This window comes from Spiroplasma endosymbiont of Dilophus febrilis (assembly GCF_964030685.1).
Lineage (GTDB): Bacteria > Bacillota_I > Bacilli_A > Mycoplasmatales > Nriv7 > Nriv7.
This window is the reverse complement of record NZ_OZ034912.1, coordinates 288357-749729: the sequence shown is the minus strand read 5'-3', so window position 1 is coordinate 749729 and position 461373 is coordinate 288357. Positions and strand designations below refer to the sequence as shown.

The window sequence follows — 461373 nt, the reverse complement described above, 5'->3', positions numbered from 1 at the left end:
TTACTGGAAATTGAAGTTGCGAGAAATCGGTTAGAAGCAATAAATTTACTTGATGTTTATCGTAATAATACTAATATTGGTGTTACTTATTACTATGAATTATTTGCTCCGATGGCACCACAAGACTTTTTTAATCATCAGCAATTTAATCAATTGCTAATTAATAATCTTTCTCTTAATGATTATGAACGAACAAAGTTTTTATTTATGCAATATCAAGAAGATCTGTCAAGTTATAAAAAAATTACGAAATGCTTTAATGAAATATTTTCTTTATCAATAGTAAAAGCAGATGCTTCTAGTGCTGATTTTATTTTCCAAACCAATCATTTGCCAGAAACTAATAACCAATCATTAGAAGTTGCTAATGAAGATATGAAAAATCCTTTACAAAAAAAAATTTATGAGATGCAAACAATATCACCATATAAATATTTAACATTATTACAAAATTTTCCTTTACAAGCGAAAGATTTACAGTTATTGGCTAAGTTATTAGTTACTTATACTTTGTCACCAGAAGTTACTAATTGCTTAATTGAATATGTGTGATATAAAAATAATAAACTTTTGGTTATGGGTTATTTAGAAAAAATTGCGAGCACATTACAACAAAAGCAGATTACTACTGTTGAACAAGCAATGATATATTTAAGAACTGCTTATGTTCAAAGTTTTAATAAGGGAAAAGTAAAATTTAATAAAATTGTAAAAAAATCAAAATTTGATTATGAAATTAAATGAAATACAGGTATTATTCCAAAATGGTTACAAGAAGACCCCCTTTATCAAACATAATTATGGAAGGAAGTGATTGTTATGGATATTTATCATCGGATTCAAAAAACTAAGATTATTGCTTTGCAAAAATTTATTGCTGAACATCAATTATTAAAAAAAGATTTATTACGAAATAGTGATATTTTAGAAAAATATTTAAATAATTTTGTTGAATGTTTGGATGGTTTGAATTGAAATGAATGTCAACAATTAATTCCTGGATATCGGTTAGAATTAGTTTATGAAAATCAACGGATTTATTTAGAAATGCAAGATTGTTTACATCGTCAATATTTACGAGCTAATGATAAAATTCGTAATAATTATTTAATTTGTCATTTTCCTTTATCAATGATTAATTTATCATTAGAAAGTGATTTTCATTTACCAGAAAATGATTTTATTCGCATAAAATTAAAAGAATATTTTATTAATTTCCTTAAAAAAGAGCAAACAACAGGATTATATATTTATGGTGCTCCTGGTATTGGTAAAACTTATATTTCTATTTTATTAGCTAATAGTTTAGTTCGGAATGATTATAAAGTATGTTTTGTTTTTGTTCCCCAATTAATGAGTCAATTAAAACAAGCGATTTCAAAAGCAACTAATTCATTAGCTAGTGATATTTATAAGCTCCAAACTTGTGATGTGTTATTTTTAGATGATTTAGCTGGTGAACCCGTATCGGAGTGAACTCGTGATGAGATTTTATTTAGTATTTTAAATTATCGGATGCAACATAATTTATCAACATTTTTTACTTCTAATTATGATATGGGTAACTTACAAGAATATTATAGTCGTAATGCTAAATATAAAAATATTGATATTGTGAAATCAATTCGGTTAGTAGAAAGAATTAGATACTTGGCAAAACCAGTATTATTAGGGGGCGATGTGCTTCGGAAATATGCCCAATAAATTGGCAATGATTTGCAATGTCTTTGGTAATTTCTAGATAGTGTTTTAGAAGAAAATTACTAATTTAATTGTAAAATAAAGGAGTTATTTGTATAATTATTGCAGTGCATATAGGAGGAAAACAGAATGACAAAGAAAAGAATTGCAATTAATGGGTTTGGACGCATTGGTCGTTTAACTTTAAGAATATTAATGAATTATGAAAATATTGAGGTTGTAGCAATTAATGATTTAGGTGATGTTAAGATGTTAGGTCATTTATTAAAATATGATTCAGCACAAAAGCGATTTGATAAGGAAGTTACTACTAAGGAATCAAGTTTAGTTATTGATGGTCATGAAATTAAAATTGTATCTGAAAAGGATCCTAAAAATTTACCGTGAAAAGAGTTAAATATTGATGCTGTTGTTGAATCAACAGGGTTATTTGTTACTAAGGAAAGTGCAGCAGCTCATATAGCTGCGGGAGCTAAAAAAGTTATCATTTCAGCACCTGCGGGAGCTGATTTAAAAACCGTTGTGTTTAATGTTAATCATCATGAAATTATTGCTAGTGATACTATTATCTCCGCGGCATCTTGTACAACTAATTGTTTAGCACCAATGGCACAAGTATTAGATGAAAAATTTGGTATTAAAACTGGGGTGATGACAACAATTCATGCTTATACTAATGATCAAAATATTTTGGATGGGTCACATCGTAAAGGTGATTTTAGAAGAGCAAGAGCAGCGGCAGTTAATATTATTCCAAATACTACGGGAGCTGCTAAAGCGATTGGGTTAGTATTACCAAATTTAAAAGGAAAATTAGATGGTGCAGCTCAAAGAGTACCAGTAGTTACTGGTTCAATTACTGAGTTAACTGTCCTTTTAAATAAAAAGGTAACAGTTGCTGATATTAATGAAGCAATGAAAAATGCTGCTAATGAATCTTTTGGTTATACTGAAGATCCGATTGTTTCTAGTGATGTTATTGGTATTAGTTATGGTTCATTATTTGATGCTACGCAAACTAAAGTAATGACTTTAGGAGACGATCAATTAATCCAAGTTTTTGCTTGATATGATAATGAAATGTCATATGTTAATCAACTATGCCGAACAGTTAATCATATTGCAAACTTAATGGAATAAATAATGGCTAAGGTGGATACCTTAGTTTTTATTATTGGAAAGGAAAATTAAATTCATATGAAAAAAACATTGGCAGATATTAATTTTAAAGATAAAAAAGTATTAGTCCGAGTAGATTTTAATGTGCCATTAGTTGATGGTGTTATTAGTGATGATAATCGTATTATTAGTGCCATCCCAACAATTCAATATTTATTAGACCACGATGCTAAAGTTATTTTATTATCACATTTGGGAAGAATAAAACGGTCAGAAGATTTAAAAAAATATTCATTAAAACCAGTAGCAAAGCGGTTAGCAGAGTTATTAGGTATTGAAGTAAACTTTGTTGATGAAATTAGTGGGGTAACATTGCAAACAGCAATTAATAGTTTAGAAAATAAACAAGTTTTATTAATGGAAAATACGCGTTTTGCTGATTTAGAAAATAAAAGGGAATCTAATAATGATGCTAGTTTAGGTAAATATTGAGCAAGTTTAGGTGATGTTTTTGTTAATGATGCTTTTGGCACAGCCCATCGTGAGCATGCTTCTAATGTTGGTATCGCAACTAATATTAATGAATCTATTAATGAATCGTGTATTGGCTTGTTAGTGGAAAAAGAGTTAGCAATGTTAAATAAAGCGATTATTAATCCTGAGCGACCTGTTGTTGTGATTTTAGGAGGGGCAAAAGTATCTGATAAGATTGGTGTTATTGATCATCTTTTAAAGGTAGCTGATAAAATAATTATTGGTGGAGCAATGAGTTATACTTTTTTAAAAGCGCAACAATTTAATATTGGCAAGTCTTTAATTGAAGAAGATAAAATACAATTAGCTAAACAGTATTTACAAAAAGCAAATGGTAAAATTATTTTACCGATTGATCATTTGATGAGTAAAGAGTTTGTTGATCAGTCTGGAATTAATAGTACTGATGCTAATATTGCTGATGATTATATGGGAATGGATATTGGTGAAAAAACAATAACATTATTTAATAACTATATTAAAGAAGCTAAAACTATTATTTGAAATGGTCCAGTTGGCGTTTTTGAGATGAAAAATTTTAGTAAAGGAACGCTAGCAATTTGTGAAACAATTGCTCATTTAAATAATGTTTTTAGTATTGTTGGTGGTGGTGATTCAGCAGCAGCAGCCATTCAGTTAGGTTTTAAAGATAAGTTTAGTTATATTTCAACTGGTGGTGGTGCTAGTTTGGAATTATTAGAAGGTAAACCGTTACCCGCTATTGAAGTTATTCAAGATAAATAGTTAATGTTATTAATGATGTATCGTTTAAATAAACGATACATTTTATGGGCGCATAAAGTTTTGTTAGGTGGGTAAAGATTTGAATAATTTTGAAAGAAAAGCAACTAAAAATTTATTACCTTTTTACTTGAAAAATAATTAATAAAACAAAATATTTAATATTAACAAACATATTCTTAATAAAAGGTTATAAAAACTAAGTAAAATGCTTATAAAAACAACATTAAAATAATTTTTTACAACAAAAATCATACATAAGAAATATATACTTAATTTGCATATTGAAATAATTTATAGTAAATGACTATTTTTTCTTTTTTAAAAAATACCTAAGAAAACTAAACGCGACCCATTTTATTGTTAAAATATAAAAATTGTAATATATGTTATAATTATTTGTGAAAAATATAAAATTAGAAAAGATAAATGGTGTTATGATGAAAATTAAGTTAGTTGCTTTAGATTTAGATAAAACATTATTGAAAAATCATTTTGAGTTACATCCAGAAAATATTGTTGCTGTGAAGCAAGCTCAAGAACTTGGTGTTAAAGTAATTATTGCTACAGGACGATCACCGCAATCTAGTTATAAATTTGCTCGTGAATTAGGTTTATATGAAACTAGTGAACATATGGTATGTTTTAATGGCGCCTATGTTATTAATTTAAGAACTGGTGAGTTATTAGTTGATAAAGAAATAGCGTCAAGTACTATTAAACAAGTTATTAATTTAGCTAAAAATTATAAAGTTGCTTTTTGAGGTTATAGTGTTGATGGTAATATTGGTTATATTTTAAAGAAAACTTTTAAAATTTGGTTAATTCAAAAGTTAAATCGTCGTAAAATTGTTAAAGTTAATGAAAATTCTGATGTTAGAATGTATAAAATTTTATTATTAGGTAAGAGTAAAAGAATTAATAGTTTAGCATTAGAATTAGAAAAGTTACAAATTGCTGAAATTGCGGTTTCTGACAAGGGAAAATCTCGGATGATTGAGGTTAATGAATTAAATATTAGTAAAGCAAGTGGTATTAAGCATTTAGCTAAGATGTGAAATATTAATCGTGAAGAAGTTATGGCCATTGGTGATGGGATGAACGACTATAAAATGATTGAATGAGCTGGTTATGGAATTGCAATGAAAGATAGTGAAAAACCATTATTAGCAATTGCTAATGATATTACTGATACTTATAATAATGGTGGCGTTAGTAAAGCAATTCATAAATATATATTAGATGTTAACTAAGATGTTATAAAAACTCTTAGTTTTTTTAATAAAATAGTTGTACACTTTTTTTATTTTGCTAAACTTAATTTAAGTATTAAGAGTAATGAAAAATAAACTATATTTTGAGGTGAGTAAAATGAGTGGTTGTTTTGCGAAAATTTTTTTAGCATTTCTCCTATGTTCAACAGGTATTGTTACTAGTATTAATAGTTTGGCACTAACTGATATTAATGAAGAAATTGTGTTAAATCCAAATACAGTAATTCTTGCATTTAAGGAGCGCTTTGATAAAAAAATTAAGCAATTAGATTTTTTACTAGCAGAGAAACTTACTGTGCCCGTAATGTCAATTGTTTATGAAGAAACAATTAAAGTAAGAGAATTAAAGCTAACTTGATTTGATAATTCTTTATTTGCTAAAGAAAATATTAATTATATGTTAGATAAGCGGGCGCATAAAGTTTTGTTAGGTGGGTAAAGATTTGAATAATTTTGAAAGAAAAGCAACTAAAAATTTATTACCTTTTTACTTGAAAAATAATTAATAAAACAAAATATTTAATATTAACAAACATATTCTTAATAAAAGGTTATAAAAACTAAGTAAAATGCTTATAAAAACAACATTAAAATAATTTTTTACAACAAAAATCATACATAAGAAATATATACTTAATTTGCATATTGAAATAATTTATAGTAAATGACTATTTTTTCTTTTTTAAAAAATACCTAAGAAAACTAAACGCGACCAGATAAGCTTGCTTATTGACATCAAAAATTAACTACTAGTACAATAAATGGTGATGAACAGTTAAAAACATATTTAAAACATCAAGTAAGGGTCAAAGCATTAAATTTAGAAATTGTTAAAGCGATTAATGATATTAATAATAAAGATTATTCAATTAATAATTTAAGAGAGAAATTACATCAATATGATTTAATTATGCGGGAATTACAAGAAAGTGATGTTCAATCTTGAACTGAAAAGTTTGTATTTTCAATATCATTATATGAACAGTATATGGAATTTAATAAATTAGTTTATGCCGATTTAAAAAGTAATATTCATAGTTATCTTGGAATATTTGTTGATGAAATGAATAACCAATTACAAAAATTAATCATTAATATGGAAAGTAATAATGAACAAGACTTTAAGATGATAGTTTTTTTTAAACAAAGATTACAACAATTTCAAGAAGATATTTTATATTTAAAACGGGATGATTTTATTAGTGAATTTCCGATTAAATTTATGGAAATTAATAATAATTTGCATCAAGCAATGCTTTTGTTAGCAACCCAAGAAAAGCAAATGATAGCTTCTTTTATTAGTCATTTTAAAGAGTGAAAAGCAACGATTATTAAGCAAAAGGAAAAAATAACCGAAAGTGGTGTTTGAGAAAAGCTTGAAAAGTTAAATCAAATGTTTAATGCTTCATATACTAATCTTAAACAAGTAGAAAAAGCATCACAGGATTTTAATTTTAGTGTTGTTCATAAATTGGTGAAAGAAATTCAAGATGTTATTAATACTATTGAATACAAAGGAATTAATGCTATTGTGATTGAGAATAAAAAAAATCCTAATATTATAACTCATTATATGTCGGATGATCAATATGCTGCTAAACGAGGGTCGCGTTTAGTTTTCTTAGGTATTTTTTAAAAAAGAAAAAATAGTCATTTACTATAAATTATTTCAATATGCAAATTAAGTATATATTTCTTATGTATGATTTTTGTTGTAAAAAATTATTTTAATGTTGTTTTTATAAGCATTTTACTTAGTTTTTATAACCTTTTATTAAGAATATGTTTGTTAATATTAAATATTTTGTTTTATTAATTATTTTTCAAGTAAAAAGGTAATAAATTTTTAGTTGCTTTTCTTTCAAAATTATTCAAATCTTTACCCACCTAACAAAACTTTATGCGCCTCAAAAAGATAAGATAACTGAACTTGGAGTTTGAGAAAAAATTGTTAAATTAAATAAAATGTTTCAAGACTCATATGAACATCTTAAAACAGTAGAAAAAGATTGTGGTAATTTTAATGTTAATTTTAAAAATGTTAATAATTTAGTACAAAGTGTCCGCGATGTTATTAAAACGATTGAGTATAAAGGTGTGAATGCGATTAATGTTGCTGATTCTAATAATTCTCATATGATAACGCATTATATGGCTGATGATATGTATGCAGCAATGCGGAGTAAACAAGTTATAAAAACTGTTGTGATTGATATTGTTGTTGGTGTGCCAATATCGGTTTATACCGGAACGAAAGTTGGGGCTAAGGTTGCTAAATTGCTTATTAAAAATGGCAAAGTAGTTAGGTGGTTAGCAACAGGCGTTTCATCAACTTTAGTTGGTGGTATTGCTGGTGCAGTGGTATCAATATTAGTAGATATTGTTTTTGGTGATCTTTTGGATGCATTAATAAATACCGACTGAATTTCTCACGGAGCGGGAATTAGTTATACAATTAATAAAAATTTTGAGTGATTAGGAATATATAAAGCAATCGCAATGAAAAATACTTTAAAGGCACAAACAATGAAATATTTAGATAAGTTTTAAGTGTTAAAAATATTTAAATTAACCTTGTTATTTTAATATTAATATTTCATAATAATTTTATTAAGTTTAAAACTTATCACAGTTTGAGAATGAGTTCTGTTGAAAAATGATTAATAACGCCATTGGCGTTATTTTTAAATTAATTTAAAAGGAGAAGCTAAATGTTGCCACAAGAGTTTCAAGAGCAATTATTAACAATAAAGAAAGAATTTGAGAATTATTTCAAGTATTCAATTGATGAATTAACAAGACTAAAAGTAAAAATTCTTGAATTACAACAAGGTTTAGATATTAGTGATGAAAAAGAACAATTAAATAATTATATGCATCGCATAGATTATCGGATGAAAGCATTAACAATTAATTATCAGGCAGAAGTGCAAAAAGAAATTTTTAATCGTTTAGAACAATTAATTAATCGTGGTGATATTTTAGCAATTGAACAATTTTTGCAAAATACGCCAATAGATTTAAATATTAATGCTTCAATGTTTATTAATAAGAAAATTGAAAATTGATTTCAAAAAATTGATTTTCATAAAACATTGGCAGTATTAGAAATACTAATTAATTATGGTTTTAATGTTAATGTTTGAAATAACGATGGTGAAACGCCACTTCATATTGCTGTAAGAAAAGAATGATTAGCATTAATCCAATTGTTGTTGGATAATGGTGCTAATGTTAATGCTGGTACTGTCTATGTTGATGATAGTGATTTAGAAAGTGAAACTGATGATGCTAATCTTAATGTTGGTGATATTAATATTGATGACAGTTATTTAGAAGATGAGCATAATACAGCCCTGCATTATGCAGTCAAAAGCAAAAATATTGCTGTTATTGAGTAGCAGTGCGGATGCTAATCTGCAAAATAGTGGCGGTACAACACCATTTTCTTATGCAATTGAGGAACAAGAAATTGCAATCATTAAATTATTACTTGCTAGTGGTGCTAATGTAAATTTACAGCGTGAGTTAGGTAATCCGCCCCTTCATTATGCAGTAAGCAAAGAAAATCTTGAAATTATGCAACTGCTCTTTGATAGTGGTGCGGATGTTGATATTAAAAATAGTCTTGGTGAGTCGCCTATTTATTGAGCCTTAGGAAGTAAAAATATTGCTGTTATTCAGTTGTTGCTTGCTAGTGGTGCGGATGTTAATATGAAAAGTAGGATGTTTGGTTCGCCGATTTTTGAAGCAATAAAAAGGGGAAATATTGCTGTAATTAAATTGTTACTTGATAATGGTGCCGATGTTAATAATATTCTTAAACATTCTGAATTTAATGCTTTTTTTGTAGCCGTTCGCGAAAGTAGTTTAGAAATTGTACAATTGTTAATTGATAATGGTGCTAATGTGAATGCAACTGATAGTGGTGGTTTTACAGCAATGATGTTAGCAGTTAGAGTATCGCATTTAGAAATGGTACGATTGTTGATTAAAAATGGTGCGGATGTTAATATTAAAAATCCTTATAATGAGAATTGCCTTTTTCCAGTTGTGGCATCAAAAAATGTTGAAATGGTGCGATTATTAATTGATAGTGGTGCGGATGTTAATATTAAAAATGATTGTGGCAAGACGCTGATCCAATTAGCAAATGAATGTAAAATTAAATATGAGGATACTTATGGTGCTCGTATCGGATGGAAATTATCAGGCGAATGTGAGGAAGACCGTATTCATCGCGAAATTGTTGCTTTATTAACAACTAATGCTTCGTTATTAGCAGAAGATGTACTGAGTAATTCACAATTTAAACGCAGAAAAATCGAGTAGGAAATAATTTTATTAAGTTAAAAACTTATCACAGTTTAGGAATGGGTTCTGTTGAAAAATGATTAATAACGCCGATGGCGTTATTTTTAAATTAATTGAAAAAGGAAAGATAAATGTTACCAGAATTATTAGAAAAAAAATTATTAAAAAATATAATAGAAGTTAAGAGTTATTGCAACTATTCTGTTGCTGAATTAAAAACTTTAAAAGGAGAACTTATTAATTTACAAGAAGAATTAGATTTTTATCGTGCAAAAGAAACTGTTGTTTTTATACAAAAGACTTTAATATCGGATTTATCAAAAGAAATTCGTTTAGAAATCGATAAGAATGGGGCGCGGATGCAAGAATTAACAAACCAAAAAGAGAAATTGACAAATTATATTGACCGGATAGATTATCGGATGAAAGCATTAACAATTAATTATTGCGAAGAACAGCAAAAGCAAATTTTTAATGATTTAGAACAATTAATTAATGGTGGCGATATTTCAGCAATTAAACAATTTTTAGAAAATACCCCAATGGATTTGAATATTAACTCGCCAATGTTTATTTTTAAAAAAGTCGGTGAAAATCGTTTTCAAAAAATTGATTTTCATAAATCATTGGAAGTATTAGAAATATTAATTAATTATGGGTTTAATAGTAATTTTTTAAATGAGTACGGTTATGCTTCACTGCATATTGCGGTAAAAAGCGGATGTGTTAAAAGAATCCAATTGTTGTTGGATAATGGTGCTAATATTAATTCCCTAAATAGTATCGGTAATGCCCCACTTTATTGTGCAGTAGAAGATAAGGTTATTGGAGCTATTGAATTGTTACTGAAATGGGGTGCTGATGTTAATATTAAAACGCGTTTTAATGAGAGTTGTCTTTTTGTAGCAGTATTGTCAAAAAATGTGGCATTAGCACGATTTTTGTTGGATAATGGTGCGGATATTAATATTTTAAATACTCAGAATGAGACGCCACTTTTTTATGCCGTAAAAATTGAAAACATTGAACTTGTTAAATTGTTGGTGGATAATGGTGCGGATATTAATATTCAAAATCGCGCTCGTAGAACGCCACTTTTTTATGCAGAAAAAAATAAAACCATTAAAGTCATTGAATTGTTGTTGGAACGGGGTGCTAAGTAGAATAGCAGTTTGGGAATGGTCTGCAATAAAAAAAGATTAATAACGCAAAGTTTAATACTTAAACGGCGTTATTTTTAAATTAATTTAAAAAGGAGAAGGTAAATGTTACCAGAATTATTAGAAGAACAATCATTAATAGTAAGAAAAAAAATTGGTAATTATGCTAATTATTCTCTTGTTGAATTAACAAATTTAAAATTAAAACTTATTGAATTACAATCTGAATTAGGTATTTATTGTCAAAAAGCAGTTTTGCTTTTTTCAGAATATTACTTAAAATCTGGTTTATTACAAAATATGAGTTCAAAAATCGAGTATTCTATTAAGAATAGTATTCAAGAATTAACAAATCAAAAAGAGCAGTTATATAATTACATTGATGAGATTGAATATGGAATTAAAATATTATCAATTGAGTTACCAGAATTATTAGAAGAGCAATTTTTAATAATAAGAGAAGAATTACGAAATCATGCTAATTATTCTCTTGATGAATTAACAAATTTACGAGTAGGACTTGTTGAATTACAAAACCAATTAGCGATTTGTTGTCAAAAAGAATCATTTTGTTTTAATTTATTATTCAATATTGATAGCCAAATGGATAATATTGTGATTAGTATTCAACAAATAAAAGCATCTAAAAATCAATTAGATAATGATATTAATCAGATTGCCGAGCAAAAGCTTATATTTAGTAGTGCCGAGTTAGAAAATGTCCTTAATGAAATACAATTATTGGTAGTACGAAAACAAGAAGTTGTTATTGCTTTAACTAATATTCCTGAAATCATTAACCAGATTGATTATCGGATTAAAGGATTAGATATTAGTCCACAAGAATTAGAAGAAAAAATATTAATATTAAGAAAAGAATTAGGTAATTATGTTAATTATTCTGTTGCTGAGTTAACAAATTTACGAGTAAGATTAGTTTCGTTACAAAAGGAATTAAAAGTCAATCTTGAAAATGCAGTTGCGATTTTAACAAAATATTGCTTAGAATTTAGTGTCATTGATAATATTAGTGAAAAGGTAAATAACATTAAGATTAGTATTGAACAAATGGAAAAACAAAAAGAGCAATTGGCGAATTATATTGATCGGATTGATTATCGCATTAGAGCATTAGCAACTAATTATAATGCAAAAGAACTAAAGGAAATTTTTAATTATTTAGAACAACTAATTAATAGTGGTCAGATTTTAGCAATTAGTGAGTTTTTAGAAAATAAGCCAATAGATTTAAATATTAATGCTTCAATATTTATTAATGAAGAAATTAAAAATTGTTTTCAAAAAATCAATTTTTATAAATCATTGCGAGTATTAGAAATATTAATTAATTATGGTTTTAATATTAATGCTCAAAACGAGTATGGGGAGTCGCCACTTTTTTGAGCTGTAAAAAATCAATCAATGGCGATTATTGAATTGTTGCTGGATTGAGGTGCTAGTATTAATATTAAAAATAAGTATAATAATACACCACTTTTTTATGCAGTATGAGATGAAAATATTGCTGTTATGGAATTGTTGCTGGATTGAGGTGCTGATATTGATATTTGCAATAATGATGGCAATTACCCGCTTCATTATACAGTATGAGGAAAAAGATATTAGAGTTATGCAATTGTTGTTGGATTGGGGTGCGAATATTGATATTCAAAATAGATACGGTGAGACCCCACTTTTTTGTGCGGTAAGAAGTGAAAATATTCAGTGAGTCAAATTGTTGCTGGATCGGGGTGCTGTTGCTAATATTAAAACTAACGATGATGAGACCCCACTTTTTGAAGCAGTAAGAAATAGAAATATTCCTATTATTAAATTGTTGCTTGCTAGTGGTGCTAATGTTAACATTAAAACTAATCTTGGTTATTCGCCCCTTTCTTATGCAAAAACACAGCAATATATTGAAATTATTAATTTGTTAACTAAATAATAGTTAAAAAGGATGGATGTAATGACAAAAATAAAATATTGTTGTTAACTTGTTATTTTTATTTTATTAAGTTGAAAAAACTTATCGCAGTTTGGGAATGGGTTCTGTTTAAAAAAGTCTAATAACGCCGATGGTGTTATTTTTAAATTAATTTAAAAGGAGAAAGTAAATGTTACCACAAGGATTACAAAAACAATTATTAACAATAGAAAAAGAATTTAGTAATTATGTCAACTATTCGGTTGTTGAATTAACAAGTCTAAAAATGAAATTTGTTGAATTACAAAAAGTGTTAGATATCGCTGATGAAAAAGAACAATTAGATAATTATATGCGTCGCATTGATTATCGGATTAGAGCATTAGCAACTAATTATAATGCACAACAATTAGATGAAATTCTTAATCGTTTAGAACAATTAATTGCTAGTGAAGATATTATTGCAATTGGAGAATTTTTAGAAAATACGCCAATAGATTTAAATATTAATGCCCCAATATTTATTAATAATGAAGCGATTGAAAATCGTTTTCGAGAAATTGAATTTAATAAATCATTGCCGGTATTGAAAATATTAATTAATTATAGGTTAAATAGTAATTTTTGAAATAACTATGGTAATACGCTACTTCATATTGAAGTACTAAGAAAAAATATTGAAGCAATTCAATTATTGCTTAATAATGGTACTAATATTAATATGAAAAATCATAAAGGCGAGTCGCCACTTTTTTGAGCTGTAAAAAATCAATCAATGGCGATTATTGAATTGTTGTTGGATCGGGATGCGGATGTAAATATTCAAAATGATGATGGTGAGTCGCCAATTTTTGGGGCAATAGAGCTTATGAATATTCCAATCACTGAGTTGTTGCTTGCTAGGGGGGCTAATATTAATATCCAAAGTAATGAGGGTTATACACCATTTTTTTATGGAATAAATCAAGCAAAAAACATTGAGGTTATGAAATTTTTAATTGCTAGGGGTGCTGATGTTAATATTAAAGGTAATGATGGTAAGACACCACTTTATTATGCATTATGAAATCGTGACATTGAATTCATTAAATTCTTGCTGGATAATGGTGCTAATATTGGAATTGATTCATTGCAACTAAAGCAGTTTGCTGATTATTAGGAAATAAGAAAATTGCGATTTGTAGAAATATTTACAGTGATTTTAATCATTTAAAATAAATAAAAATAAACTAAGAATTATCTAAAAATTCTTAGTTTTTCTTTGTTAATTTAATTGACATCACGATAAAATCGTATATAATCGTTTTGTAATTAAACTTAATGTTTACTAATACTAAACAAAGAATGGTGGTGTTTTATGGATATTGGTAAGAAAATTAAAGCATTACGGTTAAAACAAGATTTAACAATTGATGAATTAGCACAACGATGTGAATTAACTAAGGGGTTTATTAGTCAATTGGAACGAGATTTAACATCACCAAGTATTGAAACATTACAAGACATTATTTCGGTATTGAATTGTTCTTTAAGTGATTTTTTTAAAGATGATGAAAAAAATAAAAGTTATGTATTTTCTAGTGATGCGATGTCAATTTTAGAAGAAACGGATTATCATATTAAGTGACTTATTGCTACGAGTCAAGCTCATAATATGGAACCAATTTTAATAACATTAAAAGCAGGAAAAAGTTCACCAAAAGTTAATCCTTTTATTGGGGAAGTGTTTGGATTAGTTTTGACTGGTCGGGTTGTTGTCATTGTTGGTAATAAACAGATTACTGCCAATGCGGGCGATGCTTTTCATTTAGAAGTTAATGAAGAACATTATTTAAAAAATAATATGTTAAATGGTGACAGTAAAGTTCTTTGAATTACAACACCACCAAGGTTTTAAAAAGATATTTACTATTTAGGAGTGATGAAAAAATGATTGATACAGTAATTAAACCTAATATTTTAGAATTACGAAATATTACGAAAGATTTTTCTGGTGAAGTGGTTTTAAAGGGAATTAGTTTAAATATTAAAGCTGGTGAATTTATTACTTTATTGGGACCGAGTGGTTGTGGAAAAACTACTACTTTAAGAATTATTGGTGGTTTTAATGACCCTAATAGTGGTGAAATTCTTTTTGAAAGTCAGAATATGCTTCGGGTGCCAATTCATAAACGCAAAATTAATACAATTTTTCAAAATTATGCGTTGTTTCCGCATTTAAATGTTTATGAAAATGTTGCGTATGGTTTAAAAATTAAAAAATTAAAAATTGATGTTATTAAAAAGGCAGTTTTAGAAGCATTGGAATTAGTTAATTTAGTTGGTTTTCAAGATAAGGATATTGATGAATTATCTGGTGGTCAAAAGCAACGCGTAGCAATTGCAAGAGCATTAGTTAATAAACCTAAAGTTTTATTATTAGATGAACCATTAGCAGCTTTAGATTTAAAATTAAGACAACAAATGCAGTTAGAATTAAAACGATTACAAAATGATTTAGATATTACTTTTATTTTAGTAACGCATGATCAAGAAGAAGCATTTACAATGTCTGATCGGATTGTTGTGATGAATGAAGGACAAATTCAACAAGTAGGAAGTCCAGAAAATATTTATAATGAACCAGAAAATAAATGAACAGCTAAATTTGTTGGGGCATCAAATATTATTGAGAATGCAGTATTTGTTCACGATAATTTAGTTCATTTTGATGGTCGTGATTTTCGTTGTTTAGATAAAGGATATGGTACTAATGAAACTAATATTGATATTGTAATTCGTCCGGAAGATATTGATATTGTTGGTGAAAAGAGTGGATATTTTCGTGGTACCGTTAAGAGTGTAACTTTTAAAGGTGTTTATTGAGAAATTGTTATTGCAACGCGAAAACGAAATTTTTTGGTGCATTCAACAGATACAGTTATTGTTGGTAAAAAAGTTGGTGTTAGGTGGTCAGTAGAAGACATTCATGTAATGTGAAAAGAGGTTGAATAAGGTGAAAAAAGATAAAGATAAAAATAACTTTTTTAGTCGGATAACATATAATGTCAAAATTCGGTTTCAATGACTACGAGAAAATTTTAAAAAGAATTTACAAAATATTAAGGAAAATCGTTTTATTAAAAAAAGTAATAATAGTTGAGTGCCATTAATGATTCCTTATGTTATTTTAATGATATTATTGATTGTTGCACCACTTTTTATTCTCTTACTATATTCGCTAATTAGTCCTACTAATGATGTTTTAATTTTTGATTTTACAATAAATAATTTTAAAAGTTTTTTTTATGAGCAATCATTTTTAGCATCATTAGGTCGTTCATTATTATATGCGACTGTGGCGACATTTTTTGCCATTCTTATTGGTTATCCCGTAGCATATTTAATGGCTTTTTCAAAGTCAAAATTAGTATCAAAAAATATTTGAATATTAGTAACATTACCAATTTGAATTAATATGTTAGTAAAAACTATTGGTTTAAAAACAATGTTTGATTTAATTGAAAGAATAACTAATGTGCATTTACTAGGAACACCAATAGCAATCGTTATTGGAATGATTTATATGTTTATTCCTTTTGTTATTATTCCTATATTTAATAGTTTGGATAAAATGGATCGTAGTTGAATTGAAGCGAGCAAAGATTTAGGTGCTAGTCCTTATCAAACATTTTGAAGAATTACTTTTCGTTATTCAATGCCAGGAATTATTACCGGAATTATTTTTATGTTATTACAAGCGGCAACAAGTTTAATTGTTGTTAAGTATATGGGACAAGAAAAAATTACTTTAATATCTTCTATTATTGAAGCATATTTTTTTCAAGGTGCTAATTTTGGTTTAGCAGCTGCAATTTCAGTATTTTTAGGATTTATAATTTTATTATTAGTTATTGTGTTGCGCTTATTAGGAAAAAGAATTTATGGTAATGTAGGACGAAATAATGATTAAAAAAATCTTTAAAAGTTCTTATTTACTTTTAGTATTATTATTTATTTATGTGCCCATTAGTATTTTAATTTTTTATTCTTTTAATGATGAGCGAAGTTTAACACATTTTAATGGTAATTTTTCGTTAACTTGATATGAAAAGTTTTTTCAAGATCGGTTGTTTCTTGAATCAATTATTTCTAGTTTGTTAGTAGCGGTTATTGCAACAATTGTTTCAGTTATTATTGGAACTTTAGCTGCCATTGGTATTAGTAAAGCTAAAAAAGTAACGCAATCGTTAACATTAAATATTTCTAATATTCCTTTAATTAATGCTGATGTTGTTACTGCGGTATCGTTAATGATGTTATTTATGGCTTTAGGTTTTAACTTTGGTCTTTTTAGTTTAATTTTAGGACATATTTCTTTTAATATTCCTTATGTAATTATTACGGTTTTACCACGATTAAGAAGAGTTCACCCATCAATTATTGAAGCATCATTGGATTTAGGCGCTAGTCCGAGATATACTTTAAGAAAAGTTATTTTACCTTTAATTTGACCCGCTATTGTTGCTGCTAGTGTTATTTCTTTTGCGATGTCGTTTGATGATTTTATTATTTCTTATTTCACAGGTGGCAATGTAACTAATGTTGCTACATATATTTATACTTTAAAACGACTAACGCCGGTTGTTAATGCTTTTGGCACAATATTAATTTCAATTGTGGCGATTTTAGTTTTAAGTTGAAATTGTTATACCATTATTAGTACGCAGATTAAGTCACGAAATCATAAAATTTTAACAGAAAAATATCGGGCTAAAATTATTATTAATAGTGAAAGAAAACTATTGCAGTTATATTTGCAGTTAAATAATCTTAATCTTGTAAAAAATCTTAATATTTTAAAATTAAAACGAAAAATTTTTCATTTAGAAATTAAAGTAGATAAAGAAAAGTTATGAATTAAATCAAAAAAAGCACAAATTATTCGTCGCGATAAACGACAAGAACGAATTAGTGAGAAAAGAAGAGAGAAATATTATTGATTAGTTCGTTGACCTTGGCGAGCAATTATTATTGTGGCATTAAGTTTTACCTCATTAGGAGCTTTAACATTTGTTTATGTGCAAAATAATCTTTATGATTTTAAATTAGGAATTTGAGGAGAATATATTAATAGTTCGGTTGTGGAAAGATTTGAAACGGCACATAACATTAAGATGAAAGTAGAAACTTATGATAAGAATGAAGTTTTATATAATAAGATGTTTACTACTGATTATGATGTTATTGTTCCTTCTGATTATATGGCTTCAAGACTTATTGCTGAAAATAAGGTTGAAAAATTGGATTGAAGTCGCTTAATGCCAATTGGTAATGATCAAGTTTCTAGTGGGAATAGTTGTTCAGATTTAGATGGTACCAAGCCAGTAGATAGTTTATGAGCTTATCTTGATTGTGGTATTAAAAAAGTAATTTCTGCTGCTGGTTATAAAACAGAAAAGGGATTATTAAGTGATTATGCTGTTCCTTATTTTTGAGGTGATTTAACAATATTATTGAACTTTGAAAAACCAGAAACTAAAAATTGATTAATTGAAAAAGGTGTTGAAATTTTAACTACTAATGATGAAAAAAAAGAGGAATATTTAAATCCGACAACAGTATCATGAGAATTAATATGACAAGCTGCCCGAGAAGGTAAAAATGTTTTTGCATTAAGTGATTTTCGTAGTTTATATGGTTTAGCATTTCAAAGAATTAATCAAACAGTTAATCCTGAAAGAAAAGAAGATGTTGAATTTGCAACAAAATTATTAAAAGAATTAATTGTTGATTACAAGAATAATGTTACTTTACAAAGTGATGAAATTGTTAATAGTCTTTCAGCACCATATGATCCGGAGTCTAGTCGTTTATTTGATATTGCCGTAATGTATAATGGTGATGCTGTTGCTTCGTTTTATGATAAAAATCAAAATATTCGTGATCGTAATTTTAAAAGTGTGCGACCACGAAAAGCAATTCCAAAGATTGATTCGACAACAGGAATATCTAATCTAGATGTTTTAACACCGCAAGGAACAAATGTTTGAGCTGATGTGGCGATGATTACTAAACATAGTTCTAATAAGGATTTAGCATATAAGTTTTTACAATTTGTTTTACAAGATAAAGTACAAACAGAGTTATCATTAGAATTTGGTTATAATACGCCTTTGTTTAAAGATACACAAGATATTGTTAATGATGAGTATAAATCTGTTGCTAGTATTTATTTACCAGTTGCTAATTTTATTAATGGTCACTGAGTTACTGATATTCAAACTGCTGATGCTGGTTTTCAAAATAAATTTATTAAGGAAATTACTGATTCCTATACACGGGTAATAAGTGCTGGTTTAGGTGGTTATTAGATTATCAGGAATGACAATTAACAAATTTGTCATTCCTTTATTTATTTTTTTAAAATAGCTTATTAATTAAATTTCAAAGTAAAAAAATTGCAGATTAAAGATTTATCCTCGCTTGCTTGGTTTTTTTATGATGTTCCTAGTACAAGAGTTTTATTTAGTTGTTGTTGCTATGATTTTCTTAAACTAAGCAAGGTTAACGATAATTTTAATCTAATTTAAAAAAAGACTGAAATAAAATTCAGTCTTTTTTTAGTTTTAAAATATTTGGTTGATAATTATCAATTAAGTGAGTTTATTGAAACACTATAATTAACTGTTACTGTGCCAGTATAAATAGCTGAATTAAGTGAACTAATTTTTGCATTGTTATTAGTAATATTTTCAATTTTAATTTTATTAATATCTAATTGTGGATTTAATTGTTTTACTTTTTCTTTGATTTGTTGTTCTGTTGGTAAAGTAAATCCATCAGTTAATATTGAACCTAAATTAGTATTAGTAATTTTTGTTTTTATATCAAAAGATTTATCAACTGTAAAGTTAATAGTTTTTATACCACTAAAACCAATTATACTAATATTTGCACTGTTATTAGTAATATTGTCAATTTTCATTTTATTAATATCTAATTGCGGATTTAATTGTTTTACTTTTTCTTTGATTTGTTGTTCTGTTGGATCTTTTAATTCCTCAGTTATAAATTCATTTAGATTAGCATTGACAATAATGGATGATAATTTAAAAGAATTGTTATTTGTTTCAATTCATTTGGAGTTGATTTTTTTCTTGATATATTGATATTGAAATAATAATAAAAATCCTTATTAAAATTAGTAAAATTAAACTAATAATTTATCATTTTTTAATGTCAGAATTATATTGTATTCTTTTTTTTTAAAAATTCTACCTAGAATTTAATTTGGTCGCGTTTAGTTTTCTTAGGTATTTTTTAAAAAAGAAAAAATAGTCATTTACTATAAATTATTTCAATATGCAAATTAAGTATATATTTCTTATGTATGATTTTTGTTGTAAAAAATTATTTTAATGTTGTTTTTATAAGCATTTTACTTAGTTTTTATAACCTTTTATTAAGAATATGTTTGTTAATATTAAATATTTTGTTTTATTAATTATTTTTCAAGTAAAAAGGTAATAAATTTTTAGTTGCTTTTCTTTCAAAATTATTCAAATCTTTACCCACCTAACAAAACTTTATGCGCCCTTTAATTTATAAATTTTTCGCATTCAAAACAAAATATTATTGCCAAAAGAATATACCCTAAATAATTTATAAAAACCAAAGGTACTAAACATCTGTGGTTTCTACAGTTTTTAATAAAATATTATTGTAGTTTTATAATTAATGTGTAATAATATTTATTGTATATATGGCACTGTGGCCAAACTGGTTTAAGGCATTGGACTGCAACTCCTTGATTATCGGTTCGAATCCGATCAGTGCCTCCATAAGATATTAAGTAAAATCACAGTTAAGTGATTTTTTTAATTAACCAATAGGTAATAAAAAATAATTTGTGATATTACTAATTAAAGTTATGAAATATGAAATTTTTGTTGTCAACAGAGCGGTAATAATATATAATAACTTTGTTATTTAATGACACCATAGGCGCCCATAGCTCAATTGGACAGAGTGCTTGACTACGGATCAAGAGGTTGCGGGTTCAACTCCTGTTGGGCGCACCATTTTATTTTAATACGGGAAGTAGCTTAGCTTGGTAGAGCGCTCGGTTTGGGACCGAGAGGTCGTAGGTTCGAATCCTATCTTCCCGACCATATTTGGCGAGATAGCTCAGTTGGTTAGAGTGTTCGGTTCATACCCGAAAGGTCGAGAGTTCAAGTCTCTCTCTCGCTACCAAGTTATGTTTTCAGTTTGAAAACGACTTTATTTAAAAAATAAAGTCGTTTTTTAGTGTTTCTTTTCTTTTGGTTCTAAACTTTCCATATATTCAACAAAGTTTTGTACTTCTTCATAAATTTCTTCATAAGCGTGCTCTTCCGAATAATGTTCGTTAATATATTCTAGTAAGTGTTCAAGAGTATATTGAAGTTCTTCATTATCAATTTCTAATTCTCAAAAGGCAATTAAATTGTTAGGAAGATAAATGCTGTCATATTTGATAATGATTCTTTGTAATACTTCTCTAATAACATCAAAGCATCGTTGTAAGGGATTATCTTTTAAAAAGTATTTATAATATACAGGATATAATAAGTAATCAAAGAGATAATATTTATTTAAGGGAATGTTAAAGTGACTATTGGCAAGATGATTATTTTTCATTGACATTTGGTAGTATAACCATTTAACTAGTCGTAAAGTTTGCAAATAATAAGTATTAGTGATTTTATTTTTTTCTTGAATGTTTATTATTTCAATTTGTGGGAAACGAGTATAAAAATCACGACTTCTTAGACGATAAAAAATACCTTCTAAATATGTCTTTTTACTACGAAGTGAATAATTATCAAAATGAAAATAACGAAAGGTTGGAATTAACCTGAGATGAAAGCCGGGAAAAATTTGTTTAAATAAAATAAATCCTAAATCAAAGTAGAAATCATTTTTGTCTATTAAATCTCATTTTTGAGTAATGAAGTGTTTAATTGCTTTACTAAAAAGAAAGTATTTAGCATCCTTTCAGCGTGGAAAATCTTGTTTAAATTGACTTATTTGGCGTTTTGTAAAGCGATAACCACTAGATGGCATTTCTCAATGGTATCATTCATAACACATTAATAGGACATTAGAAGTCGTTATTGTTTTGTGAGTAATATAAAATGTAATTTCATTTTTAACATCAATTGTTGTATTTCAAGAGCATTCTTCATCTAATAAAATTTCAATACAATCTTTTTCATTATTAAACTGAAAATTTTTAAAAATTTCTTTTAGTTGTTGGTGAATTTCAAGAATTGCATTCATTTTTTGAGATGGATTACCATATATTTTAAGTTGTTCGTTAGTCATAATTTGCCACCTCTCGTTTACTATCGTTAATCTTATTATCTATTAATAGTAATAAAAATAAAAGTAAAAGTTTTAGTTATTTTTCTAATTGTTAATCAGATATTTTGCAAATAGTAAAGCAGATAAATATTTTTTATTGTATAATTATTCTAAATTCAAAATGGTTTTTTAGGAAAGGATATATTTATATGAACAAAGATAAAGATGATGAAAAAAATAATTCTTCTAAAAAATTTAAAGGTGGTTTTTTTAAAGTAGTTGCTTTTTACTATAAAAGATATTTATGACAATGTTGTATCATAATGCTTTTTACAGCCTTAGGGTCGATTTGTGTCATTATCACCCCAAAAATAACGCAAAAATTAGTTAGTCCTGATGTTTTACAAGGACCTTATGGCATGTTAATTAGTTATGTAATTATTATCATTAGTCTTTATCTTGCTTCCGGAATTTTTAATTTCTTTCAAAGTTTTTTAGGAGGCATTGTTGCTAAAAAGATTGAAATTGATATTCGAAATAAAGTGTTAAATAATTTAGTTGATTTAGATATGCAATTTTATACGAATAAAAAGACTGGTGAAATTTTAACTAAAGTTATTGCTGATACTGCTACTATTGGTGACCAAGCACAACAAATACCAATTAGTTTTCTTTCAGCAATTTTTACTTTTGTTGGAGCAATTGTAATTCTTTTAACTATTAGCATTAAATTAACTATTGTTGCTTTAATCGCAGCATTAACAATTTTAGTTACATTATTAGTAATGTTTGGTATTTTTAAAAAAATAACTTATAAAGTTCGCAAAGTTTTGACAAATATTAATGGTGATGTTACTGATCGCATTAGTGTTATTCGTTTAATTAAATCATCAGGAACAGAAACTTATGAAAAAGAGCGTTTTGTGGATATTCATAAAATTTATTATAAAACTTCACTTAAACAAGTAACATTATCATCAGTAATTGTTTCTTTTATGATAATGGGAATTTCTAGTTTGAATATTATTATTTTATTAGCAGGGATAATAATGATGCATAATCAAACTTTGGTTGCAGATAATTCTGAAGCAATTCCAATTATTATTTCATTTGTTTTAGGAATTAATATTTTAATTTTTCCAATTATGACATTAGTTCGTACTTTTAATAATTTAGCTAATGCATCAACATCGTCAATTAGAATTAATGAATTATTAAATGAAAAGCCACAAATTAATCGTAATTTAGAGCAACCAATTATGAAGACTGTTACGGGAAATATTATTTTTGATAATGTTAGTTTCTATTATCCTAATAGTGATCAGCTTATTTTGAATAAATTTAATTATCATTTTGAACAAGGTAAGTCTTATGCTTTCGTTGGTGAAACGGGAGTAGGAAAATCAACAATTTCTAAATTATTATTAAGGTTTTATGATCCTTCTATGGGTACAATTTACATTAATGCTGATCAAGATTTAAAAAAAATTAATTTAACTTCTTATTCACAACATGTTGGTTATGTTGAACAAGAACCCCAAATTTTTTATGGTACTTTCTTTGAAAATATTAGTTATGGAGTTTTTAAAGTTACTAAAGAAGAAGTTATTGTTGCTTGTAAAAAAGCAGAGTTGCATGATTTTATTATTGGTTTAAAAAATGGTTATGATACTATTTTAGGTGAACGGGGATTTATTTTATCTGGTGGTCAAAAACAAAGATTAGTAATTGCAAGAATGTTTTTAAAAAATCCTGAAGTTTTAATTTTAGATGAAGCAACAAGTTCTTTAGATAATATTGTGGAAAAAGAAATTCAAGAAAATCTTAATCAATTAATGAAAGGAAGAACAACCTTTATTATTGCGCATCGTTTATCAACGATTAAAGATGTTGATGAAATTCTTGTTTTAGAAAAAGATAAAGGTGTTGTTCAAAGTGGTAATTTTGAAACATTAAAAAATCAAGAAGGTCGCTTTAAAGCATTATATACTGCAGGATTAATGGCTTAGTTTAAAAAACTAAAAGTTGATTTATAAATTATAGATAATGAATCTAAAAATCGGATAAAATGGTGGTTATAAAGTGAAATTAATTGATGTTGATAAAATTGCTCACATTATTAAGCAAGTTGTATCAATAACACCAAGTGTTGTTGCGTTTGCTTATAGTCGTGAAAATAAAGAAAATGAAGATGCCATTGCTTTAGAAAAAGACATTACCCCAGCAATTGATGTTAAAAAAATTGAACCAAATCATTATGGGGTTAAAATTCATATTATTAGTTCAATTCATACTAATATTTTTGAAGTTTTACAAGAAGTTCAACATCGCGTTAAATATGAATTGGAAAAGCAAATGGAATTTGATAGTAATTTTAAAATTGATATTTGCATTGATGATTTAATTAGTGAATAATATTTATTAAGAGGTAGGTGAAATAAAATGAAAATTGATGCAAAATTATTTAAAATCATGCTTATTAGTGCTGCTAATAATTTATATAATTATCATTTAGAAATTGATAAATTAAATGTTTTTCCTGTTCCAGATGGTGATACGGGAACAAATATGAATTTAACAATGGAAAATGCTACTAAAGAAATTAAAAAATATGAAACTTCTAGTATTACTGAAATAGCAAATGTGTTTAGTCGTGGTTTGATTATGGGCGCTAGGGGAAATTCAGGAGTTATTTTGTCCCAAATTTTTCGTGGTTTTAGTAAAGGATTAGTTCATGAAGAATTTATCAGTACTAGCGATTTACTAAAAGCATGAACTTATGCTAAACAAGTAGCTTATAAAGCAGTTATGAAACCTGTTGAAGGAACAATTTTAACTGTTATTAGACTTGCTATTGATGATACTAAACTTGAAACTAAGGAAACAATATTGCCATTAAAATTTATGGATAAGTTTTTGGAAAATGCTAACAATGCATTAGCACAAACCCCTAACTTATTACCAATTTTAAAAGAAGTTGGTGTTGTTGATTCAGGTGGTTTTGGATTAGTTAAAATTATTGAGGGAATGGTTTATTCATTAGAAAAAGGTAAAGAAATTAAAAAGAAAAAGAATTTAGTAGCTAGTGATAATAAAGAAGTTGTTATTAAATTAGATGATGAAAATTTTGGTTATTGTACAGAAACGATTGTTATTTTAAGTGAAATGAAACAAAAAAATTTTCCTTTAGAAAAAGTTCGCTTTTCGTTAGAAGAACAAGGTTGTAAATCAATCGTTGTTGTTCAAGATCAAGATATTTTTAAAGTTCATGTTCATTCGTTAATGCCAGGGCAAATATTAGTTTATTTACAACAATTTGGTGATTTTCAAAAAGTAAAAATTGAAAATATGGGGTTACAAGCAAAAAAGCATAGTACAGAAATTAAAGAACTTCGTAGTTTAAATAACTCTTGAGCAATTATTACTGTTGCTGCTGGTAAAGGTTTAGCAAAATATTTTATGAATGACTTGCAAGCATCGTATGTAGTTAATGGGGGACAAACAATGAACCCATCAACTGATGATTTTTTAAAAGCGATTGAATTAGTTGATGCTAAAGATGTTTATATTTTACCAAATAATTCCAATATTATTTCAACTGCACAACAAGCAGCGAAACTAGAAAAGAAATCTAATGTTTATGTTATCCCCACAACTTCAATTCCAGAAGGAATGCTTAGTATTCTTAGTTTTAATAAGGAAGAAAAAAGTGCTAAAAAAAATTTTAATAATATGAAAAATGCTATTAAAAAGATTGTGTCAGCAAGAATTACTAATGCTGTTAGAACAACAACTATTGATGGTGTTGCTGTGAAAGAAGGAAATTATCTTGGTATTTTAGATAAAAAAATTTATACTCAAGAAGCAGATTTAGTTTTAGTAGCAAAAAAATTACTAAGTAAAATGATTAGTAAATCATCATCACAATTGGTAACAATTTTTATTGGTGAAGATGCTAAACGCCAAGATTTACGACTAATTGAAAAGTATATTGATGAAAACTTTGATGTTGAATATGAAAAAATTGAAGGTGAACAACCAGTATATCCTTTCATATTTGGTGTTGAATAGATATAATTTAATTGTTAAAAAGAGGTGAAGTTTGTGAAAATTGCAGTAGATGTTATGGGCTCAGATTTAGGACATAAGCCACTAATAAGTGGTGTCATAAAATTTTTACAACAATATAATGACATTGATATTATTTTAGTTGGTAACGAACTGATAATTAAAGAATATTTAATTGGTTTTAAATTAAATGAAAAGTTATTATCGCGGATTAGTTTTAAAAATGCTAATGAAGAAATAATGATGACTGATAGCATTTTAGATATTAGAAGAAAAAACGATAATTCAATGAGTAAAGCAATTGAATGTGTTGCTAATAAAGAAGCTGATGCAGTATTAACAGCAGGGGCTACGGGTCCTTTTTTAGCAGCTAATCATTTTATTTTAAAAGAAATAACTGGTGTTACTCGTCCAGCTTTTATGGCAATTATGCCAACAAAAATAAAAAATAAGCAAGTTGTGCTTATTGATGCGGGCGCTAATGTTGAAAATGATAGTAATGATTTAGAAATATTTGCTATGATGGCAAATATTTATGTTCAAAAAATTTGAGAATTATCGCAACCAAAAGTAGCATTATTAAATATTGGTACAGAAGAGAAAAAAGGTAAGGAATATCATCAAGAAACTTATATAAAATTAAGTAACAATTCACAATTAAATTTTGTTGGTAATATTGAACCTAATAATTTTATGAATGGTGATATTGATATTGTTGTAACTGATGGTTTTACTGGTAATATTTCCTTGAAAGCGGTTGAAGGGACGGCACGGAATTTATTGCAAGTTTTACGAAATCAGTTTACTAAGAATATCTTCCGTAAGTTAGCATCATTATGTTTGAAAAAAGCATTTAATGAAGTTAAAGAAATTTTTGACTATCGAAATACGGGCGGAGCAATTTTAATTGGTGTTAATGGCATTGTTTTTAAAGCGCATGGTAGTAGTGATGTTAAAGCATTTTTTAGTACTTTAAAATTAGTTCGGAAAGCGCTTTTAGAAGATGTATTATCACTAATTAAAAATAATGTTGTTAAAGAAGAAGGAAAATAAGGATTTATGTTTATTGAAGAAATTAAAATTTTGTTAAAAGCATTTAATTTAGAACCACGAAATATTAATTTATATGAACAAGCTTTGACTCATAGTTCATATGCTAATGAAAAGCAATTAAATTATAATTATCAACGATTAGAATTTTTAGGTGATGCGGTGTTGCAAATGTATACAACATTATATTTATATCGAATAAATGATGATTTAAATGAAGGCGAGTTAACAATTTGGCGAAGTCAAATTGTTAGAGAAGAAACCTTAGCACAAGTGTGTAGATTTTATAAGATGAATGAATATATTCGCTTAGGTAAAGGCGAAATTCAAACGGGTGGTCGTGAAAAAGATAGCATTTTAGGTGATGTTTTTGAAGCGATTGTCGGTGCTATTTATTTAGATTTAGGCCAACAAGCGGTTAATACATTTTTAATGCAAACATTATTTAATAAAATTAAAGATAAAAGTATTTATTTAGTTAAAGATTATAAAACTTTATTACAAGAATATTTACAAACTGAACGCCAAGATCCTATTGAATATAAAGTTATTTTTGAACATAAAGATAAAAATAGTTATCAATATGTTGCTATTGTAAAAAGTGGTGACATTATTTTTGGTAAGGGAAGTGGTAGTTCACATAGTAAAGCTGAGCAAGCAGCTGCAAAAGATGCTTATTTAAAATTAGTTAAGGTTGTTAAATAAAAGGATAGCAATTAATGAGGTAATTAGATGTTAAAGTTATTTAAAAGTATTATTTATAGTTTTTTTCAAAACTTTTTTCAAGTAATTAGTTTACTAATTGTTATTTTAATAATGTTAGTTATCCTTTTAGGGATATTTTCATCAAATGATTATGTTAAAAATCAATATGCTAAAATTTATAATAATGCTGCAATTTATGATAATACAATTAGTTCATCTAAAGATTTAGTTTTTAGAAATGATTCTAAACTTTGAAAAAATAAAAATTATTTTACTTCTGAAAATAAACTTGATATAGAAATTTTTAAAAAAGCAACTCTATCAATAAGTCATCTTACTGAATTTGATAAAGAAGAAATTTTAACAATGAATCACGATGTTCAGCAATATTTAAATGCTAATATTTCAACAATTTATAAGGTAACATATTGTGATGAACCTAATAAGATTAAAATTGGTTGTGATAGTTCTAAAATTTCAAATAAAGGATATTGATTTGTTAATAGTCAAATAATTAATAATGATGGATTACGAACACCTTATGTTTCTGAACTTTTTGAAAAATATCAACAATATGATTACTTTCATTTAATTACTACTAATGAGGCAGAAAATTTATTAACTATTAATCAAGAGTTAGAACAATTGCACAAAGATAATTTACAAGATAACTTTCCTCGTAATATTACTAGTGATACAATGCGTGAGCATATTGATTTATATTGATTTATTGCTTCATCAATTAGTTTTAATCGTTTAGAATATGTTGAGTCATTAGACATTACTGAGTTTTTAACATCAGGAAATGCCTATCGTGTTAAGAGTTATGATGCTACTAGTTATTTTAATAAACCTTATATAATTAAAGAAAATGGTAAATTTAATTTAAATGATGGTAGTAATTATGTCTTTGTGTTTAAAAGATTTGCTGATGTTAATAATCTATCGTTAGGTAGCAAATTTCGGATTATGGGACAAGAAGTTATTATTGCTGGCTATGCTACTGATGTTAATGATGCGTATTTTTTAATGCAAAGTGGAGAAATGCCTAGTTTATCAAGTTCAACTGTTGTATGAGTTAATAAGCAAACTTATAATAAATTAAAGGGTGATGTTGTTGATCATAAGTTAGGTGAAAATAAAAAAAGTATTTATGGGTTTAAGCATCAAAAAAATACTGATTTAAATTTTAATTTTCAAACTTTAAAACAAGAATATAATCGCTTTTCGTTGTATTGAAATCTTAAATTAAATAATAATGATTTTGCTGTTATTTGAAATCCTTATTTAATGACAAAAGAAGCTTTGAATGCAAGAATATTAATAATAAATAGTGTTGCAACAACTTTTTCATTGTTAATTTTTGGAATTAATTTGTTAATTATTTTTATTTTAATTCATAAATCAGTAATAAATAATCAGCAATCATTTGGAATGTTAAAATCATTAGGTTATTCAACAATAAAAATATCATTAGTAATGACAATTGCTCAAATGATACCAATTATTTTTGTTAGTATTGGTAGTATTTTTTTATCGTATTATATGCAGAGTTTTTTTAATCAAACTTATATTGATTTTTTTGTTTTTCCTGAATATGGTATTTCATTTAATGTTTTAATTATTATTTTAATTATTGCTTTTTTTACTTTTATTTTTGCTTTTTTCTTATTACGAAAAAATCCATTAACATTAATGTCTAAGTCAATTAATTATAGTTATAAAACTGTTGTTAAATCAAAAACTAGTAATAAAAGTAGTTTTTTTAATAAAATTGTCGATTTTAGTTTTAAAACTAAAATAACCTTTTTCTTTGCTAATAATATTTTCTCTAAATTGTCATTGACATTTGTTTCAACTTTAGCAGCATCAACATTATTATTCTTTTCATTATCAGCTTTTAAGATGAATGATTCAATTATGAATAAACAATGGGAAGGCGTTAATGTTAATTATTTATATAATTATCATACTAGTAATGATGATTTAAAATTAATGTATAAAGGCGAAGGTAGTAAAGTTGATTATCAAGCAATTAGTGAATTAAATCCTAATAATAATATTGTTGAAGATATTAAAAATAATTCTGCAAAAATTACAAATCAAGGGTATTATGATGTTAGTAATAAATGAATTAAAAGTTCAGAAGTTAAAATCATTATTGAACAACTTAATAATCCAAATAGTGATAATTTACTTGGATTAGATTTAGAAACTAAGAAATTATTAGTAAGTATTATTAATACTTATCCTTATTTAAGAGATTATTTTACAGGTACAAATTTAAAAAATGATATTATTATTTTATTTAATAATATTTTTTATTGTCCAGAACAAGATAAAATGATTAATATTTTTAATGAGCAAATTTATTCGTTTAATATGAATAAATATCAAAGAATTAAAAATAGTAATCAAAAAATTAGTAAAATTGATGAAATAGCAATAAAAACAAATATTAATCAGTTGAATGTTATTAATGAAACGCATCAAGAATTTATTAAACCATCGTTAAATAATAAGACATTACAGGAATTTTTTGATTTTGATATTGAAAATATTAAAATCAAATATGAACATTTTTTATCATCTTTACAAAATAATTTTGGGTATGATAAGATTACTATTTTACCACTTTTAGTAAATGCTAATGATGTTTGAGCTTCAAACTTAAAACAAGATGATTTTGTTTATTTGAGTGATGGTGACTTTAATTTTATTAATGATGATAATAAAAAACCATTATTTGGTTATATTTTTGATACTTTTGATAATTTAACAAAAGATACTGTTATTACTCGTGAAAAGGAGTTTTATGAATATACTAATTTAAATGCAACATATTTTAATACCAAGTTATCACAAAATACAGCGAATGATTTTCAATCTTATTTTTCAATTGTTAGTAATAAGAAAAATTATCAAATTAGTTTCAATAAAAATGAATTATTTAAGACTGATTATTGAAATGATGATTTAGGTTGGAGTAGTGCAATTGAAGGATTTACCAATATTCATCATAAAAAGCAGTTAACATTAAAATTTAGCACTTATTTAGAAAGTTTAATTATATGTTTTATCATTGGAGCTATTGTTATTGTTTTAATTATTGTTTTTGTAACTAGTAATATTACTATTAATGATAATTTGCGATTTGTTACAATTTTAAATGTTATTGGGTATCATTATAAATGATTAGCTAGTCGTTTTATATTAATTTTTATGCCAATTATGTTAATTACTTGAATAATATCCATTCCTTTAGCAAGACCAATTATTAAATTATTAACTGATATTATTTATAGTGAAACTAAAGTTTTATTTCCTGTATATATTGCAGATTGATACTATCCGTTGGTTTTATTAATATTAGTTATTTTGTTTACAGTATCTTTTAGTATTTGTTGACTATCATTAATATATCGTAATAAAATTAGAAGTATTACTAATACATAGTTAAAATATATTGTTATAATAAAATTTGTGAGGTAGATAAATATGGTGTTTTTAAAAAGATTAGAAGCGTATGGATTTAAATCATTTGCTAAGCCAACAAAAATAGTTTTTGAGCACGGTATTATTGGTGTTGTGGGACCTAATGGTTCTGGTAAGTCTAATATTAATGATGCTATTCGTTGAGTATTGGGCGAACAATCAATTAAATCATTACGGGGTGATAATATTCAAGATATTATTTTTCAAGGTAGTAGTGAATATCCACAGTTAAATATGGCGGAAGTTAAATTAATTTTTAATAATAAAAAACGCATTTTTCCTATTGACTTTGATGAAGTAGAAATAACTAGAAGAGTTTATCGTGATAATAATGAGAATGAATATTCAATTAATAAAAGTCGTAGCAGATTAAAGGATGTTCAAGAATTAGTATTAGGTACTGGTTTAAGTAAAGGTTCATTAGCTATTATTAATCAAGGTAATGTCGCTAATTTTTCACAAGTTAAACCAGAAGAAAGAAGATTATTGTTTGAAGAAGCAGCTAATGTATCTAAGTATAAAAAACGCAAATTAGAGTCAGTTCGGAAATTAGAAAAAACTGAAGAAAATTTAGTTCGCATTAATGACATCATTATTGAGATGGAAAGAAATATTAATTATTTGCGTCGTCAAGCTAAAAAAGCACAAGAATATGTTACTAAAAAAGAACAATTGACAACTATTGAAGTGGCTATTTTAGTAAAAGATATTACTAGTCAGTATGAAGGGCTTCGTGATTTACAATTAGAAATTAAAAGATATACTTCTCAAACTGAAGATTTAAGTGTTCAAATTACTAATTATGATAATAAAATTAATTTGTTGCAAGAAAATATTTTTACTATTGATAATAAAATGCAACAATTCGGACAACAATTAGATGAACATCTTAATCAATTAGAACTATTACAAAATGAAAAAATTTCACAACAAAATGAAAAGCAAGTTAATAGTAATAATCAAGTTCAAGATTTAGAACAAGATGCTAATAATATTAATCAAGAAATTTTACAACAAACTAAATTAATTACTGAACAGCAAAATATGATTGATGATTTTCAAAAACAAAGAATTTTATTAAATGAAGATTTAGAAGTTGCTGTTAAAAAGTATAATCTTTTAAATAAGGAAATTTATGAATTAAAAAGTAAACAAGATTATTTAGTTGATTTGCAAAGTAATAATACTTATTATTATCAGGGTGTTAAAACAATTTTAAATAATCGACTTCATTTAACAGGAATTATTGATACTATTGATCGATTAATTAATGTTCCTAGTATTTATCAATTAGCTATTCAAGAAGCCTTATCTAGCAGTATGCAACATATTGTTGTTGAAAAGGATAGTGATGCTATTCGTGCAATTCAATTTTTAAAAGCTAATGAAGGTGGAATTGCAACATTTTTACCTTTAAATAGTTTACGGATTCAAATGATTAATAATGAGGATTTATCATTATTAAAAACTCAAAAAGGTTTTATTGGCATTGCTTATGAATTATTAACTACTAATGTTAAGTTTGAACCAGTAATGCGTTTTTTATTAGGAAGAATAATTATTGTTGAGAGTTTAGCACAAGCAAATGAAATTGCTCATTTGACTTATCGGAAGTATCATATTATTACTTTACAAGGTGATGTTATTCGCCCTGGGGGCAGTATTAGTGGTGGTCACAAAAGAGTTAAGCCATTTTTATTTAATAATGAAGAGCAAGTTAATAGTTTAAAAACTAAAATTAGTGAATTAGAACAATTAGTTCAAACTTATTATCAAAAATGGCAAAGTATTAAAGAGAAACTAATAACATTAAATAATGAATTAGAACAAAAACAATTGCATTTAGGTAAGTTTCAACAAAGTAAACAAAGTAATGAACAAAAACAAAGAATAATTGAACAAGAATATCAACATTTAACAAAGAAAAAAATGCGAGTTAGTGATGATTTTAATCAACAACTTGATGAGCGACTAATATTGGAAAATAAAATTAGTAATTTAAAGTTAGAAAAATTAAAAATTACTGAGCAACAACAAACACAAAGAACTTTGCGAGAAACTTATAGTAATCAATTATATTCATTAACTTTAGAAATAAAAAAAATGCGTACTGAATATAAAAATCAAGAGAAACTATTACAAGAATATAATTATCAAAAGTTAGCAATTGATAATTGTTTACAACAAAATTTAGAAAGATTAGCGCAAGAATATCGTTTAACTTATGAATATGGTTATGAAAAGTATGGTCAAGACCCGATTGGTGATATTAAAGAAGTTCGTGAACAAATTATTTTATTACGCCAAGAATTACAAGATTTAGGGCCAGTAAATATTGATGCTATTTCTGAATATGAAACAATTAATGAACGATATCAATTTTTAAAAGAACAAGAACAAGAATTAAATAATGGTAAAAAACAATTACTTAATGCTATTAAAGATATGGATGAAATTATGATAACTCGTTTTGATACGACTATTAAAGATATTAATAAGGTTTTGCCAGAAACTTTTAAAGTTCTTTTTGCTGGTGGCACTGCTAGTTTAGTATATACTGATCCTAATAATATTTTAGAAACCGGAATTGATATTTTAGTAAATTTACCAGGAAAAACTATTACTAACTTGAATTTATTATCAGGTGGTGAGAAATCACTAGTAGCTTTAGCAGTGCTTTTTGCAATTTTAAAGGCACGACCTTTACCAATTGTTATTCTTGATGAAGTGGAAGCGCCATTAGATGTTGCCAATGTTGAAAGATTTGCTAAGTATTTAAAGTCTTTTGCTACGGAAACACAATTTATTGTTATTACGCATCGCCCAGGAACAATGGAAAACTGTGATACATTGTATGGCACAACAATGCAAAGTAAAGGTGTTACTAAAATGGTTGCTATTAGATTAGAACAAGCAAAAAATTTAGTTACTTCTGCTAATTAATTTATCGTGTATTATTAGTATGATAAGGGTAAAACATTAATGATTTAATCCAATGGAGGCTATTAAAATGTTAAGAACCAAATTTACTATTGAGATTGAACGCTTGAAAAATAATATTATTGAATTATTTAATTTAACAATGAAACAACATAAAGAAGTTATTAAAGCTTTAGAAGAAGAAAGTATTAGTAAATGTAAAATAATTGTTGCTAATGATAATAATATTAACAAATTTTATGCTGAAATTTTAGATAGTGCCATTTGAAGAATTGCTAAACAACAACCAGTTGCTAGCGATTTACGCCATATTATTGGTTATATGTCAATTGCCAAAGAATTAGAAAGAATTTCTGATTATGCTCGTAACATTGCTAATTTTTATTTAAAAGCTAAACCACCAGTTAAATATAGTAAATATATTGGTCAATTATCTAAAAAAGTTTTAAAAATTATGCAGTTTATTATTAAAGTTCTTGCTGATGAAACACAATGAGGTAAGAAAATTATTCAAACTATTGTTAGATTAGATGATATTGTTGATAGTGAATATAATGATATTAATACTTTGTTAATTGATTTAGTTTTAGATAATGTTACTGAAGATAAAATATGAATTTATACAGGAATTATGCAACAATTAAAATATTTAGAGCGAGCTGGTGATCATTTAGTTAATATTGCTGAAACCTTACTATTTATTTCTCAGGGAACTCATTATGAATCAGGAAGATAATATCAGGACAAGCTCTAGTAGTAAAACATTTAGAAAGCACTTATATTAAAATTTATGATAGTTAATGAATCAACAAAAGATTAATATTGTTATTTTTAAAATATCTAGTAGTTTTTATTAATACTTGCGATTGAAATGAAGTAGTTTGAAAATATTACTATTGGTCGCGTTTAGTTTTCTTAGGTATTTTTTAAAAAGGAAAAAATAGTCATTTACTATAAATTATTTCAATATGCAAATTAAGTATATATTTCTTATGTATGATTTTTGTTGTAAAAAATTATTTTAATGTTGTTTTTATAAGCATTTTACTTAGTTTTTATAACCTTTTATTAAGAATATGTTTGTTAATATTAAATATTTTGTTTTATTAATTATTTTTCAAGTAAAAAGGTAATAAATTTTTAGTTGCTTTTCTTTCAAAATTATTCAAATCTTTACCCACCTAACAAAACTTTAAGCGCCCTTACTATTTAATTAATGTCTTTTTTATTTATAGAAGGAGACATTTTATTTTTTTAAAATTAATATAAAATGTTTAGAAAATAATCTAGAATAGAAATTTATATCAGATTGTTAATGATAATATTAATTTATAAAATTAAAAAAAGAAAGGATTTAACTAATGTCATTTATAATTCAATGTCCACATTGTCATCAAGAAATTACCGAAAAGGATTTTGAAAAGAGTCATCAAGCAGTATCATATTTACAACAATTTTTTAATCGTAAGGAGCAAGAATATTGTGATAAGTTAAAAAATCAATTAGATGCTGATTTTCAAAAACAAAAAGCAATAGAAATTACTAGTGTAGTAAATGAAAAAGAAAATGAGTGAAATAAGCAACACGATAATGAATTGCATAAAATAAAAGAAGCCCATCAACAAATTTTAGATGGTTTAAACCAACAATTAAATGATGCTAAGAGCAATTTAAAATCCCAAGAAGAAACAAAAAAGGCTGATATTGAAGTTTCTATTTTGAAAGAAAAAAGCAATATTGAAAAACAAAAACAAAAAGAAATTGCTGATATTAAAGATAATTATCAAAAGATAATTGATGAGTTAAATTCTAAAATAAAAGATTTAGATATTAAAGAAAAAACTAATGCATCTCAACGAGAAAAATTGTTTACAGAAAAAGAACTTGAAATTACTAAAAATAAACAACAAGAAATTGATTTATTAAAGGATAAAATTAGTATTTTAGAAACCGAAAAGAAAACAAAGGAAGCAGATATTAAGGTTATTTTGGTTGAAAAAGAAAAAGAGTGAAGTAATTTACAACAAAATAAGTTGGATACTTTAAATAAAGACTATCAGAAAAATATTAATGATTTACAAGAGAAAAATCATCAATTAGATATGTTAGTTAAAACTAATGATGCTAAGGTCCAAGAATTAGTAGCAAAAAAAGAAACTGAAATTATTAATTCTAAACAAGAAGAAATTAATAAGTTAATTGATGAAACAACTGAATTAAAACTTAAATTAGAACAAGGACGAAATATTAGAACAGGAATTTTAGGAGCTAATTTAGAAAATGATTTTGCAGGTAAAATGCCATCGTTTTTTCCAAATGACCATTTTGAAAAAACAACTAAAACCATTAATGGTAAAAAACCTGATTTTAGGTTAGGAGTTTTGAATGATGAAGAGGATAATAAAGTAGTTGGTAATATCTTATTTGAGTTAAAAAATCAAGAAAAATTAGATAGTAAATGAGAGGAAAAATTAGCAATTGAATTAAAAGAATGAAATGCTAAGTTTGGCATTATTGTTTGAACTTATGCTAAAGCACCATTTAGTCGTTCTTCAAAATATCGTGATATTTTTATTATTAATACTGACCTTGAAGTTATTGCATTAATTGTTAATATTTTAAAAATTTTAATTAAAAAAGAATTTGCTTTATCATTACAATCTTCAACTAATAAAAATGATCAGGAATTTAAAGAACGCTTTAATAATTGATTACAAGATGAATTTAGTTCTTTAATTGGTAAAGCGATGCAAGAGTTTATTAAGTTTGAAAAGCATATTCAACAAATTCAAAACTCTAATGAGAAATTAAAAAGCGTTAAAGAGAATTTACAAGAAATATTAATTGCTAAAATTGAGGATTCTTTAAAAAAATTATTGTAATTTTAAAAGACTTCTTGTAGTTAAGACAACAACAAGAAGTTTTTATTGGGGCGCATAAAGTTTTGTTAGGTGGGTAAAGATTTGAATAATTTTGAAAGAAAAGCAACTAAAAATTTATTACCTTTTTACTTGAAAAATAATTAATAAAACAAAATATTTAATATTAACAAACATATTCTTAATAAAAGGTTATAAAAACTAAGTAAAATGCTTATAAAAACAACATTAAAATAATTTTTTACAACAAAAATCATACATAAGAAATATATACTTAATTTGCATATTGAAATAATTTATAGTAAATGACTATTTTTTCTTTTTTAAAAAATACCTAAGAAAACTAAACGCGACCTTTTTATTGAAAAATTTTTAATTTTTGTAAATAACTAGTAAAATTAGTAGTGAAAGTAAGTCTAAGGAGAGAAATGTATGGAATATAAAGCCCCCAGAGGTACTAATGATATTTTACCAATCCAAAGTAAACAACGATATCAATTACAACAAATTTTACGAGATATTGTTAAAAAATATAATTATGAAGAAATTAGTACGCCGATATTTGAACAGTATGAATTATTTCAAAGAACTGTTGGTGTTAATAGCGATATTGTTAGTAAAGAAATGTTTAACTTTCAAGATAAAAAAGGTCGTGAATTAGCACTTCGTCCTGAAAATACAGCGCCAATTGTTAGAGCAGTAATTGAAAATAAATTAGTTGATGTTTTAGGATTACCTTTAAAATTATTTTACTATGGACATATGTTTCGCTATGAGCGACCACAACGAGGGCGTCAAAGACAATTTACGCAATTTGGTGTGGAAGTTTTTGGTAAAAAAACTATTTATTTAGATGCTGAAATTATTTGTTTAGCAATGGATATTGTTAAATCGTTAAAGATTAATAATATTATTCTTAAAATAAATTTTTTAGGAGCAAAAGCAACCCAAAATAAATATCAACAAATTTTAAAAACATTTTTACAAGATATGAGCACAACATTATGTGAGGATTGTCAAAGAAGAATTACTAAAAATACCTTGCGAGTATTAGATTGTAAAATTGATCAAAATATTAAAAATTTACCAATAATTAGTGAAACTTATTCTGTTGAAGAAAAAGAATATTTTACAAGGTTAATAAAGTTATTGGATAATTTAAAAGTTAAATATGAGATTGATAGTAAATTAGTTCGCGGTTTAGACTATTATAATGATACTGTTTTTGAAATTATTAGTTTAGAGAAGGGTGTTGAAGGACAGAATACATTAATTGGTGGTGGTCGTTATGATAATTTAGTTGAGGAATTATCAAAAAATCAAAAATCAGTTCCAGCAATTGGTTTTGCAATCGGAATTGAAAGATTACTTAATGCTACTGAAAATCATTCAGACTTTATTAAAAAAATGCTTCCATTGGTTGATGTATACATTATTGCTTTAACCGCTACTGGTTATGAATTAGCAACTAATGTATTATTAACTTTAAGAAGTAATAATTTTATTAGTGATATGGATTATGAACAAAGGAATATTAAGGCTCAGTTTAATGTTGTTTCTAAATTAGATTGTCGTTTTGTTATTATTATTGGTGATAGCGAAGTTAAAGAGAGTAATTTAACTATTAAAAATCAGGAAACTAAGGTAGAAGAAAAGATTAGTATTAATGAATTAATTAATTATTTGAATGCAAATAAGGGAGATAAATAATGAGAAGTCATAATTGTGGTGAATTAAGAGAAGAAAATGTTAATTTAGAAGTTAACCTTTGTGGTTGAGTTCATACAATTCGTAAACTTAATAATTTAATATTTTTAGATTTACGCGATCGTTACGGAATGACGCAAATTATAATTAATAGTGAAAATCCTAACTATATTCTCGCTAAAAGTTTAAGCACTGATGATGTTATTAAAGTTGATGGTACGGTAGTGCTTCGTAAATCTAAAAATAATAATTTATCAACAGGAAATATTGAAATTATTTGTACTAATTTAGAGTTAATAAATAAATCACAAGTATCACCATTAGATAATGAAAGTTTAGAGGAAACGCGTTTAGAATATCGGTTTTTAGATTTACGAAGACAAGTAATGCAAGATAAAATAATTTTGCGTCATCAAGTTATGCAAATAATGCGTAATTTTTTAAATAATAATAATTTTTTAGAAATTGAAACGCCAATTTTAGCAAGCACAACTCCCGAAGGGGCAAGAGACTATTTAGTTCCGGCAAGAAATCAAAAAGGACATTTTTATGCGTTACCACAGTCACCGCAAATATTTAAGCAATTATTAATGGTTGGTGGTTATGATCGCTACTATCAAATTGCTCGTTGTTTTCGTGATGAAGATTTAAGAAGTGATCGCCAACCAGAATTTAGTCAATTAGATTTAGAAATGAGTTTTATTGAACAAAAGGATATTATTACTCTTTTAGAGCAAATGATGCAGGAAATAATGTTAAAAACTAAAAACATTAATCTAAAAATACCTTTTTTACAATTAGATTATGAAGTAGCAATTGATTTATATGGTAGTGATAAACCAGATTTACGATATGATTTAAAACTTATTGACCTTAGTTTAATGAATACTAGTAGTAAAAAGAAAACTACTAAAGCAATTGTTGTTTCTCAGTTATTAACTGATTTACAATTAGCAGACCTAAAAGTTATTGTTAGTCAATATCAGGCGGGACAGTTGGAATATATTACTTATGACAATAAAGTTATTGGGTCAGAGTTATTATCTAATAATGCTGAAGCTATCATTAATCATTTAGCAATTAGTAATCAAGCAACCGTTTTAATGATTACAAATGATTATGAATTGGCTTGCAATACAATGGGAGCCATAAGGCAGGCTATTGCTAAACAATTAAATCTTTTTACTAATGAAGATTATCAATTTTTATGAGTTGTAAATTGACCATTATTTGCTTATGATAATGAAAGTAAAAAATTTGTTGCTGCCCATCATCCTTTTACGCGCCCTAATATTAAAGATGAAATTGATTTTACTAGTAATCCAATGTTAGTCAAATCTCAGGCTTATGATTTAGTATTGAATGGTTATGAAGTTGGTGGTGGTTCAATGCGAATTCATAGTCTTGAAATGCAACAAAAAATGTTAGAGTTTTTACAAGTTTCTGTTGAAGAACAAAAAGAAAAATTTGGTTTTCTTTTGAATGCTTTATCCTATGGAGCACCAATTCATGGTGGTATTGCTTTGGGATTAGATCGTTTAATAATGTTATTAAGTAATAGTCATAGTATTCGTGATGTGATTGCTTTTCCTAAAAATACTAAGGGTAGTGATATGTTAACGCATGCTCCTAGTGTTGTTAAACAAGAACAATTGGACATTTTAGGGTTAAATGTGGTAAATAGTTAGTAAAATATAGGTATTTTATGGAAAATATATTAAAATAAGTATGGTGAAAAGTAACAAGGAGGAATAATATGTCACAAAACCAATTTCAAAATGAAAACGATAATTATAATCGTGAGCAGTCAATTAATACTATTAAGATGTTAGGTGTTGAAGCTGTCAATCAAGCTAATTCAGGGCATCCGGGAATTGTTTTAGGAGCAGCACCAATGAGTTATGCACTATTTAGTGAACATTTATATTGTAATCCGCAAGATCCCCAATGAATTAATCGTGATCGTTTTATTTTATCAGCTGGACATGGCTCAGCATTATTGTATGCGTTATTACATTTAAGTGGTTATGATATTAGTATTGATGAAGTTAAAAATTTTCGGCAATTAGATTCAATTACTCCTGGACATCCAGAAAGAAATTTAACACCTGGTGTTGAAGCAACAACGGGACCATTAGGACAAGGATTAGCAATGGGTGTTGGTTGTGATTTAGTAAGAACTTTTCTGGCACATAAATATAATAAACCTGATTTTAATATTTTTGACTATCATACTTATATTATTTGTAGTGATGGTGATTTACAAGAAGGCATAAGTCAAGAAGCTATTAGTTTAGCAGGTCATTTAAAATTAAGTAATTTAATTGTTTTATATGACTCTAATGATATTCAATTAGATGGTCCAGTAAGTTTATCACAAAGTGAAAATACAAAACAGCGTTTTTTAAGTGCTAATTGAAATTATATTTTAGTTACTGCGGGTAGTGACTTTAAAGCAATTAGTCAAGCAATAAGACAAGCTAAAGCGGAAACTGAAAAGCCAACTTTAATTGAAATTAAAACTATTATTGGTGTTGACGCTTCAAAAGCAGGAACTAGCAGTGTTCACGGTGCCCCTTTAGGTGATGATATTATTAAGCTAAAAGAAAATTTAAAGTGAGATTATGAACCATTTTTTGTTCCTGATGATGTGAAAAATGATTTTAAAGTTAGAGTTGCACAAAGAGGTCAACAACAACAACAAATTTGAAATCAAATGTGAACTGAATATGCTAATAAATATGTTACTGAATATAAGGAAATTAATGATACTTTATATCATAACTATAATTTTACTGCTAATGATTTTCAAGATATTTTAATTGAACAAGATATGGCAACAAGAGATTGTTCATCAATAGTATTAAAAACTATTAGTAAAAAATTGCCATTATTTATTGGTGGTAGTGCTGATTTATCATCATCAACAAAAGTTTTAGGAAGTGATGGATATTTTGCATCTAATAATTTACAAGGTCGTAATATTATGTTTGGCGTTCGTGAATTTGGAATGGGTGCTATTAGTAATGGGATGCTATTACAAAAAACTGTTCGCTCATTTGTTGCTACTTTTTTAATTTTTAGTGATTATATGAAACCTGCAATTCGTTTAGCTTCATTAATGGAAATTCCTAATATTTTTGTTTTTAGTCACGATTCAATTGCTGTTGGTGAAGATGGACCAACCCATCAACCGGTAGAACAAATTTCAATGTTAAGAGCATTACCTAACTTAAATGTTTTTCGTCCTTGTGATATGAAAGAAACGATTGCTAGTTATATTTGTGCATTGAATAGTAAAGATAAGCCAACAGCAATTTTAGTTTCGCGACAAAATTTACCGCAAATTATTTCTAGTGATGTTAATAAAGCATTAAAAGGCGGATATATTATTAGTCCTGAAAAATCACAATTAGAATTAATAATTATTGCTACTGGTAGTGAAGTGCAATTAGCATTAAAAGTTCAGCAACAATTACAAAAAGAAAATATTAATACTATTCGTGTTGTTTCTATGCCTTCAACAACTGTTTTTGATTGTCAAGATGTGACTTATAAGTTAGAAGTGCTTCCGCAGACTGTTAAAAAGATAAGTTTAGAAATGGCTTCAACTTGAGGATGACATAAATATGTTGATAATGGGATAACTTTTGGCATTGACAGATTTGGAATATCAGCACCAATGCAAGATATAATGAATGAATTAGGATTTACTGTTGATAATATTGTATTACAAGTTAAACAATTATTACAAAAAGATAATATAAAGGAGAAAAGATAAAATGCCTTGATGAGCAGGATTGTTAATTGGTCTTGTTGGCGGTTTAGTAATAGGAGGGTTATTAGCATTTTTAATATCTAAAAAGATGTTTGAAAAGCAATTAAGAGATAATCCACCAGTTAATGAAAAAATGATTCGAGCAATGTATATGCAAATGGGAAGAAAACCTTCCGAATCACAAATTAAAGCTGTGATGAATGCGATGCGTCGTAATCAAAAAAACCTTAGAACTAATAAAATAATTTTTTAAACTGCCATATAATGGCAGTTTTTATATGGCAAATTTAGTTTGCAATAAAATACTATAAAAATTATTTTTACTAATAATGATGTGATCAACAAATTCAATTTTTAAAACTTTAGCAATATAAATTAAAGAATTTGTGGTTTCTATATCATGTTTACTAGGCAAACTATCATTATTAGGGTGATTATGAGCACAAATAATTTTTTGGGCATGATTTTTTAAAACGAGGTAATATATATCTTTTGGATCAATCGAAATTTGATTAATTGTTCCTTGATACACAAGTTGTTTAAAAATAATCCGATTATTATTATTTAATAAAATTAAATAAAAATTTTCGGTATTTAAATTACTTACTTCAATATGAAGTAAGTAAAAAATATCATACGGATTATTAATTCTAATAATTTTATTGTTAGCAATGTTAATATTTATTCGTTGATATAACTCAAAACTTGCTAATAACTCAATAGCCTTAACTTTTCCAATTCCTTTAATAACGGTTAACTCATTTAAAGTTACTTTTAATAAGTTTTCAACACCATTAAAATGATTAATAATATACTGTGCTAATTGTAAAACATTTTGTTTTTTATTACCAGTTCGTAATAGTAATGCAAGAAGTTCGTTATTACTTAAATTTTTAATGCCATTTTTTCACGCTTTTTCTCGTGGTCGTTCATTAATGGGAATGTCTTTAAATTTCATAAAATGGTGGCAAAATCTTATTATATAAATTTTGAAGTTTTTCTAATTTTGTTTCTAAATTTTTAATATTTGTCGCATCACGATTATTTCATCCGACTTTAAAACCACCAGGGAGTCCAATATCGGCTTGTTGGGCATTAAAATGATTAATAATATACTGTGCTAATTGTAAAACATTTTGTTTTTTATTACCAGTTCGTAATAGTAATGCAAGAAGTTCGTTATTACTTAAATTTTTAATGCCATTTTTTCACGCTTTTTCTCGTGGTCGTTCATTAATGGGAATGTCTTTAAATTTCATAAAATGGTGGCAAAATCTTATTATATAAATTTTGAAGTTTTTCTAATTTTGTTTCTAAATTTTTAATATTTGTCGCATCACGATTATTTCATCCGACTTTAAAACCACCAGGGAGTCCAATATCGGCTTGTTGGGCATTAAAAAGATTTTTAATTACTGGAATAGCCAAACCAAGTAATGCTCCACCAATAAGAAATGAAGCAACGGCACCACCGGTTTTAGAAATCATTTCTTCTTCTGATAATTGTTTTAGTTTCATAATAACCTCCTTTCATAATTTATATTTGTTTGATAACAAATGGGCGCATAAAGTTTTGTTAGGTGGGTAAAGATTTGAATAATTTTGAAAGAAAAGCAACTAAAAATTTATTACCTTTTTACTTGAAAAATAATTAATAAAACAAAATATTTAATATTAACAAACATATTCTTAATAAAAGGTTATAAAAACTAAGTAAAATGCTTATAAAAACAACATTAAAATAATTTTTTACAACAAAAATCATACATAAGAAATATATACTTAATTTGCATATTGAAATAATTTATAGTAAATGACTATTTTTTCTTTTTTAAAAAATACCTAAGAAAACTAAACGCGACCGTAAATAATGATAACCAACAAATTGCAAAAGATTTACCAGTCTGAAACCCATCCGCAGAGCAAGTAGATTCAGTAGCAACGACAACTTGGTTGGAAACACAATGAGATGCGACAGGTGCTAAACCGAAAAATAAATTTAATGACACCCCAAAACTATTTCCACAAAAGGAATTATTATCTAATGAACCACAAGCAGGAACTAGTTTTGATCGGAGTATAATTTTTAACCTTGAAGCAGAAACTGCCAAAGTAGCAGAGCAAATGTTAGCACAACAAGCGAAGGAAAAACAAGCAAGAGAAAAAAGACAACAAGAAAAAGAAAAGCAAGCAAGAGAAAAAAACAGTAAAGAAGAAACAGAACAAAAACAGAAAACAGAAGAAGAAAAAAGACAAAAAACCGCTTTGTTTAGTTAAAAATAATAGATTTTGTTATTTAAAAGAGGAATTAAGAAGGGAACGAATAATATGACTAAGAAGAAAAAGGATCTTGTTGCAAAAAGACAAGAAAGTGAAAAGCCACAAGCGAAAGAAGAATATCGGGGATTACTTGATGATTCAGGTTCAGAATCAGATATTATTTGACAAAAACCAACGCATCGTATAAAGAAATTCCAAAAAAACCTAATGAGCAATTTTTAAGAATGCGGAAATTGTTTCAACAAAAAAAGCAGTTAAACTTAAATCCTAAACAAAAACAAACTTCAAAAAGAAACAAAAAAATAAAGTTAACTTCAAGTTGTTTGTTGCCAAAAAAATTAAATAATAAGACTTTAATCGCTGTATTGGGAATTTCACTTTCTTTAATTATTATTGTGATTTTAATTTTTTTTGCTTAAAAATCAATAAATATAATATTGTTCTGATATATAAACAAAAAGATTATCAAGCACAGTTACAAACAAATATTAGACAATTTCATCAATAGTTTTTGCAATATAATAACCATTAAGTAATGCAATGTTAAAATAACAAAAATTGCAATTAGAATAAAATTTTAGAAAATATATTGATTTCATAGTTAGCATTAGAAAAATAATTAAGTTTTAAAAATAAATTCTGAAAAAGGTAAAATAGAAACAAACCAATAAAATTACAGGATATCATTTTCCTTGTTCCTAATAATAGTGATAATAAGAAATTATTATTATCCATTATTATTAGGATTTTTAATTATTTTTTCTTAAAAATACTCCTAAATTATAAAAAGATGTAATTTATTGCTATTTGTTGTAAAATTAATAGGGAAAGTTAATAAATTTGAGAAGGTGAAATTGATGAAAGGACGAGTTGTTATTGGTATGAGTGGGGGAGTGGATTCTTCCATTGCGGCATATTTATTAAAACAACAAGGATATGATGTTATTGGATTATTTATGCGTAATTGAGATTCATTAGTAAATAATGATATTTTAGGAAATAAATCGATTAACGATGCTATTTGTCCAATGCAAGTTGATTATTTAGATGCTAAAAAAGTTGCTGAACAATTAAATATTGATTTATATCGTATTAATTTTGTTGAGGAATATTGACAATATGTGTTTACTTATTTTTTAGAAGAATATAAAAAAGGACGCACCCCTAATCCTGATATTTTATGTAATAAATATATTAAATTTTCTGCTTTTTTAAATTATGCATTGGAAAAGTTAAATGCTGATTATATTGCTATGGGACATTATGCTAAAGTTAAATATAATGATGAAACAAAAAAATATGAATTATTAAAAGCCAAGGATGAAACAAAAGATCAAACTTATTTTTTATCACAATTAAATCAAGAACAGTTAGCAAAAACTATTTTTCCTTTAGGCGATATTAAAAAAGTGGAAGTTAGGCAATTAGCTAAGAAATTAAATTTAGTAACAGCTAATAAAAAAGATTCAACAGGAATTTGTTTTATTGGTAAAAGGAATTTTAAACAATTTTTACAAAATTATATTCCTGCCCAAGTTGGTAATATTGTTGATATTAAAAGTAATAAAGTTATTGGGACGCATCAAGGGATTATGTATTATACGATTGGTCAAAGAAAGGGCATTGATTTATCAGGAATGAATAATCGTTATTTTGTTGTTGGTAAAGATTATCATCAAAAAATTCTTTTTGTTGCTAGTGGCAGTGATAAGGAATGATTATGAGCTAATGGTTGTTTAGTTACTGATGTTAACTGAATTAATAATTCTTTACCATTATTAAATTTACCGATTACAGCAAAGTTTCGTTATCAACAAATTTCTTATGATGTCAAATTATTATTATTAGATAATAATTGTGTTAATGTTGTTATTGCAAATAAGGTAAGAGCTCTTACTCCAGGGCAAGTTGCAGTATTTTATCAAGGTGATGTTTGTTTAGGTAGTGGAGTAATTGATCAAGTATTTAATGATGATAAATTATTAAATTATTTATAAGTTATGCATATTAGGAGGAATTAATGTTAAAAAAATTAAAAGATAAAATTTTATCTAAAAGCTCTTTAAAATATGAAAAAGGGTTGAATAAATCCCGAAAATCCTTTTTACAAAAATTACAGATTTTAGTTACTAAGCATCGTGTTATTGATGAAACATATTTTGAAGAATTAGAAAATACATTAATTTTAGCTGATGTTGGCGTTAAAATGGCATTGCAAATTGTTAATGAAATTAAAAATGAAGTTAGAATTAATAATATTAAGGATCCTGAAATAATTAATGAACTTATTATTGATAAGATGTTTGCTGTTTATGCTAGTAATTCGTTTATTACAACGACTTTAAATGTTTTGGATAATCAATTAAATGTTATTTTGGTTGTTGGTGTTAATGGTGCTGGTAAAACAACATCAATTGCTAAATTAGCTTATTTGCTATTACAACAAAATAAAAAAGTTTTATTAGTAGCAGGGGATACTTTTAGAGCTGGTGCTGTTGAACAATTATCGCAATGAGCAAAACGCTTGCAAGTGCCAATTGTGGTGCCTAGTAAAGAACAACAAGATCCTGCTAGTGTTATTTATACGGGTATTAAAAAAGGTCAAGAATTAGAAGTTGATGTTGTTCTTTGTGATAGTGCGGGCAGGTTACAAACTAAAACTAATTTAATGAATGAATTAAATAAAATATATAAAGTTATTCAAAAGGTAATCATTGATGCCCCCCATGAAACATTATTAGTAGTTGATGCCACAACGGGACAAAATGGCATTTCCCAAGCACAAAATTTTACCGAGGTAGCCCCAGTTACGGGAATTATTTTAACCAAGATGGATGGTTCTTCTAAGGGAGGAATTATTTTAGCGATTAAAGAAAGTTTAAATATTCCTGTAAAATATATTGGTCTTGGTGAAAAACTTGATGACTTGGAAGAATTTGATTTAGAACAATATATTCAAGGATTAACAACAAAAGAAGTTACTAGTAGATAGGATAAGGATGAAAATGTGAGATATTAGTAAGACTAATGAATTAAATTTATTATATGATTTATATAGTAAGTTATTAACATCGAAACAGCAAAAATACTTTTCGCTTTATTTAATGGAAAATTTTTCATTACAAGAGATTGCTAATGAATTAAATGTTTCGCGTAGTGCTGTTCACGATGCGATTAGTAAGATAATTAATATCCTAAATACTTATGAAGAAAAGATGCAGTTATTAGCAAAAGATATTCGTCGAAAAACATTATATGCATATTATGAAAATGAAACGGAAGCAAATGTGGAAATGTTAATTGCTGAGTTAAGAAAAATTGATTAGAAAGAAGGAAAAATATGAATATTTTAGTTATTGGTGATATTTATGGTCAAGTTGGTCGTAGTATTTTAGAAGAATATTTAGCATCATTAAGAAAAGATTATCAAATTGATTTTGTCATTGTTAATGGAGAAAATATTAGTCATGGAAAATCAATGATTAAAGAGCATTATAATTTTTTAAAGCGAATTAAGGTTGATGTGATTACGGGTGGTAATCATACATTTGATAAGCCGGATATGTTAGATTTAATCATTGATAATGATGCTATTTTACGACCATTAAATAGTAATCCTTACCATTCTGGTAAAGGTTCTTCAATATTTACTGTTAAAGATAAAAAAATTCGCGTTACCAATTTAATTGGTAATGCTTTTATGGGTTCATCACAAAATGCATATTTTGAAATGGATACGCTCTTAAAAGAAGATGGCAGTGATATTCACTTAGTTGATTGTCATGCTGAAGCAAGTGCTGAAAAAATTGCTTTAGCTTGAAATTATGATGGTAAGATTACAGCATTATGAGGAACGCATACGCATGTACAAACTAATGATGCGAGAATTTTGCCAAAAGGAACAGGATTTATTACTGATATTGGAATGACGGGAGCTTATTATTCAATTATTGGTGCTAATCCAACGGAAGTTATTTATCGTCAGAAAAATAATTTGCCAATTAAATTTAAACCAGCAATTGGTGAGGGGCAAATTAATGGTATTGTTTTATTTATTGATGATATTACTAATAAAGTTATAAAAATTGAAAATATTAATATTAATCCACACAAAGAATATCCTAAGGTTATTAAATAATTATGATTTTTATTAATTTTTTACGAAATTATTGAATGTGATTTTTACTAGCATTTATCGTTGTTTTTGTTTTATATTTTATTTTCCGTCGAATTTATAATTTATTAAGAATTAGTGTTAGCGAAGTTTTATCAATTCAAAAACCCGAAATTAGAAAGCATTCATTAATAATGAGTGATTGCTTTTCCTTGTCGGCTAATTATCAAGTTGATATTAATAAAAACAAATTAATTATTTTTGTTCATGACTTTTTCAATAGTAAAGCTGATTAAGGGTGTAGAAACCATATACATATGACAAGATTTTGTTTTCTACAAACTTTTAGGGGGTGTTTTCTTTTGGCAGTAATATTTTGTATTGAATGCGACAGCGAAAGCTATGTCATTGGTAATAAAAATACAGTTGGAATCTGTAATTCTTGCGATGAAAAGGGTTTTTAAATTTTGAAAGGAAAGATAAATTATAAAATATGTCGCTGGTGTTTACATCTATTTAGTGATAAACGATATTTGCATGTTGCTTGTGAGAAAAAATTTATTAATCATATTAAAAAAATTTTAAAAAATAAAAGTAAAAGGAATTTAGATAATAATGTTTAAAGTTAAATTAGTTAGTATAAAAAGAAAAATATTTAAAAATAAAGATGGCTCTATGATGTCAGGTTATTCTGCCGAATTTTTGCGTTATGAAAATGACTTATTTGAGCCTACCGGCGAACAAAAGGCTTTATGAATTGATGATAACAATCTAGAACAACAAGAAATTTATAAACTGTTAAAAGAAAACGTTAAATCATTTTTTAGTTGCGAATTAACTTTTGAAAAAACCCCCAAAATAGTTAACTTGCAAAAAATTGAATTATCAAAAAATCAAAAAAACTTGTCCAGTTAGTTGATAATCACTTCGGTCTGCGAAGCGGTGCGGAAGGCGTATGCCCCGCCCGCTAGCGGGTTAGTCGGCGAAGCCGACTATTACTTGATTAAATAACACAACTGGCGAAAATCTAAAACGGGAGCATAAAATATGAATTTACAACTTCAAAATCCGATTGATTTTTATATGAAAACTATTTATTACGGTCAATACATTCGTAATATTGTTATGCCTTTAGAACATATCAAAGCAAATAACCGCAATGTTAACGGTTTAAAAAATAAGGGTAATTGCGATACAAAACTGCTTAATAGTAATATTCGTGCAAAATCTAATGTTATTCGGAAGGCATATCATAATTTTTGAGATTGTAAAAAACTTACATTTTTAACTCTTACTTATGCTGATGTTAATGAATTTGACATTAGAAAATGTAAGCGTGATTTAAATAAATTTTTAAAAAAATTAAAATATTGATTTAAAGTTAAAAATAAAAATATTAAGTATTTGTATACCTATGAATATCAGAAACGAGGCGTTATTCATTTTCATATTTTAATCACCGAAAAAATACCCCATAAAATTATTTTACAATTTTGACCTTATGGAATTAATAAAAATATTAGAGTTCGTGAAAATACTAATGAAATGGTTGTAAAATATTGCTCCAAATATATAACTAAAAATGTCCTGAACGAAAAATCATTAAATCAATATGATTTAAATATCAAGGCTTATCAATTCTCTTATAGCTGTCAAAATCCCATTACTAGAAAACAAATATTTACCGATACTTTGAATAATATTGTTAATAGAACCGTAAATTCTGAATTTGTAAAGTACTTAAAATCAACAGTTAATAATTTTAAAACTAAAATGTGCGGAGCAATCTATGAATTTAAAAATATTAATTATATAGACTTTGAAAGTGCAAATTATGCTTCATTAGAAAGTTTAAGATTTAGAAATCAACTAAGAAAAATGAAACATTAAGAGTTAAAAAATGAAAGAAAAATTGCAATTTAAAATAAGAATTAAAAATTAAAAAATTAAGGAGAAAAGAAAGATGAGTATATTTGGATTAGTATTTTTTACGATTTTAACATTATTACTAGCATACTATATTGCGGTTAATATTTATCGGTTTTTTAAAGATAAAAAGAAATATGGTAGCGAAGCAAAGCAGTTGCCAAAAGATTTTACTTATGCACAACGAATATTTATTGCAAAGTTTAAGCGAAATTTATTAGAACAAGATGAAAAAGAAATTAAAAAGTAGGTTTAGAAAATGTTTAAAAAAATAATTATTGAGTTAATTGAACTAATTTATCCAACTGCCGATTTACCACCCCAAGTTGTATTTTTGTTTTCAATTTTAATAATTGTAATGCTCTTCTCGGCAATTATTTTTCTACTCTTTTGACCTTTTAAGCGGTAATTATTATGTTTTTAGTTGCTTGAAAAGATTTAGATTGAGAAATGATAAAATCATATTTTTGAGATTTATTTATTCAAATTAAAGTTATTCCGGCGTGAGTTTCTGGTAAAGAAATTGATTTAACCAAAGAACTACTTTGACTTTTAATAGCCAATATTGCCTTTTGAATGGTATTAGTATTCATTATCTTATTTATGGTTATTTTATTTTATAAGGTTAAATCATATTTTGTTTAGAAAGGGGGTGATTATATGATTGGAACTTTCTTGGCCGATGCACCAGCAAAAATTACTGGTGAACAAGCGGTTACTAACTTATGAAAAGCATTAATTACAGCGTTCGGTAATATTTGAACTGATATTATTGGTGGCAATATGCCAAATATCGTTAATTTTTTTGCTACATATTGAGTTTTCTTGCTTGGCGTGATTATTGGTTTATTTTTAATCGCTTTCAAAATGTTTGAAAAATTAATGCCCGGCAGATAGTAATAAAAATAAAGAAAGTGTGATTTAAGTGATGCTATTGTTTAAAAAAATAAATTTAAGACTATATGATTTTGTGGCTTTAAATCGCACTTTATTTATTATTGCGTGATTCTATGGTGCGATTTTGCATTATTATAATCCCCAAAGTTGACGAATGTTATTTGATATTATTTATTTATTAATTGCTTTGTATATTTTATATACTAAAATTTCTCATTTCTTTGCTCGTCGAAGTTTTATTAATTTCTTATTAAATTCACCTTTAAATTTAGTAATTGGTGCTTTAGGAACTGGAAAAACCGCTTTAATGGTTTTAGCTTCTTACTTATTAAGTGGTTGAAAAACGATTTCTACTTTTCCGATTACAGATAAACAAATGCTTTCATTAGGGCATATGTCACTTTTAGATTATAATTATCCAATTTTAGATGAAAAACATTTACTGTTATGAGATGAAACTAACTTATTTTTAGAAGGAACTGATTATAAAGAAAATGATAGAGTAACCCAAGGTTTACAAGAATATTGGTCGCGTTTAGTTTTCTTAGGTATTTTTTAAAAAAGAAAAAATAGTCATTTACTATAAATTATTTCAATATGCAAATTAAGTATATATTTCTTATGTATGATTTTTGTTGTAAAAAATTATTTTAATGTTGTTTTTATAAGCATTTTACTTAGTTTTTATAACCTTTTATTAAGAATATGTTTGTTAATATTAAATATTTTGTTTTATTAATTATTTTTCAAGTAAAAAGGTAATAAATTTTTAGTTGCTTTTCTTTCAAAATTATTCAAATCTTTACCCACCTAACAAAACTTTATGCGCCCAAGAATATTTTGCTTCGGCTCGACAATTTACCCATATCGTATTAGCAAGCGGGCAACGAGCTGAACATATATGAGTTAAAGTTCGCGATATTGCGAATTCAATAATTGTTGGTATTAGAAAAAAACCAGTTAGTATTTTCCGACCCTATTTACAAGTTATTTACGGCACTTTTAAATCGGTAAGCGAATACGAACAATGACGATTAACTCTGATTAATGCTAAAAATGATAAAAAAGGTCGCAAAATCAAGTACCGTAGCATTCCGGAATTAGACATTTATTTCTTTAAATTGAAAATTCCGATGTCAATTTTAAACCTTTATGATAATAAATATTTATCATTCTTGCGTGAATTAAGTAATCGTGCTTTGAATGATAATTATCAACATAAATTTTGAAATGATAATGTGATGGATATTGAAGCATTAGAATATTTAAAAATGGAAAAATTTAGTAAGATACTTACTAAGTTAAAAAATAATCTGAAGAAGAAAAACAAGTAAAGGAGTTTAAAAAATGGAAAACTTAGAAAAAATGGCTAGTTTAATTGGCGATATGTTTTATAAAGTTTTTGATTTAATTTGAACTTTAACCATTCCCGGAACAGATATTCGCATTATTATTTTTCCGCTAATTATGCTTGTGATAAATCTTGTAATTGGTGGCATTTTAGGTATTCATATCGAACGACAAAAAGTTGGTTATCGTAAAAAATATCAAAAATCAGTTGCTAATTGAGGAGCTAAGAAAAAATCATCTAGTGGTCCGATTAAGAAATTTAGTGGTAATAGTCCTAAAAACAGACCGTGATTTAATCAACATGGGCGGCGAATAAAAAGGTAGGTATTTAAAATGTTTAAATTAATAATATTATTTATTCTTGTTGCTGTTTTTTCTATTTTTGCTTTAAATGACTTTTTAGGTTTGTGAGCCTATGTGCGTGAGGGTTTAGAATATTTTAATAAAGTTTTATCAAATAATATTAAAATTTTAGATTTGTTTAAACCAATGATAAGGTTATTTTCCCAACATCCGATTTTCCAAATTTTAGGGACGATTTGTATTTTATCAACAATATATTTAATTTTAAGAAGTTAAACATAGAAGAAAGGACAAATAAATATGTATAAATTTATGTCGTGGTTAATTATCGCTTTTATTGGTTTAGTTCCTCCGGGTGCCTTCTTTGATGCAAAACAACCACCAAAACCTAATATAGAACAATCCTTTATGAAACGAGAAAAACGAGCTACAAACCTCAGTCAATGTGGTAATAGTTGTAAATTGGAATTTGCTAGTATTCAAAATAGTTATGTTTTTAAATGGCCATCTCTTGGTTATGTTTGAAACACCGATGATAAATTAGATGATTTGCCTCAAGATGTTTCTGCTCTTACAATTCCTGAAGGTGGTAGTATGTCTGGTTATGTTTTTAATTTTTATAAAAAAAATACGACTAAAATTGTTAATGTTAATAGTGAATATGATAAATATTATATTGATAAAATTGTTAATGTAAAAATTACAATTTTAAAAGCTTCAACTTTCGACAGATATGATAGGCGAGCTGGTTATATAATTACCTCATTTTCTGCCGAAATGCCATCTTTACCTGGAAAAGATAACGAGCAATCATTACCAACCGAAATAACTAAAAATGATGGCGAATATCAGTATAATCAGTTTCAAGATAAGTTAGACTATTTGATGATACAACGCCGAGATTTTGATAAATTTAATTATAGCTATTTATATTGAGTCCCAATTTTTAATTTCTTTGATGAGAATTTTAAATATATGAATGAAATATCAATTAAGTTAAATGGTTTTAAACAAAATAGTAAATTTAGTTTAAGTCGTAAAAATTCATATCCACCCGGTTTTATTGAAAAAGTTATTTTTAGAGAACTTTCCTTTTCTAGTTTTGGTGATGTTATTACTATAAAAACTGAGCATGGTAGCATTGTGGGTAATAATGAGTTTTTAGAAAATGGTAAATCAATTTTAAAATTTGGGTCAGTAACAAGTTTTGGAATAGATTTTATTAACACCTTTTTTGGACAAGTTAATTATTATGGTAACACCTTCCATTTTTTACGCTATGATGACAAATTAAAATCAGATTTTAAAGATTTTATGCTTCATTATCAAAAAGATTTAACTATTGATTTTATTAATGGCTTATTTGATAAAATTTATAAAGTTTTAGGTGGTTTTTTCGTACAATTCTTTTATGCAAGTTTTGATATGGATACTTCTACTTATGTAGAATTAGATTACAAAGGAACGCAACAAATTCCTAAAAATGTTTTACAAATGGGTTTTTTCTACCGCTCCTTAATTACTTTTTATCCCAAACAATATTTGATTAACTTTGGTTCAACAATCGAAAATAGTAAGAATATGATTTTTCGCTCTTATTTCTTTGTTAAAGATAAACAAACTGCCAATGGTTTTAATACTGGTAAAAGCTCTTATCAAATAGATTTTAATGTTTTAAAAGCATATGATAACCAATTATGGAATGCCACTAGTAATAAATTGCATTTTTACAATGACATTTCCACTATATAAAAAGAAAAATGAAAGTACTGAATATCATTATTCTTTATACGATTTTAACATTTTGAATTCAACAGCTTTTATTGGTGGCGGAATAAGTGGCAATATGGATGATTTAATTCCTACACCCACCTGTTCTTATTGGGGTTTATTTAGTGCCATATCTTGTGGTATTCAACACGCTTCTGTTAGTGTGTTGAATTGATTACTAGGTCTTTCTGGGATTAATCTTTTAATTCGCCCCCTTGCCGATATTGCTAAAACAACGATTAACTTTACCAAAACTGCCTTTCCAGTGTTTGAAGTCATTCCAGCATTTCAGATGTTATTTGAATTTGTAGTGCCTTTAGCAATTTTATTAATGATATTAAAAAAATTCTCTTAAATATTTCCAATATTTTTATATAAAATTATAATTCCTTTGAAAGGAGGATTTTTCTTTATGCGAAAATTTTTATCAGTTTTAAATTTAGTCTGTGTAATGTTTATTTTTGGATGTAGTAAAAATAGTAATATTTTAAATAAATATGATTTAAAGTTTGCTAGTATTCAAAATAGTTATGTTTTTAAATGGCCATCTCTTGGTTATATTTGAAACACCGATGATAAATTAGATGATTTGCCTCAAGATGTTTCTGCTCTTACAATTCCTGAAGGTGGTAGTATGTCTGGTTATGTTTTTAATTTTTATAAAAAAAATACGACTAAAATTGTTAATGTTAATAGTGAATATGATAAATATTATATTGATAAAATTGTTAATGTAAAAATTACAATTTTAAAAGCTTCAACTTTCGACAGATATGATAGGCGAGCTGGTTATATAATTACCTCATTTTCTGCCGAAATGCCTAATAAAAATTAGCAATTTAATAAATATTCTTGAAAATCGTATTTTTTAATACGATTTTCTTACTTTAAGGAGTTTAAAAAATGAAATATATTATTTCCCGGGCTGATTTAGCAGATTTAAAAGCAAAAGTCCAAAGTTGATTAAGTGCTAATTGCCGCAATCCTTATTACTATAAAACTAAAAAACGCATTACTGCCTATTTAAATTTATGTACTTATTTCTATATTGAAGAAACTACTTTAACAAAACTTATTAAAAAATATTTTAAGAATGCAACGAAAACTTTTTATCGTTGAGCAGAAAAAATTATGACCGCTTATTATTCTGACAATTTAGATTTATTATTGTTTAAAACTACAAAACCACAAAATCTTAATTATCAATATAGTTTAAATTCTCGTGAAAAAGTATGTGATTTATATTTTGATTACAAAAATCTTCAAGCTGGCGGAATGTGGTCTTTATTTAACAATTTAAAAATCGGTTTTCATGATATTAAAAATTCAGAAATTCCGAAAAATATCAAAACTTTTTATCGCTGAATTAAATCCGACCCTCGCTGAAAAGAATTAAAACAACAAATCAAAAAAATAAAACGCCATTTTAAGCGTTATGAGGTCTCAGAGATTGGTCTTTTACAAATGGATGCTAAAATTATTACCACATCAAATTTTCCGGTTGATAAAAAATATTATATTTATGATTTCATTGACGAAATGACACGCATAGTATTTGGTTATGTTTATGATAGTTTAGGAACTAACAATGCTATTAATGCTGTACAAAGAGCAATGAAAGATTTCGGAGAACTTGGTATAACTATTAAACGCCTTCGTACTGATAATGCTCCAGAATTTACTACTACTAATTGAAGTAATAAAAAATCATACAAAGTAAAAGAAAGGTCTTTTACAACCTTTCTTTCGAAGAACGGAATCGTTCACGAAACCACGCCGATTCGCTCACCACAATCAAATGGTAAAATTGAACGATTTCACCAACACTACACCAAATTATTTTATTCTAAGAATAAAAAGTTAAATCAAAATGAAATCCAACATTATTTAAATAAATATTATTACTTTTATAATTTTGAACGCCGTCACTCATCATTACAAAATAAATCACCTTTTCAAACATTACAAGGTTTTTAAAACCTATAATTTTTTTATTTTGTTTGTAAAAAATTAAACTTGTTTGTTCTTGTTACTTTTCTGATTAAAATAACTGTTCCTAACAATGATTTTTTCATTTATTTTTTAATTAAGCAAATTCATTAGCTAAATAACAAGATGCAGAAATTAAACCAGAAATATATGATACTATATTTCCGATAACAGGAACAATAGAACTACTTGACGAAATAAGACCCGTCGAAGAAGCACATAAAGATAATGTCGTTCCAGAAGACAACCTTTCAACTTCAATTTTTAAATTAGATAAATCATTTTCTAGTGTTATAATCCTATTATATAATTCTTTTATATAAAAATGATTTTGAATTATAACAATGTTTTGAAGTAATGAATGAAATTGAGTTCTAATTTGAAAATTTTTGTCATCTTTTCAAGTTCTTTTTTGTTCTGTACAAAAATGCGGGACGTCTTGTATTTTTTGTCTTTCAACTTCTTCGTTTCATTTATGATAATTATTTCCTCAGTTTTTTAACAAATCAGGAGTTCAACTTAAATGACGTTGATTAATAAAATTAACGACCACGGCACTTTCTGTTTTATAATTGCTTGAACTAGAAGCAACTATTTTAGCTGAGGTATTTGTTTTTTCAGTAACATATAAGTTATTAATATTCAAAGATTGGTTTAGTTTTTTAACTTCATTTAATATTGTAATGTTATCATCAGAATTAATAATTTTTAAATCTGTATTCAAAATATATTCATTAATATTTTTAGCACATGTATTTGGTGCTGCAGAGAACCCAACTCCTCCACCAACACCGGCACCTGTAAAAAAACCAACCGTGCCACCAACTAGTGCTCCAACTGCGGTACCCAAACCAGGGACAACACTACCTATTGCAGCTCCCGCAGCTGCTCCGGTGCCTGCGCCAATCGCGCCACCGCCGCCGACACCCGCCCCGACAGTTACTCCCATCGCACAACTATTATCATGTGTTTTATGTCTTTTACTTCTACTTAAAACTTTTGAATTACTTGTTTGTAAATTATTATTTTCTTTAATTTTTGCTGGTTTATTTCCAACAATGCCTGATATTCCGTTTCCTGCTATTGTTATTGTTCCTAAAATTCCTAGAAATTTTTTCATATTAATCAAATTCCTTTCATTAATTTTTACTAATTAATAAAATTTACAACACCTTTTCCTTTCTCCAAAAATTAATCTAAAGTCTCTTTGCCTTGGAATCTAATTATAAACCATTTTAAAAATTTTTTTGCATTATTTTAAATTTATCATCCCTTTTTTAAAAAACTTCTTGTACTTGTCATAAGTCTGTGGTATATTACAAAAGCTGATTAAGGGGCGCATAAAGTTTTGTTAGGTGGGTAAAGATTTGAATAATTTTGAAAGAAAAGCAACTAAAAATTTATTACCTTTTTACTTGAAAAATAATTAATAAAACAAAATATTTAATATTAACAAACATATTCTTAATAAAAGGTTATAAAAACTAAGTAAAATGCTTATAAAAACAACATTAAAATAATTTTTTACAACAAAAATCATACATAAGAAATATATACTTAATTTGCATATTGAAATAATTTATAGTAAATGACTATTTTTTCTTTTTTAAAAAATACCTAAGAAAACTAAACGCGACCTCATATTTAATTTTAGTAGACATTTTTATTTAATTATTTATAATTAATTTGTATTAAATAAGCTTTATAAATTTGAGAAAGGAAGTCTGATTGTTGAATAAATTTTATTATTAATTGCTAAAAATTCACGAAAAGGAAATTAATTAACATGAAAAAATTATTAGGAATCTTAGGAACAATAACAATAGCCGGAAGCGGGATGGTGGGACTTGTCGGCAATGCCCCCTCTCCAACAAAAAATGAAATTAATTCTTTACAAAAGAATAATTTAGAAAGTTTAAATAGAAACAAAAGAGATTATAGAATAAATAGAGTATCTGATAAAAATTTATCTGTTCCAAGAATTAGACAATTAGCTAATTATTGATGCGGGCCCGCCATTGCAGAATCAATTTTATCTTATTTTGGATTAAATACAAATCAGGTTCTTAGAAATGTTAATTTAAATCGTGCACCCGGGGGGCCTTTTACTAGCTTTCAACATTATTTGGCTAATTTAATGCAAACTAGAACACATAGAAATTTAAATCCTGATTTATGACAATCAAATCAAGAAAATGATGTATTAGGAACATCTGTTGATTCTTGAACAAGTGTTATGAATGATTTTATTCGTGCAGAAAATTTAAATTCTGGAAGACAATATTCTATAAATCAAATTAATTATGATGCTAGTATAAGGGGTATTGAAAATAGAATTAGAGGCAGTTTAGAAAATGGTACACCAGTAGCACTTGCTTATAGAGGAAATTTACCTCAAAATTATAATTTAAATAGTGAAATTGATAATCATTTTATTATAATTTATGGTGTTTATGGTGTTTTGGGAGCTAATATGCATGAAATAAATTCTAGCTCAGTTCTTACTTTTCGTTATATGGATCCTTGAACAGGAACAAATGGTACTGTTGATGCTTCACTTATAAGAACACTAATTTCTAATAGAGATAATTCTGGTAATCCATTAACAAGTTTTTTAATTTCTTATGATAATTCAAATGTATCAACACAAACTCAAATATCAAGACCAAATCAAACAGAATGAGATATGGAAATGGGGAATTGTAATATTGGCCCAGTATCGCAATTTGTTAGAGCAAACTTTTATTGTAATATAAAAACAAGAACAGAAAGAAGTTATTTAAATAATAATTTGTCTTGTCCAAGTGATTCAAATCCGTATTATGAATATCATGGTAAAGACAATACAAATAATGATTATTTTAAAGTAACAGGTAAATCTGGACATGATAGAGTTGAACTTAAAATGTCATTAAAAACCGCTGTTGCTTTTGAAAATTTTTTTCATCAAAATAATAAATTAAAAATTAAAAATTATTTAAAAAATTTAATAAACCATGTTGAACAAAAAAAATGAAACCTGAAGTGGCGGAAGTATTTTAGATACAGATAAAGAACTTATGAAAGATTTTATTTATGACGGATATCAATATTTTCATGAAAAATTATTAGAATTGGTTGATGCAGAAACTAAAAAATCAAAAAATAATTCAATTTTTATTAGAACGTGAAGAACTTATAATTGAAAAGATTTAAGTGAAGAATACCAAAATAGTGCTTTTTATATTAGTAAAAGTAGTAAAGAAGAGAATTAATTAAATAATTAAAAAATATTGAAATTACTACAAACAATCGAAATGATAAAAATATCAATAACAAGTGTAATAATTTTAAGTTTCTTGTGATAAAAACAGGAAAAGTATTCAAACCAGTAATTAAAATTACTGGTTTTTATTTTGACAAAATAAAAAGAAGAAAAAATTTAAAAGTTGCTTAGTTATTTAAGATTATTGTTATCATAGAAAAATGCATTTCTGTGGTGGTTGCTTGAGTAGTTATTAAAAAGTGTTTATTTTAATTGGTTTCTGATTTTGCATCAAATTCTAGTATTTTTCATCAGTTTCATCTTGCACCGGCAAAGGTATCTTTTTGGTATTCAAATTTTACTTTAATATTTTTTATTTTAATATTTTGTTTTTGTTCTTTTTCAACTTCTGTTCATTTTGTATTTATTTGTAATTCGTTAAGTTTTTTAATAATATTAATTTGATTTTGGTTTATATAACTTTGAATTCGCCCTTTATTGTTTCATAATTCTTCCACAGGATTTATCGGTTTTATTCCTGATTGCTTTTCTATGTCATTTAATAAAAATTGTAATTCTGTTTTTCACGTTGATGCAGGTTTATAAGGATTTTCATTTTTTCATATTACAAATTCTGCTTTTTCTAAGTTAATTTCAGAAACTTGATTACTTTTTTTACTGTCTAAGTCTAACGGTGTTGGTCTATTTGTTTTATTGGAGCAAGAAGTTACGGATAATATCGTTAATCCTGAAATAACTATTGTACTTAAAATTTTCATTATTTTAATTCCTTTATTATTTTATTTTTTCAATATATATATATATATATATTACAGGAAAACCCTTAATATCATTAGAAAAATGGCAAAACCGATTAAAAATTGAAAGTTATAATAAAAGGCTGGGACTGTTTTAAAAACTGGAAAAATGGCGGTCGAAAAGTTAACTGTTGCTTTTGCAATAATCGCTAACGGGCGTAAAATGGTAATGATTTGTGACGCTGTCAATATTCAGTTAATCATTTTAATACCAGCATTCTGAATGGCACAACCAATATCATTAAATGTGGGTATCCACCGTCCGGAATATTTGCAATTTGCTGGCGGAATTAGGTCATCTCATTCTGAATTGGTGGAACCATCAGGGATAAATGCTGTGGAATTAAGGACATTAAAATCATAAATTTTAAAATTATAGTTAGAGGTATTACTTTTGTGATAAAGAGGAAAGGTTAAGGTAAAAATATTAATACCGTAACGAATATCAATATCGGTGTTGAGATAGTTAATACTGTTAACAGTCTTGTTGGCTGGCAAGGCGATGAGTTTATTATCATAAGATTTAAGGACATTAAAATGAATTTGATAAATGCTATTTTTATTTTTAATAGCATTAAAATCTTCTTGGTGCGTTTTTTTATCAAAAGTAAAAAAATAACTTCTTAGTAATAATTCCGAGTTACCAGTAACATTGATTAAGTATTTTTTGGGATAAAAGGTAATTAATGAGCGATAAAAGAAACCAATTTGAATAAAGTAATCCTTCTTATAGTTGTCTATACCCTTAAAATCAACTTCGGTATGAGTTTTTTCGTCCATATCAAAAGTCGCATAAAATAAACTGGCAAAGAAGTTGCCAAGAATTTCATAGATTTCGTCAAAAACATTTTTGTAATCGTTATTATTAATACTAGAAATGTTGTTTTTAAAATAAAGGTAAATGTCATTTCGTAAGTCGGGGTCATAGCGTAGAAAACTAAATTTAACATTGAGGTAATTTAAAGTACCAAAAAGATACTTAATTAAGTAATAATCATTAGTCTTTTCGGTGTCATATTTTCAGATTTCATTTTCACCATGTAATAATTGTAAATAATTATTTCCTGCGATTAAAGTTTTATTAAATGCTTTAATTTTCAAAACATTTTCATTTATTTTATCTTCACTGCTAGAAGTTTTATGATAAAAATAGCTTTCGTTTTTAAAACCGTGGTTTTTAATGGTAAATTCTTTGTAATAGCCTTTTTCTAAGGTGTCAACAAAATTAAATATTGGTGTTCAATAAAGATAAGAATAATTAAATTTGTCAAAATCACCGCGATGAATCATTAAATAATCAATGCTATCAATAACATCGTTATAGTTATGGTTGCCATCAAATTTGGTGTTTGTTGTTGGTAATTCAATATCAGTCGAAGGTTTGGTTTCTGATTTTGCATCAAATTCTAGTATTTTTCATCAGTTTCATCTTGCACCGGCAAAGGTATCTTTTTGGTATTCAAATTTTACTTTAATATTTTTTATTTTAATATTTTGTTTTTGTTCTTTTTCAACTTCTGTTCATTTTGTATTTATTTGTAATTCGTTAAGTTTTTTAATAATATTAATTTGATTTTGGTTTATATAACTTTGAATTCGCCCTTTATTGTTTCATAATTCTTCCACAGGATTTATCGGTTTTATTCCTGATTGCTTTTCTATGTCATTTAATAAAAATTGTAATTCTGTTTTTCACGTTGATGCAGGTTTATAAGGATTTTCATTTTTTCATATTAGAAATTCTGCTTTTTCTAAGTTAATTTCAGAAACTTGACTGTTTTCTCTTTTGTTTCTAATTAGTGATTGTGTTGTTATTCCGTCATTGTTAATGTTTTGGGGAATGGTAAAAATGTTATTAAAACTAATAATTATCACCGTAAATATTTTCATAAACATTTTTATCACTCCTTTTTAAAATATTTTATTTTTTATTGTTCTTTTAATTTTTATTTTTTTAATAAGTCACTCAATACCACAATTTATAATTACAGCTATTGTAATGCATATATCTAAATATCCCAGTATCATAAGTGAAATCAATGCTTCAAATTTTTCATATAACAATTTCAAATCATTAATTTCCAATTTTAAAAATGCAATGAAAAAGATAGTAATCATAAAAATGTAAGGTAAAATTCTCCATCAATATTTTTTTAAAGAACTAATGATTTTGTTTCATTTCATTTTTCAAGGCTCTTTTTGTTTTAATTTTCTGAATAATCAAGCGAATTAATTTTTCAAATTTAATTGCAAAATATATTGCTCCACCCCATCAAAAAACAAATATTCCCGCTAGCATAATACCACTATTAAATTTGCCAAAGAAATCAACCATTTGTTTATTCATAAAATTATTAAATTCATTACTTGTTCCAGTTATTCATTTAGTATCGCTTGCTGTTAATGCACAAATTAATAAGCTTATAAAAATGAAAATGATACTTAATACTACTTTTAACCACTGCTTTTTAAAAGCATTTTTAATTCTTAATTTTAATGACATTTTTTCTTTTAAATTATCTTTTTTAAATAATTTTGCTAAAAATTTTTTCATTTTAATTCTCCTTTCATATTTTTATCGTCCTTTAATCACAATAAATAAAGCAATAAGTACACAAGTAACGCCAAGAATGGTAAAGATTGGATGTTGTGAAAATGTTCGTGCCATGGGTTTAAATAGTTCTAAAATTGTTAAATTACTAGTAATAAACTTTTGGAAATTGGCAAGACCTTCGCTAATGTAGTTTGTTAAAGTTTCAAAATGACTACCAGCTAATAATCCAAGAACAGTTATTAAGATAAAAATAATAATTAGTTTAAACATTGTTAGTTACCTTGTTTTGTTTTTATTGGTTTTATTTGTTTTTTGACTTTTCCTCATGCACTTAAACGGCCACTATTTTTAACCGCATATTGGCGTTGTTTTTCTAAATTAACTTGTTGACTACCAAATCCAAGAATAATTGCCATAAGAAATTCTACAGCCAGCGTTAAGAATAAAGGAAATATTAGTTGAATATTTGTTCCTGGTACTTCTAAACTTCAAATTAAGTCAAAAACTTTATAAAGCATTTGAGCGAGAAAGTCGGCCATTTTTGCGAGATTTTCCATTTTTTATTGTTCCTTTTCTTTCATTTTTCTTAAAAATTTGCTAAATTTATCCATTTTTAAGTATTCTAAGTCTTCTAAATCAATTGCGGTGTCAGTATAGTATTTGTCTTCATAATCAGGATTTACTTTTGCATTTAAGTAATCTCTTAAAAACGCTAGGTAAAAAGAATTGTAAGTGTTTAATATTGGTAGCGGAATTTTTAGTTTAAAAAAATAAATATCAAGTTCAGGAATATCACGATATTTAATGCGACGACCCTTTTTATTATTTTTAGCATCAATTAAGGTGTTTCGTCAGCGTTCATATTCTTCAATGCTCGTAAAGGTACCATAGATGACTTTTAAATAGGGGCGAAAAATATTAACGGGTTTTTTGCGAATTCCCACAATCACATTGTTGGCAATATCACGAACTTTAACTCAAATATGTTTATCTCTTTGACCACTAGCTAACACAATATGACCGAAATGGCGTGCCAGAGCGAAATATTCTTGAATACCGGTTTCTTCGTTTTTGGTATTATTTTTTTCTCAATCAGTTTCTTCTAAAAATAAATTGGTTTCATCTCATAAAAGTAAGGTTTTGTCTGGCAATACCGGATAATCAAAGTCTAATAACCCCATATGACCTAAACTTAATTTTTGAGTTTCTAGCAACGGAAAGGTTGAGGCGATGTGATATTTCTTCTTTTTTAGTAATTTTGATGCGTATACTAGAAAAGCAGTTTTTCCGGTTCCTAATGAACCAATCACAATATTTAATGGTGAGTTTTTTAAGAAATTAATAACTTTGTTAATTTGTGTTAAATTACCGATTTTAAAAAGAAAAATTAAAATACAACCTGCTAAAAATAAATAGCTCACAATGTTTTTAAAATAACCGTTGTAAATATATCAAATTGCTCCTCAATGTCATAAAATTAAAAATGAGGTGCGATTTAATTCAATAAAATGGTTATTTTTTTCTATTATTCATTTGCAAAATTTCATCTTGCACCTCACTTTATTTTTTTATTAGCGGACAGCTCCAAGTAGTTTTTCAAACATTTTAAAGCAAATAAAGAATATTGCCAAAATAAATGGAAAAATGAATATTCAATAGTCAGCAAAGAAGTTACCAACTTGTGGCATATTAACAGCAATAATTTCTCACATTTTAGTAAACGCTGTTATGATCGCATTTCATAATTTAGTCATTGCGTCACTAGCTGTTATTTTTTCTACTGTTACTGGTGTTTCTCCAACTAAGAAAGTTCCAATCATATAATCACCCCCTTTCTTTTAATATAACTTCTTGACATTACTTTCTTCTCTATCTAAATACTGATATGGTTTTTCAAAGTAACATGAGAATAAATCACACCATAATCGCTGTTAAAAATCAAAATGCAATGTTTGCTATTAAAAGTCAAAGTGGTGCTTCGATTAATTTAATTTCTTTACCTTCAGTAATATGAGCCGGGATAGTTGTAATTTGAATAAATAAATCTCAGAACGTTTGTTTAATTTGTTCTCAATTAAATTCTTTTAAATTTATTGTCATTTTTTATCTCCCAAAAATCATTTTTATTGGTAAATACATAATTGAGATTAATGCGAAAAGAAAAGTAATGATAATAATTAATCCGGCAATAAACACAACTTGCGCAGGCATTTTTTCTATCGGAACAAACAGTTTTAAGAACTCCATAATAATTTCTCAAAACATTATTTTTCATCCTCGTTATTTTCTTTTGAATTAGGAGCTTTAACTCATTCTTCAAAGCGAGCAATAAATACTTTTTCGTCTTTTGTAAAATTACCAGTATTATTTTTAATAGCATTTTTGTATTTAATTCGTATTTTTATTTTGGCATAAATTTTATAAGCAAAATATGCCAATAGCATTATGCTGATAATAATAAATATTAGTCCAATTGCAATATTCATTTTTAAACTCCTTTAAAATAGTTATAATTTGTATCTTTTTTGTTATTTTCTTTTTCGGCAATGAAGAAACTTAATAATTCTTGTCCTTTAATTAACTTGGTTTCTTGCTCTTGTTGATTAATTGAGATTACTTGGTATTCATTATTTTTGATTATTCCGATGCAAATGGAATTTTCATATTTTCCTTTATAAACAAATCGTTTTGGAAACCAAATACCGATTTGTTTATTAAATCACGGAATTTTTGGTGCTTTAATTAAAATTGCATTTTGTGTTTCTTTTAAGATATATTTCTTAGTATTTAAGAAAATATTTTCAATGTTTTTCATAATAAATTACCTTTCTTATGAATAAACTAAGTTATATTAACTAAGTTATTTAACTAAGTTTTTTAAACACTTATATATCGCAGATTTAAGTGTTTAACAAGTCTTGTTAGTAAACTTCGTTTACTAATTAACTTAGTTTGATTTCATTGGTGCAAAAAATATAAGGCATAATTAAAAATAATAAGTGTTAATTTAACCTTATATTTCTTGCAATAAATAAATGAGCTCATATTTATTTATTGATTTTGTGTAAAACTAACATAAGTGTGTGCTTTACACAAAATATAGTTGTTAGTCTATTGATAATTGTGGTGATTTTGTATTATAATGTTAAAGTAATTTGTAATGCGGGTTTGGCGGAATTGGCAGACGCACCAGACTTAGGATCTGGCGTTTTACGACGTGGGGGTTCAAGTCCCTTAACCCGCACCATTTACTATAAAATGTGCACTTAATAGTGCATTATTTTTTTAATTAATTAGTATTATTTTAATAAATAGATATTTAAAAAATGAAAAAGGTGGGTTTAATGAAAATAAAAATTATTTTTATTGATATTGATGGGACTTTGTTTAATGATAATCATTGTCTAACTGAATTTAATAAGGAAATGTGTATTACAGCTCAAAAGCAAGGTGTTATTGTTGTTATTAATACAGGAAGAATTACTACTAATGCTATTAGTATTGCTAAACAAATTAATGCTCATAAATTTAAAAGTTTTGTTGTTGCTAATAATGGTGTTCATATTTATTCATTTAAAGATAAAAAATTAATTTTTAATGGAAATATTAATTATGATGTTGCTAAAGCGGTTTATCGTTGAGTTGATAATAAAGGTTTTAAATGTCAATTGTATACTGAAGATGGTTCTTTTGTTAATCGCCTTGGAGAAAATTCTAGTTATTGAGCTGATGTTATGCAAGCAAAATATACAGTATTGAATGACATTGATGATTTAAATAGTGATATTGCTCGGATTGTTATTATTGCTAAAACTATTACTAGTCAAGTTGCTTCTCAGGAATTAATTAATGAATTTAATGAAAAATTTTCGCATTTAGATATTAAAGAATATCATCCAGGAATATATGAAATAACATTGCCAAAAATGAGTAAAGGTTATGGGGTTACATATATTTGTGATTTATTAGGAATTAGTACTAGTGAAGCAATGGCGTTTGGTGATTCATATAATGATCAATGATTAATGCAAGCAGTGGGTCATCCAGTGGCAATGGATAATTCAGTTGAGATTATTAAAGAATTATCTAATTATATTTGTCAAAGTAATAATGAAAATGGTGTTGGTAATATGATTCGTAAACACATTTTGAAGTAAAAATATTATTATTTTAATTATGTTAAAATAATAAAGAATGAAAGGAGAATTTAAAATGGTTATTAAAACAGATATAAGTAAGTTTGATGAAGCTATTAAAACTGGTAAAGTTATTATTGATTTTTATGCGGATTGATGTGGACCTTGTAAAATGTTAGCACCAATTTTTGAACAATTATCTGATGAAATGAAAGAAGTTTCTTTTGTTAAAGTTGATATTGATGAATCACAAGAATTGGCACAAAGATTTAATATCAGTTCAATTCCGACATTATTAATTTTTGATGATGGTCAATTAAAAAGAACTTTAAATGGTTATAAGTCCAAAGAAGAATTAAAAACGGCTTTAAGTTAAAATTAGTAATTTTTTTCTTGCCAAATTTAATTTTTTATATTATTCTTAAACTATAATTTCATAAGAAGGGAAGTTTAAAAATGAAAAAACCATCAATTAAAGACAAAGTAGCTGATTTTATCGTCGAAGAGTATAAAAAATATGGGATTACAAAAAGCAAAGCTAACGATATTTTTGATAGTATTATTAATATTTTAACCGAAGAAATTCAGAGTGCTGAGAGAACACCTATTTCAGGTTTTGGTATTTTTAAAACTAAAGAAAGAAAAGCTCGGGAAGGAAGAAATCCGCAAACAGGAGAAAAAATCGCTATTCCTGCGAGAACTGTTGTCAGTTTTAGTCCTTCAACAACTTTAAAAGAAAAAGTTAATACAAATAGTTAATAATTTTTTAATAATTATTAAAAAATTATTAAAAATATTTGAAAAATTACAGTAATTACTGTAATTTTTTTATTTAACTTTATCGTTTAGTAAATAATAAAAAATTAAAATATTTTACTATTTTTATTGTAATTATGCTAGAAAATAGTAATATTAGTTTATTAAGAATGTGCTTAGTTATTTATTTAATACAATAAGCAATTATACAAATTAATATTAATGTCATTAATAATCATTAAATAAATGATAAGTAATCCTTATTTTCACTATATTTATAAAAGGAGGAATAAATTAATGAATAAATTACTTAAAAAATTATGTACTTTAACATTGATCATATCACCAGTTTTACCTATTATTTGTTGTTCTAGTAGTAGTGAATCGTTAGATGAGCAAAATGATTATACATATAGTTTAGAAGAAATTAAGAATCATTTAGAAGCAGGTATTGATGCTAGTAATTTAAGCGTTCGCGATGCTTATGTTAAAGGCTTAGACTATCTTTCTAGTTATATTAAAAAACAACAATCATTAGCTAGGGTTAGTTTAGCAGATCGTTCCCAACGAGAAGAAAAGCTTGTTTTTACTGACGACAGTGTTATTGTTAAAATTGAAGTTATGTTGGGAACCCAAAATATTTTAATTAATGCTAAATTATTAAATGTAAGTTCAGAATTACAAATGCGATTAAATGAATTATTTAGTGATTTAGAAGGGCAAACGATTGATGGTTCAAGTTTAAATAGTTATCAAAAATATAAAGATGCATTAGAATTAATTAAGAAAAATTCTCATATCGCAAATGATAAATATAAGTTTATTATTAGTTTATCGCCAGATAGTGAAAATATTAAGATGTCAGATGCTAATAATGTAATTCCCATTACTTTTAAAATTGCTGAAGAAGAAGCAACAAAAATTGTTAATATTACTGTTTCTAATGTTGAATTATCAGCATTGGATGCAGCCCTTAAATATATTAAAATTTTAGATATTAATAAGGAACTTACTACTCAACATAAAAACGAACGAATAATAGGATATATTAATAAAAAATTAGAAAACTTGGCAAATGATGTAACGGTGACAGAAATTATTGATATTAATAAAAAAATCATTGTTGATAAAGAAGGTAATGCAAATGAAAAAGAAGAACCACTATCGGGTGTTAAAGATAATATTTTGACAATTATGTTAAAAGATGGTAATAATCAAACTCAAACTGGTAAGATTACACTACGAAATATTCAAACTTTTAATCCGAAAATGGGATGAGAACAAATAATAGATATTGTTGAAAAAAATGATATTGTCTTTACCTTAAAAGTAACGCATCTGGATAAGTTTGAAAGTAAAGAAGAAAAAAATCTTGCTGATTTTAAAAACTTAGTTAATAATGCGATGGAAAATCAAATAATGAAAGATAATTATGATTATGCAATTCATTGAGAATTAGTAGCGGTGACAACAAGTGTATTTAATACGGAAACTCCTACTAAGTCAGGAGAAATAAGAAAAATAAATGTTAGATGAAAACTAGAAGGTAGTCGTATAATAAGTAACGAAAAAGAGATTAAATATATCGTTATTCCTTAGAACCTAAAATAAATGCTATTTAAGCATTTATTTTTCTTGTAATCAATGTTAGTAATGGTAAAATATTGGTATATTAATGTCTTATTAAAATGAATATTAGCAATATAGAAAATAAATTTATTAAATTAGTAGTTTGCTATTAAATTAATTATTATTTTTTAATAAGGCGTAAATTAACATAGAAGGGATAATGGACTATGAATAAAAATTTGCTTTTGCAATTAAGTATTATTTCTCTATTGGGAAGTAATTTATTAGCACCGCTTAGCGATCAGTATATTAATAGTTTAAAAGAACAAAATAATGATCAAACTATTCCTGAGGGAGTATTATTTATTCCTGATATTGATGGGTCTTCATTACAAGAAAATGAATGAACTTATGTTCATGGTTTAAAACTTTTTAATAATTTTATCGGTTCAATTGAATCATCAGCTAAAGTTGTTTTACAAAATGAAAACTTGTTAAGTAAAAGTCTTACAAAGGGAACTAATATCTTTTTTGTTAAAATAATAGTTGGTAATGAAGTTCGTTTAGCTGTGGGGCGATTAATTAATGTTCGTCTTTCCATTGAAGAACGCATTAGTGAACTTATTAAACATTTAGAGAAAACTATTGATGGTAGCAAGTTATCTAAGGATATTAGTTATGAACAAGTAATTAATTTTGCTAATTTATTAGCAAATAAGCAAGATAATAAAATTAAAATTTCATTAAATAATTCTCAAGATGCAAAAAAAATGCTAAATTTGGGAACTAATTTTCTTAAAGTTGATGTAAAAATTAATAATGTTATTAAACAAAAAATATTATCTTTAAAAAATGTTAAAGACAATAATGATTTATTTTTTCAAGAAATTTTAACAGCGTTTGTTAAACCAAAGCTTGTTATTGATGGTAAAACATTATTTGTTAATGATACATATCGTGATGCTTTACAGTTAATTAAAAATCATATTGAAAAAGCATTGCCAATTGCAAAAATAAGTTTAGAAGATGTTAATCAAAGTTTTCAGCAAATAAAAGCAAATCGTGTTCAAGTTAGGGTAGTAATTCGGATTGCAAATATTTCACAGGTTGCAATATTTAGTATTAAAAATATTGTTGTTCGTAGTCAACATAGTGCTTGAGATAATTTTGTTGCAAATGCAAAAAATTATTCAAGTGATAATTACTTTCTTTCACAGTTATTTAAACAAGAAGAAAATCAAGATTTAATAAATGTTAATACAGTAAAAGAAGAATTGGATGGGTCACTAATTTATGGTGAAGGTTTAACTAGTGCCAATACAATTGCAGATGCTTTTAATCAATGAGTGGATGAGTTTGATGTCTTATATGATGAGGTAAAATTTTCATTAGATCCTAGTGTTGATGGTACAGAAAAATTACAAGAAGATGAAAATACTTTTGTTATTAAAATTTCATCTGGTAAAGAATCGGCAACTATTATTGGCGGTGTTACAGGTGTTGAATTATTAGATGAAGATCGGTTAAATAATTTTGAAAAACATTTAGAAAATCCGATTGATGGCAGTGCCTTAAATACGGGACAAACACATAGTGATGCCTTAGATTTTCTTATTGATAAATTATCAAACTTTGATAATTTTGTTGAAATAACATTAACTAATTTATCAGTTGATGGTAGTAAAAAATTAACTGTGAATTCTAAAATTAATATAACTATTAAGTCAAATGATGTTAAACGCAAGGTCGCGTTTAGTTTTCTTAGGTATTTTTTAAAAAAGAAAAAATAGTCATTTACTATAAATTATTTCAATATGCAAATTAAGTATATATTTCTTATGTATGATTTTTGTTGTAAAAAATTATTTTAATGTTGTTTTTATAAGCATTTTACTTAGTTTTTATAACCTTTTATTAAGAATATGTTTGTTAATATTAAATATTTTGTTTTATTAATTATTTTTCAAGTAAAAAGGTAATAAATTTTTAGTTGCTTTTCTTTCAAAATTATTCAAATCTTTACCCACCTAACAAAACTTTATGCGCCCTAACTACTGACAATACGGTTCACGATGCTTTTGATAAGTTAATTAAACCAGAAATTGAAAGAATTGTTAAACAAGCAACGATTACTTTAGTGGATAATGGTAAAGTTAAACTTAATAGTAATGAAAATCTTATTAAAGTTAAAGTTGAATTAGAAGGTAAAACAGAAGAAATTTCTTTTAAAGTAGTTGCTGTTAATTTATCTAATAAGGATCGTGTTGAAAATTTAGTTACTAAGATTAAAGATAAGAAATTTGATGGTTCTTCATTTGATACTAGCAAAACTAATAAAGATTTATTAGAATTTATTAAATTAGAAATTGCTTTACTTGATGATAAAATATCAGTTGTTCTTAAAGATCCAAATATTATTGCCAATAAAATAGTTAGTCCTGAAAATAGATTGGTTTTATTAGTAAAATTAGGAGAAGTAACTAGAGAAGTTGCTATTAAAGTAGATAATGTTAAATTGTCATCCGCTGATCGCTTAGAAAATATTTTTAATAAATTTAATAATAAAGAAATTGATGGGTCATCATTAACTAGTGATAATACATTTACTGAAACTTTACCCCTTATTAGTGATGAAATAAAAGCAGAAGATAAAGATATTATTATTAAATTAGTAGAAAATGGTTCTTTAGATATTAATGAGAATATTATTAAATATATTCTTCAAATTGGTAATGAAACAAAAGAAATTAGTTTTAAAATTATTAATGTTAAGTTATCAAATGAAGAAGTTATTAACAATTTAGAGCAATGACTTTTAGAAAAGGAATTTGATGGTATTGGATTAACAACATCAAATCATATTAGTGATGCATTGCCAAAAATTATTACTGAAATTCAGAAACAATATCCAGTTGCAACAATTTCATTGGATGATATTGAAGATGCTAAGGAAAAACTAACTGATGATTATAGTATTATTCGGATTAAAGTTAATGTTGGTGATTTAACAGTTGATATTCCAGTTAAAATTATTAATATTGAATTATCTGATGTTGATCGTTTAGAAAAAATAAAACTTATTATGGAAGATAAGAAAATTGATGGGTCATCATTAACTACTGATAATAAAGTTAAGGATACTTTAAGTTTAATTAAACAAGAAATTGAGAAATATGATCAAAATGTTACTATAACTATTAGTGATAATAATATTTTAGATAATAATTTAGTTATTGATGAAAATAAAATTGTTGTAACCATTAAGTCAGGTAAAAAAGTTCAAAAAATTATTGTAGCAGTTACTGGTGTTGTTATATCTGATGCTGATAAAGTAAAAGAATTTATTAGTAAGATAACTACTAATACGATTGATGGGTCATCATTGACTACTGCAGATACTGTTAAAAATGCTTTAGATTTAATTAAGGAAAAATATCCTGATAGTGGTGTAATATTTTTATTACCAGATAATATTAACCCTAATAGTAAGTTAAAAGAAACTAATGATATTCGTGTTGTTATTAAATCGGGTGATAAGAGCGCAGAAACTAATTTTATTGTTAAAAATGTTAAATTAACTGATAGTGATCGCTTAGATAAAATTATTAATGCGTTTGATAATAAAGAAATTGATGGTTCGAAATTGACAACTAATGATGCCATTGAAAAAATTGCTAATCAAATAAAAGATCAAATTAGTCAATTTGATAAAAATGCCCAAGTAGAATTTATAGGTGATCCGATTTCAAAATTAAAACCTGATGATAATTCTTTAACATTTAAGATAAAAATTAATAATGAAGAAAAAGAAGTGACAGTTAAAGTAACTGGCGTTATTAAATCTACGGAAGATAAAATTAATGAAATTATTAATGCTTTTAAAGATAAAAAAATTGATGGGTCATCGTTAACTACTGCTAATAAAGTTAATGATAGTTTAAGTTTAATATTAGCAAAAATTAGAGAAAACAATCCTAAAGCGATTGCTAAAATTACTAATATTAATGTTGCTACTAGTAAATTAAAAGAAAATGAGAACTCATTTAAGATTACTATTATTTTAGATGGTGTTGAAAAAGAGATTGAAGTAACAGTTGAAAAAGTAAAATTATCACCAGTTGATTTGATTGATAAAGCCATTGATAAATTTAAAGAAGAAAAAATTGATGGTTCTGGATTTACGACTGATCAAACTTATGAAGAAGCATTAAAAATTGTTCAGAAACAATTAGATAAGATTGCCCCGGGAACAACTGTTGAATTATTAGATAAAAATGAAAAAGATAAGAAATTAACTAAAGATGATAATGAAATTAAAGTGCTTATTAAAACTGATAATGATGCGAAACCAACAGTAATTACAATTACAAAAATTACTGTTAGTGATAAAGATATTATTAAAAAAATTAAAGAACAAATTGAAAAAGATAAAGATATGTTAATTATTGATGCAACTACTAATGAAACGATTGGTGATGTTATTAATAGATTAAAACAAATTGCTAATGAAACTGATAAGAATGTAAAAATTGTTACTGATATGGACTTAAATCAAAAATTAGATGCTAAAGATAATAAGATTTCCTTTAAAATTGTTTCTGGTAAGGAGTCAGAAGGAGTTATTATTGATTTGGGTGGTGTTAAAATATCTAATGAGGATATTTTAAAACAAGTTCAAGATAAATTAAAGCAAATGGATGGTTCATCATTAACTAGTGGTGATAGTAAGGAAAAAACTATTGTGTTAGTTAAGAAATTATTAAAAGATTTAATTAAAGAATATGGTATTGGGATTAAATTATTATATTCAAAAACTGATGCCAATAAAAAATTAACTGTTAATAAAGATACTGTTGATTACGAAGTTACTATTAATGGTGAAAAATATCAAGTTAGAGGACAATTAATTAATATTAAAGTTGACCCTAATATTAAGCGTTTAAATGATTTAGCAAAAGAAATTAATAATATGGAAGTAGATTTAGGACTGCTATGTATAAGACCTAAAGATGTATTAGTTAAACAAATAATTAGGCAATTAGAAGAAAGAGGATTTACTAACTTAAATGATGTTACGATTGAATCATTAGATGTTCCTAATGTCTTGAAAAAAACTTTAGATTTAGTAGGTGGGTTTTTAGGTACTAAAAAATACGCTAAGGTTCGTGTTAAAGTTACAATTGGCGGTTATGAAAAAATTGTTGTTGTAAAATATGCTGTTGTTGTTGTTGATCCTACCTTATGTATTCTTGGTTAAAGTGCAAAACGGCAAACTAGGAGTTGAAAAATATTAGCTAAGAATTTTAATAACAGTTACTTAATTTAATGGGTACCGTTATTATTTATGTTATAATAACTTTTGTAAGTAGAAAATTTAAAACGGTTTCCACAATAGTTTTTGATTTTCTACTTTCTTTTTATTTTTTTATAAGTTTAAGGGCGCATAAAGTTTTGTTAGGTGGGTAAAGATTTGAATAATTTTGAAAGAAAAGCAACTAAAAATTTATTACCTTTTTACTTGAAAAATAATTAATAAAACAAAATATTTAATATTAACAAACATATTCTTAATAAAAGGTTATAAAAACTAAGTAAAATGCTTATAAAAACAACATTAAAATAATTTTTTACAACAAAAATCATACATAAGAAATATATACTTAATTTGCATATTGAAATAATTTATAGTAAATGACTATTTTTTCTTTTTTAAAAAATACCTAAGAAAACTAAACGCGACCTAAGTTTAATATTTTTTTGCATTTTTATTTATTTATGTTATTATTTATAGGAACATAAATAAAAGAAAGTAGTGTTACACTCACCTGATAGCAACATATTATCGTTATGGGTAAACAGCTAATAATAATTTTAGATTTTAAATCTAAATATTTTAATGGTGAGTGTGTATTAGTACACACTTTTTCTATGTTGTTATAGGAGGTTTTCTATTTTATGAAACATAAGCCAAATACTGATTTTATTAACCAAAATATTCCTTTTCGTGAAGTTTTAGTTATTGATCAAGATGACAATCAATTAGGTGTGATGTCACGAAATGATGCTTTAAGGACTGCTAAAGAGCAAGGACTAGATTTGTTTGTTGTTGCACCTAATGCTAATCCGCCAGTGTCGAAAATTTTAGATTATGGCAGATATAAGTATGAAGAGCAAAAAAAAGATAAAGATAATAAAAAAAAGCAACGAATTATTAAAAACAAAGAAATGCGTTTAACACCTAATATTGGTGAGCATGATTTGCAATTCAAAGCTAAGAAGGTAATAGAATTTTTAAAAAATGGTGATCGGGTTAAAATATCTTTAAAGTTTCGAGGTAGGGAATCACATCGTAAAGAGTTTGGTTATGAAACATTAATGCGGTTTTATGATTTAGTAAAAGAGTATTGTGAAATTGAAAAAACACCAAAGTTAACTGGTCAGTTTTATGATATGTATTTAATTGCTAGAAAAGATAAAGATTTAATTAAAGAAAAGGAGCAAGAAAATGCCAAAAATGAAAACAAAAAAAGCATTACAGAAACGAATTAAAATTACTGGAACTGGTAAATGAAAGCGAAAGCATGCTTTTACTTCTCATTTAGCGCAAAATAAGTCAACTAAACAAAAACGACATTTAAGCAAAGAAGGAGCAGTACATAAAACTGATTACCGAAGATTAAAAAATTTACTACTTAGTTAGAAAGGAAATATAATAATGGCAAGAGTTAAAGGAGGCGTTACTACTAGAAAACGCCGTAAAAAGGTTTTAAAACAAGCTAAAGGTTATTTTGGTTCAAAACATACATTATTTAGAACTGCTAAAGAACAAGTAATGAAGTCTTTAGCATATGCTTATCGTGATCGTAAAAAGCGTAAATGCGAGTTTCGAAGTTTATGAATTACACGAATTAATGGTGCTGCTAGAGAATATGATATGTCTTATTCACAATTTATTAATGGTTTACATAAAGCAAATGTTGATATTAATCGAAAAATGTTATCGGAAATGGCAATTCATCAACCAGTTGAATTTAAAAAATTAGTTGATTTGTCTAAATCAGCATTAGAAAAAAAAGATTAATTTTATCTAGTAATAATTTATAAGTTATTACTAGGTTTTTTTATTTTTTTATTTGCAACTTGAAAAAATATAATTATAATAAATAAAACAATATAAGTTAGGGATGGGTGAAACATATTTTGGATTTACAATTATGAAAACAAATTATTAGTTTGCAAAAAAAGTTAGATGCAAGAATTTTAGAAGAAAAAAAATTATTAGTTGAAAAAACAATTGATAAACGATTTTTAGCTTTATTAGTAGAATTATCGGAATTTAGTAATGAATTACGATGCTTTAAATATTGATCAAATCGTATGACATATAAGTCAAAAGAATTAGTTTTAGATGAATTTATTGATTGTCTGCATTTTCTTATTAGTATTGGATTAAGTTTTAATATTGATTTAGAAGCATATTCTTATGAATTAAAGCAAGAACAAGATTTAACATTGTTAATATTAGAAACTTTTAATCATACGATTGCTTTTTGAAAAAATATTACTAATGATTATGCTAATATTTTAAATCATTTTTTTACAATTGCTAATATTTTGCAGTTTAGTTTTCAAGATATTTTTCAAGCCTATTTAAATAAAAATGAGATTAATCATCAACGAATAAGTAATAACTATTAAGGGAGAAGTAAAGATGTTTTTATCATTATATGATTTTTTTAATCCAGCAGGAAGTTCTGGTGAAGTTATTACTAAAATTGGTGTTACTTGACAATATTGATTGCCAGTTATTTTATCATTAATTGCTTTGGCTTGTTTGTTTATTTTTAAAACAGGATATGTTAAGTTAGCACAAAATAAATTATTTTTAAGAATTCTTGGTATTTTTCAAATTTTCTTATATTTTCTTTATTATTTTTTACATTTTTTATATTTATATTATTTTAAAGAATCAGGAAAAAATTTACGAGGTTGACCTTGAATTTTCCCATTTCATTTAAGTTCAATAACACAAATTATTAGTGGCATTTTATTAATTAAGGCTAATGATAAATTATTTAGTATTACTGCACCTTGAGTAGTAATTATGGTTTTTGCAAGTTTACTAATTCCAGCTGATAAATCGTATGGACCGCAACATTTTTCTTACTGGTTATATTATGTTTTACATGTTATTATCATTTTTACTTATTGATTTTTATATATGTATGGTATTGTGCAATATCATCGTGATTATTTATTATGAAGTTTTATTAGTTTAATTATATTTAGTTTAATGGCTTTAAGTTTTAATGCGTTTTCATTAGTTATTGCGAAAAATGAAAATGAAATAACTAATTTATTATTTATTGGTCGTGATGGTTATCCATTATGAGGTAGTGGTAATAATCTTGTTACTACTGCTAATATTTTTGATCGGACTGGTCGTTTGTGACCATTAGGTTATATTTTTATATTTACTTTTGGAATATTTTTTACATCTTTAGGTTATTTAATTTTAACGAAGGTGCAACCTTATTTTTCTAAAAAAGGAAATAAATTTGTTCCTTTAAAAAGAGTAAAACAACCGTGGGATTTTAAAGCTTTGGGAATAATGTTTTTAAACATTAAAACAATATTTAAAAAGTAGTATGAGGATGGTTATTAGATGCTTAAAAAGCAATTAGTTTATGAAAATGTAGCGTTGGATTATTATTTGCAACAAGGTAAAAGATTATCAGTAAGATATTATTCATCGGATATTATTGTCAATGCCCCCTTAGGAATGAAAGAACAATATATTGAGGATTTTCTTATTAGTAATTGAAAAAAATTACAGAAAATTATTAATAAATCCTCAAAGATTTTAATTAATTTGCATCAAAAACCATATTTTGTTTATTTCTTAGATAAGAAATATGAGGTGCAAATTAATTATTTTGCTAATAACAATAAAGTTATTTTTGTCGCAACAACTGTTGTTGTTAATTTAAAAGGCAATGATGAAAAGCAACTTGTGAAAAATTTTAATAAATTTCTTAGTAAGCAAGCTAAATTATATTTGAGTTCCCGAGTGGCATTACTTGCTAAAACAATGAATTTAAGCTATCAACAACTTAAGTTTAGAGTGATGCGTAGTAAATGAGGTGTTTGTCATTTTAACAAGCAAAAAATTGTTCTAAATTCCAAAATTATGCATTTTAATTTTGAGGTTATTGACTATGTTATTATTCACGAGTTAGTACATTTATGAGAACCTAATCATAGTCAAGCATTTTGAAAATTAGTGGTGCAATTTTGTCCTAATTTTAAAGTTTGTCAGCAGATTTTAAAACAAGTTTTTTTGTAAAATTGTTCTGATTGTAAAATTAACAAAAGTAATTTGATGTTAGTGCTTAAAACAATTTAAATTTTATTAATAAATATTGAATATATATTTTTTAAATATGATAAAATATTTTTGAAGTTAGCAACATCGGTATTTAATTTAAAATTAATAATTTATATATTACATAAGAAGTGAATCATTTTTGATATTTTTTGTTTTAAAAAGGAGGAATTAGTTATAAAAAATAATTAATAAAAATTCTCATAAAAGGTTTTGATATATATGAAAATTCGTTTGACATTATTAAGTAGTTTATTACTTAGTAGTCAGGGAGTAGCAGTTATTATTAATCAAGTTAAGCAACAAGAATTTTGTAATGAAACTAAAATGCCATCAAAAACAGCTGCCGATATTAAAAAAGAATTAACTTCTTTTTTTGCTAAAACTTATGACTGAGGTTTTAGTACTTATAATATTTATGGTGATATTTTAGTAAAACTTAAAAAAGAATTAAAAACTATTAGTGAAAATTTTACTGTTCAATTTGCGATTGCTAAAAATACTGATCGGATTGCTATTAAAACGCTTAATAATAGTGTTTTTAGTTTAAAACTAGTTATTAGTGATAATTCTTTTGGTAATAATGATATTTATCAATATGATTTAAAATTACAAAATATTGCTAATATGTCGTGAATTAAACCTGATCTTTTTAATTTTTTTCATCAGAAATTTGATTATGATTTAGATAACACTAATACTTATCAACTTGTTTTATTAAAAAATGAACAAGAATTAACGAAAATGCTTGCTAATAAATATAAAATGCAAATATCATTGCCAGAATTTACTGGTGAAAATAAATATTTAGAAGTCGGTGTCAATATTATTGATTTTCATTTTATTATTAGTGATATATCTTTTTATATGCCGATAACAATAGTTAATGTTAGAGATAATCGTTTAGCTAAGTTAGTTCAAATTGTTCAGTTTTTTAATGAACAATTTGATTTTAATATTTATCAGTTTACTGATGTTCAGACAGTATTTGCTTTAATTAAAGATAAAATTAAAAATGTTTATGAAAATATTGATATGGCATTAATTAATAATGAGCAAGAATTTAAAAGTGGTAGTGATATTTTAGAAATAAGAGTTAATTATTTTGGTCAAGTTTTAAATACTAAGGTGTTATTAAAAAATATTAAAAGTTATGAAGATGCAAAAAAAGAAGTTAATGCTTTTTTTTATAAAACTTATGATTGAGATTTTAATTCGAAAACTAATTATCAAACTGTTACTAAGACATTACAAGAAAAGATGAGTTTAGTATTTAGTAATGAATTAGCAAAACATATCGCTTTTGAGTTTGTGAATATTAAAGATAATTTGGAAATATTGGCTCATAATTTAAATGCCTCTGGTAATATTTTAATTGCTCTTAATGTTACGATTGGCAATTTTTATAAATTTTCGCAAATTCTTGATTTAGAAAATGTTGGTTGATTGGATCTTGAACTTAATAAAATTTCTGTTGATGTTAATATTGATATTAGCGGTAATCAAATTGCTGATACCCGAAATGGTGCCGATTATACTGAATATTTTAGTAAAAAATATGATATATTTGATGAAATTTATAAAAAACTTCATCAAAAATATGACAGCAATGAATCACTTTTTAATTATTTTATTAATATTCAATTGGTATCAGGAAATTATTCTGTTGAAAGTAAGCAATATAAAATTGGTAAATATTTACAATTGCAAGGTTCAATTAAAGATGATGTTATTTCTAAAATAAATAAAAATTTAAAATTAGGAAAAAGAGGTGAATTATATTTAGTAATAACTGATGAGTCAAAATCAACTTATCGTAATTGAGATTTTATTTTTCAATATTTTTATGCTCAATATGACTATATTGAACTAGCTAGTGGTAGTGATTGAATAAGCAAAGTTAATAATTGATATGGATTATCATTGGATTTTGCAAAATTAAATTTAAAATTTGATTTATATGAACCAGTTAGATAATTCTCATAGTTAATAAAGGAGTTTAAAAATATGAAAGGATTTTTATTAGCTATTGTTCAATTGTTAACAATTGTAAATTATAGTAATAATTTAATTTTTTTTGAAAATAATATTGTTGAACAATTTAATCGTGATGTTAATAATTTTAAGATTTCTAGTTTATTAGTAACAAAAACCGAAAAATTTAAAATGTTGCGAACCTTAGGTTGGGCGCATAAAGTTTTGTTAGGTGGGTAAAGATTTGAATAATTTTGAAAGAAAAGCAACTAAAAATTTATTACCTTTTTACTTGAAAAATAATTAATAAAACAAAATATTTAATATTAACAAACATATTCTTAATAAAAGGTTATAAAAACTAAGTAAAATGCTTATAAAAACAACATTAAAATAATTTTTTACAACAAAAATCATACATAAGAAATATATACTTAATTTGCATATTGAAATAATTTATAGTAAATGACTATTTTTTCTTTTTTAAAAAATACCTAAGAAAACTAAACGCGACCAATATGGTAATAGTAAATACTATGATTTTTCTTTTATGATTTTAAAAAATAATGAAAATTACTATGCTAATAATTGAAATTTGGAAGTCAAACGAACTATTGAAAAAGAAATTTTAAAAACCGTTTATGTTGAAAAAGATATTATGAATAATTGAGGAAAGATAGAACAATATTGATTTTCAGTTATTCTTCCTAAAATTTATAATTTGCTAGCAAAGATTAAATAATAAGCTTCTTTTTAAAGAAGAAACATTTTATTTTCGAAATTATTTCTTTACATTTGAAGGAATTACATATGAAAAAACAAATTCTTTTATTGGATTTAATTATCATTATAATTTGTTATTAAATAATTTATTGGAAATAAAAGTAAAATTAAGTGACTAACATCATAATTTTTAAAAAGGAGTATTTATGAAAATTATTTCCTATTTTTTGTTATTAATTTTTATTAATATAAATCCAATTTTTTTCTTAGAAAATAAAATCGTCCAGTGAGCAGAATTTGAAAACTCATTGATTTTAAAAAATATTATTACTCGACTTGAAAGTGAAAAAATTTTTCTTTTTAATTATGATCATAAATATTTTGCTACTACTAATGAATATTTATTGCAAAAAAATATGATTGAAAATAATTTAAAAAAACAAGTTATTGCTATTATTAATAAAATTCCTTTTTTTGAAATTGGTGATTCTTCTGGCACCCAATATTTTTTCTTTGATTAAAAATCATTTGCTATTGAATTTTCTTGAAAGGAAATTAGTCAAGATAATAAGTTATTACCAATCCGCTTATTTTATAAAAATACAAAGCAAATAACAACAATTGTTTTTAGTGAACAAATTAGTAATGAAACGATTATTGATGCTTTAATTAATAAAATTGACTTAGAAGAAAATGAACAATGAGCTTTTTATTTTCCTATTATCGTAAATAGTAATGTTTGACATCAAAAAATCATTAATAAAATTAAAGATATTAGTAAAGATGGTATTAATATTAATTTTTTAACTTACAGCATTAATTATTATGACTTAGCAATTAATATTTTAGATATTAGTAAAATTAAAAATAATCAACTTTCATTAGTTATTAATTATAAGCAAGCACAAAAATATATTAATATTAAAACTAAATATTTATTAACTGGTGGCGAAGTTATATCGTTAATTAAGAAAAAAATTTCTAATTTTAAAACGGAAATACAACTTTTTGATAATGTTTTTGATGATACTGTTAAGAAAGAACTTATTAATGAATTAATGCAATTTATTGGTTTAGAATTTACTAATAGTAAAGGTTTTAATGTTCATTTAGATTTAATTAATCATTTAGATATTATTTTTACATCAAGTTCATCACTTATAATGGCTACTGACTATGAAATTGGTGTCAAGTATCAAAATAGTTATTTGTCAAATATTAAAGTATCTTTTCAACCAAAGCTTAAAGAAGAATTTTTTTTAAAACAGATTAAAATTGAACAGTTTTTTTTAAAGCATATTGTTATTAGTTTAGAGGATATATATTTTGCTACTAACCCAAGAGCATTAAAAAATCTTAAAGATATTATTATTAAAAAAATTAATACTCTTAATCTTAATGAATTAGAACAGCAAATTGCTACTGAAATTATTAATAATTTTGAGGTTGTTAATTATTGATTAAAAGATAATTTTATAAAGCAAAGAAAAGTTGTTATAAAAATTAGGGTTAATAGTATTATGCGAACTATTAATGTTGAGACTAATATTACTTATTTAGATGACTATCATCATTTAAAACGATGCTGATATCAGTTTTTTGAAAATAATTTTCTAGCACAAGAAAATTTAAATAATATTAATAAAAAACATTATATTTATGCTTCAGCATTTAGAGAATTATATAATGGTGATTATTTAGTTAATCCGTTGTTGTTAGAAACAGCATTTTTAAATTTTGATAATTACTCATATGTTGAAATGGTTTGAAGAAATATTATTGAATTTCTTCAATATCAGATTTTATATAAAAATAATCTTATTTCAATAAACCAATTTCAATTTATAAAAGCTTATCCAAAGTATTTTTCTGCTAACAATTTTCCTAATGATTTTAATAATATAAAGCAATTTTTTGATTTTGATGTTAAAAATAGTAATGGTAATTTAGCAAAAAATAATTTTAATACTATTGTTGTTGAAGCAAAAATCAATTATGATTATGCAACCGAAAAGGAAGTAACAGATGCTAATAATTATTTTGTATTTCTAATACCAATTTTTTTTGATATTGAAATTAATGATTAATTTTTATAGTTGGGGTTTATATATGAATAACTATTTTTTGAAAATTTTGTTTATAATTTGTTTTTTATTCGTTAATAATGGCAATCCATTTTTATTTTATCAATATCAAGAAACTAATAATGAAATTTTTAAGACTGATGTCAATGAATGATAAAAAATGAAACCGATAATAATGAAAGATTATAATTTACAAGTTAATAATTTTAATACTATTAAAGAAGCTATTAAATTAGAAATGTTAGATATTATTCCTAGATTTGATAATAATGATACTTATGAACAATATTATCAATCAGGTTATACATATAAAAAACAAGAAAATTCTCAACAATTGGATGTATATTTATATCGGGGTACTGAACAGATTAGTTTACAATTTCAATATTTTGAAAATATTTCTAAAAAAGAAATAATTGATCAGATGATTATTAAATCAGAAGCAAATCATATTATTATTCCTGAGCATGCATTGCTAACAGAAACACGGAATTTTAAACAATATTTATATTCTTTTATTGGTCCAAAACTATTAGTTAATAATGCGTTAATTAATGTATCTGAATCAAGATTAATTTATGAGTCAATGAAACGCATTATTACTGGAAATCCTACGGATAATCATTATATTGTTTATTTTAATTATTTTAATGCCGAGGCTTTAATACCATTACATATTTATACTTATAAAGAAGATAAAGAACAAGATATGCTTCCAATTTCTGTAAAAGTTAAACAAAAAGAAACAACTTCTAAAGTTGAAGATTTTGTGAAATCTGCAATTGTGAGTGGTATTACCGCAGGGGGGAGTTGGGCGCATAAAGTTTTGTTAGGTGGGTAAAGATTTGAATAATTTTGAAAGAAAAGCAACTAAAAATTTATTACCTTTTTACTTGAAAAATAATTAATAAAACAAAATATTTAATATTAACAAACATATTCTTAATAAAAGGTTATAAAAACTAAGTAAAATGCTTATAAAAACAACATTAAAATAATTTTTTACAACAAAAATCATACATAAGAAATATATACTTAATTTGCATATTGAAATAATTTATAGTAAATGACTATTTTTTCTTTTTTAAAAAATACCTAAGAAAACTAAACGCGACCGGGGGAGTTTATTATTAATTAAAGAAAAAATTAAAGCATTAAGTTTAAGTGGTATTGCTAATGGATTAAGACAATTTTCTTCTTTTGCCAGCATCAATAGTTTAAATATGTATAATGATTTTAATTCAATTGACGATATTAGTTCTGTTAGTAGTATGGATTATGATATTTTTACTGAATTAACGACAATCCTACCTAGTAGGTCAAGTAGTGAACAAACTTTTTTTGAAACAACAATTAACAGTCCTGAAGCACCACTAAATTTTTTAAAGCAAACTGTTAATGAATGAGTACAATATGTAAAATTGAAACAACAATCAATGCCTTTTAAAAAACAGTTATATTTTAGTTCGGTTGTTAATAGTGAGTTATTAAATAAGTATTTTCAAAGTTTAACAATTAAGGAATTTAATCATAATTTATCTTATTTAAGATGAGGTCTTTTTGATCGCTATCGGATCGGTAAATTAATTGATATTAATAGTAATTTTCAAGTGAATATTCCTTTAAAAAATTATAAATTTTTACCACCAAGTTTAAATATGATTACTAAATTTAAAAGTGCTATTGCTAATGCATTTAAATCGTTAGTGTTGAGATTGGAATATATTGATACTATTAGTAATATATCGCAAGAACAAGGTAGTGAATTATTAAAAAGAATTTTATGACATTATTTGGATAGTGGAACAATCAAAATTGATAATGAGATTCATTATTTTAGTTCGGATTCCTTTTGAATTCAATCATATAATCTTACAAACAATAAATTATTAGTTTATTTAAATCATTTTCTATTTATGGAACCTTTAAAATTAGAATTTAGTTTATACAATTAGGAGGTTATTATTAATGCAAAAATCAATAAAATTATGGTTTGTTTTAATTATTATTATGAGTATGTTTCATAGTAATATTAGTATTTACCAAGTTAATTATCAGTCAAATGCTACACATATTTTGAAATATAATGATGAAAATGTTTGAGGACAGATTGAAAATTTTTTTAATAAAATTCATAATTTATATCTTATTGGTGAGCAGTTAGAAACAGAAATTGAAAATAATATTGCTCAAAAATTAAAAAATATTGCTACAAATATTGAAGTTATTAAAAATAATCATCCAAGAAAAATTCCTAATATATGTGACTCAACAAATAAGTGTCAATTAGTAATGAAAATTCAATTTCAGAATGTTACTAGAAATTTTATTTTAGTTTATAATTTTTTTGCAACGCAATTAGAAGTTATAAGAGAACAAATTATGATTTTTTTTAATAGTGAACATGATTTTAATTTAACTGAATTAAATAAAGGGATTGATGTTTTAGAAGTGTTAAAAAAGAAAATAATGCTAATTGATAGTTCTATTATTGTTGACTTATTGTATAGTAGTTATCAGTTGAAATTAAATACTTTTCGTGATTCATTTTGAATTTTAATTACTTATCAAAAAAAATCTTTTTCTAAGAAATTAAAATTAATTAATATTCAAACCGTTAATGATACGATAAAAAAAGTTTTTGCGTGAATTAATATTTTTTCTAATTTAGAATTTACAATTTCTCAAAAAAGAAATGATGTTGTTGCTATTTTAGAAACTAAAATGAAAGAGCATTATTATGGAATAAAAATCTGAATTTCTGATATGATGTTAGGTAATAAGAATTTATTAATTGGTATTAATCGTTTTAATGTGAATTTTTCATTAGGACAAAAAACATGAACGGAAAATATTGCTTTAAATAATGTTAAAGATGAGCCACGATTATGAAATATGTTTAACTCAATATTGAATAATAATAAATTGCTTCAATTAAATGAAAATAATACAATTGCTGATTTTATTAGGGCGGTTAATCTTGAAGCAAAAAAAATTCATTCTGAATTTGAATTAAAAGATGCAAATTTTGCGACAACAAAAACTAACCTTTTAAAAGATAATGCCCAAATAGAATTTCAAATGATTTTAGGAAATGAGATGCGTTTAAAAACAATTCGTTTAAATGTTAAAGAAGTTTGAAAGGTAGAAGGCAATATTAACCGCTATTTTGAACGCTCCCATTATCATAATTGAGATGATATTGATACTTATCAACATCTTTTAGAAATAGTTACTTCTGATATGAAAAGTATTTATTCGCAACTAGCAGTATCATATGAAGATAATAATATTAAATTGCAACAATTCGTTGCTTCTGGGCGTCATAATATTAATTTTGTTGTTAAACTTAATGAGAAATTATTAATAAAAACATTAACGATTTTGATTCCTAATAAGCAAATTAATAAAATATGAGAAAAAGTTGATACAGAGTTAGAAAAAATAAGTAAAATGCCACTATATGCTGGTAGTTTGATTACTGATTTTATTAATAAAGTAAATATTGAATTACAAACTAATCTGAGTAAGGATTTAAGCATTGTCGTTCATTATAAACCAAATGCAAAAATAATTTCTGATTTTTCGCCAATGGAATTAAAAGTTAATTTTGGTAATGCTGTAAAGGAAAAAATAATTAATTTCACGAATTTGATTAATGAAGCAAATTTTGCGGAATTAATGAATAATTTTTTTACGAATGCTTTAGATTTAAATTTAACAACAAAAAATTCATTAGCGGATGTTATTAGTATTTTGGGTAATAAATTACAAACTGATGTTAATTATATTAATCAAATCAAACTTTTAGCAAATGAGGAATATCATATTGTAAATCCTATTAGTAATGAAGAAATTGCGAAATTACAACCAGAAAATCGGTTATTAAATGAACAACAAGATATATTTACTGTTACTGATAAGTTAGTTAAATATAATGAGTCTTTATCATCAATTAAGATATTAAATTATGGATATTTAGTGAAATTAAAAAATATTATTAATTATGAGAAGATTGAAGAATTTGTGAATAATATTTCTCAATCGGATGCTTTATTATTTACTAGTGATGATACTAAAGCAATTGCTGTGAATAAGATTCAAAGTAATCTGCAAAGTAAAACTCATTCGCAAATGACATTAAAATTAACTAATGCTGGTGAAGCAACAACAAAACTTAAAGCTTTTACTAATAATGATTTAGAGTTTAGTCTTAATTTTGGTATTAATAAATTTATTTTTAAAGTTACAATTAATAAAGTTAATGTTGGTACTAATGATATTGATGAAGTTGAAGATTTTTTTAATCAAGAATATGATTTAGATGTTTCCCCGACTAGTAATATTAATGATATTTTGGCAAAAATTAATTATCAATTAGAACAAAAGATTGCTAACTTAAAGGTTATTAATATTAACAGTGATGATGGTAATCGGCGTTTTAAATATTTAAGAGATGAGTTAGAAGTTATACTAGTTAACAATCCGACAAAAATATTTAAGTTAAGATTAAAAAATATTAAATATAATATTGAAAATAAGCGAAGATTAATTGATGAATATTTTGAAGATAACCAAATATTTTTTAATCTTAAAAATCTTGATGATTTAACAGAAAAAATTAATAATGATTTAAAAAAAATTGATTCTAATATTGAAGTGGTAGTTAATTTTTCTAATGCTGCAAAAATCTTTCACTTTGTTATTTATCTTCAAGGAACGGTATTATTTTATAATATTGCTTGCTAGTTGACTAGATGCTTTAAAAAATGTCAAGAATTAGTTTAGATATTTTGTTTTTCTTTTTTAAACAAGATAGGATATAATTAAATGAAGGAGGTTCTTTATAATGAGAAATTCTAATTTTGCATTTCGCCGTTTTTTTATAATTTTTGCTAATGTTTTTGTGTTTATTGGCGCGTTCTTTGTGTTAACAATGATTACTTTTTATACAATTGCAGCATTAAGAAATGAGATTACGGAGTTAACAGCCTATGATAATGATTTTCGTACGGTAATTACTGATATTATAAATAAGGGTTATTTTCCAGTTATGGCATTAATTATTTATATTGGAGCAATGCAATTAATTTATAGTGCTTTAATTATTAAATGAGCAATATCACTTAATGATGAGCAATTTATTAAACATCGTTGATTAATTTTAGTTTATAGTTTCTTTAATATGACATTTTTTACTGGATTTATGTTGCTTTCATTAGATCAAAAAAGAATTGAGACGGGTATTAAAGCGAAAAGAAAAATGGCACTACATGAATCAAGTGTTTTTGCTTTATCAGGTGCGATGTTAATAATTTTTACTGCTGTTTTACTATTGACAAAAAATCTTAATAGTGAAATTGTTAATATAAAACAACCCTTTATTATTACTTTAAGTATTGCTGGGGTATTCTTATTATTTGGGGTGATGGGCTTATTGTCAATTAGTAAATTAAAAAATGTTAATTTACCAGATAGTAATTCTTTACAAAATGTGCCAGTAAAGTCATTTAATGATCAGTTTGCTAAGTTAATGATTGGTTTTAGTATTATTTTTATATTAGTTAAAATGCTTATTGTTCTTGTAATTAATACTATTGGTTATTTAAGTCAAATGTTTAGTCGTGAAAATCGTGGATTTTTTAGTAATATTGGAGCAACGATAAATTTAATTTTTATGTATACTATTGTTTATCAAGTATTTCAAGCATTACTTCAAAAAGATGATCAACCGCTAGTTATTGATTTATCAAATATTGATACTAAAAGACAACACCAACGGTTTTAAGTAATTTATTATTTAATAATTCTAAAAACTGCTTCTTATTTTTATTAAGAAGCAGTTTTTATTTGGGTGTGGGATATTATTATTAATTTTGAATTTTCTTTCATTTTTTTTGCGTTATAATAGCAACTAGATAGAAGGAAGGAGACTTTTAATGCTTTATCAAAAAACTAAGAAGATTGTTAAACCACGAACAAATATTATTTTAATAGTTCTTGCAGGGCTAACAACTAAAATTAATAGTTTAAAGCAAACATTACCAAAAGAAAATATGATTTATTTTCAACAGCATCGTGCCATTTTACCAACTTTACCACCATATAATATGGCTTCAATTTTAACAGGTGCGCCATTGGAGTTTCATGGGGTTACTAATTGAGAAAACAATCGTTTGGTTACGGCGGTTTTGAATACTAAGGATAATATGTATCCAACAATTTTTTATAGTATTAAAAAGCAAAAGCCTGATTATAAATTAAGTATAATTACTAATTTTCATATGATTGAAAATATGTTGGAAAAATTTTTGTTAGATGAGTTTATTGTTAAGGATACCATTAATTATGTTGATGTTAATATTAATGAATATCAGTTATTAACTATTTATGATGACGAAATGTATGATATTGGTATTAAACAAGGTTTCAATACTAATGAGTATGCTGCATTATTGCAAGAAAAAGTTATTGCTATTAATGAAATGATTTTGAAAAATCCCCAATCAACAGTTATTATTACTTCAACATCTGGTGGATATCATCAAGGAGTTGAGAATCAAGGCGGATTAGATTCGCGTGAATTAGTTATTCCTTTAAATATAATTGATAGTCATTTACAAGGGAAAACTCATAAAATTGTTAGACCAACTAGTAATGTTGATATTGCATCAATAATTGCTTATTTACTTGGTGTTGATTTAGTTCAAGCTTCAACGACTAATATTTATGAGGTTTTGCATAAGGTAGGAATAAAATATGTTGAATAATATTAAGTATATTGTTATTTTTGGGTCGGATGCTTATGGATCATATTTACTAGAAGATAATGCTGGAAGTACTTTTAAAATGTTAATGGAAAAAGGCGCATATTCGTTAAATAGTCGGAGTGTTGTTCCGATTATGTCTAGTGTTAACTGAACATCGTTATTATGTGGGACCGCACCTAATTTTCATGGGCGTACGCAATGAGATTCCGAAACGGGTGACGCAAAAAGTGTTTATGATTATGTGAATAATAAAAATGTCCCTAGTATTTTTACATTGTTTAAAAAGCAAACTAATTTGAAAACAGCAGCATTTTTTCGGTGATCGCAATTCCAATATATTTTAGATGTTAATTCATTAGATTATTGAAGTAATGTGATGGTTAAAGATGTTGATTCTTGAAAACCAACTAAGAAAACTATTTGAATTAGTAGTAATGATAACATTAAACCTAATCAGATGATTATTGATGATTATTGTCAATATTTAATTGCTAAAAAACCGGAATTATCTTTTGTTTATGTTAATGAACCAGATACTGTTGGACATAAGATTGGTCATCAAACAACAGAAATTAAAACAATGGCGTTGCAAGTTGATTTGTGGGTAAAACAAGTTTTAGAAACGATTAGTCATATTCCCGAAATGAAAGATAATACATTATTTGTTTTTATTGCTGATCATGGTGGCAAAGGTCAAGGTGATGATTGCCACGGTAATTTTAATGATTATGAGATTAAAGTACCAGTTTTCTTTTATGGTGCTGGTGTTAAAAATACAGGGCAGTTTTTAGAGCAAACTATTCAATATGATATTACAGCCACATTGGCTTGATTAATGGAGTTGGATAGTCCTGATTATTGACAAGGAAAGGTTATTTATTCACCATTTATTAATTATCAAGAATATTATGAGGATGTGATATCGGAATGTTAATTATTGAACAAAAAGACTTAAATTTATTTCGAATTATGCATAATGATAAATGATTATATAAGGTTTTTTCTTTGCCCAAAGCATTGCAAATTGCTAAAGAATATCAAAAGAAAATTAATAAATCGTTAACAATTAAAATAATTTTACAAAATCAATAATTAGAAAGTAACTGATTAAAAACTGATAGAAAATTTTGGTAATAGTACTCTTTATTAAGAGTACTATTTTATTTGCTTTTAATTAATTTATAAATTAAAAATAAGATATTACTTTAAATTTATAGTAAAATTAATAAGGATTAACAATTAATAGGAGGAAAATATGGCGTATCAAAAAGAATACCAAAAATGATTAAATAATAATGATTTAGAACCACAATTAAGAGAGCAGTTAATTGCAATGAATGAAAAAGAAATTATTGATGCTTTTAGTAATTCATTAAGTTTTGGTACAGCAGGAATTCGTGGGATTATGGGACCTGGAATTGCCAGAATGAATATTTATAATATTAGGAAGGCAACAATTGCTTTTATCCAATATTTACAAAAACATTATGAAATGGATGAATTACAAAAAGGAATTGTTATTGCTCATGATAATCGTCATTATTCATTAGAATTTAGTCAAGAAGTAGCTAATATTTTTACTAGTTATAGTATTCCTGTATACTTATTTACTAATAATGATTTACGACCAACACCATTATTATCATATAGTGTGAGAAAATTAAATGCTTTAGCTGGTGCTGTAATTACTGCTAGCCATAATCCGCCTGAATATAATGGTTTTAAAATTTATGATGAAAATGGTTGTCAATTTTTACCAGTTGTTACTGATGAAGTTGGTAATAATATGGAAAATATTGCTATTGAGGATGTCTTTAAGTTACTAAAACCAATTCAAAAACAATTAATAAAAACTGTTCCGATTATTGTTGAAGAAGAATATATTAAAGATGTTAAAGCATTACAATTTTATCCTAATGAACAAAAGGATATTAAGATAGTTTTTTCTAATCAGCACGGTACTAGTCGTGATTGAGTAATGAATGTTTTACAAAGTAGTAATTATCAAGTTATTCCTGTTAAAGAACAATGAGATTTTGATCCTAATTTTAGTAATACACCATCACCTAATCCCGAAGTTGCTGAATCTTTTACATTAGCTATTAAATATGCTAAGAAAAATAATGCTGACTTAATTATTATTAATGACCCTGATAGTGACAGAATTGGCATTGCAGTTTTACATCATAATGAGTATATTTTATTAAATGGTAATGAAACAGCACCAATTTTGTTAGAATACTTATTAAGTCATTATCAACAGCAAAAAATTATGCCATCTAATCCAGTAATGTATAATACTTTTGTTACTGGTCATTTAAGTGATTTGGTAGCAAAATCTTATGGTTGTGAAGTTATTAAAACATTAACTGGTTTTAAATGAATTGGTAATGAAATGGCAAAAGAAAAGACACGGAATATAAATTTTGTTTTTGGTTTTGAAGAAGCATATGGTTATGTTGTTAAAGATTTAACTCGTGATAAAGATGGTATTGCCGCAGCAATGGTTGTTGCTGAGGCTTGCAATTATTATCGCCAACAAAATAAGTCATTGGTAGATGTTTTAGAAGATATTTATCAAAAATATGGATATTTTTACTTTAATACGGTTAATGTTGTTTTAAAAGGTACTAGTGGGCAAAAAGCGATTAAGACGATTTTAGCAAAGTTAAGAAAAGATTCAATTGTTAGTTTAAATAATATTAAATTAGCAAAAAAAGAAGATTATTTGCAAGGTTTATATAATATGCCTTCCCAAGATTTATTAAAATTTTATTTTAATGATGGTTCGTGGTTGGCAATAAGAGCTAGTGGTACCGAACCAAAAATTAAATTTTATTTTGTTTGTGTTGATAAATCAGTGAAAGCAGCAAAAATAAAAATGGAATTAATGTTTTCCGATTTAGAAAAAAATTATTTACATTTAAAGAAAGGGAAATTAGATGATTAAAGATTTAAAAGCAAATAGTAATGTTCTTGATAAATTCTTAGTTGAAAAAGTTAATCAAGGAACAGCAAGTAATGGAGCAACATATTTAACAGTAACTTTAAAAGATAAAACAGGACTTATTGAAGCCCGCTTATGAAATTCACAACGCGAAGATGCAATTAGATTACAAGCAGGAGTAATTGTTGAAATTAATGGTTTAGTTTCAGAATATCAAAGAAGTTTACAAGTTAAAATTAATAATTATGAAATTATTCCTTTACAAGAAGCAGATCTTAATTTGTTTGTTAAAAGTGCTCCAGTTAGTGAAAGTTTAATGTGAGAACAAATTAATGAGTTTATTGGGGAGATTAAAAATAATGTTTGAAAACAAATTGTTGAAGAAATTTTAAAGACGCAACAAGATCGTTTTAAAATTTCTCCAGCAGCGGTTAGACATCATCATAATATTCATTCGGGATTAATGTGACATACACTAACTATGTTACAAACAGCAAAAGCGATTTGTGAAATTTATAATGATCGTAAAATTAATAAAAGTTTATTATATGCGGGAATTATTTTACATGATATGGGAAAAACTAAAGAATTACAAGGTGATTTAACAGTTGAATATAGTGTGCAAGGTAAATTAATAGGACATATTTCAATTATGGCTGGTGAAATTGCTACCATTGGCGAGAAATTACAATTAGATATGCAACAAGTAGTTTTATTACAACATATGATTTTAGCAAGTCATGGTAAAAATGAATATGGTTCGCCAGTTTTACCACAAATTATGGAAGCAGAAATTTTGCATCATATTGATAATTTAGATGCGAGAATTTATACGATTGATAGTGGTTTAGAACAAATTGAAAATGAAGCTTTTTCACAACGCATTGGCGGACTAGAAAATCGTAGTTTTTATCGTCACAATTATTTTAACAGTGAAAATTAAATAATTAATTATTAAAAAAGAATTCCTAACAAATCTAGGAATTCTTTTTTAATTAAATTTAAGTTTTTTTTCTAATGCTGTTAGTTTTTTACTGTCAACAACGATTTGACTTTTTGGTAATTGTAAACCACTGTGGGAAGAATATTTAGGGATAATATGTAAATGATAATGTTCAATAGTTTGTCCAGCAAGAATACCATTATTAGAAATAAAATTAAATGCTGAAGTATTAAGTTGCATTTCAATTTGCTGAGCGACTTTTTTAGCAGTAATATTAACAAAAGAAATGATGTCATCATTAGTATTAATAAAATTTGTACTATGAATTTTAGGGATAACTAGGGTGTGTCCTTTGTCAAGAGGCATAATGTCTAAAAAGGCAATTGTATGTTCATCTTCATAAATTATATGACTAGGAATTTCGTGCAAAATTATTTTGCAAAATAAACAAGATTGTTCATTCATTTAATAATCCTCCTTGTTTAAAAAAGAGAACAGTTAACTGTTCTCTTTTTTTGTAAATTAATCATCTTCTTCATCTTGGAAATAAGTAGATAAATCTTCTCATATCTTTTTATCGTAAATATTTTTCTTAGTTACAATGTATTTTGTATATAAATATTGACTAGCATTCTTTTTTAAATTATCATCTTTGGAAATTGTAAATAATAATTCATTAATTAATGATGTTTTTTGATTATTAGGAAGATTTTGCATTCCCGTATTATTGCGGGCGCTATTTTTTTTAGTTCCCGTTTTATTAGTATTATTTTTTCACTCAAATTCTATCCCATTATCAATTTGAATTTCTTTATCATCATCAATTTTATAACCTTTAAACAAATCAGTGACAAAAATTGGGAGAACATAAATTTTAGATACATAACGACGGTCTTCAGTATAAAATTTATTTATTTCAGAATCGTTAGGAGCTTTACTGCTAGCAAAGCCAACAATTTGTCTCTCTTTCACTTGTTCTTTATAAAAATCTTCCATTGTGTTATCACCATAAGGATTATTATCATTACTATAAGCAACAAAACCACGAAAACCGGCCATATTAAATATTGGATCAAAAATTGTTTTGATTTCATTATTATCAGGTTTAAATTTATTTTTGAAAGTATCATTATCAGGAATTAACACAACATCATCGTTAGGTAAATTTGCTTCATTTTCCTTTTTAACTTTTACTTCTCAAACCATTTTTATTTTACTATCTCAAACATTACCTGAATCAAATGTTTGTACATTTTTAGGAACAGTTCAACTTATTGGCAATGAATAATTACCATCTTTTTTTAATTCAAAAATCCGATCTTGTAATCAAGTCATTGTCATTAAATTATCAAGAATAGTAGGTTTAATTTGTGCATTATAGTAATCAGCAAATCGTTCACGAACTTTAACTTTATAATTTATGGTTTCATTGTTGGTGCTTGTGATTTCGGCTGTCATTAAATCATTAATGCTTGGTTGAATTGTATCAGTATAGGCCTCATCTTTTTCTTCATCTCAAGTTCCTAAAATATGCCATTCCGCTGATTGCTTAATGTCGCATCCTTGTTTAGTAACTGTTGCTTCTAAGAAACTATTATTTAATCTTGCTTTTAAGTATTCTTGATATAATTTATCACCTGCTATTTGGTTTCAAAGGTTATCAAATTGTTGCAAATAATTGGTAATTTCTGTCTCAGATAAGTTTTCAATTTTTTTGCCTCGCATTTTCGCATATATCGTAACAAATTCATTACGAGCAATAATCTCTTTAATAGCATTAAAACCATATTCACTAATCTTACCTTTAAATTTATCAAATAATGCTTTTCCAGTAATATTATTTTTATCGGTTATTTCTAATAATTTAATAAATTGTTCTTCTTGAGTTTTTTCAGATATATTACTATCAATGCGGTCTTTAGATTTACTACAAGCAATAACAGTTACAATAGGAGATGAAGATATTAAAATTGTACTCGTGAAACTGACTAATTTCTTTAGTATTTGCATCTTAATGTTTCTCCTTTTCTAATGCTAATCAGTAGTTACTAATTTCTGTTGATGAATAAAGGTTCCCTTTTGAAGAATGATTGTTTTTAGGTTTAATAGGAGTTGGGGGAGTAATCGCTTTAATAGTTCATAAGTTATCTTTATTATTCATAAAGTTATCATTAATAACTGTATTAACATCAATTAACGCTCCAATAGTTTGATTTTTATTAGGAATCTTATTAATGGCATCATTTTCATCATTTAGATTTTTACTTAAAATATTAATTTTAGTTCCTAAAAGTGATGAACGAGAAGTTTTAAATATTTTACCTAAAATAGCACTTCATTTATCTTGGTCAAATTCAATATATTCTTTATATCATTCATTATTTGGTTTATCATCATCTCGTTCTAATCACGCCATCATATCTCAAAATCAAAATCATCAGTTTTCATTATTGTCAATATTATTTTGGGAAAAATCAGTATAAGTTTTAATTTCATTCAAAGGATTAAAACCAGAACTTTCACTTTGAGGATTATCATCAACGCGTTTTTTAAATTCATCAAATAAATATTGTAAATAGGGAGTTTTAGCAAGACGCATATTTTCATCTGAAGTTATTGCCGGATATTTGCCGTCACTTTCTTGATTTTCGCCAATATCACCATCAGCATCATAACCTTTTCGTAACTTGTCATAACCATTAATTTTAATAAAACGCACTTCATTCGTATCAGCAATAAAAACAACTTTATCAGTACCAATTTTAATTTTTTTAAAAATAATATTTTTGTTGCTATCTTTTCGTTCGTCATTTAAATCCTTTAAAAGGGCATTAAAATCAGTTGGGATACTCCCGCCATCAGTACCATCGTATGCTAAATCATAAGTTGCTGCTTTAAATATTGGACTAAATTTATCATTAGAACTATCTAAAGTTAATAAATTAGGCAATTGACCAAAGGTTGTTTTGTTATCATCGCTATACAAACCAGCCAATTGTTCAAAAGATTTACTTTTAGCATCACTTAAAAAATCATTAATGTTTTTTAAATTCTTATTTTCATCAAAATCTTTTGCTTCAATGCCATCTTCTAAACCATTTTTGTCTTTACCATCATATTTAAAATTAATTTGAGAAACTAATAACGGTTTTAAATTAAAGTATCATTGTTCGGCAATAAATTTTTGCTCTTTACTTAATTTATTTGATTGTTGAGCATCAGGGTTCATCATTACCTTATTGCTCTCATCAAATTTAACAAGATTTTCTGGCTTGATAGCAAAAGTATTGAAAAGACTTTTAATTTTTTCTTTTAATTCATTATTATCATTAAGTTCATATGCTTTTCTTAATGCTCGGTTCCGAGTTTCGGTTTCGGTTTTACTACCATATCATAAATCAATGTTAAAATTATCACCATCGCTGTTGATTTTCTTTATTAAATCATTGGCAATTCTTTTAATTTGCTCCATACTATAGCGATCATAATCAATTTGAAAGTCATTAATAAATTTTTTTCGAAAAGTTTCATAAACATTATTGGGAGTAGAATTATCTAATAATAAATGATCTTTAAATCCTTCTGCACCGCCTCATTTTTTATATTCTTTAGCTTCTTCTTTGGTTTTATTATTTCCTCATTGTTTATGTAAAGTTCCTTCAATATAAGTATTTAAATTAGTCATCATATTATCGTAACTTTTTTTAAATATCGGATCATTTTTTTTGCTTTTAAGAACAGATAGTTGTAAGCGTTTAGTAAACTCAACAAATTGTTCTTTTTTAATTTCATTATTGTTAATGAAATTATTGAAAAGTTGATCAATTGTAATTCGATCTAATTTTCCTGAAAAATCATCTAATTCTTTAAATTTTAATGTTGGAAGGTCAAGAAGTACTTGCGAACCATCATCACCAATAAATTCTCATTTATTGGAGCAAGCTGCTGATGTCATTATTGGACTTATTGATAACACCAAAGCAAATGGTAAAACTATCTTTTTCTTCATTAATCTCAATCACTCCTTAAATATTAGTTTTCATAAAATATTTAATTTTACAATACATATTATACACTATATAGTAAAAATGTAATTTCTAAAATACGGGCACGGTCGCGTTTAGTTTTCTTAGGTATTTTTTAAAAAAGAAAAAATAGTCATTTACTATAAATTATTTCAATATGCAAATTAAGTATATATTTCTTATGTATGATTTTTGTTGTAAAAAATTATTTTAATGTTGTTTTTATAAGCATTTTACTTAGTTTTTATAACCTTTTATTAAGAATATGTTTGTTAATATTAAATATTTTGTTTTATTAATTATTTTTCAAGTAAAAAGGTAATAAATTTTTAGTTGCTTTTCTTTCAAAATTATTCAAATCTTTACCCACCTAACAAAACTTTATGCGCCCTACGAGCACTTTATGTTAAGGATAGCAATTATCGCCTAAATTAGGTAAAATATACTAGTAGTTAATTAAATAATAATTTCTTAAAGTTATTAAAAATTCTTATATCTAATATTTGTAGATAGACAATAATTAAATGAATTATTAAAATAGTTAAAGATAGAAAGGAAGAAATTAATTAATGACAGATATAAAAAATATTAAGAAAGATTTTCCCTTTTTTCAGAAAAATAAAAATATTGTTTATTTAGATAATAGTGCTACTAGTTTAAAACCACAATGTGTTATTGACAATATTATTAATTATTATTTAAAATATTCTACTAATCCTCATAATACTGATTTTTTACTAGCCTATGATTGTAATGAGAATATTCAAAAAATTCGTAAACTAGTTGCTGAATTTATTAATGGTAAGGATAGTGAGATTATCTTTATTCCTTCAACTACTTTTGGATTAAATCAATTGGCTTTAGGGTTAGAAACATTGATTTCTAAGGATGATGAGATTTTATTAACAATGGCTGAACATAGTTCTAATTTATTACCTTGGTATCGTTTAGCAAAAACTAAACAAGCAAAGATTAAATATATTGGTTTGGAAGATTTAACGATTACTATTACTAATATTAAAAAATTATTAACACCGAAAACTAAAATTGTTAGTTTTGCAAATATAAGTAATGTTTTAGGAATTGTTAATGATACTAAAGCGATTTGTCAAGCAATTAAACAATATAATCCTAACATTATTGTTATTATTGATGGTGCTCAATCAGTTGGTCATATTAAAACTGATGTTCAAGATTGAGATATTGATTTTTTAGTATTTTCTGGTCATAAGATGTTAGGACCAACGGGTATTGGTATTTTATGAGGAAAAAATATGATGTTATCTAAATTAGCACCAATGTTATTAGGCGGCGGTAATAATGGTATTATTAATGAGAATGGAACATATTCTTTACTACAAGGATATATGAGTTTTGAATCAGGAACGCAAAATATTGCTGGTATTTTTGGTTTACAAGAAGCGATTAAGTATTTACAAAATATTGGTTTAGAAACAATTCATAATCATATTACTAGTTTAAAAGATTATGCTGTTAATGAAATACGAAGGGAAAATTTAAATGTAACAATTTATAATCCTAATGCTAAAAGTGGCATTTTAGTTTTTAATGTTAATAATGTTGTTGCCCACGATGTATCAGTTAATTTAGCTAATAACCACAATATTTGTCTTCGCAGTGGTAGTCATTGTGCTAGTTTAATTGATCAAGTACTTGGTGTTAAAAGTTCATTACGAGCTAGTTTTTATATTTATAATACTAAAGAAGATGTTGATAAATTAATTATCGCATTAAAAACAGGAGGTAATTTTATTGATGATTTCTTATAATGAATGAAGAAAGATAATTATTAATCATTATCAAAATCCTCAGTATCAAGGTTTTATTAAACATAACCAAGCAATTGAGCGATTGCAACCTAATTTAAGTTGTGCTGATCAGTTAAATTTACAGTTAGTAGTTATCAATGATGTTATTGTCTCAGCTCGGTTTATGGGTTATGCTTGTGCAATTGCAACTTCTAGTGCTGACTTGATTTGTCAAACTATTACTAATAAATCAAAATATCAAGCAATAGCAATTTTAAATAATTATTCATTAATGATTAATATTAAAGATTATGATAGTGATATTTTAGAAGACTTAATTGTATTTGCTCATACTAAAAAGCAACCAAATCGTAAGCAGTGCTCATTATTAGCAAGTAGTGGATTTTTAATGATGTTATAATAAATTATAAGGAGGTGCTTAGATGTTTGATAAACATTTATTACGAAAATCAGCTTTAAAAGTAAGATTAGCAATGGTAAAAGATGATAAAGAACAATATGATCAAAAAATTATTAATTTTATTACTAATAATGACGATTTTCAAAAAGCAAAAATAATTGGTTTATTTTCACCTATTAGGGGAGAAGTTAATGTTAATCTTTTAATTAGTTTTTGTTTTAATAATGACAAGATTGTTGGGTTACCAAGAATGCAAGATGATAATTCTTTATTATTTTATCAAATTACTAGTTTTGATGATTTAGTAATTGATAATAATTACAATATTTTACAACCTAATTTGCAATGTAAAATGTTAATGACTTCGGAAATTAATATTTGTTTCTTACCGTTTTTAGCGTATGATAGTAGCGGCGCTAGGGTTGGTTATGGGAAAGGATATTATGACCGAACTTTAGTAGATTTTAAAAATCCAATTATTGGAATTGGTTATAGTTGACAAAAAACTATAGAAGAAATAACAGTTGATAAAAATGATATTTTAATGCATCAAGTAATAACGGAAATTGGAATTGAAAAATTTTAATTTTTAAAGATATTTATATTTTTTATAAAAAGTAAATTTTTTGCAAATAAAAATGAATATTTATTTTTCTCAATGTTATAATTAGGTATCATGTGAATATATGAAAATATTTACTGAAATCAAAGGAGAGATTTTATGTATAAAAAAGGTGACATTGTTGAAGCAAAGTGTACTGCTGTTTTACCATGAGGTGTATTTTATGTTATTGAAAACATCGTTGATAACGTTAATGAAGACAGTACTTCTTCACAGTCAAAGCCAGAGCGAGTAACTGGGATGTGTCATATTAGTCAGTTTTCTGATGGATATGTTAAAGATATTAATGAATTTGCAGAAGTTGAAAAAGTTTATCGCTTAGAAGTGTTAAATTTTGATGTTGATAAAAAGCAACTAAGTTTAAGTCATAAAGCACTTCATAAAGAAGAACAAAATCGTGGGTCCGTACATATTAAAGAATCAGGAGCAGGATTTGAAGATTTATCTAATAACTTATCGCAATGAATTGATAATAGTGAACAAATCAGTGAAAGTGACGAATAATAGATGATTAAAACAAATATTAGTTATACACACTTAACAGATCAAGAACTTAATAAATATCAAGATAAAATTCATTCAATTCATAAAACAATGATTACTGAAAGGAAAGGTCTTGGCAGTAATTTTTTAGGTTGAGTTGATTTGCCAAAAAATTATAATAAAACTGAATGAGAGGCGATGAAAGTCATTGCTAAACGATTAATTCCTGAAATTCAAGTTTTAATTGTTATTGGTATTGGTGGTTCTTATTTAGGCGCTAAAGCAGCTATTGATATGATTAAAGGATTATATTCCCAAGATTCATTAGAAATAATATTTGTTGGTAATACATTATCATCAACATATACTAATCAAGTTTTAGAATATGTTAAGGATAAAGAATTTGCTATTAATGTTATTTCTAAATCCGGAAGTACAACCGAACCAGCGATTGCTTTTCGTCTTTTTAGAGATTTATTAGAGAAACAAAAAGGTAAAGCAATTGCTAAAACAAGGATTATTGCTACGACTGATGCTAAAAATGGGATTTTAAAAAACTTAGCAAATCAAGAAGGTTATGAAACTTTAGTTATTCCTGATGATATTGGTGGTAGATTTTCAGTATTAACGCCTGTTGGTATTTTTGTAATGGCAATGGCCGGAATTGATATTGATAAGGTTATGCTGGGAGCTAATCAAGCATATACAGATTTAAGTAATGATACTTTAGAAAATCAAGCATATAAATATGCTGTTGTGCGAACAATATTACATCAAGAAAAGCAATATCCTGTAGAAATGTTAGTTAGTTATGAAAGTCAGATGTCTAGTTTGGCTGAATGATGAAAACAGTTATTTGGTGAATCAGAAGGAAAAGATAGTAAAGGAATTTTACCTGCTAGTGTTAATTTTTCTACTGATTTACATTCCTTAGGACAATTTATTCAAGAGGGAAGTAAAGTTTTATTTGAAACAGTTTTACAAGTTAAAAAGCCCTCTTTGGATGTTAAAATTGCTACTAATAGTGATGATGTAGATCAATTGAATTATTTAACTAATTATTCTTTACATCAAATTAATGCTTTAGCTTTAGAAGGAACAATTGATGCGCATAGTAATGAGGGGAAAGTTCCTAATATTATTTTAGAGTTAGAAACAATGGATGAAATAATGTTTGGTTACTTAGTGTACTTTTTCTTTAAAGCTTGTGCAATGAGTGCTTATTTACTAGAAGTTAATCCTTTTAATCAACCGGGTGTTGAAGTATATAAGAAAAAAATGTTTAAGTTATTAGGTAAGAGTTAATAATTAAAGGATTATTTAATTATTAACTAATTAATACTTTAAAATTATTATTATATTTAGGATTTTTAAAGATAAAATAATTGACAATGGGCGCATAAAGTTTTGTTAGGTGGGTAAAGATTTGAATAATTTTGAAAGAAAAGCAACTAAAAATTTATTACCTTTTTACTTGAAAAATAATTAATAAAACAAAATATTTAATATTAACAAACATATTCTTAATAAAAGGTTATAAAAACTAAGTAAAATGCTTATAAAAACAACATTAAAATAATTTTTTACAACAAAAATCATACATAAGAAATATATACTTAATTTGCATATTGAAATAATTTATAGTAAATGACTATTTTTTCTTTTTTAAAAAATACCTAAGAAAACTAAACGCGACCATTGACAATGAGAATGTTTTTTTATATTATTATAAAGTCCTAAATTAAATGGGTTGTTAGCTCAGCTGGGAGAGCACTCGCCTTACAAGCGAGCGGTCGGCGGTTCAATCCCGTCACAACCCACCATTTGCTGGCTTAGCTCAGCAGGTAGAGCAACCGCCTTGTAAGCGGTAGGTCGTAGGTTCAATTCCTATAGCCAGCACCATAAATTATTTGGAGGGATAGTGAAGTGGCTAAACACGGTTGGCTGTAAACCAACTCCTTAGGGTTCGGGGGTTCGAATCCCTCTCCCTCCACCATAATGTTGGGGTGTAGCCAAGTGGTAAGGCAAAGGACTTTGACTCCTTGATGCGGTGGTTCAAATCCACCCTCCCCAGCCAAATTTAATATGCTCCGTTAGCTCAGTCGGTAGAGCATCTGGCTTTTAACCAGAGGGTCGCAAGTTCGAGCCTTGCACGGGGTACCATTAGTGCCTAAGTGGTGGAACTGGTAGACACGCTGGGTTTAAGCTCCAGTAAACGGTTAAAGTTTGTGTCGGTTCGAGTCCGACCTTAGGTACCATAAAGAAAATTAAAGCAGAATATTCTGCTTTTTTTATTTTGTTTTTCTTGTAATTTGGGCGCATAAAGTTTTCTTAGGTAGGAAAATATTTGAATAAGTATTAAGGCAGTCAGTAATGATTGTCTTTTTATTTTATAAGGTGTTAAAAATTTGTTCTTTGAAAATTAAATACAAGTGAATTAATAATGTTGGTATGTATTAAAGCACGATAAATTGTGGGTGGTCGCCATAACTAAAAGAAGTTTACCAGTTAATAGATAACACCCTATTAGCTATAGCAATTTGTTTCGTTTTGCAATAAAAAAATGAATGGGTGGATTTCCTAAAAATATACACGCTATTAAATTAGTTCCAAGGGTAGGATGCGGATGTTAAAGTGTAGAAATTTCTAAATAGGGGTATGCTAAGTTTAAAATTATTAAAATATTTATCTAATTAAAAAAACAAAATTTAATAACAAAGCTTGTTAAACACTTAAATCTGCGATATATAAGTGTTTAAAAAACTAAGTTAGTTAACTTAGTTAATATAACTTAGTTTATCTATAAGAAAGGTAATTTATTATGAAAAACATTGAAAACATTTTCTTAAATACTAAAAAATATCTCTTAAAAGAAACGCAAAACGCAATGCTTATTAAAGCACCAAAAATACCGTGATTTAATGAACAAATCGGCATTTGGTTTCCAAAACGATTTGTTTATAAAGGAAAATACGAAAATTCAATTTGTATTGGAATAATAAAAGATAGTAAATATCAAGTAATCTCAATTAATCAAAAAGAAAAAGAAACCAAATTAATTAAGGGACAAGAATTATTAGGCTTCTTCATTGCCGAAAAAGAAAACAACAAAAAAGATATAAATTATAACTATTTTAAAGGAGATTAAAAATGAATATTGCGATTGGAATAATATTTATTATCATTTGCATAATGCTATTGGCATATTTTGCTTATAAAATTTATGCCAAAATAAAAATGCGAATTAAATATAAAAATGCCATTAAAAATAATACTGGTAATTTTACAAAAGACGAAAAAGTATTTATTGCCCGCTTTGAAGAATGAGTTAAAGCTCCTAATTCAAAAGAAAATAATGAGAATAAAAAATAATGTTTTGAAAAATTATTATGGAATTTTTAGAACTGTTTGTTCCGATAGAAAAAATGCCTGCACAAGTTGCTTTTATTGCCGGATTAATTATTATCATTACTTTTCTTTTCGCGTTAATTTCAATTATGTATTTACCAATAAAAATGATTTTTGGGAGATAAAAAATGACAGTAAATTTAAAAGAATTTAATTGAGAACAAATTAAACAAACTTTCTGAGATTTATTTATTCAAATTACAACTATTCCCGCTCATATTAGTGGTGGTAAAGAAATTGATTTAACCCAAGAAACACTTTGACTTTTAATAGCAAACATTGCTTTTTGATTATTAACAGCGATTATGGTGTGATTTATTCTAATGCTACTTTGGAAAACCATATCAGTATTTAGATAGAGACAAAAGTAATGTCGCGGAGTTACATTGTGATGCATTCACAAAGAAATTCAAAATTAATTAGGAAAAAATACAATCATGTTAAGGTTAACCGCGGTTTTAACAAATTTAAGAAAAACTTTAAATATAAATGTGAATGTTTTAAAAAGAAAGGGGGTGATTATATGATTGGAACTTTCTTGGCCGATACACCAGCAGTAACAAAAATAACAGCTAGTGACGCGATGACCAAATTGTGAAATGCGATTATAACAGCGTTTACTAAAATGTGAGAAATTATTGCTGTTAATATGCCACAAGTCGGTAACTTCTTTGCTGACTACTGAATCTTCATTTTTCCATTTATTTTGGCAATATTCTTTATTTGCTTTAAAATGTTTGAAAAACTACTTGGAGCAGTACGCTAATAAAAAAATAAAGTGAGGTGCAAGATGAAATTTTGCAAATGAATAATAGAAAAAAATAACCATTTTATTGAATTAAATCGCACCTCATTTTTAATTTTATGACATTGGGGAGCAATTTGATATATTTACAACGGTTATTTTAAAAACATTGTAAGCTATTTATTTTTAGCAGGTTGTATTTTAATTTTTCTTTTTAAAATAAGTAATTTAACACAAATTAACAAAGTTATTAATTTCTTAAAAAACTCACCATTAAATATTGTGATTGGTTCATTAGGAACTGGAAAAACCGCTTTTCTAGCGTACGCATCAAAATTACTAAAAAAGAAAAAATATCACATCGCCTCAACATTTCCATTACTAAAAACCCAAAAATTAAGTTTAGGACATATGGGATTATTAGACTTTGATTATCCGGTATTGCCAGACAAAACATTACTGCTATGAGATGAAACCAATTTATTTTTAGAAGGAACCGATTGAGAAAAAAATAATACCAAAAACGAAGAAACCGGTATTCAAGAATATTTCGCTCTGGCACGCCATTTTGGTCATATTGTGCTTGCTAGCGGTCAAAGAGATAAACATATTTGAGTTAAAGTTCGTGATATTGCCAATAATGTGATTGTGGGAATTCGTAAAAAACCAGTTAATATTTTTCGCCCCTACTTAAAAGTCATCTATGGTACCTTTACGAGCATTGAAGAATATGAACGCTGACGAAACACCTTAATTGATGCAAAAAATAGCAAAAAAGGTCGCCGTATTAAATATCGTGATATTCCTGAACTTGATATTTATTTTTTTAAATTAAAAATTCCTTTACCAATACTTAACACTTACAATTCTTTTTACCTAGCGTTTTTAAGAGATTACTTAAATTCAAAAGTAAATCCTGACTATGAAGACAAATACTATAATGACACAGCAATTGATTTAGAAGACTTAGAATACTTAAAAATGGATAAATTTAGCAAATTTTTAAGAAAAATGAAAGAAAAGGAATAATAAAAAATGGAAAATCTCGCAAAAATGGCCGACTTTCTCGCCCAAATGCTTTATAAAGTTTTTGATTTAATTTGAAGTCTTGAAGTGCCGGGAACAAATATTCAACTAATATTTCCTTTATTCTTAACACTGGCTGTAGAATTTCTTATGGCAATTATTCTTGGATTTGGTAGTCAACAAGTTAATTTAGAAAAACAACGCCAATATGCTGTTAAAAATAAGGGGCGTTTAAGTGTGTGAGGAAAAGCTAAAAAACAAATAAAACCAATAAAAACAAAACAAGGTAACTAAAAATGTTTAAACTAATTATTATTTTTATCTTAATAACTGTGCTTGGGTTATTAGCTGGTAGTCATTTTGAAACTTTAACGAACTATATTAGCGAAGGTCTTGCTAATTTCCAAAAATTTATTACCAGCAATTTAACAATTTTAGAACTGTTTAAACCAATGGCACGAACATTTTCGCAACACCCAATTTTTACTATTCTTGGCGTCACTTGTGTACTTGTTGCTTTATTTATTGTGATTAAAGGTAGGTAAAAAATGAAGAAATGAACTAAAAAACAAGAATTAAAAAAATAGAGAATGACAAATTAGAAAGACAAAGAAAGGAATTAATAGTTAATTATGTTAAATTCTAATTTATTAAATAAAATTAATGTTAATGATGAATGATATACACAGGAATATGCTGTTAAACCAATTTTAGAATTTTTAAAACCTAATAGTACTATTTTATGCCCTTTTGATAAAATTGATAGTAAATTTGTATGTGTTTTAGAAAGAAATGGGCATAAAGTTTGGAATAGTCATATTGATGATGGAATTGATTTCTTTAATTACATTAAAAGTGATGTGGATAGATATGATTATATTATTTCTAACCCTCCGTTTAGTAAAAGAAAGCAAGTAATAGAACATTTATTTAATTTGGGCAAACCGTTTGCGATGTTAATACCATTAGTAAGTATTGCATTAAAACCAATTAGAGAAAAAATAGATCAGTGTGAGTTATTAGTTTTTGATAAAAGAATAAAATTTATTACTTATAATGGTATAGTTTGCAAAAATCCACCAAGTGAAACTGCTTATATTTGTCATAATGTTTTGCCTAAGCAAATTGTTTGTAGAAAATTAAAGGAGTTTAAAAATGAAAGAAAAAATGCCATTAAAATTAAGAATTAAAAATTCTTTTAAAAAGCAGTGGTTAAAAATAGTGTTAAGTATCATTTTTATCTTTATAAGCTTATTAATTTGTGCATTAACAGTAAGCGATGCTAAATGAATAACTGGAACAAGTGACGAATTTAATAATTTTATGAGTGAAGAAATGGTTAAATTCTTTGGCAAGTTCAATAGTGGTATTATGCTCGCAGGAATATTTGTTTTTTGATGAGGCGGAGCAATATATTTTGCACTTAAATTTGAAAAATTAATTCGCTTGATTGTTCAGAAAATTAAAGCAAAAAGAGCCTTGAAAAATGAAATCAAACAAACTCATTAATTCTTTAAAAAAATATTGATGAATAATACTTAATTACATTATATTCATATCTTTAAATATAGTTTTATTATTACATACAGATATTGAAAATTTGCAACAATTTATTAAAAATTTTGGAGCAATTGGTAAGTTAATGATTATAGGTTATTCATTAGTATGAGTAACCATAACAGAAATAGCAAACTGCTTAATTCGTTTTATATTAAAAAAGATTAAAGCTAAAAGAATAATGAAAAATAAAATATTTTAAAAAGGAGCGATAAAAATGTTTATGAAAATATTTACCGTGTTAATTATTAGTTTCAATAACATTTTTACCATTCCACAAAACATTAATAATGACAAATCAACAGCACAATCACTAATTAGAAGTAAAAGGCAAAATAATGAATCATACGAATTAAACTTAAAAAAATCAAAATTAACACTTAAATCATCAAAAGATGATAACAGCAAGTGAAATCAAAAATGAGAAATAAAAGTTAATGTAGAAAATGAATTTATTCCCAAAAACTTGCCTCCACGAATGAAACTTAATGATTGAGAATTTTATGTTGACAAAAATGACAAGATCACACTGCCAATATTAAAATCATTAGAATATGATTTAAATTGAGAAAAAAACAGTGAACCAAGATATTGAGAAAATAAAGATTTTTTATCATATCAAAATAAAAAATTAAAAAACATAAAAATGAAAGTACAAGAATGAGATAAAAATGAAAGATATGCCAAATGAAAAATATTAGAATTTAACGCACAATCAGAAATTAAACCCTCGACTGATATTGATTTACCAGAAAAAACCACCAAATTTGATGGCAACTATAACTATAACGATGTTGTTGATAATCTTGATTACTTAATGATTCACCGTGGTGATTTTGATAAATTTAATTACTCGTATCTCTATTGAACGCCCGTATTTAATTTCATTGACACCCTAGAAAAAGGTTATTACAAAGAATTTACGATTAAAAATTATGGCTTTAAAAACGAGAGCTATTTTTATCATAAAACTTCTAGTGATAAAAATGTAGTAAATGAGAATGTTTTGAAAATTAAGGCATTTAACAAAACTCTAATTGCTGGAAATAAGTATTTACAATTGCTACACGGTGAAAATGAAATCTGAAAATATGGCACTACGAATTCTAACGATTATTACCTAATTAAATATCTTTTTGGTACCTTAAATTACCTCAATGTTAGATTTAGTTTTCTACGCTATGACCCCGATTTAAAAAATGATATTTACCTATATTTTAAAAACAACATTCCTAGTATTAACAATAGCGATTACAAAAATGTTTTTAACGAAATCTATGAAATTCTTGGCAATTTCTTTGCTAGTTTATTTTATGCGACTTTTGATATGGACGAAAAAACTCATACCGAAATTGATTTTAAGGGTGTAGAAAACTATAAGAAGGATTACTTTATTCAAATCGGTTTCTTTTATCGTTCATTAATTACCTTTTATCCCAAAAAATACTTAGTAAATATTATAGGAAACTCAGAATTATTACTAAGAAGTTATTTCTTTACTTTTGACAAAAAAATGCACCAAGATAATTACAATGCTATTAACAACACCAATAGCATTTATCAAATTGATTTTAATGTCCTTAAATCTTATGATAATAAACTCATTGCCTTGCCAACCAACAAAACCGCTAACAGTATTAATTATCTAAATACCGATATTGATATTCGCTATGGTATTAACATTTTTACCTTAACTTTTCCACTTTATCACAAAGGGAATATCTCTAACTACAATTTTAAAATTTATGACTTTAATGTATTAAATTCAACAGCCTTTATCCCTGATGGCTCAAATAACAGTGAATGAGACGATTTAATTCCACCAGCAAATTGCAAATATTCTGGACGATGAATACCAACCTTTAATGATATTGGTTGTGCCATTCAAAATGCTGGTATCAAAATGATAAACTGAATACTCACAGCTTCACAAATCATCACGATTTTGCGACCGTTAGCAATTATTGCAAAAGCAACAGTTAACTTTTCAACCGCCATTTTTCCAGTTTTTAAAACGGTACCAGCTTTTTACTATACCTTTCAATTTTTAATCGGTTTTGCCATTTTTCTAATGATATTAAGAATTTTTGTATAATTATATATATATTAGACTTGGTAGGGCGCATAAAGTTTTGTTAGGTGGGTAAAGATTTGAATAATTTTGAAAGAAAAGCAACTAAAAATTTATTACCTTTTTACTTGAAAAATAATTAATAAAACAAAATATTTAATATTAACAAACATATTCTTAATAAAAGGTTATAAAAACTAAGTAAAATGCTTATAAAAACAACATTAAAATAATTTTTTACAACAAAAATCATACATAAGAAATATATACTTAATTTGCATATTGAAATAATTTATAGTAAATGACTATTTTTTCTTTTTTAAAAAATACCTAAGAAAACTAAACGCGACCACTTGGTACATAGCCTTTAATTTTATCTACTATTTTGATAATATTATTTCCTAGGTGAAGCACAAATGTTAGATAAATACAAAGATAAAAATGAATTTTATAGTCTAATATACATAAAATGTTATAGTTATGTACCAAGTCTATTGAAAAAATAAAATGAAGGAGTTAAATTTATGAAAATTTTAAATATAATAGCTCTTTTGGGGCTGACAACATTGCCAATAGTCGGGTGTTCTAAAAAAGAAAATAAACCAATATTACAAATTAAGAATGAGTCATACGACTTAAACTTAAAAAAATCAAAATTAACACTTAAATCATCAAAAGATGACAACAGCAAGTGAAATCAAAAATGAGAAATAAAAGTTAATGTAGAAAATGAATTTATGCCCAAAAACTTGCCTCCGCGAATGAAACTTAATGATTGAGAATTTTATGTTGATAAAAATGACAAGATTACAATACCGATATTAAAATCATTAGAATATGATTTAAATTGAGAAAAAAACAGTGAACCAAGATATTGAGAAAATAAAAATTTTTTATCATATCAAAATAAAAAATTAAAAAACATAAAAATGAAAGTACAAGAATGAGATAAAAATGAAAGATATGCCAAATGAAAAATATTAGAATTTAAAACTGAATTTAATTAAAATAATTAAACTGTTAAAATCGCTACCCCAAAATGTAGCTTTATATGACGATACTGCTCTTAAACAATTTTTTCATTTTTTCTATTTTGACAAAATAAAAAAGCAGTATTTAAATTTAAATACTGCTTTAGTAAAAATATTTTTAATCTTAATTTAAATAATTAACAAATATATTAAAATTAAAATTTGAAGTTAGGTTATTCTACATAACACATATAAGAAATATTTTTCTCTTTTAATTAATAATGTTAAATTTTATTCTATTCCTAGTCAATCACCTTCAGTGTTGGTTATAATGACAAAACCATCATTTTCATTATCTAATATTTCAAAATAACCATTTATTTGTTCAAAATGAAGCAGTATTACTTTTACGAGAGTATTGAAATCTTCATTTGTGACACTTTCGCCTCAGCCAGAATGGTCATTTATAATAAATTTATTTTTAATAATTTTAGTAATGGTTGCTTGTGAATTTTTATTTTGTTTAATTTCATTTCATGTATTTTTGTTAATTTTAATTTTTAATTGATCATGGGCTAGAAATTTATATCATTTTTCAATGTTATCATAAACATTATGATGAATTGAAGTTGGCAACGCAATATCAGATGTTGCATGATGATGAAAAGTCAAATACATTCATGTTCCGGCAATTGCCAATCCTCCAATCACTAAGGATAGGCCTAGGGTTTCCGGAGCCAGAGCGGCAGCACAGTACCAGCTTCTCCGGCTATAACTCCGCCTTCAACCGCCGCTGTTTCGGCAACAGTAATTGTTTCTGCGGCGGCCAAGCTTTCTGTTGTGCTTGTTGATAAGAGCGGGGCCATTTCCATTGCTTCTGCATTTGTAACACCAGTAGCGGCGGCGGTGCCACTAACAGTTATTTTGGTTCCATAAGCTGTTAATGCACCCCCACTTAAAGCTGCTAATCCAGTATTTGTTAATTTTTCTTTAAAAGTTTTTTTATCGTTTTCCGGTAATGTTTGATAATAACGATTAATTTCATTTAATTTTTTTAATTTTTCTTCTTTTGAAAGAGCGTTGTATTGATTTATTGCCTCAGCAGTTGTTGTTTGTAAATTCTCAATATTTGTACTGATGGATTGATTTCCTGCCGAGGCATTTTGTTTTATTTCGTCTTTATTGTTTTTAATTAAGTTAATTTCTAAATTTTCATCATTTTTTAAACTATCATCTTCTGTTTTTTTATCTACAAAATGATATTCATCTTTTTGCAATGGGGTTGTTGCTGGTTCTGGTGCTTTGGCAATATTATTACCTTGATTAGCATCATCATCATTATTGTTGTTGGCCAAATTGGCGTGGTATTGACCATGATCATCAACTGCTAATTTAATTGCGTTCGCCTCTGGTTTTGGCGTGATTGGTAGTAAATTATCTGGTCTCTTGGTTATATCAACGACCGGGGCATTTCCCTGATTGTCATTAATAACAATAGGGTGATTTGTTTGATCTTCTTCTGGTGTTAAAGCAAAATTATAATGATTGTTAATACCCGAACCTTTTTCAAGCTCAACATAAGATATCGCGATGTTATTATTATTTGCATTTTGATGCACGGGTTGATAAGATCCGTCATTATTTACACTAATGTTAGAATTTAAAATATTACTCATTGCTATTATTTCTGGCACCCCACCCCACGATGAAGATTGTCGCATTCTTTCTAAGTAGTTAGAAGCAACTTCATTATTTTCTTGAATAAGATTTCTAAAAGTTGGTGCTTGGCTTCTATTAGAATTGTTTTGAATAGGATTATCTAAATTTTTTTCAATATAATCCTCAACACTATTACGAAAAACATTTGTGACTAAATTATTTACTATTACATCTTTATATCATAATTGATTTAAATTTCTATTATTTATTAAATCATATTGTTGTAGTAATTTTTGAAGATGTAATATATTTTTTAAATTTTCTTCACCAAATAATTGAATGAATCTTGCTCTAAATTCTTCATAATTATTTCGGACCGGCAATAAATAAGCTGTTGCCACAGACCAAAATAAACAACTATTATCTGCAGGAACATCATATAGATTATTTTGATGTGTTGGTGCATTTAAATTATTTTGTCCTATACCAGCATTATATTCATATTCTGTAATTGTTTTTTGTGTATAAATTGGCGTATATATTTTTTTATCAAGTGTAACATACAATAATTTTTTTAATTTATCCTCAGATTTTTTTAAATTGTTATTAATTTTTGTTTTTTGTTCATTAATTTTTATCTTTTTTAATTGTTCATTTAATGATTCTATTTTATTTTTTAAATTTTTAAAATTTTTAAAAAGATTCTCAATTTTTATATATTTGTTATATTTTGAATAAAGTAAAGGAGTTAAACCATTTTTATTTTGAAGATTAACATCCGCATCATTGGCAAGCAATAATTTAACGATTTCAATGTTCTCTTCATTTATTGCATAGTATAAAGGAGAAAAATCATTTTCATCTTGCATATTAACATTAGCTCCTTTATTAATTAATAATTGAACCATTTCTTTATTGTTGGTACTTATTGCATAGTATAAAGGAATTAAACCATTTACACCTTTATTAACATTAGCACCTTTTTTAATCAATAACTTTACCATTTCTTTTTTATTGTTTAGAATTGCATAATGTAAAATAGTTGCACCATCTGATGTTATTTTAATGTTAACATCAGCATTATTATTAATTAATAATTGAACCATTTCTTGATTATTTTCTTCTATTGCAAAATGTAAAGGAGTTAAACCGTTTTCATCTTGCATATTAACATTAGCACCTTTTTCAATTAATAATTGAACCATTTCTTTATTGTCTAAAATTATTGCGTAATATAGTGGGGTTAAACCATTCTTAGTTATATTTTTAATATTAGCTCCTTTATTAATTAATAATTGAACCATTTCTTTATTGTTGGTACTTATTGCATAGTATAAAGGAGTTGCATCGTTTTCATCTTGAAGATTAACATCAGCACCATTATCAATCAATAATTCTGCTATTTCTAAATTATTTATATTTTTTGAATTTAAACTTATTCAATGTAAACATCCTATATTTAGATAACTTTTATTATTAATTTTATTTTTAATGTTTTTTGATTTTAAAAGCACTTCCACCACTTCTTTTTTGTTTTTTATAATTGCATAATGTAAAGGTGAAATAAAATCATTATTACAATCTAAAACATTAGGATCAGCACCATTATCAATCAATAATTTTACTATTTGAATGTCACCTGTATCTATTGCATTCTCTATTGCAAAATGTAAAGGAGTTAAACCGTTTTCATCTTGAAAATTAACATCAGCACCATTATCAATCAATAATTTTACTATTTGAATGTCGCCTGTATCTATTGCATAATATAAAAGACTTAAGCTATTTTTATATTGAGGATTAATATCAGTAGTACCAGCATCAATATTAATCAGTAATTTAGTTAAATCAAGGTTGCGTTGTAAAATTGTTACATGTAAAAATTTAAAACAACCAAATTCTATTTCTTTTCAGTTTTTTAATGGAAATAATTTATCTAATCTTTTTTTTCAAGTAATAATATCTTTTTTTATACTAAGCAAAAAAATAATAGCTTGTTTATTATCTAAATCATATTTATTTATTTTTTGAATTAAATTAGTTTCTTGTGCAATTTTTAAAATTTGTTTTATTTTCTCTACATTATTATCTAATATTTTTGTTAGAAATTCGTTTACTTCATATTTTGAATCATTAATAAAATTAAAAATTTTTTTAAATTCATTTAATTCATTTCAAATTTCTATTCTAAATTTATTGAATTGTTCTGAATATTTTTTTCAATCACCCCTTAATTGTGATGTATAATCTTTTCAATTTATTTTTTGATTTTTAATAAATATTTTTTCTTGAATATTTATTAATATATTTTGACTCTCAGCTATGATTTTTTTTAATTCATTGGTATTTTTAATTTCTGCAAAAATTTCTAAAGTTTTTTCATCACATTGAAATCTCATAGCTTCACTTGTAATAAAAATCATTCTTACTAAATCATCTTTTATTGATTGATTTTGTTGTTTATTATGATAATTTGTTAAATTTGTAATTGCATTATTTAAAGTATCTTTTGAAATAATAATATCTTTTCCTTTATCGAGTTTTCCATTTTCTTTTATTACAACATTTAAACCGTCACTTGTATATGCTCCTGTATAATTTAAATTAATATTTTGACAATTATATTTTTTAATTACTGATTCATTTAAAGCTTTAATTTTTTTTTCTTCATCTTTTAAATTTTCACCTTGTAAATTATTAATTTTTTTATTTAAAGAATTTAATTCATTATTATAATTTAATTTTTTAATTTTTTTTTCTTTTTCTTTAAGTGGAATAAGTTCATTTTTTTGTTGTAAATATTCTTTTACTTTTTCTTCATTAAATAAAAGTTTGTTTTCTTTTAAATTATTTAATTTTTCCTTTAAATTATTAAGTTTTTTGATTTCTTCTTGATTATGTTGTTTTATTTTTTCTAAAAGTTCATCATCAAAATAAAAATATTGATTTTGATTATTAATAAATCCCAGTAAATAAAGATTATTTAAATTAATTACTAATTTTATCCTTTTATTATTACTATTTTTTAATGTTAATATTAGTATTTTTTCTTTGTTATTTTGTTGTTTTTTAATTCAATTAATCATTTTAGGATCTAATTCTTCTAATTTAGAAATAATTGTTTTATTATCAAGTTCTTTGCTTATAAGTCCGCCCATATTGATACTTCTTAATGGATCAATATATTTTTCATCAATCAGTTCTTGTAATATTTTTTTAATACCTTCGGAATAATTTTTATCCAGAGTAACTTCTTTTTCAATAATATCAATTTGATTATCTGAATTTGATGAAAATTGAGATTGTTGTTCATCTTGTATTTTTGGAGTATTTGAAATATCTTCGTTGTTTTGTCTTTTACTTCTTTGGAGATTTTCTAAATTATTTGTTTGTGAATAATTAAGCTCACTATTTAATAATTTAGTTTTTGTTCTTTGTTTTCGATTAGGAGCAGCTGCAATCACGGTCGGCAAGGCGTTGCCAGTTATTAAAATTGTTCCTAATAATCCTAAAAGTTTTTTCATTTATTAAATCCTTTACCTTTATGTCAATTTTTACTAAATTAATAAATTTTTATAGTAATCATCCCGTAAACCTTTTCTTAAATTTATAAAATTTAATTAATACAAATTAATTATAAATCATTAAAATAAGAATTTATATCATTTTTTCAGGATATTGAATACTAGCTCTAAAAAAATATTTATCATTAAAGCAGAAAAATAAGCTAACTAAACTTTATTAAAATTACTATCAAGAAAGGTAACTTATTATGTTAGAAATTAATAATAATGTAAAAACCTTAGAAAATAAGCATTGATTAAACTTATTTACAACGCATAAAAATATGTACACCAATAAATGCAAACAATTAACTAATGAATACGAAAAATTAGATGAATATTTATATAAATATCATTATCGGTTAAAACAAGGTTATAAAGTAGTTCATTTTGCATCAAGAACAATTATTACAATTTTTGGTGATGTTACTTTTAAACGACGCCGATATAAATATTGAAATCAAAAATCAGGTAAATTCGAATATGTATGTTTACTAGATAAAGAAATTGGTTTATTGCCCAAACAACGCATTTATTTTGATGTCCAATTTAAAGTTTTAAGTCTTTTGGGCGATGGTAAACGGTATCGCGATGTTTTAGATGCTCTAAATCATTGTTATATTTCAAAAAGTAGTATTTCAAATATTTTAAATAAATACAATATTGCCGAATATTTTCAATTAGCAGAAAAAGAAACTAAAACTAGAATTGATATCAAAAATAAGAATTTATATATTCAACTAGATGAAACATTTTTAGCGACATTAGATCAGAAAGTTAAACAAGACCAAAGAATTCGTTTAGTTACTTTTCATACCGGACATAAAGAAAAAAAATACAAAAATGCTCGTAGAGAGTTAGAAAATAAACGAGGTCATTTTCTAATGTTAAAAGTTGGTAAACAAATAAATACGATGGATTATCGTGATTTATTAATGGGCGCATAAAGTTTTGTTAGGTGGGTAAAGATTTGAATAATTTTGAAAGAAAAGCAACTAAAAATTTATTACCTTTTTACTTGAAAAATAATTAATAAAACAAAATATTTAATATTAACAAACATATTCTTAATAAAAGGTTATAAAAACTAAGTAAAATGCTTATAAAAACAACATTAAAATAATTTTTTACAACAAAAATCATACATAAGAAATATATACTTAATTTGCATATTGAAATAATTTATAGTAAATGACTATTTTTTCTTTTTTAAAAAATACCTAAGAAAACTAAACGCGACCAGTTATCATATATATAACAAGAAAATAATAACTTTATGTTATAATGGTTTTGATTTTATTTTTATAGAGGTGAATTAAATGCAATTTAAAAAAATATTGAGTATTAAAAGCAGTTTTATTTTAACAATATTACCTATAATATCTGTTACTGCGTGTAATAGCAATTATGATGAAATAATATTAAAAATTAAAAATAAAGAAACATTTATTGGTTATATTGGATCAGAAAATTGTCCAGGATGTCAAACATTATCAAAACAATGAGATCTTTGAATGCAAGAAAAAGATTGAGACAAAGATATTTTGGATTTAAAAGATGAAAATTTAAAAATTAATCGCTATGCTTTTGTTAGTGATTATGACTTTAAAGGTGCTAATGATAATACTTGAAATAAAACTTTTTTTGAAACTAAGTGAGTTAAGAATACTTTTGAATGATTAAAAAAATCACAAAAAAACTTATGAGCAACCAACGAAAACATTAAGAACGGCTTTGACCCAGATTATCTCCCTGGAAATGGTATTCCCACAATATTTTTTGTTAAAAATGGTGAATATCGCTGATTTATTAATAAATGAGGTGACGCTGTTGATGGTATTGATGATATGTTAACTAGCAACAGCGACTTTAAGCAAAAACCAGCATATAATCGTAGTACTTTAACACGACTAGTTCGTGACTTTATAATTAATGATTTTAAAGATTTTTATACATTAAATTAAACAAAAAGCTGGTAATTGAATTACCAGCTTTTTAATTTTGTAAATAATCTTTACCTTTCTGAATTTCATTTAAAGATAAATCTAAATAATCTAATTGCCGTAAAACCTCATAACTTACAGTACAAACAACATTAGCGACATTAAGACTGCGAGTATTAATATACTCATTGGTAAACGAAAACATTGATTCAAATGCTCTTGTAATATCGTTTTTGGAATAACCGACGATTCTTTACCAAATACTAAATACATTGGTGTTTCACTTTCTGTAAAATCAATGGCACTAGGTGGTTTTTGACCATATCTTGTAGAAAAAAATAAGTTAGCATGAGGATTTTTACTAAGAAAACTATTTCAATCTTCATCACTTTCATATTGTAAAAATTCAAAATAGTTAGCAGATGAGCCAATAATAAAACGATCATTTAAAAAGAACCCTAATGGTTCACATTAATAGCAACACAAGTTCGCATAATCGAACCAACATTACCAGCAATTTCTGGTTCATATAAAACAATGTTAATTTTAGTATTCATTATTATCTTCCTTATTTATTCAATTAACCATCTTTTGGATTGCTATAGCACGATGTGATATTTGATTTTTTTCTTGTGCTGTTATTTCACCTAGCGTTTTTTTATATTCTGGTAAATAAAATATAGCATCATAACCAAAACCATAATTACCTTGGCGTTCACTATGAATTAAACCATTTAACGAACCGACAAACACTTTTTCAATATTTTTAGTAACATCAACAAAAGCAAGAGCACAAACATACCGACAATCTCGGAATTTAATATTCATCATCTTTTCTAAAATAACATTAGATGCTTGCATAAAACCATCAGTAGTATCCATCCAACGCGCCGAATAAATTCCCGGGAAATTATCTAATGCTAATATTTCTAATCCAGAATCATCACCTAAGACTGGTTTTTGTAATAATTTGCTTAAAGTTCTTGCCTTAATTAAAGCATTTTCAATAAATGTCGCTCCTGTTTCTTCAATATCTTCAATTTCAAGTACCCAGAAACTGCTTAATGTCTAAAAGTGTCTTTAAATCGTATTTTTGCCCTAATATGTTTTGAAATTCTTCTAACTTATTAGCATTAGTAGTTGCTAAAAATAATTGTTTTATCATTAATACTCAATACCCTTCCGAGCCCAAATATTCTTTTCTGAATAATGTCTTGTTGGCGTTACCTCACTAATTAAATCAGCAATTGATTGTAATTTTTCTGGACAATATCTTCCTGAAAGGGCAACTTCAATATTCTTAGCTTTATTTTCTAATGCTAACACTAATTCATCTTCATAAATTAATTGATTTTGTAAACAACCTAAAATCTCATCAACAACAATTAAATCAATATTAGAATTTTTTAAACTTGCTACTAAAACTTCAAAACCTTTTCTTGTTTCAGCTTTTAACTCTTGTTTTTCTTCAACATTCATTTCTCAAAAAAATTTTTTTGATGAATGATAAAAATCAAGAATTGTTAAATTAGTATGCTTTTCAAAAAATATTAATTCACCTGTAGGACGATTTTTTAAAAAACGAAAATATACTACATTTCAATTATTTCCTAAGGCTCTAATTGTCATTCCATTTAAAATACTAGTTTTACCTTTACCTTCACCACAGTAAATATGAAGATATCCTTGTTCTTGATTCATTACTTAACCTCCAGATAATATAATATATTTATTCATTGTCATTATATAATAAAATTAATTACTTGGGAGGTATGATATGAAAATAAATTGAACTAAAGCAAAATTAACAAAATATGGTTTAACAAATATTAATTATTCTTATTTAGATTATATTATTCGTAAATCACAACCATTTTGTGATATTTTCTTAGACCATAAAACTGAACAACTAGTTTTACCATTAGTTAAAAATATTAATGTTCCGGTTATTGATTATTTTCAAAATGATAAATATTTCTTTTATATTACTAAACATATTAAAGATGCTTTAAATTTAACGCAAATTAAAATAACTCCTTCATTAGTTAAGAAAATTGCTCATCTTATTAAAGATTTACATCAAATAGAAATTCCTACAACTATTAAAACTTGAAACTGAAAATCACAATTAGAACTATTTAAAGGACTTGTAAATACTTCCCAACAAAATTTAACTAGTGATGAACAAAAAATAATTAATTTTTTTACTAACTATGAACCCCAAGAATTAAAACTTTGCCATAATGACTTAGTTCCTGGCAATATTTTAATTACTAAGCAACAAATTTATATTATTGACTATGAATATGCAATGAAAAACGACCCCTTATTTGATATTGCTTCTTTTATTAGCGAAACTATTTATCGTAATAACAATTTAATTAATCATTTTTTACACGAATTTAGTTTAACAATAACTGATGTTAAAACGATTTGATGATGAATTCAATATCAAAACCTAATTTGATGCTATTGAGCCAATTACCTATGAGAACAAACTTCATCATCAATCTATCAAGAAATATTAAATGATAAATACGAAGAGTTACAAAAAGGTTGAACAAATGACTTATTATTTATTTAGTTATTATTCTTTATAAAAATAATTTGTAATTGTCATCACAATAATTGTCATCACTAAAGTTCCTAAAATAGCTAATGAGATGGCAATAATAAAGCGTCAAAAAACTGATAATAATCATAAACTAGTTAAATATAACACAACAAATTCTAACATCACAATAATACTATAAATAAACTGTTCTTGTTGATGATAACCACATAAAAAACAAACTAATGTTGTAATAAAAGCATATAGTAGCATTCCCATTCCAATTAAAAACATATATCCAAAAGCAATACTATCTTTAAAATTCAATTTTAATAAATTTAATTGCGGATCTAAAAGTAATCAAATCATCAACCCAGGGATTAGTGCTTGCCACACAACAAAAAAAATACTTCTTAACTTATTATCACTTCGCATCTTTTCACTACTTAACATCACTATTTCCTCACTCTCATGAATTATACAACAAAAAACTAGACTTCTAAAAGTCTAGTTTTATTTATCTAATGGAGCGAGTGATGGGAATCGAACCCACACAATCAGCTTGGAAGGCTGAAGTTCTGCCATTAAACTACACTCGCATAATGTAAGTTCATTACAAAATATATCACATTTAAAAATAAGAAGCAATAAGTTTTACTAAAAATTTTGTAGAAACCATATACATATGACAAGATTTTGTTTTCTACAAACTTTTAGGGGGTGTTTTCTTTTGGCAGTAATATTTTGTATTGAATGCGACAACGAAAGTTATGTTGTTGGTAATAAAAATACAGTTGGAATCTGTAATTCTTGCGATGAAAAGGGTTTTTAAATTTTGAAAGGAACGATAGATTATAAAATATGTCGCTGGTGTTTACATCTATTTAGTGATAAACGATATTTGCATGTTGCTTGTGAGAAAAAATTTATTAATCATATTAAAAAAATTTTAAAAAATAAAAGTAAAAGGAATTTAAAAAATAATGTTTAAAGTTAAATTAGTTAGTATAAAAAGAAAAATATTTAAAAATAAAGATGGCTCTATGATGTCAGGTTATTCTGCCGAATTTTTGCGTTATGAAAATGACTTATTTGAGCCTACCGGCGAACAAAAGGCTTTATGAATTGATGATAACAATCTAGAACAACAAGAAATTTATAAACTGTTAAAAGAAAATGTTAAATCATTTTTTAGTTGCGAATTAACTTTTGAAAAAACCCCCAAAATAGTTAACTTGCAAAAAATTGAATTATCAAAAAATCAAAAAAACTTGTCCAGTTAATTGATAATCACTTCGGTCTGCGAAGCGGTGCGGAAGGCGTATGCCCCGCCCGCTAGCGGGTTAGTCGGCGAAGCCGACTATTACTTGATTAAATAACACAACTGAACGAAAACCTAAAATAGGAGCAAAAAATATGAATTTACAAGCTCAAAATCCAACTGATTTTTATATGAAAACCAATTTATTACGGTCAATATATTCGTAATGTTGTTATGCCCTTAGAACGCATTAAAGCAAATACTCGTAATGTTAGTGGCTTAAAAAATAAAGGAGAACGAAAAACCAAAATGTTAAATAGTAATGTGCGTGCTAAATGTAGTGCTGTTAGAAAGGCATATCATAATTTTTCAGTTAAAGAACTTACATTTTTAACTTTGACTTATAAGTTAAAGGAAACAGATGTTAAAAAATGTAAAAAAGAATTAAAAAAATTTTTTAGAAATATAAAATATTATTTTAAAAAAAAGAATAAAGAAATTAAATATTTTTATACATATGAATATCAACAAAGAGGTGCTATACATTTTCATATTTTACTTGATAAAAAAATACCAAATAAATTAGTTCTTAAACACTGACCTTATGGGTTAAATAAAAATTTGGTTGTTAAACAAGATACTAACGAAGCAGTTGTTAAATACTGCTCTAAATATATTACTAAAAATGTCTTGAATGAAAAATCATTAAATCAGTATGACTTAAATATCAAGGCTTATCAATTCTCTTACAACTGTCAAAATCCTATTACTAGAAAACAAGTATTTACCGATACTTTGAATAATATTGTTAATCGCACCATAAATTCTGAATTTGTAAAGTACCTAAAATCAGCAGTTAACAAGTTTAAAACTAAAATGTGTGGAGTAATTTATGAATTTAAAAATATTAATTATGTAGATTTTGAGAGTGCAAATTATGCTTCGTTAGAAAGCTTAAGATTTAGAAATCAACTAAGAAAAATGAAATATTAGGAGTTAATAAGTATGTCTCGTAGTTATATCGTTATGCATTCACAAAGAAATTCAAAATTAATTAGAAAAAAATACAGTCGGGTTAAAGTTAATCATGGTTTTAAAAATAATCACTACAAAACTTGGGAGTTTAAAAATGAAAATATGAGTTAATTTAAAAGATAAAAATTATCATCGAGAATTTATACATTCTATTAATAAAAAAACTGGATTAGAACAAAGATTTTGAGCTTGTAGAGATACTATTCACTTAATTAGAACTGATTTAAATGGTAAAAAGTGAGTCTGTGTTCGAGCTTGAATAAAGAAAAATAGTTATGATTGAGATATTCGTGCTTATGATTTGTGTACTAAAAAATTAGAAAATTAAGGAGAAAAGAAAAATGAGTATTTTTGGATTAGTTTTTTTTACGATTTTAACATTATTACTAGCATACTATATTGCGGTTAATATTTATCGGTTTTTTAAAGATAAAAAGAAATATGGTAGTGAAGCAAAACAGTTGCCAAAAGATTTTACTTATTCACAACGAATATTTATTGCAAAGTTTAAACGAAATTTATTAGAACAAGATGAAAAAGAAATTAAAAAGTAGGTTTAGAAAATGTTTAAAAAAATAATTATTGAGTTAATTGAATTAATTTATCCAACTGCCGATTTACCACCCCAAGTTGTATTTTTGTTTTCAATTTTAATAATTGTAATGCTCTTCTCAGCAATTATTTTTCTACTCTTTTGACCTTTTAAGCGGTAATTGTTATGTTTTTAGTTGCTTGAAAAGATTTAGATTGAGAAATGACAAAATTGTATTTTTGGGATTTATTTATTCAAATTAAAGTTATTCCGGCGTGAGTTTCTGGCGAGGAAATTGATTTAACTAAAGAACTACTTTGACTTTTAATAGCAAATATCGCCTTTTGAATGGTATTAGTATTCATTATCTTATTTATGGTTATTTTGTTTTATAAGGTTAAATCATATTTTGTTTAGAAAGGGGGTGATTGTATGATTAGAACTTTCTTAACAGAAGCGACTACGCCAGTAGCTGTTACTGGTGAACAAGCGGTTACTAATTTATGAAAAGCATTAATTAAAGCATTTGGTAATATTTGAACTGATATTATTGGTGGTAATATGCCAAATGTTGTTAATTTCTTTGCTACATATTGAGTTTTCTTGCTTGGCGTGATTATTGGTTTATTTTTAATCGCTTTCAAAATGTTTGAAAAATTAATGCCTGGCAGATAGATAGTAATAAAAATAAAGAAAGTGTGATTTAAGTGATGCTATTGTTTAAAAAAATAAATTTAAGATTATATGATTTTGTCGCTTTAAATCGCACTTTATTTATTATTGCGTGAGTTTATGGTGCGATTTTGTATTATTATAATCCTCAGAGTTGACGAATGTTATTTGATATTATTTATTTATTAATTGCTTTGTATGTTTTATATACTAAAATTTCTCATTTCTTTGCTCGTCGTAGTTTTATTAATTTCTTATTAAATTCACCTTTAAATTTAGTAATTGGTGCCTTAGGAACTGGAAAAACTGCTTTAATGGTTTTAGCTTCTTACTTATTGAGTGGTTGAAAAACGATTTCTACTTTTCCGATTACGGATAAACAAATGCTTTCATTAGGGCATATGTCTTTATTAGATTATAATTATCCGATATTAGAAGAAAAGCATTTACTGTTATGAGATGAAACCAACTTATTTTTAGAAGGAACTGACTATAAAGAAAATGATAGAGTAACTCAAGGTTTACAAGAATATTTTGCTTCAGCACGGCAATTTACCCATATTGTATTAGCAAGCGGACAACGAGCCGAACATATATGAGTTAAAGTTCGTGATATTGCGAATTCAATAATTGTTGGCATTAGAAAAAAACCAGTTAGTATCTTTCGTCCTTATTTACAAGTTATTTATGGCACTTTTAAATCGGTAAGCGAATACGAACAATGACGATTAACTCTGATTAATGCTAAAAATGATAAAAAAGGTCGCAAAATCAAGTATCGTAGCATTCCGGAATTAGATATTTATTTCTTTAAATTAAAAATTCCGATGTCAATTTTAAACCTTTATGATAATAAATATTTATCTTTCTTGCGTGAATTAAGTAATCGTGCTTTGAATGATAATTATCAACATAAATTTTGAAATGATAATGTAATGGATATTGAAGCGTTAGAATATTTAAAAATGGAAAAATTTAGTAAGATACTTACTAAGTTAAAAAATAATCTGAATAAGAAAAATAAGTAAAGGAGTTTAAAAGATGGAAAACTTAGAAAAAATGGCTAGTTTGATTGGCGATATGTTTTATAAAGTTTTTGATTTAATTTGAACTTTAACCATTCCTGGAACAGATATTCGCATTATTATTTTTCCGCTAATTATGCTTGTAATAAATCTTGTAATTGGTGGTATTTTAGGTATTCATATTGAACGACCAAAAGTTGGTTTTCGTAAAAAATATCAAAAATCAGTTGCTAATTGAGGAGCTAAGAAAAAATCATCTAGTGGTCCAATTAAGAAATTCAGTGGTAATAGTCCTAAAAATAGACCGTGAGTTAACTAACATGGACGGCGAATAAAAAGGTAGGTTTTTAAAATGTTTAAATTGATAATTTTATTTATTCTTGTTGCTGTTTTTTCTATTTTTGCTTTAAATGACTTTTTAGGTTTATGAGCCTATGTGCGTGAGGGTTTAGAATATTTTAATAAAGTTCTATCAAATAATATTAAAATTTTAGATTTGTTTAAACCAATGATAAGGTTATTTTCTCAACATCCGATTTTCCAAATTTTAGGAACGATTTGTATTTTATCAACAATATATTTAATTTTAAGGAGTTAAAAATGAAAAAATTAAAGAAAATATTAGGTATTAAATGATTTAAAAGCGTTTTAGGTTTTATACATTTTTTTATTATACTTCATAGTGTTGTTATTATAATTTGAATATTTTTAACGGTCCTTCAAATTAAAGGGGATAAATTTTTTAAAGATTTTATACCATTAAATTTTCAAAGTGTATTTTTTAATGTTTATATTTGATTATTAATTATTTATTTCTTAATAACTGGTATTAAGTTAATTATTAGGGGTTATTACTTTAATAAAATTTTTAGAAAGCATCAAATGCAAGTTGTTAATTGTGAATGTCCACAACATAATCAATATAAATTTTCTGATGCTTTTAAAGCGATAAAAAAGAGTTTTAAGGCGTGATGAGATGGATAAGATTATTTCTTGATTTATTATAATGTTTATTGGTTTAGTTCCTTTAGGTGCCTTCTTTGATACAAAACAACCACCAAAACCTAATATGGAACAATCCTTTATGAAACGAGAAAAACGAGCTACAAATCCCAGTCAATGTGGTAATAGCTGTGAGTTAAAGTTTTCCGAGATTTCAAATAGCTATTTAACGGTAATTAACGGGGGTCCAACTATGTTTATAAATATTGATGATGTTAAAAGTCAATTGCCTTCTAATGTTGTTCCTGATATACATGTGTGGACTGAGTTTGATTCTCACAGTTTTAGATATGATGGTTATTCAACTAGACAGGAGGTTCAAAACTTTTATAAATCTAATGCAAAAAAAGTTAGCGGTAATTTTGGTAACACTCCTTATGATAGATATATTATTGATAAACTTGTTGATGTTAAAATTACATTTTCTAATAAAAATTATCGTCAAGAATGAGGCGTAATATCTTTTTCTGCAACAGTATATACTCCTCCTCCTTTGCCTGAAAAAGATAATGAACAACAATTGCCTACAGAAATAACTAAACATGATGGTGAATATCAGTATAATCAGTTTCAAGATAAGTTAGACTATTTGATGATACAACGCCGAGATTTTGATAAATTTAATTATAGTTACTTATATTGAGTTCCAATTTTTAATTTCTTTGATGATAATTTTAAATATATGAGTGAAATTTCAATTAAATTAAATGGTTTTAAACAAAATAGTAAATTTAGTTTAAGTCGTAAAAATTCATATCCGTCTGGTTTCATTGAAAAAGTTATTTTTAGAGAACTTTCCTTTTCTAGTTTTGGTGATGTTATTACTATAAAAACTGAACATGGTAGGATTAGAGGTAATAATGAGTTTTTAGAAAATGGTAAATCGCTTTGAAAATCTGGTTCGCGAACAAGTTTTGGAGGAGATTTTATTAATACCTTTTTTGGACAAGTTAATTATTATGGTAATACCTTTCATTTTTTACGCTATGATGACAAATTAAAATTTGATTTTAAAGATTTTATGTTTCATTATCAAAAAGATTTAACTATTGATTTCATTAATGATTTATTTAATAAAATTTATAAAGTTTTAGGTGAGTTTTTTGTACAATTCTTTTATGCCAGTTTTGATATGGATGCCTATACTTATGTAGAATTAGATTACAAAGGGATGCAACAAATCCCTAAAAATGTTTTACAAATGGGATTTTTCTATCGTTCCTTAATTACTTTTTATCCCAAACAGTATTTAATTAACTTTGGTTCAACAATCGAAAATAGTAAGAATATGATTTTTCGTTCTTATTTCTTTGTTAAAGACAAACAAATTGCCAATAGTTTTAATACTGGTAAAAGTTCTTATCAAATAGATTTTAATGTTTTAAAAGCGTATGATAACCAATTATGAAACGCTACTAGTAATAAACTGCATTTTTATAACGCTAACGTCGATGTGATGTATGGGATTAATATTTTTACACTGACTTTTCCGCTATATAAAAAACAAAATGAAAGTACTGAATATCATTATTCTTTATACGATTTTAACATTTTGAATTCCACAGCTTTTATTGGCGGCGGCATAAGTGGTAATATGGATGACTTAATTCCTACACCCAACTGTTCTTATTGAGGTTTATTTAGTGCCATATCTTGTGGTATTCAGCACGCTTCTGTTAGTATGTTGAATTGATTACTTGGTCTTTCAGGGATTAATCTTTTAATTCGCCCCCTTGCGGATATTGCGAAAACAACGATTAATTTTACCAAAACCGCCTTTCCAGTGTTTGAAGTTATTCCAGCATTTCAGATGTTATTTGAATTTGTAGTGCCATTAGCAATCTTATTAATGATATTAAAAAAGTTCTCTTAAATATTGCCATTATTTTTTATAATAGACTTGGTACATAACTATATCATTTTATTCTTAATAAACTATAAAATTCATTTTCGTCTTTGTATTTATCTAACATTTATACTTCACCTAGGAAATAATATTATCAAAATAGTAGATAAAATTAAAGGTTATGTACCAAGTCTAATATAATTCCTTTGAAAGGAGGATTTTTCTTTATGCGAAAATTTTTATCAGCTTTAAATTTAATATGTGTAATGTTTATTTTTGGTTGTAGTAAAAATAGCAACGATTTTAAAAAATATGATTTCTCATTTTCCGAGATTTCAAATAGCTATTTAACGGTAATTAACGGGGGTCCAACTATGTTTATAAATATTGATGATGTTAAAAGTCAATTGCCTTCTAATGTTGTTCCTGATATACATGTGTGGACTGAGTTTGATTCTCACAGTTTTAGATATGATGGTTATTCAACTAGACAGGAGGTTCAAAACTTTTATAAATCTAATGCAAAAAAAGTTAGCGGTAATTTTGGTAACACTCCTTATGATAGATATATTATTGATAAACTTGTTGATGTTAAAATTACATTTTCTAATAAAAATTATCGTCAAGAATGAGGCGTAATATCTTTTTCTGCCGAAATGCCTCATTAATTTAGTAATTTAATAAATATTATTGAAAATCGTATTAAAAAAATACGATTTTCTCAATTTAAGGAGTTTTAAAAAATGAAATATATTATTTCTCAAGCTGATTTAGCGGATTTAAAAGCAAAAATCCAAAGTTGACTAAGTGCTAATTGCCGTAATCCTTATTACTATAAAACTAAAAAACGCATTACTAACTATTTAAATTTATGTACTTATTTCTATATTGAAGAAACCACTTTAACAAAACTTATTAAAAAATATTTTAAGAATGCAACGAAAACCTTTTATCGTTGGGCGGAAAAAATTATGACTGCTTATTATTCTGACAATTTAGATTTGTTATTGTTTAAAACTACAAAACCACAAAATCTTAATTATCAATATAGTTTAAATTCTCGTGAAAAAGTATGTGATTTATATTTTGATTACAAAAATCTTCAAGCCGGTGGAATGTGGTCTTTATTTAACAATTTAAAAATCGGTTTTCACGATATTAAAAATTCAGAAGTTCCTAAAAACATCAAAACTTTTTATCGTTGAATTAAATCTGACCCTCGCTGAAAAGAATTAAAACAACAAATTAAACAAACAAAACGCCATTTTAAGCGTTATGAAGTTTCCGAGATTGGTCTTTTACAAATGGATGCTAAAATTATTACCACATCAAATTTTCCGGTTGATAAAAAGTATTACATTTATGATTTCATTGACGAAATAACACGGATAGTATTTGGTTATGTTTATGATAGTTTAGGAACCAATAACGCAATTAATGCCGTACAAAGAGCAATGAAAGATTTTAGCGAGCTTGGCATAACCATTAAACGCCTTCGTACTGATAATGCTCCTGAATTTACTACTTCTAACTGAAGTAATAAAAAATCATACAAAGTAAAAGAAAGGCCTTTTACAACCTTTCTTTCAAGAAACGGAATTGTTCATGAAACCACACCAATCCGCTCGCCTCAGAGCAACGGAAAGATTGAACGATTCCACCAACATTATACCAAATTATTTTATGCTACGGATAAAAAATTAAATCAAAATGAACTCCAACATTATTTAAATAAATATTATTACTTTTATAACTTTGAACGTAGTCACTCATCATTACAAAATAAATCGCCATTTCAAACATTACAAAAATTTTTAACAAAGTAATTTTTGTAAGTCTGAATAATTATTTTCTATTTTGGCAAAACAAAAACCAGTAATTTTAACTAATTAAAATTACTGGTTTGAATATTTTTCTTCGTTTTACAGAGATTAAATTAATATTTTTTCACTTTAATTAAATCTAACTTGAGACATTCCCTCTCATAAACTATCTCATCAATTATCAGATGCTTTATCTAAAAAAGTAGAGACACCATAACTACCTCCGCCAATTATTAATCCAGCAATTGGTCCTCCGAAAATTGATCCTATCACACCAGTAACTCCCGAAATTATACCCTTAAAAATATCTCTTTCAATATGTGTTTCAGTTTTAATTTTAAAATTTTCATTATTTTTTAGAACTGGATTACTTTCTGGTTTTATTTCTTTACCTAATTTTATAGCTAATGCATCTATTTTATTACTTGTTCATTGTTTTCCTGCATTTCTTTTTTGTCGTGTGTCAACCTGAATTCATCATTGTTGATTTCTTTCATTTCTAATTTCGTTTGCTCACTGTGTTAACCCTTGTTGTCATTCTCAAACTGAATTATTATATGATTGTTGAGCTTGTAAAAAATGTTGTTGAGCTTGAGAAAATTGTCAATGATTTTGTGTTCTTTGAAATTCATTTGCTGCATTTTGATATGCTTGCTCGACATTTTTTCATTCGTTTTGAATATAAATTCATTGGGTCTCTCCTCATCGTTTGCTTCTTTTTAAAATTTTTTCTTCTGTTTTTATAGATGAGGGGCTGTTTGCAACTAATGTTAATGTTCCACTTCCTGCTGTTATTATTGTTCCTAAGATTCCTAGTATTTTTTTCATAGTTAATCAAATTCCTTTCGTGAATTTTTACTAATTAATAAAATTTATTCAACAATCAACAACCTTTCTCCAAATTTTAATCTGCAATTTCTTTACTTTGAAATTTCATTATAAATTATTTTTAAAAATTTTCTGCATTATTTTATAATTTATCATCCCTTTTTTAAAAAACTGCTTGTACTTGTCATAAGTCTGTGGTATATTACATTTTACTAAAAATTTTGTAGAAACCATATACATATGACAAGATTTTGTTTTCTACAAACTTTTAGGGGGTGTTTTCTTTTGGCAGTAATATTTTGTATTGAATGCGACAACGAAAGTTATGTTGTTGGTAATAAAAATACAGTTGGAATCTGTAATTCTTGCGATGAAAAGGGTTTTTAAATTTTGAAAGGAACGATAGATTATAAAATATGTCGCTGGTAGTTTACATCTATTTAGTGATAAACGATATTTGCATGTTGCTTGTGAGAAAAAATTTATTAATCATATTAAAAAAATTTTAAAAAATAAAAGTAAAAGGAATTTAAAAAATAATGTTTAAAGTTAAATTAGTTAGTATAAAAAGAAAAATATTTAAAAATAAAGATGGCTCTATGATGTCAGGTTATTCTGCCGAATTTTTGCGTTATGAAAATGACTTATTTGAGCCTACAGGCGAACAAAAGGCTTTATGAATTGATGATAACAATCTAGAACAACAAGAAATTTATAAACTGTTAAAAGAAAATGTTAAATCATTTTTTAGTTGCGAATTAACTTTTGAAAAAACCCCCAAAATAGTTAACTTGCAAAAAATTGAATTATCAAAAAATCAAAAAAACTTGTCCAGTTAATTGATAATCACTTCGGTCTGCGAAGCGGTGCGGAAGGCGTATGCCCCGCCCGCTAGCGGGTTAGTCGGCGAAGCCGACTATTACTTGATTAAATAACACAACTGGCGAAAATCTAAAACGGGAGCATAAAATATGAATTTACAACCTCAAAATCCGACTGATTTTTATATGAAAACCATTTATTATGGTCAATATATTCGCAATATTGTTATGCCTTTAGAACGCATCAAAGCAAATACTCGTAATGCTAGCGGTTTAAAAAATAATGGTAATTGTGGTACAAAACTGCTTAATAGCAATATTCGTGCAAAATCTAATGTTATTCGAAAAGCATATCATAATTTTTGAGACTGTAAAAAACTTACATTCTTAACTCTTACTTATGCTGATGTTAATGAATTTGATATTAGAAAATGTAAGCGTGATTTAAATAAATTTTTTAAAAAATTAAAATACTGATTTAAAGTTAAAAATAAAAATATTAAGTACTTGTATACCTATGAATATCAGAAACGAGGCGTTATTCATTTTCATATTTTAATTACCGAAAAAATACCACATAAAATTATTTTACAATTTTGACCTTATGGAATTAACAAAAATATTAGAGTTCGTGAAAACACTAATGAAATGGTTGTAAAATATTGCTCCAAATATATAACTAAAAATGTCCTGAATGAAAAGTCATTAAACCAGTATGACTTAAATATCAAGGCTTATCAATTCTCATATAACTGTCAAAATCCCATTACTAGAAAACAAGTATTTACCGATACTTTGAATAATATTGTTAATAGAACTGTAAATTCTGAATTTGTAAAATACTTAAAATCAACAGTTAATAAATTTAAAACCAAAATGTGCGGAGCAATCTATGAATTTAAAAATATTGATTATATTGACTTTGAAAGTGCAAATTATGCTTCATTAGAAAGTTTAATATTTAGAAATCAACTAAGAAAAATGAAACATTAGGAGTTTAAAAATGAAAAAAATTGCAATTTAAAATAAGAATTAAAAATTAAAAAATTAAGGAGAAAAGAAAGATGAGTATATTTGGCCTAGTGTTCTTTACGATTTTAACATTATTACTAGCATACTATATTGCGGTTAATATTTATCGTTTTTTTAAAGATAAAAAGAAATATGGTAGTGAAGCAAAGCAGTTGCCAAAAGATTTTACTTATGCACAACGAATATTTATTGCAAAGTTTAAGCGAAATTTATTAGAACAAGATGAAAAAGAAATTAAAAAGTAGGTTTAGAAAATGTTTAAAAAAATAATTATTGAGTTAATTGAATTAATTTATCCAACTACCGATTTACCACCCCAAGTTGTATTTTTGTTTTCAATTTTAATAATTGTGATGCTGTTCTCGGCCATTATTTTTCTACTCTTTTGACCTTTTAAGCGATAATTATTATGTTTTTAGTTGCTTGAAAAGATTTAGATTGAGAAATGACAAAATTGTATTTTTGAGATTTATTTATTCAAATTAAAGTTATTCCGGCGTGAGTTTCTGGCAAGGAAATTGATTTAACCCAAGAACTACTTTGACTTTTAATAGCGAACATTGCCTTTTGAATGGTATTAGTATTCATTATCTTATTTATGGTTATTTTATTTTATAAGGTTAAATCATATTTTGTTTAGAAAGGGGGTGATTATATGATTGGAACTTTCTTAGCAGAAGCGACCACGCCTGTGGCTGTCACTGGTGAACAAGCGGTTACTAACTTATGAAAAGCGTTAATTGGAGCGTTTGGTCACATTTGAACCGATATTATTGGTGGTAATATGCCTAATGTTGTTAATTTTTTTGCTACATATTGAGTTTTCTTGCTTGGAGTAATTATTGGTTTATTTTTAATTGCTTTCAAAATGTTTGAAAAATTAATGCCCGGCAGATAGTAATAAAAATAAAGAGAGTGTGATTTAAGTGATGCTATTGTTTAAAAAAATAAATTTAAGATTATATGATTTTGTCGCTTTAAATCGCACTTTATTTATTATTGCGTGATTCTACGGTGCGATTTTGTATTATTATAATCCTCAAAGTTGACGAATGTTATTTGATATTATTTATTTATTAATTGTTTTGTATGTTTTATATACTAAAATTTCTCATTTTTTTGCTCGCCGTAGTTTTATTAATTTCTTATTAAATTCACCTTTAAATTTAGTAATTGGTGCCTTAGGAACTGGGAAAACCGCTTTAATGGTTTTAGCTTCTTACTTATTAAGTGGTTGAAAAACGATTTCTACTTTTCCGATTACGGATAAACAAATGCTTTCATTAGGGCATATGTCTTTATTAGATTATAATTATCCGATATTAGAAGAAAAGCATTTGCTGTTATGAGATGAAACTAACTTATTTTTAGAAGGAACTGACTATAAAGAAAATGATAGAGTAACTCAAGGTTTACAAGAATATGGGTCGCGTTTAGTTATCTTAGGTATTGCTTTGAAGAAGTAAAACAATCAGCTAATTATATTATTTAATTACTAAACCAACCATACCTTTCTTATTATTGTCATTTTTAATTCATCATTATTTCATCATATTATTGAATTTTTACACAATAAAAATTATTAATTATTATTAAATTTTGACTAAATATATATTAATTTTATATTTTTACTTACTTAAATCTATTATATTTATTTGTTACAGCATTACCTTTATAATTAATTCAACTATCATCATTTTTATTATTATATTTATTTCATAATGAATTTTTATATATTTCTTTTCTGATTTCTATTTCTGAATTAATATTTTCATTAATGTAATGTAATACATTTAATTTGTTTAAATTTGCTATTCTTAAATGTAATAAGTTATTTAAATTCTTATGATTATATATTTTTGCTCCATATCCTAATTGTTGTTTTACTAAATGCGATACATCACTTTCAATGCTACAACCAATATTTCATTCTAAATTTTGATGATGAACGCCGTGCTTATTATTAATGAAATAATTACTCGCTTTTCTTAAATTTGTTTTAATATTTTTATTTAATTCATTTTTAGCAACATTACGAATGTTTTTAATTAGTTCTTGATGATTTCCATCCTTATATAATTTAATTCAACTATTTAGTGTTACTTTACGATTTTCAAAAATAATATTAAATGCCGTTTGTTTTAATTTTTTAATAGCATGATAACCATCTAAAATATATCTAACATTACCAAAACTATTGGCAATTTCTCTAATTCAAGCATCACCATCGCCACAAATAATTATTCTGTCATAATTAATATTCACATAATGTTTTTGTAATTCTCTAATTAATAAATCACGATAATCCATCGTATTTATTTGCTTACCAATTTTTAACATTAGAAAATGACCTCGTTTGTTTTCTAATTCTCTACGAGCATTTTTGTAATTTTTTTCTTTATGTCCGGTGTGAAAAGTAACTAAACGAATTCTTTGGTCTTGTTTAACTTTATGATCTAATGTCGCTAAAAATGTCTCATCTAGTTGAATATATAAATCCTTATTTTTGACATCAATTCTAGTTTTAGTTTCTTTTTCTGCAAGTTGAAAATATTCAGCAATATCATATTTATTTAAAATATTCGAAATACTAGCTTTTGAAATATAACAATGATTTAGAGCATCTAAAACATCGCGATACCTTTTACCATCACCCAGAAGATTTAAAACTTTAAATTGAACATCAAAATAAATGCGTTGTTTGGGCAATAAACCAATTTCTTTATCTAACAAACATACATATTCAAATTTACCTGATTTTTGATTTCAATATTTATATCGGCGTCGTTTAAAAGTAATATCACCAAAAATTGTAATAATTGTTCTTGATGAAAAATGAACTACTTTATAACCTTGTTTTAAGCGATAGTGATATTTATATAAATATTCATCTAATTTTTCGTATTCATTAGCCAGTTGGTGTACATATTTTTATGGGTTGTAAACAAACTAAACCAATGCTTGTTTTCTGAACTTTTTACATTATTATTAATTTTTAACATAATAAATTGCCTTTCTTGATAGTAATTTTAATAAAGTTTAGTTAGCTTATTTTTCTGCTTTAATGATAAATTTTTTTAGAACTAGTATTCAATATCCTGAAAAAATGAAAGAAATTCTTATTTAATTGTTTATAATTAATTTGTATTAATTAAACTTTACAAATTTGAGAAGGGCTGTTGATTGTTGAATAAATTTTATTAATTAGTAAACATTAACAAAAAGGAAGTTAATTAATATGAAAAAATTACTCGCTATCTTAACAACAATTACCAGCTTATCGAGCATAACACCAATAATCTTGGCTAATGCCTCAGCAGAAATACCAGAAAATAAAATAATAAATAAAGAAATTAATTCTTTCAAAACAAATAATCTAGAAAATTTAAGTAGAGTTAAAAGAGAAATTAAAAATAATTATTTTTTACAATTTATTTTAAAAGTTGATCAAAACTATAATATATATTATAGCCCTATAAATGTAAATAATAATATATATTTTATAGGTGCAAAATTTAAAGATGAAACAAAAAGAAGTTTTTATTCTAAATTTTATAAATATAACTTAATTAATCAAAATTTAGAGTCTATTGAAACTCTTTTTGAAAATGGTAACGGGAATGCTTTAGGTTGTGTTTATTTAAATAATAAAATATACATTAGAAATTCTGCATCAGGTTTAATTTGTGAATATAATCCTGAAACAAAAGAAAAAAAATATTTTCATCAACATATTGGCGATAAAACAGATTATCATGGAAAAAATGCAAATTCTATTATTGTAAATGATAAGATTTATTATATTGAAAATTGGTCAATTTATGTTTCTGATTTAGATGGAAAAAATAAAGTACAAATTTTAAAAAATAAACATTTTTCTTCTATTTTTAATATAAACAATAATATTTATCTTACTAATTCAGAAAAAATATATAAATATGAACCTTTTGAATTAATTGAATCTAATATTAATGATATGAAAGAACATGCAAAAAGAGGATTATATTTACAACACAAAAAACAAAACCCTAATTCTGAAATTAAAGATATTTTAAATATTAATTTAGAAAATTTAACGGTATCTAATGTTATAATAGATGAAGAACAAAAAAATAAATCATTTAATTCAGAAGAAAACCTTGAAAGTGCCTGTAAAGATTCTGCTTCAACATTTATAAATAAAAGCAATAGCGAGCAAACTCAATATACGATTTCTTGTTCTAAACAATTTACAGAAACAAATACATTTCAAAAAATGAATGGATTTTCTAAATCAAATTCAACATCAAATACTGAAAATTGAAGTTGAAATGTAAATACTAAAGTTACAGTAAAAGCTAGTGGAGAAGCTGGTATACCACTTGTTGCAAAAGGAAAAGTTGAAGTTGGTGTTGAAGTTGGCGCTGGATATACATGGGGAGGATCAAAGACTTATACTGTAGGAAATACTTCAAATTCTTCTGATACAGAAATTAAAACAACTACAAGTACTACAACAATAGCTGTTCCATCTCAACCAGTAAAGGTGCCACCACATAGTAAAATTTCAATTTTTAATAGTTCATGAAAAAATAACATACAACTTACTTTAAATGTTTTTCAAAAAGTTGATGGTAGGGTTAGCGTAGATTTTATTGATAAAAATAATAATAAAACCACAATTTCTATTTCAATTAAGGATGCTATGCTTAATTTATTAGAAAATAATATCTTACCTTCAAAAATAAAGATAAACGATGATGATAGCATAAATTTTTCTTATAATATTAAAAGTAAAAAAGAAATAATTATGCATCAGACTGAAATTGGAGAAGCTATTCCCTTAACTTTAGATGAACAAAATATAACTTTTAAAGATAATACAACAAGTATAATTGTAGAAAAAAATTAAGCATAAACACATTTTGAAAAAATATTAAGTTTTTTGGGAGTGATTAGTCATTACAATTGAAACAAACAAAACAAGTTTAAATTTCTTGTAAAAATAAAAAATATTCAAACCAGTAATTTTGGTTAATTACTGGTTTTTTATTTTGTTAAAATAGAAAAAATGAAAAAGTTGTTTAGTTGTTTAAGAATTGCGTCATATTAAAAAACTATTTCTTTTTAATTATGTTGAAAATTAAATTCTAATCAATTATAAAAACTTCGTGTTTTAATTATTTTACCTTTAATATTTGTTACTTTTAAGTCACCATTTTTTCCAAGATTATCAATTTTTAATGTGCTTGCTCCTTCTTCATCTAAATAAATATAACTATTTTTCATAGCTAATGTATTTTTAAAATCAATTGGTAATTTATTTAATCCGATTTCATTTTTATCAAATTCACTTAAAGCTATACTAAAATTTTGTCTAAAACCGTCTCACATTCAATTAATTTTTGCTTTTGATAAAGTAAATTCGTATGTTTCATTATCAACTTGTAATATTGTTTTGTTTTCCCTTTTAGAACACCCAACTATTGGTAATGTTGTTAGTCCTAAAAGAGCTATTATATTTAAAATTTTCATTATTTTAACTCCTTTATTACGGGCGCATAAAGTTTTGTTAGGTGGGTAAAGATTTGAATAATTTTGAAAGAAAAGCAACTAAAAATTTATTACCTTTTTACTTGAAAAATAATTAATAAAACAAAATATTTAATATTAACAAACATATTCTTAATAAAAGGTTATAAAAACTAAGTAAAATGCTTATAAAAACAACATTAAAATAATTTTTTACAACAAAAATCATACATAAGAAATATATACTTAATTTGCATATTGAAATAATTTATAGTAAATGACTATTTTTTCTTTTTTAAAAAATACCTAAGAAAACTAAACGCGACCACTATGGCATTTTTAGTTGCAAAAAAATTAAAAGTAGATATAATTTAAAATGATTGAATTAAACAATTGCCTAGTTAGCTCAGTTGGTAGAGCAACCGGCTGTTAACCGGTAGGTCGTAGGTTCAAGCCCTACACTAGGCGCCATTTTAGGGCCCGTTGGTGAAGCGGTTAACACACACGCCTTTCACGCGTGCATTCACGGGTTCAAATCCCGTACGGGTCACCATTAAGTGATATAAATAATCTAACTTTACAATAAAGTTGGATTTTTTTGTTTTTATGATAATTTATTGGTGGTGTTATTTTATAGTAATTATTATATAATGAAACTATTGTAAATATTTAAGGAGTAAATTATGAGCAATAGTTTTTTAAAAAGCAATTGATTGTTAAGAACGCAAGACGATATTAGTGAAGTTAATTGATGCTACTAAAGTTATATATGAAATGTGAAAAAGAAACTTTGAATCAAGTTATAGCTTTAAGAAATAATAACCATACTAATACTAATAAGTTTTAGAAAGGGAAGATGTTAAAATTAATTTTTAGTGTGATAAAGGATGGAAAATTCATTAACAAATAAAATTCCTGTAGAAGTTGAACGGGCTATTAATGAAAATATTAATGTTATTTTTAATGGATTAATGCTCTCTGTAACTGATGAAAAATATTTAAATCTTTGATATCGATATTGAGGTTTGTTATTAATAATTTTAAGTTTTATTGTGATGTTGCCGGTAATTTTTTTATCTTTTATTTTTCAATGAGCAATGGTCATTCCTGTTTTTCTAATTATTATTACTATTATTTGTATATTAACTGGGATAACAATTTTATTTTTAAGAAATAAGGCTTGAACTAAGTTAATTAGTGCTTTTAATAATTTAGAAACATTAAGTAGTTTTTATTCATATTATACAAATATTGCTTATCCAGAAGTAGTCATTAGTGAAGTTAAAGCAGGACTCACTAATTTGCCAGTTAAACATCAAAGTTTCTATAATGATTTTTTTTATAAAAATACTTTTGTGGGTAAATATAAAGATTTTCCTTTTCAATTTGGAACTATTATTTATGAACATTTAACTACTAGCAGTGATAACAAAGGAAATTCTCATTTAAGAAGAACATATTATCGCAAGTTGTATTTAATTGCGAAAACAAAAGCAACAAATTTAATAACTACTGTTAATCGTGAAGATTTAAAAATTATTCGTTCGTTAAGAAAAAATAAAGATTGTTTTGAATCAGCAGAATTTGGCTCATTATTTAAATTACAAGATGATGATCCAATTAATTTAAGAAAACTTTTTACACCAATAGTTATGGAAAAATTAACAACAGTGGCTCTTGATAATAATAAGAAAATTCCGCAAATATTAATTAATAATGATGAATTTTCGTTTATATGAGATTTAGGTCCAGTTGCTAGTCCAAATTCCGAATTATTATGTTCTTTTCATAAAGTTCATTCTTTAAATCAAATTAGAAATGTTATTTTGGATAATGTTTATTATGATATTGAAATGGTTATAAAGTATTTGTGCTGGTTAGAAGCATTTAATGTTAATAATGAAAAAGGTTAAATTTTAAAATATAGTTGTTAGTGTAATATACCACAGACTTATGACAAGCACAAGAAGTTTTTTAAAAAGGGGTGGATTTATTTTTTTATTTAAAATTTTTATAAATAACGAGGGCGCATAAAGTTTTGTTAGGTGGGTAAAGATTTGAATAATTTTGAAAGAAAAGCAACTAAAAATTTATTACCTTTTTACTTGAAAAATAATTAATAAAACAAAATATTTAATATTAACAAACATATTCTTAATAAAAGGTTATAAAAACTAAGTAAAATGCTTATAAAAACAACATTAAAATAATTTTTTACAACAAAAATCATACATAAGAAATATATACTTAATTTGCATATTGAAATAATTTATAGTAAATGACTATTTTTTCTTTTTTAAAAAATACCTAAGAAAACTAAACGCGACCCGCGACCTTTATTAATTAAAGAATTGCAAAAACATTATGTTAATATTAATTATGACAAAATAATTGTTTGTGGTGATGGTGCTACTTGAATTAGAGAAATTGCCAATAGTTTTGGTAATGTTAGATATATTTTAGATGGTTATCATGCTATTAAAAAATTAAAACAAACTGCATTTAATATTATTTTTGAAAATCGTAAAGTAACACTAAATAGTTGAATTAAATTATATAAGGATGGAAATCATCAAGAATTAATCAAAAACATTCGTAATGTTGCTAAAAATGAATTAAATAAAGATATTAAAATAAATTTAAGAAAGGCGAGTAATTATTTCAGTAATAATAAGCAAGGTATTCATAATCAAAATTTAGAATGAAATATTGGTTGTAGCATTGAAAGTGATGTGTCACATTTGGTAAAACAACAATTAGGATATGGGGCGAAAATATATAATCATAAAAATTTAAATAACTTATTACATTTAAGAATGGCAAATTTAAACAAATTAAATGTATTACATTACATTAATGAAAATATTAATTCAGAAATAGAAATCAGAAAAGAAATATATAAAACTTCATTATGAAATAAATATAATAACAAAAATGATGATAGTTGAATTAACTATAAAGGTAATGCTGTAACAAATAAATATAATAGATTTAAGTAAGTAAAAATATTAGTTAAAATTTAATAAAATTAATAATTTTTGTTGTGTAAAAATTCAATAATATGATAAAATGAAAAAGAATAAAAATGATAATAACAAGAAAGGCAGGGTTAGTTTAGTAATTAAATAATATAATTAGCTGATTGTTTTACTTCTTCAAAGCAATACCTAAGAAAACTAAAGGGCGCATAAAGTTTTGTTAGGTGGGTAAAGATTTGAATAATTTTGAAAGAAAAGCAACTAAAAATTTATTACCTTTTTACTTGAAAAATAATTAATAAAACAAAATATTTAATATTAACAAACATATTCTTAATAAAAGGTTATAAAAACTAAGTAAAATGCTTATAAAAACAACATTAAAATAATTTTTTACAACAAAAATCATACATAAGAAATATATACTTAATTTGCATATTGAAATAATTTATAGTAAATGACCATTTTTTCTTTTTTAAAAAATACCTAAGAAAACTAAACGCGACCTTGTAATTTTTAATCTTTTATTACATAATATAAATAATTGAAAATATTTATTTATTTTTTAATATGAGCTTCAAAGGAGATTAATAAATGAGTTCAAAAGAAAAACCATTACATAGTTTTGATGATAGTAATGCTGTCCTTATTAAAGATCATATTTCACATGAAGAGACATTTGTTGAAGTATTTGAATATGCTTTTCAAAAATTACGCGATCCGTGATATAAGACATTTCTATTTGGCATTATGGCAGGTTTTTTTGTAGCAATTGCTTATGTTATTGTTATTGTTGCTTTATCAGGATTTATTATTAAAGACAGTAATGGAAATTTAAAACCTAATGGGATGCCTTCTGGTATGATTGCTTTAATTACAGGACTAACTTTTACGCCAGCAATATTAATGGTTATTTTTATTGGTGGGACATTATTTACTTCTAATTCATTGACATTATTACCAATAGTTAAAAGAGAAGCAAAACTGCGTCGCATGCTTGTAAATTTATCTTTAGTATTAGTTGGTAATTGTTTAGGAGCATTAATTGTTGCGATATCTACTTATTTAATGGGACATATGAAAGTTGATTCTGAGTTTTATAATGCTTTTAAGTATATTTATGATAAGAAAATCGGTTCTAGTCCGAGTAATCTTAATTGGACAGTTTTTTTAAAAAATTTTGTTAGTGGCATTTATTGTAATATTTTAATTGCGGGGTTGTTCTGAATGAATATGTCTGTTAAAAATTCAGCAACTAAGGTATTATTATGCTTCTTTGTAATTTTAGCATTTGGAATTTCTGGTTTTCAACATATTGTTGCTAATGCTTATGTTTGAATGACTGGTTTATTTTTAAATAATGGTATGGTTGGTCAAGATTTTGGAACATTTTCAATAATGAATATGCTACCAACATTGTTAGGTAATTTTATTGGTGGTAGTGTGGTATTACCAATGGTTTATTTATTAGTATTTAAAAAACGAATTAATGCAGAAATCGCTGCTGGAAAATTTAAAGGAACTAAATTATAGTATTAAGTACAATGAAAATGAACCACGGATTACTCCGTGGTTCATTTTATTAGTATATGATACCATCACCTGCACATTGGAAATGAGTTTGTAAAAGTTTATTTTCGTGGATTTGTATTAAGTGATGATATTGCTCCTTTAATTCTTTTAGTTCTTCGGGGCTAATTAGTTTTTCACAAATAAGACAAGTCACTATGTAGTCCTTTCAATTTCAATATTATATTTAGTAATCTTTTAATTTCCTTTATTATAACATTGAATAAATTGAATGGTTAGCAATGCTAACTAATTATTACATTATAGCCAGCTTCTTGAATTTTTTTAAGAATTAGTTGGGTATATTCTTTGTCTAATGTGTCAATCGTGAAGTCTAATTGCATTTGTTGTGATTTTAAATTAAGTTGATTAGGAGAGCGATTAAATTTTATAAATAACAGCATTATTAACTTTTAATAATTAAATATTTTTTTATTTATGGTTTTAGTTATAACAATATTTGTAATTATGTAATATACCACAGACTTATGACAAGCACAAGAAGTTTTTTAAAAAGGGTCGCGTTTAGTTTTCTTAGGTATTTTTTAAAAAAGAAAAAATAGTCATTTACTATAAATTATTTCAATATGCAAATTAAGTATATATTTCTTATGTATGATTTTTGTTGTAAAAAATTATTTTAATGTTGTTTTTATAAGCATTTTACTTAGTTTTTATAACCTTTTATTAAGAATATGTTTGTTAATATTAAATATTTTGTTTTATTAATTATTTTTCAAGTAAAAAGGTAATAAATTTTTAGTTGCTTTTCTTTCAAAATTATTCAAATCTTTACCCACCTAACAAAACTTTATGCGCCCAAAATAAACACAATTGACCAACTTTTAATACTAGCAATAGTTTTGCACACTAATAATGGAATAATAAAAAATAATGACGATAATAACGCCATAATCGTTGAAAAAATAAATATTATGGAAATAATAATCATTCTAACTGTTATTGTGACTTCACTATTAAAATCTAAAAATCATTTCGCATAATTAATAGCATTTAAAAAAATAGTAACAATAAATAAAACCTGACTTAAAATTAATATTAATCGTGCCATTATTTCTAAAAATGAACCATAGTAAATTCTTGTGGCATTAATATCTTGCTTTAAAGTAATAATGCGATTATTACTTTGATCTAATCGTTTTTTACCTAATTCATAAATATCATTACTTTCATTTAAATCATTTCTATTTAACATTTTTAACCATTCTTTCATTATTTAATAACACAATATTTTTAGCAACAACACTAACAATAATTTCTCTAAGCAAAAAAACTAATTCCCATTAAAATAATTTCTTCATCATTAAACCCAATAATATTCACAGTATATTTGTAGGCATTAAAATTAATCTGCTTAATTTCAATAATGTTTAACTTCCTTTTTAAATTTAATAAATTAAGATAATGATTTTCCGATAATATTGGTAAACTAACATCATCAATAATATTAAATTTTTTATTAGTTACAAGATAATTATAAAGATAATTATAAATTCCTTTTTTTACTCTATCTTTTCAATTATCATTTAAAAATTCTCAATCTTGAATTTTCTCTAAAACAAGTTTTGGAAATGAAATAGCAAAAGCAATATATTCAGCAATAGTTTTGTTGCGCTTCTGTTTCAATCGATTCGTTGAACTAATTAATAATTTCTGACTAGCAACTTTATTAGTATAATGATTAGTTACAATAAAAGGCTGAATTGGCAATTGCTCATAGGATTCATATAACTTATCAAGTTTAATATTAGTACTAATAAAATAAATATAAATTACTAAATCAGAATAATAAATTTTATTTTCTTCAATAAGAACTTGTGATGCATCATATAACTTTTCTCTAAAAGTATCTCAATCATTAATACTAGCACACTCATTAAGACATTGTGTAGTAATTATTGGTTTAATCTTAATATCATTATCAAACTCAATTGGATTTGCAAAAATAAAATCTCTTAATGAATCATTTACTTCGCGATAAATTTCTTTTCCTAATACTTTATCAGTAAACAATACCCGTTCACTAGTTAAATAACCAGTAGTAGCATTAGTTATATTATTTTGAGAAATTTGCTCTCTAGACCCTTGAAATGAATAAAAGTCAAAATAATTTTTATAAAACACATTTGTATTAATAATTTTTAAATTAAACGATAGTGAAAAAATATTAGCATTAACAACTTCATAAATATCAGGCCGATTAATCTCATATCTTTCAATATCTTTAACTAACACTTTTTTATTTTCACATCATCTTGAATAAAACTATTATCAATTTCTTTACTATTTTCAGCAGTAAGATATTTATAACGATAATCAAATTTTTTATAAGTTTTATTATTTGTCTGTAAAAATTTATTATTTTGAACATAATTTTTAAAATATTCTAATACTAAATTCTCTAATTCAATAAGCCGTAAACTTTTAAACTTATCATAGTTTTTAACATTAATTTTAGCACCATCTAAAAGTAACCTATCATTAACAATCCCCGGTGCTGAATCATCATCAGGAATTGGTTTAACAGTTAACCCTTCACCATCATCAGGATTAAGAATTTTAGGACTAATATCGGGAATTTTTTTATTATTAGTATCTTCTAAACTAATAGCATTGGTAAAAACACTAACCATATCTAATGTTAATAAATATACACCTGGAATAATTATCGCAATAACTGTAAAAGTTAAAATTAATCCTAATCACAATTTATTTTTACTAGCAATAGTTACTTTTTTAGTAATCTTATTAATATTTTTTCAATGGTTAGAATTTTTTTAATCAATATCATTTTCTCCTTTCAAAAATTATTAATAGTTTTTAATTTTATTCAACATTTACTTTTTAATTTTATATTTTTTATCAATTTAATGCAAATAATAACAAAATAAAATTATCCATTTTTATTTATTTAATAAATAAGAAATTGGAAAGTAAAAACATTCTAAATAATTTTAATTATTTAAAATTACTAAATAATCTATTTAATTAATTAAAATATGCTCTTAATTTTATTATGACATAAAAAAATAATATTTTTTTAAAAATATTATTTTTCATTTTTATTATTATTATGTTGAAAAATTTCCTTTAAAATAGTTGCTGTTGAAGCAATAGTTGCTAATTCTGATGGTACCACAATTTTAACAGCATTACCATCAGCAACTTTTTCAAATGATTTAAAAGCTTCCAAAGCAATATATTCCTTTGCTGGTTGAGCATCATTAATTAACTTAATCGCTTCTGCTTTAGCATTGGCATCTAATTCTACAGCTCTTGCTTTACCTTCTGCTTTCATAATTTCTGATTGTTTAATTCCTTCAGCTTCTAAAATTTTTGATTGCCGAAAACCTTCTGCTTTTAAAATTGATTCGCGTTTTTCTCGTTCAGCTCGCATTTGCTTTTCCATTGCTTCAATAATACTATGTGGTGGAATAATATTTTTAACTTCAACACGAATAACTTTAACGCCCCATGCATCACTAGCTTCATCTAAAATAATTCTTAATTTATTATTAATTTTTTCTCGTGATGTTAAGGTTTCATCTAACTCTAATTCACCAATAACATTTCTTAAAGTCGTTGCCGATAAATTTTCAATCGCACGATAAGGGTCTTCAGCCCCATAAGCAAATAATTTAGCATCAGTTACTTGAAAGAAAATTACCGTATCAATTTTCATGATTACATTATCCTTAGTAATAGAATCTTGTGGTGGAAAATCCATAACTTGTTCTTTTAAATTAACATCGCGAACAACACGATCAATAAACGGAATTTTAAAATGTAAACCAGATGTTCATGTTTTAAAATATTTTCCTAACCTTTCAATAACATATTGATGAGATTGCGGAACAATGCGAATTGAAAGTCCTAATGTAACTAAGGTAATAATCATTATTAATGCTAAAACAATTATTACTGCGATACCAATGATATTCATTTATTTTTTCTCCGTTTCATTTGTAACTAATAATTTAACACCTTTAATAGCAATAACTTTAACATATTGTTCTACTTTTAAAGGTTCATTATCATTAGAAGTTATTGTCCATAATTTACCCTCTGCTTTTGCTTCACCATTAAGGCCTTCCTCATCAAATGTTTTAATAACCTTTATTGTCTGACCAATTAATAAATCAACATTAGTTTTTGTTATTTGAATTTTTTTCATTGTTTTACTAATTAATGGTTTTAAACTAAGCAAACAAATAACACTAATAACAGCAAAAACAAAAATTTGTCAATAAAATGGAATTTGAAAGGCAGCACTAAATAAACTTGCCATCGCACCAATAGAAAATCAAATTGATGTTAAGTCCAATGATACTAGTTCAAAAACCAAAAATAAAATTGCAATTATTAATCATCCCACCATAAAGATAATATTTATAATTTCCATATTTAGTTTCCTCCATTTGCTTTTCTATAATTTGAATTATATCATTATTTTTAAAAATCTATAATTATAAGGTACCTAATTATTACTAATAAATATTTTAACTATTAAATACCAGTATTTTAGTTATCAGGGCGCATAAAGTTTTGTTAGGTGGGTAAAGATTTGAATAATTTTGAAAGAAAAGCAACTAAAAATTTATTACCTTTTTACTTGAAAAATAATTAATAAAACAAAATATTTAATATTAACAAACATATTCTTAATAAAAGGTTATAAAAACTAAGTAAAATGCTTATAAAAACAACATTAAAATAATTTTTTACAACAAAAATCATACATAAGAAATATATACTTAATTTGCATATTGAAATAATTTATAGTAAATGACTATTTTTTCTTTTTTAAAAAATACCTAAGAAAACTAAACGCGACCCCTATATAAGAATTAGTTAATATCAATGGATTTTTTATGTTATAATTATAGTCCATATTTAAAGAAACTATCTTTTAGGAGGAATTAATAACTAGTGGAAATTGATGATTGGCTTGTTTTTAATATGAGTTGACAAATTACATTATCTTGGTTAGCACCAACAATATTTATTTTATTATTTTTAAGTGCTTTTTTTTCAGCAATGGAAACAGCATTAACCTCAATTAATATTATTAGGATTAAAAATTTAGCAAAAACTAATAAAAGACAGGCAAAAAAAGCTAAAAGAGTATATCTTTTAGTTAAAGATTATAGTATTACGATTACAACGCTGTTAATCGCTAATAATTTAGTTAACATTGCTTTAGCGACATTTGTTACTTTCTTTTTTGATAATCAATTGGGTTTACCAACATATTGATCATTAATAATATCAACAATGTTTTCTTTAGTGATTGTATTGCTATTTGGAGAAATTATTCCTAAAAATATTGCGCGATGAATTCCTGAAAGGTTAGCTATTAGTTGTTCATGAGTGATTGTTGTGGTGCGGTTAATTTTTTACCCATTAGCTTATATGTTTTCAAAAATTAAATTAAAATCAGAGCATCCTTCAACAACAGAAAGAGAGTTATTAGAGCTTGTAAAAACTATTGAAAATGAAGGTGTTTTGGAAAAACAAGAGCGTCATTTAATTACTTCAGCAATTATGTTTGATGAAAAAACTGTTAAAGTGGCAATGCAGCCAAGAGATAAAGTAATAACAATTAATTACAATAGTTCTATTAGTGATATTAAGACTTTATATCGGCAAAAGAGGTTTACTAGAGTACCTGTAATAAATTCTAATACTAAAGTTGTTAAGGGAATTCTTAATGTTAAAGATATTATTATTAATACTCTTGATGATGAATCATTAACGATACCAGCGCTTTTGCAAAAACCGTTATTTTTGTCTAAAAATACCAAATTAAGTGTTGCCTTAGAAAAAATGCAAAAGAGTAAGATGCATTTAGCAATTGTAACAAGTAGTAAAACTAAAAAAGATTTTATTGGTATTATTACAATGGAGGATTTAATTGAAGAATTAGTTGGCGAAATTTATGATGAGCATGATGCAACAGGAAAAATTTATGAAATTGGACATCATAAATTTCAAGTAGTAGGAACAATTAAGTTAAAAAAGTTATTTCAAACTTTAAATGAATCAGTACCGGTAACAAATGCTAAGTCATTAAATGAATGATATCGTGAAATTAGCGGTGAAGCAAAAATTACTAAGAAAAGTCCAGAATTTCAATATAATAACTATATTTTCCGAATTATTAAAGTAAGAAATTCTTATGCTTCGTTTGAAATTGAAGTATTAACAAATAATAAAACTGAAAATTGAGAATAGTTAATTGGTTGCGGGCGCATAAAGTTTTGTTAGGTGGGTAAAGATTTGAATAATTTTGAAAGAAAAGCAACTAAAAATTTATTACCTTTTTACTTGAAAAATAATTAATAAAACAAAATATTTAATATTAACAAACATATTCTTAATAAAAGGTTATAAAAACTAAGTAAAATGCTTATAAAAACAACATTAAAATAATTTTTTACAACAAAAATCATACATAAGAAATATATACTTAATTTGCATATTGAAATAATTTATAGTAAATGACTATTTTTTCTTTTTTAAAAAATACCTAAGAAAACTAAACGCGACCGTTTCTACAGATTTTCTTGGGGAAAATATTGATTTTTTAGTAAAATACTATATAATTAAAAAAATAAGGTCCAAGTGGTGGAATGGTAGACACAATGGTCTCAAAAACCATCGGTTAATCCGTATCGGTTCGAGTCCGATCTTGGGCACCATTAATTTTAGAAAGAATTTTTGTTATGAAAATAATTAATTCAATAGATAATTCATTAATTAAGGATTTAGTCAAGTTAAAAGAGAGCAAGTATCGTAAAGAAAAGGAACAGTTTCTTATTGAAGGGTTTCACTTAATTGAAGAGGCTAAGAAACAAAATAAGTTATTAATGATTTTAACAACACAAGATATTGCTAATAAAATAGAAGATTTTAGTAATATAATTGTTGTTAATGAGCAAATTATTAAAAAAATATCTACAACTGTTAACCCACAACCAATTATTGGTGTTTGTAGTTTTTTAGATAACTATGAAGTTGATAAAAATTTAGTTGTCATGTTAGATAAGATTCAAGATCCGACTAATTTAGGAAACATCATTCGTAGTTGTGTTGCCTTTAATGTTCAAACATTATATATTAGTAATGATAGTGTTGATATTTATAATGATAAAGTAATTCGGACTTCAATGGGGGCGATATTTCATTTAAATATTATTAAAACTAATTTGGAACTTATTATTGCTAGTGTAAAAGATAAAGGTTTTAAAGTTTATGGTACAGTATTTAAAGAAGCTAATAATCGTTTGCGAGATGTAAAATTTAATAGTCAAGTAGCATTATTATTTGGTAATGAGGGTAAAGGAATAAATCCTCATTTATGACCATTGATTGATGATAATTTTTATATTCCAACATCAAATGGAGTAGAATCTTTGAATGTTGCTAATGCTTTAACTATTAGTCTTTATGAAATAATGAATCAAAATTAATGTAACTTTTTTAGTTGCATTTTTTTATGTCTTAGAGAGGAACTTATTAAATAAAAATGGTTAAGAAGATAGCATATGGTTGTTATTGCTACCACGATATATAAATTAAATGTTTAATTAAAAAAATAAAAATTTTAAAATAATAAACTAATAATGAAATAATGTTTCAAAGAAAAAAGTTTTTTTCACTTTATAGCGTATTAAAATAAAGTTGGCTTTAAGATATTTAATTAGTTAGTAAGGAAAGAAGGAATGTTAAGGTGAAAAAAATATTAATTATTGGTTCGGGAATTGTTGGTCTTGAACTTGCAAAGGAATTATTAGCACAATCTAATAATAAAATAACAATTATTGAAAAAAATCAAGATGTTTGTTCCGAAACATCAATTTTAAATTCAAATATTATTCATATGGGTTTTGACGCAACACCAGGAACTTTAAAAGCAATTTTGGGAATGCAAGGTCATAATATTTGAAAAAAAAGATATTTGGCGGATAAAAAAGCTAATAATGAGATTATAAAATATGCTCCTTCACAAGTATTGGGTTTTAATGAAGATGATGTTAAAATATTAGATCGGCTTTTAAAGCAAGGAATTGTTAATGGTATTAATAGTAATTTGTTAACATTAAATGCAAATTCATCTAGTAATAAAAATGTTAGCAAATATTTATTAGGCGTTGATTCTTATATTTTAAATGTTAAGAAATATGTAACGCTATTGCTTAAACAATGAGAAAATAATGATCGCATTAAAATTATTAAAAATTGTAGTTTTGTGGCATTAACAACTAAATTATTTTTTGATGGTCATAAAGATGTTATCCCATCTGATTTTGATTTAATTATTAATTGTGCTGGTCATGGGGCTCAGTTTAATATTGAAGAAACAAAAAACTTTAGTTTGTCATTAAGAAAAGGTCAGTATTTAGTTTGTGAAAATGAAGATAATATTGATGTGATATATTTTTTACCACCAACTAGTTTAGGAAAGGGGATATTAGTTGCTCCAAGCTTTGATAATAAAATAATTATTGGTCCAACAGCAGAAAATCATAATGATTATCATAATCACAATACAATTGTTTTAAAAACAGAAACTATTCAGGAATTAATTGCAACAGGGAAAAAAATAAAACCTGATTTAAATTTTAACATTACGAGTATGTTTGCTGGTTCAAGGTCAATTGAAGCAAAAAATGATTTTCATATTGAATGGGGTTCTGAAAAATGAATTAATGTTGTTGGTATATCTAGTCCTGGTTTAAGTGCAAGTCCGGCGATTGCTAAATATGTTGTTAATATGATTCAAGAAAAAGAATTAAAAAATAAAAATTAATAAAAATTAATAAAGATTATTAAGGATGGTAATAAAAAATATGAAAATTTGATTTGCAAAAATGTTTGCGTTTATGAAACCAGCAAAAGCAAAAGAACAATTAACTGAAGATTTTTTAATTAAAAAATATTTTAAATCTCATCAAGAGCGAGTATTTTGAATAGCAATAATATCATATATATTATATTATTTTATTAGAAGACAATGAAGTGTTGCTGGAAGTGATTTAATTAATAATGGTTTAATGACGAAAGATATTTATTCATTAGTTGGTATGGCAATGGGACTTAGTTATGGAGTTTCTAAATTTGTAATGGGTTCTGTTGGTGATCGTAGTAATGCGCGCTGACTCTTAGGAATCGGTTTAATTTTGTCATCATTAATGAATTTTGTAATGGGATGAACGGTTGGTATTAATATTACTAATATTGTATTAATGATGAGTTCAATGGCTTTAATTGGTTGATTTCAAGGAATGGGATGACCGGCTAGCGCTAGAAGTATGACTAATTGGTTTATTCCGAAAGAAAAACAAATGCGGATGACTTTCTGGAATACATCGCATAATTTTGGAACAGCAATAATTGCGATAATAATTATAATATCGCATTCATTATTAGAAGAATATATTGGTATTGCAGGTTACTTTATTTTGCCTAGTGCTATTGCTTTAGTTGGGGGAATATTAATTTGTATATTTATGAAAGACCGCCCAGAAAGTTTAGGTTTGTTATCAGTTGAAGAACATTATAAAAAGTATTACCCTGAAAAATTAGATATTGAAGTTAAAAAATTTGTTAGTGCTAATGGTAATAAAAATAAGCTTGTTGAAAAAACTTGATTTTATTATTTTAAAAAATATGTTTTATTAAATAAAAATTTGTGAATTATTGCTTTTGCTAATTTATTTATATATGTATTAAGAAATGGTGTTTCTGATTGAACATTAACTTTCTTTAAAGAACAGCATAATTTTGATGTTAAAAATCAAGGTAAATGATTATGAAGTATTTTTGAATGAATGGCAGTTCCAGGAACGATATTAATGGGATTTACTGCTAAAACATTATTTAAAGGAAGATTAACACCGATTATGATAGCAGCAATTGCTATTACGACATTATCAATTGTTGGTTTATGACAAGCTCAATATCAAAGTATTTGACAAATTGCTCTCTTTATGGGAATTGCTGGTTTTTGTATTTATGGTCCAGTTGCGTTTATTGGGATGCAAGCGATGGATTTATCAAATAAAAGAGTTGTAGCGACAGCTGCTGGTTTTACGGGGATATTTGGTTATTTTGGTGATGCTGTGATATCTAAAGTTGTTATTGGTTCGGGATTACAAAGTTTAAGCAATCGTTGGGATGCAACCTTTATATTTTTAATAGTTTGTGGTGTAAGTGCTTGTATATTATTATCATTAGTATGAAATAAATCGTATCACGATAATGAAAATGAATAGAATTTATAGTTATTATAATTAGATTTAATATTTACTTGTGATAAAAGAAAGATAAAAAAAGAAATTATATTTTAAATATAATTTCTTTTTTTATTAGGGTTTACATAGAATTTGTTATAATTAAACAAGTTATTATATGATAGTAGGGTGAAGTAAATGACAGAACAACAATTACAGGAATTATTAGTGCAAGCAAAAAAGGAAGTTAATGAATGTCAAGATTTAGACCTTTTACAAACTTTAAAAATAAAATATTTAGGTAAAAAATCGCAATTAGCTACTTTGTTAGGAACAATGCATAATTTAAAAAATGAAGCAAGAATTGCTTTAGGAAGGATGATTAATGTTTTTAAAAAGGAAATAATTAGTTTATTTGAAACTCAAGAAAAATTTTTAAAGGAAAAAAATTTGGCATTAGAATTAAAATCAGAAACAATTGATGTTAGTTTACCAGTGAATAGTTTTTTGATTGCTAATCGTCATCCTTTAAATTTAATTATTTGTGAGATTAGTGAAATTTTTGAACAGTTAGGGTATGAAATTGTGCAAGGACAGGAAGTAGATACTGATGAATATAACTTTGAAAGGTTAAATTTAGCTAAAAATCATCCAGCTCGTGAGATGCAAGATTCATTTTATTTAGATAGTAATTATTTGTTAAGAACACATTGTACTAATGTTACGGCTCGTTATTTAGAAAAATATAAAGATGCTTCTTTACCGTTAGCTATTGTTTCTATTGGTAATGTTTATCGTCGTGATGATGATGATGCTACGCATAGTCATCAGTTTATGCAAATTGATGGTTTTTTAGTTGCACCAAATATTTCCTTTGCTAACTTGAAATGAACTTTAAATTATTTAATTAAACGCTTATTTAACGAAGAAAGTAAAATGCGCTTGCGCCCCAGTTATTTTCCTTTTACGGAACCATCAGTTGAGGTGGATGTAAGTTGTACTAAGTGTGCTGGTATTGGATGTAGTATTTGTAAACATACAGGGTGATTAGAAATTTTAGGTGCTGGAATGATTAGTCCGAATGTTTTTATTAAAAATAATCTTGTTGCTTCTTTACAAGGTTTTGCTTTTGGTATTGGTATTGAGCGGATTGCAATGTTAAAATATGGTATTGAAGATATTCGTCATTTTTATAAGAATGATTATCGTTTTTTAAAGCAATTTAGAAATTTTTAGAATAATAGGAGCGTATATATGATTTTTACCCGTAAATTTTTAAATGAATATGTTGATTTAAAAAATATTAGTAATGAAGATATTGAACAAGCATTAAATGATAGTGGTTTTGAAGTTGAAAGAGTTTTTAGTTTTGATACTTTAAATACTAATATTGTTATTGGGAAAGTATTATCAAAAGTTAAACTTGCTAATTTTGATAAGTTATCGTATTGTATGGTTGATATTAATGAAGAGTTACCGATTCCTGTTGTTTGTGGTGCTAATAATGTTGAAGAAAATCGTTTTGTTATTTTTGCTAAAATTGGTGCTCATTTAGCCAATGGCATGATTATTGAAGAAAGAATGATTGCTAATAAGCCTTCATTAGGAATGATTTGTTCGTTACAAGAATTAGGAATCCCTAAGGAAGTTTTAGCTAATCAAGATGCTGTTGGGGTTTATTTATTTCCTGAGGATGTTAATTATCCATTAGGTAATACTAATCCTTTAAGTTATATTTTTGAAAATGATACTGCTTTTGTTATTAATTTGACCTATAATCGTAGTGACTGTTTAAGTGCTTATGAATTAGCTCGCGAGATAGCAGCATTCTTTAAATTGCCTTTAAAATCGTTAATAACTGATGATTTTTCTCATTTAGGAAATTTAGTTAATGATAAGTTATCATTAGACATTAAAATTGATAATAATCTTGTTAAAGCGATGAAAAATGTTACGGTGTTAATTGATAGTAGTGTCGTTACGCCAAAGTGATTATTTTCAAGACTTTGTTATGCTAATATTCGTCCAAATAATTTAATTCAAGATTTACTAAATTATGTTTCTTGAGAAACCGGACAACCATTAGTAGGTTATGATTTTTCAAAAATTAATAGTGAAATATCAATTCAAAAAGCGATGGCAGAAACGAAAGTTAATGACCAAGAGATATCTTTACAAGATTTTGTCATTGCTGGTGATGATATTATTGAAGTGTTAGGTGTTATGACTAACAAGAAATATGAAATTATTAATGCAACTAAACAATTTGTAGTTTTAGCATTACATTTAAATGAGAAGCAGATGTATGAGCAAAAGAAAAGATATTTATCATTACTTAATGCTAATAATTTATTACGATGGTCAAAACCATCAAATGGGCATAATTTAGAAATTGCTATCCAAAGGTTTTTAGAGTTATTAACATCAATTGTAGCTATTAAACAAGTATCACCAATAATTAATAATAAAGTGTTAGCGATAAAAAATGTAACGATAAAAACATCATTAAAAATTCAGAAAAGTATTTTAGGCATTAGTGATTTAACAAAAAAAGATATTATTGAATTTTTAAAACCGTTAGGGTTTTTAATTTCGGAATCGGGTATTAATGATGATTTAGTAATTACTGTCCCTAAGTATCGTCTTGATATTATGAATGAGGCTGATATTAGTGAGGAAATTGCTCGTAGATATGGTTATAACAATATTCCTAATATAATGCCATTATTTATACCATTAACTAAAGAAAAAAATTGAAGTAAATATATTTTAGAAACAATTATTAGTTATTTATTAAATCAAAATATTTTTGAAACAAAAACTTATAATTTAGAGTCAAGTATTAATTTAAATCGTTTTAATTTTTTTAATGTTACAAAACCTGTTAAGGTATTACAACCAATGTCGTTAAATCATCAGTATTTAAGAACTAATTTAGTAAATTCGTTGTTAACGATAGCCCAATATAATAATTTCCGAAAAATTAATGATATTAAAATTTATAGTTATGAAGATATTTATGATGATTTAAAATTTCATCATCAACAATTATCAATTTTATTGCAAGGTAAATGAATGGATATTCCTTATTTATCACAAGCAATTACTGTTGATTTCATTAATACTAAGGGATTATTGCAAGGAATATTGCGGAAATTAAACTTTAATGATCAAGATATTCAGTATGTTCCTTCAACATACGATGATTTGCATCCGCATTTACAAGCTAATGTTGTAATAAAAAATCAGCAAATTGCGATAATTGGTAAAGTGCATCCAAAAATTCAACAAGAATTAGATTTTAAAGATGATAATTTTATTATTTCATTAAATATGACATTAATTAATGAACTTTTTAAAGGCGATATTAAATATCAGACAATTATTAGAAATATGTTTTCTTGATTTGATTTGTCGCTTTTAGTTAATAAAGATACAAACTATGATAGTATTATTAAGCCATTGTTAAATATTAGTAATAGGTTAGTTGATTTGCAACTTATTAATGAGTATGAAAATGTTGATAAACTTGGTCAAGATAAAAAATCTTGAACTTTACGATTATTTTTTAATGATGCAAGAAAACAACTTACTGATGAAGATTTAAAAGAGCAGTATGATTTATTTTTAAAAGCAATGAAAGATTTAAAAGTTATGGTGCGTTAATCGTTATTTATTAACTAGAAAGGTATAAAAATGAAAACAATAATTAATGATAATTTTAAAAATGATGATGAATTACAATTAACAAAAAGAGAAATAGTAATTCGTAATTATAATCCTTGAAAAGCAATATTTTTTATGTGCTTGCCAACCGTTATAATTATGATTATTATGTCAACATATAATTTGATTGATAAGTTTTTAGCATTACAATTTGCTGATAGTTATGTTATTAGTACATTTTTAGAAAATAATCCTTTAATTGAACAAAATAATTTGCAAATGTTAGCTCGAAATATTATTAATGTTGCAACCCAATATTCTTCTTCAACAATTGGTTTATTGACAGCTTTTAGTTTATTTATTGCTATTGGGACATCAACAAGGTTTGGTATTGCTTATGGGGAAAGAAATAATCCATTAATATCGCGAACTATTGGTAATGGAATTTCTTTAATGATTATTGTTGCTATTGTTTTAACACCAATTTTAGTATTTACTAATGAACCGCTAATTGCTTTGCAATCAAAAAATTCGCAAATGACAAATCCTGAAGTATATAAAATTACTTTGCAGTTGGCAGTTGGTTATACGAAGTGGTTTATTTTCTTTTTATTTTTTGTATTACTAAGTAATTTTTTAATTAATTTATTAAGATCTGAAGGTCAAGGTTTTTGAGCAACAATTATTATTTTTACTTCAGTAATTGTTAATGTTGTTTTAGATATTGTATTAATGGTTTATGGTAAATTAGGATTAGAAGGGGCAGCGATTGCGACAGTTATTTCGTGACTTTGAAATATTATTTTTGCATTATTAGTTATCTATTTAGATCCGAAATCAAAGTTAAAAATTTATTGAGAAGATTTGAAAATTGAAAAAACGATTTTATATAATATTATTGCTATCGGAATGACACCATTATTTATTAATATTTCAGTTGCTGTTACATCAGCACTATCTAATTTTTTTGTTTCAATGTTAAGTAGTGAATTACCTCGGCCGGGTTTTACTGTTCCATGAGTTGTGCAATTATTTGCTGGGATTGCGCCATGAATTGCGTTAACTGATTCTCCTTTAATTGGTGTTAGTCAAGGCGGAAGGGCATTATTATCTTATTCTTATGGTGCTAAAGATTATCAAAGGATTTGGGATATTCTTAAAAGGATAATTTTAGTGCAATTTTTAATATTAATAATTACCGAATTAATTATTGGTATTTTTGGTAATGAAATGTTAAGTCTATTTATTTCTAATGTTGATACGACTTATCGGTGATATTTCTTGTTAAGTTATTTAGTTTATCCAACAGTTGTTGTGCCATATGTTGGGATTATTTTTTATCAATCAATTAGTCGTCCTAAGATGTCATTATTTTTTTCGGCGCTTCGTTCAATAATTGTTTTTATACCTTGTATTATTATTGGTTATTTCGTTGCTTTGGTAACTAAAAATGCTCATTATTATTTTTTATTTTTAGGTTTGGTAGCACCAATTTCAGCTTTGATATCAATCCCAATATTAATTATGACTTGAAAAAAATATCGTTCTTATTTAAAATTAAATAGTGCAAAAAAAGTGAGGAAGAGTAGTGGAATATTCACAAAGTTATTTAAAAAATAATCCAGTTATTAATTTGGATAATGTTATTACGATTAATCCCGAAGTGATAAGAGCTAGTAATAGTCATATTAAAGAAGTTAATTATGCGCATCTTAAAGGGACAATAATTTATAACTCACAAGTTAATTCATTAATTATTGATGTGCAAGTGACAGTAAGGATAACATTATTGTGTGCTTTAAGTTTACAACCTTTTAGTTGAACTAATGAATGAAATTGAAAGGATGAGTATGGTTTTGATTACTTTAATTGTAATTTAAACTATATTAATGAAAAAATATTTTATTTAGATAAGTATTTGTGAGATGAAATATTTGCAATAACTCCTATCAATTTAACAGTAAAAGATGTTAAAATATGTAAGAAAGGTAAAAAATGACAATTTATTACTGAAAAAGAAGTTTATAATTCTTTAGAACAAGATAGTCGTTGAATGCCCTTAAAAAAATTGAAATTAGAAAGTATTAAGGAGGATAAATAATGGCAGTTCCGTTTCGACGTATATCAAAAACAAGAAAAGCGAAAAGAAGAACACATTTTAAGTTATGACATCCAACATTAGTTAGTTGTACTAATTGTGGTGCAAATATTAAGCCCCATCGTGTTTGTAAAGAATGTGGTTATTACAAAGGCAAAGAAGCAGTTAAAATTGGTGAGTAAAATTTGTATTTAATTTCAAATGATAAAAAAAGAGCATTGCTTATAATAGCAGTGCTTTTTTTAAAATTTTTAATAAATTGTGTTAAATTTTATTGAAAAACTTGTTAATTAGGAATATAATGTGTTTACTAGTGGGAGAAAGTGGGTTATAATATGCTGTTAGGACAATTTAAACATAGTCTTGATGATAAAGGCAGAATTATAGTTCCGACACGCTTTCGTAGTAAACTAGGTGAACAAGTAGTCATTTCTAAAGGCTTTGATGGTTGTTTAGTATTAAGAGCGTATGATGTGTTTATTAAATGACAAGAGCAAATTTTATTAAGTTCAGAAGGTTTAAAGGATAGTCGTATCTTACAACGACAAATTTTTGCTAATTCTTTAGAACTTAATATTGATAAAGTTGGAAGAATTAATCTTCCGGCAAATTTATTAATATTAGCTAATATTAAGAAAGAAGTTATGATTATTGGACTTGCTAATAAAATAGAAATTTGAGACATTAAGGCCTGAGAAAATTATTTAGTAAATGCTGAAAATAATTTAGAACAATCTGCTCAAAATTTAATAATGAATATTGAGGAGAAAAATTAATGTTAAAACATAAACCAGTTTTATTGTCAGAAACCATAGACTTATTAAATATTAAATCTGATGGTATTTATGTGGATTGTACTTTAGGAAGGGCAGGACATAGTGAGAAAATTTTAGAAAAGTTAACAACTGGAAAATTATATTGTTTAGAACAAGATAAACAAGCAATTGTTGATGCTAAAGTAATATTAAATAAATTTCATAATTATGAAATTATTGCCACTAATTTTCGTCATTTAAAGAAAGAATTACAATTAAGAAATATTTTACAAGTTGATGGTATTATTTATGATTTAGGAGTATCATCACCACAATTAGATGAAGCAGAGCGAGGATTTAGTTATCATCAAGATGGTCCTTTAGATATGCGAATGGATCAAAATCAAACGCTATCGGCAGAAGTTATTGTTAATAATTGAAGTTTTGAAGATATTGTTAATATTTTATGAATTTATGGTGAAGAAAAGTTTGCAAGAACAATAGCTCGTGCTATTGTAAAATATCGTGAAAATAGTAAAATTATAACAACATTACAACTTGTTGATATTGTTAAGAGTGCCTTACCAATGAAAATTTTAAAAAAGGCTAAACATCCAGCCAGAAAGACATTTCAAGCATTAAGAATTGCCGTTAATGATGAATTAGATAGTTTGCGAGTTTCGTTAAAGCAATCTTTGCAACTATTAAAATCAAAAGGGGTGCTTGTGGTTATTAGTTTTCATTCTTTGGAAGATCGGATTGTTAAAACATTATTTAAAGAACAAGTAGTTCCTAAATTTGATCCATTATTATCTAAATTACCAATCTCAATCAAATGGGACCCTAGTTTTGAATTATTAACTAAAAAAGCTGTTTCGCCTTGTGAGCAAGAAATTCAAGAAAATTCTCGTGCTCGTAGTGCTAAATTAAGGGCAATCAGAAAAATTTAAGGAAGGTATTGTTAGTGATTAATCAAGAGCTTTATGCAGTTATTGAAATAGATACTAAACGCATTAAATTTATGGTTTTTAGTTATCATAAATCACAGTTTAATGTTTTGTTTAATCATATGCAAAATGGTAATTTTTGTGATAATGGTGTTGTATTAGAACCTAAAATTGTCGGTAAACTTATTAATATGATGGTTAAAAAGGTTAATTTGCAATTAGCAATTCAAATTAAACGCGTGGCTTTGAATTTAGTAAGTAATGGTTTAACTATTCGTCAGGGACAAGCAATAATTGAAATTAATCGCAAACAACATCGGATTACTAATGAAGATATTAGTAATTTGATTGCAATGAGTAAAAATATTTCTCTTGCTAATGATGAAGTTATTTGTTTGACACGACCATATAAATTTATTGTTAATGGGCAGAAAAAGCTACCATACCCGCCAATTGATGAGTTAGCAACAAGTGTTGCGGTTAATTCGTTAGTCTATACAATTAAAAAAGAAGTTTATAATTCACATTTAGAAGCAATAAATTATAGTAAGTTAGAGTTGTTATCTTTAGTTTTAATGCCTTTTTGTCATGCTTGAGCAACAGTTTCTCGCAAAGAATTACAAGAGGGAGCAATTATTATTGATTGAAATTATGATAATACGCAAGTAAGTATTTTTGCTAAAGAAACACTGTATGATTTAAATATTATTGATTATGGGTTTAAAAATCTTATTGCTGATTTACAATATGCTTTGCAATGTCCATGAGATGTTGCTGAAGACTATTTACATAAAATTATTAATATTGATAATAATTTTTTGGATAATAAGATTATTTACTCTAAATATGATTATGAGAAAAAGAAATATTTGGAGTATAGTCATCAAACATTAAAAAATATTATTATTAGTCGTGTTGAGGCAGTTTTAATTAAAATTACGGAGCATTTGGCACATATTTTGAAAGCGAGAAATTTGCCAATTGTGTTTTTGGGTGAAGTAATGAAGATTGCTGGTTTTGTTAATTATATTAATAAAAATAGTAATTTAGCATCATTACGGTTTTATAATTCTAATATTATTGGTGCTAATGATGAAATTTGGTCAGGACTTATTGGTAATGCTTATTATCAACACTTATTAAACAAAAATACTATTGAAAAAGTATTTTCAATTGATAGAATAAGTAGAGAACCACAATATCCGAACATACCTAAGAATCATAAGTTAGATTATGTTCATAAGTATTAGTAATATTTGCCGGTTTAATTCATAAAGAGGAGATGAAGAGAAATGAATAATGATACTCAACTAGAACAATATGATCAAGTAGCTCATATTAAAGTAATTGGTGTTGGTGGAGCTGGAAACAATGCTGTTAATCGCATGATCGAGGCAGGAGTTCAAGGTGTTGATTTCATTGTTGCAAATACTGATGCTCAAGTATTAAGCGTTTCTAAAGCTCGTGAAAAGATTATTTTAGGCAAACAATTAACTAAAGGTTTAGGAGCAGGTGCTAATCCAGAAATTGGTAAGCAAGCAGCAATTGAAACTGAACCGGAAATTAAAAAGATGTTAGAAAATTCTGATATGGTTTTTATTGCCGCTGGGATGGGTGGTGGAACTGGTACGGGAGCGGCACCAATTATTGCCCGAATTGCTAAAGATTTGGGTGCTTTAACAATTGCTATTGTTACAAGACCATTTACTTTTGAAGGTCGTTTAAGAAGTTCTTATGCTGTTCAAGGTATTGAAGAATTAAGAAAGCATGTTGATTCATTAATAATTATTTCTAATGATAAGTTATTGCAAGTAATTGGTGGTGTGCCTTTAACAGAATCATTTAATGAAACTGATAATATTTTACGACAAGGAGTACAAACAATTACTGATTTAATTGCTGTTCCCGCGTTAATTAATTTAGATTTTGCTGATGTTAAAACAGTCATTGAAAGTAAAGGTAGTGCTTTATTTGGTATTGGTATTGGCACTGGTGAAAATAAAGCTATTGAAGCTGCTAATAAAGCGATTTCTTCACCATTATTGGAAGCATCAATTAAAGGAGCTCAAAATGCGATTGTGAATGTTACAGGTGGTAATACTATGTCATTATTTGATGCTAATGATGCTGTTGATATTGTTCGTCAAGCTGCTGGTAGTGAAGTAAATATTATTTTTGGTGTTGCTGTGAACGAACATCTCGATGATGAGATGATTGTTACGGTTATTGCTACTGGTTTTGATGAAAGACAAATTGAGAAAGCTAATCCTCAGGTTATTGAAGAAGCCCGATTAAAAAGATTTCGCCCCGTAGGAGCAGAAAATTTGTCTAATTTTGGTTATGAAAATGATCAGTTGCAAGAACGAAGTGTTATTTATAAACCGCAAAGAGTTGGTAATTTTAAACCATCACCAGATGGTTTACAAGAGGAATTAAGTAATGATGATGATTTACCACCATTTTTAAGAGGGCGATAATGATGTTCAAAAGAAGACAAAAAAAATCAGCAATATTGGTTCAAAATGATGACAGTCAATCTAATCCAGTATTGTCACAGTTACATTCAACAATGAGGCTTCAAGATAATGATTTAAGTCCTACTGTGCAGTCATTAGCAGTTGATGAGAATTTAACAAAACCATTATTAGAATATGAATTAGAAGCTTATGCTCAAGTTGTTGCTTTAGCAGACCGTTTAGTTGCTGGTGAAAATTTAATTGTTAATGTTGCAAATTTATCACCAATTGATCGCAAACGCACTTTAGAGTTTTTAGGTGGTGTTATTTATACTTTGCAAGGTAAAGCTCAAAAAATTGATGCTTGTGCTTATGTTTTTATTAGTAATGAAAATTTTTAATAGTTATTATTTTAGCGATCAGAGATTTTTATGTAAAATAAATATTTAATAGACATAATTGGTGTCTATTTTTTATGTTATGATTTTAATAGGTGATGAATATGAATTATTCCAGAGATTATATATTGAATGAGAAACAAATGGTGATTGATAAATTAAAACAAGAAAATAATATTTTAAAACAACGAATTTATACTTTAGAAAAATATATTAATGATTTGCAAAGAAATTTGCATATTAAACAAAATGAAATTATTAATAATGCTAATCAAAATGCTAATGTTATTATTGCTAAAGCCATTAATATTGCTTATAACTTTAAAATTGAATTAGAACAATTATGGTTAGATTTAGAAAGTAAACAAACTGATCCGGTGATGGTTTTAAAATTAATTGATAACTTTTTAGAAAAACATCAACAAACATTTTTAGTAAATGCTAATGAATCGCATCGCGTTTTTCAAGATTTAGAGGCATCTTTACAATTAGTTAAAAATAATTCATAATTTTAACAATTTTTATTGCATAATTGATTAATATTAAGTTATGGTATTGTAACTTAAAAGCAAAAATAACAAGTTTATATAAGATTTTGTTATTTTTTTATTTTGTTTATAAATTTAAATTAGAGAGGATATTAAAAAATGAATGAAAATATTTTTATAATTTTTATTGCCAAAAGAATCATAAAGGTTCCTGAAATGATATCACAAATAATAAAAATAAATACTAAAATACAATTTGATGAACTTTATAATTTGCTGATTGCAAATGAAACTAAAAATAAATTGCAAAAGTTTATTACTAGATTTTCTAAAGAAAAAGGTTTGGAATGCCAACAAGACTTTAATAGTTTTATTATTTCATTAGTAGAATATAAAAAAAAATCAGCAGATTTTAAAATTATTGCTACTACAAATCGCATTTATAAAATTTTAAAATTAGATAAAATTTCTTTATTTGATGATTTCCCTAAGATTATTAATGAAAAATTGTTAGGGTGAAGGTTTAAAAATAATAAATCTGCAATCGAATCCTTAAAAATAATTTTAGAATTAGGTGCTAATATTAATATTAAAAATAGTTTGGGTGAGACCCCATTACATCGAGCTAAAAATTTTGCTAATATTAAAATTTTAATTGCATATGGTGCTGATATTAATGCTGTCAATAATAAAGGCATTAGACCAATTCAGAAAACTAGGAATTCTGATATTATTAGGTTATTAAGACAAAATGGTGCTAATTCTAATATTGACAATAATTTAATAATAAAATCAATTCCTAAAATTAAGAATGCTGATATTATTAAATTATTAATCGGTAATGGTGTTAATCCTAATGGTGCTGCTATTAAATTATTACTAGAAAATTGTACTGATGTTAATCCTGATGTTATTAAATTATTACTAGAAAATTGTACTGATGTTAATCTTGATGTTATTAAATTATTACTAGGAAGTTATCCTAATGTTAATGCACAAGATAGTTTTGGTAATACTTTACTGCATTATGCTAACAATATTACTGTTGTTAAAATGTTATTATTTCGTGATGCTAATACTAATATTGAGAATTTTGAAGGCAAAACGCCGTTAGATCTTGCAACTGGTGAAAAGTATAATCTGTTGTTAAAATGTGGTGGTAAATATGGCAGTTTTTCAAAATTAAAAGCGGTTAATTCGCAAGATAGTGAATTAATTGATTTTAATAATATTTTTCATTATGAGAGTAGTGCATTGGAACAACAAAAATGAGATGAATTTTTAAAGGATATTACAACATCACAACAACAAAATAATGATACTGAGGATTTGGTTAATGATGGTTTTGTCATTAAACAATCACAATTAGTAGAACAACAAAAATGAAATGAATTTTTAAAGGATATTATAGGACAAGATTCCAAATAACGAAACAGTTTGAATTAAAATACCACAAGTGTTGGAACGATAAAATGTTTGTAATTAAGTTCATTCAAACGGATTAATTTTCTTAATAATATTTTTAAATAAAATATTGCTAAAAAATGATAAAAAATGTAAAATAAATAATAATACTTAGATAAATATATTTATTTGGGAGGATAAAAAATGGCAAAAATTTTAAAGTTGTTAAGCAACATAACAATTATTGCTATCGCTGGTAGTACAGTAGAACTTGCAGAAATAGATATTATCTTTAATTATTGTTCATTAATCAGAAGAAGTATGAGTAAAGTTTTATTAAAAATAAGTAGTAATTTAGTTAAAATTTTTTCTACTAAAAAACAAGCAAAAAAATCTAACAAATTAATTTTAAATAAAATAATTGTTACAATGAATTTGTTGTTCTTAACATCAAAAAGTAGTTGTCAACAAATATTACTGGCTCACCAATCAGAATCAATAACAACAACTGAAGAAGCGACGGTTGCCAGTGATAAATTTAAAAATGAAAGTCAAGATTAACATAAATAAGGAGTTTAAATAAATGCGAATTATATTATCAGGAGTCGTGGGGGCTGGCAAATCAACTATTAGTGAAAAATTATCAAAAAGATATGCCGATTATTTATTAATGAATGAGCCAGTAAAGGAAAATCCATATTTGGATGAATATTATCGCAATCCGCAACAAACAGCTTTTAAAATGCAAGTATATATGTTAATGGCACGAAGTCAGCAATTAAAATTAACTAAGGGTAAAACAAATGTAATTTTTGATCGTAGTGTGATGGAAGATGTTATTTTTGTTGAAGTGTTAAAAGACTTACAACTTATTAATGATATTGATTATCAAGTTTATTGTGACTTTTATCACAATGTGGTTTTAGAAAGTATTTATTTAGATAATTTAATTACTCCGGACTTAATTGTTTTTTTACGCGTGTCTTCAGCAACGGCGATTCAGCGCATAAAAGTTCGTGGCCGAACTAGTGAATTATTAGTAGATGAAAATTATTGAGTTTTATTAAATGAGAAGTATGAACAATGATATGAAAAATATAAAACTAAGTTTAATTTTTTAGTTATTGAAAGTGATGATAAGTCAATTGATGAAATAACTAATATTATTATTAGTAAATTAAAATAAAAAATAAATCATTAAGTAGAAGATAATAAATATTTACGGGCGCATAAAGTTTTGTTAGGTGGGTAAAGATTTGAATAATTTTGAAAGAAAAGCAACTAAAAATTTATTACCTTTTTACTTGAAAAATAATTAATAAAACAAAATATTTAATATTAACAAACATATTCTTAATAAAAGGTTATAAAAACTAAGTAAAATGCTTATAAAAACAACATTAAAATAATTTTTTACAACAAAAATCATACATAAGAAATATATACTTAATTTGCATATTGAAATAATTTATAGTAAATGACTATTTTTTCTTTTTTAAAAAATACCTAAGAAAACTAAACGCGACCAATATTTACCTTCTACTTTTTGTTATTTTAGGTTAGTGTTATAATTTATTGTGAAATGATTATCTAATGATTGCTTAGTTGTGCACGATAAATTCATTTAGGGAAGGTTTTAATGTCGCTAATAAATGTGATATTATTGTTTCAGTTGTTAGACATTTTGTCGTCAATAAACTAGATTTTGGATGTTTATTAAGGTTAGTAAGAGAATTTCTTAAAAAAAGGAGAATTGTAGATGCGTGATTGAAAAAGTACTTTGTTAATGCCACAAACTATGTTTGAAATGCGAGCTAATTTAAAAGATAAAGAACTGCATTATCAGCAAAAGTGGCAAAAAGAACAATTATGGTCACAAATTTTATTGAAAAATGAATTTGGTAAAAAGTTTATTTTACATGATGGACCACCTTATGCTAATGGTAGTATTCATGTTGGTCATGCTTTGAATAAAATTTTAAAAGATATTATTGTGCGAAATCGTAGTTTTAATGGTTATTATGCACCATTATTATTTGGTTGAGATACACATGGATTACCAATTGAAACCGCAGTTACTAAGTTAAATATTGAGTGAAAAAAATCAGATCCAGTTTTATTTCGTAATAAGTGTTATGAATATGCTCAAGAGCAAATAGCAATTCAAAAGCAACAATTTGCTCGTTTAGGGTTATTAAATATTCCTAATGATGAATATATTACTTGTGTTCCCACATATGAAGGTTATCAAATTGATTTTTTAATAATGATGATTGAACAAAAGCTTATTTATCGGGGATTAAAACCTGTATATTGGTCACCAAGTAGTCAGACAGCGTTAGCTGAAGCAGAAGTAGAATATATGGAAAAGACATCACCAAGTATTTTTATTGCTTGTGATTTGAAAGCTGGTAATGGTGTTTTAGATAATGATGTACGATTAGTAGTATGAACGACAACACCGTGAACGTTAACTAGTAATCAATTTATTGCTGTTGGTAAAGATATTGAATATGTTGTTATTAACTCCAACCAAGGTAAATTGGTCGTTGCTAAGGAATTATTAGCAAAAGTTAGTGAACAATGTCAGTTATTAGATGTTAAAGTTATTAAACAATTAATTGGAGCTAATTTAGTTGGTATTACTTATTTTCATCCGTTATATAGCAATATTATTAATAAAGTAGTTTTAGGACATCATATTACTTTAACTGAGGGGACAGCATTAGTTCATACTGCTTGTGGTTTTGGCGTTGATGATTTTATTATTGGTCAACAAAATAATACTGCTCCAATTGTTAGTGTTGATGATGCTGGTTATTTTACTGATATAATTAATGATGAACAATTATATGGTAAATTTTATGAAGATACTAATAAAATTATTACTACCAGATTAAAAGCTGACAATAGATTATTAGCTTTATCTTTTATTAAGCATTCTTATCCTCATGATTGAAGGACTAAAAAGCCAATTATTTATCGTGCAACTGAACAATGGTTTGTTGCTATTAGTGCGATTAAATCACAATTATTGGAACAAATTAATCAAGTTAAATATTTACCAGTTTGAGGGCAAGAAAGAATGCGTCAGATGATTATGCATCGTGATGATTGATGTATTTCGCGTCAAAGATTATGGGGAGTACCGATTACTATTTTATATGGTGAAGATAATGAACCGATTTATGATGTGGCATTAATTAAACATTTTCGTGATTTAATTGCGCAATATGGAACAGCAATTTGATGAAGTTGATCATTAGATAAGTTATTGCCAAAAAATTATGTGCATCATCAAGCCCCTAATGGTAAGTTTCGTAAAGAAACTGATATTATGGATGTTTGATTTGATAGTGGAATTTCGCATTGAAACTTGTGGCAACAAAAGCATTGAAAATATCCTGTGGATCTTTATTTAGAAGGCAGTGATCAGTTTCGAGGATGATTTAATTCTTCATTAACTACGGGTGTTATTAGTCCATTAAAACGAGCTCCTTATGAACAAGTAATTATTCACGGCTTTATTAATGATGAAAAAGGTAAAAAAATGTCAAAATCATTAGGTAATGTTGTTGACCCTTTGGAAGTATGTAATACTTATGGCAGTGATATTTTACGATTATGGGTTTCATCAGTTGATTATACTGATGAAATGAAAATTGGTAATGATATTTTAAAACAAGTTAGTGAAACCTATCGTAAGATTCGTAATACAATGCGTTTTATGTTAGGAAATTTATTTGATTTTAAATTAGAACATATTGTTAAAGAGTATGAAATAGTTGATCAGTATTTATTAGTTAAAACTCAAGAATATCATCAAGCAACCCAAGTAGCATATAATAATTATGATTTTAATGAAGTATATGTATTAACAAATAATTTTATTGTTAATAGCCTTTCAGCATTTTATCTTGATTTTACTAAAGATATTTTGTATATTGAAGAAGCAAATAGTATGCGTCGAAAACAAGTACAAACAACAATTTATTATATTTTACAAACGCTATTGTTTAATTTGGCACCAATTTTAGTTCACACTTGTGAAGAAGTTTATGAGTATTTACCGTTAACAAATAAATTATCTTCAATTCATTTAATGGATATGGTTGTCTTACCAACATTTGAAAATATTAAGGAAATTAAAAATATTGGATATAAACTTTTACAATTACGCGAAGATGTTAATAAGGCATTAGAACTAGCAAGAAATGAAAGAATTATTGGTAAGTCTTTACAAGCTCAAGTTATTATGGAGTTAAATGATAATTATCAAGAGTTAGCAACAATAAATAATTTAGGACAAATGTTTATTATTAGTGAGTTAATTGTTACTAATAATTTAAGTGAGGGTGTTCAGTATCCAACGGCTAAAATTGCGGTAAAATTAAAACTTGGTGATAAGTGTGTTCGTTGTTGAATGATTGTGAGTGTTACGATGGATGAACTTTGTTCTCGTTGTCAAAAGGTTATTAGTAAATTAGAGGAAAATAAATAATGAATCGTCATTTAAAACAGTGAAAAAATTCAGTTAAGGAATATTTCAGTAATTATACTTGAAATTTAAAGAAAAAATTATTATTGTTAATAGGTATTTTTATTCTGATTTTAATTGATTTTGTAATTAAAAATGTTGTTATTAATAATTTAAATGAAAATGAAATGGTTAATTTTTTACCAGGATTTATTCAAATAGAGTTAGTATATAACACAGGAGCGGCATTTGGAATTGGTGCTGAAAATCCTCAATTAATGGTTGTTGTGCAAAGTATTATTATTTTATTAATTTTAGTAGGATTTTTATTTGCCCAAACAACAATGATGAATATTGGTTTAGCATTAATTGTTGCGGGTGCATTAAGTAATTTTGGTGATCGGTTTTCAAATCAAATTGTTGAATGAGGTGTTGTTGATTATTTTTCTTGACAATTATTTCCACCATATTCAATTTTTAATATTGCCGATATGTTTGTGGTTGGCGGAACAATGGTAATTATTTTTGCAATTATTTTAACACCAATAACTAGTTATTGAGAACAATAAGATGGAAAAGAAATTAGTTATTATTGTTGAAGATACACCAAGTATTAAAAGAATTGATAAGTATTTGCAATTAAAATTTTCTGCAATTAGAGGACTTTCTCGTAGTCAAATTCAAAAATTAATTACTAATAAAAAAGTTATTGTTAATAATCAAATTATTACTAATAACTATAATGTTAAGCAAGATGATGTGATTACAATTAATTTTCAAGAAGAGAAATCTTGACAAGGCGAAAATCTTGATGAAAAAGATTTAGATATTGTTTATGAAGATGAGTATTTATTGGTAATAAATAAACCAAAAAATCTTGTTGTTCATCCCGGAGTTGGTAATTGAGATAATACACTAGTTAATATTTTATTAGCTAAAGATATTAAATTATCTGATAATGATATCGCAAGACCAGGTATTGTCCATCGTTTAGATAAAAATACAACAGGGTTACTTATTATTGCTAAATGTAATTCTGTTCATCAAAAGTTAACTAGTCAGTTACAAAATAAATCTTTAACTAGAAAGTATTTTGCTCTTGTTCGTGGTATTATTAATAAAGAGAATGGCTTTATTGATGGTCCCATTGGTCGTGATCCTAAAAATCGTAAACGAATGGCGATTGTTTTTAAAAATAGTAAACCAGCTCAAACTAAATTTAATGTTATTAAAAGATTTTTAGAAAGTAATATTACTTTTCTTGAATGTGAGTTATTAACAGGAAGAACACATCAAATTCGTGTTCACTTAAGTTCTATTAAACATCCTATTTTAGGAGATCATTTATATGAAATTAAACAAGATTTAGATGAACCTTATGAACAATATTTACATGCTCATGAGATTGCATTTATTCATCCTATTAGTGGTAAAAAAATGCAGTTGAATTGTGAATTACCAGAATCTTTTAAAACAAGGTTAGATAGTTTACAATAAGGTTTTTAATCACTTAGTGATAAGCTTTATCTAATAAGGGAGTATGACAATGGAAAGAAATACATTTGATATTTTAAAAATGCAATTAGTTGAGTATTTTAAACAAATTGAAAAATATCAAATTCATCAGCGGAAATGACGCTGAAAGCGAAATAAAGAACATAATTTATATTTAATTAATTTATTTAATAAGAGTTATCAAGTTATTAAGATTTTGGATTATTTTAATCATTCAGAGATGTGATCGGCAAAAGATTTAAAACAAAATCAGTTAGATATTGATAGTTTTCGTAAAGAAATTGCTACTAGTAGTCATAGTAAATTACAAGTATTAACAATTGTATTAACTAAAGTTATTCATGAACCATTGCTTTTTAGTAATAACGATGGGATTGTTTTTGTTAATCCAGAAACTTTAGTTGCGCAATTGAAACCAATTTATTCACAAATTGATCAAATTGAAACCATTACTTTTCAAGAAAAACCTAGTAATGATGACGAAGTTTTTGATCCGAAGTCAATTACTAGTGATGATTTAAAAGAAGGTTCGTTATTGCAAAAACGAATGAAGGATTTTCATAATTTAACAACTAAGCAAAATATATTTTTAGCTTATGTGTTTACATTTATTCCCTTGCTATTACCAATTTTAGTGCCATTTTTTGTGCCACAAATTCGTGAGATTTTGCAAGGAAAAAATGATAATAGTTTAATTGATGGGGGATTTGAGTCACAATTAATGTTAGGTGGTTCTTATAAACATTTAATTTTTCAAGCTGGTCAGTTTTGGCGATGAATAGTTTATCCATTAGCGGGTGACAATATGTTTAATTTATTTTTATCGTGTTTAGTTATTTTTTATTGTGCTCGTTTAGTTGAGTCATTTTATAAACCATGAAAGTTAGGGTTAATTATTCTTTGTACAACAGTAATTGTTGGCTTTACTCATTCAGTTGTTGCTAGTGCGATGTATCATTTTAAGTCGCAAAAGATACCAAATATTTTAACAGGACCTTTATATTGAGCATGAATGGTAATTCCACCGCTTTATATTTTTAGTTTTACTAAAAAGGATTTTTCAGCTTTTGTTGTTCGCAGAAGATTAATTTTACCAACAGTTTTTATGTTGGTAACATTTATTTCAAGTGGTGACCGTTTAGCAATGCCATTAGTTTTGACTTTTTTTGTTAGTTTTTTTATTAGTTATTTTTTAGGTTATACTAAGCAAGCATGAGAATGAAAGCGCGGTGTTGCTGTTGTTGTTGTTTTAGTATTAGTGTTAGTGGTATTAATTTTGTATTTAACTAATAATCGTTTTTTTACTGATGAAGATGGTTGAACTCATACAATTCTTGAAGATTATGTTAAGCTAGGTTTAATTTCACAGGAAAAATTAGATATTTTTGGTATATTTAGATAGATGATGTCAAAACGCTTATCTTATTTAACATGAGATCAATATTTTATGAGTGTTGCTAAAGTTTCTGCTTTAAGGAGTAAAGACCCTAATACGCAAGTTGGTGCTTGTATTGTTAACGACCGCCAGCAAATAATTGCTACTGGTTATAATGGTTTACCACGACTTTTAGATGATGACAACTATCCTTGAGCTCGGACAGGAAAATTTTTAGAAACAAAATATCCATATATTGTTCATGCGGAATTGAATGCGATTTTAAGTGCCACAGTTAAATTAGAAAATAGTGTTATTTATGTTAGTTTATTTCCTTGCAATGAATGTGCAAAAGCAATTATTCAGTCGGGAATTCAAACCATTATTTATGAAGAAGATAAATATGAAAATACCGAAAATAATATCGCTGCTAAAAGAATGTTAGGTGATGCTAATGTGGTGTTAAAGAAATTGGCGTTTAGCGAAATTACAATAAAGGTTTAATTAGTAAAAAAACTACGCTATAGCGTAGTTTTTATTTGTCAGTATAGGGAAGGATAACTTTTAGAGTATCCGGTTCTTCGCGTTTAGCAAGGTGCTTATCAATACCATAATAGTTATTATTAGACATTTTAATCTTATCAATATAGGTTTTTGCGAGTTCAACTTCTTCGTAGAAATCAATTAGGAATCAGTCAAGAAATTTAATTGTTAGGAAATCTTTGGCTTCTTGACAGGTTGCAATTAGAGTATTAGTTTTTTCAATAAATTGCAGTTTGTAAGTCAGATATTTTTCCATTAATTCTAATAAACTTTTTTCATGATGTGCTTCTGGTTGGGTTGGATTAACAATAAGTATTTCATCCCGACCAATTAAATAATTATATATTTTTCTTGTATGTAAGACTTCATCTTGTGCTTGAATTTGAAATCAAGTACTTGCTCCGGGAAATCCAAGCGTGTTACTAACGGAAGACATTACATAGCAATCTAATTGTAGTTTGTTATGGTCATCAGCATATTTATTTAATAGACTATGAATATTGGGATTCATTTTTTTCCTCCTTGATGAGTAGATTTATTATTACTAATTTATTTTATTACTTTTTTTCAATTTATAAAATGTAATTTTCCAAAGTCAATTGCCTTATCTTCAAGACCGTCTTGTTTTATTTTCGCAATGGCTTTGTCAACAATTGTACTAGCACCCAAAGGAAAAATCCGGTTATATTCTTGTTCTAATTGTTTAATACTTTTTAAAAAGAAGTAACGACTAATAATGGCAGCACATCCGACAGCAAGAAATTTATCTTCGGCGTGGGTTGTAAATGATAACTTTAAATCATTATCAGCAACATTAAGAATTTTTAAATATTCTTCATATTTTTTTTTGTTAACAAATTGGTCAATAATTACTTTTTTGCAGTTAACTTTATTGGCAAGTTTTCTTATTACTTGATGATGCCCAATGGTTTTTAAAATATGACTGTTTTGATATGTTTCATATAACTTATTGTATTGGCGGTTATTAATGATGATAGTACTATATTCTAATTGTTGGATTAATTGTTTAGCGATAATATTAATTTGTATTGTTGATAAGACTTTAGAATCACGAATTTTTAATGATTTAATTAATGCTAAATCTTTTTCTTTAATATAACAGGCTGTTACTACTAAGGGACCAAAAAAATCACCAACGCCTGATTCATCACTGCCAATAATATTAATTTGTTCTTTTAATATCATCTCTGGTTTTCATTTGTTTCATTGTGTTTTAACTTCATCTTCATCACCACCTTGGAAAACGATTTTTAAAGAACGATATAATAAAATAGTTATATTATGGTATTTGTATTTAGCAATAATGTTAGGATTATTAACAGGTACTTTATAGGCATCATAATAGGTTATTACTTGGTTTTTATTTTCTTCACTCAGTTGTAAACTGTAAGTTGCCATCATATTCCCTTCTTTCACTCTTAAATATTATCATAATTTTTGTTGGCGTATAAATATAACCCAAAATTTATTGCTTTTTATATGCAAAAAGGAGGTTAAAGAATGATAAAATATTATGAATGATTTTATTTATTTTTTAATTTTATTAAAAAGATTTAAAAGGAGAAATATATGCCCGAACTACTAAAAAACAGGTATAATTACCAGTCAATTCAAGATTTGGCTTTGAGAATTAGAGCTGTATATCCTTTGTTTAAGATTGATAATTTTATTAATGACATTATAGACGAAACATGAGATAAGTTAGAACTGAAAGCTCGTATGAGGAAAATTACTATGAATTTAGGAAGGTATTTGCCAAGTGATTATGAACAAGCACTTGAAATTATTGATAAAATTATAGCTCATTATCCTGTAGGGTTTAATGACTTTACTTTAATGTATTTCCCTGATTTTGTTGAAATCTACGGACAGAATGAAGGGCATTGGAATTTGTCAATAATTGCATTAGAACGGTATACTAAATTCTCATCTTCTGAATTTGCAGTGAGACAATTTATCATAAACCATGAAAAGCGTATGATGCAACAAATGCTCGCTTGGTCTAACCATGAGAATGAACATGTGCGACGACTTGCTAGCGAAGGTTGTCGCCCGCAATTACCTTGAGGCCAATCATTAGCAAGTTTCAAAAAAAACCCTTACCCAATCTTTGATATTTTAGAACAATTAAAAGATGATCCTTCACTATATGTTCGTAAAAGTGTAGCCAATAACTTAAATGATATTTCCAAAACACATCCTAATCTAGCTACAAAAATTGCAAGGGAATGGTATGGTAAAAACAGCCGTACTGATTGGATTGTAAAGCATGGTTGTAGAACACTTCTAAAAAAAGGCAATAGGGATGTACTGGACATATTCGGGTTTAAAAATATTGATTGCGTGAATGTGGATGATTTTTCTTTGAGTGTTGAGTCTATTTTTATTGGAGCGGAGATGAGTTTTTCCTTTAAGATTGAATCAAAAAAAGCGGTCAAGTTACGATTAGAATATGGTATTGATTATGTGAAAGCAAATGGTAAACGAAATTGTAAGATATTCCAAATCTCCGAGATATCTTTAAACGCAAACACGAAGAAATCTTATACAAAAAAACATTCATTTGCAGATGTAAGCACAAGAAAACATTATCCAGGTATTCATTCACTTACGCTTATTGTGAATGGTACTGAATGAGATACATTGGATTTTGAGATATTAGCTACTAAATAGTATTCACAAAAAACACAAAACTAAGTTGGTATTGATAATAGGCACGAATTACCTATTACTAAAAATGGTTCAAAAACAGGTAAATGAGCTAAAAACTTCTCTACTGTTTTCTAATTTAATTAAAAACTTAACAAATCTATTATTAATTACGAAAGTAATATTTTTTGTATTCATATTTTGATTATTTTTCACCATTTTAAATTAAACAAATGATATAATTTAAGAGAATTTAAAACTCGTGAATTGCAATTAAGACATTGGAACACATTTTTACAACATAATCTACCAAAATAGAAACTCCATCATATTAATTAAGAGTTTTATTTATAAATTGTTTCTTTGTTATAATTTAAATAATATTATTTTAAAAGGATGGCAGTAAAAATGATTAAAGGTGTGGGAATTGATATTGTTAGCATTAAACGAATGCAATTAAAAAAATCATTTATTAATAAAGTATTACATTTAGAAGAAATTAGTTATTTACAAACAATTAAAAGTGAAACCGAAAAAAAACAATTTTTAGCAGGAAGATGAGCATTAAAAGAAGCATTGTATAAAGCAATAAATAATGTTAATGAGGTTTTAATTTTTTGTGAAGTTAATATTCAATTAGTAAATAAGCAATTACAATGGATTGGATTTGAACATAATAGTTGATTATCAATTAGTCATGAAAAAGAATATGCCGTTGGTATGGCAATATTAACATTATAAATATACGACAGCAATATCTTTTAACTTAAAAATCGGTGCTATCTTTTACAATAAAATGGGAAAGGTAGGTGATATAATGTTAAATAATCTTGTTTTAGTAGGAAGAATTGTTAATCCGCCAGAAATTATTCATAATCAAACTGGTGAAAGAACATCAAAAATGATGCGATTAACTATTAGTGTAACCCGACCTTTTAAAAATAAGTTAGGTCATTATGATGAAGATTATCTTGTTATTAAAGTATGAAATAATTTAATTGCTGATATCGTATCATTTTTAGTAATTGATACGATGATTGCTATTAAAGCTAGAATTCAATCATTTCAATATAAAGATAATGAGAATCATTATTTGGAAATTATTGCTGATCGCATTATGCGGGTTGGTCATTATATTCTTGAATAAATAATCTGCTTGATAATTATTACCCTTGATATTTTTATTATTTTATTACATAATAAAAAGTGTAATTTAGTAGTAATTATATAAATTATATTTAAAAATTGGATTGGTCTACTCCAATGGTAAAGATAGCCAGTTTTTTAAAATTATTTAAAAAACTATAGCAGTTCAGGCATGTACTCTGCAATAAAAAAGTTTGTTTAATTTTAAAGATAACTTAATTTATCTTTAAAAAAATTAGCACTTTAATTTTTATTTTTTATATAGTAATCAGAAAGGAATATTAGATGTGGATCCAAATAAGGTATTTTTAATGCGCAGAATTAACCAAATAATCCCAATACCTAAGTTTTTCAATCAATTTTTAGATTTATCTCAGAATCTTAATTGAGATGAATTTAAAGAAAAAATTATTAGTTATGAAACTGAACAACGAATAAAAAATCTTAATAAAGAAAATTACAAAATGCCTAATATTATTAAAGATGAATATTATAAATTTCGTAATGATTATTTGCTTTTTTTAGATATGGATGAAGATATTGAACAAATAAAATTAAATTTTAAGGTCATTGAGGTTGATAAGCGTATTGCTGTAAAATTAACTAATACTAATATGACAATTAGTTATAAGTTTTGTTATTGGACGAAGTCAAATAATAGAGATTCATTAAAATGTATGGAAAATTTATTAAAGTTAGGGGCTGACCCGAATGCCGTAGCATTTTCTGGTTTTGGTAGAAATCCACTTCATTTAGCTAAAAATAGTGATAAAATAAATCTTTTGTTAGATAATGGTGCTAATATTAATCTTCAAAATGTATTTGGCGATACTGCCCTTTTAATAAATACAAGAAAACATCTCATTTGTTATTCGCGTCATAATGTGAAAAATTATCTTATCAATGTACAAACTTTATTGAATCGTGGCGCTAATATTTATATTAGGAATCGTGATGGTATGAATTTTGGTAAGTTAATTGCTGATTCTAGATCTTTAAGCGGTAAAAAAGCAATTATGGAAGTAGTTAATAAATACAAAATTAATATTGAACAGTTAGCAAAAAGAGCCGTAGATGAAGCATCACAACTTCAGACATTAGAAGAACAAAATAGTCTAAGAACAGTTAATGAATCGGTAAGAAAATTAAGTGCCGAGCAATATGCGAGGAACAGGTTTGAGCAAGAAAGCGAGCGTGTAGGAGTAAATTTCTCAGAAGATGCTTTTTTAGAACCGTCGTCTTGTTCAGTAGCAAATTCATTGGCAATTAAAAATGAAATTGAAGATTTTCAACCTGATACAATGAATTTTGCCCTTAGTAATTTTAATAACTATCGAATGGATTTTGAAGTTGATGCTGTTGATGATTGTCAAATGGATTTTGAAGTTGAACAAAGTTATACTTTACCTGCGTTGTCAGACACTACTCTAAAAACTATTAAACTTAAAGATATTTCTTTGCAAACATACAAAAAAGAACCAACAAGAAAGTTCATCAACAAAAGTGTTAAAGAATGAGACAAGCAACAACAAGCATGGCCAAGAGAAACAGAACAACTAAAAAAAGAAGCAACATCATTTAAACAATTGCAAACAGATAGAGAATGGGCCGTAAGAACTAAAGCACGAGACAGGCAAGAATTTTTAAAACAGAAAAATAAATTAGTTCAATATGAAAAAATGCAAGAAGCAAAAGAAAAAAGAAAGTTAGAAAATAGTCGTAAACTTGAAGCAGAGACTGTCAAAGTAGCAAAAAAAAGTAGAGAGAAAAAAACAAAAAGAAAACTTCTTATCTAGTTAAAATTTAATTTAAAATAATTAGCAAAGTAATGGTATTTAATTAGACGAGGAGAGATTATATATCGGACAAAATATTAGTAAAGAAGATAGCAAAAATAAATATATATATAGAGTTTATGAAGAAAAAAATCGTTCTATTAATGAACATATTAAATTTGATGTTTTATCAAAAATGAAAGACTTTGAAACTTGAACAATAAAAAATCAAAATCAAGACAAAGAAAATATTTGTACATATGTTAACATTTGAATTCCTAAGGGTACAACAATTAATTCAAGAGCAATAAATATTGTAAATAAACTCGTTAGCTTAGTTAAAACTAATGATATTTTAGGATTTAAAAAAGCATATCAAAAATTAACAAATTATAACTTTGAAAATGCTGCCATTAAATATGATATCAAAAATTATCGTAATATTTTTGGAGTCGGCAATCAAAGGATTATTTTTCCAACAAGTAAAATGATATTTTTAATAAAGCAATTATATTTACAAGGTGAGAGTTTTGAAACCTTTCTTAATTTAGAAGGGGAAGCTAATGTTTTGCAAGAATAAAATATTAATATGTTTCTAAATAATATCTTAAAATTAAATAAAAGGAATGAGAATATTTGTTAGCGACAATTCAACAAGAAAAAGTAAAGTGTATTAATGAATATATTAAATTTGATATTTTATCAAAAATGAAGACTTTTAAAGTTTGAATATTAATAAATGAAAGAGGAGATGAAATAAATAACTTGGAATATATTTATTATTGAATTCCTGATGAGAAATTGTTTGACTTTGAAATCTATAAGCGAATAAGAAGTCTTTCTAAATTAGTTAAAATTAATGATATTTTAGGTTTTAAAGAAAAGTATGAAGCAATAACAAATTATAATTTTGTTAATAGTGCTATTGAATATTATGTCGGAAATTATCATCAAATTTTTTCAAGAAAAAAATTTGATGTTGATTTTTTAATGAATAAAACAAGGAAAATGTTAAATTTTTTTAAAAAAATCTATTTACAAGGTGAGAGTTTTGAACAATTTCTCCAAAGATAAGGCAATAGTTAAAGAACAATAATAATTAATGAAAAGAAACGATTTAATGGAACTTGAAAAAAATATTTATAATGCGTAAAAATAATAATTTAGAATTGCTGTCCTTATTAATTTCAAAGGGAGCTAATATTAAAAATAATAATGATAATACCCTGCTTCATATTCCAATAATGTTGAATTGTGTCAGAGATGCAAAATTATTATCAGCAAGTGGTGCTAATATTGAAATGATTGAATTAATCTTAGAAAAGGGCGCTGATGCTAATATCAAAGATAATGCTGGTAGGTCGGCACTTTATTTTGCTAGAATAAGAAAAAATTTAGATATAATTAATCTTTTATTAGCAAATGGGACAAATTTAAATATCTAAAAATTAAGAAATTTTAATTATCTAAATAGTAAATAAATAGTAATTTATTAAAAAATAAAGGGAGAGAATATTTATGAATGAAAAAATTAGTGCGGAAATAACAAAACGCATCAATGAATATATTAAATTTGATGTTTTATTAAAAATGAAAGATTTTCAATTATGAAAAGTTACCAATGCTTGTCAAGAAGTAAAACAATATGCCTATATTAATCTTTTGTGTGCTCAAATTAATAAACGGTTTAAAAATGATTCTGCTACCAATCAATCAATTGAAAACTTAATTCGGTTAACTAAACTTAATGATGTTGTTGGGTTTAAAGTAGCGTATCAAAAATTAACAAATTATAATTTTGAAGCCGTTGCTATTAAAAGTCTTAAAGAGCACTATATGCATTTTATGTTTGATAATGAATATGGAATATATTTTCAATTTAAAAATTATAATTTTAATAGTTTTATTGACTTTATGCAAATAAGAGAAAATAATCATCGTTTATTTTCAGAACCAAAGGTAGGACAAAGAGCTGTGCCCGATGAATTAGATAAAGGTATGGGCAAAAACGAACAATGTACGATAGTTAAACGCCAAGCGCCACCTGTGCCCCCAAAACCAGCAATGAAACCATTAAATATGTTAGATAGTGATGAACTTCGTAATGCGATTGTTAATGATTCTAAACAACCAAATGCGCAACGAAATAATTGAAATCCTTATGATAAAGTTGCTACAGTATTGACCAAAAATAAAGAAGGAATTGCTACTAAGCGTCAGGCGCCACCTGTGCCTGTAAAGCCAGCAATGAAACCAGTAAATTGACAAGCAAAAAATGAACAAGGAACAAAGCCTAATTTAGAAATGGACGATTTGAAAATGACTCTTAATCGGGAAATAGAACAAGTGGTCGCAAAAAGAAATGAGTGCAATCTTTATCAAGATGAGTTTGATAGTAATGGGAATTTTAGAACATTAGACAATGGAAATAAAGAATATGGTAATTCGCAATTAGCAAGTATATTAAATCCTGTGGTTGAAGAATTTAAACAAAAATATAACATTGGGAATTGTAAAACTTTAGATGAAAAGCCAGACGATGAATTTACTGCCCTGTAATTGTTAAAAATAAAATTTTATAACTAAGAAATCATAGTAGCTAAGGTAATTTAAAATTACCTTAGCTTTTTACTTTTTATTAAGCGTAATAGTTTGTTATTAGATTTTATGTTAAAATTAAAAACAGAATAGAAATTATCGTGAGGTGAAACAATGGAGCAGTATTTAAGTTTATGTCGTCAGATATTAGAAAAAGGTCAAAATAAACCTAATCGTACCCTTATTGATACAATTAGTTTTTTTGGTTATCAAATGCGGTTTGATTTACAAAAAGGGTTTCCACTATTAACAACAAAAAAAGTATATTTAAAAGCTGTTATTTATGAATTATTATGATTTATTAAAGGTGATACTAATATTAGAACATTAGTTCAAAATAATGTTAATATTTGAAATGAGTGACCGTATAAAAAATATCAAAATTCACCTGATTTTAAAGGTGAGCAATTACAAGATTTTATTTCTAAAATTAAAAATGATGAGCAATTTGCTAAAAAATATGGTGATTTAGGTCCAGTTTATGGTAAACAATGGCGAAATTTTAATGGTATGGATCAATTAAAAAATTTAGAAAAGCAATTAAAAGATAATCCCCATTCACGAAGACATATTTTATCTAGTTGAAATCCTGAGGAAATTGAAGAAATGGCATTACCGCCTTGTCATACATTATTTCAATTTTATGTTAGTGCTGACAATAAATTATCTTGTCAGTTATATCAAAGAAGTGCTGATGTATTTTTAGGTGTTCCTTTTAATATTGCTAGTTATGCTTTATTAACTTATATGCTAGCATCTGTTTGTGGGTATGAAGTTGGTGATTTTGTGCATACAATTGGTGATGCGCATATTTATACTAATCATTTAGAACAAATAAATGAACAATTAACAAGACCTCCAAAAAAATTAGGCAAATTAATAATTAATCGTTCAGTAACTTCAATTTTTGATTTTAAATATGAAGATTTTTCATTATTAGATTATGAATCGCATCCGGCGATAAAAGGACAAGTGGCAGTTTAATTATGGTAATTTTGGTATGAGCAATGGATAAGAATGGTGTTATTGGTAAAGATAATAAATTGCCGTGGTGTTTAAATCAAGAATTACAATATTTTAAAGAAATTACTATCGGAAAAACAATTTTAATGGGAAGAAAAACTTTTGCTAGTTTAAAAGTTAAACCTTTATCACAAAGAAAAACTATTGTTGTTAGTTGAAATCCTAATTATGAATTTAATCATCCTGATGTAATTGTGAGTAATGATTTAGAAGGGATTTTAAAACAATATGAGCATAGTGGTGATGACTTATATGTTTGTGGGGGGGCTTTGATTTATCAAATCGCAATCCCCTATGCCAGCAAATTATTTGTTTCACTTATTAATGATTCATATGGAGGCGATACTTATTTTCCAGAAATTGATTTCCATCAATTTAAAGAAATTAGTAAGAAACAATATGATAAATTTGTTGGATTAATTTATGAAAGGAAAGTTACTAATGAATAAATGAAGAGTAATAATTACATTGCCATATTTGCTACAAACTTTAAGAAAAGCAAAAAAAATGACAAAGAAAGTGCTTCGTGATCCTAATTCAGTATCAGAAGAATATCGTTATAAATGATTGCAAAAGCGAGCGCGATATTTTGCATGGTTATATAATGTTAAAGTTTATCCCCAAGGATTAGAAAATTGAGTTAATAATAAGGGATGTGTGATGATTGCCAATCATCAATCAAATTTTGATGCTTTATTATTACTTTTAATTAATGATTTTAGTAAATTTGCTCCCTTAGCATTCATTGCTAAGCAAGAATTACAAGAACATAAAATATTTAAACGCTTTGTACAATTAATTGATGTGTTATTTTTAGATCGTAATAATCCAAGGCAAGCATTAGAAGTTTTTAGTGATGCGAAAATGTTAATTCGTGTCCCACGAACAATGGTTATTTTTCCAGAAGGAACGAGAAGTAATAGTTCAACAGTACAAGAATTTAAGCCAGCAGCACTTAGAATTGCGTATCAAGCATATGTTCCAATTATTCCGGTTGCTATTATTAATTCGTATGAAGTTTTTAATAAAAAATCTCAAGGAAAGAAAAAAATTTATCTTGTGATTCAAAAACCATTAGACCCTGCTAATTTTATTAATATTACTACTGATAATTTAGCAAGAAATATGCAAAGTAATATTCAAAAAATCATTAATAATTTTAATTTAAAAAATAAGGATGAAAAAAAATAATGTGAATGTTAGATTTAATTAATAAGAAAAAACAAAATCAACAATTAACAACAAAAGAAATTGATTTTATTATTAGTGGTTTTACTAAGGGTGATATTCCTGATTATCAAATGAGTGCTTTTTTAATGACTGTTTGATTTAATGGTTTAAATAATCAAGAAACATTTGATTTAACAAAATCATTAATTAATTCTGGTGATTCATTAGATTTATCATCAATTAGTGGTTTTAAAGCTGATAAACATTCTACAGGTGGTGTTGGTGATAAAATAAGTTTACTTTATGCTCCTTTGTTAGCAAGTTTTGGCATTAAGGTAGCAAAAATTTCTGGAAGAGGATTAGAACAAACTGGTGGAACAATTGATAAGTTAGAAGCGATTCCTAATTTTAATGTTAATTTGCAATGAAATGATTTTTTAAAAGTAATTAATGAATGCGGAATGAGTATTATTAGTCAAACGCAAGATTTTACTCCGGCTGATAAGAAAGTTTATGCTTTAAGAGATACTACGGGAACTGTTGATTCCATCCCTTTAATAGCAGCCAGTATTATGGCTAAGAAAATTGCTATGGGTAGTGATGGTCTTGTTTTAGATGTTAAGTGTGGTAATGGTGCTTTTATGAGTAATTTAAATGATGCTAAAAAATTAGCAAGACTAATGTTACAAATTGCTCAAGAATTAAAGGTTAAAACCGCTGTTATTATTAGTGATATGAATCAACCATTAGGAAGAATGATTGGTAACATTTGTGAAGTTTATGAAGCATATGAATTTTTACAAGGTAAAAATCAAGATTCAGCATTGTTAGAACTTGTAACCTCTCTAAGTGCAATTAGTTTATTACAAGCAGAAATTTGTAGTAATTTTGATGAAGCAAAACAAAAATGTATTGAGCAACTAAAATCATTAGCGCCATTGAATATTTTTAAACAATTTATTAAACAGCAATCTGGTGATATTGATTTTGTTACTAATTTTGTTTGAAAAGATGCTGTTAAATTTGTTATTGAAATTAAGGCATCAGTTTCAGGATTTGTTAATTTTCATAACTGTTATGGTTTAGGTAATTTAGCAATGCATTTAGGAGCAGGAAGAGAAACAAATTATTCATCAATTGATTATATGGCCGGAATTTTTATTAATAAAAAAACCCAAGAAAAGGTTAATGCTAATGAAACGGTATTAACTTTATATACTAATATTAATAATGTCAGTGAGTTTACAGCAATGGCAAAAGAATTATTTACAATTGAACAATCTTTACCGCTAATTAATAATATTATTTATGAAATAATGCAATAAGATAATTAAGATAAGGTGGATAACTAAATATGAGTAAATATCTGATTAACATTGATAATTTTCAAGGACCATTAGATTTACTTTTACATTTAATTAAAGAAAAAAATCTTGATATCTTTACTGTTGATGTTAGTATGATTACAACGCAATATTTAGATTATTTAAATAAAATGGAAACATTAAATTTAGATATTGCTAGTGAATATTTAACAATGGCAGCATATCTTTTGGAATTAAAATCACGGCGATTATTACAACAGACTAATTTAGAAGAAGATAATAGTGATTATGAAGCCGATAATCGTCAAGAATTAATTCAAAAATTATTAGAATATCAAACTATTAAAGAAACAACTGGTTTTTTTAAAGAACAAGAAATTGTTCGTCAGCAAGTTTTTACGAGACCAGCAATTGTTTCTAATTCTCAACAATATGCATCGTTAGCAAAGGAAACTAATTGAGATTTTAACTTAGAGCAGTTGAGTTTTCAATTACAAGAAGTGTATAAAAGGTATCAATTAAATATGCCAATAACAACACGCGTGGCTAAACAACAAATATCACCACAAAAGCGGGCATCAGAAATTTTTAATTTTTTAAAACAAAATCCCCAAAAAAGTTATAATCTTTATGATATTTTTGTTGAAAGTGATAATATTACAAATAATTTGCTTGTTGTTAGTTTTAGTGCCATTTTGGATTTAGTTCGTAGTCAGCAAATATACATTGAACAAGCAGATATGTTTGCTCCCATCACATTAAAATATCGAGGTGAATTTAGTGAAGAAAATGAATAATTATGCTTTAATGGAAGGATTAATTTTTATTGCTGGTGAAGAAGGCATTAGTAATCAAAAAATTGCTAAAAAGTTAAATCTTAGTCTTAATCTTGTTAATGAAATGTTAATTACTATCCAACAGCAGTTAGAAGCGGATGAATCGCGAGGCATAGCATTAATGAATAATAATAATGTTTTTAAGTTTATGACAAAACAAGAACATTTTAATATTTATGAATCATTAGTTATTGAGCAAACTAGTAAATTATCAACGGCTGCATTAGAAACGCTAGCAATTATTGCTTATAAAGGTCCAATAGTAAAAAGTGAAATTGAAAGTATTCGTGGTGTTAGCAGTGATTTTATGGTTGCTAAATTAAAAGCCCGAGAATTAATTGTTGAATTGGGAAGAAGTGATGCTCCGGGGCGACCAATATTATATGGTGTGAGTCAATATTTTTTAGATTATTTTAATTTATCTTCGTTAGATAAATTACCACCATTACCAGAATCTTTTTTTGATAAAGATGAAGACACTAATTTGTTTATTAATTAAGGATAATGATAATGAAAAAAGAACGATTACAAAAAATAATTGCTATGCGTGGTTATTGTTCACGGCGAAAAGCAGAACAATTAATTTTAGCAGGTAAAGTTGCAGTTAATGAACAAATTATTACGGAATTAGGATTTAAAGTTGAAGTAAATGCTAAAATTACTGTTAATGGTGAATTATTGCCAGCAGAACAAGAAAATATTTATTTAGCTTTTAATAAACCAATTGGCTGTATTACTTCTTTGGATGACCCCCTCGGAAGAAAAACTGTCTTTGATTATTTACAAGATATTACTGTGCGAATTTATCCGATTGGCAGATTAGATTATTATACTAGTGGGTTATTATTATTAACTAATGATGGTAATTTTGCTAATTTAATTATGCATCCAACCCACGGCATTAATAAAGTTTATGAAGTAGCGGTTAAAGGTAAAATTACTTCCACAACGATTAATAATTTATTAAATGGTGTTTTAATTGATGATGATTTTTTAGCTAAAGCAGTACAAGTTAAATTATTAAGAGTAAATAGTAAGCAACAATCTTATATGTTAGCAATAACAATTCAAGATGGTCACAATCAACAAATTCGGAAAATGATTAAAGCAATAAATGGTAAAGTTTTAGCATTAAAACGGGTTGCTGTGGGAATATTAACCCTTAGTGGTATTAGTGAAGGTCATTATCGGTTATTAACAAATAATGAAGTTAAGCAATTAGAAATAATGGCGAAAAAAAATAATCCCTAAGGATTATTTTTGTATTTCTTTAAATTTTTCTAGTAATTTTTCTTTTCCTTCATTAATTAGAAGTTCGTTATATTTAGTATATAGTTCACGACAATGAGCTAACTCTTTTAAAGCTCATTGTTCATCTTTTCATTCTTTAACAATAACTGCTTTTTTTTGTAACTGTTTATATTGGATAAAGAAATTTTTAATTTTTGCTAAAGTATGTTCAGGAACATCTTTTAAAGATTTAAGATGATTAAAATGCGGGTCATCGGCTAAAACACCAAATAGCTTAGTATCAATTTCACCACCATCAATCATTTCTAAGGCTCCAAGAATTCTAACATTGGCTTGACATCCAGCAATTGTTGGATATGTTGCTAAAGCAATAACATCAAGCGGATCACCATCTCAGTCTAAAGTATTTTCAATACAACCATATTCGGCAGGATAAACATTAGCACCATATAAAACACGATCTAAAATAATTCTTTTAGTTTCAAAATTATATTCATATTTGTTACTACTACCAGTAGTAATTTCAATAATTACAGGAACGATATTATTTTCCATTAATAAATTTTCTCCTTTTCTTTATTTGTAAAAATATTATACAATAAATATGTTGAAATAACGGTAATTAATTAAGGAGTAATAAATTAATGAGAAAGACAACAAGATTGTTATGAGTAACATTTAAAAATGATAGTCAATTAACAATTAAAAAGCTAGTTTTAATTGCTAATTTTTTAGCTATTTGTTTATTAGTGGGTTATATTAGTAAATTTATTCCGCCTTTATTTTTGCCTTACTTAAAATTAGAATTTATTGATGTTTTTATTATTATTGCTTTTCCGTTTTTAGGAATTATTTATACTTATTTTTTAGTATTTTTAATTCCTTGAATGTTAATGCTAATTACTAGTGTTAGTGGTCCAATTGCTTATTTAGCTTTAATGTTAGCAACAGGAGGATTTTATTCAATATTTTTAATTGTCCAAATACCATTATTTTTTATTATTCAATTTTGTGGATGAACAAAAAATAGTTCTGGTAAATTTTTAACAATTATTGTTTGAATTATTAGTATTTTTTTAGCAGCCATCATTAATTCATTTTGAATGACTTTTTTAAATTGAGCTTTTATTTTGGAATTATATGGGATGGCATCTTTACGAAATCAATTATTTGTAGTTTTTTTACCATTTAATTTAATAAAATTTTGTTTGGAAGCTTTAGTTTATAGTTTAATCATAACAGCAACTTGACCATTAATTGAAAAAAATGCTAACGCAAGTTATTATATTTTATTATAATTATATTAGAGAAATGAGGCGGTAGTAGTGAAAATTGAACAAACAAGGATGGAACGATTTTCGCTCTTACGAGAGCAAATTAATCGTGAGATTGAGTTAGATCAAGCATTATTGCAAGAAGAAGAGTTATTGCAAGATTATATTACGCGTTTTAGTCATATTGATAAGGAATATTTTCAAGAATTTCTTGATAATATTAATCAAGAATGAGAACTATTAAGTCCTCAACTACATCAAGACCATTCAAAAGATTTTATTAATTTTGAAGTTAGATATGAAATTAATCAATATTTAACCGATATTCGTAGTAAGTATGATTGTGATTTAAATGATAATGTTAATTTACAGCAAATTTTACAAGACCATAATTATCATCATAAGTTTGGACAGCATTTAAATGGTACTAGTGAAAGTAAATATCAAGAAATAATTTTAGCATTAGAAAATTCTGTTAAAAATTTACAAACTAAAATTTCTTCAGAAACGGAATTGGCCCAGCAAGTAATTAAAATCTATCAAGAAGATTTAAAAAAGCATCCCGAGGCGTTAATGCCTAGTAAAAAACCGTTAGTAGAATTATTATCCAATTCAGCAGTAATTACTGATGAGCAATTTAATCAGTTAGTAACAAGGTTTAAAAAACAAAAAATTAGTTTTAAATGATTGGTATTGTTAATAATTGGTAGTATTATCTTGATTATCGCATTATTAATTGTTCTTTTACTTTTATTAATTCAATAATATCATTATATTAGATGTATAATTTATTAGAGGTGGAATAAAAATGAAACAGATAAATATTGCTATTGATGGACCAGCTGGAAGTGGTAAGTCAACAACTGCTAAATTAGTCGCTAAACGGTTACATTATATTTTTATTGACACTGGCTTAATGTATCGGGCTTTGACACTTTATTGTTTAGTAAATAAAATTGATATTGATGATAATCGAGCAGTTATTAAGGTGTTGACTAATATTAGATTTAGTTATGATGCTAATGGCAATATTTATGTGAATGGGGTAAAACAAAATTCTTATGATTTAAGTAGTAAAAAGGTTGTTGAGTATGTTAGTCCTATTAGTGCTATCAAAACAGTAAGAACATTTATGGTTAAAAGTCAAAGAGCAATTGTTCAAGGTTTTGGTTATATTCTTGCAGGGAGAGATATTGGGACGGTTGTTTTACCTAATGCGCAATTAAAAATATTTTTAACAGCAACAGTTAGTAAAAGAGCACAAAGAAGAGTGGAACAAGCACGACAACAAGGAATAGTTTTAGAATTGTCTAATGTTCAAAATAATTTACAAGATCGTGATCGTCAAGATTCCGATCGTAAAGTTGGTCCCTTAAAGAAAGCAAATGATGCGATTGAAATTGATAATAGTAATTTATCTTTAGATCAAATTGTTGATTTAATTGCAACAATGGCTTATGAAATTAAAAAGAAATCAATGCTTTTTGCAAATGCATAGTTAGGAAAAAATAAAATGAAAAATTCTGCAATTGTCGCTATTATTGGGCGACCTAATGTTGGTAAGTCAACATTATTTAATCGCTTGATTAAAAATCGTTTATCAATTGTTGATGATACAGTAGGAGTTACGCGGGATCGGATTTATCAAAAGGCACAATGACTTAATCGTGAATTTTGATTAGTAGATACAGGTGGTCTTGGTTTTGGTAATGATGAATTACAAGAACAAATTTTGTTACAAGCACAAATTGCGATTGAACAAGCGGATGTTATTATTTTTACTACTAACTATCAAGAACGCTTGCAAGATGAGGAAAAACAAATTGCTAAAATGCTTTATGGAATTAATAAACCGGTTATTTTGGTTGTTAATAAATATGATAATCAACAAGTTAATAATGAACTATATGAGTTTATTCAATTAGGATTTGGTGAACCAATTGCTGTTTCGTCAACGCATGGGATTGGGATTGGTGATTTGTTAGATAAAATTATTTTTAGTTTAAATCAGTTAAATTTAGAAATAAAACCAGATCTTGAAAATGAAACTAAAATGGCTATTATTGGCCGACCGAATGTTGGTAAGTCTAGTTTAACAAACGCATTATTAAATGAATCGCGGGTTGTGGTTTCTAATGTTCCAGGCACGACAACTGATGCGGTTGATAGTTCATTTGTTAGAAATGGGCAAAAATTTGTTGTTATTGATACGGCGGGAATTAGAAAACGAGGAAAAGTTCAAACAAATTTAGAAAAGTATAGTGTTTTGCGGGCTTTAAAAGCTGTGGAACGAAGTGATATTGTTTTATTAGTATTAGATGGTAAAGAAGGTATTAGAGAACAAGATGCTAAAATTGGTGCCATTGCGAAAGAGGGTTATAAACCGGTAATTATTGTTGTTAACAAATATGATGAAATGGAAAAAACAAAAAAAACCTTAGATGATTTTCGTAAAGAAATTCAAGTTCATTTTAAATATCTTCATTATGCTTTTGTAATTTTTGTTTCGGCATTAAAAAATGCCCATCTTGGAAAGATTTTTCAAAATATTAATAAGATTCAAGAAAAACAAAATTTACGAATTCAAACTAGTGTTGTTAATGAAATTCTTAGTAAGGCTCAATTATTACATCAACCACCTATTTTTCAAGGTGAACGATTAAAGATATATTATGCTACGCAAGTAAGTAAGCAACCGATTACTTTTGTTTTATTTGTTAATAACCCGAAGCATTTACATTTTTCATATGCAAGATTTTTGGAAAATCAGTTACGAGAATATTTTGACTTTCAAGGAATTCCTTTACGATTGATTTTTCGTCAAAGAAAATAAATATTTAAGGAAGGTAAAAAGAATGCAAAAAATTATTATTTTAGGAACTGGTGCATTTGCTAGTGCTTTGGCACAAGTTTTAGCAGATAATAAAAATGAAGTATTAATGTATGGTATTGAAAAAAGTGAAGTTGATGATATTAATAATAATCATCAAAATAGTAAATATTTTCAAGAAATTCGTTTAAATGAAAATATTGTGGCGACTAATGATTTAAAACAAGCTTTATGTGATGCTAAAGTTATTGTTTTTGCGGTTCCTTCGCTGGTTTTACCTAGTGTTTGTCAGCAAATTAATGAGTTAGTAACTTATCCAGTGCATTTTATTAATATTGCTAAAGGTTTTGACCCTAATAGTGGTGAAAGGTTATCATTAACAATTCGCAAAAATTTAAATCCTGATATTATTGAAGATTTGTCAGGACTATATGGCCCTAGTATTGCGATTGAAATTGTTCAAAGATTTTCCACACAAGTAACAGCGGTTAGTGAGAATTTATTATATGCAAAAAAAGTTCAACAATATTTTAATAGTGAAAATTTTTCGGTGACGATTACTAATGATTTTATTGGTGTTGAATGTGCTAGTGCATTAAAAAATGTTGTTGCGATTATTTCGGGAATGTTAAAAGGTCAAAATGCTAGTGATAATACTGTCGCATCTTTTATTACTATTGGTTTAAATGAAGCAATTAAATTTAGTAATAAAATGGGGGGAAAGTCAGAAACATTTTTAACGCCAGCTGGAATTGGTGATTTAATTTTAACAGCAATGTCACCGAAATCTCGTAATTATCAATTTGGTTATGAAATTGGAAAAACTAATGATCCAGAAACTGTTATTAAGCAATTGCAAAAAACTGTTGAAGGTTTTGGTACTTGTCGGTTGGTTAATGAACAAATGCTAAAATTAAAGTTAAACCTCCCTTTATTTGCATTATTATATAAAATTCTTTATTTATATGAAAATCCGCAAATTGTAATTAACGACTTTTTAAAACATTTTCCAATTGAATAAAAATAATGAACATAAATTCGTTAAATATTTTTCATAAGTGAAGACTTTTATTACAGTTTTATAAGGTTCTTTTAATTACTGAAGATGAATTAATTATTTTATTATTACTAATGCATTTATTATCGGAAGAATATCAATTTATAACTCCACGGGAATTAGAAAATTTTTCTAATTTTGATGTTAACAAAATTGATAAATTATTAGTTCAATTATTAGAAAAAGATTATTTACAAATTAGTAATTTTAATGATAAGTTAACAATGTCATTAACGCCATTATTTAATAGGATTTTTCAGATGTTGCAAGATGATAATGTAATTATTGAAGATAAGTTTGTTGATATTAATAGTGTTTTAGTAACACCGTTATCTTTTGAACAAAAATTATTTATTGAGCAACATTTGAATGATGAAAATTTAATTAATAAGGTGCAATCGTTAAAAAGTAATAATAAAAAAACTAATTTTATTAAATTACAACAATTGATTTTAAATTCTAGTAATAAAAAAGGTTTATCACAATTTAATTGATTAATTACTGATATGATTGATGCCATAAAAAAGGAGGAATAATTTTATGAAAAATGATAATAGTTTTAAATTGGCAAAAGAGGATATTTTAGAAAAAGAATTTCAAATTAATTTTAAAGGTTATGATGCCCAAGAAGTTGATCGGTTTTTAGATATTGTTCAAAAAGATTATGATGCTTTTAATAAAATTATGGAAACTCATATTGATGAAATTTCGCGTTTAAAAGAAAAACTTAAAGAAATAATTGAAGAACATGAAAAGTTAAAAAGTAATTATGAAATTGTTATGCAACAACGAGATAAGTTAGAAGAAAAAGGTTTACGAAATGTTGATATCATAAATCGGTTAAGTAAACTTGAAAGTAAAGTTAATAAATAGTAAAATGGATATGAGATTAAAAATCCGTGCTAATCGCTGTTAGAAATTTATTTTTAATAGAGGAAAGTCCACACTCACACTAGCTGTGATGCTAGTAATGTTTATGCTTGGATAAAAAATAATCCAAGGATAAGAAATAGCATCTGCTGTTTCTTAGATGGCTAATTAATAACCTAAGTTAATTATTTAATATGGTTTAGTAGTTTATAAAAGTGCCATAGTGACGATGCTAATGAGAAATTATTAGAGTGGAACGCGGTAAACCCCATAAGTGAGAAACCCAAATTATGGTAGGGGAACTATTAATTGCGAATGATAAGTAATTAATGGATATTTGTTAACATTTAAAGGTTAATTAATATAGATAAATGATTAGCACTTAAGGCATTGATGTCTTTAAGAACAGAATGTGGCTTATGAGATTTTTAATCTCGTTTTTTTATTTTTAGGTTATAATTATTTAATATAGGAGGGTTGCTAATGAATTTACCAAATAAAATAACATTAGTACGAATTATTTTAGTACCAATAATTTTAATTTTAATGTTGTTAGGCGGACCATTTGATAACTATAATTTTGTTAGTGGTAGTATTAGTATTGATAGTAATGTTAAAATTAATATTCTTTGAATTATTGCAGGGTTCCTTTTTATTATTGCTTGTTTTAGTGATTGATTAGATGGTTATCTTGCTAGAAAAAATAATCAAGTAACAAACTTTGGTAAGATTGCTGATCCGATTGCTGATAAGATGTTGACTAGTGGTGTTTTAATTATTATGACAATTCCGCAAATTATTCCGGTTTGAGTAACATTAATTTTGATTTCTCGCGATATTTTGCTTGATGGGATAAGAATGTTTTTAGCAACTAAGAAAGTTGTTATTGCTGCTAATTATTATGGTAAATTAAAAACGCTAATGCAAATGGTGGGGTTAACATTATTATTTTTTATTAATCATATTTGATTTGGATGAGATAGTGGTTGAGGTTCATGAAAGTATCATATTATTTTAATACCAATGTATTTATCATTATTGCTTTCAATTTGGAGTGCAATTACTTATATTTTTGGAATTAAACAAAGCAATCAAAAATAAATACTAATTAGGAGGAAAAAAAGTTGCACGATTTAGTTAAATTATTAGAAAAGAAAAATTTAACCATTAGTAGTTGTGAAAGTATTACAGGAGGAGCTTTTAGTGAAGCATTAGTTAAGACGGAAGGAGCTAGTAAAGTATTTCGTGGTGGGTTAATAGCTTATAGTGCTCATTCTAAAGTTCATTTAGCAAGAGTTCAGTTAACAACTTTACAATCATTTGGTGCTGTTAGTGTTGAAACAGCTATTGAAATGGCACAAAACGCAAAAAATTTATTTGATAGTGATATGGCAATTAGTTTTACTGGTAATGCTGGTCCTGAAAATCATGAAAATAAGCCATTAGGTTTAGTATATATTGCATTGGCTTATAATAACAAATGTTTAGTTTATGAATATCAATTATCGGGAAATCGCAAACAAATTATTAATAAATGTGTTAAATTAACTAAAGAATTAATTAAAGAAAATTTAAAATAAACTAGGAAAAGTTTATTTTTTTTGTTAATTTATTTAGTGGAGGTAAGAAAATGTCAAAAAATAAAACAAATACTACCGAAATTATTAATCGCGAAGAACTTTTACAACAAGCATTACAAACAATTATTAAAGAATATGGTCGGGATGCGGTTGTAGATATGAATAAAAAACTGCCATCCAAAGATAATGTCATTAGTTCGGGAAGTTTATTATTGGATATGGCAATTGGGATTGGTGGGTATCCTCGGGGCCGAGTTATTGAAGTTTATGGTGCTGAATCTTCAGGAAAAACCACTTTGGCATTACATGCCATTAGTGAAGTTCAAAAGAGTAATGGTAAAGCGGCTTTTATTGATGTAGAACATGCGTTAGACCCAAATTATGCTCAAAAAATTGGTGTTATTTTAGAACAATTAATAATTGTTCAACCAGATTCAGGTGAGCAAGCGTTAGGGATATTAGAAGTTTTTGTTAAATCAAATGCTATTGATTTGATTGTAATTGATTCTGTGGCAGCATTAACTCCCCAAGTTGAATTAGATGGTGAAATGTCTGATCAAACAATTGGTGCGCAAGCGCGATTAATGTCAAAGGCATTACGCAAGTTAAATTCATATATTGCTAAAACTAATTGTTTGGTTTTTTTTATTAATCAAATTAGAGAAAAAGTAGGAATTATTTTTGGTAATCCAGAAATAACCCCCGGAGGTAGAGCATTAAGATTTTATTCATCATTACGAGTTGAATTAAGAAGAAGTGAACAAATTCTGCTTAATAATCAATTGGTTGGTTATAAAACTAAAGTTAAAATTGTTAAAAATAAAGTTGCTGCTCCTTTTCAAATGACAGTTTTAGATATTTACTTTGATCGGGGAATATGTAAGTTAGAAGAATTGATTTCATTAGGTTTAAAGGCTAATATTTTGCAAAAAAATGGTTCTTGATATAATTATGGTGAGCAGAAACTTGGTTTAGGTCGTGATAAGGTTAGAGAATTTTTTATTGCTAATGTTGATTTACAAGAACAGTTGCATTGTAATGTTGCTGAGTGATTACAGACTGTTAAGTAATGTTTAATCGCAAGTCTTTTAACAAAGACTTGCTTTTTGTTTTTTAATCTTGATATTGGTATTTAATTAGTTATTAAAAAATGATATTATTTAATAGGTAAACATTAAAGTAATGTTTTAAACTAATTATCTATTATTTAAAAAAAAAAAATTAAATTTTATTAATAATTTGAAAAGAAAATTAACTATTCAGAAAGGAAAATTTATGAGTAAATTAGAATTCGGTCTTTTGGTTGGAATTTTTTTGGCATTGGCGATTGGCATTGGCGTTGGTCTGTTAATTAAGTATTTTGTTCGTACTAGTAATGATAAAAAGAGTCAAATAAAATTGGAGCAAGCAGAACGAGAAGCAAAAAATATTATTCAATCAGCAAAGGCAGATATCAAAGTAGAAATTGCGCAAATGAAAAAAGAAGTAGCAATGGATTTAGAACAAAGAAGAAGTCAAAGTAATAATTATGAAGCCTTATTAATGAAACGCGAAAAAAATATTATTGAACACGAAGAAGTGTTGGAATCTCAATATCGTGAAATTCTTCAAAAAAAAGATAATATTAAAAAAATTGAAGAAAACTATTATGATAAGTTAGACAAAATTGTTTTGAAATTAGAAAAAGTTGCGGGACTTAGTCAACAAGAAGCAAAAGTAGTTTTGTTTAAGGAATTAGAGGAGAAACTTGATTTAGAGTTAGGACAGTTAATTAAAAATCGTGAAAATGATGCTAAAATTAAAGCAAAAAATATTGCTGACAATATTATTGCTGTTGCTATTGAAAAGTATGCCCATGATGTTGTTGCTGAAAAAACAACAGCATTTGTTAAGTTACCTAATGATGAAATGAAGGGACGAATTATTGGTAAAGAAGGTAGAAATATTAAGGCTCTTGAACAAGCGGCAGGTGTTGATATTATTATTGATGATACTCCAGAAGTGATTCAAGTGGCATCTTTTAATCCGATTAGACGAGAGATTGCGGTTCGAACTTTAAATTCATTAATGCGCGATGGGCGAATTCAACCAATAAGAATTGAAGAAGTTTTAAAGAAAACCCAAGATGAGTTGGAAACTTTAATTCAAGAAACTGGACAAAAGGTACTTAATGACTTAGGAATTACTAATATGAAGCTTGGATTAGTTTATTATCTTGGAAGATTACGATATCGTACTAGTTTTGGTCAAAATGCTTTACAGCATTGTATTGAAGTAGCAAAATTGGCAGGAACAATGGCTGCTGAGTTAGAATTGGATGAAAAATTAGCAAGAAGAGCGGGTTTATTACATGATATTGGTAAAGCAATTGATTATGAAATGGATGGTTCGCATGTTAATTTGGGGGTGCAATTAGCAAAAAAATATGGTGAACACCCGCTAATTATTAATGCTATTCATGCGCACCATGGTGAGGTTAGTCCGCAAAGTATTTATGCGGTTTTAGTAATGGCAGCGGATACTTTATCGGCAGCTAGACCGGGAGCAAGAAATAACTCTTTAGAAGAGTTTATTCAAAGAATGCAACAAATTGAAGAAATTTGTCAATCAATTCCTGGGGTACAAAAATCTTATGCTGTTCAAGCTGGAAGACAAATTAGAATTATTGTTGATCCTGGTAAGGTTAGTGATGCTAAGGTTTATAAAATTGCTCATGATGTGAAAATTAAAATTGAAAAAGAAATTACCATTCCTGGCGATATTCATATCACTGTTATTAGAGAATTAAGAGCTAATGAGGTTGCTCGTTAAAATTAAATAATAAAATAATTAGGAACAATTTATGATGATGTTGTTCCTTTTTGATATTAAGTGGTTAAATGCTTGTATTTTTATTTTAAAGTGATTAAAATAATAGCAAGTAAAAGTAATTATTAAATTATCTATAAAAGTATTATTATCAATAGTATAATTTTAATTACTTTTTATTTGTTATATGAAGGGAATGTGTTGATTTAAATGAATAGAATTTTAAAGCAGTTACTAACTTTTACTTTTATTATTACACCAATAAGCACAATAATTGGTTGTAATACAGGTAGTTTTAATGATGACAATTTTAAAATAAAAAATGCGAAGCTTGCGGCAGCAACTAATGAATTAACAAATAAAGTTCTTAACCCTTTGTTTTTAGAACAAACTATTGTTGGCGATAATATTGTTAATTTAATTACCAAAAAGTTATCAGATTGTATTGCGGGATTATTATTTTTATATGTTAGTGATGTTACGATTGAATTAAAAGGTAATAATATTATGGTTTTGAAGGATGTTGATGTCATTAATGTTAATGTTATTTTAAAAGGAAAAGCGATTGATAAAAATAAAACCGAAGTTAAAATTGAAAGGAAAATTACTATTAATGAAAAGCATCGTCGGGTTTTAGATAACGAAGCTAGTAATATTTTAAATAAGTTTAAAACTATTGAGAATGTCTTTCATTATCATTCAATTAAAGAAATGACATATGCATTACAGCAACAGATACCTAATAATAAAGAAAATGATTTAAGGGTTAATATTGAAATTGATAATAATGATTGAGAGCAAGTGATGCAAACAGAACCAACGGTTTTTTATGCGCTGAAAGTAAAAATATCAATATTACATCATACAGTTTTAATTAAAACAAAGGATATTGTTGTTAAGGTATGGGGTTTATTTGAACCGATTAAGAATTATTTGGATAATTTTAAAGATATTCTTGAAGAAAATTGTTATTTTGTAAAGAAGAAGTGATTGAAGCTGTAAAAAATTCCGTTGTTGCTGTAGTTCCTAATAATATTACGATAGAATATGAAGTGTTAAATTGAAAAGACCCCTATGTATCTGGAAGTTTTGATGCCGTAGTTATTGTTAAAGCAATAAAGGATGGTAAAGAAATTAATACTATTCAAGTTAATGTGAAAGTTAAGGAATTAAAAAGTGCGATTAAATCTTATTTAAGTAAGTTTAAAAATATTGATGTGCCTAAATATTATCATAATGAAGATGAAGTTATGGAAGCCATTAAAGAATTAGTTGATGTTTCACCGCCAAAAGGAATTACAATTGTTAGTAAAGTTTTGCATTGAGATTTAGTCGCTACTAGTGAATTATCAAATGTTGACTTAGAAGTTGTTGTTAAAGCAATGAATAATACTACTGAGGTTGGTGAAGTTAAGCTTAAAGTTAAGGCGATTACTTGTAGTGAAAAAATTAAAAACGAAGTAAGTAACTATTTAAATAAGTTTAATAGTATTGCTGAAACTCGTGCTTATAAAAATGAGCAAGATATTGAACAAGTAGTTAGAAATTTAGTTACGGAAATGCCACCAGTTGGTGTTAAGATAAAATATGAAGTTTTAGATTGAAAAAAAGTTTATATTAGTGATTATGATGTCCAAGTTAAAATTCAAGCAATTCATATAATTGTGAAATTTTAGAAACAAAAACTATTACTGTTAAGGTCTTGGCTTCAACAGGTGAAGAAATAAAAGATTATATTCATTCAGAACTTGGAAGGATATTTCCTGAAAATAAAACAATGATTAATGAACCTCTTGCAACTATGTCTGAGTTTATAAATTATTTACAAAATAAAACAAAAGATATTTATAAAGGCAATTATGAATTATTAATCGTTCCTAATGAAAGCGATTGAAATGATAAAGTAATAACGGCTGCTGGTAAAAGTTTTGGGCAAGTTACGGTATTATTTCAATTAAGAGAAAAAAATTCTCGTGATATTATTTCTGATAGTGATAAAAAGATTAATTTTTTAGTTAAAACAAAACCTAGAAACAATTCATAATTTAAAGAGCAGAAAAGAGAGAATATAAATTCTCTCTTTTCTACGATATCTATAAATTTCTTATTACATATGATATAATTATTAGCGAAGTTAAAATTTATAAATAAATGGGGTATAAAAATGTTTACTGATTTTTTGGCGAATCGTATTACTAAAGCTATTAAGAAAAATATTAAGACATCAACTTTAACAGAACAAAATATGGAAGCTACTTTAAGTGAAATTAAACTTGCTTTATTAGAGGCTGATGTTAATTTTAATGTGGTAAAAGAATTTGTTAATAATGTTCGTGATCTTGCAAAGGGAGAGTTTATTCTTGAAGGTTTAAAACCTGAACAAATGTTAATTAAAATTGTTCATAATGAGTTAATTCGTATTATGGGACATAAAGAACATTTATTGAATCTTAATAAACGACCAACAGTTATTATGATGGTGGGGTTACAAGGAAGTGGAAAAACAACCACAACAGCTAAGTTAGCAAATTTATTACGAAAAAAGTATCATAAGAATTCTTTGTTAGTTGCTTGTGATGTGTATCGGCCAGCCGCCATTGAGCAGTTAAAATCGTTAGGTAAGCAATTAGACATTCCTGTATTTTCATTGGATAATGAAAAAGATGTTGTTAAAATTGCTAACAATGCTCTTAATTATGCAATGGAAAATAAGTTTGATGTTGTTATTGTTGATACAGCAGGAAGATTGCATATTGATAGCGTATTAATGGATGAATTATCTAATTTAAAACAAAATATTAATCCCCAAGAAATTCTTATTGTTGTTGATGCGATGACAGGACAAGAAATAATTAATGTTACTGAACGATTTCATCAATATCTTAATTTAACAGGAACAATTCTTTCTAAATTAGATGGTGATGCTCGTGGTGGAGCGGCACTTTCTATTAGTCATTTAACTAAAATTCCGATTATGTTTGCTGGTACAGGAGAAAAGGTTGAAGCATTAGATATTTTTTATCCTGAAAGAATGGCTGACCGAATTTTAGGGATGGGCGATGTTCAAAGTTTATTTGAAAAAGCTCAAGATGTTGTTGATGAAAGATCAATTCAGAAAACAATGAATCGAATGATGATGGGACAATTTGATTTAGATGATTTAGCTAATCAAATGAAACAAATGTCAAAGATGGGTAAACTTTCAGGAATAATTAAAATGATGCCTGGGGTTAATAATCTTAGTGATGCCAAAATTGAAGGTGCTGAAAGTAAACTATTAGTTACAAGAGCATTATTAGATTCAATGACTAAAAAAGAACGAAGAGATCCACGACTTTTAAAACATTTAAAAAGAAAAAATCGGATTATTAAAGGTTCGGGACGAAATGAAAAAGAATTTAATAATTTAATAAATCAATTTGAAAAAGCTAAAAAAAGTGTTGATGCAATGGCAAAACAAATTAAATCAGGAAGAATGCCAGATTTTAGTAAGTTTAAAAGATAAAGAATTTCTAATCCTTAGTTAAGAATTAGAAATTCTTTTTGTCACGATTATCTTTTTGAAAGTAAGTATTTTAAAATTTCCGAAGATAAATTAGCATCACTAATATTAGTTAGTATGGTGCGTCCTTGATAAATTAAATCGGTCATTGAACCATTATATTTGGATGTAATCCCAAAACTAAATCCTCAATGCGGTAGTGTTGTCGATTTTTTTTCATTACCTCATGGGTTATATGTTTTAGGATTTATTGTTAAGATAAATTCATTATTTTGATTTGTTTTATCTAATTTAAAGGCACAAGGGTTAACTAAATCCATTGGTGAATTCATTACAGGTTTACCAGCAAAAATATATTGAGCGTATTCTTTATACATTGCTATTCATTTATCAGCTTGTTGTTGTGTTCAATCGCTTTTACTTTCTAGATAAGGTGTGAAAACTAACTTGGTAATAAATAAAAATTTTATTTCGTTTCATCATAGTTGTTTTGTTATGGAGTTATTACGAAATCTTGGTATCATTTCATTGCCATTAGTATAATATAGAAAATCACTTTTTTCTTTATTTAATATGGGATATTTATCTACGGTGCTATTAAAAGTTAAGTAATGATTAGAGCAAAAAGCATTACCTTTTTGATAATCTAATCGGATTGTTTCCGTAGTTTTTGTTATGGGCGATCATTCATTAAATGATGCTTGGGCGCTATCAATTGGTTTAATATATTTGGCTGCTTGCTCCAAATTAATATTTAAGTGTTTCTTAAATTTAAAAGTTAATTGATTACTTTCTTCATTGTTTAATCATCCTTTAGTATCTCAATATGGGCGCATAAAGTTTTCTTAGGTAGGAAAATATTTGAATAAGTATTAAGGCAGTCAGTAATGATTGTCTTTTTATTTTATAAGGTGTTAAAAATTTGTTCTTTGAAAATTAAATACAAGTGAATTAATAATGTTGGTATGTATTAAAGCACGATAAATTGTGGGTGGTCGCCATAACCAAAAGAAGTTTACCAGTTAATAGATAACACCCTATTAGCTATAGCAATTTGTTTCGTTTTGCAATAAAAAAATGAATGGGTGGATTTCCTAAAAATATACACGCTATTAAATTAGTTCCAAGGGTAGGATGCGGATGTTAAAGTGTAGAAATTTCTAAATAGGGGTATGCTAAGTTTAAAATTATTAAAATATTTATCTAATTAAAAAAACAAAATTTAATAACAAAGCTTGTTAAACACTTAAATCTGCGATATATAAGTGTTTAAAAAACTAAGTTAGTTAACTTAGTTAATATAACTTAGTTTATCTATAAGAAAGGTAATTTATTATGAAAAACATTGAAAACATTTTCTTAAATACTAAAAAATATCTCTTAAAAGAAACGCAAAACGCAATGCTTATTAAAGCACCAAAAATACCGTGATTTAATGAACAAATCGGCATTTGGTTTCCAAAACGATTTGTTTATAAAGGAAAATACGAAAATTCAATTTGTATTGGAATAATAAAAGATAGTAAATATCAAGTAATCTCAATTAATCAAAAAGAAAAAGAAACCAAATTAATTAAGGGACAAGAATTATTAGGCTTCTTCATTGCCGAAAAAGAAAACAACAAAAAAGATATAAATTATAACTATTTTAAAGGAGATTAAAAATGAATATTGCGATTGGAATAATATTTATTATCATTTGCATAATGCTATTGGCATATTTTGCTTATAAAATTTATGCCAAAATAAAAATGCGAATTAAATATAAAAATGCCATTAAAAATAATACTGGTAATTTTACAAAAGACGAAAAAGTATTTATTGCCCGCTTTGAAGAATGAGTTAAAGCTCCTAATTCAAAAGAAAATAATGAGAATAAAAAATAATGTTTTGAAAAATTATTATGGAATTTTTAGAACTGTTTGTTCCGATAGAAAAAATGCCTGCACAAGTTGCTTTTATTGCCGGATTAATTATTATCATTACTTTTCTTTTCGCGTTAATTTCAATTATGTATTTACCAATAAAAATGATTTTTGGGAGATAAAAAATGACAGTAAATTTAAAAGAATTTAATTGAGAACAAATTAAACAAACTTTCTGAGATTTATTTATTCAAATTACAACTATTCCCGCTCATATTAGTGGTGGTAAAGAAATTGATTTAACCCAAGAAACACTTTGACTTTTAATAGCAAACATTGCTTTTTGATTATTAACAGCGATTATGGTGTGATTTATTCTAATGCTACTTTGAAAAACCATATCAGTATTTAGATAGAGACAAAAGTAATGTCGCGGAGTTACATTGTGATGCATTCACAAAGAAATTCAAAATTAATTAGGAAAAAATACAATCATGTTAAGGTTAACCGCGGTTTTAACAAATTTAAGAAAAACTTTAAATATAAATGTGAATGTTTTAAAAAGAAAGGGGGTGATTATATGATTGGAACTTTCTTGGCCGATACACCAGCAGTAACAAAAATAACAGCTAGTGACGCGATGACCAAATTGTGAAATGCGATTATAACAGCGTTTACTAAAATGTGAGAAATTATTGCTGTTAATATGCCACAAGTCGGTAACTTCTTTGCTGACTACTGAATCTTCATTTTTCCATTTATTTTGGCAATATTCTTTATTTGCTTTAAAATGTTTGAAAAACTACTTGGAGCAGTACGCTAATAAAAAAATAAAGTGAGGTGCAAGATGAAATTTTGCAAATGAATAATAGAAAAAAATAACCATTTTATTGAATTAAATCGCACCTCATTTTTAATTTTATGACATTGGGGAGCAATTTGATATATTTACAACGGTTATTTTAAAAACATTGTAAGCTATTTATTTTTAGCAGGTTGTATTTTAATTTTTCTTTTTAAAATAAGTAATTTAACACAAATTAACAAAGTTATTAATTTCTTAAAAAACTCACCATTAAATATTGTGATTGGTTCATTAGGAACTGGAAAAACCGCTTTTCTAGCGTACGCATCAAAATTACTAAAAAAGAAAAAATATCACATCGCCTCAACATTTCCATTACTAAAAACCCAAAAATTAAGTTTAGGACATATGGGATTATTAGACTTTGATTATCCGGTATTGCCAGACAAAACATTACTGCTATGAGATGAAACCAATTTATTTTTAGAAGGAACCGATTGAGAAAAAAATAATACCAAAAACGAAGAAACCGGTATTCAAGAATATTTCGCTCTGGCACGCCATTTTGGTCATATTGTGCTTGCTAGCGGTCAAAGAGATAAACATATTTGAGTTAAAGTTCGTGATATTGCCAATAATGTGATTGTGGGAATTCGTAAAAAACCAGTTAATATTTTTCGCCCCTACTTAAAAGTCATCTATGGTACCTTTACGAGCATTGAAGAATATGAACGCTGACGAAACACCTTAATTGATGCAAAAAATAGCAAAAAAGGTCGCCGTATTAAATATCGTGATATTCCTGAACTTGATATTTATTTTTTTAAATTAAAAATTCCTTTACCAATACTTAACACTTACAATTCTTTTTACCTAGCGTTTTTAAGAGATTACTTAAATTCAAAAGTAAATCCTGACTATGAAGACAAATACTATAATGACACAGCAATTGATTTAGAAGACTTAGAATACTTAAAAATGGATAAATTTAGCAAATTTTTAAGAAAAATGAAAGAAAAGGAATAATAAAAAATGGAAAATCTCGCAAAAATGGCCGACTTTCTCGCCCAAATGCTTTATAAAGTTTTTGATTTAATTTGAAGTCTTGAAGTGCCGGGAACAAATATTCAACTAATATTTCCTTTATTCTTAACACTGGCTGTAGAATTTCTTATGGCAATTATTCTTGGATTTGGTAGTCAACAAGTTAATTTAGAAAAACAACGCCAATATGCTGTTAAAAATAAGGGGCGTTTAAGTGTGTGAGGAAAAGCTAAAAAACAAATAAAACCAATAAAAACAAAACAAGGTAACTAAAAATGTTTAAACTAATTATTATTTTTATCTTAATAACTGTGCTTGGGTTATTAGCTGGTAGTCATTTTGAAACTTTAACGAACTATATTAGCGAAGGTCTTGCTAATTTCCAAAAATTTATTACCAGCAATTTAACAATTTTAGAACTGTTTAAACCAATGGCACGAACATTTTCGCAACACCCAATTTTTACTATTCTTGGCGTCACTTGTGTACTTGTTGCTTTATTTATTGTGATTAAAGGTAGGTAAAAAATGAAGAAATGAACTAAAAAACAAGAATTAAAAAAATAGAGAATGACAAATTAGAAAGACAAAGAAAGGAATTAATAGTTAATTATGTTAAATTCTAATTTATTAAATAAAATTAATGTTAATGATGAATGATATACACAGGAATATGCTGTTAAACCAATTTTAGAATTTTTAAAACCTAATAGTACTATTTTATGCCCTTTTGATAAAATTGATAGTAAATTTGTATGTGTTTTAGAAAGAAATGGGCATAAAGTTTGGAATAGTCATATTGATGATGGAATTGATTTCTTTAATTACATTAAAAGTGATGTGGATAGATATGATTATATTATTTCTAACCCTCCGTTTAGTAAAAGAAAGCAAGTAATAGAACATTTATTTAATTTGGGCAAACCGTTTGCGATGTTAATACCATTAGTAAGTATTGCATTAAAACCAATTAGAGAAAAAATAGATCAGTGTGAGTTATTAGTTTTTGATAAAAGAATAAAATTTATTACTTATAATGGTATAGTTTGCAAAAATCCACCAAGTGAAACTGCTTATATTTGTCATAATGTTTTGCCTAAGCAAATTGTTTGTAGAAAATTAAAGGAGTTTAAAAATGAAAGAAAAAATGCCATTAAAATTAAGAATTAAAAATTCTTTTAAAAAGCAGTGGTTAAAAATAGTGTTAAGTATCATTTTTATCTTTATAAGCTTATTAATTTGTGCATTAACAGTAAGCGATGCTAAATGAATAACTGGAACAAGTGACGAATTTAATAATTTTATGAGTGAAGAAATGGTTAAATTCTTTGGCAAGTTCAATAGTGGTATTATGCTCGCAGGAATATTTGTTTTTTGATGAGGCGGAGCAATATATTTTGCACTTAAATTTGAAAAATTAATTCGCTTGATTGTTCAGAAAATTAAAGCAAAAAGAGCCTTGAAAAATGAAATCAAACAAACTCATTAATTCTTTAAAAAAATATTGATGAATAATACTTAATTACATTATATTCATATCTTTAAATATAGTTTTATTATTACATACAGATATTGAAAATTTGCAACAATTTATTAAAAATTTTGGAGCAATTGGTAAGTTAATGATTATAGGTTATTCATTAGTATGAGTAACCATAACAGAAATAGCAAACTGCTTAATTCGTTTTATATTAAAAAAGATTAAAGCTAAAAGAATAATGAAAAATAAAATATTTTAAAAAGGAGCGATAAAAATGTTTATGAAAATATTTACCGTGTTAATTATTAGTTTCAATAACATTTTTACCATTCCACAAAACATTAATAATGACAAATCAACAGCACAATCACTAATTAGAAGTAAAAGGCAAAATAATGAATCATACGAATTAAACTTAAAAAAATCAAAATTAACACTTAAATCATCAAAAGATGATAACAGCAAGTGAAATCAAAAATGAGAAATAAAAGTTAATGTAGAAAATGAATTTATTCCCAAAAACTTGCCTCCACGAATGAAACTTAATGATTGAGAATTTTATGTTGACAAAAATGACAAGATCACACTGCCAATATTAAAATCATTAGAATATGATTTAAATTGAGAAAAAAACAGTGAACCAAGATATTGAGAAAATAAAGATTTTTTATCATATCAAAATAAAAAATTAAAAAACATAAAAATGAAAGTACAAGAATGAGATAAAAATGAAAGATATGCCAAATGAAAAATATTAGAATTTAACGCACAATCAGAAATTAAACCCTCGACTGATATTGATTTACCAGAAAAAACCACCAAATTTGATGGCAACTATAACTATAACGATGTTGTTGATAATCTTGATTACTTAATGATTCACCGTGGTGATTTTGATAAATTTAATTACTCGTATCTCTATTGAACGCCCGTATTTAATTTCATTGACACCCTAGAAAAAGGTTATTACAAAGAATTTACGATTAAAAATTATGGCTTTAAAAACGAGAGCTATTTTTATCATAAAACTTCTAGTGATAAAAATGTAGTAAATGAGAATGTTTTGAAAATTAAGGCATTTAACAAAACTCTAATTGCTGGAAATAAGTATTTACAATTGCTACACGGTGAAAATGAAATCTGAAAATATGGCACTACGAATTCTAACGATTATTACCTAATTAAATATCTTTTTGGTACCTTAAATTACCTCAATGTTAGATTTAGTTTTCTACGCTATGACCCCGATTTAAAAAATGATATTTACCTATATTTTAAAAACAACATTCCTAGTATTAACAATAGCGATTACAAAAATGTTTTTAACGAAATCTATGAAATTCTTGGCAATTTCTTTGCTAGTTTATTTTATGCGACTTTTGATATGGACGAAAAAACTCATACCGAAATTGATTTTAAGGGTGTAGAAAACTATAAGAAGGATTACTTTATTCAAATCGGTTTCTTTTATCGTTCATTAATTACCTTTTATCCCAAAAAATACTTAGTAAATATTATAGGAAACTCAGAATTATTACTAAGAAGTTATTTCTTTACTTTTGACAAAAAAATGCACCAAGATAATTACAATGCTATTAACAACACCAATAGCATTTATCAAATTGATTTTAATGTCCTTAAATCTTATGATAATAAACTCATTGCCTTGCCAACCAACAAAACCGCTAACAGTATTAATTATCTAAATACCGATATTGATATTCGCTATGGTATTAACATTTTTACCTTAACTTTTCCACTTTATCACAAAGGGAATATCTCTAACTACAATTTTAAAATTTATGACTTTAATGTATTAAATTCAACAGCCTTTATCCCTGATGGCTCAAATAACAGTGAATGAGACGATTTAATTCCACCAGCAAATTGCAAATATTCTGGACGATGAATACCAACCTTTAATGATATTGGTTGTGCCATTCAAAATGCTGGTATCAAAATGATAAACTGAATACTCACAGCTTCACAAATCATCACGATTTTGCGACCGTTAGCAATTATTGCAAAAGCAACAGTTAACTTTTCAACCGCCATTTTTCCAGTTTTTAAAACGGTACCAGCTTTTTACTATACCTTTCAATTTTTAATCGGTTTTGCCATTTTTCTAATGATATTAAGAATTTTTGTATAATTATATATATATTAGACTTGGTACATAGCCTTTAATTTTATCTACTATTTTGATAATATTATTTCCTAGGTGAAGCACAAATGTTAGATAAATACAAAGATAAAAATGAATTTTATAGTCTAATATACATAAAATGTTATAGTTATGTACCAAGTCTATTGAAAAAATAAAATGAAGGAGTTAAATTTATGAAAATTTTAAATATAATAGCTCTTTTGGGGCTGACAACATTGCCAATAGTCGGGTGTTCTAAAAAAGAAAATAAACCAATATTACAAATTAAGAATGAGTCATACGACTTAAACTTAAAAAAATCAAAATTAACACTTAAATCATCAAAAGATGACAACAGCAAGTGAAATCAAAAATGAGAAATAAAAGTTAATGTAGAAAATGAATTTATGCCCAAAAACTTGCCTCCGCGAATGAAACTTAATGATTGAGAATTTTATGTTGATAAAAATGACAAGATTACAATACCGATATTAAAATCATTAGAATATGATTTAAATTGAGAAAAAAACAGTGAACCAAGATATTGAGAAAATAAAAATTTTTTATCATATCAAAATAAAAAATTAAAAACCATAAAAATGAAAGTACAAGAATGAGATAAAAATGAAAGATATGCCAATGAGGGCGCATAAAGTTTTGTTAGGTGGGTAAAGATTTGAATAATTTTGAAAGAAAAGCAACTAAAAATTTATTACCTTTTTACTTGAAAAATAATTAATAAAACAAAATATTTAATATTAACAAACATATTCTTAATAAAAGGTTATAAAAACTAAGTAAAATGCTTATAAAAACAACATTAAAATAATTTTTTACAACAAAAATCATACATAAGAAATATATACTTAATTTGCATATTGAAATAATTTATAGTAAATGACTATTTTTTCTTTTTTAAAAAATACCTAAGAAAACTAAACGCGACCCTTACAAACGGGCGCATAAAGTTTTGTTAGGTGGGTAAAGATTTGAATAATTTTGAAAGAAAAGCAACTAAAAATTTATTACCTTTTTACTTGAAAAATAATTAATAAAACAAAATATTTAATATTAACAAACATATTCTTAATAAAAGGTTATAAAAACTAAGTAAAATGCTTATAAAAACAACATTAAAATAATTTTTTACAACAAAAATCATACATAAGAAATATATACTTAATTTGCATATTGAAATAATTTATAGTAAATGACTATTTTTTCTTTTTTAAAAAATACCTAAGAAAACTAAACGCGACCCTTACAAACTAAATAGTTGCATATTTTTATTCTATACGATAAAATTTTAAGCACAAGGTAAAATTTTAATAAAATTAAAAATTATTTCATTTTTAGTTTTAGAAAATAAAAGTGGTGAAAACAATGAAAATTACTAAGAGTGTGTTTCTTAAAGGTGCTATTAATAAGGAACAATGAATTGATGATGAGATTAGTGAAGTATTGTTATTAGGACGAAGTAATGTTGGAAAATCAACATTTATTAATTCTTTATGTAACAATAAACAATTAGCAAAGGTGTCTAGTTCGCCTGGTAAAACACAAATGCTTAATTTTTTTGCTATTAATAATAATGAATTTCGTTTTGTTGATTGCCCCGGTTATGGTTTTGCAAAAATAAGTAAGAGTATTAAAAAACAATTTGTTAAAATGATGGATACTTATTTATTAGAGCGAAAAAATTTAAAGTTAGCAATCTTATTATTAGATTTAAGACGAACTCCTAATGCGGATGATTTATTAATGTTTAATTTTTTACGAGAACGAAATATTAATATTCTCATTGTTACTACGAAGTTAGATAAACTAAAGAAAAATGATATTAGCAAGCAAGAAAAAATAATTAAAGAAACATTGCTGATTATTAATGATATTGACATTATTAAAACATCAAGTATTAGTAAAATGGGTTATGATGCTGTTCTTGAAAAAATTACTGAATATATTTAAAAACTAAGTTTAGAGGTAGAGTTATAATGAAATTAAGAAAGATCAAGTCAAATAGTAATCTTTGTCATCAGATGCATTTAACACATACTGATAAACAACATCGTTGATTTGAAATCAAAGAAATTTTACGCTCAGTTTTTGCTATTTTATTAGTTATTCCGATGTGAATATCAATGGGTAAAGTAAATCCATTGGCAGTATATTTTGGTAATCCAATTATTCAATTAATGCTTGCGAGTATTGTCCAGTTTATTTTAGGATTTAATTTTTATAAAGCCTGATATCAAGAATTGTTTCAACAACGACGAGTCGGCATGTATTCATTAATCATTTTGTCGTCTTTGGTGGCATTTATCTATAGTATTTATTTAATTGTTTTGATGTTGCAATATTCACCATATGGTAAGCAACATATTATTGGTTTATTTCAAGGAATTAGTCATCAACAATTAATGAATTATATGATGATTGATAATAAATTTCAACATATGTATTTTGAGATTGGGGCTTCAATTATAGCTTTTGTTTTAGTCGGCGATGCAATATCGCAAATAGTTCGTAATCGTGCGATTGATGGCTTACAAGATTTAATGTCGTTGCAAGTAAAAGAGGCGACTATTTTTAAAGAAAATAATAAATATGCAACAATTGCTGCTATTGATATTAAAATTGATGATCAGTTATTAGTTAAAAAGGGTGATAAAATTCCTACTGATGGTGTTTTAATAGGCGAGTTAGCATATATTAATGATTCATTAATTACAGGTGAAAGTCAAATTGTAAAAAAATTGACTGGTGAATTATTAATTGGTGGTTCTGCTAATGCAGGTGAAGCTTTTATAATGCGAGCAACAAAAATTGGTAATGAAACGATATTAGCAAGTATTATTAATAAAGTAGAACAATTGCAACAACAAAAAACCAATTTACAAAAGATTGCTGATAAGATTGCGGCGATTTTTGTTCCTTTTGTTTTAGGGTTAGCATTATTAGTTTTTTTAGTTTATGCTTTTATTTTACCGTTATTTGATTTATCATTTATTATGTCTGATCCTTATGGTATTGCTATTAAAACTGCAATTTCAACATTAATTATTGCTTGTCCTTGTGCTTTGGGATTAGCAACACCTTTAGCAATAACTGTGGGAATTGCAAAGTCAACCCAAGAAGGAATTATTTTTAATAAAGTTCATGCTTTTGAAAAAATTAATCAAATTGATATTGTTGCTTTTGATAAAACCGGAACTGTTACTGATGGCAAATTAAGTATTAAGGCTATTTATGGCGAAGAAAAGCATATTACTTTTGCTGTGAGTTTAGAAAATATGTCAGCGCATCCAATTGCTACTGCTTTTAAAGCATACCAAGAAGCATATAATATTAGTAAAGTATCCTTGACGGATGTGAAAGAAACTATTGGTTTTGGCATTCAAGGGTTATGTAATAAACAGCGAGTTACGATTTCTTCGGTTACTAAATTATTAGAAAAAAAATTTGTTTTAGCAGTTCCTTTACAAAGAATTGTTGAAAAAAGCAAAGAAATTAATCAATTGGTATTGGGGTTAGCAATTGATAAAGTTATTGTAACTTTATTTGTGTTAGAGGATCAGATTAAGTTAAATGCGATTAAAACGGTTGCTAAGTTGAAGCAAGAAGGTATTGAAGTTTATATGATTAGTGGTGATAATGAAGTTATTACTAGAGGAGTTGCTACTGCTATTGGTATTGAGCATTACTTTGCTAATATTCAACCATTAGATAAAGCTAATATTATTAAGAAATTGCAAAAACAAGGTAAAAAAGTGGCATTTGTTGGTGATGGTGTTAATGATAGTGTTGCTTTACAACAAGCTGATTTATCAATTGCGATGGGAACAGGAGCGGAAATCGCAGTTAATCTTAGTGATATTATTATCATTAAACCTGATGTTTTAAATATTTATAAAGCGATTGTGTTAACGAAGCAAACAAGAAGGGTTATTTGAACTAATTTTATGTGAGCATTTGGTTATAACCTTATTGCCTTACCAGTAGCAATGTTATCTGGTTGATTTTGAATATCAATTCCTAATTTTGAATTTGCAATTTTTGCAGCCGCGGCGATGGCATTTTCTGATCTTACTGTTGTTTTAAATTCATTATATTATCGTTGAAAAAAGATTAAATATTAGATTAATTAAGTATCATTTTTTATATTTCTTAATGTTTGATATAATTATTGAAAATAAGTAGGAGAGAATTAATGAAATCATTAAGTAAAAAATATGAGCATTTTGAAGTAGAAAATGGTAAGTATGATTATTGACTAGAAAAACGATTATTTAGTGCTGATAATATTAATAATAAACCTGTTTTTAGTATGATTTTGCCTCCACCTAATATTACTGGTAAATTACATTTGGGTCATGCTTGGAATAATACTTTACAAGATGTTATGGCGCGTTATAAAATTTTAACTGGTTATGGTGTTACTTGATTTCCAGGAATGGATCATGCGGGAATTGCTACCCAAGTAAAAGTTGCTGAAAGAATATGAGATGAAGAGAAAAAACGGATTACTAGTTTTTCTCGTGATCAGTTTATTACTAAAGTTAATTCGTGAAAGGATGAATATGCTCAGATAATTCGTGAGCAATGAGCAAAATTAGGATTAGCATTAGATTATCGTTATGAGAAGTTTACTTTAGATAGTGATGTTAATCAATTAGTTAATGAAACATTTGTTAAATTATATAATGATGGTTTAATTTATCGTGGCAAAAAAATTATTAATTGAGACCCACAATTAAAAACAGCGTTATCAAATATGGAAGTAACTTATAAAGAAGTTCAAGGTAAAATGTATTATCTTAATTATCCCTTAGTAGATAGTGATGAAATGATTACAATTGCCACAACAAGACCAGAAACGATGTTTGCTGATCAAGCCTTAGTTTTTCATCCTAATGATGTTCGTTATCAAAAGTATCTTCATAAAGAAGTTATTAATCCGGTTAATAAACAAAGAATTCCGATAATTGCTGATGAATACATTGTAATGAAACTTGGAACAGGAATAATGAAATGTACGCCTGCTCATGATTTTAATGATTATCAAATTGCTAAAAGACATAATTTGGATTTAATTATTTGTATGGATTCTGGTGGCATAATGAATGCCACAGCTTTACAATATGAGGGATTAGACCGTTTTGTTTGTCGACAACAGTTAATAGGTGATTTAGAAAAACAAAATTTAGTTGTTAAAATTGCTGATTTTGTTCATCAAGTAGGATATTCAGAACGCAGTGATGCTATTATTGAACCATATTTATCAGAACAATGGTTTGTTAAAATGCAGCCATTAGTAAACAGAGCTTTAAAATTACAAAATAGTGCTGATGCGATTTTGTTTTATCCATCAAGATTTGCAAATATTTTAGATCAATGGTTGGAAAATATTCAGGATTGATGTATCTCCCGACAATTGTGATGGGGTCATCAATTGCCAGTATGATATCATCAAGATACTAAGGAAATTATTGTGGCCATAACGCCACCTAATAAAGAAGAATGAGTACAAGATAGTGATGTTTTAGATACTTGATTTTCTAGTGCTTTGTGACCTTTAATATTTGCGCAACAAAATAATGATAAATTATTTTTTGAAAAATATTTGCCAAATTCCTTGTTAGTTACTGGTTATGATATTATTTTCTTTTGAATTAGTCGGATGATTTTTGAATCATTATATTTAGTTAATAAAAAACCTTTCAAAGCGGTATTAATTCATGGTTTAATTCGTGATGAACAAGGAAGAAAAATGTCAAAATCTTTGGGTAATGGGATTGATCCAATGGATATTATTACTGAGTATGGTGCTGATAGTTTACGATTTTTTTTATTAACTAATAGTACTCCGGGGCAAGATTTACGATTTAGTATTACTAAAGTTCGTTCTTCGTGAAATTTTATTAATAAACTTTGAAATGCGAGCCGATATGTGCTTTTAAATTTAGCCGATGATTTTAAGCCAGTGAATAATATTTTGGATTTACAATTAGAAGCTGTTGATTATTGAATTTTAAATAATTTTAATTTTGTTCTTGAAAAAGTGCAAGCAAATATGGAGAAATATGAATTTGTTGTTAGCGGTAAATATCTTTTTAATTTTGTTTGAGATGATTTTTGCTCTTGATATATTGAGTTATCAAAAAGTAATTTACAAAATCCTAAAACTAAAGTGGCATCAATTCAAGTCTTATTTTATCTTTTAAAGCAAATTATTATTTTATTGCATCCTTTAATTCCTTTTGTAACTGAAGAAATTTATCAAAAGATGTTTAATAATGAAAAATCAATTATGGAAGAAAAATATCCGATAGTTTTAGAAAATATTGCTCCCGTAAATTATTTAGTTAATGTTATTAATATTACAACAGTTATTAGAGAATTACGGGCAACAAGAAATATTAAACATCACATTGCTTTGAATTTTAATTTAAATTCTGATAATCAAGATTATCAGAAGTATGCTCAGGAAATTAATGGTTTTTTGGAAAAGTTAACTAATAGTCAAATGACAACTATTAATAAGAAAATATCTCATTTAGGACAAACAATCGCGCTTCCTTTAATTGATGGAACAATTGATGTTTTTTTAGATATGACAATTAATAAAAAAGAACAAGAATTATTTATTCAAAAACAGTTACAAGATATTCATTATGAGTTAGAACGAAGTAAAACAATATTAAATAATGAACAGTTTTTAAATAAGGCACCAATTGCAAAAGTTAATGCTGAAAAGCATAAATATGAACAGTATGAAGAATTATATAAACAATTGCAAAAAAAATTACAAGACATTTTATCTTAGTTATTAATAAATATTTTAAAGGAAATTCATTGTTTTATAAGTAATTTAATTACGGGTGAAAAAATGAAGAAAACTAAAATTATTATTTTTGCTATTATAATAAGTATTCTTATTTTAATGGGATTTTTATTATCGCATTTTTTTATTAATGCTGATATTAATATCATAAAACCACAACCAAATATTATTACTAAATCAAGTATTGAGATTAATTTTTTAGTCAAAAATAACTTGCCGTTGCTAAGAAATATTTTGCCAAAAAAGATTAGTATTAGTAAAAATGAACAAAAAATTAATAAACAGCGCTTAGTGGACATCATTTTTTATTATCAAGTGCCGTTGTATTATTTTCAGCCTTTGGCAGCAAAAAAATTATTACAAGTTATTTACAATGATATTACTATTGAATTAGAACCATTTTCGCAAGACATTGCTAAAGTTTATATTGAAGATATTACTGTGTCTTTTTTGCAAGGTATTTTAAAGTTAGAGCGACGCATTATTAATGACATTGTGAATATTTTATTATCTTCTTTACCCATTGAAGTTCGGTGACCAACTTTAGAGAAATATTTACAGGATAGTAAATTAAATAAATATTATGAAATTATTTTGCAGTTAATATGAGTTTAAAAATATTTCCGACAATCATTTTGATTATTTGCTGGTTGTTGTTAATAACAAATATTAGTTATTATTCGTTGTTATTAACAGGCGTAGCATCATTAGGATTTGTGTTTTATAATAATATGAAATTTTATTGAAAATATTTCTTTTTTATTGTTATTTTCTTATTTATTGTCTTAATTTTTTTACTAGTAATTAAAACTGTTGTTTTTGAAAATAATAGTTCTGAGCAATGATTAACTGTTAAAGTTGTTCAAAAATATCGTAATTATTATGTTGTTGAATATCAAAAAAAATATTTAATGATAAAAAAATATTTTTTTAATATTAGTTTAAATATTGCTGATCAAGTTAAAATTAAAGGCATAATATTTAAGCATCAAGCAATTAATAATTTTCATCAATATAATTGGGGTTGAGATTATTATGGTAAGCATATTGTTGGTGAAATTAAATTAACTAATAAGCAGTATTTTCATTATGAAGTGTTCACATTACGAAATTATATTTGAAAATGATTACAACAGTATGATTATAATAATTTGTTAGATTTTTTTCTTTTGCAAAATTATTCTGATAATCATTCTGAGTTATTAGCAATGTGACAAAAATTAAATGTTAGTCATTTATTAGTAGTTAGTGGTTTTCATATTAATTTACAAATAACATTATTGCGTTGGGTTTTATGTAAGTTAATTAAAAAAAGTATTTTGCGAAATAGTATTATTTTTGCTTGATTAAGTTTTTATGTTTATTTATTAAATTGACAATTATCAGCATTAAGAGCATTGTTATATTGAACAGGTTCATATATTAATAAAATTTTTAAATTAAATATTTCATCATTAGATTTATGAGCAGTAGTTTGTTGTTTTTTTCTGATAATGAATCCCTTGGTACTTTATCAAACTAATTGGCAATTTTCATTTTTAATTAGTTTAATAATAATTTATGTTAATCAAATTTGTTGAAATTTTAATAAAATTATGAAGTTATTATTTACGCAATTAACTATTAGTATTATTACTTTGCCAATAACGATATATATGCAAGGTCATATTAATTTATTATTTTTAGTTCATCAAATTATTTTTAGTAGTTTAGTTCAAATTTTTTATTATTTTTTTCTTGTTATTATTTGAATTAAACCGTTATTGTTTTTTTTTACATTATCTTTATCAAGGAATTTTAATATTTACTTATTTTTTAGTTTCAACAACGATATTTTTCCATTTAACAGAAATGCCAGTGTGATTTTATTTTATATATTATGTTATTGTTATTTTGCTTTGCTATGGGTGAAATAATTATGTTGGAAAAATAATGGCATTTTTGGGATATGTTTGTGTATGAGGATATTGAATGCTGGTCCCATATTTAAATTCATCATTATCCGTGCAAATGTTAAATGTTGGTAATGCTTTGAGTATTTTAATAAAATTACCTCATAATCAAGGAAATATTCTTTTTGATGCGGGAATTGATAGTTTGAATAAAAATAATTCATTAATTTTAGATTATTTAAAACGAGAAGGTATTAATACTCTTGATGCTGTGTTTATTAGTCATAATCATCAAGATCATAATAATAATTTGCAATATTTACAGCAAAATTTATATATTAGAAATATATATACTAATAAATTAATGCAAAAAACATATAATATTAATGGATTTAAATTTGATAATTGAGCTTTTAATTATTATGAACAAATTAAAGAGCAAGATGAAAATAATCGCTCGTTAGTCTTGTTTTGGGAGTATCAGCGCCATAAATTTTTGCTTACAGGTGATTTAGAAAAAAGTGGTGAGAAAAAATTATTAAATTATATTTTGCCACAAAAAATTAATTTGTTTCAAGTTGCACATCATGGGAGTAATAGTTCAACAAGTGATGAATTTTTAAAAATTATTAATCCTGAAACTTGTATTATTTCTACTAAAAAAACTAATAATCGCAATTTGCCCCATCCACTAGTAATGCAACGATTGGAACAAAACTGTGATAATATTTATACAACAAATAATAATCAAACAATAATTTATAATGTGAAAAATTATCAACATTTTATATCAACATTAATAAAATAATATTATATAATTCTAAAAGGTGAATAAAATGTTTCTAATTTACGGTAGTGATAAATTTCTTATTAATAAACAAATTCAAAAAGTAATTAATGTTATTAATAAAGATCAACAAATGAATATTTTAAAGTATAGTATGATAAATACTAATATTGATGAAATACTACAAGTTATTTCAATGCCACCATTATTTAACAATAAACAAATTGTTATTATTGAAGATTGTTGGTTTTTAACTTCTTCTCGTGAGCATCAATTAAGTAGTTTACAATTTAAAAATTTACTTAAATATTGTGAAAATCCCGCACCATTTACTGAGATATTTTTTGTTGTTAACAGCTCTAATATTGATCAACGAAAAAAAATTATTAAAGTTATTGAAAAAACAGGTAAAGTTTTAGTTGTTAAAGAATTAAATGATAGTCAGTTAAAAATGTTTGTTCAAAATTATTTTGTTAAGCATAATACTGAAATTACTAATGAGGGTTTAAATTTATTATTAGAAAGATTACCTAATAGTTTGCAAATTATTGCTAATGAATTAAATAAACTGGTTAATTATAGTAATTCATTAATATTGGAAGATGTTGATGTTTTGGTTAGTCGTTATTTAGATAGTAATATTTTTGATTTAGCTAATGCTTTTATTGTTCGTGATATTTCACAAATATGGCAACGATACTATGATTTTAAAAATAGTAATCAAGATGTTTTGGCAATTATTGGTTTGTTAGCTAATCAACTGAGGACGATTCGTGATATTAAAATTTATCAACAAAGGAATTATGATTTTAATACTATTTGTCAAAAAATGACTATTAATCCTTTTCGGTTAAAAATTCTTTGAAAGTATCTTTTAAAAATTGATGATCAACAAATTCATTATTTATTAGGTAGTTTAAGTAATTTAGATTATAATATAAAAAGAAGTCATGTTAATAAAAATATTGGCTTTGAGATGTTTTTATTGCAATTGTAAGAGGGTGAGTTTATTAATGAATAATAGCAAAAATACTTATGAAAATATTGTTAATTTATTAGTTAATATTTTACAAAGTTCTAAATTGAAACTTAAAGTGATTAAGGATGATGAATTTTATACTTATTTTTTACGATTAGTTAATAGTCTTTTATTTTTAGAACAAGAGCATCACGCTAATTATGAAGGGCAACGCTATGCGAGAAGTTTTGTGCAAGTATTAGCTGATTTAAGAGATGAAGAAATAAAAATTGTTAAAGATGATAATTTAACCTTAGAAACTATTGAGAATGATTGTAATTTTTTACAAACTTATATTCTTAATATTTTTCAAATATCAAAACAAGAATTGGTTACACCAACAGTGATTTCTCTTGATATTGTTAAAGAATTATCAAATATTGATTCAAATTTACAAAAGCAATTATTAAAAAACGATAATGTTTTAGTAACTAGTCAGAATAATAATTCTGAACAAATTTCTAATAATAATTCTCAAATTTTAAAAGATAGTGGCGAAAAAGCAACTGAGGCTGATTCGCAAAAAAAAGTTAATGAACAGTTAATTAATTTGCAAAATTTACAACTTAATTTGCAAGGTTTAAAATTGCCAACTCATCCGGCAAATAATCAAGGTTTTTATCCATATACTGGTAAACCTAAAGCAATGCCGTTTTTTAAAAGGGTTTTAAGTTATGTTTTTATGTTTTTGTTGGCTATTGTTATTGGTATTAATGTTTATGGTTTTGTTGCTGAAATTAAGTTAACTGATGTTATTTTAAAAGATAATTTAGTTGAGCCAAAAAGTTTTAATTTTCGGCCAGCGTCTATTGCTTGAAATTTGTCAATGTGAAGTATAATTTTAGAAATTTTAACTTATGCAATGTTAACTTATTCTTTCTTTAAAAAACCACAATTTTTAAGAGATAAACATCGAATGCAACCAATGATGTTAATATTTGCCATTATTGCTATTCTTTTTAATTCTATTTATGGTGTGTTTGGATTTTTATCTTATAATTCGTTTGTTCAGTTTTTTAAAAATGCTTTTGATCAAGTTCATAATGTTGATAGTGTCTTAGAGGAAATTTGAAGTAGTTCTAGTTTTCAAGTTTATCGGGTTTTAAAAATTGTGGGTGCTGGTATTGCTATTATTCCGATATTACTAATTTTTATTGTATTTTCCATTAATCCTCGTTTGGATCGTGATAAGTTAATGCAAGCGGATTTGGAATATCAAAAAGCATTGCAGGCAACATTAAAAGGTGAATCGTATGTTATTGATGCATCATTATTTGACCAAGATTTAATTTTAGAAGCTGAAAAGCAGGATGAAAATAATAAAAAGCATGATTTATAGTTTTTATTGCTAGTCAAAAAACAAGTAAGACAACAAAAAAGAGTGCTAACTAACACTCTTTTTTGTTAATTAGTTAATTAGTTTCTTTAATATTAATTATTAGCAATATTATTAGCTTTAATAGTTAGTTTAGATTTTATTCGGGCAACTTTATTTTTGTGAAAAATATTTTTACTTTCTGCACGGTCAAGCATTGAAATAGCGTGATTTAATGTTTGTTGCATATTAGTTTCATTACTGGTAATTGCGATTTTAGCTTTTTTAATTGCTGTTCTTGTTGTTGATTTGATATGAACATTTCTTTGTCTTGCTTTTTCATTTGTTATTGCGCGTTTAATTTGTGATTTGATATTTGCCATCATTGTCTCCTTAGTTTATTTTATTATTATAAAACCAAAAGTAATTATAGCAAATAATTGTTTTTTAGTAAACTAGTTACTTAAAAAGGGTCGCGTTTAGTTTTCTTAGGTATTTTTTAAAAAAGAAAAAATAGTCATTTACTATAAATTATTTCAATATGCAAATTAAGTATATATTTCTTATGTATGATTTTTGTTGTAAAAAATTATTTTAATGTTGTTTTTATAAGCATTTTACTTAGTTTTTATAACCTTTTATTAAGAATATGTTTGTTAATATTAAATATTTTGTTTTATTAATTATTTTTCAAGTAAAAAGGTAATAAATTTTTAGTTGCTTTTCTTTCAAAATTATTCAAATCTTTACCCACCTAACAAAACTTTATGCGCCCAATTGAAAACAAAAATACAACTTGGGGTGGTAAATCGGCAGTTGGATAAATTAGTTCAATTAACTCAATAATTATTTTTTTAAACATTTTCTAAACCTACTTTTTAATTTCTTTTTCATCTTGTTCTAATAAATTTCGCTTAAACTTTGCAATAAATATTCGTTGTGCATAAGTAAAATCTTTTGGCAACTGCTTTGCTTCGCTACCATATTTCTTTTTATCTTTAAAAAACCGATAAATATTAACCGCAATATAGTATGCTAGTAATAATGTTAAAATCGTAAAAAATACTAATCCAAATATACTCATCTTTCTTTTCTCCTTAATTTTTTAATTTTTAATTCTTATTTTAAATTGCAATTTTTCTTTCATTTTTTAACTCTTAATGTTTCATTTTTCTTAGTTGATTTCTAAATCTTAAACTTTCTAATGAAGCATAATTTGCACTTTCAAAGTCTATATAATTAATATTTTTAAATTCATAGATTGCTCCGCACATTTTAGTTTTAAAATTATTAACTGTTGATTTTAAGTACTTTACAAATTCAGAATTTACGGTTCTATTAACAACATTATTCAAAGTATCGGTAAATATTTGTTTTCTAGTAATGGGGTTTTGACAGTTATAAGAGAATTGATAAGCCTTGATATTTAAATCATATTGATTTAATGATTTTTCGTTCAGGACATTTTTAGTTATATATTTGGAGCAATATTTTACAACCATTTCATTAGTATTTTCACGAACTCTAATATTTTTATTAATTCCATAAGGTCAAAATTGTAAAATAATTTTATGGGGTATTTTTTCGGTGATTAAAATATGAAAATGAATAACGCCTCGTTTCTGATATTCATAGGTATACAAATACTTAATATTTTTATTTTTAACTTTAAATCAATATTTTAATTTTTTTAAAAATTTATTTAAATCACGCTTACATTTTCTAATGTCAAATTCATTAACATCAGCATAAGTAAGAGTTAAAAATGTAAGTTTTTTACAATCTCAAAAATTATGATATGCCTTCCGAATAACATTAGATTTTGCACGAATATTACTATTAAGCAGTTTTGTATCGCAATTACCCTTATTTTTTAAACCGCCAACATTGCGGTTATTTGCTTTGATATGTTCTAAAGGCATAACAATATTACGAATGTATTGACCGTAATAAATAGTTTTCATATAAAAATCAATCGGATTTTGAAGTTGTAAATTCATATTTTATGCTCCCGTTTTAGATTTTCGCCAGTTGTGTTATTTAATCAAGTAATAGTCGGCTTCGCCGACTAACCCGCTAGCGGGCGGGGCATACGCCTTCCGCACCGCTTCGCAGACCGAAGTGATTATCAATTAACTGGACAAGTTTTTTTGATTTTTTGATAATTCAATTTTTTGCAAGTTAACTATTTTGGGGGTTTTTTCAAAAGTTAATTCGCAACTAAAAAATGATTTAACATTTTCTTTTAACAGTTTATAAATTTCTTGTTGTTCTAGATTGTTATCATCAATTCATAAAGCCTTTTGTTCGCCGGTAGGCTCAAATAAGTCATTTTCATAACGCAAAAATTCGGCAGAATAACCTGACATCATAGAGCCATCTTTATTTTTAAATATTTTTCTTTTTATACTAACTAATTTAACTTTAAACATTATTATCTAAATTCCTTTTACTTTTATTTTTTAAAATTTTTTTAATATGATTAATAAATTTTTTCTCACAAGCAACATGCAAATATCGTTTATCACTAAATAGATGTAAACACCAGCGACATATTTTATAATTTATCTTTCCTTTCAAAATTTAAAAACCCTTTTCATCGCAAGAATTACAGATTCCAACTGTATTTTTATTACCAATGACATAGCTTTCGCTGTCGCATTCAATACAAAATATTACTGCCAAAAGAAAACACCCCCTAAAAGTTTGTAGAAAACAAAATCTTGTCATATGTATATGGTTTCTACAAAAAATTAGCAATCTACTATTGACACTGCCAAAATAATATACTATAATTATTTTATCAGCATTCTAGTATGTAGACTGCTAAAATAAATGGGGAGGTTTGATAAATATGCAAATTAATGAAATACCTAATTACAGCAATGATCCTAAGATTTTAGAAAAATTTGCTCGTAATTTAAATGAGATGCATATTGAAGGCAAAACTGATCCAATAATTGGTCGTGATGATGAAACCCGACGAATTATTGAAATTTTATCGCGAAAACAAAAAAATAATCCAGTACTTATTGGTGAACCCGGAGTTGGGAAAACAGCTATTATTGAAGGATTGGCACAAAGAATTGTTAAGGGTGATGTCCCTAGTAATTTAAAAAATAAAATTATTTATGAACTGGATATGTCATCAATAATTGCCGGTGCTAAATTTCAAGGTGAATTTGAAGAGCGATTAAAGGCAGTTATTAACAAAGTTAAAGCCTCAGCTGGAGAAATTATTTTGTTTATTGATGAATTGCATTTAATTGTGGGAATGGGTAAAACTCAGGGAGCAATTGATGCTTCAAATATTTTAAAACCAATGTTAGCTCGTGGTGAACTGCGATGTGTGGGAGCAACAACATTGGATGAATATCGCGAATATATTGAAAAAGATGGTGCTTTAGAACGAAGATTTCAAAGAGTTCTTATTAAAGAACCAACTGTTGATGATACAATTTCAATTTTACGCGGTTTAAAAGATCGTTATGAATCATATCATGGTGTGCGAATTCATGATAATGCTATTGTTGCAGCTGCTAATTTAGCTACTAAATATATTAGTGATCGATTTTTACCTGATAAGGCAATTGATTTAATTGATGAAGCGTGTGCCAACATTAAAACAGAAATTGGTTCAATTCCTGCTCCGCTTGATGATGTGAAGCGAAAAGTAATGCAATTGGAAATTGAAAAGGCGGCTTTATTAAAGGAAAAAGATCATAAGTCAAAGCAACGATTAGATGAATTAATTGCAGAATTAGAAAAATTGAAAGTGAAGGAAAATTCTTTAGAATTAGTTTGGAATGAAGAAAAAGCACAATTAGATGAAATTAAAAATACTAGATTACAAGTAGAACAATTAAAAACAGAATTGGAACAAACACAATTAAAAGGTAACTTTAACCGTGCTGGTGAAATTCAATATGGTTTATTACCAAAATTAGAAAAAAAATTGGATGAGATTACTAATAAAACAAAAATTAATGCATTATTAAAAGAAGATGTTACTGAACAAGATGTTGCTAATATTGTTGAAAGATGAACGGGGATTCCTGTTAGTCGCCTCGTTGAAAGTGAAAAACATAAGTTACTTAATTTAACTAAGCATTTACGAATTAGAGTTAAAGGTCAAGATGAAGTTTTACAGTTAGTAAGTGATGCAATTATTAGAGCAAGAAGTGGGATTAAAGATCCAAATCGACCAATTGGTTCATTTATTTTTTTAGGTCCTACTGGAGTTGGAAAAACTGAAGTAGCTCGTGCCCTTGGAGAATATTTATTTGGTTCAGAAAAAAATATTATTAGACTAGATATGTCAGAATATATGGAAAAACATTCGGTAAGTAATTTACTTGGGGCCCCTCCGGGTTATGTGGGTTATTTGCAAGGTGGACAATTAACAGAAAAAGTTCGCAGAAATCCATATAGTATTATTTTATTTGATGAGATTGAAAAGGCACATAGTGATATTTTTAATATCTTATTACAAATTTTAGATGAAGGAATAGTTAGTGATCGGCATGGTAAAATAATTGATTTTAAAAATACAATTATTATTATGACTTCCAATCTTGGTTCGGAATTTTTATTATCACCAAGAGAAGACAGTAAAGCATTGGTAATGCAAAAATTAAAAACAACATTTCGTCCAGAATTAGTTAATCGGATTGATGAAATTGTTATTTTTAATTCATTATCGGAAAAGATTATTAAAGAAATTATTGATAAAGAGTTAGCATTATTGAATGATCGCTTAGAAATGACTAAAGATATTAAATTAGTTTTTGATAATAAGGTTAAAGAAAAAATTCTTAAAGAGGGTTATGATCAGCAATTTGGTGCCCGACCAATTAAGCGATATATTCAAAAGCATATTGAAAATTTACTTGCTAAGTCAATTATTGAAGACCATATTAAAGAAAATCGCATTTATTCGTTAACTGTTAAGAATGATAAAATTATCATTGCTAGTAAGGAAAAGTTAAATTAATGATTGATTTTTCTAGTAATTGTTATATAATTTTATTATTGGCAGTAAACAAGATTAAGTGCTAAAAGTAGGAATGAAATTATGTTAACGATAAGACAAAAAGAAATATTGAAGTTTATTATTGATGAATATATTCAAAGTGCGCAACCAGTATCAAGTAAAATCTTAATTGAAAAGTATAAGTTACCTTATTCTTCAGCGACAATTCGTAGTGAGTGTGCGTTTTTAGAAGAGACAGGATTATTAGAAAAAACTCATGTTTCTAGTGGTCGGATACCAGCATCACTTGGTTATCGCTATTATGTTGATAATTTAATGGATGTTCGTAATGGTGATAATGATATTAAGCAACAATTAGAAAATATTTTTGCTAATCGGCAATTAGCTATTGAAGATATTATTGAACAAACAGCTGAAATATTAAGTGCGATGACTAATTTGATTACAGTAGTTATTGGTTCTAATTCGCAAGAAGATTGTTTGAAAAAAATTGAATTAGTGCCTATTAGTGAAGAAAATGCAGTTGCAATTTTTATTAGTGAAAAGGGACATGTTGTTAATAAGACTTTTAATATTAAAGATGTCACCTTGCAAGATTTAGTTTTAGCGATTGAATTATTTAATAGTCGTTTAATTGGTACAAAATTAGAAGAGATTAAAGAAAAAATGCAAGCTTTACAACCAATATTGGAAAAACAAGTTTTGAAACATGAATATATTTTACAGTCATTTATTAATACTTTAGTTAGTTTTAAAAAGCGTGAACATTCAACACATGGTCTTCAATATATGTTAGATAATCCTGAATTTAATGATGTTAATAAAATTAAAGAAATTGTCCGATTTATTGAAGATTATTCGCCTTGAAAACAGTTTATAAAAACAGAAAAAGAACAGCAAGAATATAATCAAGAAAATATTCATATTCTTATTGGCAATGAACTAGGAAAACAAACAGATGATATTGCTGTTATTAGTACTGATTATCATACTGGTAATAAGCAAATTGGACAGTTAGCGGTAATTGGCCCTAAGCGGATTGATTATGATAAGATGTCAGAATTATTAGATTGAATATCACGCAAAATTGAAGAGAGTTTTTAAGAGAAAGGGATAAGAGATATTATGAATAATGATAAACAAAAAGAACTTGATAATCAAAATTTAAATGATGTTAGTGGAACAACGGATGATATTACCAAATTACAATTAGAAATTACAAATTTAAAAATGTTATTAGAAACAACTGAGAATGATAAAATTCGTGCTTTAGCTGATTGAGATAATGCAAGAAAACAATACGATAATGACCTCAAAGAAGTTAGAAAGTATCGTTCGCAAGCAATGATTGTGCAATTATTACCAATTATGGATAATTTTGAACGAGCATTAAATGTAAAAAATGTTGGTGCTGATGTTAAAAATTTTCTTCAAGGTTTTGAAATGATGATTAATCAATTAAAAGTAATTTTAACTAATGAAGGTGTTACTGAGATTGATGTTAAAGTTGGTGATATGTTTAATAGTCATTTGCATTATGCAATTGAACAAGTTGAAAGTGATAAATATCAACCAAATGAAATTACTAAAATTTTACAAAAAGGATATCATTTATATAATCGGGTTTTACGAGTTGCCACCGTACAGGTAGCAAAGGAAAAGATGATTAATAATAATGAAGAAAATCAAGAAAATATTGAAATGAAAGAGGAAAAATAAAATGGCAAAAATTATTGGAATAGATTTAGGAACAACAAATACTTGTGTGGCATTTATGGATGGTGCTGAACCAAGAGTAATTGAAACTCCAGATGGAGCCAGAACGGCACCGTCGGTAGTAGCATTTAAAAATGAAGAAATTCTTGTTGGAAATAGTGCAAAACACCAAGCAGTAGCGAATATTAATACTATTTTTTCAATTAAAAGTAAAATGGGAACTGACGAAAAAATTAATATTAATGGTAAAGACTATACACCAGAAGAAATTTCAGCAAAAATTTTAAGTTATGTGCGTGATTTTTCAGAAAAGAAACTTGGTGAAAAAATTACTAAAGCAGTAATTACGGTTCCAGCATATTTTAATAATGCGCAAAGACAAGCAACAGAAAATGCTGGTAAAATTGCTGGTTTTGAAGTTGAACGAATTATTAATGAACCAACAGCAGCGGCGTTAGCATATGGTATTGATAAAGTGAATAAAGAGCAAAAAATATTAGTTTATGATTTAGGAGGCGGAACTTTTGATGTTTCAATTTTGGAATTAGCTGATGGCGTTTTTCAAGTGTTAGCAACATCAGGTGATAATAAATTAGGTGGTGATGATTTTGATCAAATAATTACTGACTGATTAGTTGCTGACTTTAAAAAAGAAACTGGTATTGATTTATCAAAAGATAAATTGGCAATGCAACGAGTAAAAGAAGCTTCAGAACAAGCTAAAAAAGAATTATCTGGTAGTTTACAAGCAACAATTTCATTATCATTTATTTCAGCTAATGAATCAGGACCAGTACATTTACAAAAAACCTTAACACGAGCAGCATTTGATAAAATGACAAGATTATTAGTTGAACGAACTTTAAAACCTGTTGAAAATGCATTAAATGATGCCAAATTAAAAGCTAGTGATTTAGATCAAGTTTTATTGGTGGGTGGTTCAACAAGAATTCCAGCTGTTCAAGAAGCAGTTAAAAAAATATTAGGGAAAGAACCTAATCGTAGTATTAATCCTGATGAAGTTGTTGCTTTGGGAGCTGCTATTCAAGGTGGAATTATTGCTGGTGATGTTAAAGATATTTTATTGTTAGATGTAACTCCATTGTCATTAGGAATTGAAACTTTAGGTGGTGTAATGACACCTTTAATTCCAAGAAATACAACAATTCCAACATCAAAGTCACAAGTATTTTCTACTGCTGATGATAATCAACCGGCTGTGGATATTCATGTTTTACAAGGTGAAAGACCAATGGCTAGTGATAATAAGACTTTAGGTCGTTTTCAATTATCAGGAATTGATAAGGCACCTAGAGGAGTACCACAAATTGAAGTAACATTTTCAATTGATGTTAATGGTATTGTTGCGGTTAAAGCTAAAGACTTGAAAAATAATAAAGAACAATCAATTACAATTAAATCTGATGAAGGTTTAAGTGAAACAGATATTAAAAGAATGGTTGAAGAAGCAGAAGCTAATAAAGAAGCTGATGAAGCTCGTCGTAAAAATGTTGAGTTAGTAAATAAAGCCCAAACTTATTTACATGATATTGAACGAGGAATTGAAGAAGGCAAAGAAAAAGTGACTGAAGAACAAAAAACAGCGATGAATGATATGAAAGCAGAAATTGAAAAACTAATTAAAGAAGAAGATTATGTTGGTTTAGAGAAAAAAATGACTGACTTGGAACAAATGATGATGCAAGTAGCACAGTTTATGCAATAACAAGCTAATTCTGAAGCTCCAGAAATTAATGAACAAGAAAATAATGATAAAAAAGATGATGTTATTGATGCTGAATCTAATGATTCTAGTGTTGAATCTAGTGATGAGAAGAAGTAAATTAGGAATGATTCTTACTACAGCGTGTAGTAAGAATTATTTTATGAGCAAGGTAGGGTTAAAAAATGAGCACTAAAAACAAGCGAGACTTTTATGAAATATTAGGTTTATCGCGTAATGCGAACAATGATGATATTAAACGCGCTTATCGTAAGTTAGCTAAGCAATATCATCCTGATGTATATAAACAAAGTGATGCTGAAGCTAAAATTCAAGAAATTAATGAAGCGTATGAAGTATTGTCTGATTCTCAAAAACGACAAATGTATGATCAATATGGCAGTGCTGACCCAAATATGTTTAGTGGTGGTCAAGGTTTTGGTAATTTTGAAGATATGTTTGGTGATATTGGTAGTGTTTTTGGTGATTTCTTTGGCGATATTTTTGGTGGTGGTCAAAGAACGCGACAACGACATTCACAAGCACATAAGGGTGAAGATATCTTTTATCGCGAAACTATTAGTTTAAAAGATGCAATTTTGGGAACAACGATTCAGTTTAAAGTTAATGTTAATTTTCCTTGTGATGAATGTCATCAAACAGGTGCTAAAACATCAGGAGATGTTGTAAAATGTTCAAATTGTAATGGTCGGGGGATTGAAGTTACTGAGCAAAGAACAATGTTAGGAATTATTAGACAAGAAAGACCTTGTCATTCTTGTCACGGAATTGGTGAAATTATTAAAAATAAATGTTTACAATGTAAAGGTAAAAAGTTTATTACTAAACAAGAAACCATTAGTCTTGATGTCCCCAAAGGAATTTTTTCTGGACAAAAAGTGCGTGTTCAAGAAAAGGGTCATTATGGACTTAAAGGACAATCTCGTGGAGATGTTTATATTGAAATTGAAGTTCAAAAGCATGCTTTTTTTCAGCGTGATGATTTAGATTTATTAATTACGATTCCAATATCTTTTATTGATGCAATGTTAGGGACAATCATTAAAGTTCCAACATTTGAGAAAACAGTAGAATTTAAAATTCCTCCTAAAACTAAAAATAATGCTGTTTTTACGATTCCTAAAATGGGAAGTTATCATCCTTTAAATAGTAAAAAACGCGGTGATATTATTGTTAAAATAGAAATTGCTTTTCCAAAGCATCTTTCAAAACAGCAAGAAAAGATTTTACAACAGTTAAGTGATGAATTAGATTTTAATCCTAACAATGAATTTATTAAAAAATTTAAATAGTTAAAAAATATCGTTGATTAACGATATTTTTTTATATTTGTGCTGAAAATAATCGCACCGAGATTATTTATTTACAATATGGTTTTATTTTCAAAATTTGAAAATAAAACCTAGTTTACTATCTGATTTTAGAAAATATGACAAATATGTTAAAATTAAAGTATTATTTTTTTTAAAAGAAAGGATAAAGAAAAAATGGAATCAGATATTAATAAGCAGCGGTTTAATGATTTGTTTCAAACTTCTTTGGAAGAAATTAAAGCAATAATTAAAGTACCTTCATTTAGTAATGGTGAAGTTAATGAACAATATCCTTATGGAAAAAATGTTCATCAAGTATTAGAGGATGTTATTGATTTAGGTAAAAAACTTGGTTTTAAAACTAAATTAGGCACACAAAATCGTTATGGATATATTGAGTATGGTGCAGGTAAAGAATTAATTGGCATTTTATGTCATCTTGATGTTGTTCCCCCAGGTGATTTATCAAAATGAGAATTTCCTCCTTTTGAACCAACTATTAAAAATGATATTCTTTATGGTCGGGGAGTTATTGATGATAAAGGACCCGCCATTATAAATTTATTTGCTTTAAAATATTTAGTTGATGAAGGTTTTATTCCTCAGAAAAGAATTCGGTTAATTTTTGGGATTACCGAAGAAACAACATGAGATTCAATTAAGCATTATATGAATAATGAAGAAAAACCAAAATTTGCATATACTCCGGATGGTTATTTTCCGCTTGTCTATGCTGAAAAAACGATTTTAAATTTAAAAATTATTGAAAAAAATCCGCAACAAGATTTTACAGTAAATGGTGGTGCAGTCTATAATGTTACTTGTGATCAAGCAGAATATCGTGGTTCACAATTAGAAACACTAATTACGGTATTAGAACAAAATAAGTTTTTATATAAAAAACAAGATAATAAAGTTATTGTTTTAGGAAAAGCTGCTCATGGTTCAAAACCACAAGAGGGAATAAATGCGGGATTACAATTAGTAATGGCATTAGCAACAATTAATAATGATAGTAAATTAGTTATGTGAATTGCACAACAATTAAGATTAGACCCCAATGCTATTAATATTTTTACTAATATTGAAGATGAATCAGGCAAGTTAACTCTTAATGTTGGTTTTATTGAAATGAATTCAAAAACTAATTTTATTGGTTGTGATTTTAGAATTCCCGTTCATACAGATGTTAATGTAATTTTAAAGAAATTAGAAGCTTCATTAGCACCATATAATTTAGTAATTGAGCAAGTTGATTTAAAAGAAAAATTATTTTTTGATAAAAACTCATTAATTGTTAAAAAATTATTAAATGTTTATCAGCAAGCAACTAATGATATGTCGCAACCGTTAGCAATTGGTGGTGGGACTTACGCTCGGAGTATGGAAAATTGTGTTGCTTTAGGGGCTATTTTTGATAGTAATACTTCAACGGAACATCAATATAATGAACAAGTTTTAATTTCAGATTTAAAAAAAGCAATGAAAATTTATATTCAAGCAATTATTGCTTTGGATAGTATATAGAAACGGAGATTTTATTTATGGAAGAAAATACTAATAGGCAGCAAAGGGCTTGAAAAAAAGTTAGTAATGGTGTTAATAAAGGAATTAATAAATCATTAAATGGTATTGAATGATTAGGAAATAAATTACCAAAATCATTTTATTTATTTATTTATTTGATTATTATTTTAATGTTAGTATCATTAATATTAAGTTATGCTTTACCTGATGGCGTTGTTTTAGAAAAATTTTATGATCGTAATACCCAGCAAGTAGTTGATAAATATCAACTAAAGTTTTTTAATCTTATTGGTCGTGATGGCATTGTATGATGATTAAAAAACTTTATTAGTAATTTTATGGGTTTAGCAACAACGGGAATTGTATTGTTAACAACAGTATTTGTTGGTGTGGCTGATAAATCAGGATTTATTGATGTTTCTTTAAGAAAAGTTGGTTCTAGTTTACCAAAAGTAATTTTAACTCCGGCTTGCATTTTTCTAGGATGTATTTCATCATTAGCCGCTGATGCTGGTTATTTAATTTTAATTCCCTTGGCAGGCACATTATATTATCGTGTTGGTAGACATCCTTTAACAGGAATGGCGGCAGTATTTGCTGGTGTTGCTGGTGGATTTGCAACATCACTTATTCCGGGAAGCGTTGAGTTTATAATGTCTTCATTAACAAATGATTTTTTAGGTAAAGGTTCTGCTTATCAAGTAAATCCATTATCAACTTATTATTTTACATTATTACTTTTATTTGTGTTTACATTAATTGGTTGATTTATTACTGAAAAAGTTGTTGATAAAAGAATTATTGCTCATTATCCAATTGCCAAAAGAGATGATTTGCAAGTTAATAAAAATTTTCATTTAGATGATCAACAACGAAAAGCAATGTGATTTGTTTTAGGATTTGTGATTATTTATATTATTGGAATATTATTAATGACTTTTATTCCCCAAGCACCATTTAATGGTTTTATTAATAATATTACTAATATTACTCCTAATAAAAAATTAGAACCGAAAGACTATCAATTAACGACACACTTAGTATTAATTATTGGGTTTTTATTTTTAGGTATTGGAATAACTTATGGTTTTGCTGCCAAGACATTTAAAACTAAAGATGATATTGTTAATGCTTTAGTTATTGGATTTAAAAAAACTGCTCCAAGTTTAATTTTATTTTTAGTTATGACACAGTTTATTGCTGGTTTTGCACAATCAGGAATTGATATTGCTTTAGGATATTATATTGGTTCGGCAATTAACTTTAATAATACAACATTAACTTTATTTGTCTTTATTTTAATCGTAACAATTATTAATTTATTTATTGGTTCAATGTCTGTTAAATGAGGGATTTTAGGGCCAATATTTGTAATGGCTTTATTAAAGTCACAAATTCATCCAGCGGCTGCAATTGCTGCTTATCGTGTTGGTGATGCTTCAACAAATATGATTTCACCACTAATGCCATACTTTCCTTTAATAATTATTTGAGCAAAAGAATGAATTCAACCAAAGCAAAAAGAGAAATTTGAAATTGGTTCAATGATGTCAATTATGTTTCCATATTCACTGTCTTTCTTATTAATGGGAACAATTATTTTTCTCCTTTGAAGTGTTACTGGACTTCCTGTTGGTGTTGATGGTCCAATTTATATTGATGTTGTTAGTAGTGATAATATCGTTAAAGCAATTATGTTACCAAGAAATTTAATTTATACTGTGCAGTCATCATTGTAATATGTTATTAAAATAAAAAAATGAAGCTAGTAATTAAACAGATATTAAAAGAAAAATAAATTAATCTTGCTATTTTTATTTTATTATTTCATAATATTCTTAGCAAGATTAAAGATAGTCAGCTTTTTAAAAACATTTAAGAAGCTATAGCAGTTTGGGAATGTGTTCTGCAATAAAAAAATATCGTTTAAACGATTTATAAATATATTTAAAAAATTCACTAATGATTTAGTGAATTTTTTAATTAAATTAATATTTAATTAATAGCAATATTTTATTTTGAAAGGATATTTAAAAATGTTACCACAACAATTACAAGAAGAAGTATTAATCATAAAAAATGAGTTTAAAAACTATTCGCAATATTCGGTTATTGAATTAGAAGATTTAAAAGAGGAATGTATTAAATTACAAAAAAAATTATATTTCTATTATGAAAAAACAGTCGCTTTGTTAACACAATGGAATTCAGAATATAGTGCATCACCAATCTTTGCTGAAGAAATCCAATACATTAATAATGAAGTTCAAAAAATAACAATTAGCAAAGAACAACTAGATAGTATTATTAATATGATTAATTATCGGATTAAGGCATTAAATACTAATTATACTCAACAAAAGGAAAAGGAAATTTTTAATTTTTTACAACAATTAATTACTATTCAAAATATTTCAGCTATTAAAACATATTTACAAAATACACCGATAAATTTAAATATTGATCAATCAATATTTATTATGGCAATGAGGGTTTATCGCGATGAAAAATCTGATGTAATTTTAGCAATTTTACAATTATTAATTGATTATGGTATTAATATTAAGGCTGTGTATAAAGACCAATATACAGCATTACATTTTGCTATTGAATTTAATAATGTTGCGATTATTCAATTATTAATTGAAAATGGTATTAATATTAACGCTCAAAATATTAATGGTGAAACAGGGATTCATTTAGCAGTTATGGAAAATAATATAGAAATAGTAGAATTACTAATAAATGCTGGTGCTGATATTGAAATTGAAACCAATGATGAAGAGACAGCATTATGTATTGCTATTGCTGATAAAAATAAGGAAATGGTATGATTATTATTTAAAAATAATGCTAATGTTAAGTTTGAAGCAAAAAGTGGTTGAAATTTTTTATATTTAGCAGTGCAAAATAATAATATTGATATCACAAAGTTATTAATTGAACAAGGTGTTAACATTAATCTGCAAAATAGAGCTGGTGAAACCCCACTTCATTTTGCAATTTGAAAAGGTTATATTGAGACAGTGATGTTATTAATAGAAAATGGTGCTGATATTGAGATTAAAGATAATCAAGGTTATTCTCCTTTATATTTGACAGTATATATGAATAATATAGAAATTTTTCAATTATTAATAGATTTTGGTGCAAATATTAATAATGAACATTCTGAGCATCAAGCAATGTTAAAAATTGCTCAACAAAATCAAAATAAGAAGATGATTGCGCTGTTAAAAAGCAATGCTTCTTGGGGCGCATAAAGTTTTGTTAGGTGGGTAAAGATTTGAATAATTTTGAAAGAAAAGCAACTAAAAATTTATTACCTTTTTACTTGAAAAATAATTAATAAAACAAAATATTTAATATTAACAAACATATTCTTAATAAAAGGTTATAAAAACTAAGTAAAATGCTTATAAAAACAACATTAAAATAATTTTTTACAACAAAAATCATACATAAGAAATATATACTTAATTTGCATATTGAAATAATTTATAGTAAATGACTATTTTTTCTTTTTTAAAAAATACCTAAGAAAACTAAACGCGACCCCTTTTTAAAAACTGCTTGTACTTGTCATAAGTCTGTGGTATATTACATTATTTTTTATGTAATTTATTGTATACTATAAGTAAAAAGGATATAGGTAATAATTGGAAGGGTCATAGGAAATGATTATTAAGTCGATAAAGCCCATTACTGAACAACAAATAGATATAATAAATAAAGAGGTTGCAAGTATTCGTAGTATTAACAATCAAGAAACTTATACTGAAGAATTAATTAATTTAAATTCTGAATGTTTAATGTGTTTTTATATGCTGAATAAATTAGCAAGAAATTGTGTTCAAGCAACAAGATATTTAGATAGTTGAAGTTTCTCACATAGTAATAATAAAAAATCAGTGATATATCAACGCGATAAAGTGTTTAAAAATAAAAATGCTAGTTATAGGCGAAAAATATTAATTGGTTTAATTATTACTATTAAATGATTATTTTTTTTATCTATTACGCCAATATTTTTATTGCTTTGAACATACTATGATCCGTATCAAAATAATTTTTGTCGACAACATTTTGGATTTCGACCAATTAAAAAAGAACAAAAAAGACGAAAAACAATCTATTTTATTTTTTCTAGTATATGATTATTAATAGTTACGATATTATGCTTACATTTTATGAAAGTATGAATATTTAAATAGAATTTATTTGAATTCGAGAAAAGAGGAGATTAATAATGAAAAATATTAAATTGGTTGCTAATGATTTAGGAATTAAAGATGATGATTTAATTGTTTATGGTTCAGCAATGACAAAAATTAAATTTCAAAATATTAATCAACCCCGTAAAGGAAAATTAATCCTATTTACTAGTACTAATCCAACACCATCTGGTGAAGGAAAAACAACAATGAGTATTGGTTTAGCACAAGGTCTTAAACAATTAAATCAGAGTGTTTGTCTAGCATTACGAGAACCTAGTTTAGGTCCAGTTTTTGGGATTAAAGGGGGTGCCATTGGCGGCGGATTAAGTATTATTCAACCTAAAGATAATATTAATTTACATTTTACGGGTGATTTTCATGCTATCACTACGGCTAATAATTTAGTTAGTGCCATTATTGATAATTATATTTTTCAAGGTAATAGTCTTGATATTGATATTAATAACATTATTTGAAAACGATGTTTAGACCTTAATGACCGTTCACTTCGTAATGTTGAAGTTACAATTTCAAAAACTATTAAAAGAAAAGAACAATTTCAAATTACTACTGCTAGTGATATTATGGCAATTATGGCCTTAGCAAAAGACTTTGAGGATTTAAAAGTTCGATTAAAAAGAACAGTAGTTGCTTATAGCAATACGGGGAAAGAAATTACGATTGCTGATTTACAAATTGTTGGTTCACTTTTAGCGATTTTAAAAGATGCTTTAAACCCTAATCTTGTTCAATCATTAGAAGGTGTTCCGGCATTAATTCATTGTGGTCCGTTTGCTAATATTGCTCACGGTTGTAACTCTGTTATTGCTACTGATTTAGCATTAAAATTAAGTGATTTTGTTATTACTGAAGCTGGGTTTGGTGCTGATTTAGGATTAGAAAAATTTATGAATATTAAAGCAAGAAAAACAGACATTATACCAGATATTGTTGTTATTGTATCAACAATTAAGGCTTTAAAACTTCATGGTATCACCGATAGTAATAACCCTAATGAATTAGAAAGATTGCAAACAGGAATTGCTAATTTATCTCGTCATATAAATATTGTTAAAACTTTTAACCGTAAGTTGGTTGTTTGTATTAATCGTTGACCAGATGATAGTGATGAAGAAATTGCAATGTTATTACAATGATGTGAAAGTCAAAATATACCAGTAGCAATATCAACTGCAGTTAAAGACGGTGGCGCTGGTTCAATAGCATTAGCAAAAGTAGTTCTTGAACAATTAAATAAGCCAGAACAACAATATCTTCCGATTTATGACAGTAATAATTCGCTACGAGAAAAAATTTTAACTGTTGTTCAAAAGATTTATCAAGGAAATAATGTTATTTATACATCACAAGCAGAAGAAAAATTACAACAATTAGAAAATAGTTCTTATGCTCAATTACCAATATGTTTTGCTAAAACCCCCGTATCTTTAACTGATAATCCTAAAATTTTAGGAGCTCCAAAAAATTTTGATATTACTGTTCGTAATTTAAAAGTAAATAGTGGTGCTGGTTTTATTATTATTAGTACGGGAGATATTATTACAATGCTAGGATTAAGTAAGAGTCCACAAGCATATAATATTGATGTTGTTAATGATGAAATCATTAATATGAATTAATATTAAATCAAAGGATACTAACTATGCGAAAAATAGTAAGTGGATGTTTAATATCCGTTATTACATTAGGAAATAGTTTTTATCAAGCGATTAATAATAATAAAATTAATGAAATTTATTCTCATAATTATTTTGAAATCTTACAACGCGAAAAAGTTTCTTTTGACCGAAATGTTGATTTTATTAACTTAATTATGCAACCTAACGATGATATTTCTGGATGGTTTATAGATATTTTAAAAGAAAATCATAAAACTAAGTTAGATAGTAATGATAAAATATTTTTAAGCAAGTGAGATAATATTTTGACTCGCAAAGCATCTAACAAGGCCAGTAAAATAAAAGATGGATTGGAAACAATTGGATCATATTTTGAGTTTAATACTTTAGAAGCAATAAACAATATTTGAAACGATAATGATGAAGTTAATTGAATGCCTTTTTTTAAAATTAATACTGTAGGTGAAATGAAACAAGCATTTATATCTTTTTTTGGACAATTAAATTTTCTTTATGGTAAAAAATTCTTGAAAAATAGTTTAACAAAACTTCAATGAACTTATATTCAAAAATTGAATGGCTTGAATGGTATTGTTAATAAAGACGATGATAATCAAATGATAAATTTATTACTTTTTGGTGCTGGTGTTAATAAAGAAGATGCTTGAAAGTGATATCAAGGTGATTGAAATATAATTACTTATAATGGTCAAGAATTTAAAGATTATATTGTGAATCCTACTAGTGCTGCTCATAATGTTTTTGTTCATGAATATGGGCACTTAGTTTCTTATTATACATATTTTAAAAATAATAACCAAAGCGGAGCATTTCACCTTTGAGAATGATTAAATAAAAAAATAAATTTTAATAATTATTTATCGCAAATGTTATTTTCGTGAATTTTAGTTCCCAGTAATTATCATATTTTCCATCCGTTAGAATCTACTTGAATTGAAGAGTGATTTGGTGAGGCTTTTGCCTATTGAATGTTAACTCCGAAGCATTTACGAACTTATGGATGAGAAATATTAAATCAATATTTTATGTTAGAGTTACCAAAAATTATTAAAAGTTAATTTAGTTAATTAATTTAGAAAATACTAAGAATTTTAAAATTCTTAGTATTTTTGTTTATTCCTATGATTTCTTGTTAATTTAAGAAATAGCAAATGCTTATTAATAAAATATTTGTTATAATAGTAAAAGTTATTACAATATTTTAAAACTGAATTAATTTGATATAATTTAATTAGTGAGGTAAGATATGAAAAATAATTTTGATATCATTAATAATACTGAATTTGATGTCACATTTTATACTGACTCGTGACATAAAATTTTAAATACCATAACCGATATGTTAAATATTGATGATGCTTTAGAATTATCGTTAAACATTATTAGTAAAGAAATGAGTTTGAAATTAAATCAAACTTATCGGCAAAAAAATTATGTTGCTGATGTGCTATCTTTTCCCGTTGAAGCAGATAATCAAAAGCTTTATGCGATGATTAATATGCGAATTTTAGGTGATATTTTTATTTGTTTTGAATTAGCACAAGAACAAGCCGATAAATATGAACATAGTTTATTGCGCGAGTTATCGTTTTTATTTTTACACGGTTTATTACATTTATTGGGATATGATCATCAAACTAAATCAGAAGAAGATATCATGTTTGCTTTACAAGATGAAGTATTAACAAAACTAAAAATTCCTAGAAATAAATAGAGGAGAAATTATGGAAAAAGATTATTTAAAAATATTAAAAGAGTTAAGTAATAATTCTTATAGTCCATATTCAAAGTTTCAAGTAGCAGCAATAGTACAAATAAAGGATGATATAATAATTAAAGGTGTTAATGTTGAAAATATCGCTTATGGTGAAACTATTTGTGCTGAAAGAGTAGCTTTGATGCAAGCCTATACGCAAGGTTTTACAAAAAAAGATTTAATTGCCATTCATCTTTATACAAAAATAGGAATAACTCCTTGTGGTAGTTGTCGGCAAGTAATGAGTGAATTATTAACGGCAAATTGTCAAGTTTATATTTACAATGAAACAGAAATAGTTGGTGTATATAAAAATGAACAATTATTGCCGAATCGTTTTAAATCAATTAACTAAATAACATTAGAATAAAGAAATATGTTTAAAATAAGTTATAGTAATGGAGCATAATTTTATGAAGGAAACAAATAGTAATTTATTATTAGTTGACATAAAAAATTTAAGTAAAAAATATCGTCAAAAATGAGCTTTACAAGATATTAATTTGCAAATTTATTGTGGCGAGCGAATTGGTTTAATTGGTGCTAATGGTAGTGGTAAATCAACCATTTCAGAAATTATTGCGGGAATAAGAAAGCCAACAGCAGGAGTAGTTTGAAAAAAGTCAGAATTAGTTATTGGGATTCAGTTTCAAGATTCTAAATATCCGATGGGTATTACTATTTTAGATATGATTCAATATTACTTAGAAACTTTTAATATTAAATATCATTATGATGATTTAGAAAATTTGTTAAAAACATATCAACTAGATGGTATTAAGAAAAAACAAATTAATTCTTTATCTGGGGGTCAACAACAAAGATTAAATATTTTATTAGCAGTTATTCATAAACCGCAATTAATTATTTTAGATGAAGTATCAACAGGTTTAGATATTGAAGTGCGTGAAGATATTTTTGAATTTTTAGAAGAAAATATTGTTAAGAAAAATGTAACGATGATTTTAGTAACCCATATTATGAGTGAAGTAGAAAAGTTTTGTGAAAAAATCATTTTTTTACATAATGGTTTAATTAAAGAACAAATTACTGTTAAAGAAGTTATTGAACAATATGGTACCGTTGCTGAATATACAAAGGTAAAATTTAAATTTTATAAAGAACAAGATAAAAATAATAATTCTTCTTTAATGATATTAATAATTGATTTCATTGTTTTTTCCAGTGAATTACCTAATGTTGATAATGAATTTTTATTAAGCAAAATAAAAAATATGATTGCGGGGGCATTAATGATTCAAGTAATGATTATTGGGTTTCAAATTATTTCAGGAACAATTGTTGAATTTCGTAATTCAATAATTATTAAACATTTTGGATCAATTAATATGAAACCCAGAACTTTTTTCTTAACTGTTATTTTATTTGGTTGTATTTTAAGTTTATTTACAATTTTAATAACATTATTTTGAACTATCATTATTTTTGGGCGTCAATTTAATATTAGTGAACTTTTAAGTTTTATTAATTTACCAGTTATTGGTTATTTAATATTTTCTATTATTATTAGTATTAGTTTTGGAGTCTTATTAGCAACATTTTTTAAAACTCAAAAACAACATATGTTAATTTCTAATGCTTTATTTTTACCAATGATGCTTTTTAGTGGCGTATTTTTATCAAATTTAAATTTTGATAAGAATTTAATTTTTAAGATTTTTAGTTATTTATCAATTTTTAAATATCCAAGTAGTTTATTAATGAATAATATTGCTAACAATAGTATCTTATCCAACACAAATTTTATTATTAATATTTTAGTTTCTAGTGCTTTACCCTTAATATTTATTGGCGTTGCGATTAAATGGTGAAAATGATATGAATAATAATTTTCGTTCTGGTTTTATTGCCATTGTTGGTGAACCAAATGTTGGTAAATCTACTTTATTAAATACTTTAATGTTAAAAAAAATTGCTATTATTAGTAATAAACCGCAAACAACAAGAAATCGAATTCAAGGAATTTTGACTACCGATGATTATCAAATAATTTTTATTGATAGTCCAGGAATTCATAAGTCTACTAATGAATTAGGAAAAAGTTTAAATCGGGTGGCAATGCAAAGTACTAAAGGTGTTGAAGGTATTTTATGATTAGTTAATAGTTATGAAGAAATTTCATTAACACATCAATATATATATAAGTCTTTGCAGGAACGAGAGGTACCAATTTTTTTAGGATTGACAAAAATTGATTTAATTACTTCTGAGCAATTAGAGCAAAAAATTAAATTATGAAATGAACGATTTAATGTCCAAGAAATTATTGGTATTAGTTGTTTAAAAAATATTAATATTAGTTTTTTATTAAATAAGCTGATGATGACATTACCGCTTGGACCGCAGTATTTCCCTAAAAATATGTTTCAAGATCAACAAGAAGATTTTTTTGTTAAAGAAATTATTCGTGAGAAAATTCTCTTATTAACTCATCAAGAAGTACCACACGGTGTTGCAATTTTAATTGAGGAATTTAAAAAAGAAAGAACAAAAAAAATTATTCGTGTAATCGCTACTATTGTTGTTGAAAGAGATTCGCAAAAAGGAATTTTAATTGGTAATGGTGGTAAAATGATTAAAAATATTGGTTCGCAAGCAAGAATTGAATTAGAAGAAATTTTTGCAACCCAATTTTATTTAGAATTATTCGTTAAAGTAATAAAAAAATGAAGAGATAGTCCTAACATATTAGCAAAATTAGGTTATGGTAAAAAATAAAGGAAATAAAGTGCATTGACAACAAAAATTTCGGGAATAATTGTTAATAAACAAGATTATCAATTGGTTGATGCCATTGTTAATATTTATACTATTAATGGCATTATTGCTATTTATTGTCCGGGGGTACGAAAAATCACTTCTAAAAATCAAGCATTTTTACAATTATTTAATTATTGTGAATTTGAATTATTTTTTGCTTATAGTAAAAATAAAATGCATCGCTTAAAAACCGGAGTTATTCTTGAAACATTCCCTAATATTCATAGTAACTATGAACGCTTAATGGTCACTAATTATTTAGTTAAACTTTATAGTGAACTTAGTGAGGATACTAATATTATTTTTAATGAATTATTAGTTATTTTACAAACTATTAATAGTGATAAAAATGAAGTTAAAAAACTTTTCTGTTTTTTAACTTTTAAAGTGTTAAAACTTTTAGGATTACAATTGCAACTAAACCATTGTAGCATTTGTAAAAGTAATAAGAATATTAAAACAATAAATTGATCAGCTGGTGGGTTTGTTTGTCGTGGTTGTTTTAAAAACGAACAACAAATATTTCCAATTTCACTTTTACAAGCACTATATGAATTAAATCATGAACCAGAATTTGAACAATGAGAGATTAATCAAGATGATTTATATGTTCTAATTCCATTTTATTATGAATATCTAAGCGAGCGCGGAGTTTTAAGTTATCAATCTTTAAAACCGATTAAAGAAAAATGAATTTTATCATCACTCTTTAAATAAAGAGTGATTTTTTATTTTTAAAAAGGAATTAATTCGTTATTTTGTTAATTAAATTGTGAAAGGAGTGATATTAGATTAATAATCCCCAATTAATTAGTGAAAATCATCGTACTACTGTTAGTTATTTTAATAATAATGATTCCAGTTTACGGTATAATCAGATTATATTTTTACCAGATTTTACACTTTATTTTGTTCCTTTAATGCATCCTGAATTAGGCAATTCTTATGTTTTAACATTTTATTTAACTATTTTAAAAGGTAAAAATAACGATGCTGGTGGTAATTTAACAAAACTTTATGACATTCATAAATTTGATAATTTGCAGTTTTCTTTTAATGTTAATGAGAATTATGAAAATAAAGGGTGTCGAGCAATAGTACCAGATATTGGTACTGTTGATTTAATAATTCCCAATGATAGCACAGCACATTCATTTTCATCAAAAAATAAAAAACCTTGAAAAGTTCTTATTCCTCAAAAATGTTTTTTTGAAAATAAAATGAATAAAATTTATTATTCATTTCAGCAAACAAAAAATGAAAATACAGTTATTAGCATTGATAGTCATAAATCAATGGGAGTAATTAACTTTCAATATCATTCGCTCTTAAACTTATAATGTTAGTTTAGAAGGCGATGAAACGGTGCAGATTAATAATCCGTTAGCATATAATTTTATGCCTATTGTTAATGAATGAATAGCTAAAGTAGAAGATATTATAGTTTCAGAACCAATAACAGAAACTATTTTTTTAAAAAATAATGATTCCACAACTTATGAATATCCTCGTGTAATTAGATCATTATTTTATTTTTATCATCAATTATCAACAATAAATTGAACTCATTTAGAAGACAAAGCTGATAAAGAGATAAGGACAAAAATTATTCAACAGTATGAACGACCTTTATTGGAACCTAGTGCTGTTTCAACAATTAAAGACTATTATTTAACAAATAAAACACCAGTAAAAATTAAAAGTGTATTTCACACCTCTAATATGGTTTATTACTATTTTCAAAAATTTCAAGAAACTGTTAACCTTAGTTCTAGTTCAGCGATTTATTCAAATAGTCAAGGAATAATATTGCCTTTTGAATATCAAAATTGAAGGGGAAACATTAGTACTAAACTTAAAATTAAAACGATTACTACTGATTTAATATTAAATATTAGTCAAAATTTTTTTATTAAAAAATCATTAACGCAAGATTCTAATATTTTGCAAATAGCTATTCCTGCTGATGAAAAAATAATTTATGATTTTGAACAATCATTATTAATTAGTAGTGAACAAGTTAAATGATGATATGTAAATGGTAATTTAAGTCAAAAGGAATATGAAAAATTTATTTTGCAAGGAGATATTAATTAAAAAATGTTTTATAAAATTAAGCGTTTATTGTTTGTTTTAATTTTAATATTTTCTTGATTAGTCTCATTAGTTTTTATTTTCTTTTTTAAAGAAAATAATATTAATATTACTAATGTTGAGAAAATAATTTACAATAAAGATAATTCTAATAAAAATATTAATTCTAAAAAATTAAATCCGGCAATAAAAGTAGGATGGCTTAAACAAGCATTTTATTATTTAGATCAACATATTTTTCAAAGACTTTTTATTCAAGAGTGAATAAGATTATTTCCTAATTTACCACAAAATAAGTTGCGGTTTTTATATATCACTGATAATTGTCCATTACCAATTGCAGTTAAAGTTATTTATCAAAATCCTTTTAATAATTTTATTTTACAGCAATGAAAATTTGTTATTAATTAAAAGCATCTAATAACATTGATTTTTATGTTAATATTAAATTAAGTAATAAGTTTTTAATTAAATAAGGAAAGGAATGTTTATTGCAATAATATTTTCTAGAAAATAAATCAGTTATTAGAATTTTAAAATAGGAGATAGACAGAATGAGAGGCAAAAGATTTATTAAAAGTTTTATTAATATTTTAGGAATTACAATCATTATTAATTTAATTTTATTATTAGTAAATAAATCTTCATTAGGAGAAATGGCATCAAAAATAACTGTCGGAACCACTCAAAATGAAAAATTTAGTTATGCTGGTTGATCAATGGTTCAGTGATTAATAAATTTTACTATTATTGGTTTTATTATTACAATTTATTTTTGAGCAACGCAACAACCATCAATGGCAGAAAGGTTTAGCGGGTTAAAACAAAAAGGTTAAAAGTAGAAAACATATATTTTAAATACCTGATAAGCAAACTATCAGGCATTTTTATGATTTAATATTTTTAAAGAAGGATTTCTTTATTGAAAATTAGCAAAATAATTTGTATAATATAATTTATAAATGAAAGAGGAATTTAATATTGAAAAAAGGATATTGAAGTTTAACAATCGCAAGAATTTTATTATTGTTAGCTTTGATTTTTATTATTATTCAATATATAATCTCATTAAGCTATGTTCAAAATAAAATTAATGATATTTTTACCAATGCTTTAGATAGCAGTAATTTGCAACAACATGTATTGGCAGAATTTAAACCAATACAAGATTTTTTTCCTTTAATTATTATTGTAGCATTATGTTTAAGTTTAAGTTTATGAATAATTGTTATTACTAGTATTTTATTTATTAACAAAAAGGGTATTTGTTTTTATGGACCATTTGTCTTATTGTTTTTAGTAATATTAAAAATAATATTATTAATAATGATAACATTTTATAACGAAATTATTGTTGATGATTTAAATTTTTTTGCTCAAAGTCATAAGTGAAAGTTAACAATTATTAAAAATCAATTTCAAAGAATCTTACAATTTAATATTAATGATATTTTTAACATTATTAGCATTATTTTATTATTATGTAGCACTACAATACTGTTATGAATATTTATTTTTAAAAAACAAGAATATTCATTTTTACTTTTTAAAAATAAGCAAGAGTTATTTTCTTATCTTAAAATAAATTATAAGCAATTATCAATTATTTCATAGAAATGGATTACAATACAAATGAAATTTCAAAAAACAATATTTTTTTATATTATTATAATGATGCTAACAACATTAATATTGTTTTTTATTATTTTAGTTAATTTAAATAAACCAACAATATTTTATAATAATTTAAATTTAAATAAACCGGTTGATAATGTTATTCTTGTTGGTGTTGATGGTGTATCTTCTGCTAATGTATTTAAAAATAAATATCCTAATTTCCAAAAAATTATTAATAAAGGAATTTATAGTAAAACAGCATTAAATAATGGAACAATTCATTCGGATTCTAATTGGTCTTCGGTCTTAACTGCTACTAGTGATGATATTCAAAAAAAACACTGAAATAATCACGAGGTAACCGATTGTAGTCAATATTTGCAACAAGACCAAGATAATTGATGAATTGATAATCATAATTCAAAATGTTATTGAAACCCATTAAAAGTACCACCATTATCAATTATGAAGTATATTGATATGTTTAATACAAAAAATAGTCATAATTCTTCGCAATATTATGGGACTTATGATTTTACAATGGATGTAATCTTAAAAAGTGAATTATATCGCCAATATGCCAGTAGGGCGTGGAACAAGAAAATTGCTGCTAATATTCAAGATAATATTAAGGAAAATATTAATAATTCAAAGAAAAAATATCAAGAGGGTTTTTTTAAACAAGATAAGGTTTTAGATATTTTACAACACACACAACTAGATCGGATGAGTATATATAATTCTTTGCCTGGGTCATACGATCGGTTAGTAAAAATAGATCAAGCAGCTGTTAACTTATTTTTAAATGATACTAAGGATAAAAAGTCAGGTCCGTTATCATTTCTATATTTAGCTAGTACTGATTTATTAGCACACGCTAAATATGGTAATAGCGGTTATTATGACCAGTATTTGCTTAGTAATGTTGAATATGTGTGACTAGAAAATATATTAAATGCTTTAAAAAGGGCAGAATATGATAATTACTTATTAATTTTTGTTTCTGATCACGGACATATTGGTAAGAATCATACTTTTTATGCACCATTAGAATTACAAATTCCTTTTATAATGTATCATCCTCATAATAGAAAAAATGGCATATTGGGATATCAAATTAGTAATATGGATCTAACACCAATAATTGCCAGTGCTTTAGGATTACCAATATTAAAAACTTATAAAAATATTTTAGGTGAAATTCAACCTTGATGAAATTATCAAAGTAGAATATTGGATGTATTTCAAGATGAAAAATAATAAAGTAATTTTACAAATAGGATTTATTACAACAACAATTTTATATTTATTTTTACAAACTAATCTTTTTTTTTTGCTAGTTTTATGATTGATTTTGAAGAATATTTGTTAGTTCTTAAAAATATTTTTTTAACTTTAAATGTAATGCTTTTAGGATATTTTAGTATTAGTTTTAAATGAACTAAAAAGCAAGCACATTGAATATGATTTTTTATTATTTCACTAATGATTATGATGGCGTTGCTAATGGTAGTAATTAATTTTATTGGTGTTTATGGTCATTGAACAGGATTACCAGAACAATATTTAGCAATAATGGATTTTTTAAGTTATTTAACATATGAACGCGGAAGTATTTATGTAACATTACTTTTTATGGTTTGTTATTTAATTCGTCTCGTATTATTTAAAGGAAATATCATTAGAAAAACTAAAATGATTACTATTACGCTTATAACATTATTAGTAGTTGTTTTAGTAGTAGTTATTGCTTTATCGATTACTGTTCTTATATATGACTGCCAATACATTTCTAAAATTGGAATATATCAACGAAGCAATTTCTTTTATAGTTTAGAAGAACCTACTGTTATTGCAGGAATATTTTTTCTTTGTGCTTTTATGATTGGTTTATGTTTTCATTATTTTCAAGGTTCATTTTATTTAAAAAAACTTGCACATAATTATTTATTAATGTGACAGTTAATGGTAGTTTTTTTAGTTATTATTATTTATTTTACTAGTCAATTAATATTTTATAGTCATAGTACTATTGGTATAAATTATTTATTAATTAGTTTTCTGTTATTAACAGTTTTAAGTACTTTAGAAACTAATTCGCAAAATAAAATTGGATTAAAAAGTAATAATATATTTAATACCACAATAATAATGATGCCATGTGGCATCGCTTTAACTTATATTTTAGATTTTAGTCGTGATTTTCGTGCAACTTTTTTTATTTCTTTAATTTCTGCTATTTATTCACATTGATTTTTATTATTACTATGAACTTTGGGGCATTTAATAATAATTTATTTTATTTGTTTTATAATTAAAAAAATTTCATTTTATTTATTTATTAAATTATCCAATAGATTAAAACTTTATCCAATAATAATTGGTGCCAATATTAATCAAAAAGAGAAGGAGAGAAAAATTTAAAAATGTTAACCAGTGTTCATAATTATCCTAAATGGTATCAAAACTACCATTTCTATGTTCAATTATCATTTTTTATAGTTTCTTTAGGAAGTTTATCGTGACATTATTGATTTTTAGTTTTCAATGAAGCATTAATAAATCCTGAATATTCTTCTGATGTTTTAGCATGAGATTTTTTTGGTTATTGAAGTATGCAATCAACAGTAATTGTATTATTTTATAGTTTATTAAATATCATTTATTATTTAAAACCTAATATTGCTTTACAATGGGTGACTAATTTTCATATTCGTAATTTTACTAATATATTTTTAGTAATTGCAATGATTTCTTATTATGTAGCTATTATTATTGGTCCACCACCAATTAACGACTTAACAAAAAAATTTGCTTATCGTAATTACTGAATTCCCACTCATATTCAACATTTTTGTTTACCAATTTTAATGTTAGTATACTCATTATTTGCACCATCATCATATATTTCATTATCAAAATACTTAAAGAAAAATCTTTATCTTTATTATCTATACCCAATGTTTTATGGTTTTTTTGTATTATTACGAGGTCATATTAAAATCATAACCGAACAAGGCAATAATCATTATGATTGAACTCGTTATTATCCATATTTCTTTTTTAATGTGCAACAAACTTCTCCTAATGGGTGACTAGTCTTTTTTATTGCTTATATTATTTTCTTTTTAGTATTTTTAATTTTAGGAAGTATATTTATATATATAAATAATCTTCTTGTATTACGAAGACAAGATTATCCGCAATAGGGGAGTAATAAATAAAAATGTCTTAAAATTTTAAGACATTTTTATTTATTATATTATTATTTATATTTTTTAGTTTTATTTTTAGTAGCATAGCTATTATTGTTTTTAGAATAAATTTTGTCTAAATATTTTTTACCAGTCATACTAATTTCTTGTTTTCATTGTCTATTTATTTTTTTAATTATTGTCTCTTGTACGGTCATTTGTGATTTTTTCTCGGATGATAATGCGGGATTAAATAATTCAAGTTGGATATTTAAGTCATATTGATTAACTGTTTTTCCTAAATTAATTCTAATGGCACGAATTGAATGATAGTTTCAAATGGTTTCAAATAAATATAAAACCGAGGAATAAATGGTATCAATATCATTGGTATAATCAGTTAATGAAATTCGTTTAGATGTTCACTGAGTACGATTAGTTTTGAAAGCGAAAGTAATTATCTTCCCTACTAATGAATTACTTTTAGCACGACTAACAACTTTGCAAGTTAAATCTAATAAATATTGTTTAATTTCATCAATATTTTCAGTATCATATTCAAATGTTAAATCATGACTAATTGATTTTTGCTCTTGAAAATTAATCTGATCATTAATGTTTGATGTTTTTCCAAGAGCTATTTGTTGAAGAACAAAATAACCTTTCCCTATTATTTCTTGTAAAGCTCAGTTATTAGTGCTATTTGCAAAGTCACCAATAGTATTAATATTAATATTTTTTAATTTTTCAGTTGTTTTTTTGCCGATACCAGATAGTTCTTTAATATCTAGTGGTCATAGTTTAGTTTTGATATTATGAGGTTTAAAAATAAATATTCCTAATGGTTTATTAACTTTTGATGCCATTTTAGCTAAAAATTTGTTATAAGAAATTCCAATACTACAAGGTAAATTTAATGAATTTAAAATATTGTTTTGGATTGCTTTAGCGCATTCAAATGCATTATTGTATTGAAGATAAATATTAGTTGCGTCTAAACAGTATTCATCAATCGAAGTTATTTCTACTTTATTGGTAAAATTATTTACTAATAAATTGAAAATTTTATGTGAATACTCAATATAAAGTTTACGATTGATGTTAATACAAATTAATGTCGGACATAACGCTTTTGCTTGATATAAGGGCATGGCAGTTTTAATATTATATTTTCTCGCTTCATAGTTAGCTGAAGCAACAATTGCTCTTCTGGATTGACTACTAACAATAATAGGTTTGGAAACAATCCTTGGATCAATAACTTGATGACAACTAGCAAAAAAAGCATTCATATCAATATAAAATATTACTTTCATCTTTTAACTTATCCTTTTTAGTTAATATAAAATCTATTTGGTGGGATTTTTAAGGGTATTAAAAGCATCATCTACTAATTTTATAACATTAATTTCTTTGCTTTGTAAAAGGTTATTGAAAGATAAATGAGCTAAATATTCAATATTTCCTTTCTTGTGGCCAACGATTGGACTATAAATTAAACCTTGTAAAGAAAAACCATATTCTTTAAAAAAAGCAATTAAATTATTTAATACTTGATAATGCACTATGGGGTTTTTAACAACGCCCCCCTTTTCAATTTGCGTTTTCCTACTTTCAAATTGTGGTTTAATTAAACAAACTAATTGACCTAGGGGCATTAAAATTTCTGTTAAAACCGGAATAATTTTTGTTAATGAAATAAAGGCAACATCAATAGCACAAAAACTAATATTATTTTTAAACATTTCTTTCTTAACATAACGAAAATTAGTGTTTTCCATAACAATTACTTGGGGGTGAATTCGTAATTTTCAAGCTAATTGATTAGTACCGACATCTAAACTATAAACCAATTTTGCTTGATTTTGTAACATACAATCAGTAAAACCACCCGTAGAAGAACCGATATCTAAACATACAAGATTTTCTAAATTGATATTAAACGCTTTAAGAGCTTTACTTAATTTATATCCCCCACGAGAAACAAATTGATTATCTTGTTTTTTTATTCTAATAATACTGTTAAGGGCAACTAAAGTTCCTGACTTAATAATTAATTCCTCATTTACAAGTACTTGATGATTAATAATGGCACGTTGAGCTTCAGTTCGAGAATGAAATAATTCTTTTTGAACTAATAATATATCTAATCGGATTTTTTTCATTGTTGTTCTTCACTTACGATAAATTTTTCATTTTGTTTATTGATTTGTTATTGAGGATAATAAATTCGTTAAATTCTAAAGGATATATTGTAGCAATAGCATTAATATATTTTTCCATAATATTAAGCTTTACAATTAAAAGATTTTGTGTTGGTAATTGGTCTAATAAAGAAGGAATTTTAGCTTTTCGGGCTAAGGTTTCACGATGTAATAAAAAATATAATGCTAAATAAAAACCAAAATTATAATAATAAGTTTTGTTATTTTCTTTGTGATTAAAAATTGCTACCGATTCAAATGAATTACCAATCAGATGGGCGAGAAGATAAAATTTTTCATTTCTTATTAATTCTAAACCTTTTAACTCGTCAATATTTTTAATTTTACTATTATAGGTATCTTGTAATTGTAATTCAATTGGTGATTTAATTGCAGAACTAACTGCTAAGTTTTGAAAAAATTCATTAATTACTTTCAGATTTTTAATTTTTTTAATTTCTAAATCAAAAAGATAAATTTGACTACAAACTATAGCTTTGCAAGAAATTAAATGACGAATAAATAACTCGGGACTTAATTTTTCATTAACAATTAATAGACCTAATGCTTGCATAAAAATACTATGTTTAGTAACAACATTTAAAATATACAAACCATCTTGGATAATTTCTGGATTATTGGTTTGTTTTATGGTTTTAATTAATGTTTTCTTTGCTAATTTAATAGATTTCTTCAATAATTCATTTTCCATAGTTGTCATCCTTGTTAGTTTTTTTTCTCATTATCAGCAATACTTTGCAAAATGCCATTAATATATTTATATTCACTATTGATGAAATACTTTTTAGTAATAAGAACTGCTTCATTAATAATAATTGCTGAATTTTCTTTTAAAATCAGTAATTCATAAGTTGCTCACAATAAAATCCCTTGCTCTAAATTAGATAATTTAGAAAAATGTCACCCTACTTTTAAGTACTTATTAATAATTTTAATTATAATTTCTCGTTGTTCGAAAAGATGGATTAAATTATTAGTAATTTCCGTATTAAAATCTTCTTCATTTTCTTTAATTTCTTTAATAATTGTTTCTAAGTCATAATTTAATAATTGTTGTTGATAGATAAAAAAAATTATGCTTTCTCTTATATTATGCTGTGAATTTTTTTCCATATCTTTACCACCGTTATTACTAATTTTAGCATAAAAGAAAGCATATTTTCTATTAAATAGAAAATATGCTTAATTCAAATATTTTATTATTCTTTAATATGTTTTTCATTAATATAATTTTCATATTCGGCATCTGTTAGTACCTTATCAAAATTACCAACAATGGTATTTGCTTGTAATGATTGAATAACAATTCTAACAAAATCTTTAAAATCAGAATTTTCAGTAACTAAGCGATCAATTGTTGCTCAATCAAGAGTTTCTTTTTCTTTTGCTGGAAATAAAATAATACTTTGCTTAATATTATTAGGATTTAGCTTAATAACACCAATATTAAAAGCATCATTAAGTCTTTTTAATTCATTAATAAAGTCATTACTTTCAGAAATTTTTAAGGCTACTAAATACCCTTCATTGGCTCAAGATGAATTTGATACTGCTTGAAAATAAGATTCACGAAGATTAGCAAAACTTAATTCTTTTTTTAATTCAAATGAATAATACTTTGTTTTCAAAGATCCTAAATATTCCTTTTGTAACTTTAAAGTTTTTTTACTAAAATCATTAAATGGAAAATGAACGCCAACAATATCAAGATGCAATCATTTATTTTTACCAGAAACTTTTTTACTTGAAAGTTCATGAAAAATTGTTTTACTAGAAATATTAAAAGCAGAATTATGTAAAAATTTGACAACAACGGAATGTAAATTTCTTTCATTAAATACAGAGTGATTTCTTGCTTTATCCAATTTAATATTTCCATCTTCTTCAAGTTGTTTTGTACAACATTCATCATTAGTATTTTCAAGTGCTTTTGCTTTTGATGTTTTGTCAATTGGTTCCAACCTTTCTGTTATATTGCTTTCATTCTTTAAAGCGAACTTACCAGACTCACGATATCAAATAAAATTTGAATCTGGATTATTGACAATATCGGTATTTAATGCGATTGTATTCGGGCGCATAAAGTTTTGTTAGGTGGGTAAAGATTTGAATAATTTTGAAAGAAAAGCAACTAAAAATTTATTACCTTTTTACTTGAAAAATAATTAATAAAACAAAATATTTAATATTAACAAACATATTCTTAATAAAAGGTTATAAAAACTAAGTAAAATGCTTATAAAAACAACATTAAAATAATTTTTTACAACAAAAATCATACATAAGAAATATATACTTAATTTGCATATTGAAATAATTTATAGTAAATGACTATTTTTTCTTTTTTAAAAAATACCTAAGAAAACTAAACGCGACCAGTTGTATTGGTAAATTTTTCAAGGTCTTTTAAGTATGATATAATATCTTTGGAGATTTTTTATTATAATGAATTCAGGAATTTTACTAATTGATAAACCTACTGAGATGACATCGCATCAAGTAGTATCTTATCTTAAAAAAAAGTTTAAATATTATAAAGTTGGTCATGCCGGAACTTTAGACCCTCTAGCTACTGGTGTACTAATAATTTTGGTCAATCAAGCGACAAAGATTTCTTCATTATTATTGAACGAAACGAAAGAGTATTTAGTAACAATGCAATTTAATATTTTAACTAATAGTGGTGATATTACTGGTAATGTTATTGCTAATGATAATAAGTTAATTACGAAAGAGCAATTTCTTAATTGTTTAAAGTTTTTTCCGTTATCATACAATCAAATACCACCTAAATATTCGGCGATTAAGTTTCAAGGGAAAAAACTTTATGAATATGCTCGCAAGGATCAAGAAGTATTATTAGCAAAACGACTTGTGAAGTTAGATTATTTAGAGTTAGTAAGTTTTGATTTTCCTTATGTTTCCCTAAAAGTTAAATGTTCAAAAGGAACATATATTCGTAGTTTAGTAGTAGACATTGCTAAAACTTTAAATACGATAGCAACAGTAAAAAAATTGCAAAGAATAGCTAGTGGTGCATATAAGATTAGTAATTGTTGCGAACTTGATAAAATTCAAGAACAAAATATGATTTCATTATCAAATGTATTACAAGACTATATGCCACTTATTAATATTAAGGAAACAAAAGATATTAAAAATGGTAAGGCTATTCAATTAAAAGAGATTGAAAGTGATACTGTGTTGTTAACTGATAATAATCAAATCCCATTAGCAATATATGTTAAGGGACTAGATAATAAATATTATTGTAAAAAAGGATTATGAAATGATGAAAATAATTAATACTATTGATGAAAAACAGCAATTTTCAAATAAACAAGTAGCGTGTTTAGGATTTTTTGATGGGCTTCATATTGGACATCAGTTATTAACTCAAACAGTATTAAAGGAAGCTAAAGAAAATAATTATCAATCACTATTTTTTACTTTTTCAATCGCACCAAAGAAAATAATTTTACAACAACAATATGATGACTTGCTTGATATGGATGATAAGCAAAAATTAGTTTCATTAATGGGATTTGATAATTTTGTTATTTTTCCATTTAATGATAATACAAGAAAATGATCAATTGAACAGTTTATTTTTTATCTTAAACAATTGAATATTGATATTATCGTTGTTGGTGATGATTTTCGTTTTGCAAATTTTGGTTTGGGAAATATTAGTCATTTGCAGAAAAATTTTTCTAAAGTAATTGTTGTTAATAAAGTTTTAATTAATAATGATATTCGGGTATCAACAACATATATTCGTCAGTTACTACAAAAAAAACAAATTGTTAGTGCTAATAAGTTATTATTGCAACCTTATAATATTAAAGGTATTGTTGTTAAAGGTAATAAATTAGGTAATAAAATTCAATTTCCAACAGCAAATATTCATTTAAATGATAATTTTTCAATATTAAATGAGGGTGTCTATATTACTAATGTTAGTTTAGATAATAAAAACTATCAAGCAATTTCTTGTATTATTAGAATTGATAATGTTTTAAAATGTGAATCATATATTCTTAATTTTAATAATAATATTTATGGTGTAAAAATTAAAATTTCCTTTTTAAAGTATTTACGAGATAATGTTGCTGTTAAAAGTTTAGAACATTTAAAACAGTTAATTAGCGAAGATTACAGCAAAACCCTTGAATATTTTCGTAAAATAGGTTAATATTTATACGAATACGACTATTACAAGTTTTTAAAATACCTTCTATTTTATTAATTGGTTTTAGTTAAGTTTATAATTATTGGAGGATTTATTAAATGGCAATTACAGCTGAGGATAAAAAACAAATTATTGCTAAATTTGGGAGAAAAGAAAAAGATACGGGTTCAGCAGAAGTACAAATAGCACTTTTAACAGAGAAAATTATTAATTTAACGGCACATTTAAAAGTACATCGTAAAGATGTTATTACTGAACGAAGTTTAGTAAGAAAAGTATCACAAAGACGAAATATGTTAGATTACTTAAAAGATCATGATATTAATCGTTATCGTAAAATAATTGAACAATTAAAACTAAGAAAATAATAAATTGAAATTATTAAGAAAGAGAATTAGATGCTGATTCTTTTTCTTGTTTATAAGATATTAAGGGTTGATATGATGAAAAAAACAAAATATTCAAAATGGCAATTATATTGACAATTGTTTTATGTTTTTTTGAAAATATCTTTTTTTGGTTTTGGTGGCGGTAATGCCGTAATGCCTTTAATTAAAAATGAAGTTGTAGTTAAGAAGCGATGAATAACTGAGGATGAATTTAATCATTTATTAATTTTAGCAAATACTATTCCTGGACCAAGCATTTTTCAAGTATCAGCTTCTGTTGGTTATAAAATAGCTGGTATTACTGGAGCACTATTAGCATCGTTTGTTGCATACTTGCCTAATATGATTGCTTTTATTTTTCTTGCAACTTTACTATTTAAATATATTGATATTAAATATTTATATTATATTAATTTAGCAATCTTACCAGTTATTTTAGCATTGCTAGCGAAAATGATTTTTAAAATGTTAAGAAATAGTATGAAGGAATTATCTTTAACTATTAGTATCCCAATTATTTTCTTATGTGTGGGATATCTTGCTTTAACATGACAACTGAATTTGTGGTATTTAAACTTTCCCGCAGTTGTTGTTATTATTATTTCTTGTTTGGTTACTATTCTTTATAATTATCTGCGGTTAAGACAAAAACATAAACCGAAAAAGAAACGAGGTAAAAAATAATTTTGTTATTTTTTATTGGTGTTTTGATAATTGGTTTAGTAACTTTTGGGGGTGGTCAAGCTTTTTTTGCTTTATTTAAGTATTATTTTTTAGATATTTTAAATCGTGTTAGTGATACATTACTTATTAGTTCTCCTGAATTGGAACTGATTTTTGGTTTAACAAATGCAACACCTGGACCTTTTGCAACAAAAATTACAGGTTTTTTAGCAACAATAATAACTAAACCTAATCATAATATTGGTGTTACTATTATTGTGGTTTTGGTAGCATATATCTTGATGACTGTTCCAGCAGCATTCATTATGATTTGAGCTAATAATAAATCTTGAAAAAATATAAAAAATAAACTATTTCATAATATTTATAAAATAATGAAACCAGTAACGATTGCAATTTTAATTTGAGTAGTTATTGGTCTAATTAGTAATATTTTTTTAGATAGTAATTTTTCATGGATTTATGAAAAAGGTACTAAAACTATTCAAGTAATGCTTTATTTAGTAATTAGTTTTATTATTAGTTTTGTTTGCTTGTATCGTTTTAAAGTTAATTTATTTTTATTAATATCTTTTTTTGGTGGTTTTGGGTTTTTATATTTTTATTTTATTGTCCAAAATTAGTTAATAAATAATCATAATTTAACTTTTAATATTGCAAAAGAGTATTGCCAGTTTAGTGTTGACATTAATTGTTGCAGTTTTTATGTGTTAATAATTTGTTAGTAATTTGTTATATAATTTAATATATTGGGTATAAAAGGAGGAACAAGGATGCGTGAAGGTATTACATTACGTTGTGAAATTTGTAAAGAAGAAAATTATATTGATAAGAAAAATAAAAAGTTGCATCCCGAACGAGTAGAATTCAATAAATATTGTTCGCGTTGTAACGCAAAAACAATGCATAAAGAAAAGAAATAATCCTTTTCTTTTTTTATATTTAATTTATTAATACGAAAGGATAAATATTATGCAACATAAAATTGTTAAAAAACTATTAAAAGAACAAAAAGTTGATGCTTTATTAATTACATCTGATTATAATCGTTTGTGATATACAACATTTTCTTCAACAGCAGGATATTTATTAGTTACTAAAGAAAAGTCGTTTTTAATTTTAGATGGACGATATATTGAAGATGGAAAAATGCAAGCAAAAAATATTGATAACATTATTTTAATGGAAAATATTTATGAACAATTAAATGAATTAATTAAGAAATATAACATTATAACATTAGGCTTTGAAAGCGAATATACTTCATATGCTTTATTTACAACTTGAAGTGAAAAATTAGCGGTTTCATTAAAAGCTGTATTAGTAAATAAAATCCGTATGATTAAAACTAAGGATGAAATTAAAAAATTAAAACAGGCTGCTAAGATCGGTGATAAAACATTTAAAGCAATTATTAAAAAAGTAAAGCCTAATATGACTGAAAAGCGATTAGAAAGAATTATTATTGATAATTTCCTTAAATTTGGTGGTGAAAAACCGAGTTTTGATTGCATTGTAGCATCAGGCGTTCGTTCATCGTTACCCCACGGTAGGGCTACTAATAAAGTAATAAATAATAATGAAATTATCACTTGTGATTTTGGTGTTATTTATCAAGGATTGTGTTCTGATATGACAAGAACTTTTGTTATTGGTAATAAACTAGATAAAAAATTGGAAGATATTTATAAGATTGTTTTAGAAGCTCAAGATTTAGGAATTAAGGCGATTGCTCCTGGAATATCATCAGGTACAATTGACAAAATATGTCGTGAATATATTACTAAAAAAGGTTATGGTAAATATTTTACTCATAGTACTGGTCATGGTTTAGGCATTGAAGTTCATGAATATCCATATATAACCAATAATTCGGATATTATTTTAGAAGTAGGAATGGTAATTACTGTTGAACCAGGAATTTATATTCCTCAATTAGGTGGTGTTAGAATTGAAGATGATATTTTAGTAACTAAGAAAGGTTATGAAATATTAACTAAGTCTTCAAGAGATTTAATATTTGTAAAATAATTTATGTTAAAAAAATGATAAAATAAACTTAATAGGAGGTAGGTAATATTGAATAATAGAAGAAAAATAGTTTTAGTTGGTTGTGGAGCAGTAGGCTCATCATTCTTGTATTCTTGCATTAATACTGGTTTAGCATCAGAATATGTTTTAATTGATGCTTTTCAAGATGTTGCCCACGGTAATAGATTAGACTTTGAAGATACTTTAGCATGACAAGAAAGACCCTTTCATAAAGTAACAAACGGTTCGTATCTTGATTGTAAAGATGCTGATATTATTGTTGTTACCGCAGGTCGTCCGCAAAAACCTGATGAAACAAGACTAGATTTAGTAGTTGATAATGCTAAAATAATTAGTAATATTATGAAAGAAATTAAAAATTCTGGATTTGGCGGTATTGTAATTATTGCTTCTAATCCTGTTGATGTATTAACATTTGTTGCTCAAAAAGTTAGTGGTTTTGCTACAAATCGTATTTTTGGATCAGGAACAATTCTTGATTCTTCACGATTAATGTTTGCTTTAGGAGAACATTTTAAAATTTCACCAACATCGGTGACCGCATATATTGCTGGTGAACACGGTGATTCATCTGTTGCATTATACTCCAAAGCAATTGTTGGTGCTGAAAATTTAATGACTTTAAAGAAAAACCAGTTAATTAATGATGAAACATTAAAATCAATTCATAAATTAGTTATTCAAAAAGCTTATGAAATAATTAAATTAAAAAAAGCTACTCATTATGGAATTGGTGTTTGTTTAGCAAGAATTGTTAAAGCAGTTTTAAATGATGAACAAGTGATTTTACCTGTTGGTGCTTATTTAAACGGTGAATATCACCAAAAAGATATTTATACAGGTATTCCCGCAGTCATAGGAAGTAATGGCATTGAAAGAGTAGTACAATTGGATATTAGTGAACAAGAACAAGAACAATTTAATAGTTCTTGTGATGCTTTAAGAAAAGTTATTACTGTGGCTATTGAAGCTATTAATTAGTAAGGAAGACATAATTTTAAGGAGTTATAGTAATGCCTAAAAATTTAGAAAATGTTGTAGAAATCTTTGATGGTAATGTTGATTTAGTTACATCAGCATTAAGCGAAGGAAAAACAATTATTATGGCTGTTAATAAAGGACCATTAGCAAATAAATCAATTGAAACCGGTTATTCAGAATTTTTTGATGCGCAAGTAGAATTTAAAGAAGATAAAGAAAATGCTGGTACTTGTGCTTGTGGTGAACCAGCTGATTGTTTAGTTTATATGTGAAGAGAGAATAAATAGAATTTTTAAAAGCATAAGACTGCAAGGATTGCAAATTGAGATTTAGTTTAATTGAAATAAGTATTTAATAAAAACTGTAAAACTTTCAAGTTTTACAGTTTTTTCTATTTATTAATTTTATTTCAAAAATAACAAATTTAAAAGAAGTTAAGAAAAATCATTTTTATTGAAAGTTTGAGAAATATTTTATAATTAAATTCCAAATTAAAAAGATTAACAGACTGAAATTTGGTGAGAGAAGTGTTGATAGTTTAATTTGCTTTTGATTAATTTAAATATCTTTGCATACATATAATGTCAATTATATTAATAAAAAATAAAAATGAGGGTAAAAAATTGAAAAAATTATTTAGTTTATTAGGAGTAATAATTTTAAGCGTAACTATTTTAAGTATTGTTGTTTCTTGCAATAATGACAATAAATCAAAAGAAATTGAAAAAGGAATTTATAGTATTAGTTCAATTGAATCACCAACAAAGATTATTGCTAAAAATCCTTTCAAAGTTGATTTAACTGAAGTAAAAAATGCATTAAAACCACAAGTTTTTAAAGAACTTACAAAAATTAATAATGCTTTAACTGAAAATGATTTTGATATCGGAGTTTGAATTTTTGTAAATGATAAGATTATTACACAACCTTATGATTTAACAACTTCAAAATTTGCAAAAATTAGAATTATTGGATACAGAAAAATAAATGGTATATTAACTAATTTAATACCAGTTAATTTACCAATTGCAACAACTAGTTAATTAATTTATAAAAATATATTGTGATTTCTTAATGAACGATAGGTAGGGTAAATTCTCTGCGGTTTTATTTTTGTGGTATAATTACTTCTGATTTGAAAAAAATAATAGTTTTATTAAAACTATTTAGAGGTGGTAGTAATGAGATTTCAAGATATTGGTTTAAGTAATGAAGTGTTAGCAACAATTGATTCATTAAAATTTGTTGCTCCAACAAATATTCAAAAGAAAATGTTGCCTTTAATGGTTAAGGGACAAAATGTTATTGTTAGTGCCAATACAGGAACTGGGAAAACTGTTGGTTATTTATTAGCAATTTTAAGTAAAATTAATCCAACGATTAACAAGACGCAAGCAATTATAATTGCACCAACAAGAGAGTTAGCGGTGCAAATATATAATGTTAGTCAAAAATTTATTAAAAATAATCCTAATTTGAAAATTGCTAATTTAATTGGTGGTCAAGATTTAGAGCAACAAAAGCAAAAGTTTAATACTAATTATCCGCATTTAGTTATTGGAACACCAACAAGATTAAAGCGAATGATTGATGAACAAGCGTTAGCTTTAACTACTAGTAAGATGGTTGTTTTGGATGAAGTGGATATGGTTTTTGATTTAGATTTTGTTAATGAAGTAGATTTTTTATTATCGAAACTTGCTTCAAATACACAATTTATGGTATTTTCAGCAACTATTAATAATGAATTACAAAATTTTTTAAAGAAATATTTAAAAAATACGACAATTTTTGATTTAAGTGATTATAAAATTCAAACAAATATTGAACATTTTTTAGTTAAAACCCGATATCGTAATCGGATTGAAATTTTGAAAAATCTTTTAACAACAGTTGATCCATTTTTATGTTTAATTTTTGTTAATAAAAAAGAAGATATGGACCAAGTTCTTGATTTGTTACAAGAACAAAATATTAAAGTCGGACAAATTCATAGTAGTTTAAAATCGCGTGAACGCATTAAAATGCTAAAACGAATTAATAATCTTGAATTTAAATTTGTTGTTTGCTCTGATATTGCTTCAAGAGGTATTGATTTACCAGGAGTTTCACATATTATTTCATTAAATTTACCGTATGATTTAACATATTATTTTCATCGTGCAGGAAGAACAGGTAGAGGAAAATATCATGGATATTCTTATTTATTTTATGATTCGTCAGATGAAGAGGGAATTGCATATTTAACTAAAAAGGGAATTAATTTTACATTATGAAATGAAAAAGTTAAGAAGCCAACAAAGAAGGTTATTAAAAATATTCCCCAAGCGTCAGTAAATGATTTACAAAAAGTTATTTCAAAGTTTCACTCTCAACCAATTAAACCAGGTTATAAAAAACAAAGAAAAGAAGAAGTTAAAAAAGTTATTCAAAAATATCGTAAGAAAAGTTTTAAGAAGTAAGGTTATTCGCCTTACTTCTTATTTTATGTAAGATAAGAAAATAATTTATAGTATAATTTGCATATAACTTAAAATATAAAGGTGATTATGTTGATGAAAAATAAATTAATATTAGGTTGTCATGTATCAATGAAAAGTCCTGATTATCTAGTAGGAGCATTAAATGAGGCTATTAGTTATGGAGCTAATGCTATGATGTTTTATACAGGAGCTCCTCAAAATACAAGAAGAAAGCCCTTAGACCAGTTAAAAATTGATGAATTTAAACAAGGATTAGACAACCATAATTTAGATATTAATAATGTTATTATTCATGCACCCTATATTATTAATTTAGCTAATAGTATTAATCCTAATACTTATATGCTAGCTAAGGGGTTTTTAAAAACAGAAATTAATCGTTCTTTAGCAATTGGTGCTAAATATATCGTATTGCATCCTGGAAGTAGTGTTGGTGCTGATGCTAGTATTGGTTTACAATATATTATTGATGGATTAAATGAAGTATTGGAGCCTAATCAAAATATTAAAATTGCTTTAGAAACAATGTCAGGTAAAGGTAGTGAATTAGGAATTAATTTTTTGCAATTACAAACAATTATTCGGGGGGTTAAATATTCGCATTTAGTTGGTGTTTGTTGAGATACTTGTCATTTGAATGATGCGGGTTATGATTTAGTTAATAATTTAGAACAAGTTATTGAAGAATTTGATAAGATAATTGGATTGGATAAATTATTTGTTATTCATCTTAATGATTCTAAAAATATTAAAGGTTCCCATAAAGACCGCCATGAGAATATTGGTTATGGTAATTTAGGGTTTGATAGTTTGTGTAGTATTCTTTATCATCCTAAATTTGTTAATATAATTAAAATTTTAGAAACTCCTTGAAATAATTCTGAACCACCATATAAGGAAGAAATTATAATGCTTAAAAATAAGCAATTTAATAATTTTTTAAATCGTTAAAATGATTGCGATGATATGTTATGGGTGTGGTTCAGAATTACAATCTAATAATAATTTACAAGCTGGTTACATTGCAAAACTTCAAGATAATTCTCATTTTTATTGTTGGCGATGTTTTCGGATTAAGCATTATAATGAATTAGTAAATGTTAATAATGTTAATTATAATTATGATGATTTGTTTATGAAGATTAAAAATAATGATGGGGTAGTTTTTTATGTTATTAATATAATGGACTTTTTTGGAAGTTTAATTTGGCAGTATCATTATCAATTAAAGAATTTAAGATTTTATCTAATAATTAATAAAATTGATACCATAATGCAATATATTGCTTTTAATAAACTTAAAGATTGGGTTAGAAAACAAATAACATTAATTGGAATATGGACAAACAATAACTATTGTGGGATTATTTCAATTTTCATTTATTGAAGGGTTAGCAACATCATTTCATTTTTATGGTTCTAATAAATTAGTTTTATATCGTAGTAAGATTGAAAATTGTTCGCGAATTTGAAAGCAACAAATTTTACTTTTAAAACCAAAAACTAAAATGGTTGAACATCAAATTAAAATTTCTAAAAATAATGAAGAAAAAATTGGCATTCAAATTTATGGTTATGGATGAATTTCATTTAAAGCTCGAAAGCAACAATTGAGGTTGTTATTACCCGAAAATTGTGATTATCAAATTATTAAACCAATAGTATAATCAGAAAGGAATAAGATGAAAATTATTATTTTTGGTGGGAGTTTTGATCCTATTCATAATCAACATAAAGAAATTATGCTTCAAGCTTATGAACAATTAAAAGCTGATATGCTTTTAATTGTTCCTGCATATTGTTCACCTTTAAAAAAACGCCAATTAACTAATTCCCTTCATCGGATTAAAATGATTAATCTTGTCATTAGTAAATATCCTTGAATGAAGTTAGAAACTTGTGAGGTAGATCGTCAAGGCATTTCCTATACGATTGATACGGTAATATCTTTACAAGAAAAATATGGTTTTAATCATCAATATTATATTATTATTGGTTCTGATCAAGCTAATAATTTGCAGCGCTGACATAATATTGCGATTTTAAAAACTAAAGTTATTTTTGTTATTGCTCAAAGAGCCGAATATCTTTTAAATGAAAAAATATTACAATCATATAATAAAGTTATTTTACAACCACTTTTTGCTAATATTAGTTCAACTAAAATTCGCCAAGGAATGATAACAACAATTGATTCTAAAGTTTTAGCATATATTAATGATAATTTACTTTATATTGCTGATCGTTTGTTATTACATATGGATAAAACTCGTTATCTTCATTGTTTAAATGTAGGAACAATGGCAAAACAATTAGCGAATCATTATCAAGTTAATTGTTTAAAAGCCGAAATAGCAGGTGTTTATCACGATATAACTAAACAATGAGAAGATGCTCAACATCAGCAATATTTACAACAGTATTTACCACAATTTTTAAGTGAACCCGTACCAACTTGACATTCAAAAACAGGAGCATTATATTTAGAACATCATTTAGGTTTTAATGATAAAGAAATTTTATTAGCAATTAGTAATCATACTACTGCTGCTGTTACAATGAGTAATTTAGATAAAATTATTTTTATTGCTGATAAAATTTCTTTCAAAAGAAATTATCCTCATATTGATAATTTACGAAAATTAGCCTTTACGAATCTTGATGAAGCTTTTAAAAAAATTTTTTATTATCATTATTTAGAAGTAGTTAATAAAAATGGTATTGATAATATTGGTCAAGAAATTGAAAAAGTTTATAAAAAATTTTTTTAAATTATGATAGCTAATTATATAATTAATTGTAAGGAGAATAAAAATGAAAAAAATTAGTCGTAGTTTTTCAGTTAAAGGTTTTTATACATTGATTTTTGCTATTGTTGGTACAATTGTTTTAATTTGAGATTTTATTGATTATTTATTTTTCCATTCTTATTTAGCAAAATATGATTTATTATATACTGATAAAGGAACAATTTTTATTTCTTTTTTTACGCAACAAACTAATATTATTGTTATTATTTATTTTTATTTTGTGGCATATTTTCATTTTACTTATCAAAAACTAGACATCCATTCCTTTTTGATTCGTTTATTTGTTACGGTATATATTGCTGTTACTTCAATAGTTTTTACGGCTGGTTTATTACCAGGAATTGTTAATAAAACTACATATGACCTTAAAGGTTGAATTTTTACCGCATTTTTACATTTTATTATTCCGATAGGAATGCTTATTTATTTTTTTTGAATGTCAGGTAAATTTCATTATGATTTACGAAGATTTAATCGTCAATCATTATATAAAGTTTATATTTATCCATTTTTTTATTTTTTGTTTATAATGGTCCGTGGTGAACTTCGCCATCAAAATTCATTTATTGATAGTCTTTATGAGAAATTTCCCTTAGAAAGTTTTGATTTAGAATATCCTTATTGATTTTTAAACTATCATCATTATACTTATGGTATTGCAACAATTACGGTAACATTTTTATTTATATTTATATTAATTACAGGGTTAACTTATTTATTTATTTCATTAAATAATGTTATTTTTGAAAAAAGACAATATCGTCATTCTAAAATGGTGCGCAGATAATGATAATTGGAATTATAGCGGCAATGAGCCAAGAGTTAACAATTTTAAATAAGGAATTAAGTAAAATTGCTAAAAAAACAGATATTAGTGAGAATTTAGTTGTATGAAATTATCTTGACCACCAAATTATTATTACTGAAAGTGGTATTGGAAAAGTTAATAGTGCTATTAATACTTATCATTTGTTACAAAATTATAATTTAGATTTATTAATTAATATTGGTAGTGTTGGTGCTATTAGTGAAGAAATAAAAATTAGTTCATTATTTTTAGTTCAACAAGTCTTTTATTATGATGTTGATTTAACAGCATTTGATTATAAATATGGACAATTACCAAAATTGCCACAAGCATATAATTGTATTTATGAACCTTGAAAAAAATTTAGTAAAAATAATAATATTATGATAACTAATCTTGCTACAGGTGATAGTTTTATTAATAGTGTATCACAAGCACAAATAATTCAAGAAAATGTTGGTAAGAAAATAACAATTGTTGATATGGAATGTGCAGCTATTTGTCAAGTAGCATATTTACAACAATGTCCCATCTTAGTTTTAAAAGCAGTTTCCGATAATGTTTATCATCAATTAAAAAATATTAATCAGTTTAATAAGAGTTTAGACAATATTAGTCGGAAGTTGGCAAAAATAACATTGAAATTAGTTACTGACATTATTAGTAAAGGGAGAATTGAAGATAATGGTTAAACATTATATTTTGGGTTTATTAACTTGAAGAACAATATATAAAGTTATTGCTATTAGTTTATGTATTGTTGTTTTGGTAATTGGTTATTTGATAGCTTTATTTGATTATCAAGGAACAGCTTTTGATGAAACCCCTGCTAATGGTCGGAGTGGTAATTATTTAAGTTTTTTTGTGGTGCAAGTAAATATTTTAATTTTAGCATATTTTGTTAATGCGTTAGTCTTTTATCGTAATGAAGGATTAACAAGGTGAACTAAACCAACGGCCAAGATTGCTTTTTCTGTTTATGCATCATTTACTTTATTAGTTTATTGAATAATTATTTTTCCATGAGTATTAATATCTACACCGTATACTATTAAAGGTTGACATTGAATTATTATTGCGTTTCAAAATGGTATTATTCCTTTACTGTTAATTATTTACATTGTGATTATTAGTTATGAAGATATAATCTATTCAAGAAATTTTTTTCGTTGAAAGTTATGAATTATTATTTTATATCCCTTAATTTATTTAATGTTTATTTTAGTTCGGGGCGCATTACGCTTATTAGATCATAATAAACACCCAGATTTATTTACTACTAATGGTAAAATTGATTGGATTAAGATTTATAATTATCCATTTCTTTCATATAATCAAGAAGTTTCTTTTATTAATTTTGATGGTATATTTACTTTTATTTTCTTTATGATTATTTTTACTATTTTATTATTATTTTTAGTATGATTTTATGTGTATATTTTTAATTATCGTTATGATATGAAACATAAAAGAAAAAGGAGATAAAAATGAAAAATTATCGTAAAATTATTAATTATTTATATCTAGGAGATTATCAGTCAAAACCAGCATTTTGTGAATTTATCGTTAGTGCTGCGAGTGATTTTTTTGCTCAAAAAATCCCTAATCTTGATGACCAATCAGAACAAGTATATTTAAGCGATGATAAAAAAGAATTATATTTAAATTTGTTAGATTATCCAGAAATTGGTACCTTAGACAAAAAAGTTTTAAAAGCAGGTTTAAATTTTATTGATGAACATCTTAAACAGGAAAAAAATGTTTTCGTTCATTGTGTTTGAGGAGTTAATCGTAGTGCTTCATTAGTCTTTATTTATTTAGTTATTAATAACCATTTATCACAAGATAACTTTCATAGTGCTTGAAAACAATTTAAAAAAAATTATTCTCGTGCTAATCCGAACCCAGCTTATTGACATTATTTGAATCATGAGTTTCCTTATAATGATTTAAAAAATAAGTAAAATCTTTTTTAGTAATTAAGGAGAACATAATGGAAAAAATTAAAGGCTATTTAAAAACAATTGTTTTTGAAACTAATGGTTTTATAATTTGTAAGTTTTTGTTACATAATAGTATTAATCGTTATATTTTTGTTAAAGGTTATTTATTTAATTTACAACCTGAGCAGTTATATGAATTACAAGGGCAATTTGTTAGTCATCCAAAGTATGGTAAACAATTTCAAGTTGAACAATATGAAACAGTAATTATTGAAGACAATGAATATTTAGTGAAGTATTTGTCGTCACCATTATTTCCGACAATTGGTAAAACTACAGCTCAAAAGATTATTGATTGTTTACAAGATGATGTTTTAAATAAGATTTATTGTGATGCTAAGATTTTATTTAATATTGGTATTAAAAAAAATCAGGCACAAATTATTTATGAACAAATTAAAAAACAAAAAAATGATCATCAATTAACACAATGATTTTCACGAGCTCAGTTATCTTTTGATTTATTGCATAAGTTACAAGCCCAATATGGAGAAAAACTTTTAGAATTAATAAAAGTTAATCCTTATGTGTTAAGTGATCAATGTGAATTTTGAACTTTTCATAAAGCTGACCAACTCGCTAGAGTGTTAGAAATTAATCTTGATAATGTTTCGCGTTTAGTATATGCATTAAGATATATTATTCGTCAAGAGTCCTTTAAGACAGGACATAGTTATTTTTCAGTTAATATAATTTTAAAACAACTTATGAAGTATAGTATTTTAGATGAAAAATTAATTAATCAAGTAGTAATGCAAGCTATTAATGAAAATAAAATTATCGTTGATAATAATAATTTTTATGATATAGAAATTTATTATAGTGAAATTTTTATTGCTAAATATTTAAATCAATTACAAAAATTAGATAATAATATTAATGATGCTGTTATTATTCAAGATATTCATATTATTGAACAAGAAAATAATATTAGTTATAATAACGAACAACAATTAGCATTATTAAAATTTAGTCAAAAAAATTTAATCATTATTAATGGTGGACCGGGGACAGGAAAAACAACTTTAATTAAAGGAATTATTGCTTTATATCAAAAACATTATCCTCATAATACCGTTGCGATTTGTGCACCCACAGGAAGAGCCGCTAAACGATTAAAGGAGCAAACTAATGTTGAAGCAATAACAATTCATAAATTATTAAAATGAGATTTGCATCACAATAAATTTAATCATAATGAAACTGAACCATTAAATTTTGATTTAATTGTTGTTGATGAGATGAGTATGGTTGATACAATTTTATTTAATAATTTATTAGTTGCTAGCCCTAATTTACATAAATTAGTTTTAGTTGGTGATAACAATCAATTAACTTCTGTTGGTAGTGGCAATGTTTTAGGAGATTTATTACAAGTATCACATTTAAATATTATTAGTTTACAGAAAGTCTATCGTCAACTTGAAAAATCAGAAATTATTAATTTAGCATATCAAATGCAACAAAATAATTTTAGTTATGAATTTACTAATAGTAATGAAGTTCAATTTATTGAATATTATCAAATCCAGCAACTTTTAGAAAATTTGGCAAAGATATTTTTACAATTAGTTAATGAAAGCAATATCTTTGAAGTTCAGGTTCTTGCTTCAATGTATAATGGTCGTTGTGGCATTAATGCAATTAATGAAATATTGCAAGAAGCCTATAATCCTTTTTGTAAAGATAAAATGCAAATTAAAATTGCAACAACTATTTTTCGTGTTGGTGATAAAGTAATGCAAACTAAAAATGATAGTGAAAAAGATATTTATAATGGTGATATTGGGATTATTGATAACATTATTACTAATGAACAAAATAAACAAGTTATTATTGTTCGTTATGAGCAAAGAATTATTGAATATCAGCATCAGGAGTTGAATAATCTTATTTTAGCTTATGCTATTTCTGTTCATAAATCACAAGGTAGTGAATATCCGTTTGTAATAATGATTATTGACAATAGTGCAACATATATGTTAAAAAGAAATCTTATTTATACGGCGATTACTCGCTGTCAAAAGAAATTATATCTTTTAGGTCAAAAAAATATTTTTATTAAAGCTGTTAATTCATTAGAAAAACCACGAATTACAACATTAGTTAAAAGATTAATGGAAAATAAAATAATCCATAGTGGTAAAATATCATCATAAATGACATCATCTAATAAGTGAAAAGTGAGGGATATTATGAAAAAGAATGTATCGCTAATAGTTATCTTTTTTTGATTAATACAAGTTCTTAATATTATTAGTGCTTGTTCTTTAAGTGTTAAAGATTTAAGCACTTTAAATAGTTTACAAGCAATTATTTATCAATCAAATAATCAATATAATAAACTACAACAAGAGATTATTAAAGAAGAACAATTTATTAAGCGCCCCCTTTCTACTAAGGCAAAATTTAAATATTTTGCTGATAGTGAAGCAACTAATGATATTAGTAGTAATTTACAAGTGAAAGGGGATATATGAGTAACTATTTCTGTTGGGAATGATGAAAAGTATTGAACTGGTACTAGTAAACCATTACTAATGAGTCTTATTAGTCCGTTTACTGAAATTGCTAATTTTGGAAGTCCAGCGCAAACAATTCCAACTTTTAGTTATAGTAATGGTAGTTTTTATGTATTTTTACATAACAGAATTCTAAAAGGTGACCAAAGTGGTAACTTTCAAGAGTTAGGAACAATTCCTACTTCTGATACTTTTTGAAGTGCATTAGTATATAATGATAATATTTATATGGGAACAATAACCAAAAAACTTTTTAAAGGTAATAAAAATGGTAACTTTCAAGAGTTAACCAATTGAACTGGTGGAATGATTTGAAGTCTTGCTGTTCATAGTAATAATTTTTATTTAGGTACTGATAAGGGGAAAGTTTTTTTAGTAAAAGATTCTAATACTTTTGAAGAAATATTTAGTGTGCCTGATAGTGGTGCTAAAATTATCAGAATAGGTTCTTTTAATAATAGTTTATATGTTGGTGTAAATTATGGAATAAGTAGCAGTAAACTCTTTAAAGAAAGCACAGTTGGTAATTTTACTGAATTAAGTAATTTTGATAAAAACATTAATGATATGATTTTTGTTAATAACAATATCTATATTGCTCTCCAAAATGGTGAAGTTTTGAAAAGTGACAGTACTGGTAATTTTAATCTTTTTTTTAACTTGCTCGCGGGAATTAGAAATTTAGTATTTTATAATAATAATTTTTATGCTAGTAATTTTGCTGGGGTTATATTTAAAATTAATCCTAACGGTAGTTTTTATGAATTTGATAATTTTAATAGTAATTTAATTATAATATTAGAAGTAGTTGATGATTATCTGTATGCATTAACAACAGCATCGCCATTTTTCTTTACAGCGAAAGAAAATAATAAATTAAGTTTAGTAGAAAATGTTCTTAATAAGTTTTGAAAAGCAAAATTAATTTAAAATTTGTGATATTAATTTTCATGTCATTTTTAATATTTGGTATAATTAAAATAACAAATATTAAAATAAGGTGAATTATATAGGCAATGGTTGATAATAAACCTAATTTATTTTGTATGAAAAAATTTTATATTTAAAAGGAGCATAGTTTTGGTTCAAAAAAGTAATTTATTAAAATTTTTATTTTTATCCTTTTTACTAATGTTAACTCCCATAAAATACCAAATTAATCTGCAACAAAATAATAAGTATCATCAATTGTATGTTTTAGGAGATAGTTTGTCAGATAATGGTTCATTAGTAGGATTAGCAAATCAAATGTTAGGAAAAGTTCCCGGTTTTTTAAAAAGCTATGTGGGAATCAAAGAAATTGCCTTTAAATCACCATATTATAATAATTCTTTTAGTAATGGACCCGTTGCTGTTGAAGTTTTAGCTAATAAATTAGGTTTATCTTTAATACCAGCATGATTTAATGAATTTAAAATGCTTTTTTTAGGATGAACTTTTGAAAAATCAGGTAATAATTATGCAACATCAGGAGCACAAGTAATTGGAACAGATAACTATAGTAAGTTTAGAAGTTTTTTACAAACAAAAATTTCTTTAAGGTCGCGTTTAGTTTTCTTAGGTATTTTTTAAAAAAGAAAAAATAGTCATTTACTATAAATTATTTCAATATGCAAATTAAGTATATATTTCTTATGTATGATTTTTGTTGTAAAAAATTATTTTAATGTTGTTTTTATAAGCATTTTACTTAGTTTTTATAACCTTTTATTAAGAATATGTTTGTTAATATTAAATATTTTGTTTTATTAATTATTTTTCAAGTAAAAAGGTAATAAATTTTTAGTTGCTTTTCTTTCAAAATTATTCAAATCTTTACCCACCTAACAAAACTTTATGCGCCCTTTCTTTAACTTATCAAACAACAGCATTATTACAACAACATCAACTTCAAAGCGATGATTTAATTGTTATTATTATGGGCGGCAATGATGTTTTATGAAATACAAATATTACTGATAAAATGCTGGATGAAATTGTTTTAACGCAAGAAAATAATATTAATCGTTTAATTAATTCTAATGCTCAAAGAATAGTTATTGGTAATTTACCAGATGTATCTATGATTCCGATGGCAAAAGAAAAAGTAATGCTTTCTAATAAAAAAATCAAAATATATAATGAAAAATTAAAATTAATGATTGAAAAAGTTAATCATAAATATTATCAAACTGTTAAACTATATGATATTTATGCCTTGTTTTAAAAAGTTACTAGTAACTTTTTAAAACAAGGGAAAGAAATCTATAAGAGTTGTTCAAACTTAGATGTTGATCATCTTTTTGAAAAAGTTAAATTAGCAAAGGGAAATTTTGAAGTTGAATTTAATAATTATTGTAATATTAACAATATTGATGAATTTCTTTTTTTTGATCAAGTTCATCCTACAAAAAATGCTCATTATCAATTAGGAGGGCGCATAAAGTTTTGTTAGGTGGGTAAAGATTTGAATAATTTTGAAAGAAAAGCAACTAAAAATTTATTACCTTTTTACTTGAAAAATAATTAATAAAACAAAATATTTAATATTAACAAACATATTCTTAATAAAAGGTTATAAAAACTAAGTAAAATGCTTATAAAAACAACATTAAAATAATTTTTTACAACAAAAATCATACATAAGAAATATATACTTAATTTGCATATTGAAATAATTTATAGTAAATGACTATTTTTTCTTTTTTAAAAAATACCTAAGAAAACTAAACGCGACCAATTAGGATTAGAACTATTTAATTTAGTTAATTGGTAATAGCATAAATTACTGTCATATCTTAATTGCTCTATATTTTATATAGGGCAATTTTATTTTATATTTATAAATATTTTAAATAAATTTGATATAATCACTTTAATAATAAGCATCCTAAAAAATAAATATAAAATCTTCTCATAAAGGTTGTGATTCTCAAAAAAAGATTAATTAAGTTAAGATTTTAACTTATTAACGACTATATTGATAACTTATCATTTTTTTGGGTCTTATTATTTTATATGTAAAGGAGTGAATTATAATGTTAAATAATTCTAAAAGTTTATTAAGTTTATTTTTACTGACTTCATTAATAACAACTTCAATTAATTTACAAAACCATAATACTGAAAATCAAACAAAAAATCAAACAAAATATAATCAAATTTATGCTTTAGGCGACAGTTTATCGGATAATGGTGCATTAGTAGATTTAGTTAATACAATGTTAGGTAAAATCCCTAGTTTTTTAACAGGAATTGAAAGAGTAGAATTTCAACCGCCATTTTATGGCAATTCTTTTAGTAATGGGCCCGTAGCTGTTGAAGTCTTAGCTAATAAGTTAAATTTATCTTTATCACCAGCTTTTCTTGCGGAATTTAAAATTAGTTTTTTAGGGTGAAAATTCCAACAATTAGGCAACAATTATTCTACTGGTGCTGCCCAAGTAATTGCTGGTACTAGTAATAATAAGTTTGGTAATTTATTACAAAGTAAAATTTCTTTAACAAAGCAAACAACAGCATTATTAACACAGCACAAAATTAAAAGTAATGATTTAGTTGTTATTATTTTGGGAGCTAATGATTTTGTATGAGTGGATAAAATTGATGATGCATTAATTGATAATGTGGTTCAAAGACAAGAAGAAAATTTGCGTCGTTTAATTGCTTCTAATGCTCAAAGAATAGTTATTGGTAATTTACCAGACATTGCTGATACTCCTATAATTAAAGAACGGCCATTAATTACTACTGAAGTTATTAAAAAATATAATCAAAAATTAGCAATAATGGTTAATAAAGTGAATAAAGATTTTGCTAACTATGTTAAATTATATGATTTATTTACAACATTTAAAAAGATAGCAAATAATTTTTTATTAGCGGGTAAAGAAACTAAAAAGGGTTGCTCAAAATTAGAATTAGATGGATTTTTAGAACGAGTAAAGAAAAATAAAGGTGACATTATTGTTGAATTTAATGATTATTGTAATCTTCATAACATTGATAATTTTCTTTTTTTTGATCAAGTTCATCCCACAAAAAATGCTCATTATCAATTAGGAATGGAATTATTTAATATTGTTAAAAAGTGATAAAGATTTGTTTGCCATATCTTTAGTTTATTAATATTTCTGAAAGGAGACTAATAGTGTCTAAAATTAAAAATTTTTCTTTAGCATTAACTATCAATCTTTGCTTAGGAATAAATGTTATTCCTAAGAATTTAAATAATACTAAAGAAATTTTATCATCACTAAATTGCAATTTTACTAGTAATAATCCTAATGCTTTAGTTTCTACTATTAAAAAAGATTTATTTAGTAAACAAGATAGAATACAACTTGAAACTGATTTTGATATTAATGTTTCTAATAATGAAATTAAGTTTATTAATCAATGTATTCAAGAATTTTTTAAAAAGTCTAATACTAATAATAAGAAACTAATAAAAAAATTTTCTAATGCTACTAATACTAAAGTTATTGATAATTTAGATATTTATGATAAAAATTATTTTTCTGTTCCTGATTTACGAGCACAATTGAATGCTGTTGTTTTGAAACAAGATAGTAATTTTAATAATAAAATTAAAGCTTTTTTTAATTGATCAAATTTTAAATATAATTTTTCAGAACAATTATCTCGTAAAGATTTAAATGAAGATTCACATTTTTTAATGATTTATAATTATTTCAGTCGGATATTTGGTAAAAAAAATACTCAAAAATGATTATTTGCAATTGATGAATTGGAACAATATAATGATGCTGGTATTAGTTATGATCACTTTTTTGGGATGGTAGTAAATAGTTATAAAAACGGTTGACAATTTTTAAGTTTATCACCAAATATTAATAATCAAAAGTATATTAATCAAAAGCATCAAGAAGGTTATTTAGGTTTTAATACTCCTACTGTAGGTTTAATTCATTTATATGGTCAAGTTTTAGCAGAAAGTTTGAAATTTGAACCAGCAAATATAAATCGTGGTTATTTGCCTGATAATAAAAACCAAATGCATCCTAGTGGTTTTGCCCTTGGTAAATTTAGCCTTGGATGATTTAGATATAATACTTTAAAAAAAATTAATTTCGAAGAAAGAAGTTATCAGCCTTGACATTCTTCATTTAATATGAAAGCAACAATGGATAAGTTTATTATTGAAAAGTTAGAAAATAATAATCCTTGATTTAATAATTCATTATCAAAAAGTCATTGTCTTGCTGTTATTAAATTAGTTAAAACATTTCTTGGTAATATAAAATATTCCTTATCATATGAAGGAAATTTAATTGGTAATTGAATGGAACAATGATTATTAACTCCACTGTATAATGAAGAATTAAGTGTCCAATGAGAATTGTTACAGGAATTTTTTACTGATTATTTACCTAAAACTTATAAAGAAACAATAAAAAATTGAAAGGGAGTAGGAAATGTTAAGGAAATCAAAGGCCATAAGTCTAACAATAATAGCATTAATTAGTTCTTTTGAATTTACTAAACCACAACTTTATAATGATAGCAAAGCATTTGATAGTTTTAATTGTAATTTCCGTCATAAAAATGACATTACTAATGTTTATGATGAAGAACACCAAAAGTTGTTAGAACCTTTAACGGATACTACTTTTAAAGAGTATTATCAAGCTAATAAAGCAAAAATTAATCAATGTCAAGAAATATTAAATACGCCCCCAACAATTTTTGAAAATGTGGCTCGTAATAGGTTTAATTTTGCTAAACGCCATGCTTTTAATGATTTTGCATCATTACGAAATGCTATTGATAATACGATTTTAAGAGATAATCAGAAAGTATTATTTGATTGAGATACAATATTAAATAAACTGGAAAAAGAAAATTATCTTGGAACTGATTATAAAACGCAAATTGTTAATCTTTTTAGTTATTTAAGTAATTATTATAATAAGGAAAATATTTTACGATGAGTGCTTAGTGCAAGCATTTCTGAAGAAGCAAGTGAAGAAATTTTTAGAGGAATTACTGTGTATGAATTTTATAAAAATCTTCAGTATGTTGCTTTTTCTGAAAAAGCTTTTGACCAAAAAGAACTTACTAATAATTATAAAAAAGATGGTTATACAAGTAATGATTCATTAGTGTATGTTTTTATTCATGAATATGGTCATGTTTTTGATATTGCTTTAACTTTTCAACCATTTAATTTAAATAGTGGTGTATTGCCAGATGAAAAAGTTTGAAATGGTAAAATACCGTATTTAGAATATTGATATGAAAATTACAATAGTAATATTAATAATGACACTTTCATTAATAAAATGGCTGATCGAACTGCAATTAAACCATCAGATGAACTAATAAGATTTTTAGGTATTAAATTAGGTTATGATAGTAGCGATTTTGATAGTTATTCAGTAGATAATGATAGAAAAGAAACTAAATCTTGAATTGCTAGTAATATGTTAGGATATATAATGTCTAGTAGCAATTATGCTAGACAAGGTTTTAAAACTGGTTATAAAGATAAAGAAGGAAATGAGCATCAAGGGACTATTAGGTTTGGTGCTAGACAAGAGTTATTTGCTGAACTTTTTACTAAGTGAATGTTAGAACCAATTTATTCTGAGCGATTATCAGTTAGTTGAAATTTATTAAATGAATTTTTTACTGATTACTTACCTAACTTATGAAAAAAAGTAATTGAATAAATTAATAATATAATTTTTAATATTAAGATTAGTCTATCATTTAATAATGATAGACTTTTAAAGATAAGGAGAAAATTAATGAAATTGAAAATGTTACAATCTAATGTTTATGCTTTGCGATTAGAAGTAGAAGAAGAAATTGTCAGCACTTTAGAAAAAATTATGCTTGAAAAACAATGAGGTTTTTGCCAAATCCAAGGTATTGGTGCTGTGAAAAATTGTACCCTCGGATACTATGTCTTAGAAAGGGAAAATTATAACTGAGTTACTATTAGTGAAATGTTAGAGTTAACCAGTGCTATGGGAAGTATTGCTTGAGATGCTATGAATCCAAATATTCCATTAGTACATTGTCATATTACGGTTGGCAATTCAGAACATAAGCCTTTTGCTGGTCATTTAAAATCAGCTGATATTGCTTTAACTGGTGAATTTTTTATTACCGTAGTTAGTAAAGAAAAAGTTTTTCGAAAAATAATTCCCCCACATAATATTAAATTGTGAGATTTAAACTAATAATTTTGTGATATAATTATTTTGTTAATTACAACTTTTAATAAAAAAATAACGCAATTTTAATCTAAATTTGGATTATTTTTTTATTTGATGTTTTTAATACAATAAGTTATATTAGGAAGGTAATAAAGTAATATATGAGTCATAACATAAAAGCAACTGAACGCAATGATGAATTAAAACTAATTGAAAAAGAACAAATAAAGGTAAAACATTATATAAAACATTTAGAAGATTATAAAGTGAAAATTAATAATAAGTTAATTGATTATCAACAGTTATTAGAGATGACCCAAAAGCATAACGCGCACGATATGGGGCATTATGAATTGAAAATTGATGTAATTGATGAACTAGTTAAATTATCAGAAAAAAAAATTAAAAGAGAAAATCAAAGAAAATTAATTGAAAATAAAATAAAAAAATTACAAAAGTATCAATTAGAACTACTTGCTCACAAACAAAAAATTGAAGAGAATTGCCATAAACAACAAAGACAAAAACTTGAAAGTGAAACGTAAACCTTGAGTTACTCTATCATTTTCTTTATAGTCAGTTCCTTCTAAAAATAAGTTGGTTTCATCTCATAACAGTAAATGCTTTTCTTCTAATATCGGATAATTATAATCTAATAAAGACATATGCCCTAATGAAAGCATTTGTTTATCCGTAATCGGAAAAGTAGAAATCGTTTTTCAACCACTCAATAAGTAAGAAGCTAAAACCATTAAAGCAGTTTTTCCAGTTCCTAAGGCACCAATTACTAAATTTAAAGGTGAATTTAATAAGAAATTAATAAAACTACGACGAGCAAAGAAATGAGAAATTTTAGTATATAAAACATACAAAGCAATTAATAAATAAATAATATCAAATAACATTCGTCAACTCTGAGGATTATAATAATACAAAATCGCACCATAAACTCACGCAATAATAAATAAAGTGCGATTTAAAGCGACAAAATCATATAATCTTAAATTTATTTTTTTAAACAATAGCATCACTTAAATCACACTTTCTTTATTTTTATTACTATCTATCTGCCAGGCATTAATTTTTCAAACATTTTGAAAGCGATTAAAAATAAACCAATAATCACGCCAAGCAAGAAAACTCAATATGTAGCAAAGAAATTAACAACATTTGGCATATTACCACCAATAATATCAGTTCAAATATTACCAAATGCTTTAATTAATGCTTTTCATAAATTAGTAACCGCTTGTTCACCAGTAACAGCTACTGGCGTAGTCGCTTCTGTTAAGAAAGTTCTAATCATACAATCACCCCCTTTCTAAACAAAATATGATTTAACCTTATAAAACAAAATAACCATAAATAAGATAATGAATACTAATACCATTCAAAAGGCGATATTTGCTATTAAAAGTCAAAGTAGTTCTTTAGTTAAATCAATTTCCTCGCCAGAAACTCACGCCGGAATAACTTTAATTTGAATAAATAAATCCCAAAAATACAATTTTGTCATTTCTCAATCTAAATCTTTTCAAGCAACTAAAAACATAACAATTACCGCTTAAAAGGTCAAAAGAGTAGAAAAATAATTGCTGAGAAGAGCATTACAATTATTAAAATTGAAAACAAAAATACAACTTGGGGTGGTAAATCGGCAGTTGGATAAATTAATTCAATTAACTCAATAATTATTTTTTTAAACATTTTCTAAACCTACTTTTTAATTTCTTTTTCATCTTGTTCTAATAAATTTCGTTTAAACTTTGCAATAAATATTCGTTGTGAATAAGTAAAATCTTTTGGCAACTGTTTTGCTTCACTACCATATTTCTTTTTATCTTTAAAAAACCGATAAATATTAACCGCAATATAGTATGCTAGTAATAATGTTAAAATCGTAAAAAAAACTAATCCAAAAATACTCATTTTTCTTTTCTCCTTAATTTTCTAATTTTTTAGTACACAAATCATAAGCACGAATATCTCAATCATAACTATTTTTCTTTATTCAAGCTCGAACACAGACTCACTTTTTACCATTTAAATCAGTTCTAATTAAGTGAATAGTATCTCTACAAGCTCAAAATCTTTGTTCTAATCCAGTTTTTTTATTAATAGAATGTATAAATTCTCGATGATAATTTTTATCTTTTAAATTAACTCATATTTTCATTTTTAAACTCCCAAGTTTTGTAGTGATTATTTTTAAAACCATGATTAACTTTAACCCGACTGTATTTTTTTCTAATTAATTTTGAATTTCTTTGTGAATGCATAACGATATAACTACGAGACATACTTATTAACTCCTAATATTTCATTTTTCTTAGTTGATTTCTAAATCTTAAGCTTTCTAACGAAGCATAATTTGCACTCTCAAAATCTACATAATTAATATTTTTAAATTCATAAATTACTCCACACATTTTAGTTTTAAACTTGTTAACTGCTGATTTTAGGTACTTTACAAATTCAGAATTTATGGTGCGATTAACAATATTATTCAAAGTATCGGTAAATACTTGTTTTCTAGTAATAGGATTTTGACAGTTGTAAGAGAATTGATAAGCCTTGATATTTAAGTCATACTGATTTAATGATTTTTCATTCAAGACATTTTTAGTAATATATTTAGAGCAGTATTTAACAACTGCTTCGTTAGTATCTTGTTTAACAACCAAATTTTTATTTAACCCATAAGGTCAGTGTTTAAGAACTAATTTATTTGGTATTTTTTTATCAAGTAAAATATGAAAATGTATAGCACCTCTTTGTTGATATTCATATGTATAAAAATATTTAATTTCTTTATTCTTTTTTTTAAAATAATATTTTATATTTCTAAAAAATTTTTTTAATTCTTTTTTACATTTTTTAACATCTGTTTCCTTTAACTTATAAGTCAAAGTTAAAAATGTAAGTTCTTTAACTGAAAAATTATGATATGCCTTTCTAACAGCACTACATTTAGCACGCACATTACTATTTAACATTTTGGTTTCTCGTTCTCCTTTATTTTTTAAGCCACTAACATTACGAGTATTTGCTTTAATGCGTTCTAAGGGCATAACAACATTACGAATATATTGACCGTAATAAATGGTTTTCATATAAAAATCAGTTGGATTTTGAGCTTGTAAATTCATATTTTTTGCTCCTATTTTAGGTTTTCGTTCAGTTGTGTTATTTAATCAAGTAATAGTCGGCTTCGCCGACTACCCGCTAAGCGGGCGGAGCATACGCTTTCCGCACCGCTTCGCAGACCGAAGTGATTATCAATTAACTGGACAAGTTTTTTTGATTTTTTTCTAATTCAATTTTTTGCAAATTAACTATTTTGGGGTTTTTATCAAAAGTTAATTCGCAACTAAAAAATGATTTAACATTTTCTTTTAACAATTTATAAATTTCTTGTTGTTCTAAATTATTATCATCAATTCATAAGGCTTTTTGTTCGCCGGTAGGCTCAAATAAGTCATTTTCATAACGCAAAAATTCGGCAGAATATCCTGACATCGTAGAGCCATCTTTATTTTTAAATATTTTTCTTTTTATACTAACTAATTTAACTTTAAACATTATTTTTTAAATTCCTTTTATTTTTCTTTTAATTTTGATTTTTTTTAATACAAAACGAATTAAACAGTTCACTATTTGTGTTATGGTTACTCATACTAATGAATAACCTATAATCATTAACTTACCAATTGCTCCAAAATTTTTAATAAATTGTTGCAAATTTTCAATATCTGTATGTAATAATAAAACTATACTTAAAGATATGAATATAATGTAATTAAGTATTATTCATCAATATTTTTTTATAAATTTATTTACAGTTTTCATTTTCTTTTTTTATCCTTTTATTCTTTTTAAAATTAGGAGGTTTTATATGTATTTATTAGATAAATTAGAAGATATTTCAGATAAGATAATTTGCTTTTTAGAAGTTAATCTTAATTATTTTGGCATAACTATTTGAATAGGTTGAATTTTACAAGGAGTTGCTTATTTTTGAACTCCGGATAAAGATAATTCATTTGGACAAGCATTATATGCTATGGTTTGATTTTTTAAGGTCGCGTTTAGTTTTCTTAGGTATTTTTTAAAAAAGAAAAAATAGTCATTTACTATAAATTATTTCAATATGCAAATTAAGTATATATTTCTTATGTATGATTTTTGTTGTAAAAAATTATTTTAATGTTGTTTTTATAAGCATTTTACTTAGTTTTTATAACCTTTTATTAAGAATATGTTTGTTAATATTAAATATTTTGTTTTATTAATTATTTTTCAAGTAAAAAGGTAATAAATTTTTAGTTGCTTTTCTTTCAAAATTATTCAAATCTTTACCCACCTAAGAAAACTTTATGCGCCCATTTTTTAATTGAAATTTAAAATTTCAAGATTTAAAATGAGTTTATTTATTTAAAGAAGAAGGTTGATTTGTAGTTCAATTTATTATTGGTATTGTTTGAATTCTATATTTAATTTTTTATAGGTTTAAAAAATAAATTTCTTACTTTTTTAGTGTGCTTTATTTTTATTTTTTAATATTTTTTTAATATGATTAATAAATTTTTTATCACAAGCATCGTGATTTCCTAAGTTTCTAATATGCAAACACCAACGACATATTTTATAATCTATCGTTTCTTTCAAAATTTAAAAACCCTTTTCATCGCAAGAATTACAGATTCCAACTGTATTTTTATTGCCAACGATATAGCTTTCGTTGTCACATTCAATACAAAATATTACTGCCAAAAGAAAACACCCCCTAAAAGTTTGTAGAAAACAAAATCTTGTCATATGTATATGGTTTCTACATTTTAAAATTTTGCTATTATTGCATTATATTGTTTATTGAATATAATTATAGATAATAAAATTAAAAAAGAAGGGATGTTTTAAAAATGATTAATAATTCTAATTTAAATCAAACTAATATTGGCCCTAATGGATTAATGAAAGCAGGACTAATTATAACGATTATTAGTTCGGGATTTATTTTATTTTTTGCTCTAATTTCATTGGCGTATACTTTAATTGGAGCTGGAGTTGTTGGATTTATTGGTTTTAGTGGATTTATATTTGGCGTATTTTGAATTATTAATGTTATTTTAGTAATTTTGGCAGTGATGGCGATAGTAACTAATAGTTTAGTATTAGTTAAAAAGAGTCAAAATTATATTTTGGCAGGTATTTTTGGAATTTTTTCTGGTTTTATTGGTGGCATTTTAGTTCTTTGTGGTAAATTTGAATCTTTAGCAAGTCCTGAATCTAATATGAATTCTTAGAATATTAAATAGAAATAGTAAACTTTATTTATTTATCTTGGTTTATTGCTTGCAAACTTGCATTATTTTTATTATAATTTATTTTGTTTAAGATTAGTGACAATTTTATTGATTTAAACAACCAATTAAATATAAGTTAGTTTTGCTATTGGACCCTTAGCTCAGTTGGTTAGAGCATCCGGCTCATAACCGGATGGCCGTAGGTTCGAGCCCTACAGGGTCCACCATTATGGTATTATTTTATGGAGGTGTACCCAAGCCTGGTTGAAGGGGGCGGTCTTGAAAACCGCAAGGAGTATAAAAACTCGCAGGGGTTCGAATCCCTTCACCTCCGCCATTAGTAATTATTAACGAAACATATCGCGGGATAGAGCAGTCTGGTAGCTCGTCAGGCTCATAACCTGAAGGTCGGAGGTTCAAATCCTCCTCCCGCAACCAATTGGTCCCGTGGTGTAGTGGTTAACATGCCTCTCTGTCACAGAGGAGATCGAGGGTTCAATTCCCTTCGGGACCGCCAGTTAGTTAGGGTTCGGTAGCTCAGTCGGTAGAGCACTTGATTGAAGCTCAAGGGGTCGGCGGTTCGATTCCGCCCCGAACCACCATTAGACTATGAATTAAAATTTAAAAAAGCATTAACTGGTTTTTTTAAAATAGTTGAAGAAACCCAAAATAAATCTAATTTAAGTAGTTTTTGTAATTAATTACAAAAACTACTTTTTAATATTATGATATTTCATTTTTACTAATAAAAAAGACTTTTTATCATCTTTAAGATAAAATAATAATTAGAGAAAGGAGAATAAACTAATGATTTATACAATTACTTTTAATCCAGCAATTGACTATACAATAAAAGTAGACAATTTTACTGTTGGCAATACTAATCGTTGTTATGAAGAATATTTGCAGTCTGGTGGTAAAGGTATTAACTGTGCTATTATTCTTACCCGATTGGGAATAAAAACTATTACAAGCGGATTTTTAGCTACTAATAATAATGAGTTAATTTTACAAAAGTTAAAAGAAGAAAATATTCTTGCTAATTTTATATTAATTAAAGGAATGGTTCGCATTAATGTCAAAATTAAAAATGATCAAGAAACAGAAGTTAATGCTAGGGGTCCATTAGTTATTGCTAGTGATTGAGAAGCATTTATCAAACAAGTTAGTGATTATCATTCCGATGATTTTGTTGTTATTTCTGGTAATTTAGCAAATGGAATGGATCAATCGCAACTTAAACAATTCTTAGAAGTTCTTAATGAAAAACAAGTTAAGTTTTCGTTAGATATTAATAGTGATAGTTTAAAACATTGTTTATCGTATCAACCGTTATTAATTAAACCTAATTTAGCAGAGTTACAACAATTATGTAATAAGAAATTAATAACAGATTCGCAAATAATAACGGCGGCTAAATTATTACAACAACAAGGTGTTCATAATGTTTTGGTAAGTTTAGGTAAAAAAGGTTCAATTTATATTACCAGTGATAATGAAGTTTATCGTGTTAGTGCCGCAGAAGGTTTATTAATTAATTCAGTAGGGGCTGGTGATTCAATGTTGGCAGGTTTTATTGCTAGTTATTTTGTTAATAAAAAATCAATTGAAGATAGTTTAAAAATGTCGGCAGCTTGTGGAGCAGCAACAAGTTTTACAAAATGATTAGCTACTGTTCAAGATATTGAAAAATTAATTCCCTTAATTAAAGTAGAAAGGTTGAAAAAGTAAGATGAAAATTGATAGTTTATTTAATGTACAAGTAATGGATTTAAATTTGAAGGCAAAAACTAAAAAGCAAGCTATTAGTAAACTTTGTCATTTGGCATATAAACAAAAAGTTGTTAGTAATGCTGAAAAGTTTGAAAACGATATTTGAATTCGTGAGGAACAAGGAACAACAGGAATTGGTGATGGAATTGCTATTCCTCATAATCGTAGCAAATATGTTAAAAAAGCAACGATTATTTTTGCTAAAACTAGTAAATGGGCGCATAAAGTTTTGTTAGGTGGGTAAAGATTTGAATAATTTTGAAAGAAAAGCAACTAAAAATTTATTACCTTTTTACTTGAAAAATAATTAATAAAACAAAATATTTAATATTAACAAACATATTCTTAATAAAAGGTTATAAAAACTAAGTAAAATGCTTATAAAAACAACATTAAAATAATTTTTTACAACAAAAATCATACATAAGAAATATATACTTAATTTGCATATTGAAATAATTTATAGTAAATGACTATTTTTTCTTTTTTAAAAAATACCTAAGAAAACTAAACGCGACCATTATTTTTAAGTGATTTGCATTTTTAAGTGATTAATGTTAATATTTTTAGGAACAATTTAAAATTTTCATTCACTTATTCTGAACTGGATATGCTAGTTTTAACCAGTAGCAACCCTTTTATTTTTAAAAGAAGGTGCTTCTAGCAGGGTAAATACCAACAATAAGGGAAGGATTATATCTAAAATATAAAACCTTCTTTTTAGTTAAAGAAGGTTTTATATTATTTAAATAAATATTAATGGAGGAAAGCATGAGAAAAATATTATTTACTAGTGAATCTGTTAGTGAGGGACATCCTGATAAGATTTGTGATCAAATAGCTGATGCTATTTTGGATGCTTGTTTAAAACAAGACCCGCGAACAAGACTAGCTTGTGAAGTGTTTATTACTACTAATATGGTTATTATTGGTGGCGAAATTAAATCATTAGCAATTGTAAATTATGAAGCGATTGCTAGAAAAGTTATTTGTGATATTGGTTATATTGATGAAAAAATTGGTATTAATGGTAATACTTGTCATATTCAAGTATTAATTCATAGTCAGTCACAAGATATTATTCGTGGTGTGGAACATAATCATCAATTAGCAGCAGGTGATCAAGGAATTATTTTTGGTTATGCTACTAATGAAACTAAAACTTATATGCCGTTAGCCATTCAAATTGCCCATGATTTAGTACATTTGGCTTCTTCTTTAAGAAAAAATCAACAATTTAAAGATGCTCGTCCTGATATGAAATCACAAGTAACGATTGATTATACTGATTGGTTACAACCTAAAATTGATACGATTTTAATGTCAATTCAACATCATCCTGATTATAATGAAAGTGAATTTAAAACATATATTCATCAAAAAATTATGTTAGTTATTGCTAAGAAATATAATTTAAATTTTGATTTTAAATTTTTGATTAATCCGACAGGAAGATTTGTTGTTGGTGGACCTTATGGCGATACGGGATTAACAGGAAGAAAAATTATTGTGGATACTTATGGTGGATATGCTCGTAGTGGTGGTGGTGCCTTTTCTGGTAAAGATGCTACTAAGGTTGATCGGGCCGCTGCTTATATGGCAAGAAAAGTCGCTAAACATATTGTTGCTTTAAATTGGGCTGATAAATGTGAAATTCAATTGGCATATGCTATTGGTATGAAAGATCCGATTGCTATTTATGTTGAAACATTTAATACTGAAAAGATTGCTCTTAATATAATTAGTGGTGCTATTAGTGCTGTTTTTGATTTTTCGATGCAAGGAATGATTGATTGTTTGCAGTTAATGCAACCGATTTATCAAAAAACTGCCGTTTATGGTCATTTTGGTAAAGATGATAATTTTAGTTGAGAAAAATTGGATTATTTAGAACAATTAAAAGATTATGTTAAAGATAAGTAAAAATGAGAATAACTAGTTATTCTCATTTTTGAAATTTAAATTATTTTCTAATATTGGGCGCATAAAGTTTTGTTAGGTGGGTAAAGATTTGAATAATTTTGAAAGAAAAGCAACTAAAAATTTATTACCTTTTTACTTGAAAAATAATTAATAAAACAAAATATTTAATATTAACAAACATATTCTTAATAAAAGGTTATAAAAACTAAGTAAAATGCTTATAAAAACAACATTAAAATAATTTTTTACAACAAAAATCATACATAAGAAATATATACTTAATTTGCATATTGAAATAATTTATAGTAAATGACTATTTTTTCTTTTTTAAAAAATACCTAAGAAAACTAAACGCGACCTCTAATATTTTTTTATTTTTAAAATTGTTAATAAATATGTATAGTAAGTTAAATACAATAAATAAAAATAAAATTAAAGTTGCAAAGATAACAAATACTAAAACCCCATTCATTCCAAAATTTTTATTATGAAGGTTTAAGAAAAAGTAGGGGTATGATAAGTTTTCTTTACCATCTGCTCAGCGCATTTCGCCACGAAGCATAACATAGATAATGTATGTTAATGGATAACTTAAGTATATTCAGATATTTTTTTTAAAATAGTTATTTAATTCAATTTTATTACTGCCAATATTTCAGATGCCATAAATAATCATTAATAAAGGGACAATAATGTGTTGGGCAACGCCATAAATTCAGGCATTTATTCCCATATCTTTAAAAGCGGTGGGAATTAGGACTGTAAGTCAAACAAAAAAAGTTACGGAAATATAACTAGTTATGAAAAGTTTGCTTGTTTGTCCTGTTAAAATATTTTTATCTTCATTTTGATAATTAATTGTTGCTAATAGAAATCATATGGCAACAATGATATTTGATTGCGTAGTAAAAAAAGATAAATACTGAACTGTAAAATCGCCATATAGAAATGGTAAGTCAGATTTAGGTACTCATAATTTTAATACCATTGAATTAATATATGTAGCAATTAAAAATGCTATTGTAAATATGAAAGCAAATATTTTAAAGATTAGTTTTCCTCGTGTTGGTTTCATAAGACCCTCCGTAGATTTTTTTTAATTAAAAATATTATATCAAAATTAGACAACGGATTGTTTTAAAATTTTGCTTGTAATATACCACAGACTTATGACAAGTACAAGCAGTTTTTTAAAAAAGGGATGATAAATTATAAAATAATGCAGAAAATTTTTAAAAATAATTTATAATGAAATTCCAAAGTAAAGAAATTGCAGATTAAAATTTGGAGAAAGGTTGTTGATTGTTGAATAAATTTTATTAATTAGTAAAAATTCACGAAAGGAATTTGATTAACTATGAAAAAAATACTAGGAATCTTAGGAACAATAATAACAGCAGGAAGTGGAACATTAACATTAGTTGCAAACAGCCCCTCATCTATAAAAACAGAAGAAAAAATTTTAAAAAGAAGCAAACGATGAGGAGAGACCCAATGAATTTATATTCAAAACGAATGAAAAAATGTCGAGCAAGCATATCAAAATGCAGCAAACGAATTTCAAAGAACACAAAATCATTGACAATTTTCTCAAGCTCAACAACATTTTTTACAAGCTCAACAATCATATAATAATTCAGTTTGAGAATGACAACAAGGGTTAACACAGTGAGCAAACGAAATTAGAAATGAAAGAAATCAACAATGATGAATTCAGGTTGACACACGACAAAAAAGAAATGCAGGAAAACAATGAACAAGTAATAAAATAGATGCATTAGCTATGAAATTAGGTAAAGAAATAAAACCAGAAAGTAATCCAGTTCTAAAAAATAATGAAAATTTTAAAATTAAAACTGAAACACATATTGAAAGAGATATTTTTAAGGGTATAATTTCGGGAGTTACTGGTGTGATAGGATCAATTTTCGGAGGACCAATTGCTGGATTAATAATTGGCGGAGGTAGTTATGGTGTCTCTACTTTTTTAGATAAAGCATCTGATAATTGATGAGATAGTTTATGAGAGGGAATGTCTCAAGTTAGATTTAATTAAAGTGAAAAAATATTAATTTAATCTCTGTAAAACGAAGAAAAATATTCAAACCAGTAATTTTAACTAATTAAAATTACTGGTTTTTGTTTTGCCAAAATAGAAAATAATTATTTAGACTTACAAAAATTACTTTGTTAAAAATTTTTGTAATGTTTGAAATGGCGATTTATTTTGTAATGATGAGTGACTACGTTCAAAGTTATAAAAGTAATAATATTTATTTAAATAATGTTGGAGTTCATTTTGATTTAATTTTTTATCCGTAGCATAAAATAATTTGGTATAATGTTGGTGGAATCGTTCAATCTTTCCGTTGCTCTGAGGCGAGCGGATTGGTGTGGTTTCATGAACAATTCCGTTTCTTGAAAGAAAGGTTGTAAAAGGCCTTTCTTTTACTTTGTATGATTTTTTATTACTTCAGTTAGAAGTAGTAAATTCAGGAGCATTATCAGTACGAAGGCGTTTAATGGTTATGCCAAGCTCGCTAAAATCTTTCATTGCTCTTTGTACGGCATTAATTGCGTTATTGGTTCCTAAACTATCATAAACATAACCAAATACTATCCGTGTTATTTCGTCAATGAAATCATAAATGTAATACTTTTTATCAACCGGAAAATTTGATGTGGTAATAATTTTAGCATCCATTTGTAAAAGACCAATCTCGGAAACTTCATAACGCTTAAAATGGCGTTTTGTTTGTTTAATTTGTTGTTTTAATTCTTTTCAGCGAGGGTCAGATTTAATTCAACGATAAAAAGTTTTGATGTTTTTAGGAACTTCTGAATTTTTAATATCGTGAAAACCGATTTTTAAATTGTTAAATAAAGACCACATTCCACCGGCTTGAAGATTTTTGTAATCAAAATATAAATCACATACTTTTTCACGAGAATTTAAACTATATTGATAATTAAGATTTTGTGGTTTTGTAGTTTTAAACAATAACAAATCTAAATTGTCAGAATAATAAGCAGTCATAATTTTTTCCGCCCAACGATAAAAGGTTTTCGTTGCATTCTTAAAATATTTTTTAATAAGTTTTGTTAAAGTAGTTTCTTCAATATAGAAATAAGTACATAAATTTAAATAGTTAGTAATGCGTTTTTTAGTTTTATAGTAATAAGGATTACGGCAATTAGCACTTAGTCAACTTTGGATTTTTGCTTTTAAATCCGCTAAATCAGCTTGAGAAATAATATATTTCATTTTTTAAAACTCCTTAAATTGAGAAAATCGTATTTTTTTAATACGATTTTCAATAATATTTATTAAATTACTAAATTAATGAGGCATTTCGGCAGAAAAAGATATTACGCCTCATTCTTGACGATAATTTTTATTAGAAAATGTAATTTTAACATCAACAAGTTTATCAATAATATATCTATCATAAGGAGTGTTACCAAAATTACCGCTAACTTTTTTTGCATTAGATTTATAAAAGTTTTGAACCTCCTGTCTAGTTGAATAACCATCATATCTAAAACTGTGAGAATCAAACTCAGTCCACACATGTATATCAGGAACAACATTAGAAGGCAATTGACTTTTAACATCATCAATATTTATAAACATAGTTGGACCCCCGTTAATTACCGTTAAATAGCTATTTGAAATCTCGGAAAATGAGAAATCATATTTTTTAAAATCGTTGCTATTTTTACTACAACCAAAAATAAACATTACACATATTAAATTTAAAGCTGATAAAAATTTTCGCATAAAGAAAAATCCTCCTTTCAAAGGAATTATATTAGACTTGGTACATAACCTTTAATTTTATCTACTATTTTGATAATATTATTTCCTAGGTGAAGTATAAATGTTAGATAAATACAAAGACGAAAATGGGGGCGCATAAAGTTTTGTTAGGTAGGTAAAGATTTGAATAATTTTGAAAGAAAAGCAACTAAAAATTTATTACCTTTTTACTTGAAAAATAATTAATAAAACAAAATATTTAATATTAACAAACATATTCTTAATAAAAGGTTATAAAAACTAAGTAAAATGCTTATAAAAACAACATTAAAATAATTTTTTACAACAAAAATCATACATAAGAAATATATACTTAATTTGCATATTGAAATAATTTATAGTAAATGACTATTTTTTCTTTTTTAAAAAATACCTAAGAAAACTAAACGCGACCAAACATTTAGGATATTATTAATTATTCAAAATGAAGAAAATAAATTATATCAGTCATTTCCAAAATTAGAAAACTTCATTATTATGAACAATTAAGAATAATTCGTGAAGCAAGACTACTCCAAGAAATTCAAAATGGATGGATTGACAAGAGTATGAATACAATTAATAAGTTAACAGAATTAAAAATAAGAAAAAATCAGAAAATGGCACAAAAAAATGAAATTATTACTGAAATTAAAAATCGCCAAGAACATTTAATGAAATTAGAAAATTATAAAAATGAACTATATAATAACTTAACTTCTGCTGAGCAAACAAGAATAAAGGAAGAAATGTTAAAATCAATGCCATCAGCACCAATATTGCCAGATAATATGATTAATAAATTAAATGATATAACAATACAATAAATTTTCACATTAAAATAATATTATTTAAAATTCTAAAAATATGATAATATTAGTATATAAAGATATAGTAAAGGTAATAAAAAAATGAATAAAAACTTATTAAAATTAAACAATATTGTTTTTAATCTTGATGTTAATAGTCAAGATGATGTTTTTAATGAAATTGCTCGTTTAGCTGCTAAAAATAATATTATTAACAGTCAAGATAATACTATTTTAATTACAGCACTAAAAGCAAGAGAAGCTTTAACATCAACAGGAATGGGTGCCGGTTTAGCAATTCCGCATGCCCAAGATGATGTCATTAAAAAACCAGCAGTAATGTTTTTGCGTTTTAAACAAAAAATGGATTGAAAAGCAATTGATGATCAACCTGTACAAATGGCAATTGTTTTACTTGTTCCTAAAATTCAAGCTAGTGATTTACACTTAAATATTTTAAGTTCCATTGCTCAAAGATTATTAGATGAAAAAGTTAAAGAAATTTTAACAAATAGTCTTAGTAAAGAAGAAATTATTAATGCTTTGTTTTGCGAAGAAGCTAACGAACCAAAGATAGTATCAAAACCAACAAATATTTTAGCCATTACTGCTTGTCCAGTTGGTGTTGCTCATACTTATATTGCTGCTGACAAGTTAAAACAAGCAGCAAAGAAGTTAGATTATGGCATTAATGTGGAAACTCATGGAGCAGCGGGAGTTAAAAATTCATTTACTAATGAAGATATTGCTAATGCTGATGCAGTTTTAATTGCATCTGATATTGGCGTTGATTTAAGTCGTTTTGCTAATAAAAAAATTTTACAAGTTAAAGTAAGTCAAGCAATTAAAAATCCTGAACAATTATTAATTGATGCTTTAAATAGTAATAAAGTATTGTCTGCAATTAATTTTAGTACTAAAAATAAACAAAATAATAGTTCTATTTTAAAACACTTTATGACCGGTGTTAGTTATATGGTACCTTTTGTTATTTTGGGAGGGATTTTAGTTGCACTATCTATTAGCTTAGCAAAAATTATTACAGGAAACAATAATGCTACCCCTAATGATATTGAATTTTTAAAATATTTAAATATTATTGGAGCTAGTGCCATGTATTTAATGATTCCTATTTTAGGTGGTTTTATTGCTTATTCAATTGCGGGTAGGGCTGCTTTAGTGCCAGCAATGGTAGCATCATTAATAGGAAACGAGGGAAATAATTTTTTTAAGTTTTTTAAAGTAAATATTATTGACTCAGTTACAAATAAACCAATTGATATGGTACCAATGGGTTTTGTTGGTGCATTAATCGCTGGATTAGTAGCAGGATATTTAGTAAAATGAATTAATTCGTGAAAAGTACCACAATCACTATCAGCAGCCATTCCAATTTTTGTTATTCCCATTTTGGTTGGAGGATTGTTATCTTTAACATTTATTTTTGTTATTGGTGCCCCAATTTCTTATGTTATGACTTGAGTGCAATATGGTTTATCCTGAGTTTATGGTAATCAAAATATTGGCTTAGGAATTGCCTTTGCAATGGGGTTATTAATTGGAGCAATGGCAGGATTTGACATTGGTGGTCCAATTAATAAAGTTGCTTTCTTTACTGCTAGTACATTAGTTACAATGAAAATTTATCAACCAATGGGAACAATAGCAGCCGCTATTCCCGTAGCACCGCTTGGAATGGGTTTAAGTACAATAATTTTTCGTAAATATTTTGATGCTGAAAGTCGACAAGCAGGAATTGCCTCATTAATTATGGGAACAATTGGTATATCTGAAGGTGCAATTCCTTTTGCAATTAGGGACCCTAAAAGAGCTATTATTGCTAATGTTATTGGCTCATCAATTGCTGGTGGATTAGCGGGAATTTTTTCAATTCAAAATTATGCCCAACATGGAGGACCAATTATGGCATTCCTTGGCGCCGTTCCATATGGGTCACAAACAGCAATTTTCTTAATTATCATTGCTGTTGGAACCTTAATAACTTGCTTTTCATATGGACTATTACTAATGATAAAAAATAATGAATTAAATTTAAAAAAATATAATTTTATGAAATATACTACTTGATTTAAAAGAGGGAAATAATTAATGTCACAAATTTTAAAATTAAAACCGCAATTTCTTAAAAAAATATGAGGCTCTCATCGCCTTCAAAATTGAGGATATGATATTAATAATGAAACAAATATGGGAGAAGCTTGAGTAATTAGTGCTTTAGATTCAAATCCTACTGCTATTATAAACGGTTCATTTCAAGGACTAACATTAAAAGAGTTTTATGAAAGAAATAAAAATTTATTTAATTTAACTTATAATGAATTTCCATTATTAAGTAAGATTATTACTAGTGATGATTATTTAAGTGTTCAAGTTCATCCCAATGATGAATATGCTAAAACTCATCATCAAAGTCTAGGAAAAGCAGAGTGTTGATATATTCTTGATTGTCCCAAAGATGCTAAAATTATTTATGGTCATAACGCTAATGATAATCAACAATTAACAACAATGATTAATGAAAAGCAATGAAAGCATTTTTTAAAAGAAGTTGCCATCGTTCCCGGAGATTTTTTATATGTTCCGCCTGGTAAAGTTCATGCGATAACCCCCGAAGTTACAATTTTTGAATTACAACAATCTTCTGACATTACTTATCGTCTTTATGATTTTGATCGTAAAGATGATGAAGGAAATTTACGAGCATTACATTTAAAAGATAGTTTAGCAACAATTACTGTTCCTGATACTAACTTAGATGTTATTCATCGCGAAAATGGATTATTAGTTAATAATGAATATTTTTCATTACATTTAATTAATAATTCATTGCCAACAACTTACGATTTTAATGAAACTAAGTGATTACAATTAACAGTTGTTAGTGGAGCAGGAACAATTAATGATGAACCTTTTAAAATGGGTGAATCAGCAATCATTTTAGATGATAAAATAATGCAATTAACAATTACGGGAACAATAAAATTACTAGTTAGTTATTGTAAATAAAATTTTAAAAAATAATCAATCACTTGATTATTTTTTTATTATTCTTTGATATCATAATAATTAAGGAGAGTGCTTAATTGTGAAATTTTCAATATTATTTAGTATTATAGGAACTTTATTAGGAAGTAATAGTGTTGTAGCTACAATAATAAATAGTAAAAATGATTATTTATTATTTTCTAATAACGATACTAATATTAATTCTTGATATAAAAATGTTAAAACATTAATAAACGAACAATTAGAAGTTGTTCAAGACCCTAATTTAACAAATGAATACCGGTTAAATGAATTTATTCGTTTGCAAAATGAAATTGATGTTTTAGTTACAAAAATTAAAAACTTACAAATTCAAATTTTTCAAGATTTATCAATTAATAAGGTAAATAAACTAAAATACTTAAATGATTGAAAAACTAAATTAAAAACAATAATGACACAGGTGAAACATAATCGGTTAATAATATCTAATTTATTAATTTTAGGAAACTATGAACGCGAGCAAATGTTAATCATCATTAGTAATATGATAATGAATCTTGATAAATATATTATGACTTTAAATGATGAAGAAGAAATAAATGAAGAAGAAGATTTTAATGACCTTATTATTAAAGTAAAAAAATTTTTTGAAATTGAATATGATTGAAATTTTACGGCTAATCATATCCAAGCAAATGTTATTAATAAAATAAATCAAGAACTTAAAAATTATTTAGGTAATGATAGTAAAGTTGTGCAAGTTAAATTATGAAATTATTTTGATGAAAATAAAAATTTAAACTCAGGAACTCAAAAGATTTATTGTAATGGTTTATATTAATTAATATATTAATTAATATAAACCATTACAATAAAATTAAAAAATATTGGTTTATCAGATTTTGAAATAATGACAAAAGTAAAATCGTTATTTAGTCAATCATTTTCTTTTGAACAACATTTTTTAACAACTAGTCATATCAGAAGCAATGCTTATCAACTAGCATTAAAATTAGCTAAGAATATTCATTCGAAAATTCAATTATTTCATAGTTCGCAAAATATTAATGAAAAACTTAAAAAGAATGATAATCATTTTAATATAACAATTAAAGTTGGTATTTTACAAACACAACTCCAATTTAAAATTACTGAAGTTAAAATCATGCATATTTGATTAGATAAATTATTAAATACGCATCATAATTTCTTTTTATTGAATATTTTAGGACAACAATGTTTAGAGAAAGTTTTACGAACCGAAAAAAAACAAATGATATCTAATTTTTTCCTAACCCATATGCAATGAAATCCTCAAATTAAACTTAGTGAAACTGGCAAATCATTTTATCTTGAATTTAATAATGAACAGTTTTGAGTTTGAAGACTTAGTTATGAAACTTTAACTATTCTTGTTATTAAACTGAAATAGAATTGGGCGCATAAAGTTTTGTTAGGTGGGTAAAGATTTGAATAATTTTGAAAGAAAAGCAACTAAAAATTTATTACCTTTTTACTTGAAAAATAATTAATAAAACAAAATATTTAATATTAACAAACATATTCTTAATAAAAGGTTATAAAAACTAAGTAAAATGCTTATAAAAACAACATTAAAATAATTTTTTACAACAAAAATCATACATAAGAAATATATACTTAATTTGCATATTGAAATAATTTATAGTAAATGACTATTTTTTCTTTTTTAAAAAATACCTAAGAAAACTAAACGCGACCCCACCATTTAGGTATTCTTAATAAATTTAATTTCTTATGATATAATTTTAATTGTAAATTTATTTTTTAAAATATTTTAAGGAACGATTTGCAAAATGGAAAGAACAGATACTAAAAACATTGAAATAAAAACGAATAATGGTAACAGTAAAGGTAATTCTTCCAAATTTACTATTAGTTTTGACCACAAATGAACAAGATGATTATTTATAATTTTAATTTGTTTAGTAGTTCTTTTATTATTAAAACTTACGGGTGCTGATCAAATTATTCTTAATGTTATTTTAGCTTTTATTCCGTTAGGATTAGCTATGATTTGAGGTTTGAATCCGTTAATTTATCGTTTGATTAAATTAAAGTTTAATAAAACTGTGGCAAAATATTTAACTTTTTTTATTTCTCTAATAATTGGTATTTTTATTATTGTTTTTTTGCTTTGATTATTTATTGACCAATTTGTAAGTTTTATTAGTCAGTTCTTAGGTGATAGTACAGTTATTAAAGAAAGATTAGATAATTGAAAAGGTACAGGTGTTGATCAAAATAAATCACTTTTATCACATATCTTTGGTTTTGCTTATGATACAGAAACTGAACAATGACGATTACAAACTAATGTTGATTGAACACCAATAAAAGATAATTGACAAGACATATTAGGTCAAATTAAAACTAAAGCACTTATTGATAAAAAAGGTGCTTGGGAAATTTTATTAACAAAATTACGCAATGACTATGGTATTTATTTGGATTCAACTAATAAATTTGTTGTTGATTATTTGCGCTACTTAAAACAACCATCATTAGATAGTGTTAGTGAATATTTTAAAAATTTATATACTGAAATCAAAGCATGGTTAATAGCAAATAACATTACTATAGATGACAATGATTTAAATATAGTAAATGAAGTTGTAATTAATAATGCAAAAATTGGTGATGCTTTTGATGGTAACAAATTAGGGAAAATGTATCAGTTACTATTTAGTTTTGGCGCCACAGCACAATGATTTTTTTCAGCAACTTTTTTAGTTGATATTATTAATACAATTTATGGTTATACAACAGCCTCCAATTTAACTAATATTTTTCTTAATCGCTATTTTTGAACGATAGCTAGTATTTTTTATGGTTTATTTATTACGATTATGATTACAATGTTTTTGTTAGGTGGCGATAAATCATTTACTAATTTTTTAAAAACGCAATTAATTCCTGGGAAAAATATTAAACGCAAAGAAATTATTGCTAATGCTTTGCAAAAATCTTTATTTGGTTATGGTCGCGGAATATTAATTGATATGAGTTATATGTTTACTTTTACAACTATTATGATAGTTATTGCTGGTTATGTGGCGGGTGGTTCCACATATAAAAGTTCTTTTGCGGTATTAGGTTTATTTATGACTTTTGCTAATATTGTCCCTTATGTGGGACCATTTATTGGAATGGTTCCCATTGCTTTAGCGGGAGTATTAGATGCTTTAGTAGCACCATCAGGAACAAATGAATTAGTTAGTTGGGTACCAATGATTGTTGCTGTAGTTGGTGCATTTATTGTTCAATTAATTGAAAATGCTTTTGTTTATCCAAAAGTTTTTGGACGAGTAACCAAATTACATCCGGTGACAATATTAATGGGAATTTCTATTTTTGGGGCAATTATTGGTATTTGAGGAATGATTATTGCGGTACCAACAATAGCAACAATTAAAGCAGTTGCTAACGATATTTATAATAAGAAATTGCTTTTATAAATTTTAAATTAAAGGGGTATAAATTAATGAAATACTTAACAACTAGTGAGATTAGACAGAAATTTCTTAATTTCTTTATTAAAAATGGTCATTATGCTTTACCTAGTGCATCATTAATTCCTGTTAATGACAATTCATTATTATGAATTAATTCTGGCGTTGCAGCCTTAAAACCGTATTTTGATGGTAGAAAAGCTCCACCTCATCAACGATTAGTAAATTCACAAAAGGCCTTGCGAACTAATGATATTGAAAATGTTGGTTACACAGCAAGACATCATACTTTATTTGAAATGCTAGGTAATTTTTCAATTGGTGATTATTTTAAAAAAGAAGCTATTGTTTTTGCTTGAGAATTTTTAACTAGTAAACAATGATTAGGTATTGATGCTAATAAACTGGTTGTTACTGTTTTTCTAGATGATACTGATACCATTAAAATTTGAAAAGAAGTTATTGGTTTAGATTCAAGTCTGATTATTTTAGGGAGTCGTGATACCAACTTTTGAGATATGGGTCAGGGTCCTTGTGGTCCAAATACGGAAATTTTTTATGATCGGGGAACTGCTTGAGATAAAGAAAACTATGGTTTGAAGTTATTGCAAGATGATATTGAAAATGATCGTTATTTAGAAATTTGAAATATTGTTTTTTCAGACAGTAATAATGATGGGCAAGGTAATTATCATGATTTACCTCGTAAAAATATTGATACAGGAGCAGGTTTAGAACGATTAGCTTGTATAATCCAAGAAGTACCTACTAATTTTGAAACTGATTTATTTTTACCGATAATTGAAGGCATTACTAAATTAGTTAAAGTTTCTTATGTTCCAAATAATATTTTTGAAAAACCTAATGAACAAACAAAAATTAATGTTGCCTTTAAAGTTATTAGTGACCATATTAGAGCGGTTTCTTTTGCTATTGGTGATGGTGTTTTTCCTAGTAATAAAGATCGCGGTTATGTTATTCGCCGTTTAATTCGTCGAGCAATGGTTTATGGTCATAAATTGAACATTAATGAACCGTTTTTATATAAATTAGTTATTATTGTTGTTAACTTGATGAAAGATTATTATCCTCATTTAGAAGCAAAACAAGAGATTATTACTAGTACTGTTAAAAAGGAAGAAGAAAAGTTTTTTAATAATCTAAAACAAGGTCTTAATCATTTTAATGAAATGCTAATTGAAGAAAAAACAATTACGGCTGAAAATGCTTTTAAACTATATGATACTTATGGTTTTCCGATTGATTTAACTATTGAGTTAGCAAGTGAAAAAAAAATTACTATTGATTTAGTAAGATATAATGAATTATTAGAAGAACAAAGAAAAGATGCTCGTAATGCACGAAGTAATCAACAAATTGAAGCGATGGATATGCAAAATAAATTATTATTAGATTTAAAAATCCCTAGCATTTTTATTGGTTACGAAGTAGAAGAAAATCCGCAAGCTAAAGTCGTAGCTTTATTTTATGGTGAAGAAATGTTAACATCAGTTAAAGATGATATTGTTGATGTGATACTTGATGCCACACCATTTTATGCTGAAAAAGGTGGTCAAGCTAACGATACAGGAATAATTAGTAATGCCACAATGCTTGGTGAAGTTATTGATGTCAAATTAGCACCCAATAAGCAACATATTCATCGGATCCAAGTTAACGGTACTTTAAAAACTAATGATATTGTTTGTGCTGTTATTAATCATCATCATCGTAATTATGGAATGAAAAATCATTCGGGAACTCATTTATTGCATTCAGCGATTAGAGAAATTTTAGGTGCTGATGCCATGCAAATTGGTTCATTTAATAACTATCAATATTTACGCCTAGATATTGCTTACAATAAAGAAATTACAACCCAAAATTTACAAGCTATTAATGATTTAGTTACTAAATGAATTGCACAAAATGATAGTTGTGAAATTTATATTACTAGTTATGATGAAGCAATTAAAATGAATGCTATGGCTTTTTTTAACGAGAAATATGACAAAGAAGTTCGTGTTGTTAAGTTTGGTAATTATTCTATTGAATTATGTGGGGGAACACATGTTAAATATACAGGTGATATTGAACAATTATTAATTACTAGTATTGAATCCAAAGGAACTGGTATTTATCGTTTTCAAGCTTTAACATCAAAACAAACAATTAATAATTATTATGATGAACAAATTAAAGATTTAAAAACAAAAAGTGCTGAAAAATTCGCAAAATATAATAAAAATTTATTAACAGATAGTTATCTTGAACAACTATTTAATACCATTACTAGTATGAATAATATTAGTAATGATATATGAAAACAATTGCGTACATTATATTATGAACTTCAAATTGCTTTTAAAAAATGAGAAAAAAAAGCTGAACAAAAACTAATTAAAGAACAAATTAATCAATATCAAAATCTGGAAATTATTTCATTGCCAACATATAATATTTTAATTTATCAATTTAATGATCTTGCGATTGCTACTTTAAAGTTATTAGCGGATAAATATCGGTTATTAGATAATAAATTAGTAATTATTTTTACTAATAAAAATATTAATACAAAAAATTCGTTATTAGTAGTTGTTAGTGAATCTTTAATTAAAGAAGGATTAAGTGCCGTTACAATTGTTAAATCTTTAACAAAACAATGTCAAGGTTCTGGTGGCGGAAATATGCAATTAGCTTTAGGTGGATTTAATAATGAAATAAAAATGCAAGAATTATTACAACAATTAAAACAAGAAGATGCGTTATGAAATATTTAGGCTTAGATGTGGGTAGCAAAACAATTGGTTTAGCTATTGGTCAAGGAATTATTAGTTTATCAAAAACAACAATTAATTTTCCTGAATATAATTTTTCTCAAGCTATTAATTTAGTATTACAATTTATTAAACAAGAAAATCCTGATATAATTATTGTTGGTCATCCCTTAAATATGAATGGAACTAAAAGTACAACAACAATAATGGTTGAAGATTTTGTTTTGCAACTAAAAACAAAAACTAATTGCGAAATTATTTTATGAGATGAAAGATTAACATCACGATCGGCTAATCAAATAATGTTAACTGCTAATGTTTCACGGAAAAAACGAAAAATGAATAAAGATAAATTAGCAGCTCAATTAATTTTACAAAACTATTTTGATTATTTACAACATCTTGCAAAAGCAAAAAAAGACAAATAATATATATTTATAATACATATTGAATAAAGGAGACAAAGTAATGGAAAATAATAACAATAATGAAATTTTGTTAACTAAAGAAGGTAAAGAAGAATTAAATCAAGAATTAAATGAGTTAATCAATATTATTCGTCCACAAGTAATTAAAGAATTAGTTGAAGCGCGAAACCAAGGTGACTTATCAGAAAATGCTGAGTATGAATCAGCAAGAAATCGCCAAGCTGAAGTTGAAGGTCGAATTAAAGAAATTGAAGATACTTTAGCACGAGCTAAAGTTATTGCTACTGATCGTCAAGGAACTAAAACCATTAGAATTGGTTCAATAGTAACTATTCTTAATTTAGAAACTAATGATAAATCAACATTTAAAGTTGTTGGTACTGTGGAGGCTGATCCTTTTGAAAATAAAATTTCTAATGAGACTCCCTTAGTTAAAGCCATTTTTGATCGTAGTGTTAATGATATTGTTGAAATTAAAGGTAAAGAAACAAAATATAAAGTTAAAATTTTAGAAATTGGAAAATAAAATATTAAATATTAAAAATTTAAAGTAGTGGATTTTTGGAGTGATATCGTGAAGTTAACTGTTCTGACAAATAAAAGTGGTACTTTGCAAATTAGTCAATTAGTTATTAAAAAATTATTAATTTCATATTTAAAATCATTTCCAGCATTAGATATTCAGAGAAAAAATATTAAAATTAATTTTTTTAGTGAGCAATGAGTGGTATCAATAGTTTTAAAAGTAAATAAAGAGACAAATTTAGAAACTCTTTGCGAGCATTTGCAAAACCACATTATTAATAATATTAATGAATCAATATTGATTAAACCCAATAATATTCACTTTATTGTCAGTGTTGCCAAATAAGGGGTTAAGTAGATGTTTGTTCTTTTAAAAAACTCTTTTCGTTCTATTAAGAAACGATTTTTACAATATATTGGTTTACTAATTTTGCTGGTGCTAGCAATTAGTATTTTTAGTGCCATGTTTGCTAACAATCAACAAATTACATCAAAGTATGATTTAATCTATAAAAATTCTTTGCGACCAACACATCGTATTTCTAATCCCTCAGAATTAAAGTTAATTAATGATAGTAGCAATACAACTATTGATTTAACAGAACACACTAGCATTCCTTTTGAAAATAATAATGCTAAATTAATGCTAATGTTAGCAAAACTTGAAAATGAAGGTTTTAATTGTCAAATTGAAAATCAAAATAAACAAGAGCCTTTTATTGATCCAATGCTTTGTTCAATCCATTTAATTGTCACCACTCAAAATAAAGATAGTGATAAAGTTCCACTTCGTGAAACTAGCATTCGTAATTGGCGAATTTTAATGGCAACAAACTCTCAAAATATTAAAAGTTCATTATTTTTTAAAGGACGCATTCAAAATAATAATGGTCAGGAATTTGATATTGTTCCTAGTTTTGATTTAGAAAATATTGGATTAATTAATAATAATCCTGTTAGTATTGTTAAAGGACGAATTCCGATAAGAAATGATGAAATTGTTATTAGTGAGACTTATAGTTATGTCCATAATATTAAAATTAATGATTCATTTATAATTAAAAATAATAAATTTATTGTTGTCGGTATCGGAAATAGTTATACAACAAAGTTTATTCAAAAAAATAGTTTAATTCAAACAGTAATTCCCGAACAGTTAAGTCCTAAAGATAATGGCGTAATTTATACTACCCTTGATCTTTTATTTGATGATCATTTTCGTAATGATACTAAAAGTAGTTTTGAAAATTCTAATATTTATTTAACAATTAGTGGTGATGAAGTTCAAGCTCAAAAAGATATTTACAAGCAATTAAAAGAAAAAACTTTAATTGAAGATGTTAATAAGAATTTTATTAAAGTTATAAGTGATGAATTAATAAGTAATTTAATTATTCAAAGTATTGTTTTTATTGCTTTAACTTTTATTTCAATGTCAGCATTAGTTTTAATTGTATCTTTTTTTATTCGTAAAGAAATTAATGACCAACGCACTCAAATTGGAATTTTAAAATCATTTGGTTATAAAGGTTGACAAATTTCGTTTAATTTTATTGGTTCAATTTTTATTATTACATCTTTAGCGGCTATTTTAGGATTTGGCATTTCATTATTATTTCAAAAGCAATTTTCAGGAGCAATGTTAATTTATAATTTTGGCATTGTAACGATTTATTTTGATATTAAAATTTTATTAATATTTTTTATCTTTTTACCATTGTTATTTACTTTTGTTTGTTGAAGATTAACAACCTTTCTTTTACGAATGCCCGTACTACAATTAATTTATGCTTCCAATAGTAGTAAAGGTTATTTAGCAGCACATTTTTTTAAATCATTAGTAGTTAAATTTCCGTTTTCATTTCGTCTTTCAGTAGCTTTTTTTACTAAATCATTTGGAAAATGATTAGTAAGTGGTAGTATTTTGTTATTAGCTTCGTTTATTTTATTTTTACAATATTTAACTGTGGATACAATGAATCATAAAATTGATAGTTTTCATTCCGAATGAAAAGTTGCTGGCAGTAACAGCTATAATGAACAATATCGTAATATTACTGATTATGACCAATTTAATGCTAACAATACAAAACAATCGGCAACGACTGCTTATTTTTACAATATTTAACTGTGGATACAATGAATCATAAAATTGATAGTTTTCATTCCGAATGAAAAGTTGCTGGCAGTAACAGCTATAATGAACAATATCGTAATATTACTGATTATGACCAATTTAATGCTAACAATACAAAACAATCGGCAACGACTGCTTATTTTTACAATCAACAATATGAGTATATTGCTTTACAAGATATAATTGGTTCTCAGACATCTAATATTTATAACCACAATTCAAATAGAGAATTTGCATATTATCTCGTTGATTGACAAGATGAAGAAATAAAACCTGATACTAAAAAAGCAACTATTTATCGTGTTTTTAATTGTAATATACCACAGACTTATGACAAGTACAAGCAGTTTTTAAAAAGGGATGGATTTATTTTTTTATTTAAAATTTTTATAAATAACGACAAATTCTAAGGAAGTTTTTAAAAATAGTTTATAATTAAATTCCAAGGCAAAGAGACTGCAGATTAATTTTTGGAGCAAGGAAAGGGTGTTAATTTTATTAATTAGTAAAAATTCACGAAAAGGAAATTAATTAATATGAAAAAATTTTTAAGTTTATTAAGTGTATTAACAATTAGTGGAACTGCGATGCCGTTATTAATTGCTGCCAGTCCTAGTACTTATCAAATGAAACAAGAGTTATTAAACAAAAAAAATAATCATTCTTTTGAACTTAGTTCAGCTGTAATTCCACATAGTTATGATTCATATGAATATGATTCATATGATTTAACAGAAATATTTGGATTTACAAATTGAAATGATTTTAATTCAACTTATAACAGTATTAAAATTTCCAATGTTAATATAAATTTTCATAGACATGATAATAATGGAAAAATTGAAAAAAATATTTTTATAAATTTTAATTTTGATGGTTTTTCGGATCACAATAGAAATGTTGAAGAAGAACGTGAAACTGTTGTTTGAGGTGGTAATCCAACAAAAGCATTAACACCAATTAAATCAATGACAACGATGAAAGATGCTTTTCACAAAGGGGCATCCCTTCTTGCTGGTAGAACTAATTATTCAACTTTATTTGATGAATCTATTAATTATAAATTAACTCGTCATAGCGCGAAAGTAAAATTTAGTGTTATAAAATATATTAAAAATAATCATTTAATGTTGGGTGTTTTATATCTTGCTGAATTATATAGTGTTGGAGGTATTGTTAGTTCTACTTTAGAAATTAAACAAGATAGTTCAATTGAGTTTTATAAGTCATAAAAAAATATTAAAAATTTATAAGAAATAATTATTCAAACTTCTAGAAACTACTTTGTTAAAAATTTTTGTAATGTTTGAAATGGAGTTTTAGTATTTAATGATGAATGAGGACGTTCAAAATTATAAAAGTAATAATATTTGTTTAAATAATGTTGAAATTCATTTTGATTTAATTTTTCATCCTTAAAATTAGAGTAAAATAATTTGGTATAATGTTGGTGGAATCGTTCAATCTTCCCATTAGATTGAGGCGAACGAATTGGTGTTGTCTCGTGAATGATTCCACTTTTTGAAAGAAAGGTTGTAAAAGGCCTTTCTTTTACTTTGTATGATTTTTTATTACTTCAGTTAGTGGTAGTAAATTCCGGAGCATTATCAGTACGAAGGCGTTTAATGGTTATGCCAAATTCACGAAAATCTTTCATTGCTCTTTGCACAGCATTAAGGGCATTGTTAGTTCCTAAACTATCATAAACATAGCCAAATACTATGCGTGTCATTTCGTCAATGAAATCATAAATGTAATATTTTTTATCAACCGGAAAATTTGTTGGGGTAATAATTTTAGCATCCATTTGTAAAAGACCAATCTCGGAGACTTCATAAGGTCGCGTTTAGTTTTCTTAGGTATTTTTTAAAAAAGAAAAAATAGTCATTTACTATAAATTATTTCAATATGCAAATTAAGTATATATTTCTTATGTATGATTTTTGTTGTAAAAAATTATTTTAATGTTGTTTTTATAAGCATTTTACTTAGTTTTTATAACCTTTTATTAAGAATATGTTTGTTAATATTAAATATTTTGTTTTATTAATTATTTTTCAAGTAAAAAGGTAATAAATTTTTAGTTGCTTTTCTTTCAAAATTATTCAAATCTTTACCCACCTAACAAAACTTTATGCGCCCACTTCATAACGCTTAAAATGACGTTTAGTTTGTTTGATTTGTTGTTTTAATTCTTTTCAACAAGGGTCAGATTTAATTCAACGATAAAAAGTTTTAATATTTTTCGGAACTTCCGAATTTTTAACATCACGAAAACCGATTTTTAAATTGTTAAATAAAGACCACATTCCGCCAGCATGGAGATTTTTGTAATCAAAATATAAATCACATACTTTTTCGCGAGAATTTAAACTATATTGATAATTAAGATTTTGTGGTTTTGTAGTTTTAAACAATAACAAATCTAAATTGTCAGAATAATAAGCAGTCATAATTTTTTGTGCCCAACGATAAAAGGTTTTCGTTGCATTCTTAAAATATTTTTTAATAAGTTTTGTTAAAGTAGGTTCTTCAATATAGAAATAAGTACATAAATTTAAATATGCAGTAATGCGTTTTTTAGTTTTATAGTAATAAGGATTACGGCAATTAGCACTTAATCAACTTTGGACTTTTGCTTTTAAATCTGCTAAATCAGCTTGGGAAATAATATATTTCATTTTTTTAAACTCCTTAAATTAAGAAAACCGTATTTTTTAATACGATTTTCAAACATATTTATTAAAATTGCTAATTAATTAGGTATTTCGGCATAGAATGAAGTTATATATCAAATTTGTACTAACTGAGATTGTATTAATTGAAATTTAATTTTTACATTAATAATTTTTGGAATTGTTATTAGTATACCCTTATTATCTATACCATTACTTTTATAAAAATTAAGAACACTTTCAATATTATCTTGACCTTTTAAAAATAAGTTTTTATTTTTCAAATCGTTAGGTAAAATATCATTTGGGAAATAAAGTCTATAACTATCTTCTGTTGGCGAATTAAGTCATAGTTCACTATTTAAAATTTCAGCAAAGACTAATTCATATTTTTTAAAATTATCAGTAGTTGCAATATTATTACTTCTACATCCAAAAATAAACATTACACATACTAAATTTAAAGCTGATAAAAATTTTCGCATAAAGAAAAATCCTCCTTTCAAAGGAATTATATTATAAAAAATAATGACAATATTTAAGAGAACTTTTTTAATATCATTAATAAGATTGCTAATGGCACTACAAATTCAAGTAACATCTGAAATGCTGGAATAACTTCAAATACCGGAAAGGCGGTTTTGGTAAAATTAATCGTTGTTTTGGCAATATCGGCAAGGGGGCGAATTAAAAGATTAATCCCAGAAAGACCAAGTAATCAGTTCAACATGCTAACAGAAGCGTGCTGAATACCACAAGATATGGCACTAAATAAACCTCAATAAGAACAGTTGGGTGTAGGGATTAAGTCATCCCCATATTACCACTTGTTCCACCACCAACAAAAGCTGTTGAATTCAAAATGTTAAAATCGTATAAAGAATAATGATATTCAGTGCTTTCGTTTTTCTTTTTATATAGTGGAAAAGTCAGTGTAAAAATATTAATCCCGTACATCACATCGACTTTAGCGTTATAAAAATGCAGTTTATTACTAGTAGCGTTTCATAATTGGTTATCATACGCTTTTAAAACATTAAAATCTATTTGATAAGAACTTTTGCCAGTATTAAAACCATTGGCAATTTGTTTATCTTTAACAAAGAAATAAGAACGAAAAATCATATTCTTACTATTTTCGATTGTTGAACCAAAATTAATTAAATATTGTTTGGGATAAAAAGTAATTAAGGAACGATAGAAAAAACCCATTTGTAAAACATTTTTAGGAATTTGTTGCATCCCTTTGTAATCTAATTCTACATAAGTAGAGGCGTCCATATCAAAACTCGCATAAAAGAATTGTACGAAAAAACCACCTAAAATTTTATAAATTTTATCAAATAAATCATTAATGAAATCAATAGTTAAATCTTTTTGATAATGAAGCATAAAATCTTTAAAATCAAATTTTAATTTATCATCATAGCGTAAAAAATGGAAGGTATTACCATAATAATTAACTTGTCCAAAAAAGGTATCAATAAAATCTCCTCCAAAACTTGTTCGCGAGCCAAATTTTCAAAGCAATTTACCATTTTCTAAAAACTCATTATTACCCATAATACTACCATGCTCAGTTTTTATAGTAATAACATCACCAAAACTAGAAAAGGAAAGTTCTCTAAAAATAACTTTTTCAATGAAACCAGACGGATATGAATTTTTGCGACTTAAACTAAATTTACTATTTTGTTTAAAACCATTTAATTTAATTGAAATTTCACTCATATATTTAAAATTATCGTCAAAAAAATTAAAAATTGGAACTCAATATAAATAACTATAATTAAATTTATCAAAATCTCGGCGTTGTATCATCAAATAGTCTAACTTATCTTGAAACTGAGTATATTGATATTCACCATCATTTTTAGTTATTTCCGTAGGTAACGGTTGCTCGTTATCTTTTTCTGGTAAAGGAGGTATTTCGGCATAGAATGAAGTTATATATCAAATTTGTACTAACTGAGATTGTATTAATTGAAATTTAATTTTTACATTAATAATTTTTGGAATTGTTATTAGTATACCCTTATTATCTATACCATTACTTTTATAAAAATTAAGAACACTTTCAATATTATCTTGACCTTTTAAAAATAAGTTTTTATTTTTCAAATCGTTAGGTAAAATATCATTTGGGAAATAAAGTCTATAACTATCTTCTGTTGGTGAATTAAGTCATAGTTCACTATTTAAAATTTCAACGAACTCCAACTCACAACTTTTACCACATTGACTAGGATTGGTGGCTCGTTTTTGTCGTTTCATAAAGGAATGTTCCATATTAGGTTTTGGTGGTTGTTTTGTATCAAAGAAGGCGCCTAGGGGGACTAAACCAATAAACATTATAATAAATCAAGAAATAATCTTATGCATTTCATCACGTCTTAAAACTCTTTTTTATCGCTTTAAAAGCATCAGAAAATTTATACTGTTGATGTTGCGGACATTCACAATTAGCAACTTGTTCTTGATGTTTTTTAAAAACTTTATTAAAGTAATAACCCCTAATAATTAACTTAATACCAGTTATTAGCAGATAAACGATTAATAATCAAAAATACATTTTAAAAACTAGATTTTGAAAATCAAACGATATAAACCCTTTAAAGAATTCATCCCTTTTAATTTGAAGGGTCGTTAAAAATATTCAAATTATAGTAATAACACTATGAAGTATAATAAAAAAATGTATAAAACCTAAAACGTTTTTAAATCATTTAATACCTAATATTTTCTTTAATTTTTTCATTTTTTAACTCCTTAAAATTAAATATATTGTTGATAAAATACAAATCGTTCCTAAAATTTGGAAAATCGGATGTTGAGAAAATAACCTTATCATTGGTTTAAACAAATCTAAAATTTTAATATTATTTGATAGAACTTTATTAAAATATTCTAAACCCTCACGCACATAGGCTCATAAACCTAAAAAGTCATTTAAAACAAAAATAGAAAAAACAGCAACAAGAATAAATAAAATTATCAATTTAAACATTTTAAAAACCTACCTTTTTATTCGCCGTCCATGTTGATTAACTCACGGTCTATTTTTAGGACTATTACCACTGAATTTCTTAATTGGACCACTAGATGATTTTTTCTTAGCTCCTCAATTAGCAACTGATTTTTGATATTTTTTACGAAAACCAACTTTTGGTCGTTCAATATGAATACCTAAAATACCACCAATTACAAGATTTATTACAAGCATAATTAGCGGAAAAATAATAATGCGAATATCTGTTCCGGGAATGGTTAAAGTTCAAATTAAATCAAAAACTTTATAAAACATATCGCCAATCAAACTAGCCATTTTTTCTAAGTTTTCCATTTTTAAACTCCTTTACTTGTTTTTCTTCTTCAGATTATTTTTTAACTTAGTAAGTATCTTGCTAAATTTTTCCATTTTTAAATATTCTAATGCTTCAATATCCATTACATTATCATTTCAAAATTTATGTTGATAATTATCATTCAAAGCACGATTACTTAATTCACGCAAGAATGATAAATATTTATTATCGTAAAGATTTAAGATTGACATCGGAATTTTCAATTTAAAGAAATAAATGTCTAATTCTGGAATGCTACGATACTTGATTTTGCGACCTTTTTTATCATTTTTTGCATTAATTAGCGTTAATCGTCATTGTTCGTATTCGCTTACGGATTTAAAAGTACCATAAATAACTTGCAAATAGGGTCGAAAGATACTAACTGGTTTTTTTCTAATACCAACAATTATTGAATTCGCAATATCACGAACTTTAACTCATATATGTTCGGCTCGTTGCCCGCTCGCTAGTACAATATGGGTAAATTGCCGAGCTGAAGCAAAATATTCTTGTAAACCTTGGGTTACTCTATCATTTTCTTTATAGTCAGTTCCTTCTAAAAATAAGTTAGTTTCATCTCATAACAGCAAATGCTTTTCTTCTAATATCGGATAATTATAATCTAATAAAGACATATGCCCTAATGAAAGCATTTGTTTATCCGTAATCGGAAAAGTAGAAATCGTTTTTCAACCACTTAATAAGTAAGAAGCTAAAACCATTAAAGCGGTTTTTCCAGTTCCTAAGGCACCAATTACTAAATTTAAAGGTGAATTTAATAAGAAATTAATAAAACTACGGCGAGCAAAAAAATGAGAAATTTTAGTATATAAAACATACAAAGCAATTAATAAATAAATAATATCAAATAACATTCGTCAACTTTGAGGATTATAATAATACAAAATCGCACCATAGAATCACGCAATAATAAATAAAGTGCGATTTAAAGCGACAAAATCATATAATCTTAAATTTATTTTCTTAAACAATAGCATCATTTTAGTCACACTTTCTTTATTTTTATTACTATCTGCCGGGCATTAATTTTTCAAACATTTTGAAAGCAATTAAAAATAAACCAATAATTACTCCAAGCAAGAAAACTCAATATGTAGCAAAAAAATTAACAACATTAGGCATATTACCACCAATAATATCAGTTCAAATATTACCAAATGCTTTAATTAATGCTTTTCATAAGTTAGTAACCGCTTGTTCGCCAGTGACAGCCACAGGCGTGGTCGCTTCTGCTAAGAAAGTTCCAATCATATAATCACCCCCTTTCTAAACAAAATATGATTTAACCTTATAAAATAAAATAACCATAAATAAAATAATGAATACTAATACCATTCAAAAAGCAATGTTTGCTATTAAAAGTCAAAGTAGTTCTTTGGTTAAATCAATTTCTTTACCGGAAACTCACGACGGAATAACTTTAATTTGAATAAATAAATCCCAAAAATACAATTTTGTCATTTCTCAATCTAAATCTTTTCAAGCAACTAAAAACATAATAATTACCGTTTAAAAGGTCAAAAGAGTAGAAAAATAATGGCTGAGAAAAGCATTACAATTATCAAAATTGAAAACAAAAATACAACTTGGGGCGGTAAATCGGCAGTTGGATAAATTAATTCAATTAACTCAATAATTATTTTTTTAAACATTTTATAAACCTACTTTTTAATTTCTTTTTCATCTTGTTCTAACAAATTTCGCTTAAATTTTGCAATAAATATTCGTTGTGCATAAATAAAATCTTTTGGTAGCTGTTTTGCTTCACTACCATATTTCTTTTTATCTTTAAAAAACCGATAAATATTAACTGCAATATAATATGCTAGTAATAATGTTAAAATCGTAAAAAACACTAGTCCAAATATACTCACCTTTCTTTTCTCCTTAATTTTCTAATTAATTTATTTTTTTAAATAATTATGTTCAACAAAATCAACACAAAGTCAATTATCACCAACTAAATCAGTTCTAACAGATTCAACTGCAGATTTAGACGCTCAAATTTTTTGTTCTAATCCGGTTTTTTTTATTAATAAAATATATAAACTCTTGACAATAATCTTTACCAGGCTCATCTACATTAACTCACATTTTCATTTTTTAAACTCCAAAATTAATTTTTTTACTACATTAAATCAAAAAATGCAATAACTTAGTTAAATAACTCAAACTAACATTGATAATTAACGGGCGGAGCATACGCTTTCCGCACCGTTTAAACACCTTAAAAACCAACCTAAATTTTTTTAAACTATTTTTTTTTACCTCTATTCTTAAAATGCCTTAAAACACCTTTAAAATGAATTTTTAAAATAATTAAAACTTACATCCTTTTTAGCAATCTCTTTCTCCGCAACAAAAAAATGTAGAAACCATATACATATGACAAGATTTTGTTTTCTACAAACTTTTAGGGGGTGTTTTCTTTTGGCAGTAATATTTTGTATTGAATGCGACAACGAAAGTTATGTTGTTGGTAATAAAAATACAGTTGGAATCTGTAATTCTTGCGATGAAAAGGGTTTTTAAATTTTGAAAGGAACGATAGATTATAAAATATGTCGCTGGTGTTTACATCTATTTAGTGATAAACGATATTTGCATGTTGCTTGTGAGAAAAAATTTATTAATCATATTAAAAAAATTTTAAAAAATAAAAGTAAAAGGAATTTAAAAAATAATGTTTAAAGTTAAATTAGTTAGTATAAAAAGAAAAATATTTAAAAATAAAGATGGCTCTATGATGTCAGGTTATTCTGCCGAATTTTTGCGTTATGAAAATGACTTATTTGAGCCTACCGGCGAACAAAAGGCTTTATGAATTGATGATAACAATCTAGAACAACAAGAAATTTATAAACTGTTAAAAGAAAATGTTAAATCATTTTTTAGTTGCGAATTAACTTTTGAAAAAACCCCCAAAATAGTTAACTTGCAAAAAATTGAATTATCAAAAAATCAAAAAAACTTGTCCAGTTAATTGATAATCACTTTGGTCTGCGAAGCGGTGCGGAAGGCGTATGCCCCGCCCGCTAGCGGGTTAGTCGGCGAAGCCGACTATTACTTGATTAAATAACACAACTGGCGAAAATCTAAAACGGGAGCATAAAATATGAATTTACAACCTCAAAATCCGACTGATTTTTATATGAAAACCATTTATTACGGGCAATATATTCGCAATATTGTTATGCCTTTAGAACGCATCAAAGCAAATACTCGTAATGCTACTGGAGTCAAAAATAAAGGTAATTGTGATACAAAATTGCTTAATAGCAATATTCGTGCAAAATCTAATGTCATTCGGAAGGCATATCATAATTTTTGAGACTGTAAAAAACTTACATTCTTAACGCTTACTTATGCTGATGTTAATGAATTTGATATTAGAAAATGTAAGAGTGATTTAAATAAATTTTTTAAAAAATTAAAATACTGATTTAAAGTTAAAAATAAAAATATTAAGTACTTGTATACCTATGAATATCAGAAACGAAGCGTTATTCATTTTCATATTTTAATCACCGAAAAAATACCTCATAAAATTATTTTACAATTTTGACCTTATGGAATTAATAAAAATATTAGAGTTCGTGAAAACACTAATGAAATGGTTGTAAAATATTGCTCTAAATATATAACTAAAAATGTCCTGAACGAAAAATCATTAAACCAGTATGACTTAAATATCAAGGCTTATCAATTCTCATATAATTGTCAAAATCCCATTACTAGAAAACAAGTATTTACCGACACTTTGAATAATATTGTTAATCGAACTGTAAATTCTGAATTTGTAAAATACTTAAAATCAACAGTTAATAAATTTAAAACCAAAATGTGCGGAGCAATCTATGAATTTAAAAATATTAATTATATAGACTTTGAAAGTGCAAATTATGCTTCATTAGAAAGTTTAAGATTTAGAAATCAACTAAGAAAAATGAAACATTAGGAGTTAAAAAATGAAAGAAAAATTGCAATTTAAAATAAGAATTAAAAATTAAAAAATTAAGGAGAAAAGAAAGATGAGTATATTTGGCCTAGTGTTCTTTACGATTTTAACATTATTACTAGCATACTATATTGCGGTTAATATTTATCGTTTTTTTAAAGATAAAAAGAAATATGGTAGTGAAGCAAAGCAGTTGCCAAAAGATTTTACTTATGCACAACGAATATTTATTGCAAAGTTTAAGCGAAATTTATTAGAACAAGATGAAAAAGAAATTAAAAAGTAGGTTTAGAAAATGTTTAAAAAAATAATTATTGAGTTAATTGAATTAATTTATCCGACTACCGATTTACCACCCCAAGTTGTATTTTTGTTTTCAATTTTGATAATTGTAATGCTCTTCTCAGCAATTATTTTTCTACTCTTTTGACCTTTTAAGCGGTAATTATTATGTTTTTAGTTGCTTGAAAAGATTTAGATTGAGAAATGACAAAATTGTATTTTTGGGATTTATTTATCCAAATTACAACCATTCCGGCGTGGGTTACTGGTAACGAGATTGATTTAATCAAAGAACCACTTTGACTTTTAATAGCAAATATTGCCTTTTGAATGGTGTTAGTATTCATTATCTTATTTATGGTTATTTTATTTTATAAGGTTAAATCATATTTTGTTTAGAAAGGGGGTGATTATATGATTGGAACTTTCTTAACAGGAGTGGTTACGCCAATAGCTGTTACTGGTGAACAAGCGGTTACTAACTTATGAAAAGCATTAATTAAAGCGTTCGGTAATATTTGAACTGATATTATTGGTGGTAATATGCCAAATGTTGTTAATTTCTTTGCTACATATTGAGTTTTCTTGCTTGGTGTGATTATTGGTTTATTTTTAATCGCTTTCAAAATGTTTGAAAAATTAATGCCCGGCAGATAATAATAAAAATAAAGAAAGTGTGATTTAAGTGATGCTATTTTTTAAAAAAATAAATTTAAGATTATATGATTTTGTCGCTTTAAATCGCACTTTATTTATTATTGCGTGATTCTATGGTACAATTTTGCATTATTATAATCCTCAGAGTTGACGAATGTTATTTGATATTACTTATTTATTAATTGCTTTGTATATTTTATATACTAAAATTTCTCATTTCTTTGCTCGCCGTAGTTTTATTAATTTCTTATTAAATTCACCCTTAAATTTAGTCATTGGTGCCTTAGGGACTGGAAAAACCGCTTTAATGGTTTTAGCTTCTTACTTATTAAGTGGTTGAAAGACGATTTCTACTTTTCCGATTACCAATAAACAAATGCTTTCATTAGGACATATGTCTTTATTAGATTATAATTATCCAATTTTAGATGAAAAGCATTTACTGTTATGAGATGAAACCAACTTATTTTTAGAAGGTACTGACTATAAAGAAAATGATAGGGTAACCCAAGGCTTACAAGAATATTTCGCTTCGGCTCGGCAATTTACCCATATCGTATTAGCAAGCGGACAACGAGCTGAACATATATGAGTTAAAGTTCGTGATATTGCGAATTCAATAATTGTTGGCATTAGAAAAAAACCCGTTAGTATCTTTCGTCCTTATTTACAAGTTATTTATGGCACTTTTAAATCGGTAAGCGAATACGAACAATGACGATTAACGCTAATTAATGCAAAAAATGATAAAAAAGGTCGCAAAATCAAGTATCGTAGCATTCCCGAATTAGATATTTATTTCTTTAAATTGAAAATTCCGATGTCAATTTTAAACCTTTACGATAATAAATATTTATCATTCTTGCGTGAATTAAGTAATCGTGCTTTGAATGATAATTATCAACATAAATTTTGAAATGATAATGTAATGGATATTGAAGCATTAGAATATTTAAAAATGGAAAAATTCAGTAAGATACTTACTAAGTTAAAAAATAATCTAAATAAGAAAAACAAGTAAAGGAGTTTAAAAAATGGAAAACTTAGAAAAAATGGCTAGTTTAATTGGCGATATGTTTTATAAAGTTTTTGATTTAATTTGAACTTTAACCATTCCTGGAACAGACATTCGTATTATTATTTTTCCGCTAATTATGCTTGTGATAAATCTTGTAATTGGTGGCATTTTAGGGATTCATATTGAACGACCAAAAGTTGGTTTTCGTAAAAAATACCAAAAATCAGTTGCTAATTGAGGAACTAAGAAACAATCATCTAGTGGTCCAATTAAGAAATTTAGTGGTAATAGTCCTAAAAACAGACCGTGAGTTAACCAACACGGACGGCGAATAAAAAGGTAGGTTTTAGAAAATGTTTAAATTGATAATATTATTTATTCTTGTTGCTGTTTTTTCTATTTTTGCTTTAAACGACTTTTTAGGTTTATGAGCTTATGTTCGTGAGGGTTTAGAATATTTTAATAAAGTTCTATCAAGTAATATTAAAATTTTAGATTTGTTTAAACCAATGATAAGGTTATTTTCTCAACATCCAATTTTCCAAATCTTAGGGACTATTTGCATTTTATCAACAGTATACCTTATTTTAAGAAGTTAAACGCAAAAGAAAGGATAAATAGATATGTATAAATTTATGTCGTGATTAGTTATCGCTTTTATTGGTTTAGTCCCGCTGGGTGCCTTCTTTGATACAAAACAACCATCAAAATCTAATATAGAACAATCTTTTATGAAGCGAGAAAAACGAGCTACTAATTCTAGTAATGGTGAAATTTATGAATTTTCTTTATCTAAAGCAACTATTAATTGACAAGATAGTAGTTCTAAAAGATATCTTGTCGGATTTTCAAATTTTAATAAGGACGAATTAGTAAACTTGCCAGAGAATATGATTTATAGTATTACTTGATATCCATCTTTTAGGTTTACGCAAAAAACTATTAGTGATTTGTTAATTAATGTTTATGATTTAACAAAACCGGGTAAGGTTGACGCAATTAGTATTAAAGGTAAAATTCATAGCTATAATACCGGGACAAGCGAGACCGGCATTGGAGCTGATTGACAATATGATTGATTAGAATTAATGTTTACTTCTTCCCCTTTGCCAGAAAAAGATAACGAGCAACCATTACCTAATCAATTAAAAATTTTTTTCGATGTTTTTTATAAACAACAATAAAATGAGCTTCACCATTGTCATTATTAACATATAAAATTCAAGGCGTTTTTAACGATAACTTTTGAAGTTGCTCAAAATTACAATGATATGGTGTTAATAATACTCCCTGTGAATAGGCTACCGCTTTCAATGTTTTAATACTTCAATATTCTCATTGAAATGATGCTTCTTGTTTTAAAGTTTCTAATGAAATTCGTTGCTTGTGATAATACTTAATTAACATTGCTAAACAAGCAACAGCACAATCATTTTTTTGCTCTTGTCATATTAATGGATACAACATTTAATCCCCATTACTACTTTTACTTATCTAATATTTTTTTCCTTGTAAAACATAAAAAAATCTCGTTAATAATTAACGAGAAAATTTACGATTTTGTGCTTGTTTAAATAAACGTTTTTCTCTGGGAGAAAGGAAGTGTTTACGCTTTTCTAATTCTCTTTTAATTGGAGAAGCAGCTTTTTTAAATCTGCGTAAAGCTTGATCAATATCTTCTCCATCCTTTTTTACAACAACTGTGGCCATTTAATTTTCAACTCCATTTTCCTATATTTTTTTACATATGAATATTTTATAGCTAGACCCTATAATTATAATTTTTTTTGCTATAAAATGCAAATGATTTAATAAATATGATATAAAATTGCAAATAATGAAACAAAATTCACAAAAAATTAAAACCATTTTTATAACTAAAATTAATTAGCAACTAAACCATCAATAACGCTGCTTTACTAATCCCCAGTCGGTCTGCTCCACCTTTAATAAGTTTTATTGCCTGTGCTTTAGTTTTAATTTTCCCTGACGCTTTAATATACATTGCATCTTTAACAATACTACGAATTAATTTAATATCTTTAACTTTAGCACCACTTTTAGCAAATCCTGTTGAAGTTTTAATAAAATCTGCTTGTGCTTGCAAAGCTAATTTACAAACTTGAATTTTTTCTTCTTTCGTTAATAATGCAGTTTCAATAATAACTTTTAAAATTTGTTTTGGACATACAGCCCGAACATGTTTAATATCATTTAATACTACCGTATATGCCCCTTCTTTTAAAGCTCCGACATTAATAACCATATCAATCTCATCGGCACCATCACGAACAGCTTGTTCAGTTTCCAACACTTTAATATTTGTAGGCACCGAACCCAATGGAAAACCAACAACAGTACAAACATTAACCTTTGTCTTTTTTAACAAATTTTTAGCATGACTAACATAAATAGGATTAACACATACACTAGCAAATTTGTGCTTTTCAGCATCCACACAAATTTTTTGAATGTCATGACTCGTAGCATGTGAACTTAATAAAGTATAATCAATAAATTCATTCAGTTTCATAAAACAAGCAGATCTCCTTACTAATTATTTATTTTTAATTATTAATTCATCATTTAGGGTAGAAATTTCACTTTTTGATAATGCCTCTCATTTTAACCTTTGAATAAAAAACTTAATATCAAAGATAATTGTTACTAAACCAAATATTCCAGAAATTCCAATTGATAAACCAAACGCTAAAATAGCATTTTGGTGATTTTTAGCAATTAAAATTAATAAATTGGCTAAAATTGACATCACTGCCATCAATACGATTAATATTAAGTATTTATATGCTTTAAATTGATATTTAATATCAAAATTCTTAATTGATACATAAGTTAATCAAACATAAACCATTATTAAACATAAAGTTATTAATGGAATTAAATAACTAGCAATTTCAAAACCACCACTTAAAGGTAAATTTGATTTTTGAACACTAATAAATACCATTGTTAAAAACAATCAATTAATTGCAAATAATAAATTTAAAATTGCACCCATTCGCTTTGAACTTAAAGACATTCTTATTGCTCCTTTAACTTTTCATGTTCATAACCGATATTAGCAAGAAATGCTAAAACAGCTGTTTCTGATCTTAAAACTCTTTTTCCTAAATTAATTGCATGAAAACCTTCAAAATTAAAAAATTCTAATTCTTTATCACTAAAACCACCCTCAGGTCCACAAATAAAAGTAATACTTGTTGACTTGGATAATGGTAACATTAGTGCCGACAATGAACGGGTTGCTAATGATAATTCATTAGCAATTAAATTTAACTCGCTCTTATAAGGAATAATAGCAGTAAAATCAGTAATAATATCAACAATTTTTGGAATTTGATTACGATTCGACTGTTGTGCTGCTTCTTTAGCAATCTTTTGTCAACGCATCATCTTTTTTTTCTTATCATCATTTCGTTTAATCTTAGTAACACTTCGTTCTAAAGCAATACCAATAATTTGTGTCACACCTAATTCAGTCGCTTTTTGAACAATTCAATCATTACGATCTTGTTTAAGCAATGGCATTAATAATGTTACAACTATTTCTAATTCGGTATTTTCCAATAAATTTTTTTGAATTTCAACTTTTAATTGTGGTTTCTTTTCAATTATCTTCGTTTGATATTTTTTGCCATTATATACAGCAATTAACAAGTCATTAATTTGAAATCTTAAAACATTAACTAAATGATGAGTATCAATATCATTAAAAATTAAATTGCCGAATTCATCTTGAAAATGAGCAAAATAACATTGCATTATATCACCTACTCCAATATTAATTATATCATTTTTAAATCATTACCCAAACCGTCCTGCAATATAATCTTCAGTTTCCTTTTGTTGTGGTGATAAAAATAATTTTCTTGTTCTTGCCACTTCAACAATTTTACCCATTAAAAAAAATGCTGTTTGATCAGAAATTCTTGCTGCTTGTTGCATTGAATGGGTCACAATAATAATTGTAAAATCTTTTTTTAATTGCAATATTAACTCCTCAATTTTACCAGTAGCAATCGGATCTAATGCTGAAGTTGGTTCATCCATTAATAGCACTTCTGGTTTAATAGCAATTGCTCGAGCAATACATAATCTTTGTTGTTGACCACCACTTAAACTTAAAGCTGGACTTTTTAAATCATTTTTAACTTCATCTCATAATGCCGCTTTTTTTAATGAATCTTCAATTATTTCATCCAATTTTTTTCGATTTCTAATTCCTAAACTTCTTGGTCCATAAGCAACATTATCATAAATTGATTTTGGAAAAGGATTAGGTTTTTGAAAAACCATACCAATCGTAGTTCTTAAAGCAATAATATCTTGTTTATTATCATAAATATTTTTTTGTTGATAAATAATTTCTCCCGTAATTTTAGTTCCTTCAATTAAATCATTCATCCGATTAATTGAGCGCAATAATGTTGATTTACCACAACCCGAAGGACCAATAAGAGCCATAATCTTATTTCTTTTAATATTCAAATTAATATTAAATAGTGCTTGTTTCTTACCAAAATTATAATAAAAATTAAAATCAGAAATAGCAATACTATATTTCTTATCAACAATTTTAACTTTAACCTTATCGCGAGAATGTTTTTGCTTTTTAGATTTATTAGGAAAGGATGTCTTTATTTTTTGTATTCAATTGATGTTCTTTTTCTTTTTAGCCATAACATTACTCCTTTTAAATTATTATATGAATATCCAAAATTCTTCTTTTCCCTTGTAATATATTTAACTAATAAATTTAAGACAATAATCAATAAAATTGTAATCGCAGCAATCTCATAAGCAATAATTTTTGCCAATTGATAAGCACTAATTTTAATTAAATGAGCAGGACCTGCAACGATATCAGGTTCATTTATTAATTGATAAATTTTAACAGTTAAAGTAGTACCTGGATCTAATAAACTTTGTGGCATAAAAGGTGATGATGACAAAGTTAATAACGCGGGCATACTTTCACTAATAACTTTACTAATAGCAAAGACAATTCCCGTAACAATTCCCTTTTTACAATTCGGTAAAATAATTTTAAAAATTGTCCCAATTTTTGTAACTCCTAATGCTAATGAAGAATCACGATATTCTTGAGCAACACCATTTAAAGCATCTTCAGTAGTTTTAATAATAATTGGTAATGTTAAGACCCCAAACATCAATCCAGCACTAATAAAGTTATGACCAATTCCTAAAATATTAACAAACACAATATAACCAAACATTCCAAAAACTACTGAAGGCGTTGCAACTAAAGCATCAACTGAAAAACGAATTAAATTAGCAATCTTACTAGTTTTATTAGCATACTCATTTAAATGTATTCCTCCTAAAATTCCTAACGGAATAGAAACTACTAACGAACAAACAATTAATAATAATGTTGAAACAAATAATGGTGTTAAATCATATGAACCTTGTAAAACTTCACGATACGGCGTTAAAAAAAGTGTTGATTGAATCCCTTTAATAATAACATCACCAATAATTCAAATAACCATTGATAATGTTATTATTGTTGATAAAAACATTAATAATATCCAAATAACATCTTTTAATTTGTTAAACTGACGATGAAATTTCAAAATTTTACTTTCATCATAGTAACTTAATAACCGTTGGTTAGAAATTTGATGATCTTCTAATACCGTCATATTTCTTCGCAAAACTTTTGTAATAAAATAAATTTTAAGCTTTTTTGTATAACTAACGCCTTGAATTTGATTGTTGGCTACTTTATATGTAGCTAAAATAACAATATTTAAAATTGATACAAAAATGATTAAAACTAATCCTAAAGCAAATAAAGCTGATGTATGAATTGTTGAAGCACTTTCAGCTAACTCAATACCAATTACCGCAGCTAAAGATGTTATTCCTGAAAAAATAAATCCTAAAAATCCATTTTGAAATGTCGGTATTTGATATACTAATCCTGAAACCATAATCATCGCTGTAACTTCACCAATAACCCGACATATCCCAAAGGTAATAGCGCCAATTATCTTGGTTCGGACCGCTTTTTTTACAACTTTAAAAGCAGAACTAGTCCGTGATACTCCCATCGCTAACGAAGCAAACCGATAAGAACTAGGGACACTATTTAAAGCATTACAAATTAAAGCAATAATGGTAGGTAAAGCCATTAATGCTAAAATTGTCGCTGCTGTTAACATATTAGCTGGTGATGATGCGCCAATTTGTTTATAAAAACTGCCAATAACTTCTAAACCAAAAATTCCAAAAATAACCGGTGGTACACCAGCTAATAATTCAACTAGAAAAATCACAATGCGCTTAATTTTCTTTCCTAAAAATTCACTAATTAAAACTGAAGTAAAAATTGCTAACGGAATCGCAATTAACATTGCTAAAAAAACTACTAACAAAGTAGAAATAACAAAACTCATTGCACCAAATTGTAAAGTATCCGCTAATCAAGCTTTACTAAAAATAAAATTTCAAAAGCCATATTTTCTAAATACTGGTATTGATTGATAACTAATAAATACAATAATAAAAAATGATATAATAATAGCCGCCAAAGCCGCACAAAAAATCAGAATTTTATTAAATAAATCAAGATAATATTTATGTTTAAAAATCTTATTATGAAACTGAACCATAATTTCTCCATCACTTAATTAGTTTGCTTAATCAACCATTCAGGTTCTTCACTTTTTCATTCAAAATCAAATATTAAACCTGTTTTTTCAAATGCTAATTTACCACTATGATCATCATTCATAAAATAAATAAACTGACGAATCAACTCTCTTTGTTTACTTTCATATCAAAATAAACATGCAAATAAACGATACAAAATATATGATTTATTAGTTAACGATTCAATACTAGCTTTAACACCATTAATCGTAAAAGGGACTAAATTATTAGCAAGAACCGAATCAACATTTGAAAATGAAACATAACCAATAGCATTATTAGTATCTCTTACTTGATTAATCATTACTGATGTTGAATTAGCAATTCTTAAACCACTAGAAAAATCACTACTACCCATTTCTAAAAATCCTCGCCAAACATCTCTGGTTCCACTTCCTGATTCACGATTAACACCAATAATCGTTTCTTTATTAGCACACCCATTTCCTAACAAATCTGTTCAAGTTTTACTTTTACCAGTATATATATCTCGTAAAACACTTACTTTATCCTGAGAAATATTTGTAACATTGCAATTAGTAGGAGCTTTAGCAATAATTACCATCCCATCAATTGCAAAATTAAAAACACGATAATTACTATTATCAATATACTCTGACTTAACATCTCTTGAAGTAAACCCCATCACTAGTGTTTGATTTTTAACACCATTTTCACCAGCTGATGAACCCGTACCATTATATGCCACCTTACGATTATATTTATGATTAAAACCTTGAAATTTCGGAGCATTTAACTGGTCACCATATAATAAGATATGCATTAAAGTCATCACTGAACTAGAACCACCAAATAAAATAATTTCACTTTTCTGACAAGCAACAAGATTAATAATAGTAATGAATGAAAGCAAATTTGCTCCTAATCAAGAAAACATTTTTTTCATCACAATGATTAAATACCCCATTCATAACCTTAATTATCATAATAAATAACAAGGTAATAATAACAAAAAAAAGCATAATTACAATAATTCTTAAAAAATTACCGTTTAAAAGTTAGAAGAATCTTTTTTAATTTTATTTAAAATATCTTCAATTTTTCTACTTTCACTTAATGATTGATCATAAACAAAAATTAATTGCGGAACTTTATAAATCGTTAACTGTTGACCTAATTTTTTTCGGATTAATCACAAATTTTGTTTTATCGCTAATTCAATAATCTGCTTTTGTTCTTGGAAAACCAAAGAATCATAATATACTTTAGCAATTGTGCGATCATTATTTAATTTTACTCCCGTAATTATTAATTTTTGCAAAACTTCATTCTCATCTTTAACTTCTTTTTGCAAAATATTTGTTAGCAAACGTTGAATTGTAGTTTGTAATCGTTGAAACTTAACATTTACCATTACTTAATTTCCTTCAATAAATAAGATTCAATAACATCATTTTCTTTTATATCATTAAAGTTTTTAATAGTTAACCCACATTCAGTTCCTTGTCGTGATTCTTTAATATCTTCTTTTTGATGTTTTAAAGATGATAAATCACCATCATAAATAACAATACCATCTCGTAAAACCTTTACTTTACTTTGACGACTAATAACACCTTCAATAACCATACATCCCGCAATGACACCAACCTTAGAATAATGAAATAATTGGCGCACAGCAGCTTGTCCTAAAACAATCTCTTCAAACTTTGGATCTAATAAACCTCTGGCTGCTTGTTGCAATTCTTCAATTACTTTATAAATAACATTATGAAGATGAATCTCAATGCCTTCATCTAATGCCAATTTTCGCACAACAGAATTAGGTCGCACATTAAAACCATAAACTAAAGCTTTTGAAGCAACAGCTAAGGTAATATCTGATTCACTAATTGTTCCAACTGAAGAACGAATAATTCTAATACTAATATCATCAATTTTAATTTTACTTAATGACTGTTTTAAAGCTTCTAAACTTCCCTGAGTATCAGTTTTTAAAATAATATCAATATGTTTCAAATTACCAGCTGCAATTTCATCAGATAAATTTTCTAAATTTAAAGTTTTAGTTTTTCTTCGCTCATTAATTTCATCTTGTGTTTTTCTTGATAACGCTACTTCACGAGCTAACTTATCATCACCAAACACCATAAATGGTTCACCCGCCTTAGGAACAAAATCTAAACCATGAATTTCAATTGGCGTTGAAGGTTTTGCTTCCTTAATAGCAACATTACGATCATTTTTCATATCACGAACCCGACCAAAAGAAACTCCTGCTACCAAAGCATCTTTAATTTTTAAAGTGCCATTTTGAACTAACAATGTACAAACGGGACCAACATTACGATCTAAATGCGCCTCAATAACTGTCCCACTAGCAAAACAATTTGGATTAGCTTGTAAACCTTGCATTTCCGCTAATAATAAAATTACATCTAATAATTCATCAATTCCTGCACCAGTTAAAGCACTACCTTTAACAAAAATTGTATCACCACTTCACTCTTCCGAAATTAAATCTAAAGTTGCTAAATCTTTCATAATTAATTCCACATTAGCAGACGGCAAATCCATCTTATTAACAAACACAATAATTGGCACATTAGCAGCTTTAGCATGATCAATTGCTTCTTTAGTTTGTGGCATAACACCATCATTACTAGCAACAACTAATACAACAATATCAGTAACTTTAGCGCCCCGAGCACGCATTTGCGTAAATGCTTCATGTCCAGGCGTATCCAAAAAAGTAATAATTTTACTATCCTTTGTTTTAATTTGATAAGCACCAATATGTTGCGTTATACCACCAAATTCTTTCTCAGTAATTTTAGATTTTCTAATATTATCTAACAAAGTTGTTTTACCATGATCAACATGACCCATAATGGTCACAACTGGTGGCCGTTCTTTTAAATCATTAATATCATCAATAATATCTAAATTTTCTAACAAATTTTGATGCGTAATAACAGTTTCCTTTTTAAAATCTAAACTAAATTCTAAACATAACTCACCAATTAATTCTTCATTCAAAAAATGATTTTGCGTTAACATTTGTCCTTTATTAAAAAAGTATTTAATAATTTTCACAACAGGAATATTTGTTTTTTTAGAAAACTCAATAATTGATAATGGTTCACTAAAAATAAAAATCCCATTATCAAGATGTGAATCACTTCCTGTTTTTAATTGATTTTTAATAACTGTTGTTTGCTTTTTTCTTTGATTACTTTTTTTCATACAATCACCACCCCTAATTAATTACTATGCTCCTGTTCTTTTACAACTTTGAGTAATAATAAATAAATATTATCAACAATTTGTGTTTTAAAAATCTTTTCTAATAATTGTTTTTTTTGCATTTTTTCAATAATAGCAACTTCTCGCTTAACATAAGCACCTTTACCAGCAAGACAATAATTTAAATCAACCAAAACTTGTTCTTGTTTTGTTTTAACAACTCTTATTAACTCACTTCGTAAAACAACAACTTTTGTAACGATGCATTGCCGATATACTAATTTTTGTTTTGCCACCAATAATTTTTTCCTTTATTTAATCTTTATCTAATTCATCACTATCTAATTCAGTATTAGTATTATCAACATTATCTATTTCTTCAATACTTGTTTCTAACCCTACAAGCAAATTATCTTTCTTGATTTTAAATTGATGTTTATTTTGTAATTCTTGCATTTGCTGTTCCGATAAATTACCATTTCATTTAAAAATAATATTTTGATTTAAAGCATCACTTAAAGAAATAATATTAATTTTTCATTTTGTTAATTTTGCTGTTAATTTTGCTGTTATTCCTTTTTTACCAATAGCTAATGAATAATGCTCATCAGCAACGATAATATTAGCTTCATTAGTTTGTTCATCTAAACTAATAGAAATCGCTTTAGCTGGCGATAACGCATTAATAATAAATGTTTTTATTTCCGCATCTCACTTAATAAGATCAATTTTTTCATCATTCAATTCTTCCATAATACTTTGAATTCTTTTTCCTTTATTACCAACACAAGCACCAATCGGATCAATAGTTGGGTCATTACAAAATACTGCAACTTTTGATCTTTGTCCTGCAATTCTTGCAATGACTTTAATTTCAATTATTCCTTCATAAATTTCTGGAACTTCAATTTCTAATAATCTTTTTAAAAATCCTGGATGAGTTCTTGAAGCTAAAATTTGTCCAAAATTTTTCGTTTTATTAACATCCTCAACATAAAACTTTACTTTATCACCTAAATAAAATTTCTCTGTGGGAATAATATTTTTTTTAGGTAAAATTGCAAAAGTACGATCAACAATTTTTAATAAATAGTAGTTTTCTTCAATATTATCAATTGTGCCAATTAAAATATCATCTTTCTTAGAAATATATTTTTCATAGACAACTTCTTTTTCTGCTTCTCTTAAATGTTGTTTTAAAATTTGTGCTACTTGTAACGCTGCTAAACGAGAAAATTCATCAGTATCAACAGGCTCATAATATATATTATCAATTGTTAAATTTTTCTCTAAATTTTTAACATCATCTAATAAAATTTCAGCAAACTCATCTTCAATCTTACTAACAATTTTTAATAAACGATAAACTTTAATTTGACCAGTTTGTTCATCAAAGTCTACTTTTATTAAGGCTTGTGGGTCCAAATATTTTTCATAAGCTTTTATTATTCCTTCTTTAATAGCCTCAATAATTAAACTGCGATCAATTTTCTTTTCTTCCACCAAAAGATCAATTGCTTTTAAAATTTCTATTCCATCAATCATCTTATTTTACTCCTTCTAACACTATTATTGTCAACATTTTAATTATGACTTTTAAATTAGATGAAGGTGAGGAAACCCTCACCTTCATCTGCCCTAATTACTTGTTAATTATATAGTGTTTTGACTACTATTACAAGAACTAAATTCCAAATTGCTAATTCAGAAATGCTCATTAGCATTACTTCTAATGGCATCAGAACTAATAATCCATTGTGATTTTTTAAATAACTCATTTATTGTAAGAATTCAACTTTTTGGCAAAACTGATAAAAATATATTCAAATTTGACAATGAGATTTTATTAATGATTTTTAATATTTGACAATGAATCTAAAATATTTAACAATATTTTTAAAAATTTATTACCATTTACTTTGACTTAAATCATAAATAATATCTCCTAATTGTTCATGAACCCAACTTGTTGGATGAATAAAATCAAAGAAAAAATAATCATTAATATTATAAAAATCACAATCTTCATTAAACTCAGGTTTAACATTCAAACCAAATAAAATACAACTGTAATTAACATCAGTAGAACCCTTATTAGTAATTCCACCTTTTTTTTGAAATTCATCTAAATTTTTATTAAAAACAACATTCAAATCAAATAATTTAATAATTTGTGGATATTTTGTTTGTAATTGCTTCATTCCTTCTAATCATACACTGTTAAAATATTCCGAAAGATTTTTTGCTTTATCCATATTATATGAATTTAAAAACGAAGGAGTCTTGCTAATATCAGGAGCATTAGCAACAATAATTTTACGAGCATTATTATTAATTAGATTAATAATAGTAGCTTTTTGAATATTGATAGCATTATTGATAGTAGCTTTACTTTCATTAATATCAGAAATGTTAACTGCATTTATTAATTCATTACCACCAATATTAATAATAACTAAATCATTTTCAGTTAATTGATGATGTTTAAGCAAAGTCTTTGCTTGTTTAGGCAACGAAAAATTATTGCAGAAAATACTTTTAAGTTTTCAAAAAGGTAACTTTGTTATTTGTGCACCAGCAACAGCGTAATTATTACCAATCTTTTCATAAATTTGTTTTAAAAACTTAAATCTTCAAGCAGGAACTAATTTGATTCCTAATTTATTAGCTAAAATTTGTGAATATGTCGGACCATTACTACAAAAATCTTTGTAAAGTGGAGCTTCAAATTCTTGTGATTTAAAAATATTAAAAATATTAAATTCTCTAGCAACACCAATAAACGCTCCACTATCAGATAAACTATCACCTAAAAAATATAAATTATTATATCTGATATCTGAATTTGATTTAGTTGCTATCATTTGATTATTAATTTATTAGCTAAAATTTGTGAATATGTCGGACCATTACTACAAAAATCTTTGTAAAGTGGAGCTTCAAATTCTTGTGATTTAAAAATATTAAAAATATTAAATTCTCTAGCAACACCAATAAACGCTCCACTATCAGATAAACTATCACCTAAAAAATATAAATTATTATATCTGATATCTGAATTTGATTTAGTTGCTATCATTTGATTATTAATTTCGTTTTCTCGCAATAATTTAATTTTTCTTTCATCTGCTTCTGACAAGACAATTGAAAGGGGTGAAACTTTTTTTTCATTGAAAATATGAATATTAGCTCCATTTGTTAATAATAACTGTATCATTAATGTGCGCGCCAATAGAAGTAGCAATATGAAGTGGCGTAGTGCCTACTTGATTACAAGCATTAATATTAATGCCACTCTGGATTAATTCCTTTGCTAAACTTAAATTATTAATTTTTACTGCTAAATGAAGTAAAGTATCACCATTCTCATTAGTAATATTAACATTACCACATAAAGCTAATAAAACAAGAACATAACTCGGTGATATTCTTGGATAATCAGTTATTAAATTAAATATTTTTAATTTAATAATATCTTGTTGTGCTTTAGATTCTGTTTGATTGATAATGTCACTAATATTAATAACTTCGCCTAAGTCAGAACTTAAAAAAATAATTTCTTCATTATTATTATCATCAATAACATATTCCAAAAGACATTTTTGTTGAAATTTTAAAAATTCATCTCTTACTTTTAAATCATTAGATGCTAAAATATTTTTTTTAGTCGCTTTTTTATTTAATAGTTCTTTCAGTTCTTGTAATTTCATACCATTATATATTTTGATTTCATCATATAAAAATTCTGGTATTTTTACTACTAAGTTATTTTTTCTTACTAAAAAGATGCCATCAATCATTACTTAATTCTCCCTTATAAATTATTAAATTATCAGAATTTAATTTATCAAATTAAAAACATTTTACTATTAAGTTATATGTATCCTGATAATAATTTTCTGCTTTTTCTTTCTTATTACTCCTGTTTTTCTTCAAAATAATTGCTAGTTAAACTATTTAACATCTTAATCACACTATTTAATCTGATATTAGATATTTTTCTCTTCTAACAAAAAATGTAAAATTAGTTCAGCATCAAAAATTATCATTAACACTTTTTCATTGGCAATAAAATTTTTTACTTTCAAAATATCCTAATTTTAATAATTATTTAATAATTTTAATTTTCAACGGAAATTGCTCACTTTCACCAGCCACAAAAACTTTAAAATGAATTGCAATTTCATCTAATGTTAAATCATAGTAATCAGCAACCTTATTATTTAATAAATTTTGTTCACAAATTTTTAAGTTAAATGACAATGGTAAACGAAATCAATTAATAATTTCTTTTTCAACAACAGCATAGATAAAAGAAAATGGCGTATGGTTAGTAATTTTAAAATCATAATCTTTATTAAATAACTCCCTAATATTTTTAATTATTTTTTTATTTATATTAGGTCCAATATTTCTGATTTTAAATGTAAATTCACCTTGAACATCATTATTAATACAAATATTAAAATCAAAATTTATATCATTATTATTATAGTCTTGAATAAAACGATAAATTTTTGAATGAAAATTAGTAATATCTAATTCAAATGATAAATCATCAGTTTCATTTTCACAAAAACTGCTATTTAAAAAATCACTTGTAATTTTAGAATTTTTTAATGTTAAAAAATATGATACTTGATTATTAAACTGTTTGGAAATTAATTTATGAAGCAAATTATATACATCTTGAATTGTATGCCCCACTGTTAGATTATGGTCATAATACTCAAATTCATTACTAAAAAATTTAGTAATCTTTAATAAAGATAAATGATTTTCACTTTTAATAACATTCTTAGCTTTAAATCTAAAAGTATTACTTTCATCATTAATTTTAATCTCAAAATCAAAATAATCACCTGTTGGTACTTCATTTGAATTTTCAACAATATAATTAAATTTTTGTTTTAATTCAAATTCTGAAAGTTTTAATTTAAAATCATTATTACCAATAATTTTTTGGATTCATTTATTTACTAAATGATAAACTTCATCTCTTTTCTGACCGATAGTTAACATATGCTTATCAAAATCAAATTCCTTTTCAAAAAATTCCTTAACTTTAAAAATATAACCTTCATCTTGATTTTTTGGCACATTTTTAATTTTAAATAATGTATTAATTGTGACATTTTCTTTAAAAATACCAGTAAGTCAACAAGAGTCACCATTAGGGTCGCGTTTAGTTTTCTTAGGTATTTTTTAAAAAAGAAAAAATAGTCATTTACTATAAATTATTTCAATATGCAAATTAAGTATATATTTCTTATGTATGATTTTTGTTGTAAAAAATTATTTTAATGTTGTTTTTATAAGCATTTTACTTAGTTTTTATAACCTTTTATTAAGAATATGTTTGTTAATATTAAATATTTTGTTTTATTAATTATTTTTCAAGTAAAAAGGTAATAAATTTTTAGTTGCTTTTCTTTCAAAATTATTCAAATCTTTACCCACCTAACAAAACTTTATGCGCCCTAATTTTATCAAAACAATTTATGTATAATTTTTAATATGATAATTTAATTTTTGAACTTGTGCCTTACTATTTGTAACTGTATAAACTAATGTTCCATCTTTTCCTGTTCAAGAAAAATCACAACCAACAGTTTTTAAATTAGCCATTACTTCTGCTGTTGGATAAATATGACTTTTATTACCAACATATTCTAATCCATAAGTATCAGGATTAACACCCGAAGCAAAGCAAGTTTTAGGTTTAATCTTATTTAAAAATGACAATGAACTTGATGTTTTACTACCATGATGGGCTACTTGTAAAAAATTAACTTCTGAAAGCAAATTCTTTTTTAATAACTCTTGTTCTACTTTCTTTTCGGTATCGCCTGTTAATAAAAACCGCTGATTTTGATAAACAAAAGATAATACTAAGCTTTGATTATTTTCATCTTTACTTGAATTGCTATTAATAAAGTCCTGAATTTTATAAGTTAAATTATCAAATGATAAACCTAAGATATTATAACTTGGCTTAACATCTTGCACAATAATTTTTAAATCTGCTCATTGTTTTGGTCATTTTTTGCTGGCTTTGCCTTGATAGCGTTCAAAAAATGAACGACTACCATAAATATTTTTAACATTAACCGTATTAACAATCGTTTCTAAATTACTTGTATGGTCAGTATGATCGTGAGAAATAAAAATTGCATCTAATTGATTAATTTCTAGGTTTTTTAAATAATTAGCAACAAAATTATTTTTTGCATATTTATTTTTTCATCAATCTTGCGGATTACCGCCAATACCCGTATCAAACATTATTGCCCGATTTTTATATTGCGAATTCGTAATAATCGTTGATAAACCATTACCAACTGCTAACATATGATATTGTAATTGTGGATTATTAAGTAAAAAATCACTAATTTTACTACAAGATACTACTAAAAAAATATTACTAACTACTAAACTAACTTTAAATAAATTACTTCTCGTCATAACTATCATTCCTTATTTTGGCAACATTTTTTCTAATTCATCAAATTCTTGTAATTTTAATTATAAAAATTTTTTAAATAAAATGCCTCCAATCAAAGTTATTGTATATACATTTATTCTATCAAAAACTTTACAGTAATGTAATCTTCTTGTACACAATCAATGTATTTTCCCAAACCAATAAAATTATAAAGTTTTAAATATAAATTTGGTAAATTGTGATTAATTTTATTATCTAAAAATAAAAATTTAGCAATTTTTAAATTTTGTAAATCATTCACTAGTTTACTTTGCATTGTTTTATCCTCAGGAATTGACCACCAATATTCTTTACTTGTAGCATTATATTTCGTTTTCTTACCATATTTACTACCAGCAACATCAGCAAAAATAACTGCTTTTGTTTGATCAAAAGTTAAATGTCCCGCTTGAAAAGCAATAATTCTTAATTCACCTAATTGTTTAATAAAATTTACGCGACGAATTGCACATAAGGCTTGACGAACAGTAAATATTGATTCATAAGCTAACAATGGATACAACAAAAAATTATGTTCATTAACTAATAAGGTTTCATTTTCTAATTTATATTTTAATATCATTACTAGTTCATTAACAACTAATTTATTATGATTAATAAATTCTGCTACTAAATCATCAATTGCTAAATAATTAGGAAACACTTTTAAAAAGGCTTTCATACTAGTTACTTCATATAAAAGCGAACAAATTAATAAATTATCATATTCATAATTAATTGCTTCATTATTAATGTTTTTTAACAATCGCTGATAAAAATAATTTATTAAATGATAATCATTAAGAAATAAAAATTGCTTTAAAAGATTTTTATTACGATTAGAATTATTAATACCATTTGCATAAACTTTAATATCTTGACCAATTTTTAAATAAAAATCATTTAAAAAATTATAAAATTCCCATAAGGTTAATTCATAATCTTGTAAAACTTTAACTAAACCATCAACACCATAAATCCGATAATAATGTTTAATAACTAAATGGATGCGTTTTTTATTTTCATATCATTTTTGTAAGTTTGCCAAAATAACTTTTTGACTGCGTTTCTCTAAAGTAATCGTACACCCATAGGGTAAACCACTATTACCACCTAAAAATGCTTTATTTCTTTCTAAATGAGAATTATAAAGATTTTTAATTCCCACAGTAATATCATATTTTTTATCAACATTAGCAATTAAATCATAAACTTCTAACTTATTTTTACTGTCAGTTTTTCTTAAACCACGACCTAATTGTTGTAAATAAATAGTTTTTGAACTTGTTGGTCGTAACATTATAATTGTATCAATTTGCGGAACATCAATGCCTTCATTAAACATATTAACAACACATAAATAATTAATTTTACCCTTTTTAAAATTATTAATAATTGTTGTTCGCTCTTGAGATACTTCATTAGTTAAATAAGCAGCCTGTAACCCTTCCTTTTGAAGAAAATTAGCAACAATTTTAGCATGCGTTGTTGTGATACAAAATACTAAACAAAATGGTTGAGCATAAATACCAATATAATTATTTATCACACTAAATAATAATTTATTGCGTTCACTAGTATTCAACTTCTTAAACAATTCAACATCATTATTTAAATCAATACCTTCAAGATTACTACTAATATCATCAATACAATAATAGTCAAATGGCGATAATAAGCGTTGATTAATAGCATCTCATAATCGTAATTCATATGCAAATTCATTATCAAAATACGGCGTAATTAACTTATTATCTTCCCTTTCGGGAGTTGCTGTTAAACCAATAACTTGTTTTGATTGAAAATAATTAAAAATCGTTACAAATGATTTAGCAGCAATATGATGGGCTTCATCAAAAATAATAACATCAAACTGATCCGGTAAAAACTTTTTTAAATTACGATAAACTGATTGCACAGTAGCAAATAAATAATTAGTATTATCTAATGTTTGATTTTCATAAAAAACACAACCAAACTTATTATCTTGTAAAACATTACGAAAAGTTAATATTGCTTGATCAATAATTTCTCGTTGATGAGCTAAAAATAATAATCGGGGGCGAAAATTATTATTTTCTTTAATTTGATTTAAATAATCAAAAGCACTAATAATAGTTTTCCCAGTTCCTGTAGCCATAATAATTAAATGCTTAGTTTTATTAATCTTGCGACGATATTGTAAACGATTAACAATTTTTTGCTGAAAATCATACATTGAATATTTTCTTGTTATCGTTCCCTCACTTTGTGCTTTAATATGTAAACGATTATTATCAATTCTTGTTAGTAATATCTCACGCTCATTAGCATTATTAAAATTAACAAGATTATCATTTCAAATTTTTTCATATTCATGAAAGAGATGATAATATAAATTAGGATTACTAAACTCACTAATTTTAATATTTCATTCTCTTCCACGCATCATTCCCTTATAAGTTAAATTAGAAGAGCCGACAATTGCTGTTGAAAAACCTGATTTTCTTTTAAAAATCGCTGCTTTAATATGAATTCTTTCGCTACGCTTTTCAGTATTATCTTCTACCCTAATTAAAATATTATTATAACTATTAACTAAGTTTTCTAATTCATATAAATTAACAAATAAAGCAATATCATCAAAAGTTGTCGTAATAAAATTAATCTTAATATTATGTTGTTGAGCATACAAAAAAGAATTTCTAATTTTATTAATCATTCCCTTAGAAATAAAAGGATAAATAAAATAAACACTATCAGCAGTTTTAATTTCTTTATTAATTTCATTAATTAATTCTTGTTCATTTTCATTAGTAAATAAGTGATTATCAATTAATCGAATGTCTTGATGATAACTAACTTTTTCTTGCAAATCATTACCTATTTGTAATAAAACATTATTAGATAATTGTGATTGTTCACTATAAATACCAATAATTTGATTTAAAAATTTTAACTTATCATCAACTGTTTTATGTTCTTGCAATTTAATACTTAAAATATTATTAAATTGCTTCAATAAATATTTATCAATGTCTTTAATAGCATTTTTTTCATCATTAAGATTTTTAACAATATAATCTTCATTAATTGTTTCACCTAATTTTAATAATAAATCATAATAACCTTTTTCTTTCATTTATAAATCACTCTTTATTTCCTTGTTGTAATAAGATTATATACCACCTTAATTAAAAATTTGTTATTTTATTTGTAAATAAAATAAATAACATTAACAAAACAAAATACGATGTGTTTAATGAAATTTATTAAACACATCGTATAAAAATTTTATTTTAATAATTAATTTTGAGTAATAACTTCAAACATAATAACTACACCCCTTTCTTGACAAAACAAAGTTTACACAAGTTAAATTTCTTTGTATTTTCAAAAGAAATCTGATAACTTTCCGAATTAATAAACATTCGTTTTCCTAATGTTTCTATTCCTTTAGCATTAGCAAAATATCTTAAAATCTCATTTACTTGAATAGAACTAACTAAACTATTTAAAGGACCATAACTTGGTGATTTAAAATTTGAATTTCAAAATTTAAGAGTTGGTTTTTTATCTTGGGGAACAATACAGTTTCAACATTTAGTTACTTCGGGAACTATTAACGGTCCAACAATCCCATACTTATTAACATACCCCGCAATACTATAAGGAATTTTATATTTAGTTGCGATTTCATTTATTAAATAATAAACTAAAAAACTAGAATCAGCAGAAACAATAATAAAATTACTATCATTTATTTTCAAAGCAATTTCTTCATAATTATCTTTAGAAATTTTAAAATCAAGATGCTCAATTTCACAATTATGATTTCGTTTTAGTAACTGTTTTTTAAGCACTTTACCTTTTTTTTGACCAACTTCTTTTTCTGAAAATATATATTGTCTAGTTAAATTTGATAATTCAACAATGTCATCATCTACCAAATATATTTTTTTAATACCCGCAACTGTTAATAAAAGAGCAATGTTAGTACCAATACCACCCGCACCAACTAAGGTTATTGTTTTTGAATTTAAAAAATTAAAATTATTATTACCAATCATTTCAAAATATAAATTATGGCGCGAATAGCGGTCTTGCATATCAATTAATTCATCCGATAAAATAATTTTATTTCGTAATAAAAATGAAATAAAATTATTAATATGACGATGCGATTTTTTATTATTTGCAATTAAAAAATCTTTTAACTCTATTAACTTAAATTGTTTATTTTGAAAATTATTAAAAAATTTTAAAAATTCTTGCTTTCGTCAACTAAATCGTAAATTTTTTAAAAATTTAACATCCGTGCCAATAATTTGAATGCGCTTTTTTTTATAGTTAGTAACTAAATTAATATGATAAGGAATTTTATAATCTAAATTTGCATCAAAAGCGACTTTTTGTCTTGAATTGCTATTTTGCAAAATAAAAAATACTATAAATAAACTAATAGCACCAATAAAAATCACAGTTGCAAAAGCTGAAAAAGGATTATTTAAAATTCTATTAAATAATGTTAAGACCAACATTGCAACCATTGAAACAATACGACTAAAAAACTAATTGTTGAAGTAATCGTTGACCTTTGTTTTGATGAAATCGCATTTTGAATTTTATTATTATAGAATAACATAATAAATGTATTCGCCAATGTTACAATAAAAAATACTATTGCCATCACAATAACATTATTTAAAAAGAAAAATAATCCTCCAATCAAATAGATTAACATAAAAATAGGAAGCAATTTTTCTTTAATGTTTACAAATTTAAAAATATAAGAAAAAAGTGCTGTTGAAAATAATATTAACGAATAAAAAATACTATTATATTGAATATTAAAATTAATTTGTTTTAAAAGAATTTGTCAATATTGCATTATTGCTTGTAAAGGAAACTGTAAAATAATAATAATTAAAATAAATATAAATATTCCTTCTTTGTAATTAAAAACAGCAAATGTTTTTTTAAACTGACTTCTTATCGTTATATTGCTTTCTGATTTAACTTCTTTATCAAAAAACCAAAAAACAAAAAATGCTAAAATTATAAAACTTGTGGCAGAAATTAAATAAATAACACCATCAATTAATTGGTATAAAAATATTCCCGTTGTTGCTCCAATAATCATTGCTAAAAGCATAAAACCATTATTATAACTAATAAATTTCTTTATTAATTGTTCCTTATTATTTTCTTGTGATAATTTATTAACAATAAAAGCATCAATGGAACCAGTATCAAGAGCAGAAGAAATACCATAAATAAAATAACAAATTATTAAAAAAACAATATTAGAAGATAAAAATACCCCAACAAATGCTAAAGCATTAATTAATAATGAAATCACTTTAACATTTTTTTTACAATATAAATCACTAAAAACACCACTAGGAATTTCAAAGGAAACAATACCAATAAAAAATAAAGTTTGAACTAACCCATAATTACTAATAGTAACCCCCTTACTAATAAAATAAGTAAACAAGATTGCATGCGGTAAAGCTCTAAAAAAGTGAAAAAACGCAGTAATCAAATAGTATCGTTTTAACATCTATTAATCATAATCCTTTCATAAATAAAACAATTATTTTTATTTTATTATTTTAAAATTGTAACACCAAGCTAATTAAATCATATTAATTGAATTTATGTACCAATTTTAGAAAATATTAATATTTTATCTAAATTTATTTTGTAATATTATACAAAATTTAAAAATAAAAATTTAATGAGATAAATTTTTCAATTAAAAAAGTGAAGCCAAAGCTTCACTTATAAAAATAAGAATTTTATTTTTTTGTTTTAAATGATGTTAATGTTCATAAGACTGAACCTACTGCTAAAAACGCATAAGGTGCTGCTCCAAAATAAGTTCATATTGATTTATAATCAACATCAATAAGACTACCAATAAGAATAATGATTGATAGGGTTGCTATTAAAGCACCTCAAACTAATGATCAAATTCCCACTTTAACAGAAAAAGGAATCAATATATATACTAACCCTAAAAATAATAATAACGGTCACGAAATTTTTAAACCATACATCACACCAGCATTTTCATCTTTACTAATTGCAATCGCAACTGCAAAAACCATAATTCAAATAGCGCCAATCATCATTAATATTTTAAGAATTATTAGTCCTGTTGGATTTATTTTTGCCATATATAATACATCCCCTTTAACTAAGATAGGTCGCGTTTAGTTTTCTTAGGTATTTTTTAAAAAAGAAAAAATAGTCATTTACTATAAATTATTTCAATATGCAAATTAAGTATATATTTCTTATGTATGATTTTTGTTGTAAAAAATTATTTTAATGTTGTTTTTATAAGCATTTTACTTAGTTTTTATAACCTTTTATTAAGAATATGTTTGTTAATATTAAATATTTTGTTTTATTAATTATTTTTCAAGTAAAAAGGTAATAAATTTTTAGTTGCTTTTCTTTCAAAATTATTCAAATCTTTACCCACCTAACAAAACTTTATGCGCCCACTAAGATATATTATACTATTTTATAATTCTGTAATTTCATCACCAAATTCAGAATCATTACCAGTCTCATTAGGAGTAATTTGTCCCAGAGAAACATAAATTTCTGGCACATTATTATCATTAGAAAAATTATTTGTCGTCCCATTATCACTTGTTGATTGTCCAAGTTCTGATGCATTACCAGCTTCATTATCATTTTCTAATTCATTATCTTTCATAAATAATCCTAATCAAGGCAAAGCAAGAATTAATAGTAAAAAGAAAATTTGTAAAATTGCTCCTACTTTATTTTCAGAGGTTACTAATAAAGCAAAGTAAGAATAAACATTATATCCCAATATTAAAGTAATACATAATATGGAAATAATCGCTGCCGGAATAAAATATCAAGCATTAAGCGTTTTAATTTTTTTACGATAACGATTTAATAAACCATAAAAAATAATTACACCATATAACATAAATGCCATCACAACACCAGCATTACTAATAAAATCAAAGAAATTATAATTATCATCAGTAACTATCGTTGGTAGTGCCATAATTACAATTCAAACTGCAAATAATACTCCCATCACCATTAATGTTGCTGTTTTAATACCAAAACGATTAATAACTTTTTGTCATATTTTATCGTTACCAACAACAAAACCATCATCTAATGATGACCTTGTTAACTTTGTCATTGAAAAACAATAACCATTTAAAGTGCCAAAAGCACTAATAAGAATAAAAATAAAAATTAAGCGCGTACAAACAGCATTAACTGTTGGATTATTAAATATTTTCCCCGCAGCAATAGCAACGCTACCACTAGGGTCTAAATTTAATGTTGAAATTGAAGTTAAAACATAAATAAAAGTAATTCCTGTTAAACCAAAAACTAAGGCTAAAGGAATATTTTTACTAGAATTCCGAACATCTTTTTGAATATAAGTTGTTGATAAAAAACCATCAAAGGCAAAAAGAATTCCTGGTAACGCCATTAATAGCATTTCAAAATGACCTTTATTTTTAACAATTTCATATTTTTTTGGATCACCTAATCCAGTTTCTAAAAAAGCACCTGCTCCTGCATTAACAACAATTAATCCAGCAACACCAATAAAAATTAATGGTATTAATTTTAAAACAACGGTAATCATTTGTACTCATTTACTAATTGATTCATTATAAATGCAACAAACAATAACAAATAAAGTATATAAAACTGCAAAAATACTTAATAATAATTCATACACATTAGAACCACCTAAGACATTTGCTAAACGCATTTCCGCATCTTGACCGCCACCAATTGCTCAAACAGAAGCCTTACTAGTATAATAAGCTACTGTAAAAGCAGTTAATGGCAAATAAATATTATTCATTGCGTTACGAACAACACGACCAAATTTACTACCAGCAAACATTTTTGCATATAAAGCAATTCCCGAATTACTATCTTGTTTTGCCGATGAAATTTCCATAAATGATAAACCAAAAGAAATTGCTACAACACCACCAATAATTCAAGCAATGATTCCTAAAATTCCATTACCATTAACAAAGCCGTAAACACCTTCATTTTTAAAGAAAATCCCAGTTCCAATTACTGTCCCCACAACCATACAGAGGCACATAAATAAACCATATTTTCTTGCGACATTTTGACTCATATATTTTTTCCCTTCTAAATTATTAATTTTATTTAATTTTTTTATTTTCATAGTATTATATATATATTTATTATAACAATAATAAATATAAATATTAAAACAATTTTACAATTATAAAATTGTTTTAAAAAATAAAACGGTAGTTACCGTTTTATTTACTAAATATGTATTTAATTAAGTTGTTCAAAATTAAATATTTTCATTCCTATTAATTTTTTCTCGTTACTATAAGAAAACTTTCAACTAAATTTAAATTCTTGCTTTTCTATCGTTATATTATAAAATACTAACCCTGCACTCGGATCATAAACAATTTCTGCTTTTGTATCCTGAATATAACTTAATTTATTAACAAAATCAGCAATATAATCACCATCTTCTTCTCAAATACTTTTATTATCAATAATGTTTTGCAAAGCATTATCTTGAAATCATTTATTACCAAGAATTTTAGTTAAATAATCTAAAATAGTTTCTTTTTCAATACTAGTTTTATCATTAATATTAGCACCCATTATCTTAATAAGTTTTTTAAGAAAATCAACTTTACTAATAGCAGTTTTGTCTTCTAATAAAGTTATAAAATCATCATACGGTCGCGTTTAGTTTTCTTAGGTATTTTTTAAAAAAGAAAAAATAGTCATTTACTATAAATTATTTCAATATGCAAATTAAGTATATATTTCTTATGTATGATTTTTGTTGTAAAAAATTATTTTAATGTTGTTTTTATAAGCATTTTACTTAGTTTTTATAACCTTTTATTAAGAATATGTTTGTTAATATTAAATATTTTGTTTTATTAATTATTTTTCAAGTAAAAAGGTAATAAATTTTTAGTTGCTTTTCTTTCAAAATTATTCAAATCTTTACCCACCTAACAAAACTTTATGCGCCCTCACGATTGAATTAATATTTATTATTATCAGCATCATGCTATTGGCATATTTTGCTTATAAAATTTATGCCAAAATAAAAATGCGAATTAAATATAAAAATGCCATTAAAAATAATACTGGTAATTTCACGAAAGACGAAAAAGTATTTATTGCTCGCTTTGAGGAATGAGTTAAAGCTCCTAATTCAAAAGAAAATAACGCGGATAAAAAATAATGTTTTGAAAAATTATCATGGAATTCTTAGAACTGTTTATTCCGATAGAAAAAATGCCTGCACAAGTTGCATTTATTGCCGGATTAATTATTATCATTACTTTTCTTTTCGCATTAATTTCAATTATGTATTTACCAATAAAAATGATTTTTGGGAGATAAAAAATGACGGTAAATTTAAAAGAATTTAATTGAGAACAAATCAAACAAACTTTCTGAGATTTATTTATTCAAATTACAACGATTCCGGCTCATATTAGTGGTGGTAAAGAAATTGATTTAACTCAAGAAACACTTTGACTTTTAATAGCAAACATTGCTTTTTGATTATTAACAGCGATTATGGTGTGATTTGTTCTAATGCTACTTTGAAAAACCATATCAGTATTTAGATAGGGAAAAAATTAATGTCAAGAAGTTACATTGTGATGCATTCCCAAAGAAATTCAAAATTAATTAGGAAAAAATATAATCGTGTTAAGGTTAATCGTGGCTTTAACAAATTTAAGAAAAACTTTGAATATAAATGATGAATGTTTTAAAAAGAAAGGGGGTGATTATATGTTTGGAACTTTCTTGGCTGATGCACCTGCAACAGTAGAAAAAATAACAGCTAGTGACGCGATGACTAAATTATGAAATGCAATTATAACGGCTTTTACTAAAATGTGAGAAATTATTGCTGTTAATATGCCACAAGTCGGTAACTTCTTTGCTGACTACTGAATATTCATTTTTCCATTTATTTTGGCAATATTCTTTATTTGCTTTAAAATGTTTGAAAAATTACTTGGAGCGGTACGCTAACAAAAAAATAAAGTGAGGTGCAAGATGAAATTTTGCAAATGAATAATAGAAAAAAATAACCATTTTATTGAATTGAATCGCATCTCATTTTTAATTTTATGACATTGCGGAGCAATTTGATATATTTACAACGGTTATTTTAAAAACATTGTAAGCTATTTATTTTTAGCAGGTTGTATTTTAATTTTTCTTTTTAAAATCGGTAATTTAACACAAATTAACAAAGTTATTAATTTCTTAAAAAATTCACCATTAAATATTGTGATTGGTTCATTAGGAACTGGAAAAACTGCTTTTCTAGTATACGCATCAAAATTACTAAAAAAGAAGAAATATCATATCGCCTCAACCTTTCCATTACTAGAAACCCAAAAATTAAGTTTAGGACATATGGGATTATTAGATTTTGATTATCCGGTATTGCCAGACAAAACCTTACTTTTATGAGATGAAACTAACTTATTTTTAGAAGGAACTGATTGAGAAAAAAATAATACCAAAAACGAAGAAACCGGTATTCAAGAATATTTCGCTCTGGCACGCCATTTCGGTCATATTGTGCTGGCTAGCGGTCAAAGAGATAAACATATTTGAGTTAAAGTTCGTGATATTGCCAATAATGTGATTGTGGGAATTCGCAAAAAACCCGTTAATATTTTTCGCCCCTACTTAAAAGTCATCTATGGCACCTTTACAAGCATTGAAGAATATGAACGCTGACGAAACACCTTAATTGATGCTAAAAATAGCAAAAAGGGTCGTCGCATTAAATATCGTGATATTCCTGAACTTGATATTTATTTTTTTAAACTAAAAATCCCGCTACCAATATTAAACACTTACAATTCTTTTTACCTAGCATTTTTAAGAGATTACTTAAATGCAAAAGTAAATCCTGATTATGAAGATAAATACTATACTGATACGGCAATTGATTTAGAAGACTTAGAATACTTAAAAATGGATAAATTTAGTAAATTTTTAAGAAAAATGAAAGAAAAGGAACAATAAAAAATGGAAAATCTTGCAAAAATGGCCGACTTTCTCGCCCAAATGCTTTATAAAGTTTTTGATTTAATTTGAAGTTTGGAAGTACCAGGAACGAATATTCAACTAATATTTTCTCTATTCTTAACGCTGGCTGTAGAATTTCTTATGGCAATTATTCTTGGATTTGGTAGTCAACAAGTTAATTTAGAAAAACAACGCCAATATGCCGTTAAAAATAAAGGGCGGTTAAGTGCATGAGGAAAAGCTAAAAAACAAATAAAACCAATAAAAACAAAACAAGGTAACTAACAATGTTTAAACTAATTATTATTTTTATCTTAATAACTGTTCTTGGATTATTAGCTGGTAGTCATTTTGAAACTTTAACGAACTATATTAGCGAAGGGCTTGCCAATTTCCAAAAGTTTATTACTAGCAATTTAACAATTTTAGATTTGTTTAAACCAATGGCACGAACATTTTCGCAACACCCAATTTTTACCATTCTTGGTGTAACTTGTGTGCTGATTGCTTTATTTATTGTGATTAAAGGACGATAAAAAATATGAAAGGAGAATTAAAATGAAAAAACTTTTAGGAAAATTATTTAAAAAAGATAATTCAAAAGAAAAAATGCCATTAAAATTAAAAATTCTTTTAAAAAGCAGTGGTTAAAAATCGTATTAAGTATCGTTTTCATCTTTATAAGCTTATTAATTTGTGCATTAACAGTAAGTGATGCTAAATGAATAACCGGAACAAGTGACGAATTTAATGACTTTATGAATAAAGAAATGGTTAATTTCTTTGGCAAGTTCAATAGTGGTATTATGCTAGCGGGAATATTTGTTTTTTGATGAGGCGGAGCAATATATTTTGCAATTAAATTTGAAAAATTCATCCGCTTGATTATTCAAAAAATTAAAAGAAAAAGAGCCTTGAAAAATGAAATCAAACAAACTCATTAATTCTTTAAAAAAATATTGATGGAGAATTTTACTTTACATTTTTATGATTATTATCTTTTTCATTTCATTTTTAAAATTGGAAATTAATGATTTGAAGTTATTATATGAAAAATTTTAATTATTAATTTCACTTATGAGATACTAGGATATTTAGATATATGCATTACAATAGTGGTAATTATAAGGGCGCATAAAGTTTTGTTAGGTGGGTAAAGATTTGAATAATTTTGAAAGAAAAGCAACTAAAAATTTATTACCTTTTTACTTGAAAAATAATTAATAAAACAAAATATTTAATATTAACAAACATATTCTTAATAAAAGGTTATAAAAACTAAGTAAAATGCTTATAAAAACAACATTAAAATAATTTTTTACAACAAAAATCATACATAAGAAATATATACTTAATTTGCATATTGAAATAATTTATAGTAAATGACTATTTTTTCTTTTTTAAAAAATACCTAAGAAAACTAAACGCGACCCTCCATAATCTTTGGCATTTAAAAGTTGAAATTTAATGTTATAATTAGTGCTTTTAAATTTTTCTAAGATAATTTTCCAAGTTTCTCCTTTATTTAATTGAATAATATCGTTATATCAATTTTCTTCAGAGATATCATAATTTGCAAAATAAGATTGCTTAACATACTTATCATTATCACAAGCAAATACAACATTATATGCTAAATTCATTTTTTCTAGGGCTTGTTCAAATGCACCAATTCCGCTAAAAACAGTACCTATATTTAGTTTCATTATGAATAATACTCCTCTCATATAAATAATAATTAGAATACTTCCTTAAATAATTTAAAATATTCTTTATAATGTTAACACAAAAAATTGACTATTTGTTAGTTAGAACTATTTTTTAAAAATTAGTAATTACTAATTTTCTTATTTGCTTATGAAAAAAGAATACTTCATAAAAGCATCCCCTAAAATAATCAAAACATATATATGTAACAAATAATAAATTAATCTATTTTAAATCATAATCCAACTTCGTTTTTCTTAAATTATGAATATATTTATTATGATATTTTTCTAAAACCGTAACAAAAATAGCATCAAATAAATATATTAAAGTTAAATGACTTGTTAACGATACATACCGCTCAATTGATTCATTGGACAAAACATGGAGCGCAACATCACTATAACTATTTACTTCATTTTTATTTCGTTTAGTAACAGTTACAATATGACTATTATTACCTTTAACAATTTTTAAATTACGCAACACCTCAAAATTAATTCCCGAATAACTCACAGCAATAACAAGACTATTTTTACTTGATAGTTTACAATAAGTATTTTGAATATAAGCATTATTACTAAACTTAACATTAAAACCTAAACGAATTAATTTTTCTGCTAAATCAAGGCAAGGAACATATGATGCTTGCCCCGCAATGAGAATAACTTCTTGAGTTTTAGTCAAATATAAACTAACCTGCTCAATTTTTTTAGTATCAATAATGTTATGAGTATCTTGCAAACTTTTAGTAGTATTCTCATATAATGTTTTTATATAATCACCTTTATTATCAGGCGATGAATGACTAATATAGTCACCAGCAATATTATGCAAATAATATTTTAAAACATGTTGAAATTCATTATATCCACTCAAACCTAATAATTTAACAAATCGTGACACCGTAGATGTTGAAACATATGTCTTATTTGCTAAATCATTAATCCGAAAAGTAATAACCTTTTGAGTATTAGTAATAATATAATTTGCTAATAACGCATAATTATGAGTAGAGGTTGCAAGTTCTTTAATTTGTGAAATAATTTTATTAATTTCCACTTGCTTCTCCCCCTCAAATGATATTATTAGAAATTAAAGAACTTCCTTATAAGAAATAATAGCAATTAAATTTCTAATATTGCTAAATTGCCTTCACTTTTCACAATATGAAAACACATTCAATTATTAATTGCTAAACAATCTTTTATTTTCTTTTTCTTAATTAAAACCGCTTATAATTAATATAAATGGTAAATAAAAACACACCTAAGGGTGTGTTTTGTGAAAAAAATATCGTTTAGTGAATCTTATTTTTATTTTTTTGGCGATTTTTTTTCCGATAATTAAAAAGAATCATTTGCGGTTCAGTAATTTTATTTTGCATTCGGGCCACAATTGTTGTTGCTTGTAAACCACCAGCAACATTAACCGCCGTTCTTCCCATATCAAGAATCCCATCTAGTGCTCCCAAATAAGTATATACCGTACCATAATATGTAGGAAATCCTAACCCCGATAAAACACCAGCAGTAACTAATGGTGCTGTACCAGGAACACCAGCAATTCCTAATGAAGTAATAACGGTAACAATTAATCCCATTAAAAATCAAATCCATACTGAATATTGACTATTAATACTACTAGCACCGTTATAAACAAACATTAAAACAACACCAGCTTGAACACCAGCACATCCAGTTAATCCCATCGTTGAAGATAATGGTAATACTAAGTTTACGGCTTCTTCTTTAATTTTCATATCATCTTTTAAGGCATCAATTGATATAGGAATTGTTGCTTGAAATGATTGCGTTGCAAAGCCTTGAATAACGGGTTTCCAAGCAAATTTTCATCACTGTACGGGATTAATCCCAAAAAATAATATCGTTAATGTATGCCACACTAAACTAATAAATAAACCAATGTACGCTGTTCCCATTACTTTACCAATATCTACTAAGTGGGCAATTGGACCACCAATAATAGCAACTGTTACCATTGACATTACAGCATAGGGCATAAACTTCATAAAAGTCATTAACATTGACATCACAATTTTTCAAAAGCGCTCTAAAGTATCTCTTGAAGTATTCATTTCTCGTTCATACCGTTTGCTTTGCTTTTTAATCGCATATCCAACTAACGCCGCAATAACCATTACTGGAATAATAGCACCCCCAACAAAAGCCCCAATAAAATTTGCTGGCATATAGTTACTAATTACTTCTGGTAATTCCTTAACCGTAGTTTCATCACGCATTCCTTCTGGTTGTAAATTTAAACCACTACCAATGTCTAATACCATACCAACTAAATATGTCACTGTATAAGCAACAGCAACATTAATTAATAAAATAATAATGCCTTTAATTGTCATTGTTGCTAAACCACTAGTATGTGGCTTAGCAACCACCCGAGCAATTGCTAAAAATACAACGGGAACAGATAACATCAACATTCCATTAATAAAAATAGTTTTTAACAATGTTATCCAAGTAATAACTTGATGCAATCAAAGATTGTAATTAGGATTTTCTGTTTTTTTATCCTCTAAGAATTCCTTTCAAATACTAGTAGCACTATCATCATTAGGAAAACCTAATATCGCTTGAATACCAATTGCAAAGATAACACCACCACCAATAGCAGTAAAAATTCGAAAACTAAATCGCATTTTAGTTAACTTAACTAAAATTCCTAAACTTACAACTAAAACAAGGAAAATTAAAATAATAACTAACGATTGTCAAGTTGAAATACTAAAAAAATCCTTTAAAATGTCAACTTTTTTATCTTCTGGCATATATTTACCTCCCTTCAAAATAAAGTTATTTTTTAATAATTGATTTACTTGTCATTTCATCAGGAATGCTAATTCCTAATAAATCACAAATTGTTGGAGCAATATTTGCTAAACTAATATCGGTATTTGTTACCAATTTTAAATCTGATTTAGTAATAACTAACGGCACTAATTGTGAAGTATGTTTCTTATTAATATCACCCGTCTCATCAATCATAATTTCAGCATTACCATGATCAGCTGTTAATACCATAATGCCCCCTAACGATTTTAATGGTTCATATATTTCTTTTAAACATTTATCAACTACTTGTAATGCTTTAATAGTAGCTAATAAATTACCAGTATGACCTACCATATCAGGATTAGCAAAATTAAGAACAATCAAATCATATTTTTGCATTTTAATTTTACTAATTAATTCCTTAGTAACTTCGTTGGCAGCCATTTCTGGTTTTAAGTCATAAGTGGCAACTCGTGGTGAAGAAACTAATACGCGGTCTTCACCAGAAAACATAATATCTCTGCCACCATCAAAGAAATAAGTAACATGAGCATATTTTTCGGTTTCAGCAATTCGTAATTGTTCTAATCCTTGCTTACTAATTCATTCACCAAGACCATTATTCACATTTTGACTTTGAAAAGCAATTTGATTAGCTTTAACATCAACACTATATTCTGTCATTGTTACAAAAAATAAATTATTACGAACTACTTCTGAATTTCACACATATTCACGATTAGTTATTGCCGCAGCTAATTGAATAGCACGGTCAGGACGGAAATTAGTAAAAATTACACTATCATTATCTTTAATATGACCATCAGCAACTTGTTCATTATATGCCGGAATAATAAATTCATCATTACGAGAACAAGCATATTCATCATCAATATATGTTAAAGGATTACTAAAACTAGCGCCATTCCGTTGCACAATGACATCATACGCTAACTTCATTCGCTCTCATCGTTGGTCACGATCCATTGCGTAATATCTTCCCGAAATACTAGATAAATATCCAACTTGTAATTCATTCATCGCCGACATTAACTTTGTTAAGTACTTTTTAGCAACATCCTGTTTAGTATCACGACCATCTAAAATCGCATGCACATAAACATCTTTAAACTGTTGCTCTTTTGCCATTGTCAAAATTGCTAATAAATGATTAATATGCGAATGAACGCCACCATCAGATAATAAACCAATAATATGCAATCGAGAATTATTACTTTTAGCTTGATAAATAGCAGCTAACAGAGCTGGATTTTCATAAAAAGATTTATCACCAATAGCATTATTAATTAGCGATAATGATTGATATAAAATTCTTCCCGCACCAATATGCAAATGGCCCACTTCCGAGTTTCCCATTTGTCCATCTGGTAAACCAACTCATTTTCCTGAAGCATGAATTGCTAATGACGGATAAGTACTTTGTAAATATTTAAAATGTTCCATCTTAGCTTTCGTAACGGCATTAGAAGCTTGTTCAGCAGCAATGCCAAAACCATCTAAAATTGCTAATAATATTGGATTTTTAGTTCTCATCTTTCTCTTTCCTTCTCTTATTTTCATCAATATTATTTTAAAATATATTTAAGTATCGCTTTACCAACACCATTTTTATTATTACTATCACACATATCTGTTGCTACTTTTATTAAATCTGAATAACCATTTTTCATCATTATTCCTAAACCAGCTTTTTGTAACATTTCATAATCATTTAAAGAATCACCAATTGCCATACAATTTTTTAGTTTAAGATGTCATTTATTCACAAGAAACTTTAAAGCTTTAGATTTATCAAAATTTGCTGGCATAATCTCTAAATATTGATATTTTTCTAACGATGACGATGTTATTCTAATTCGTTTATTAGCTTCAATTTCAATTTTAAAATTTTCACAAATCTTATCCTCTAAATCATCTAAACTAATAGTTAATGTATAACAAGCTGGCAATGCTTGGCAATCATTTAAAACCTTTAACTTATATTTAGGATTTATTTTTGCTTCTCGCATAATCGCAACAGATTTTTTTCTTGTATAAGCAGAATTTTTTAAACCATAACCTCAAAAATTCAAATCATATTTTTTAATAATTTCATAAATATATTTTGTATCCTCTTCATTTAAATGAGCATTTCAAATATTCTTTTTAGTTTTTAAATCATAAATAACACAACCATTAAAACAAATAATATGTTGCGCATACTCATCTAACTTTAATTGCTGAGCATATAAAAGTGCTGCACTAGGTGCCCTTCCCGTTGCTAAAACAACTTTAATGCCTTTCTCTTGCGCTTGAATAATAGTCTCCCTAGTATCATCTAATATTTTTCCTTTATCAGTTAATAAAGTGCCATCAATATCAATTGCAATTACTTTAATATTCATACTATTTATCACTCCTTAGAAATTAATTAAGAAATTAATTGCAAGAATGAATCCACTTGCAATGATGCACCACCAACCAATGCTCCATCAATATCTGGTTGTTCTAAAAGTGCTTTAATATTATCTGGTTTAACAGAACCACCATATTGAATTCTAATCTTATTACTTAGAGCAACATTATATATTTCCATTATATTTTTACGAATAAACTGACAAACTTGTTGTGCTACTTCTACTGTTGCGGTTTTTCCAGTTCCAATAGCTCAAACCGGTTCATAAGCAATAACAATTTGTTCTAATTGTTTCTCACTAACATTTTCTAATGCTATCTTTAATTGGTGAGCAACAACTACTTCTGTTTGCTTATTAATATATTCTTCTTCCGTTTCACCACAACAAAGAATAATTTTTAAATTATTTTCTAAAGCCTTTAAAACTTTTTTGTTAATAATCTTATTACTTTCATTAAAAAGAATTCTTCTTTCAGAATGCCCTAATACAACATAGGAAACATTCATAGTTTTTAACAATAATGGGGAAACCTCTCCCGTAAATGCACCGTCATTTTCAAAATGACAATTTTGAGCACTAATAATTAATTTACTAGCCTCACGAATAGATGTTTCCAATAAAGGAAAACTAACAGCAATTCCAACATCAATATTCTGATTCATCATTTTCTGTTCAACTTGCAAAATAAAATCTTTTGTTTCATTAATATTTTTATACATTTTTCAATTACCGATAATAATTGGTTTACGCATTTAAATAATTCCTTTCTTAATTGTTTTCCTCTTTGATTATAACATATCTATTTTTGGATATGCTGCCACTAGAAAATCGCAATTTTCAATAAAAAACTTTATCAACAAAAGATAAAGCTTTTTATTTTTTCTTTCTTTTAATTCTTTTTTGAGATTTTAGTTTAGCCTTTTTAGAAGCCTTTTTTGCTTTTTTCAAATCTTGATTATTTTTCTTAATAAGTTTTTTCTCTTTTTTATCTTTGTTTTTATTAGCAGAAACTTTAGTTCGCTGTGCCTTTAATTCAATTTTTTGCTGTAATTTTTCTTGTTGTTGTCGTTTTTTAATTTCAATGCGTTCCTTTTTAAGAAATTTACGATAAATGATTCATTCTTGAATATGTTTCTCTCGCAATCTTTGCTTTTCCTCAATTGAAGCATCATTTTTCTTTAAAATTTGATATTCACTGCGATGCTTATTCCTAATTTCTTGATATCGTAAATCTTGAAAGTTTTTGCCAGTAAAAAAATAATGAATCGCACCTAAATATCCTAAATTAACAGCATTACCATTTTTCTTAGCTATACTATTAGCAATTAATATAAAGGGAACATAAATTACCATCCCTAATATTAAATTAGAAAATACTAAAATAATTGCTTTCCAACTTGATGTTGCTAAAATGGCACCAACGCCCACAGGAGCAAGAAAAGACATTTGCAGTGAAGCATAAGGAACATACCCTAACATCATTCATAATCAAGTTCAAATCACTAATAATACTGGACCAATAACCGCAGGAATAAAAAATATTGGATTTAATATTAAAGGATACGAAAATGTTATCGGATGATTAATATTATATATTGTTGGAACTAATGCCATTTTAGATATTGTTCTTGCTCTTTTATCACGACCAATTAATAATGACACCAACAGTAAAGATAACGACATTCCCCATCCCCCAATAAAAATAAAACTATTGAAAAATGATTCATTAAATATAAATTGCGGTACCAAACCAGCTTTGATTGATGCAGCATTTTGCACAATAGCATATCCTCAAACTGGTCCAAAAATACCATTCATAATGTTTGTTCCTGACAAACCAAAAAATCAAAATAACTGTCCAAAAAATACATAAACAATCGCTAAACCTAAACCAATATTCGGATTAGCAGAAAAATTCATAAAAGGATATGCAAAAAACTTATAAAAAATAGCAACTAAATTTAAAGCATTAATATCAGGTGTAAACAAAGCATAATTATCAAATTTAGCTTCATAATTACCTCACATTTCATATCCTTGACCAGTAAACGATAAATATTCAACCTTTTCAAAAACAGCCATTTGGTCTCTTGCTAAAGGAATAACTGTTGAAAATCAAGAATTATCATCAGCTTGAAAAACAAAAACAGCATAAAAAATATTTCCTTCAGTATCTTTAACAATAGCTTTCACCGTATCAGCATCACTTTCTAAATCAAAAAGGCGATTAAATTCTTTCAATACTGCTTGTTGAATCGGAACAGTAATAAACAATTGTGAAACAATAGCAAAAATAACAATAACAATAAGAATTGGCAATAACTTAGCAAATGACTGACTAACAATTGATGCCATTCCTTTTGGCATTTTAATTGCTAACCGATTATTTCGTGATAAAAATAAAAGTAATTCTGCTCCTAAAAATGAAATAATAATTGCTGAAAATAAACCATCAACACCCAAAAACTTTGTGCCAATCTTAACAGGAGTCTGTCAATAAACAGTAATTCCCCCACTAATAAGAAAAACTCCTAATGTTACTAAACCAATAATCACTGCTAATTCTTGATTACGCTTTTTTGCCAATAAATAACCAATTAAAAATGAAACATATGGCGCTAAAATTAAATAAGTAGCACTATAAATTACTTCACCAACAACCTTAAAACTCGTTATTATTTGTTCGCCAATACCAACAAATTCAATAATGTTAGGATTACTAGGAACTACAGAATAAGCATCTGTTCAAACAGCAATTCAATATGCTAATGAACTATTAGTATTGCCAAAAACAGCATTATTAAGAAGCAAAGCAAAAGCACCAGTAATAATTAATGGTATTAATATTGTAAAAGTATTACCAATAACTGACAAATAAGTTTGATTACCCGGTCGCGTTTAGTTTTCTTAGGTATTTTTTAAAAAAGAAAAAATAGTCATTTACTATAAATTATTTCAATATGCAAATTAAGTATATATTTCTTATGTATGATTTTTGTTGTAAAAAATTATTTTAATGTTGTTTTTATAAGCATTTTACTTAGTTTTTATAACCTTTTATTAAGAATATGTTTGTTAATATTAAATATTTTGTTTTATTAATTATTTTTCAAGTAAAAAGGTAATAAATTTTTAGTTGCTTTTCTTTCAAAATTATTCAAATCTTTACCCACCTAACAAAACTTTATGCGCCCAAAAATAATTTAATTCATCAATATTAAAAGTTAAAAATTTTCGTTTCCGATTTAATTTTTTAGAATAATCATTAATAACATCAGAAAAAATAATTTGTTTATTTTCAAAACCCTTAACATAAATATTATAAATATCTAAAAATAATTTTTCTTGCATATCTTTATCTTTTATTAAAGAAAAAAGAAAATTTAATTTAATAAATAAATATTTATATGCTTTTTTTGTTGTTTCTAAAGCCTTAGTTAATCTTTTTTCTTTACCTTTTTCTGCCAAAAAAATACTATTTTTTAAGTCTAATAATAAACTAGTATCAGTCTTATCTCACAGTTTTTCATCAACTATTACTTTATCTAAAAGTAAAACTGAGACATTTAAAAATTCTAAAATAAGATGATGAGCATCACCCTTTTGATATTTTCTTAATAAATCTAAATATGTAAGTGCTACTTCTTTTAAAAGTAATTCCGAAAAATTCACAATAATTTCATTTTTTAATTCATATATATTATTCTCTTTCACTATCAATAACCTCATTTTCAATCCCGTTAACATTCTCAATTAATATTTCTAACTCTTTTTTTAAATCCATTGTTTTCTTTATTTTTTTAAATTCATTATATTTTTGTTTTTTAACAGTATCATAAATTTCTTTAACATAAAATGTCTTATATTGTTCTCGAAGCAATTTTTCCGATAAAATCTTAGTATCAATTTTCTTTTGTTTCGTTGCTTCAACTTCTTGTTTTAGTTTTTCTTTCCTTAGTTTTCTTTCTTGAAAATTTCGTAAAAGTTTTAATAAAAAATCATATGTTGCAACTAGTCACTGAAACATAAAAAAGTATAATTACCTAACATCAAAAATCACCCAAAACAAGTATTTGCTTTTAATATAGTTTAATTTTACACTTTCAAATAATTATTTCAATGATACCCAAATTAAAAATAATCTTTCTTATTAATATAAACAAACAGTAAATAAATTAACAATAAATTTAACAACAAATGAAATAATATTGGTCATCAAACATTCCTTCTAGTAAGTGGCTTATTTCAATCTAAGGAATATGGCATTTTATTTATTGTAACAATATTATACTTATAAGGTAAATATCCTGAAAATCCAAAATAATCATAAGTTATATCTTCATTAACAATATTAGCAATTGTCAAATTATATTGAGAAAATAAGTTAGCACTTAAAAGCAAAGTTTTATTAGCAATTAATTTGGGATTATTTAATTTTTGTAAATCATCTTTAAAAAAGAAACTAGTGTATTTATTCTCATTACTAAATAACTGTTGATATGCTATTTCAATATCAACCTTATACTCTTTAACTACTTCTTTAATAATGTACTCTTTAAACTCATTATTAGTAATAATGGCAGCAAAAAAACTAAATACCTTATGTTTTAAAAAAGATAGCACCTCCATACCATAAAATTGATTTTTATTTAACGAACCATACATCAGTCCTTGATAAGTATATAATTTTTCAATAAAATTTGGAGTGAATTCTAATATTGCTTTATTAATGATAATATCACGCTTAACATTAAAAATTTTATTATCTTTAACCATAAGTTTATCCAACGATTTAAATAACAATTTATTATCAATTAAATATTGTTCAACATCTTGATGAGAAGTCCCAGCATCATTATTTTTAAAACTATTATAAAACCTATGATAATATCCATCAATAGCAATATTTTCTTTATAATAATTACTAATCATCTTAAATTTGTTATTATCACTAAAATAATTACCACTATAATTAATATTCATATAATCTGGTGAGAAAATTGAGAAAACAGTCAAAATAATAACAACTAATAAACTAATGGCATCATTAAATTTATGAGCTAATAAAATTAAAATAAATAAGAAAAATGGGAACAACATAAAAGAAACAGCAACAGTAGCAAAAAGAATTTTTATAAAATGTCAAATTAAATTTTGAGTTAAATTATTTGCTACAACAACAAGTACAAAAGGAACAATAATAAATAATCAGTATATGCAAAATCAAATAAGCGAAACTAATAATTTTTGTACTAAAATACTTGATCTTTTTATTGTTCTCGTAAGTAATAAATGAAAAGTTTTTTCTCGTAAAAGGCGACTAAATATAATACTATATAAAAAAACTAGTAACATCGCAAAAATAAAAATTAAACAAAATGGAACCCAAAAATAATGCATTAATCCTCATTCAACTACTGGAATTATATTTCTACCTCAATTATGCTTATTAATAGTTGTTAATACTAAAATTGTAGAAACAATAGTGCCAATAATAGTAATAAATCACAAAATAAAAGACTTCATTGTTAACATTAAATCCATTTTAAAAACTAGTAATCTTTTATCACTAAGTTTTTGTCTAGTTTTATATAACGCTAACAAACTTGATCATAAATTTCTTGCAAATCTCATATCTCATTTACCTTTCTTTCTTGAATTAAATTAATCTTGCCATTATTTAAAATCAGAAAAGCATCTAAATATGGTTCTAACTCTTTTAAAATATGAGTAGCCACAATAATTGTTTTACCTTGTTGTTTTAAAGAAAGTAATAATTGCAAAAGTTTATTTCTTGCTGTTGGATCTAAATTATCAGTTGGTTCATCAAAAATTAAAATATTTGTATCTAATAAAAGACATTGTGCTAGCATCACTTTTTTTGCATTCCACTTGAAAGACAACAAATATTTTTAAAAACCGCATCATCTAAGTTAAAATATTGCATCATTGCTTTTATTGCCGTAATATTTTCTGTGTTAGTTTTTTTATTAAAATTAGTTAATCCTAAAAGATATTCATTTACTTTTATTTTAGAATTAAAATTAAATTGCTCTGGTAAATAACTAATATCACAATTATTAGTTCGCTTAGTATCATTTCCCATAATTTTAATTTTTCCTGAATTTTTATTAATAACACCAACAATTAATTTAATGAGAGTCGTTTTTCCCGCACCATTATGTCCTAATAATCCAAAAATAATTCCTTTTTTAATATTAAAACTTAAATTATCCAAAATAACTTTACCTTTTATTTTCTTAGATAAATTATTAACTTCAATGGCAAAATCATTATTAAAATTGATATCTAGTTGATCTTGCTTCTTTCAAAAACTTAACTTCACAATTTATTTTCCTTTCTTATTGATTAACAAGTTTATCAATTTCTTTGGCTAATATGCCATCATAGCCTCCAATTGCTAAAAATAAATGGTTTCAATTATCATAGGTCTTTCATTTCAGCACTAATTAAAAATATTAAATTTAAAATCGTGTTTTATTTTCTAAACTAGAAAAAGCAAATCCTGATATTAAAAATACTAATAATGCCTTTAGCATTTTAATAACCTTCCTTTCAAATGTTCTCTTAATTAAAATATAACACAAATAAAATCTAATATTTAACTTTTACTCATTATGAAATAACTTTCGTTTATTTGCAACAAAAAGTCGCTTTTAAATTTAAAAGCGACTTAATATTAATTTAATATTGATTTCATTAACTAGCTGATATTTTTAAGCGCTTATTATCTTTTCTTTTTAAAAATAATAATATGCATCCCGCTAATACTGCTAATAATGAAACAACAAGAATCATTGTTAAGACAATTTGATATCCCGTTTGGCTAGAAAATTTTTCTTCTTTACCATTAACAATCTCAACGATTTCATAACGCTTATAAACAACAGAAGCAATATGTCAAAATCAAGCATCAGGAGAAAAAGAAATTAAAGAAATAAATGCTACCATTAAACCATAATTCTTTTCTGGAATATTTAATTCATTAATTACTGCTCAACGATTAGTTACTAAACATCAACAAGTTATTCCTAAAAGAATAAACATCGCCGAAACAATAATTTGAATTGTAATTTTTCCAGCAGCTCCAAAATTATTAATTGTTGTTCCAAACCCAGGTGTAATAATAGCAATCAAAATTAAACAACTATTTATTACTAGTCCCAAAGTAATAAAGAGAATACACTTCCCTCAGCGATCAGCAATATTTCCTGCAAATGAAGATACAGCAAACCGTGAGAGATAAGTTCTAACAATTCCTAAAATAAATGTTACTACACTAGCAACTTTTAAACTATTTTCTAAGTAATTAATAAAAACGCTTAAACCTGATTGAAACATATAAACACCTAAAATTAATAGTGTTACTAACCACACCTTAATATTACCAATAATCAGTCGTAATTCATCTCACTTAAAAGCAAAAGCTTTCGTTTTTTGCTTTTCTTCAACAAATAACATTGTTAAAACACAAACAATTAAAGCTGTTGCTGATAAAACTCAACATAAAGCTGGAAATGCTCAATTATCTAAACTTGTTGCTTTTAAAATAAAATAAATCGCATAAGAAAAACCAACAATTAAAGCACCAAACAAACCATTAATACTGCCTAATAAACCATTAACTGTTCCTTGTTGCTTGTCGGTTGCTTGTTGTGACAATAACTTTCATAATGCTGACCAAAAAATAAATCCTGTTGCTAATCCTCAAATAACAAATATCGCTACTAACTGACTAAAAATTGCTTCTTCGGTACCTTGCATAAATGGAATTGCTCCATATCAAAAACCAACGCCACCAATCATTGCTAAACCACTAACAATTAATAACTTTAAACTAACTTTATCAGCAAGATAACCACCAAATAAATATGATGGTAATAAAACATACCCATATATTGCAAGAGCACTAGTAAATTTTCCTTCACTAATACCAAACTCAGTATGAATATTAGAAAAAACATTTTTTAAATAAAAAGGCAATGTCATTGATAATACATCTGCCATTGCTAAAATAGCAATAGCTCATATTTTTTTACTGCCAAAACTATGAAAAACTCTCACAAAAGATGAATTTTTTAGTTTTGTCATTTTCTTACTCCTCTCAAATATAAACTTATAAATTTATCTTAACATAAGATTTAGTAAAACATCTTTCATTTAAAAGAAAAAATGTCATTTATTTAAAAATGACATTTTTTTATTCACTAACTAATAAAACATAATCAACGGTTCTTAAATCAAAAAGTTTATTGCCTCCCGAATATGAAATTGCTGATTGTAAATCCTGATTAATTTCTCTTAACTTTGAAGCAATATTTCCTTCAATCGGAACAAAAATTCTCTTGCCTTCAATATTATCAGTATTTTTTTTATTAAAGGCACTAGCTGAACCATAATATTCTTTCAAAAATTGACCATCAACTTGGACAGTTTTCCCTGGTGATTCTTCCAATCCTGCTAATATCGCTCCCACCATACAAATTGTTGCCCCAAATCTAATCGCTTTAGCAATATCACCATGTTCGCGTAAACCACCATCTAAAATAATTGGTTGTTTAATCGTATTAAAAATGTCTAAACAAGCTTTGGGTTGTCATCCAGCGGTGCCAAAACCAGTCTTTAACTTTGTCGTACAAACTTTTCCCGGACCAATACCAACTTTAACACAATCAGCTCCTCAAGAAACTAAATCTTGTGCTGCTTCAACCGTAGCAATATTTCCCGCAATAACAAATGTTTGTGGTAAATGAATTTTAATGTATTTAAGCATCTTTTCCATATATTGCGAATGTCCATGAGCAATATCAATAGTAATAAAATCAGGAATTAAATTTTTTGCTTTCAATTCATCAATGACATTATAATCCTCTAATTTAATTCCCAAACTAATCGAACTATAAAGATTTTGGGCTTTCATTTTAGCAACAAAAGCCACATTATCAAACTCAAAACGATGCATAATGTAAAAATAATTATTTTTAGCTAAAAATAATGCCATTGTTTCACTAATAACTGTTGTCATATTAGCAGGAACAATTGGTAACTTAAATTTAAAGTTACCTAACTGCACACTGGCATCACAGTCTTTCCTTGATTCAACAATACATTTTTTAGGTAATAATCGAATATTTTCAAAATTATAATATTCTCTTTTCATACTTTTCTCCTTAAACATTAACTACTATTCTCAATTCATTGATGAATCATTTTACAATATTGCTCATAGTTTTTACTTCATAGTAAATAATGCGCATCATCAATGAAATATAGTAAATGAGCCCCCATTAACTTTTTAATTTTTTTTTGACTACTAAACGGATGATTATTACTTTGTAATAATAAAACTTTTTTATTTGAATTTTTAAGTTTTCAATACGATTTATTAATTAAAGAGTTCATTTGTAACCGATATCATAATAAAAACGGCTTATTTTCAAAATATTTCTTAATTTGTAACTGATAAGTTTTATTCTTACTAATTAATTTCTCCACCAAAACAACTGGTAATTTAACATTACGATCAAATCAAAAACCATACAACGAAATAAATTTTGTTTTCAAATCACTATCAAGATAATTAGGATTACTAATTATATTCAATAATATTATCCCAGTAACCGATACTTTATTACTAAGACAAGATATAATATTAGCACCTAATCCCTGTCCAAGCAAATAAATTTGTTGATGATGCGCGTTTAGTTTTCTTAGGTATTTTTTAAAAAAGAAAAAATAGTCATTTACTATAAATTATTTCAATATGCAAATTAAGTATATATTTCTTATGTATGATTTTTGTTGTAAAAAATTATTTTAATGTTGTTTTTATAAGCATTTTACTTAGTTTTTACAACCTTTTATTAAGAATATGTTTGTTAATATTAAATATTTTGTTTTATTAATTATTTTTCAAGTAAAAAGGTAATAAATTTTTAGTTGCTTTTCTTTCAAAATTATTCAAATCTTTACCCACCTAACAAAACTTTATGCACCCTTTCCTTACCAATTAATTTAATATTTTAAAAACATTTTTATTTTAATATAAAATAAAGTGAAAAATTCTTTTTTTTCTAGACATTATTACATAATTAAATTTAATCATTATTAATTTATCATTTTAAGATTTTTAATTTTTTATACTCTTAACTAACCACTTTTATTTAAATAAGTTCCTCTCTAAGATATAAAAAAATCCAACTAAAAAATTTGCTACTAATCAAAGTAATAAAAAGAAAGGTCTTTTATTAACCTTTCTTTCTAAGAAGAAATCAAAATTTACAATCCTTCTTTAATATTTAACTAATTTTTTAATGCCATCGGTAATTTAAAATTATTTAAAATTATGTTTGGAGCAAACATAACAACTGGTATTACACCACTTATAAATTTAAAATTAATATTAAACTTTGTTAATATTTTTTCAGAAGATAAATCAAGGGGAAAATTTAGATTTTCTATTTCAAATTCTTTGATTAATATATATTTTATATTTACAGCATTAGGAAATCCAGAATTTAATTTTTCTAATGCTTTTAAAATTTCTGGCAATAATGCTGTTTTTAATTCTTCTTTAGTAACTTTTGTTGGATCGTTAGCAATAATCTTTGTTGGTGATTCAATTGACATAATTTTAACATTTGTATAAAACCTTCTTTTAATATTTATTATTATTTCGGCATTATTGTTATTATTATTTTTTTCACTAACCTTTGCTTTAATATTAATATTTGTTTTATTTCTTATGTCAACTGGAAAATTTTCGCTAAAATCAACGATAAAATCATTTTCAGTTAAAGAATTATCATTTTCTTTTAAAAGTTCTAAAACCGCCCTTTTTACTTTTTCACTAATGTCTGTTTCAAGAATTGACTGTCTTGTTAAAAATTCATCATTAGATGTTTCATATAATAATATTTCTTTTTGACTAATTTTACTTAGATCAAATTTGAAGTTATTAGGATTAGAAGCACGTAATGTCGGCTCATGATTAATTGTTTCTTCTGCTGATTTTGGTTTAGCAATTGGGTTAATTTTAGCTCTGCTACTACCACAACTAACAACTGAAATTAATCCAATGGCAATTAAATTTACTGCACTTAATAAATTTAATAATTTTTTCAATCTTGTATCCTCCTTTTTACTTGTTATTAACATATTGACATTTATATGTGCAAAGATATTTAAATTAATACAAAGCAAATTAAACAATAAAAATTTCTTTCTCCAAATTTTAATCTAAAATATTCTTCGTTTGGAATTTAATTATAAAACATTTCTCAAACTTTCGCTAAAAATAATTTTTCTTGACCGGTCTTCAACATATGTAAATATTACAAGGTTACCAATTTTTTATATTAAATTTAAAGGTAACAATTAAACTAACTGTTACCTTTCAAGAAAATCTTTTTATTTATTATAACGGTTCAAAACCTTCAGGATAAATATACAACCTAATAAAGAAATATACTCCCTTTCCTTGATCAATCTTAATCATATTTATAAAAAAACTTGATGCTAATTTATAAATCGCTCCTAAAATCACAGTAGGTATTCCTAAAAAGAAAATGCTATTAAGCCTATTAAAGACATTATTAATCTGATTTAATACTTTCATAATACTACTAACTTGTTCTTTTAATAAAAAATTAACAATGTTAGGAGCATATTCACTTAAAAATGGTCAATAATCTTCAACTAATTTCATACCAATATTTTTATCTTGCGGAACAATATCAAAAAGCACAATTAAAAAATCTTTAAACGCCTTTTGAATCATATGAAAGTTTTGCGAATGATTTTTTATTATTTGTTGAAGATTATTATATTTACTAAAAAATATTGTCAAAGTATTTTTTATATCGGAATAACTAGAAACATTTTTAAATCGTAAAACCTCTTTTGTGGCTTGTACTGTTTGTTTATTAAAAAAAATTTTTAAACCTGAATTTCAAAATTTTCAACCAGCATTATAAGATTCTGTTCATACTTTCGCATCTCTAAATGGTTTAATATCAAAATTAAATATTGCTTTAACAGTAGCATCATAATTTGATATATCCATTTGCGATGGTTTTTTTATTGTTTGCAAACATACTACATTACTTTTTTGACTAACTAATTGAATTCTACTAGAAGCTAATTGCGTCACACTTGTTAATCCAATAGTGATACTACTTAATACTGATATAAAACTATTCATTAAGTAACCTTCCTTACAAAATATCTTTAGTAAAATATACCTCCTTCATCATTCTTAAAATTTATTTTAGCACATAAATAAAATAAAAAGATGATAATTAATTACTAATTACCATCTTTCATTTTTTTTGTTTGCTTTTGACATTGATATTGACGATACAAAAAGAATAAAAACCCTAAAACTAAACTTGTTAAAATAAATACCATCATACTAATAGCTAATCCTGACATTACCTTTTTTTCCTTTCACTTCATATTTTTTGAAATAATTGTTTAATTTCTTTATTAAAAGCTAATATAAAAGCAAGCATAACAACTACCGTTATACCAACTATACCACCAACTGCTGCAAAAATAAAGGGCTGACTAATAATGTTATTAACAAAAACTCAGAAATTCATAGTAATACTAATTATTAAAACTAACGGTGCAACAACAAACAATGTTAACTTAAATAATCTTCTTAATTTAATTCAAGAATTCTTATTATTATAATCACATATAATTTGAATTTTTTTTCAAACAAAACATACCCCAATAATTTCAATAATACCAATAATTAATTGTCATAAACCAGCAACTCACGAAGCAATGCCATCAATTAACAATGCTGAATTTTTAAATACTAAAATAAATCCTAACATCATCGCAACACCAGCAACAATTATTGTTGCTGGTAATCGTTTAACATTCAAATCTAAATGAAGTGGTGATGTTGCCCCCTCTGTTGCCATAATTAATGATGAAATTCCAGCAAAGAAAACCGTTAAAAAGAAAATAATCCCAAGAAAATTACCAAGACCATAAGTAACATTATTAATTTCTGCAAATATCTTTGGAAAAACACTAAACACTAACGAAGTTTCACCAGCACCAAATACTTCTTCAAAATTCTTATTTTCTAAAGTAGCAATGTTTCCAATACCAGCAAAAATTGTAATCGCCGCAATCATTGCTACTAAAACATCACCAAAAACAATAATAAAAGCTTGATTAGTATTATCCTGATTTTTAGGAGCATAACCAGAAAAGATAATTATTGCCGCTGTACAAATACTTAAAGTAAAAAAACCTGATCCAAAAGCACTCGTTCATGTTTTCATTTCTTTTAATTTAGCAATATTAGGTTCAAATAAATGTTGTAACCCTATTCCCGCACCTGTAGAAACCATATACATATGACAAGATTTTGTTTTCTACAAACTTTTAGGGGGTGTTTTCTTTTGGCAGTAATATTTTGTATTGAATGCGACAACGAAAGTTATGTTGTTGGTAATAAAAATACAGTTGGAATCTGTAATTCTTGCGATGAAAAGGGTTTTTAAATTTTGAAAGGAACGATAGATTATAAAATATGTCGCTGGTAGTTTACATCTATTTAGTGATAAACGATATTTGCATGTTGCTTGTGAGAAAAAATTTATTAATCATATTAAAAAAATTTTAAAAAATAAAAGTAAAAGGAATTTAAAAAATAATGTTTAAAGTTAAATTAGTTAGTATAAAAAGAAAAATATTTAAAAATAAAGATGGCTCTATGATGTCAGGTTATTCTGCCGAATTTTTGCGTTATGAAAATGACTTATTTGAGCCTACAGGCGAACAAAAGGCTTTATGAATTGATGATAACAATCTAGAACAACAAGAAATTTATAAACTGTTAAAAGAAAATGTTAAATCATTTTTTAGTTGCGAATTAACTTTTGAAAAAACCCCCAAAATAGTTAACTTGCAAAAAATTGAATTATCAAAAAATCAAAAAAACTTGTCCAGTTAATTGATAATCACTTCGGTCTGCGAAGCGGTGCGGAAGGCGTATGCCCCGCCCGCTAGCGGGTTAGTCGGCGAAGCCGACTATTACTTGATTAAATAACACAACTGGCGAAAATCTAAAACGGGAGCATAAAATATGAATTTACAACCTCAAAATCCGACTGATTTTTATATGAAAACTATTTATTACGGTCAATATATTCGCAATATTGTTATGCCGTTAGAACGCATCAAAGCAAATACTCGTAATACTGATGGAGTTAAAAATAAGGGTAATTGTGATACAAAACTGCTTAATAGCAATATTCGTGCAAAATCTAATGTCATTCGGAAGGCATATCATAATTTTTGAGACTGTAAAAAACTTACATTCTTAACGCTTACTTATGCTGATGTTAATGAATTTGATATTAGAAAATGTAAGCGTGATTTAAATAAATTTTTTAAAAAATTAAAATACTGATTTAAAGTTAAAAATAAAAATATTAAGTACTTGTATACCTATGAATATCAAAAACGAGGCGTTATTCATTTTCATATTTTAATCACCGAAAAAATACCACATAAAATTATTTTACAATTTTGACCTTATGGAATTAACAAAAATATTAGAGTTCGTGAAAACACTAATGAAATGGTTGTAAAATATTGCTCTAAATATATAACTAAAAATGTTCTGAACGAAAAATCATTAAACCAGTATGACTTAAATATCAAGGCTTATCAATTCTCATATAATTGTCAAAATCCCATTACTAGAAAACAAGTATTTACCGATACTTTGAATAATATTGTTAATAGAACTGTAAATTCTGAATTTGTAAAATACTTAAAATCAACAGTTAATAAATTTAAAACCAAAATGTGCGGAGCAATCTATGAATTTAAAAATATTAATTATATAGACTTTGAAAGTGCACATTATGCTTCATTAGAAAGTTTAAGATTTAGAAATCAACTATTAAAAATGAAACATTAGGAGTTAAAAAATGAAAGAAAAATTGCAATTTAAAATAAAAATTAAAAATTAAAAAATTAAGGAGAAAAGAAAAATGAGTATTTTTGGATTAGTGTTTTTTACGATTTTAACATTATTACTAGCATACTATATTGCGGTTAATATTTATCGGTTTTTTAAAGATAAAAAGAAATATGGTAGTGAAGCAAACCAGCTACCAAAAGATTTTACTTATTCACAACGAATATTTATTGCAAAGTTTAAACGAAATTTGTTAGAACAAGATGAAAAAGAAATTAAAAAGTAGGTTTAGAAAATGTTTAAAAAAATAATTATTGAATTAATTGAATTAATTTATCCAACTGCTGATTTACCACCCCAAGTTGTATTTTTGTTTTCAATTTTAATAATTGTAATGCTCTTCTCAGCAATTATTTTTCTACTCTTTTGACCTTTTAAGCGGTAATTATTATGTTTTTAGTTGCTTGAAAAGATTTAGATTGAGAAATGACAAAATTATATTTTTGAGATTTATTTATTCAAATTAAAGTTATTCCGGCGTGAGTTTCTGGAAAAGAAATTGATTTAACTAAAGAACCACTTTGACTTTTAATAGCAAATATTGCCTTTTGAATGGTATTAGTATTCACTGTCTTATTTATGGTTATTTTATTTTATAAGGTTAAATCATATTTTGTTTAGAAAGGGGGTGATTATATGATTAGAACTTTTCTTGATGGAGCAATAACACCGGTAGCAATTACTGGCGAACAAGCGGTCACTAACTTATGAAAAGCATTAATTACAGCGTTCGGTAATATTTGAACTGATATTATTGGTGGTAATATGCCAAATGTCGTTAATTTCTTTGCTACATATTGAGTTTTCTTGCTTGGTGTGATTATTGGTTTATTTTTAATCGCTTTCAAAATGTTTGAAAAATTAATGCCCGGCAGATAATAATAAAAATAAAGAAAGTGTGATTTAAGTGATGCTATTGTTTAAAAAAATAAATTTAAGATTACATGATTTTGTGGCTTTAAATCGCACTTTATTTATTATTGCCTGAATTTATGGTGCGATTTTGCATTATTATAATCCCCAAAGTTGACGAATGTTATTTGATATTATTTATTTATTAATTGCTTTGTATATTTTATATACTAAAATTTCTCATTTCTTTGCTCGTCGTAGTTTTATTAATTTCTTATTAAATTCACCCTTAAATTTAGTCATTGGTGCTTTAGGGACCGGAAAAACTGCTTTGATGGTTTTAGCTTCTTACTTATTAAGTGGTTGAAAAACGATTTCTACTTTTCCAATTACCAATAAACAAATGCTTTCATTAGGGCATATGTCTTTATTAGATTATAATTATCCGATATTAGAAGAAAAGCATTTGCTGTTATGAGATGAAACTAACTTATTTTTAGAAGGAACTGACTATAAAGAAAATGATAGAGTAACCCAAGGTTTACAATATTGGTCGCGTTTAGTTTTCTTAGGTATTTTTTAAAAAAGAAAAAATAGTCATTTACTATAAATTATTTCAATATGCAAATTAAGTATATATTTCTTATGTATGATTTTTGTTGTAAAAAATTATTTTAATGTTGTTTTTATAAGCATTTTACTTAGTTTTTATAACCTTTTAATTAAGAATATGTTTGTTAATATTAAATATTTTGTTTTATTAATTATTTTTCAAGTAAAAAGGTAATAAATTTTTAGTTGCTTTTCTTTCAAAATTATTCAAATCTTTACCCACCTAACAAAACTTTATGCACCCAGAATATTTCGCTTCGGCTCGACAATTTACCCATATCGTATTAGCAAGCGGACAACGAGCTGAACATATATGAGTTAAAGTTCGTGATATTGCGAATTCAATAATTGTTGGCATTAGAAAAAAACCGGTTAGTATTTTCCGACCCTATTTGCAAGTTGTTTATGGCACTTTTAAATCGGTAAGCGAATACGAACAATGACGATTAACGCTAATTAATGCAAAAAATGATAAAAAAGGTCGCAAAATCAAGTATCGTAGCATTCCGGAATTAGATATTTATTTCTTTAAATTGAAAATTCCGATGTCAATTTTAAATCTTTATGATAATAAATATTTATCATTCTTGCGCGAATTAAGTAATCGTGCTTTGAACGATAATTATCAACATAAATTTTGAAATGATAATGTAATGGATATTGAAGCATTAGAATATTTAAAAATGGAAAAATTTAGTAAGATACTTACTAAGTTAAAAAATAATCTGAAGAAGAAAAACAAGTAAAGGAGTTTAAAAAATGGAAAACTTAGAAAAAATGGCTAGTTTGATTGGCGATATGTTTTATAAAGTTTTTGATTTAATTTGAACTTTAACCATTCCGGGAACAGATATTCGCATTATTATTTTTCCGCTAATTATGCTTGTAATAAATCTTGTAATTGGTGGGATTTTAGGTATTCATATTGAACGACCAAAAGTTAGTTTTCGTAAAAAATATCAAAAATCAGTTGCTAATTGAGGAGCAAAGAAAAAATCATCTAGTGGTCCAATTAAGAAATTCAGTGGTAATAGTCCTAAAAATAGACCGTGAGTTAATCAAAATGGACGGCGAATAAAAAGGTAGGTTTTTAAAATGTTTAAATTGATAATTTTATTTATTCTTGTTGCTGTTTTTTCTATTTTTGCTTTAAATGACTTTTTAGGTTTATGAGCCTATGTGCGTGAGGGTTTAGAATATTTTAATAAAGTTCTATCAAATAATAGGGCGCATAAAGTTTTGTTAGGTGGGTAAAGATTTGAATAATTTTGAAAGAAAAGCAACTAAAAATTTATTACCTTTTTACTTGAAAAATAATTAATAAAACAAAATATTTAATATTAACAAACATATTCTTAATAAAAGGTTATAAAAACTAAGTAAAATGCTTATAAAAACAACATTAAAATAATTTTTTACAACAAAAATCATACATAAGAAATATATACTTAATTTGCATATTGAAATAATTTATAGTAAATGACTATTTTTTCTTTTTTAAAAAATACCTAAGAAAACTAAACGCGACCCAAATAATATTAAAATTTTAGATTTGTTTAAACCAATGATAAGGTTATTTTCTCAACATCCGATTTTCCAAATTTTAGGAACGATTTGTATTTTATCGACAATATATTTAATTTTAAGGAGTTAAAAATGAAAAAATTAAAGAAAATATTAGGTATTAAATGATTTAAGGGCGCATAAAGTTTTGTTAGGTGGGTAAAGATTTGAATAATTTTGAAAGAAAAGCAACTAAAAATTTATTACCTTTTTACTTGAAAAATAATTAATAAAACAAAATATTTAATATTAACAAACATATTCTTAATAAAAGGTTATAAAAACTAAGTAAAATGCTTATAAAAACAACATTAAAATAATTTTTTACAACAAAAATCATACATAAGAAATATATACTTAATTTGCATATTGAAATAATTTATAGTAAATGACTATTTTTTCTTTTTTAAAAAATACCTAAGAAAACTAAACGCGACCATGATTTAAAAGCGTTTTAGGTTTTATACATTTTTTTATTATACTTCATAGTGTTGTTATTATAATTTGAATATTTTTAACGGTCCTTCAAATTAAAGGGGATAAATTTTTTAAAGATTTTATACCATTAAATTTTCAAAGTGTATTTTTTAAGGTGTATTTTTGATTATTAATTATTTATTTCTTAATAACTGGTATTAAGTTAATTATTAGGGGTTATTATTTTAATAAAGTTTTTAGAAAGCATCAAATTCAAGTTGTTAATTGCGAATGTCCACAACATCAACAGTATAAATTTTCTGATGCTGTTAAAACAATGAAAAAGAATTTTAAGGCGTGATGAGATGCATAAGATTATTTCTTGATTTATTATAATGTTTATTAGTTTGGTGCCGTTAGGGGCGTTTTTTGATACAAAACAACCACCAAAACCTAATATGGAACAATTCTTTATGAAACGAGAAAAACGAGCCACAAACCCTAGTCAATGTGGCAATAGTTGTAGTTTCGAATTTAGTGTTCTTAAAAATACATTTTTTAATATTGAGAGTTTTCCTGTTCCTTCGGCGGGTAGAATTACTTTTTTTGATGATAATGTTTCTTTTCCATCTGATATAGTTAAAACTAGTTTTCTTCTTGAGAATCGTCAATCTGGTAATTTGATAGGGTCGCGTTTAGTTTTCTTAGGTATTTTTTAAAAAAGAAAAAATAGTCATTTACTATAAATTATTTCAATATGCAAATTAAGTATATATTTCTTATGTATGATTTTTGTTGTAAAAAATTATTTTAATGTTGTTTTTATAAGCATTTTACTTAGTTTTTATAACCTTTTATTAAGAATATGTTTGTTAATATTAAATATTTTGTTTTATTAATTATTTTTCAAGTAAAAAGGTAATAAATTTTTAGTTGCTTTTCTTTCAAAATTATTCAAATCTTTACCCACCTAACAAAACTTTATGCGCCCATTTGAGCGTTTTTTTGAAAAAAATGGTTTTCGAACTCGTAAAGTTATTGGTAATTTTTCTAATACTCAGAATTTTTTTGTTGAAGGTTGGCAAATTTCTGAACTTGTTAATGTTAAAATAATTTTTGCTTTTAAGAGTTGAAAAAAGATTAGTGATTCTCAATATTATATTCGAGAGTTTACTGCCAATTTACCTTCTTTGCCTGAAAAAGATAATGAACAATCATTACCTACGGAAATAACTAAAAATGATGGCGAGTATCAGTATAATCAGTTTCAAGATAAACTTGATTATTTAATGATACAACGCCGAGATTTTGATAAATTTAATTATAGTTATTTATATTGAGTCCCAATTTTTAATTTCTTTGATGATAATTTTAAATATATGAGTGAAATTTCAATTAAATTAAATGGTTTTAAACAAAATAGTAAATTTAATTTAAGTCGAAAGACTTTGTATGATGATTATATAGCACAAGCTATTATTTTTACAGAACTTTCCTTTTCTAGTTTTGGTGATGTTATTACTATAAAAACTAATGGGGTTGACCTTATGGGTGATATTGAGTTTTTAGAGAATGGTAAATCAATTTTAAAATTTGGGTCACGAACAAGTTTTGGAGGAGATTTTATTAATACCTTTTTTGGACAAGTTAATTATTATGGTAATACTTTCTATTTTTTACGCTATGATGATAAACTAAAAACTAATTTTAAAGATTTTATACTTTATTATCAAAAAGATTTAACTATTGATTTTATTAATGAGTTATTTGATAAAATTTATAAAGTTTTAGGTGAGTTTTTTGTACAATTCTTTTATGCGAGTTTTGATACAGATGCCTCTACTTATGTAGAATTAGATTACAAAGGGATGCAACAAATTCCTAAAAATGTTTTACAAATGGGGTTTTTCTATCGTTCCTTAATTACTTTTTATCCCAAACAGTATTTAATTAACTTTGGTTCAACAATCGAAAATAGTAAGAATATGATTTTTCGTTCTTATTTTTTTGTTAAAGATAAACAAACCGCCAATGGTTTTAATACTGGTAAAAGCTCTTATCAAATAGATTTTAATGTGTTAAAAGCATATGATAACCAATTATGAAACGCTACTAGTAATAAACTTCATTTTTACAATGCCAAAGTTGATGTTATGTTTGGAATTAATATTTTTACACTGACCTTTCCACTATATAAAAAGAAAGGTGAAAGTACTGAATATCATTATTATTTATACGATTTTAACATTTTGAATTCAACGGCTTTTATTGGTGGTGGAATAAGTGGTAATGTGGATGACTTAATTTCCACGCCTAACTGTTCTTATTGAGGTTTATTTAGTGCAATATCTTGTGATATTCAACACGCTTCTGTTGGCCTGTTAAATTGATTACTTGGTATTTCAGGGATTAATCTTTTAATTCGCCCCCTTGCGGATATTGCCAAAACAACAATTAGTTCTACCAAAACTGCCTTTCCGGTATTTGAAGTTATTCCGGCGTTTCAGATGTTATTTGAGTTTGTAGTGCCATTAGCAATTTTACTAATGCTATTAAAAAAGTTTTCTTAAATATTGCTAATATTTTTATATAAATATAATTTCTTTGAAAGGAGGAATTTTTTATGTGAAAAATTTTATTAGCTTTAAATTTATTATGTGTAATGTTTTTTTCTGGATGTAATAAAGCAAATATTTCTGAATTAGGAGAAGAAAATATTTGTGGTAATAGTTGTAGTTTCGAATTTAGTGTTCTTAAAAATACATTTTTTAATATTGAGAGTTTCCCCGTTCCTTCGGCGGGTAGAATTACTTTTTTTGATGATAATGTTTCTTTTTCATCTGATATAGTTAAAACTAGTTTTTTTCTTGAGAATCGTCAGTCTGGTAATTTGATAGAGCATTTTTTTCAAAAAAATGGTTTTCGAACTCGTAAAGTTATTGGTAATTTTTCTAATGCTCAGAATTTTTCTGTTGAAGGTTGGCAAATTCCCGAACTTGTTAATGTTAAAATAATTTTTGCTTTTAAGAGTTGGAAAAAGATTAGTGATTCTCAATATTATATTCGAGATTTTACTGCTGATTTACCTTCTTTACCTGAAAAAGATAATGAACAACAATTGCCTAATCAATTAAAAATTTAATAAATATTATTGAAAATCGTATTAAAAAAATACGATTTTCTCAATTTAAGGAGTTTTAAAAAATGAAATATATTATTTCTCAAGCTGATTTAGCGGATTTAAAAGCAAAAATCCAAAGTTGACTAAGTGCTAATTGCCGTAATCCTTATTACTATAAAACTAAAAAACGCATTACTAACTATTTAAATTTATGTACTTATTTCTATATTGAAGAAACTACTTTAACAAAACTTATTAAAAAATATTTTAAGAATGCAACTAAAACCTTTTATCGTTGGGCAGAAAAAATTATGACCGCTTATTATTCTGACAATTTAGATTTGTTATTGTTTAAAACTACAAAACCACAAAATCTTAATTATCAATATAGTTTAAATTCTCGCAAAAAAGTATGTGATTTATATTTTGATTACAAAAATTTTCAAGCTGGCGGAATGTGGTCTTTATTTAACAATTTAAAAATCGGTTTTCACGATGTAAAAAATTCAGAAGTTCCGAAAAATATCAAAACTTTTTATCGTTGAATTAAATCCGACCCTCGCTGAAAAGAATTAAAACAGCAAATCAAACAAACAAAACGCCATTTTAAGCGTTATGAAGTCTCCGAGATTGGGCTTTTACAAATAGATGCTAAAATTATTACCACATCAAATTTTCCGGTTGATAAAAAATATTACATTTATGATTTCATTGACGAAAAAACACGGCTAGTATTTGGTTATGTCTATGATAGTTTAGGAACTAATAACGCGATTAATGCTGTACAAAGAGCAATGAAAGATTTTAGTGAACTTGGTATAACCATTAAACGCCTTCGTACTGATAATGCTCCGGAATTTACCACTACTAATTGAAGTAATAAAAAAGCATACAAAGTAAAAGAAAGGCCTTTTACAACCTTTCTTTCAAAAAACGGAATCGTTCACGAAACCACACCAATCCGTTCACCGCAAAGTAATGGGAAGATTGAACAATTCCACAAACATTATACCAAATTATTTTATGCTAAGGATAAAAAATTAAATCAAAACGAACTCCAACATTATTTAAATGAATATTATTATTTTTATAATTTTGAACGCCGTCATTTATCTTTAAATAATAAAACCCCATTTCAAACATTACAAAAACTTTTAACAAAATAATTTCTAGATATTTTGAATAAATATTTTCTTTTTTATAAAATAATAGATTATAAAAATAACTACAAGTAAAAGTGATAATATTTTTTAATTAGCTAAAAATACTTATTAACATTCCTGATATTGCTCCTAACCCGGCGCCAACGGCTGCTCCGATAGGACCGAATGAAAATGCTCCTATCGCGGCACCAGTAGCAGTAAGCACAGCCACACTTGATGTTTTAGCAATAATTAACTCAGATTTTTCCGACATAGAAGAAGCTCTAAAAATTTTATCTTTATCTTCATTTGTAATTACTGATGCACCAACTTTTTGATTTAATTGATTTATTTTTTCATTTTGTCAATTTTGTAAATTTCAAGTTGGTTGTTGTTGTTTTTCTGTTTTTAATTGCTGTGCTCAATTTTGTAATTCTTGTTGAAATTGAATACTTTGATTATTAAAATTTTGTTGAGATTGTAAAAAGCGTTGTTGAGCTTGAGAAAATTGTCAATGATTTTGTGTCCTTTGAAATTCTTCTGCTGCTCTTTGATAATCTAATTCAACATTTCTTCATTGTTGTATAATTGCTATTCAACTTTCTATTCCTCATCTTTTAGTTCGTTTTAAAATTTTTTCTTCTGTTTTTATAGATGTAGGCTTGTTTGCAACCAATGTTATTACTCCGCTTCCTGCTATTGTTATTGTCCCTAAGATTGCTAGTAATTTTTTCATTTTTATTATTCCTTCTTTCTTTAATTAACATAAATACTATTATTTGAATTTTCATTATCTCAATATCCAATAGTATTTGTTTTGATAATAATTGATTGTTCTTGTTTTAAGTTTCTTCAAACTTCATGAAATTCAGAAAAATGTTCTCAAATGAAAATGGCCATTATTTTTATATCTTCTTTATTTATAGAACCGCCCACCCCACTATGATTTGATTTTGGTAAATTAGATATTAATACCATAGTTTGTTTTAAAAAATCTACTTTACTATCTGGCTCAAATTGATAAATAATTTTAAAAGCAGTATTTGATGATAATTTTAATTTTAATTCATCATGTTCTAAAAACTTATATCATTTTTCAAACAAATTATTATTATTTAATATTTTTTGTATTTCATAAGAAGGCGGACTTGTGGCGATTACTATCGGCAGTGTAGTGCCTATAATTGTTATTGAACTTAATAAATTAAGTAATTTTTTCATATTAATAAAACCCCTTTCATGAATTTTTACTAATTAATAAAATTTACCAAACAATCAACAACCTTTCTTAAATTTGTAAAGTTCAATTAATACAAATTAATTATAAATAATTAAATAAAAATATCTACCAAAAATTAAATTCGCTTTTATATTATATCTTAAATAGTCTAAAAATAGTCTAATGAAAAAATGAACCTGCATTAGGTTTATTTTTTAAAATTTACGGGGTGGCTTTCTTTCATGATTGTCTTCTGGTTTACAAGTCGGACAGTCACTACAGTTATTTATATTATTACTTTGATGTTCTGCTCCCGGTGTACGACAAGTACATTGGCAGGCAACACAGCGTAATCTACAATTATCAGTCATTATTTCTCCTTTCGAGTAATGTCTCTTAATTGTATCACATAATTTAGGATTGCTTGTCTACTTAATAATTAGGGATATATTTTTTAAATTATTAATTAATTTAAGTAATAAAATTATATTTAAGTTATTTTGTAATATACCACAGACTTATGACAAGCACAAGAGGGTTTTTTTAAAAGGTCGCGTTTAGTTTTCTTAGGTATTTTTTAAAAAAGAAAAAATAGTCATTTACTATAAATTATTTCAATATGCAAATTAAGTATATATTTCTTATGTATGATTTTTGTTGTAAAAAATTATTTTAATGTTGTTTTTATAAGCATTTTACTTAGTTTTTATAACCTTTTATTAAGAATATGTTTGTTAATATTAAATATTTTGTTTTATTAATTATTTTTCAAGTAAAAAGGTAATAAATTTTTAGTTGCTTTTCTTTCAAAATTATTCAAATCTTTACCCACCTAACAAAACTTTATGCGCCCTAATATAAAATATATTTGAATTATTTTGATAATTTATTATATAATTATGTTATGAAGAGAAAACAACAAAAAGGTGGTCTAATGAATGACAATGATAAATCATCTAGCTCTATTATATAAAATCTCGCAACTTAAAGAAAAGTTATACATTGACTTATTAAGAAAATTAGAAATTAAAAATCTAATGCCTGTACATATAAATATTTTATTAGTAATTGAAAAGATCAAAGATAAACCCATTATTGTTAATGTTGCAAAAGAACTTTGCAAATCCAAAGCTGACACATCAGCCGTGATATCAACATTAGTTAAAAAGGGATATATTACTTGTAAAGTTCTTGCTAGTGACCGTCGTTCAAAACTATTAACTTTAACTCCTAAAGCACAAGAAATCATTAAAAAAGCGGCATTAATCAAAGAACAAATTGATAGCATTTTGTTAAATAAATTAAATAGTATTGAAAAAAATATGCTTCATTCTTATTTATTAACCGCAGGAAACAATTTAGAAGTAGCTTTAAAATCTGACTCTTCATTAGTTTAAAGTTAACAATATAGAAAAAAACCTTGTAATTTTACAAGGTTTTTTTCTAATTTCCAAAATCAAAATTATTAGGGTCAGGACCTTTTCTTGATTGTGGTAAACTATCAATTCACTTCATATGTTCATCACTAATTTTAAAATCATCAATCGCACTATTTTCAATAATTCGCGTCTTATGCATTGACTTGGGAATTATTAAACTTTGATGTTGATAAGCCCATCGTAAAAATAATTGTTGAATGGTTTTATTATATTCACGAGCAATCTGCTCACAAGTTTCTGGTAAAGAGTCATGATATTTCATTGTTCCTCAACCAATAGTTATAATATTATTTTTTTGATGATATGCTCTTAATTCTGTTTGATTTAATCCCGGATGAAACTCAATTTGATTAGCAACTGGTAACTCTTTAGCATCTTGTTTTAATTGTTCTAACTGCTCAATATTAAAATTACTAACACCAATCGCACGAGCTTTTTTAGCACGATATATTTCCTCTAATACTTCTCAAGCAATTTTACGATTATTTCACGGTCAATGCATTAAAAATAAATCAACAAATTCCAAACCTAATTTTTCTAACGAGCTATCAATCTCTTGTAAATACTGTTCTTTTGTTAATTCATTACCTCAAAGTTTAGTCGTAACAAAAATTTCACTGCGAGAAATCTTACTTTCTTTAATTGCTTGCCCAACGATTTCTTCATTCCCATAAATTTTAGCCGTATCAATATGACGATAACCCTGATTTAAAGCTTCTAAAATCGCTTCCTTACCTAATTCATTATTTTCAATTTTATATGTTCCAAAACCCATAACTGGCATCATAATACCATTATGTAATTTAACTTTTTCATCTAAAATAGTCCTTTTTTTCATAAAAAACCCCTTTATAAATATTTATTTACTATATTTCATTTTATGGCGGAGAGTACGGGATTCGAACCCGTGGAATCCTTTGGGATTCATCACCTTTCCAAGATGACTGTTTAAACCACTCACACAACTCTCCAATGGTGCTGGTTAAGAGAATTGAACTCTTGACCTCACCCTTACCATGGGTGTGCTCTACCGACTGAGCTAAACCAGCAATTGATATTTCCTTCTCCATTATAACTTGTTTGCGACATTAAATAAATGATAATAAAATCTCATCTAAATTTTCTCACTCATCTTGATAACAAAAAAGAAAATTATTTTTAATATTTAGTTTCTTTTTTACTATTAGTTTATTAATCGCATTTTGAAAATATTCATAAGCTACTTGATTTTGCTTTATTCGCAAATCAACGCCTTCAATTAGTCCTAATCCCATAATAAAAATTTCTCCATAATATTCTTGTTTTGTAATTTTAGTAATTGTTTGTCGCCATAGTGGATATTCATTAGTATTTTGGCAAATAACTATTTGTGAATTTTTATGAAAAGAACTAGCCCCCATACCAACACCTAAATAATTTTGTAAAGTTCAATAACTATATTGATGTTGTGATTTAATGCCTTTATTAGTAATAAAATTATTTTTCTCATAAGGTAAATAACCATTTTCTTTTAAAATATTTTTTAATCATTGATATGTAATTACAACACAATTATTATCGGCTTCATAATAACTAATATGACCAACAGGTAATTTTCTTAAAATCTTTAAATCATTTTCAATAACAGCTTTAGAATATCCTTTTAAATTATAAAATAAATCAATTGCTTGATTTTTAAAACCACTAACTAATGCTTTATTAATTTGCTTAACATAATTGACATTATCACAATAATTATTTTGTAATAATACCGCCTGACTAAACGAAATTACTTTTCATATTAACCGATTAACACCATAACTATTTCATAACAAAAATAATTCATCAGTATTATTACAATGTAATTCTAAATTATATTCAATAATATTCCTTGCTAATGGTTGTAATATATTTAAAATTCGCTGTCATTGTTCAAAATCAAGGTCACGAGAACAATTAACAGCAATATATATTGTTTGTAACTGCTGTAAATTTTCTCGCTCAGAAATTATTTCTTGTTCAATATTATCAATAATAACATTAAAATCTTGTTTAACAATTAATTTTTGATTAATATTTTGCAAGTGATAATTTCCATCATTACTAATAAAAAGATTTACAAATAAATGAAAATACATTTTAACTTGAAGTAACCTTAATTTTTTTTCGTCGCAATATTCAAATCGGAATCGCAATAACAAAAAACATAATCGCAATAATTGTTAATCAAGTTCATAAACAGCGACGATTTATTATTCGCTTTAATTCATACATTTCATAAGGATTAATAATTTCATAACCATAAAAACCAATAATATTAGCTTTTCTTTTACGAACAAAAATAATATTTAATACTTGTAAAAAAAATAAGGCAAATAATATTCCTGTTAAAATAATAATTTCTGTTGTTAAATCTCTAATCGTCATATCTAAAATTAAAAACCCAAAAAGTTTTGGCTGTGTTGCACCTGATAATCCATAAAGAATAGCAATAATTGCAGCACCAATAATATACAAAGGAAAAGCTACTCAATTAATAATAATACTACGAATATGCATTTTTCGATAATTAGCAATAATAAAATTAGGAATAACATTATTTCCTAATTTAGCTTTTTTTAAATATCCTTCCACTTCTTTTTTAATTTTAATTCAATCAAACAAAGAAATAAAAAATAAACCTAATGACACAATACATAACGGTATCATCAAAGTTGGATGCGGAATTAAATTTTCATTGTCAATAACAATATTTTGTTGCTTTAAAAATCACAAAATTAATGGTATTGAAGAAGCGATTATTCCTAAAAAACCAATAATCATTGTTAAAACCAAACGATATTTTTCACTACGAACCTCATTAGCAATTTCTTTAGGAATAGTTTTTAAACTTAACGAACGATACGGTATCTCTTGTCCTCGTGGTTCATCATATGATAAATATGGTTCTTGATATGCTTTTTGATATAAAGTTGGACTATAATCATTATGATTATCCTCTAAAAAATCATTAGGTGATGAATCTAAAATTGGTTGTTGTGGTTGTGGATATTGATAAGAAGTTATTGTTGGCGAATTTTGTTGGTATGGCGTACCACCAAATTCACGATTATAACCATTTTTAGGACTATAAACTCTTGCTTTTGGTAAACTATAATTTTCTTCATAATATGGTGGTGGTTCTTTATTAATACCAGAATTAAAATATTTTTTATCATCAACTGTAAACTCATAACGATTAATTACGCGGGGAACATCATTTTGTTTTTGTTTTCTTTCATAAGGAAAATACGGATCAAGTTGCTCTGCCTTTAATTTATTATCATTAAATCGTTTTTGTTCTGCTTTATTAAAAAACTTATCCACTATTTTTTCTTTTCATGACATATCTATTGCCTACCTTATAAAAATATAACTATTTATTTTTTAATGCTTGCCCCATTTTAATTATTTCTGATTCAATATTATAAATTAATTTTTCATTTTTAAATTTTTCTCAAGCTGAATTTTTCAAGTTACGATTGCGATAATTAATAACCAATAAAATCACACTAATAATTGCAATAAATACTACTCCAATAATAATACAAGAAATAATTAAATATTGAATTGCTAAATTTTGTCCTAAAATATTAATATAATCTTTTTCATTAGTTAGAAATCCTTGCAAAATAATTACCTTCTTTATGATTATCTTTAAATTACATAGTAATTATATCGTAATCATTACATTTTTTAAATAATTAATAATTTTAAGGTCGCGTTTAGTTTTCTTAGGTATTTTTTAAAAAAGAAAAAATAGTCATTTACTATAAATTATTTCAATATGCAAATTAAGTATATATTTCTTATGTATGATTTTTGTTGTAAAAAATTATTTTAATGTTGTTTTTATAAGCATTTTACTTAGTTTTTATAACCTTTTATTAAGAATATGTTTGTTAATATTAAATATTTTGTTTTATTAATTATTTTTCAAGTAAAAAGGTAATAAATTTTTAGTTGCTTTTCTTTCAAAATTATTCAAATCTTTACCCACCTAACAAAACTTTATGCGCCCACATGAATTCATTCACTAATAAAATTAGTAATTATTTCTTATTTTTTTTAATTGGTTTTATTACAAAATAATATAGTAAATACCAAAATATTAAACTAGTTGCAACTAAACTAAAGGCAATGATAATAATTATTTTTGTACCAATTTTATTTTTTTCTTCAATTAATTTTTTTATCGTTGACGATTGTGGTCCATTATTTAATTTTGGTTGTTCTAATATAGGAATTGATTCAATATGGGAACCAAAAATATATTTGCTATTATTAGTTGCTTGAACAATAATGTTTCGATTTACAGTTCAATTGCTATCATTTAAATTATCAGTGTTAATATAATAATCATTTTTTTCAGTAATTCCTGGAAATTTATTTTCTAATTGTGTTTTTATTTTTTGAACAATATCATTTTTAATGACTGTACCTTCTATTGTGCTGACATTTTTACTGTTAATTATTTTATATGGTTGTAAATTAAATGGAACAGTTTTTATATGTGGCTTTGCTATTATTTTAGCATCTAATAATAATTTAAAAATTCTTTTCTCCACTGAATAATACATATTATTATTGTTATCAAAAGAAATTGCATTAATAGCACCATTTATTCCATTAATTTTTCTCACTGTTGTTTCACCACTTTTTAAAACTTCTATCCCCGCAACTGTTCCAAAGTAAACATCATTATTACTATTAATAGCAATCGCACGAACAGCATCATCAACACCATCAATTTTAGTTGCAGTAGTTGCACCAACTTTCAAAACATATGCCCCTGCTTCATACTTAGAATAATAAATATTATTACTACTATCAATAGCAATTGAAAAAAGATCAGTAAGAGAAGAGAATTTATTTACTGTTGCTTCGTTTGCTTTTAAAATATAAGTGTTATTCTTTGTTCCAAAATAAACATCATCATTACTAGTAATAGCAATACTGCGAACAACACTACTAACGCCTTCAATTTTAGTTGCAGTAGTTGCACCAACTTTCAAAACATATGCGCCATTGCTAAAAGTACCAAAATAAATATTCTTATTGCTATCAATAGCAACGACACGAATATGGCGATATTCATTAACATTTAAAGCATCCTTACATAATAATTTTGCTTTGTTAGTTTTTTGGTCAATAACATAAGCACCGTGATAAGTTCCAAAATAAATGTTATTATTAACACTATCAACTGCAATAGTACTCACATTATGAAGTAATTCCTCCTTATTACTTATTATGATTTCTTCACCAAGCGGTTTAATATCATTATTAATAACAGTCTCGATATTACTTGTTGGCACTGGTAATGTTGGTGCTGTTAAACTCATTATACTTGCAATAGATAATAATACTTTCATTTGTCAGCTCCTTAAATATGATTATTTACCATAAATTTTAAGATTTTGGATTAGAAATATTATACTATTTTTTTGATAATTTTTATTTATTTTTGATAATTTTAATTTTAGATACTATCTTCTAGTTGTTTACTCCTTAACATACAAGCATTTACAGCATCACTAATAATATTTTGCAAGTTATTAGTTTCAAAAACTTTAATTGCTGCCATTGTTGTACCATCAGGCGATGTTACATTTTCTTGCAATTTTTTTAGCTCTAAATCACTATTTAAAATATTTGTCGCAACACCAAGTAATAAACCACCAACAATTGTTTTGGCTTCATCTTTACTAAGATTATTATTTTCAGCAATTTCTATTAACGGTTGTAATCAATGATATAAATAACCACTAGCACTACCACAAATAGCAATAAACAAATGAATTTGTTTTTCACTTAATGAAATGGTTTTACCACAATAATTAAAAATGTTTAATGCTTGCTCATTAGCAATAACATTACCCTCTTCACAAATCATTGTCATTGAATTATTAAACTGACAAGAAGTATTGAGCATTACTCTTGTAACCTCACAATCTTTAAATATTGTTTTTAACAATGTCATATTAATTCCCGATGCCACAGAAATTATTATTTTCTGAGTAAATAAATTTGTTAACTGCTCTTTTAATTTTAAAATATCTTGTGGGGTTAATGCTAAGATAATTATTTCACAATCCTTTAAAAATTCTCATTGTTTACTTACACTAATATGACGATTATTTCAATATTGAAAACTTTTATCACTATTAATAACAACTTTAATATTTTCATTAGTAAAAGCATTAGTATTTAATAACCCATCAATAATTGCTTTCCCCATATTACCAGCACCTAAAAATCCAATTTTCACTTTAATTAACTCTTTTATATGTTTGTAATAATTATGACATAAAAAAAATAACCTTTTAGGTTATTTTAAGCTCGGTGCTGATATTTACCATCAACTGTGGAAACAACAATATAATCATCTGTATTAATAAATAATGGTACTTGTAATGCTAATCCAGTTTCAGCAACTGCTCTTTTGCTTGGCGAAGAACTACTATCACCTTTAACAGCCTGTTCAGCTTCAATAATTTTTAAAGTTACTTTATCTGGTAACGAAATCGTTAAAATTTCATTATCATATTGTAATACTTGAACTGGTAAATTAGAAGTTAAAAACTTTAATTCTCATGCCATTTTTGTTTTATTAATTTCAACTTGTTCATAACTTTCATTATCCATAAAAATCAAGTTATTGCCATCACTATATAAATATTGCATCACGCGTTTATCAAGATGCGCCCGTTCAACTTTATCACCACTAGTAAAAGTTAAATTAATAATTGCATTGCTTCGCAAATTTTTAACTTTAGCTTTAACATTTGCTTGGCCTCTTCCAGCTTGAGCACGACCAGTATCTAAGACTAAAAATAGATTACCACTATGTCTAAAAGTCATGCCATTGCGTAAATCATTAACATTAATCATCTTTATTTCTCCTTTTGCTTTTGCAACTTATTTCTAATTAACAAAACTTGTAAATTCATTATGGCATTAATTTGATTTGGGGTTAATTTATTGATAATATTTTCATAATGAAAAAGTTTGTCGGTTCACATTTTGTTAAATAATAACTCATATTTATTTTCTAAATTTAGTCCAAACATAATTTGTTCATCACTAACAATTAAACAACCGTGCGTTTTATTAATAACAATAATCTCATAAATAAAATTATTATCTTTAATTAATAATTCGTCTTCAATAAAATAATTGTGGTCTTGGACTCATTTACGAATTTTAGACATTTCATTATTTGTTTGAATTATATAACGATTAATTGATTGATAATCATTAGTTAAAATATTAATAATTGTCTTGGCACCTAATCCCGCAATAATAACACAATTAATGTTATCACTAGCATTAATTCATTTAATGCCATCTCCTAAAATTGGAAAAATATTATTTTGTAATTGATTTTGAATAATATTTTTCTGAGCTTGTACTAATGCTTTAGGATTAATATCACTAACAAAAATATTATTCATTCCTTTTTTCTTTACTAAATAAATAGCAACTAAACCGTGGTCACAAGCAATATCAGCAACAATATCATTAGGATTAACTAAATTAGCAATTGTTGCTAAACGATGAGATAGTTTCATTATTAACCTTTATAAAAATCTTTCAAAACTCTTGACTTTGAAGGATTTCTTAGTTTGCGACAAGCTTTAGCTTCAATTTGACGAATTCTTTCTCTGGTAACACCAAATTCACTACCAACTTCTTCTAATGTTTTTGGTGAATCATACTTAGTTAAATGTTTATCAATAACATAATCATTTAAATTAATTACCTTTTCAATTGGCGTATCAAACTTAAAATCTAAATTCATTATTTCACTAATTAATTCATCTTTTTCGCTTCCCTCTTCTGCTAAATCAACTAGCGATCGAATTTTAGTTGGTAGTAAACCAAAACGCATCCGAATAACCTTTTCCTCGCGTTTATTTAAGATTTCTTCAAAAACCTTATCTAATTGTTCTCGTAATGATTCTCGTTCAGCATAATCATCTGGTGAAAAAATATCTTTGTCTTCAACAAAATCAGCAAAGTGTGTATCATCTTCTTCGCCAATTGGTTTTTCTAAAGAAACTGGTTCCATTGATAATCGTTTAATTTCACGAACTTTTTCAGCAGTCATTCCCAAACCAATTTTTTCTGCAACTTCAGTATGGGTTGGTTCCCGACCTAATTCTTGAGTTAATTGGCGTTCAATTCTTGTTAATTTATTAATAGTTTCCACCATATGAACCGGTATTCTAATCGTTCTTGCTTGATCAGCAATCGCTCTTGTAATTGCTTGACGAATTCATCAAGTTGCATAAGTAGAAAATTTAAATCCTCGGCGATAATCAAAACGATCAACTGCTTTCATTAAACCAATATTTCCTTCTTCAATTAAATCTGAAAAATCTAAACCACGATTAGTATGCCTTCTAGCTACTGAAACAACTAACTTTAAGTTAGAAATAATTAACTTATTTCGTCCATATTGTTTAATTTCAAGATCAGATGAATCCAACATTCTTGCATATTTTACTTCTTCTTCTTTTGTTAAAATTTTACTTGAACCTAAACGATTAAAGTAGGCTTTAATAATGTCATGAATTTTAGTTTCATTAGAAATACTTGGACCATTATTTTTAAAGTTAATAATAATATCATCATCTTCATCAAAAATAGCTCGCTCTTTAACAATATCATCATCTTCAAAATCAGAATGTTCTAAATCAATATCAACTTCAACTTCATCATCATCAACTAAATCGGTTCAAACAACACCATCATTTTGTAGTTCATTAATAAAAGATTCTAAGAGTCCATCTTCAATATCTAACATTTCAAATGCTTTTAAAACCTCTTCTTGACTAATATGATTATCATTTTTTTTAATCTTTTTTAATAAGTCATACTTAATCTCATCAAAAGTTTTTATTTTTTTAAATATTCTTTTTCGCATCTATTGACCACTCTTTTCTCTTTTAATATTTTTTGACAAACTAATAATTTTTTCCCCAATTGCTATTTTTTCATTAACATTATTAGTTGCTAATCATTTTTTTGCTCATTTATCTTTTTCTAATTTAATTAAATAATTATAAATAGTTTCTTGACAATCATTAATTAACTTAGGGCGATAAACAAATTCTTGTTTATTATAAAGACTATAAATCATTTCTAACGACTTTTTTACTTGTTCTTGTTGTAATGATTTTAGAAAATCTTCATAATTTACTTTTCCTGCTTGCGGATTTTTATCATATCAACTAATAATTTCTGATAATAAAACTTTTTTAATGGGATCAATTAAGGAAAAATTATTTAATTCGCTATTAGTTAATGTTTCTTTTGTATAAAGTAACGAAAATATAATAATATTTTCCGATTTCTCAATCGGATTTAAATATAAATTCTTATTAGCCCCAGCATTTTTAGGATTTATTTTATCAGTAGTTTCTATTGTTTGCTTAGCAAACAATGTTTGTTCAAGGATTTTTTTATTCAAATTAGTTATTGTTTCCAACTTATTTAAATAAAAATTTACTTCAACAGCACTATGTAATAACTGAAAAAATGGAGTAACTTTTTTTAAAAGTTCAGTCACATTATCAATTTTCTTTAAATCTAAATTATTTTGAAAATAATTTAAAACAAAGTCTAAAGGATGAATACTATTTTTAATTAAAGCGCGAACTGCTACTGCACCTTCTTTTTTAATTAAATCATCGGGATCCAATGTTGTTGGATTGTTTACTACTTTAACATTAAATTTGTGATATCATAATTCACTAATCATTTTAAACGCAGCTATAATTCCAGCATCATCACCATCCAAAAATAAAATAATTTCATTAGTAACCTTTTTTAATATTGAACAATGTTGTGCACTTAAACTTGTTCCCATAATGGCAACGGCATTGTTAATGCCAATTTTGCTTAAAGCAATAATATCCATAAATCCTTCACAAATTAATAAATACTTATCTTGATGCAAATGATTTTTTGCAAAACTTAAGTTATACAATAATTGATTTTTTTTAAAAATATTAGTTTCTAAGATATTCATATATTTTGGTTGTTGATTTTCCAAATATGAACGGCTCGAAAAACCAATGATATTATGTTCTATATCACGAATCGGAAACATAATCCGATTTCTAAAATAATCATTAAAATGATTATTTTGATAAACAACTAAACCAGAAATAACTAATTCACTAGGTTTATAACCTTTTTGTTGTAAATATGCTACTAGTCCATCTTCGCTAGGCGCCAATCCAATACTAAATTGTTGTCTTAACTTATTATCAATATTTCGCTGCTCTAAATATTTTTTTGCTTGAATACCAATTTTGCTATCTAAATGATACATAAAGTATTCACAAGCTAAAGCATTAATCGCAAATATTTTCAAAGTTTCACTATCATATTTATTTTTTGTTCATTGCTCTAATTCTTGTAAATCAATATTTACAAGTGCTGCTACTTCTTTTAAAGCTTCTAAAAAGGAAATTTTTTTATATTTTTGCAAAAAAGTAAATACATTCCCAGAAGCTTGACAAGAAAAACACCGATAAATTTGTTTTTCAGGAGAAACACTCATTGAAGGCGCATTGTCTTCGTGAAAAGGACAAACTGTTCAATAGTTACGACCTTTTTTTTGCAATTTTAAATATTGACCAATAATTTCAGTAATATTAGTTCTCGTTCTAATGAGAGAAATTTTTTCAGGATTAACCATACTAGCTTTATTTCTCCTTACACTTTAATTTTGTTCTTGCAAGTGTTTAAGGTATTTTCTTAATTTTCTAACTTTTACTCGTTTTTGCACCATCGTGTCGCGAAAACGCACCGTTACACTTCTTCTTCACCGTCTTAAGCTTTTAAAATCAACCGTAATACAATAAGGCGTTCCAATAGCATCTTGACGACGATATCTTTTCCCAATATTTTGCGTTTCATCATAAGTTGCTAAAAAATCGTTAGCTAACTCTTCATATAATTTATACGCTTCTTCATTTAATTGCTTACTTAAAGGTAAAATAGCAATATAATAAGGAGCCAAATTATGATTTAATCGCAATATCGTGCGTTTACTATTATCTGGCAAAATCTCAACATCATAAGCATCATTTAAAATGGCCAACATTAATCTGCCAACACCGACTGACGGTTCAATAACATTCGCAAATATCTTCGCATTTAATTCTGAATCTAAATAACTTAAATCTTCACCACTATGTTCACTATGCGTTTTTAAATCAAAAGAAGAACGATTACTAATACCCCATAACTCTTGCTTACCAAAAGGAAAATTATATTCAATATCCACAGTTCGCTTCGCATAATGAGCTAAAACACTATCTTCGTGTTCATTTAAACTAAAATTACCCTGTTTAATACCAACATCTAATAAAAATTGCTGACAATAACTTAATCAATAATCAAATCACTCCGTTTGATCATTAGGATTAAAAAAAAATTCCAATTCCATTTGCTCAAATTCTCTTGTCCGAAAAATAAAGTGTCCCGGAGTAATTTCATTACGAAAAGCTTTTCCAATTTGACCTACCCCAAAGGGCAATTTCTTTCTTAAACTTCGTTGAATATTTTTGAAATTTACAAAAATTCCTTGCGCTGTTTCTGGTCGTAAATAAACAACACCTTGATCATTTGCTAAAACCCCTTGTTGAGTTTTGAACATCAAATCAAATGAACGAACCGCTGTAAAATTATTATTCTTACAATTAGGGCACACAACTTGATGTTCTTTTAATAAGGCTTGCAATTCATCAGCACGCAATTTTTGAAAATCAACAGTCACATTGCTTAACAAATGATCCACCCGAAACCGCTTAATACAACTTTTACAATCCACAAATAAATCGTAAAAATTATCAAGATGCCCCGAAGCCTCCCAAACACTACTGTTCATAACAATGGCACTATCCAGTCCAACATTCAAAGGATGCTTCGTCACAAACCGTTCCCATCACAAATGTTGCAAACGATTTTTCAACTGTGCTCCCAACGGACCATAATCCCAACTATTACTTAACCCACCATAAATTTGCGAACCCTGAAAAACAAAGCCATACTCCTTCAAATGATTAACTAACAATTCCATTCTTTTATTAATATCCACCATAGCAACCCCGCTCTAAAAAACAAAGACCCAAGACATTATTCATTCAAATACTACTTAAATAAAACCCGAGTTCTTCACAATAATTGTATTAAATTTTTATTTACTTTTTATATATGCAATAGCAATATCTAATGCACCAAACAAGTATAGAATATACCGTATATTTTGTCAACCTATTATAAGGGTGTGTTACTTGTAGATTACACAGTCTTATTACATAAATTCACTAATTTTAAATATTAGAAAATATTAAATAGTTATTTCATCAATATATTCCATTTGACTAACTAATAAAATTAAACCAAAGATCGTTCCTAATAACATTGGAAAACCTAACATAATAATACTAATGGTAATAATTAAAAGTTTAATAGAACTAATTATTTTATTAGTTAAAACAATTGTTGTTAAAATAACACTAATAATTCCTACAATACAGAAAAATATTATAAAAATTAATGCTTGAGTTTCAAAATGAGCAATACTTTTTGCTAATCATGCAAAGTAATTACTAATGCTAAAAATAATAATTGCTTGTGCAACTGGCAAAATAGCCATTACTAAAGCTCCTTTTGAACCTATGGAAAACATTTTTTTGCTATTACGATTAATAAAAGTATTATTTTGTGATGATAATACAATCAATATTCCTGTAAAAATAAAAAATATTGTAAACATACTTGTAGCACTAATTAATATTCCGTGAATAATCCGAAAATATGAATATCTTAAGAAAAATCCAATAATGTTTACTAATAAGCCAATAATCATGGCACCAAAATTAATCATCAAAGAGACTCATATTCACTCAGTTGCTTTTCAATTTTCTTGAAAATAACCATATAAATAAGATAAATCAAATAAACAGAACGGTAAAAAAATAATAAGAAAGATTTGAATAGTTCCTGAAATAACTATCCCACTATAAAATAATTTATCTTTATCTAAAATCATATTTTATTTTCCCATCACATAGTCTATTTTCCAACAAAATAAAGCGGTATTAAAGCATAAAAATGAATAACCACGCCATTATTATTTGCTCAATGTAAATATGAAATAATAGTTTTATTTACTATTCACTAACCTATTTCTTAATGTATCAATTATATATATCTATCCTTAATTTTTTGATTAGAACTCATAAATTCAATGTCAGTCATTGTACCGGATTCAAAAAATTTGTTTCAAACTAGTAAATCCACAATTTTCTTAAGGTCACTGAACTCAAAACTAAGTCTGTAAATTTTATTTTTTAATATATTAAAAAGAAAAAAATTATATTTACTAGTAAAAGTTTTCCTATTAACATTAAACTTCTTCTCTAAAGTAATATTTTTTTGAAAATGTTTTAATTTAACCTTTTTTATCTTATTATCTTTTAAAATAATTATTTTATTTTGCTTAAATCTTTGAAAATTTGCAAAATATACTTGATTTCACTTACAAATTTCAATTATGTCATTAATTTCTATCTTATTTAAACTAAAAATATCATTTGCTTTTTTATTTAAAATAGAAACTCGTTCTTGTTGTTTAATTTCAAATAAATAAGCATATACAGCTAATTGTAAGAAATGAACATCAGTAACTCTGCTAACACATTTAAATTCCCAAACATTCTTACTTTTAAAATCAATGCAATCAATAAAACCATTTAAAGTTTTATCATATAATTCTGCAACTTTAGAATGAGTATATGGTTGTTCAAATGCACTACCAGTAGAAATATGATATTCCATCAGTTGCATAAAATTACTTAAATTTTCTTCTGTAATTCAATTATAATTTTCATTACTAATTTGATTTAACTTAAAATTAAACTTATCAACAATATAAATTCATATATTAGCTAACAGCAATAAATCTTTAACCGGCAATTTTTCATTTTCGTATAAACCTTTAATGAACTTTTCGTGTTTAAATAAATCAGGATATTCTTCTTTTGTGTAGTCTCTTCTTTCCTTTAAAAAATTTAATAATAAATTTAAAGAACTAACTTTTTTAAGATCCTTTTTACAATGTCACTCATAATAAAGTGGTATCGCTGTCCCCGTTATATTAGAAACTTGTTCAATAAAACCTTTTTCTTGAACATAATCTTTTAAATTTAACACAGTAGTTTGTGGAAAATCTTGATTAATATAATCTTCAACTTTTATTTTTTCCATACAATTCTTAACAATATTTGATGGAACATGCCTTACTAAATCAACAACACTAATACTTGAAGCTTGATAATTAAAATTATCAGGGCGCATAAAGTTTTGTTAGGTGGGTAAAGATTTGAATAATTTTGAAAGAAAAGCAACTAAAAATTTATTATCTTTTTACTTGAAAAATAATTAATAAAACAAAATATTTAATATTAACAAACATATTCTTAATAAAAGGTTATAAAAACTAAGTAAAATGCTTATAAAAACAACATTAAAATAATTTTTTACAACAAAAATCATACATAAGAAATATATACAATTTTATTAAATTTTAATTAATATTTTTACTTACTTAAATCTATTATATTTATTTGTTACAGCATTACCTTTATAGTTAATTCAACTATCATCATTTTTATTATTATATTTATTTCATAATGAATTTTTATATATTTCTTTTCTGATTTCTATTTCTGAATTAATATTTTCATTAATGTAATGTAATACATTTAATTTGTTTAAATTTGCCATTCTTAAATGTAATAGATTATTTAAATTTTTATGATTATATATTTTCGCCCCATATCCTAATTGTTGTTTTACCAAATGTGATACATCACTTTCAATGCTACAACCGATATTTCATTCTAAATTTTGATGATGAATACCATGCTTGTTGTTTTCGAAATAATTACTCGCCCTCCTTAAATTTTTTTTAATGTCTTTATTTAATTCATTTTTAGCACCATTGCGAATGTTTTTGATTAATTCTTGATGATTACCATTTTTATATAATTCAATTCAACTATTTAGTGTTACTTTGCGATTTTCAAAAATAATATTAAATGCCGTTTGTTTTAATTTTTTAATAGCGTGATACTCATCTAAAATATATCTAACATTACCAAAACTATTGGCAATTTCTCTAATTCAAGTAGCGCCATCGCCACAAACAATTATTTTGTCATAATTAATATTCACATAATGTTTTTGTAATTCTCTAATTAATAAGTCACGATAATCCATCGTATTTATTCGTTTACCAACTTTTAACATTAGAAAATGACCTCGTTTGTTTTCTAATTCTCTACGAGCATTTTTGTCGTTTTTTTCTTTATGTCCGGTGTGAAAAGTAACTAAACGAATTCTTTGGTCTTGTTTAACTTTATGGTCTAATGTCGCTAAAAATGTCTCATCTAGTTGAATATATAAATCCTTACTTTTGACATCAATTCTATTTTTAGTTTCTTTTTCTGCTAGTTGAAAATATTCGGCAATATCGTATTTATTTAAAATATTTGAAATACTAGCTTTTGAAATATAACAATGATTTAGAGCGTCTAAAACATCGCGATACCGCTTACCATCACCCAGAAGACTTAAAACTTTAAATTGGACATCAAAATAAATGCGTTGTTTGGGTAATAGACCAATTTCTTTGTCTAACAAACATACATATTCAAATTTACCTGATTTTTGATTTCAATATTTATATCGGCGTCGTTTAAAAGTAACATCACCAAAAATTGTAATAATTGTTCTTAAAGCAAAATGAACTATTTTATAACCTTGTTTTAACCGATAATGATATTTATATAAGTATTCATCTAATTTTTCATATTCATTAGCTAGTTGTTCGCATTTGTTGGTGTACATATTTTTATGGGTTGTAAACAAACTAAATCAATGTTTATTTTCTGGGGTTTTTACATTATTATCAATTTTTAACATAATAAATTACCTTTCTTGATAGTAATTTTAATAAAGTTTAGTTATCTTATTTTTCTTCTTTAATGATAAATGTTTTTTATAACTAGTATTCAATATCCTGAAAAAATGATATAAATTATTATTTAATGATATATAATTAAATTCCAAAGCAAAGAGACTGTAGATTAATTTTTGGAGAAAGGAGACCACCTTATAAATTTTATTAATTATTAAAAATTCACAAAAAGGATTTGATTAATATGAAAAAATCACTAGCAATCTTAGGAACAATAACAATAGCGGCAACTGCCTTGCCGACAGTAATTGCCGCAAGTCCTTGTGAAAAAAAAGAACAACAAATTAAATTAGAAAATATTGAAATTAATTATTTACAAACAAAAGATTTAAAAAAACTAAACAGAGGTAAAAGAAACAATGAGAATAGACTTAGAAATAAATATAGAGCTGCTGGGCACAATTATTTATTTGCAAAAATAGGACATACTACTTGACAAAATATAGTCTTTAATCATAATTCTTTAAAAGATAATGATGAATTTTATAATTTTGTATTTTCTAAAATAAATGAATTTCCAAAACAAAACAATTCTGGTGATTTTGTTGCATCTGATTATTTTTGACAAGATGACACAGAAATTATTGCTCATATAATAGTTGACAAGTTTGATGATATTAATAATGTTTTTAAAGGTAAAAATGATATTCATTCGGGAATAATTTTAAGAACTAACAGGGCTTCATACTGAGATAATAATCATTATTGATGAGGGGCGCATATAAATAATTATGAGCACGATGTATGGGAATAAATATGAAAAAATTACTAGGAATCTTAGGAACAATCACCATCACGGGAAGCGGAATATCAGGAATTGTTGGAAACAAACCATATTCAACACAAGAAAATAATAAAATAAGAATAAAACGACAGGACAATAATAGTTTTAGAACAACTATTATTAAAGGAATTTTAATTATTACTAATAGTGTTAATTGGGGTAAAAATTTTATTGTACAAATTACTCCTCAGGCTTGTTCCGCTATTAAGTCTGCTAGTTCTCAAGTTTTAAATGAATCTATTAGATATTTAAAAAAAGGAGCAGCCGGAGTAATTCCGGGTGTAGTTTCTGGTTATGTATATAATAAAATATCTAATTCAAGTGAAATTTATAGTTATCAAGAAGCTACGGCATGAGGTGCTAGTGTTGCGGGGGGTTCAATTGCTACTACACTTCAATCAGATATTATAAATGGAATAACTAAATTGTATAATTATTGAGAAGAAAATCCTCAACAATTAATGGAACTTGTTAATAATTATTATGAACAAGGAAGAAATCTTTTAATTTCATTTACAAATAATGAAAATATTCCAGATTTAATAAGTGCTGCGGCAGGAAATTAGTAATTTAATCAATACTAAATAGTTTTGAAAAAAGAGATCATTCTGGTGGTACGGGTGCATATGATTATATACAGTCATCAGATATTGAAATTATAAGAGATGTTATAGTTGATCACTACACTGAAATTAATGAAGTTTTTTTAAGTAAAAATGACAACAGCATAGGAATAGGAATTAAAACTAATAGAGCAAAATACTGATACAATAATCCTAATAATTTAAATTGAGGTGTTCATCCTAATTCAGAAAAGATTTTTCCTTAAAAATAGGAAAACTGACTAATAATGAAAAAAATATTAAGTATTTTAGGAACAATCACCTTAATTGTAACAAGTACAGCAAGTTTAACTTTTTGTGAAAAATAAGAAAAATATTCAAACCAGTAATTTTAATTGCTGGTTTTTATTTTGTCAAAATTAAAAAAATGAAAAAGTTGTTTAGTTATTTAAAGGTGTTGTTATCATAAAAAAAGCCCTCTTTCTTTTTTGGAATAGCTTCCTCTGCATGTGCAATAGCTAACGCATAATGTATAGTATAAAATAAATAAATATTAATCCTTTTGGGGACAAGCACAACCGGTTTAACATCTTTTTAAAAAATAAGAAAAATATTCAAACCAGTAATTTTAATTAATTACTGGTTTCTTATTTTATTAAAATATAAAAAATGAAAAGTTGCTTAGTTGTTTAAAGGTGTTGTTATCATAAAAAAAGCCCTCTTTCTTTTTTGGAATAGCTTCCTCTGCATGTGCAATAGCTAACGCATAATGTATAGTATAAAATAAATAAATATTAATCCTTTTGGGGACAAGCACAACCGGTTTAACATCTTTTTAAAAAATAAGAAAAATATTCAAACCAGTAATTTTAATTAATTACTGGTTTCTTATTTTATTAAAATATAAAAAATGAAAAGTTGCTTAGTTGTTTAAAGGTGTTGTTATCATAAAAAAAGCCCTCTTTCTTTTTTGGAATAGCTTCCTCTGCATGTGCAATAGCTAACGCATAATGTATAGTATAAAATAAATAAATATTAATCCTTTTGGGGACAAGCACAACCGGTTTAACATCTTTTTAAAAAATAAGAAAAATATTCAAACCAGTAATTTTAATTAATTACTGGTTTCTTATTTTATTAAAATATAAAAAATGAAAAGTTGCTTAGTTGTTTAAAGGTGTTGTTATCATAAAAAAAGCCCTCTTTCTTTTTTGGAATAGCTTCCTCTGCATGTGCAATAGCTAACGCATAATGTATAGTATAAAATAAATAAATATTAATCCTTTTGGGGACAAGCACAACCGGTTTAACATCTTTTTAAAAAATAAGAAAAATATTCAAACCAGTAATTTTAATTAATTACTGGTTTCTTATTTTATTAAAATATAAAAAATGAAAAGTTGCTTAGTTGTTTAAGAGTATTGTCATCATAGAAAACCACCTTTTAGGGTAGTAATTTTAACAGTTTTTAAATTTAGTTATTTACGGATTTTCAATTTTAATTTCAAAGTTACTTGTATTTCTTAATGTGTAATCTATTGTATTATCGTTATTGTCTCAAGTTTCTAACTTTGTACTTTGTACTTTGATTGTTATTTTTTTATTAATTATTCAAAGCTCATGTGGCTTTATATTAGGGCCGTTAGGGTCAGTTATTTTTTGCCCATATGTAGTTATTAATTTTGTAATTTTATTTTGTTTATCGGGCGCATAAAGTTTTGTTAGGTGGGTAAAGATTTGAATAATTTTGAAAGAAAAGCAACTAAAAATTTATTACCTTTTTACTTGAAAAATAATTAATAAAACAAAATATTTAATATTAACAAACATATTCTTAATAAAAGGTTATAAAAACTAAGTAAAATGCTTATAAAAACAACATTAAAATAATTTTTTACAACAAAAATCATACATAAGAAATATATACTTAATTTGCATATTGAAATAATTTATAGTAAATGACTATTTTTTCTTTTTTAAAAAATACCTAAGAAAACTAAACGCGACCCATTTTATCAATGTCATTAAAATCAATAACAAACTCTTTTTTATCTTCAAATCCAGCAAGTTTATTAAACAACACTTTTAAGTTTTCTTGATAATCATCAATTGCTTTTTGATAAGTTTCAAAAACTTTTTCTTTTATCGCATCACTAAGATTATCATTTTCAAAAATCTTTATTTGCTTCTCTGATAAATCAGTAATTTGTTTTTGGATTCATTCAATTTGTTTTTCAATTACTTTAATAGAATCATTATTTGAAAAACTAGTAAGTTGCTTGTCAAACTTAGTAACTAAATTATTATGAGAAGTAGCAACAACATTATTAATTGATAAACTTAAACTAAAAATTGATAAGATAATTTTTAAACCATTCACCATTAATTCCTTACCTCGCACTTATTTTTTAATTATAATTATCATAGGAACATTTACGATTTAAAATCCATTTTTTATTTCCACCTCCACGAAAAATAAAACCTTCTTTTTAATTTAATTAAATTATAACTTTTTATACCTAGAAAATAAACCCCATACTTATACAAATAAATAATATTCCATTTTTGAACTTTTGAAAAAGAAATTATAATTTATTTTAAGGACAATCTTGAATTATTAAAATTTATTTATGAAAAAACTGTTATATTAAGTGACACCAAATTTGAAAAACATAAGATTAAAGCTGTACAAAAATTATTGACAAAAACAAAAAATTAAATAATAAATAAAAATTACAACATTTATGAATATCTTAGACTGAAAAATATAACCACAAAAGGCGAGTAATAATTTTATCATTGATATAAGTTATTTTTCATCTAACTATTCTACATAAGGAGAAAGGAGGCAATAAAATGAACAAGTGTAAAGACTGCAAATGTTCTTGTTCTGAGGGACATAATTGCAAAGACTGTAAGAAAGATAGTACTAGTAAACATAGTTGCTAACAAATTAAGACAATAAAATAAAAAAATAAGTCTCTAACAAAGGAATTTAGTTAGAGACTTATTTTACTATATATCTAGTTTTCCATTACAACCACATCGTACACATGGGGTATTTGTCGTAATGATGACAACAATTGTTGAAGCAGAACTTTGTTGGCAATTTTAATAACAAGATTAATACTGTATTTATTATCCGAACTTGTTTCAATATGAATTTGTTGAATCGAAGCATTTAAATTAGCAAGAATATTGGTAATATTAGCCATTAAACCATCACGGTCGTAACAAATTACTTTAATATTACTATAATATTGATGGCGCTTAACGACATTTTCATTCCACCACACTTCCAAAAGTCGTCCTTGGCGTTCTTCTGGAAGAATATTATGACAATTAACACGATGCACGCGAATCCCACCAAGTTTACTAACATATCCCGTAATTGGTTCTAACGGCACTGGCATACAACAATGAGCTAAAGTTGCTTTAATATTATCAGCACCTTTAACAATAATGTCATCTTTTAAGTTAATTTTTTCAACTTTTTTTTCTTGAAGATGATTTAAATAAGTATTAGGACTAGTTTCATTACTTGCTAATAAAAGATTAATCGCATCATCAAGTTGATATTTCTTATTAGCAACATCTAAATAAAAATCTTCTAAAGCATGATATTTTAATTGCTTTAAGCGATGCATTAGATCTTTTTGGGAAGCTAATTTTCATTTTAATTTCCGTTGCGTTAAAACATCATCAATCGTTTTTTTAACATTTTTAATTTTTTTAAGATTTTTAGATTCATTATCTTTATGAGTTTCATCAAATTCTTGTTCTTGTTTTTTTAAAAATCTTTTAATTTTATGCAATGCATAACTAGTTTTAGCAATAACTAGTCAGTCACGGGATGGTCGCATATTTTTACTAGTTTTAATTTCCACAACATCACCAGATTTTAAAACAGTACTAACAGAAACATAGTTACCATTAATCTTACCACCCGTAGTTTTCTCACCAATATCAGTATGAACTTTATATGCAAAATCTAAAATTGTTGACCCAAAAGGCAAAGTAATAACTTTACCATTAGGAGTTAAAACATAAATTAAAGAAGTAAAAATATCACTCTTAACGGCTAACTCCATATTTGGTTTTTCATTATTTTCTAACTCTTCATTGTTAATATTTTCTAAATCTAAAATCCGATTAAAAATATCTAAGCGCTCATCAATATCAGCTTGGCGTTTTTTAGTATTATAGATTTCGCCCTCTTTGTATTTTCAATGCGATGCTGCTCCATAAGTTGCCTTTTCATCCATATCAACAGTTCGAATTTGAATCTCATAAATTGTTGCATCTTGAATAACTGTTGTATGTAATGACTGATATAAATTATATTTAGGCGTTGCAATATAGTCCTTAAATCTTCCTGGTAAAGGTGGAAATTGCTGATGCAAATAACCTAAAATCGTATAACATTCATCTATCGTATTAGTAATAATTCTTATCGCTAATAAATCATGAATATCTTCAAATTTACGCCCAAAATAATACATCTTACGATAAATTGAATAAATACTTTTGCTACGACCAGAAATTGTTGCTTTAATATTCTTACTATCTAATAATGACTTAATATTGTTAATCATTATGGCCATTAATGATTCTAAATGTTCTTTTTCCAAATCAACATTGCGAGAAATTCTTTTATATTCAACAGGATTTAAAATTGCAAAAGACAAGTCTTCTAAAAGACTTTTTACTTGTCGCATCCCTAACCGGTGCGCAATTGAAGAATAAACTTCTAAAGTTTCTTTCGCAATAACTTTTTGTTTTTCTGGTTCCAAATATTCAATTGTTTGGATATTATGTAAACGGTCTGCTAACTTAATAACAATAACACGAATATCGTGCGCCATACTTAAATATAACTTTCGCAAATAATTAGATTTAATTTCACTACGATTCATTTTAGCAAAATAAGATACTTTCGTGACCGCTTCAACTAAAGTTGATATCTCAATACCAAACTCTTTATTCAAGTCTTCAAAAGTTGTCGGTGTGTCTTCTAACACATCATGTAATAAACCAGAAATTAATGTTGCTAAATCCATATGCCATGTTGCCAAATAATAAGTTGTTCATAAAGGATGATTAATATAAGGTTCACCACTTTTTCTTAACTGCTGATCATGCTTATTATAAGCATAGGCATATGCGCGTTTTATTTCCTCAATATCTTTTTCATTACTAATATAGGTTTTAACTTTATCTAAAACTTGTTTAAATGTTATCGATTTCATAATATCAAACTCACTTATTTTAATACTGAATTAAGCTTTCAATTTTTAAATTAGGAAATTGTTCGCGGGCTTTAAAACTAGTCAATTCAATAACAAATACTGCGGCAATAACCTCGCCTTGTAATTCTTCAATTAAATTAATAATGGCATCAATCGTACCACCGCTGGCTAGCAAATCATCAACAATAACAACTTTCATTCCGGGAACAATCGCATCCTTATGAATTGCTAAAGTACTTTTGTTATATTCTAATTCATAACTTTTATGAATAACTGCTCGCGGTAATTTATCTGACTTACGAATGGGAACAAATCCCAATCCCAATTCACTAGCAACCGGAGTTGCAAAAATAAATCCTCGAGCTTCGGGTGCTACAATAACATCCGGTTTAAATGATTTAACAATTTCTTCTAATTGCTTAACAACTTGTTTAAATGCTACACCATTAGCCAATAATGGTGTTATATCCTTAAATTGAATTCCTGGTTTTGGAAAATTAGGGACATCAATTATTAATTCTTTTAAATCCATTAACTAACTCATCCTTCCAACATTATTAATCATTAACACCGATAACAATTTGCTCATCAGGTCCAGTTAATGATTTATAAATTTTTTGCTTTTTACTTCGTAAAAGTTTTCCTTTAATGTTAGCAAAATATACTCATAATCATCGCAATAAAATTGTTGAAGAATAAATACCAATAACACTACCTAATAAAAGACCAAATGCTGCCCCAATATTTTGACCAATAACAAATAACACCATTGACAATAACAAGACTAACGATAAAACAATTAAACTACTTTTTAAAGTCATTGTAAATCCCGTATTTACCAAATCCGATAAATTACTCTTATTCATTTTCGTACTATCCAAACCAATTTTATTTTCCCGAACACGGTCAAAGATAATTATTTTATGAATAATAGCAAAGATAACTACTGCTAAAATAGCTGTAACAACTTCAATCGTTACTTCAAAACGACAAATAATTATCAAAGAACAAGTTAATAAAACATCATGAATAATTGTCAATATTAATGGTAGAATAAAACTTCAATCAAAACGAATAATTAAATAAATTAGAATAATCACCATAATAACTGCTAACACAATAACCCCATTAATGACAACGCTACCACTAGTTTCATTTCATAAAGAACCATAACTAACATCATTAATTCTAATTTCAGATTGGAAATTATTTTCTGATAACCAAGTTTGTAAGGAGTTAACATATTTATTATCAATTAAGGAAGTTTTAATAACAATATTATATCCACGATCTTCCATCCGCCTAAATGCTGCTAGCGAATAACTATCTGCTGAATAATCGGTTTTAAATTTACTAATAATTTCATTTTTAGTTTCCTCAATTGCTTTTAGAAACGCCTCATCATCAGCACCATCATCACTCGTAATACTATGTCCAGAAGTTTGCACTTGAAAAATTGTTCCCCGCGTAAATTCTAAACTAGTACCCGGTCCCGCAGTTGTAACAACAATAACACCACACGAAATAATAATCGTAGAAAGTAAAACTAATCATTTAAAACTTTTTTGATAACTAAATTTCTTAGAAAACTGTGTTATCCGATTAAAACCAAGCTTTTTAATAAGATAATGAATTTTTTGTTTTATAATTACAGAATTAGTCATTACTAAATCTTGACGGTTATTAATCCAGTTTAATGATAATAACGAATAATAAATTCCTCGGATTAAAACAATACCAAAAATAAAAGCTCCTAAAATACTAATAATTAGCATAATCGCAAACGATTTAATAATACCGGTTCCAAATCAATAAATAAAGAAACTAATTATCAATGGCAAAACAGTCGTATCAAAAACTGTTGATATTGATTTTCGATTAGCATCTAAAAAAGATTGAATTAAAGATTTACCCCCATTAAACTCAGTTTTCATTCGTTCTAATAAAATAATACTACTACTTAAAGCAACCATCATACCTATCAGCATAGCAATAAACACTTCTCAGCCATAAATCCCTAATAAAACATTAAACACAACCATTGTAACAACGACCATTGTTGCTAAAATAAGACCCAAAATAAGACCCAAAACACGATAAAATACTGCCAAAATAACTAATATTATTAACAAAATAACACTAACAGTAATAATCATCATCACCTTTGTGGCATTACTAATTACGGTATCGGATACTGAATATGACTCAACTTGGTAGGCAATTCCTTTAATGCCGGCACTAAAAATTTTAGCTAAACCAGCGGCTGCCTCTTCACCACTAATTTCAATAAAAGCAATATCACTTACTTTATCACTATTATTAGGTTTAAGCTGTAATGATGAAGATGTAATTAAATACTTATTTTTATATTTGTTATTCATAACATCTTTAAATTCAGTATTAACAAGTTCTACTAAAAAAGGACGAAACGGATTTAAATATTTTTGCTTATCATAAGTATCATCTTCATTATTAATATCAATTGTTAAATCACTATTTGGCGAATTCTTATTATAGCTAAGAACCTCATTAAAAGTAACATCAGCGTTTTGAAAATAGTTATAAATATCAGAATCCGTATTAACACTTTGATCAGCTAAATTTACTTCTTTAACATCACCATTTTCACGATTACGAACACTAGCCGCTAAGAGACTTCGCAGAGCATTTCTTAATTCTTGCGCTTCACCACCTTGCAAAGCTACCGCTTTAGCATTAATAAATTTTCTAAGTTTTATCAAATCGTTATAATTGCTCCGCATCTCATCTAACATTTGCCCAAAATCTTGTCAAACATAAACTGACTTTTTATCTTGATATTTTAAAATCGCATTATATAACTCTAAATTTTTAATTTTGAATTCAATTGATGGCTTATTTATTCCCGAAATTAAAGAATTTTTGATTGAACTACTATCAATAAAATCTTTTAAAACAATTCTTTTACCATCCTTCTTTGCTGGTTTGTAAGTTTCACCTGTCCCTGTACCAACAAGTAAATCATCACCTTTATCATCTAAAAAGAAAATTGATCCGCTGCGTTCAACATCTCGTAAAAAATCAGCAATATTACCATAATTAGCTTGCGGAACGATAACATTTAAACGACTTCCCCCAATATTACTAGCAAAACGACTAATATCCATTCGTTTTTTTCTTAAAGGATCAATTTTATCTTGCAAAGTATTAACAGCCTCATGACGATTTTTCGCATTTTCATAACTAACAATTGTTTGATATGCCCCACCAACTAACATTCCTGAACGAAAATTATTATCAACAAAAAAACTACCCGTAATTAAACCAGCAATAGTACTTAAAATTAAAATAATAAATAAACCGAATTGAATTCAAAGGTTTCGTTGCGTTCCTTTAATATTATTTTTCATATCTATACCTCATTATTTCTTTTCAAACATTTCTTTAAAATCATCTAATGATATTGTTTTATCAGTAATTAATTTATTATTAATATATTCAATAACAATATTTGGTTTAATATTAAATATATCATATGTTGCTTGTTGCAAACTAGTAGCTTGCCGTTTATGCAAAATCACTTCCAAATAATAAGTTGCCACATCAACGATTGACAACGAAGAAATTTCTAATTTCAATTCCATAGTTTTTAATTCTAATAATTTAAGAACATAACTATACAAATAAGACTTTTCCATTATTTTTTCCAACCTTATTGTCAAATCATTTATAATTATACAATATAATTTTTAAAAGTGAAAAAATAATTGTCGCTAACAACTATCGGCAATATTCTTCCATATTAGTAATATAATTTCCTTTTTAATTATCATCTTCCACAAAGTTATAATAAATATTTTGCACATCATCATCAGCTTCTAAGGAATTAATTAACTGTCAAAACTGTTCAATCGCAATTTCATTTTCTAAGGATACTGTTTTATTCGGTTGAAAAATAATTTCACTAACATCAAAGGCAGTAACACCCTTAGATTCTAAAAAGGTTTTGGTTATTCAAAACCTATCAACAGTTGTCGTAATAATAAATGTTCCTTGGACGCATAAAGTTTTGTTAGGTAGGAAAAGATTTGAATAAGTATTAAGACAGTCAGCAATGATTGTCCTTTTATTTTATAAGGTGTTAAAAATTTGTTCTTTGAAAATTAAATACAAGTGAATTAATAATGTTGGTATGTATTAAAGCACGATAAATTGTGGGTGGTCGCCATAACCAAAAGAAGTTTACCAGTTAATAGATAACACCCTATTAGCTATAGCAATTTGTTTCGTTTTGCAATAAAAAAATGAATGGGTGGATTTCCTAAAAATATACACGCTATTAAATTAGTTCCAAGGGTAGGATGCGGATATTAAAGTGTAGAAATTTCTATATAGGGGATATACTAAGTTTAAAATTATTAAAATCTTTATCTAATTAAAAAACAAAATTTAATAACAAAGCTTGTTAAACACTTAAATCTGCGATATATAAGTGTTTAAAAAACTAAGTTAACTAACAACTTAGTTAATACAACTTAGTTTATTCATAAGAAAGGTAATTTACTATGAAAAACATTGAAAACATTTTCTTAAATACTAAGAAGTATCTTTTAAAAGAAACGCAAAACGCAATATTTATTAAAGCGCCAAAAATTCCGTGATTTAATAAACAAATCGGCATTTGGTTTCCAAAGCGATTTGTTTATAAAGGAAAATACGAAAATTCAATTTGCATTGGAATAATAAAAGATAGTAAATATCAAGTAATTTCAATTAATCAACAAGAGCAAGAAACGAAGTTAATTAAAGGCCAAGAATTATTAGGCTTCTTCATTGCCGAAAAAGAAAATAACAAAAAAGATATAAATTATAACTATTTTAAAGGAGCTTAAAAATGAATATTGCAATTGGGGTCGCGTTTAGTTTTCTTAGGTATTTTTTAAAAAAGAAAAAATAGTCATTTACTATAAATTATTTCAATATGCAAATTAAGTATATATTTCTTATGTATGATTTTTGTTGTAAAAAATTATTTTAATGTTGTTTTTATAAGCATTTTACTTAGTTTTTATAACCTTTTATTAAGAATATGTTTGTTAATATTAAATATTTTGTTTTATTAATTATTTTTCAAGTAAAAAGGTAATAAATTTTTAGTTGCTTTTCTTTCAAAATTATTCAAATCTTTACCCACCTAACAAAACTTTATGCGCCCCATTTTCGTCTTTGTATTTATCTAACATTTATACTTCACCTAGGAAATAATATTATCAAAATAGTAGATAAAATTAAAGGTTATGTACCAAGTCGGTCGCGTTTAGTTTTCTTAGGTATTTTTTAAAAAAGAAAAAATAGTCATTTACTATAAATTATTTCAATATGCAAATTAAGTATATATTTCTTATGTATGATTTTTGTTGTAAAAAATTATTTTAATGTTGTTTTTATAAGCATTTTACTTAGTTTTTATAACCTTTTATTAAGAATATGTTTGTTAATATTAAATATTTTGTTTTATTAATTATTTTTCAAGTAAAAAGGTAATAAATTTTTAGTTGCTTTTCTTTCAAAATTATTCAAATCTTTACCCACCTAACAAAACTTTATGCGCCCTACCAAGTCTAATATAATTCCTTTGAAAGGAGGATTTTTCTTTATGCGAAAATTTTTATCAGCTTTAAATTTAATATGTGTAATGTTTATTTTTGGTTGTAGTAAAAATAGCAACGATTTTAAAAAATATGATTTCTCATTTTCCGAGATTTCAAATAGCTATTTAACGGTAATTAACGGGGGTCCAACTATGTTTATAAATATTGATGATGTTAAAAGTCAATTGCCTTCTAATGTTGTTCCTGATATACATGTGTGGACTGAGTTTGATTCTCACAGTTTTAGATATGATGGTTATTCAACTAGACAGGAGGTTCAAAACTTTTATAAATCTAATGCAAAAAAAGTTAGCGGTAATTTTGGTAACACTCCTTATGATAGATATATTATTGATAAACTTGTTGATGTTAAAATTACATTTTCTAATAAAAATTATCGTCAAGAATGAGGCGTAATATCTTTTTCTGCCGAAATGCCTCATTAATTTAGTAATTTAATAAATATTATTGAAAATCGTATTAAAAAAATACGATTTTCTCAATTTAAGGAGTTTTAAAAAATGAAATATATTATTTCTCAAGCTGATTTAGCGGATTTAAAAGCAAAAATCCAAAGTTGACTAAGTGCTAATTGCCGTAATCCTTATTACTATAAAACTAAAAAACGCATTACTAACTATTTAAATTTATGTACTTATTTCTATATTGAAGAAACCACTTTAACAAAACTTATTAAAAAATATTTTAAGAATGCAACGAAAACCTTTTATCGTTGGGCGGAAAAAATTATGACTGCTTATTATTCTGACAATTTAGATTTGTTATTGTTTAAAACTACAAAACCACAAAATCTTAATTATCAATATAGTTTAAATTCTCGTGAAAAAGTATGTGATTTATATTTTGATTACAAAAATCTTCAAGCCGGTGGAATGTGGTCTTTATTTAACAATTTAAAAATCGGTTTTCACGATATTAAAAATTCAGAAGTTCCTAAAAACATCAAAACTTTTTATCGTTGAATTAAATCTGACCCTCGCTGAAAAGAATTAAAACAACAAATTAAACAAACAAAACGCCATTTTAAGCGTTATGAAGTTTCCGAGATTGGTCTTTTACAAATGGATGCTAAAATTATTACCACATCAAATTTTCCGGTTGATAAAAAGTATTACATTTATGATTTCATTGACGAAATAACACGGATAGTATTTGGTTATGTTTATGATAGTTTAGGAACCAATAACGCAATTAATGCCGTACAAAGAGCAATGAAAGATTTTAGCGAGCTTGGCATAACCATTAAACGCCTTCGTACTGATAATGCTCCTGAATTTACTACTTCTAACTGAAGTAATAAAAAATCATACAAAGTAAAAGAAAGGCCTTTTACAACCTTTCTTTCAAGAAACGGAATTGTTCATGAAACCACACCAATCCGCTCGCCTCAGAGCAACGGAAAGATTGAACGATTCCACCAACATTATACCAAATTATTTTATGCTACGGATAAAAAATTAAATCAAAATGAACTCCAACATTATTTAAATAAATATTATTACTTTTATAACTTTGAACGTAGTCACTCATCATTACAAAATAAATCGCCATTTCAAACATTACAAAAATTTTTAACAAAGTAATTTTTGTAAGTCTGAATAATTATTTTCTATTTTGGCAAAACAAAAACCAGTAATTTTAACTAATTAAAATTACTGGTTTGAATATTTTTCTTCGTTTTACAGAGATTAAATTAATATTTTTTCACTTTAATTAAATCTAACTTGAGACATTCCCTCTCATAAACTATCTCATCAATTATCAGATGCTTTATCTAAAAAAGTAGAGACACCATAACTACCTCCGCCAATTATTAATCCAGCAATTGGTCCTCCGAAAATTGATCCTATCACACCAGTAACTCCCGAAATTATACCCTTAAAAATATCTCTTTCAATATGTGTTTCAGTTTTAATTTTAAAATTTTCATTATTTTTTAGAACTGGATTACTTTCTGGTTTTATTTCTTTACCTAATTTTATAGCTAATGCATCTATTTTATTACTTGTTCATTGTTTTCCTGCATTTCTTTTTTGTCGTGTGTCAACCTGAATTCATCATTGTTGATTTCTTTCATTTCTAATTTCGTTTGCTCACTGTGTTAACCCTTGTTGTCATTCTCAAACTGAATTATTATATGATTGTTGAGCTTGTAAAAAATGTTGTTGAGCTTGAGAAAATTGTCAATGATTTTGTGTTCTTTGAAATTCATTTGCTGCATTTTGATATGCTTGCTCGACATTTTTTCATTCGTTTTGAATATAAATTCATTGGGTCTCTCCTCATCGTTTGCTTCTTTTTAAAATTTTTTCTTCTGTTTTTATAGATGAGGGGCTGTTTGCAACTAATGTTAATGTTCCACTTCCTGCTGTTATTATTGTTCCTAAGATTCCTAGTATTTTTTTCATAGTTAATCAAATTCCTTTCGTGAATTTTTACTAATTAATAAAATTTATTCAACAATCAACAACCTTTCTCCAAATTTTAATCTGCAATTTCTTTACTTTGGAATTTCATTATAAATTATTTTTAAAAATTTTCTGCATTATTTTATAATTTATCATCCCTTTTTTAAAAAACTGCTTGTACTTGTCATAAGTCTGTGGTATATTACAAAAATTTATAAATTATAATTTATAAATTAAAGAGTATAATTTATTTATTATTAATTTTAAAGGAGAAACTATGCGTATTATTCCCTATGAACTTATTTGCTATGCTAACAATATGAGTCTATCAGCTTTAAGAAAAGAAATTTCAATGTATGATTATTGTCTTAATAAAAATAAAACCAATATCGCAATGAATCCTTTTTTAAAATTAAAACGACCTTATTTTAATCTTGTAATTTATACTTGAATAACTGAAATGAACAAAAGAAATTTATATGTGGGAATATTGGCCCAATATTATGCTAAAAACAATCCTCCAAGTTTAATAATAGACACCAATATTTTTCTCATTATTGAATGTTGTTTACAATGAGATTTAAAACAATTTAATTGTTATGAAGAAAACCTTTCATGATTTGCTGTTATTAATAAATTTCTGACTAAACAAAACATTTCTCTCACTAAATGAAATTTAACAACTTATAATGAAATAAAACAATGATACGAAAAAAAATTTATGCGAAAAAATAATCGTGGGAAAATGAAACCTTATAAGTTAAATATGACAATAGTAATTAATTTCTTAAAAGCAACACTAACTGAATAAGCAAATTACATTTGATCCTTAAAATCAACAGCAATTAAGTTTAAAGCATTTTTAAAGACATACTGTGTGCTAATAATTAAATGCAATCTTTGTTCTGATAAAGTAATATTAGTTTCATCCAAAATTTTACATTCTGAATAATATGAATGAAATCCCCGTGCTAATTCCTGAATATAATCACAAATAATATTCGGTTGACAAAATTTAGCAGCACTTTGTACTACTTTACTAAAATAATCTAATACTTTAATTAGCTCTCGCTCCTTGGGATGTGTTAATAAATGATAACTAGCAATTGTCTTTGTTAAATCAATATTATGAGGCACATTTCGTAAAATACTCGCACAACGCGCTGTAGCATATTGAAAGTAATAAACCGGATTATTATTACTTTGAGATGTTAAAAGACTCAAATCTAAATCCATATGACTAGAAGATGCTTTTGAACATAACATATAACGAACAACATCAATACCTAATTCCATAACTAAATCAATTAATCATACGGCTGTCCCTTTTCTTTTTGACATTTTATATTCTTGACCATCTTTAATTAATCGCACCATTTGAATAATAACAATTTTTAAAATATTAGCATCATAACCTAAAATTTGTAAACCCGCCTGCATTCGTGTTAAATAACTATGATGATCTGCACCTCAAAAATTAACTAAATAATTAGCTTTTGCTCGTTTAATTCGTAAATTATGACAAGCTAAATCCGGTAAAATATAAGCATACGATTTATCTTGTTTAACAAGAACTCGGTCCTTATCATCACCATAATCTGTTGTTTTTAACCACAAAGCACCATCTTTTTCAAAAACTTTATTAGTTGCTTGCAATTCCTTTACTAACTTATCAATTTCTTTTGTTGTATACATTTCTAACTCACTCGACCAATAATCAATATTAATCCGAAAATCCTTTAATTGCGTTTTAATTAATTGTAAAAAGAAAGCAACTGACTCTTGTTTAAATATTGCTAATACTTGTTCATCATCAATGACACCATTAACAATTCGTATGGCAATAAATTTATCTTGATATTTATTCACAAAATTAGTTGCTAATATTTCTTGATAAACACCCTGATATGATTGTTCTGGTATTTCAACATTAACCCCTAATTTTTGTAAATAATACGAAAAAATTGTATTTGCTAACACATTAATCTGATTACCAGCATCATTAAGATAATATTCTGTTTCAACAATATTTCCTGCAAATTTTAAAATTCTTGCAACCGCATCACCAATAGCACCATTACGAGCATGACCAATATGTAAAATTCCTGTTGGATTAGCAGAAACAATTTCTAAATTATATTTAATATTAGTCGCTTCTCCACTACCAAACTTAGTTTTTAATTTTAAAATTTCCGTAATAACAGCACTAAGTCCATTTTGATTAACTGTTAAATTAATGAACCCAGGAAAAACAAAATCTATTTTAGTAAAAAAATCATTTGACTTAATAATAGCAATAATCTTTTTAGCAATGACTTCCGGTTTTTGCTTTAAAATTGGTGCTAACACCATCGCAATATTAGTAGCATAATCACCATATGCAATATTACGAGTTTTCTCAATAACAATATCATCAACAAAAGGAGTAATATTATTTACTGCCTCTTTAATTATTTTTTGAATTTGATTTAAAATTAACGACATTAATATTTCTCCTTTTTCGTTTCATAATTTTATTATTAACAATAAAATAACCGATTAATTAAAATTTCAATATAATATGCTTATTTATCATCAATAGATAAAACTGCCATAAAAGCTTCTTGTGGTAATTCAACATTTCCAAAAGCCTTCATCCGCTTTTTACCCTTCTTTTGTTTTTCTAATAACTTTTTCTTACGATTAATATCGCCACCATAACACTTAGCAGTAACATTTTTCCTTAACGCCTTAATAGTTTCTCGCGCAATGATTTTATTACCAATGGAAGCTTGTACAGGGATTTCAAAGTTTTGTTGCGGAATAATATCTTTTAATTTAGCACATAAATTTCTTCCACGAGCATACGCAAAATCTTTATGCACAATCATTGATAAAGCATCAACAACCGCACCATTTAATAAAATATCCATCTTTACTAATTTACTTGGTCGATAACCTAATAATTCGTAATCTAATGAAGCATAGCCCTTAGACACAGATTTTAAACGATCAAAAAAATCAAAAATAATCTCATTTAACGGCATTTCATAAGTCAAAATCCTTCTTGTATCATCAACATAAACAAGATTTTGATAAATACCGCGTTTTTGCTGACATAACTCCATTAAACCACCTAAATAAGTTTCAGGAGTCATCATCGTTACTTTAACAAAAGGCTCATTAATACTACGAATTTTTTGCACTTCCGGTAATTTACTCGGATTATCCACAGTAATAATTTGTTGATCAGTTAAATGCACTTCATAAATAACACTTGGCGCCGTAGCAATTAAATCTAAATTATATTCTCTCTCAAGTCGTTCTTGGATAACATCCATATGTAATAAACCTAAAAACCCACAACGAAACCCAAATCCTAATGCTTGTGAATTTTCTGGTTCATATACCAAAGCAGCATCTGATAATTGCAATTTTGATAATGCATCTTTTAAATCTTCATAACGCGAACTATCAACGGAATATAATCCACAATAAACCATTGAATTAATTTTTCGATAACCTGATAATGGCACTAATGTTGGAAAATCAGCATGTGTCATTGTATCTCCTACTTGAACATCTTTAATATTCTTAATAGCCGCCGCTACTCAACCAACCTGACCAGCATAGATTGCATCCTGCTGAACTTCCAACGGTGTCTTAATACCAACACTAATAACTTCATATTCACCCCCTGTTGCCATAAAACGAATCTTATCATTAATCTTAACAGTTCCTTGAAAAACACGAATAAAAATCATTACACCACGATATTGATCATAATAAGAATCAAAAATCAATGCCTGCAAAGGAGCATCATCTTGGGATTTTATTGGAGCAGGAATATCTCTAACAATAGTTTCTAACACTTCATCAACATTTAAACCAGTCTTGGCAGAAATTAACGGGATATGCGAATACGCAATTCCTGTCAATTCTCTAATTTGTTGTTTAATTCTTTCGGGGTCCGCATTAGGCAAATCAACTTTATTAATAACAGGAATAATTGTTAAATCATTATCAATCGCTAAATAAACATTAGCTAATGTCTGCGCTTGAATCCCTTGCGTAGCATCAACTACTAATAATGCTCCCTCACAAGCCGCTAAACTACGCGAAACTTCATAAGTAAAATCTACATGTCCCGGCGTATCAATTAAATTAAAACAATATTGTTGATGATCCTTAGCAACATACTGCAACTGCACAGCATTTAACTTAATAGTAATTCCTCTTTCTCGCTCTAAATCCATTGAATCTAATAATTGATCTTTTAATTCTCTTTTACTAACCGTACCCGTTAATTCTAAAAGCCGATCCGCCAAAGTAGACTTACCATGATCAATATGAGCAATAATACTAAAATTACGAATTAAATTTTTATTTGTTGCCATTATTTTTAATTTCCTTACTTTGTTCTAAATTACTATTTTCTAACGCTGTCGCTCGTAAATAATCAAAATCATTATCACTTCAAAGATGACCATAACTGACACTATTAATTCTAATTAAAAACCAAGTAATAAACAAGGAAAAAATATATGTTGGTCGCGTTTAGTTTTCTTAGGTATTTTTTAAAAAAGAAAAAATAGTCATTTACTATAAATTATTTCAATATGCAAATTAAGTATATATTTCTTATGTATGATTTTTGTTGTAAAAAATTATTTTAATGTTGTTTTTATAAGCATTTTACTTAGTTTTTATAACCTTTTAATTAAGAATATGTTTGTTAATATTAAATATTTTGTTTTATTAATTATTTTTCAAGTAAAAAGGTAATAAATTTTTAGTTGCTTTTCTTTCAAAATTATTCAAATCTTTACCCACCTAACAAAACTTTATGCACCCATATATGTTGATATCGCTTGCACAGCATCATTAATTAATGCTGTAATCGCATAACTATAATCAAAATTAGAAATAAAGTAAGTATATGGTGGATAAATAATTAAAACTGGTAAAACCGCAAAAAAATGACTGATAATAAAATGAAAATATGGTTCTAATATCCGAATAATAACAAACATTAAAATCCTAACAACAATCGTAATGGGAACAAAAACAAAATATCCCCCCATAATATCAGCAAATGCCATCGCAATCGGATTAGCAAATAAAATCATTGGCCCAGAAATAAAGGTAATTAAAGGTAAAGCAATAATATCAGCTAATTGCAAATAACCAACGCCAATTTTAATAAAACTAGAAGCATAACCACAAACCATTAAAAGACCTGTGATTACACCTGTTGTTGCTAAATATTTCAATGAACGAAAACGATACATTTTTCTTTCAAATCCTTTCCTTAAATAAATTTTGTTCCAACCCGCAAAGGATGTTGTCCTTGATAAAAATTTTTAACCAAGATTGCTTTTTTACCCTCAGGTTGTAATCTTTGAATTAAAACACTTCCTTTACTCGTTTGAACTTCAATACCATCTTGTTGAAATGATAAAATTGTTCCCGCTGCCTTTTCCTGTTTATTAATATCATAAACGATCGCCTGATGAATTTTATAAATCTTATTTTCATAAGTCGTATAAGCTAAAGGGATTTCAAAAAGACCACGAATTTGACAAGTTACTTTTCTCGCATCAACATTTCAAATAATCTTTTCATTATTTCGTTTAATATTTAAACCAAACGATACAAGTCGTTCATTTTGGATTTCTGGAGTAATTTTACCACTAATTATTAAGAATAAATATTTTTCTAACATCATATTTGCTAACAAAATTAAACGGTGATGCAAACTACTTGCCGTTTCATTTGCTACCAACCTAATTTTCTCTTGAACAAATACTGGCCCCGCATCCATTTGAGATGTCATTTTCATTAAACTAATACCAGTTTCCTTTTCATCATTAATTACCGCTCAATGAATTGGTGCTCCACCTCGTAATTTAGGTAATAACGAAGCATGAATATTTAAGCAACCTTTCGGCACCAATTGTAAAATCCTTGTTCCCAAAAATTGACCATAAGCACAAGTAATTATTAAATCAGCATTTAAATTATCTAGTTCTAAAACAATATCGTTAATATTATCTGGTTGAAAAATCTTTAATTTTGATGCTAATGCTACTTGTTTAACACCACCAATCCTCATTTCTTGCTTTCTCCCAACTTTACGATCAGGTTGACAAACAACAGCTACAACTTCAATAAAATCCATTGTTAATAATTTTAATAATACTTCTTTAGCAAAAATCGGTGTCCCCATAAAAATAACTTTCGTTACCATTCAATTCACCCCTGTTCTCGCAATAATTCAGAAATTTTAGTAAATAAAACTACCATTCCATAAGTATCGCGTTCACAATATAATAACAAATTTTTAACATAATTGTCTTGTCATTGTTGCCAACTAATAGTTTTTCAAGCATTATTTAATTTCAAAAAAAACAAATGATTATTATCTTTTTGTAATTCATTATACAACCGTTTACGAAATAAACTGGAAGCATCGGTTCCCTTTTGCACTTCCAAATCATCATAAGAAAATTCCGAATTAAAAGCCGACAATGTTTTCTTAATTGAAAGACTACCATTAAATTCTGCTTTATAAATTGCAAAATTTTTAAAGAAATCCATTAAATCAACAGTCCGATCAGAAATTTGCATTAATATTTCTTCATAAATCGGATATAATAATGCCATTTTTTTTAAAACTTGCTTCTCAAAACTTTTATTATATGCAACATAAGTACCTATCCCATATCGTGTTAAATCCTTAATTAAATTTTCAATTAAAACTAAACGATGATCACCAACGCCATCACTTAAATAACGATAATGTTTAATATTATGTTTCTCTTCATTAAACTTATTATCCAATAAAACATGAATTGAATACTGAAACGGAATTTGCTCATATGGTGTACTATTTTCATATTTCGGAATGGCACTTTTAACAGTTTCAAAATCATACATATAAATCGGATACACATATTCCTTATATATACTTTGTAAATATCTTCGTTCTGACAATGCAACAACACCTTCTAAATTTTGAACAACTTTAATTTGGCGATATTGATTAGCTGTTAAATTAAGATCAAAAAAATTAGATGTATAAAGCGACAAAAAATTATTTTCATAATATAATCTTGCTTTTTTAGTTTTTACTAACCGATAAAGATTAAATATTGTATGCTCTTTGGGTAATTTAGCATAAACATGAATACAATAATCATATTTACCCCGATTATGACATTGACTAGTCTTTAACCACGCTAATGCTTCAGCAACTGGCATTTGAAAAATATCTTTAATGCGCTGAATATCTTGATTAAAATCTCGCTTTGCTAAATCTTTTTTTACACCAACCATAATATTTTCTTGCTTTGAACCAGTAGTTGTTAAATTATATTTACTTGCTAAAATAAACAAATTATCATATTCTAAATCACCTTGATGAAAATAAAAATCATTTAAATGCATTAAATAAATATTTTTAATCTCAATATTGCAATTAGTCAAAATATAATATTGATAAAGAACATCATATAAATGTTCGCGATGAACCTTAGTTGTTGCCTTAACTTCAATTAAGTCTCAACCTGTACCATTTCGTTTTAAAACATCAACCTTTGTAACACAACCATTATATTCAAATCGTGGTTCAAACAACACTTCAAGATTAGCATCAAGAATTTTTTCTACCGTTTTATTTGCCACAAGATGTTTTTCATAAGTATCTAAATCAAAACAACGATAATTTCGTAAAAAATATTGCTTAGCATGATAACCTACTTCTAAACCATCAAGAATAGTTTCACTATCAATTACCTCTAAATCGCTAAAACTATAATCATCATTCGCTAATAATTCTAAACTAGGCGCAGAAATATTCGTCAAGTCATCTTTTTGCTTTTCATCACCAAATTCAGGCAAACTAAAAAAATAAGTTAACTCCCTATCGTGCCATTGAATTGTCTTTTGATGATTTTCTTTTCGTAAAAGAAATGATAATTTAGCACATTCCCGATAATTTTTATAATCTTCTTTATATATTTTATGAAGCATTTTATCATTTCCTCAGATTATGAATTAATTAAACTATTTATTTTTTAGCACCAAACTTCTCATTAGGTTGTCGCTTAATAAGAACCTCATTTTTATTTTGAACAACTTTTTTAGTTGCTTTGATTTTTTTCTCTTGCTTAATTTTTTTAATTTCTGCTTTTTCTATTATTTTTGCTTCCTTGCGTTCTAATCTAACTTGTGCTCGCTCAGCCTTAGTCATTTTTCAATAACTTTTCTTTTGTTCTTTTTGCAAACGAATTAAAGTAGCTTCTAATTCTAATTCATGATTAACTTTTCAAGTTGTTTCATATTCTTTTTTACTTAATTGTTTTGTTAAACCTTCAACTTCAAAAGCTTTAGTAGCATATAACGCATTTGATTTTGAGTCATATAATTTGATAACAACATCAAAAACATCACGATATTTATAATCTTTACCTGCTCTAGCAATTACTTTATCATATTCAATTCTTTTATGAGCAATATTATCATTAATCTTTAAATACTGCTTAATTTTATCTCTAACTTCTTTTTGACGCTTTTCTTTTTCAATTTTATCTTGTTTTCGTTTACGAATTGAAGAAACTATCATTACAACTACAATAATAATAATTAAACCTAACATTACCCAAGTAGTTTGTCCATTTTGTAAATCACCTGTTACTAAAAACATTACTCATTTCCTCCTTTAATAATTAAATTTTAATAATACTTAATAAACGCTCTTGACTTATTGGCGTTATTGTTTTAACCAAATTAGATTTTTTATCAATAACAAAATATAAATCACTATCATTAATTTGCACATAAATATCATCTTTTATATCTACAACATAAAATGCCTCATTAATTAATTGTAAACAATGCATTTTTAATTCAATATCATTTAAATGTTTCAAATTTAATCGCTGTTTAACACGAAGAATAACATGATGTGAAAACTGATATTTTGATTGTAAATAATAACTCACTTTTTCTACCCACACTTTTTTTAAATGTACATAAGTAATTATACATCTTTTTTACTACTTTTTTAAGGGGCGCATAAAGTTTTGTTAGGTGGGTAAAGATTTGAATAATTTTGAAAGAAAAGCAACTAAAAATTTATTACCTTTTTACTTGAAAAATAATTAATAAAACAAAATATTTAATATTAACAAACATATTCTTAATAAAAGGTTATAAAAACTAAGTAAAATGCTTATAAAAACAACATTAAAATAATTTTTTACAACAAAAATCATACATAAGAAATATATACTTAATTTGCATATTGAAATAATTTATAGTAAATGACTATTTTTTCTTTTTTAAAAAATACCTAAGAAAACTAAACGCGACCTTTTCAATTTTAATAATTGTAATGCTCTTCTCGGCAATTATTTTTCTACTCTTTTGACCTTTTAAGCGGTAATTATTATGTTTTTAGTTGCTTGAAAAGATTTAGATTGAGAAATGATAAAATCATATTTTTGAGATTTATTTATTCAAATTAAAGTTATTCCGGCGTGAGTTTCTGGTAAAGAAATTGATTTAACCAAAGAACTACTTTGACTTTTAATAGCCAATATTGCCTTTTGAATGGTATTAGTATTCATTATCTTATTTATGGTTATTTTATTTTATAAGGTTAAATCATATTTTGTTTAGAAAGGGGGTGATTATATGATTGGAACTTTCTTGGCCGATGCACCAGCAAAAATTACTGGTGAACAAGCGGTTACTAACTTATGAAAAGCATTAATTACAGCGTTCGGTAATATTTGAACTGATATTATTGGTGGCAATATGCCAAATGTCGTTAATTTTTTTGCTACATATTGAGTTTTCTTGCTTGGCGTGATTATTGGTTTATTTTTAATCGCTTTCAAAATGTTTGAAAAATTAATGCCCGGCAGATAGTAATAAAAATAAAGAAAGTGTGATTTAAGTGATGCTATTGTTTAAAAAAATAAATTTAAGACTATATGATTTTGTGGCTTTAAATCGCACTTTATTTATTATTGCGTGATTCTATGGTGCGATTTTGCATTATTATAATCCCCAAAGTTGACGAATGTTATTTGATATTATTTATTTATTAATTGCTTTGTATATTTTATATACTAAAATTTCTCATTTCTTTGCTCGTCGAAGTTTTATTAATTTCTTATTAAATTCACCTTTAAATTTAGTAATTGGTGCTTTAGGAACTGGAAAAACCGCTTTAATGGTTTTAGCTTCTTACTTATTAAGTGGTTGAAAAACGATTTCTACTTTTCCGATTACAGATAAACAAATGCTTTCATTAGGGCATATGTCACTTTTGGATTATAATTATCCAATTTTAGATGAAAAACATTTACTGTTATGAGATGAAACTAACTTATTTTTAGAAGGAACTGATTATAAAGAAAATGATAGAGTAACCCAAGGTTTACAAGAATATTTTGCTTCGGCTCGACAATTTACCCATATCGTATTAGCAAGCGGACAACGAGCTGAACATATATGAGTTAAAGTTCGCGATATTGCGAATTCAATAATTGTTGGTATTAGAAAAAAACCAGTTAGTATTTTCCGACCCTATTTACAAGTTATTTACGGCACTTTTAAATCGGTAAGCGAATACGAACAATGACGATTAACTCTGATTAATGCTAAAAATGATAAAAAAGGTCGCAAAATCAAGTACCGTAGCATTCCGGAATTAGACATTTATTTCTTTAAATTGAAAATTCCGATGTCAATTTTAAACCTTTATGATAATAAATATTTATCATTCTTGCGTGAATTAAGTAATCGTGCTTTGAATGATAATTATCAACATAAATTTTGAAATGATAATGTGATGGATATTGAAGCATTAGAATATTTAAAAATGGAAAAATTTAGCAAGATACTTACTAAGTTAAAAAATAATCTGAAGAAGAAAAACAAGTAAAGGAGTTTAAAAAATGGAAAACTTAGAAAAAATGGCTAGTTTAATTGGCGATATGTTTTATAAAGTTTTTGATTTAATTTGAACTTTAACCATTCCTGGAACAGATATTCGCATTATTATTTTTCCGCTAATTATGCTTGTGATAAATCTTGTAATTGGTGGCATTTTAGGTATTCATATCGAACGACCAAAAGTTGGTTATCGTAAAAAATATCAAAAATCAGTTGCTAATTGAGGAGCTAAGAAAAAATCATCTAGTGGTCCGATTAAGAAATTTAGTGGTAATAGTCCTAAAAACAGACCGTGATTTAATCAACATGGGCGGCGAATAAAAAGGTAGGTATTTAAAATGTTTAAATTAATAATATTATTTATTCTTGTTGCTGTTTTTTCTATTTTTGCTTTAAATGACTTTTTAGGTTTGTGAGCCTATGTGCGTGAGGGTTTAGAATATTTTAATAAAGTTTTATCAAATAATATTAAAATTTTAGATTTGTTTAAACCAATGATAAGGTTATTTTCCCAACATCCGATTTTCCAAATTTTAGGGACGATTTGTATTTTATCAACAATATATTTAATTTTAAGAAGTTAAACATAGAAGAAAGGACAAATAAATATGTATAAATTTATGTCGTGGTTAATTATCGCTTTTATTGGTTTAGTTCCTCTAGGTGCCTTCTTTGATGCAAAACAACCACCAAAACCTAATATAGAACAATCCTTTATGAAACGAGAAAAACGAGCTACAAACCTCAGTCAATGTGGTAATAGTTGTAAATTGGAATTTGCTAGTATTCAAAATAGTTATGTTTTTAAATGGCCATCTCTTGGTTATGTTTGAAACACCGATGATAAATTAGATGATTTGCCTCAAGATGTTTCTGCTCTTACAATTCCTGAAGGCGGTAGTATGTCTGGTTATGTTTTTAATTTTTATAAAAAAAATACGACTAAAATTGTTAATGTTAATAGTGAATATGATAAATATTATATTGATAAAATTGTTAATGTAAAAATTACAATTTTAAAAGCTTCAACTTTCGACAGATATGATAGGCGAGCTGGTTATATAATTACCTCATTTTCTGCCGAAATGCCATCTTTACCTGGAAAAGATAACGAGCAATCATTACCAACCGAAATAACTAAAAATGATGGCGAATATCAGTATAATCAGTTTCAAGATAAGTTAGACTATTTGATGATACAACGCCGAGATTTTGATAAATTTAATTATAGCTATTTATATTGAGTCCCAATTTTTAATTTCTTTGATGAGAATTTTAAATATATGAATGAAATATCAATTAAGTTAAATGGTTTTAAACAAAATAGTAAATTTAGTTTAAGTCGTAAAAATTCATATCCACCCGGTTTTATTGAAAAAGTTATTTTTAGAGAACTTTCCTTTTCTAGTTTTGGTGATGTTATTACTATAAAAACTGAGCATGGTAGCATTGTGGGTAATAATGAGTTTTTAGAAAATGGTAAATCAATTTTAAAATTTGGGTCAGTAACAAGTTTTGGAATAGATTTTATTAACACCTTTTTTGGACAAGTTAATTATTATGGTAACACCTTCCATTTTTTACGCTATGATGACAAATTAAAATCAGATTTTAAAGATTTTATGCTTCATTATCAAAAAGATTTAACTATTGATTTTATTAATGGCTTATTTGATAAAATTTATAAAGTTTTAGGTGGTTTTTTCGTACAATTCTTTTATGCAAGTTTTGATATGGATACTTCTACTTATGTAGAATTAGATTACAAAGGAACGCAACAAATTCCTAAAAATGTTTTACAAATGGGTTTTTTCTACCGCTCCTTAATTACTTTTTATCCCAAACAATATTTGATTAACTTTGGTTCAACAATCGAAAATAGTAAGAATATGATTTTTCGCTCCTATTTCTTTGTTAAAGATAAACAAACTGCCAATGGTTTTAATACTGGTAAAAGCTCTTATCAAATAGATTTTAATGTTTTAAAAGCATATGATAACCAATTATGGAATGCCACTAGTAATAAATTGCATTTTTACAATGCCAAAGTTAATGTGATGTATGGAATTAATATTTTTACACTGACATTTCCACTATATAAAAAGAAAAATGAAAGTACTGAATATCATTATTCTTTATACGATTTTAACATTTTGAATTCAACAGCTTTTATTGGTGGCGGAATAAGTGGCAATATGGATGATTTAATTCCTACACCTACCTGTTCTTATTGGGGTTTATTTAGTGCCATATCTTGTGGTATTCAACACGCTTCTGTTAGTGTGTTGAATTGATTACTAGGTCTTTCTGGGATTAATCTTTTAATTCGCCCCATTGCCGATATTGCTAAAACAACGATTAACTTTACCAAAACTGCCTTTCCAGTGTTTGAAGTCATTCCAGCATTTCAGATGTTATTTGAATTTGTAGTGCCTTTAGCAATTTTATTAATGATATTAAAAAAATTCTCTTAAATATTTCCAATATTTTTATATAAAATTATAATTCCTTTGAAAGGAGGATTTTTCTTTATGCGAAAATTTTTATCAGTTTTAAATTTAGTCTGTGTAATGTTTATTTTTGGATGTAGTAAAAATAGTAATATTTTAAATAAATATGATTTAAAGTTTGCTAGTATTCAAAATAGTTATGTTTTTAAATGGCCATCTCTTGGTTATATTTGAAACACCGATGATAAATTAGATGATTTGCCTCAAGATGTTTCTGCTCTTACAATTCCTGAAGGTGGTAGTATGTCTGGTTATGTTTTTAATTTTTATAAAAAAAATACGACTAAAATTGTTAATGTTAATAGTGAATATGATAAATATTATATTGATAAAATTGTTAATGTAAAAATTACAATTTTAAAAGCTTCAACTTTCGACAGATATGATAGGCGAGCTGGTTATATAATTACCTCATTTTCTGCCGAAATGCCTAATAAAAATTAGCAATTTAATAAATATTCTTGAAAATCGTATTTTTTAATACGATTTTCTTACTTTAAGGAGTTTAAAAAATGAAATATATTATTTCCCAGGCTGATTTAGCAGATTTAAAAGCAAAAGTCCAAAGTTGATTAAGTGCTAATTGCCGCAATCCTTATTACTATAAAACTAAAAAACGCATTACTGCCTATTTAAATTTATGTACTTATTTCTATATTGAAGAAACTACTTTAACAAAACTTATTAAAAAATATTTTAAGAATGCAACGAAAACTTTTTATCGTTGAGCAGAAAAAATTATGACCGCTTATTATTCTGACAATTTAGATTTATTATTGTTTAAAACTACAAAACCACAAAATCTTAATTATCAATATAGTTTAAATTCTCGTGAAAAAGTATGTGATTTATATTTTGATTACAAAAATCTTCAAGCTGGCGGAATGTGGTCTTTATTTAACAATTTAAAAATCGGTTTTCATGATATTAAAAATTCAGAAGTTCCGAAAAATATCAAAACTTTTTATCGCTGAATTAAATCCGACCCTCGCTGAAAAGAATTAAAACAACAAATCAAACAAATAAAACGCCATTTTAAGCGTTATGAGGTCTCAGAGATTGGTCTTTTACAAATGGATGCTAAAATTATTACCACATCAAATTTTCCGGTTGATAAAAAATATTATATTTATGATTTCATTGACGAAATGACACGCATAGTATTTGGTTATGTTTATGATAGTTTAGGAACTAACAATGCTATTAATGCTGTACAAAGAGCAATGAAAGATTTCGGAGAACTTGGTATAACTATTAAACGCCTTCGTACTGATAATGCTCCAGAATTTACTACTACTAATTGAAGTAATAAAAAATCATACAAAGTAAAAGAAAGGTCTTTTACAACCTTTCTTTCGAAGAACGGAATCGTTCACGAAACCACGCCGATTCGCTCACCACAATCAAATGGTAAAATTGAACGATTTCACCAACACTACACCAAATTATTTTATTCTAAGAATAAAAAGTTAAATCAAAATGAACTCCAACATTATTTAAATAAATATTATTACTTTTATAATTTTGAACGCCGTCACTCATCATTACAAAATAAATCACCTTTTCAAACATTACAAGGTTTTTAAAACCTATAATTTTTTTATTTTGTTTGTAAAAAATTAAACTTGTTTGTTCTTGTTACTTTTCTGATTAAAATAACTGTTCCTAACAATGATTTTTTCATTTATTTTTTAATTAAGCAAATTCATTAGCTAAATAACAAGATGCAGAAATTAAACCAGAAATATATGATACTATATTTCCGATAACAGGAACAATAGAACTACTTGACGAAATAAGACCCGTCGAAGAAGCACATAAAGATAATGTCGTTCAAGAAGACAACCTTTCAACTTCAATTTTTAAATTAGATAAATCATTTTCTAGTGTTATAATCCTATTATATAATTCTTTTATATAAAAATGATTTTGAATTATAACAATGTTTTGAAGTAATGAATGAAATTGAGTTCTAATTTGAAAATTTTTGTCATCTTTTCAAGTTCTTTTTTGTTCTGTAAAAAAATGCGGGACGTCTTGTATTTTTTGTCTTTCAAATTCTTCGTTTCATTTATGATAATTATTTCCTCAGTTTTTTAACAAATCAGGAGTTCAATTTAAATGACGTTGATTAATAAAATTAACGACCACGGCACTTTCTGTTTTATAATTGCTTGAACTAGAAGCAACTATTTTAGCTGAGGTACTTGTTTTTTCAGTAACATATAAGTTATTAATATTCAAAGATTGGTTTAGTTTTTTAACTTCATTTAATATTGTAATGTTATCATCAGAATTAATAATTTTTAAATCTGTATTCAAAATATATTCATTAATATTTTTAGCACATGTATTTGGTGCTGCAGAGAACCCAACTCCTCCACCAACACCGGCACCTGTAAAAAAACCAACCGCGCCACCAACTAGTGCTCCAATTGCGGTACCCAAACCAGGGACAACACTACCTATTGCAGCTCCCGCAGCTGCTCCGGTGCCTGCGCCAATCGCGCCACCGCCGCCGACACCCGCCCCGACAGTTACTCCCATCGCACAACTATTATCATGTGTTTTATGTCTTTTACTTCTACTTAAAACTTTTGAATTACTTGTTTGTAAATTATTATTTTCTTTAATTTTTGCTGGTTTATTTCCAACAATGCCTGATATTCCGCTTCCTGCTATTGTTATTGTTCCTAAAATTCCTAGAAATTTTTTCATATTAATCAAATTCCTTTCATTAATTTTTACTAATTAATAAAATTTACAACACCTTTTCCTTTCTCCAAAAATTAATCTAAAGTCTCTTTGCCTTGGAATCTAATTATAAACCATTTTAAAAATTTTTTTGCATTATTTTAAATTTATCATCCCTTTTTTAAAAAACTTCTTGTGCTTGTCATAAGTCTGTGGTATATTACAAGATTGCTAATTTTTTGTAGAAACCATATACATATGACAAGATTTTGTTTTCTACAAACTTTTAGGGGGTGTTTTCTTTTGGCAGTAATATTTTGTATTGAATGCGACAACGAAAGTTATGTTGTTGGTAATAAAAATACAGTTGGAATCTGTAATTCTTGCGATGAAAAGGGTTTTTAAATTTTGAAAGGAACGATAGATTATAAAATATGTCGCTGGTGTTTACATCTATTTAGTGATAAACGATATTTGCATGTTGCTTGTGAGAAAAAATTTATTAATCATATTAAAAAAATTTTAAAAAATAAAAGTAAAAGGAATTTAAAAAATAATGTTTAAAGTTAAATTAGTTAGTATAAAAAGAAAAATATTTAAAAATAAAGATGGCTCTATGATGTCAGGTTATTCTGCCGAATTTTTGCGTTATGAAAATGACTTATTTGAGCCTACCGGCGAACAAAAGGCTTTATGAATTGATGATAACAATCTAGAACAACAAGAAATTTATAAACTGTTAAAAGAAAATGTTAAATCATTTTTTAGTTGCGAATTAACTTTTGAAAAAACCCCCAAAATAGTTAACTTGCAAAAAATTGAATTATCAAAAAATCAAAAAAACTTGTCCAGTTAATTGATAATCACTTCGGTCTGCGAAGCGGTGCGGAAGGCGTATGCCCCGCCCGCTAGCGGGTTAGTCGGCGAAGCCGACTATTACTTGATTAAATAACACAACTGAACGAAAACCTAAAATAGGAGCAAAAAATATGAATTTACAAGCTCAAAATCCAACTGATTTTTATATGAAAACCATTTATTACGGTCAATATATTCGTAATGTTGTTATGCCCTTAGAACGCATTAAAGCAAATACTCGTAATGTTAGTGGCTTAAAAAATAAAGGAGAACGAAAAACCAAAATGTTAAATAGTAATGTGCGTGCTAAATGTAGTGCTGTTAGAAAGGCATATCATAATTTTTCAGTTAAAGAACTTACATTTTTAACTTTGACTTATAAGTTAAAGGAAACAGATGTTAAAAAATGTAAAAAAGAATTAAAAAAATTTTTTAGAAATATAAAATATTATTTTAAAAAAAAGAATAAAGAAATTAAATATTTTTATACATATGAATATCAACAAAGAGGTGCTATACATTTTCATATTTTACTTGATAAAAAAATACCAAATAAATTAGTTCTTAAACACTGACCTTATGGGTTAAATAAAAATTTGGTTGTTAAACAAGATACTAACGAAGCAGTTGTTAAATACTGCTCTAAATATATTACTAAAAATGTCTTGAATGAAAAATCATTAAATCAGTATGACTTAAATATCAAGGCTTATCAATTCTCTTACAACTGTCAAAATCCTATTACTAGAAAACAAGTATTTACCGATACTTTGAATAATATTGTTAATCGCACCATAAATTCTGAATTTGTAAAGTACCTAAAATCAGCAGTTAACAAGTTTAAAACTAAAATGTGTGGAGTAATTTATGAATTTAAAAATATTAATTATGTAGATTTTGAGAGTGCAAATTATGCTTCGTTAGAAAGCTTAAGATTTAGAAATCAACTAAGAAAAATGAAATATTAGGAGTTAATAAGTATGTCTCGTAGTTATATCGTTATGCATTCACAAAGAAATTCAAAATTAATTAGAAAAAAATACAGTCGGGTTAAAGTTAATCATGGTTTTAAAAATAATCACTACAAAACTTGGGAGTTTAAAAATGAAAATATGAGTTAATTTAAAAGATAAAAATTATCATCGAGAATTTATACATTCTATTAATAAAAAAACTGGATTAGAACAAAGATTTTGAGCTTGTAGAGATACTATTCACTTAATTAGAACTGATTTAAATGGTAAAAAGTGAGTCTGTGTTCGAACTTGAATAAAGAAAAATAGTTATGATTGAGATATTCGTGCTTATGATTTGTGTACTAAAAAATTAGAAAATTAAGGAGAAAAGAAAAATGAGTATTTTTGAATTAGTTTTTTTTACGATTTTAACATTATTACTAGCATACTATATTGCGGTTAATATTTATCGGTTTTTTAAAGATAAAAAGAAATATGGTAGTGAAGCAAAACAGTTGCCAAAAGATTTTACTTATTCACAACGAATATTTATTGCAAAGTTTAAACGAAATTTATTAGAACAAGATGAAAAAGAAATTAAAAAGTAGGTTTAGAAAATGTTTAAAAAAATAATTATTGAGTTAATTGAATTAATTTATCCAACTGCCGATTTACCACCCCAAGTTGTATTTTTGTTTTCAATTTTAATAATTGTAATGCTCTTCTCAGCAATTATTTTTCTACTCTTTTGACCTTTTAAGCGGTAATTGTTATGTTTTTAGTTGCTTGAAAAGATTTAGATTGAGAAATGACAAAATTGTATTTTTGGGATTTATTTATTCAAATTAAAGTTATTCCGGCGTGAGTTTCTGGCGAGGAAATTGATTTAACTAAAGAACTACTTTGACTTTTAATAGCAAATATCGCCTTTTGAATGGTATTAGTATTCATTATCTTATTTATGGTTATTTTGTTTTATAAGGTTAAATCATATTTTGTTTAGAAAGGGGGTGATTGTATGATTAGAACTTTCTTAACAGAAGCGACTACGCCAGTAGCTGTTACTGGTGAACAAGCGGTTACTAATTTATGAAAAGCATTAATTAAAGCATTTGGTAATATTTGAACTGATATTATTGGTGGTAATATGCCAAATGTTGTTAATTTCTTTGCTACATATTGAGTTTTCTTGCTTGGCGTGATTATTGGTTTATTTTTAATCGCTTTCAAAATGTTTGAAAAATTAATGCCTGGCAGATAGATAGTAATAAAAATAAAGAAAGTGTGATTTAAGTGATGCTATTGTTTAAAAAAATAAATTTAAGATTATATGATTTTGTCGCTTTAAATCGCACTTTATTTATTATTGCGTGAGTTTATGGTGCGATTTTGTATTATTATAATCCTCAGAGTTGACGAATGTTATTTGATATTATTTATTTATTAATTGCTTTGTATGTTTTATATACTAAAATTTCTCATTTCTTTGCTCGTCGTAGTTTTATTAATTTCTTATTAAATTCACCTTTAAATTTAGTAATTGGTGCCTTAGGAACTGGAAAAACTGCTTTAATGGTTTTAGCTTCTTACTTATTGAGTGGTTGAAAAACGATTTCTACTTTTCCGATTACGGATAAACAAATGCTTTCATTAGGGCATATGTCTTTATTAGATTATAATTATCCGATATTAGAAGAAAAGCATTTACTGTTATGAGATGAAACCAACTTATTTTTAGAAGGAACTGACTATAAAGAAAATGATAGAGTAACTCAAGGTTTACAAGAATATTGGTCGCGTTTAGTTTTCTTAGGTATTTTTTAAAAAAGAAAAAATAGTCATTTACTATAAATTATTTCAATATGCAAATTAAGTATATATTTCTTATGTATGATTTTTGTTGTAAAAAATTATTTTAATGTTGTTTTTATAAGCATTTTACTTAGTTTTTATAACCTTTTATTAAGAATATGTTTGTTAATATTAAATATTTTGTTTTATTAATTATTTTTCAAGTAAAAAGGTAATAAATTTTTAGTTGCTTTTCTTTCAAAATTATTCAAATCTTTACCCACCTAACAAAACTTTATGCGCCCCCTTTTCTAGTTTTGGTGATGTTATTACTATAAAAACTAATGGTGTTGACTCTATGGGTGATATTGAGTTTTTAGAGAATGGTAAATCAATTTTAAAATTTGGCTCGCAAACAAGTTTTGGAGAAGATTTTATTAATACCTTTTTTGGACAAATTAATTATTATGGTAATACTTTCCATTTTTTACGCTATGATGACAAATTAAAGACTGATTTTAAAGATTTTATGCTCCATTATCAAAAACATTTAACTGTTGATTTTATTAATGGTTTATTTAATAAAATTTATAAAGTTTTAGGTGAGTTTTTTGTACAATTCTTTTATGCGAGTTTTGATACAGATACCTCTACTTATGTAGAATTAGATTACAGAGGGATGCAACAAATTCCTAAAAATGTTTTACAAATGGGTTTTTTCTATCGTTCCTTAATTACTTTTTATCCCAAACAGTATTTAATTAACTTTGGTTCAACACTACAAAATAGTAAGAATATGATTTTTCGTTCGTATTTTTTTGTGAAAGATAAACAAATTGCCAATGGTTTTAATACTGGTAAAAATTCTTATCAAATAGATTTTAATGTTTTAAAAGCATATGATAACCAATTATGAAATGCTACTAGTAATAAACTGCATTTTTATAATGCTAAAGTCGATGTCATGTATGGGATTAATATTTTTACGCTAACTTTTCCACTATATAAAAAGAATAATGAAAGCACTGAATATCAGTATTCTTTATACGATTTTAACATTTTGAATTCAACAGCTTTTATTGGTGGCGGAATAAGTGGTAATATGGATGACTTAATTCCGACACCTAATTGTTCTTATTGAGGTTTATTTAGTGCCATATCTTGTGGTATTCAGCACGCTTCTGTTAGTGTATTAAATTGATTACTTGGTCTTTCTGGAATTAATCTTTTAATTCGTCCTCTTGCGGATATTGCCAAAACAACGATTAATTTTACGAAAACTGCCTTTCCTATGTTTGAAGTTATTCCGGCGTTTCAGATGTTATTTGAGTTTGTAGTACCATTAGCAATCTTATTAATGATATTAAAAAAGTTTTCTTAAATATCTTTAATTATTATATAATGTAATTTCTTTGAAAGGAGGATTTTTCTTTATGTGAAAAAAGAGTTTATTAGTGTTAAGTTTAGCAAGTGCGATGTTTGCCTCAGCTTGTAAAAGTAATGATATTAAGTTTGTCAAAAGTAGAATTTATGAATTTTCTTTATCTAAAGCAACTATTAACTGACAAGATAGTAGTTCTAAAAGATATCTTGTCGGATTTTCAAATTTTAATAAGGACGAATTAGTAAACTTGCCAGAGAATATGATTTATAGTATTACTTGATATCCATCTTTTAGGTTTACGCAAAAAACTATTAGTGATTTGTTAACTAATGTTTATGATTTAACAAAACCGGGTAAGGTTGACGCAATTAGTATTAAAGGTAAAATTCATAGCTATAATACCGGGACAAGCGAGACCGGCATTGGAGCTGATTGACAATATGATTGATTAGAATTAATGTTTACTTCTTCCCCTTTGCCAGAAAAAGATAACGAGCAACCATTACCTAATCAATTAAAAATTTAATAAATATTATTGAAAATCGTATTACAAAAAATACGATTTTCTTAATTTAAGGAGTTTAAAAATGAAATATATTATTTCCCAAGCTGATTTAGCGGATTTAAAAGCAAAAATCCAAAGTTGACTAAATGCTAATTGTCGTAATCCTTATTACTATAAAACTAAAAAACGCATTACTGCATATTTAAATTTATGTACTTATTTCTATATTGAAGAAACTACTTTAACAAAACTTATTAAAAAATATTTTAAGAATGCAACGAAAACCTTTTATCGTTGGGCAGAAAAAATTATGACCGCTTATTATTCTGACAATTTAGATTTGTTATTGTTTAAAACTACAAAACCACAAAATCTTAATTATCAATATAGTTTAAATTCTCGTGAAAAAGTATGTGAGTTATATTTTGATTACAAAAATCTTCAAGCCGGCGGAATGTGGTCTTTATTTAACAATTTAAAAAACGGTTTTCACGATATTAAAAATTCAGAAGTTCCGAAAAATATCAAAACTTTTTATCGCTGAATTAAATCTGACCCTCGTTGAAAAGAATTAAAACAACAAATCAAACAAACAAAACGCCATTTTAAGCGTTATGAAGTATCCGAGATTGGTCTTTTACAAATGGATGCTAAAATTATTACCACATCAAATTTTCCGGTTGATAAAAAATATTATATTTATGATTTCATTGACGAAATAACACGGATAGTATTTGGCTATGTTTATGATAGTTTAGGAACCAATAACGCCATTAATGCCGTGCAAAGAGCAATGAAAGATTTTCGTGAACTTGGCATAACTATTAAACGCCTTCGTACTGACAATGCTCCGGAATTTACTACTACTAACTGAAGCAATAAAAAATCATACAAAGTAAAAGAAAGGCCTTTTACAACCTTTCTTTCAAATAATGGGATTGTTCATGAAACGACACCAATTCGTTCGCCTCAATCTAATGGGAAGATTGAACGATTCCATCAACATTATACCAGATTATTTTATGATAATGATAAAAAATTAAATCAAGGTCGCGTTTAGTTTTCTTAGGTATTTTTTAAAAAAGAAAAAATAGTCATTTACTATAAATTATTTCAATATGCAAATTAAGTATATATTTCTTATGTATGATTTTTGTTGTAAAAAATTATTTTAATGTTGTTTTTATAAGCATTTTACTTAGTTTTTATAACCTTTTATTAAGAATATGTTTGTTAATATTAAATATTTTGTTTTATTAATTATTTTTCAAGTAAAAAGGTAATAAATTTTTAGTTGCTTTTCTTTCAAAATTATTCAAATCTTTACCCACCTAACAAAACTTTATGCGCCCTCGTTATTTATAAAAATTTTAAATAAAAAAATAAATCCATCCCTTTTTTAAAAACCCTCTTGTGCTTGTCATAAGTCTGTGGTATATTACATTTTACTAAAAAATCTATTTTTCTATAAAATATTTACAAAATAAAAAGAAAGAACATTATGTCCTTTCCCTAATTAAATTTTATATCCACATTAATTTTATTTAATAAATTAAATTAATTGAGCAATTTTTACAGTAATAGTTTTTTCACCTTTAAGTTTTGCTTGACCAGCTTTACTTGCTTTAACTGTTACACTTACAGTAATTTCCGTTGCTAAACTAGTTGTAGCATCTAAGTTATCTGTACCATTTTTTTTCACAGTAATATCTAAATCAGTGGCTTCAACATTATTTCCATTTGTTAAATTTTTAACTAATTTTAAAACTTCTTCTTTAACAGCAGTTTTAATCATATCAGCACTTGTATTAGTACTTTCAGTGGCTTCAACAGTTATTGGAGAATCAATATTTGTTAAGGTGCTTAAATCTGCTTTTACCACTACTGGTGTAATTTTAGCAATTTTTACAGTAATAGTTTTTTCACCTTCAAGTTTTGTTTTACCAGCATCTTTTGCTTTAACTTCTACATTTAAAGTAAGACCATCTTTTAAATCAATTGAATCGCCAGTTAAATTATTATTACCTTTTTTCACAGTAATATCTAAATCAGTGGCTTCAACATTATTTCCATTTGTTAAATTTTTAACTAATTTTAAAACTTCTTCTTTAACAGCAGTTTTAATCATATCAGCACTTGTATTAGTACTTTCAGTGGCTTCAACAGTTATTGGAGAATCAATATCTGTTAAGGTGCTTAAATCTGCTTTGATAACAACTTCTTCTGCTCCTTTTAATTCCGGAAACACAATACTTTGTGATTTATGTATTCCTTTTAATTTTGCAGTTTGAGTTTTAATAACTGTAATATCAAAAGTTCTATCAAGAGCAGTTTTGCTTGTCAAATCATAAGTACCCGTAATTGTTTTTAAATCTTTTTCAATGTTAATACGATAGTCAATTTTTAAATTAGTTTTAGTAACAATTTGATCAATGGCAGTTTTAACAATTGTATTCACAACAGTAGTAATTTCGTCTGTTGTTACAGCAGTTTTGTCTTTAACATTATTAAAAGCTTCAATTTCAGGGGCTATAATCCTTAATTTATTTAAGTCTCCTATTTTTAATTTTGCTTGGTCATCTTTAGTACCAGGATTACAAGCAGCAACAGCAAAAACTGGTGACATTGTAAATGCTAACGCAACTAGTATTTTTAACATATTTTTATTTGATTTTATCATCGACGATTAACCTTCCTTTTATTTTTGTCTTTTAGTTATTTCTAAACTAATAACTACATTATTATAACTTGTTAGTATAAAGAATTATCTAAAATATTAATAATTTTTAAAACATCTTATTAATACTCCTTTCCAATGAATAAATCAATTATATATATATATATATATCAATAAGTAATTACAAATATTGTGTAGAAACCATATACATATGACAAGATTTTGTTTTCTACAAACTTTTAGGGGGTGTTTTCTTTTGGCAGTAATATTTTGTATTGAATGCGACAACGAAAGTTATGTTGTTGGTAATAAAAATACAGTTGGAATCTGTAATTCTTGCGATGAAAAGGGTTTTTAAATTTTGAAAGGAACGGGAACGATAGATTATAAAATATGTCGCTGGTAGTTTACATCTATTTAGTGATAAACGATATTTGCATGTTGCTTGTGAGAAAAAATTTATTAATCATATTAAAAAAATTTTAAAAAATAAAAGTAAAAGGAATTTAAAAAATAATGTTTAAAGTTAAATTAGTTAGTATAAAAAGAAAAATATTTAAAAATAAAGATGGCTCTATGATGTCAGGTTATTCTGCCGAATTTTTGCGTTATGAAAATGACTTATTTGAGCCTACAGGCGAACAAAAGGCTTTATGAATTGATGATAACAATCTAGAACAACAAGAAATTTATAAACTGTTAAAAGAAAATGTTAAATCATTTTTTAGTTGCGAATTAACTTTTGAAAAAACCCCCAAAATAGTTAACTTGCAAAAAATTGAATTATCAAAAAATCAAAAAAACTTGTCCAGTTAATTGATAATCACTTCGGTCTGCGAAGCGGTGCGGAAGGCGTATGCCCCGCCCGCTAGCGGGTTAGTCGGCGAAGCCGACTATTACTTGATTAAATAACACAACTGGCGAAAATCTAAAACGGGAGCATAAAAATATGAATTTACAACCTCAAAATCCGACTGATTTTTATATGAAAACCATTTATTATGGTCAATATATTCGCAATATTGTTATGCCTTTAGAACGCATCAAAGCAAATACTCGTAATGCTAGCGGTTTAAAAAATAATGGTAATTGTGGTACAAAACTGCTTAATAGCAATATTCGTGCAAAATCTAATGTTATTCGAAAAGCATATCATAATTTTTGAGACTGTAAAAAACTTACATTCTTAACTCTTACTTATGCTGATGTTAATGAATTTGATATTAGAAAATGTAAGCGTGATTTAAATAAATTTTTTAAAAAATTAAAATACTGATTTAAAGTTAAAAATAAAAATATTAAGTACTTGTATACCTATGAATATCAGAAACGAGGCGTTATTCATTTTCATATTTTAATTACCGAAAAAATACCACATAAAATTATTTTACAATTTTGACCTTATGGAATTAACAAAAATATTAGAGTTCGTGAAAACACTAATGAAATGGTTGTAAAATATTGCTCCAAATATATAACTAAAAATGTCCTGAATGAAAAGTCATTAAACCAGTATGACTTAAATATCAAGGCTTATCAATTCTCATATAACTGTCAAAATCCCATTACTAGAAAACAAGTATTTACCGATACTTTGAATAATATTGTTAATAGAACTGTAAATTCTGAATTTGTAAAATACTTAAAATCAACAGTTAATAAATTTAAAACCAAAATGTGCGGAGCAATCTATGAATTTAAAAATATTGATTATATTGACTTTGAAAGTGCAAATTATGCTTCATTAGAAAGTTTAAGATTTAGAAATCAACTAAGAAAAATGAAACATTAGGAGTTTAAAAATGAAAAAAATTGCAATTTAAAATAAGAATTAAAAATTAAAAAATTAAGGAGAAAAGAAAGATGAGTATATTTGGGCTAGTGTTCTTTACGATTTTAACATTATTACTAGCATACTATATTGCGGTTAATATTTATCGTTTTTTTAAAGATAAAAAGAAATATGATAGCGAAGCAAAACAGTTGCCAAAAGATTTTACTTATGCACAACGAATATTTATTGCAAAGTTTAAGCGAAATTTATTAGAACAAGATGAAAAAGAAATTAAAAAGTAGGTTTAGAAAATGTTTAAAAAAATAATTATTGAGTTAATTGAATTAATTTATCCAACTACCGATTTACCACCCCAAGTTGTATTTTTGTTTTCAATTTTAATAATTGTGATGCTGTTCTCGGCCATTATTTTTCTACTCTTTTGACCTTTTAAGCGGTAATTATTATGTTTTTAGTTGCTTGAAAAGATTTAGATTGAGAAATGACAAAATTGTATTTTTGAGATTTATTTATTCAAATTAAAGTTATTCCGGCGTGAGTTTCTGGCAAGGAAATTGATTTAACCCAAGAACTACTTTGACTTTTAATAGCGAACATTGCCTTTTGAATGGTATTAGTATTCATTATCTTATTTATGGTTATTTTATTTTATAAGGTTAAATCATATTTTGTTTAGAAAGGGGGTGATTATATGATTGGAACTTTCTTAGCAGAAGCGACCACGCCTGTGGCTGTCACTGGTGAACAAGCGGTTACTAACTTATGAAAAGCGTTAATTGGAGCGTTTGGTCACATTTGAACCGATATTATTGGTGGTAATATGCCTAATGTTGTTAATTTTTTTGCTACATATTGAGTTTTCTTGCTTGGAGTAATTATTGGTTTATTTTTAATTGCTTTCAAAATGTTTGAAAAATTAATGCCCGGCAGATAGTAATAAAAATAAGGAGAGTGTGATTTAAGTGATGCTATTGTTTAAAAAAATAAATTTAAGATTATATGATTTTGTCGCTTTAAATCGCACTTTATTTATTATTGCGTGATTCTACGGTGCGATTTTGTATTATTATAATCCTCAAAGTTGACGAATGTTATTTGATATTATTTATTTATTAATTGCTTTGTATGTTTTATATACTAAAATTTCTCATTTTTTTGCTCGCCGTAGTTTTATTAATTTCTTATTAAATTCACCTTTAAATTTAGTAATTGGTGCCTTAGGAACTGGGAAAACCGCTTTAATGGTTTTAGCTTCTTACTTATTAAGTGGTTGAAAAACGATTTCTACTTTTCCGATTACGGATAAACAAATGCTTTCATTAGGGCATATGTCTTTATTAGATTATAATTATCCGATATTAGAAGAAAAGCATTTGCTGTTATGAGATGAAACTAACTTATTTTTAGAAGGAACTGACTATAAAGAAAATGATAGAGTAACTCAAGGTTTACAAGAATATGGGTCGCGTTTAGTTTTCTTAGGTATTTTTTAAAAAAGAAAAAATAGTCATTTACTATAAATTATTTCAATATGCAAATTAAGTATATATTTCTTATGTATGATTTTTGTTGTAAAAAATTATTTTAATGTTGTTTTTATAAGCATTTTACTTAGTTTTTATAACCTTTTATTAAGAATATGTTTGTTAATATTAAATATTTTGTTTTATTAATTATTTTTCAAGTAAAAAGGTAATAAATTTTTAGTTGCTTTTCTTTCAAAATTATTCAAATCTTTACCCACCTAACAAAACTTTATGCGCCCTTCAGAATATTGAATACTAATTCTAGAAAAACATTTATCTTTAAAAAAGAAAAATAAGTTAACTAAATTTAACTTTGTTAAAATTACTCTACCAAGAAAGGTTATTTTTTTATGTTAGAAATTAATAATAATGTAAAAACCGTAGAAAACAGGCATTGATTCGGTTTATTCGCAACCCATAAAAATATGTACACCAACAAATGTGAACAACTAGCTAATGAATATGAAAAATTAGATGAATACTTATAATTTATATCATTTTCGCTTAAAACAAGGTTATAAAGTAGTTCATTTTGCACCAAGAACAATTATTACAATTTTTGGTGATGTTACTTTTAAACGACGCCGATATAAATATTGAAATCAAAAATCAGGTAAATTTGAATATGTATGTTTGTTAGATAAAGAAATTGGCTTATTGCCTAAACAACGCATTTATTTTGATGTCCAATTTAAAGTTTTAAGTCTTTTGGGAGATGGTAAACGGTATCGTGATGTTTTAGATGCTCTAAATCATTGTTATATTTCAAAAGCTAGTATTTCAAATATTTTAAATAAATACGATATTGTCGAATATTTTCAACTAGCAGAAAAAGAAACTAAAACTAGAATTGATGTCAAAAATAAGGATTTATATATTCAACTAGATGAGACATTTTTAGCAACATTAGATAATAAAGTTAAACAAGACCAAAGAATTCGTTTAGTTACTTTTCATACCGGACATAAAGAAAAAAATTACAAAAACGCTCGTAGAGAATTAGAAAACAAACGAGGTCATTTTCTAATGTTAAAAGTTGGTAAACGAATAAATACGATGGATTATCGTGATTTATTAATTAAAGAAGTACAAAAAAATTATGTAAATATTAATTATGACAGAGTAATTGTTTGTGGTGATGGTGATTCTTGAATTAGAGAAATTGCCAACAGTTTTGGTAATGTTAGATATATTTTAGATGGTTATCACGCTATTAAAAAATTAAAACAAACCGCATTTAATATTATTTTTGAAAATCGCAAAGTAACACTAAATAGTTGAATTAAATTATATAAGGATGGAAATCATCAAGAATTAATCAAAAACATTCGTAATTTTGCTAAAAATGAATTAAATAAAGATATTAAAACAAATTTAAGAAAGGCGAGTAATTATTTCAGTAATAATAAGCAAGGTATTCATCATCAAAATTTAGAATGAAATATCGGTTGTAGCATTGAAAGTGATGTATCGCATTTAGTAAAACAACAATTAGGCTATGGGGCAAAAATATATAATCATAAGAATTTAAATAATCTATTACATTTAAGAATGGCAAATTTAAACAACTTAAATGTATTACATTACATTAATGAAAATATTAATTCAGAAATAGAAATCAGAAAAGAAATATATAAAAATTCATTATGAAATAAATATAATAATAAACATGATGATAGTTGAATTAATTATAAAGGTAATGCTGTAACAAATAAATATAATAGATTTAAGTAAGTAAAAATATAAAATTAATATATATTAGTGAAAATTTAATAATATTAATAAGGGCGCATAAAGTTTTGTTAGGTGGGTAAAGATTTGAATAATTTTGAAAGAAAAGCAACTAAAAATTTATTACCTTTTTACTTGAAAAATAATTAATAAAACAAAATATTTAATATTAACAAACATATTCTTAATAAAAGGTTATAAAAACTAAGTAAAATGCTTATAAAAACAACATTAAAATAATTTTTTACAACAAAAATCATACATAAGAAATATATACTTAATTTGCATATTGAAATAATTTATAGTAAATGACTATTTTTTCTTTTTTAAAAAATACCTAAGAAAACTAAACGCGACCCTTAATTAAGTAATAATCGTTATCGTTTGCAGTGTCATATTTTCAGATTTCACTTTCACTGTGTAATAATTGTAAATAGTTATTACCCGCAATTAAGGTTTTATTAAAAGCTTTAATTTTCAAAATATTTGTATTAATTTCATCTTTACTACTAGAAGTTTTGTGATAAAAATAGCTTTCGTTTTTAAAACCGTGATTTTTAATGGTAAATTCTTTGTAATACCCTTTTTCTAAAGTATTAATGAAATTAAATACTGGTGTTCAATAAAGATAAGAGTAATTAAATTTATCAAAATCACCGCGGTGAATCATTAAATAATCAAGGTTATCAATAACATCGCTGTATTTGTGATTACCGTCAAAGTTAATAGTTGTTTCTGGTAAATCAATATCGGTGCTATCTTTTTTAATTTCAATTTCAAAATCATTTGTACATATTAAACTATAATCTGTTGTATTATCATCTTGTTTGTAGTCATTTAAATTTGTGCCTTGTGCTTTGATTGTTATTTTTTTATTGATTACTCATTCTTTCTTTCCTACTTTGGTTCCGTATGTAGTTATTAATTGTCTTATTTCATCTTGTTTATTTTTATTATTAGAGAATTCTGATTGTATAAATTTGAAAGTAAAATCGTTTAAGTTTTTAAATTCTGGTAATTTTTCATTTAGATTGATATTATCTTCTTTCCTTATGTTAACTTCTATAAGTCTAGTTGTTGGCCAAGTTTCGCGATCGCCAAAATGAAACCTCACCTTTTGTAAGTTTTTGATTTCAAAATTATAAATTTTATTATTTTGTCTTTTAGTTCTAATTAGTGATTGTGTTGTTATTTCATCATTGTTAATGTTTTGGGGAATGGTAAAAATGTTATTCAAACTAATAGTTAGCACGGTAAATATTTTCATAAACATTTTTATCACTCCTTTTTAAAATATTTTATTTTTCATTGTTCTTTTTTCTTTAATTTTTTTAATAAGTCACTCAATACCACAGTTTATAATTACCACTATTGTAATGCATATATCTAAATATCCTAGTATCTCATAAGTGAAATTAATAATTAAAATTTTTCATATAATAACTTCAAATCATTAATTTCCAATTTTAAAAATGAAATGAAAAAGATAATAATCATAAAAATGTAAAGTAAAATTCTCCATCAATATTTTTTTAAAGAATTAATGAGTTTGTTTGATTTCATTTTTCAAGGCTCTTTTTCTTTTAATTTTTTGAATAATCAAGCGGATGAATTTTTCAAATTTAATTGCAAAATATATTGCTCCGCCTCATCAAAAAACAAATATTCCCGCTAGCATAATACCACTATTGAACTTGCCAAAGAAATTAACCATTTCTTTATTCATAAAGTCATTAAATTCGTCACTTGTTCCGGTTATTCATTTAGCATCACTTACTGTTAATGCACAAATTAATAAGCTTATAAAGATGAAAACGATACTTAATACGATTTTTAACCACTGCTTTTTAAAAGAATTTTTAATTTTAATTTTAATGGCATTTTTTCTTTTGAATTATCTTTTTTAAATAATTTTCCTAAAAGTTTTTTCATTTTAATTCTCCTTTCATATTTTTTATCGTCCTTTAATCACAATAAATAAAGCAATCAGCACACAAGTTACACCAAGAATGGTAAAAATTGGGTGTTGCGAAAATGTTCGTGCCATTGGTTTAAACAAATCTAAAATTGTTAAATTGCTAGTAATAAACTTTTGGAAATTGGCAAGCCCTTCGCTAATATAGTTCGTTAAAGTTTCAAAATGACTACCAGCTAATAATCCAAGAACAGTTATTAAGATAAAAATAATAATTAGTTTAAACATTGTTAGTTACCTTGTTTTGTTTTTATTGGTTTTATTTGTTTTTTAGCTTTTCCTCATGCACTTAACCGCCCTTTATTTTTAACGGCATATTGGCGTTGTTTTTCTAAATTAACTTGTTGACTACCAAATCCAAGAATAATTGCCATAAGAAATTCTACAGCCAGCGTTAAGAATAAAGGAAATATTAGTTGAATATTCGTTCCTGGTACTTCCAAACTTCAAATTAAATCAAAAACTTTATAAAGCATTTGGGCGAGAAAGTCGGCCATTTTTGCAAGATTTTCCATTTTTTATTGTTCCTTTTCTTTCATTTTTCTTAAAAATTTACTAAATTTATCCATTTTTAAGTATTCTAAGTCTTCTAAATCAATTGCCGTATCAGTATAGTATTTATCTTCATAATCAGGATTTACTTTTGCATTTAAGTAATCTCTTAAAAATGCTAGGTAAAAAGAATTGTAAGTGTTTAATATTGGTAGCGGGATTTTTAGTTTAAAAAAATAAATATCAAGTTCAGGAATATCACGATATTTAATGCGACGACCCTTTTTGCTATTTTTAGCATCAATTAAGGTGTTTCGTCAGCGTTCATATTCTTCAATGCTTGTAAAGGTGCCATAGATGACTTTTAAGTAGGGGCGAAAAATATTAACGGGTTTTTTGCGAATTCCCACAATCACATTATTGGCAATATCACGAACTTTAACTCAAATATGTTTATCTCTTTGACCGCTAGCCAGCACAATATGACCGAAATGGCGTGCCAGAGCGAAATATTCTTGAATACCGGTTTCTTCGTTTTTGGTATTATTTTTTTCTCAATCAGTTCCTTCTAAAAATAAGTTAGTTTCATCTCATAAAAGTAAGGTTTTGTCTGGCAATACCGGATAATCAAAATCTAATAATCCCATATGTCCTAAACTTAATTTTTGGGTTTCTAGTAATGGAAAGGTTGAGGCGATATGATATTTCTTCTTTTTTAGTAATTTTGATGCGTATACTAGAAAAGCAGTTTTTCCAGTTCCTAATGAACCAATCACAATATTTAATGGTGAATTTTTTAAGAAATTAATAACTTTGTTAATTTGTGTTAAATTACCGATTTTAAAAAGAAAAATTAAAATACAACCTGCTAAAAATAAATAGCTTACAATGTTTTTAAAATAACCGTTGTAAATATATCAAATTGCTCCGCAATGTCATAAAATTAAAAATGAGGTGCGATTCAATTCAATAAAATGGTTATTTTTTTCTATTATTCATTTGCAAAATTTCATCTTGCACCTCACTTTATTTTTTTGTTAGCGTACCGCTCCAAGTAATTTTTCAAACATTTTAAAGCAAATAAAGAATATTGCCAAAATAAATGGAAAAATGAATATTCAGTAGTCAGCAAAGAAGTTACCGACTTGTGGCATATTAACAGCAATAATTTCTCACATTTTAGTAAAAGCCGTTATAGTTGCATTTCATAATTTAGTCATCGCGTCACTAGCTGTTATTTTTTCTACTGTTGCAGGTGCATCAGCCAAGAAAGTTCCAAACATATAATCACCCCCTTTCTTTTTAAAACATTCATCATTTATATTCAAAGTTTTTCTTAAATTTGTTAAAGCCACGATTAACCTTAACACGATTATATTTTTTCCTAATTAATTTTGAATTTCTTTGGGAATGCATCACAATGTAACTTCTTGACATTAATTTTTTCCCTATCTAAATACTGATATGGTTTTTCAAAGTAGCATTAGAATAAATCACACCATAATCGCTGTTAATAATCAAAAAGCAATGTTTGCTATTAAAAGTCAAAGTGTTTCTTGAGTTAAATCAATTTCTTTACCACCACTAATATGAGCCGGAATAGTTGTAATTTGAATAAATAAATCTCAGAAAGTTTGTTTAATTTGTTCTCAATCAAATTCTTTTAAATTTACCGTCATTTTTTATCTCCCAAAAATCATTTTTATTGGTAAATACATAATTGAAATTAATGCGAAAAGAAAAGTAATGATAATAATTAATCCGGCAATAAATGCAACTTGTGCAGGCATTTTTTCTATCGGAATAAACAGTTCTAAGAATTCCATGATAATTTTTCAAAACATTATTTTTTATCCGCGTTATTTTCTTTTGAATTAGGAGCTTTAACTCATTCCTCAAAGCGAGCAATAAATACTTTTTCGTCTTTCGTGAAATTACCAGTATTATTTTTAATGGCATTTTTATATTTAATTCGCATTTTTATTTTGGCATAAATTTTATAAGCAAAATATGCCAATAGCATGATGCTGATAATAATAAATATTAATTCAATCGTGATATTCATTTTTAAACTCCTTTAAAATAGTTATAATTTATATCTTTTTTGTTGTTTTCTTTTTCCGCAATGAAGAAGCTTAATAATTCTTGTCCCTTAATTAATTTGGTTTCATTTTCTTTTTGATTAATTGAAATTATTTGATATTTACTATCTTTTATTATTCCGACACAAATCGAATTTTCATATTTTCCTTTATAAACAAATCGCTTTGGAAACCAAATACCGATTTGTTTATTAAATCACGGAATTTCTGGTGCTTTAATAAGCATTGCGTTTTGTGTTTCTTTTAAAAGATATTTCTTAGTATTTAAGGAAATGTTTTCAATGTTTTTCATAATAAATTACCTTTCTTATAGATAAACTAAGTTAATTAACTTAGTTAATATAACTTAGTTTTTTAAACACTTATATATCGCAGATTTAAGTGTTTAACAGGCTTTGTTAGTGAATTTTGTTTTTTTAATTAGATAAAAAAATATTTTAATAATTTTAAACTTAGCATACCCCTATATAGAAATTTCTACACTTTAACATCCGCATCCTACCCTTGGAACTAATTTAATAGCGTGTATATTTTTAGGAAATCCACCCATTCATTTTTTTATTGCAAAACGAAACAAATTGCTATAGCTAATAGGATGTTATCTATTAACTGGTAAACTTCTTTTGGTTATGGCGACCACCCACAATTTATCGTGCTTTAATACATACCAACATTATTAACTCACTTGTATTTAATTTTCAAAGAACGAATTTTTAACATCTTATAAAATAAAAAGACAATCATTGCTGACTGCCTTAATACTTATTCAAATATTTATCTACCTAACAAAACTTTATGCGTCCCTTTAATTGTTGAAAAGCTCAATAAGTATGATATTATTATTGTTGTGATATTGATTTTATAAAGGAGAACTAAAATGTCAAGAAAATGTGAAATAACTGGTAAAAGTGTTCTGTCTGGTAATAAGCGTTCTCATGCCATGAATGCATCAAGAAGAAAATGAAATGTTAATTTACAAACTGTAAAAGTGGAAATTGATGGCCAAGTAAAAAAAGTTAAAATGTCAACTCGTGCTTTAAGAACATTAAAACGCAAAGGAATTTAATACTACATAAAAAAAATGACTAAATAATATTAGTCATTTTTTTCATATTCTTTACTAATTGTTAAAATACCACAACCTTGTTTAATATTAATTTCCCCTCTAAGAGCTTCTAATTCATTACTAATAAAATAATTATCATATGGTTTTAATTCATAATTTTCATTTAAAGGATATTTAAAACCTTTTAAATTTAATTTAGTATCCATCAACGGTAAAAAATCAAAATAACGATATTCAAGATATTCAGTTTTTAAAAAAAATGTGGGGGTATTAATAAATTTTAAAATATTCGTTTCATTATATATTTCTAAATTATAATCATGATACTTAATTAATAAGTTAATAAAACCATAAATCATTCCTCAACGATGCCCACTAACTATTAGTTTAATACTAGTAGCCTGCATTGCAATCGCTTTTTTAATAGCATATTCGCTATCTAAAATATCTTTATCTTGTGGTAATATTTCAATATTTTTAACATGCTTTTTTATTATTTCTAACTGTTCCTTACTAGTGTGGTCAAAATCAGCACAAGCTAAAACAATCGGATAATTTTCATTAATTAGCTTTATGGCTCCTTGTTCAACAGCAATAAATTGACAATCTTTTCACTTTGATAAATCAATATTAATATTTTGACAAACAATAACAAAACAATTTTGCTTAATCATTTTTTAATTCCTTAACTGCCTGTTTCATATGTAAATGTTGCATTAAATAACTACCAACAACAACAACATCAGCCCCTTGCTTTTGACATAATTTAGCAATATCATTATTAATACCACCATCAACTTGAATTAAACAATGATAGTTATTAATAACAATTTTGGTTTTTAAATTTTTAATCTTATCTAACGATGCCATTATAAATTTTTGTCCGCCCTTACCAGGAACCACACTCATTAAAAGAACGGCATCTAATTGTTCTAAATATGGTTCTAATACTTCAATTGGTGTTGTTGGATTTAAAGCTAAAGCCTTTTTAATTTTATTATCTTGACAAAAACTAATGAATTCTTTTATTTGCTCTGGTGTTAATGCTTCATAATGCATCGTAATACTACTAGCTTTAGCTTCAATATATGGCATTAAATATCTTGCCATATTACAATTAACTTTTACCATCAAATGACAATCAATAAAAATATCAAAATATTTAGTAATATCTTGTAATATTTTAGCTCCAAAACTTAAATTATTAACAAAATTACCATCCATAACATCATAATGGATTCAATCAATATTTGCTTCTTGCAACTGTTGTAATTGCTTTTTTAAACACAAATAATTAGCATCTAAAATACTAGCAGCAATAATAAGTTTTTTCATTATTTAGTACCTTCCTTTTTCTTGTAATTGTTTTTGTTCTAAAACTTTAATATAATCATCATAAATAAATTGAGGAATATCTTTATTAATTAATGCTTGTTTAACACCACATTTTGGTTCTTTTCAATGTCGGCATTGCCGATAATGACAATTAACAAGAAATTTTTTAAAGAACCGGAATGAACTCGCTATTTCTGATAATGATATATCATTCAACGAAAATGATGAAAATCCTGGTGAATCAGTAATTCTAATATTATTTGCCATAATTATTAATTCATTATGTGTTGTCGTATGTTTACCACGATTTAAAGCCTTAGATATTTCTTGCGTTCTAATTTTAAGTTGTGGATCTAACATATTTAAAATTGAAGACTTCCCAGCCCCAGTTTGACCACTTAAAATTGAAATCTTATCAGTTGTAACTTCCTTTAACTTTTCTCATTGATTACTTGACTGACTAATCGATAAAGTTAAACATTCATAACCTAATTTTTTATAACTAGAAATATAATCATAAACCTTATCACCAGACAATAACAAGTCGGCTTTAGTAAAAACTAAAACTACTGCCAAACTGTGAGCTTCAACTCATATTAAGTACTTATTAAGTAAAAAACTACTAAAATTAGGTTGTTTTAAAGCACTAACAATAATAACTTGATCAATGTTGCTTACTGCTGGTCGCATTAATTGATTTTTTCGGGGGTGAATTTCAATAATTGTTGCTTGCTTTTCTTGTTCATTAATAACTTCAATAGTTACAACATCACCAACAAGAATTCTTTGATTAGATAATCTTAAAGCTCCTCTTGTTTGACAATGATAAATTTCATTATTGATAATAACATTACAAAACTCACTAATAACACGAATGACTAAACCAATCATATACTATAAAATACCAATAATAAGAAAACAAGAAAAATAAAACTAGTAATAATAGCAATCATCATTAGAAACTTAGGAGTTAAAAAATATGACATTAATTGCTCACGATTTTTAATAAATATCTTTTGCTTTCGGTTATCGCGTGTTAAAACAATGCAATTTTTCAATTTTAAAGGTTTTATTTTAGCATTACTAATAGCTTGTAATGCTTTAATATCTTGACTTAACGCCTTAATACTTTGATATCTTTCCTCACAATTTTTAGCCGTTGATTTAATAATAATGTTTTCCAATGCTTGTGAAATATTTGGATTAATCCCTCTTGCACTTGGCAACGGTTCTCTAACTTGCTTTACCGCTACTAATGTTGGATTTTGACCATTAAAAGGACAAGAACCAGTTAACAATTCAAATAACACAATTCCTAATGAGTAAATATCACTACGATGATCAATTTGTAATGACTGGACAGTTTCTGGCGATATATATTTTGCTGTTCCTACAATTTTACTTGTTGTTGTCTTATCATCATCAGTAATAATTGCAATTCCAAAATCAGATACTTTAATCTTACCATCAAAAGATATTAAAATATTTTCTGGTTTTAAATCACGATGAACAATATTTCCTTGATGGGCAACAGTGACACCATCTAAAATGCTTTGAAAAATCTGTAAACATTCTTTAATTGATAATGGTCCAGTTCGTAATAATCGATCTTTTAATGTATAACCTTCAACTAATTCTAAAACAATACATCAGCGGTTATCTTGCTCAAAAACATCATAAACTTCCACAACATTATCATGACGAATTCTCGTTGTTGCTTCCACTTCTTTATAAAATTTCTTTAAAACTTGTGAATTATTAGCTGCTTGTTGATTTAAAATCTTAATCGCTACAATCCGATTTAAAAAACTATCATTAGCCCGATAAACATCTGCCATCCCGCCACTAGCAATTTTATTAATTATTTGATATCGTTGTTGTAAAATAATACCATTTTCTATTTGCATCCGTCATAACTCCTTACTTAATCTCAACAATGAGAATTGTTAAATTATCAGTTGAAACATTATCTAATGCCAAATCAACTAGACTCTTAGCTTTTTGTGACAACTTATTATTACTCTGTAAAATATCAATCATTTCATAATTTTCTAAATAATCATGCAATCCATCAGTAGTTAACATAAAAGTTATACCTTTAATATTGCTAACTAAGAAAGTATCAATTTGCAATTTTTTATTTGGTCCTAAAGCACTAGTTAATGCCTTTCACAATGTTTTTTCAATATTAGCATTAGTTTTATTATTATGTAACATATTAAGAACATTATGATCAGTTGTTAATTGCTGAAAATTTTGTTGATAAAACTCATAAATTCGCGAATCACCAATATTTAATAAATAAGCTTTGTTATTAGTTATTAATATTAAAGAAACAGTAGTTCCCATATCAGTTAACTGCGGATATTCCTTAACATAATTAACCATTGATTCTTGCACAAATATTGTCGCCTGCCGAAGTCAGTTATTAATTTCATAATCACCAAAATTACTAAAGTCAGTTTTAACAAATAAGCTAACATATAAATTAACAGCCATTCAACTAGCAGTTTCACCACCATTATGTCCTCCTAAACCATCACAAACAACACCAAAATATTGCCCATATTCATTTTTTACAAATTGAACTGCATCTTGATTATTAGCACGAAACTGACCAATATCACTATTAAAATGGAAACTAACTTTCATATCAAGTCATCCTTTATTTTCCTAATAAGATAATTATATCGTAAATTAGTAAGAAAAAATCTAAGGAAGGATTTTTCCTTAGATTTTTAATTTTTATTAGCATTAATTTCATTCATAATAATAGTTCTAATTTCTGAAACAGTTTGTTGTAAATTATCATTAACAATAACATATTTATATTTATTAGTAATATTCATTTCCCTTTTAGCTTTTAATAATCGTTTCTGAACAATATCTTCCGACTCACTTCGACGCGCAATAATTCTTCTAGTTAATTCTTCAAAACTAGGGGGTAAAATAAAAAATGATATCGCATCTGGTCTTTTTGCTAATACTTGTAACGCTCCTTGAACCTCAATTTCCAAAACAACATTTTTACCTTGTGATAATAATTTATCAACATATTTTTCTGGTGTCCCATAATAATTATCAACAAATTTAGCATATTCTAATAACTCATTATTAGCAATTTTCTCTTGAAAAAAATTTTCATTAACAAAAAAATAATCCTTTTCATTTAATTCATTACTTCTTGGTTTTCTTGTTGTCATTGAAATAGAATAAACTAAATTTAAATTTTGGTCTTTAAATAATTCTTCTCTAATTGTTCCTTTACCAACCCCACTAGGTCCAGAAAGAATAATTAATAATCCCATTTTTTTATTCATTTTAAGATATTACTTCCGTTCCATAGTGTAGCGATAAAAATATAAGAATATTTTACCATATTTCTTCATTGTTAATAATTCTAAATGCTCATAATTAATATCTAATGCAATATTAGATTCAAGGATAATAATACCATAGTTATTAACAATATTTTGTGCCAATAAATATTCTATTGTTTCATAATAATAACTAATTTCTTTATACGGTGGATTAATAAAAACTAAATCAATTTTAATATTATTATTAACTAAAAACTTTAAACATAACAAATATGATAAGTTAGTAATCATATAATTATGATCGGCAACTTTTAAATTAACAATATTTTTTTTTAAATATTCTAATGCTTGCGAATCATAATCATTAAAATAACAATAACTAATGTTTCTTGATAATGCTTCAAGACCAATACTGCCACTACCAGCAAAAAGATCTAATGCCACTTTATTTTCATAATAAAAATAATTATTTAAAACATTAAAAAGATTCTCTCTAACTCTACTTAAAATTGGTCTTGTTGTTGTACTTTGTTGACTAATAAGATTTTTTTTATAATATTTTCCTGCAATAATTTTCATTTTCTCACCTATAAATAATATACTAATTATACTAAAAACTTATGCTATAATCTATAAAAATAAGCAAAATAAGGAGTAAATTATGTACCAAGACAACAATCCTAGCAATGAATGATTAGTTAAAGATAATAACATTAAATTACGCGAAAAATGTCAACCTGTATTATTTCCAATATCAAAAAATGATGAATTAATAATGCAAAAACTAATTGATTTTGTTATTACTTCCCAAAATGAAACATTAAACGCATCACTAAAACTAATTCCTGCTGTGGGATTAGCAGCCCCGCAAATTGGTTGTAATAAGCAAATGTATTACATTCATATTGAACAAATTGATAAAAATAATCAAAAAACTATCATTCAACATGCCTTAATTAATTCTAAAATTACAGCTCATAGTGAACAAATTATTGCTTTAAAAAGTGGCGAAGGTTGTTTAAGCGTTGATAATCATCATGAAGGGTTTGTTCCGCGTTATTTTAAAGTTATTGTTACTGGTTATGATTATTTAAAGAAAAAAAATGTTACGATTACTGCTCGTGGCTATGAAGCAATTGTTTTTCAACACGAACAAAAACATTTAGAAGGTATTTTATACTATGACCTAATTGATAAAAATGAACCTTGAAAAAAGAATGACAATTGGTTATACTTATAAGCGAAGTACTAAATATTTCAACTGAGAAATAAATAAACTAAAATTGCCTAAATCTTAAAGGCAACAAAAAATAAAATGTTTACAAAAAAATTTTGCAAAAATGATTTTTTAAGATTTTAAGTAAACCTTTTATTTAATAATGAGTGAGGTGTAAAAATTCATGACAACAAATCAAAAAAAGAAACTAAATAACAAAATTGAAATCTTCAATGAAAATCAAACATCTAACAAAAATAATGAAATTATTATTGATGATATTAGAAATACTAAAGTATTTGCCCTTGGTGGCTTAGAAGAAGTTGGTAAAAATACTTATTGTATTGAACATGATGATGAAATCATCATTATTGACGCTGGTGTTAAATTTCCCGAAGGAATATTATTAGGAATTGATGCTATTATTCCTGACTATACATATTTAAAAGAAAATGCTAAAAAAGTAAAAGCAATATTTATTACTCACGGTCATGAGGACCATATTGGTGGTATTCCTTATCTTTTAAAAGAAATTGATATTCCTTTTATTTATGCACCAAGACTAGCTGCTGCCTTAATTCGTGAACGATTAAAAGAGTTTAATATTGGTCAAAAAACCAAAATTATTGAAATTGATGGTAGCAATGAAGATCAAAATAAAATGAAAGGTCTGCTAAAAAACTTTCAACTGAAATATTTTGCTGTTAATCATTCAATTCCTGATGCTTTTGGCATTGCTATTAATACTCCTAATGGTAAAGTCGTTACCACTGGTGATTATAAATTTGATTGAACACCATTAGGTCATAAAGCAGATTTAGAAGAAATGGCAAAAATGGGGCAAACGGGTGTTACCTTATTTTTATCAGACTCAACTAATTCTGAAATTGAAGGTTATACAATGACCGAAACAAAAATTATTAAAAATATTAGTGATTACTTTTTAAAAGCTAAAGGACGAATCTTAATTTCTACTTTTGCTTCTAATGTCCACCGCATTCAACAAATTATTGAAGTAGCACAAAAATATAATCGCAAAATTTTAATTTTTGGTCGCAGTTTAGAACGAATTATTAAAATTATTCGTGAAATGGGACATTTAAAGATTTCTGACAAACAATTTATTAAACCTCACGAAACTGATCAATATCATAAAGATGAAATTTTAATTATTTGTACGGGTTCCCAAGGAGAACCAATGGCAGCACTTTCACGGATTTCAACTGGAACTCATAAAGCAATTTCTATTATTCCTGGTGATACCGTTATCTTTTCTTCTAGTCCTATCCCCGGAAATCAAGCTAGTGTTGAAATGGTTGTTAACCGCTTATCACGGTTAGGGGCTAATGTCTTAGAAAACTCCTCATTTAATTCTTTACATACATCAGGACACGCTTCACAAGAAGAACAAAAACTAATGCTAACCTTAATTAAACCAACATACTTTATGCCAATGCACGGTGATTATCGCATGTTAAAAGCACACGGACAAACTGCAGAAAGCGTTGGCGTTGCTAAAGAAAATATCTTTATTTGTGCCAATGGTGACCAAATTAATCTTTACAAAGGTAAAGCTATTCTTGGAAAAAGAATTGAAACTAGTGCAATTTATGTTGACGGTAAAGATACTTCTGGTTTAACAACAAGAATAACTCGTGATCGCCAAATTCTTGCTAATGATGGTTTAATTGCTGTTGTTGTTTCCATTAATAGTCAGACTAATGAATTACTATGTAATCCAACAATTATCTCTCGTGGCTCATTTTATGTTAAAGATTCCAGTGCTCTTATTGCAGAATCAATTAACATTGTAACAAAGGCAATTAAAAAGGTATTAGCTAGTAACCATCCTACTTTTGGAGCAATCAAAAAAGAAATTAAAGAAACCCTAAGTCCTTATATTTCAAAAATAAAACGAAGAAATCCTTTAATAATTCCTGTAATTTTAAACAAAAAATAAAAAAATTTACTTAAGGTTTACTTAAGTAAATTTTTTTATATTATATTATTATTGTCTCTACATTAACTCTCTAAACCATATCAAAAAATACCATCTTTGATAATATTTAAAGTAAAAAAACCAACTTCTAATTGAGCAGAAGCATTACTTAACCCCGAATGTCCTCGATAAGCACCCTGTGTTTTCTTTGGATTCCATTGAACCAATATTTTAGTTTCATCAGTCAAAGGCTTAAAGACAGAACTTGAAAAGCGACTTTCTAGCAATAATTTTTTATTATACTCTTCAATTGTATCTTGAAAAATCTTATGCATTTTTTTACTTGTATTAAAAACCTTATTGTCTTCACCACCATTAGTTAAGTTCACATATTTTTTTCATACAGATGGAGGAACTATCAGATATACAGAATCGTTATGAGAACCTCGAAATTTATTCTTTTCAGAAAAAACTTTTGAAAAATAATACACCAAAACTTCACTAATATTCAATAATTGTGTCTCAAATGATGCTTTAGAAACTTTAATCTTATTATCTTTTAATTCAATTCTCTGCAATGGTAATTCAAAATAAGTAGCATTTCAAAAAGTAAAATCAAAACTTCCCAATAAAATTTCTCTATTATCCAGTGCGCTAACAAAATCAGAATTATGTTTCTGAAATTCTCTATCTTTAGTAATAAAATCACTTATTTTAGTATTCATTTCTACACCATTAGAAATTTTCAAAAATTCCAAATATTCCTTAGAACTTGTTGTTGAATTTAAAGAATTTATTAATAGATTTCTTTTTAAACCCGTATTAGAAATACTTAATTTTTCTTCATTATTACTATTAATTTGGTTTAAGATTTGCTTTTTTATATTTGTTTCACTTAAAGCTTGAAAATTTATTTTTTCTAAATCAAAGGTAACATTCTCTTTAATATGTTTTTGTACTAACGCCGTTAACTCAGTAATCCTATTCGTAAAAGCTTTTTCATCCTGTGTTAAATAAATATCAAGATAAATATTATGTGTGGCTTGACCTTGCTTTAAAGCCAAATCAAGTTCAATTGATAATTGTAGTTTATAAACATAATGCTTATTATTATCTTCAGATTGACTATTTAAACTATTTGATTTCTTATTTTTTAAATCGCCAAGAACTCTAATCATTTGGTCAAAAGATACTTTTGTTACTATAAATCTAGACTTATCTTTACTAAAACTTGTCGGAGTGTTTATATTTGCAAAATAAATCATTTTTTCTTTAAGTTTCCTGTTAATAGAACTAATTAAATCATTTTGCAATATTCGCAAAATCTGTTCACTAATTTGCTCATTATTTTCTAAATACACAGCGAAATTTTCAACTTGTGCTTTATTAACTAATGGATTCATAGTACTTTTAATTTGGGAATCATTTAACCCTAAACTATTAGCAGTATAAATTTTTTCTTGATGTTTATTCATTACTTCTTTATCAATTAAATTTTTGGCCTGAACAAGGGGATTTACTATAGCATTTTCTTCAGAACTTTCAGATATATCATCATTATTTTTACTGCAAGCAACTACACTTAAAACAGGAATAGCAGTTAACAACATTGTAATCAAATTTTTTAAGATATTTCTCATCTTACCACCTTTCTACTCTTTTATTAATTTATAATATTCTCTAATTCTATATATTATATTCTTAATTATATTTTATTTTCATTTTATTTCAATATTTATCATATTAGAAATTAATTCCTTCTTAAAAAAATCCCTTCTTTTTTTAAGAAGGGACTTTCTTTAAAATGTAAATATAAACAATGAATCACTACCCACAATTATAGTTTTTATAAGAGTAATTTTTCTAATGCGTTCATATTCTTGCTCATTTAAATAATCTTCTGCTAACAGTAAAATATCTTTTCGCATTAACTCATAAAAATAAACTCATAAAGTTCATCCTAAAATTAGCACCACTAAACTAGTATATCCAATCGTACTACTAATTAAATTAAGATTTGTAATACTAATTAAATCTTGTGAATAAAACTGCAAAAATAAAATTATCATTCCAAAATAGCATAATAATGCAAAAATAAACATAAAATTTGCTAGATGAATAAAAAATACATACCTTTTACCATTTTGTTTTCATTTTATTTTTGCAACATAAGTTAAACAATTATAAATATGAAAAATACTATCGTTATAATAATCACTAGTTTTAATATTAACTTCTTGTTTATAATATTTAACATTAAAATAACGCATCGTTACTTTAGTTATTTTAATTTTAAAATGATATTTTTCTTGACGAAAAATAGCTTCTAAATATTCACCACCATCACGATTTTTACTATTACCTTTTTTAATAAAAGAAAATATCAATCACAATAAAGATAAAATCATATAAGCAACAAAAATAATCCCTAATAAAAAACTAATAAGAATAAATAAAGCTTGATTAACAATTTCTAAATGATTTCACATAAATTACTACTCCACAATTAAACTTTTATTATTCATATTAACAACATTCAAATTTTTCTTATTCATATTAATAACATACAAGTCATAAACATTAGTTACTAACATTGCAATTGTCATTGGCCCAATACCACCAGGAACTGGAGTAATATAACTAACTTTTTCTTTAACCGTATCAAACTTAATATCACCACAAATCCGATTTGTTTCCAAATCACGAACAATAGCCACATCAACTACAATCGCATTAGCTTTAACCATTGTTTCATCAATTAAATTAGCAACACCAACAGCACTAATAACAATATCACTACCAATCGTATGCTTTTTTAAATCAACAGTATTTTCATTACATAATGTAACTGTTGCCCCTAAATGATGCAACATAATAGCCAAAGGTTTACCAACAAGATTACTTGTCCCCACCATTGTAACCGTTTTTTTAAAAACATCAATATTATATGCTTCTAACAGTTTAATTACTCCTAATGGGGTACAAGGAGCAATCGTTTTTAACCCTTGAAATAACTTACCTGCATTAATATAATGTAAACCATCAGCATCTTTACGAGCATTAATATGATCTAAAATCCGATTTTTATTAAGATGTTTAGGTAATGGTAACTGCACCAAAATCGCATCAACCGTATCATCATTATTTACTTTATTAATTACGGTTAATAAATCCTGCTCACTAACATTTTCATTAAAAGTTTTTAAACTAACTTGAATTTCTAACTTTTCACAAACTTTTATTTTGTGATTAACATATACTTTTGATGCTTCTTCTGTTCCCACCAAAAATACTACTAAATGCGGTTTTCGTAAATTTTTTTCTAAATAATTACTAATATTGTTTTTCAAATTATTTTGAATCTCATTAGCAATCGCTTTTCCATCCATTATAACTGCCATTATATTTTCTCCTAACCAATAGGCACATCTTGTTCTAAATATGCAAATCGTTCAATTTCATTTTTTCTTGCTGCTAATAATAAAGTATTTGATACTCCTAATTGACCAATAAACATTAAACTAATTAAAAATAATTTACTGATAACACCATAATCAGAAAAACTTAGGCCAAAATCAGGAATCATTGTTAAACCTGCCGTTCCAAATGCCGATGAAGATATAAACAAAGCCTCAACAATCGGCACCTGCACATTTTCGCTAATAATAATTAAAGACGCCAAAAAGACAATTAAAATTGCCATAATAAAAACTGCTGTTGCGCGTTTTGCTGTCTCATTAGGAACTTTAGCTTTAAACATATTAATATTATTTTTTCGTGTCGCACTAGCAATAATACTCACCATAACTAATGCTAGCGTTGTCGTCCTAATTCCACCACCAGTAGAACTAGGTGACGCTCCAATTCACATCAAAATCGAAAAAATAAACTTTGAGGGCGATTTAAAATAACTAATATCAATCGTACTATATCCAGCACTTCTTGTTGAAAAAGTATTAAAAATAATCGCCATTAAAGTTTCAGCATTAGTATTAGTAACATTTCTAATACCACCATTAATAAAAGTATTACTAAGCTTTGTTGGCACAAAATATTCAACCAAAATTACTGCTAAAATACCAATAAAAGAAATTGAAAAATAGTATATCACACTTATTTTAGTAAATAATGAAAAATTAACTTTAATACCACGATAACGCGCCACTGACTTTTGCTTTAAATCATAAAAAACAGGATAACCAATACCACCAATAATCAGTTGAACTAAAAAAACTACTTGAACAAAATATTGTGTCCGATAGGGACTTAAAGAATTAGGACCAATAATATCAAAACCAGCATTATTAGTTGCTGAAACCGAATGAAAAATCCCTGATCAAAAACTACTACCAAAATTTCGATAAGTAACATTAAAATTCTTAGTAATTAATTGTTGCAAATAATCATTATCAATTATTTGTAAAAACCCTACAACATTATTATTATATTTATTAGTAACACCATTAATAATTCGTGCTAATTCATTAGGAAATTCCTTGCCCGCAGTAACAAAATTTTCTCAATCAGAAACCTTAGTAATTAACATTTCTTTAAATTTATCTGGCGTGTTAAACGATTTTCCTAATAGTTCAATAATTGAATTAATTGATTGTGATTTTAAAGAATCTAAATAATCAATCGGTGTAAAATAAAAATAAAAAAATAACATCACGCCACCAGTAATTTCCACAATTGCTAAAACATAAAAAGCATTTTTAATTAACTGGACAGTACCCCCAAGTTTAGTATTACCTCTTTCTGATTGCAAAAGCATTCTTTCTTCAATACTAATATTTTTTCCAATTACAATAAACAAAATAATCTTTAAAGTCATAATTCCAATACCACCAATTTGAATTAGCAACAATAAAACAATTTGACCAAAAAAAGTTAAGTCTTTAGCTGGCGATATTAAACTTAATCCAGTATCAGAAAATGCACTTGAAGCAGTAAACAATGCTGTTAAAAAATCTCATTGATAAGTCTTACTAACAGCTCAAGGCGTCATTAATAAAATTGTTCCCACCAAAACAGCATATAAATAATTTCGCAAAATTTTCTTATTAACAGTATTACCAATAAAAATATTTTTAAAAACTTGACCAAGTTTTTTAAATCAAGTAAGATATTTTTTATTATTAGAAAATTTATCAATATCTTTCATTCTGACCCTCGCGATGCCGATTACTTGTTTATTGCCCAATTATACTATACTTAGATTATTATTTTAAGATAAAATATAGTATAATTTTGTGGTAATAGTTTCAAATATATAAGAGGTGTTAAATAATGGCAGCAAAAGAATTTTGTATAATTGGTTTAGGTAATTTCGGCACAGCAGTTGCAGAAACATTAGCATCAATGAACCACAATGTCATTGTTATTGATCAAGATAATAGTAAAATCAGAAAAATTACGGGAAATTTTGCTAACATTAACGGCTACGAATTAGATGCCACTGACTTAGAAGCATTAGAAAGTATTGGAATTAAAAATATTAATGACATTATTATTGCTATCGGTAGCAATATTCAATCATCAGTTCTAGTAGCTGTTAACCTAAAAGAATTAGAAACCAGCAATATCATTGCTAAAGCTATTAATAATCCTCATGAAAAGATTTTACGAGCAATTGGGATTAATCAAATTGTCAAACCCGATATTTCCTCAGGAAGACAAACTGCCCTAAAAGCCCTATGAGGTCTAGAAGTTGACATTAAAGATGTTGATGGTGAATTTAGCATTAGTTTAGTTGAAGCCACAAATAAAATTATCTTAGGAAAACCCCTTGAAGAAATCAAACTAATTAACAACAAAAGAGTTAACATTATTCACATTAAACACAACAAAAAAATTATCTTGCCCGATGCCGATACCATTCTTAGCTACGGCGACGAAGTTCTATTCATTGCTAAAAACAAATACATCCAAGAAATTCACGAATACATTACGGGAGCAAAAGAAACCGAAGATATTTAAAAAAACAGCACATTGTGCTGTTTTTTTGTAAACTTAATTATTTACTAATATTTTCAGAAATTATTTCTTCAATAATCTTTTGTCCTATTTCAGGATTAACTTGTCCCTTAGTAACTTTCATTAAGTGTCCCATATAAAACTTTAACACTCTCTCAGGACGAGAAGGATAATCTTTCAATATTTGTAAGTTTTCCAAAATAAACGGTTTAATTAAACTCCTAATTATCTTTTCATCATTTATTTGTTGTAAGTTAAGTTGCTTAATACTCTGCTCAACACTCACATTATTTTCTAGCAAATGTAATAATAATGTCTTGGCTTGTCTTTGCGATATTTCCTTTCGTTGTAAAATATCAACTATCTGGGCCAAATTAATCGGTGTTAACTGAGTATCTAATAAAGAAGCATCTTTTTGTTTCAAATAAGCACTAATATCACCAATAAGCATATTTAACACCAAACGATAATATTTAGTATGTTCAATTGTCTTTTCAAAAAAATTAGTTAATTCAATATCTTGTAACAAAACATTAACTTCATTAATATGCAAACCATATGTTTCTACATAACGAATTTGTTTTTGGGGATACGATTCTGGACTAGTATTAATAATCTCTTCAATTCAATGCTGTTCTAAACTAATCGGAACTATATTTGGTTCGGGAAAATACTTATAATCAACCGTTGACTCTTTAGAACGCATTAAAATTGTTGTTTTTGTTTTTTCATCAAATCTGCGTGTTTCATTACTCTTTAAAGGTGTTCCTTGATTAATTAAATTAGTTTGTCGTTTAATTTCAAATTCAATCGCTCTTTTAACATTATTTAAAGAATTTAAATTTTTAACTTCCACGCGTTTAAAAAAATCCTTACTTTCTATCGGTCGTAAAGAAATATTAATATCACAACGAAATGAACCTTCACTCATTTTAGCATTACTAACCCCTAAATGTAATAATGTCTTACGCAATGTTTCAATATAATTAATTGCCGTCTCAACATCATAAATAACAGGTTCACTAACAATCTCAATTAAACCAATTCCCGCCCGATTATAATCTAACAAAGTAATATTATCTAAATGAATTTGTTTAGCGGTATCTTCTTCTAAATGCAACCGCGTAATCAAAATATCTTGTTGCATATTGTTAGTAGCAATCGTTAATTTACCATTACTACCAATCGGATTATTTTGTTGGGTTATTTGATATCCTTTAGGCAAATCCGGATAAAAATAATTCTTACGATCAAATGATAATACTGGATTAATCTTCATATTTAACGCTTGACACGCTCTAATAGCTAATACTACTGCTTGTTTATTAATAGAAGGTAAACTTCCCGGATAACCCAAATCAATTTCATTTACTTGACTATTAGGAATACTAGCAAATGTCACCGGACTATTAGAAAACATCTTTGTTTTTGTTTTTAACTCAATATGAATTTCAATTCCAATAACAGGTTGTAATTTCATTATTTATTTTTCCTTTCGATGATGACAAGAATTTTCAAAGTTAATAATTTTTTCAATTCCATAAGCAACATTTAACGCCTTTTGATCAGCAAATGGTAAACAATTAATTGTCATTCCAAATGGCAATTCATTTACTAAACCAATAGGAATTGTGATTGAAGGCGCACCCGAAAAATTAGCTAATAACAACGCATCATTTGTTAAGTTATTAACATCACTTAACTCTAATTTATGATTAATAGTTTTCTCAATTGTCGGAGCATCACCACCAGCTGCTGGCAATAACAGTCCATCATAATCAGTAAAAATTTTTTCAAAATGATCAACAATTTTTCGTCGCACCTTTTTTGCTTGCAAAAATAATTCCTGTTGATTTGCTTGTGCCAAAGCATATGCCCCAATAACATATCTTCTTTTAACTGTCTTTCCCAATACACTACGACTTTTAATCATAATATTTTGATAAGAATCATCATCTTTACTAATTCGTTTCCCAAAATTAATTGCTGTTAAATTACTTTGCGAACTAGTAGCTTCCGCAAACGAAATAACCATATAAACTGGTAATAATGCCTTTAATAAATCAAGGGGAAAATCAATATCTTCAATAAGTAAACCTTGCTCTTTTAATTTACTAATTACCGAAGACCACAAAACTCCCGTTAACGGTCGCAAACCATCATTAACCGATTTAATAGTCGCCAAACGATATTTTTTAATATCAAGACTAAGATTTTGCAAATAATCTTTTTCCTTTGCTTGCTGACTAGTCAAATCATTCGCATCAAACTTAACTGTCGCATCCATAACAATTGCACAATCACGAACAGTATTAGCAAGTACACCAACAGTATCTAAAGACGGTGCATAGGGAAATAACCCATAGCGAGAAATAAGCCCATAAGTTGGTTTAATACCAACAATCCCTGTATACGATGCTGGTTTTCTAATTGAATCACCCGTATCGCTTGCCAAGGCAAACGGAACAACACCCAAAGCAACCAACGCCGCACTTCCTGATGAACTCCCCCCTGTAATATGATTTTTATTTCACGGATTATAAACAAAACCCGTAAAACTATCCAAACCAGTACCACCCATTCCTAATTCATCAAGTGTTGCTTTAGCAATATTAACAGCTTGATAATCATTAATATCTTTAACTACTTTACTATCAAATGTCGGCACAAAATTTTCCAAAATTTTTGTTCCCCCACTAGTTACAATGTTCTTAGTTGCTAAATTATCTTTAACCGCATAAGGTATAGCAAATAAATAATTATCTTCAGGAATTGGCATTGATTCCAAATGCTTAGCAATGACCATCGCTTCTTCTTCTAATAATTTAACAACACCATTATAATGTTCATATTTTTTTGCCTTAGCAATCGCATCACGAACAATTTTAATTGGTGATGTTTTCTTCTGTAATAATTGTTGATGCAATAATTCAATTGTCATTTTCATCATTATTCAACCACCCTATTAATAACAATATAATCATCTTTTACTTCTCACGCATTTTGCAAAACAAGGGATTGTTCATTAATCATTACATTATCATCTTCGCGTAATAAATGTTGCGAATTTAAAAATGGATAATGCATTGGTTCATACCCTTCCACATCAATTGTCTGTACTAACTTCATTTGTTCTAAAACAATATAAAACTCTTCTGCTAATAACTTATACTCTTCTTCTTCCAACTCTAGCATTAAATTATTAGTAATTTCTCGTAATAATTCCGAAGTAATATTTTCCACTACTACTTACACTCCTTCTTTTAATTGCTCATACTCTGCTATTGTTAAAATTTTAACATTAAATTTTTTAGCACTTTCTAATTTACTGCCAGCATTACTACCAACTAATAAATAGTCAGTATTTTTACTAACTGTATTAGTAATATTAGCATTTAATCCTTGTAATTCTTCAACATAATAACTTCTTGGTTTTGCGAATGTGCCCGTAATCACAACCGTTTTATGAAAAAAGGGATTATTTTCATTATCATTTGCTATGGGAAAATATTTCATATTAACACCATAAATTTTTAAATCATTAATTAATTGTAAATTTTCTTGATGTGAAAATCAATCAATCAAGCTTTCAATAATGACCGCACCAATATCATAAATCATTTCTAACTGCTCACTTTTAGCTTTAAGTAAATTATCAATATCTTCATAATGTTTTGCTAACTGTAAAGCAGTTTTCTCACCAATATGACGAATCCCTAAACCAAATAACAAATGTTGCAACGACTTCATTTTTGAACGATTAATTGCCTTAATCATATTATTAAATGATTTTTCACCAAAATTATCTAAAGCAATAATATCTTGTTTTCGATTTTCCAATAAATATAAATCACTAACTTTTTTTAATCAACCTAATTGATACAACCGAATAATTATTTTCTCACTAACACCACTAATATCCATTGCTCTTCTTGAACAATAATGTATTAATGACCGAACAATTCTTTGCGAACAATTAATATTAATACAATACTGATCAACTTCTAAAACAGCATTTTCTAATTTACTATTACAATTTGGACAATATTCAATTAATTTTCAAGGTTCATTTCCTTCTTTTCTTAACTTTAAAACGGGATTAATAACTTCAGGAATAATATCACCAGCTTTTTTAATTAATACAACATCACCAATCCGAATATCACGATTAATAATATAATCAGCATTATGCAATGTTGCTGCCTTAACAACTGTTCCTTGTAAATTTACTGGTTCAAGTTTAGCATTATATGTTACTTTACCCGTTCTTCCAATTGATGCAAAGATATCTAGTAATTTAGTCGTTACCACAATACCAGCATATTTGTATGCTATTGCTCATTTAGGACTTTTACTTGTTTGTCCAATAATATTATATAATGATAAATCATTAATTTTAATTACAATACCATCAGTATCATAATCTAATTGTTTTCTTTTAAGGTCATATTCTTTTATATATTCTCATACTTCATTAATACTATTGCATAAACGATATTCATTATTAATTGGAAAATCTAATTTTTTTAATGTCACTAAAACTTCCTCTTGGGTTTTCATCCCATTTTCTTGACCATTAACATAATAATATAAAAAAACTTTTAAATTACGACTTGCCGTAATGTTTGCATCTAATTGGCGTAAACTACCTGCAGCAGCATTACGCGGATTAGCAAATACTGGCATTTTTTCTTTATAACGCAATTCATTTAAATCATTAAAATCACTTTTAGCTAAAAATACTTCACCCCGCACTAACAACTTATTTACTAATTTAATTTTTTGTGGGATATTAGCAATTGTTTTAACATTATCAGTAACATTTTCACCAGTAATACCATCACCTCTAGTGGCTGCTGATATTAAAAAACCATTATCATACTGCAACGAAACCGACAAACCATCAATTTTTAATTCACAAAGATATTCAATACTTTCTTGACCAGTTAAAGATTTTATCTGATTATCAAAACTAATTAAATCTTCTTCGGTAAAAGCATTATTTAAACTTAACATTGGATAATTATGCTGAACTTTATTAAAACCATAAGCTACTTTGCCACTAACAGATTGTGTTGGTGAATTTTTGCTTAAAAACTGCGGAAAATCATTTTCTAATTGTTGTAAACTCCTCATCTTCGCATCATAGTATTCATCACTAACTGATGGTTTATTTTCTAAATAATACTCATTATTTCACTGCTCAATTAATTTTCTTAACCGCAAAATTTCCTTTTTTGCTAATTTTTCATTCATTCGAGCCACCCCATAATATTTCACCATTAAATTATAACATATATTAATTATGACTAATTACTTCATAATTTAATAAGGTCGCGTTTAGTTTTCTTAGGTATTTTTTAAAAAAGAAAAAATAGTCATTTACTATAAATTATTTCAATATGCAAATTAAGTATATATTTCTTATGTATGATTTTTGTTGTAAAAAATTATTTTAATGTTGTTTTTATAAGCATTTTACTTAGTTTTTATAACCTTTTATTAAGAATATGTTTGTTAATATTAAATATTTTGTTTTATTAATTATTTTTCAAGTAAAAAGGTAATAAATTTTTAGTTGCTTTTCTTTCAAAATTATTCAAATCTTTACCCACCTAACAAAACTTTATGCGCCCATTTAATAAATTAAACTCTAACTAGTAATAAATAAAAAGTCAATCAATAAATAATTGATTGACTTTTTAACATATTATAACTTTGTTTCTTGAACCGTTTCTTGTTGTTCATCTAATAGCACTTCTTGGTTATTTTGATGAATTTCTACAGTAGTAGTAGTTGGAACTACAATTTCATCTAACTCAACTTCTTCAACCTTAACTTCTTCAATAGTATTATCTTGTTCTTCTATGCTAGTTG

The 461373-nt window shown here is 26.1% G+C and carries 522 protein-coding genes, 22 tRNA genes, 1 other RNA gene and 1 pseudogene (2 of these 546 running past the window's edge); 361 read left to right on the top strand and 185 right to left on the bottom strand.

Translation table 4 applies throughout. The features are described from left to right. From AAHF53_RS04080 to AAHF53_RS04065, 4 genes are all read left to right on the top strand, one after another. Positions 1-798, top strand: partial view of a DnaD domain protein gene (locus tag AAHF53_RS04080; protein WP_342189567.1) — the 3' portion only. 207 nt of this gene lie to the left of the window's left edge; only the last 798 of its 1005 coding nucleotides appear in the window; its start codon lies beyond the left edge, outside the window; it ends in the stop codon at positions 796-798. A gap of 21 nt (positions 799-819) precedes the next feature. Then, positions 820-1704 carry an ATP-binding protein gene (locus tag AAHF53_RS04075; RefSeq protein WP_342189566.1) on the top strand — a complete coding sequence of 295 codons (885 nt, stop codon included), beginning with the start codon at positions 820-822 and terminating at the stop codon, positions 1702-1704. A gap of 126 nt (positions 1705-1830) precedes the next feature. Next, entirely contained in the window at positions 1831-2841 is a 1011-nt protein-coding gene (gap, locus tag AAHF53_RS04070) for a type I glyceraldehyde-3-phosphate dehydrogenase (protein ID WP_342189565.1), read from the top strand. A 57-nt stretch (positions 2842-2898) separates the two neighbouring features. Beyond that, on the top strand, positions 2899-4098 hold the full coding sequence (locus AAHF53_RS04065) for a phosphoglycerate kinase (RefSeq protein ID WP_342189564.1): 1200 nt from the start codon (positions 2899-2901) through the stop codon (positions 4096-4098). On the opposite strand, the gene AAHF53_RS04060 is transcribed toward AAHF53_RS04065, so the two are convergent. Continuing rightward, the gene (locus AAHF53_RS04060; RefSeq protein WP_342189563.1) at positions 4014-4202 is read right to left on the bottom strand and encodes a hypothetical protein; all 189 of its coding nucleotides are present in this window, start codon (positions 4200-4202) and stop codon (positions 4014-4016) included. The genes AAHF53_RS04065 and AAHF53_RS04060 overlap by 85 nt on opposite strands. Positions 4203-4496: 294 nt before the next feature. Here AAHF53_RS04060 and AAHF53_RS04055 point away from each other — a divergent pair, with 294 nt between their 5' ends. The 14 genes from AAHF53_RS04055 (at position 4497) to AAHF53_RS03990 (ending at position 19123) form a co-directional block, all read left to right on the top strand. After that, positions 4497-5348, top strand: a complete 852-nt coding sequence (locus AAHF53_RS04055; protein WP_338968058.1) for an HAD family hydrolase — start codon at positions 4497-4499, stop codon at positions 5346-5348. A gap of 85 nt (positions 5349-5433) precedes the next feature. Next, a complete protein-coding gene (locus tag AAHF53_RS04050; RefSeq protein ID WP_342189562.1) occupies positions 5434-5808 on the top strand; it encodes a hypothetical protein in 375 nt (124 codons plus the stop codon). Between the two features lie 471 nt (positions 5809-6279). Beyond that, positions 6280-7005, top strand: a complete 726-nt coding sequence (locus AAHF53_RS04045; RefSeq protein WP_342189561.1) for a hypothetical protein — start codon at positions 6280-6282, stop codon at positions 7003-7005. A gap of 329 nt (positions 7006-7334) precedes the next feature. Beyond that, complete coding sequence (locus AAHF53_RS04040) at positions 7335-7919, top strand: hypothetical protein (protein ID WP_342189560.1); 585 nt, start codon at positions 7335-7337, stop codon at positions 7917-7919. Positions 7920-8080: 161 nt separating this feature from the next. Beyond that, the gene (locus tag AAHF53_RS04035; RefSeq protein ID WP_342189559.1) at positions 8081-8770 is read left to right on the top strand and encodes an ankyrin repeat domain-containing protein; all 690 of its coding nucleotides are present in this window, start codon (positions 8081-8083) and stop codon (positions 8768-8770) included. Then, complete coding sequence (locus AAHF53_RS04030; protein WP_342189558.1) at positions 8733-9701, top strand: ankyrin repeat domain-containing protein; 969 nt, start codon at positions 8733-8735, stop codon at positions 9699-9701. Before AAHF53_RS04035 ends, AAHF53_RS04030 begins: the two co-directional genes overlap by 38 nt. Before the next feature lie 113 nt (positions 9702-9814). Then, complete coding sequence (locus AAHF53_RS04025; protein ID WP_342189557.1) at positions 9815-10846, top strand: ankyrin repeat domain-containing protein; 1032 nt, start codon at positions 9815-9817, stop codon at positions 10844-10846. 102 nt (positions 10847-10948) lie between these two features. After that, entirely contained in the window at positions 10949-12469 is a 1521-nt protein-coding gene (locus AAHF53_RS04020) for an ankyrin repeat domain-containing protein (RefSeq protein WP_342189556.1), read from the top strand. After that, positions 12405-12791, top strand: coding sequence for an ankyrin repeat domain-containing protein (locus tag AAHF53_RS04015; RefSeq protein WP_342189555.1), 387 nt, complete (start codon positions 12405-12407; stop codon positions 12789-12791). The genes AAHF53_RS04020 and AAHF53_RS04015 overlap by 65 nt, the downstream gene beginning before the upstream one ends. 169 nt (positions 12792-12960) lie before the next feature. Continuing rightward, positions 12961-13929: an ankyrin repeat domain-containing protein gene (locus AAHF53_RS04010; protein WP_342189554.1), complete on the top strand. Its 969-nt coding sequence runs from the start codon at positions 12961-12963 to the stop codon at positions 13927-13929. A 198-nt stretch (positions 13930-14127) separates the two neighbouring features. After that, positions 14128-14667 (top strand): helix-turn-helix domain-containing protein, encoded by a 540-nt coding sequence (locus tag AAHF53_RS04005; RefSeq protein ID WP_338968031.1) that lies wholly within the window; start codon positions 14128-14130, stop codon positions 14665-14667. Positions 14668-14714: 47 nt separating this feature from the next. Continuing rightward, entirely contained in the window at positions 14715-15764 is a 1050-nt protein-coding gene (gene potA / locus AAHF53_RS04000) for a spermidine/putrescine ABC transporter ATP-binding protein (RefSeq protein WP_425289529.1), read from the top strand. Position 15765: 1 nt separating this feature from the next. Further along, a complete protein-coding gene (gene potB, locus AAHF53_RS03995; RefSeq protein ID WP_342189552.1) occupies positions 15766-16722 on the top strand; it encodes a spermidine/putrescine ABC transporter permease in 957 nt (318 codons plus the stop codon). Beyond that, positions 16715-19123 carry an extracellular solute-binding protein gene (locus tag AAHF53_RS03990; RefSeq protein WP_342189551.1) on the top strand — a complete coding sequence of 803 codons (2409 nt, stop codon included), beginning with the start codon at positions 16715-16717 and terminating at the stop codon, positions 19121-19123. Before potB ends, AAHF53_RS03990 begins: the two co-directional genes overlap by 8 nt. Before the next feature lie 275 nt (positions 19124-19398). Here the strand turns inward: AAHF53_RS03990 and AAHF53_RS03985 are convergent, their stop codons facing one another. Beyond that, positions 19399-19737, bottom strand: a complete 339-nt coding sequence (locus AAHF53_RS03985; protein ID WP_342189550.1) for a hypothetical protein — start codon at positions 19735-19737, stop codon at positions 19399-19401. A 779-nt stretch (positions 19738-20516) separates the two neighbouring features. Here AAHF53_RS03985 and AAHF53_RS03980 point away from each other — a divergent pair. The 4 genes from AAHF53_RS03980 to AAHF53_RS03965 all read left to right on the top strand — a co-directional run bounded on the left by AAHF53_RS03980 (position 20517) and on the right by AAHF53_RS03965 (position 21005). After that, positions 20517-20593, top strand: a tRNA-Cys gene (locus AAHF53_RS03980). A gap of 163 nt (positions 20594-20756) precedes the next feature. Beyond that, positions 20757-20833, top strand: a tRNA-Arg gene (locus AAHF53_RS03975). 13 nt (positions 20834-20846) lie between these two features. Beyond that, a tRNA-Pro gene (locus AAHF53_RS03970) sits at positions 20847-20923 on the top strand. Between the two features lie 5 nt (positions 20924-20928). Then, positions 20929-21005 (top strand) — tRNA-Met (locus AAHF53_RS03965). A 51-nt stretch (positions 21006-21056) separates the two neighbouring features. Here AAHF53_RS03965 and AAHF53_RS03960 read toward each other — a convergent pair. After that, the gene (locus tag AAHF53_RS03960) at positions 21057-22118 is read right to left on the bottom strand and encodes a hypothetical protein (protein WP_342189549.1); all 1062 of its coding nucleotides are present in this window, start codon (positions 22116-22118) and stop codon (positions 21057-21059) included. A gap of 188 nt (positions 22119-22306) precedes the next feature. On the opposite strand from AAHF53_RS03960, the gene AAHF53_RS03955 reads away from it, so the two are divergent. The 9 genes from AAHF53_RS03955 (at position 22307) to AAHF53_RS03915 (ending at position 37237) form a co-directional block, all read left to right on the top strand. Further along, a complete protein-coding gene (locus AAHF53_RS03955; RefSeq protein ID WP_342189548.1) occupies positions 22307-24106 on the top strand; it encodes an ABC transporter ATP-binding protein in 1800 nt (599 codons plus the stop codon). Between the two features lie 73 nt (positions 24107-24179). After that, positions 24180-24512 carry a hypothetical protein gene (locus AAHF53_RS03950; RefSeq protein ID WP_342189547.1) on the top strand — a complete coding sequence of 111 codons (333 nt, stop codon included), beginning with the start codon at positions 24180-24182 and terminating at the stop codon, positions 24510-24512. A 27-nt stretch (positions 24513-24539) separates the two neighbouring features. After that, positions 24540-26168, top strand: coding sequence for a DAK2 domain-containing protein (locus tag AAHF53_RS03945; RefSeq protein ID WP_342189546.1), 1629 nt, complete (start codon positions 24540-24542; stop codon positions 26166-26168). A gap of 33 nt (positions 26169-26201) precedes the next feature. Continuing rightward, positions 26202-27218, top strand: a complete 1017-nt coding sequence (gene plsX, locus AAHF53_RS03940; protein WP_342189545.1) for a phosphate acyltransferase PlsX — start codon at positions 26202-26204, stop codon at positions 27216-27218. A 6-nt stretch (positions 27219-27224) separates the two neighbouring features. Further along, positions 27225-27920, top strand: a complete 696-nt coding sequence (rnc, locus tag AAHF53_RS03935; RefSeq protein ID WP_338967997.1) for a ribonuclease III — start codon at positions 27225-27227, stop codon at positions 27918-27920. A gap of 27 nt (positions 27921-27947) precedes the next feature. Then, positions 27948-31376, top strand: coding sequence for an FtsX-like permease family protein (locus tag AAHF53_RS03930; protein ID WP_342189544.1), 3429 nt, complete (start codon positions 27948-27950; stop codon positions 31374-31376). 42 nt (positions 31377-31418) lie between these two features. Beyond that, entirely contained in the window at positions 31419-34358 is a 2940-nt protein-coding gene (locus AAHF53_RS03925) for an AAA family ATPase (protein WP_342189543.1), read from the top strand. Between the two features lie 67 nt (positions 34359-34425). After that, positions 34426-35091: a phosphate signaling complex protein PhoU gene (gene phoU, locus AAHF53_RS03920; RefSeq protein WP_342189542.1), complete on the top strand. Its 666-nt coding sequence runs from the start codon at positions 34426-34428 to the stop codon at positions 35089-35091. Between the two features lie 625 nt (positions 35092-35716). After that, entirely contained in the window at positions 35717-37237 is a 1521-nt protein-coding gene (locus AAHF53_RS03915) for a DUF2130 domain-containing protein (protein WP_342189541.1), read from the top strand. Here AAHF53_RS03915 and AAHF53_RS03910 read toward each other — a convergent pair. Next, positions 37203-37343 carry a hypothetical protein gene (locus AAHF53_RS03910; RefSeq protein WP_342189540.1) on the bottom strand — a complete coding sequence of 47 codons (141 nt, stop codon included), beginning with the start codon at positions 37341-37343 and terminating at the stop codon, positions 37203-37205. The genes AAHF53_RS03915 and AAHF53_RS03910 overlap by 35 nt on opposite strands. Positions 37344-37666: 323 nt before the next feature. Here AAHF53_RS03910 and hisS point away from each other — a divergent pair, with 323 nt between their 5' ends. From hisS to AAHF53_RS03890, 4 genes are all read left to right on the top strand, one after another. Next, complete coding sequence (gene hisS / locus AAHF53_RS03905) at positions 37667-38944, top strand: histidine--tRNA ligase (RefSeq protein WP_338967979.1); 1278 nt, start codon at positions 37667-37669, stop codon at positions 38942-38944. Further along, positions 38944-40629: an aspartate--tRNA ligase gene (aspS, locus tag AAHF53_RS03900; RefSeq protein WP_338967977.1), complete on the top strand. Its 1686-nt coding sequence runs from the start codon at positions 38944-38946 to the stop codon at positions 40627-40629. The genes hisS and aspS overlap by 1 nt, the downstream gene beginning before the upstream one ends. A 68-nt stretch (positions 40630-40697) precedes the next feature. Then, complete coding sequence (gene tkt / locus AAHF53_RS03895; RefSeq protein ID WP_342189539.1) at positions 40698-42722, top strand: transketolase; 2025 nt, start codon at positions 40698-40700, stop codon at positions 42720-42722. Between the two features lies 1 nt (position 42723). After that, a complete protein-coding gene (locus AAHF53_RS03890; RefSeq protein ID WP_342189538.1) occupies positions 42724-42972 on the top strand; it encodes a YneF family protein in 249 nt (82 codons plus the stop codon). 21 nt (positions 42973-42993) lie between these two features. Here AAHF53_RS03890 and radC read toward each other — a convergent pair whose 3' ends face one another. Genes radC through AAHF53_RS03875 form a run of 3 tightly spaced genes read right to left on the bottom strand, consistent with a single transcriptional unit; the run spans position 42994 to position 44336 of the window. Next, on the bottom strand, positions 42994-43677 hold the full coding sequence (gene radC, locus AAHF53_RS03885; protein ID WP_342189537.1) for a RadC family protein: 684 nt from the start codon (positions 43675-43677) through the stop codon (positions 42994-42996). Beyond that, positions 43667-43978, bottom strand: a complete 312-nt coding sequence (locus AAHF53_RS03880) for a UPF0758 domain-containing protein (RefSeq protein WP_342189536.1) — start codon at positions 43976-43978, stop codon at positions 43667-43669. Before AAHF53_RS03880 ends, radC begins: the two co-directional genes overlap by 11 nt. Beyond that, on the bottom strand, positions 43968-44336 hold the full coding sequence (locus AAHF53_RS03875) for a hypothetical protein (protein ID WP_342189535.1): 369 nt from the start codon (positions 44334-44336) through the stop codon (positions 43968-43970). The genes AAHF53_RS03880 and AAHF53_RS03875 overlap by 11 nt, the downstream gene beginning before the upstream one ends. Positions 44337-44672: 336 nt before the next feature. On the opposite strand from AAHF53_RS03875, the gene AAHF53_RS03870 reads away from it, so the two are divergent. The 21 genes from AAHF53_RS03870 (at position 44673) to AAHF53_RS03770 (ending at position 57336) form a co-directional block, all read left to right on the top strand. Further along, positions 44673-44996 (top strand): hypothetical protein, encoded by a 324-nt coding sequence (locus AAHF53_RS03870; protein ID WP_342189534.1) that lies wholly within the window; start codon positions 44673-44675, stop codon positions 44994-44996. 51 nt (positions 44997-45047) lie between these two features. Continuing rightward, positions 45048-45221 (top strand): hypothetical protein, encoded by a 174-nt coding sequence (locus AAHF53_RS03865; protein WP_342189533.1) that lies wholly within the window; start codon positions 45048-45050, stop codon positions 45219-45221. Positions 45222-45856: 635 nt separating this feature from the next. Further along, positions 45857-46996: a tRNA 2-thiouridine(34) synthase MnmA gene (gene mnmA / locus AAHF53_RS03860; protein WP_338967488.1), complete on the top strand. Its 1140-nt coding sequence runs from the start codon at positions 45857-45859 to the stop codon at positions 46994-46996. 23 nt (positions 46997-47019) lie between these two features. Next, a complete protein-coding gene (ftsY, locus tag AAHF53_RS03855) occupies positions 47020-47991 on the top strand; it encodes a signal recognition particle-docking protein FtsY (RefSeq protein WP_342189532.1) in 972 nt (323 codons plus the stop codon). 7 nt (positions 47992-47998) lie between these two features. Next, a complete protein-coding gene (ylxM, locus tag AAHF53_RS03850; RefSeq protein WP_342189531.1) occupies positions 47999-48325 on the top strand; it encodes a YlxM family DNA-binding protein in 327 nt (108 codons plus the stop codon). A gap of 14 nt (positions 48326-48339) precedes the next feature. Beyond that, positions 48340-49137 carry a TIGR00282 family metallophosphoesterase gene (locus tag AAHF53_RS03845; RefSeq protein ID WP_342189530.1) on the top strand — a complete coding sequence of 266 codons (798 nt, stop codon included), beginning with the start codon at positions 48340-48342 and terminating at the stop codon, positions 49135-49137. Between the two features lie 2 nt (positions 49138-49139). Further along, positions 49140-49409 carry a hypothetical protein gene (locus AAHF53_RS03840; RefSeq protein ID WP_342189529.1) on the top strand — a complete coding sequence of 90 codons (270 nt, stop codon included), beginning with the start codon at positions 49140-49142 and terminating at the stop codon, positions 49407-49409. 171 nt (positions 49410-49580) lie between these two features. Next, on the top strand, positions 49581-49736 hold the full coding sequence (locus AAHF53_RS03835; protein ID WP_342189397.1) for a hypothetical protein: 156 nt from the start codon (positions 49581-49583) through the stop codon (positions 49734-49736). Next, complete coding sequence (locus AAHF53_RS03830; protein WP_338966992.1) at positions 49729-50028, top strand: hypothetical protein; 300 nt, start codon at positions 49729-49731, stop codon at positions 50026-50028. Before AAHF53_RS03835 ends, AAHF53_RS03830 begins: the two co-directional genes overlap by 8 nt. A gap of 132 nt (positions 50029-50160) precedes the next feature. Then, positions 50161-51003, top strand: a complete 843-nt coding sequence (locus AAHF53_RS03825; RefSeq protein ID WP_342189528.1) for a rolling circle replication-associated protein — start codon at positions 50161-50163, stop codon at positions 51001-51003. A 73-nt stretch (positions 51004-51076) separates the two neighbouring features. Continuing rightward, entirely contained in the window at positions 51077-51289 is a 213-nt protein-coding gene (locus AAHF53_RS03820) for a hypothetical protein (RefSeq protein WP_215826178.1), read from the top strand. Positions 51290-51453: 164 nt separating this feature from the next. After that, positions 51454-51684, top strand: a complete 231-nt coding sequence (locus AAHF53_RS03815; protein ID WP_338967749.1) for a hypothetical protein — start codon at positions 51454-51456, stop codon at positions 51682-51684. 15 nt (positions 51685-51699) lie between these two features. Beyond that, positions 51700-51936, top strand: a complete 237-nt coding sequence (locus AAHF53_RS03810; protein WP_342189527.1) for a hypothetical protein — start codon at positions 51700-51702, stop codon at positions 51934-51936. Positions 51937-51967: 31 nt separating this feature from the next. After that, the gene (locus AAHF53_RS03805; protein WP_342189526.1) at positions 51968-52495 is read left to right on the top strand and encodes a hypothetical protein; all 528 of its coding nucleotides are present in this window, start codon (positions 51968-51970) and stop codon (positions 52493-52495) included. A 214-nt stretch (positions 52496-52709) separates the two neighbouring features. Further along, a complete protein-coding gene (locus tag AAHF53_RS03800; protein WP_342189525.1) occupies positions 52710-53270 on the top strand; it encodes a hypothetical protein in 561 nt (186 codons plus the stop codon). Positions 53271-53283: 13 nt separating this feature from the next. Beyond that, complete coding sequence (locus tag AAHF53_RS03795) at positions 53284-53610, top strand: hypothetical protein (RefSeq protein ID WP_342189524.1); 327 nt, start codon at positions 53284-53286, stop codon at positions 53608-53610. A gap of 9 nt (positions 53611-53619) precedes the next feature. Then, positions 53620-53865, top strand: a complete 246-nt coding sequence (locus tag AAHF53_RS03790; RefSeq protein ID WP_338967003.1) for a hypothetical protein — start codon at positions 53620-53622, stop codon at positions 53863-53865. Between the two features lie 24 nt (positions 53866-53889). Next, complete coding sequence (locus tag AAHF53_RS03785) at positions 53890-55341, top strand: hypothetical protein (RefSeq protein ID WP_342189523.1); 1452 nt, start codon at positions 53890-53892, stop codon at positions 55339-55341. Beyond that, complete coding sequence (locus AAHF53_RS03780; RefSeq protein WP_342189522.1) at positions 55322-55714, top strand: hypothetical protein; 393 nt, start codon at positions 55322-55324, stop codon at positions 55712-55714. The genes AAHF53_RS03785 and AAHF53_RS03780 overlap by 20 nt, the downstream gene beginning before the upstream one ends. Positions 55715-55771: 57 nt before the next feature. Continuing rightward, positions 55772-56194: a hypothetical protein gene (locus AAHF53_RS03775; RefSeq protein ID WP_342189521.1), complete on the top strand. Its 423-nt coding sequence runs from the start codon at positions 55772-55774 to the stop codon at positions 56192-56194. A gap of 68 nt (positions 56195-56262) precedes the next feature. Continuing rightward, positions 56263-57336: a DDE-type integrase/transposase/recombinase gene (locus AAHF53_RS03770; protein ID WP_342189520.1), complete on the top strand. Its 1074-nt coding sequence runs from the start codon at positions 56263-56265 to the stop codon at positions 57334-57336. A 109-nt stretch (positions 57337-57445) separates the two neighbouring features. On the opposite strand, the gene AAHF53_RS03765 is transcribed toward AAHF53_RS03770, so the two are convergent. After that, positions 57446-58468, bottom strand: a complete 1023-nt coding sequence (locus tag AAHF53_RS03765) for a hypothetical protein (RefSeq protein ID WP_342189519.1) — start codon at positions 58466-58468, stop codon at positions 57446-57448. Positions 58469-59134: 666 nt separating this feature from the next. On the opposite strand from AAHF53_RS03765, the gene AAHF53_RS03760 reads away from it, so the two are divergent. Continuing rightward, positions 59135-60400, top strand: coding sequence for a hypothetical protein (locus tag AAHF53_RS03760; protein WP_342189518.1), 1266 nt, complete (start codon positions 59135-59137; stop codon positions 60398-60400). Positions 60401-60407: 7 nt separating this feature from the next. Next, entirely contained in the window at positions 60408-60602 is a 195-nt protein-coding gene (locus AAHF53_RS03755) for a hypothetical protein (protein WP_342189517.1), read from the top strand. A gap of 259 nt (positions 60603-60861) precedes the next feature. On the opposite strand, the gene AAHF53_RS03750 is transcribed toward AAHF53_RS03755, so the two are convergent. From AAHF53_RS03750 to AAHF53_RS03700, 11 genes are all read right to left on the bottom strand, one after another. Then, the gene (locus AAHF53_RS03750; RefSeq protein ID WP_342189516.1) at positions 60862-61371 is read right to left on the bottom strand and encodes a hypothetical protein; all 510 of its coding nucleotides are present in this window, start codon (positions 61369-61371) and stop codon (positions 60862-60864) included. A 51-nt stretch (positions 61372-61422) separates the two neighbouring features. Next, a complete protein-coding gene (locus tag AAHF53_RS03745) occupies positions 61423-63306 on the bottom strand; it encodes a hypothetical protein (protein WP_342189515.1) in 1884 nt (627 codons plus the stop codon). A 265-nt stretch (positions 63307-63571) separates the two neighbouring features. Further along, positions 63572-63964, bottom strand: coding sequence for a hypothetical protein (locus tag AAHF53_RS03740; RefSeq protein ID WP_342189514.1), 393 nt, complete (start codon positions 63962-63964; stop codon positions 63572-63574). A 21-nt stretch (positions 63965-63985) separates the two neighbouring features. Beyond that, entirely contained in the window at positions 63986-64234 is a 249-nt protein-coding gene (locus tag AAHF53_RS03735; RefSeq protein ID WP_215826579.1) for a hypothetical protein, read from the bottom strand. A gap of 2 nt (positions 64235-64236) precedes the next feature. Then, on the bottom strand, positions 64237-64521 hold the full coding sequence (locus AAHF53_RS03730) for a hypothetical protein (protein ID WP_342189513.1): 285 nt from the start codon (positions 64519-64521) through the stop codon (positions 64237-64239). A 3-nt stretch (positions 64522-64524) separates the two neighbouring features. Continuing rightward, positions 64525-65511, bottom strand: coding sequence for a hypothetical protein (locus AAHF53_RS03725; protein WP_342189512.1), 987 nt, complete (start codon positions 65509-65511; stop codon positions 64525-64527). Positions 65512-65535: 24 nt separating this feature from the next. Continuing rightward, positions 65536-65784 (bottom strand): hypothetical protein, encoded by a 249-nt coding sequence (locus AAHF53_RS03720; protein WP_338968904.1) that lies wholly within the window; start codon positions 65782-65784, stop codon positions 65536-65538. A 49-nt stretch (positions 65785-65833) separates the two neighbouring features. Next, a complete protein-coding gene (locus AAHF53_RS03715; protein ID WP_342189511.1) occupies positions 65834-66064 on the bottom strand; it encodes a hypothetical protein in 231 nt (76 codons plus the stop codon). Positions 66065-66067: 3 nt separating this feature from the next. Next, positions 66068-66229 carry a hypothetical protein gene (locus tag AAHF53_RS03710; RefSeq protein WP_342189510.1) on the bottom strand — a complete coding sequence of 54 codons (162 nt, stop codon included), beginning with the start codon at positions 66227-66229 and terminating at the stop codon, positions 66068-66070. After that, entirely contained in the window at positions 66229-66450 is a 222-nt protein-coding gene (locus AAHF53_RS03705) for a hypothetical protein (RefSeq protein ID WP_342189509.1), read from the bottom strand. The genes AAHF53_RS03710 and AAHF53_RS03705 overlap by 1 nt, the downstream gene beginning before the upstream one ends. A gap of 2 nt (positions 66451-66452) precedes the next feature. Next, a complete protein-coding gene (locus tag AAHF53_RS03700) occupies positions 66453-66779 on the bottom strand; it encodes a hypothetical protein (RefSeq protein WP_342189508.1) in 327 nt (108 codons plus the stop codon). Between the two features lie 347 nt (positions 66780-67126). On the opposite strand from AAHF53_RS03700, the gene AAHF53_RS03695 reads away from it, so the two are divergent. The 14 genes from AAHF53_RS03695 (at position 67127) to AAHF53_RS03630 (ending at position 81787) form a co-directional block, all read left to right on the top strand. After that, positions 67127-67211 (top strand) — tRNA-Leu (locus AAHF53_RS03695). A gap of 97 nt (positions 67212-67308) precedes the next feature. Continuing rightward, positions 67309-68121 (top strand): Cof-type HAD-IIB family hydrolase, encoded by an 813-nt coding sequence (locus AAHF53_RS03690; RefSeq protein ID WP_342189507.1) that lies wholly within the window; start codon positions 67309-67311, stop codon positions 68119-68121. A gap of 55 nt (positions 68122-68176) precedes the next feature. Next, positions 68177-68476: a thioredoxin gene (gene trxA, locus AAHF53_RS03685; RefSeq protein WP_342189506.1), complete on the top strand. Its 300-nt coding sequence runs from the start codon at positions 68177-68179 to the stop codon at positions 68474-68476. Between the two features lie 80 nt (positions 68477-68556). After that, on the top strand, positions 68557-68859 hold the full coding sequence (locus AAHF53_RS03680) for an HU family DNA-binding protein (RefSeq protein WP_215825698.1): 303 nt from the start codon (positions 68557-68559) through the stop codon (positions 68857-68859). Positions 68860-69153: 294 nt separating this feature from the next. Beyond that, positions 69154-70455 carry a hypothetical protein gene (locus AAHF53_RS03675; RefSeq protein ID WP_342189505.1) on the top strand — a complete coding sequence of 434 codons (1302 nt, stop codon included), beginning with the start codon at positions 69154-69156 and terminating at the stop codon, positions 70453-70455. Positions 70456-70652: 197 nt separating this feature from the next. After that, positions 70653-72215: a hypothetical protein gene (locus AAHF53_RS03670; protein WP_342189504.1), complete on the top strand. Its 1563-nt coding sequence runs from the start codon at positions 70653-70655 to the stop codon at positions 72213-72215. A gap of 200 nt (positions 72216-72415) precedes the next feature. Beyond that, positions 72416-75682, top strand: a complete 3267-nt coding sequence (locus AAHF53_RS03665; protein WP_342189503.1) for a hypothetical protein — start codon at positions 72416-72418, stop codon at positions 75680-75682. Positions 75683-76380: 698 nt separating this feature from the next. Next, complete coding sequence (gene infC, locus AAHF53_RS03660) at positions 76381-76974, top strand: translation initiation factor IF-3 (RefSeq protein ID WP_342189502.1); 594 nt, start codon at positions 76381-76383, stop codon at positions 76972-76974. After that, complete coding sequence (gene rpmI / locus AAHF53_RS03655; RefSeq protein WP_338967542.1) at positions 76931-77125, top strand: 50S ribosomal protein L35; 195 nt, start codon at positions 76931-76933, stop codon at positions 77123-77125. The genes infC and rpmI overlap by 44 nt, the downstream gene beginning before the upstream one ends. 15 nt (positions 77126-77140) lie before the next feature. Continuing rightward, positions 77141-77506, top strand: coding sequence for a 50S ribosomal protein L20 (gene rplT / locus AAHF53_RS03650; RefSeq protein ID WP_338967539.1), 366 nt, complete (start codon positions 77141-77143; stop codon positions 77504-77506). Between the two features lie 119 nt (positions 77507-77625). Beyond that, on the top strand, positions 77626-78123 hold the full coding sequence (locus AAHF53_RS03645; protein ID WP_342189501.1) for a dUTP diphosphatase: 498 nt from the start codon (positions 77626-77628) through the stop codon (positions 78121-78123). Positions 78124-78136: 13 nt separating this feature from the next. Then, entirely contained in the window at positions 78137-79072 is a 936-nt protein-coding gene (locus AAHF53_RS03640) for a hypothetical protein (protein ID WP_342189500.1), read from the top strand. An 18-nt stretch (positions 79073-79090) separates the two neighbouring features. Continuing rightward, positions 79091-79771 carry a SprT family zinc-dependent metalloprotease gene (locus AAHF53_RS03635; RefSeq protein WP_342189499.1) on the top strand — a complete coding sequence of 227 codons (681 nt, stop codon included), beginning with the start codon at positions 79091-79093 and terminating at the stop codon, positions 79769-79771. A 261-nt stretch (positions 79772-80032) separates the two neighbouring features. Further along, the gene (locus tag AAHF53_RS03630; protein WP_342189498.1) at positions 80033-81787 is read left to right on the top strand and encodes a hypothetical protein; all 1755 of its coding nucleotides are present in this window, start codon (positions 80033-80035) and stop codon (positions 81785-81787) included. A 77-nt stretch (positions 81788-81864) separates the two neighbouring features. Here the strand turns inward: AAHF53_RS03630 and AAHF53_RS03625 are convergent, their stop codons facing one another. Next, positions 81865-82053: a hypothetical protein gene (locus AAHF53_RS03625; protein ID WP_342189497.1), complete on the bottom strand. Its 189-nt coding sequence runs from the start codon at positions 82051-82053 to the stop codon at positions 81865-81867. 281 nt (positions 82054-82334) lie between these two features. Between AAHF53_RS03625 and AAHF53_RS03620 the strand changes: the two genes are divergently transcribed. From AAHF53_RS03620 to AAHF53_RS03605, 4 genes are all read left to right on the top strand, one after another. Beyond that, positions 82335-82526 carry a hypothetical protein gene (locus AAHF53_RS03620; RefSeq protein WP_342189496.1) on the top strand — a complete coding sequence of 64 codons (192 nt, stop codon included), beginning with the start codon at positions 82335-82337 and terminating at the stop codon, positions 82524-82526. Between the two features lie 187 nt (positions 82527-82713). Further along, the gene (locus tag AAHF53_RS03615) at positions 82714-83028 is read left to right on the top strand and encodes a hypothetical protein (protein ID WP_342189495.1); all 315 of its coding nucleotides are present in this window, start codon (positions 82714-82716) and stop codon (positions 83026-83028) included. Positions 83029-83565: 537 nt separating this feature from the next. Then, complete coding sequence (locus AAHF53_RS03610; RefSeq protein ID WP_342189494.1) at positions 83566-84594, top strand: hypothetical protein; 1029 nt, start codon at positions 83566-83568, stop codon at positions 84592-84594. A 157-nt stretch (positions 84595-84751) separates the two neighbouring features. Beyond that, on the top strand, positions 84752-85432 hold the full coding sequence (locus tag AAHF53_RS03605; protein WP_342189493.1) for a hypothetical protein: 681 nt from the start codon (positions 84752-84754) through the stop codon (positions 85430-85432). 243 nt (positions 85433-85675) lie between these two features. Here the strand turns inward: AAHF53_RS03605 and AAHF53_RS03600 are convergent, their stop codons facing one another. Then, positions 85676-85801, bottom strand: a complete 126-nt coding sequence (locus AAHF53_RS03600; protein WP_342189492.1) for a hypothetical protein — start codon at positions 85799-85801, stop codon at positions 85676-85678. 13 nt (positions 85802-85814) lie between these two features. Here AAHF53_RS03600 and AAHF53_RS03595 point away from each other — a divergent pair, with 13 nt between their 5' ends. The 8 genes from AAHF53_RS03595 (at position 85815) to AAHF53_RS03560 (ending at position 95251) form a co-directional block, all read left to right on the top strand. Continuing rightward, positions 85815-86546: a hypothetical protein gene (locus tag AAHF53_RS03595; RefSeq protein WP_342189491.1), complete on the top strand. Its 732-nt coding sequence runs from the start codon at positions 85815-85817 to the stop codon at positions 86544-86546. Between the two features lie 55 nt (positions 86547-86601). Continuing rightward, the gene (locus AAHF53_RS03590; RefSeq protein WP_342189490.1) at positions 86602-89340 is read left to right on the top strand and encodes a hypothetical protein; all 2739 of its coding nucleotides are present in this window, start codon (positions 86602-86604) and stop codon (positions 89338-89340) included. Positions 89341-89440: 100 nt separating this feature from the next. Beyond that, on the top strand, positions 89441-90379 hold the full coding sequence (locus AAHF53_RS03585) for a hypothetical protein (protein WP_338968908.1): 939 nt from the start codon (positions 89441-89443) through the stop codon (positions 90377-90379). A 151-nt stretch (positions 90380-90530) separates the two neighbouring features. After that, positions 90531-91361: a hypothetical protein gene (locus AAHF53_RS03580; protein ID WP_338968910.1), complete on the top strand. Its 831-nt coding sequence runs from the start codon at positions 90531-90533 to the stop codon at positions 91359-91361. Beyond that, positions 91351-92295 (top strand): alkaline phosphatase, encoded by a 945-nt coding sequence (locus tag AAHF53_RS03575; RefSeq protein ID WP_342189489.1) that lies wholly within the window; start codon positions 91351-91353, stop codon positions 92293-92295. The genes AAHF53_RS03580 and AAHF53_RS03575 overlap by 11 nt, the downstream gene beginning before the upstream one ends. Beyond that, entirely contained in the window at positions 92289-92453 is a 165-nt protein-coding gene (locus AAHF53_RS03570) for a hypothetical protein (RefSeq protein WP_338968912.1), read from the top strand. Before AAHF53_RS03575 ends, AAHF53_RS03570 begins: the two co-directional genes overlap by 7 nt. 163 nt (positions 92454-92616) lie before the next feature. Then, positions 92617-94311, top strand: a complete 1695-nt coding sequence (locus AAHF53_RS03565) for a phospho-sugar mutase (RefSeq protein ID WP_342189488.1) — start codon at positions 92617-92619, stop codon at positions 94309-94311. Next, positions 94304-95251, top strand: a complete 948-nt coding sequence (locus AAHF53_RS03560) for a 3'-5' exoribonuclease YhaM family protein (protein WP_342189487.1) — start codon at positions 94304-94306, stop codon at positions 95249-95251. The genes AAHF53_RS03565 and AAHF53_RS03560 overlap by 8 nt, the downstream gene beginning before the upstream one ends. Positions 95252-95299: 48 nt before the next feature. Here AAHF53_RS03560 and AAHF53_RS03555 read toward each other — a convergent pair whose 3' ends face one another. From AAHF53_RS03555 to AAHF53_RS03545, 3 genes are read right to left on the bottom strand one after another with little or no spacing between them, the layout of a single operon-like run. Continuing rightward, positions 95300-95716: an HIT family protein gene (locus AAHF53_RS03555; protein WP_338968874.1), complete on the bottom strand. Its 417-nt coding sequence runs from the start codon at positions 95714-95716 to the stop codon at positions 95300-95302. 57 nt (positions 95717-95773) lie between these two features. After that, complete coding sequence (locus tag AAHF53_RS03550) at positions 95774-97261, bottom strand: hypothetical protein (protein ID WP_342189486.1); 1488 nt, start codon at positions 97259-97261, stop codon at positions 95774-95776. 1 nt (position 97262) lies between these two features. Beyond that, on the bottom strand, positions 97263-99260 hold the full coding sequence (locus tag AAHF53_RS03545) for a hypothetical protein (protein WP_342189485.1): 1998 nt from the start codon (positions 99258-99260) through the stop codon (positions 97263-97265). Positions 99261-99845: 585 nt separating this feature from the next. Here AAHF53_RS03545 and AAHF53_RS03540 point away from each other — a divergent pair. The 23 genes from AAHF53_RS03540 (at position 99846) to AAHF53_RS03430 (ending at position 112385) form a co-directional block, all read left to right on the top strand. After that, a complete protein-coding gene (locus AAHF53_RS03540) occupies positions 99846-101066 on the top strand; it encodes an aminotransferase class V-fold PLP-dependent enzyme (protein ID WP_342189484.1) in 1221 nt (406 codons plus the stop codon). After that, positions 101053-101466, top strand: coding sequence for an iron-sulfur cluster assembly scaffold protein (locus AAHF53_RS03535; RefSeq protein ID WP_338968971.1), 414 nt, complete (start codon positions 101053-101055; stop codon positions 101464-101466). Before AAHF53_RS03540 ends, AAHF53_RS03535 begins: the two co-directional genes overlap by 14 nt. Before the next feature lie 22 nt (positions 101467-101488). After that, positions 101489-102052: a 5-formyltetrahydrofolate cyclo-ligase gene (locus AAHF53_RS03530; protein WP_338968866.1), complete on the top strand. Its 564-nt coding sequence runs from the start codon at positions 101489-101491 to the stop codon at positions 102050-102052. 135 nt (positions 102053-102187) lie between these two features. Next, positions 102188-102592 (top strand): S1 RNA-binding domain-containing protein, encoded by a 405-nt coding sequence (locus AAHF53_RS03525; RefSeq protein WP_338968865.1) that lies wholly within the window; start codon positions 102188-102190, stop codon positions 102590-102592. A 3-nt stretch (positions 102593-102595) separates the two neighbouring features. Further along, positions 102596-103876, top strand: a complete 1281-nt coding sequence (locus AAHF53_RS03520; RefSeq protein ID WP_342189483.1) for a glucose-6-phosphate isomerase — start codon at positions 102596-102598, stop codon at positions 103874-103876. Positions 103877-104318: 442 nt separating this feature from the next. After that, positions 104319-104394: transfer RNA gene (locus AAHF53_RS03515), tRNA-Val, on the top strand. A 3-nt stretch (positions 104395-104397) separates the two neighbouring features. After that, positions 104398-104473 (top strand) — tRNA-Thr (locus AAHF53_RS03510). 10 nt (positions 104474-104483) lie between these two features. Beyond that, positions 104484-104567 (top strand) — tRNA-Tyr (locus tag AAHF53_RS03505). Between the two features lie 6 nt (positions 104568-104573). Then, positions 104574-104648: transfer RNA gene (locus tag AAHF53_RS03500), tRNA-Gln, on the top strand. A 10-nt stretch (positions 104649-104658) separates the two neighbouring features. Beyond that, a tRNA-Lys gene (locus AAHF53_RS03495) sits at positions 104659-104734 on the top strand. 5 nt (positions 104735-104739) lie between these two features. Beyond that, a tRNA-Leu gene (locus AAHF53_RS03490) sits at positions 104740-104829 on the top strand. A gap of 563 nt (positions 104830-105392) precedes the next feature. Next, positions 105393-105719, top strand: a complete 327-nt coding sequence (locus AAHF53_RS03485) for a hypothetical protein (RefSeq protein ID WP_338967683.1) — start codon at positions 105393-105395, stop codon at positions 105717-105719. 2 nt (positions 105720-105721) lie between these two features. Continuing rightward, positions 105722-105943, top strand: a complete 222-nt coding sequence (locus AAHF53_RS03480; protein ID WP_342189410.1) for a hypothetical protein — start codon at positions 105722-105724, stop codon at positions 105941-105943. Next, a complete protein-coding gene (locus tag AAHF53_RS03475; RefSeq protein ID WP_339023857.1) occupies positions 105943-106104 on the top strand; it encodes a hypothetical protein in 162 nt (53 codons plus the stop codon). The genes AAHF53_RS03480 and AAHF53_RS03475 overlap by 1 nt, the downstream gene beginning before the upstream one ends. Positions 106105-106107: 3 nt before the next feature. Then, complete coding sequence (locus AAHF53_RS03470; protein WP_338967679.1) at positions 106108-106338, top strand: hypothetical protein; 231 nt, start codon at positions 106108-106110, stop codon at positions 106336-106338. Positions 106339-106502: 164 nt separating this feature from the next. Beyond that, positions 106503-106745, top strand: a complete 243-nt coding sequence (locus AAHF53_RS03465) for a hypothetical protein (protein WP_338967677.1) — start codon at positions 106503-106505, stop codon at positions 106743-106745. Between the two features lie 24 nt (positions 106746-106769). Beyond that, entirely contained in the window at positions 106770-107753 is a 984-nt protein-coding gene (locus tag AAHF53_RS03460; protein ID WP_338967675.1) for a hypothetical protein, read from the top strand. A 6-nt stretch (positions 107754-107759) separates the two neighbouring features. Then, positions 107760-108044 (top strand): hypothetical protein, encoded by a 285-nt coding sequence (locus AAHF53_RS03455; RefSeq protein WP_338967674.1) that lies wholly within the window; start codon positions 107760-107762, stop codon positions 108042-108044. Positions 108045-108046: 2 nt separating this feature from the next. Then, complete coding sequence (locus tag AAHF53_RS03450) at positions 108047-108295, top strand: hypothetical protein (RefSeq protein ID WP_338968622.1); 249 nt, start codon at positions 108047-108049, stop codon at positions 108293-108295. A gap of 87 nt (positions 108296-108382) precedes the next feature. After that, positions 108383-108940, top strand: coding sequence for a hypothetical protein (locus AAHF53_RS03445; RefSeq protein ID WP_338967670.1), 558 nt, complete (start codon positions 108383-108385; stop codon positions 108938-108940). Continuing rightward, the gene (locus tag AAHF53_RS03440; protein ID WP_338967669.1) at positions 108906-109259 is read left to right on the top strand and encodes a hypothetical protein; all 354 of its coding nucleotides are present in this window, start codon (positions 108906-108908) and stop codon (positions 109257-109259) included. The genes AAHF53_RS03445 and AAHF53_RS03440 overlap by 35 nt, the downstream gene beginning before the upstream one ends. A 265-nt stretch (positions 109260-109524) precedes the next feature. Next, positions 109525-111402 carry a hypothetical protein gene (locus AAHF53_RS03435; RefSeq protein WP_342189409.1) on the top strand — a complete coding sequence of 626 codons (1878 nt, stop codon included), beginning with the start codon at positions 109525-109527 and terminating at the stop codon, positions 111400-111402. A 500-nt stretch (positions 111403-111902) separates the two neighbouring features. Continuing rightward, positions 111903-112385: a hypothetical protein gene (locus AAHF53_RS03430; RefSeq protein ID WP_338967666.1), complete on the top strand. Its 483-nt coding sequence runs from the start codon at positions 111903-111905 to the stop codon at positions 112383-112385. Positions 112386-112640: 255 nt separating this feature from the next. On the opposite strand, the gene AAHF53_RS03425 is transcribed toward AAHF53_RS03430, so the two are convergent. Continuing rightward, positions 112641-113060: a hypothetical protein gene (locus AAHF53_RS03425; protein WP_342189482.1), complete on the bottom strand. Its 420-nt coding sequence runs from the start codon at positions 113058-113060 to the stop codon at positions 112641-112643. Between the two features lie 11 nt (positions 113061-113071). After that, entirely contained in the window at positions 113072-117532 is a 4461-nt protein-coding gene (locus tag AAHF53_RS03420) for an ankyrin repeat domain-containing protein (RefSeq protein ID WP_342189481.1), read from the bottom strand. 248 nt (positions 117533-117780) lie between these two features. Between AAHF53_RS03420 and AAHF53_RS03415 the strand changes: the two genes are divergently transcribed. Next, entirely contained in the window at positions 117781-118518 is a 738-nt protein-coding gene (locus AAHF53_RS03415) for a UPF0236 family transposase-like protein (RefSeq protein WP_342189480.1), read from the top strand. Positions 118519-118890: 372 nt separating this feature from the next. Beyond that, a complete protein-coding gene (locus AAHF53_RS03410; RefSeq protein ID WP_342189479.1) occupies positions 118891-119535 on the top strand; it encodes a hypothetical protein in 645 nt (214 codons plus the stop codon). A gap of 31 nt (positions 119536-119566) precedes the next feature. Here the strand turns inward: AAHF53_RS03410 and AAHF53_RS05660 are convergent. The 4 genes and pseudogenes from AAHF53_RS05660 to AAHF53_RS03390 form a co-directional block, all read right to left on the bottom strand. Continuing rightward, positions 119567-120071: pseudogene (locus tag AAHF53_RS05660) on the bottom strand (TrmH family RNA methyltransferase). After that, positions 120061-120507 (bottom strand): non-canonical purine NTP pyrophosphatase, encoded by a 447-nt coding sequence (locus AAHF53_RS03400; RefSeq protein WP_342190169.1) that lies wholly within the window; start codon positions 120505-120507, stop codon positions 120061-120063. The pseudogene AAHF53_RS05660 and the gene AAHF53_RS03400 overlap by 11 nt, the downstream one beginning before the upstream one ends. Continuing rightward, positions 120503-120679 (bottom strand): hypothetical protein, encoded by a 177-nt coding sequence (locus AAHF53_RS03395; protein WP_342189478.1) that lies wholly within the window; start codon positions 120677-120679, stop codon positions 120503-120505. The genes AAHF53_RS03400 and AAHF53_RS03395 overlap by 5 nt, the downstream gene beginning before the upstream one ends. Continuing rightward, entirely contained in the window at positions 120679-121215 is a 537-nt protein-coding gene (locus tag AAHF53_RS03390) for a cob(I)yrinic acid a,c-diamide adenosyltransferase (RefSeq protein WP_342189477.1), read from the bottom strand. The genes AAHF53_RS03395 and AAHF53_RS03390 overlap by 1 nt, the downstream gene beginning before the upstream one ends. 76 nt (positions 121216-121291) lie before the next feature. Between AAHF53_RS03390 and AAHF53_RS03385 the strand changes: the two genes are divergently transcribed. Continuing rightward, entirely contained in the window at positions 121292-122098 is an 807-nt protein-coding gene (locus AAHF53_RS03385; RefSeq protein WP_342189476.1) for a phosphotransferase, read from the top strand. A 3-nt stretch (positions 122099-122101) separates the two neighbouring features. On the opposite strand, the gene AAHF53_RS03380 is transcribed toward AAHF53_RS03385, so the two are convergent. Continuing rightward, a complete protein-coding gene (locus tag AAHF53_RS03380; protein WP_342189475.1) occupies positions 122102-122518 on the bottom strand; it encodes a DxFTY motif-containing membrane protein in 417 nt (138 codons plus the stop codon). Positions 122519-122590: 72 nt separating this feature from the next. Then, a tRNA-Gly gene (locus tag AAHF53_RS03375) sits at positions 122591-122664 on the bottom strand. A gap of 236 nt (positions 122665-122900) precedes the next feature. On the opposite strand from AAHF53_RS03375, the gene AAHF53_RS03370 reads away from it, so the two are divergent. The 15 genes from AAHF53_RS03370 to AAHF53_RS03300 all read left to right on the top strand — a co-directional run bounded on the left by AAHF53_RS03370 (position 122901) and on the right by AAHF53_RS03300 (position 131264). After that, complete coding sequence (locus AAHF53_RS03370; RefSeq protein WP_338966990.1) at positions 122901-123056, top strand: hypothetical protein; 156 nt, start codon at positions 122901-122903, stop codon at positions 123054-123056. Further along, complete coding sequence (locus AAHF53_RS03365; protein ID WP_338966992.1) at positions 123049-123348, top strand: hypothetical protein; 300 nt, start codon at positions 123049-123051, stop codon at positions 123346-123348. Before AAHF53_RS03370 ends, AAHF53_RS03365 begins: the two co-directional genes overlap by 8 nt. A 212-nt stretch (positions 123349-123560) precedes the next feature. Then, the gene (locus AAHF53_RS03360; protein ID WP_342189474.1) at positions 123561-124319 is read left to right on the top strand and encodes a rolling circle replication-associated protein; all 759 of its coding nucleotides are present in this window, start codon (positions 123561-123563) and stop codon (positions 124317-124319) included. 12 nt (positions 124320-124331) lie between these two features. Beyond that, positions 124332-124472: a hypothetical protein gene (locus AAHF53_RS03355; protein ID WP_342189473.1), complete on the top strand. Its 141-nt coding sequence runs from the start codon at positions 124332-124334 to the stop codon at positions 124470-124472. Continuing rightward, on the top strand, positions 124456-124689 hold the full coding sequence (locus AAHF53_RS03350) for a hypothetical protein (protein ID WP_342189472.1): 234 nt from the start codon (positions 124456-124458) through the stop codon (positions 124687-124689). Before AAHF53_RS03355 ends, AAHF53_RS03350 begins: the two co-directional genes overlap by 17 nt. Before the next feature lie 13 nt (positions 124690-124702). Further along, a complete protein-coding gene (locus AAHF53_RS03345) occupies positions 124703-124915 on the top strand; it encodes a hypothetical protein (protein WP_215825617.1) in 213 nt (70 codons plus the stop codon). A gap of 164 nt (positions 124916-125079) precedes the next feature. After that, a complete protein-coding gene (locus AAHF53_RS03340) occupies positions 125080-125310 on the top strand; it encodes a hypothetical protein (RefSeq protein WP_342189471.1) in 231 nt (76 codons plus the stop codon). A 15-nt stretch (positions 125311-125325) separates the two neighbouring features. Further along, entirely contained in the window at positions 125326-125568 is a 243-nt protein-coding gene (locus tag AAHF53_RS03335; RefSeq protein WP_342189470.1) for a hypothetical protein, read from the top strand. A 35-nt stretch (positions 125569-125603) separates the two neighbouring features. Continuing rightward, a complete protein-coding gene (locus tag AAHF53_RS03330; RefSeq protein ID WP_342189469.1) occupies positions 125604-126593 on the top strand; it encodes a hypothetical protein in 990 nt (329 codons plus the stop codon). A 13-nt stretch (positions 126594-126606) separates the two neighbouring features. After that, positions 126607-126909 (top strand): hypothetical protein, encoded by a 303-nt coding sequence (locus AAHF53_RS03325; RefSeq protein ID WP_342189468.1) that lies wholly within the window; start codon positions 126607-126609, stop codon positions 126907-126909. A 33-nt stretch (positions 126910-126942) separates the two neighbouring features. Beyond that, positions 126943-127188: a hypothetical protein gene (locus AAHF53_RS03320; protein WP_338967003.1), complete on the top strand. Its 246-nt coding sequence runs from the start codon at positions 126943-126945 to the stop codon at positions 127186-127188. A 2-nt stretch (positions 127189-127190) separates the two neighbouring features. After that, entirely contained in the window at positions 127191-127574 is a 384-nt protein-coding gene (locus AAHF53_RS03315) for a hypothetical protein (protein ID WP_342189467.1), read from the top strand. Further along, the gene (locus AAHF53_RS03310) at positions 127567-129465 is read left to right on the top strand and encodes a hypothetical protein (protein WP_342189466.1); all 1899 of its coding nucleotides are present in this window, start codon (positions 127567-127569) and stop codon (positions 129463-129465) included. The genes AAHF53_RS03315 and AAHF53_RS03310 overlap by 8 nt, the downstream gene beginning before the upstream one ends. A 200-nt stretch (positions 129466-129665) precedes the next feature. After that, positions 129666-130106: a hypothetical protein gene (locus AAHF53_RS03305; RefSeq protein WP_342189465.1), complete on the top strand. Its 441-nt coding sequence runs from the start codon at positions 129666-129668 to the stop codon at positions 130104-130106. 75 nt (positions 130107-130181) lie between these two features. Then, positions 130182-131264: a DDE-type integrase/transposase/recombinase gene (locus AAHF53_RS03300; protein ID WP_342189464.1), complete on the top strand. Its 1083-nt coding sequence runs from the start codon at positions 130182-130184 to the stop codon at positions 131262-131264. Between the two features lie 126 nt (positions 131265-131390). On the opposite strand, the gene AAHF53_RS03295 is transcribed toward AAHF53_RS03300, so the two are convergent. Continuing rightward, positions 131391-132089, bottom strand: a complete 699-nt coding sequence (locus AAHF53_RS03295; protein WP_342189463.1) for a hypothetical protein — start codon at positions 132087-132089, stop codon at positions 131391-131393. Positions 132090-132628: 539 nt separating this feature from the next. Between AAHF53_RS03295 and AAHF53_RS03290 the strand changes: the two genes are divergently transcribed. The 6 genes from AAHF53_RS03290 to AAHF53_RS03265 all read left to right on the top strand — a co-directional run bounded on the left by AAHF53_RS03290 (position 132629) and on the right by AAHF53_RS03265 (position 135408). Continuing rightward, complete coding sequence (locus AAHF53_RS03290) at positions 132629-132928, top strand: hypothetical protein (RefSeq protein ID WP_338966992.1); 300 nt, start codon at positions 132629-132631, stop codon at positions 132926-132928. Between the two features lie 132 nt (positions 132929-133060). Then, positions 133061-133903 (top strand): rolling circle replication-associated protein, encoded by an 843-nt coding sequence (locus tag AAHF53_RS03285; protein WP_342189462.1) that lies wholly within the window; start codon positions 133061-133063, stop codon positions 133901-133903. A gap of 71 nt (positions 133904-133974) precedes the next feature. Next, the gene (locus AAHF53_RS03280; protein ID WP_215826178.1) at positions 133975-134187 is read left to right on the top strand and encodes a hypothetical protein; all 213 of its coding nucleotides are present in this window, start codon (positions 133975-133977) and stop codon (positions 134185-134187) included. 164 nt (positions 134188-134351) lie between these two features. Then, positions 134352-134582: a hypothetical protein gene (locus AAHF53_RS03275; protein WP_342189461.1), complete on the top strand. Its 231-nt coding sequence runs from the start codon at positions 134352-134354 to the stop codon at positions 134580-134582. A 15-nt stretch (positions 134583-134597) separates the two neighbouring features. Further along, complete coding sequence (locus tag AAHF53_RS03270) at positions 134598-134840, top strand: hypothetical protein (protein ID WP_342189460.1); 243 nt, start codon at positions 134598-134600, stop codon at positions 134838-134840. Positions 134841-134871: 31 nt separating this feature from the next. Then, a complete protein-coding gene (locus AAHF53_RS03265; RefSeq protein ID WP_342189459.1) occupies positions 134872-135408 on the top strand; it encodes a hypothetical protein in 537 nt (178 codons plus the stop codon). Positions 135409-135574: 166 nt separating this feature from the next. Here the strand turns inward: AAHF53_RS03265 and AAHF53_RS03260 are convergent, their stop codons facing one another. Continuing rightward, complete coding sequence (locus AAHF53_RS03260) at positions 135575-136858, bottom strand: Mbov_0401 family ICE element transposase-like protein (protein ID WP_342190168.1); 1284 nt, start codon at positions 136856-136858, stop codon at positions 135575-135577. Positions 136859-137180: 322 nt separating this feature from the next. Here AAHF53_RS03260 and AAHF53_RS03255 point away from each other — a divergent pair, with 322 nt between their 5' ends. After that, positions 137181-138833, top strand: a complete 1653-nt coding sequence (locus AAHF53_RS03255) for an ETX/MTX2 family pore-forming toxin (protein ID WP_342189458.1) — start codon at positions 137181-137183, stop codon at positions 138831-138833. Positions 138834-139048: 215 nt separating this feature from the next. Here AAHF53_RS03255 and AAHF53_RS03250 read toward each other — a convergent pair whose 3' ends face one another. Further along, a complete protein-coding gene (locus AAHF53_RS03250) occupies positions 139049-139534 on the bottom strand; it encodes a hypothetical protein (RefSeq protein WP_342189457.1) in 486 nt (161 codons plus the stop codon). 314 nt (positions 139535-139848) lie between these two features. Between AAHF53_RS03250 and AAHF53_RS03245 the strand changes: the two genes are divergently transcribed. The 5 genes from AAHF53_RS03245 (at position 139849) to AAHF53_RS03225 (ending at position 143964) form a co-directional block, all read left to right on the top strand. Continuing rightward, positions 139849-139924 (top strand) — tRNA-Asn (locus tag AAHF53_RS03245). A 6-nt stretch (positions 139925-139930) separates the two neighbouring features. Continuing rightward, positions 139931-140006 (top strand) — tRNA-Glu (locus tag AAHF53_RS03240). A 334-nt stretch (positions 140007-140340) separates the two neighbouring features. Then, entirely contained in the window at positions 140341-141366 is a 1026-nt protein-coding gene (locus AAHF53_RS03235) for a hypothetical protein (RefSeq protein WP_342189456.1), read from the top strand. 438 nt (positions 141367-141804) lie between these two features. Further along, positions 141805-142452 (top strand): UPF0236 family transposase-like protein, encoded by a 648-nt coding sequence (locus tag AAHF53_RS03230; protein ID WP_342189455.1) that lies wholly within the window; start codon positions 141805-141807, stop codon positions 142450-142452. A gap of 573 nt (positions 142453-143025) precedes the next feature. After that, entirely contained in the window at positions 143026-143964 is a 939-nt protein-coding gene (locus AAHF53_RS03225) for a formate/nitrite transporter family protein (protein ID WP_342189454.1), read from the top strand. A gap of 281 nt (positions 143965-144245) precedes the next feature. On the opposite strand, the gene AAHF53_RS03220 is transcribed toward AAHF53_RS03225, so the two are convergent. The 6 genes from AAHF53_RS03220 to AAHF53_RS03195 all read right to left on the bottom strand — a co-directional run bounded on the left by AAHF53_RS03220 (position 144246) and on the right by AAHF53_RS03195 (position 148423). Continuing rightward, entirely contained in the window at positions 144246-144404 is a 159-nt protein-coding gene (locus tag AAHF53_RS03220) for a hypothetical protein (RefSeq protein ID WP_342189453.1), read from the bottom strand. A gap of 407 nt (positions 144405-144811) precedes the next feature. Further along, the gene (locus tag AAHF53_RS03215) at positions 144812-145216 is read right to left on the bottom strand and encodes a hypothetical protein (protein ID WP_342189452.1); all 405 of its coding nucleotides are present in this window, start codon (positions 145214-145216) and stop codon (positions 144812-144814) included. A gap of 65 nt (positions 145217-145281) precedes the next feature. Next, entirely contained in the window at positions 145282-146256 is a 975-nt protein-coding gene (locus AAHF53_RS03210) for a hypothetical protein (protein ID WP_342189451.1), read from the bottom strand. Next, complete coding sequence (locus AAHF53_RS03205) at positions 146250-146729, bottom strand: hypothetical protein (protein ID WP_342189450.1); 480 nt, start codon at positions 146727-146729, stop codon at positions 146250-146252. Before AAHF53_RS03205 ends, AAHF53_RS03210 begins: the two co-directional genes overlap by 7 nt. 341 nt (positions 146730-147070) lie before the next feature. Then, the gene (locus AAHF53_RS03200) at positions 147071-147964 is read right to left on the bottom strand and encodes an SPFH domain-containing protein (protein ID WP_342189449.1); all 894 of its coding nucleotides are present in this window, start codon (positions 147962-147964) and stop codon (positions 147071-147073) included. Then, positions 147965-148423 (bottom strand): NfeD family protein, encoded by a 459-nt coding sequence (locus AAHF53_RS03195; protein WP_342189448.1) that lies wholly within the window; start codon positions 148421-148423, stop codon positions 147965-147967. 527 nt (positions 148424-148950) lie between these two features. On the opposite strand from AAHF53_RS03195, the gene AAHF53_RS03190 reads away from it, so the two are divergent. The 24 genes from AAHF53_RS03190 to AAHF53_RS03075 all read left to right on the top strand — a co-directional run bounded on the left by AAHF53_RS03190 (position 148951) and on the right by AAHF53_RS03075 (position 174339). After that, entirely contained in the window at positions 148951-150255 is a 1305-nt protein-coding gene (locus AAHF53_RS03190) for a hemolysin family protein (protein ID WP_342189447.1), read from the top strand. 384 nt (positions 150256-150639) lie between these two features. After that, positions 150640-150722, top strand: a tRNA-Leu gene (locus tag AAHF53_RS03185). Between the two features lie 24 nt (positions 150723-150746). Continuing rightward, entirely contained in the window at positions 150747-151493 is a 747-nt protein-coding gene (locus AAHF53_RS03180; RefSeq protein WP_338967169.1) for an RNA methyltransferase, read from the top strand. 260 nt (positions 151494-151753) lie between these two features. Next, a complete protein-coding gene (locus tag AAHF53_RS03175; protein WP_338967166.1) occupies positions 151754-152833 on the top strand; it encodes an NAD(P)/FAD-dependent oxidoreductase in 1080 nt (359 codons plus the stop codon). 40 nt (positions 152834-152873) lie between these two features. Continuing rightward, positions 152874-154298 (top strand): MFS transporter, encoded by a 1425-nt coding sequence (locus tag AAHF53_RS03170; protein WP_342189446.1) that lies wholly within the window; start codon positions 152874-152876, stop codon positions 154296-154298. A gap of 156 nt (positions 154299-154454) precedes the next feature. Further along, entirely contained in the window at positions 154455-155492 is a 1038-nt protein-coding gene (gene pheS, locus AAHF53_RS03165; RefSeq protein ID WP_342189445.1) for a phenylalanine--tRNA ligase subunit alpha, read from the top strand. A gap of 18 nt (positions 155493-155510) precedes the next feature. Continuing rightward, positions 155511-157922, top strand: a complete 2412-nt coding sequence (gene pheT / locus AAHF53_RS03160) for a phenylalanine--tRNA ligase subunit beta (RefSeq protein ID WP_342189444.1) — start codon at positions 155511-155513, stop codon at positions 157920-157922. 30 nt (positions 157923-157952) lie between these two features. Further along, on the top strand, positions 157953-159542 hold the full coding sequence (locus AAHF53_RS03155; RefSeq protein WP_342189443.1) for an MATE family efflux transporter: 1590 nt from the start codon (positions 157953-157955) through the stop codon (positions 159540-159542). Further along, complete coding sequence (locus tag AAHF53_RS03150; protein ID WP_342189442.1) at positions 159511-160023, top strand: hypothetical protein; 513 nt, start codon at positions 159511-159513, stop codon at positions 160021-160023. Before AAHF53_RS03155 ends, AAHF53_RS03150 begins: the two co-directional genes overlap by 32 nt. Further along, entirely contained in the window at positions 160023-160202 is a 180-nt protein-coding gene (gene rpmF, locus AAHF53_RS03145) for a 50S ribosomal protein L32 (protein WP_338967155.1), read from the top strand. Before AAHF53_RS03150 ends, rpmF begins: the two co-directional genes overlap by 1 nt. Before the next feature lie 153 nt (positions 160203-160355). Then, positions 160356-160796, top strand: coding sequence for a division/cell wall cluster transcriptional repressor MraZ (gene mraZ, locus AAHF53_RS03140; protein ID WP_342189441.1), 441 nt, complete (start codon positions 160356-160358; stop codon positions 160794-160796). Beyond that, a complete protein-coding gene (gene rsmH, locus AAHF53_RS03135; protein ID WP_342189440.1) occupies positions 160796-161725 on the top strand; it encodes a 16S rRNA (cytosine(1402)-N(4))-methyltransferase RsmH in 930 nt (309 codons plus the stop codon). The genes mraZ and rsmH overlap by 1 nt, the downstream gene beginning before the upstream one ends. 14 nt (positions 161726-161739) lie before the next feature. Next, complete coding sequence (locus AAHF53_RS03130) at positions 161740-162972, top strand: hypothetical protein (RefSeq protein ID WP_342189439.1); 1233 nt, start codon at positions 161740-161742, stop codon at positions 162970-162972. A 42-nt stretch (positions 162973-163014) separates the two neighbouring features. Next, on the top strand, positions 163015-164199 hold the full coding sequence (ftsZ, locus tag AAHF53_RS03125) for a cell division protein FtsZ (protein ID WP_338967148.1): 1185 nt from the start codon (positions 163015-163017) through the stop codon (positions 164197-164199). Next, positions 164199-164579 carry a cell division protein SepF gene (locus AAHF53_RS03120; RefSeq protein WP_338967147.1) on the top strand — a complete coding sequence of 127 codons (381 nt, stop codon included), beginning with the start codon at positions 164199-164201 and terminating at the stop codon, positions 164577-164579. The genes ftsZ and AAHF53_RS03120 overlap by 1 nt, the downstream gene beginning before the upstream one ends. A 101-nt stretch (positions 164580-164680) precedes the next feature. After that, positions 164681-165085 (top strand): hypothetical protein, encoded by a 405-nt coding sequence (locus tag AAHF53_RS03115; RefSeq protein WP_338967146.1) that lies wholly within the window; start codon positions 164681-164683, stop codon positions 165083-165085. A 138-nt stretch (positions 165086-165223) separates the two neighbouring features. Further along, a complete protein-coding gene (locus tag AAHF53_RS03110; protein ID WP_342189438.1) occupies positions 165224-166492 on the top strand; it encodes an ankyrin repeat domain-containing protein in 1269 nt (422 codons plus the stop codon). A 180-nt stretch (positions 166493-166672) separates the two neighbouring features. Further along, positions 166673-167029, top strand: a complete 357-nt coding sequence (locus tag AAHF53_RS03105; RefSeq protein ID WP_338967136.1) for a hypothetical protein — start codon at positions 166673-166675, stop codon at positions 167027-167029. 22 nt (positions 167030-167051) lie between these two features. Beyond that, positions 167052-167654, top strand: a complete 603-nt coding sequence (locus tag AAHF53_RS03100) for a deoxynucleoside kinase (RefSeq protein WP_338967134.1) — start codon at positions 167052-167054, stop codon at positions 167652-167654. A 573-nt stretch (positions 167655-168227) separates the two neighbouring features. After that, positions 168228-170969 (top strand): isoleucine--tRNA ligase, encoded by a 2742-nt coding sequence (ileS, locus tag AAHF53_RS03095; RefSeq protein ID WP_342189437.1) that lies wholly within the window; start codon positions 168228-168230, stop codon positions 170967-170969. After that, the gene (gene lspA, locus AAHF53_RS03090) at positions 170969-171514 is read left to right on the top strand and encodes a signal peptidase II (protein ID WP_342189436.1); all 546 of its coding nucleotides are present in this window, start codon (positions 170969-170971) and stop codon (positions 171512-171514) included. The genes ileS and lspA overlap by 1 nt, the downstream gene beginning before the upstream one ends. Before the next feature lies 1 nt (position 171515). Continuing rightward, positions 171516-172442, top strand: a complete 927-nt coding sequence (locus tag AAHF53_RS03085) for an RluA family pseudouridine synthase (RefSeq protein WP_342189435.1) — start codon at positions 171516-171518, stop codon at positions 172440-172442. Positions 172443-172491: 49 nt separating this feature from the next. Next, positions 172492-173862 (top strand): hypothetical protein, encoded by a 1371-nt coding sequence (locus tag AAHF53_RS03080; protein WP_342189434.1) that lies wholly within the window; start codon positions 172492-172494, stop codon positions 173860-173862. Continuing rightward, complete coding sequence (locus AAHF53_RS03075) at positions 173863-174339, top strand: dCMP deaminase family protein (protein WP_342189433.1); 477 nt, start codon at positions 173863-173865, stop codon at positions 174337-174339. A gap of 31 nt (positions 174340-174370) precedes the next feature. Here AAHF53_RS03075 and AAHF53_RS03070 read toward each other — a convergent pair whose 3' ends face one another. Next, positions 174371-174889, bottom strand: coding sequence for a ferritin-like domain-containing protein (locus AAHF53_RS03070; protein ID WP_338966731.1), 519 nt, complete (start codon positions 174887-174889; stop codon positions 174371-174373). A 38-nt stretch (positions 174890-174927) separates the two neighbouring features. Next, entirely contained in the window at positions 174928-175800 is an 873-nt protein-coding gene (gene rnhC / locus AAHF53_RS03065; protein WP_338966732.1) for a ribonuclease HIII, read from the bottom strand. A gap of 168 nt (positions 175801-175968) precedes the next feature. Between rnhC and AAHF53_RS03060 the strand changes: the two genes are divergently transcribed. The 15 genes from AAHF53_RS03060 (at position 175969) to AAHF53_RS02990 (ending at position 188172) form a co-directional block, all read left to right on the top strand. Beyond that, positions 175969-177072 (top strand): DNA alkylation repair protein, encoded by a 1104-nt coding sequence (locus tag AAHF53_RS03060; protein WP_342189432.1) that lies wholly within the window; start codon positions 175969-175971, stop codon positions 177070-177072. Positions 177073-177444: 372 nt separating this feature from the next. After that, positions 177445-177789, top strand: coding sequence for a holo-ACP synthase (locus tag AAHF53_RS03055; protein ID WP_338968470.1), 345 nt, complete (start codon positions 177445-177447; stop codon positions 177787-177789). Positions 177790-177865: 76 nt separating this feature from the next. After that, positions 177866-178195, top strand: a complete 330-nt coding sequence (locus AAHF53_RS03050) for a single-stranded DNA-binding protein (RefSeq protein ID WP_338968472.1) — start codon at positions 177866-177868, stop codon at positions 178193-178195. Between the two features lie 310 nt (positions 178196-178505). After that, positions 178506-179990: a hypothetical protein gene (locus AAHF53_RS03045; RefSeq protein WP_342189431.1), complete on the top strand. Its 1485-nt coding sequence runs from the start codon at positions 178506-178508 to the stop codon at positions 179988-179990. A gap of 175 nt (positions 179991-180165) precedes the next feature. Next, a complete protein-coding gene (locus AAHF53_RS03040) occupies positions 180166-180549 on the top strand; it encodes a hypothetical protein (protein WP_342189430.1) in 384 nt (127 codons plus the stop codon). Between the two features lie 56 nt (positions 180550-180605). Beyond that, positions 180606-181043 (top strand): hypothetical protein, encoded by a 438-nt coding sequence (locus tag AAHF53_RS03035; protein WP_342189429.1) that lies wholly within the window; start codon positions 180606-180608, stop codon positions 181041-181043. Positions 181044-181114: 71 nt separating this feature from the next. Further along, the gene (locus tag AAHF53_RS03030) at positions 181115-181414 is read left to right on the top strand and encodes an ankyrin repeat domain-containing protein (RefSeq protein WP_342189428.1); all 300 of its coding nucleotides are present in this window, start codon (positions 181115-181117) and stop codon (positions 181412-181414) included. A 73-nt stretch (positions 181415-181487) separates the two neighbouring features. Then, positions 181488-182528 (top strand): hypothetical protein, encoded by a 1041-nt coding sequence (locus AAHF53_RS03025; RefSeq protein ID WP_342189427.1) that lies wholly within the window; start codon positions 181488-181490, stop codon positions 182526-182528. 153 nt (positions 182529-182681) lie between these two features. Beyond that, on the top strand, positions 182682-183551 hold the full coding sequence (gene thyA, locus AAHF53_RS03020) for a thymidylate synthase (RefSeq protein WP_338968514.1): 870 nt from the start codon (positions 182682-182684) through the stop codon (positions 183549-183551). A gap of 2 nt (positions 183552-183553) precedes the next feature. Beyond that, positions 183554-184039, top strand: coding sequence for a dihydrofolate reductase (locus AAHF53_RS03015; protein WP_342189426.1), 486 nt, complete (start codon positions 183554-183556; stop codon positions 184037-184039). Then, the gene (locus tag AAHF53_RS03010) at positions 184032-184781 is read left to right on the top strand and encodes a lysophospholipid acyltransferase family protein (protein ID WP_338968518.1); all 750 of its coding nucleotides are present in this window, start codon (positions 184032-184034) and stop codon (positions 184779-184781) included. Before AAHF53_RS03015 ends, AAHF53_RS03010 begins: the two co-directional genes overlap by 8 nt. After that, complete coding sequence (locus AAHF53_RS03005) at positions 184781-186085, top strand: thymidine phosphorylase (RefSeq protein WP_342189425.1); 1305 nt, start codon at positions 184781-184783, stop codon at positions 186083-186085. The genes AAHF53_RS03010 and AAHF53_RS03005 overlap by 1 nt, the downstream gene beginning before the upstream one ends. 29 nt (positions 186086-186114) lie before the next feature. Beyond that, positions 186115-186882 carry a segregation and condensation protein A gene (locus AAHF53_RS03000; RefSeq protein WP_338968522.1) on the top strand — a complete coding sequence of 256 codons (768 nt, stop codon included), beginning with the start codon at positions 186115-186117 and terminating at the stop codon, positions 186880-186882. Next, positions 186875-187420: an SMC-Scp complex subunit ScpB gene (gene scpB, locus AAHF53_RS02995; RefSeq protein ID WP_338968945.1), complete on the top strand. Its 546-nt coding sequence runs from the start codon at positions 186875-186877 to the stop codon at positions 187418-187420. The genes AAHF53_RS03000 and scpB overlap by 8 nt, the downstream gene beginning before the upstream one ends. 11 nt (positions 187421-187431) lie before the next feature. Further along, the gene (locus AAHF53_RS02990; protein WP_338968524.1) at positions 187432-188172 is read left to right on the top strand and encodes a pseudouridine synthase; all 741 of its coding nucleotides are present in this window, start codon (positions 187432-187434) and stop codon (positions 188170-188172) included. A gap of 3 nt (positions 188173-188175) precedes the next feature. Here the strand turns inward: AAHF53_RS02990 and AAHF53_RS02985 are convergent, their stop codons facing one another. Beyond that, positions 188176-188727, bottom strand: a complete 552-nt coding sequence (locus AAHF53_RS02985; RefSeq protein WP_338968526.1) for an inorganic diphosphatase — start codon at positions 188725-188727, stop codon at positions 188176-188178. An 89-nt stretch (positions 188728-188816) separates the two neighbouring features. On the opposite strand from AAHF53_RS02985, the gene AAHF53_RS02980 reads away from it, so the two are divergent. From AAHF53_RS02980 to ffh, 16 genes are all read left to right on the top strand, one after another. Beyond that, complete coding sequence (locus AAHF53_RS02980) at positions 188817-189470, top strand: hypothetical protein (protein WP_342189424.1); 654 nt, start codon at positions 188817-188819, stop codon at positions 189468-189470. A 27-nt stretch (positions 189471-189497) separates the two neighbouring features. Then, the gene (locus AAHF53_RS02975; RefSeq protein WP_342189423.1) at positions 189498-190211 is read left to right on the top strand and encodes a hypothetical protein; all 714 of its coding nucleotides are present in this window, start codon (positions 189498-189500) and stop codon (positions 190209-190211) included. A 43-nt stretch (positions 190212-190254) separates the two neighbouring features. Then, positions 190255-190944: a (d)CMP kinase gene (gene cmk, locus AAHF53_RS02970; protein WP_342189422.1), complete on the top strand. Its 690-nt coding sequence runs from the start codon at positions 190255-190257 to the stop codon at positions 190942-190944. Between the two features lie 15 nt (positions 190945-190959). Beyond that, entirely contained in the window at positions 190960-192279 is a 1320-nt protein-coding gene (gene der, locus AAHF53_RS02965) for a ribosome biogenesis GTPase Der (RefSeq protein ID WP_342189421.1), read from the top strand. Between the two features lie 22 nt (positions 192280-192301). After that, positions 192302-193297: an NAD(P)H-dependent glycerol-3-phosphate dehydrogenase gene (locus AAHF53_RS02960; protein WP_342189420.1), complete on the top strand. Its 996-nt coding sequence runs from the start codon at positions 192302-192304 to the stop codon at positions 193295-193297. A gap of 5 nt (positions 193298-193302) precedes the next feature. Continuing rightward, the gene (locus AAHF53_RS02955) at positions 193303-193869 is read left to right on the top strand and encodes a hypothetical protein (protein WP_342189419.1); all 567 of its coding nucleotides are present in this window, start codon (positions 193303-193305) and stop codon (positions 193867-193869) included. A 4-nt stretch (positions 193870-193873) separates the two neighbouring features. After that, positions 193874-194206: a DivIVA domain-containing protein gene (locus AAHF53_RS02950; RefSeq protein ID WP_338968539.1), complete on the top strand. Its 333-nt coding sequence runs from the start codon at positions 193874-193876 to the stop codon at positions 194204-194206. A gap of 21 nt (positions 194207-194227) precedes the next feature. After that, positions 194228-194628: RNase P RNA component class B (gene rnpB, locus AAHF53_RS02945), an RNA gene on the top strand. 58 nt (positions 194629-194686) lie between these two features. After that, on the top strand, positions 194687-195304 hold the full coding sequence (pgsA, locus tag AAHF53_RS02940) for a CDP-diacylglycerol--glycerol-3-phosphate 3-phosphatidyltransferase (protein WP_342189418.1): 618 nt from the start codon (positions 194687-194689) through the stop codon (positions 195302-195304). A 23-nt stretch (positions 195305-195327) separates the two neighbouring features. After that, positions 195328-195783 carry a CinA family protein gene (locus AAHF53_RS02935; protein WP_342189417.1) on the top strand — a complete coding sequence of 152 codons (456 nt, stop codon included), beginning with the start codon at positions 195328-195330 and terminating at the stop codon, positions 195781-195783. A 50-nt stretch (positions 195784-195833) separates the two neighbouring features. Next, the gene (recA, locus tag AAHF53_RS02930) at positions 195834-196853 is read left to right on the top strand and encodes a recombinase RecA (protein WP_342189416.1); all 1020 of its coding nucleotides are present in this window, start codon (positions 195834-195836) and stop codon (positions 196851-196853) included. Positions 196854-197058: 205 nt separating this feature from the next. Further along, positions 197059-198594, top strand: coding sequence for a ribonuclease Y (gene rny, locus AAHF53_RS02925; RefSeq protein WP_342189415.1), 1536 nt, complete (start codon positions 197059-197061; stop codon positions 198592-198594). 207 nt (positions 198595-198801) lie between these two features. Further along, positions 198802-199593 (top strand): hypothetical protein, encoded by a 792-nt coding sequence (locus tag AAHF53_RS02920; RefSeq protein WP_342189414.1) that lies wholly within the window; start codon positions 198802-198804, stop codon positions 199591-199593. Beyond that, positions 199557-200267 (top strand): hypothetical protein, encoded by a 711-nt coding sequence (locus AAHF53_RS02915; RefSeq protein WP_342189413.1) that lies wholly within the window; start codon positions 199557-199559, stop codon positions 200265-200267. Before AAHF53_RS02920 ends, AAHF53_RS02915 begins: the two co-directional genes overlap by 37 nt. Before the next feature lie 26 nt (positions 200268-200293). Continuing rightward, positions 200294-200635, top strand: a complete 342-nt coding sequence (locus AAHF53_RS02910) for a hypothetical protein (RefSeq protein ID WP_342189412.1) — start codon at positions 200294-200296, stop codon at positions 200633-200635. Positions 200636-200755: 120 nt separating this feature from the next. Then, positions 200756-202096 (top strand): signal recognition particle protein, encoded by a 1341-nt coding sequence (gene ffh, locus AAHF53_RS02905; RefSeq protein ID WP_338968504.1) that lies wholly within the window; start codon positions 200756-200758, stop codon positions 202094-202096. A gap of 47 nt (positions 202097-202143) precedes the next feature. On the opposite strand, the gene AAHF53_RS02900 is transcribed toward ffh, so the two are convergent. Beyond that, positions 202144-202929 carry a hypothetical protein gene (locus tag AAHF53_RS02900; RefSeq protein ID WP_342189411.1) on the bottom strand — a complete coding sequence of 262 codons (786 nt, stop codon included), beginning with the start codon at positions 202927-202929 and terminating at the stop codon, positions 202144-202146. A 499-nt stretch (positions 202930-203428) separates the two neighbouring features. Between AAHF53_RS02900 and AAHF53_RS02895 the strand changes: the two genes are divergently transcribed. The 20 genes from AAHF53_RS02895 (at position 203429) to AAHF53_RS02800 (ending at position 221312) form a co-directional block, all read left to right on the top strand. Continuing rightward, positions 203429-203755: a hypothetical protein gene (locus AAHF53_RS02895; RefSeq protein WP_338967683.1), complete on the top strand. Its 327-nt coding sequence runs from the start codon at positions 203429-203431 to the stop codon at positions 203753-203755. A 2-nt stretch (positions 203756-203757) separates the two neighbouring features. Then, entirely contained in the window at positions 203758-203979 is a 222-nt protein-coding gene (locus AAHF53_RS02890) for a hypothetical protein (RefSeq protein WP_342189410.1), read from the top strand. Then, positions 203979-204140: a hypothetical protein gene (locus tag AAHF53_RS02885; RefSeq protein WP_339023857.1), complete on the top strand. Its 162-nt coding sequence runs from the start codon at positions 203979-203981 to the stop codon at positions 204138-204140. Before AAHF53_RS02890 ends, AAHF53_RS02885 begins: the two co-directional genes overlap by 1 nt. Positions 204141-204143: 3 nt before the next feature. Then, on the top strand, positions 204144-204374 hold the full coding sequence (locus tag AAHF53_RS02880; RefSeq protein WP_338967679.1) for a hypothetical protein: 231 nt from the start codon (positions 204144-204146) through the stop codon (positions 204372-204374). A 164-nt stretch (positions 204375-204538) separates the two neighbouring features. Then, the gene (locus AAHF53_RS02875; RefSeq protein WP_338967677.1) at positions 204539-204781 is read left to right on the top strand and encodes a hypothetical protein; all 243 of its coding nucleotides are present in this window, start codon (positions 204539-204541) and stop codon (positions 204779-204781) included. 24 nt (positions 204782-204805) lie between these two features. After that, entirely contained in the window at positions 204806-205789 is a 984-nt protein-coding gene (locus tag AAHF53_RS02870; RefSeq protein ID WP_338967675.1) for a hypothetical protein, read from the top strand. Between the two features lie 6 nt (positions 205790-205795). After that, a complete protein-coding gene (locus AAHF53_RS02865; RefSeq protein ID WP_338967674.1) occupies positions 205796-206080 on the top strand; it encodes a hypothetical protein in 285 nt (94 codons plus the stop codon). Between the two features lie 2 nt (positions 206081-206082). After that, positions 206083-206331: a hypothetical protein gene (locus AAHF53_RS02860; RefSeq protein ID WP_338968622.1), complete on the top strand. Its 249-nt coding sequence runs from the start codon at positions 206083-206085 to the stop codon at positions 206329-206331. Between the two features lie 87 nt (positions 206332-206418). Continuing rightward, positions 206419-206976: a hypothetical protein gene (locus tag AAHF53_RS02855; protein ID WP_338967670.1), complete on the top strand. Its 558-nt coding sequence runs from the start codon at positions 206419-206421 to the stop codon at positions 206974-206976. After that, positions 206942-207295 carry a hypothetical protein gene (locus AAHF53_RS02850; RefSeq protein ID WP_338967669.1) on the top strand — a complete coding sequence of 118 codons (354 nt, stop codon included), beginning with the start codon at positions 206942-206944 and terminating at the stop codon, positions 207293-207295. The genes AAHF53_RS02855 and AAHF53_RS02850 overlap by 35 nt, the downstream gene beginning before the upstream one ends. Positions 207296-207560: 265 nt before the next feature. Continuing rightward, positions 207561-209438 carry a hypothetical protein gene (locus tag AAHF53_RS02845; protein WP_342189409.1) on the top strand — a complete coding sequence of 626 codons (1878 nt, stop codon included), beginning with the start codon at positions 207561-207563 and terminating at the stop codon, positions 209436-209438. A 188-nt stretch (positions 209439-209626) separates the two neighbouring features. Further along, positions 209627-210085 (top strand): hypothetical protein, encoded by a 459-nt coding sequence (locus tag AAHF53_RS02840; protein ID WP_342189408.1) that lies wholly within the window; start codon positions 209627-209629, stop codon positions 210083-210085. A gap of 730 nt (positions 210086-210815) precedes the next feature. Then, on the top strand, positions 210816-211400 hold the full coding sequence (gene yihA / locus AAHF53_RS02835; protein ID WP_342189407.1) for a ribosome biogenesis GTP-binding protein YihA/YsxC: 585 nt from the start codon (positions 210816-210818) through the stop codon (positions 211398-211400). A 26-nt stretch (positions 211401-211426) separates the two neighbouring features. After that, complete coding sequence (locus tag AAHF53_RS02830; RefSeq protein ID WP_342189406.1) at positions 211427-213571, top strand: cation-translocating P-type ATPase; 2145 nt, start codon at positions 211427-211429, stop codon at positions 213569-213571. 68 nt (positions 213572-213639) lie between these two features. Beyond that, a complete protein-coding gene (locus AAHF53_RS02825; protein ID WP_425289528.1) occupies positions 213640-216258 on the top strand; it encodes a valine--tRNA ligase in 2619 nt (872 codons plus the stop codon). Between the two features lie 63 nt (positions 216259-216321). Continuing rightward, positions 216322-216891, top strand: coding sequence for a hypothetical protein (locus AAHF53_RS02820; protein WP_342189404.1), 570 nt, complete (start codon positions 216322-216324; stop codon positions 216889-216891). After that, positions 216882-218192, top strand: a complete 1311-nt coding sequence (locus tag AAHF53_RS02815) for a ComEC/Rec2 family competence protein (protein ID WP_342189403.1) — start codon at positions 216882-216884, stop codon at positions 218190-218192. Before AAHF53_RS02820 ends, AAHF53_RS02815 begins: the two co-directional genes overlap by 10 nt. Positions 218193-218208: 16 nt before the next feature. Next, positions 218209-218976 (top strand): ComEC/Rec2 family competence protein, encoded by a 768-nt coding sequence (locus tag AAHF53_RS02810; RefSeq protein ID WP_342189402.1) that lies wholly within the window; start codon positions 218209-218211, stop codon positions 218974-218976. Between the two features lie 28 nt (positions 218977-219004). Next, on the top strand, positions 219005-219952 hold the full coding sequence (holA, locus tag AAHF53_RS02805; protein WP_338968181.1) for a DNA polymerase III subunit delta: 948 nt from the start codon (positions 219005-219007) through the stop codon (positions 219950-219952). A gap of 16 nt (positions 219953-219968) precedes the next feature. Then, positions 219969-221312: a hypothetical protein gene (locus AAHF53_RS02800; RefSeq protein ID WP_342189401.1), complete on the top strand. Its 1344-nt coding sequence runs from the start codon at positions 219969-219971 to the stop codon at positions 221310-221312. 92 nt (positions 221313-221404) lie between these two features. On the opposite strand, the gene rpsT is transcribed toward AAHF53_RS02800, so the two are convergent. Then, the gene (rpsT, locus tag AAHF53_RS02795) at positions 221405-221671 is read right to left on the bottom strand and encodes a 30S ribosomal protein S20 (protein ID WP_342189400.1); all 267 of its coding nucleotides are present in this window, start codon (positions 221669-221671) and stop codon (positions 221405-221407) included. A gap of 334 nt (positions 221672-222005) precedes the next feature. Here rpsT and AAHF53_RS02790 point away from each other — a divergent pair, with 334 nt between their 5' ends. Further along, the gene (locus tag AAHF53_RS02790; protein WP_342189399.1) at positions 222006-222134 is read left to right on the top strand and encodes a hypothetical protein; all 129 of its coding nucleotides are present in this window, start codon (positions 222006-222008) and stop codon (positions 222132-222134) included. A gap of 25 nt (positions 222135-222159) precedes the next feature. On the opposite strand, the gene AAHF53_RS02785 is transcribed toward AAHF53_RS02790, so the two are convergent. The 4 genes from AAHF53_RS02785 to AAHF53_RS02770 form a co-directional block, all read right to left on the bottom strand. After that, positions 222160-222372 carry a hypothetical protein gene (locus tag AAHF53_RS02785; RefSeq protein ID WP_215826178.1) on the bottom strand — a complete coding sequence of 71 codons (213 nt, stop codon included), beginning with the start codon at positions 222370-222372 and terminating at the stop codon, positions 222160-222162. A 73-nt stretch (positions 222373-222445) separates the two neighbouring features. Further along, a complete protein-coding gene (locus tag AAHF53_RS02780) occupies positions 222446-223288 on the bottom strand; it encodes a rolling circle replication-associated protein (RefSeq protein WP_342189398.1) in 843 nt (280 codons plus the stop codon). Between the two features lie 132 nt (positions 223289-223420). Further along, positions 223421-223720, bottom strand: a complete 300-nt coding sequence (locus AAHF53_RS02775; protein WP_338966992.1) for a hypothetical protein — start codon at positions 223718-223720, stop codon at positions 223421-223423. Further along, entirely contained in the window at positions 223713-223868 is a 156-nt protein-coding gene (locus tag AAHF53_RS02770) for a hypothetical protein (protein ID WP_342189397.1), read from the bottom strand. The genes AAHF53_RS02775 and AAHF53_RS02770 overlap by 8 nt, the downstream gene beginning before the upstream one ends. Positions 223869-224142: 274 nt before the next feature. On the opposite strand from AAHF53_RS02770, the gene AAHF53_RS02765 reads away from it, so the two are divergent. The 24 genes from AAHF53_RS02765 to AAHF53_RS02650 all read left to right on the top strand — a co-directional run bounded on the left by AAHF53_RS02765 (position 224143) and on the right by AAHF53_RS02650 (position 249916). Next, positions 224143-226281: an ATP-dependent Clp protease ATP-binding subunit gene (locus AAHF53_RS02765; RefSeq protein WP_342189396.1), complete on the top strand. Its 2139-nt coding sequence runs from the start codon at positions 224143-224145 to the stop codon at positions 226279-226281. An 81-nt stretch (positions 226282-226362) separates the two neighbouring features. Beyond that, on the top strand, positions 226363-227385 hold the full coding sequence (gene hrcA / locus AAHF53_RS02760; protein WP_342189395.1) for a heat-inducible transcriptional repressor HrcA: 1023 nt from the start codon (positions 226363-226365) through the stop codon (positions 227383-227385). A gap of 21 nt (positions 227386-227406) precedes the next feature. Beyond that, positions 227407-228000: a nucleotide exchange factor GrpE gene (grpE, locus tag AAHF53_RS02755; protein WP_338968453.1), complete on the top strand. Its 594-nt coding sequence runs from the start codon at positions 227407-227409 to the stop codon at positions 227998-228000. 1 nt (position 228001) lies between these two features. After that, positions 228002-229723, top strand: a complete 1722-nt coding sequence (gene dnaK / locus AAHF53_RS02750; RefSeq protein WP_342189394.1) for a molecular chaperone DnaK — start codon at positions 228002-228004, stop codon at positions 229721-229723. A gap of 182 nt (positions 229724-229905) precedes the next feature. Beyond that, complete coding sequence (gene dnaJ, locus AAHF53_RS02745; RefSeq protein ID WP_338968457.1) at positions 229906-231033, top strand: molecular chaperone DnaJ; 1128 nt, start codon at positions 229906-229908, stop codon at positions 231031-231033. A gap of 195 nt (positions 231034-231228) precedes the next feature. Further along, entirely contained in the window at positions 231229-232581 is a 1353-nt protein-coding gene (locus AAHF53_RS02740) for a Sapep family Mn(2+)-dependent dipeptidase (protein WP_342189393.1), read from the top strand. A 17-nt stretch (positions 232582-232598) separates the two neighbouring features. After that, entirely contained in the window at positions 232599-234320 is a 1722-nt protein-coding gene (locus AAHF53_RS02735) for an AbgT family transporter (RefSeq protein ID WP_342189392.1), read from the top strand. 297 nt (positions 234321-234617) lie between these two features. Next, entirely contained in the window at positions 234618-235844 is a 1227-nt protein-coding gene (locus tag AAHF53_RS02730; RefSeq protein WP_342189391.1) for an ankyrin repeat domain-containing protein, read from the top strand. Between the two features lie 414 nt (positions 235845-236258). Next, positions 236259-236795 carry a hypothetical protein gene (locus AAHF53_RS02725; protein WP_338968704.1) on the top strand — a complete coding sequence of 179 codons (537 nt, stop codon included), beginning with the start codon at positions 236259-236261 and terminating at the stop codon, positions 236793-236795. Between the two features lie 35 nt (positions 236796-236830). After that, positions 236831-238438 (top strand): formate--tetrahydrofolate ligase, encoded by a 1608-nt coding sequence (locus AAHF53_RS02720; protein WP_342190165.1) that lies wholly within the window; start codon positions 236831-236833, stop codon positions 238436-238438. 23 nt (positions 238439-238461) lie between these two features. After that, complete coding sequence (locus tag AAHF53_RS02715) at positions 238462-239517, top strand: hypothetical protein (RefSeq protein ID WP_342190164.1); 1056 nt, start codon at positions 238462-238464, stop codon at positions 239515-239517. Between the two features lie 188 nt (positions 239518-239705). Next, positions 239706-240173, top strand: coding sequence for an rRNA maturation RNase YbeY (gene ybeY / locus AAHF53_RS02710; protein ID WP_342190163.1), 468 nt, complete (start codon positions 239706-239708; stop codon positions 240171-240173). 10 nt (positions 240174-240183) lie between these two features. Next, positions 240184-240570 (top strand): cytidine deaminase, encoded by a 387-nt coding sequence (gene cdd, locus AAHF53_RS02705; RefSeq protein ID WP_342190162.1) that lies wholly within the window; start codon positions 240184-240186, stop codon positions 240568-240570. A gap of 58 nt (positions 240571-240628) precedes the next feature. Next, positions 240629-242062 carry an ABC transporter ATP-binding protein/permease gene (locus AAHF53_RS02700; protein ID WP_342190161.1) on the top strand — a complete coding sequence of 478 codons (1434 nt, stop codon included), beginning with the start codon at positions 240629-240631 and terminating at the stop codon, positions 242060-242062. After that, positions 242055-242954, top strand: coding sequence for a GTPase Era (gene era / locus AAHF53_RS02695; RefSeq protein ID WP_338968726.1), 900 nt, complete (start codon positions 242055-242057; stop codon positions 242952-242954). Before AAHF53_RS02700 ends, era begins: the two co-directional genes overlap by 8 nt. Positions 242955-242969: 15 nt before the next feature. Next, the gene (gene recO / locus AAHF53_RS02690) at positions 242970-243713 is read left to right on the top strand and encodes a DNA repair protein RecO (protein WP_342190160.1); all 744 of its coding nucleotides are present in this window, start codon (positions 242970-242972) and stop codon (positions 243711-243713) included. 203 nt (positions 243714-243916) lie between these two features. Next, positions 243917-244336 carry a hypothetical protein gene (locus AAHF53_RS02685; RefSeq protein WP_342190159.1) on the top strand — a complete coding sequence of 140 codons (420 nt, stop codon included), beginning with the start codon at positions 243917-243919 and terminating at the stop codon, positions 244334-244336. 25 nt (positions 244337-244361) lie between these two features. Continuing rightward, positions 244362-245093, top strand: coding sequence for a hypothetical protein (locus AAHF53_RS02680; protein WP_342190158.1), 732 nt, complete (start codon positions 244362-244364; stop codon positions 245091-245093). Positions 245094-245096: 3 nt separating this feature from the next. Next, positions 245097-245501 carry a hypothetical protein gene (locus AAHF53_RS02675; RefSeq protein WP_342190157.1) on the top strand — a complete coding sequence of 135 codons (405 nt, stop codon included), beginning with the start codon at positions 245097-245099 and terminating at the stop codon, positions 245499-245501. Positions 245502-245644: 143 nt separating this feature from the next. Continuing rightward, positions 245645-245926 (top strand): hypothetical protein, encoded by a 282-nt coding sequence (locus AAHF53_RS02670; protein ID WP_342190156.1) that lies wholly within the window; start codon positions 245645-245647, stop codon positions 245924-245926. 145 nt (positions 245927-246071) lie between these two features. Further along, positions 246072-246704 carry a hypothetical protein gene (locus AAHF53_RS02665; protein ID WP_342190155.1) on the top strand — a complete coding sequence of 211 codons (633 nt, stop codon included), beginning with the start codon at positions 246072-246074 and terminating at the stop codon, positions 246702-246704. 57 nt (positions 246705-246761) lie between these two features. Next, positions 246762-247967, top strand: coding sequence for an alkaline phosphatase family protein (locus tag AAHF53_RS02660; protein WP_342190154.1), 1206 nt, complete (start codon positions 246762-246764; stop codon positions 247965-247967). 84 nt (positions 247968-248051) lie between these two features. Continuing rightward, positions 248052-249131, top strand: coding sequence for a hypothetical protein (locus tag AAHF53_RS02655; RefSeq protein WP_342190153.1), 1080 nt, complete (start codon positions 248052-248054; stop codon positions 249129-249131). A gap of 2 nt (positions 249132-249133) precedes the next feature. After that, on the top strand, positions 249134-249916 hold the full coding sequence (locus AAHF53_RS02650; RefSeq protein WP_342190152.1) for a hypothetical protein: 783 nt from the start codon (positions 249134-249136) through the stop codon (positions 249914-249916). Positions 249917-249972: 56 nt separating this feature from the next. Here the strand turns inward: AAHF53_RS02650 and AAHF53_RS02645 are convergent, their stop codons facing one another. The 5 genes from AAHF53_RS02645 to AAHF53_RS02625 form a co-directional block, all read right to left on the bottom strand. Next, positions 249973-251217: a DNA polymerase IV gene (locus AAHF53_RS02645; protein ID WP_342190151.1), complete on the bottom strand. Its 1245-nt coding sequence runs from the start codon at positions 251215-251217 to the stop codon at positions 249973-249975. Positions 251218-251250: 33 nt separating this feature from the next. Next, positions 251251-252066 (bottom strand): TlyA family RNA methyltransferase, encoded by an 816-nt coding sequence (locus AAHF53_RS02640; RefSeq protein ID WP_342190150.1) that lies wholly within the window; start codon positions 252064-252066, stop codon positions 251251-251253. A 13-nt stretch (positions 252067-252079) separates the two neighbouring features. After that, the gene (locus AAHF53_RS02635) at positions 252080-252817 is read right to left on the bottom strand and encodes a hypothetical protein (RefSeq protein WP_342190149.1); all 738 of its coding nucleotides are present in this window, start codon (positions 252815-252817) and stop codon (positions 252080-252082) included. Between the two features lie 14 nt (positions 252818-252831). Continuing rightward, positions 252832-253239, bottom strand: a complete 408-nt coding sequence (locus tag AAHF53_RS02630; protein ID WP_342190148.1) for a transcription antitermination protein NusB — start codon at positions 253237-253239, stop codon at positions 252832-252834. 86 nt (positions 253240-253325) lie between these two features. Next, on the bottom strand, positions 253326-254207 hold the full coding sequence (locus tag AAHF53_RS02625) for a hypothetical protein (RefSeq protein WP_342190147.1): 882 nt from the start codon (positions 254205-254207) through the stop codon (positions 253326-253328). Positions 254208-254571: 364 nt separating this feature from the next. Between AAHF53_RS02625 and truB the strand changes: the two genes are divergently transcribed. The 27 genes from truB to AAHF53_RS02490 all read left to right on the top strand — a co-directional run bounded on the left by truB (position 254572) and on the right by AAHF53_RS02490 (position 278761). Then, positions 254572-255432 (top strand): tRNA pseudouridine(55) synthase TruB, encoded by an 861-nt coding sequence (gene truB, locus AAHF53_RS02620; RefSeq protein WP_338967876.1) that lies wholly within the window; start codon positions 254572-254574, stop codon positions 255430-255432. Further along, positions 255419-256321, top strand: a complete 903-nt coding sequence (ribF, locus tag AAHF53_RS02615) for a riboflavin biosynthesis protein RibF (RefSeq protein WP_342190146.1) — start codon at positions 255419-255421, stop codon at positions 256319-256321. The genes truB and ribF overlap by 14 nt, the downstream gene beginning before the upstream one ends. 95 nt (positions 256322-256416) lie before the next feature. Continuing rightward, complete coding sequence (rpsO, locus tag AAHF53_RS02610; protein ID WP_338967879.1) at positions 256417-256686, top strand: 30S ribosomal protein S15; 270 nt, start codon at positions 256417-256419, stop codon at positions 256684-256686. 75 nt (positions 256687-256761) lie between these two features. Then, positions 256762-257391, top strand: a complete 630-nt coding sequence (locus AAHF53_RS02605; RefSeq protein WP_342190145.1) for a chromate transporter — start codon at positions 256762-256764, stop codon at positions 257389-257391. Between the two features lie 2 nt (positions 257392-257393). After that, the gene (locus AAHF53_RS02600; RefSeq protein ID WP_342190144.1) at positions 257394-258014 is read left to right on the top strand and encodes a chromate transporter; all 621 of its coding nucleotides are present in this window, start codon (positions 257394-257396) and stop codon (positions 258012-258014) included. Positions 258015-258164: 150 nt separating this feature from the next. Continuing rightward, complete coding sequence (rpmG, locus tag AAHF53_RS02595; RefSeq protein ID WP_215826806.1) at positions 258165-258314, top strand: 50S ribosomal protein L33; 150 nt, start codon at positions 258165-258167, stop codon at positions 258312-258314. A gap of 49 nt (positions 258315-258363) precedes the next feature. Further along, positions 258364-259422, top strand: a complete 1059-nt coding sequence (locus tag AAHF53_RS02590; RefSeq protein WP_338967885.1) for a Xaa-Pro peptidase family protein — start codon at positions 258364-258366, stop codon at positions 259420-259422. A gap of 45 nt (positions 259423-259467) precedes the next feature. Beyond that, the gene (locus AAHF53_RS02585) at positions 259468-260424 is read left to right on the top strand and encodes an L-lactate dehydrogenase (protein ID WP_375315773.1); all 957 of its coding nucleotides are present in this window, start codon (positions 259468-259470) and stop codon (positions 260422-260424) included. A 32-nt stretch (positions 260425-260456) separates the two neighbouring features. Then, the gene (locus AAHF53_RS02580) at positions 260457-260711 is read left to right on the top strand and encodes a hypothetical protein (RefSeq protein WP_342190143.1); all 255 of its coding nucleotides are present in this window, start codon (positions 260457-260459) and stop codon (positions 260709-260711) included. 336 nt (positions 260712-261047) lie between these two features. Beyond that, positions 261048-261467 (top strand): Vmc-like lipoprotein signal peptide domain-containing protein, encoded by a 420-nt coding sequence (locus AAHF53_RS02575; RefSeq protein ID WP_342190142.1) that lies wholly within the window; start codon positions 261048-261050, stop codon positions 261465-261467. A gap of 138 nt (positions 261468-261605) precedes the next feature. Further along, the gene (locus AAHF53_RS02570; protein ID WP_342190141.1) at positions 261606-262886 is read left to right on the top strand and encodes a DEAD/DEAH box helicase; all 1281 of its coding nucleotides are present in this window, start codon (positions 261606-261608) and stop codon (positions 262884-262886) included. Positions 262887-262979: 93 nt separating this feature from the next. After that, entirely contained in the window at positions 262980-263858 is an 879-nt protein-coding gene (locus tag AAHF53_RS02565; protein WP_342190140.1) for a deoxyribonuclease IV, read from the top strand. A gap of 380 nt (positions 263859-264238) precedes the next feature. Further along, positions 264239-264574, top strand: a complete 336-nt coding sequence (locus tag AAHF53_RS02560; protein ID WP_342190139.1) for a hypothetical protein — start codon at positions 264239-264241, stop codon at positions 264572-264574. Between the two features lie 15 nt (positions 264575-264589). Next, the gene (locus AAHF53_RS02555) at positions 264590-265678 is read left to right on the top strand and encodes a nicotinate-nucleotide adenylyltransferase (protein ID WP_342190138.1); all 1089 of its coding nucleotides are present in this window, start codon (positions 264590-264592) and stop codon (positions 265676-265678) included. A 43-nt stretch (positions 265679-265721) separates the two neighbouring features. Beyond that, positions 265722-266504, top strand: coding sequence for a hypothetical protein (locus AAHF53_RS02550; RefSeq protein WP_338967911.1), 783 nt, complete (start codon positions 265722-265724; stop codon positions 266502-266504). Further along, entirely contained in the window at positions 266504-267217 is a 714-nt protein-coding gene (gene mtnN, locus AAHF53_RS02545; RefSeq protein WP_342190137.1) for a 5'-methylthioadenosine/S-adenosylhomocysteine nucleosidase, read from the top strand. Before AAHF53_RS02550 ends, mtnN begins: the two co-directional genes overlap by 1 nt. Next, the gene (locus tag AAHF53_RS02540) at positions 267210-268010 is read left to right on the top strand and encodes a hypothetical protein (protein ID WP_338967915.1); all 801 of its coding nucleotides are present in this window, start codon (positions 267210-267212) and stop codon (positions 268008-268010) included. Before mtnN ends, AAHF53_RS02540 begins: the two co-directional genes overlap by 8 nt. Positions 268011-268012: 2 nt before the next feature. After that, entirely contained in the window at positions 268013-268489 is a 477-nt protein-coding gene (locus AAHF53_RS02535) for a dual specificity protein phosphatase (protein ID WP_338967917.1), read from the top strand. A gap of 29 nt (positions 268490-268518) precedes the next feature. Then, the gene (gene recD2, locus AAHF53_RS02530) at positions 268519-270687 is read left to right on the top strand and encodes an SF1B family DNA helicase RecD2 (protein ID WP_342190136.1); all 2169 of its coding nucleotides are present in this window, start codon (positions 268519-268521) and stop codon (positions 270685-270687) included. A gap of 36 nt (positions 270688-270723) precedes the next feature. Further along, a complete protein-coding gene (locus AAHF53_RS02525) occupies positions 270724-271980 on the top strand; it encodes a hypothetical protein (RefSeq protein ID WP_342190135.1) in 1257 nt (418 codons plus the stop codon). A 201-nt stretch (positions 271981-272181) separates the two neighbouring features. After that, a complete protein-coding gene (locus AAHF53_RS02520; protein ID WP_342190134.1) occupies positions 272182-272622 on the top strand; it encodes a hypothetical protein in 441 nt (146 codons plus the stop codon). Between the two features lie 214 nt (positions 272623-272836). Beyond that, positions 272837-273256: an SGNH/GDSL hydrolase family protein gene (locus AAHF53_RS02515; protein WP_342190133.1), complete on the top strand. Its 420-nt coding sequence runs from the start codon at positions 272837-272839 to the stop codon at positions 273254-273256. Positions 273257-274067: 811 nt separating this feature from the next. Continuing rightward, positions 274068-275126 (top strand): SGNH/GDSL hydrolase family protein, encoded by a 1059-nt coding sequence (locus AAHF53_RS02510; protein WP_342190132.1) that lies wholly within the window; start codon positions 274068-274070, stop codon positions 275124-275126. Between the two features lie 53 nt (positions 275127-275179). Then, positions 275180-276517, top strand: a complete 1338-nt coding sequence (locus AAHF53_RS02505; RefSeq protein ID WP_342190131.1) for a hypothetical protein — start codon at positions 275180-275182, stop codon at positions 276515-276517. Further along, positions 276468-277724 carry a hypothetical protein gene (locus AAHF53_RS02500; RefSeq protein ID WP_342190130.1) on the top strand — a complete coding sequence of 419 codons (1257 nt, stop codon included), beginning with the start codon at positions 276468-276470 and terminating at the stop codon, positions 277722-277724. Before AAHF53_RS02505 ends, AAHF53_RS02500 begins: the two co-directional genes overlap by 50 nt. A gap of 78 nt (positions 277725-277802) precedes the next feature. Next, positions 277803-278240, top strand: coding sequence for a PPC domain-containing DNA-binding protein (locus tag AAHF53_RS02495; protein ID WP_342190129.1), 438 nt, complete (start codon positions 277803-277805; stop codon positions 278238-278240). 137 nt (positions 278241-278377) lie between these two features. Then, positions 278378-278761 (top strand): hypothetical protein, encoded by a 384-nt coding sequence (locus AAHF53_RS02490; RefSeq protein ID WP_342190128.1) that lies wholly within the window; start codon positions 278378-278380, stop codon positions 278759-278761. Here AAHF53_RS02490 and AAHF53_RS02485 read toward each other — a convergent pair. The 8 genes from AAHF53_RS02485 to AAHF53_RS02450 form a co-directional block, all read right to left on the bottom strand. Further along, entirely contained in the window at positions 278687-279244 is a 558-nt protein-coding gene (locus AAHF53_RS02485; RefSeq protein WP_342190127.1) for a hypothetical protein, read from the bottom strand. The two genes, AAHF53_RS02490 and AAHF53_RS02485, sit on opposite strands and share 75 nt — an antisense overlap. Positions 279245-279279: 35 nt before the next feature. Then, a complete protein-coding gene (locus AAHF53_RS02480; protein WP_342189470.1) occupies positions 279280-279522 on the bottom strand; it encodes a hypothetical protein in 243 nt (80 codons plus the stop codon). Positions 279523-279537: 15 nt separating this feature from the next. Beyond that, positions 279538-279768 carry a hypothetical protein gene (locus AAHF53_RS02475; RefSeq protein WP_342189471.1) on the bottom strand — a complete coding sequence of 77 codons (231 nt, stop codon included), beginning with the start codon at positions 279766-279768 and terminating at the stop codon, positions 279538-279540. A 164-nt stretch (positions 279769-279932) separates the two neighbouring features. Next, positions 279933-280145 (bottom strand): hypothetical protein, encoded by a 213-nt coding sequence (locus AAHF53_RS02470; RefSeq protein WP_215825617.1) that lies wholly within the window; start codon positions 280143-280145, stop codon positions 279933-279935. A gap of 13 nt (positions 280146-280158) precedes the next feature. After that, positions 280159-280392, bottom strand: a complete 234-nt coding sequence (locus tag AAHF53_RS02465; protein ID WP_342189472.1) for a hypothetical protein — start codon at positions 280390-280392, stop codon at positions 280159-280161. Continuing rightward, positions 280376-280516: a hypothetical protein gene (locus tag AAHF53_RS02460; RefSeq protein ID WP_342189473.1), complete on the bottom strand. Its 141-nt coding sequence runs from the start codon at positions 280514-280516 to the stop codon at positions 280376-280378. Before AAHF53_RS02460 ends, AAHF53_RS02465 begins: the two co-directional genes overlap by 17 nt. Before the next feature lie 12 nt (positions 280517-280528). Further along, entirely contained in the window at positions 280529-281365 is an 837-nt protein-coding gene (locus AAHF53_RS02455; RefSeq protein WP_342189658.1) for a rolling circle replication-associated protein, read from the bottom strand. A gap of 133 nt (positions 281366-281498) precedes the next feature. Next, a complete protein-coding gene (locus AAHF53_RS02450; RefSeq protein ID WP_338966919.1) occupies positions 281499-281798 on the bottom strand; it encodes a hypothetical protein in 300 nt (99 codons plus the stop codon). 313 nt (positions 281799-282111) lie between these two features. On the opposite strand from AAHF53_RS02450, the gene AAHF53_RS02445 reads away from it, so the two are divergent. Beyond that, positions 282112-282342: a hypothetical protein gene (locus AAHF53_RS02445; RefSeq protein ID WP_342190126.1), complete on the top strand. Its 231-nt coding sequence runs from the start codon at positions 282112-282114 to the stop codon at positions 282340-282342. 407 nt (positions 282343-282749) lie between these two features. Here the strand turns inward: AAHF53_RS02445 and AAHF53_RS02440 are convergent, their stop codons facing one another. After that, a complete protein-coding gene (locus AAHF53_RS02440; protein ID WP_338966916.1) occupies positions 282750-282884 on the bottom strand; it encodes a hypothetical protein in 135 nt (44 codons plus the stop codon). A gap of 254 nt (positions 282885-283138) precedes the next feature. Here AAHF53_RS02440 and AAHF53_RS02435 point away from each other — a divergent pair, with 254 nt between their 5' ends. From AAHF53_RS02435 to metK, 9 genes are all read left to right on the top strand, one after another. After that, positions 283139-283522: a hypothetical protein gene (locus AAHF53_RS02435; RefSeq protein WP_342190125.1), complete on the top strand. Its 384-nt coding sequence runs from the start codon at positions 283139-283141 to the stop codon at positions 283520-283522. Positions 283523-283672: 150 nt separating this feature from the next. Next, positions 283673-283749 (top strand) — tRNA-Ile (locus AAHF53_RS02430). A 17-nt stretch (positions 283750-283766) separates the two neighbouring features. Continuing rightward, positions 283767-283859: transfer RNA gene (locus AAHF53_RS02425), tRNA-Ser, on the top strand. A gap of 24 nt (positions 283860-283883) precedes the next feature. Next, positions 283884-283960 (top strand) — tRNA-Met (locus AAHF53_RS02420). A gap of 3 nt (positions 283961-283963) precedes the next feature. Next, positions 283964-284039, top strand: a tRNA-Asp gene (locus AAHF53_RS02415). 9 nt (positions 284040-284048) lie between these two features. After that, positions 284049-284124: transfer RNA gene (locus AAHF53_RS02410), tRNA-Phe, on the top strand. 205 nt (positions 284125-284329) lie between these two features. After that, positions 284330-285253: a 1-phosphofructokinase gene (gene pfkB, locus AAHF53_RS02405; RefSeq protein ID WP_342190124.1), complete on the top strand. Its 924-nt coding sequence runs from the start codon at positions 284330-284332 to the stop codon at positions 285251-285253. A 1-nt stretch (position 285254) separates the two neighbouring features. Continuing rightward, the gene (locus tag AAHF53_RS02400; RefSeq protein ID WP_342190123.1) at positions 285255-285539 is read left to right on the top strand and encodes a PTS sugar transporter subunit IIA; all 285 of its coding nucleotides are present in this window, start codon (positions 285255-285257) and stop codon (positions 285537-285539) included. A gap of 515 nt (positions 285540-286054) precedes the next feature. Further along, the gene (gene metK, locus AAHF53_RS02395) at positions 286055-287218 is read left to right on the top strand and encodes a methionine adenosyltransferase (RefSeq protein WP_375315612.1); all 1164 of its coding nucleotides are present in this window, start codon (positions 286055-286057) and stop codon (positions 287216-287218) included. Between the two features lie 313 nt (positions 287219-287531). Here the strand turns inward: metK and AAHF53_RS02390 are convergent, their stop codons facing one another. Next, positions 287532-288293, bottom strand: coding sequence for a Pr6Pr family membrane protein (locus AAHF53_RS02390; protein WP_342190122.1), 762 nt, complete (start codon positions 288291-288293; stop codon positions 287532-287534). Positions 288294-288575: 282 nt separating this feature from the next. Between AAHF53_RS02390 and AAHF53_RS02385 the strand changes: the two genes are divergently transcribed. Further along, a complete protein-coding gene (locus AAHF53_RS02385) occupies positions 288576-289274 on the top strand; it encodes a hypothetical protein (protein ID WP_342190121.1) in 699 nt (232 codons plus the stop codon). A 126-nt stretch (positions 289275-289400) separates the two neighbouring features. On the opposite strand, the gene AAHF53_RS02380 is transcribed toward AAHF53_RS02385, so the two are convergent. Continuing rightward, positions 289401-290483: a DDE-type integrase/transposase/recombinase gene (locus AAHF53_RS02380; protein WP_342189464.1), complete on the bottom strand. Its 1083-nt coding sequence runs from the start codon at positions 290481-290483 to the stop codon at positions 289401-289403. Positions 290484-290558: 75 nt separating this feature from the next. Continuing rightward, positions 290559-290999 (bottom strand): hypothetical protein, encoded by a 441-nt coding sequence (locus tag AAHF53_RS02375; RefSeq protein ID WP_342189465.1) that lies wholly within the window; start codon positions 290997-290999, stop codon positions 290559-290561. A 587-nt stretch (positions 291000-291586) separates the two neighbouring features. On the opposite strand from AAHF53_RS02375, the gene AAHF53_RS02370 reads away from it, so the two are divergent. From AAHF53_RS02370 to AAHF53_RS02310, 13 genes are all read left to right on the top strand, one after another. Next, positions 291587-291844: a hypothetical protein gene (locus tag AAHF53_RS02370; protein ID WP_342190120.1), complete on the top strand. Its 258-nt coding sequence runs from the start codon at positions 291587-291589 to the stop codon at positions 291842-291844. 84 nt (positions 291845-291928) lie between these two features. After that, a complete protein-coding gene (locus AAHF53_RS02365) occupies positions 291929-293932 on the top strand; it encodes a fructose-specific PTS transporter subunit EIIC (protein WP_342190119.1) in 2004 nt (667 codons plus the stop codon). Positions 293933-293935: 3 nt separating this feature from the next. Next, the gene (locus tag AAHF53_RS02360) at positions 293936-294853 is read left to right on the top strand and encodes a type I phosphomannose isomerase catalytic subunit (RefSeq protein ID WP_342190118.1); all 918 of its coding nucleotides are present in this window, start codon (positions 293936-293938) and stop codon (positions 294851-294853) included. A 79-nt stretch (positions 294854-294932) separates the two neighbouring features. Then, a complete protein-coding gene (locus AAHF53_RS02355; RefSeq protein WP_342190117.1) occupies positions 294933-295676 on the top strand; it encodes a hypothetical protein in 744 nt (247 codons plus the stop codon). 69 nt (positions 295677-295745) lie between these two features. Continuing rightward, positions 295746-296267, top strand: a complete 522-nt coding sequence (locus AAHF53_RS02350) for a hypothetical protein (RefSeq protein ID WP_342190116.1) — start codon at positions 295746-295748, stop codon at positions 296265-296267. Positions 296268-296670: 403 nt separating this feature from the next. Then, positions 296671-298332: an AI-2E family transporter gene (locus tag AAHF53_RS02345; protein ID WP_342190115.1), complete on the top strand. Its 1662-nt coding sequence runs from the start codon at positions 296671-296673 to the stop codon at positions 298330-298332. Between the two features lie 26 nt (positions 298333-298358). Further along, positions 298359-301106, top strand: a complete 2748-nt coding sequence (gene alaS / locus AAHF53_RS02340) for an alanine--tRNA ligase (RefSeq protein WP_342190114.1) — start codon at positions 298359-298361, stop codon at positions 301104-301106. After that, the gene (ruvX, locus tag AAHF53_RS02335) at positions 301094-301531 is read left to right on the top strand and encodes a Holliday junction resolvase RuvX (protein WP_338967206.1); all 438 of its coding nucleotides are present in this window, start codon (positions 301094-301096) and stop codon (positions 301529-301531) included. Before alaS ends, ruvX begins: the two co-directional genes overlap by 13 nt. 40 nt (positions 301532-301571) lie before the next feature. Next, positions 301572-302057, top strand: a complete 486-nt coding sequence (greA, locus tag AAHF53_RS02330; protein ID WP_338967205.1) for a transcription elongation factor GreA — start codon at positions 301572-301574, stop codon at positions 302055-302057. Between the two features lie 48 nt (positions 302058-302105). Further along, positions 302106-302402 carry a hypothetical protein gene (locus AAHF53_RS02325; protein WP_342190113.1) on the top strand — a complete coding sequence of 99 codons (297 nt, stop codon included), beginning with the start codon at positions 302106-302108 and terminating at the stop codon, positions 302400-302402. 12 nt (positions 302403-302414) lie between these two features. After that, positions 302415-304184: an ABC transporter permease gene (locus AAHF53_RS02320; RefSeq protein ID WP_342190112.1), complete on the top strand. Its 1770-nt coding sequence runs from the start codon at positions 302415-302417 to the stop codon at positions 304182-304184. An 11-nt stretch (positions 304185-304195) separates the two neighbouring features. Then, positions 304196-304603, top strand: a complete 408-nt coding sequence (locus AAHF53_RS02315) for a hypothetical protein (RefSeq protein ID WP_342190111.1) — start codon at positions 304196-304198, stop codon at positions 304601-304603. A 126-nt stretch (positions 304604-304729) separates the two neighbouring features. Further along, on the top strand, positions 304730-305425 hold the full coding sequence (locus AAHF53_RS02310; protein WP_342190110.1) for a hypothetical protein: 696 nt from the start codon (positions 304730-304732) through the stop codon (positions 305423-305425). A gap of 47 nt (positions 305426-305472) precedes the next feature. On the opposite strand, the gene AAHF53_RS02305 is transcribed toward AAHF53_RS02310, so the two are convergent. The 13 genes from AAHF53_RS02305 to AAHF53_RS02245 all read right to left on the bottom strand — a co-directional run bounded on the left by AAHF53_RS02305 (position 305473) and on the right by AAHF53_RS02245 (position 312314). Beyond that, positions 305473-306000, bottom strand: coding sequence for an integrase core domain-containing protein (locus AAHF53_RS02305; RefSeq protein ID WP_342190109.1), 528 nt, complete (start codon positions 305998-306000; stop codon positions 305473-305475). A gap of 325 nt (positions 306001-306325) precedes the next feature. After that, complete coding sequence (locus tag AAHF53_RS02300) at positions 306326-306874, bottom strand: hypothetical protein (RefSeq protein ID WP_342190108.1); 549 nt, start codon at positions 306872-306874, stop codon at positions 306326-306328. 74 nt (positions 306875-306948) lie between these two features. Next, a complete protein-coding gene (locus AAHF53_RS02295) occupies positions 306949-307353 on the bottom strand; it encodes a hypothetical protein (RefSeq protein WP_342190107.1) in 405 nt (134 codons plus the stop codon). Between the two features lie 53 nt (positions 307354-307406). Continuing rightward, positions 307407-307598 carry a hypothetical protein gene (locus AAHF53_RS02290; RefSeq protein WP_342190106.1) on the bottom strand — a complete coding sequence of 64 codons (192 nt, stop codon included), beginning with the start codon at positions 307596-307598 and terminating at the stop codon, positions 307407-307409. Between the two features lie 74 nt (positions 307599-307672). Continuing rightward, positions 307673-309250: a hypothetical protein gene (locus AAHF53_RS02285; protein WP_342190105.1), complete on the bottom strand. Its 1578-nt coding sequence runs from the start codon at positions 309248-309250 to the stop codon at positions 307673-307675. Then, positions 309243-309440, bottom strand: coding sequence for a hypothetical protein (locus AAHF53_RS02280; protein ID WP_342190104.1), 198 nt, complete (start codon positions 309438-309440; stop codon positions 309243-309245). Before AAHF53_RS02280 ends, AAHF53_RS02285 begins: the two co-directional genes overlap by 8 nt. 189 nt (positions 309441-309629) lie before the next feature. Further along, on the bottom strand, positions 309630-309875 hold the full coding sequence (locus AAHF53_RS02275; RefSeq protein ID WP_342190103.1) for a hypothetical protein: 246 nt from the start codon (positions 309873-309875) through the stop codon (positions 309630-309632). Positions 309876-309884: 9 nt separating this feature from the next. Continuing rightward, entirely contained in the window at positions 309885-310211 is a 327-nt protein-coding gene (locus AAHF53_RS02270; protein WP_342190102.1) for a hypothetical protein, read from the bottom strand. Between the two features lie 12 nt (positions 310212-310223). Then, the gene (locus AAHF53_RS02265) at positions 310224-311213 is read right to left on the bottom strand and encodes a hypothetical protein (RefSeq protein WP_342190101.1); all 990 of its coding nucleotides are present in this window, start codon (positions 311211-311213) and stop codon (positions 310224-310226) included. A 31-nt stretch (positions 311214-311244) separates the two neighbouring features. Beyond that, complete coding sequence (locus AAHF53_RS02260) at positions 311245-311487, bottom strand: hypothetical protein (protein ID WP_342190100.1); 243 nt, start codon at positions 311485-311487, stop codon at positions 311245-311247. Between the two features lie 15 nt (positions 311488-311502). Further along, complete coding sequence (locus tag AAHF53_RS02255) at positions 311503-311733, bottom strand: hypothetical protein (RefSeq protein ID WP_342190099.1); 231 nt, start codon at positions 311731-311733, stop codon at positions 311503-311505. A gap of 164 nt (positions 311734-311897) precedes the next feature. Beyond that, positions 311898-312110, bottom strand: coding sequence for a hypothetical protein (locus AAHF53_RS02250; protein WP_342190098.1), 213 nt, complete (start codon positions 312108-312110; stop codon positions 311898-311900). A 30-nt stretch (positions 312111-312140) separates the two neighbouring features. Next, entirely contained in the window at positions 312141-312314 is a 174-nt protein-coding gene (locus AAHF53_RS02245; protein WP_342190097.1) for a hypothetical protein, read from the bottom strand. A 457-nt stretch (positions 312315-312771) separates the two neighbouring features. On the opposite strand from AAHF53_RS02245, the gene AAHF53_RS02240 reads away from it, so the two are divergent. The 10 genes from AAHF53_RS02240 to AAHF53_RS02195 all read left to right on the top strand — a co-directional run bounded on the left by AAHF53_RS02240 (position 312772) and on the right by AAHF53_RS02195 (position 317335). Beyond that, positions 312772-312927: a hypothetical protein gene (locus AAHF53_RS02240; protein ID WP_338966990.1), complete on the top strand. Its 156-nt coding sequence runs from the start codon at positions 312772-312774 to the stop codon at positions 312925-312927. Continuing rightward, entirely contained in the window at positions 312920-313219 is a 300-nt protein-coding gene (locus tag AAHF53_RS02235) for a hypothetical protein (protein WP_338966992.1), read from the top strand. The genes AAHF53_RS02240 and AAHF53_RS02235 overlap by 8 nt, the downstream gene beginning before the upstream one ends. A gap of 132 nt (positions 313220-313351) precedes the next feature. Further along, positions 313352-314194 carry a rolling circle replication-associated protein gene (locus AAHF53_RS02230; protein WP_342190096.1) on the top strand — a complete coding sequence of 281 codons (843 nt, stop codon included), beginning with the start codon at positions 313352-313354 and terminating at the stop codon, positions 314192-314194. 73 nt (positions 314195-314267) lie between these two features. After that, positions 314268-314480, top strand: coding sequence for a hypothetical protein (locus tag AAHF53_RS02225; protein ID WP_215826178.1), 213 nt, complete (start codon positions 314268-314270; stop codon positions 314478-314480). Between the two features lie 164 nt (positions 314481-314644). Beyond that, positions 314645-314875, top strand: coding sequence for a hypothetical protein (locus AAHF53_RS02220; protein WP_342189737.1), 231 nt, complete (start codon positions 314645-314647; stop codon positions 314873-314875). A 15-nt stretch (positions 314876-314890) separates the two neighbouring features. Continuing rightward, positions 314891-315133: a hypothetical protein gene (locus AAHF53_RS02215; protein ID WP_342190095.1), complete on the top strand. Its 243-nt coding sequence runs from the start codon at positions 314891-314893 to the stop codon at positions 315131-315133. A 31-nt stretch (positions 315134-315164) separates the two neighbouring features. Beyond that, complete coding sequence (locus AAHF53_RS02210; RefSeq protein ID WP_342190094.1) at positions 315165-316154, top strand: hypothetical protein; 990 nt, start codon at positions 315165-315167, stop codon at positions 316152-316154. A 13-nt stretch (positions 316155-316167) separates the two neighbouring features. Then, complete coding sequence (locus tag AAHF53_RS02205; RefSeq protein WP_342189740.1) at positions 316168-316494, top strand: hypothetical protein; 327 nt, start codon at positions 316168-316170, stop codon at positions 316492-316494. A 10-nt stretch (positions 316495-316504) separates the two neighbouring features. Next, positions 316505-316750 (top strand): hypothetical protein, encoded by a 246-nt coding sequence (locus AAHF53_RS02200; RefSeq protein WP_342189741.1) that lies wholly within the window; start codon positions 316505-316507, stop codon positions 316748-316750. Positions 316751-316774: 24 nt separating this feature from the next. Beyond that, complete coding sequence (locus tag AAHF53_RS02195) at positions 316775-317335, top strand: hypothetical protein (RefSeq protein ID WP_342190093.1); 561 nt, start codon at positions 316775-316777, stop codon at positions 317333-317335. Here AAHF53_RS02195 and AAHF53_RS02190 read toward each other — a convergent pair. From AAHF53_RS02190 to AAHF53_RS02075, 24 genes are all read right to left on the bottom strand, one after another. Further along, positions 317289-317618 (bottom strand): cysteine peptidase family C39 domain-containing protein, encoded by a 330-nt coding sequence (locus AAHF53_RS02190; RefSeq protein WP_342190092.1) that lies wholly within the window; start codon positions 317616-317618, stop codon positions 317289-317291. The genes AAHF53_RS02195 and AAHF53_RS02190 overlap by 47 nt on opposite strands. A gap of 72 nt (positions 317619-317690) precedes the next feature. After that, positions 317691-317861 carry a 30S ribosomal protein S21 gene (rpsU, locus tag AAHF53_RS02185; RefSeq protein ID WP_338967572.1) on the bottom strand — a complete coding sequence of 57 codons (171 nt, stop codon included), beginning with the start codon at positions 317859-317861 and terminating at the stop codon, positions 317691-317693. 184 nt (positions 317862-318045) lie between these two features. Continuing rightward, positions 318046-318684, bottom strand: a complete 639-nt coding sequence (gene deoC / locus AAHF53_RS02180; RefSeq protein WP_342190091.1) for a deoxyribose-phosphate aldolase — start codon at positions 318682-318684, stop codon at positions 318046-318048. 24 nt (positions 318685-318708) lie between these two features. Next, positions 318709-319191, bottom strand: a complete 483-nt coding sequence (locus AAHF53_RS02175) for a hypothetical protein (RefSeq protein WP_338967550.1) — start codon at positions 319189-319191, stop codon at positions 318709-318711. A 2-nt stretch (positions 319192-319193) separates the two neighbouring features. Then, entirely contained in the window at positions 319194-319934 is a 741-nt protein-coding gene (locus tag AAHF53_RS02170) for a 16S rRNA (uracil(1498)-N(3))-methyltransferase (protein ID WP_338967547.1), read from the bottom strand. 42 nt (positions 319935-319976) lie between these two features. Next, positions 319977-320852, bottom strand: coding sequence for a phosphate ABC transporter ATP-binding protein PstB (gene pstB, locus AAHF53_RS02165; RefSeq protein WP_342190090.1), 876 nt, complete (start codon positions 320850-320852; stop codon positions 319977-319979). Beyond that, complete coding sequence (gene pstA, locus AAHF53_RS02160; protein WP_342190089.1) at positions 320810-322810, bottom strand: phosphate ABC transporter permease PstA; 2001 nt, start codon at positions 322808-322810, stop codon at positions 320810-320812. Before pstA ends, pstB begins: the two co-directional genes overlap by 43 nt. Before the next feature lie 14 nt (positions 322811-322824). Further along, positions 322825-323757: a substrate-binding domain-containing protein gene (locus AAHF53_RS02155; protein WP_338968969.1), complete on the bottom strand. Its 933-nt coding sequence runs from the start codon at positions 323755-323757 to the stop codon at positions 322825-322827. Between the two features lie 105 nt (positions 323758-323862). After that, positions 323863-324225 carry a 30S ribosome-binding factor RbfA gene (rbfA, locus tag AAHF53_RS02150; protein WP_342190088.1) on the bottom strand — a complete coding sequence of 121 codons (363 nt, stop codon included), beginning with the start codon at positions 324223-324225 and terminating at the stop codon, positions 323863-323865. Beyond that, positions 324225-326057, bottom strand: coding sequence for a translation initiation factor IF-2 (gene infB, locus AAHF53_RS02145; RefSeq protein ID WP_342190087.1), 1833 nt, complete (start codon positions 326055-326057; stop codon positions 324225-324227). The genes rbfA and infB overlap by 1 nt, the downstream gene beginning before the upstream one ends. A gap of 17 nt (positions 326058-326074) precedes the next feature. Then, positions 326075-326353, bottom strand: coding sequence for a YlxR family protein (locus AAHF53_RS02140; protein ID WP_338968857.1), 279 nt, complete (start codon positions 326351-326353; stop codon positions 326075-326077). Between the two features lie 19 nt (positions 326354-326372). Continuing rightward, positions 326373-327602: a transcription termination factor NusA gene (gene nusA / locus AAHF53_RS02135; protein WP_338968855.1), complete on the bottom strand. Its 1230-nt coding sequence runs from the start codon at positions 327600-327602 to the stop codon at positions 326373-326375. A gap of 108 nt (positions 327603-327710) precedes the next feature. Further along, a complete protein-coding gene (locus AAHF53_RS02130) occupies positions 327711-327884 on the bottom strand; it encodes a hypothetical protein (protein ID WP_342190086.1) in 174 nt (57 codons plus the stop codon). 80 nt (positions 327885-327964) lie between these two features. Beyond that, positions 327965-328921: an SGNH/GDSL hydrolase family protein gene (locus tag AAHF53_RS02125; protein ID WP_342190085.1), complete on the bottom strand. Its 957-nt coding sequence runs from the start codon at positions 328919-328921 to the stop codon at positions 327965-327967. Beyond that, positions 328915-329274: a hypothetical protein gene (locus AAHF53_RS02120; RefSeq protein WP_342190084.1), complete on the bottom strand. Its 360-nt coding sequence runs from the start codon at positions 329272-329274 to the stop codon at positions 328915-328917. The genes AAHF53_RS02125 and AAHF53_RS02120 overlap by 7 nt, the downstream gene beginning before the upstream one ends. Beyond that, a complete protein-coding gene (locus AAHF53_RS02115) occupies positions 329243-329857 on the bottom strand; it encodes an ankyrin repeat domain-containing protein (RefSeq protein ID WP_342190083.1) in 615 nt (204 codons plus the stop codon). The genes AAHF53_RS02120 and AAHF53_RS02115 overlap by 32 nt, the downstream gene beginning before the upstream one ends. A gap of 307 nt (positions 329858-330164) precedes the next feature. Next, positions 330165-331157 carry a hypothetical protein gene (locus tag AAHF53_RS02110; protein ID WP_342190082.1) on the bottom strand — a complete coding sequence of 331 codons (993 nt, stop codon included), beginning with the start codon at positions 331155-331157 and terminating at the stop codon, positions 330165-330167. A gap of 399 nt (positions 331158-331556) precedes the next feature. Continuing rightward, positions 331557-332522, bottom strand: coding sequence for a ComEC/Rec2 family competence protein (locus AAHF53_RS02105; protein ID WP_342190081.1), 966 nt, complete (start codon positions 332520-332522; stop codon positions 331557-331559). Positions 332523-332635: 113 nt separating this feature from the next. Next, a complete protein-coding gene (locus tag AAHF53_RS02100) occupies positions 332636-335662 on the bottom strand; it encodes a DEAD/DEAH box helicase family protein (RefSeq protein ID WP_342190080.1) in 3027 nt (1008 codons plus the stop codon). Between the two features lie 196 nt (positions 335663-335858). Further along, the gene (locus AAHF53_RS02095; protein WP_342190079.1) at positions 335859-337061 is read right to left on the bottom strand and encodes a HesA/MoeB/ThiF family protein; all 1203 of its coding nucleotides are present in this window, start codon (positions 337059-337061) and stop codon (positions 335859-335861) included. Beyond that, entirely contained in the window at positions 337049-338086 is a 1038-nt protein-coding gene (locus AAHF53_RS02090; RefSeq protein ID WP_342190078.1) for an MFS transporter, read from the bottom strand. The genes AAHF53_RS02095 and AAHF53_RS02090 overlap by 13 nt, the downstream gene beginning before the upstream one ends. 238 nt (positions 338087-338324) lie before the next feature. Next, a complete protein-coding gene (locus tag AAHF53_RS02085; protein WP_342190077.1) occupies positions 338325-338705 on the bottom strand; it encodes a hypothetical protein in 381 nt (126 codons plus the stop codon). Between the two features lie 353 nt (positions 338706-339058). Then, the gene (locus AAHF53_RS02080) at positions 339059-340696 is read right to left on the bottom strand and encodes an APC family permease (protein ID WP_342190075.1); all 1638 of its coding nucleotides are present in this window, start codon (positions 340694-340696) and stop codon (positions 339059-339061) included. 170 nt (positions 340697-340866) lie between these two features. Beyond that, positions 340867-341211, bottom strand: a complete 345-nt coding sequence (locus tag AAHF53_RS02075) for a hypothetical protein (RefSeq protein ID WP_342190074.1) — start codon at positions 341209-341211, stop codon at positions 340867-340869. A gap of 325 nt (positions 341212-341536) precedes the next feature. Here AAHF53_RS02075 and AAHF53_RS02070 point away from each other — a divergent pair, with 325 nt between their 5' ends. The 9 genes from AAHF53_RS02070 to AAHF53_RS02030 all read left to right on the top strand — a co-directional run bounded on the left by AAHF53_RS02070 (position 341537) and on the right by AAHF53_RS02030 (position 344573). Beyond that, the gene (locus tag AAHF53_RS02070) at positions 341537-341809 is read left to right on the top strand and encodes a hypothetical protein (protein WP_342189779.1); all 273 of its coding nucleotides are present in this window, start codon (positions 341537-341539) and stop codon (positions 341807-341809) included. Between the two features lie 17 nt (positions 341810-341826). Beyond that, entirely contained in the window at positions 341827-341970 is a 144-nt protein-coding gene (locus AAHF53_RS02065; protein ID WP_342189778.1) for a hypothetical protein, read from the top strand. Positions 341971-341973: 3 nt separating this feature from the next. Further along, on the top strand, positions 341974-342204 hold the full coding sequence (locus AAHF53_RS02060; RefSeq protein WP_342190073.1) for a hypothetical protein: 231 nt from the start codon (positions 341974-341976) through the stop codon (positions 342202-342204). A gap of 11 nt (positions 342205-342215) precedes the next feature. Beyond that, complete coding sequence (locus AAHF53_RS02055; protein WP_338968593.1) at positions 342216-342350, top strand: hypothetical protein; 135 nt, start codon at positions 342216-342218, stop codon at positions 342348-342350. Positions 342351-342369: 19 nt separating this feature from the next. Beyond that, a complete protein-coding gene (locus AAHF53_RS02050; protein ID WP_342189776.1) occupies positions 342370-342615 on the top strand; it encodes a hypothetical protein in 246 nt (81 codons plus the stop codon). Between the two features lie 24 nt (positions 342616-342639). After that, complete coding sequence (locus AAHF53_RS02045; protein ID WP_342190072.1) at positions 342640-343626, top strand: hypothetical protein; 987 nt, start codon at positions 342640-342642, stop codon at positions 343624-343626. Positions 343627-343629: 3 nt separating this feature from the next. Further along, positions 343630-343914, top strand: a complete 285-nt coding sequence (locus tag AAHF53_RS02040; RefSeq protein WP_342190071.1) for a hypothetical protein — start codon at positions 343630-343632, stop codon at positions 343912-343914. Between the two features lie 2 nt (positions 343915-343916). Continuing rightward, the gene (locus AAHF53_RS02035) at positions 343917-344165 is read left to right on the top strand and encodes a hypothetical protein (protein WP_338967900.1); all 249 of its coding nucleotides are present in this window, start codon (positions 343917-343919) and stop codon (positions 344163-344165) included. Between the two features lie 222 nt (positions 344166-344387). Further along, positions 344388-344573 carry a hypothetical protein gene (locus AAHF53_RS02030; protein ID WP_342189996.1) on the top strand — a complete coding sequence of 62 codons (186 nt, stop codon included), beginning with the start codon at positions 344388-344390 and terminating at the stop codon, positions 344571-344573. A gap of 456 nt (positions 344574-345029) precedes the next feature. On the opposite strand, the gene AAHF53_RS02025 is transcribed toward AAHF53_RS02030, so the two are convergent. The 19 genes from AAHF53_RS02025 to AAHF53_RS01935 all read right to left on the bottom strand — a co-directional run bounded on the left by AAHF53_RS02025 (position 345030) and on the right by AAHF53_RS01935 (position 363963). Beyond that, positions 345030-345335: a DNA cytosine methyltransferase gene (locus tag AAHF53_RS02025; RefSeq protein ID WP_342190070.1), complete on the bottom strand. Its 306-nt coding sequence runs from the start codon at positions 345333-345335 to the stop codon at positions 345030-345032. 226 nt (positions 345336-345561) lie between these two features. Beyond that, positions 345562-346398 carry a MurR/RpiR family transcriptional regulator gene (locus tag AAHF53_RS02020; protein WP_342190069.1) on the bottom strand — a complete coding sequence of 279 codons (837 nt, stop codon included), beginning with the start codon at positions 346396-346398 and terminating at the stop codon, positions 345562-345564. Between the two features lie 238 nt (positions 346399-346636). Further along, positions 346637-348142 (bottom strand): dicarboxylate/amino acid:cation symporter, encoded by a 1506-nt coding sequence (locus AAHF53_RS02015; RefSeq protein WP_338967051.1) that lies wholly within the window; start codon positions 348140-348142, stop codon positions 346637-346639. A gap of 25 nt (positions 348143-348167) precedes the next feature. Next, a complete protein-coding gene (gene gpmI, locus AAHF53_RS02010) occupies positions 348168-349700 on the bottom strand; it encodes a 2,3-bisphosphoglycerate-independent phosphoglycerate mutase (RefSeq protein WP_342190068.1) in 1533 nt (510 codons plus the stop codon). Between the two features lie 32 nt (positions 349701-349732). Continuing rightward, a complete protein-coding gene (locus tag AAHF53_RS02005; protein ID WP_342190067.1) occupies positions 349733-350551 on the bottom strand; it encodes a Cof-type HAD-IIB family hydrolase in 819 nt (272 codons plus the stop codon). A gap of 26 nt (positions 350552-350577) precedes the next feature. Further along, positions 350578-351315, bottom strand: coding sequence for a triose-phosphate isomerase (gene tpiA, locus AAHF53_RS02000; protein ID WP_342190066.1), 738 nt, complete (start codon positions 351313-351315; stop codon positions 350578-350580). 121 nt (positions 351316-351436) lie between these two features. After that, positions 351437-353437: a PTS transporter subunit EIIC gene (locus AAHF53_RS01995; protein WP_342190065.1), complete on the bottom strand. Its 2001-nt coding sequence runs from the start codon at positions 353435-353437 to the stop codon at positions 351437-351439. A gap of 291 nt (positions 353438-353728) precedes the next feature. Then, the gene (locus AAHF53_RS01990) at positions 353729-354277 is read right to left on the bottom strand and encodes a hypothetical protein (protein WP_342190064.1); all 549 of its coding nucleotides are present in this window, start codon (positions 354275-354277) and stop codon (positions 353729-353731) included. Continuing rightward, a complete protein-coding gene (locus AAHF53_RS01985; RefSeq protein WP_342190063.1) occupies positions 354264-354590 on the bottom strand; it encodes a hypothetical protein in 327 nt (108 codons plus the stop codon). The genes AAHF53_RS01990 and AAHF53_RS01985 overlap by 14 nt, the downstream gene beginning before the upstream one ends. 104 nt (positions 354591-354694) lie before the next feature. After that, entirely contained in the window at positions 354695-356197 is a 1503-nt protein-coding gene (locus AAHF53_RS01980; protein WP_342190062.1) for a hypothetical protein, read from the bottom strand. Beyond that, complete coding sequence (locus AAHF53_RS01975; protein WP_338968926.1) at positions 356161-356436, bottom strand: AAA family ATPase; 276 nt, start codon at positions 356434-356436, stop codon at positions 356161-356163. The genes AAHF53_RS01980 and AAHF53_RS01975 overlap by 37 nt, the downstream gene beginning before the upstream one ends. Continuing rightward, on the bottom strand, positions 356430-356909 hold the full coding sequence (locus AAHF53_RS01970) for an ATP-binding cassette domain-containing protein (protein WP_342190061.1): 480 nt from the start codon (positions 356907-356909) through the stop codon (positions 356430-356432). Before AAHF53_RS01970 ends, AAHF53_RS01975 begins: the two co-directional genes overlap by 7 nt. A gap of 374 nt (positions 356910-357283) precedes the next feature. After that, the gene (locus AAHF53_RS01965; RefSeq protein ID WP_342190060.1) at positions 357284-358675 is read right to left on the bottom strand and encodes an MFS transporter; all 1392 of its coding nucleotides are present in this window, start codon (positions 358673-358675) and stop codon (positions 357284-357286) included. Between the two features lie 109 nt (positions 358676-358784). Further along, positions 358785-359744 carry a GMP reductase gene (locus tag AAHF53_RS01960; RefSeq protein WP_338967518.1) on the bottom strand — a complete coding sequence of 320 codons (960 nt, stop codon included), beginning with the start codon at positions 359742-359744 and terminating at the stop codon, positions 358785-358787. Positions 359745-359761: 17 nt separating this feature from the next. Further along, entirely contained in the window at positions 359762-360262 is a 501-nt protein-coding gene (locus AAHF53_RS01955; RefSeq protein ID WP_342190059.1) for a hypothetical protein, read from the bottom strand. Positions 360263-360886: 624 nt separating this feature from the next. Then, positions 360887-361708 (bottom strand): lipoprotein, encoded by an 822-nt coding sequence (locus AAHF53_RS01950; RefSeq protein ID WP_342190058.1) that lies wholly within the window; start codon positions 361706-361708, stop codon positions 360887-360889. A gap of 292 nt (positions 361709-362000) precedes the next feature. After that, positions 362001-362786: a hypothetical protein gene (locus AAHF53_RS01945; RefSeq protein WP_342190057.1), complete on the bottom strand. Its 786-nt coding sequence runs from the start codon at positions 362784-362786 to the stop codon at positions 362001-362003. A gap of 104 nt (positions 362787-362890) precedes the next feature. Beyond that, complete coding sequence (locus AAHF53_RS01940; RefSeq protein WP_338968747.1) at positions 362891-363016, bottom strand: hypothetical protein; 126 nt, start codon at positions 363014-363016, stop codon at positions 362891-362893. Continuing rightward, positions 363016-363963, bottom strand: a complete 948-nt coding sequence (locus tag AAHF53_RS01935) for a hypothetical protein (protein ID WP_342190056.1) — start codon at positions 363961-363963, stop codon at positions 363016-363018. Before AAHF53_RS01935 ends, AAHF53_RS01940 begins: the two co-directional genes overlap by 1 nt. A gap of 299 nt (positions 363964-364262) precedes the next feature. Here AAHF53_RS01935 and AAHF53_RS01930 point away from each other — a divergent pair, with 299 nt between their 5' ends. The 13 genes from AAHF53_RS01930 (at position 364263) to AAHF53_RS01870 (ending at position 373328) form a co-directional block, all read left to right on the top strand. Then, on the top strand, positions 364263-364562 hold the full coding sequence (locus AAHF53_RS01930; RefSeq protein ID WP_338966992.1) for a hypothetical protein: 300 nt from the start codon (positions 364263-364265) through the stop codon (positions 364560-364562). 132 nt (positions 364563-364694) lie between these two features. Then, positions 364695-365537: a rolling circle replication-associated protein gene (locus AAHF53_RS01925; protein WP_342190055.1), complete on the top strand. Its 843-nt coding sequence runs from the start codon at positions 364695-364697 to the stop codon at positions 365535-365537. Between the two features lie 73 nt (positions 365538-365610). Further along, positions 365611-365823 carry a hypothetical protein gene (locus tag AAHF53_RS01920; protein ID WP_342190054.1) on the top strand — a complete coding sequence of 71 codons (213 nt, stop codon included), beginning with the start codon at positions 365611-365613 and terminating at the stop codon, positions 365821-365823. Positions 365824-365987: 164 nt separating this feature from the next. After that, on the top strand, positions 365988-366218 hold the full coding sequence (locus AAHF53_RS01915; protein ID WP_342190053.1) for a hypothetical protein: 231 nt from the start codon (positions 365988-365990) through the stop codon (positions 366216-366218). A gap of 15 nt (positions 366219-366233) precedes the next feature. Continuing rightward, a complete protein-coding gene (locus tag AAHF53_RS01910) occupies positions 366234-366476 on the top strand; it encodes a hypothetical protein (protein ID WP_342190052.1) in 243 nt (80 codons plus the stop codon). A 31-nt stretch (positions 366477-366507) separates the two neighbouring features. Then, positions 366508-367032 (top strand): hypothetical protein, encoded by a 525-nt coding sequence (locus AAHF53_RS01905; RefSeq protein WP_342190051.1) that lies wholly within the window; start codon positions 366508-366510, stop codon positions 367030-367032. Between the two features lie 265 nt (positions 367033-367297). Continuing rightward, on the top strand, positions 367298-367807 hold the full coding sequence (locus AAHF53_RS01900; protein ID WP_342190050.1) for a hypothetical protein: 510 nt from the start codon (positions 367298-367300) through the stop codon (positions 367805-367807). A 13-nt stretch (positions 367808-367820) separates the two neighbouring features. Then, on the top strand, positions 367821-368147 hold the full coding sequence (locus AAHF53_RS01895) for a hypothetical protein (protein WP_342190049.1): 327 nt from the start codon (positions 367821-367823) through the stop codon (positions 368145-368147). A gap of 1069 nt (positions 368148-369216) precedes the next feature. Further along, complete coding sequence (locus AAHF53_RS01890; protein WP_342190048.1) at positions 369217-369414, top strand: hypothetical protein; 198 nt, start codon at positions 369217-369219, stop codon at positions 369412-369414. Next, the gene (locus AAHF53_RS01885) at positions 369407-369760 is read left to right on the top strand and encodes a hypothetical protein (RefSeq protein ID WP_342190047.1); all 354 of its coding nucleotides are present in this window, start codon (positions 369407-369409) and stop codon (positions 369758-369760) included. Before AAHF53_RS01890 ends, AAHF53_RS01885 begins: the two co-directional genes overlap by 8 nt. A 264-nt stretch (positions 369761-370024) precedes the next feature. Continuing rightward, complete coding sequence (locus AAHF53_RS01880; RefSeq protein ID WP_342190046.1) at positions 370025-371611, top strand: hypothetical protein; 1587 nt, start codon at positions 370025-370027, stop codon at positions 371609-371611. A 53-nt stretch (positions 371612-371664) separates the two neighbouring features. Further along, positions 371665-372183, top strand: a complete 519-nt coding sequence (locus tag AAHF53_RS01875; protein ID WP_342190045.1) for a hypothetical protein — start codon at positions 371665-371667, stop codon at positions 372181-372183. Between the two features lie 62 nt (positions 372184-372245). Then, positions 372246-373328 carry a DDE-type integrase/transposase/recombinase gene (locus tag AAHF53_RS01870; protein ID WP_342190044.1) on the top strand — a complete coding sequence of 361 codons (1083 nt, stop codon included), beginning with the start codon at positions 372246-372248 and terminating at the stop codon, positions 373326-373328. A gap of 88 nt (positions 373329-373416) precedes the next feature. On the opposite strand, the gene AAHF53_RS01865 is transcribed toward AAHF53_RS01870, so the two are convergent. Together AAHF53_RS01865 and AAHF53_RS01860 are read right to left on the bottom strand one after the other, a co-directional pair. Then, positions 373417-374040, bottom strand: a complete 624-nt coding sequence (locus AAHF53_RS01865; protein ID WP_342190043.1) for a hypothetical protein — start codon at positions 374038-374040, stop codon at positions 373417-373419. A 20-nt stretch (positions 374041-374060) separates the two neighbouring features. Next, positions 374061-374525, bottom strand: coding sequence for a hypothetical protein (locus AAHF53_RS01860; protein WP_342190042.1), 465 nt, complete (start codon positions 374523-374525; stop codon positions 374061-374063). Between the two features lie 936 nt (positions 374526-375461). On the opposite strand from AAHF53_RS01860, the gene AAHF53_RS01855 reads away from it, so the two are divergent. Then, positions 375462-375920, top strand: coding sequence for a hypothetical protein (locus tag AAHF53_RS01855; protein ID WP_338968751.1), 459 nt, complete (start codon positions 375462-375464; stop codon positions 375918-375920). 46 nt (positions 375921-375966) lie between these two features. Here AAHF53_RS01855 and AAHF53_RS01850 read toward each other — a convergent pair whose 3' ends face one another. From AAHF53_RS01850 to AAHF53_RS01825, 6 genes are all read right to left on the bottom strand, one after another. Beyond that, positions 375967-376800 carry an aldo/keto reductase gene (locus AAHF53_RS01850; RefSeq protein ID WP_342190041.1) on the bottom strand — a complete coding sequence of 278 codons (834 nt, stop codon included), beginning with the start codon at positions 376798-376800 and terminating at the stop codon, positions 375967-375969. A 43-nt stretch (positions 376801-376843) separates the two neighbouring features. Next, positions 376844-376933, bottom strand: a tRNA-Ser gene (locus AAHF53_RS01845). A gap of 2 nt (positions 376934-376935) precedes the next feature. Next, positions 376936-377011: transfer RNA gene (locus AAHF53_RS01840), tRNA-Thr, on the bottom strand. A gap of 39 nt (positions 377012-377050) precedes the next feature. Beyond that, a complete protein-coding gene (locus tag AAHF53_RS01835; protein ID WP_338968755.1) occupies positions 377051-378079 on the bottom strand; it encodes a hypothetical protein in 1029 nt (342 codons plus the stop codon). 1 nt (position 378080) lies between these two features. Next, complete coding sequence (locus tag AAHF53_RS01830) at positions 378081-379328, bottom strand: MSC_0882 family membrane protein (RefSeq protein WP_342190040.1); 1248 nt, start codon at positions 379326-379328, stop codon at positions 378081-378083. Between the two features lie 28 nt (positions 379329-379356). Continuing rightward, a complete protein-coding gene (locus tag AAHF53_RS01825) occupies positions 379357-379611 on the bottom strand; it encodes a hypothetical protein (RefSeq protein WP_338968759.1) in 255 nt (84 codons plus the stop codon). Between the two features lie 332 nt (positions 379612-379943). Between AAHF53_RS01825 and AAHF53_RS01820 the strand changes: the two genes are divergently transcribed. Continuing rightward, positions 379944-380072 (top strand): hypothetical protein, encoded by a 129-nt coding sequence (locus AAHF53_RS01820; protein WP_342190038.1) that lies wholly within the window; start codon positions 379944-379946, stop codon positions 380070-380072. Here the strand turns inward: AAHF53_RS01820 and AAHF53_RS01815 are convergent. The 10 genes from AAHF53_RS01815 to AAHF53_RS01770 all read right to left on the bottom strand — a co-directional run bounded on the left by AAHF53_RS01815 (position 380033) and on the right by AAHF53_RS01770 (position 391991). Beyond that, positions 380033-381355 carry a hypothetical protein gene (locus AAHF53_RS01815; RefSeq protein WP_342190037.1) on the bottom strand — a complete coding sequence of 441 codons (1323 nt, stop codon included), beginning with the start codon at positions 381353-381355 and terminating at the stop codon, positions 380033-380035. The genes AAHF53_RS01820 and AAHF53_RS01815 overlap by 40 nt on opposite strands. 107 nt (positions 381356-381462) lie before the next feature. Further along, positions 381463-382251, bottom strand: a complete 789-nt coding sequence (locus AAHF53_RS01810; RefSeq protein WP_342190036.1) for a pyrroline-5-carboxylate reductase — start codon at positions 382249-382251, stop codon at positions 381463-381465. A gap of 65 nt (positions 382252-382316) precedes the next feature. Next, a complete protein-coding gene (efp, locus tag AAHF53_RS01805; RefSeq protein WP_342190035.1) occupies positions 382317-382874 on the bottom strand; it encodes an elongation factor P in 558 nt (185 codons plus the stop codon). Positions 382875-382876: 2 nt separating this feature from the next. Further along, positions 382877-383554 (bottom strand): class I SAM-dependent methyltransferase, encoded by a 678-nt coding sequence (locus AAHF53_RS01800; RefSeq protein ID WP_338967955.1) that lies wholly within the window; start codon positions 383552-383554, stop codon positions 382877-382879. A gap of 2 nt (positions 383555-383556) precedes the next feature. Beyond that, on the bottom strand, positions 383557-384912 hold the full coding sequence (locus AAHF53_RS01795; protein WP_342190034.1) for a sigma-70 family RNA polymerase sigma factor: 1356 nt from the start codon (positions 384910-384912) through the stop codon (positions 383557-383559). Then, on the bottom strand, positions 384913-386694 hold the full coding sequence (dnaG, locus tag AAHF53_RS01790) for a DNA primase (protein ID WP_342190033.1): 1782 nt from the start codon (positions 386692-386694) through the stop codon (positions 384913-384915). A gap of 24 nt (positions 386695-386718) precedes the next feature. Beyond that, positions 386719-388092: a glycine--tRNA ligase gene (locus AAHF53_RS01785; RefSeq protein WP_425289527.1), complete on the bottom strand. Its 1374-nt coding sequence runs from the start codon at positions 388090-388092 to the stop codon at positions 386719-386721. A 258-nt stretch (positions 388093-388350) separates the two neighbouring features. After that, positions 388351-389055, bottom strand: a complete 705-nt coding sequence (locus tag AAHF53_RS01780) for a hypothetical protein (RefSeq protein ID WP_342190031.1) — start codon at positions 389053-389055, stop codon at positions 388351-388353. 152 nt (positions 389056-389207) lie between these two features. After that, positions 389208-390362 (bottom strand): hypothetical protein, encoded by a 1155-nt coding sequence (locus AAHF53_RS01775; protein WP_342190030.1) that lies wholly within the window; start codon positions 390360-390362, stop codon positions 389208-389210. Positions 390363-390608: 246 nt separating this feature from the next. Continuing rightward, the gene (locus tag AAHF53_RS01770; protein ID WP_342190029.1) at positions 390609-391991 is read right to left on the bottom strand and encodes an Mbov_0401 family ICE element transposase-like protein; all 1383 of its coding nucleotides are present in this window, start codon (positions 391989-391991) and stop codon (positions 390609-390611) included. A 239-nt stretch (positions 391992-392230) separates the two neighbouring features. Here AAHF53_RS01770 and AAHF53_RS01765 point away from each other — a divergent pair, with 239 nt between their 5' ends. The 3 genes from AAHF53_RS01765 (at position 392231) to AAHF53_RS05655 (ending at position 393761) form a co-directional block, all read left to right on the top strand. Next, positions 392231-392800, top strand: a complete 570-nt coding sequence (locus AAHF53_RS01765; protein ID WP_342190028.1) for a hypothetical protein — start codon at positions 392231-392233, stop codon at positions 392798-392800. Between the two features lie 2 nt (positions 392801-392802). Beyond that, positions 392803-393396: a hypothetical protein gene (locus AAHF53_RS01760; protein ID WP_342190027.1), complete on the top strand. Its 594-nt coding sequence runs from the start codon at positions 392803-392805 to the stop codon at positions 393394-393396. Between the two features lie 284 nt (positions 393397-393680). Then, positions 393681-393761, top strand: a complete 81-nt coding sequence (locus AAHF53_RS05655; protein ID WP_425289526.1) for a lipoprotein — start codon at positions 393681-393683, stop codon at positions 393759-393761. A 1628-nt stretch (positions 393762-395389) separates the two neighbouring features. On the opposite strand, the gene AAHF53_RS01755 is transcribed toward AAHF53_RS05655, so the two are convergent. The 6 genes from AAHF53_RS01755 to AAHF53_RS05650 form a co-directional block, all read right to left on the bottom strand. Continuing rightward, positions 395390-395776, bottom strand: coding sequence for a hypothetical protein (locus AAHF53_RS01755; RefSeq protein WP_342190026.1), 387 nt, complete (start codon positions 395774-395776; stop codon positions 395390-395392). Positions 395777-396416: 640 nt separating this feature from the next. Then, positions 396417-398642, bottom strand: coding sequence for a RelA/SpoT family protein (locus AAHF53_RS01750; RefSeq protein WP_342190025.1), 2226 nt, complete (start codon positions 398640-398642; stop codon positions 396417-396419). Between the two features lie 19 nt (positions 398643-398661). Beyond that, a complete protein-coding gene (locus tag AAHF53_RS01745) occupies positions 398662-399174 on the bottom strand; it encodes an adenine phosphoribosyltransferase (RefSeq protein WP_342190024.1) in 513 nt (170 codons plus the stop codon). Between the two features lie 25 nt (positions 399175-399199). Continuing rightward, complete coding sequence (secDF, locus tag AAHF53_RS01740) at positions 399200-402031, bottom strand: protein translocase subunit SecDF (protein ID WP_342190023.1); 2832 nt, start codon at positions 402029-402031, stop codon at positions 399200-399202. A 12-nt stretch (positions 402032-402043) separates the two neighbouring features. Next, positions 402044-402319 carry a hypothetical protein gene (locus AAHF53_RS01735; RefSeq protein ID WP_338968116.1) on the bottom strand — a complete coding sequence of 92 codons (276 nt, stop codon included), beginning with the start codon at positions 402317-402319 and terminating at the stop codon, positions 402044-402046. A gap of 124 nt (positions 402320-402443) precedes the next feature. Then, positions 402444-402620 carry a YebC/PmpR family DNA-binding transcriptional regulator gene (locus tag AAHF53_RS05650; RefSeq protein ID WP_425289525.1) on the bottom strand — a complete coding sequence of 59 codons (177 nt, stop codon included), beginning with the start codon at positions 402618-402620 and terminating at the stop codon, positions 402444-402446. Between the two features lie 566 nt (positions 402621-403186). Here AAHF53_RS05650 and AAHF53_RS01730 point away from each other — a divergent pair. The 3 genes from AAHF53_RS01730 to AAHF53_RS01720 all read left to right on the top strand — a co-directional run bounded on the left by AAHF53_RS01730 (position 403187) and on the right by AAHF53_RS01720 (position 405876). Then, positions 403187-403513 (top strand): hypothetical protein, encoded by a 327-nt coding sequence (locus AAHF53_RS01730; RefSeq protein ID WP_342189655.1) that lies wholly within the window; start codon positions 403187-403189, stop codon positions 403511-403513. 764 nt (positions 403514-404277) lie between these two features. Beyond that, on the top strand, positions 404278-404718 hold the full coding sequence (locus AAHF53_RS01725; protein WP_342189465.1) for a hypothetical protein: 441 nt from the start codon (positions 404278-404280) through the stop codon (positions 404716-404718). Positions 404719-404793: 75 nt separating this feature from the next. Beyond that, on the top strand, positions 404794-405876 hold the full coding sequence (locus tag AAHF53_RS01720) for a DDE-type integrase/transposase/recombinase (protein WP_342189464.1): 1083 nt from the start codon (positions 404794-404796) through the stop codon (positions 405874-405876). A gap of 126 nt (positions 405877-406002) precedes the next feature. On the opposite strand, the gene AAHF53_RS01715 is transcribed toward AAHF53_RS01720, so the two are convergent. Then, the gene (locus AAHF53_RS01715; RefSeq protein ID WP_342189463.1) at positions 406003-406701 is read right to left on the bottom strand and encodes a hypothetical protein; all 699 of its coding nucleotides are present in this window, start codon (positions 406699-406701) and stop codon (positions 406003-406005) included. Positions 406702-406978: 277 nt separating this feature from the next. Here AAHF53_RS01715 and AAHF53_RS01710 point away from each other — a divergent pair, with 277 nt between their 5' ends. Then, entirely contained in the window at positions 406979-407512 is a 534-nt protein-coding gene (locus AAHF53_RS01710) for a hypothetical protein (protein WP_342190022.1), read from the top strand. Positions 407513-407517: 5 nt separating this feature from the next. On the opposite strand, the gene argS is transcribed toward AAHF53_RS01710, so the two are convergent. The 8 genes from argS to AAHF53_RS01670 form a co-directional block, all read right to left on the bottom strand. Then, on the bottom strand, positions 407518-409185 hold the full coding sequence (argS, locus tag AAHF53_RS01705; RefSeq protein WP_342190021.1) for an arginine--tRNA ligase: 1668 nt from the start codon (positions 409183-409185) through the stop codon (positions 407518-407520). 80 nt (positions 409186-409265) lie between these two features. Then, the gene (gene lepA, locus AAHF53_RS01700; RefSeq protein WP_342190020.1) at positions 409266-411077 is read right to left on the bottom strand and encodes a translation elongation factor 4; all 1812 of its coding nucleotides are present in this window, start codon (positions 411075-411077) and stop codon (positions 409266-409268) included. After that, a complete protein-coding gene (locus AAHF53_RS01695; protein WP_342190019.1) occupies positions 411064-411213 on the bottom strand; it encodes a hypothetical protein in 150 nt (49 codons plus the stop codon). The genes lepA and AAHF53_RS01695 overlap by 14 nt, the downstream gene beginning before the upstream one ends. Positions 411214-411524: 311 nt before the next feature. Beyond that, positions 411525-411971 carry a hypothetical protein gene (locus tag AAHF53_RS01690; protein WP_342190018.1) on the bottom strand — a complete coding sequence of 149 codons (447 nt, stop codon included), beginning with the start codon at positions 411969-411971 and terminating at the stop codon, positions 411525-411527. A gap of 20 nt (positions 411972-411991) precedes the next feature. Next, positions 411992-412930, bottom strand: a complete 939-nt coding sequence (fmt, locus tag AAHF53_RS01685; protein WP_338968143.1) for a methionyl-tRNA formyltransferase — start codon at positions 412928-412930, stop codon at positions 411992-411994. Further along, positions 412924-414714 carry a DUF2779 domain-containing protein gene (locus tag AAHF53_RS01680; protein WP_342190017.1) on the bottom strand — a complete coding sequence of 597 codons (1791 nt, stop codon included), beginning with the start codon at positions 414712-414714 and terminating at the stop codon, positions 412924-412926. The genes fmt and AAHF53_RS01680 overlap by 7 nt, the downstream gene beginning before the upstream one ends. Before the next feature lie 37 nt (positions 414715-414751). Next, positions 414752-415387, bottom strand: a complete 636-nt coding sequence (locus tag AAHF53_RS01675; protein ID WP_342190016.1) for a hypothetical protein — start codon at positions 415385-415387, stop codon at positions 414752-414754. Positions 415388-415409: 22 nt separating this feature from the next. Next, the gene (locus AAHF53_RS01670; RefSeq protein WP_342190015.1) at positions 415410-415700 is read right to left on the bottom strand and encodes a hypothetical protein; all 291 of its coding nucleotides are present in this window, start codon (positions 415698-415700) and stop codon (positions 415410-415412) included. A gap of 433 nt (positions 415701-416133) precedes the next feature. Here AAHF53_RS01670 and AAHF53_RS01665 point away from each other — a divergent pair, with 433 nt between their 5' ends. The 8 genes from AAHF53_RS01665 to AAHF53_RS01630 all read left to right on the top strand — a co-directional run bounded on the left by AAHF53_RS01665 (position 416134) and on the right by AAHF53_RS01630 (position 421744). After that, positions 416134-416364: a hypothetical protein gene (locus tag AAHF53_RS01665; protein WP_338967749.1), complete on the top strand. Its 231-nt coding sequence runs from the start codon at positions 416134-416136 to the stop codon at positions 416362-416364. Positions 416365-416379: 15 nt separating this feature from the next. After that, entirely contained in the window at positions 416380-416616 is a 237-nt protein-coding gene (locus tag AAHF53_RS01660) for a hypothetical protein (RefSeq protein ID WP_338967750.1), read from the top strand. 31 nt (positions 416617-416647) lie between these two features. Next, the gene (locus AAHF53_RS01655; protein WP_215826150.1) at positions 416648-417637 is read left to right on the top strand and encodes a hypothetical protein; all 990 of its coding nucleotides are present in this window, start codon (positions 416648-416650) and stop codon (positions 417635-417637) included. Positions 417638-417650: 13 nt separating this feature from the next. Beyond that, positions 417651-417977 carry a hypothetical protein gene (locus tag AAHF53_RS01650; RefSeq protein ID WP_342190014.1) on the top strand — a complete coding sequence of 109 codons (327 nt, stop codon included), beginning with the start codon at positions 417651-417653 and terminating at the stop codon, positions 417975-417977. 9 nt (positions 417978-417986) lie between these two features. Continuing rightward, entirely contained in the window at positions 417987-418232 is a 246-nt protein-coding gene (locus AAHF53_RS01645) for a hypothetical protein (protein ID WP_338967003.1), read from the top strand. Positions 418233-418256: 24 nt separating this feature from the next. Next, a complete protein-coding gene (locus AAHF53_RS01640; RefSeq protein WP_342190013.1) occupies positions 418257-420122 on the top strand; it encodes a hypothetical protein in 1866 nt (621 codons plus the stop codon). Positions 420123-420179: 57 nt separating this feature from the next. After that, on the top strand, positions 420180-420602 hold the full coding sequence (locus AAHF53_RS01635; protein WP_342189521.1) for a hypothetical protein: 423 nt from the start codon (positions 420180-420182) through the stop codon (positions 420600-420602). Between the two features lie 68 nt (positions 420603-420670). Beyond that, positions 420671-421744: a DDE-type integrase/transposase/recombinase gene (locus tag AAHF53_RS01630; protein ID WP_342190012.1), complete on the top strand. Its 1074-nt coding sequence runs from the start codon at positions 420671-420673 to the stop codon at positions 421742-421744. Between the two features lie 109 nt (positions 421745-421853). Here the strand turns inward: AAHF53_RS01630 and AAHF53_RS01625 are convergent, their stop codons facing one another. Then, positions 421854-422876 (bottom strand): hypothetical protein, encoded by a 1023-nt coding sequence (locus AAHF53_RS01625; RefSeq protein ID WP_342190011.1) that lies wholly within the window; start codon positions 422874-422876, stop codon positions 421854-421856. 384 nt (positions 422877-423260) lie between these two features. Between AAHF53_RS01625 and AAHF53_RS01620 the strand changes: the two genes are divergently transcribed. From AAHF53_RS01620 to AAHF53_RS01565, 12 genes are all read left to right on the top strand, one after another. Then, positions 423261-423416, top strand: coding sequence for a hypothetical protein (locus AAHF53_RS01620; RefSeq protein WP_338966990.1), 156 nt, complete (start codon positions 423261-423263; stop codon positions 423414-423416). After that, positions 423409-423708 (top strand): hypothetical protein, encoded by a 300-nt coding sequence (locus tag AAHF53_RS01615; protein WP_338966992.1) that lies wholly within the window; start codon positions 423409-423411, stop codon positions 423706-423708. Before AAHF53_RS01620 ends, AAHF53_RS01615 begins: the two co-directional genes overlap by 8 nt. Positions 423709-423841: 133 nt before the next feature. Continuing rightward, the gene (locus AAHF53_RS01610; RefSeq protein ID WP_342190010.1) at positions 423842-424678 is read left to right on the top strand and encodes a rolling circle replication-associated protein; all 837 of its coding nucleotides are present in this window, start codon (positions 423842-423844) and stop codon (positions 424676-424678) included. A 12-nt stretch (positions 424679-424690) separates the two neighbouring features. After that, the gene (locus tag AAHF53_RS01605; RefSeq protein ID WP_342189473.1) at positions 424691-424831 is read left to right on the top strand and encodes a hypothetical protein; all 141 of its coding nucleotides are present in this window, start codon (positions 424691-424693) and stop codon (positions 424829-424831) included. Next, on the top strand, positions 424815-425048 hold the full coding sequence (locus tag AAHF53_RS01600) for a hypothetical protein (protein WP_342190009.1): 234 nt from the start codon (positions 424815-424817) through the stop codon (positions 425046-425048). The genes AAHF53_RS01605 and AAHF53_RS01600 overlap by 17 nt, the downstream gene beginning before the upstream one ends. Before the next feature lie 13 nt (positions 425049-425061). Further along, the gene (locus AAHF53_RS01595; protein ID WP_342190008.1) at positions 425062-425274 is read left to right on the top strand and encodes a hypothetical protein; all 213 of its coding nucleotides are present in this window, start codon (positions 425062-425064) and stop codon (positions 425272-425274) included. 164 nt (positions 425275-425438) lie between these two features. Then, on the top strand, positions 425439-425669 hold the full coding sequence (locus AAHF53_RS01590) for a hypothetical protein (protein WP_342189471.1): 231 nt from the start codon (positions 425439-425441) through the stop codon (positions 425667-425669). A gap of 15 nt (positions 425670-425684) precedes the next feature. Beyond that, entirely contained in the window at positions 425685-425927 is a 243-nt protein-coding gene (locus AAHF53_RS01585; RefSeq protein ID WP_342189470.1) for a hypothetical protein, read from the top strand. Positions 425928-425962: 35 nt separating this feature from the next. Continuing rightward, complete coding sequence (locus AAHF53_RS01580; RefSeq protein ID WP_342190007.1) at positions 425963-426490, top strand: hypothetical protein; 528 nt, start codon at positions 425963-425965, stop codon at positions 426488-426490. 214 nt (positions 426491-426704) lie between these two features. After that, positions 426705-427838 carry a hypothetical protein gene (locus AAHF53_RS01575; RefSeq protein ID WP_342190006.1) on the top strand — a complete coding sequence of 378 codons (1134 nt, stop codon included), beginning with the start codon at positions 426705-426707 and terminating at the stop codon, positions 427836-427838. A 52-nt stretch (positions 427839-427890) separates the two neighbouring features. Further along, entirely contained in the window at positions 427891-428367 is a 477-nt protein-coding gene (locus AAHF53_RS01570) for a hypothetical protein (RefSeq protein WP_342190005.1), read from the top strand. Positions 428368-428428: 61 nt separating this feature from the next. Continuing rightward, on the top strand, positions 428429-429406 hold the full coding sequence (locus AAHF53_RS01565; RefSeq protein WP_342190004.1) for a DDE-type integrase/transposase/recombinase: 978 nt from the start codon (positions 428429-428431) through the stop codon (positions 429404-429406). A 492-nt stretch (positions 429407-429898) separates the two neighbouring features. Here AAHF53_RS01565 and AAHF53_RS01560 read toward each other — a convergent pair whose 3' ends face one another. Further along, the gene (locus AAHF53_RS01560; RefSeq protein WP_342190003.1) at positions 429899-431005 is read right to left on the bottom strand and encodes a hypothetical protein; all 1107 of its coding nucleotides are present in this window, start codon (positions 431003-431005) and stop codon (positions 429899-429901) included. A gap of 534 nt (positions 431006-431539) precedes the next feature. Here AAHF53_RS01560 and AAHF53_RS01555 point away from each other — a divergent pair. The 8 genes from AAHF53_RS01555 (at position 431540) to AAHF53_RS01520 (ending at position 436078) form a co-directional block, all read left to right on the top strand. Beyond that, positions 431540-431839 (top strand): hypothetical protein, encoded by a 300-nt coding sequence (locus AAHF53_RS01555; RefSeq protein WP_338966992.1) that lies wholly within the window; start codon positions 431540-431542, stop codon positions 431837-431839. A gap of 133 nt (positions 431840-431972) precedes the next feature. Beyond that, a complete protein-coding gene (locus tag AAHF53_RS01550; RefSeq protein ID WP_342190002.1) occupies positions 431973-432815 on the top strand; it encodes a rolling circle replication-associated protein in 843 nt (280 codons plus the stop codon). Between the two features lie 71 nt (positions 432816-432886). After that, entirely contained in the window at positions 432887-433099 is a 213-nt protein-coding gene (locus AAHF53_RS01545) for a hypothetical protein (RefSeq protein WP_342190001.1), read from the top strand. Between the two features lie 164 nt (positions 433100-433263). Then, entirely contained in the window at positions 433264-433494 is a 231-nt protein-coding gene (locus tag AAHF53_RS01540; protein WP_342189461.1) for a hypothetical protein, read from the top strand. Positions 433495-433509: 15 nt separating this feature from the next. Next, positions 433510-433752: a hypothetical protein gene (locus tag AAHF53_RS01535; RefSeq protein ID WP_342189460.1), complete on the top strand. Its 243-nt coding sequence runs from the start codon at positions 433510-433512 to the stop codon at positions 433750-433752. Positions 433753-433783: 31 nt separating this feature from the next. Further along, positions 433784-434311 carry a hypothetical protein gene (locus tag AAHF53_RS01530; protein ID WP_342190000.1) on the top strand — a complete coding sequence of 176 codons (528 nt, stop codon included), beginning with the start codon at positions 433784-433786 and terminating at the stop codon, positions 434309-434311. A 383-nt stretch (positions 434312-434694) separates the two neighbouring features. Continuing rightward, the gene (locus AAHF53_RS01525; protein WP_342189999.1) at positions 434695-434832 is read left to right on the top strand and encodes a hypothetical protein; all 138 of its coding nucleotides are present in this window, start codon (positions 434695-434697) and stop codon (positions 434830-434832) included. Continuing rightward, positions 434819-436078 carry an Mbov_0401 family ICE element transposase-like protein gene (locus tag AAHF53_RS01520; RefSeq protein ID WP_342189998.1) on the top strand — a complete coding sequence of 420 codons (1260 nt, stop codon included), beginning with the start codon at positions 434819-434821 and terminating at the stop codon, positions 436076-436078. The genes AAHF53_RS01525 and AAHF53_RS01520 overlap by 14 nt, the downstream gene beginning before the upstream one ends. Before the next feature lie 343 nt (positions 436079-436421). Here the strand turns inward: AAHF53_RS01520 and AAHF53_RS01515 are convergent, their stop codons facing one another. The 11 genes from AAHF53_RS01515 to AAHF53_RS01465 all read right to left on the bottom strand — a co-directional run bounded on the left by AAHF53_RS01515 (position 436422) and on the right by AAHF53_RS01465 (position 440936). Next, on the bottom strand, positions 436422-437348 hold the full coding sequence (locus AAHF53_RS01515; protein ID WP_342189997.1) for a hypothetical protein: 927 nt from the start codon (positions 437346-437348) through the stop codon (positions 436422-436424). A 267-nt stretch (positions 437349-437615) separates the two neighbouring features. Next, positions 437616-437801, bottom strand: a complete 186-nt coding sequence (locus AAHF53_RS01510; protein WP_342189996.1) for a hypothetical protein — start codon at positions 437799-437801, stop codon at positions 437616-437618. Between the two features lie 228 nt (positions 437802-438029). Next, positions 438030-438278, bottom strand: coding sequence for a hypothetical protein (locus tag AAHF53_RS01505; RefSeq protein ID WP_338967900.1), 249 nt, complete (start codon positions 438276-438278; stop codon positions 438030-438032). Between the two features lie 2 nt (positions 438279-438280). Then, positions 438281-438565, bottom strand: coding sequence for a hypothetical protein (locus AAHF53_RS01500; protein ID WP_338968736.1), 285 nt, complete (start codon positions 438563-438565; stop codon positions 438281-438283). Between the two features lie 3 nt (positions 438566-438568). Then, positions 438569-439555: a hypothetical protein gene (locus AAHF53_RS01495; protein ID WP_342189805.1), complete on the bottom strand. Its 987-nt coding sequence runs from the start codon at positions 439553-439555 to the stop codon at positions 438569-438571. Between the two features lie 24 nt (positions 439556-439579). Continuing rightward, entirely contained in the window at positions 439580-439825 is a 246-nt protein-coding gene (locus AAHF53_RS01490; RefSeq protein WP_342189995.1) for a hypothetical protein, read from the bottom strand. Between the two features lie 19 nt (positions 439826-439844). Next, positions 439845-439979 carry a hypothetical protein gene (locus AAHF53_RS01485; RefSeq protein ID WP_338968593.1) on the bottom strand — a complete coding sequence of 45 codons (135 nt, stop codon included), beginning with the start codon at positions 439977-439979 and terminating at the stop codon, positions 439845-439847. Positions 439980-439990: 11 nt separating this feature from the next. Then, positions 439991-440221, bottom strand: coding sequence for a hypothetical protein (locus AAHF53_RS01480; protein WP_342189994.1), 231 nt, complete (start codon positions 440219-440221; stop codon positions 439991-439993). A 3-nt stretch (positions 440222-440224) separates the two neighbouring features. After that, complete coding sequence (locus AAHF53_RS01475; RefSeq protein ID WP_342189778.1) at positions 440225-440368, bottom strand: hypothetical protein; 144 nt, start codon at positions 440366-440368, stop codon at positions 440225-440227. 17 nt (positions 440369-440385) lie between these two features. Then, positions 440386-440607 carry a hypothetical protein gene (locus AAHF53_RS01470; protein ID WP_342189804.1) on the bottom strand — a complete coding sequence of 74 codons (222 nt, stop codon included), beginning with the start codon at positions 440605-440607 and terminating at the stop codon, positions 440386-440388. Between the two features lie 2 nt (positions 440608-440609). Next, positions 440610-440936, bottom strand: a complete 327-nt coding sequence (locus tag AAHF53_RS01465; RefSeq protein WP_342189993.1) for a hypothetical protein — start codon at positions 440934-440936, stop codon at positions 440610-440612. Positions 440937-441521: 585 nt separating this feature from the next. On the opposite strand from AAHF53_RS01465, the gene rpmB reads away from it, so the two are divergent. Beyond that, positions 441522-441710 carry a 50S ribosomal protein L28 gene (rpmB, locus tag AAHF53_RS01460; RefSeq protein WP_338967333.1) on the top strand — a complete coding sequence of 63 codons (189 nt, stop codon included), beginning with the start codon at positions 441522-441524 and terminating at the stop codon, positions 441708-441710. 29 nt (positions 441711-441739) lie between these two features. Here the strand turns inward: rpmB and AAHF53_RS01455 are convergent, their stop codons facing one another. The 7 genes from AAHF53_RS01455 to rsmD form a co-directional block, all read right to left on the bottom strand. Beyond that, a complete protein-coding gene (locus tag AAHF53_RS01455) occupies positions 441740-442384 on the bottom strand; it encodes a thiamine pyrophosphokinase (protein WP_342189992.1) in 645 nt (214 codons plus the stop codon). Continuing rightward, entirely contained in the window at positions 442377-443045 is a 669-nt protein-coding gene (gene rpe / locus AAHF53_RS01450; protein ID WP_338967337.1) for a ribulose-phosphate 3-epimerase, read from the bottom strand. The genes AAHF53_RS01455 and rpe overlap by 8 nt, the downstream gene beginning before the upstream one ends. A 3-nt stretch (positions 443046-443048) precedes the next feature. After that, positions 443049-443936 carry a ribosome small subunit-dependent GTPase A gene (gene rsgA, locus AAHF53_RS01445; protein WP_342189991.1) on the bottom strand — a complete coding sequence of 296 codons (888 nt, stop codon included), beginning with the start codon at positions 443934-443936 and terminating at the stop codon, positions 443049-443051. After that, positions 443924-444952 (bottom strand): protein kinase domain-containing protein, encoded by a 1029-nt coding sequence (locus AAHF53_RS01440; RefSeq protein WP_338967341.1) that lies wholly within the window; start codon positions 444950-444952, stop codon positions 443924-443926. Before AAHF53_RS01440 ends, rsgA begins: the two co-directional genes overlap by 13 nt. Before the next feature lie 13 nt (positions 444953-444965). Continuing rightward, entirely contained in the window at positions 444966-445697 is a 732-nt protein-coding gene (locus tag AAHF53_RS01435) for a protein phosphatase 2C domain-containing protein (protein WP_342189990.1), read from the bottom strand. An 86-nt stretch (positions 445698-445783) separates the two neighbouring features. Then, positions 445784-446365: a guanylate kinase gene (gene gmk / locus AAHF53_RS01430; protein ID WP_342189989.1), complete on the bottom strand. Its 582-nt coding sequence runs from the start codon at positions 446363-446365 to the stop codon at positions 445784-445786. A gap of 9 nt (positions 446366-446374) precedes the next feature. After that, positions 446375-446944 carry a 16S rRNA (guanine(966)-N(2))-methyltransferase RsmD gene (rsmD, locus tag AAHF53_RS01425; RefSeq protein ID WP_342189988.1) on the bottom strand — a complete coding sequence of 190 codons (570 nt, stop codon included), beginning with the start codon at positions 446942-446944 and terminating at the stop codon, positions 446375-446377. A gap of 82 nt (positions 446945-447026) precedes the next feature. Here rsmD and def point away from each other — a divergent pair, with 82 nt between their 5' ends. Next, complete coding sequence (gene def / locus AAHF53_RS01420; protein WP_338967349.1) at positions 447027-447605, top strand: peptide deformylase; 579 nt, start codon at positions 447027-447029, stop codon at positions 447603-447605. Between the two features lie 160 nt (positions 447606-447765). Continuing rightward, entirely contained in the window at positions 447766-449541 is a 1776-nt protein-coding gene (locus AAHF53_RS01415) for a ribonuclease J (RefSeq protein WP_342189987.1), read from the top strand. Positions 449542-449603: 62 nt separating this feature from the next. Here the strand turns inward: AAHF53_RS01415 and AAHF53_RS01410 are convergent, their stop codons facing one another. The 4 genes from AAHF53_RS01410 to AAHF53_RS01395 form a co-directional block, all read right to left on the bottom strand. After that, on the bottom strand, positions 449604-451160 hold the full coding sequence (locus tag AAHF53_RS01410; RefSeq protein ID WP_342189986.1) for a hypothetical protein: 1557 nt from the start codon (positions 451158-451160) through the stop codon (positions 449604-449606). Positions 451161-451319: 159 nt separating this feature from the next. Beyond that, positions 451320-452009 carry a hypothetical protein gene (locus AAHF53_RS01405; RefSeq protein WP_338967356.1) on the bottom strand — a complete coding sequence of 230 codons (690 nt, stop codon included), beginning with the start codon at positions 452007-452009 and terminating at the stop codon, positions 451320-451322. Positions 452010-452015: 6 nt separating this feature from the next. After that, a complete protein-coding gene (locus AAHF53_RS01400; RefSeq protein ID WP_338967357.1) occupies positions 452016-452921 on the bottom strand; it encodes a bifunctional 5,10-methylenetetrahydrofolate dehydrogenase/5,10-methenyltetrahydrofolate cyclohydrolase in 906 nt (301 codons plus the stop codon). An 11-nt stretch (positions 452922-452932) separates the two neighbouring features. Continuing rightward, positions 452933-454684 carry a TrkH family potassium uptake protein gene (locus tag AAHF53_RS01395; protein ID WP_342189985.1) on the bottom strand — a complete coding sequence of 584 codons (1752 nt, stop codon included), beginning with the start codon at positions 454682-454684 and terminating at the stop codon, positions 452933-452935. Between the two features lie 125 nt (positions 454685-454809). Here AAHF53_RS01395 and AAHF53_RS01390 point away from each other — a divergent pair, with 125 nt between their 5' ends. Then, positions 454810-455499, top strand: a complete 690-nt coding sequence (locus tag AAHF53_RS01390) for a TrkA family potassium uptake protein (RefSeq protein ID WP_338967455.1) — start codon at positions 454810-454812, stop codon at positions 455497-455499. A 37-nt stretch (positions 455500-455536) separates the two neighbouring features. Here the strand turns inward: AAHF53_RS01390 and gatB are convergent, their stop codons facing one another. From gatB to AAHF53_RS01365, 5 genes are all read right to left on the bottom strand, one after another. Beyond that, positions 455537-456979 (bottom strand): Asp-tRNA(Asn)/Glu-tRNA(Gln) amidotransferase subunit GatB, encoded by a 1443-nt coding sequence (gatB, locus tag AAHF53_RS01385; RefSeq protein ID WP_375315774.1) that lies wholly within the window; start codon positions 456977-456979, stop codon positions 455537-455539. Beyond that, positions 456980-458446, bottom strand: coding sequence for an amidase family protein (locus AAHF53_RS01380; protein ID WP_342189983.1), 1467 nt, complete (start codon positions 458444-458446; stop codon positions 456980-456982). After that, positions 458446-458739 carry an Asp-tRNA(Asn)/Glu-tRNA(Gln) amidotransferase subunit GatC gene (locus AAHF53_RS01375; RefSeq protein WP_338967449.1) on the bottom strand — a complete coding sequence of 98 codons (294 nt, stop codon included), beginning with the start codon at positions 458737-458739 and terminating at the stop codon, positions 458446-458448. The genes AAHF53_RS01380 and AAHF53_RS01375 overlap by 1 nt, the downstream gene beginning before the upstream one ends. 6 nt (positions 458740-458745) lie before the next feature. Next, positions 458746-460779 (bottom strand): NAD-dependent DNA ligase LigA, encoded by a 2034-nt coding sequence (gene ligA / locus AAHF53_RS01370; protein ID WP_342189982.1) that lies wholly within the window; start codon positions 460777-460779, stop codon positions 458746-458748. A gap of 427 nt (positions 460780-461206) precedes the next feature. Next, positions 461207-461373, bottom strand: partial view of a hypothetical protein gene (locus AAHF53_RS01365; RefSeq protein ID WP_342189981.1) — the 3' portion only. Its footprint extends 61 nt past the window's final position; only the last 167 of its 228 coding nucleotides appear in the window; its start codon lies beyond the right edge, outside the window; the stop codon is at positions 461207-461209.